Here is a 354,039-nt window from a genome sequence, read left to right as displayed (position 1 = left end):
CCAGACGGCGAAGGCGGCGCAAAAAGGGGCTCTACGCTTGATCCGTCCGGCTATGACGCGGGCAAGAAGGTCGCCGGCCGCAAGCGTCACCTGCTGACCGATACGCTGGGCTTGCTGCTCGGTGTTGTCGTTCACCCAGCCAACGTGCAGGACCGTGATGGTGCCGAGCCACTGCTGCGGCAAGCGCGCAAGCTGTTCCCCTTTGTCGAGCGCATCATCGGCGACGCGGGCTATGGAGGGCCGAAGATGGCTGCTGTCGTTGCCCGTACTGGCGTGTGGAAGATGGAGATCGCCCGCCGATGCGACCGCCACCGCTTCGTGGTGCTGCCGAAGCGCTGGATCGTGGAGCGCAGCATCGGCTGGATCAGCCGCAACCGGCGTCTGGCCCGCGATTTCGAGCGGCACTGCCGCATCGCCGCCGCCTTCGTCCGCATGGCCATGATCCGCATCATGCTTCGGCGGTTAGCCGCAAGGCCCTCAGCGTGAAAACAAACTTCTCGGATGGGCTGTTAGCCTTGCCCCACCGCAGTCACCTCGACCGCGGCGGAGCTGCAGGAAGAACGCGCATGGAGCAGATTCATCCACTGGGCCAGATCGCCGGCGGCGCGAACGGCCGCTACGTGCCCGTGCGTCGGCTCCCCGTCCCGGCCACGGTCAGCGTGCGCATGCAGGCACTCATCGCCCGCCCGCTCGACCCGGCCTTCAACACCGTGCCAAGCTCAACGGAAGCGTGGAAGGCCCGGATCGAAGCAGCGAACCGCAACGTCCTCGCCTCTCTCCCCGCGCTCCGCGAAAGGCTGGGCGTGACCGTGGAGCCCACGGCCCTTGGCGGCGTCAGTGCTTTCCTTGTCACGCCGAAGGCGGTCCAACAGCATCGCAAGGACGTGGTGCTGCTCCACCTGCACGGCGGAGTGCGGGTCTTCAATGGCGGCGAGGCGGGAACGCGCGAGGCCATACTGATGGCCGGCCTAGCCGGCTTCCGCGTCATCTCGGTCGACTACCGCATGCCGCCGGACTTCCCCTTTCCCGCCGCGCCTGACGATGCGCTCGCCGCCTACCGCGCCCTGCTCGAAACGGCGGATGCACGTCGGATCGGCCTGTTCGGCAGCTCGGCGGGAGGCAGCTTGGTATACGTGACTCTCCTGCGCGCGCGTGCGGAGGGTCTGCCGATGCCGGGCGCCATCGCCACCGGCTCGCCCACCGTCGATCTCAGCGGCGCTGGCGACAGCCTCGCCACGCACGCAGGCATCGACAATGTGCTGGGAACTCATGAGGGCTTCGTCGCCGCGACAGTGCAACTCTACGCCGCCGGGCGTGACCCGCGTGATCCGCTCCTGTCGCCGGCCTACGGCGCGGTGGAGGGATTCCCACCAGCGATCCTGACCAGCGGGACACGCGACCTCTACCTGTCCAACACGGTACGGATGCACCGAAGGCTGCGCGATGCAGGGGTCCAGGCCGAGCTGCAGCTTTGGGAGGGCCAGTCACACGTCCAGTACATGGCCGATCCCGAAGCTCCCGAGACGCGAGAGTATCACGACGAAGTGGCACGGTTTCTGGACCACCACCTGACTGTCTAAGGCAGACCCGCCGGGAGAGAGCCGGCCCTTAGGTCACCATGCCGAGCTTCTGGCGCAGGATGCGCTGCACGGCGCTTCCCCACCCACGATAGACGTCGCCAATCGCCACGATACGTCCAATCGTCTCCAGCGATGGAAGGCTTTCGATATCCTGACCTCACCCTGGCAATCGGGGAACAGACGCAAAGGATCATTCCCATGTCCCAGATCATTGCCCCTACGCCCGCAATCGCCATGGACGAGGCACAGCTGGACGCGATCTCCGGCGGCATGAGCTTGTTCGGTGCCATCGGCCTGGGTGTCGGGATCATCGTCGGCGGAGCGGTCACTGCTGTGACGGGCGGTTTGGCAGCGGGGCCCGTGTTGGCCGGCATCATCGCCGAGGTCGGCACTGCAGGCGCCGCGACGGCCGCGAGCGCAGCTGTGGGCGGCGTGCTGGGCGCCACCGCCGGCGGCGTGGTGGGCCAGCGCATCGGCTCCTCCATCGGGTGAGCCCCCTCCCCGCCGTGCATGCCTTCACGACCGGCACTATCTGAAGTCATTCACGGCGAGATCGGCCCCGCCTGTCCGCGCAGGTCCCCCATCTCGCATTCCGGCCAGGAGCGGCACCGGACATGGTCGCCGCTCCTTGCCCCCTAGGACCCTGTGCTTGCCCGACCGTACAGATGTCATATCGATTGTCCTACGCCGCCCCCGCCACGTCGCTGCGGCTTGCCCGGATCGAGAAGTGAGAAGAAGCAAGACCCCTCAAACGAAAGCCGCCACCAACTGCACGGTCCCCCAGGCGACCAGACCAATACCCATGACGCGCCCCACAAGGTGTCCAGCAGCCAAGGTCTTCTCCAGCAGCACGAACAGCGCGAGGACAGCGATCCAAGCGAGGTTCATCACGCCCCCCACGAAAAGCAGCCCCATGATCAGCCAGCAGCATCCAACGCAGTAGGCGCCATGATGCAGTCCCATGCCCCAGGCTCCGGCCATCCCAGTGCGCCAATGGCTTGCGAGGAACTCCAGGGGTGAGCGGCAGTGACGAAGACATGCCTGCTTCAGCGTCGTGAACTGGTAAGCGCCGGCTGCAACGAAGATGACGCTCGCGAGCACCGTGCTACCCGTCGCCATCGCAGGGGAGAGCAGCATGGCACGCTCCAGGCCCCACTGCGTCGCGGTGGCGACAAGGGCAAAGCCAAGCCAAACCACAAGATAGCCCAACGCAAAAACGAAGATCCGCCCTCCCACCGATCCGTCCTCGGGATGCTGGCGGCGCGAGATGGCGCCATAAAGCAGGATCATGGGCGCCGCGCTCGGCAGCATCATTGCGAGCATCATCAACGCCCACATGAGCAGCATCATCGCGGCTTGGCCAACTGACCAAGGAGCCGGCATCGAAGTGGCGCCCGCTATTGGCGCCATCTCCATCGGCATTCCGGCCATGAGGATCAGATAGCCCCAGGCGAGGAGGATGACGGTGGCAAGCGCGGCGGCCGCAATCCCCCTGTCGCGGCGCAGCATCCGGTCCAGCGATCCAGTCCGGCTCACAATCCCGCTCCGGGGCGCACCGCCCTGTGCGTCGGCCACCACGTGCTCAGGCGGCGACGCCTTCGGGAGTTTGCTCGACCCGCGCGAGCGAACTGTGGCCTTCCGCCACGGTGAAGTTGATGGCGCCTGTGCTCTCGATGCGAGCACTGGCGATCTCAGCCTTGATGTGCTCGAACCCCTCCGGCATCACCACCTGGATGCGGTGCGGCGCGCCAGTGACCGGATTGCGGATGGGCTGGGTTTCCGTCTCCAGCACGCCCGGGATCGAAACGCGCGCCGTGCGCCCATCCATGTCGAACGCGACCTCGATGGGCGCGAAGATCGGATCGTGCATCGTCGAGCAGATCAACGTGAAGATGTGGAAGAGCGTCCCTTCGGCCGAGTTCCTTCCAGATATGATCTGGAAGAGCGCGTCTCGCTGCTCAGCTGTGGCGCGCTCGTCGATGATCGCCTGCGCCGCGCCGTTGCCTTCGTGGAGCGGACCTGGGAAATCGACGACAACGAAGAAGCTGATGCCATCAAGGCGAACGTCACCGAAATACCCGTTCTCGATCCGCATGCCCAGCATGCCCTTGCACCAGCCCTGCGTTGGGCGAGCGTTGAAGTCGCAGGGACAGCCGAAGGCGCAGCTGCAATTCTTGATCCAGTCGCCCTGGAGGCGCCAGTTGATGCGCGTCATGGCCATGGACCTCCTTTGCTCGCGCGACGCTTCCGTCGCTGCCAGATGGAGCGGGCGGTCAGACGCCGGGTCGCGCGTGGAGATCACAGGTTCCGGCGCGAGGCCGACCACTGCGCCTGATGCTATGGCGTTCGCATAAGGCCAAGCAATCATTTTTGTGCCGCGGCGCCTGAGGCAGATTGCTGCGCTGCAAGAAAAAATTGGCCGCGGTCAAGAGGCATTGCGTCACAACAAAAGCCTTTGTGTCACGGGAGATGAGGGGAATAGGCTTGTGGGGCGCCGGCCGCGACGCGCGATGGCGGCGCTTGATGTCGTCCCAAGTCGAGAACCGGAGGCGAGCAATGCCAAAGTTCATCATCGAGCGGGAAATGGTTGGTATCGGAGCAGCATCGGATGAGGACATGCGGGGCGCAGCAAAGACCTCGTGCGATGTGCTGCGCGCGCTGGGACCGGAGATCCAATGGATCGAGAGCTACGTGACCGGCGACAAGATCTACTGCGTCTACATGGCCCCGAATGAGGCGATGATCCGCGAACATGCAGAACGCGGTGGCTTTCCTGCAAACCGCATCAGCAAGATTGAGCGGGTGATTGATCCGACGACGGCAGAGAGCGCGACCGAGATGGCGTGACTACCCAAGCGCGGCTGCACGTCGCTGCGACAGGTTCCCCGGACCGCCGCAGGGGTCCGGTAGCTCTCGTCGTCGACCGGTCACGCTGTGCCTTCTGACTTGGCTCTCCGCCGCTGACAGAAGGTGCAACGAAGTGCGCCCCTCCGAAGTGTGAAGGAAGCGGCGGGAGCCTTTGGCTGACTGAACTCACGCGAGTTCAAGCTTGAACATCCACTGCCCCAAGCGGTGCGCCGACTGGCAACGGACTGGCCACTGGCCGCAGACAGCGGATCTGCCCATCATCACGGGCACCGTTGGCGCCGGGACCGGTGCGACCGTGGGCAAACACTTCGGCATCGAGCGCGCCATGAAGGGCGGCATCGGCGCCGCCTCTGCAACGGTAGATGGAATCACGCTCGGCGCCATTGTCCCGGTCGATGCGGTGGGCGATGTGGTGGGTCCGGCCACCGGGCGGGTCATCGCCGGGATGCGCGATCCGGTCGCCAGCAAGCCCCGGAGCGCCACCGCAGCCATGCTGAGCGGCGAGCGCCCACCCTTCATGGCGACCGGGACAGCAACCGCGATCGGCGTGCTTGGCACGGATGCGGTTCTGACTAAGACGCAGTGCCGGCGCCCTGCGGGTGCCAGGCATGATGGGTTGGCGCGAACGATCGATCCAATCCACACGCTCTGGAATGGCGACACGATCTTCGCCTTTGCGATGGGGCGCAGCGGGAAGGCAGGCGACATGATGCTCCTGGGCGCCGTCGCGGCACGTGTCATGTTAGCGACGGTTCTGAACGCAGTGCGCGCGGCAAAGGCAGTGGGACCCATCCCGCTTGGCATCTCAGAAATAGACTGAGGTCCACAGCGGGCGTGACCGGCCTTTGCCCTCAGAGTATCACTGCTGAGGACGCGAGACACAGTACCGAGGATAGCGAGGTGGCCGGCACCGTGCACCATGCGCCTTTAACTCTTCGACGCAGCGCAGACGGCGCAATCGCTTGCGCGCTACACCCGCGTGACCCTCAAGGACGCGAAGACCTGTCGGATATCCTCATAGACACGCGCAACAGACAATGGCTGCCCGGCCCGGACGAAGACATTGATGTTGGTGCGCACCGCATTTCCTGCGACCGCAACACCCGTCACTTCGGGATTCGTCCGGATGGCGGCAAGAAAACGCCGCGCGCCGGTTACGCCCAGCAGGTGCACGAGATACAGGTCAGCCGGCTCGACGGAACGTCCCAACGCCTCCTCCAGGCGCGGGCGCGCGGCTCGAAGCCTTTCCGCCGCCAGCAGAGCCGAGAGGCGTGGGTCCTCCCGGAGCCTGAGGATGTGGCGCAGCGCTCGCGGATCTCGGGCGGTGATGCCTCCTTCCTGATCGGTCTTCAAGGCAGCAGCATGGGCCTGGAGGCCGTGACGCGGGCCGAAGTCACGCACTGCCTCGAGCCAGGTGTCGGTCGTGAACTGCATCAGGCCCGTCGCGGACGAACTGGGATTCCTTGCCCTAGGGTTGAGGTTGCTTTCGCGGTCCGCGATACGCTGGAGGAACGCTGCACTCAGGCCCGTCGCGTCCTGGGCCACGATGAAAGCATGAAGCACGCGGTTGCGCGCGACTTCTGGCGAAGCCGCTCGCGGATTCACGGGCGCCCTTCGGGTCTGCGTCCTGCGCGCCTCGACGCGGGCAGACACGACCGCCCGTCTCTGCCGCACACCGGCCCGGTCTCGCGTCACCGTGCGTTCGCTATGTGCTGCGCCCGAACGAGCCTGCGAGGAAGACGCTGCCTCGGCCTCAGAAACGGCCACGGGCAGCAGAAGAACGGTGGCAGCGACCGTGAGGGACTGAAGCTTCCTGTACAGCCGCGGGACCGCCCGACGCAGCGCAGTCGGAATGGGCGCCGCACTAGCAAAGCGAGAAACGGGCTGAGGCACGCCGGTCTCCTCGAAAGTATGAAGGGCGCTACGCCCGACCAGCGCATAACTCAGGAGATGGCGCTCGGTTATCCGAAAGAACAACAGAGATCATCGCGCAAGAAAGGAAACTTTTCTGTTTGGAGCGATCTCCGCTTCACGCTTTCCGAATTCCGGCGAGAATGCTGAGTTTTCCACAACTCCCGGTAATTCCCCCCACCCGATACCGCTTCTGCTAATCCGGTTTTGGCTTGGGCGCGGTGAGGTGTTGAGGGAAACGCAGGCTGGCTAAGTCAACGTGAAATCTGTGCCATTCCTAGGGAACGCGACACTCCTGGCGAACAGCGCCTTCGAGTTGAAGCGCCAGTGGGCCGGTCAGCGGTCCGTCCGCTCCAGCACGGAGGAATGAATCCAACCCCACGCGGTGCCGTTCTGGCCGACCTGATACCATCCGCCGGGTGCCTCGCCGAAGACCTGCAACGTGCTTGAGCGTGGAACGACTCGCAGGACCTGGCCGCCTTGCGGCGAGGAGCGGAGGTTTGCGCCATTGCGGGCCGACGTCACCACGCTTCGGACGGAAGGTGCAGCCGCAGCCGCTGTTGTGGGCGCGGCTGTGGACGCCGGTGAGGCGGAAGCGGGCGCGTTGCTGGCCGTGGCCGGTGGGGCTTCTGGCACAGCTTGCGTCGGCAGGGGCGGCAGTGGCCGTGCCGCCGTGCGCCCGACGGGCGGACCACCGCCCTCGAAGCAACGATCGACCATCTCCGTGAACACACGGGTCGCCTCGGGTCCGCTAGCCCCCAGCACGAAGCTGGTGACCTGCGGTGCCCCGGCTTCCGCGTTCACGACGGCAACCCACGGCAGCAGTGGCTCGCTTGCACTGCCGGAGACGCGTCCGCAGACGGCGAAGGTGTTCGGGATGGCCTGGGCGAAGGCCTGTACGCCGCGCGATTGCTGCCCGCCCGTTGCGCGCAGTCGTTCCCGCAGGCGGGCTTCCGCGACCTCGTGAGCGGCCTGCAGGCGTGGATCGGTGGCTGCTCCCCTTTCCTGGGGCGGGTCCTCCCGGCACGCCAAAAGCGTCACGGCGGCGAGGGTCAGAACGAGGCCACAGGGCGGGCGCATGTTTGATGAACGCCGTAGCGGCGCCCAAGAATGCACCCATGGGACGGCCGCCTGGGCCGGCTCAGCCCCCAGCCGGGAAACTGCATGGCGCATTGCCCACCACCTAAACATTTCTTCGAATGCAAATGGCTCATCCCCCGTCCGCGACAGGGCCCTCCCGCCGAGCCCCTGCCTGGCAGGAGGATTTCCTGCGCGAGGTATAACCCGACGACAGGCCGGTAGAGGAAAAAAGCCAGACCGCAAATCAGTCGTTGTTTTCTCCCGGAGGCCTCCCTAACCTTCCCTCTATAGCCACCCCGGCTCAGGAATGGAGCGGTCGCAGCGGATCGCATGCTTTTCCTGGCTGTGGCTTGTGCCCACCCCCCCAGGGCAGGAGACAACCAGAAGTGCAGAAGACCTCGACCAGGGTCCGTTCCTTGCACGAGACCCCGATGGGACGAACGCCAGAACTGCGACGCGTTGCCCGGACGCGCATGATCTGCGGCGGCAGGATGGTCGCCGAGGAACGCAGTCAAGCTTGCGTCGTCCTGGACCTCTCCGCGACGGGCGCCCGCATCCACCTCCTCCACCCGGAAGCGGCACCGTCGACGGCCGTGCTCCATCTGCCCGGCGGAGTGGTGCGCAAGGCAGCCCGACGCTGGCAGCGCGACGACATCGCAGGCTACGAATTCTGCGAACCGGCCTAGACGCCGCGTAATCCACGCGGCGTCGCGCAACGCACCCTTGCCGCTGCAAGCTGATCCGCTTCGGCTCACAGGTGCTCATGGCTTGCAGTATGGACCCGGCCCGCGGTTTCGGCCGTCGTAGGTGACAGGCCGCCCCTGGCTTGTGTCAGCCTATCGCGCGGCAGGCCAATGGATTGCGCGAGCCGTCGAGGATAACGCGCAGCCCGTCGGAAGCAGCCGAGGGCTCACCAAGCGCCTCGATATGCGGCCCAGCCTATCCCCGCCGTCGCGCCCTGGTGTCGGGCTTCCCCGCAGGCGGCCGCCAGAACTCGGCTTGGGCCTTGCTTGCATCCAGCGCCCCCTGCCCCTCTGAAGCCAGGCGCCGCCGCTCGGCCTCGTTCACGCGCCGCGCCCGGTGCGCGTAACGGGGGTCACCTTCCACCAGGTGCAAATGGTCGGCGAGGCGATTGCGCTCCAGCCAGCCCAGGGTGGCCTCCAGCTCGGCCAGGGTCATCAGCCCCCTGCCCCTGCCCATCACCCGCTTCAGGACAGCGTTGTAGCGGTGATAAGTGCCGTCGCCGCGCGGGGCCCGCAGTGCGGCTTCGTCCTCCACGGCCTGGGCCGCCACCATCTCGCCGACCTGATGCCGCAGCCGTCGCTCCAGGCTGGATGGGGTCGTGCCCATCGCCTCGGACTCAAGGGAGCCCAGAAGCGGTGCAGGGGTGGTGGCGTGCTGGGTCCTGCTGGGGTGAAAGCTGGGCCCCGCCGCCAGCTTCTCCCATCGCAGACCGGTGGCGTTGGAGGAGAGCGGCACGATGCCGTGGCGCCCTTCCTCCTCCAGCTCCTGCCGCAGCCAATCCGGGAGGCGCTGGCCCCTGCCCTCGTCGGGCCGCCGCGCCACCGTGCCCTGTTCAGTCTCGATGCGCCGACGGAAGGCACGAAACAGCAGGTCGTCGGGATGGAAGACCAACGCCCGCTGTTCCTCCATCGGTCCGGCATGGGGGTCGATCCGCGTGGCGCGGGCGATCATCTGCTCCAGCCAGGGGCGCGAGCGGATATGGGTCAGCGCCGCCACCACCGAGACAGACGGAGCATCCAGCCCCTCATAGGCCATCGCCACGGTCACGAGGCAGGCGGGCTCGGGCAGGAGGCGAAAGCTGGCCAGCGTCTCCTGCGCATCCCGCTCGTCCGAGGTGGCAAGTCGCGCATCCACGAGACGCCGCGCCACGGGCAGCCGCCCCCGAATGTGATCGAGATAGCGCCGCGCCTGCGCTTGATCGGGCGCAACCACGAGGAGCTTGCCCAACCCCTTCCCGCCATCCCTGGCCGTGAGGCCGAGCCGCCGCCGACGTTCCGCCCGCAGCATGCGCGTCTCATCGAAGGCGCGATCCAGCAGTTGCAGCGCGAACTCGGTCCGCAAAGCCGTAAACAAGGCAGGGCGCGTCGTCTCGAAGTCGGCATCGAGGCTGTGCGGGCCCACCGCCGGCCCGTCCGGCTCCATCCAAGAGGCCTCCCCCTGCACGGCACCGAAGGTGACCGGCAGGACGGCCTTCTCCCGCAGGGCCTCGGCGCGGGAATAGCCGACGACGGCCCAGCCCGAGGCGCGAAGATCTACCTCGCGCGTCCGGTCCGAAGCGCCCTTGCCGTAAGGGAGCCACAGGATGGGTCGCCCATCCGCGCGCATCAGCGTCCCCGAGAGCAGCAGGCGGACCCGCGCCAGCTCCAGCAGCGGCAGCAGGGCGCGCGACCAGGACGCCTCGCGCTCCAAGGCCCAGGCCCCCTCCCCCACCTCTCCCGAGGGCTCGGCATCGCTGAGCGCCGGCAGGTGATGGATCTCGTCCACCACCAGCAGATAGCGGTGGGCGGCGAGCTCGCGCATGTGCAGCTCAGGCGCGGCGGCGATTGCTTGGTAGGTGGTCACATAGCCCGCGAGGCCCCGGCACGGGTCGGGCGCGTTCTCGGCCGCGCGAACGGAAAGGCCGTGTCCCAGCTCGCTGCGCCAGCCGCCATCCGCGAAGGCTTCCTCGGCCTGCAGACGCAGGCTGTCCCTCGGCACGACCCAGCACACCCGGTCCACGATCCCGGCCCGGACCAACTCGCTCGCCGCCAGGACAGGCAGAAGGCTCTTGCCTCCGCCCGGCGTCACCGCGGCGAGGATGTCCCGCAGCCCCGCAGCCTCGCCCGACGCGATCGCCCGCACGACCCCGAGGATGCGGCGCTGGTGCGTGCGGAGGGATCGGGCCATCGCATGAGTCTAAACACCTGGAATCACGATGTGAATCGACCCATTCTGGGAAGGAGACACGGCGTCCGAACGTCTGGGGCGCCATCATGGCTCGGGGCAACGCCCCCGATTTCGGATTTGTTCATCCACCGAGGCTTTCAAGCGTTAGATACCATGCGCTTGGCACTCGGAGCGCCGGGCGCCCCACTCGTGCAGCAGAGGCATCCCATGGCGAAGACCCCACGTGATGAGGACAAGCCGAAGAAGGCCGGCAGCGCAGCGACCCGGCCGCGTCGAGCGGCAGCCTCGACGGCGAGGAAGCCGGCGCGCGCAGGAACATCAAGCGCCCGAAGCGAGACAAAAGTGACATCCAGGCGGAGCACCCAGGCGGCTGCCGGAAAGCGCACCACCGCCTCAGCCGGCGCGGCAGGGCGGACGGGCCAGAAATCCACCAGCAAGACAGCCTCCGCAACCAAGGCGACAGGCGCCGGCAAGACCCGCAGCGCACCGGCAAAGAGCAGGACGGGTGAAGCTGCCACCAGCCGGCGAGCGACCGCCAAGCCTGCAACGCCCAAGGCGCGCGCAGCCGCGGCGCCGGCACGACGCGCTACCCCGAAGGCCGCAACGACGAGCCGTGCCAAGCCGGACACGTCTCGACCCAGCCGTGTAGCCGCGCCCAAGGCCCAGACGGGGGCCACCTCAACGCGAGGCGGAACCTCCACAACGGCGACCAAGGCAGGGACCGGAGCATCGAGGCGCGGCAGCGCTCAATCCGCTCGCACCACCACTGGCAGCAGTGCCAAGGCCAAGGCATCCAGTACCGGAGCCAGGACCAGAAAGTCACCGGCAGCCACGCCCGCACGCATGAAGCCGGTCAGGTCCCCCAAGAGCCGTGCGCGTCGACCGAACCCGACAGAGGCACAGCCAGCGCCCATGGAGGCCGCGCCGAGCGTGACCCCGATGGCCGAAACCGCCTCGGCCGTGGTGGCTTTCGTGACCGCCCCCGTCGTGGCGGCCGTCGAGGTCACGGCAGAGGCCGCGTCCATCATGGCTGAGAACGTCGCCTCCGCCATGGACCGCGGCGCGGGCCTGCTGGGGATCGGCACGTCACCGGAGCGGGAGGCAGCTCCCGCCGACAAGGAGGAGGACACGAAGGAATCCGGCTGAATTACACACGGTCCAGCAGCTCCAGCGCGTTCGCGGTGGCCTCGCCGAGCGCCGTGTTGTCGAAGATGCACCAGCAGGTCCGGCCAGCATCCTGCTCTCCGCGGATGCGCAGGGTGACTTCGTCGAGCGCGGCGACTGAATAGCGGGAGCGATAGATCTCGGGCGATCCATGCAAGCGCCGATAGGTGAGGCTGCGCCATCCGCCGGGCTCGGCCGCCTCCGGAACCACCGCAGGATCGGCGGCGACGCGCGCGATCCGAAGATCCTGGAGCCTCGCCTCCACGGCGTCTGTGAACCAGCTTGGGTGGCGCGGTTCGCAGGCCACATCGCCCGCGAACCGAGCCCGAAGATCCGAAAGGAATCGCACCGCCACTGCCTCGTCGTACCGGAGCGAGGGTGGCAGCTGAAGCAGCAGCGGCCCAAGTCGGTCGCCAAGTGCCTGTACCTCGCCAAGAAAGCGCACGAGTGGCTCTTCCGCGCCGATCAGCCGATGCTCATGCGTGATCGTCCTTGGGATCTTGGCCGAGAAGCGGAACCCCGGCGCGACGCTCACCGCCCAGCGCTCATAGGTGGCGACGCGATGGGGGCGGTAGAAGGACGTGTTGATCTCGACGGCCGAAAACCGGGCTGCATAGCGCTCCAGATGCGTGCCGGCAGCGGGGAATGCGGGCGCGTGCTGCTTTGGAATACTCCAGCCAGCCGTCCCGAGCGCCAAGCTGTGGCGTGTCATCCTGCCGTGGACAGCATCTGTCCTTCCCACCTGAAATTGTCCCGGAACGATCCGCCCCAATCCCGTCAGCGGATGAGAGAAGGGTGGCTCGGCCGTTTGTTCGCATCGATGGTGGCACAGAATCCGAACCACCATGCCGCGTCCTGGACTGGGATCACCTCCGCGATATCCGTCCCACCTCACCTATCATTTCGGACCTGCAGGGCCACCTGGGCGCGCTGGACCCGCTGGCGGGAACTTCGCCTTGCCGGGCGATCGGGGCGGTGCAGGCGCAGGCGCGGCGGCCATCTCGGGAGGGCGAGTGACCCTTTCCTCGAAGCGGAAGCTGCCGTTCCACTCTCCGTAGTTGCTCGTCGCGACCCCATTGCGCGTGGAGCCCGCGTAAGTGGTCCTTCCGGCTTCACGCAAGACGGTCACACGGCCGCCGCTGACCGGAACGGCGCCAGCATGCAGAGCGGCGCGGCAGAGAGCCGAGTCATCCGTGTAGACATCCGTGCCCCACACCGTGCTGGTCCGCGCGATCGCGTCAGCAGAGCAGAGACACTCGAGGCGCGCCGGTGCGGAACTGCCAAGATCGCGCCAACGCTCCGGGCAAGCTTGCAACGTGGCAGCAGGAGGAATGGCTGCTGCCGGCGGTGGGCTGACCGCCGCTGCCGGTGCCGGAGCAGGTGCAGGCGCCCTGGCCGCTCCACCTGGGCTCGCGACATTTGCCCGGGCGATGTCCTGCCCAAGGTCTTCCGCGGCTTCGCGCACCATGGTCTCAACTTCGGCGCTCGCCTCGTTGAACGGTTTCCGTGTCGCGCCGCTGTGCATCCAGAGCAGCATGAAGCCCTGCGTCACCTGCACTCCGGTGGCGCTCAATCTTGCTCCCGCGGAAGGGGCCAGAAGCAGCAGCTGGAAGGAGACGTAGCAGGTGTCCTCGGAGCGAAGCACGCTCGCCGTCGCGATGAGCTCCGGCATGGCCACCCACTCCGCCTCGGGGAAGTTGGGGGGCGGCACCGCGCCGAGAAGCCGAACGCCCGTGTCCCTGAAGCCAGTGCCCACCGCAGCCTGGAGATTGGACGTATTGAGGCCACAGGTCTGGGCAGCGTCTTCGGGCAGACTGAGGAAGTCGACCGAAAGGCGGATCGAGTTCATTCGTGCGTAGAGCGGGTTCGCCCGCGGGGCTTCAGCCGAGGGCGCCTGGACGGGCGCCGTGCCAGGAGACGGCTGGGCCTGGACAGCCAAAGGCACGCCGATGAGCACGGCCGCCACCACACAGGCATGGACGAAGCTGCGACCATAAGGCCGCCGAACCACGTTTGTCCTGACTTGGTTCATGGTTTCTGCTCGCGGGCTGTTTCCTTCCGGAAACGGTTCCATCGCGCCAGACGGCCGTCAACTGATTTGTCCAGAGCTGGAGGAGGCTGTGAAACAGCCATGGACGAGCCGACGATTCATGTAGGTATAGGCGTCTTGGCGCGGGCGGTCCTGCGCCGCCCGCCCCGTCATGGCGCGGAGCGCTACTTCGCTGGGACGCGAGGCCTCCGCTGAAATAAGCTCCGTCGTCTGTCCACTCAGTCCACCGACAGACCCTGCGCCCGCACGAGGTTCGTCCAGCCGGTAATCTCGCGGTCGATGCGCCTCGCAAGCGTCTCCGGATCCTCGTAACGCGCGAAGGCGCCGGCCTGCAGCGCGCGCTGCCTCACCGTCTCCAGCTGCAGGATCTCCTGGCACTCCCGCGTCAACCGATCCACGACAGGCGCCGGCGTGCCCGCCGTGGTCATCACGGAGAACCAGGCCTCCGCCGAGAAGTCCTGCAGCCCCGCCTCCGCCACCGTCGGCACCTCCGGCATGGCTGGATGGCGCTCGCTGGAGGCCATGGCCAGCGCCTTCAGCCGGCCATCGCGCACCGAGGCCAGCGCGGGCGGAGGCGTCGTCATGTAGAACTGGATGCGGCCGGCCAGCACGTCGTTCATCGTCTCGCCCGTGCCGCGATACGGGACGTGGACCATGTCGATCCCCGTGCGGTTCTTCAGCAGCTCCGTGCCGAGATGCTGCATCGAGCCATTTCCCGAACTTGCGTAGTTCAGCCGGCCCGGGCGCTGCTTCGCGTATTCGATGAACTCGGCCAACGTGTTCGCGGGGATGGAGGGATGTATCATCATCACCTGCGGCGCCTCGATCAGCAGCGCGATGGGAGCGAGGTCCTTGCGCGCATCATAGCCGAGATTGGTCTCAAGCGCGGGACGACCGGTCAGGTTGGCGCAATAGGCCAGGAGCAGCGTGTGCCCGTCGGGACGTGCGCGCACGACCGGCATGACCGCGATGGTGCCGTTGCCGCCGGCCCTGTTCTCGATGACGACAGGAACCCCAAGCCTCTCGGAGAGTGGCGGGCCGATCAAGCGCGCCGTGTAGTCGGTGGTGCCGCCGGGAGGACCGCTGACGATCATCTGGATGGGTCGCGCGGGGAAGCCCTGCGCTCGCGCGACGAGGGGAGCCGCCAGCATTCCGGCCAGAAGAGGACGACGGTTGATGGACATGTTCAGCTTCCTTCCCTTGAAGATGAGCGGGGCTTGCCGGTCGCCAAACCGCGCATCCCTCTTGGTCTATCCAGTCAGCCGTCAAAGGCGTGGACGGCTGACGTGTCTTTCGGACCCCAGGGCTGGGGGTCCCGATCCTGCTCAGGCCGCCCGCTTACGAAAGGATCCGAGGCTGCCCGCATGGATCAGCTCGCTCGGCAGCACGTGCCCCACGATCTCCTCCGCCATGCGTCCGACCTCAATCAGCCTGTCGAGATCCACACCCGTCTCGATGCCCATCTCCTGGCAGAGCATCACCAGTTCTTCCGTGCAGACGTTTCCTGCCGCACCCTTCTGCCCCGCGAAGGGACATCCGCCGAGCCCGCCCACCGTGCTGTCGAACTGCGCCACGCCCATCTTCAGCCCAGCATGTGCGTTGGCGATGGCAAGCCCGCGCGTATCATGCAGGTGCAGGCCGATCGTCTGATCCGGCCAGCGGCTGCGCACCTCGCCCACCACGCGCTCGACCCGTGGCGGCGCGCCCCAACCCATCGTATCCGCCAGCGAGATGTGCTTGATCGTGGCGCCGCACTCCTTCGCGATGGTGAACCCATCCTCCAGGGTCGAGATCACTTGCGCAGGCGTGATGTCTCCCTGGTAGTTGCAGCCAAACGCCGCCATCACGCCGATGCGCTCGACCGGCACGTCGTGGGAGAGATGCAGAGCTGTCTGCTTGCGCATCGCCTCCAGATTCTCGGCGTGGCTGCGGTTGAGGTTCTTGCGCGTAAAGGCTTCGGAGGCCGTGAGCGAGATGCTCCCGGTGATGTGCAGCCTGTCTCGGAAGGCGAGCGCACGCTCGAGCCCCTGTGCATTGAACCAGAGCGCCGTGTAGCGGACATCCGGGCGTGCCTTGAAGCCGGAAACGACGTCGGCCGCATCGGCCCAGCCCGGCACCACCCGCGGATTGACGAAGGAACAGACCTGGATGTGGTGCAGCCCTGTCTCGGCGAGGGCTTCGATGAGGCGGATCTTGTCCGCCGTCGGGATCGGGCCGGGCTCGATCTGGAAACCCTCGCGCGGGCCTTCCTCGTGGATGTTGATGGATCGCGGCATGTCGGTCATGGACGTTTCCCTGTGCTCAATTCCGGTACGTGTCAGCCGGCGCCTACCACGCCGCGCGCGACCATTGCCTGGCTGTCCTCTTCAGGGATGCCAAGCTCGGCCAGGATGGCCAAAGTGTGCTCACCGATCCGGCCAGGCTGCGATCGCAGGCCGGTGTCGTGGTCGCCCATCTCGATCGGCAGGCGCGGCAGCTTGGCCATGCGCCCATCCCCCATCTCCACCTCCAGCATGCGGCCATGGGCGTTGAGCTGGGGGTCGTCCGGCAGGTCGCCAGGGCGTGCGACGGGGGCAAAGGGGATAGAGTTCCGCTCGCAGATCTCCATCATCTCGTCATGCGTGCGCTGCAGGATCAGGTCGGCGATGATCGCCTTGATGCGGGGCCGCGCGACAACACGAAGCTCATTGGTCTTCAGCAGCGGATCGGCCAGAAGATCCGTGAGGCCGAAACTTTCGCAGAAGCGGCGCCAGTGCTGGTCGCTGGTGATGCCGAGGAAGAATTGCCGGTCGTCGGAGGTGGCAAAGGTCTCGTAGATGGCCCAGGCGCCGTGGCGATCGGGCATGGGCGGCATGGGCCGGCCCGTCGCCACCTCGCCGGCCATGTGCGATGCCATGAGGAATCCCGCGCTTTCGAAGAGCGCCGACTTCACCAGCTGTCCCTTGCCGGTGCGGCCGCGCTCCTGCAGCGCGGCAAGGATGCCGACGACGCCCAGCACGCCGCCAAGAATGTCGCAGACCGAGGCCCCCGCGCGCAGTGGCCGGCCAGGGGGGCCGGTCATGTAGGCGAGGCCCGACATGAACTGCACCACTTCGTCCAGGGCGGGACGATGCTCGTAGGGGCCACTCAGGAAGCCCTTCAGGGCACCGTAGATCAGGCGGGGATGCTTGGCCGCGAGTTGCTCATACCCCAGTCCGAGACGCTCCATCGTACCGGGAGCGAAGTTCTCGATGAGGATGTCGGTGTTCTCGAGCAGGCGCTCGATAACCGCACGCCCCTCAGGCGCCTTCAGGTCGATGGCGAGGCAGCGCTTATTGCGATTGAAGGTCGCAAAGAAACCTGCCGCGAAGCCCGAGAGGCGGCGCGTGCGGTCGCCCTCCACGGGCTCGATCTTGATGACCTCCGCGCCGAGGTCGGCCAGCACGAGGCCGCAGGACGGGCCCATGATGACGTGGCAGAATTCCAGCACCCGAATACCGGCGAGGGGCAGCGGCTTTCCGGAAACCTCGTCCTGGGGGGCATGGCCCCTCTTCGGCGCCGCATCGTCCAAGATTCTGTCCCTCCGTCGGCACCGGGAACACGGAGCGCCCGGCCAGCTGCGGCGCCAAAGAAATTGGCGCCAATCTTGGAGCAAGTTATAAGGCACCGGGAATCCGCCGCAAGCCCCTCCTCAGGACCCTCATGCCCGCCCGACGTCCTCCGAAGCGCCAACTCGGCCTGGAACTCGCCATCCTTCTGCGAACCGGCGACTTTCGCGCTGGCGAGTGGCTGCGGCAGATCGATTTGGAGCACCGGCTGAACGCGAACCGCTTCGAAGTGCGCACGGCGCTGTCCGAGCTGGCGCTGCGCGGCATTGTCGAGCACGTGCCCTTCCGCGGCTTCCGGGTCGCGGTCACCGACATGAAGCGGCTGAAGGACCTGCTTTCCATCCGGGCGCTGCTGGAGGTGGACGCCGCCCTGGCCGCGATGCCGCATCTCGACGAAGCCGCCTTGGCGAAGCTCGAAGCGCTTGCGGCGGCATTCGAGCACGCGACTGTGCACGGCTCCTACGCAGATTGGAGCCAGACCAACCTCGACTTCCACGACACGCTCTACAGCTGGACGCCAAACCGCATCCAGGCAGAGATGATCATAGAGGCTCGCGACCGGGCGCGACTCTGGCCGAAGGGGCTGTGGCCCTCCTTCGCAGCGCTGCAGCAAAGTGCTGCCGGCCATCGACGGATCCTGGCGGCTTTGACGCGGCGGGACCCGACAGTGCTGGCGGCCGAGATCCGCTCCCACATCATGGAATCTGCCGTGAACCTGCCGAGCGAGGAGGCGCCGGATGGACGCGCCAACGGGACGAAGAACTGAGGACCAGCCTGATCCTCACAACCCTCAGCCCCCGTACCTCATCGAAGCCATCGTGTCGGAACTCGACGGTCTGGGCCTTCCTCCGATGCGCAACCATGCGTTATGAGGCAGCACCGCAAATGCTGATGCGAGACGCTCAGGTGCCAGCCATCTTCAGCTCCTCTCCGCCAACTCGGCCGGCATAGCGGAAGGATACAAGGTCCACTCTCGGGAGCTGCGCAGCAGCGCCGGCGCCTAACCTTCGACAAGAGGGGCCCATAAGGAGGCGGTATCGCCGTGCTCGCATTCCTGCGCCGGGGCGTCATTCCCACGGGCGCCACTGGCGGCATCGCGATGATGCTGCTCGGCGTACTGCTCTTCGCCGTGAACGACACGCTCGGCAAATGGCTTGTGGGCGCCTATACCGTCGGGCAGCTGATGCTGGTGCGGAGCATATCCGGGCTCTGCGCCATGGCGCCCTTCATCTACAAGGCCGGCCCCTACGCCTTCCTGCAGGCGCCACGCCCGGGATTGCAGGTGCTGCGCGTGGTCTTCTCCACGCTCGAGGCATCGCTCTTCTTCTGGGCCCTCACCGCGCTGCCGCTGGCGGAGGTCATGACCTACTACATGGCCGGTCCGATCTACGTGACCGCCCTCTCTCCCTTCCTGCTGCGCGAGCGGGTCGGCTGGCGCCGCTGGACAGCCGTGGCGGTGGGCTTCGGGGGCGTGGTGCTGGCGCTGCATCCCTCGCCCGAAACTCTCTCCTTCGGCGCCGTCTGCGCCCTGATGGGCAGCTTCACCTATGCGCTTTTCATGATCGCCACCCGCAAGCTGGCAGGCACGTCGGGCACGGTGCTGATGACGGCACAGCTCGTGGCGGCCCTCTGCTTCGGCGGCGCGCTGGTGCTGGCCCAGGGATGGACGCCTCCCGGGGCCCTGGATCTCGTGCTGATGCTCTTCCTCGGCATCGGCTCGCTCTGCGGCAATCTCTGCGTGAACCAGTCGTTGCGGTTGGCGCCGGCCTCCGTGGTCGTGCCCTATCAGTACACGCTCATCCTCTGGGGGATGCTCTTCGGCTACATCTTCTTCGACGAGGTGATCGGGCCACTGACCATGGCCGGGGCCGCCGTGATCATCGGCGCCGGACTCTTCATCTTCCTGCGCGAGCAGCACCTGCGCAGGCAGGCGCGCTGATGCGTGGTGCTTCCCCGCGCACCGCATATCGGTCCTCGCCGGCGTGAGGGTCCTTGCCGGCCCGTCCTGCCTGCGTTGAACTGTCCGGATCTGAGGAGTCTCCCGCAATGCACCGCCGTACCCTTCTCGCACTCGGCGCCGCGCTCCCTGCCGCCGCCCAGGCGCAGGCCGCCTTCCCGGCGCGACCGGTGCGGATGATCGTGCCCTACGCGCCAGGCGGAGGCTCGGACGTGGTCGGCCGTTCCGTCGCGGAGGCGATGGCGCCGGCGCTGGGCGGGACCGTGGTCGTCGAGAACCGTGCCGGGGCGGGCGGCACCATCGGCGCCGACCTCGTCGCGAAGTCGCCGCCCGACGGGCACACCATCCTGCTGGTGGACTGGCCGCACGCCATCAGCGCCACCGCCTTCCCTAGCCTTCCCTATCGCGCGCTCGAGGATTTCGATGCCGTCGCGCTCCTGGGCCGCGCGCCGGTCATGCTGTTCGTGCGCGGCGACGGGCCACACCGCGACATGGCCGGTCTGCTCGCGGCGGCGCGGTCCCGGCCCGGAGGGGTGGTCTTCGCCACCGCGGGCAACGGCACCGGCACCCATCTCGCGGCGGAGCTGCTGCAGATCGCAGGGCGGGTGCAGCTCAACATCGTCCCCTATCGCGGCACCGGGCCAGCGGTAACCGACCTCATCGCCGGCCATGCCGACGCGCTCTTCACCAACACGGCCGGCACGGCGGCGCATCTGCGCACCGGCGCACTGCGCGCCCTTTGCGTGCTGTCGGAGCAGCGAGTGGCCGAGTTTCCGGATGTCCCCACCACGGCCGAGCTTGGCCTGCCCGATCTGCGCGGTGCGCACTGGTTCGGCCTGCTCGCTCCGGCGCGCACGCCCGCCCCGGCCGTGGCGGCGCTGCACCGGGCGGCGGTCGCCGCGCTTGGCTCCGCTCCCGTCGCGACGCGGCTGCAAGCAGCGGGCGTCTCCCCCTCCCCGCTGGACCCCGCCGCATTCCGCGCCATGTTGGCCGAGGAAATCCAGCGCTGGGGCGAAGTGGTGCGCGCCGCCGGGGTGCGCGTGTCGTGAGCGGCGCCGTCCCCCTCCCCGCCTTCCGCGCCGCCTTTCCTGGCCTTTCTGAGGGTCGCGGCGCCTATCTCGACACGGCCCATAAGGGCCTTCTTCCGGGGGCTGCGCACGCCGCCCTGCTCTCCCACCTGGAGGAGACGGTCCGCGGCGTCGCGGAGAAATCCCACCTGATCGAGATCGCGGAGGAAACCCGCGACCTCTTCGCCCGCCTCGTCGGCGTGGAGGCGGATGAGATCGCCATCACCAAGAACGTCTCGGAAGGCGTGAATACCTTCGCCAATGCGGTGGATTGGCGCCCGGGCGACGAGGTGGTTCTGTGCCCGGGCTTCGAGCACCCGAACAACCTGCTTCCCTGGTTGAACCTCCGCCGTCGCGGCGTCTCGGTTGTGGAGGTCCCGATTCGGGCCGACCACGCCCTGCCGGTGGAGGGCATCGCCGCCGCGATACGCCCCGCGCGGACGCGGGTCGTGACGGTCTCGGCGGCTTCCTTCACGCCGGGCTGCCGCGCCGATCTGCGCGCCGTGTCCGAGGCGTGCCGGCCCGCCGGCGCGCTGCTGCACGTGGACGGCGCGCAATCGGTCGGCGTGCTGCGGCACGACCTTCGGGTGGAAGGGGTCGATGCGCTCTCCGTCGGCGGCCAGAAGGCGCTGTGCGGCCTGTTCGGCTTCGGCTTCCTATATGTTCGCCGTGCGGTAGCGGAGGCGCTCGATCCACCCTTCCTCGCGCGCTTCGGCGTTCGGCAGGAAGGCGGGCACGAGGATTTCTCGCCCGGCGTCGAGGAGCGGCCCGCCGCAGGGGCGCGGCGCTTTGACGTGGGATATCCCGGCTTCACGGGCGGCGTCGCCATGCGCGAGTGCCTGCGCCTCCTCCTCGCCACGGGCCCGGAGGCGATCGAGGCCCGGGCGCTGTTTCTCTCGGCACAACTCGCCGACGCGCTGGACGCGGCGGGGCTGCGCGTCATCCGCGTCCCCGATCACCTTCGCACGCATATCGTGGCGGCTGATGTGCCGGGCGGCGGCGCAGCAGCGCTGCATGCCCACCTCGCCGCGCAGGGCGTGCGCTGCTCGTATCGCAAGGGCGGGCTGCGCCTCTCCGTCCATGCCTATACTGATGAGGCGGAGATCGCCCGCGCCGCCGAGGCCTGTGCCGCCTGGATCCGGCAGGAGGGTGTCGCGTCGGCAGCGGAGTAGAGCCCTCTTCGCTGCGACGCGGCAGGGCTGGCATCTTTTTTGTGTGGCGGAGAAGCTCAGGGCACCCAGGCAAGCCTTCGCCTCGCCGCCGCATTCGGCACAAGCCTCGTCAGGGCGAAGCTGGATGTGCTGCACTGTCGCGGGGTCCGTTTCATCGCGCGTTCGCAGTCGGCATGCCAACTGGCTGCGCTTCCATCAGGACCATGCGACGATAGGCGTTGGGCGCCGATAGGGCACCTGCGCCCTGCGCTTCGACTGCTGCACCTGCGAAGAACCCGCCACGCAGTTTCCGCTTCCGCCAGAAAACATGAATGCATATGGTTATCCGGTCCAGAGATGGCGCGGTGCGGCCGCAGATCCGCGGGCGACCAGCGTGCTGCTCCGGAAGATTGACGTCGAAAAAAGTCGGAGGGAGCAATCATGGAACGACGTGTGCGCCTCGCGCTGCCCGGCGTGGTCCTAGCCGCTTTGGCCCTGTCCGTTCCGGCGCAGGCCCAAAGCCAAGCCGCCGGTCCCGACTTGAGCAGCACCACTGTGGTGTCCGGCCGGGAACTGACATGGGACATGGCGTTCCTGCCCGACGGCACGATGTTCTTCACCGAGAAGTGCCGCGGCCTCTCGGTGCGGCAGCCATCCGGCACCGTCAATCCGCTGCTCGGCATGCAAGGTAGCCAGGGCTACCCCGAGGCCGCTGCCGACCTGTTCTGCAACGGCCAGGCAGGGATGAGTGGCGTCGCGGTCGATCCCGAGTTTGCGTCGAACCGCTTCATCTATGTGTATTCGGCATCGAACCTGACCGCGCCCGGGACCAATCGCGTGCTCCGGCTGACGGTCAACGGGGGTCTGACGCGCGTCGGCGACCGCACCGACATCGTGACCGACATCCCCTACAAAGCGGCCCCCAGCAACCATCCCTTCGGCGATGCCGGCGCGCATAATGGCGGGCGCCTCCGCTTCGGCCCGGCTGATGGCTTTCTCTACGTGACGACCGGCGACACCCATAACGGCATCGTGCCGCAGAGCCCGAACATGTTGGGTGGCAAGGTGCTGCGCATCGACCGGAACGGGCAGCCCGCCCCTGGCAACAACACGGCGCAAGGCTTCGACCCGCGGATCTTCACCTATGGGCACCGCAACCCGCAGGGCATCTGCTTCCGTCCGGGCAACAACCAAGTCTTCACGGCGGAGCACGGCCCCTGGCACAGCGACGAGGTGACGATGCTCGCAGCCGGCGGGAATGGCGGATGGGATCCACGCCCGAATATCGGCGGGCGCGGCGACTGCCCCGATGGATATTGCGGCTACATGCCCAACCAGATGGGCGCGGTCCCGCCACGCGAGCGGGCGGCGTTCATGCCGATGACCGACACGCGCCTCTATCCCGAGGCGATGAGGCCGGCCTGGAACAATGAGAACATGTCCCAGGGCATGTCGTCCTGCACCTTCCTGAACGGCCAGCAATGGCGGGACTGGAATGGCCGCATGGTCATTTCCTTCCTGGGCATCGGCATCCACGGGACGCCCGTCGGGAACCGCCTCGATGTCCTCGACATCTCCGCGGATGGCCGGTCTGCAACACGGGCCACGGTGCCGCTGCCCATAGCGGCTGGACGCTTCCGCTCGGTTGTGCAGGGTCCCGATGGGAACCTGTATGTCGCTGTGGAACAGGGCGAGATCTACCAGCTCAGGCCCAACTGAGCGCGACGTGCAGCGGTCGCGTCGCCCACGCGGGTGGCGCGGCCGGCTGTGCGTCCTCTCGTCTGACGGCAAGGAACAGGCTGGATCTTCAAGGTGGATGGCATGGAGCCCAGCGGCAACGCCCGTTCACCCTCTCAACCCTGGCCATGCCGTCCCGCCCCGCTGATGCAGCATGAAGGCCTTTCCGATGCACCACCTTCGCCTTGCCACCGTCCTGCTCTACGCGCTTGTCCTCTCTCCGGATGCCTTCGCAAGCGCTGAACTGGCGAGGAGCAAGAACTGCGTGGCCTGCCACTCCGCCGAACGCAGGATGATCGGACCTCCCTACACGGCAATCGCAGCCCGTTATGCCGATGACAGCGCCGCCGTCAGGGTGCTGAGCGAGAGGATCCTACAAGGCACCACCGGAAACTGGGGCCAGATGCCGATGCCCCCGCAGGCCAATCTCTCCCAGGAGGAGGCGGAGGCGCTGGTCAGGTGGATCTTGTCCCACCGATAGGTGGCCTTCGCAGCGATCGAACAGTCGCGTCTGCGGTCCTGCGTCGGAGCTAGAGCAGAATCTGCTCATTCGGGCTCATATCCGGCGACTGAGCGAGATGCTCGACGAGCTTCCGCTCATGGGGCGCCATGAACCTTCCAGTAAAAAAAGAAGCCGCTGACGTCCGCTCCTAGGCGGGGCGGACGTCAGCGGCAGCCCGGCTAAGACTGAATTCTGCCGCGCCAAATGAAACTTGGCGCGGCAGGACGACACACCCTCCTTCAAGCGCTCAGGGCGGCGAAGCGTGAGCGCCCTTTATGCGGCGCGTCCCCGCAAAGGTGTAGGACGTGCGGCGGCGAGGCCGAACAGCCCCAAGCCCAACAGCGCGAGCGACCCCGGAACAGGGACGGCGACGCCGGGAAGAAAGGCGACCTCCACATTGAGAACGCCGAACCCGGGCACGGTGGCGCCAGCCAGGTCGAACTGCACGAAGTTGTTGCCGGTGATCAGCGCCCCACTCCCGAGGCTGATGGTCGAGCCCGGAGCCACCTGCGCATTGAGGATGCGCGCAGCGGTCGTGTCCGTGATTTTGATGATCACCTCGGGATTCTGAAAGAACACTTCGGCATTGCCGGTATTGGTCAGCGTAACGCTGGACGGGCCGATGCTCAGCAGGAGAAATCCCGCCCCGAAGATGTTGATGTCGGAGGCTGGCACGGTGAAGTTGCCGTTGAAGGCAACGGTCTGGGAATTGGGCGTCAGCAGTTGCACGTTCAGCAGGTCGCCCTCCCAGGTCGCCGCCCGGCCGGGTCCCGACGCCACAAGCAGCGTGACGACGAGCGCGAAAGCAAATCGCAGGATCCTCATGCCTTCATCCTTTCTTGAAGGGGGTTGTGTTGGTGACGCCGATGCGGCCAGGCGCTCGCAGCGATGGGAGCCTGACCTCGACCCGCTCGGAGCTGGGGTCCGGGGTGCGCGGCGCCAGTCTCGCCCCCGCTCGCAGTGACGATCTTGATTGGGAGATGCCTGCGCCCTGGCCCAACCTTCAGCGCAGGGCCGATCACGCCGTCTTCGGCGATCACTAGGGATCGGGCCGCACGCCGAAACGGGACCAATGCGCGCCTCCACTTTTCAGGACGCGATGCTGGAGCCTCGGCGCAGAGCCCCGCAAGGATTTGTGATTGGATCTTCCTGGCGCGGACTGGAAGAGTCAGAAGAAACGTCGGAAGGGCGTCGCATAAGGCCGCGCGACCGCCGGGCGGGCGTCAGCGATGACGGAAGCCAGCGACTTCGCGCAGAGTGACGATGTTGCGGAACGACGGACGTTCGGGTCGTCATGGAACACCCCTCGCGTGAAGCGTTCATACGCTTTTATTCTGCGGACCAGCCGCCCGCGTGGTGACCTCCTGCGCGACAGGGTTTCCCGCGCCAAAGCGCCCACCGTGGCGACGGTGGGCTGCATGCGCTTCGAACCGAACGCCATCAACGTCATCCCTTCGCGCGCGGTCTTCACCGTGGACCTGCGCAGTCCGAACGAAGGGCGGCTGCGGGCGGACGAAGCGGCGCTGGCACGCTAGCTGGACGAGTTCTCGGCCGCCGAGGGGGTGACGACCTCGACCGACCGTCTCGCCCGCTTCACGCCGGTGATTTTCGGTCCACAGCTTGTCGAAGCGATCGAGGCGGCGGCGAAGTCACATGGGCTGCGCTCCTGGCGAATGACGTCGGGTGCAGGGCATGACGCGCATATGATGGCCCGCATCTGCCCGGCCGCGATGATCTTTGTGCCCAGCGCCGGCGGCGTCAGCCATAACCCGCGAGAGCACATGGAGGCGGCGGAGCTGGTAGCGGGCGCGAACGTCCTTCTGGAAGTTTTCCGTGAGGTTGCCGGTCTCGCCACTCCTCAGCAAGGCGCCTGCCGAGGCTGGCTTCCTGCCGCCCCGATCCGCGCTTCTGCCGTGAGCACGGCGCGGGGGCCCGGCACCCCATGCAAATCCAAGGGCCTACGCCCCGAAGGTGAACCGGCTACCGGTCGTGCAGAGCACCAGGGTCTGCGGCATCTCCTGCTTCGCCGCTTCCAGGAAGTTCGCCCCGCTGCAATGCATCGGGAAGACGTGGTCGATGTCGAGCGCCTTCAGCTCGGTCATAACCCGTCTTAGGTAGTCGGCGGGCGCCGGGGCAAGGTGGAAGCCGCCCACCAGGGCATAAACCTTCTCGACGCCGCTCACCTGCTGCGCCCGGCGCACCGTGTTGATGATGCCGGCATGCCCGCAGGAGGTGATTAACACCAACCCGCGCCCGCGCACGTGGAAGCAGGTGGCGTGCTCATGCAGGTGCTGGTCGGGCTGCGGCTGGCCGGACAGCTCGGAGGGCGTGAAATGGTGGTCCTGGTAGCGGGCCGGGTCGCAGCCTGCGCCATCACGCGTGCCGAACTCGACGAAGCTGTTGGGCAGCACGCGCTCAAGGCTGGTGCGCGGCACCGTCCCGGTGGTGAAGGCGTGGCGATCAATCACCAGTGGCGCCTCAGACAGCACGGGGCGCACGCGCGCCTCGGTCAGCGCTCGGCGGTCCGGTGGCATTCCGAAGGGAGCAAAAGCGCCGTTGCCGGCCGGAATGTGCCGGAAGCAGAAGGCGTCCTCGCCACCCAGATAGAGAGGCACATCCTCCTTCATCCGCGCGCGGTGCCGCTGGAGGAATCCCGCCAGCCCGCCCATGTGGTCGTAGTGGCCGTGGCTCAGGATCAGACCGTCGAGCGCGGCAACGTCCACGTTGAGTAGGTCGATGTTCTCGTTCAGCGCCGCCGGTGTGTAGCCAAAATCGAGCAGGTAGCGCCGGGTCTCGGCGCCAGCCTGGGCTTCCAGGTGAAGGGACAGACCCCACTCGCTCTGCAAGGTGCGGTTGGCCCGCCCGGCGAAGAGGCGGGTGCGCTCGACCCGGATCCCCGGGACCTGGGCGCCGGAGATAAATAGATCGTGGGCACCGTCCAGCACCACCTGCACGACGAGGCGATCCACCACGGGTGCCTCGATGCGCGGGACATCTGCGCCAGCGGCGTCACGCACCATGGCGGTGCAGGTGAGTGCCGAAGTGCCGAGAGTGAGGGCAGAGCTCTGGAGGAAGCGGCGGCGGCCAAATGGGGCGAGCATGGCGTGCGGCTCCGGATCGGAGGGAACGCCGCAGGCCAGCCGCAGCGTGGCCAGGGCAGCATGCGCCCAGGCCGAAACCGGGCGGAAGAAAAATCGCGCCGCCGGTAACCGGCACCTGCGGGAGGCAGGGCTACGACGCTCGCGAGCGCCATGCCCTTCCTCCTTGCATTCAGTTCAGTGGCGGCAACCCTGCCGGATTGCCCGGCGCGGCCGCAGGCAAGTGTCTTACCCCGGCAGGACGAAAGGCTTCGCGGCGGCCTCGTAGGCCGTATAGCCCAGCGTGGCGCGGAACTCCGCAGGGGAGAGAGCGCCATCCGCCTCGGACCGGCCTGCCGCCAGCGCCGCTAGGCCGGCCTTCATGCCCGCCATGGCCGGGGAGAGCGTGCCGGTCGGGAAGGTGCCGATCTTCAGGCCCAGCTCCGCCGCGCGCGCCTGGGTCGGCGTCTCACGCGGTGCGCCCGGCGACAACACGGCGAAATGCGGCTTGCCCTTCGACGCGGCGACGGCGCGGCGCACCTCCTCCTCATCCTTCGGGCTGTCGAGGAATAGGATGTCGGCGCCCTCCTCGACATACATCTCGATGCGCGCCACGGCTTCGTCGATGCCGGCGGTGGGGCGGCAATCGGTCCGCGCCATCACCAGGATGCCGCTGTCCTTGGCGGCCTCGACGGCCGCGCGAACCTTCATCCGCATCTCCTCGCGCGGCAGGCAGGGCTTGCCTGCGGAGGTCAGGGCTCGTGGCGTGATCTTGTCCTCGATCAGCACGGCAGCAGCGCCGGCACGGCCATAGGCGCGCACGGTGCGCTGGACGTTCATCGCATTGCCGTAGCCGTGGTCGCCATCGGCGAGGACCAGCAGGTCAGGCGCGGCACCACGAACCATCTCCAGGCTGTTGAGCATCTCGGCGAAGGAGATCAAGTCGAGGTCGGGCCCGCCTAGGCGGCTCGCCGCGACACAGGAGCCGGAAAGGAATGCCGTCTGGAAGCCAGCTTCATGGGTGAGCTTCGCAGTCAGCCCGTCCCATACGGCCGGCATGACGACGAAGTCGGGCTTGGCGAGAAGCGCGCGAAAGCGATCGGGTGGAGTCATGGCACGGTCCATTCCATGGTTGATTGTCGGAAGCGACAGTTTTCCTCGGCGCCTGCCGCGTGCGTGCAGGATCTCATTCTCCTGGCACCTGAGACACCGCTCGGGCGCGTCGGTGCCCAGGGCAGCCCTCGCGTCGAAGCAGCCGGTCTCCGCTCGTGACGCCGCCGTTGCGGGCGCGATCTTCCATTTGCTTCGACCTCCCGTACAGGCAGTGGCGTACGGCCCCACTGGGCCGCAAAGCAATTTCAAGGGCCGCAATTACATTCCGACAAACGAAACTTCGTCAAGCCGCGCCCGGGGTGGTTTCAGTCCAGCGACCAAGCCGCGAAAATTTCATTGCACGGGATGCCGTTTCGAGTAACGGTATGCCAACCACACGCCGCGGCCCCGCTGCTGCCGCGGCATTTGTGTGCGCGCCGCTTGAGGACACACTGAATGGATCTGGCGAAGATCAAAGCGCTCATCGATCTGGTTTCGCGTTCCGACGTCACCGAACTCGAACTGACTGAAGGCGACACCACGCTCAAGATTGGCCGCGCGACTAACGCCTCGGCCCCGAGGCAGACGGAAGCTGAGCAGCCCTCGCTCCAGCCCCCGCCAATATCGGTGACGGCGCCCGCAGCCGAACCCGCCCCTTCCACCACGCGCGACACCGACGTGCGCGCCCCCTCATTCGGAATCTTCCACCGCACTCCCGACCCGGGCTCACCGCCCTTCGTCACGGCCGGCGCGACGGTCGAAGCTGGCCAGACGCTCTGCCTGGTCGAGGCCATGAAGGTCTTCACATCCGTCACCGCCCCCTGCGCCGGGGTGGTCGAAACCATCCTTGCCGAGGCCGGGGAGGAGGTCGAAGCCGGCCAGCCTCTGTTCCGGCTGCGGGCATGACGCGCTTCGACACGGTCCTCGTCGCCAATCGTGGCGAGGTCGCGCTGCGCATCATCCGTGCTTGCCGCGAACTGGGCCTGCGCAGCGTTGCCGCCCATTCTGCTGCCGATCGCGGCGCACCCTGGCTTGCGCTGGCCGATGAAGCGATCTGCATTGGCGCAGCGCCATCCCGCGACAGCTACCTCAACATCCCCGCGCTTCTGCTGGCCGCCGAAGCCTGCAAAGCCGGCGCGGTCCATCCGGGCTACGGCTTCCTCAGCGAGAACGCCAGCTTCGCACAGGCGGTCGAGGATGCTGGCCTCGTCTTCATCGGCCCCACTGCGGAATCGATCCGCACCATGGGCGACAAGATCGCCGCCAAGCGTGCCATGATCGAGGCTGGCGTTCCCTGCGTGCCCGGCCCGGACCAGCCGCTGCCCGAGGATGCAGCCGAGATCGAGCGCATCGCCACGCAGATCGGCTACCCGGTGATCGTGAAGGCAGTGGGTGGCGGTGGCGGGCGCGGCATGCGCATCGTAAGGAGCCCGGAAGCACTGGCCGAGGCCATCGCGGTTACGCGAACTGAGGCAGGCCGCGCCTTCGGTCGCGCCGACCTCTACATGGAGCGTTTCCTCGAAGCCCCTCGGCACGTCGAGATCCAGGTGCTGTGCGACACGCATGGCAACGCGGTCTCGCTTGGCGAGCGCGACTGCTCCATGCAGCGGCGCCACCAGAAAGTCGTCGAGGAGGCCCCTGCCCCCGGCATCTCGCCACGAGTCCTACGCGATGTCGCCGAACGTTGCGTCGCGGCCTGCCGGCACATCGGCTACCGTGGCGCCGGCACCTTTGAATTCCTCTACGAAGATGGCGCCTTCTACTTCATTGAGATGAACACGCGCGTGCAGGTGGAACATCCGGTCACCGAGATGGTCACGGGCATCGACATCGTCCGTGAGCAGATCCGCATCGCGCAGGGCGAAACGCTGGGCTTCACTCAGGCCAATATCGCCCCGCGCGGCCATGCGATCGAATGCCGCATCAACGCAGAGGACCCCTTCAGCTTCACTCCTTCTCCAGGACGCATCATGGCGCTCTCCCTGCCGGGCGGGCCGGGGTTGCGCGTGGATACGCATATCACCACAGGCTACACCGTCCCGTCGCAATATGACTCCCTGATCGCCAAGGTGATCGCCCATGGCGCAACGCGGGAGCAGGCGATCGCGCGGATGGCCTCGGCGCTGACCGAGTTGCGGGTGGAGGGGATCGCGACCAACGCCCCGCTCTGCGCCGCCATCATGCAGGATGCGCGCTTCCGTGCCGGTGGCGCGGATATCCATCACCTCGAACGCTGGCTCGCAAGACGTGCTGCGGGAGGCGCGGATGCTGGTTGATAACCACCTCACGCGGCCGAATGTCAGCATGCTCGGGACGAGCGCGATGCTGTTCGAGGCCCCGGGCGATTTCAGCCTCGCCAACCAGCGGCGCATCTGGACGCTGGCCCGCATGGTTTCCGCCTGGCCGGGCGTGCAGGAAGCCGCCCCCTGCATGACGAATTTGATGCTCACCTTCGACACGCCGCCCGAAGAGCCCGAACGCCTCGAGGACGCGCTGCTCGCCGCCTGGGAAGCGGCGGAGCCGGACCAGACCGAGGGCCGCGTGGTCGATGTGCCGGTCATCTATGGCGGCGAATACGGGCCTGACCTGCTCGACCTTGCTGCCCACGCCAAGCTGGCACCGGAGGAGGTCGTGCGGCTGCATACGGAAAGCCGCCTGATCGTCTTTGCCATCGGTAGCCATCCGGGCAACGCCTATCTCGGCGGGCTCGACCCGCGCATCGCCATGCCGCGGCGGAAGGTGCCGCGGCTGCGGCTGGAGGCCGGATCCACCTCGATCGGAGGCCTGCAAGCCGGGCTGGGCGGCACGCCGGGGCCGAGCGGCTGGAACTGCATCGGCCGTGCCAGCATCCCGGTCTTCGATCCCCAATGCTACCCACCGGCGCTGCTCGCCCCCGGCGACATCGTGCGGTTCCATGCCGAGCGGGTGATCCTGTGATCGAGATCCTCGACACCGCGCCGCTCTCCTCCGTGCAGGATCTCGGGCGTGCGCCCTACCTGCGCTACGGCGTGAGCTATTCCGGCGTGATGGACCGGCTCGCGCTGAGGGCGGGCAATGCGATGCTCGGCAACGCGGAGGGTCTGGCCTGCATCGAGATCCAGGCCTTCCCCTGCCGCATCCGCTTCCGCGCCGCACGGGACTTTGCGCTGACCGGCGCGGATTGCGCTGCCACGCTCGATGGCGTGCCGCTCCCGCCCTGGTGGGCCAAGCCCGCAAGAGAGGGCGCCGAGTTGACGATCGGCGCGCCGCGCCGCGGGAGCCGCGCCTATCTCGCTGTCGCGGGTGGGATCGACGTGCCTTCCGTGCTCGGCTCGCGCAGCACCCAGTTCCGCGGGTCCTTCGGCGGGCATGAGGGGCGCTGGCTGAAAGCAGGCGATGTGCTGCCGGTCGGCGCGGCTGCCGACGCAGCAGTACAGGCACCGGGCTTCGGCGCCGAGCCACCACAGACGGCCTTCCCGGCCGACTGGGCACCCCCCGACCTCCAGCCAAGCACGACCGCCGTGCGCGTCCTGCCTGCCGGCGAGTACGGTCTTTTCATGGAGGAATCGCAACAGCGCTTCTGGGACACGGCCTGGAAGATCACCGGCCAGAGCAACCGTGCCGGTTTTCGCCTTGCCGGCCAGCCTCTCGAATTCGCGCAGCGCATCGAGATGCGCTCGCATGGCATCGTACCGGGCGTGGTCCAGGTTCCGCCCTCTGGCGAACCCATCATCCAGCTCAGCGACGCGCATACCGCGGGGGGCTACCCGAAGATCGGAACGGTAATCGAGGCGGATCTCTGGCGGCTGGCGCAGGCACCTCTCGGCAGCCGGCTGCGCTTCATCCCGGTCACCTACCGCGATGCGCTCGACGCGCTGCGCCAAGGTGATGCCTGGGTCGCCGCGCTCCGTCGTCTGGCGGAGCAGTACCGGTCCCTTTGCAACTCGGGGCGCACGCCATGACCGCGGAGGAGATCGCACAGATCGCCACCTGGCTCCGGGCCGCGGGCCTCGACACCCTTGAGCTGACCTCGCCGCAGACGAGGCTGCGGCTGAAGCTCGGTGCCGTGGCACCTGTTAAGGAGCTCGCAGTGCAGCCGGCCGCCGCCGTGCCGTCGAGCCTCGATGCGCGCGCGACGGGACTCTTCCTGCCGATCCATCCATGGTGCGAGACTCCTCTCGTCCAGCCGGGCCAGCGCATGGAGGCAGGCGAGGTCGCCGCCTTCCTGCGCATCGGCCCATTGCTGCAGCCCGTCACGGCACCAAGCGACGGCATCGTCGGACGCTGCCTCGCCACTCCGGGCAAACTGGTCGGCTTCGGCACGAAGCTGTTCGAATTCAGCCCTGAGGGGAAAGCGCCATGAAGATCGACCTCAACTCCGACATGGCCGAGGGCTTCGGCGCGTGGCGCATGGCGGAGGACGAGACGCTGCTCGGCATCGTCTCCTCGGTGAATCTCGCCTGCGGATTCCATGCCGGCGATGCCGTGATTATGGACCGCACGGTGCGACTGGCGAAGGAACGCGGAGTCGCCATCGGAGCGCATGTCGGCTTCCCCGACCTGATGGGGTTCGGCCGGAGGCTCATGCATATCGAGCCGAAGGAGATGGAGAAGTACGCCATCTACCAACTCGGCGCACTGGAGGGCATCGCCCGCGCCGCGGGTGCACGGATGTCGCATGCGAGCTTCCATGGCGCGCTCGGCAACCTGATCTCGGTTGATCAGCCCATGGCCGACGCCATGGCCCGCGCCGTGCGTGCCTTCGACCCGACGCTGTTCGTCTCATCCTCTCCCGGCACCGCCATCGCGCGCGCCGCCGAGGCGGAAGGGCTGCGCGTCGTCACCAAGTTCCTCGCCGACCGCGCCTACGACGCGAAGGGCCTGCTGGTTTCTCGCAAGCTCCCCGGCTCGATGGTCAAGGATGCGAATGCCGTGCGTGAGCGGGTCGCCCGGCTGCTGACCGATGGGACCGTCGTCGCAATCACCGGCGAGGTGCTGCGCATGAAGGTGGATTCCATCCTAATCCACAGCGATACGGCAGGTGCGGTCGATCTTGCGCGCACCATCCGCAGCGCGATCGAGGCTGCAGGCGGAACCGTCGCACCGTTCCCCCAGACCTTGGGTGAGGTTCGATAAGCTGAGCTGGTGCCGCGCCCTACGCAGGTGGTGCGGGAATGACGGCCAAGAACGCCGCGTCACACGGGTCGGGACTAGGGCGGCCCCAGCGCCGCCCATGCATGATGAGGAGATGTTTATGAGGCGAATCTTCTGCGCTGCGGCGCTCCTGGCGATGTGTGGGGTGCTGCCCGCTGCCGCGCAGGCGCCCTTTCCTGAGCCCGGCCGGCCCATCACGGTCATCGTGCCCTATCCCCCAGGCGGCGGCAGCGACATCACGGCCCGCGCCCTGGCCCCGGAGCTTGAGCGCGCGCTTGGCGTTCCCATCGTCATCGTGAACCGCGCGGGCGCCGGATCGCAGATCGGCATGACGGAACTCACCCGCGCGCGACCCGATGGCTACACCATCGCCTATGGACTCTGGCCCTCCACCTTTACGCTGTATCTCGATCCGTCGCGGCGGACGCCCTTCAACCGCGACAGCTTCGTGCCGCTGGCGATGCATGTGATCGACCCGGGCGCCATCCTCGTCCCGGCGGCCAGCCCGATCCAGAGCTTTGCCGATCTCGTCGCCGCGGCACGTGCACGGCCCGGCGAGATTTCCATGGCCGATCCAGGGATGCTCGGCTGGGAGCACATCTCCTCACTGCAGTTGCAGAAGGCGCTCGGCATCGAGTTCAACCAAGTGCATTTCCCGGGCACCGCGCCAGTGATCACTGCCCTGGCCGGGCGCCAGATCGACGTCACCATGGCCTCGAGCGGCACGGCAGTGATCCAGAGCAGGGCTGGCGTCGTGCGCGTCCTTGCCGTGCTGTCCGACCGGCCGAACGACTCCCTTCCGGGGGTGCCGACGCTTGCCTCGCTCGGCACGCCGCTTTCGGCTGGGTCCGCGCGGGGCTTCGTGGCTCCGGCAGGAACTCCCGAGCCGATCGTGCGACGCTTGGCCGAGGCACTGGAGCGTGCGATCACAAGCCCGGCGCACCGGGAGCAGCTCCGCCGCATTGGCCTCGACATCAGCTTTATGGGTCCAGCAGAATTCGCGAGCTACTGGACGCGCGAGGAGAATGCGATGCGCCCGGTGATCGAAGAAATCGTCCGCCAGGGCACCAACAACTGACGCTCCAGCGTCAGCGCGTCGCGGCCCTCGTTCGCCGCGGCGCGCTGCCATCCTTGGCCCGTGCTGCGCCGCGCGTCGGTGGGGTGTCGGTTCGATATCCAAGGGTGGCTGAGAAGGCCTCCGCCTGCGCCGCAAGCTTCGGTGCGTGCTGTTCTGCCACTTCGCTGGTGAGGCGGAAGGCAGGCCCTGAGACGGTCATCGCGCCGACAATCTCCCCCTCGGCGTCGTAGACCGGAGCACTGAGCGAGGCGGTTTGCGGGTCGGTAACGCCTGAGGTGAAGACGGGGCTGAAGGGACCACCGGCGGGTCCTACCCGCTTCCCCTCAAGGCCGCGCAGGACAAGCCCGGCCGAGGTGTCGTCGAGCGGCATGGGAATCAGCCGGCGCGTGCTGTCCCGGACGCTCTGTTCGGCTTCCACGCGCACGAGGCAGATGCGCGCATCCTCGTCGCGGATGAACAGCGAGGCGCTTTCGCGGCACTCCTCCGCCAGCTTCTCGAGAAAGGGCTGAACCTCGCGGTCGAGCCGCTGGGAGGCGCGCAGGATCGCGGAGAGCTTGAGGATGTTGGTCCCCAGCCGAAACTCACCGGTCGCATTGCGCGTCAGCATCCCCGAACTCTGCAGCGAAACAGCGAGGCGCAGGATCGTGGTCTTATGCAGGCCGGTGCGGTTGGCCAACTCGGTGAGCGAGAGGCCCTCATCGCCCCATCGAAACGCATTGAGGATGTCGATGGCGCGGTCCACGGCAATGACCCCGCCGCTCATTCAGCGAAGAATCCCGGTGCGTTGCGACGAACGGACATCATGCTCCAGCGGGTATCACGCGGGCAGCGTCCCGAGAAGAGACTTGACGACCAGATTTCGCTGAATGAAACTCTATACCGACAGACGGCACATTCAGTACCGTCGCCTGGAGCACCCTGGATGCCCGAAATCGCCGACCGCCTCGCCAATGTCGAAGTCTCGGCCAGCGCCGCGATGACCGCGCTGGCGCGTGACATGCGCGCGCGCGGCATTTCGGTGATCAGCCTTTCCCAGGGCGAGCCTGACTTCCAGACGCCCGACCACGTGGTGGAAGCCGCCCACGCTGCCGCGCGCGCCGGTGACACCAAGTACCCGCCGACCGAAGGCACGCCGGCGCTGAAGGCCGCCATCGCTCGCAAGTTCAAGCGCGACAACGGGCTCGACTACGCGCCGGATGAGATCCTCGTCGCCAATGGCGGCAAGCAGATCATCTTCGACGCGCTGATGGCCACGGTGAATCCAGGCGACGAGGTCGTGATTCCGCGTCCGTCCTGGATCAGCTACGCCGACATGGCGAAGTTCGCCGGCGGCGTTCCGGTCAGCATCTCCTGCCCGCAGAACAATGGCTTCAAAGTCCCCGCCGAAGAACTCGATGCCGCGATCACGCCGCGCACCAAGTGGCTGGTCCTCAACTTCCCGAACAACCCGACCGGTGCCGCCTGCTCCCGCAAGGAGATGCAGGCGATCGCCGAGGTGATGCTGAAGCACCCGCATGTCTGGATCCTGACGGACGACATGTATGAGCACCTGCTCTATGACGGGTTCGAGTTCGCTACCATCGCCGAGGTCGAGCCGCGCCTGCGCGATCGCGTCTTGACCGTGAACGGCGCCTCCAAGGCCTATGCGATGACCGGATGGCGCATCGGCTACTGCGGCGGGCCCAAGCGGCTGATCAAGGCCATGGCCAATGTGCAGGGGCAGTCCACCAGCGGTGTCTCGACCGTTGGCCAGGCAGCCACCATCGCAGCGTTGGATGGACCGCAGGATCTGCTCGCCGAGCGCGCGGCCGTCTACCGCGAGCGCCGCGACCTGGTGGTGGACATGCTCAACGACGCGCCGGGCATCAGCTGCCACAAGCCGGAGGGCGCCTTCTACGTCTTCCCTAATGTCGCGGGTTGCCTGGGCAAGACCTCAAGGGGTGGACGCAAGATCGAGACGGACACGGACTTCGTCACGGCCCTGCTCGCTGAGAAGCAGGTCGCCGTGGTACAAGGCGCCGCCTATGGCATGAGCCCTTACGTCCGCGTTTCCTACGCGACCGACACGGTCAGCCTGCGCGAGGCGTGCGGCCGCATCCAGGAGTTCTGCCGCGAACTGGGCTAGCGCCCAACCGCGGCGCGCCCAGCTCATCAACGGGGCGGAACCGCGAAATGACGTGTTTTGCTTGCGCCTGTCCCGATGCTTCCTGGTCTCTATACGGAAAATGCACCAGCAAACGACGACTGGTGCGTCCTGAGATCCGCAAGAGAATGGACTAACGGGGCCGGATTGCCGGATTATTGGGATCGAGCCCCAAGGCCTGGATGGTGGCTGGGTTCACCTGCCCCGTGGCCTGCAGCCCGCGCCCCTGCTGGAAGCGCTCGATCGCAGCCTGGGTGCCCGCTCCCCACATACCGTCCACCGCACCACGATAGAAGCCTAGGATCCTGAGGCGCTGCTGGACGTTGCGGATCACGGCCGGACTCAGCGGCTCCGCCGCATTCGGACCGGGCGGCGCCGCGCCCGGCGCGATGACCTGCAATGGCCCGCTGGCCAGGAGATCAGCCGGCGGAATGCCGAGCGTCGCGACCGTCGCCTGGTTCAGTTGGCCCGTGACCTGGAGGTTCCGCGTTTGCTGGAAGCGCTCCAGCGCAGCTTGGCTTTCGGGACCCCACACGCCATCGGCCCGGCCATTGTAGATCCCAGCCTGGCGGAGCTTCTCCTGAACCGATGCTGTCGCCGTGGTGGAGAGGTGATGGGTGTAGACCAGCGCTGGCGGCGTCTGGCCATGGGCTGTCCCGACATAAACGGGCGCCATGGCAAGCAGGGCGATCAACGCACGAGAACATTGCATGGCCTGGGCTCCTGCATTCGGATGCTGGCTCAACGTGAACCAGATGAGCCGGTTTCTGGAGCGGAATTCTCCTCGCTTCCATCTTCCGAAAGGTATCGCAGGTAGCCGCCCCCTCCCCGCCATACGCATTGCTGAAGTCGAGTGTTGAGTGACGCTCCACTGGCTAACAGCAGTTCGCCACAGGTGTTGCCTCACGAGACGCCACATCGCGACGGCAGACACTTTCCTAAGCCCGAAAGAAAACGCTCCGGCCCTTGTGGGACCGGAGCGCTGCCTTTTAAGCCCTGACGAGGAAGTGTCAGGCGGCCTTGCGGCGGACGAGGCCGAGGCCGAGCAGGCCAGCACCCAGCAGGGCAAGCCCGGCCGGCGCGGGCACCGGAAGCGCAGCCGCGCCACCGGAGAAGGTGAAGGTGCCCGTGAGGTTCACGCCATCGGTCTGGCCGGAGAAGGTGAAGGTGCCAGGGGTGGGATCAAAGCCCGACGCGCGCAGCGTGCCGATGCCGCTGATCAAGAGGTAGTCGGTGGGGCTGGTGCCCGGGGGCAGCGGCGGGACGGTGAACTGCGTCGCGGTGATCGCGCTCAGGTCGAAGGACAGGCCGCCCACCGTGAAGAAGTTGGCGATCGGGCCTGCGAAGGCGGCGAAGTTGAAGTCCTGGATCGTGCCGACATCGCCCACCGAGACGGGCATGTTGCTGCCGGTGCTGACCGCATCCACGGTGAAGGCGCCGCCCGCGCCGGTGACGCAGTTGCCGACCACGTTGGCACAGAAGTCGACGGCCACGGCGTCGGCGAGGCGGACATTGGTGCCGCTGTCGTCGACGCCCTGGAACAGGCCGCCGAAGTCGATCGAGCCCGTCAGGGGTGCGGCATGCACTGCCACAGGCGCCGCCAGAAGAGCGAGGCCCAGTACCGCTTGCTTCAGAATCTGCATGGTGTTTTTTCTCCTAGTTTGGGCTGCTGCGGCGGCCCAGCACACGCCCGCCACGGGCGCATCCAACTGGAAGCAAGGCTCATGCCAGTCGATAAAATGTCTATTTCTTAATGACTTAGGGAGATGATTGAGCACGCGTCAGCGGATGCGTAAAGGATTCTGACTCAACCATTAGATGCATTAATCAGCAGTGGCCTTCGCGGCGTCAGTAACAGTTGCGCCGGGTAACCTAGCCCTCGGAATCGCTGCCTTGGCCGTCAGCACTACCGACTCTCCCCGTTTGTCGTTCGCGCAATTACCTGATTGCTGACCACAATCGTTGCGATAAGCACCTACACTTCTTCAGTTCGAGGCGTGCACAGAACAGGGTCACCCTGCGCGCTAGCCGAGCGCCCTCCTCAGACTGCTGTGGAAGACGCGCCCTCTGCAGCTATTCCGCGCAACGCGTGTGCAGAAGCAAAAATTGCAACTATAATTTGCATTCGCCTCAAGGATATCTCGCGGCAAGTCTCAAACTGCGCGCGAGAAATCGAATGAAATGAACAGTGCGCAATAATTTGTCGAACATGCCCTCGTCATATTTTGGCGCCTCCCAGACCACTCTACCGGATCGACCCCGCGGGCATACTTCGCCACCCTGATAGCAACAGGTCGTGCCGCCGCGGTGACTGCCTTCAAATCGCCAGCTACAATGCTCCTTCATCACACTTGAGGCGCGTCTGGCCCGCGACGCATGGGGCCGGCCATCAAAGCTCCTGGCGCGGCCTGACGATCGAACCGCCTCTGCGGCGGTGTCGACCGGGACCAAGCTCCCGTCGCCGCGACCTCTCGTTGGCACCGGACGAGGCTGCATCCCGCCCCGTGCCTCACTCCAGCCGCCTTCGCTCAGCCCCAGTTGCGATCATGCTCGGCATGGGTCTGGAGATACGCCCCTGGCGCGAAGTGCCGGTCGTAGAAATCGGTGTCGAGCCGGTGTGCCTGCAGGTAGGTCTTGAGGAACACCGCCGGCACCGTCGCAGGGAAGCGACCGAAGGTCGAGAACACGTATTCCGCCATCAGTGTGGTGATCTCGATCGCCTCAGCGTCGATCTGCGCCGCGCTCGACCGGACGGCTGCGTTCTCGCGATAGGGCCCGCCCTGCTTCGGGTCGAAGGGTCCGCCTGCGCCGAATTTACGCGCGACCGCCGCCTCGACGGCAGCGCGCATGGTCGCGTGGTGCGGCGGCACATGCGCCTCAAAGATGCCCGGCAATCCGGTGAAGTACGGGAGGGGGTTCCCCGGCAAAATGTCGAAGCGGAAGCCAAGGCCTGGCACTGAAGGATCGCCGCTCGCCCCCATGACGGTGAATGGATTGAGCCCTGTGTACATCCAGCCGCCGAGGCCCAGCGCCTGAAGCATCAGGGCCCCAGCATAGCAGGCCGTGCCCATCTCGACCGACACGTCAGTGAGCGCGATCTGCTCGAGGAAGGTCAGGGGATAGGCGACCTCCATGTTCAGCCGATGCGCGTAGCGCTCCAGCCCCGGGATCTGCCGACCATTGACGTCGTCATAGATCCCGGTGCCGTTCTGCACGAGGTAGAGCAGCAGCAGGATCACGTGCTGCGCAACATCGGCCACCGGGAAGACGAGGGTGGAGCCGGCCACGTTCGCGCACCAGGTGTTGTGCCCTTCCATGTGCGGCATCTCCGCCGGGATGTTCAGCCGTCCATCGGCCAGCTTGACGATGCGGGCGCGGTGCGCGGCCAACCATCCGCTCAGATCCGTACCGCCATCCGCTGGCAGGGGGGTCATGTCGCGCGTCGGCAGGAAATAGACGCCGGTGTCGTCGGTGAAAAAGAACTCCGACGTGTTGAAGCCAGCCGAGGAAGGGAAGCTGCGTCCGCCCGCTGCCGCCGTGTAGTTGGGCAAGCGGGCCGCGTATCCCGGATGGTGCGCGAAAAGTTCGGCCCATCCGGTATTCCCGGCGATGGTGGCGATCAGCAGCATCTGCTCCAGCGGATCCAGCGCCTCGGGCGAATGGCGCGAGGTAAAGGCGAGCGGCCCGTCAGGGATCGACGCCCCCTTGGCGAAGCGCCGCGAACGGCGGCCATGGATCGCTTCGATCAGCGGAAAATTCGCAGCCTGGACAAGGCCTTTGGGGCGCGCGGCGCTGGAACCGAGCATAAGCCGGCCCCTCGTGGTGAGGGTCTCCGCCCGGGCGAAACCGAGGCCGCCGAGGAGCATGCCGGCACCGAGTAGGCTGGCCCCCTGCAGCTTGCGTCTGGTGATCTCGAACATGGATGTCTCCCGTGGACTTGGTGGCGACGCACCGCCAATCGCACGGGGGACGCGCAGGGCGTCAGGCACACAATCGACGAAACCGGTCCGAATGTGCCACGCTCACCGGATGACTACGCCCTTTGCTCCGGCCCGCATCTCGGTCTGCCTGGTGGCAGTGCCCGAGATCGCGACCGGGGTGCTGAATGGGTTCTACGAGGTGCTTTCCTTCGTCGGTTCGGGCTGGGAGATGCTGACCGGATGGCCCCCTGGACCGCGGCGTTTCCTCCCGCGCATCGTCGCTGCGAGCCGGCAGCCGTTCCGGAATCTGGTCGGCCTTCCCGTCACGCCAGATCTCAGCTTTGCCGAGGCAAAGCGCGCGGACATCGTGATCGTGTGCGACCTGGCCGTGGGGCGCGATGAGGAGACGCGCGGTCGCTGGCCCGAGACCGTCGAGTGGCTGCGGCGCCAGCATGCGCAAGGTGCACTGGTCTGCTCGGTCTGCACCGGCTCTTTGATGCTGGCAGAGGCGGGATTGCTGGATGGCGAGGAGGCCACCTGCCACTGGGCCGCGACTGACCAGATCCGCAGCCGCTACCCGGACGTCCGCCTCCGTCCCGAGCGGGTTCTGGTGACGGCGGGGGCCGAGCATCGGCTCGTGACGTCCGGTGCCAACGCCTCATGGACGGATCTGGCGCTTTACCTCGTGGCGCGTTTCTGCGGCGAGGAGGAAGCGCGCCGCACCGCCAAGCTGTTCCTGTTCGGCGACCGCAGCGATGGTCAGCTTCCCTTTGCCGCGCGGGTCCGTCCACGGCAGCACGACGACGCGGCGGTGGCCGCGGCGCAGGCCTGGATCGCCGACAACTACGCCCGCGCCAATCCGGTGGCCGCGATGACGCAGGTCTCCGGCCTCGCATCGCGCAGCTTCGTGCGTCGCTTCCAGACCGTGACGGGGTATGCGCCCCTCGACTACGTGCAGTCGCTGCGCATCGAGGAAGCCAAGCAGATGCTGGAGACGACCGACACGCCGATCGACGTGATCGCCGAGGGGGTCGGCTATACCGAACCCGCCGCCTTCCGCCGCATCTTCAAGCGCGCCACGGGCATCTCTCCCCTTCAATACCGCCAGCGCTTCCGGTGGATGGCTACGGCACACATGCCCGAACACGGAGCGCGTTCAGACCGACACGAGAGGCGCTGACCGCCCTCGCCTGCGACAATCTTCAAGCGCTGGACACGCCATTCTCCCCGATTGCTTGGCACGTGAGGCACGCCGGAAGGTCCCGCCCACTCAAGCCAAGCCATGCTAGACATCATGTGCCGTGCGCGCCCGGCATCACGCCTTTACTCCTCGGGCTTGTCAGCCACCGCAGTGCTCCAAGCCGCGCGAGGCACGCCGCCTCCTCAGGCGGCAGCCTCACCAGCCGTCGTGAGCGGCAGCCGGATGCCGCATTCGACGCCGTCCGGCGGGAAATCGAGCCGCACCTCGGCCTTGAACTCGCGCGCAAGCACGGTCTCGATCAGACGGGAGCCGAAGCCCCTGCGGCTCGGGGGACGAACAGCGGGCCCGCCGCGCTCGCGCCACGTCAGATCCACGAGAGGTGGCGCCCCCGGCTCAGGTCGCATAAGGCCCCAGGACACCTCGACGCGTCCCTCCGGGACCGAGAGCGCGCCATACTTGGCGGCATTCGTCGCCAGTTCGTGGAAAGCCAGGTTCAACGTCACCACGGCCCCAGCTGGCAGCAGCACGGGCGGACCGGACAGCACGATGCGGCCCTCGCCAGCCGTCGCGGCGTGCGGCGCCAGGGTCTGGCCGAGGATCTCGGCGAGCGGGGCGCCACCCCAGTCGTTTCGGGTCAGCAGATCGTGCGAGCGCGCCAGCGCCGTCAGGCGTGATGTCAACGCTTCCTGAAGCTCCTCGGGCATCGTGGCATTCCGCAGCGTCTGCGCCACGACGGCCTGCACGACGGCGAGGGTGTTCTTGACGCGATGGTTCAGCTCGGCCTGCAGCACCTTCCGCTTCTCTTCCGCGGCCCGTTCCGCGGTGCAGTCGCGCAGGATCTTCAGGAAGCCCCGCAACTGCCCGTCATGATCGAAGAGCGGCGTCATCACCCCCACCGCCCAGAAGCGCGAGCCATCCTGCCGCAGGTGCCAGCGGTTATCCTCCGCTCGCCCCACTTCCACGGCACTGCACATCTCCAGTTCAGGCTGGCGCGTGGCCCTGTCCTCGGGCGTCCACATTCCCACCGGCTTTCGGCCCAACACCTCATCGGCCCGGAAGCCGAGCAGCCGCTCGGCGCCGCTATTCCACTCCGCCACCCGCCCTTCGGCGTCCATGGCGAAGATGGCGTAGTCGGTCGCGCCCTCGAAGATCAGCCGCAGCCACTCCTCGCGCTCGCGAAGCGCCGCGTTGGCCGCCTCGAGTTCCGAGGTGCGCGCGGCGACGGCTTCCTGCAGCCCCTCGTTGAGGCTGGTGAGGGACGTGTTCGCCTCCTCCAGCGCCTCCGTCGTGATCCGCAACTCTTCAAGGGAGACCGCGAGTTCCTCGCGTGTGGCGGCCTCTTCGACCTGCCCCGCCAGCGTTGCGGCGGTTTCGTCGTACCTCCGGCGCACCTCCTCGGCCGCGGCCTCGCGCAGCGTCCTGCGCCCTCGCTCCGCCGAGAGCTCGCTCCTGAGGGCAAGGTTCTCACGCCACAAATCGTCTCGTTGCCGGGCTAGGGCAGCCGCCTCCTCGCGGGCATCCTCCAGCGTGACAAGGGCCTGCTCCAGCTCGGCCTCGAGCTCGGCCGATGGCGGTCTGGTGCTGCCCGGTTCCGGCGCGCTGTCCCGTGCCATACCCCTGCCCTGGTGTCTTGCCTGCCCTAGCCTAGCATGATGGCACGACGGCACTATTGGCCGAACAGCACGTGGAAGGCGTCCTTGGTTTCATGGGCGCACGACCGGCCGGCCATTCGGGCAAGGATGGCGCGGTGCGCGAGTTTGCCCGCACGCCAACCCCAGACACCGGCGCTCGGACGGCGCGTTGGCTAGGATGATGGCCCGAAAGGGACATGTCGCATGATGGCCGAACCAGCTGGAGCTGCGTTTCGCTCTCGCGCAGCGCCGCCTCGGCGTCGGCGAGCCGGCGCTACGCCATCACTTGCCCGGTCGTCTCGGCAACGGCGCCGTGAAACTCGACAACGCGACCGTCATCGTCGCGGAGGGGGGTCCAATGCGAAGGTGAACCAGCGCGCCGGGTTATCAGCAGTCCCGGCGAGCGTGACCTCCTGGTCCGCGACGACCTGCACTTCCCCTGCCATCATCGCATCGATCGCCCGGCGAGGCATGGCGAACGCCTCCGGCCAGGCAGAGGCGCAGGGCCGGTCCAGCACCTCCGGATGCTTCGTTCCGAGCAGGGCAATGCAGGCATCATTGTAGAGGGTGGTCAGTGCAGGTCCCCAGGCAATGCAGGCGGGCTGTGGGGTGGCCAGCATCAGTCCCACAGCCATCCGCAGTCTCACCTGCCAGCGCTCGATTAGGCCGGGCGGTGTCGCCGCCCAGTTCTGGGCCCGAATGAGGACGGCCATCGCGCCGGTGCCAGAGGGCCAAGTGACCTGGGCGCGAGATCCATCAGCCTGGCCTTGCTAGCGCGAAAGCGAGGCCCGCTGTCGAGATTTCGGCTTCCGGCCCTTGCAGCGCCTCGCGCAGAGGACTGACCCCACTGTTGGCGCGCTGGAACTGCCTGAACGACCCGGAAGCGATCTTGCGTTCAGAAATCAGGCTGCCAAGGCGTCCCCACGCGAACCTTGCAGTGTCACCGCCCTCAACCCGCCGGCACCGTGTTCTGGACCGCGCTGAACAGCACGCGGTCGCCATTGGCGCCGAAGACGATGGCCGCCGCGATCACCGCCTCGCAGGGGCTGCCGCGATCCAGTCGTTCCGGTGACACCCCCTCCAGCAGGGCGCTGTCGGTCTCCAGGAGGACACGGTTCCCGCCCGCAGGCGATGGCCGGCAGGCGCGCACCCGCGCGGCCCCCTCTGTCGCGGCCCGGACCTGCAAGTCACCCGGCCGGACAAAGGCCTCAGCCTCGCCATCCGCAAGGTCGAGCGGCCCTGCCCTCCCGATCCCAGGAAGGTGCAGCCACCCTGCCCGCACCTCTCCCCGCAGGCGGTTCGTCTCCCCCAGGAAGCCGGCGACGAAAGGCGAGGCCGGCTGCGCCAGCAACTCGTCCGGCTCGGCGCACTGCACGATCCGCCCCTGGTCCATCACTGCGACGCGGTCGGCCATCTCCATCGCCTCCTCCTGGTCGTGCGTGACGAGGACCGAGGTGAGGCCGACGCGGTCATGGAGGCCCCTCACCCATCGCCGCACCTCCTTGCGCACCAGCGCGTCGAGCGCGGCAAAGGGCTCATCCAGGAGCAGAAGCGGTGGTTCGATGGCGAGGGCACGCGCCAATGCCACGCGCTGACGCTGCCCTCCGGAAAGCTGGTCTGGCCACCGCTCTGAAAGCTCGGGAATCTGAACCAGATCCAGCAGCCTCCCGACGCGCCGCATGATCTCGTCTTCAGAAGGGCGCGTCCGCCGTGGCCGCACGCGCAACCCGAAGGCGACATTCTCGAACACGGTCATGTGACGGAACAGCGCGTAATGCTGCAGCACGACGCCGACGCCCCGCTCCCGCGCCGGCACCCGCGCGACGTCGCGCCCCGCGATCAGCACCTCGCCCTCATCCGGGAAATCCAGACCCGCCAGGATCCGCAGGAGTGTCGTCTTGCCGGAGCCCGATGGCCCGAGAAGCGCGAGGAACTCGCCCGGGGCCGCGGCGAGAGTGACGTCCTGAAGCGCGGCAATGTCGCCGAAGCGCCGCGTGACTCCCCGCAGCTCGACCGTCATGCCTTGCTCCCCAGCCGCCGATCAGACAGCCGTTCGAGAACCGCCTTCGCGGCCAGGGTGACGAGGCCCAGCAGGGCGAGCAGCGCCGACACCGCGAAGGCGCCCGCGAACATATACTCGTTATAGAGGATCTCGACATGAAGTGGCATGGTGTTGGTCTGCCCGCGGATATGCCCTGACACGACGGACACAGCCCCGAACTCCCCCATGGCACGTGCGTTGCAGAGCAGGACGCCCGCCAGCAGCGCCCATTTCACATTGGGCAGTGTGACCCGCAGGAAGGTCTGCCACCCGGACGCGCCTAGCGTGGCCGCCGCTTCCTCCTCGTCCCGGCCCTGCTCCTGCATCAGCGGGATGAGGGTGCGCGCGACGAAGGGAAAGGTGACGAAGACCGTTGCGAGGACAAGCCCTGGGAGGGCGAAGATGATCTGGATGTCCCTCTCACGGAGCCAAGGGCCAAAATAGCCTTGCGCCCCGAAGAGCAGGACGAAGACCAGGCCCGAAATGACCGGCGAGACGGAAAAGGGGATCTCGATCCAGGTCACCAGCACGCGCTTGCCGGGGAAGTCATGCTTGGTTACGGCCCAGGCGGCCGCGATGCCGCCAATCGTGTTCACCGGGACCGAGATCGCCGCGACAAGCAAGGTGAGTCGGATTGCGGCGAGCGCATCCGGTTCTGCAATGGCAGCCACCGCGACCTCCCAGCCCCTGCGCAGCGCCTCCGTGAACACGGCCGCGAGGGGGAGCAGCAAGAGCACCGCGGCAAGTGCCAGCGCCAGCACCGGCAGGCCCCACCGCATCAAAGGCGAATCTGTAGCCGCGTGCCTCATGCGGCGGCACGCCGCAGCCGGCGTTGCAGGAGGTTGAGGGCCAGCAGGATGACGAAAGACAGCAGCAGCATCGCGAGGCCGACGGCCGCCGCCGCCGCATAGTCGAACTGCTCCAGCTTCACGAGGATCAGGAGCGGGGCGATCTCGCTCACCATCGGCATGTTGCCGGCGATGAAGATCACGCTGCCATACTCGCCGACGGCACGCGCGAAGCCGAGGGCGAAGCCGGTCACCATCGCCGGAAGAAGCGACGGAAGGACAACCCTCCAGAGCGCCTGTGCGCGAGTCGCTCCCAAGGTCGCGGCCGCCTCCTCCATGTCGGGGGGCAGGTCGCGCAGCACGGGCTCCACGGTACGTGCGGCGAAGGGCAGCGCGACGAACACCAGGGCGACGACGATGCCCGCGGGGGTGAATGCGACCTTCCAGCCGAACCAGGCCTCCAGCGGTGCGCCCAGCCAACCATTCGGCGCAAACAGGGCGGTGAGGGCGAGGCCCGCCACCGCCGTTGGCAGGGCAAAGGGGAGGTCCACCGCTGCGTCCAGGAGCCTTCGCCCGGGAAAGCGATAACGCACCACCACCCAAGCGAAGAGAAGGCCCAGCGGCACGGCCAGCCCCGCTGCCAATAACGCCGCCCCGAAGGAAAGCCGCAGCGCCGCGAGGGTGCGACCCTCCAGCAGCACCTCCACCACGCCGCCCGGCCCAAGTTCCCAGGGTTTCAGCGCCAGCGCGCCGAGCGGGATGATCACGATGAGGCCGAGCCAGATCAGCGCCAGCCCGAGCGACAAGCCGAATCCCGGCAGCGCCCTTCGGCTAGGTCGCGACAGGCTTGCCGTCGCACTCAACGCCTTGGCCTGTAGATGCGGTCGAACACGCCGCCATCGGCGAAATGCGTGCGCTGGGCGTTTGCCCATCCGCCGAAGACATCGTCCACGGTCGCCAGCTCCATGCCGGGGAATCGCGATGCGTTGGCGGACAGGATCGCAGCGTCACGTGGGCGGTAATGATGCTTCGCGGCCAGGCGTTGCCCATCCTCCGTGTAGAGATGCTGCAGATAGGCCTCGGCCAGCGCGCGCGTGCCGCGTCGGTCCACATTCGCGTCCACCACGGCCACCGGTGGCTCGGCCAGGATCGACAGGCTGGGATAGATGATCTCCAGTCCCGATTGCGGGAACTCCTGGAGAGCAAGATGTGCCTCGTTCTCCCAGGACAGGAACACGTCGCCGACGCCGCGCTGGACGAAGGTCGTGGTCGAGCCGCGCGCTCCGGTGTCGAGCACGGGCACCTGCCGGTAGAGCTGCGTCACCGCCTGTTCGGCAGCTTGCGGGGAGCCCCCCTGCTGGCGAAGCGCCCAGGCCCAGAGCGCGAGGTAGTTCCAGCGCGCCCCGCCGGAAGTCTTGGGGTTGGGCGTGACGACCGAAACGCCGGTCCGCAGCAGGTCGCCCCAGTCACGGATCTGCTTCGGGTTGCCCCGCCGCACCAGCAGGACAACGGTGGAGGTGTAGGGCGCGCTGTTGTTCGGCAGGCGCCGTTGCCAGTCGCGCGCGATGATCCCGCGCTCGGCGATCTCATCGATGTCATAGGCAAGGGCGAGCGTCACTACGTCTGCCTGCAGCCCGTCGATCACGGCACGTGCCTGCCGGCCCGAGCCGCCATGCGAAGTGCTGATGTTCGGGCGCGCCTGCCCGCGCGTGGCCCATGCAGCAGCGAAGGATGCATTGAACTCGCGATAGAACTCGCGCGTCGGATCATAGGAGACGTTGAGCAGCGTCTGTGCCGCACCCTGGCCGGCGGCCTGGGTCGCGACAAGAGCGGGAGCCGCCGCGACCAGCACACGACGGGAGAGGATCGAAGCATTCATACGTCGTGCCTCCGGGCGGAAGGGTGGTGGATGGGGCCGGCATTACGCAAGTGCGAAACAGGAGGCGAAGCGGCCGCGCCTTAAATCAGCAAAGCGGCCACGGCGACAGCCGTGAGGGCCAGGGCAGTAGCCGCCGCAACGGCCCAGGCCGGGCGCTGGTCCTCCTCACCGAGGAGGGGATCCTCCTGGCCGCCGTCGCAATCCCTCGCCGCCACGCCGGCACGAGCATTGATGGGAGCGGCCGGCGGCCAGGACCCGGTCATTGCGCGGTTGGTCACAGGCATATTCCCTTATTCACGCTATATCAAAGCGTTTCACTCCTTTGCGCTTCCTGCAAGAGTGTTTTTCGGGCGCCTCCGTCGACTAGCGGCGCCATTGGCCCGTGAGCCTCGCTTCTGCCTTCAGCCGGCGAGAGGCCGAGGAGCGAAAGCCAAGGGGCGTCGCGCGTCGTAACGCGCCTGATCCTGCGCGGTTCCTGGGCTTACTTGACCGCCCTTCCGGAACGGTAGCGGCCTCCCCGAATCCACGACCCTTCCTCGTTGTAAAACTGATTCTACCGTTTTTCACATATTTGCTCCGGTAATAGGGTAGACTCACGTTCTATAATAGTGATTTCATCGCAACATGCGAGCTATCCGGCCCCAGGCTTGTCCCTTCATGGCGCCGCGCGGGCGATGTCGGCCGCGGCCCGGCTGATCCCTCTCCCCACCTTCGCGAAAGACCCGCCATGAGCATCCGGACGCTGAACCTCAACCTCTTCATCTATCCAGACGGCCACCACGAGGCCGCCTGGCGTCACCCCGCCTCCGAGCCTGAGCGCATCACCGACCTGTCCTGGTACCAAGCCGACCAGATCAAGGCTTGGTCCACCCAGGGCGCGGCGGATGGCTTCAACGTCATGCCGCCCTGGCTGCCCGGCGGCTTCAAAATCTTCGCGGACGAAGTGGTGCCCATCCTGCGGCGCCGCGGCCTGTTCCGCGAGGAATACGCGGGCACCACGCTGCGAGACCACCTGGGCCTGCCGCGCCCCGAAAGCCTCTTCGCCGCGGCCCAGCGCCGCCTCGCCTCCTGAGGGATCACCGCATCATGACCACTCGCCGCACCTTGTTCGGCGCCGCCCCGGCGCTGCTCCTCGCTAACGCCGCCGTGGCGCAGCCCGAATGGCCAAGCCGTCCGCTGCGCCTTGTCGTCCCGTGGCCGGCCGGCGGGCCGACCGACACCTACGCCCGAGCCCTGGCGCGGGAGTTTGCGCCGCTCTTCCCGCAGCCCGTGGTGGTCGAGAACCGCACCGGGGCCACCGGCACCATCGGCGTGCAGCACGTCGCCCGCGCCCCGGCCGATGGCCATGTGCTGCTGGTGGCCAATGTCACCGCGCTGATCGGCAGCGTGGTGGCGCTGGGCGAGGCCGTGCAGTTCGACCCGCTGCGCGACTTCGCGCCGCTGGGCCTCTTCACCGAGGCCTCCAGCATCATCTTCGCGCATCCCTCGCTTGGCGTTTCCGACCTGCCCGGCCTGCTGACGCGGGCGCGCGACGCCCGACAGCTACGCCTGTATTTCGGCACCACCGGCGGCGGCTCGGTTTCCGAGCAGTCGGTGGAACTGCTGGCGCGGCATTTCGGGCTGGATCTGGTGAAGGTACCCTATCGCGGAACCGCGCCGCAGCTGACCGATTTGGTGGCCGGCCATGTGCAGATCGGCGGCGTGGACTACCCGACCGCATCGGGGCATCTCCGGGAGGGACGCCTGCGCCCGCTGCTGGTGATCGGCCCGCGCCGCCTGCCCGAGCTGCCGGATGTGCCCAGCTTCGCCGAGATTGGCCTGACAGAGCCGGACTTCACCATCTGGAATGGGCTCTTCGCCCCGGCAGGCGTGCCGGCGCCGGTGCTGGCAGGGTTGGACGCGGCGCTGGTCGAGGCCACTCGCAGCGAGGCCTTCCGCGCCATCACTGACGGCAATGGCAACCGTGCCGTCCTGCTGCGCGGAGCCGAAGCCACGGCCCGGCTATCACGCGACCTCACGGAACGCCGCGCCTTCACGCGAGAGGCCGTGACACAAGCAAAGGGCTGAAAATCTGCGGGGAGCAAGGCTCCCCGCCTTCTATCGGTGCAGGGAGCGCGTGCGGCGACGCCGCGCCGCTCCGGCTCCACCCGAGACCGGGACTTGCCGCAGGCGCGGCCGGCGATCAGTCCCCGGTCCGGCCGGATGGCGCACGGAGTTCAGCTCACGAAGGACGATAGCGCTTCCGCTTCTCACGCAACGGCGATGCGGGCCGTGGCGCGCGCAAAGCGTCCGCCTTCATCCGTCCAGACGAACTCGATTTCGCTGGTGCGGTCCAGCTTGAGGAAGAAGACGTGGTAGGGGTTGGTGGAGGTGCCGTTGCGCAGCTCCGCCTCCAGCGCCACCTCACCATTGACCCGCACGACGAGGCGATTCAGGAAGTCGCGCGGGACAGTGCGCCCGCCCTCCTGGCGCAGCCCGGTTTCCATCGGGTGCTCGATCAGCGTGCGGATCTCCACGGCCTCACCGGGCCGGGCCGTGCGGGGAGCGCGGATGCGTGGCGTACCGAAGCTTCCGCTCATGACAGGCACCCTCCGGTGGTGACGCGGATCTCGGCCGACACGCGGCGCGCGGTGCCGTCACTGAGCTGCGCGACCGCGACAACGACCTGCCCCTCGGCCAGCCGAATGCGCGTCTGCACCTCAGCCCGCGCCAGAAGCGGCGTGAGGCGGAACGAGGCGATGCCAGGGGTCGGGTTCCGCGTGGCAAAAAGATGAATTGCGGTGACGTGGCTTTCCGCGGTCTGTGGACTGTCGACGGAAACGGTGACGGGCACCTGTCCGCCATTCTCAGCCACCACCGGAGCACGAAGGGCGATGCCGCCCTCCTGCGTCGTGCGGTCGCCGATCTGGGCGCGGATCGCCTCTTCCAGCGTCGCATCCTGGGCGCGCGCGGTGCCCAGAGGCAGCAGGGTCAGTGAAAGGGCCAGTGCGGCGCGTCGCCTCATGCAAACATGTCCCGCGTAATGCTCTCGTACCAAGCGTCGGCGTAGATCGCCTCAAGGCGGCGCTGCTCCGGCAAGTCGCCGCGCGGCGACACGCCGCCGCTGTTCGGCACTTCCACCAGGGCCGTGCCCTCGGCATTGGGCCGGTACACGTTGACGACGGAAATGCCGTACTCGTCCCCCACATGGGAGTAGCAGGTGTTAAAATAAACGGGGCGCGGCGCCTCCCGCCCGCGCATCGCGGCGACAGCGCTGGCCGCGGCCTGCTTCGCCGTGGAGTTGGCGATGAAGCCCGATTTCGGCATGGGACCCGGGATGTTCGCATCGCCGACGACGTGAACGCCGGGAGCAGCTTGGGCCTCGAAAGTGACCGGGTTCACGGGCACCCAGCCCGCGTCGTTGGCAAGCCCGGCCTCCCGCGCGATGGCGGCGGCGGATTGCGGCGGGATGATGTTGGCGACGTCCACCTTGTGGCGCGTGCCGAACTCCGTCTCCAGAACCTTCTCCCGCACATCCACACGCACGACCCGGCCGTCGCGGTTGGCGGGCACCCATTCGACCAAGCCGGGGTAGAGGGCGTTCCACCCGTCCTGGAACAGGCCCTGCTTCGAGAAGGCGTCCTTGGCATCCAGCGCCAGGATCTTGGAACGCGGCTTGTGACGCTTCAGATAGGAAGCGATCATCGAGATGCGCTCATAAGGTCCGGGCGGGCAGCGGAACGGGTTGGCCGGAATCGCGATCCCGACCACGCCGCCATCGGGCATCGCCTCCAGCTGGCGGCGCAGTAGCAAGGTCTGCGTACCGTCGCCGGGCACCCAGGCATGGGGCATCGCCTCGCTCGCCGCCTCATCATAGCCCTCGATGGCGTTCCAGCGCAGGGCGATGCCAGGCGAGAGGATCATCCGGTCGAAGCTCAGCGTCTCGCCGCCCGCGAGGCGGACACGACGCGCAGCGGCGTCGATGCCAGCGGCGCGGTCGTGGATGACGCGGACTCCGCGCGCCCGCAGCCTGTCATAGGAATGGGTGATGTCGCCGATCTGCCGCAGCCCGGCGAGGACGAGGTTGCCGTAGGGGCAGGTGACGAAGCGCTGGCGCGGCTCGACCAGTGTCACCTCGATCTCCGGGTGTTCGCGACGAAGGAAGGAGGCGGCGGAAGCGCCGCCAAAGCCGCCGCCGATGACAAGGATGCGGCCCTGCGACTGGGCGCGCAGGCTGACGGGGGCAGCAAGCAGGGCGGAAGCGGCCAGGAGGGCGCGGCGGGTGGCGTTCATGGTGCGGCTCCTCAGCGGGCGGGAATTTGGGCGAAATGCTGCGCGAGCGCGGCGATCTCCGCCTCCGTGTAGCCACGGGCGATGCGGCCCATGATCGTCGCCGGGCGCTCATTGGCGCGGAACGCCATCATCTGCGCCTGCAATTCGCGCGCCTCACGTCCGGCGATGCCTGGGATGCCGCCCGCCCCGTGCCCGCTCTGGCCATGGCATCCCAAGCACCCCTGGGCGGCGAGCGGCGCGGGCGACTGCGCTTCCTGTGCGGTGGCGGCACCTGCGAGGAGCAGGATGGCAGGAAGGGCAAGGAGGCGAAGGCTCATATGATCCCCATCGGGCCCAATGCATTCCACTGACCCATTATGGGATAATTACATTGCACCCCGCATTTCTGTCAATTTCATTTCATTGTTTCCACGGTCGAGGCTGAATAGCGGCCGTATTTTCAGCCCGACCCAGTTGCCGAGAAGCGCCGGCCCGATCCATGCCCACCCGTGCAGGCTGCCTGACGCAATGCCGCTGAAATACGCGCTTATGTTGCAGCCGAAGGCCATCACGGCCCCAATGCCGAGCAGGATCCCACCGAACAGCGACGCCAGAGCTTCCTGAGGGCGGGGCCATCGCCAGTCGGCGCGGTGCCCGGCGAGCGCGGCAGCGCCGAAGGCTCCTGCCATCAGGCCGAGATCCATCACCGTCGTCCGGTCGGCCAGCAGGGGGCGCAGCAATGCCTCGGTCCGGGTCGGGTCTTCCCAGTAGAGCCAGAAGGCCGGCACATCCCACCCAAGCAATTCGACCAGCCGCGACCCCCAGAGCGGAAAGGCGGCGGTGATCGCCCAGGGGCGCCCCGCCAGCAGAAGTGTGGCGAAGTTCAGCAGCGCCAGCGCCACCGCGCCCCATAGCAGCGGCCACGGCCCGCGGAGGAAGTCTCCTCCGCGCCACGACAAAACCTCCACCGAACCCTGACGCCTGCGCTCCAGCCAAATGGACCCGAACCAGACAAGGGCGAAGACCACGAGCGAGACACCGATGGCCGGCAGGGTTCCGATCATCCCCGGCAGGGAGAGCGGCGGCAGGCTCGGCCAGTCCTCCCAGTGCTCCGCCCCGTAAGCTGCAAGCGTCGCTCCGGCGACGAAGCTCGCGAGGGTAAGCCACATCCGAGCCCCCTGCCCGCCCGCCGCGGTATAGAGCGTTCCGGAGGCGCAGCCGCCGCCGATCTGCATGCCGACACCGAACAGGAAGGCGCCAAGCAGCAAGGAAAGCCCGACCGGAAACACGAAGCCGCGCACGGGCTGTCCCCAGAAACTCCCTTCCGCGAGCACCGGGAGGAACAGCACCACCGCGACGGCCAGCATGACCATCTGCGCCCGCAGCCCCGCGCCTCGCCCCTCCGCCAGCAAGCGCCGGAACGCGCCGGCGAAGCCGAAGCTCGCGTGAAGCAGCGCAACGCCCAGCGCGCCACCGAGAAGGAACAGCGACGCCTGCATCGCGCTGTGCCGAACCCCAAGCAGCGCGGCACCACCGATCAGCAGGATCACGGCGATGATCGTGGCGGGGCGGAAAAGATGCATGCGCAAAACATCCTCGGAGGCGCGGCAATCTATTCGTCGGAGATGCTTGGTCAACGCGCGGCGGGCGCCGTCATCCGGCTCAACCGTTGCGCGGGCGAATGTCCCGATTGGTGCCGCGCCGGGGTGGTGGATTGGCATGGCGGGTTCAGCCCTGTGCCAAGGTGAAGAGGTCACGGATCACAGGACCGAAGGTCCCTGCCGCTCCCGCAGCGCGCTCCCGGAAGGCTTCGGGTGCCAGGGCGGTGACGCGGAAGCCCAGGCCGCGCAGCCGCGCGGCCACGGCCGGCTCCGCCAGTGTTCCGGCGAGGGCGTCGTGCAGGGACCGGATAAGGAGCTCCGGGGTTCCCGGCGGCGCCAGCACGCCCTGCCAGGAATCCACGTCGAAGCCGGGCGCGACGGTTTCGGCCAGGGTCGGCACCTCCGGCAGCGCCTCGTCCCGCTGCGCCGTGGTGACGGCGAGAGGCCGGATCGCGCCGTTGCGCACCTGCTCCGTGATCGCCGGCAGGGTGATCACCAGCGCGTCCACGTCGCGCGCCAGCAGGCTGTGCATGGCCGGGCCACCACCGCGGAAGGAAAGGAACTCCACGGAGAGGCCGCCGAGCTGGCGTGCCAGCAGCGCGTGCACCACCTGCGCGATCCCGCCCTGCGCTGGGATCGCGACGTTCAATGCACCAGGCCGCGCCCGCACCGCCGCGACATAGCCTTCGATGTCGGTGAAGGAGGCGCCCGGGTGGGTGGCAATGATCTGCGCCGCCGATACGGCCTGGATGGCAGGGGCGAAGCGCTCCAGCGACACGCCGGCCTGGGGCTGTGCGAGCCCCGCGAGCAGGATCGCGTCCCCGGTCAGGAGCAGGGTGCTGCCATCCGGCTCGGCGCGCAGCACGGCCTGCGCGGCCAGCAGGCCATTGGCGCCGCCTTGGTTCTCCACCACCACCGGCACACCGAGCCGAGCGGAGAGCGACGGGGACAAGATGCGTGCGAGCGCGTCGAGGCTGGCGCCAGGGGCGGAGGATACCACGAGGCGAAGCGGCCTCTGGAGTTGGGCGTGAAGTGGGAGGGGCGCCGCTAGGGCTGGCAGCGAGGTGAGGAAGGCTCGACGTCGGATCATGGAAACTCTCCTGAAAGGGCGGTTGGACGGGGGCACGGCATCGCCCCGACATCGCCCTCGCCATCCGGTCATCGTTTCCACGACGTGAAATCGGTGTTCCATGCCTCGCATGGTCGGAGTTTAAACGATTCACGCAAGTGTTTTTCGATTGACCAACGATCTTTCAGGGTGCTTAATGGCGCCATGGTCATGAAGTCCTTTCACTGTGCTGGACGACAGGCGCCGCTCCCTACATCGAGAGGCCATTGACGGTGGGCTGCTGCAATTGTCGCGCCGACCCTGGGCTTCCCGCTGACCGCGGCCTTTCTCGCGGCTTTGCTCGGCGCAACCTTGCAGGTCCTTTCGCCACCCCTGCCGGCTGAGATCGAGCAGGCGGTGTTGTAGGCAGGCGGAGTGCTCTGACCATGCACCCTCGCCGTCAATCTCCGATCAGGCATCGTGGATCTGGCTCTGCGGCAGCCATCGCCCCCCATAGCCATTCCCTTTGGACCGGCGTGACCTACGCCCTCCGATCCGTCCGCCGCCAGCGGGGCCATCTCCCGGGATGGTCGAAAGGCGGCACCGTGACTGGCATTTCCTCCCTGAACTTGGACTGGGGCCCCGTGCCCCAGTCTCTTTTTCCGGGTGGCGCCGCCCCTGATGCCGCCGCCGCCCCCTGTCCCTGTCGCCCCGGACCCAACCACCGCCGCCCCCACCGAAACGACGCCGCCTCGCGCGCACGCGGACGCGAAAGGACAACCTATGCGCCAATCCATCCCCCTCGTTGACGGAGGCTCCCTCGTCGGCGTCGTCGCCCAGGGCGATCTCGGCTGGTTCGTGATCGCGCTGGACACACGCATTGAGGAACTCGACCGCGCGAACTTCAGCGACGCCGCCACCGCGGAGCGCGTCGTCCGCGCCTACATGTTCCGCCAATCGCCCACCCGGGCCGCCGGCCATGCTTGACCTCGCCGGTCGTGCCGCCTTGGCCCTCACCGTCACCTACGGCGCCCTCGTCCTCGCAGGCCTCACAATCGCGGCGCCCTGACGAGAACGGGCCCTGGGCGCGGCGCCTTGCTGCCGGCTATGCCTATCCCGAGGTGCGCGAGTTCGCGGAACAGACCTTCGACGGTGCCGTCATCCCCACCGCCTGATCAATCCGCCTGAACCCGCGCCTCCCGGACCACGCGGCCCCATTTCTCGATCTCGGCGGAAAGAAAGGTCCGGAACTGCTCGGGCGTGGAGGGCGTGGACTCGCTGCCCTCCCCCTCCAGCCGTGCCACCACCTCCTCCTGCCGCAGGGCGCGCACCACCGCGCCCTTCAATTGCATCAGGATGGAAGGTGGCGTGCGGGCGGGGGCGACAATGCCGGTCCAATTCACCGCGTCAAAGCCAGGGAACCCGGACTCCGCGACCGTCGGCACCTCCGGCAGGATGCGCATTCGCCGGGCGGATGTGACGGCGATCGGGCGCAGCTCGCCGGAATCCATCATCCCCTTCACCGCCAGCGGGTTGGCGGAATAAAGGTCCAGCCGGCCTGCCAACAGGTCGGTGACGAGTTGCGCAGCACCGCGATACGGCACGACCGTCAGCTCTACCCGCGCGGCAAGGGCGATCATCTCGGTGCTCAGGTGGCCGACCGTGCCGTTGCCGGGATGGCCGGCCGTCAGCCGGCCCGGCCCCGCGCCGGCGGCTGCAACCACGTCCTGCAAGCTCCGGTAGGGCGCGGTCCGCGCCACCACGAAGACATTCGGCTGCGACGCGACCAGCGAGACGAGCGCCAGATCCCGAAGCGGCTGATAGGGGATGTTGGCGCCGTAGAGCGTCGGATTGATCGCGAGGTTGGAAGTCTGCCCCATGCCGATGGTGTGGCCATCCGTCGCCTTGGCGACAGCGTCGATCCCGACATTGCCGCCAGCGCTGGGCCGGTTCTCCGCGACGATGGTCCAGCCGGTGAGCGTGGCCAGGCGCAACGCCAACTCACGCGAGATCACATCCGTTCCACCGCCTGGCGGATAAGGCACGATCATCCGGATGGGGCGGTTGGGCCAGGGCTCCTGCGCAGAAGCGCCGCGCATGGCGCCAAGGCCGAGGGCAGTCAGAACGGCGGTGCGTCGTTTCATGGCCCAGTTCGCTCCATCCTTGCGTGCCGAAGCCGGGAGCAAGCTACCAAACCATGCACTCCGGTGCTGACCTTGCCGCGTGGGATCCCGACACCACGCGCAATGAGCAGCCCGGCCAGCCCCGGCGAAGGAATTGCGGAAGGATTGGTGAAGGATCAGGCCCAGCCAAGCTCCTTGAGCGCGTAGCCGTCATTCCAGATCTTGGTCATGTGCGCGATCTTCCCGTCGCGGAATCGCATCACGTAGACGTAGTCCGTGCGCGTGGTCTTCCCGGTGGGTGGGACCGGGCCTCCCGCCTTGTGCGTGCCGATGAAGGTGGCGAAGGCGCAAACCTGTCCGCGCTCGCGGTCCTCGGCAAAGGCATGCAGTTCGTAGCTTCCATCGGTCAAAACCGTGAGGATGCCCTTCATCCACTCGACGTATTGCTCCAACGTCCGCACATCAGCGAGAGCCCCAGCTTGCGCCGAGAAGGATGCATCGGGCGCACAGTGCGGACGGCACGCCTCCCAGCCCCGACCGGCCTCGCAGGCTTCAAAGAAAGCCTTCGCGGTTTCCATATGAGACATGGCACTCCTCCCTGATGTGCTCTTGTTTTCCAGTGCGGGGAAAAGCCTAGGGCTCAGTGCCGGCGCGAAACAAGCGCAGTTTGCTGCGCACCCTTGGCTATGACGGCGCCATCCTTGGGCCGCCTCGGCCGTAACCGCTGCGCCCAGTACTCCCATGGATGATGGCGCGACGACACATTCGTGATGGCATGTGCTCTGCGAAGGGGCTTAGCCTAGCATCGCAAAAGGGAGGACATGATCGTGGTTCTTGTGACCGTGCTCTACCCCAACCAAGAGGGGTCCCGCTTTGACCATGGCTACTACATGGAGCGGCACGCCGCCCTGGTGCGGCAACGCTGGGAACCCATAGGCCTGAAGGACGCCCGGTTCCTGCGCGGGATCGGCACGCCGGACGGCAGGCCGGCCCCTTATCAGGTCATCGCGCTGCTCAACTTCTCCACTGCTGACGCTCTTCAGCAGGCTGTTGCAGCACACGGCGCTGAGATCTTCTCCGACATCCCTCGGTTCACCGATGTCCAGCCAATCGTCCAGGTGAACGAGGCGCTCTGATCCTTCTGGCGGCAATGGCGACCCCCTTGAGGGTGAGCAATGATGCAAATTGAAGGCCCGGGCCCCGATGATCCCGCCGCCGTCAGCTTCCGCAGGACGAGGACAGCGCCATCATCGGAGTCCGGGCCGGATACAGATCAGCCGCGGAGTTTACGCGGCGACTCTCCTGAGGACGCACCTCGTCCTGGAGAGGGCCCGGGTCGCTGCGGGGCGGCCCGGGCTTGTCATGTCTCACCGGCTGGCGAGGCGCCGCTGGAGGCCACGCTGCCGGAGCAGGCTACCGTCACCACCCATCGTGGCCAGGGCGCTGGGCAGCGTGCCCGAAGGCACCCACACCACCTCGGCCCGTCCGTCACCCGAGGTGAAGACATGGGGCACCAGACCGGTCTGAGCCTGCTGCTCGAACCGCGGCTCAAGGTAGGTGAAGGTGCGGTTTTCCTCCTCGAAGCGGGCGACTAGGTTGCCGCCGCCGACGACGTTGTTAGGCGCTGCCGAACCGTAGTCGATGCTCGAATCCTCGGCACCACGGGTCATGCACGGGCAGGACTGCGCGCCTGCCGCGCCCGAGCCGAGAATGGCGGCGGCGACAGCGAAAAGGGCGAGGGTGTTGCGGATCTTGGTCATGGGAATGCTCCTCTCGATTGTGTCTTGGTCAAGCACCGCGGCAGCCGGCAGAGCGGCGAACCGCTGGTGACGCTCCGACATCGCGACAGGCCAGGTGTCGGCCATGGGGTGGCTGGTGCATCCGGCTTGCGCGACCGGCATTGCGATCGCGCAGCCTGCTCTGATGAAGAATTTCGGCAGCATGTCCGGTCTCCTTTCCTGGTGCGCCATCGAGGCGCGAAAGGAGACTGCACGGGGGGGCATCAAGCCTTCGTCAGACCAGCGTGATCCTCACATCACCGCGCCGAAGCAAGACCAATTCTCTTTCGCGACGATCCAAGTGCGCGCCCCCTCCAGGCGCAGGGCGAGGCGCAAAAGCGGCTAGTCCACCCGTGACCCAGCGTCGCCGTTCCTCGGCCGCAACTGGCCGACCGGCCGCAGGGTACGGTGGCACAGGAAAGGCGAACCGCATCCATGGCATCGACAAGGCGGGCCCCCGGAAAGCCCAGCAAAGACCAGGCTTTTCGCATGCCTCGACCCTGCCCAGCCGATCAGCAGCAGCTTCCCCGCAGGGCGCGAGCGCGGGAGAACGGACCTGGCGACGCCGGACTGCGCTGCTGCCGGCGGGGAGATGCTGCGCCACGCTGAGGGAGGCGGTGACGAAGCCTTAGGTCCTCAGCGCGCTTCCATCCCGGCCCCCGCCTCCGCCACCCTGCCGTGAGGCATACGTGAATTGCGGCATCAGGACAGGGGAGTGCCATGGCCCTAGAGCCGGCGACGCTGCTCGCCGCGGCGGCGGCACAGACCGGCGACGCACCGAATGAGGCGGCCCGCGAACTGCTCGGCTTCCTCCAGTGGGATCTGGATGCGCCGCCTGATTTGCGCGCCAACCGCGCGGCGCTGCTGAAGGTGGCGGCATCGTGCCGGCGCGTGTTCCGGCTGCGCGTGCGGGACGCGCCGCGGCTGTACTGCTTCGGCGCCGAGATCGATCTGGCGGAGATTGCGGGCGAGCCGGGGCTGCAGGTCCTGGGCACGTCCGGCCTCGCGGAAGCGGCCGGAGCCGCCTTCGCGGCCTGCATCGGCGAGGCGGTGGAGTTCGCCGCGCAGGTCGAGACCCCGGCGGCGAGGGCCATGCGCCGTGGCGACACGGTGCTTGCCCGACATTGGTCAGGCGATGGGCTTCACCCCCTGCCCTTCGACCATTGCTACCGGAGGGCGCCAGCCCGGGTTACCCAGCCGGCACCCAGGCCGCTCTCGATCGGCTGCGCCGCGGCGCCCACTGCGGCCGAGGCGCGGCTGCGAGCCGTGCTCGAACTCATTGAGCGCGACGCTGTCGCCTTGTGGTGGATCGGCGGGCGGGCTGGACGACCGCTCCCTCCCGCCCTGGAAGCCACCGCCGCTGCGACCCTCGCCGCTTGGCGCGCGCGTAAGACAGGTCGCGTCACCTGGGCCATCGACATCACGACAGATCTGGGAGTGCCGGCGGCTGCGGCAATCTCCTTCGCCGCCGACGGGACGGGCTTCTGCTGCGGGACAGCGGCGCGCGCAACGCTGCAAGCGGCCGCCGAGGCCGCGCTGCGTGAACTTTGCCAGAACGAACTGGGACAGCGCATCGTGGCGGCGAGGGCAGCGGAACGCGGCGATGAGGGCCTGGACAAGCGCGATCGCGCCACTCTGGAACGGAAGCGTAGGGTAAGGCCAAACGCCGAATGGCTTTTGCATCCAAAGGGCGCAGCAGGCCCCGACGAGGCCCTCCACGGCTCGGCGGCGCAGCTGCTCACAGAGATCGCCAGGCGGCTCGCCACCGCGGGATTCGACCTGTGGTTCGTCGAGCACGCGGCGGATCCGGTTCCGGTTTGGCGCGCTATTTGTGACAGCTTGGCCTGCACGCCTTCCACGAGCGTGCCGCCACGCCTGCTGGCCGCCATCGCCAAAACCGGTGGGGGACCGGGCCAACGGCGCGGAATAATGTTGCACGCCTGAATCTATGCAGGCGAATATTCAGGCTCGAAGCTGCCCACGAAAGTTCTGAAACCCTCCTCTGGGTGGGACACCATGTCGGCAACCCTGTCCGCGCCTGCGCGACTACCACAGACAGCGTCCCTGTCTCTGTCGCTGCTTGGCGGCTTCAGGTTGGTCCTGGATGGTCACGAGATCCGGCTTCGCAATCGCAAGACCCGCGCGGTGCTCTCCTATCTGGCGCTGTCGGCGACAGGGGAGGAAACGCGGGAACGCCTCGTCGGCCTGCTGTGGAGCGAATCCAGCGAGGAGAAGGGACGGGCCTCTCTGCGTCAGGTGGTGCACGAGCTGCGCGAGGCCCTGCCGCCTGGGCTGCTCGCGGCGGAACGATTGAGCCTCGTGCTCGACCTGCGTGGCCTCACCTCGGATGTGGAAGGCGTGAATGCCGCGCTGGCCGCCGGGGAAGTTCCATTGCTGCTGCTGGAGCGAGCGAGCCTGACCGAAGAGCTGCTCCAGGGGCATGAGGATCTCGACCCAGCCTTCAATGTCTGGCTGCTCGCGAAGCGGCAATCCCTCCACGATGCCTTCGCGCGGCGGCTGGAGGCACTGCTGGACGCGACGGACACGGCAGTCCGCCGCCAAGCCGCTCGCGCGCTGCTGAACCTTGATCCCACCCATGAGGAGGCCTGCCGGCGGGCCATGCAGGCCGCCGTCGCCGACGGCGACATCGCCGGGGCCCTCCGTCTCTACGAATCCCTGTGGAACCTCCTGGGCGAGGATTTCGACATGGAGCCCTCGCCGGCTACGCAGGAGCTGGTGGCGGCGATCAAGTCCGGCAGCCTCGAGCTTGCGTCGCCTCGGCCGGCTCCGCCCCCTCCCGCCGCGAGGCCTGCCCAGCCTGCCACCGGGCGCACCCGGATGCTGCTGCGCGTCTGCCCCTTCGCTGCGCATGGCGTGCCGGAAGGGCGGGAGCACCTGGTGCAGGGCTTCCGCCACGATTTGATGGGCTGCCTCGCCCGGTTCCGCGAATGGTTCGTGCTGGATGGCTCCACCACGCCAACCGAAGCGGCAATCGCGGGCCGGGTTTCCAGCCGCTACGCTATCGACGGCACAGCCTTCCAGGCCGGCACACGGGTCAGCCTCGTCCTGACACTGAGCGACACCGAAAGCGGCGTCGTGGTGTGGAGCGAGAAGATGGGCCTCGACCTGGAAACCTGGTTCGAGGCGCAGACTCGTCTCGTACGCGGCATCGCGATGTCGTTGAACGGCCAGATCTCGTCGGCGCGGATGTCCTGCATCAGCGGCGGCACGGAGGTCTCCCTCGCTGCACATGACCGATGGCTGCTCGGACAGAGCATCATCCGCGGCTTCAGCCCGGAACACTGGGAGCGTGCGCGGACCCTGTTCCGGGAGGCCATCGCAGAAGACGCGAATTTCTCGCCGGCCTATAGCAGCCTCGCGCAGCTCGACAATGTCGAGCACATCGTCAACCCCGGCATCTGGAGGGACCGCGCGCGCGAGGAGCGATCCCTTGTGATGGCGCGACGCGCCGTCCAGCTCGATCCGATGGACAGCCGCGCGCAGCTTTGCCTTGGATGGTCGCTGGCGATGGCACGGCAACACGACCGCGCCACCACGCCGATGGCCCTGGCTTGCGAGCTGAACCCCTATGACACCTGGACGCTGATCTCCGCCGCGCTGTTCCACGCGTTCTGCGGCAACCACGCCGAAGCCGCACGGCTGGCAGCGGAATCGCTCGAAATGACGCTCTCCGCCGGACGCACGCATTGGGGCTACCAGGTCACCATCGCCTATCTCCGTGGCGACGACCAAGCGACGGTCGAGGCTTGCGACCGCGCGGAGGATTGCATCCGGGCGCTGCCGGCCTGGCGGGCCGCGGCGCTATTCAATCTCGGTGACATCGAAGGCGCCAGGCGCTCGGCCGCGCAGTTCTTTGAACTGGTGCGGCCTGCTTGGCGCGGCCAGGAGGACGCCACCGAAGCCAGCATGGCGCGCTGGCTGCTGCACCTCTATCCAATCAGCCGCGCGGAGACCTGGGAACGCCTCCGCCACGGTGTCGCTGGCGCCGGCATAGAGGCTGCCGGCCTTTCCTTCGGTGACTGGTGACGCCGCAGCATCAGGCGCAGTTGGCGATGGTGTAGTCGCCAAGCCGCTCCTCATCGAAAGCCAGCTTGTCGTCCACCGATGCGTGCGGCTGGGCGCCTGGAGCCGAGACCTCGCGATAGAAGGGCGGCAGGTTGTAGTCTTCCGTTTCCAGCCGTTTGCGATGCTCCTCCCACATGTCCTTCGGCGGCAGACGGAGCACGAGTTCATCGGACTTATGCGTAGCGAAGCGGAAGGTGGTGACGGCCGGGTCGATCATGGCGCTGACATCGGCATCGTTCAGTTGCCGCTTCAGCTCGACCAAGTCGCCTTCCTTCGGCCGTGAGGTGGGATCGAGGACCCATTTCTGTATCAGGCGCCCAAGATTGCCGTGGTTCTGGACTGTCATCGGCTTCGGCATGGTCTTCTCCTTCCTTCTGCCATGTTGGAATCAAAGGAACTTGGGTTCGCCTTCCTCAGGCACGCGGTTGCGATGGACGAAGGAGACCAGCGCCGCCATGTCGCAAACCCTGGCAGCGTCAGATAGCACCTCCGGCGGTTGCCTGAATTGCCGCAGCAATGCGCCCAGCTTCTCTCCCAGCGGCTGGCCGTGGTCCTCGCCCGGCAAGCGATGCTCCATCAGCGCGTCGTAAATCACCTCGCCAACCAGGATCGAACCGAGCGGTCCAAGCCGCTCTCCCTTGCCGTCCAGTTCAGCTTCGAGCTGAACGTAGAACGGCAGTGGCGGATCCTCGGAAAGGGCTTTGATATCCTCCTCGCACGGCACGTCGGAAAGCGGCCGCTCGCGAAGAAGGAACTTCTTTACCGCGTCCCGCCTCGCCTCCGGCGTCGCCATCCCGGACTTGGCGAATACATCAGGCCATCCACGCTTCGTCATGCGGATGCGCGCTTCCTCATACAGCGCATTCACCGACCAGAGTCCGGCGCGCTCCGCGCTCAACAGATCCAGGAACGCCACGCCGTGCCGGCGCTCGCCCGCTCCGGTGTCATCCTCGGTGAAAGGCGATGGGAATAGCGTGGTGTTGAACATGCCCTTCGTGTAGCGCGGACCGACCCGGAGGCTGAAATTGGGCTTAGATCCTTCGACCTCCGGCAACTCGAAGAAGTTGCTCCAACGGAGGATCCACGCTTCGCCGAGAGGCATGGCGGCAGGGCGCCTGGCGCTCGTCGCCATCAGCGCTGACGTGACGGGCACCCGCGTGGAACCATTAGTGCGGTAGAGGGGCCGCACCATGGAGTGGGCAAAGCGGAACGCGCCATGCGAGAATTCCAGCGGCACCGAGACGAAGCCGTCCTCCTGGCCATCTTCACGATGCAGCAGCATGGAGGGGTCGTCGGCGGCCAGAACCTTGGCTTCGTAGGCCTCGCGGACGTCACAATCGAGGATGCGGCGCAGCACGTCGTGGCACAGGATATGACGGTAGATCATCGTCGTTGCCGCCCGCGCGCAAACGAAGCGCTTCTCGATGGCGCGCGCATCCCTGCCGTTCAGACCCGAAAGCATGTCGACGATCACGTTGTGCAGCATGCAGAACAACGTCGTCACCTGCGCGACCAAGGCGTTGTCCTCATTTCGGGGGTCGGCGATCAGCGGATCGGCCGGGTTAGGCTTCGCTGGTCCATTCCCCGCCCGGATCACCCCAGCGCGCGGAATGTCCCGGAAGAAGCCCCCATCAGCAGGTCTGTCAGGCGCTGCCCGCATCCGGCCAATGCCCAGCCGCGTCCGCGAGGTGTCTTCAGCGTCGTCCGGTGCATAGGCATGGGGGCACGCCGACGGCCCTTCCCCGTACAAGGTGTCGAGTTGCAGCCGCGCGAGGCGCGTGTTGCGCGAGATGGGAAGCGCATCGGGCACCGCCCAGAACGGTGTCGAGGTTCGGACGCAGTCATGCGCGATGAGTTGCAGCACATAGGTGTAGCCGCTCGGGATGTTCGGATTCTCGAACTCCGAGACATCCTCGGGAACCTCGTCGAAGTTCTCCAGCCGCTTGTTGAGCACGCCGAGCAGCCGGATCACCTCCTCGGGAGCACGACCATTCCCGAATCTCTGCTCGGGCTCCGGATCACGGAAGATATGCCGGTACCCGCGCAGAATCTGGCGTGGTCCTGGCGATGGGCGGGGCTTGCGGAAGCCCTGACAGGCTGCGGCGGCAGCTACGCCCGATCCATGTCGTGAGGACATCTTCGTGCTCCGATCCGTCGGATCAACTTGCAGCCCGATCGTGATCTCATCGTGAATCGACTTACTGGCGCAGCATGAGGCCAACCTCGCTGGACCACTGAAGCTAGAATCGCCAACTTGTGGGCCCGGCCCAGGACCGAAGCGCGCTCGGGCGCAGATCAGCGCAAAGAAATACTAGGACGACGGTAGAGGCTTTCAGCCTGGACTGTAGCTGATATGCACCGATACTCCTCTATTCATATCAATCAAAAGAGTTTGGTAGGCATTTCCAATTTCGGTGCAGATCAGTATTTCCGTCCATCATTCGGAAGCTCCGGTAGACTTATCTCTCGGCCACGTGACGTGACTTACGCTCGCGCCAGTCCCGTGTTCGAAACCGGCCAACCGCCGCGGCTGGATCGAAGACGTAGAGCCTGCCCGTCCCCTACTCCGCCCGCAGTCCGAGTTCCGTCACCAGCGAGCTCCACCGGCGCGCCTCCTCGCGAACATGCTCCGCAAGCCGCTCCTCGGGAATGGTGGAGGGCTCCGCACCCTGCTGCTGCCAGGTGCGCTGCACCGCAGGCGAGGCCAGCGCCGTGCGCAGCTCCGCACGCAGCCTCGCCAGGATGGGTGCGGGCGTGCCGGCCGGCGCCCAGAGCGCATACCATGTCCCGGCGTCCATTCCCGGGCCGCCCGCCTCCGCCATGGTGGGGATCTCGGGGAAGAGGGTGGAGCGGCGCGCGACGGTCAGGGCAATCGGGCGCAGCCGCTGTCCCTGGATCTGCGGGGCAGACGTACCCATCCCGTCGAACATCATCGGGCAAACCCCGGCGAGGAGGTCATTCATGGCCGGCGCCGTCCCGCGATAGGGCACATGGACCATGCGCAATCCCGTCTCACGCAGGAACATCTCGGCGATGATGTGCTGCGAGGTCCCGCTCCCGGAGGAGCAGTAGGTCAGGCCACCCGGGGCCGCACGGGCGCGGTCCATCAGCGTCCGCAGATCCGTCAGTCCCGAGGATGGGTTCACCACCAGCACATTGGGCACGACGGCGGTGATCGCGACCGGCACGAAATCGGCATCGATACGGTAGCCGCGCTGCGGGTACAGCGCCTCCGCCATAGGCTGGTGCACGCCCCCTGAGAGGAGGGTGTAGCCATCGGCCGGTGAGCGGGCGACGTTCAGGACGCCGATGGTGCCCCCTGCCCCGGCACGATTGTCCACCACCACGCTCTGGCCGAGCTGCCCCTGAAGCTGCGCCGCGATGGGCCGGGTGAAGCTGTCCACCCCGCCGCCCGGCCCGTAGGGCACAACGATGCGGATGGGCCTCTCCGGCCAGGCCGGTGCCTGGGCGAGGGCGGGCGCGGCCATGCCGAGCGCTGCGGCGAGGACGAAGCGGCGGATCATGCGGATGCCTCCTTGGGTGTCGCGGCCCGATCGGCCGTCTTGAGCAGCTTCCAGGTCGAGGTGGCGTAGGCGACCAACTGTCCCGCATCGTCGCGTGCCTCGGCACGGAGGAACCACGTGCCGCCACGGCGCAATGCCTCGCCGCGACAGGTCACGCGCCCGCCCCGGACAGGGGCGAGGAACTGCACCTTCATCTCGAGTGTCGTGCCTGCTCCCGCATGTCGATGGATGAGATGGCCCATGGCGATGTCGAGAGCGGTCGCCAGCACGCCGCCATGCAGCGTGCCCTGCGGGTTGAACAGGTGGTCCTGCGCCTCGAAGGCGACCTCACAGGCGTCGCTGGGATAGGTGATTTGGAGGCCAAGGAATCGCGAGAGAAAGAAGTCGCCGAAGGCCTCCCCTTTTCCCACGGCAGCCCGGTCGAAGGCGGTTCGGGCCTGGTTGAGATCGACTTTGCGCATCACATCCTCCCTCCGAGCCAATCTCCCATCACCTCCGCTTGGTGCTGCCCCAGCATGGGCGCCGGACGCGGCGATGGCGGTGGCGCCCCGCCAAAGCGTGCGGGGGAGGCGATGCTGCGTGTCGTGCCTGCGGCGGGATGCGCCGATTCCAGCACCATGCCGCGCGCCGTGAGCTGCGGCGCCTCGCATACCTCGCCGACGCTGCGGATCGCCCCGCAAGGCACGCCGGCCGCGGACAAGGCTTCCACCCACTCGTCGCGCCTGCGGGCACGGATGACTGGGACCAGCTCGGCCATGAGCGCCGCCCGGTTCTCCACCCGGAGGCTGGCCCGGGCGAACCGGGGGTCGTCGCGCAATTCCGGACAGGCAGCGACCGCGCAGAACAGCGCCCAGAACTTGTCATTGGCGACGCCGATATTCACCCAGCCATCGGAGGCCTTGAAGGTCTCGTAGGGGACGATGGTGGCGTGCGAATTGCCCCGACGCACCGGATCGCGCCCGGTGGCGAAGAAGATCCCGGCATTGAAGGTCAGCAGCGACGCGAGCGCGTCGAGCATCGCCACCTCCACACGCTGCCCTTCGCCGGTCGTGTCGCGGAGGCGCAGGGCGGCCAGCACGGCCTGGCTGGCGTAAAGCCCGGTGACGAGATCGGCGATCGAGGTGCCGACCTTGGTGGGCGGGCCGTCCGGCTGGCCGGTGATGCCCATGATGCCTGCCTCTCCCTGCACGATCAGGTCGTAGCCAGGGCGGTCCGCATCCGGTCCCTCAGCTCCGAAGCCGCTGATGGAGCACAGCACCACGCGCGGATTGGATGCGCGCAGCGCTTCCCAGCCGAGGCCTAGCCGGTCCAGCGCACCGGGGCGGAAGTTCTCAACGACCACATCGGCCTGAGCCGCCAGCGCCAGGGCCGTCGCCCGCCCCTCCTCCGACTTCAGGTCGAGGGCGATGCCCCGCTTGTTGCGGTTGACCGAGAGGAAATAGGCGCTCTCCCCGCCCTGGAAGGGCGGGCCGTAGGTCCGGCTCTCATCGCCCCGGCCGGGCTCCTCCACCTTCACCACGTCCGCCCCCAGATCGCCGAGGAGCATGGTGCAGAACGGCCCCGAGACGACGCGCGTCAGATCGAGCACGCGCACCCCGGCCAGGGGGCGGGGCGCGGCGGAGGCGTCAGACCATGGCATCGGCGAGCGCCGTCATGCTGGGCAGCAGCAGGTCGGGCTGATGGGGCCACTTAGCGAAGGGGCGCTTGCGGCGGTCGATGAAGGCCGTGTGCATGCCGGCCGCCTTGGCGCCGACGCAATCGAATTCGTGGTTGGCGACGAAAAGCACCTCGTCCATCGCCACGCCCATCTTCCTCGCCGCCATCTCATAGGTAGCGCGGTGCGGCTTGAAGGCATTGGCCTCGGCGACGCTGATCACCGCATCGAAGGGCACGCCGTGGTGCTTCTTCGCTTCCTCCAGCATATCGGGGTCGCCGTTCGAGAGCACGACGATCTTGTACTTGGTCTGCAGCCGCGCGAGCGCCTCCGGCACCTCAGGGAAGCACTTCAGCCGCTCGATGCAGGAGACGAGCCAGCGCACCTCCTCCTCGGTGTGCTCGATGCGCGCGCGGGTCAGGACGTGGCGCACCGAGAGGTGGCCGATCTCCCGATAGGGCATGTGCTCGCGCTGCAGCAGCGCGTCGATCATCGAATTCTCGAAATGCGTCCGCCGCCACCAGGTGACGAACTCATAGGCATTGCCCTTCCAGCCCTTGGCCTTGAGGAAGTCCACCGCGACTTCCCAAAGCCCCGTCTGCATGTCCACGACCGTGCCGTACTGGTCGAACATGCAGATCTTGATCTTGCGCTTCAGCGCCTCGGCATCGGCCATGGCCGCGTCCTCCCTCGTCATCGCCGGGTGACGCTGGCATTCCAGCCATCATCGGGGAAATGGATTGTTGTTCTAGCGATATTCACCGTATCGATATCCCCACCATGCGACTGCGCTCCGTCGATCTGAACCTTCTGGTGGCGCTCAACGCCCTGCTTGAGGAGCGGCATGTGAGCCGCGCCGCCCTGCGCGTCGGGCTGAGCCAGCCCGCGATGAGCAACGCCCTGGCCCGGCTGCGCGCGACCTTTGGCGACGACCTGCTGGTGCGCACGCCGCGTGGCATGGAACCCACCACACGCGGCCTGGAACTGGCGGATCAGGTGCGGCAGGTGCTGCGCCAGGTTGAGCGGGTGCTGACCCCCGACTCCGGCTTCAACCCGTCGCGATGCGAGCACCGCTTCGTGCTGCGCATGTCGGACCTGCTGAGCCTGTTGTTCCTGCCCGCCATCGCGCGCGCCCTCCTGCACGAGGCGCCGCTCGCCGCCTTGGAAGTCGTCCACCTCTCGCCGGCACAGACGGTCCAGGCGCTGGAGGCCGATGGTTGCGACCTCGCCCTCAGCATGGGGCTTGCCCATGGCGGCTCGATTGCCCGGCAGGCGTTGCTGCCCGACCGCATGGTCTGCGTGATGCGTCAGGCTCATCCATCCGCGCGTGGCCGACTCGATCTGGAGCGCCTCCTGGCGCTGCAGCACCTGCGGGTGTCCATCAGCCCGGTGGATAGCCGCTTCGTCGATGACGCGCTCACGCGGATGGGCCGCAGCCGGCGCGTGGCCGCGAACGTGCCGCACTGGCTGGTCGTACCCGAGGTGCTGCGGGCCACGGACCTCGTCGCGGTGATGCCGGAGAGGCTGGCGGACGTTCTGGCCCGGGAAGCGGACGGGTTCGCACGGCGCGACCTGCCGCTACCGGAAACCGCCTTCGAATGGGCGCTCTACTGGCACCGGCGGCACGAAGGTAGCGCCCAGCACGCCTGGCTCCGCGGCCTCGTAATGCGCGCGATCGGCACTCCCCGGTCCCGGGCGTCGTCGGTCACCCCGACGAAGCCGCGGCCTTCTCCCCCTGTCCCAGCCAAGCCCTGATCTCGGCCCCATGCTCGTCCAGGTCGGGCGCGCGCCTCCGCAAGGATGGCGGCGTCCCCATCAGACGTAGCGGCGAAGCGAGGGTCCGGATCGGGCCACGGTCCGGGGATGGGATCTCCTGCGTCACGCTGCGCGAGACGGCCTGCGGGTGCGTGAGTGCTTCGTCATAGGCCAGCACCGGCTCTCCCGGGATGCCGGCCTGCCCGAGCGCCTCCAGCCAATGCGCGCTGTCCTTTTTCTCCAGCGCCGCCTGCAGGATCGGGACCAGCGCGTCGTTGTTGCGGACGCGGTCTGCATTGGTGGCGAAGCGCGGGTCGTCGGCCAGTTCCACCTGGCCGATCATCGCGCAGAGCGCCCGCCAGAACGCATCCTTGTTGGCGCCGATGGTGATCCAGCCATCCCTCGTGCGGAAGACTCGGTAAGGCGAGTTCCCGCGGTGCAGCTGACCCATGCGCTCGGGCCTTGTGCCATGGGTGAAGACATGGGCAGCCTCATAAACGCCAAGCGCCAGCCCCGCCTCGAAGAGCGACTGGTCGATATGTTGCCCTTTCCCCGTCCGCTCGCGCGCCATCAGCGCAGCGAGGATGGAGGAGGTGGTGAACATGCCAGCCGCCAGATCCGTGATGGCGACCGGCAGGCGGTAGGGTTCGCCATCCGGCGGCCCGTTCCCGGCCATGAGGCCCGACATGCCCTGGGCCATCATGTCGAAGCCACCATGCTGCGCCCAGGGACCGGTCTGTCCGAAGCCCGAGATGGATGCGACCACGAGGCGCGGATTGGCGGCCAGCAGCGCCTCGGCCCCGAAGCCGGCACGCGCCAGCGCGCCGGGACGGAAATTTTCCACCAGCACGTCCGCCCGCGCGACCAATTGCCAGAGCACGTCCCGCTCCGCCACGTTCTTGAGGTCGAGCGCGATGGAGCGCTTGTTGCGATTCCACAGCGCGAAGGGCTGCGAACGCCCCTCGACAAAGGGCGGCATCCGTCGCGCCTCGTCGCCTTCGGGGCGTTCGACCTTGATGACCTCGGCGCCGAGGTCGCCCAGCATCATTGTGCAGTAGGGTCCCGAAAGGAACGTCGTGAGGTCGAGGACGAGGATCCCGTCCAGCGCGGGCGCGTCGCTCATTCGGGGCGCAGCCCGGCATCGTTCGCGATCTGCGTCAGCAGGCTGCGCTGATCGGCCAGGAAGCGCCCGAAGGCGTCATGGGGCTGGAACGCCCCCTCCATTCCGAGCGTCGCGAGGCGCGCCTGGACATCGGGCATGGCGAGGGTGCGCCGGGCGGCGTCCTGCACGCGCTCCACGATGGCGGGCGGCGTTCCCGCGGGCGCCCAGAGGCCGATCCACTCCACAAGCTCGAAGCCGGGCAGCGCAGTCTCGGCGACGGTCGGCACGTCGGGCAGCGCCGCCATGCGGGTGGCGCTCGACACGGCAAGGGCCCTGAGCCGCCCTGCCTGGACCAGCCCCACGGCCGAGGGCGCGGTCGCGAAGTTGAAATGCGTGTCCCCGGCGAGAACCGCCTGCGCCCCCTGGCTGCCGCCCCGATACGGGGCATGGACGCCCGCGATTCCCGCGCGCTGCACGAAGAGGAAACCCGACAGGTGCGAGGCCGTGCCGACCCCCGCGCTGGCCCAGGAGATTCGGCCGCCCTGCTCCTTCGCCCACTCGATGTAGCTTCGGAGGTCGGGGGCGCGCTCGCTGGCCGGCACGATCATGATGAGCGGCATAACGGAGAGCCGGGCGACGGGGGTGAAGTCCCGCTCGTAGCTGAAGGGCAGGTTGCGGAGCAGGAAGTGGTTCAGCGCGTGGGCCGAGGGGTCGGCCAGCAGCGTGTAGCCATCGGGCCTGGCCTGCGCGACGACGGCCGCGCCGATGCTGCCGGCGCCGCCGGTACGGTTCTCGATCACGAAGGGCTGGCCAAGGATCTCTCCCATCGGGCCGACCAGCACGCGCAGCGTCGCATCCGTGCCTCCGCCCGGCGCATAGGGAATCACGAGGCGGATCGGCCGGTCCGGGAAGGACTGAGCCAGCGCCGGGGCGGCGAGCGGCAGGGCACCGCATGCGGCGAGAAAAATCCGTCTTGTCGCGGTCATCGTCCTTTTCCTCCCTTGAGTCTTTTTCCGTCCCGTCAGGGCAGGCCGTTCCTTCCGTGCCGCCAGAAGGCGGGACGTTCCGACAGCCGCTCGAAATAATCAGCCACATGCGGAAGCTCGGGCTTCTCGAATCCCTGAACCGCGAACCAGCGATTCACCACGAGGCCGAGCGGGATGTCCGCCAGGGTGAAATCCTGCCCGCAGGCATAGGCACGCCCGTCGGAAAGCTCCGCGTCGAGCAGGCGCATGCTGTGGGTGAAATCCTGGCGCCCCTGCGCGACGAACCAGGGATTGTTCCAGGGCGCCTCCCCAAGCTGCCCTCCCAGGAAGGCGCCGCGCATGGCGTGGGTGAGGTCATAGGCGACCCAATCCATCCACTGCTCCACCCGCACACGCCTCCCCGGCGGCGAGGGATACAGCGTCTCCGCCCCATGCTTCAGGCAGAGATAGCGGAGGATCGCGTTGGACTCGCGCAGGACGAGGTCGCCGTCGATCACCACCGGGATCTGCGCGACGGGGTTGAGCCGAAGAAATTCCGGCGTCGAGGTCGAGGTGAAGCCGCGTCCCCAATCCTCCCGCGCGAAGGGCAGCGCGATCTCGTCGCAGAGCCAGAGGACCTTGCGGACGTTGAAGGAATTCGCGCGGCCCAGGATGCGCAGCGTCTCACCGGCCATGGAATTTTGCCTCCCGCTTCTCCGCGAAAGCCTGCTCCGCCTCGCGGTGGTCAGCAGTGAACCACAGGCGGGCGAAAACCTCGGCTGCCACTTGGCGCGCTTCCGGACGCGTCTCTCTCAGCGCACGCATCGCTTCCTTCACGCCCCGGATGGCGAGCGGCGCCGCGCGCTCCAGCGCCGCCGCGAGCTCCCGCGCCGCCGGGAGGGCGACAGGCGCCGCCATCTCCACGATCCCCGCCCCGCGCGCCTCCTCGGCCTCCAGCCTCTTGCCGGAGAGGAGGAGGGCCATTGCCCTACCGGGACCGATCAGGCGCGTCAGCCGCTCCAGCCCATCCCATCCGGGGATGATGCCCAGCCGCAGCTGCGGAAAGCCGATCCGCGCCCCCTCCCCGGCCACGCGCACATCGCAGGCCATTGCCAGCTCGGCGCCGCCGCCGATGGCGAAGCCGTCAATCGCGGCGATGACGGGCAATGGGTGCGCCTCGATCGCGTCCAGCAAAGCACGCGCGGAGCCGAACACCGTCTCCAGCGCCTCACGGTCCTCCAGCGCACGATAAGCCTTCAGGTCTCCGCCGGCGCAGAAGAAGCGGCCCGTGCCGGTCAGGATGACCGAGCGCAGCGTCGTATCCTCCGCCGCTGCGTCCAGCCGTGTGCGCAGCGCGGCGATGGTCGCCGCGTCGAGGGCGTTGCCAGCCTCGGGCCGGTCAATCGCGAGGATCAGCGTGCCGCCTTCGCGTTCCTCTCGGACTGGCCCCTCAGTCACGTTCCACCGCGTGGATCAGGACGCCGCCCATGGCGTCAGGATGGCAGAAGCCGATGCGGGCGCGGCGCGATCCCGGCCGTCCCTTGTGGTCGATCAGCGGCACGCCGGCCGCGCGAAGATGGGCCAGGGTGCGGTCGATGTCCCTCGCCTTGAAGGCGATGTGGTGCAGCCCCGCCCCGCGCGACGCGACGAAGCGCGCGATGGCCCCCTGGTCCTGGCGCGTGTTGCCGGCGCTGCCATGGGCCACCTGACCGGCTTGGTTCGGGTCAAAATTCTGCAGGAACTCCAGCTCGCAATCGCCTGCGGTGAGGAAGGCCACGCGAAGCCCACCGACTGGGACCGGCGGGCGGGTGTGATAGACGACGCCGTATCGGTCGGAGGTGAAGCTTTCCACCGCGATCTGCACCTCCATGTCGGTCTGCTGGCTCTCGACCCGGCAGCCGAGCTTTCCGCTGAAGGTGGCGATGGCCGCCTGGTTGTCCGCGCTGGCGATGCCGATGTGGTCGATCCGCTCCACATGGTCCGAACACCCGACACCGAAGCCGAGCGCCGGGGAAAGGCGGATCCGCACGCCGGCGGACTGCATCGGCTCCAGCGCGACGGCGCCACCGGGTGCGTCGGAGATACGGAACCCGGCTTCGGAGAGCCGTGCACCCGCCGTGCCCGGGTCCTCGGCGGCAAAGGCGATGTGGTGGACGCCGGGCTTCGCGCCTTCGCCCAGGAACGCATCCTCCGGGGCGAAGAGCGCAAGCGCCGTCTCGCCAATGGCGAAGACCGGGGCGCTGCTCGATCCGAAGCGCAGATCCTGCCGCGGGAGGCCGAGCAGATCACCCAGCACACGCGCGGCGCCTGCGACGTCCCTGGTAGCAAGAGCCACATAGGCGAGGGAGCGAGAGGTCATGCGGTTCTTTTCTTTCTGGCGTTGGTCGGCTCAAGCGGCTTGACCTGCTGCTCGCCGGGAAGCGGAAGCTGATCGACAAGGCTGTCGAGATGCGCGGTCGCGAGGGAGGAGGCGCGGGCCACATCGCCCGCTGCAATGGCGGCCACGATGGCGTCATGCTCGGCGATGGATGTCCCCGGCAGGTCGGGAAGGCGCGCCATCGCCGCCTGGTAGCGGCGGAGCCGGGTCCGGATCTGGGAATACATCCCGGCCAGGAGTTCGTTGCCGCCCGCCGCCACCAGCGCCTCGTGGAACGCGGCGGCGAGGCGCCGGTAGCCAGAGACGTCGCGATTGCCGACCGCCTCCCGCATCTGGTCCACGAGTGCCGCAAGCGGTTCCGCCGATGCGGGGTTGCGCGCCGCGGCACCAGCCGCGAAGGCCTCGATCGCCGAGCGGACGCCGAAGAGTTCGCGCAGCTCCGTCGCAGAAAGGGGACGCACCGCCGCCCCCTTGTGCAGGGACAGCTCGATCAGCCCCTCCTGCGCCAGGATGCGGAAGGCCTCGCGCAACGGCACGCGGCTGACGCCGCAGCGTGAAGCAAGTTCGCTTTCCACCAGCCGGGAACCGGGCGCGATCCGCTCCTCGAGGATCTCCTCGCGCAGCCACAAAGCCAGCCGCTCGGGCAGGCTGTCCGGCCGCGCAAAGGGCTTGCGCGCCACTGAAACGGACATTTCCTCGCGATCCGATGATTGTTATACAATTAGTCGAACTTCGCGGCGGCGAGTCAAGCGCCGGTTCTGCAGTGACGCACCCCTGGGTTGGACGCCGCACCGGTTTCCTTCACGGTGCGGAGGCCACTCCAAGGACCCCGGCCATGCACCGCCGCGCGCTGCTTTCCGCCCTGCCTCTGCTCGCCGGCTCCGGCGCCTCGGCGCAGGACGCCACCTCCTGGCCTAGCCGGCCGCTGCGGATCATCGTGCCCTTCGGCGCCGGCAGCACCACGGATCTGTTGGGCCGACTGGTGGCACAGCGCCTGGGAGACGCGCTCGGTCAGACAGTGGTGGTGGAGAACCGCCCCGGGGCCGGCGGCAATATCGGTACGGAGGCCGCGGCACGGGCACCCGCGGACGGCTATACGCTGCTGATGGGCGCCGCCAGCACCAACGCCATCAACCCAAGCCTCTACCGCTCGCTGCGCTTCGACCCGATCCGCGACTTCGCACCCGTCGCGCTGGTCGGGTCGGTCACCAACGTGCTGGTGGTGCCGCCCAGCCTTCCCGTCACCAGCGTCGCGGAGCTGATCGCCCTTGCGCGCACCCGCCCGCTTTCCTTCGCTTCGGGCGGGGCGGGAGGAAGCATCCACCTTTCGGGCGAGCTGTTCAGGAGCCTGGCCGGGCTGGACATGGTCCACGTGCCTTACAACGGCGGCGCCGCCGCGCTGCCAGACCTGCTGTCGGGACGCGTGGACCTGATGTTCGACGGGCTTCCCACCAGCCTTCCCCATATCCGCGCCGGGCGGCTGCGGGCCCTCGCCGTCACTTCCGCGGAGCGCAGCCCTGTGCTTCCGGAGATACCCACAGTCGCCGAAGCCGCCTTGCCGGGCTACGAGGCCGAGGGCTGGTTCGCCCTCTTCGCGCCGGCGGCAACCCCTGCCCCCATCCTTGACCGGCTGAACCGCGAGTTGGCCCGGCTGCTGGCCGACCCATCCGTCATCGCCCAGTTGTCGGCGCAGGGGGCCCGCGCCGGCGACAAGGTGGGCCAGGAATTCGGCCGCTTCGTGCTGGCGGAGCGCGACAAGTGGGGCACGGTGATCCGTGCCGCCGGCATCACCCTCGACTGAGGCAACACCCATGCCAGACACCATCCCTACCGATCCCTGCTTTCTCGGCATCGCCCAGGCAGCGCGGCTCATCGCGACGAAGCGGCTTTCCCCGGTCGAACTCACCCGCGCCCTGATCGCGCGCGCGGAGGCGCTGGACGGGCAGATCTGCAGCTACCTGCGGCCCAACTTCGACAGCGCGCTCGAAGAAGCACAGGCAGCGGAGAGCGACATCGCCTCGAACGGGCCGCGCGGCCCGCTGCATGGCGTGCCCTTCGGTCTCAAGGACATCTTCGACGTGGCGGGGTTGCCGACCACTGGCCAGTCGCGCGTCTATGCCAGCCAGGTGGCGCGGGAGGACAGCGAGGTGACGCGTCGCCTGCGCGAGGCAGGGGCGGTCTTGCTCGGCAAGCTCACGACGCATGAATGCGCGCATGGCGGCCCCTCCTTCGACCTCTTCGCGCCGCCTGCGCGCAATCCCTGGGACACTGCGCGCTTCACCGGGGGTTCCTCCTCTGGCTCCGGCGCGGCGGTCGCGGCGGGGCTGATGCCGCTCGCCCTCGGCTCCGACACGGGCGGCTCCATCCGCAACCCGGCGGCGCTGTGCGGCCTCGTCGGTCTCAAGCCCACCTATGGCCTGATCAGCCGCCGGGGCGTCATGCCCAATGCCTTTGGCTGGGACCATGTCGGCCCTATGACCTGGACGGTGGAGGATTGCGCCCTGGCGTTGCAGGTCCTGGCCGGGCACGACCCGGGGGACCCCGCCAGCGCCCGGGTCGAAGTTCCGGACTACCGGGTGGCGTTGACCGGCGATCTGCGCGGCCTCCGCATCGGCGTGCTGCGCCATTTCTTCGAGGAGGACCTTCCCGCCTCTCCCGCCGTGTCGGCGGCGCTGGAGCAGGCCTTCGCAGTGCTGCGCTCCCTGGGCGCCGAGTTGCGGGACGTACGCATCCGCCCCTCGCGCGACTATTCCGAATGCAAGATCATCGCGGCGGAGAGCGAGATCTTCGCCGTGCACGAGCATGCGTTGCGGCAGCAGCCAGACGCGTTCGGCGAGGATTTCCTCACGCGCATCCTGCCGGCCGTGACGATCCGCGGCGCGGACTACGTGCAGGCCAACCGCCTGCGCACCATCATGACCCGCGAGATCGAGGCGCTGCACCGCGAGGTGGACGTGCTCGTCACCGCGGCGCCCGGGCCGGCGCCGCTGCTTTCCGCATGGCGTCCGGCGAATTTCTGGCGCGGCCATGGCTCGCACGTACCGGTCTTCAACGTTACGGGCGCGCCGGCGCTGGTGCAGTGCATCGGCTTCGCGGACGGGCTGCCACTCTCTTTCCAGGTCGCGGGCCGGCCCTTCGAGGAGGCGACGGTGCTGCGCGTCGCCCATGCCTACGAGAAGGCGACAGGCGGGCGCGAAATCCGCCCATCCTTCGACCCGCTCGCTTCCGTGCCACCCTTGCCGCCCGTGCCGGAGCCGGAAGCCTCCACCCTGTCCTCCGCCGAGCAGGGCGAATTGCGCGATCTGCTCAAGCGCGCCGGGATCAGCCCCGGGGAGCGCGCCTTCCGGCACCTCTGCTCGGTGGTGCCGCATGTGCGGGAGGCGCTGGCCCGGCTGCACCGGCCAACCGCCTTCGCCGATGAGCCCGCCGCAGTGTTCCGGGCGTAGGATCGGTTCGGCTTGACCGCGCATCCCCGCACATGCGAGGCGAGCCAGCCGGTGTTCCGGGAATGGCGTTCGGATAAGCGCCGCTGAAGGAGGATGAGATGTCCATGAAGCGTCGCACTCTGCTGGCCGGGACTCCGTTTCTGGCACCATCCATCATCGGATCTGCGCGGGCCCAGGAGGCCTGGCCATCGCGCCCGGTCACCATCGTCGTGCCGTTCACCCCCGGCGGGTCGTCCGACATCATCGCCCGTGCCATGGCGCAGAACATGCAGCAGGCTCTCGGACGGCCGGTGGTGGTGGAGAACCGCCCCGGTGCGGGCGGAGAGATCGGCGCGCGCACCGTCATCCGCTCGGCGCCCGACGGCCACACGCTGATGCACGCGCCGATCAGCACCTGGGCGATCAACGTGCCGCTCCGCCCGCGCCTCGGCTACGACCCGGTGACGCAGCTCACCCGGATCATGCAGACGGTGCGCACGCCCAACGTGCTGGTGGTGAACCCGCAGCGCATCCAGGCCAATGACCTCGCCGGCGTGGTGGAGTGGGCGAAGCGGACGAGGGATGCCGCCTATTCCAGCAGCGGCAACGGCTCCTCCGACCACCTGACGGCCGAGATGTTCAAGCAGGCGACGGGGGCGGAGATCACGCACGTGCCGTTCAACGGGGGATCGCCAGCGACGACGGCGCTGCTCTCCGGCGACGTGCAGCTCTCCTTCCAGAATCTCGGCTCGATCACGCCGCAGATCGCAGCGGGCCGCGTCAAGCCAATCCTCGTCACCTCCGAGCAGCGCAGCTCGCTGCTTCCCAACGTGCCGACCGCCGCCGAGGCAGGCCTGCGCGACTTCGTCGTCTATTCCTGGCAGGGCCTGGGCGGTCCCGCAGGGATCGAGGGTCCGCTGCTTCAGCGCATCCACGCCGCAGCCGCCGCCGCGCTGCGCCAGAGCGAAACGGCCGCGCGCTTCGCCGAGCAGGGTTTCGAGGTGGTGGCAAGCTCGCCCGAGGAGTTCGCGTCCTTCCAGGAAGGCGAGATCGCCCGCTGGCGTCGCGTGATCCAGGCCGGCGGCATCACCGCAGACTGAACTGCCGCTAAGGAATCACGACGTCAGCGTGGCGTGAAGTCGGTATCCGGCTGGATCTGACGGCAATACGCCGCCACAAGCCGGCTGCAATTCCCCACGTCCGAAAGGCTCAGGACCTCGCTGGGCGTGTGCATGTAGCGCAGCGGAATTCCGACCAAGCCTGTTGCCATCCCGTGGCCGCTGATCTGCATCGCCTTCGCATCCGTCGGCGTGGTCCCAGGCGCGACGCGCACCTGGAACGGGAGGCCAGCCTCGATCGCGGCCTTTCGGAGCAGCCTGAACACGACCGGGTTGGTGTTGGCGCCGCGCGAGATGCTGGGCCCCTTGCCCATATCGAGCTTGCCGAACTGGGTCTGGCTCAGGCCGGGCAGGTCGATGGCATGCTCCATGTCGACCGCGATGCCCGTCCTTGCGCCAAGCGCCGCCGCAGCGGTCCAGGCGCCACGCGAGCCGATCTCCTCCTGCACCGTGCCGACCGCGAAGACACCGACATCCTCATGAAGCCCGCCCTCCTCCTTGAGGTGGCGCAGCGCCTCGGCCACGATGAACAGGCCTGCCTTGTTGTCGAAGCCTCTTGCCGCCGCCCGGTCTCCCAGCAGCGGCCGAAACTCGTATTGATAGGTGGCCAGGTCGCCGACCTCGACCACCTCCTCCGCCTCGTCTCGTGACGCGGCGCCGATGTCGATCCACAACTCCCCGAGCTTCGGCTTGCTTCCGGCCTCCTCCGGGCCAAGGAGGTGCGGTGCCTTGCGTCCAATGACGCCGGTGATCCGCTCACGCCCATACACCCAGACCAATTGGCCGACGGGCACCGCACTGTCATGGCCTCCGATGGCGTTGAAATAGAGCAGTCCATCATCCGCGATGTGGTGGATGATGAAGCCGATCTCGTCCATGTGGCCGGCAAGCATGATCTTCGCGGAGGCAGTGGGGTTCAGGGCCGCGGTGACGTTTCCATGGAGATCGGTCCGCACCTCATCCGCAAAGGGTCCGACATAGTCCCTGTATAGCTGGGCCACCTGCTCCTCGCTTCCACTCGGCGAAGCGGCGGCGATGATTCGCTTCAGGAAACTCAGGGACTCGTAGCGCATGAAGCGTGCCTTCCGGGTTATGGTTCGCGCTGCTTGGGTGGTGACGCAGGTGATCGCCCCAGATCGGCACCCTGTAAGGCTCGGTGCCTTCCTGCACCCGAGCGGAGCACTGGCGGCTTCTTGCCGATGGGGAACAAGGGGAGTCGGGCCGTCACCGCGTCAAAACGCGGCAAGGCGAAACTTGTTCGCTCACGCAATCAAGCTCTTTACCCAGTCACCGGCTCCACACTCGCCCTGCGTGAGGCCTATGTCGCGACGCTGCCGTCTGCCTCGTCGATCGTCTGGCCCAGCGCGTTATCAGCGATGAGCGGCGTCTGGAAATACTGCACCGTGGGCTCGCTGCCATAGGTGCGGCGCACCCTATCGAGCCAAGCGGCGTCGCGTGCCTGCCGCGCCGCTTCCATGCTGCGCCACAGATAGACGCCGCCGGCGCGGCGGGTCCCCGGGTCGAAAAGGTAGTTCTTGCGGATCAGCTCAGGATTGGCGCGCCAGCTCGGCGCGCTGCGGCGGAAATTCGCCACGACCTCCTCCCGCGTCATCCCGTCAGGCACTCCAAACGTGACGATTTCCGTGATCATGGGCAATTCCTCCCTCCTTCTCGCTTATCAGGACGATGGAACGGAAATCTCCCTCACCCTGCGGCGCGACGCTGCGCCGGCCGCCAACGCCGCCACAGCCAGCACGAGCGGCCCGAACGACACCCAGAGCACCGTGTCCCAGCCATAGGCGGTCAGCACCCCGCCAGACGCGAAGGAACCCACCGCCATCACCCCGAAGACGATGAAGTCGTTGAGCGACTGCACGCGCGTGCGCTCCTCCGGCCGGTGGCATTCCAGGACCATCGCGGAGGCGCCGACGAAGCCGAAATTCCAGCCTAGGCCGAGCATGGTCAGGCTCCACCAGAAATGCGCGACCTCCTGGCCGAGAAGTCCGGCCACCGCGGCCGCGCCCGTCAGCACCAGCCCGGCCGCCATGACCCGCGGCGCGCCGAAGCGCGTGATCAGCCGCCCAGTGAAGAAGCTCGGCGCATACATGGCGATGACATGCCATTGCAGGCCGAGATTGGCGGCCTCCTGCGACAAGCCGCAGAGCCTCATCGCCAGCGGCGCGGCGGTCATCAGGAAGTTCATCAGGAGGTAGGAGACGACGCCGCAGGTCACGGCGACGACGAAGCGCGGCTGGCGCGCAATGACAGAGAGCGGCCGCCCGCCCGCCACCTCGGCGGCCGTTGGCCTGGGAAGGCGGATCCCCGCCAGGATGAGGGCGCAGAGCGCCGCCACCCCCGCCTGCGCCAGGAAGGTCGCGGCAAAGAGGTAGGGCGGCCACAGATCCATCGTGTAGGTGACGATCTGCGGGCCGATCACCCCGGCGAAGATCCCTCCCGCCATGACCAGCGACAGCGCGCGCGGACGGCGCTCCGGCGCCACGCCATCGGCCGCCGCGAAGCGGAAGGACAGCACCACCGCCGCATAGGCGCCGCCAAAGAAGGTCGCCAGGCAGAACAGCAAGAAGGACCCCAGCACGACCGCGAGCGCCGCAAGCAGCCCGACCAGCACGCCGCAACCGGTCCCGGCCAGGAAGGCCGCCCGGCGCCCATGCCGCCGCGCGATCGCGCCGGCCGGCAGCGTGCAAGCCGCCATGCCAACCACGAAGATGGAGATGGGCAGGGTCGCCAGCGCCTTGTCGGGCGCAAGGGTGTTCCCAACGATCGCACCCGTCGCATAGACGATCGTCGCATTCGCACCGGCCAGTGCCTGCGCAATGGCGAGGCGCGCGACATTGCCCACCTCATGCGGGGACGCAGCCTCGGCAGTAGACATCTTCGTGTTTTCCTTCAGGCGGTCAGCAGGCCGAGCCAACGCGTGTCCCGCGGCGACGGGCGGCGGTGCAGTCGGCGATCGAGCAACGCGCGGGCCTTCGCGGCCTCGCCGCCGCGCAGCTCGGCGAGAAGGAGCATGTCCTCCAGCATCTCGCGCTGGGCGCCGCTGCCGCCGATGCGCGCGACCTCGGCCGCGACCGGCTCCAGGATGCGCGCGCAACCCGCGTAATCCCCTTCGGCGAAGGCCAGCGCCGCGCGGCAAATCGCCGGCACCACCGGCCCCGCGGCGTAGCTCCCCGCCTCGACAAGGCGCGTCACCGCGTCGGTGCGGCGCCCAACCGCCTCGCGATCCCCCATGGCAGCCTCGAGGATGGCCATGTGGGTATCGGCGAAGGCGAGGCCGGGCTGACCGAAGGCCGGCTTCGCATAGGAAGCCGCCTCCTGCCACAGACCCTCGGGAACCACATGGCCATAGGCCTGAAGCCGCCACAGGAACGACGCCGTGTCCGTCACCACGTTGATCGGCAGCCCGGCCGAGACCGCGGGCCGCACATACTGTCCGTAGATGCCGAGCGCCCGCTCCGTGTCGCCGCGCTCCAGCGCGCCTAGCGTCGCGTGCCAGGCGATGTGGCCGTGCAGCGTGCCACTGCGGTCATAGCCGGGCAGCCAGGCTTCGATCAGCCTCTCGGCTTCCTCGCCCGCCCCGGCCTCGTGCATCGCGTGGGAGAGCGCATGGGCGGCGTTGGCGTTCTCCCGCCGCAGGTTGAAGCCGCGCTCGACCAGGGCACGGCCGCGCTCGGCCGCGCCGTTCTCGGCATGGGACCAGCCACGATAGGTGAGGAACCACCAGTCATCCGCCGCGTAATGCGATGCGTGACGCTCGCAGAAATCCACGCGCGCCTGGTCGTGGTCCACCATGCCGGAAAAGGCGAAAAGCCCGAAGGCGCCGAGCGGCAGTGACAGGATCAGCGCGTCGAGCGGCCACGCATCGGCGTGCGCGAGCGAGCGCTCCAGCGCCAGCCTCGACTGGCCGTTGATGGCAAGCGACAGCACCTCCACATGGCTGCGCTCCCGCTCCGTCCCGTTCCGCCGGACGAGTTCCGTCGCCTTCGCAATGCTCGCACGCGCTTCGGCCGGTTCGGCGCGGATGGCGTGGAGGCGGGCGCGCGCGGCATGGGCGAGGGCGAAGTCGGGATCGGTGGCGAACGCCTCCTCCAGCGCCTCGGCCGCGCCTGGCCAGGCGGACAGGAGAAGATCCACGCCCTCCCGATAGCGCTCGGCGGCGCGGTCCGATGTCGTCGAGAGCGGCAAGCCGCGGCGGTCGAGGCGAGCCATGGCATTTCCCTCATTCCTGGGACTGGCTTCTCTATAAGCCACGGCCCCGTGGCCGTCTTTCGACGGACCGCCAATTCATGTAGAATAGACGCCAAAGCGGAACCACACAGTGCGCTGGGAAACCCTTGCCGCGCCGCCCGGGGCCAAGCCGCCCCGTCCCATGACGGTCCGGGCGCAGTCCATCCCGGCGCGGCATTATTTCCCTGAGCATGCTCATGCTTGGCACCAGGTCGTCTACGCGATCTCCGGCGTGCTGACGGTGGCGGTCGAGGGGCAGTCCTTCGCGATCTCGACAGAGCAGGCGGTCTGGCTGCCGACCGGCCTGCGTCACCGGGTCGGGTCCCTGCTAGGTGCGGAGTTCCGCAGCCTGTGGATCGCGGAGGAGGCTGGCGAGGGCCTGCCTGCGAGTCCGACGGTGTTCGGCGTCTCCCCCCTGCTGCAGGCGCTGATCATCGAGGCCGCAGAGATCGAAGGCCAGGGCGAGGATGACGGCTATATGGGGCGTGTCACGGCACTCATCCTTGACCAGTTGCGGCGTGCGCAGCCCCTGCCCGGTGCCCTCCCCTGGCCGCGCGACGCTTCCCTGGTCACGCTGTGCCAAGCGCTCTACGCCAACCCGGCGGACGAGCGCGGGCCGGAGGCATGGGGGCGTGAACTCGGCATGTCGGAGCGGACGCTGGCGCGGCGCTTCGAGGCGGAGCTGGGCATGAGCCTGCGCTCCTGGCGGCGGCGCCTGCGGCTTTTCAAGGCGATCGAGCTACTGGGCGGCGGCCTGGGCGTGACGCAGACGGCAATGGCACTCGGTTATGGCTCGGCCTCGGCCTTCGTCTACGCGTTCCGCACCGAGATGGGCTGCAGCCCGCAGGCCTATATGCGGGGCGCGATGGCCGAGCGGCGGGCCGGCGCGGCCCGGAATGCTTCGCTACTCGAATGACACCCAGGGCCGGGACGGCGGGGCCAGGAGGTCCCTCCGTGCCGCCTCCACCGCCGCGTCCAGCGCCGCCAGGAACCGGGACCGGTCCTCGCGGGTCAGCGGCGAAGGACCGCCCGCCATCAGGCCGGCATCGCGCCGGCTCTGCGCGATCTCCCGCCCGGCAAGCGCCCCGCCGATATTGTCCGTGGTCCAGGGCCGGCCGCGCGGGGAGAGCGCCCGCGCGCTTCGCTCCAGGCATCGCGCGGCCAGCGGGATATCGGCCGTGATGCAGACATCGCCTCGGGCGATGTGCTCGACGATCCAGTCATCCGCGGCATCCGCGCCCTCCGCGACCAGCACATCGCGCACATTCGGCAGGCCGGAGGGGCGGGCGGCACGGGCTCCGTTGCTCACCACCACCACGGGCAGGTCGCGGCGCGTGGCCACGCGAAACACCTCCTCTCGCACCGGGCAGGCGTCTCCATCCACGTAGAGTGTCGTCATGGTCCGGACCATGCGCGGCCGGCAGCGCCGCCGCAAGCATGGTCCCCTCGCCAAGACATGCCTCTGGTCACGAGGCATCTCACCGTCGTATGGGTTCGCTGAACGGGGACCCCAACACGTGCGACGCTCCTTCAGCCTGCGGCTCCACCTGATGGGTCTCGTCGCAGCGGTGCTCGTGCCGTCGCTGATCGCCGGCGGCACCGCCGCTTGGCGCCTCGCCTCCTCCTACCGCGAAGCCTTCGAGGAGCGCCTGCAGGACACCGCCAGCGCCCTCGCGCTCTTCGTGGAAAGCGAGATCGAAACCTACCGCACCATCGCAAACTCCCTCGCCCTTTCGCCCATGGTCGAGGGCGAGGATCTTTCCGCCTTCCGGGAATGGGCCCGCAGCCTCACGGCACCGCTCGGCAGCTGGGTCGTCGTGCACGAGATGCAGCCCACGATCCGGCGCCTGCTGAACACCGCCACCGCCGATGATGCGGTGCTGGCGACCGGCCCGGGGCCGCTGACCTTCCGCGCCTTGGGCCAGGCGCTCGAGACGCGGCGGGTGGCCGTCTCCGACTTCATTATCGGCGGCGTGACGGGCCGGCCGATCGTCGTGGTCGCCGCACCCGTCATCCGCAACGGAGAGGTCACACGCATCGTCAGCGTGGCGGTCGACTTGGTGCGGCTCTCGGAAAGGCTGCACGCCCGCGCACCGGGCGGGGAAACCTTCGCCTCCGTCGCCGATAGCGGCGGAAGGATCGTCGCGCGGTCGCGCAATTACGAACAGCTTCTGGGGGTCCTCCCGCCCAGCCGCGCGGTGCCGGAGACGGCACGCAGCCAGCGTGTCTTCGAGGCGGCGGCCAGCGACGGTGGACGCGCAATCTTCTCGGGCCAGCACATCGCGAATTTGCCCGGCTGGACCATCGTCGTCGCCGAGCCGCATGCCGGCTACCGCGCCAGCTGGCTCACTCCCCTTCTCACGCTGATTGCGGGTGGTCTGGCGGCGGTCCTGCTCGGCGTGGCGGCGGCAGCCTGGGTCGCGAACCGCATCACGCGCCCGGTCCAGGCGATGATGCGACACGCCGACGCCGTGGCGGACCGGCCAGACCGCGAAGAGCGACCCTCTCCGCCCGCCATCATCACCGGCGTGCTGGAATTCGAACGTCTCCAACACGCCACCGAGCGCGCGGAGATGGCGCTGGAGGCACGCGCGCTGGAATATCAGGCCATCTTCGACACGGCGGCCGCGGGCGTTGCCGAGGTTGATGCCGCGACGCTGCGATACGTGAGGGTCAATCGCCGCTTCTGCGAGATCGTCGGGCGCGAGGAGGCGGAGCTGGTCGGCCATCTCGTCCCCGACGATCTCGTGCATCCCGAGGATCGGGGACGGACACCGGCGACGCTCGCCCGCCGGAAGCGCCGCGCGATCCAGGTCGAAGGCCGCGTGATGCGGCCAGATCGCAAGCTGACCTGGGTCCGGGCCAGCGCCTCCGTGATCCTCGAACGCGGAACCGGGCGGCCGCTGCGCATCCTGACCATCCTGCAGGACATCACTGAGCGTCGGCAGGCCGAAGAGGCCCGCGCCCTGCTCGCGGGGGAGGTTGATCACCGCGCCAAGAATGCGCTGGCCGTCGTGCTGGCCGCGGTCCGCCTAACCCCCAAGACAGAGGTGGAAGCCTATGCCCGGGCCATCGAGGGACGCGTGGCTGCGCTTGCCCGCACGCATGCCCTTCTGGCCGACGCGCGCTGGACCGGCGCCGACCTCCAGGCCCTCGTGGAGGGGGAGCTTGCACCCTTCCTGGCTCCGTCGGGCGGGCCGCAGCCTCGCGCGCGCCTATCAGGGCCTCCGCTCGTCGTGGCGGCGGAGGCAGCCCAGACCATCTCGCTCCTGCTGCATGAGCTGGCGACCAACGCGACGAAGTATGGCGCCCTCTCGGTTCCAGGCGGCACGGTCGAGGTCAGCTGGGAGCGGGATGACGCGGCGGGGCTGCTGTGCCTGCGCTGGACCGAGCGGAACGGGCCGCCGGCTGAGGCACCCAAGCGGCAGGGCTTCGGCACCCGCGTCATCAACCGGCTGGTGGAAGCGCAGCGCGATGGGTCGGTGGAGCGGCATTGGGCGGCCGATGGCTTCTCCTGTGTCGTGACCATGGGGTTCGGCAGCGCCCCTGGGAAGCCTGGGACCCCGCGCCCACCGCAAGGCTCAGAGGGGCAGAAGGCGCCCGCCGACGCTGAGTAGCCTCCACGCGCCTAAGCAGGGGAGACGCCGCGTGGCCTCGCCTAGGCCACCCCCCTGCCCTCGCCCTCCCAATGCCGCGCGCGCAGCGCCTTCTTGTCCAGCTTGCCCAGCGGCGTCAGCGGCAGGGATTCCGCGAACTCCACCTGTTTGGGCGCGTGCAGCCTGCCCTTGCGGGCGCGCACCAGCTCCACGAGTTCGGTCGCCGTCGCGCGCTGGCCGTCGCGCAGCACCACCACGGCTTTCACCGCCTCGCCCCATTGCGGGTCGGGCACGCCGATCACCGCCGCCATGGCGACGGCTGGATGGGTGGCCAGCACGTCCTCCACCTCGCGCGGATAGACGTTGAAGCCGCCACTCACCACCATGTCCTTCTTGCGGTCCACGATGGTGAGGCGCCCCACCTCGTCTCGCGTGGCGATGTCACCTGTATGCAGCCAGCCGCCGGCGAAGGCATCCGCCGTCTGCTCGGGCTGTCGCCAATAGCCCTGCATCACGCAGGGCGAGCGGACGCAGATCTCGCCCGCCGCACCGACCGGCACTTCGTTGCCGTCGCCATCCAGCAGCGCCACCTCGCTCGCCGCGGCCGGGAAGCCGCAGGCGGCCAGCAGCTCGGGCCGCGCCGGGTCATGGTCCTCGCGCGGCAGGCTCGCGATCGGATAGCACTCGCTCTGCCCGTAAAGCTGGGAGAAGACCGGACCGATGCGCTCCAGCCCCTCGGCGAGGCGCGTGGGTGCCATGGGCGATGCGCCATAGAGCAGCAGGTCGAGTGACGAAAGGTCGAACTCGCCCAGGCGCGGATGGTCGAGCAGCCGGTAGATCATGCTCGGCACCATCAGCGTCGTGGTGATGCGTGCGGCTTCGATGGCGCGCAGCAACTCCTCCGGCTCGAAGCGGCCCAGCAGGTGGACGCTGCCACCGCGCAGCAACACAGGCACGACATTGGTCCCCGCGACGTGGGAGATGGGCGCGACGGCGAGGAAGCGCGGCCGTGCCGCCCACTCGAACTCCGCCATCACCGTCACCGCCATCTGCGCCAACCCACCCGAGGCGCGCATCACCCCCTTGGGCCGCCCGGTCGTTCCGCCGGTGTAGTTCAACGCCGCAAGGTCCTCGGGCTTCGACACGTCCCGCGCCGTTCGCGAACCCGCCTCCTCCGCGGCGCGGATCAGGTCCAACCCCGCCTCATGCGCACCGACGGTGAGCAGATTCAGCCCAGGCAGGGAGGCCGCGAGCTCCGCCCCGCGCGCGCCATAGGAAGCCGCGTCCACGACGAGGTGCTTCGCTCCGCTATCCTCGATCTGGAAGCGATGCGCCTCCGCCGCACCGAGCGGATGCAGCCAGGTCGTCGCGGCTCCCAGCGCCTGCGCGGCAACGCCGACGCACCAGGCCTCCCAGCGATTGGGCGAAAGCAGCGCGATACGGTCCCCCGCGCCCAGCCCCTGCGCTGCCAGCACCGTCTGGACGCGCCCGATGAAATCGGACGCCGCGCCTCCGCTCACTTCTGCGCCACCCTCGACGAAGCAGGCACGGTCCGGCCGCCGCCGCAGCGCGCGCAGAGCCAGCGAGGGAAAGGTCGGGCCCGTGTTCATGCCGCCAGCGCTCCCCGTGCCGCCTCGTACTCGCGCTGCGTCTCCGCCACCATCTCTGCCACGCTCGGGATTGCGCGGACGCCGGAGACGGAGTGACCCGCGCTCCACACATCCTTCCAGCGGCGGATGCCCCTGCTGCCGCCGCTGCCATAGAGCGCGCCCGCGCGCTCCTCCGTCATGTCGGCCGGCAGTTGCGCGGGGTCGAGCCCGGCGGCGCGAATGGAGGGGATCAGCGTGTTCGTCTCTAGCCCGGTGAAGGCCTTGGAGAGCAGGATGTCGTCCAGGGTGCTCTCCACCAGCATGCGCTTATAGGCCGGGTCGGCGATGCTTTCTTCGGTGGCGATGAACTTCGTGCCCATGTAGCCGAGCTCGCAGCCGAGCGCGCGCGCCGCCAGCAGCGCCGCGCCGTCGCTGATGCCGCCCGCCATCACCAAAGGCTTGTCGGTCATGGCGCGAACCGCGCGGGCGAAGGCGAAGCCATTGGCCCAGCCCGTCTGCCCGCCCGCACCCGCCGTCAGCAGGATGAGCCCGTCCGCCCCCGCGCGCAGCGCCTTCTCGGCATGGCGCAACGAGGCGACATCGGCCAGCACCAGGCAGCCCGCATCATGCAGCGGCGCGATCACCGGGTCGGGGGCGCCGACGGAGGTGATGACGATCTCCGGCCGATGGCGCAGCAGCACAGCCAATTCCTCGCGCAGCGTGACGCGCCGCATGATGAGGTTGAGGCACCAGGGCGCGTCGCGCGGCGTCACCGCGCCGCCGATACGCGTGAGCCATCCGTCCAGCTCTTCCGGCGAGCGGCAATTCGCCCCCGGGAAGGCGCCGATCACGCCAGCGCGGCAGGCCGCAATGACGAGGTCCGGTCCCGACACGCGGAACATCGGCGCCGCGATCAGCGGCAGGGCGAGGCGCCCCTCGAACATGCGGTCCACTCCCTCGATCTCTGCGCCATGCTGTCTGGACTCGGGACGCGCGGCAATCGCACCATCGTCTCAACGATATCGGAGGACCCCATGATCGCCCGCCGCACCCTGGCGCTCGGCGCCCTGCTCGCTCCACCTGCTCCCCTGCGCGCCCAGGGCTTCCCACAGCGTCCGGTGCGGCTGGTGATTCCCTATGCGCCCGGCGGCCTCGCCGACATCATGAGCCGCATCATGGCCCAGGGCATGGGCGACGTGCTGGGCCAGCCCGTCGTGCCCGAAAGCCGCCCCGGCGCCGCAACCATCATCGGCCATCAGCAGACGGCGCAAGCACCGCCGGATGGGCACACGATGGTCTTCACCAGCGGTGCGGGCTACGTCACCAACCCGCTGCTCTATCGCAACATGCCCTTCGACGCGCAGCGCGACCTTCGCGTCTTCGGCATCGTGGCCGAGACGCCCTTCGTGATGATCGTCCATCGCGACTTCCCCGCGCGAACCGTGCAGGATTTCGTCGAAGGGGCGCGGCAAAGGCGCGGCGGCCTGAACTACGCTTCGGTCGGGCGCGGCAACCCGCTGGAGCTGGCGGCGGAGATGTTCCGCATGGCGGCGGGCATCGAGATGCAGGGCGTCGTCTACAATGGCAGCGCGCCCTCGCATCTCGCGCTCCAGCGCGGCGAGGCGCATATGATGTTCGACGTGCTTGGCAACGCCATGCCGCAGATCCGCGACGGGGTGATGCGCCCGCTTGCCGTCGCCTCGAAGACCCGCCACCCCATGCTGCCCGACGTGCCGACCCTGGCCGAAAGCGGCTTCCCGGACTACTCGGCCGATACGTGGTTCGGCCTCGCCACCCATCGCGCGGCGCCGGATGCCGCCGTGGCGCGGCTGCGGGAGGCGCTCGCGCATGTGCAGCGCGACGAGGCCTTCATCCGCCGCTTCACCGAGGCCGGAATGACGCTGCCCGGCCCGATGGAGGAAAGCGCCATCGAGGCCCGCATCGCCGAGGAGCGCGAGAAGTGGCGGCGCGTCATCCAGGCCAACGGCATCTCTCTTGAGATGCGCTGACCGGCGTGCCGCTTAGATCGGGCAGACCCCGCTCGCGCATTGCAGGTGTGCCCAGTCCACGGCCTCCTGCATTGCGCCATCGCGGATGCCTTCCACGATCGCGGCAAAGCGCCCGGCCGAGACCTCCTCCTCCGGCAGGTATTCGTAGCCCAGTTCGGCATCGGGGCGGCTCGGCAGGACGGAGCAGCAGCGCACACGCGGCTGCTCCTCCCGCACGATGTCGCGGAACGCGTCCAGCCCCACGCGGTCGGTGAAGACCTTGAGGGTGTAGCTCACCTGGTTGCCCTGAAGCTCGCCGATCCAGTGCCGCTCCAGCAGGCGCAGCCACGCATATTGCTCCTCCGGCGAAGCTTCGGGCGCGGTCACCAGCCTCGCCCCCAGGCCGAGGCGCAGTGCCAGCGGCACGGTGGGAAAGCCGACGATGCTCATCCCCGGGAAGCTGCGCAGCGCCCTAACTGGGTAGCCGCGCGCCTCATATTCGGCCAGCAGCGGGTCGGACCCCGGCTGCCATGCACCGGTCGCCTCGTCCTTCACACCCTTGAACTGCACCCAGCGCAGGTATTGCCGCCGCGCCGGAAGATGCGCGCCCTCGGTCAGGCCGAAAAGCTTGCTCGTGGTGCCGGCGGGCTTCACCGTCGTCACCGTCGCCGGCCGCGCCATGCCCAGGCTCGCGGCGTAGGCATCCGCCTCCTCCTTCGCGGCGTCGGAGAGCCGCTCCAGCGCCTGCCAGAAGGGGCGCGAACGCTCCTCGTCCAGCAGGTCGTGGAAGCCCAGGCCGAAGCGCATCCAGGCCCATTCGTGCAGGCCGGTGGGGCCGATGCCGATGCGGTTGGTGCGCGCCACCTCCTCGCCATACAGCGCGTCCATCCGGTTCGCGCGGATCAGGAAGCGCACGCCGAGCCGTACGCTGTCTTCCACGCGGCGGTCCCAGAGCGCGGCAATTTCCGCAGGCACCGCACCCGGAACGAGTGAGTCGAATCCGACCGGGCAGGCGAGCAACGGCGCGAAATCCGCGATCACGCAGTAGCCGCCGGTGACATGCAGCGTGATCTCGCCGCACGGGTTGGTTGTGACCGGGAAGCGCGCGCCGGCGGCACGGCGCGACGCCTTGGCCAGCAATGCGGCGGCATGGTCCACCTGGTAGCGGGCGCTGCGGAAGTCGCGCCCATCCTCGTAGACTGGCTTGGCCCAGGCGCCGCCGCTGCGGTGGTCCTCCAGCCGGTCGCCATTGATGAATCCGGGCTCGCCGTTGATGTAGGCGCAGCGCGTCACCTCGGCGAAGACCGCCTTGGCGTGCAGGGTCAGCGCGTCCCGGTCGGCTTCCGGCGCACGCACCCGGCTCCAGAACTCCGCATCCACCATCACCGAGTTGTTCGCGGTCCAGAGCCCGCCTTCGGATTTCGCGCGCACGAAGCGCAGCACACCTGCGTCGCGCCAAGACTTGGTGGCCATGCGGGCCGCGCGCCGTGCCCCGCCCACCTGCACCTCGACCGAGAGGTGATGGTCCACCAGCAGCGCCTGCTCCCAGGGCTGCAACGCCTCGCCCTTCGGGTCGCGGTCCAGCGCGGGCACCAGCACCTCGCGCCGGATGTTCAGAAGTCCCCGCAGCAGCGACACCGGCCCGGAGGAAGGCCGCTCCTGCATGCCCCGGATCGGGCTGCCCGCGGGGCGGATCTCGGACAGGTCGAGCACCAGCACGCGGTCCCGCGCGCCCGCGAAGGCCATCGATTCCAGAAGCTCGACCGCCTTGGCCCAGCCCTCGCGGCTATCCGCCACGCGGTGGATCACCGCGCCTTCCGGCGCCGCGGCAAGGTCGGGCAGCAGCTCCGTCGCCAGGAAACGCCGCACCTGCGCCTCGGCCTCTGCGTCGAAGCCGGCCTCGTCCATGCCCCAAGGCAGGATGCCCATCTCGATCCCGAAACGCCGGAGTCCGTCCCGCCCAGCCGGATAGTCGGGATGGGAGGTCCCCAGATGCAGCAGGAGGGTTGGCGCCTGCCCCCAGTCCACCAGACAAAGCTCGTCATCATAGGCCCGCCCGACGCCCGAGCCATTCAGCAGGAGATAGAATTCAGCAAAGCAGGCGATGGCCGTCGCGCAGTTGGTGAAGACCTCCATGTTGCGCGCGGCCTGCCCGGAATCGCCGTGCTGCAGGTGTCGCCCGGAGGTCAGCAGCGCCCCCGTTGCGATGGCGTTGCGCAGCCGTGCCTGCTCCCCCGCATCGGCCCGCGGCACGAGGCTCATATTGCCGGCCGCGACCCGATCCGCCACGCGGCCAAAATCCTCCGCATCCTCGGGCCGGAAGATGGTGCGGCGGCCGACCGCAACTCCCATTCCCCCATCCAGCGGCCGCGCGGTAAGCGGCGCCACGCCGAAGCTGGCGCCGACGACAGAACTCGCCGCCTGCCGCTCAACCGGGTCTTGGAAAAGGGGATGGAAACCATCCATCAGGACACTCCGCAATCATGAACACCAAGCAGACGGCGCCCTCCAGATTACGGTGGGGCACCACCCAGGCCGGTAGAAAGAAGCCTCCAGCGAAACCACATATGGTGTTCATGGCTGCTTTAGGCAACCAAATCTTGCGTTTTGCGCCCCAACATCGGCGGCGCAGCTTTGACCGGTTTGGGAAGCATAGGACCGCCTGCGAAACGTCGCGGGCGCGGGATGGATGGAACGGCTTCTCCGCCTAAGCGCAGCGGGGCAGGTCGTCCGCCGCGCCACCAGCAGTGTGGAGCATGACCTCAGAGCGGCACTCGCCCCGATGAAGCCAGCTCACGTTGGCCATGTGGGCACACGCGAAGGCAGGATGCCCCGCGCGTGCCTACCGAATCGTTCAGCCGCTGACGGGCTGTGCCCGCATCACGAAGAGCCGATGCGTCGCGATATCCACCTTTCGGCGCATCTCGTCCTGCCAGACGCGATTGGCCACGGCCTCGCTGTGGAAGGGGCCATGCAGCTCCTCGGTTCCGGGTTCCAGTTCCTCGAAATCCGTGTCCTTGAATACGCCACCCCACACGACCCAGAATCCCCGCTTGCTCATCGTCGTCTCGATCTCCTGAGAACCATCTGCGGCCCGGCGCCCCGTCGGCGCAGCCGCGTCGCGTGCGGCAGCCAATAGCCGCAGGCCTCGCCGAGTGAAACCGCAGCACCATTCCTTCAATGCCGCGCAAGCCCGCATCGTTTTCTTCCGGGAGGCGGCCGGGTTTCCATGGGGCGCATCCCAGCGCATGCTCGCGACTACGACAGCGGGAAGGAAACGTCATGGCTTATACGGTGGGCGAACTCGTCGCCGAGTTTCTGCCGGCGGTGGGGGTGGACACCGCCTTCGGCATCGTTTCCGTCCACAATATCCCGATGCTGGACGCGCTGAGCCAGCGCAACGCCGTTCGCTACGTGATGGCGCGCGGCGAAATGGGCGGCGCGCACATGGCCGATGCCTATGCCCGGGTGTCGGGGCATCTCGGCGTCATCTTCACCTCTACCGGCCCTGGCGCCGCCAATGCCGTGCCCGGCCTCGTCGAGGCCCGCTTCGCCGGCAGCCCCGTGCTGCACATCACCGGCCAGACCGCCACGCGCTTCCTCGACCGCGACATGGGCACGGTGCATGACGTTCCCGGGCAGACGGAGATGCTCGCCAGCGTCTGCAAGCGGGCCTTCCGCATCCGCGCACCGCAGGAGGCCCTGGCGACGCTGATGGCCGCCGCCACCGCCGCGCTGACGCCGCCCATGGGCCCGGTGAGCGTCGAGGTCCCGATCGACATCCAGCGCATGGAGGTGCAGCGCCCCGACTGGTCCTCCATCGCGCTCTCCATCCCCCCTGCCCTGCCGCCCGAGCCCCTCGCCCTCTCGGCCGCCATCGCTGCGCTGCGGCAGGCGAAGCGGCCCATGCTGTGGCTCGGCAATGGCGCCAAGGGCGCGCGGGACGCGGCGCTGCGCTTGCTCGACCTCGGCTTCGGCGCCGTGTCCTCGTGGAACGGGCGCGGCATTGTGGCGGAAGACGACCCGCGCACCCTGGGCGGGCTCCATGGCGCGGGCTCGCCGCCCGTCGCGGAGTTCTTTGGGACATGCGACGCCATGCTGGTCGTCGGCAGCCGCCTGCGCGGGCACGAGACGATGGAGTTCGCGCTGAAGCTGCCGCGCCCGCTGATTCACGTGGATATCGACCCGGCCGCCAATGGCCGCACCTACCAGCCTGACATCTTCGTGCAGGGCGACGCGGCTCTGACGATGCATGCAGTCGCCGATGCGCTGGGAACCCGCCCCGACGGCCTCCAGCGCGACCTCGCCGCGCTGAAGCCGCGCGCCGTGGCGGAATACGCCCGTGGCCTCGGCCCCTATGAGAGCTTTCCCGCCACGCTGCGCGCCACCATGCCGCGCGAGGCGCTTTGGGTGCGTGACATCACCATCAGCAACTCCGCCTGGGGCAACCGCATCATGCCGGTCCTGGGGCCCCGCGACGCCGTACACCCGGTGGGTGCGGCCATCGGGCCGGGCCTGCCGCTCGGCATCGGCGCGGCGATGGCGGGCAAGGGACGCAAGACCATCGCGATGGTGGGGGATGGCGGCTTCGCCCTGAACCTGCCCGAGCTGTGGACTGCGGTGCAGGAACAGGCCGAGCTCGTCATCATGGTGATGAACGACAAGGGCTATGGCGTCATCCGCCACATCCAGGACCATGCCGCGGGCCGCCGCTTCTTCCATGACCTCCAAGGGCCGGATCTGATGCAGCTGGCGGCGCTGGCTGGGTTGCCCGGAATGCGCGTCTCCGCCGTGGAGGAATTCGGCCCGACGCTGGAAAAGGCCTTTGCGACGAAGGGTCCTGTCCTGCTCGAGATCGACATGGCGACCATCGGCGAGCACCCGCCCTACGCGCCCTACAACCAGGCGCGCAAGGCCAGCTGAGCCGCACCCGAATCATTCCTTGCGGCGCCTCCGACCCTTGTGGTCGGATCGCCGCGCGCAGCACCGGCCGTCCCGGAGCACACCGCGCGAAGACGATGACGCACGCGCCGGGAAAAGGGCGCGGCCAGGGAGGATTCCAGATGCTCAAGCGTCGCACCCTTGCGGCTGCGCTCGCGCTGCCCGCTTTCGGCGCGCCCCGGTCCCACGCCCAGTCCACGGCCGCCTCCTGGCCGGAGAAGCCAATGCGCTACCTCGTCGGCGGCGCGGCGGGCGGGGCAAGCGACATCTTCATGCGCATCCTGGAGAACCACCTGCGTGAACGCCTGGGCCAGCCGCTCTGGCTCGACAATCGCCCCGGCGCGGGCGGCATGGTCGCCGCGGAGATCACGGCCCGCGCCACGCCGGACAACCACACCTTCTTCGTCAACCACATTGCCAGCCACGGCATCGGGCCGACCCTGTATCGCACGAGGCTCAGCTTCGATCCGTTGCGCGACCTACCGGGCGTCGCACGCATCGCGCAGCTCCCCAACGTGCTGATCGTCAAGCCCGACCGCGGCATCAACACGGTCCAGGACCTGGTGCGCTTCATCAAGGCGAATCCGCGTCAGTCCAACTTCGCCTCTGCCGGGGCCGGCACCTCCTCGCATCTTTCGGGCGTGCTGTTCGGGCTCCGCATGGGCATCGAGGTCCAGCACGTTCCCTATCGCGGCACCGCCCCCAGCATGGCCGCCGTCATGAATGGCGAGGTCCTCTTCGCCATCGACAACGCCCCCGCCAGCCGCCAGCAGGTCCTTGCCGGGATGCTCCGCGCGCTCGGCGTTTCCACGGCGCAGCGCGTCAGCTTCATGCCGGAACTGGCCACGCTGCAGGAACAGGGGGTGCCGGATTTCGATGTGGCGAGCTGGTACGGCGTCGCGGCGCCCGCCTCGACCCCGCGCCCGATCATCGAGCGGCTGGGCCAGGAAATCGTCACGGGGCTGCGTGACCCCGGCATCATCCAGCGCGTGCGCGAGTTCGGCGCCGAGCCGATGCCCCTTCCCCCCGCCGAGTACGACGCCTTCATGCGCCGGGAGGTGGAGAAGTGGCGCCCGGTGGTCGAGGCCTCGGGCGCGACGGTCGACTAGGACGCCGCGTCAGCCCTCCCGCCACTCGACCACGACGGGCTCGCGTAAGGCGAAGCGGACCAGGTGGCGGGCAACTACGTCCTGAAGCTGCGCAAGCTGCGCCGCATCCGGTGCGGTGACCGACAGCTTCAGCACGCCCGCCCCCGCCTCCAAGCGGCAATCGCCGATGGTAAAACCGATTTGGCCCCTCTGCTCATCAAAGGTGACAGGGCGCTTATGGGCGAAGTGCTTGCAAAGCTGCTGCAGGTAGCGTCCCGGCGTCGCGGTCGGGACCAGGGCCTGGGCGGTATTCATCACGCGCGCTCCACGCGGGTCGCGGCCTCGTCAAGGGCCGCCGCGATGGCCTGGATTTCGGCCGGACTTAGCGGGCCACGCGACAGGCGCAGCCGCAGCGCGAGCTTCAAATTCTCCATGGCCCGCAGGACAGGCGGCGCCGCATGTCCGCCTCCGGCACGACCGGCCTCCTCCATCCGGGCCAGCAGCGCATCCAGCGCGGGGCGGTTCGCCTCCAGGAAGGCGCGCCCCTCCTCTGTGATCGCGTGCTGCTTGCGCGTGCTGGCCCCGTCGGTTGAGACGGAGACGAGGCCCGTTTCCTCCAGCAGGGTCAGGGTCGGGTAGATCACGCCCGGGCTGGGGCTGTAGGCGCCAGCGACGCGCTCTTCGATCGCCTTGATGATCTCGTAGCCATGGCGCGGCTTCTCAGCGACCAGATGAAGGATGACGAGGCGCAGATCGCCATGGGCGAAGAAGCGCCGCAGCCCGCCTGCGCCATGCCGCCCGTGACGACCGAAACCGGGGCCGCCTTCGCCACGTGCGAAGCGGCGTCCGCCACCGTGGCAGGAATGCGGGTGACCATGATGTCTGTGATGCATGTCTATCCCCGAGTGTGTTTAGACATGACTTAGATATATCTAAAATGCAGGCGTACAAGCTCCTTTAGGACTGCGCAAAGGTGGCGCTACCGCCAGCATGCGGAATGTCAGGCCGTGCCGGACAGCCCCGCCGCATGCGTACGGCTGCCGCTGATGCAGGAAGAGCCTATTCAGCCAAACGGAGGCTGTCAGCGCCAAGAGCGGGCCGTCGACCCGCGCCCTTTCGCTTCGCCTCCCGCCTGGCCAGTCCGGCCCTAGGCCGCGCGCACCTGCGTCTCACCGAGCAGACCGCCGAGATAAGCGGCCAGCGCACCCATGCCTGAGCGCTGCGTTCCGGCGATGCCGGCGCGGGCCTCCGCCTCGGGATTGTAGTTCGTGTTGGTGTTCACGTCGTAGACCAGCTTCTGGCCATCCGGTCCAACGATGAACTCGATCCCGGCCACATCCACGCCGGCCCCATCCAGGAACGCCTCGAGCTTGGCGATGAAGGCGCGATCCGGAACTTCCACCACGGTGAACTTATGCGCCGGGCGACCGGACTCCTCGCCCACCGGGCAGACCTGATCGCCGATGGCGCAGACATCCGCCGGGCAAAGCTCGAACCCCTCGCTCGTGTCCACCTCGACCGCATAGGTGAAGCGACGACCGGTGAACTCCGCGCGGGTGATCACGGGGCGCGGCGCCCGCACATAGGCCTGAAGAAGCTGGATCCCGTCCACCGGCGCCTCGTAGCGGTCACTGCGGACATAGTCCTCCAGACCCTCGAGTGTGTGGAAAAGCTGCACGCCCAGGCCCTTGCCGCCGCGATTGGGCTTCAGGATGACCGGCTTACCGGCGAAATGCTCGCGCGCCGCGGCGACGATGCCGTCGCGACCCGCCACCATGACAGTGCGCGGCGTCCTCAGCCCGGCCGCTTCGAGCGCCGCGTATTGCCGCACCTTGCTGATCTCGAGGTCGAGCGCCGCCGGACCGTTCACAACCTTCCGCCCCCAGCGCGTCAGCCAAGCCAGTACGCCGACCGTCAACTCGGCGGAATATCGGTGGTCCCGCGTGTGCGAGGACGCGCTCATGCGGTTGTAGAACACCCCCTCCGGAGGCGGAGCCGACAGGTCGAAGATCTTGTCGTGCATGAACCACTCGGTCCAGGGCAGGCCCTGCGCATCCAGCGCCTCGGCGAGTGGCGGCAGCCAAGCCGGGTTCTCGTGAATGACGTGGATCTGGCTCATCGCGGCGCTCCTCGGACGGTCCGTTCAGGATGCACGATGTATGGTCGCGTATTGCGGATTTCACAAGTGGCCGCGAATTCCACTATTATTCCACTATTATATAGTGTCTTTTCCTGCCCCGCCCGCTTCTTGCGCAGTGCTGGCGTCTTCGCGATTAGGGGGTCGCGGACGAGGGATGTGGAGGGCCCCACCGAGGAGGTGGAGCTCCGGCTCCCCGAAGGCTTGAACACCGCCGTGTTCGGCCAACCATCGACGAAAATCACCAGCACCGCGAATGAAGCAGCCTGGCCTCCCGCGCGAACTCCGCCCCGTCCCTCCCGAGCCTCGGCATCCACGAAGCGCTGAAGCTCGGGCGGGAGGGCAATGATCTGCCTGGATCCGTCTGTGCGATCCTGCTCAAGGCATTGCGCGTCCGCCGTGATGGGTCGCGCGGTCCGCCCTTCCCCGCAGCAGCGCATGCAGCAGGATCGCCCCGAAGGTCGCGGTCCCGATCCCGCCCAGGGCGAAATCGCCGAACCGCAGCGTGAACTCGCCCGTTCCCAGCACCAGCGGGATCGCAGCGGTCATCAAATTCTCCGGGCGCGAGAAATCCACACGGTTGTCCACCCAGATCTTCGCACCGGCGACGGTGATCAATCCGAACACCACGATGGACACGCCACCCATCACCGCCAGCGGGATGGCCTGGATCAGCGCCCCGAACTTGGGTGAGAAGCCCAGCACCACCGCCACCAGCGCCGCCACCACGAAGATCGCGGTCGAATAGACCCGCGTCGCCGCCATCACGCCGATATTCTCGGCATAGGTCGTGACGCCTGTGCCGCCGGTGGACCCGGCCATGATCGTCGCCAGCCCGTCCCCCAGGAAGGCGCGGCCCATATGGGGGTCCATGTCGCGCCCGGTCATCGCCGCCACCGCCTTCAGATGGCCGAGATTTTCTGCCACCAGAACCAGCGCAACGGGGGCGATCAGCAGGATCGCGGGGCCGGAGAAGACCGGCGCGGTGAAGTCCGGCATCCCGAACCATGGGGCGGCCGCCACCGCTTCCAGGCTCACCGGCGTGCCGAGGCCCAGCCCGTTGGTCAGCACCGCATAGGCGATCGTGGCCAGGAACAGCCCGAACAGGATCAGCAGGCGCTGCACCATCCCCCGCGTCCACACTGCGACGAGGGCGAGCACCAGGAAGGTCAGTCCCTGCATCCAGGCATCGAAGGCGGTCGGCGCCATATTCTTCACCGGGATCGCCGCAAGGTTGAGGCCGATCACCGCAACGACCGTCCCCGTCACGACCGGCGGCATCAGCCGCTCGATCCAGCGGGTCCCCGCCGACATGACGACCAGGCCGATGGCGGAATAGAGCACGCCGCAGGCGACGATGCCGCCCAATGCCACAGCCAGGCTCGGATTCGGCCCGCTTCCCGCATATCCCGTCGCCGCCAGCACCACGGCGATGAAGGCGAAGGAGGAGCCCAGGTAGCTCGGCACCTTGCCGCGCGTGACCACGAAGAACAGCAGCGTGCCAAGGCCGCTCATCAGGATCGCGATGTTGGCGTCGAACCCCATCAGTCGCGGCGCGAGCACGGTGGCGCCGAACATCGCCACCACATGCTGCACGCCCATGGCCATCGTCTGCGGCCAGGGCAGCCGCTCATCCGGCGCAATGGGCGCACCCTCCGTGCCCTCGCGCCTCGTCCAGTGCAGCATCCCAAACCCCCTTCGACTCCGCCGGGGATTGGGACGCAGGGCTGGCCGCGGCGCAAGGGGCGCCGCGGGCCTCAGCGCGGCGTCAGGACTCGACGCGCACGTTGGCGACGCGGACCACCTCGGCCCAGCGCGTCACCTCGTTCTGGACAAAGGCGGTGTACTCGGCGGGGCTCATCTTGCCCTCGGGTTGCATCGCCATGCCGCGCAGGAGTTCGCGCCCCTCCTGCGTCGCCAGCCAGCCCGCGAGGCTGGCATTGAGCCGCGACACGATCTCCGCCGGGATGCCGGCACTGCCCGAAAGCCCGTACCAGGCATTCGCCACCATGTCCGGATAGCCCTGCTCCGCCCAGGTCGGGATGTCCGGATAATCGACCATGCGCTCGCGCGAGGCGACGGCCAGGCCGCGCATCCGCCCACCCGTCACCTGCCCGCCATGCGAGGACATGTTGTCCGAGATCAGCTCCAGCTGCCCCGCCAGCAGGTCGGTCTGCGCCGGCGCCGAGCCGCGATAGGAGATGTGCTGCACCGGGATGCCGAGGGTGCGCCCTGCCAGTTCCCCGCTCAGATGCCCCAGGCTGCCGATCCCGCCGGAGCCGAATGTGGCTGGCGTGCCGCGCCGCTTCACTGTCTCCACCAGTCTCGCAAGGTCGCGATACGGCGCGGCCGCGCTGGCGAGCAGCACCATCGGCCCTGTGCAGACCAGCCCGATATGGGTGAAGTCGCGCATCGGGTGGTACTGCAGGTCGGAATACAGCCCTGGCGCCACGCCATGCGCGGCGCTGCTGGTGACGATCAGCGTGTAGCCATCGCCCGGCGAGCGCGCGACGGCCGTGGTGCCGATGCGCCCGCCCGCCCCGCTGCGGTTGTCCACCACGAAGGGCTGGCCGAACTCGCGCTCCATGTGCCGCCCCATGGAACGGCCGATCGCGTCCAGCGACCCGCCGGCCGCGAAGGCGATCACGATGCGGACGGGCCTGTTGGGCCAAGCGCCTTGCGCGGCGGCGAGGCCCGGCAGGGCTAGGGCCGGCAGCGAAAGGGCGAGGCGGCGGGACAGGGTGGTCATGCGCTCTCCTATTCAGCGGCGGCGGAGGCGCCGCCCGCGACGTGGCGGTTGACGGGGCGGGGCAGGCCCAGATGCTCGCGCAGCGAGGTGCCGGTGTAGTCCTGGCGGTACAGGCCGCGCCGCTGGAGTTCGGGCACCACCTTCTCAACGAAATCCGTGAGGCAGGTGGGCAGGACGGGGAAGGTGACCATGAAGCCGTCGCAGGCCCCGGCCTCCATCCATTCCTCCATCACGTCCGCGATCTGCTTCGGCGTGCCACAGAGCGTCGTCTTGCTGCGGTTGTAGCGCTGCGCGATCTGCCGCAGCGTCAGCCCCTCGCGCACCATCCCGGCGATCTCGGCGAAATAAGCCTGGTGGTGGTTGCTGGCGGCGGGAATGCGATGCGGCGGCACCGGCTCGTCCAGCGGCAGGTCCGACAGATCCACCTCCAGATCCTGGCTGACACGCGCGACGCCGACGGCGGGGTGCAGCATCTCCTGCAGCTCGCGGTTCTTGGCCTCCGCCGCCTCGGCCGTGTCGCCGACGATGCAGGTGATGCCGCCCAGAACCTTCAGCGTATCCGGGTGGCGCCCATACTTCGCCATGCGGCCCTTCAGGTCCTTGTAGAACTCCACCGCGCCCTTCACCGTGGCGGCGGTGCCGAACACCACCTCCGCGGTCGCGGCTGCCAGTTCCTTTCCTGTGTCCGAGGCGCCGGCCTGGATGATGACGGGATGGCCCTGCGGCGAGCGGGCGATGTTCAGCCCGCCATGGACGCGGAAATGCTTCCCCTCATGCGCGACGGGATGCATCTTCTCCGGCACGAAGGAGAGCTTTTCCTCCCGGTCGTAGATCCAGGCATCGTCCTCCCAGGTATCCCAGAGCTGCTGCACCACCTCGACGAATTCCTGCGCGCGCGCGTAGCGCTCGCCATGCGGCGGCAGCTTGGCGTGGCCGAAATTGCGCGCCGCGAAATCATTGGCCGAAGTGACGACATTCCACGCCGCGCGCCCGCCCGTGATGTGGTCGAGCGAGGCGAACATGCGCGCGACGTTGTAGGGCTCGCTGAAGGAGGTGGAGACGGTCGCCCCCAGCCCAATATGCGTGGTCGCACCGGCCACGGCCGAGAGCAGCGTCACAGGCTCCAGCACGTTCATGAAGACCGGCCCATGGCTCCAGATCTTTAGGTGCTCGGTGCGGACGGCCGGCGTGTCGGCGATGAAAAACAGGTCGAACTTGCCCTTCTCGGCAAGCTGGGCGATGCGCCGGTACCAGTTGATGTCGGGCCCCGCATCCGGTTGCGCCTCGGGCGCGAGCCAGGAGGCGAGATGTGTTCCATTGGGCTGGACCAGCGTGGCAAGGGCGATCTGGCGTCGTTGCGGCATGGGAGGATCCTCCGGCGTTCCGGCCGGCAGTAAACTCCCATCCCGTGCCGAACCGGAAGAGGCCCGCCCTGCCCTGCCCATCCGGAAGGCACCCTGCCCAGCATACGGCAGAAGCCTGCGCCGCTCAGGGCATTCCTTCATGCCTCAGCATCGGCGCGACGGCGAAGGCCCCGCGCGGTTCACCGTGCGGGATCGCGCGGGTCCCACAGCAGGCGCTCGGCGCCGCGTGCATAGGCCTTGCCTTCCGGGTAGCTCACCAGTTCGAATTGCAGGCCCCAGGGCGCACGGAAATAGACCCAGCTTTGGCCCGCGCTCGGTCCGGAGTGGCGCACCACCGGCTCGCCCATGATCTCGACGCTATGGGCGCGCAGATGCGCCAGCGCAGCCTCCATGTCGTCCACGTAAATGGCGATGTGGTGCCCACCCACATCGCTGTTGCGTGGCCCGTCACGACGCTGATCCGGCGCCTCGTACTCGAAGAGTTCAAGGTTCAGCCCTAGTCCCAGCCGCAGGAAACGCAGCATCCGCACGCGCGCCGCCGGGTCCACGCCCAGGCAACGCGCCATGTCGTCACGCGCTGCCTCGATGGGGCCAATGTCATAGAAGCGCTCTGCCCCAAGCACCTCGACGAAGAAGTGTGTCGCCTCCTCCAGGTCCGGCACGGTCAGCCCCACATGGTCGCCGCCGCGCAGCCCCGGCAGTCCCTTGCGCGCCTGATTCATGCTGTCTCCCTCATGCCATGTGGAGGCCGCCATTCACCTGGATCGCCTCCCCGTTCACGAAGCCCGCCGCGTCGCTGCACAGGAAGGCGACGACGCTCGCCACCTCCTCCGGCCTGCCATGCCGGCCCAGGGGCGTCTGCGCACGCAGCGCCTCGCCCCGGGCCTCGCGTAGCCCTTCCGTCATGGCCGTCTCGATGATGCCGGGTGAGACGGCGTTCACCCGGGTGCGCGGCCCGATCTCCCAAGCGAGGCTGCGCGCGAAGCCGATCAGCCCGGCCTTGGCCGCGGCGTAATGCGCGTGGTCGCGGCTGCCGCGGTGCCCGGCGACGGAGGAAAGCAGGACGATGGCGCTGTTGTCGCGCAGCGCCGGAATGGCGGCCCGGCACAGACGGAACACGCCGTCCAGGTTCACCTCCATCACCAGCCGCCATGCCTCGTCACGCATCGTCGCGACGGCGTCACCCGGGTAGATGCCCGCAGCAGGGATCAGGAAATCCACGCCGCCGAAGCGCCGCACGCATCGCGCCACCGCCTCCTCCGCATCCGCACCGGATGTGGCATCGAGGCGCATCACCTCGACACGCCCTGCGTCGCCCAGTGTGGATGCCAGCGCCTCCAGCGCCGCCAGGTCGCGATCCGCCAGCAAAAGTGTGGCGCCCGCCTCGTGGAAGATCCACGCCACCTCCCGCCCGATGCCCCCGGCCGCGCCGGTCAGCAGCAAGCAGCGCCCCGTGAAGTCATGCATGGTGCGCCCCATCTCAGAAGATCTCCGGATGCGCGGCGAGGGCGAGGCGCGTGCGGCGGATGTGCAACGCCAGCAGCGCTTCGGCATCCACCCGGTTGCGGCGGCGCAGAGCCTCCACCAGCAGGCGGTGTTCGTGATGGATCACCCATTGCCCCTCCCGCCCGACCAGCGAGGCATAGGCGCGGCGGTAATGCTGCGTCCGGTCCCAGAAGCCACGGATGGTGGCCTCCAGCATCGGCATTCCGGATCGGCTGCTGGACAGGAGGTGGAAGACGCGGTCGAGGCGCAGGAAGGTCTCTACATCCTCGGCGGCCTCCATCTCGGCAGCCAGGGCTTCCAGCCGCGCGACCTCCTCCTCCGTCAGGGCCAGGATGCCTTCGCCGAGGGCCAGCGGCTCCAGCCGCTCGCGCATCTTATAGGTCTCGATGCACTCGGCGAGGTCCAGCTTGGCGACCCAGGCGCCGCTATTGGCCACGAGGCGCACGAGGCCCTCTGCCTCCAGCACGCGAAGCGCCTCGCGGACTGGGATGCGGCTGCTGCCGAAGCGCTCGGCCAGTTCCTCCTGGCGGATGCGGGCGCCCGGCTCCATGGCCCCGCTCAGGATCGCCTCGCGCAGCGAAGCCGCCACGCGCCGCCCGACCAGCGATTCCACACGCATCGCGCCCTCCGTCCTCCGGAGGTTCATGGCATGGGCCAAGCCCGAAAGGCAAGGCGATTGGATACGATGGAGCCGTCTGCAGCGCCGAAAGCGACCAAAACGCTTGTCATTGGATACAATCACTGTCAAAGCCGATGCGTCGGAGGAAGGCCCAGGAACGACGCCATGGCTGAAGAGACCCCCCTCGCCCACACCGCGCCCTGGGTCGCGCTGCGTGCCACCCAGGACGACTGGGATGCGGTCCCGCCAGAGGCGCTGCGCCGGATGCTCACCTCCCTCCACCTCATTCGCGCCTTCGAGGAGGCGGTGCTGGAGTTGGCCGGCGAGGGGCTGGTGTATGGCCCCGCCCATTCCTCCATCGGCCAGGAAGGCGGAGCGGTCGGCGCGATCCTGCCCCTCCGCTCCACCGACCACGTGAACGGGTCGCATCGCGGCCACCACCATTTCCTTGCCAAGGCGCTGAACCACGTCTCCGCCTCGCAACCCCTCGACCCCGACGCACCCTTCGACGGGATGATCCGCCACACGCTGCACGGCGCGATGGCGGAGATCATGGGCCTCGCCCCCGGTTTCTGCCGCGGCCGCGGCGGCTCCATGCATCTTCGCTGGGCTGAGGCAGGGGTGCTGGGCACCAACGCCATCGTCGGCGGCGGCGTGCCGCTTGCGGCTGGCGCTGCCTGGGCGCATCGCCACGCCGGCACCCAGGACGTCGCTGTCACCTTCTTCGGTGACGGCGCGATGAACATCGGCTCCGTGCTGGAGACGATGAACCTCGCCGCCGCGTGGAAGCTGCCGCTGGTCTTCTTCGTGGAGAACAATCGCTACGCCGTTTCCACCACCGTCGAGGAATCCACCGCCGAGCCACGGCTTTCCGCACGCGGCCCCGGCTTCGCCATCCCCTCCTGGCGCGTGGACGGCATGGACCCGGTGGCGGTGATGCTGGCGATGGACCGCGCCCTCGCCCATGCCCGCGCCGGCCATGGTCCCGCGCTGATCGAGGCCGAGGTCTATCGCTTCTTCCACCAGAACGGCCCGCTCCCCGGCAGCGCCTTCGGCTATCGCTCCAAGGAAGAAGAGGCGCAGTGGCGCGCCCGCGACCCGCTGGACCGCGTGGCGCGCGAGATGACCCGGCGCGGCCTTATCACCGATGACGAGGTTTCGGCGCTCCGCCGCCGCGCGATGGAGACGCATGCCGGCATCGTCGCTGAGCTGACGGAGCCGGATGGCAATGCGCGCCGCATTCGCTCCACCCTCTGGCCCGACCGCGCATTCCGCGACGTGGGCGTCCGCGGCGACCTATCGGAGCTGCGCGGCAAGCCCGTGCTGGGCGATGCACCCCCCGGCCCGCTGACCGAGCGCCGCTTCGTGGACGTGGTGGCCGACGTGATGACTCGCCGCATGGAGCAGGACAGCCGCATCGTCGTGCTGGGCGAGGATGTGCACCGGCTGAAGGGCGGCACCAACGGCGCCACGCGCGGCCTCGCCGAGCGTTTCCCCGGCCGCGTCCTCGGCACGCCGATCAGCGAGAACGCCTTCTTCGGCCTCGCGGGCGGCGTGGCGATGGATGGGCGCTTCCGCCCGGTGGTGGAGTTCATGTACCCGGACTTCATGTGGGTCGCCGCGGACCAGGTGTTCAACCAGGTCGGCAAGGCGCGCCACATGTTCGGCGGGGACATGGCGGTTCCTCTGGTCCTGCGCACCAAGGTGGCCATGGGCACCGGCTACGGCTCGCAGCATTCCATGGACCCGGCCGGCATCTTCGCCACCGCGCCAGGATGGCGCATCGTCGCCCCTTCTGACCCGGTGGACTATGTCGGTCTGATGAACGCGGCCCTGGCCTGCGACGACCCAGTGCTCGTGCTTGAGCACGTGGATCTCTACAACCGCACCATGCCCGCCCCGGCGGAGATGGACTACCTCCTCCCGCCCGGCCGCGCCGCTCTGCGCCGCAAGGGGCGCCGCGCCACGGTCATCACCTATCTCTCCATGGTGCATCGCGTGCTGGAAGCCGCCGAGAAGCTCGATGCCGACGTGGACGTGATCGACCTTCGCTGGCTGGACCGCGCCAGCCTCGACTGGGACACGATCAGCGAGAGCGTCCGTCGCACCAACAACGTCCTCCTCGTCGAGCAGGGTGCGCGCGGCACCTCCTACGGCGCGTGGCTGGCCGACGAGATGCAGCGCCGCCTCTTCGACTGGCTCGATCAGCCCATCCAGCGCGTAACAGGTGGCGAGGCTTCGCCCTCCATCTCCAAGGTGCTGGAACGTGCCGCCTTCGCGGGCACGGAGGAGGTGGAGGAAGCCCTCACCGAGTTGCTGCGCCACGCCGCGTAGCAAGCACGGCGGGCCGGCCGCGGGTTGACACCGCGCGTTCCCCCGGCCTTGATATATCCAACATCACATAACGCCCCTTTGGGCAGGGAGAACGTCCGATGCCGGATAGCGCAACGCCGCGCGCCGTCGTCCACAACGCGACCGTCGCGATGCGCCTCGCCGAGGCCTTCGCACGTCACGGCGTGACGGTGACCTTCGGCCAGAGCCTGCCCTCCGCCTTCCACCTTGCCGCGCCCCAGGCAGGCATCCGCCAGGCCATGTACCGGCAGGAGAACATGGGCGGCATCATGGCCGACGGCTATGCGCGCATCAGCGGCCGCGTCGGCGTCGTCACCGCCCAGAACGGCCCAGCCGCCGCCCTGCTCGTCGCCCCCCTGGCCGAGGCGCTGAAGGCCTCCGTCCCCGTGGTGGCGCTGGTTCAGGAGGTGAACCGGAACCAAGCGGACAAGAACGCTTTCCAGGAACTCGACCACATCCGCATGTTCGACGCGGTGGCGAAATGGGTCCGGCGCATCGACCGCGCCGACCGGCTGGAAGATTACGTGGACATGGCCTTCACCGCCGCCGCCTCGGGCCGCCCCGGCCCGGCCGTGCTGCTCGTTCCGGCCGATCTGCTGACCGACAACGCCGCGCCGCCCAGTCCGCGCCGCGCCAGCCTCGGGATCTATCCGCTCGATCGCTCCCTGCCCGATCCGGCGCTGATCGAGCAGGCGGCGGACCTCCTCGCCAAGGCGAAGGCGCCGCTGGTGCTGGCTGGCGGCGGCGTCCACCTTTCCGACGCCTCTGCCGCCCTCGCCGCGCTCCAGCAGGAGGCGCATCTGCCGGTGGGCACCACCGTCATGGGCAAGGGTGCGGCGGACGAGAATCATCCACTGACCCTGGGCATCATCGGCTATGTCATGTCGCCCGGCGCGCGCAGCCACAGGATGCGCGCCATGGTGGAGCGCTCGGACGTGGTGCTGCTGGTCGGCACCCGCACTAACGCCAACGGCACCGACAACTGGACGATGTTCCCCGAGGGGACGCGCTTCATCCACATCGACCCCGACCCCCAGGAGATCGGCCGCAACTACGAGGCGCTCCGCCTCGTCGGCGATGCGCGGCTGACGCTCGAAGCCCTGCGCGCCGCCCTGGCGAAGCGCGACCTTTCCGCCCGCAAGTCGGCGCGCGATTCCATCGCGGGCGAGATCGCCGAGGCGGTTTCCGACTGGCGCCGCCGCATCCAGGACGTCTCAACCCGCGAAGGCCGCCGCGTCCGCCCCGAGCGCATCATGGCCGAGCTGGATCGCCGCATGACCGGCGAGGAGATCGTCGTCGGCGATGCCAGCTACTCCTCCATGTGGGTCGGGCAGTTCCTCACCGCTCGCCGCGCCGGGCAGCGCTTCCTGACGCCGCGCGGCATCGCCGGGCTGGGCTGGGGCCTGCCTCTCGCCATCGGCGCGCAAGTGGCCGCCCCCGACCGCCGCGTCATCTGCCTCGCCGGCGATGGCGGCTTCGGCCATTCCTGGGCGGAGCTGGAGATGCTGCGCCGGCACGAGCTGCCGGTGACGCTGATCGTGCTGAACAATGGCATCCTCGGCTACCAGAAGCACGCCGAACAGGTGAAGTTCGGCGAACACACGGATGCGGTGGACTTCACCGAGGTGGACCACTCGTTGATCGCCAAGGGCTGCGGCGTCGCCTCGCTCCGCGTCACCGAGGCGTCTGAGATCGGGGCCGCGCTGGACGAGGCCTTCTCCGCCCGCCGCCCGATGCTGATCGACGTCGTTTCCGACCCCGATGCGCGGCCGCCGATCAACTACTACGCCGGCCATTTCGACGAGCCCTACTGAGTATGCAGACACTGCGGAAGTCGCGCCCCGGCTTCGGGCTGGGGCTGGAGCCCGTTTCCACCCTCCCCGCCCCGGCGGCCGGAGAGGTTCTAGTGCGCGTCGAGAATGTCGGCATCTGCGGCAGCGACGTGCACGCCTATGAGTGGACGGATGGCTACGGCTTCATGGAGCCGCATTTGCCGGTCACCATGGGTCACGAATTCGCCGGCCATGTTGCTGCCGTCGGCCCCGGTGTGGAGATACAGTCGGGGCAGCGAGTCGCCGTGATGCCCGGCATCCCCTGCGGCACCTGCCCCGCCTGCCGCCGCAACGACCCGCGCGGCTGCACCAACCGCAGGACCGTGGGGCTGACCGTGGATGGAGGCTTCGCCTCCCATGTCCGCGTCCCGGCGGTCAACTGCATCACCCTCCCCGACAACGTGGACACCGAGGTGGGCGCGCTTGCCGAACCACTCGCCGTGGGCTGCGAGGGCGTGCTGACGGCGGGGGTCGGGCTGGGCGACACGGTGCTGGTGATGGGGCCGGGCACGATCGGCCAAGCCCTCGCCCTCATGGCGCGCTTCGCGGGGGCGGCGCGCGTCATCGTCTCCGGCCGTGCCGACGCGCCGCGCTTCGAGGTGCTGCGCGCCCTCGGCTTCACGCACCTCGTGGACGTGGCGGAAGCCCCGCTGCGCGATCAGGTGCTGGCGCTGAACGGCGGGCAACCAGTGGACGTGGTGCTGGAGGCGACGGGCATCCCCTCCACCGTGAACGAAGGCCTTTCCGTGCTGCGCAAAGACGGCGTGCTGGTCGCGGTGGGCATCCATGCCTCCTCGCTTACCCTGCCGCTCACGGATTTCGTGCGGATGCGCCACCAGCTTCGCGCCTCGCACGGCGCCGCGCGCCGCACCTGGGACCGCGTGCTGGCCCTGCTGTCGCGCGACCCGGAAGCCTTCCGCCCGATGATCACCCACCGCCTGCCGCTGGAGCGCGGCGTCGAAGGGTTCGAACTGGCGCGCCAGCGCGCCGCGTCCAAGGTGATGCTGCAACCATGAGCGAACGCGAACGCCTAGCCCTCGTCACCGGCGCGGGGCGCGGCATCGGCGCCGCCATCGCCCGCCACCTGGCGCAGCGCGGCCACCCCGTCCTACTCACCGACGTGACCGGCGACGAGGAGACGACCGCTGCCGCCCTACGCGCGGAAGGCCACGACGCCCGCGCCCTGCCTCTCGACGTGTCGGACGAGGCTGCTGTGGGCGCCCTGCCCCAGGCGCTGGGCGCGGACTGGTCGCGCCTCGCCATCGTGGTGAACAATGCCGGCATCTCGCCCAAGCATGGCGGCAAGCCGCTTCCGGTGGTGGAGATGCCCGTCGCCGAATGGCGCCGCGTGCTGGAGGTGAACCTGACCGGCGCCTTCCTCGTCACCCAGGCCGCCATCCCGGCGCTGGTGTCGCGGGGCTGGGGCCGCGTGGTGATGATCACGAGCCAGGCGGCGCGCGCCAAGAGCATGGTGGCCGGCGCGCATTACGCCGCCTCCAAGACCGGCCTCACCGGTCTCGCGCGCTCCCTCGCGACGCAGCTTGGCCCGCGCGGCGTCACAGTGAACTGCATCGCCCCCGGCCGCATCGAGACACCGATGGCCCAGGGCGCCGCCGCTGGCATGAACGAGGCCTTCCTGGCCAACATCCCGCTCGGCCGCATGGGAACACCGGAGGAGGTGGCGGAGGTCGCGGGCTTCCTCGCCTCCGATGCCGCTTCCTACCTGAATGGCGCGACGATCGACGTGGGCGGCGGCAGCTACATGCCCTGAGCCGGGCGCACGACAAAGGGAGGGAACGACAATGAACCGACGGCAAGCCATCCTCGCATCAGGGGCCACGATCCTCGCCGCGCCGGCCGTGCGTGCACAGGGCGCCGCCTGGCCGGATCGCGAAATCACCATCCTCGTCGCCTATGGCGCCGGCGGCTCCACCGATGTCTGCACCCGTGCCCTCGCTGGCGAGGCCGAGAAGATCCTGGGCGTGCCGGTGCAGATCGTGAACCGCACGGGCGGACAGGGCACCAGCGCCCCGGCCCAGGTCGCCACGATGCGGCCGGATGGGCACACGCTGGCGACGGCAGGCATGGCCGCGCTGGCGATCCTGCCGCACGTGCTGGACCTCCCCTACACGCTGGACAGCTTCACCTTCCTGCCCGGCTATGCCCGGTACCTCTATGGAATCGCAGTCCCGGCCGAGAGCCCGATCCGCACCGCACAGGACCTCATCGCGCAGGGGCGGCAGCGCCGCGTCACCTTCGCGGCCGCTGGCGCGCCGCAAAACGTGGGCATGTTCGAACTGAACAAGAAGCTCAACACCCGCTTCGGCTTTGTCCCCTTCCCCGGTGGCGCCGAGGCGGTGACGGCCGCCATCGGCCGCCACGTGGATTTCGTGGCGCAGAACCCACCGGAGATGCTGCCCGCGCTGAAATCCGGAAGGTTGCGCCTCATCGCCTCGGCCAGCGACGTCCGCTGGAAGGAGTATCCGGACGTGCAGACCTTGCGCGAGCAGGGCGTGGACCTCGCGGTGGACAGCGTGCTCGGCCTCGTCGGGCCGAAGGGCATTCCGCAGGACCGGCTGGAGCGGCTGAACTCCGCGCTGCTGCAGGCCGCACGCTCCACCGGCGTGGGCGAGACGGTGAGCCGCTTCGGCATGGTCCCCGCCCCTGTCCCCTCCGCGGATTTCGAGGCGATGCAGCGCCGTGCCTTCGCGGAGTTCGGCCCGCATCTGCGCGAGAACGGGCTGGCGCGGCGATGAGCGGACAGGAGACGATGGTGAAGCGCCGCCACCTCATCCTAGCGACCGGCGGCGGCACGCTGCTGGCCGCGCCCTCCCTCCACGCGCAGGGCGCGCGCTGGCCGGATCGCGAGATCACCATCCTCGTTCCCTTCGGCGCCGGCGGCTCCACGGACGTTTCGGTGCGCGCCGTAGCGGCGGAGGCCGAAAAGACGCTCGGCGTTCCCATCCAGATCGTGAACCGCGTCGGCGGCCAGGGAACAGCGTCGCTGATCCAGCTCGCGCAGTCGCGGCCGGACGGGCACACGCTCGGCAGCGCCGCAATGTCCGGCCTCGCCATCGCGCCGCACATGATGGAAGTTGCCTACAACCTCGACAGCTTCGCCTATCTCTCCGGCGCGGCGCGCTTCCTCTACGGCATCGGCGTAAAGGCAGATGGTCCCTATTCCTCCATCCAGGACCTCATCAACGCCGCCAAGGCACGGCGCATCACCTTCAGCGCCACCGGCCCGCCCAACAACCTCGGCATGTTCGAGCTGAACCGGAAATACGGCACGCGCTTCCACTTCATCCCCTTCCAGTCGGGGGCCGAGGCTGTGACGGCGGTGCTGGGCGGCCATGTGGAAGCCACATCGCAGACGCCGCCGGAGATGCTTCCGGCCATCCAGTCCGGCCGGATGCGCCTCCTGGCCGCGTCCTCTCCGGCACGATGGAAGGAATTCCCGGACATTGCCACGCTGCGGGAAGCCGGCTTCGACGTGACGATCGAAAGCCTTCTGGGCTTCATCGCCCCGCGCGCCACGCCGGCAGACCGCCTCGCCACCCTGTCCGACGCCTTCCGCCGCGCCGCTGAATCCCCGGCGCTGGAGGCGGCGCTCGGCCGTTTCGGCATGGTGCCGGCGGTGATGGACGGGCCGGGCTTCGAGCGCGCGATCCGCGAGGGCCATGCCCGCTTCGGCGAGCAGCTTCGCGAGGCGGGACTCGCGAGGCGCTGATGGCCTGGAACGCCCGGCTCGTCGCGATCGCTTCCCTCGCCTTCGCCGCCCTCGCGGGGTGGGAGGCGGCGCGCCTGCCAGCATGGTCGCAATTCGACGGTCCGGGGCCGGGCCTCCTGCCGCAGATCCTCGCCGCGCTGATTGCCGTCGCGGCGATCGGCGTCCTCGTCGCCCCCGGAACAGGAGAGCCGGAGGGCGGCAACGCCTCGCCGCTGCGGTCGCGCGGCTTCCTCGGCTATGCGGGTGCGATGGTCGGGGTGGGGCTCGCGCTCCCCTATCTGGGCTTCGGCGTGACCGGCTTCCTCGCCACACTCCTGGTCCTGCGCGTGGCCGAGGGGGCGGGTTGGGGCCTTGCCCTGTTCTGGTCCTTCACCCTCGTCATTGCCGTCACGCTGGTCTTCGGTACGGCGCTCGGCGTGCCCTTCCCGCCCGGCCCGGTGGAGCGCCTGCTGGCGCCGCTCGGCCTCGTCCGGCTGGGCTGACACCGCCATGATGGAAGGTCTCCTGCACGGCTTCGCCGTGCTGATGACGGTGCAGAACGTCACGCTCTGCATTCTGGGCGCCGTGCTCGGCACGCTGGTCGGGGTGCTGCCAGGCCTCGGCCCTGCCACCACCATCGCGCTGCTGCTGCCCATCTCGCTGAAGCTCGACCCCACGGGGGCGATCATCCTGCTGGCGGGCATCTATTACGGCGTCGCCTATGGCGGGACCATCACCTCGGTCCTGATGCGCATTCCCGGCGAGGCCTCCTCCGTCGTCACCTGCATCGACGGCCACGCCATGGCGAAGCGCGGCCGCGCGGGCGCCGCGCTGGGCATCGCCGCCATCGGCAGCTTCATCGCCGGCACCTTCGGCATCCTGGGCGTCATGCTGCTTTCCCCGCCCCTGGCCGAGATCGTCATCGCCTTCGGGCCCTGGGAATACGCGGCGCTGATGCTGGCTGGGCTCTCGCTCATCGCCTTTTTCGCTGCCTCCGGCATCGCCAAGGCGGCGCTGATGGCCTTCCTTGGACTGTTCCTGGGCCTCGTGGGGTTGGACCCAATCAGCGGTACGCCGCGCTTCACCTTCGGCGTGCCGGCTCTGGTGGACGGGGTCAACATTGCACCCCTCGCCCTTGGCCTATTCGGCTTGTCGGAGCTGCTTTTCCTTGCACTCTCCAAGGACGCAAAGCCGGAGATCCTGCGCCCGCCCTCGACGATGCTCGGCTTCATGCCGAACCGCGAGGAATGGAAGCGCAGCGCCGCCCCCATCGCGCGCGGCTCCGTGCTGGGCTTCTTCGTCGGTCTGCTGCCGGGCGGTGGCGCCGTGCTCGCCTCCTTCCTGTCCTATGCGGTCGAGAAGCGCCTCACCCGCCACCCCGATGAGTTCGGCAAGGGCGCCATCGAGGGCGTTGCCGGGCCGGAAAGCGCCAACAACAGCGGCACGGCGGGCGCCTTCATCCCGCTTCTGACCCTGGGCATCCCGGCCAATGCGGTGACGGCGCTGCTGCTCGGCGCGCTCCTGGTGCATGGCGTGCAGCCGGGGCCGATGATCCTGGAGCGCCAGCCGGAACTCTACTGGGGCGTCATCGCCTCCATGTATTTCGGCAACTTCATCCTGCTGGTGCTGAACCTGCCCTTCGTCGGGCTCTTCGTCCGCGCGCTGGAGGTGCCGCGCCGCTACATGGCCACTGCCATCCTGCTGATCTGCGCCATCGGCACCTGGAGCGTGGGGCTGAACCATTTCGACGTGCTGATGGCCGTCGTGTTCGGCTTCGTCGGCTTCGCGCTGCGCCGTGGCGGGTTCGACCTTGGGCCACTGGTGCTGGCCTATGTCCTCGGCCCCACGCTGGAGCGCTCGCTGCGCCAGGCGCTGCTGATCGCCGATGGCGATGTGACGGAGGTGGTGAACCACCCCATCGCGCTCGGCTTCCTCGCCGCCGCGGCGCTGATCCTGCTCAGCGGCATGGTGATGCGCCGCCGCCCGGCAGTGGTGCAGGACGGGGGAAGCTAGGCCGGGCGCCCCTTAGCCTCCCCCGACAGCGGGAGACAGCCGCGCCGAGCTCCGTCTATCCTGCACCCACCACGGGAGAAGAACACGCGATGGAATGGGTGCTGCTGGGCCTTGCCGTATTGCTGCTGCTTTGGCTTGTCATGATCTACAACCGTCTGGTCGCGCTGCAGCAAAGTGTGGCCCAGGCCTGGGCCGACATCGAGGTCCAGCTCAAGCAGCGGCATGACCTGGTTCCCAACCTCGTGGAGACCGTGAAAGGCTATGCCGGGCATGAGCGCGGCACGCTCGACGACGTCATCCGGGCCCGCAATGCCGCGGTCAGCGCCCATGGGCCCGAACAGACGGCTGCGGCGGAGGGCCAGCTTGGTTCCGCGCTGGGCCGGCTCTTCGCGCTCTCCGAGGCCTACCCCGAGCTGAAGGCAAACCAGAACTTCCTTTCCCTTCAGGAGGAGCTTTCCGCACTGGAATCCAAGATCGCGGCGGCAAGGCGCTTCTTCAACAACGCCGTCGCGGAGATGAACGGCGCCATCGGCTCCATTCCGGCGGTGTTCTTCGCCCGGAGCTTTGGCTTCACGCCAAGCAACTTCTTCGAACTGAGCGCGACGGAGCGCGCCGCCGTTCAGGCGCCGCCGCAGGTGAAGTTCTAGCCTAGGGCCAGAACGGCCATGCAGACATTCGGGCTCCGCACCCATGCCTGGAACACGGCGCTCCGCTCCATCCTCCTGCTGGCGGGCTTTCCGGTCCTGCTGACGGCGATGGGCTATGCCCTCGCGCTGCTGCTCGCGGCCAGCGAAGCGCCGACCGTGACCGAAGGGTTGCGCCGCGCGGCCACGCTCCTGCCCGCCGTCATCCCGGCTGCCCTGGTGCTGGCGCTTCTCTGGTTCGCCATCGCCTGGTTCGCGCATACGCGTATCCTGGACCTCATCACCGGGGCGCGGCGTATCACGGATGCAAGGCAGGAACCCCGTCTGTGGCGACTGACCGAGGCGCTCTGCATCAGCCGTGGCATGCCCATGCCGCGCCTTGCCATCATCGAGACTGAGGCGCGCAACGCCTATGCGGCGGGGCTGACCCGCCAGCAGGCCTCGGTGACCGTGACACGCGGATTGATGCAGGCCCTGGATGACCGCGAGCTTTCGGCCGTCCTTGCGCATGAGCTCAGCCATATCCGCAATGGCGATGCCCGGCTCGGCGTGATCGCCGCGGTCTTCGTTGGCGTCATCACCCTGGTGACGGACCCGGTGTGGCGCGCCCTGCGCCTGCTGGATTGGGGGCGCGACGGGGACCGGAAGCAGCGCTCCTCATCCTCCCGCGGCGGAAAGGGCGGGGGTGCTGCGCTGGCGCTGATCGCGATTGCCGTCGTGATCGCGGCGCTCGCGCATCTGCTCGCCGTCGTGCTGCGGATGGCGCTGTCCCGGAACCGCGAATACCTGGCGGATGCCGGCGCGGTGGAGATGACGCAGGACGCGGATGCGATGATCTCCGCCCTGCGAAAGGTCGCACAGCGTCCCGAAATGCCGAAGATCCCGGACCAGGTGCGCGCCTTGTTCCTGCACGACGCGGCGCTGTCGCGCGGCGCGGGCTGGTTCGCCACCCACCCGCCCATCGAGGACCGCGTGGCCTCGCTGGTGCGCTTTGCCGGCGGGCGGGACCCTGGCCCGCTGCCATCGGTCGAAGCTTCGCCTGGACCGGAAGCCACATCCGGTTCCGCCGAGCCCGAGCAGAATCTCCGCGCGGACCATGACCCCGACGAGGCGGCTCCTCTGCCTCCCACGCGGGGCTAGGGGCGGGACCGGCCCACTGCGCCCTGAGCCTCGTCCGGCTGTTCCGCGAGGTGCGGCAAGAGCTTCGCGCCGCCTTCCAGGATGTCCCGCCGGATGGCCGTCGCCGCCGCCACCCCGTCCCGCTCGCGCAGCGCCTTGAGGACCAGGACATGCGGGTGCGGGTCGGGCACCGTCGCTCCGGCGCTGTCGAAGAGGTAGTTGAGGAAGGGTCCGCTCTGCGACCACAGCCCCTCCACCAGCTTCAGCAGGCGCGGCATTCCCGCCGCTCCGGCGAGAAGCAGGTGGAACTCCTCGTTCCAGCGCAGCGCGGCAGTGAAGTCTTCCTTCGCCTTGGCCTGCATCAACTTCTCATGCACCTGCGCCAGCCGGTTGAGGCCAGACTGCGTGATCCGCTCCGCAGCGCGCTCCGCCCCCATCCCTTCCATCGCCATGCGAAGCTCGCGCAGCTCCAGATAGGCGGCGCGCGTCAGCATGGGCACGGTGAAGTAGCGCCCGGCCTGCATCTCCAGCGCGCCCTCGGCGGTGAGCTGCAGCAGTGCCTCGCGCACCGGCGTCAGGCTCGTTCCGAGTCGCATGGCGAGGTCGCGCCCGTTCAGCCTCTCTCCGGGGCGCAACTCGCCCGTGGTCAGCGCCTTGCGCAGCTTCTCATAGGCGAGCGTGCCAAGGTTGCGCCGGCCGATGGGGTCGAGCGCCCGCGGCGCCGGTTTCGCGGCGCTCACGCGGCTTCTTCGCGTCGTCGGGATGATGCGAGCCATGGCGCCATGTGCCGTCCCCTTCAGCCCTTCGCAAGCGGCGAGGTCATGTCGATGTAGGAGGTGGCGAGCGAGGTCCGCACATCCACCACCGCTGGGCGCCCCGCCGCCAGCGCCGCCTCCAGGGCCGGCTCCAGCTCCTCCGGCCGCTCGACGCGGAACCCGGCGCAGCCCATCGCCGAAGCGATGGCGGCATGATCGAAATCCTTGAACTCCGCCGCGAAGGGTCCGCGCGAATGGAGCGACCAGCCCAGGGCGCTGTTGTTGAACACGATCACGACGATGGGCAGGTCGTGCTCGATGGCGGTCATCAGCCCGTTCATGGTCATGGCGAAGCCGCCATCGCCGCACACCGCCACCACGACGCGATCCGGATGCACCAGCTTCGCCGCCAGCGCGGCCGGGATGGCGAAGCCCATCGGCCCCGCCCCCGCCGCCTGGATGAAGGTGCCGGGGGCGCGGGTCTGGAACAGATGCATCATGAAGATGCGATTCTCGCCCGCGTCGCAGGTGATCAGTGCATCCTCGGGCAGAACCTTGTGCAGCGCGCCGATGATGCGCTGCGGATGAACCGGCGCGTCCGCTGCCGCGTAGCCAGGCCCATCGAAATACCCGTGCGCCGCGCGGTGCGCCGCCACCCGCGCCTCGCCCGCCGCGCGGTCCCGCTCGGGCAGGGCGCCGCAGAGCTGCTGCATCACCACCCCGGCATCACCCAGAAGCTGGTGCTCCGCCGGAAAGGTCCAGGCGGCGTTGCGCGGTTCCACATCCACCTGCACGAAGACCTGCCGCCCGGGGTCGAGCAGCGCCGTGTTCTCCCGTGCCGTGTCGGATGCCGTCAGCTTCGATCCCACCACCAGCACGAGATCGGCTTCCGCCGCGCAGGCATTGGCCGCCGCCGTGCCGTAGGTGCCGAAGACGCCGAGCGCGAGCGGATGCGTCTCCGCCAGCACGCCCTTGCCCGAGGGCGTCGTCACCACCGGGCAGCCCAGCCGCTCTGCTAGGTCCTGCAGCGGGGCGAAGCCGCGGGCGATCCGCACGCCGTTCCCGGCGACGATCACTGGCCGCTGCGCCGCCGCGATAGCTCGCGCAGCCTCGTGTAGCGCCGCCTCCGGCGCGCCGCCCGCCCGGGGCGGCAGGTAATGCGAGGTGGGGTAGAGGCGCGGCCGCGTTTCTGGCCCCACCTGCCCCGAAAGGGCGGCGATGGAAAGCAGCACCGCGACCGGCCCGGGCTGCCCCGCCGTCGCGTGCTTGATCGCCAGCTGCGTCGCCTGCACCGCCTGGCCCGGCTCCAGCGCCGAGAAGACCTGCTTGGTGACGCCGCCAAAGGCCCGCCGCGCATCCCAGGAACCATAGTCGCCCGTGCCGGACTGATAGGGGCCGTGCAGCGAATAAGGCGGCGTGTCGCTGAAATCGGTCAGCAGCAGCATGGGCGTGCTGGACAGGAATGCTTCGATCGTGCCGATCAGCCCGTTGCCCAGCACCCAGGGCCCCTGCCCCAGCACTACCCCCGGTCGCCCGGTCAGACGCCCATAGACCTCGGCCATCACGCCCGCGAGTGACTCCTCACGCACCAGCACGGTGCGGATGGCGTTCTGGCAGCGCGACAGCGCGGCGAAGACGGTGCCCGTATGCCCGCCCGAGATGCCGAACACCATGTCGATGCCCGCCTCCTGCAGCACGGAAGCGATGGCGTCTGGCGCAGGCACGGGTTCGGTCAGCAGGGGCGGAACGGGCATCGCGTTTCCTCGGTTCGTTCAGTGTGTGATATATCGTATAACACATCACCGACCGGCCGCGTACCCCGCCTCAGTTCCGTGCCAGCAACTCGCCGAGCAGCAGGCGTAGATCCTGGTTCATCAGCGCCACGCTCGCCTCCAGCAGGTCCAGGCTGCCTTCGCGCAGCTCCAACTCCTCCACCGTGTAGGCTCCGCCACCACCGAGCAGCAGGCGCATCCGCGCCTCACGCTGCGGGCCGGAAAGGCGTTCATCCGCCCGCCATTCCGCGACAAGGCGCTCGGCGATGGATCGCCCGTCATCGCCTGGGCGGGTCAGGTGGCGCCATGCGGCAGGTGGGATGAAGGCGGGACGCGGCGGCGGCTCCCAGACCTCGCGCAGCAGGTTGCGCTCGGTGCGGAACTCGCCGGAAGGCGCGCCGAACAGCACGGAGCCTGCCGTCGCTGCCCCCGCCGAGCCGCCCACGATGCCGACGATGTCGCCCGCCGTTCCCGCCCCCGCCAGGGAAAGCCCACCCGTCGCCACCGCCGTCGCCGCGCCGATCATGATGGAAGCGAGGTTGAGCCGCCTCGCCCGCCGCGCCTCGACGCGCTGCAGCCTCTCCCGCAACTGGTCGCTGCGCTCCTCCTCGCAATCCAGCTCCGCCATCAGCCCCGCCACGTCGAGCGAGGCGAGGAGGACGCGATTCACCACCGCCTGCCGCGCCCGGAAGCGCGAATCCTCGCCGCGTGCCGCCTCCAGCCGTTCCAGCGCGGGCAGTGCGCCGATCACCTCCGCCACCTCCACGCCGCGACGGGAAAGCCCGAGCCGCTCCATGCGCGTGGCCACGCGGTCGAACTCCGCGCGCGGGAGGAAGGGCGCCTGCTCCTCTGGAGTCCAGGGTGCGGCGGTGCGCGGCGCGCAAAGCCGATCGGAGAGAGCGCGCCCCGGCGTGTCGCGCGCACCCGCGCAGCCCGCCAGCAGCCCCGAGAGCAGGCAGATCGCCAGGACGGCGCGCAAATTCATGATCCGTCGCATGGGCCCATTCTCACGGATCGCGCGGCGCCCGGAAAGCCGCGCGGTGCTTGCCGTCCCGCCGCGCCCGAAGCACCCTCGCGCGCAGCAAGCGAAGGGAGGGACGAAATGACGCCGGATGACGAGATTCCCGCCTGCCTGGGCCCCGACCCTTCGCCGCACCGTCCCAGGCTGCGCGTGCCTGAAGGCGCCTGCGACACGCATGCCCATGTCTTCGACGCCGCGCGATACCCCTACCAAGCCACGCGAGGCTACACCCCGCCGGATAATGGCGTGGACCGGCTCCTCGCCCTGCACGACGCGCTGGGACTCTCGCGCGGCGTGGTGGTGCAGGCCAGCGTCCACGGCACGGACAACCGTGCCGTTCTGGACGCCGCCGCTGCCCATCCCGACCGGCTGCGAGCCATCGTCGCAGTCGGCGAGGATGTGACGCAGCACGAGCTTGAAGCCATGCACGCAAAGGGCGCACGCGGCATCCGCGTGAACCTCGTGGACAAGGGCGGCATGCCCTTTCGCTCGCTCGCAGCGCTAGGCGGCGTGGCGGACCGCATCCGTCCCCTGGGCTGGCACGTCGAGCTGCTGGTGCATGTGGAGGAGGACCCGGCCACGCTGCGCGAGCTGGCGCAGTCGGTGCGGGTGCCCGTCACGATCGGCCATGCGGGGTACACCAAGGTCGCGCGCGGCGGCGCCGGGCATCCCGGCTTCCGCGAGTTCCTGGCGATGCTGCAGGACGGGCTGTTCTGGGTGAAGCTGACCGGCCCTTACCGCATCTCCGCCGAATCCACCCTGCCCTATGCGGACGTCACGGAGATGGCGCATCGCGTGGTGAAGGCCGCGCCGGAGCGCATCCTGTGGGGCAGCGACTGGCCCCACGTCGCGCAGTACCGCGCCATGCCGAATGACGGCGCGCTGCTGGACCTGCTGGCGGAATGGGTGCCGGATGGCGCGCAGCGCGACGCCATCCTGCGCGACAATCCCGCGCGGCTCTACGGCTTCGGCTAGATGCTCAGCCCGCGCGCCGCCAGCGCCTTCAGGAAGTTCGGCTCCGGCGGCGGCAGCGGCGGCAGGTCCCACGACCCCGTGCCGATCGGCCGGATGTCGCGGTCCACCGGCACTTCCACCAGGTAGGGTCGGTTGGCCTTGATGGCCGTCTGAATCGCGTCCTCCACCTCTCCCGCGTGGGTCACGCGGTGCGACGGCACACCGAAGGACTTCGCCATCATCGCGAAATCCGGGCTGTAGGACTCTCCGGTGCGCTGGATCTCGAAGGCCGTCGCCAGTTCCCGACCGCCGAACATGCCGTGCTGGATGTCGCGGATCGAGCCATAGCCGTGGTTGTTCCACACCACCCAAACCACGGGAATGTCGTATTCCACCGCCGTCGCCATAGCGTGCGGCGTCATCAGGAAGGAGCCGTCTCCGACCACCGCCACGCAGGGCCGGTCCGGCGCCGCCAGTTTCGCGCCCAGGATGCCGGAGGTCGCGAAGCCCATCGCCGCGAAGCCCCAGGAATGGATCAGGTGGCGCGGGCGCAGCGTGTCCATCAGCTGGATGATCCAGTTGTGGTGCACCCCGACGTCGGAAGCGACCACCGCATCCTCCGGCACGGCGCGCGAAAGAGCGCGCATCAGCCGCTCGGGCCGCAGCGGCATCTGGTCGCTTTCCGCGAGGCCGGACTGGTATTCGCGCCATACCGCCCGCCCCTTCTCCAGCCGCCCCAGCCAAGGCGCCATGCTGTCGCGCCCGCCTACGATGCGCCCTTCTGCCATCTCGACCAGCATCTCCAGGCTGGCCTTCGCGTCGCCGAGGATGCCGAACTCCGCCGGATAGTTGCGGCCGATCTCCGAGGGGTCGATGTCGATCTGGATGAGGCGCGAAGGCGGCACGGACAGCGTGTAGCCATCGAGCCAGGCGCTGGTCGCGCGATCATCGAAGGAGAAGCCGATGGCGAGGATCACGTCGGCATTCTTGGTGGCGTCATTCGCCGCATAGGCGCCATTGCGGCCGATGGCGCCGAAGGCCAGCGCGTGCCGGTCGGGGATCGCGCCCTTGCCGTTTGGGCTGGTGACGACCGGGATGCGCGTGCGCTCCGCGAAGGCCACCAGTGCCTCGCTCGCCTTGCCCAGCAGCACGCCCTGCCCCGCGATGATGACCGGCTGCCTCGCCGCCAGCAGCACATCCAACGCCGCTGAGAGCGCCTTCGGATTGCCCGGCGTCCCGTTGATGACCGGCGTCGCCGTGCCCTCGGCCCGCACGCTCGTCTCCTCGACGAAGACGTTGAGCGGCACGTCGAGATTCACCGGCCCCGGCCGGCCCGATGTCAGCAGATCCCAGGCCTGGGTGACCGCCAGCGGCACCATGTCCGCCCGCGTCGGCTGGAAGGAGCGCTTGACGTAGGGCCGCACCACGGAGGGGAAGTCGCCCTGGAAATGCCGCCCCGTCTCCTGGAACGGTCCACGGTTGAACTGCCCCGTCGGCACATTGCCGGTGATTGCCAGGAAGGCGGAGGAATCCATCATCGCCGCGGCCAGCGCCATGACGATATTGGCCGAGCCCGGCCCGCAGGAGGTGAAGGTCGCCACCGGCTCCCCGCGCACCTTGTAATAGGCGTCGGCCATGTGGCCCGCCGTCTGCTCGTGATGGGTTGAGACCGTCCTGATGCGGTTCTGTGACTTGAAGGCCGCATCCATGAAGCCGGTGATGCCGTGGCCGCACAGACCGAACAGGTAGGGGACCTTCTGCTTCACCAGATGGTCCACAATGATGTCGGCGCCGTTCATCAGCGCCTGGCGGTTGCTTCCGTCCATTGTCGTTTCCTCCCGAATAAGCTTGTTCAGGCGGCGGCCATCGTAGGGCTGCCGAGCATGCGCGAGATGCGCGAGGCGCTGGCCTTCACCTGCGGCACAAGCGCGGCGACGCGCGCCCCGTCCATGCGCGAGGCAGGGGCCGAGATAGCGAGCGCGGCAGTGGGCCGGCCGGTGTGATCGGTGATGGGCACGGCGATGCAGCGCAGCCCCACCTCCTGTTCCTCCTCGTCCTGGGCGAAGCCGTCCTGGCGGATGCGATGCAGCGCCTCGCGCAGCGCGCCGGGCGTGGTGAGGGTCGCGGCGGTGAAGCGCTTCAGGCCGTGCGCGGCGATCGCGGCCTCCACCTCCGCATCCGGCAGGAAGGCCAGCAGCACCTTGCCCAGCGCGCTGGCATGGGCGGGGCTGCGCTTGCCCACCACCGAATGCATCCGCACCGCGTGCGTGCCCTCGACGATCTGCACCGTCACCGCGACGCCGTCGTGCAGGATGCCGACATGCACCGTCTCGCCCGTCGCTTCCGCGAGATCCTGCAGCGGCGGCAGGGCCTGCCAGCGCAGCTGCTCGTGCCGCACCGCCGCCGCGCCCAACGCGTGGAAACGCAGCCCCAGCGAGTAATGCCCCGTGGCGGGATCCTTCGTCAGATAGCCGAACTGCTCCAGCGTATGCAGCACGCGGAAGACCGTCGCCTTGTTCTGGCCCAGCGCCGACGAAAGCTCCGCCAGAGACCAGGATTGCCGGCGCGCGAAGCAGTCGATGACTTCCAGTCCCCGATGAAGCGAGGCGAGGAGGTAGGGATCCTTCCCGTCGGTCATGGCGTGCTCAGCTTCGGCATGAATCGCATTTCGCCATGATATACACTTGACCTCGCCATGCGAAAGGCGGTTCGCTCTTCGAAACGCGCGAGCTTTTGGCCCTGCGCCAAGGACTACGAGAATCGGGAGGACTGGGATGAAGCGTCTTTTCGCCGCCGTGCTGGTGGCCCTGCTGGCGTGCGCTCCCGGCGCACGCGCGCAGGATTTCCCCAACCGCGCCATCACCATGCTGGTGGTCTTCGCCCCTGGCGGCGCCACCGACGTGCTGGCGCGCATCGTGGCCGACCACATGGCGCGCACGCTAAACCAGCGCGTGATGGTGGAGAACGTCTCAGGCGCAGGCGGAACGATTGGCGGGGCGCGGGGCGCCCAGGCCGCGCCGGACGGCTATACCCTGACGGTCGGCAGCCTCGGCAGCCACTCGGCAGCACCGTCCATCTACCGCTCCATCCAGTATGACCCTCGCGAGTTGCAGCCCATCGGGCTGATCGCCGGCACGCCGCTTTTCTTCGTGGTGCGGAACGGGCTGCCGGTGAACACGATGCAGGAGTTCCTCGCCCATGTGCGAGAGAATCCGGGCCGCGTCTCCAACGGTCATGCCGGCATCGGCTCGACCAACCACCTCGCCTGCGCGCTCTTCGCGCATCTAACGGGGGTGCGGATGAACAACATCCCCTATCGCGGCGAGGGCCCCGCGCTGAACGACGTGGTGGCGCAGCAGGTGGACAGCGCCTGCCTGCTGGCCCCCGCCGCCGTGCCGCAGATCCAGTCGGGTACGATGCGCGGCCTGCTCACCGCCGCCGCCGAGCGCAATCCAAACGCGCCGAACGTCCCCTCCGCCCGCGAGGCGGGCGTGCCCGACTACATCTTCCAGGGATGGAACGCGGTCTTCGCCCCGCGCGGCACCCCCGCGCCGGTGGTGGAGCGGCTGGACCAGGCGCTGCGCGCCGCCCTCGCCGACCCCACCATCCGCCGCCGCATCGAGGATCTGGGCTCCATCCCCGCCGCACGGGACCGACAGGGGCCGGAGGCGCTGCGCGAGATGGTGCGCGCGGAGGTGGATCGCTGGGCGACGGTGGTGCGCGCCGCCGGGATCGAGCCGCAGTAAGGCCTTACCCTTCCACGGGTTCGACCGCCTCGCCCATCCAGCGGGCGATGGCGGTCACCGCTGCGTCGCCCCCCATGGGGCCGACCACCTGCACGCCGAAAGGCATCCCGCCCACCGCCATCAGCGGCGCCGTCACCACCGGGGCGCCCAGCGCAGAACTGACCGTGTTGAACACCGTGTCGCCGGTCGGGCGCGGCTCCAAGGGCTCTCCCGGCACGTCGCCGGACCAGAGCGGCGCCGGGCCGGGTGAGGCCGGGGCGATGATCGCCTCCGCCATCGGTCCCAGAGCGCGCCACGCCTCGCGCAGCGCCTCGCGCTTCTCAAGCAGCGCCTCGTAGCCTTGCGGCCCCAGCTGCTCCGCCGCCTTCACCGTCGCCTTCGTCCGCGCACTCACCCCATCGGGATGGTTCATGATGAGGGCACGCAGCGCCCAGTGATTCTCCCAGCCGGTGATGCTGTTGCACATCTCCTGCACGCCATGCAGCAGACGCTCGAAGGCGGCTAGCGCCGGGTGGTCGCTCGCGCGCAGCACCGTCACCTGCGCCTCGCGCAGCCGCTCCACCAGCGTTTCGAAGACAGCGCGGCTCGCCGCATCCAAGCGGGGCCAGGCCTCGCCCTCCATCAGCGCAAGGGTCGCCGGGCGGCGCGGCACCGGCGGCGTGTCGGGGCCACGCAGCGCCACGCGCCCCGGATCGCCGCCCGCGCGCTGGGCGATCTCGATCGCCACCTGCCACATATCCTCGGCGGAGCCGGCATGGACGCCGTGCGTGCTCATGCTGGTGGCCTGCCGCTCGCCGCGGCTGATCGCGCCCTGGCTCGGCTTCAGCGCCCAGTTGCCGCAATAGGCGGCCGGCCGGATGATCGAGCCCGCGACCTGCGTGCCGATCGCCGCCGGCACCATCCGCGCCGCGACGGCAGCCGCCGAGCCGGAGGATGAACCGCCCGGCGTCCGCGCCAAATCGAAGGGGTGGCGCGTCGGACCGGGATGCGATCCGCCGAGCTCAGCGGTCACGGTCTTGCCCAGCACCACCGCGCCAGCCTCGCGCAGCGCCCAGACGGCGGCGTTGTCGCGCTTCGGGAAGTTCCCCTTCAGCGCCTCGCAGCCCATCTCGGTCGGCATGTCGCGGGTTTCGAGCAAATCCTTGATGCCGATGGGCATTCCATCCACCGGCGAGAGGGGCCGGCCCGCCTTCCAGCGCTGCGTGCTCGCATCCGCCGCTTCACGCGCGCCCGCCTCGTTCAAGCGAACCCAGGCCCGCACCTCGGGCTCGCGCGACGCGATCGCCTCCAGGCAGCGTTCCAGGTAGTCGCGGGGCGTGTCCTTGCCGTCGCGGAATCCTGCAACGGCATCGTGGAAGGTCAGCGCGCGGAAGTCGCGCGGCGAGTAGCGTGGCATGCGGCGTTCCCCTCTTCGCCGCCAGCATCCCGCCCGTTGCGCTTCGCGTCCATCCCGCCCGGCGCGAGGGCACGGGCCAGCAGCGCCGCCTGCGCCGCATGCATCCCCGCGCGCGACGGCGCGCGTTCGTCGCCCAGCATCATGCGCCACACCTCGCTCATGATCGCAGGGGCCAGCAGCACCTCGGCCATGCCCTCCTGCCCGGCGAGAACGGGATCGAACTCGCCACGGCGGGCACCGTGCCGCAGGACGGCACGGGCGATGGCCACGGCGCGGCGGAACACCGCTTCCTCGTACCAGGCCATGATCTCGGGGAAGCGCGGACCCTCGGCGATGATGAGGCGGAACAGGATGCACTGCCGCTCATGCCCCTCCCGCTCCGAGTAGGCGAGGTCGAGCAGGCGCTCCAGCATGACGGTAGCCGGCACGTCCTCGCCCGTCGCCTCGCGCTCCGCCTCGGCGAAGACCGGCTCCAGACAGGCCTGCATCACCGCGCGGAACAGCGCCTCCTTGGAGGGGTAGTAGTGATAGACGAGGCCCTTCGCGACGCCTGCGCGCTGTGCCACCCCAGTCATCTTCGCTCCGGCATAGCCATGCGTGGCGAACTCCTCGAAGGCGGCGTCCAGCAACTGCGGCTGCCGCGCCTCGGGCGGAAGCCGCCGGCGGGAAGAGACCTTGGCTTGCGACATCGTCGGGGGGCATCTCCTCTATTGACGATTGGGTCAATAACGCCAAGATGGGGAATGCGGAGGCCGGAGCCAAGCCCCCTTCCGCGCGAAGAGAGCCATGCCCGACCACAACCTCCCTGAACGCCCCAGCCCCGCCGAGGTCCAGGTCCCGGCCCTGCCACGGCGACGGCGCGCATGGCTCTGGCTCCCCGCCCTGGCGGTGCTGGGTGCTGGCGGATGGTGGGGCTGGTCGCACCGCCTCGCCGAGGCTCCCGCCCCCTCCCCCCTGGCCGAGGCCCCCGCTGCCCTCACCGTTGCCGTGCGTCCGGTCGAGCGCCGCTCCCTGCTGCGCCCGGTGATCGGCGACGGATCCGTGGCCGCGTGGCAGGAGCTCGTGGTCGGCGTAGAGACCGGCGGGCTGCGCGTGATCGAGGCAGGCTTCGAGCCCGGCGACCGCGTCCGGGCCGGGCAGGTCCTGGTCCGGCTCGACCCCTCCGTGCCCGAGGCCCTGCTGGCCCAGGCCGAGGCGGCAGTGTCCGAGGCTGAAGCCGCGCTCCGCATCGCCGAAGCCGAGCAGCGCCGCGCCGCCGACCTCGCCCGCTCCGAATCCGTCGCACGCGCCACGCTGGAACAGCGGCAGTCCGTGACCCGCCAAGCCGAGGCGCGCCTCGCCGCCGCCCGCGCCCGGCGCGACGAGGCCGCCTCCCGCCTCGCCCAGACCCGCATCGCCGCCCCGACCAACGGCACCGTCTCGCGCCGCTCCGTCCTGCTGGGCGCCGTGGTGCAGCCGGGCCAGGAGATGTTCCGCCTGATCCGCGACGACCGCCTTGAACTCGAAGCCCGCGTGCCGGAGCTTGAGCTCGGCCGCGTCCAGCCGGGCCAGGAGGTCCGCGTCCTCCATGGCGAGCGCGAGGTCGCCGGCCGCGTCCGCGCCATCTTCCCGACCGTGGAGGGAACGACGCGCCTCGGCACCGTCCATGTCGTGCTGCCGCCTGATGCCGGGCTGCGCGCCGGGCAGTTCGCCCGCGCGGAGATCGGCGCCGGCAGCGCCCCCGCCCTCGTGGTCCCGCAGGAGGCGGTGGTGTTCCGCGGCGGCCGGGCCGTGGCCTTCGTCCTGGCCGAGAACAGCGCGAACGCGTCGCAGCGCGTGGTCGAGACGGGCCAGCGCCGCGAGGGGCTGGTCGAGGTCCGGCAAGGGCTGAACGAGGGTGAGCGGGTGGTCACGCAGGGCGCCGGCTTCCTGGCTGATGGCGACCGGGTCCGGGTCGCGCCTGAGCCGCACGCGCGGCAGGCCGCGTCGGCGGGGCGCTGAGGGGGTTCCCGATGAGCGAACGCCAACTCGACCACTCCAACATCTCAGGATGGGCGATCCGCAATCCGATCTCCACCATCGTGCTGTTCCTGCTGATGACGGTGGCAGGCATCTTCGCCTTTCCGGGCCTCCGGGTGAACAACACGCCGGATCTCGACCTGCCCGCCGTGGTCGTCACCATCATGCAGCCCGGCGCCGCCCCATCGGAACTGGAAACCCAGGTGACGCGCCGCGTCGAGGATGCCGTCTCCGGACTGGGCGACGTGAAGCGCATCAACTCCGTCGTGCAGGACAGCATGTCCATCACGATCATCGAGTTCGCGCTGGGCAAGAGCCCTGACCGCGCGGCGAATGACGTGCGCGACAAGGTGGCGCAGATCCGCGCCGACCTGCCGGCCGCCATCCGCGACCCCATCGTGTCGCGCGTCGAGATCACGGGAGGCGCCATCGTCACCTACACCGTCTCCGCCCCGCACATGTCTCCGGCCGAGCTGTCCTGGTTCGTGCAGGACACGGTGGCGAAATCGCTGCTTTCCGTGCGCGGCGTCGGCCAGGTGAACCGCGTCGGCGGGGTGGAGCGGGAGGTCCGCACCGCCCTGCGGCCCGACCGGCTGTTGGCGCTCGGCATCACCGCCGCGCAGGTGAACGACCAGCTTCGCGCCGGCAACATCAACCTGCCCGGCGGGCGCGGCACGCTCGGCGAGAGCGAGCAGAGCATCCGCACCCTCGGCTCCGCTGTCTCGGTGGAGGCGCTGCGCGCACGGCCCATCATCCTCCCTGGTGGCCGCACCGCGCGCCTCGGCGACCTTGCCGAGGTGTCGGATGCGACGGCCGAGATCCGCACCGCCGCTCGGTTGGACGGCCAGCCCGTCGTTGCCTTCGAGGTGCTGCGGACCCGCGACAGCTCGGAGGTGCGCGTAGCGCGGGAGGTGGCGGCCCGCGCCGCCCTCCTGGAACAGCAGCACCCGGGCGTGCGCATCCAGCGCGTCACCTCCACCGTCGCCTTCGTGGAGGCAGGCTACCACGCCGCTGTGGAGGCGCTGCTGGCCGGCATGGCGCTGGCCGTGGTCGTGGTCTGGATCTTCCTGCGCGACTGGCGCGCGACGGTCATCGCCTGCGTCGCGATGCCGCTCTCCCTCATCCCGACTTTCTTCATCATGTCCTGGCTCGGCTACGCCCTGTCCAACATCACCCTGCTGGCGCTGACGCTGGTGGTGGGCGTGCTGGTGGACGACGCGATCGTCGAGATCGAGAACATTGTCCGCCACCTGAAGGAGCGGCCGGAGCGCGGCCCGTTCCGCGCGGCGCTGGACGCCTCGGCCGAGATCGGCCTCGCCGTGGTGGCGACGACGGCAACCATCCTCGCGGTCTTCGTGCCTGTCGCCTTCATGCCCGGCATTCCGGGCCAGTTCTTCCGCCAGTTCGGCCTGACGGTCGCGGCGGCCGTCACCTTCTCCCTCATCGTCGCGCGGCTGCTGACGCCGCTGATGGGCGCCTACCTGCTTCGCGTCCGCAACGACCACCGTTCGGAGGAAGTGGGCGATGGCTGGGCCGGGCGGCGCTACATAGCGTTGCTGCGCTGGTCCCTGCGCCATCGCTGGCTGACCCTCGGCGGCGCCACAGCCTTCTTCGTCCTTTCGGTCGCGCTTGTGCCGATGATCCCACAGGATTTCGTGCCCGCGGCCGATCGCGGCCGCTCGGCGCTGGCCATGGAGCTCGCCCCGGGTGCCACGCTGGCCGATACGGACCGCGCCGTGGCCGAGGCCACGCGCATCCTACGCGAACGGCCGGAGGTAGAATCCGTCTTCGCCTCGCTCGGCACGGCGAGCATGGTGGGCGGCCCCGGCATGGGCTCCACCACCATGCAAGGCGATCCGCGCAACGCCAACCTCATCATCACCCTGCGCCCGCGCGCGGAGCGACGGCTGAGCCAGCAGCAATTCGAGGCGGAGCTGCGCCCGCAGCTGGAGGCCATCCCCGGCGCGCGGGTGCGCTTCGGCGCGGATGGGATGAGCGGCGCCAAGGCCAGCATCACCCTCATCGGCAACGATGCGGCGACGCTCGCCGCCGCGGCGCGCGAGCTGGAGCAACAGATGCGGACCGTGCCCGGCCTCGCCGGTGCGCGCTCCGTCGCCAGCCTGGAGCGGCCGGAGCTCCAGATCGTCCCGCGCGAGGCGCGTGCGGCGGAGCTGGGTGTCTCGCCCACCGCCATCGGCCTGACGGCGCGCATCGCGACGATTGGCGACACGGACCAGAACCTCGCCCGCTTCAACCTGCCCGACCGGCAGATCCCGATCCGCGTGATGCTGGACGAGGAGGCGCGCAACGACCTCGACTCCTTGCGCGCCCTGCGCGTCGCCGGTCGTGCCGACATGCCCATCCCGCTCGATGCGGTTGCGGAAATCCGCCACGGCGCTGGCCCGGCCCAGATCGATCGGCTGGACCGTGTCCGCCAGGCGACGGTGGAGGCGGAGCTGAACGGCATGCCGCTGGGCGAGGCAACGGCGCGCATCGCTCAGCTGCCGATCATGCGGAACCTCCCCCCCGGCGTGCGCGAGCGCGAGACGGGCGACAAGGAGATCATGACCGAGCTGTTCAGCGGCTTCGTCATGGCGCTCGCGACCGGCGTGCTGCTGATCTACCTCGTCCTCGTGCTGCTCTTCGGCGGGTTTCTCCAGCCGCTCACCATCATGTCGGCCCTGCCCCTCTCGCTGGGCGGGGCCCTGATGGCGCTGCTGCTGGCGCAGAAGGCGCTGGGCGTCTCGGCGGTGATCGGTGTGCTGATGCTCATGGGCATCGTCGCCAAGAACTCCATCCTCCTCGTCGAATACGCGATCGAGGCGCGACGGGCGGGGCTGCTGCGCGAGGCAGCGTTGATCGAGGCGGCGCGCAAGCGCGCCCGGCCGATTATCATGACCACCATCGCGATGACGGCGGGCATGGCGCATATCGCCGCCGGCATTGGTGCCGATGCGGAGTTCCGCGCGCCCATGGCGCTGGTGGTGATTGGCGGCCTCGTCACCTCGACACTGCTGAGCCTCGTCGTGGTGCCGGCTGTCTATGTGGTGGTGGACGATTTCGGCCAGTGGACAGCGCGGCGCCTGCGCTTCCTCCGGCCTTCGCAAGCCTGAAGCGGTTCAGGTCCCGGACGGCTCGATCTCGTCCGAGAGGCGGGAGCGCGGACCGCCCGGCGACTTGCGCTCCTCGCTCTCAGGGCCGACGCGGCGTTTTTCCAGTTCCGCCGCGCGTTCCTCTAGGGTTTCCTCTTCGGCCTTCTTGGGCCGGTCCTTGTCCGTGTCGCTCATGGAGTGGAAACGCGGCGGGCCGGGGCCAAGCTGCCTAGCAGTCGGTGGAGATTTGTTCTTTTTTTGTTCCAATACATGCCGCCGCGTGCTAAGAACGAAGTCGGCAGCGGACAGGGAATCCTCCCATGAGGGCCGCGGCCAGGCGAAGGAGCGAGCCCCATGGCGGGTATGAACAAAGCGCTGATTCTGGGTCGTCTCGGGAAGGACCCCGAGGTTCGGAACTTCCAGAATGGCGGCAAGGTGGTGAACCTGCGAGTGGCGACGTCGGAGCGCTACAAGGACCGCGAGGGCCAGCAGCAGGAGCGCACCGAATGGCACTCGGTGGCGATCTTCAACGAGAAGCTGGGCGAGATTGCCGAGCGGTATCTGCGCAAGGGCAGCGAGGTCTACCTCGAGGGCCAGCTCGAGACGCGCAAGTGGCAGGACCAGTCCGGCCAGGAGCGCTACACCACCGAGATCGTGCTGCGGAACTTCCGCGGCGAACTCACCCTCGTCGGGGGGCGCGGCAACGCGGACGAATCGCGCGAGGTGGAAGAGGAGGCGCCTTCTCCGGTCGAGTCGGCACCAGCCGCCAAGCCGCGCGCACGCGCCGCGGCATCGCGCCGCGCACCACGCGGCGCGTGGGACGCGGCGGATGACGTGCCTTTCTGACGCGGCACGCGCAGCACGACACGCACGGGAAAAGCGCCTTCGGGCGCTTTTCTTGCGAAACGGGATTCGACCATGGTAACCGCCGACTGACACGGATTCGTGTCGGGAGGATTCATGGCGAACCGGGTGCAGGCATGGCGTAAGCGACTGGGATGGAGCCAGCGCGACCTCGCAAGCCGTGCACGCACCAGCCAGCAGCAGATCCAGCGTATCGAGTGCGGCGCACAGGCACCGCGCATCGGCCTCGCCATGCGCATCGCCGCCTCGCTCGGCCGCGCGCTGGACGAGGTTTTTCCCTCTCCTCCCGAAATCGGCGTGCCACGACAGCCCCAGGCTGCCGATGCTACCGGGCGCGTCTGGACGCTCAGCCTTTCCCTGCGCGGCGGTGCCGCCATGCGCATCATCCTGGCGCCGCCGGAACTGGACCGCGTGCGTGACACGCTGCGCGTCCCAGCCGAGGAGGGCCGCTTCCTCGTCTTCGCAAGCGCGACGCACGAGGTCGCGCTGCGCCCCGATCAGGTCAGCCTGTGGCGCCTCCTTTCCGGCACGGCCAGCGATGCCGCGCCGCATGGCGGCCTTCCGCCCGGCCAGGCGCTGGTCCACCTCGCGGAAGACCCGCTCCCCCTGCTCTTCACCCCTGAGCCCGATGACTCCGACATCGAGGACACGGAGGAGGGTGAGGAACTCGAAGCCTGCCGCAACCAGGGGATCATGGCGGCGCTGGATATGGACGCGCTGGGCCCGCTGTCGCGGCTAACGGCGCTGGACGCCCGAACCGGCGAGATGCTGGGCTTCCTTCCGCGCGACCTGGCCCTGCTCGCCATGCCTTTCGAGGCGCTGCGCCCGGGCGAGGTCGGCATCGCACGCGGCACCCGCCCGCAGCACGCCGACAACGACGCCTAGCCCGAGGCGCCGCGCCCCGCCGCATCCTCCAGCAGCCCGAGCACGATGCGCCGCGCCGTGGGGGACACGTCGCCCGCCGCAAGCCGCGCCTCAATCATCTCGCGCAGGAAGGCGCCGTCATCCGCCGCCACCGGATCCATCATGCTGCTTTCCAGCAGCGCGGCGAAGGCGCTGTCGAAGGCATCGCCCTCTTCCGCGTCGCGGCGCGGCGCCTCCGGCTGCACCAGCCGTCCCGTCAGGTCGAAGACATCGCGCCGATGCGGTACCTCGATGCGCCGCAGTCCCCAATCGCTGAAGCGCAACTCCCAGACGCAAGGCGCATGCACGGCCTCGGTGACGCTGATGCGCGTCAGCGCGCCCGGGTTCATCCAGGTGGTCTCGCCCATTTCCACCGGAGCGCATCCGACATGCATGTGCCCGTTGAGCGCGAGGCGACAGCCCGCAATCGGCTTCAGCGCCGTGCTGCCCGGATAGCGCCCGTTGAAGGCCAGATCGTGATGCGTGACCCAGACCGTCGCATCCGGCGCCGCATCGCCAAAGGCCCCAGCGACACAATCCGGGATTTCCACCCCATGCGGCGTGAAGCCGATACCAACGCGCCTCCCCTCGCCTTCCACGATGACGCCGGCGCCACCCTGCGGCACTGCATGCAGCGCCCCCGCCGCGAGCAGCAGCGACAGGCTGTCGCTCTCCGCCAGCGCAAGCCCCGAGACGTCGTGGTTGCCGACATTGCTCCAGGCCCGGCGCGGCTGCGCCAGCAGCAGGCGCAGCAGCCGCGCCTTCAGCCCGTCATCCGCCTCGCGCGCCGCGTGGAACATGTCGCCGAGGAAAACGGGCAGGAGGTCGCGCGACGACGCGGCGTCCAGCGCGAAGCGCAGCTTCTCCAGAACGCAGGCCGCGAAATCCTCATCCAGCCGCCGCCCGGGCCGCCGCGACCAGAGATGCACGTCGCCGATGAACAGCACGCCGCGCGCGGGGACGACAGGAAAGCCGCTCATGCCGCCCCCGCCATGGCCAGCAATCCGCCGCCGCAGACAGGGCACACATCCATCTCCGCCAGCGCCTCTTCGCGTTCCCGTTCCAGCGTGGCGACGGCAGAAGCGGCCTCGCGCAGCGCCACTCCCGTGGCGTGTGCTTCCTCCATTCCCTGCGTCAGCAGCGCCGCCATCGCCTCGGCGCCCTTTGCATTGGGCGGAACGGGCAAGGTAGGCGGAAGCGGTCGCAGCGCGACCCGCGCCTGCTCGATGCCCAGCATCCGCGCCTCCGCGCGCCGCAGCGCCGCCTCGGCTGCAAGGGCCGAAGCTGCGTCGGGAAGCGCGGGCGCGTCGGCCGGCAACAGCGCGCAGGCCGCCACGGCTGCGGAAAGCGACGCTTCGCCCTTCGTGGCGAGGGCGATCCGTGCGGAGAGGCCCTGCGCCGTTTTGGCGGCGGCCAGCGCCGCGCCGGCGCCCGCAGGCTTGGCTTCCGCCGTGCGCAGGTGTTCCACCATGCTGCCCAGCGCGGCGCTGGCGGCGGAAATCTCCCCCTCGCGCGCCTCCGTCGCTTCCGCCTTCGCGGCGATGGCATCGGCTTCGCGCGCCAGGGCGTCGGCGCCTTCCGCGATTTGCCGCAGTGAACCCAGATCCGGTCGGCTCGACAGAACGGCATCCAACAGCGCCGCCTCGCGCTCCAGCGCCGCAAGCTCCGCCTCGCCCTGGCGGACCAGCGCGGAATCCTCACCGCAATTCTGCCGGTGACGCTCGATCATGCCACGCAAATAGCCGCTCTCCCGCCCCAGAGAGAGGATGGAGGCGCGCCGCGACGGCGTCTCCCCCAGCAGGAAGACCGGGGCTGCCTGACGTGACACCTGCAAGTCCATCTCATCCACGCGGCCGAAGCCCAGCGCCTCGCGTAGCCAATCTGGCGGCAGGCGTCCGCCCGTGCGGCAGGCGCCCCCCTTCCACTCCGCCACGCTGCCGTCGCGCTCGAACAGCGTCCACAGCGTCACCGGATTGCGGCCCGGCCGGCGCGACCAGAGCAGGCGCCGCCCATGCTCCAGCGCGATCTCCACCTCCGCTTGCTTCTGACCGTGGCGGATGTCGCCGTCCCCGCCTTCCGGCCCACCATAGAAGACGCAGCGCAGCGCGCGGATGAAGCGGCTCTTGCCGATGTTGTTCTCGCCCGTGATGGCGGTGACGCCTGGGCCAAGCGGGATCGTGGCGTCGCGGATGGAGCCGAAATTCACCAGGCGGATGGAACGGATGCCGCGCGTCGCTTCGTCCGGCCAGGCCGGACCCTCGGCCTGGACGACCGCCGCGACGCCATCCCGCCGCGCCTCCAGCCCGACGATGGCGATGGCGCCGCCCAGGCTCGACACGTCATGGTGGCTCACGGCGAGCGTCTGCATGCCGATGCGTTCGGACAGGCGGCGCAGCACGTGGCAGAAGAGATGGACGCGGCCGGGGCGGATCCAGCAATCGGCCTCGTCCAGCGCCAGGAAGGGCCGCAGCCCTGACTTCATGGTGGCAATAGCGCGCAGCCCGGCGCTGACCACGTTGTTCAGCGAACCGCCACAGCCATCCAGCACGGAGCAGCGCGCCCCATCCTGCTCCGCCTCGATATCCAGGCTCGGCAGGCCGCGTTCCGTGCTCAGGGAAAGGCGGATGGCGATGCCCGGCCCCAGCACATCCTGCGCGATGGCCGAGAGCATCGCCTCGTAGGAGCCGAGGGTGCGGCGATGCCCCGCCTCCTGCATCTCCTCCAGCAGCGCATCCACCTCGGGCTTGGCTTCGAGCCGCCCCTTGGCGGCGGCGACCTTCTCGCGCAGCGTCGCGGCACGGCGCGCGACGGCATCGCGCCGCCCTTCGAGGACAGCGAAGCCGCGCCGGACCTCGTCGAGGCGGCGCAGCAGGGGCTCGGCCTGGCCGGCGCGCATCAGCGCGGCGCCGCCCCGTCGGGTGTGGCCTGGGCGATCGCTTCCTCCGCGGCGTCAAGCGCGGCCTCAAGCTCGCGCAGCATGGAGTCTGCCTCGGCCCGCCGCGCCTCGGCGATGTGGCGTAACTCGTCGGGATCGTCCGTGCCGAACTCCTCGCGGGCGCGGCGGCGATTTTCCTCCTGCTCGGCCTGCAGCTGGCGCAGCTTCTCGTCCAGGCGGATCTCCGCCGCCTGGGCGCGGCGCAGCCGGTCGGCCAGCGCGGCCAGGCGCGCGGCGTGGCCGTCCTCGGCTTCGGGCTTGCTTCGCGGACCGGGCATGGGTGAACTCCCGTATGGCGGAACCTGACTCTAGGCGGCCTGCTGGCTCGTCTCCAGGCCCAGGAACTCGGCGCGCACCTCCGCGCTCCGCATCGGCACGCCGAAGCGCGTGGCCATGCGGTGCAGCCGGTCCTCTGCCGAGATGTCACGCGCACCATCGGCCCAGGCCTCGCGGAACGCAGCCGCGGGCATGAGGATCTGATGCGCGAACCAGAAGGCCTCCAGATCGGCGCGCTGCCCCTCCGCGTCGTGCGGGCTGACCATGGATGGGGCGGCCGTGCGGATGCCCTCACCATGCTCGCGTCGCAGCGCCAGATCGTGCAGCACGAAGTGCCCCAGCTCATGCGCAAGGTCGAGCCGCGCGCGGGCCGGCGTCGCGATGCCCAGCAGGTGCAGTTCGAAGCGGTCCGGCGCATCGGCGAGGAAGGACAGGCGCTGGTTGCGGAACCAGAGATTTGGCCCGCCACGGTGGATGCGGCCGCCAAGGCGCGCGACCGCCTCCTCCAGCTTTTCCCCCGGCGCGAAGCCCAGCCGCGCGCCCAGCGCGTCCGCCGCCGCCTCGACGGCTTCGCGGCTGGCGCGCAGGGGCTTCACCAGCACCGGGCGATCCGGCGCGAAGGTGAGGTCCTGGGTGCGGGACATCTGGTCCATGGTCTGCTTCCTCAGGCCGCGGCCTTGGCGACGCGGCGCTTTGCCTTCTCCATCGCCGCCCGCAGGGCGTCGATTTCCTCGCGCAGGCCCAGGCGCAGCAGGGACGGGCGCAGCTTGAGCGCCGCCGCCATCGCGCTGTTGTAGCCCTCGCCATCCGTCACGGCTTCCAGCCGCTCCAGCAGGCCGGTCGCGTTGTCGCGGGCCTCCTGCAGGTCACCCATGCGCGCCGCGCCCTCGGCAGCGACCTGCTCGGCCTCCGCATCCTGGTTGCGGGCCTCGACATACTTCACGTCGTCGAAGCGGCCGAGATGGACGTCGGCGCCGATCCCGACCTCGGACGCCGCCTTGGTCAGCGCGTCGGTCAGCGACTTCTTCCACGCCTCCTCGTCGGTCTCGAAGCGACCGGCCTCGCCGTTCTTGCCGCGGCGCCAGGAGACGTAGGTGGTCTGCCCGACCTGCTCGGACTGGGCGCGCGGGCCGACAGGCACCAGCGCGCCATCTTCGCCCTGCCGGCAGCCGGCGGGGTGGTACCAGAAGCGGATGCGCATGCGCTGCACGCTCTCCTGGCCCAGGACGCGGCCGGAACCGTCGATGACCGGCGCGCCGGGCACCACGTCATCCGCCAGCACCTCCACGCCCCAGCCCAGGCCGACCGGGCCGAAGGCATGGGTCAGACGCTTGCGGACATAGGTCGCGTTGATGGCCGTGCCGCGGAAGCCGCCGGAACGGGTGAAGGGCTTGGTGTATTTCGGGTCGGTCGGCTCCTCGCGAGACCAGAGGAGCATCGTGTCGGCCTTGGGATCGATGGGCACGGGGGCCTTCCTCTCTTGCGTGCTTCCGCCAGCGCCACGAGGGCGCTTGGCGGCGCTTCCCCGAAGCGGGAGCGCACCGGCCGCGCCACGGCTGGCATGATCTATGTTCTATTTCTGTTCCGTTTTTTCAAGGGGAAATGTGCCGTTCCGCCCGGGAAAACAGCGAATTTCTTCAAGACATTCCCAAGCATTCCACCTTCGCCACCAAGTTGCTGGCAGCCAGGAACCGGATCTCCGAAAGTCCTCAGATCCCCTCAAGCCTTACATTGGAGGAAGGAATACTCGGCGCGTCCTTTCCGGCGCGGCGCCATGCCAGAGATGGGGAGGCGGGCAGCAGAAATCGATGGTGCTGTTCCAGTTCCCGCGCCTCGAGTTGAAGCAATCGCCGCAGCCCGGTGTTCCGGGTCGCGCCTTCGGTCCCCACCGCGCGTAGCACGGCGGAACGCGGCCCCACGATCACCACTGCCTTCCGCGCCCGCGAGACGGCCGTGTAGAGCAGGTTGCGGTCGAGCATCCGCCCATGCTCCTCCGCCGCTACCACGACGACGCCCTCGAACTCCGAGCCCTGGCTCTTGTGGATGGTCGCCGCGCGGGCGTGGATCAGGTGTTCCGCTTCCTCGCGCAGGAAGAACACGGCGTCGGGCCGGCCTGGGAAAAGGACGGAGACACCCCCCTCCGACACCGCCTCCACCGTGCCGATGTCGCCATTGCTCACATCGACGCGCGGATCGTTGCGGATCGCCATGACGCGGTCGCCCGGCGCGAAACCCGTGCCGCCCACCGTCAGTTCCCCGGCACGATCCGGGACCAGGATGCGCTTCACCGCCTCGTTCAGGGCGACCACACCACAGGAACCGTGGCGCCGCGCGGCCAGGATCTGCACCTCCGTCGCCGGGTCGAGGCCCAGCGTGGCGATGCGCCCCTCCATCAGCTGCCGCACCCGCTCGACGACGCGTCCATCCGCGGTCTCGATCAGGTGCACCCCCAGCAAGGTCCGGCCCTCGGGCACCGGATGCAGCCCCTCGCGGATGCGGGCGGTGGCAAGAGGGATCTCCACCCCCTCGGCCGTGCGGCGCACGCGGGTAAGGCGGGTCACTGGCACCGCGCCGCTCTCGATCACGTCGCGCAGGACTTGCCCGGGGCCGACCGGGGGGAGCTGGTCCGCATCCCCCACCAGCAGCAGCGACGCGCCGCTCGCCACGGCCCGGAGGAGGCGATCCGCCATCTCCAGATCCAGCATGGATGTCTCGTCCACGATGACGAAGTCGGAAGGCAGTGGATTGTCGGCGTGATAGACGCGCCCGCCCCGCCCCATGCCGAGGCGCAGCGCCTGGTGCAGCGTCGCCGCACGCCGCCCCGTGGCGTCGCGCAGCTGCCGTGCGGCGCGCCCGGTCGGCGCCGCGAGGGTGATGCCATAATGGTCGGGGGGAAGGCGCAGCGCGTTGACCACGGCGCGGACGATGACGCGCAACACCGTTGTCTTGCCCGTGCCCGGACCACCGGTGATGACTGAGACGCCGTGTGACAGGGCGGAGGCGGCGGCGTCAAACTGCCCGGCATCGCGGTCCAGGCGAATGCCCGTCTCGGCCTCGGCGCGGGCGATCTCCGCCTCTGCCGCCTCCCGCGCCATCAGCCCTGTCCCGCGTGCCAGGCGCCGGAGGTGGCGCGCCACCTGCAACTCCCGCTCCTCCAGCCGCCGCAACCCGATATGCCCCGTTTCCGGACACACGCCGAGCGGCGGGCCGGGCAGGTCCAGCACGTCCTGCAGGGCCTCTGCCACCACCTCCGGCGCGACGGCGAGCAGACGCGATGCCTCGGCGACCAGATCCATCTCGCTGATGCGGGTGCCGCCCGAGGCCCCCAACGCCGCCTCCGCGGCTGCGACGCATCCGGCGCCGAGGCGGCGCGGGTCGTCCACGGCGAAGCCCAACGCGCGGGCCATGCGGTCCGCGGTCTCGAATCCGATGCCCGCCACGTCGCGGCAGGCGCGCCAGGGGTCTTCCTCAAGGACGCGAAGCGCCTCGGCCCCGCCATGGCGGGCGGCGAAGGCACGGGCCTGCGAGGGGGAGAGCCCGATGCCGAGCAGCCGCGCCTGCGCCTCGTTCCGGCGCAGATCCTCCTGCCAATGGGTGCTGATCCGCTCCGCCACCGCGCAGGAGATGCCCTTGACCGCGGCAAGCCGGCGCGGATCGCGCATCCCTTCCTGCCATCCCGGGCCGAGCGCGGCGGCGATGCTGGCAGCCCGGCGCCGCCCCACCCCTTCTATGCCTGCGGAGCGTAGCCAGGCCTCCAGCCCGAACGTCTCTTCCACTGGCACGCGCCGCACCACCTCGGCGTGCAGCAGCATGCGGTCCCGACCCTCGACAAAGCTCCCCTCGACATCCAGCGCCATGCCCGGCGCGACACCGGAACCGGCGCCATGGCGGCAGCGCAGCGGGAGGGCTCCTACGCCAAGACCCCGCAGCGCCTCGCCCGAAACACGAAGGAGGTGGAAGCGCTCATCGGCGGAGGCATGAAGCACCGCCTCGACATGGACGCGCCCGATGAAGCCACGTCCGGCCAGCCGGGGCGCGCGCGACATACACGTCGTGTCACCCTGGTCTGGCAAGGATAGGCCTCCGCGTCCCGGCGAGCGTTCGTTCCTGTTCCGTACATGGCGAGCGCGGAGGCGCGATGCAAGGCAAATCGGCGGATTTCCGCCGATTCGCGGCGCGTGGCAGTCAGCCGGGCAGGCCCCCGCGGGCCGGCTCCCTTCAGGAGGCGGGCGGGGCCACCGATGCGCTTCTCTGGCCGCTTGCTTCCAAGCCGCGGGCGATGAAGCCGGAGGCCTTCATCTCTTCCACGAAGGCGCGTAGCCATGGCAGCGCCGCCTCGCGCTCCTGCGGAATGCCGACCGCCTGCTCGATCACCATGAAGCGCCCGGGGATGACACGAAATCCCGGGTTTGCGGCGGCATAGTCGATCAGGGGCTGCTTCACCCCGGCCGCGACCTCCAGCCCGTCGCGCCGGAACACCTCCACCGCCTCGTTCGAGGTGCCGACGCGGACCAGCTGCGCCTGCCGCAATTCGCGCGTCAGGTAGAGGTCATAGGCGCTGCCGCGCCCCACCGAGATGCGCGTTCCGGGGCGGTCCACATCCTCGATGCTGCGCACCGGCGACCCCTCGGCGACGAGGTAGGTGCCTTCGATCACGACATAGGGCGCGGTGAAGCGGATGCCCTGCGCGCGCACCGGATCGATGGCGAGGAAGCACAGATCCCACGCCCCCTGCCGCCCCGCATCGGTCACACGCCCAGCCGCATCGTAGGTGATGAACTGGATGGGCAGGCCGAGCCGGCGGCCAATCTCATGCGCCAGATCCGCCGAGATTCCGTGCGGCGTGCCAGTCGCGGGGTCCCGCTGCGCCAGCACCGGGTTGCCGTAGTTGATGGCGACCCGCAGCGTCCCGCTCGGCGCCAGGATGGAAGCCACCTCACGCGGCGCGTATTGCGCGCGAGCCGCGCCCGGCGCGATGGCCGCCAAGGCCAGCAGCGGAGCAGCGCCCCGCGTCGCGGGCGACGTCAGGATATCGCGGCGGGTGACGTGCATGGGTTCCCTCCAGGCGCCTTCATCGGCTTTCTCGGCCCAATGCTTGCATGCGGGCGCGCCGGAGCACAACGCGCCGCTCAGCCGCCCTTGCGAGTCGTCGCCTCACGCAGGACGCGGGAGAGCTGCGCAGCGGCATAGGGCTTCTGCAGCAGCTCGAAGCCATGCCTTCCCTCGGAAGCGAGAACATGGCTGTAGCCGGAAGTGAGCACGACAGGCAGGCCGGGATGGCGGCGGCGGATCTCCAGACCCAGCTCGATTCCGCTCATGCCGGGCATCACGACATCGGAAAACACCGCATCGAACCGGCCCTCCGAGAGGTGGCGCAGCGCATCGCTCCCATTGGCGGCCCAGACCGTCTCGTAGCCCAGGTCCTGCAACAGCTGCGTCGAGAAGGTCCCGACATCCGCATTGTCCTCGACGACGAGGATGCGCCGGCCGCGCCCGTCCTCCATCACCGTCTCGCCACCGCGTCCGGACGAGTCCACGGGTTCCGGGCTCGCGACCCTGGGCAGGAGGAGGGTGAAGGTGGTGCCCTGTCCTGGCTGGCTTTCGACGGAGACGTCGCCCCCAGATTGCTTGGCGAAGCCATAGACCTGGGAGAGGCCGAGGCCGGTGCCCTTACCGACTTCCTTGGTGGTGAAGAAGGGTTCGAAGATCTGTGACAACTTGTCGGGCGGAATGCCGGCGCCGGTGTCGCTCAGCGCCACCTCGACGTACTCACCGGCACAGCGCGGGCGGTCCGGTGCGGGGCGAACCCGTACGGTCAGCGTGCCTTCGCCGTCCATGGCATCGCGCGCATTCATCACCATGTTGACCACCGCCGTCTCGAACTGGCTGGTATCGGCCTCGATGAAACAGGGCGTGTCGGCGAAGTCGGTCTCGATGGCGATGCGCGATCCCACGATGGTGCGCATCATGTCGGCGATATCGCGCATCCGCTCCGCCACGTCGAACACCTCCGGCCGCAACGCCTGGCGCCGTGCGAAGGCGAGGAGCTGGCCAGTCAGCCTCGCGGCCCGGTCCGTCGTCTCCGCAATCGCGTTCAGGTAGCGCTCGCGCCGCTCCTCGGGCAGGTTGGGCCGGCGCAGGAACTCCACCGAGGCGCCGATGATGGTGAGCAGGTTGTTGAAATCGTGCGCCACGCCACCTGTCAGTTGCCCGACGGCTTCCAGCTTCTGCGCCTGGCGCAGCTTCTCCTCCGCCTGCCTCAGCGCCTCCTGCTGCATCTTCTCTGCGGTGATGTCGCGGCCATAGGCGTAGACCAGCCTGCCCTCCACCGAAGTGTGCCAGGAGATCCAGCGCGGCGTCCCATCCTTGTGCGTGTAGCGGTTCTCGAAATTGGTGAGGTTGCTCGCCGCCACGGCCTGGTCCAGCCCGGCGCGGGTCAGCGCCGCGTCCTCGGGCCAGATGAAGTCCATGAAGTTGCGGCCGACCACCTCCTCCGGCCGGTGGCCCAGGATCGTCTCCCAAGCCGGGTTCGCCGCCCGGAACACGCCCTCCACATCCACCACGACGAGGAGGTCGCGCGAATTGCGCCATGCCCGGTCCCGCTCCGCCGCATGCTCCGCGACACGGCGTTCCAGCGTCTCGTTCAGGTCGCGCAGGACCGCCTCGGCACGCCGCGCTTCCGAGACATCCTGCATCAGCGCATAGATCCCCACGACGCGGCCATCCTCGGCACGGCGCGGCACGTACTCGACCTGGACGTGCCGGTGCCGGCCTTCGGCATAGGGCATGAACTGCTCGAAAAAGAGACGCTCGCCCGCCAGGGCGCGCCGGACCCAGTGCTCCACCTTCGCGAAGGCCGCTTCCCCCACCACGTCGCGGACCCGCCGGCTCAGAATTTCTTCACGCCGGTGGGGGAACCAGCTTTCATAGATCTTGTTGACGAAGGCGTAGTGAACTTCGCCGTCATGCGCTTCGAGATAGGAAACGAGCACCGGCAGCGCATCGGTCAGCAGTCGGAGCTCCTCGCTGACCTGCCGCGGGCTGGGGGCGTCCAAGGTCATGTCTGCGGCCATCGGCGCACTCCTCCCATGGGGTTGCGGCAATGTCAAAGAAAAGAGAATTCCCAGACAAGTATCCCGTGACCGCAACCGTCGGAGGAATAGGCGGTTGTGCCATTCTTGGAATGGATCGGGGTCTGCTCCAGGATGCGGCCATCCCCGCGGCACGTGGCCGTGCGCTTCGCTGGCAGGAACGTTCGCACGAAAATGCCTCCTGCGACGCGGCCCCTCCGGCGGTGTTCCGCATCTTGATTGGGTTTTCGGGGTGGATGAGTTGTTGAGCGGAAACGGCAAGGCATCCCCCGGCCCAGGCACCCTCATCTCCGGGCACGGAGCATGACCGCTTCGGGATACCTGTCAGGCGGGGGCGAGATGGGCGCGCTGATCCGTGCCCATGACTGGGCCTCCACGCCGCTGGGCCCCACGGAAGCCTGGCCGCAATCCCTCCGCTCCGCCCTTTCGATCTGCCTGAACTCGTCCTTCCCGATGGCGATCTACTGGGGGCCGGAGCTGCGCCTCCTCTACAACGACGCCTGGATGCCCATTCCCGAGGACCGCCACCCCTGGGCGCTCGGCCGTCCGGCGGCCGAGGTCTGGTCCGACATATGGGAAGTGCTGGCCCCGCAATTCGCGTGCGTTCTCCGGTCGGGCGAAGGCTTCTCCACCTATGACCAGATGCTGCCACTGGTCAGGGGCGGCGTCCGTCGCGACACCTACTGGAACTACAGCTTCACCCCCATCCGCGGCGAGGATGGGACGGTCGCTGGCATCCTCAACCAGGGCAACGAGACGACCGCCCGCGTCCTGGCGGAGCGGCGTGGTCGCTTCCTGCTCGAACTCAGCGACCGGTTGCGCGGCCTGTCCGATCCCCGCGCGGTGATCGAGACGGCGCAGGCCGGGCTCGGCGAGCAACTGAATGCCAATCGCGTCGGCTATGGCGAGGTGGAGGAGACGGAACGCTACTTCACCACCGAGCGCAACTGGACCGACGGAACCGTCCCCTCGCGCGAGGGGACGCACGACCTCGCGGGTTTCGGGCCGGAGGTCCTTGCCGCGCTGCGCGCCGGCATCCCCCTCCTGATCTCGGACGCGGAGCGCGATCCGCGCACTAACGCGCCGGAAAGCCTCGCCGCCTTCGACGCCATCGACACGCGCGCCGTCATCACCGCATCGCTCCTGAAGGGCGGCCGGCTCAGGGCGGCCCTCTACGTTCATGCCCGCACCGCGCGGCCATGGACGGAGCACGACGCGGAGCTCGTCAGCGAAGTAGCGGACCGCACCTGGGCCGCCGTCGAGCGGGCCCGCGCCGAGGAGAGGCTGCGCGAGCTAAACGAGATGCTGGAACGCCGCGTCGCCGAGCGCACGGCTGAACTGGCCGAGACCGACCGCCGCTTCCGCGGCCTCTTCGACTCCGCGCTGCAATTCATGGCGCTGCTGACGCGTGACGGCACGGTCACTGAGGTCAACCGCACCGCCCTCGAATGGAGCCGCATCACCCCGGACGAGATCGTGGGGCGTCCCTTCTGGCTCGCTGCGCCAATGCGGGAGAACCCCGCACTGCAGGGCGCGATCCGGAATGCGGTGCGCCGCGCGGCCGCAGGCGAGACGGTGCGCGAGGAGCACGAGATGCGTGGCCACGGTGAGACGCGCGCCGTCGTGGACTTCTCTATGAAGCCCGTCTTCAGCACGAGCGGCGAGGCGACCTGGCTGCTCGCCGAGGGGCGCGACATCACGGAGCTGAAGCACGCGCAGGACGCGCTGCGCCAGGCACAGAAGCTGGAGGCGGTCGGCCAGCTGACCGGCGGCGTGGCGCATGACTTCAACAATTTGCTGACTATCATCCGGTCCTCCGCGGATTTGCTGCGCCGTTCCGATCTGCCCGAGGAGCGCCGCCGCCGCTACGTCGAGGCGGTGGCAGAGACGGTGGACCGTGCCGCGAGGCTGACCGGCCAGCTCCTCGCCTTCGCGCGGCGTCAGGCGTTGCGGCCGGAGGTGTTCGATGTGGCGGAGCGGATGCGCGACATCGCCGACATGCTCGGCACGGTCGCTGGCGCCCGGATACGCGTCGTCGCCCGGATCGCCTGCACGGACTGCCACGTCGAAGCGGATGTCAGCCAGTTCGAAACGGCCCTGGTCAACATGGCCGCGAATGCCCGCGACGCGATGGACGGCGAAGGCACGCTGACCGTGCAGGTCGAGCGGCGGCAGGGGCCGATTGAATACGTCGCCATCTCCATCGCCGATACGGGGCATGGCATCCCGCCCGACAAGCTGTCGCAGATCTTCGAGCCCTTCTTCACCACCAAGGAAGTGGGCAAGGGCACCGGCCTCGGCCTCTCCCAGGTCTATGGCTTCGCCAAGCAATCCGGCGGCGACGTCTCCGTCGAAAGCCAGCCAGGACAGGGCGCCACCTTCACCCTCCTCCTGCCCAGGGTGCAGCAGGAGCCGGCGCAGCCGGAGGTGCCGCCGGCCACCGAGGCAGAGCCGCGCGAAGGCGGGGACGGCCGCCGCGTCCTCGTCGTCGAGGACAACCTCCAGGTTGGGGAGATCTCCACCCAGGTCCTGCGGGACCTCGGCTACGAAACCGTCTGGGCGACGGATGCCAGGGAGGCTCTCAACCTTCTGTCCGGCCATGGCCGGTTCGACGCGGTGTTCTCCGATGTCGTGATGCCGGGGATGAGCGGGATCGAGCTGGGCGAGGAGATCCGCCGCCGTCATCCGGGCCTGCCCGTCGTGCTCACCTCCGGCTACAGCGAAGTGCTGGCCGAGGAAGGCAGCCATGGCTTCGAGTTGCTGCAGAAGCCCTATGCCGCCGCAGAGCTCTCCCGCATCCTGCGTCGGGTGACCCAGCGCGATCCATCCGCCTGACCGAAGGGATCATCATGCTGTTTCTCGTCATCAGCGAGCCGCGTCCCGAGCGCCCGAGCCAAGTGACCGGCCAGCGACAGGAATTCTGGCGCTGGATCGAGCCCCTGCTGGAATCGGGTGAGGCCCGCTCCGTCCATGCCCGCGTCGGGCGCGGCGCCGTGGTGCTGTTCGACGTGCCAGACCATGAGACGCTGCATCGCCGCCTGACGGAATGGGCGGACATGATCCCGGCGGAGTTCACCACCTATCCGCTGATTGACGCGCTCGCCGCGCGCCGCTTTCTGGGCCGCACCGAGTCCTAGGAAGGACGCAGCGCCGCGAAGCCGGCTTCCGCCGCACGCAGCACGGCGTCCATGTCCGCCTCCGTGTGCGCGGCGCAAAGGAACATGTTGTGGCGTGGGTGCAGATAGGCCCCAGCCCGCAGCGCAGCGGCGCAGAAAGCGCGGCCCTGCGCGAAATCCACATCGCCGTCGAACAGGAAGAGCGGCATGGAAACCGGCCCGGATTGCCGCAGCCCGACGCCGAAGGCAGCGGCTCGCTCCGCGAGGCCTTGCCGCAGCCGCGTGCCCAGATGCTCCAGCCAGGGCACCACGTCGCGCCGCTCCAACTCCTCCAGCACCGCCAGCGCCGCGGCCATGGGCACGGCGGCGCACCAGAAGGAGCCGGTGACGAAGACCCGGGCGGCGGCATCGCGCAACGCATCCCCCCCGGCCACGGCGGCGATGGCATGGCCGTTGCCCAGCGCCTTGGAATAGGCCGACAGGTCCGGCCGCACCCCGACCGTTTCCCAGCTTCCGCCCGGATGCAGGCGGAACCCCGCGCGCACGTCATCCACGATCAGCGCCGCGCTGCGCCGGTCGCAGACCGCGCGTACGGCGCGGGCGAAGCCGGGCTCGGGCAGTTCCTGGTCCACGACATTGTCGTGGCGGAAGGCGGTGACGATGATCCCAGCCAAGTCCGGCCCGGCCGCGTCGGCCGCCGCCTCCAGGCTGGCGACGTCGTTGTAGCGGAAGCGGTGCTGGTGCGCCCGGTCCTCCGCCGTCGTGCCGGCCGGCACCGGCGTGCACCAGGGCATGGCGCCGTGATACGAGCCCTCCGCCACCAAGATGGCCCGGCGCCCTGTCGCGGCCCGGGCGATGGTCACGCAGGCGGTGGTCGCATCCGTGCCGTTCTTGCAGAAGATCGCCCAGTCGGCGTGCGCGATCCGGTCCACCAAGCGCTCTGCGAGGTCCACCATCACCGGCGCCGGGCCGTTCAGGCAGTCGCCCAGTGCCGCCTGGCGCGACGCCGCATGCTCCACCGCCGAATCACGGTGGCCGAGGATCACCGGCCCCCAGGCGCACATCAGGTCCACGTAGCGGTTCCCATCCGCATCCCAGACATGCCCGCCTTCGCCCCGCATGAAGAATTGCGGGTAGCCCTCTGGCATCCGATCGGCGTGCAGGTGGCCCCACATGCCGCCTGGCACCACCCGCGCCGCGCGGGCGCGCAGCGCGGCATCCGCGCTCAAATCCGCGCGTCCCAGAACATTGGATAGGCGGCCTGCGGCACGTCGCGCAGCCTGTCGCGGATCCCGGCGGGAATGGTGAACTGGCCCCACATCACGCTCGGCACGTGCCGCGCCGCGAGGCGCTGGATCTCCTCCGCCAGCCGCTTGCGCTCATTCGCGTCACCGGCATTGGCGAACTCGCGCAGCAATCGCTCGATGTCGCGGTCGCAATCCCAGCCCGGATAATCGGCGCACGTGTTGGAGACATAGAAATTCGTGAGCGGCGAGAACATGTCCGTCCCATTCGCGTAGACGGCGAAGATGTGCCAGCCCTCGCGCCGCGCACGCCGCGCCAGCAGCGTGCCCCAATCCATTACCTGCTCCTCAGCGTCGAAGCCGCCGCGCTGCATATTTTGGATCATCACCTGCGCGGCGGTCTGGCTGATGCCGCCGGCCGTGGTGAGGAAGGCCAGCTTCTGCCCGCGATAATTCGTTGCCTGCAGCATCCGCTTCGCCTCTTCCGGGTCGAAGCCCATCATCTCGGCGCCCGCACGGCTGTCGAGCGGCGCGTCGCACAGGAAGAAGGATGGGCAGGAGGGCGCGCGGAAGCGTTCCGGGATGCCGATGGCAGTCATGGTCGCGGCCTGGTCGGCGCAGCGCCACAGCACGCGACGGATCGCGGGGTCGTCCATCGGCGCGGCGGCGTGGTTGATGCGGAAATTGCCCTGGAACTGGTGGATGCCGCCAAAGGCCGCCAGCCGCACGCCCCGCGCCCGCTCCAGCCGCGGCAGCAGATCGAAGGGCAGGTACTGCATGTAGTCTACCTCGCCCGCGATCAGCGCTGTCGCGCCGGTGGCCGGGTCGGGCATGACGCGCAGCGCGATGGCGGGCAGATGGACGCGCCGCCCACCCGCCAGGAAATCCGCCGGTTCGTCTCGTGGGACATAGCCCTCGAAGCGCTCCAGGATCATCACGTTGCCCGGGCGCCAATCCGCCTGGCGGAAGCGGAACGGGCCGGAGCCGACCGGCTCGCGGATGCGCTGCTCCACCGGGATGCGCGCCAGGCGCTCGGGCAGGATCACCGGCAGGGGGGCGTTGGGCTTGCCCAGAACGTCCAGCACCATGGGGAAGGGTCGCGTCAAGGTCAGGCGGAAGGCGCGGTCATCCACCGCCTGGAGCTCGGCCTTCACTGCCCAGAGCATGCGGCCCAGGCTGTCGCGCGGTGCCCAGCGATCCAGGCTCGCCATCACGTCGCGCGCCGTGACGGGGGTGTTGTCGTGGAAGCGCAGATTGGGGCGCAGGCGGAAATCCCAGCGCAGCCCATCGGCGGAGCTTTCCCAGGCCTCCACCATCTGCGGCCGGATCATGCCCTTCCCGTCCATGGAGAAGAGCGTGTCGAAGACGTGATAGGCGAAGGTCCGCGTGATCGCCGCCGTGGTGGCGTGCGGGTCGAGGATCACGACCTCGCTTTCCAGGACGAGGTTCACGGGGGCAGATTGCGCCCGCGCCGCGGGAAAGAACGGCAAAGCCAGCCCGGCGCCCAGAGCGGCGCGGCGGGTGATCGCGGGTCGTTCCATGAACCTCGCCTCCCTGTTGTTGCGAAAAGCGTAGGGGGCGGCTTGGCGCGCTGTCCAGCGCGGGTTCATGCTGCGCGAAACAGGTGGCGAGGGATAGGGAATGAAGGATTGGCGCGAAGAAGCGGCCCGCGCGGTGCCGAAGCTCGATGGCATCCTGGTCGTCGCTGGTCTTTCCGGTCCCGCCACGGTCGTGCGCGACGCGCATGGTGTGCCGCATATCCGCGCCGCCTCGGTGCGTGACGCCTTTCTCGCGCAGGGCTTCGTTCATGCCCAGGACCGGCTGTTCCAGATGGAGCTGAACCGTCGCCGCGCCTTGGGACGCTCCGCGGAATGGCTCGGCGCCTCCGCCTTCGCCTCCGACGCGCTGTCGCGCCGCCTGGGCATGGCGGAAGCCTGTCGCCGCGACGCGGCCGCGTTGGGCGAGGAAGCGCAGGCGATGCTGGACGCCTATGTCACCGGGGTGAATGCGTTCCTCGCATCCGGCGCGGCGCTGCCGCTGGAATACCGCCTGCTCGGCGCGATGCCGGAGCCCTGGGAAGGATGGCACTGCATCGCGGTGATGCGCCGCCTCGGCCTGCTGATGGGTTCGGTCTGGTTCAAGCTGTGGCGTGCCGCCGCCCTGCCCCTGGCAGGCGAGGAGGTAACGAAGCTGCGCTACGACGATGGTGGCGGCGACCTCGTGATCGGGCCGCCCGGCGAGGAGACGATGCGCTGGCGCGCCGCCCTGTCCGACCTCGCCCCGGCCGTTGCCGCCTTGCTGGAGGAGGCAGAGGCGGACGCGACGGGCGGAGGCAGCAACAACTGGGTGGTGTCCGGCGCGCTGTCCAACACCGGCCGCCCGGTCCTGGCCGGCGACCCGCATCGCGTCTTCGAGGTTCCGGGCATGTATGCCCAGGGCGGGCTGGCCTGTCCGGACTGGGATATGGTGGGCCTCACCGTTCCCGGCGTCCCCGGCTTCCCCCATTTCGCCGAGAACGGCCACGTCGCCTACTGCGTGACCCATACCTTCGCCGACATCCACGACCTCTACGTGGAGCGCTTCGACGACGGCGCGCGCCACTCCCTGTTCGAGGGACGGTGGGAGCCCGTCCGCCGCCGCAACGAGAGCATCGAGATGCGCGGCGAGGCACCGCGCGAGGTGGAGGTGGTGGAAACGCGCCATGGCCCGGTGATCTGCGGTGATCCCGCTGCCGGAACCGCCCTGGCGCTGAAGAGCGTGCAGTTCTACGAGACGGACCTGTCCTTCGACTGCCTGCCGCGCATGCTGCGGGCCACGAGCGTGGAATCCCTTTACGAGGCAACGCGCGGCTGGGGGCTGATCGACCACAACCTCCTAGCCGCCGACACGAAGGGCCGCACCGGCTGGCTGCTGCGCGCGCGCGTGCCGCGGCGCGGGCGCGAAAATGGCTGGCTTCCGGTGCCCGGCTGGACTGACGCGCATGAATGGCAGGGCTGGATTCCCTTCGAGGAGATGCCACGCCTGCTGGACCCCGCGCCCGGCTTCCTCGCCACCGCCAACAATCGGCCGGTGCCCGACGACCACCCGGATTATCTTTGCACCGACTGCCACCCGCCCTATCGCGCGAAGCGCGTCACCGAGTTGCTGGAGGACCCGGCCCTGCGCGGCGTCGAGGGCGCCGCTCGCATCCACGCGGACACCTTCTCCCTCCCTGCCCGCGAGATCCAGGCGCGGCTCCGCACTCTCGACGGGCTTACGCCCACCGCCGCTGCGCTTCGCGACCAGTTGCTGTCCTGGGACGCGCAGATGGATGCCGGATCGCGTGCGGCGCCGCGCTACATCGCGCTGCGCCTCTCCCTGGTGCGGCGCTTCGCCGAGGCGAGCGGCCTCGGCAGCCTCGCCGGCCATGCTTTCCTGGCGCCGCCGCCCGGCACGACGCCGCTGGTGCAGCTCTGGTGGGCCATGCCCGCCCTGCTGCGCACCGATGACGCGGGGCTGCTGCGCGGCACGGAATGGAACACCCTGCTGCGCGCCGCGCTGGAGGAGGTGGCCGCCACCCCGCCCGACACCTCCTGGGGCGAGATGCATCGCCCCCGCCTCACTCACCCCCTCTCCGCCCTATTCCCCGAGGCTGCCGCGGTGCTCGACCCGCAGGCCGAGGCCATTGGCGGCGATGGCGACACGGTGCAGGCCAACGGGCTCGTCGCCCCGCTCGGCCCGCGCGCGGCCTATGGCGCGCTGTCGCGCTACGCCTTCGACGTGGGCGCATGGGAGAATAGCCGCTGGTCCGTCTTCCTCGGCGCCAGCGGCCATCCTGGCAGCCCGCACTACGCCGATCAGAACCCGATGTGGTCGCGCTGCGAGATGGCGCCAATGCGCCCGCGCGAGCTCACGCTGCGCCAGGAACTCCGTCCCGGCTGAGCCCTATTTCGGCGCCGCGCCGCTCCGGGCCAGGATGCGGGCGACCGAGGGTGCCTTGCCCGGGCCGAACGGGACGGGGCGGCACCCCGCCATCACCAGCGCGCCAATCCGCGCGACGCGATAGGCGGCGAGCGCACCCTGCGCCGCCGATCCCGCGACCAGCCCCGTCACCTGCCCCGCCGCGCTGGCCACCGCATCCCCAGCGAGGTCGGCGGCGCCCACCACCGCGCCCTCCACCAGCAGGCGACGGAGCAGGCGAAACTCTGCGACACGGCCCGGGCGCAGCCCGTAGATCACCATCACCTCGCGCATCAGCATGATGGTCCGGACCGCGAAGCCGATCATGTCCGCTACCGGATTGCCGCTGAGCGCGACGAAGCCGCCTGCCGTGACGGCGGCGCGCGCGACCGCCGCCTCGGCCCGCGCATCGGCGGCGGAAAGCGGGCCGGCCTCGAAGGCGCGCACCACCTCGGACGCGGTGCGGGCGGCGGGGATTGCGCGGTTCCAGCCGTCCAGCAGGCGCGGCGCCGCCACGCCGCGCGACAGGAGGTCGCGTCCCAGCGGTGCCAGCAGATGCGTCGCCGTTTCCGCCGTCGTGGCCGCGGCGATGCGGCGGCGCAGCGCCTCTGCCTGCTCGAGCAGTTTTAGCGCCCGCCACTCGCGCCAGGCGAGGCCGCCCGCGCCCAGCACGAAAACTGCGAAGGCCGCCCATCCCACAACGCCCAGCACCGGCATCTGCGCCGAAAGCGCCCATAACCAATCCACCAGCCACACGAGCACGAGGCCGGCGGTGCCCACCGCCAGCACCCACGCAGCGCGGCTTCGCGGGGCTTGCGGGACGCTGGGCAGCGGCTCCGACGCCTCTTCCAAGCGCGGCGGCATCTCGGGGGCGCCTTGGCTGATCTCCGGCGCGAAGAGGTCCGGATCCCTGTCGCCCGCTGGCGCATCCGGTAGCGGGGCGCCGGTCGTCAGGCTCGGCCGGAAGAGCGGCGGGTCGCGGTGGTCAGACATGGTCACCCAGCAGGAACTCGATCGCCTCGTCCAGGTGAATGTGGGGCAGGTCGTGCCGGTCCTCCAGCATGCGGGGATCGAGCACGAATTCAGGGAAGCGGAATCCCGTCACCCCCGCGCGCCGCAGCGCCTCCCATTGCTGGCGCGTCGGCCGGCGCGGCGGCGGCGCGGGATAGGCCAGCACCTGGTCGCGTCGCACCTGCCCAGTCTCCTGGTCGCGGATATTGCCGCGCACCGCCTCGCGCCCGTTCGGGTCCTCGGCGTCCCGCGTGCAGGCGATGGAAGCCAGCGGCAGCATTCGCGCCTCGAAGCTCGCCACGCCGCTGGCCTGCGCCGCCTGCAACTCCCGCAGCACGTCGCCGAGATGGGTCTCGAGGTTGGGCCAGAAGGAGGAGTGGACATGATCCGCCTTGGTGACGGCATAGAGCACCTTCTGCGCCGGCCGGCCGAGCAGCCATTCCCACCAGCCCCGCCCCGGCGTCAGCACCTCCGCGATCTGCGCCAGCGCGGCGCGGGCGTCGTTGTAGGCATGCTCGCCATCCGACAGCGAGGAGAGCAGGTCGAATAGAACCACCTGCCGCGTCCCTGTCGGGCCGCGCAGGCTGGAGAAGAAGGCCTGGACTGAGTTGCGCTTGAAGGTATCGAAGCGCTGCGTCAGCACCTGCGCGAAGGATCCCTTCGCGGCCGCGTGCCCGGCGGGACGCAGCGGAAAGAAACGGAATGCCTCCTGCCGCAGCAGGCCGGCGCGACCGCCCACCTGCTCCGGCCGCAGGAAAAGCCCTGGCTGCAACAGCGACAGGTGAAGCTGTGAGCGGCAGGCTTCCAGAAAGGCGACATAAGCCTCGTGCGCCGCCTTGGCACGCGGATCGTCATAGGGCGCGGCGGGGTCCACGCGGTCCAGCGCCTCGAGGAAGCCTTGCGCCACGGAGCGCCGCGGTTCCGTGTCCATCGCGGCGAGGGTCGCGGCCGACCACTGCTCGAAGGACATGCGCAGCAGCGGCACGTCCAGCACCCATTCGCCCGGATAGTCGAGAATGGTGACGTTGACGGAGGAAAGCGACGTCCGCGCCCCCTGCCCCATCACCCGCGCCGCCTGCCGCGCCGCCCAAGATCGCGCGGCCACCACGGTCAGTTGCACCGTGATGGCGCGGGGCTTCTCCGTCGCGTCCGGCCAGCGCGGCGGGTCGTCGCGCAGCCGCTCCGCGTTCTCATGATAGGGGAACTGCTCCATCGCGCCGAGCGCGCCGGAAGGCGGGAGGAGCCGCGCGCTGTGCAGCCGCCCCTCCGCTGCCGCACGCCAGGCCGCGAAGGACTGCGGCCGATGGACGGCCTGGAACAGCGCATCCACCAGCGCTGTGATGAAGGCCGTCTTTCCCGCGCGGGACAGCCCGGTGACGCAGATGCGGAGGTCTTTCGCCATCCGGCGGGAGCGTAGGCGGGCATTCCTCCCCCGGCAACGTCCCGCCGGCGCTGGGACAAGCTGGTCCTCGCGAATGCCACAGGCAGATGCTGCTTGCGTGCCGCCCGCGCCGGCGGGATCCTCCGCCCATGACGCCCGCCCCCAAGTCCCCCTTCACCCCCTCGCGCCAGATCGCGGTGCGCGAGGAATGGCTTGCGCAGGTTCAGGAAGACGCAATCGATCCCTCCCTGCCCATCGTGGACCCGCATCATCATCTCTGGGACCGCGAGGGCGAGCGCTACCTGCTCGACGACCTCCTGCGCGACGCGGCGTCGGGCCATGACGTGCGCGCGACCGTCTTCGTGCAGTGCGGCGCCATGTATCGCGTCTCGGGTGCGGAGGAGGAACGCTCCCTCGGCGAGACGGAGTTCGTGAACGGCGTCGCGGCGGCGAGCGCCAGCGGCACCTATGGTCCCGTGCGGGCCTGCGCCGGCATTGTCGGCTTTGTGGACCTGACCCTGGGCGATCGAGTCACGCCGCTGCTGGAGGCACATCGGGCCGCAGGCGGGGTGCGGTTCCGCGGCGTGCGCAACCGCACCGCCTGGCACCCCTCGCCGGAGGTGCGTTCCAACCTCCTTTCGCCGCCACCGGGACCGCTTGAGGATCCGCGCTTCATCGAGGGCGCGCGACGCCTCGCGGCCCAGGGCCTCGTTCTCGATGTCTGGGCCTACCAGACGCAGTTGCCGTATGTCCTCGCCGTCGCGCGCACTGTGCCGGAACTGACCGTGGTGGTGAATCACTGCGGTGGCCCGCTGGGCGTCGGTCCCTTCGCGGGGCGCCCCGCTGAAGGCTTCGAGGAATGGCGATGCGAGGTCCTGGCGCTGGCCGAGTTGCCAAACACGGTGATGAAGCTGGGCGGCCTCGCGATGGAGGTGGGCGGCCACGACTTCCATCTCCATGACCAGCCACCGCGCTCGGCGGCACTGGCGGAGGCGTGGCGTCCCGTCATCCACACTCTGATCGACGCGTTCGGCGCATCCCGCTGCATGTTCGAAAGCAATTTCCCCGTGGACAAGGGGATGTGCAGCTATGGCGTGCTGTGGAACGCCTTCAAGCGCCTCACTGAGCGGGTCAGCACCTGGGAGCGCACTGCCCTGTTCTCCGGCACTGCCACACGCGTCTACCGCCTGCGCGACGCGCCTGGCTGCGAGGATCTACCCGAGCCGGTCTAGCCGGAACCGCCCGCACCCCAGAAGGCCGGCGCGCCGCTCTCGCGCAGCCGCTTCAGGACGGGACGCAGCGGGATGGCGCGGTTGTAGCCGCGCACCCGCGCCACGAGGCTGCCATCCGCGGCGCGCAGCGGCTGCGTGCCCTGGTGGATGGCGGCGGGTTGCAGATCAGCGGTCAGGGCCGGCGATCCGGAGGAGCCCGGCGTGGCCGAGGCGTCGTGCCGCACCCGCAGCGCCTCGGCCTCGAAGCCCAGGACACGGCCCACGGCGATGCGCTGCGCACCCTCCTCCACGTCGAGGGTCTCGGCCGGATGCTGCACCACGAAGACGAAATCCTCCGCGACCAGCGGCGCGGGCTCCGCCGCGACTTGCAGCGCCGGACGGGTCAGAGGCCGCTCGAGCCGCACCAGGGCGAAATCCAGCTCGTCGGCCTCGGCTTCGCGGGCACCATGCGTCGCGTCGGAGGGCGCGGGCGGCGACACGGCCAACTTCCAGCTCTCGGCCAGCCCCACCGCCTCCCCCTCCGGCGCCCCCACCGAAAGCCGGTCGAAGCGGCACAGCACCGCGCCCGGCTCGGCTTGTGCATTCAGCAGCGGCGCCACGACATGCTGGTTGGTCAGGATCAGGTCGGGCGCGACAAGGAAGCCGGAGCCCCATTGCGGATTGGGGTCGCCGCCGCCATCGCGCATCCCGATCCAGCACACCGCGCGCGAGACGGCCTGGAGGCGCTCGGCGAAGCGGGCCATCAGCATGGGTGGGCGCCGCCGCGCGATCAGCGCCTGCAAGGCCGCGTCGTCGGCCGCCACCGGACGATCAGGGATTGCGGCATCGGTGCGCAGGGGCACCAGGCCCAGCGCCTCTGCTGCATTGCGCAGCGGGACAGATTGCGGGGCGCGCGCCATCGCCGCGCGCAGCATCCCCTCCAGCCAACCCTGCGACTCAGCGATCTGGATCGCCTCGGTGAAGACGCGATTGCGTCCGCCCGCCAGTTCCATCTCGTCGTCGAGGCGGAGCCCGGTGCGCAGCCATACCGCATCGGCCAAAGCCCGCGCGTCGCCCACGGTCTTCAGCGCGTCCAGCACCATCGGACGCTGCGCATCGTCCAGGCGCAACGGCATCAGGCATTCACCCAGGACAGGGGAAGCCCAGGGTCGCGCAGCGCCGGCACGGCGGCCAGGAGGTGGGCGTAGTTCTGCTCCATCCACTGCCCGCCCATGTGCAGCCCCAGCACCGGCATGCCGCCTACCCCGTCATCGCCCTGCAGTGCCAGGGCCGAACCGCTATTGCCGCCCAGCGTCGTGGCGTCGTGGCCGAAGGCCCAGGGCGGCTGCGCGTCGCCGGCCAGCGTGCCGTGCCGGCGGTCCACCTGCCCCAGCGCCAGCCGCTTCACGTTGTAGCGAAAGCGGAAGATGCGCTCGAGCGAGGCCACCACCTCCGGGTCCACCCGGCCATCCTCCTGGCGCGGCAGGGCGCTGGGCCGGCCGGGATGTCCCACCAGCGCGAGGTCATGCCGCCCGCCCCCTGCCGACGCGTTGCCGACCAGCGCGACCGGCGTGGGAAGAGCCTGCCCCGCCGCGTTGCGCTCCTCCACCTCCAGCAGCGCAAGGTCCAGCTTGCGGAGGTTCACCTGCCCGCCGATCGGGTCTGGGCCAACGAAGCGCACGCCGGTGATCCGGAACGCGCGTCGGGCCTGCGCGCCCCATTCGGCGGAGAAATCCACCTCCGCCGCCCCGCGGAAGCCCCATCCGTCGCGACCCGTCGGATCGGCGGCGATCACCTCCAGCACGTGGCGATTGGTCATGAGCAGGCCAGGTGCGACGACAAAGCCGGTGCCCATGTTGTACCCATCCAACTCCACTCGCCCGGTGGCGCGGATCAAATTCGTGATGCGTTCCCCGGCCAGTGCGAGGAACTCCACCCAGTTGTCGTCGAGTTCGGGGTCCTCCGGGTCGAAGGCGTCGTTCTGCACAATGAGCGAGGGCCGTCCCTTCAGCCGCACCAGCGCTTCCAGCGCGACCAGGGCACGACGGTCCATCGGCGTCCGGTCTGGGTCGCGCAGCGCCACGGAGAGCACACGCTCCGCATCGCCCAGCACCGTCGCGCGCAGGCGCTGGGTTTCCCCGTCGGGGGCTTCGTCGCGGTTCCGGTCCGTGGCCTCGAAGCGCTTCTCCAGCGACCGCACCAGCCGCGCCGCCTCCGGCCGCACTGTGTCCACGGCTGCGGCGGGGCTTTCCAGCGAGCGCCCGGCCAGCGACCCGCCCAGGACGCGCAGATAGGCTGCCGCCGACTTGCCACGTTCGGGCGGAGCCGGAGGCGGCGGGGCAGCCAACGCCGGCGCCACGAGGGATTCCGTCTCGACCCGGCCTTCCGCCGCGGCCAGGGCGCGCGCCAAGGTCGGCGATGGTGCGGCCGCCGCCTCGAGCATAGGGCCCGGCCGCGCCGCCAGCCGCGCCGCGTCCAGGCGCAGCTTCGCCGCCTCCAGCCCATAACGCCGCATGTCGAGGCCCGGCGCCGCCTCGGTCATCGCGCGCAGCACGCGCTCCTCGCCCTCCTCCTCGGTCTCCTCGGGCGCCTCGACGGCTGCCGGGATGTCGCGCGGGGCCAATTGCAGCAGCCGGTCCGCACGCAGGATGCCAGGGCCGTAGGAGCCTGTGTCCCAACCGGGCGGCGCGTGGGCGGTGGCCTGCATGGCGGCGCGGCACAGCGCCTGGAGAGAGACGCCACGCCTCCGCGCCTCGGCCAGCAGCACATCGCGCCCGTGATGCGAAAGCCACAGCGCCACCACCCCGGCCGAGAGCGCTGTCGCGAAGGACGTGCCCTGTCCGCCCGTCACCTCATGGGTGGACGGGTCATCGGGGGCACGGCGCAGGGCGCGCCACACCAACTCCCCGGGCGCGGCGATGTCCACCGCGGAGCCGCGCGAGGAACCACGCCAGGGCCGGTCCTCGGAATCGGTTCCCGCCACGGCGATGCAATGTGGGTATCGCGCCGGATACACCACCTCGCCGACGCAATTGCCGGCGGCGGCGAGCACGATGCACCCATCCTCCACCAGCGCGCGGATTGCGGCCGAGACGGCGCGGCTGGGCAGGCCGCCCAGGCTCATGGAAACCACCTGCGCGCCGATGCGTAGCGCATGGCCGAGGGCGCGCGCGACCGGAGTCCCATCCACGATGATCACGCTCTCGATGCAGCGGATCGGCACGAGCTCCGCGCCGGGCGCCGAGCCATGCACCTCGCCGCCCGGGCCGCTGATCATCACGCTGGCCGTGCCGGTGCCGTGGCCCGGATTCCCCTGCGAGGCAAGAAGCGGATCAATGGCCTCGCCCTCGCCATCCACCACGTCCACGGACAGGTCGAGTCGGATAGGCGCGGCGTCGAGTTCGGCATGAGCTGCGACGCCCGTGTCGGGCTGCGCTATCAGCACGCCCTGCCCGCGCCCCGGCGCGATCTGCCACGCCTCGTGCACCCCCATGCGGCGCAGCGCCCATTCACGGTCAGCCGGCGCCGGCTTGTTGACCCAGCACCAGAAGGCGAGCTCCATACCCTCCGTCTGCGGTCCCGCCGGCGGCGCCTCGGGCTCGGCCGCATGGTCGGAGTCGAGGTCTGGCTCGGCGGAGATGAGGTCGAGCGCGTCGCACAGCGCGTAGCCGATCTCGAACAAGGCCTGGCGCGGCATGGTACGACGGTCCACGCCTGGAAAGGCGAGAAGCGCGAACCGGTCCAGGCCGTCTCCCCCAGCAGGGAAAAGTGGCTGGAGCACGAAGTGCCGGGAGCCCAGCACCTCCGCGACAGCCTCCGGCGTGGGAGGCGTGTTCCGCCCCTCCAGGGCGAAGCGAAGCTCGAAGGGCGGCATCCCATCCCGGCGCTGTCCGGTCTCGGCAGGCACGGCTTCGATGCGCCGGCGCAGGGCTTCCAGGACTGCTTCCATCCCAATCTCCTCGACCTATGAAACAGGCTTTGCTTCTTGTTTCCCGGCGGGAGTTTTTTCTTCCAGTCAGCGGAAACTATGCTCTAGCATCCTTCAATCGCAAGGCGAATCCACCGGTGGGCGCACCCTTGCGGGGAGGGCGTCATGGACACTCCGCTCCACTCTCTGCCACCTTCGCTTGCGCAGATGCTGGCCGACGCAGCCGCCAATGAGGCGCTGGCCGAGGGCGCTGGCGCATCGCGCGCAGACGACCTCTTTATTGGCCAAGGCGGGACGCTGACCGAAGGGCCGCCGCCACGAGGCCTGCGCTCTTCGCGGCAAGTCCCGCACGCGGCGGCCCACTTTGCCGATCTCGACCTCTACGGCCGACGTGAGTGAGCCATGCCGGATCTGGGCCACACAACTCTGCAGGCCCAGGCAACGGAGGCGCTGTGGCGCACCTTCGGCACCGCCCAGGATCTGCATGACGGGATCCGCGACCATGGCGGGCCGGACCTCGCGGAAGAGCACAATATCCATACCGGCACGCGGGAACTGGCTGCTGCGGCCGTGCGTAGCGCGATGGACCTGGACCCAAGCGGATTGTCACGGCTTCGCGATTTGCTCCTCGCCGCGCTGCGGGCGCGGCGCGGCTCTCCGGAGCTTCGGGCGGCGCTGGAAGCCATGGGCGTCAAGGTGCCGCCGCATCTCGCAAGCCCGCCCGAGAAGGTGCTCCACCTGCGTGTCCTGGAGGTAGGGAACCGCTTCGAGATCCAGGCAATCAACGAGGCAAGGGAAATCCGGGAGGGCGAATCCCGCCGCTTCGCGCCAGAGTTCATCACGAGCCTCGCCCGGCTGAAAGAGGTGCTGGCCGTCTCCTCGACCACCAATCGCGGCACGGTCTTCCAGGCGGGCAATCGCCGTTTCGACAAGGCAATGCTGAAGGAGCTCGGCGACGATGTGTTCGAGTTCCTGATGCCGCCCGAGGTCAACCGGTTCTTTCTGGACAATCTGGAGAAGGCGCTGAACGCCAATACGAGCCTCCAGGTGATGCTGGACGTGGAACGCGCCCCGAGCCTCGCGCACATCCCTTGGGAACTGGCTTTCGACCCACGCCGGCGTGGCCATCTCTGCCTGGGCAACGAGGCGAGCCTGTGCCGGGAGGTGGATGCCGTTCTGACACTCCTCCAGCCCAAGCGCGAGCTGCGCATCCTTGGCCTTGTCGCCGCCGGCGACATCACCACCCCCGGTGCGCCAGATGACGCGCTGGAGGTGGACCGCGAGCGCGACCTGATTCAGACGGCGCTGCGCGACGTTTCGCCGGCCGTCCAGCAGGGATGGTGCCTCGGCGGGACCCTCACCGAACTGCGGCGCATGATGCGGGCACGTGCCCCGGGCGATGGCTGGAGCGTGTTCCACTTCATCGGCCATGGCGGGTTCGACGAGGAGGCAGGCGAGGGTTACCTCCTGCTTCGCGGCGCCGGAGGGACCGTCCCCGTTACAGCAGACCGCCTGGCCGACATCCTGCTAACGCCCGGCGGGACGCCGCAGCTCGTCGTGCTCAATTGCTGCTCCGGCGGCACGACGGCGCAGGGAAAACCCTTTTCCTCGGTGGCAGCCACGCTTGTGCTACGGGGCATCCCGGCCGTGATCGCAATGCAGTTCCCGGTGAGCGAGCCGGCAGCGCTCTCCTTCAGCAGGAACTTCTACGAGGCCATCTCCGAGGGGATGAGCGTGCAGCGCGCTCTCACTCAGACGAGGCAGGCCCTGAGCGACGATTTCCCTGAATGGGTCACGCCCGCCCTCTTCACCAGCGGCGGCGATTTCGCATTGGTGGAGCCGCCCGCATGACGGGGGCCGCAGCCTTCTGGTTCAGCCTCGTCACGGTGGGGTACTGGGCGTTCTGGAACTTCCACCGCCCCCACCCGCCGGATGCGCTGCGCTACAGCGTCACGCTTCGGCGATACATCCTAGGCGTCACGCTGCACATTGCTTCGGCGCTGGCCGTCTTCGGCTTCGCGCTGATCTGCGCGCGCCTCGTCCAGGAGAACTTCCTCCCCGACATCCGCTCAATCGAGGCGCGCACCGGATTGCCGCTCACAGCGGCACTTCTCGTCACCGTGCTGCTGCCGCGCCTGCCTGGCACGCGCCTCCTGGCGGACGAGACACGGGGAATGCTGCAAAGGCTGGCGCTCTACCCTGCCTCCACCGAACACCTGACCCGGCTGCTCGCCGCGGGCGGGTGCAGGGCGGACGACGAAACCCGCGCCGCGCTGCGCCAGGAGATGGTGCTTTTCGGCCTTTCAGCCGAAGCTCTGGACCGGATCTACCCGCCGGCGGTGGTGGCACGGTTGGACGAGACGCACGCGCTGCGCCTGCGCTTCAGCGAAGCCGTGAAGGACCCCGGCCTGTCTGCCTTCGTTCGCGCCAGGGGCGGTGAGATCGAGGAGGCGAGGCTTGAGCATCTCCGCCTGCTACGTCGGGTCGCGCGCGCCACGCTCCTCGCGGAGGAGCTCGCGGATGCGCCGGTGCCCGACTATGCGGAGGAGGATCACCCGGGCCTCGAGGCGCTCTCGGAATTCGTGCTGGAGGAAACGAAGGCTGTTGCGGCGCGTTATCACCGCCTCGCCGCCGATGCTGCGCTCTCCATGTTCCATCGTCTGCAGGACCGCGACGCCTTCCTCGACAGTCTCGGCTTCCCCACGCCGCCTCCGCTCGACCTGCCTTTCGGCTCCGTCGTGGTGGTGGCGGGCGTCATGCCTGCGACCGTCGCCTTGCTCTACCTGCGGCCCATGCTGGAGTGGAGCGGCCTGATTCCGGACTCCGGAAGGCCACCGCCATCGCTGGCGCTCGTTCTCGCCTTTTCCGTGCTCCAGCTCACCATCGTGCTCTGGGCCGTGCTGCCCAAGGCGCTGACCCGCTGGGCCTGGCCGAGGCGCCGCACGCTGCCGCTCGGCTCCTATGCCGTTGTGGCGCTGGGTGCGTTCCTGACGCAGGCCGCCTTCGGATGGCTCATGGTGACGAGCGGCGTGATGCCGCACATGTCGCGCTTCGGCATCCCGTCGCTGCAGGTGATGCTTGCCGCCAGCCTCTTCGCCATCGTCAGTACAATCGGCCTTTGCCTCCTGATCGACCGGCGCCTCCTCGATAACCGTTTCCGCTTCTTCAGGGGCCGCTGGCTGGATGGTCTGGTGCTGGCCGCGGCCATGGCGCTTGCCGACAGGTACCTGTTTCAGAACGCCATCGTCGCACTGGGCGGAACGGCGCCAGGTCTCTGGTCCACCACGATCCTGGGTGGGCTGGGTTTCGTGCTTGGCGCGCTCGTCCCCTCATCCGTGGCGGCGTGGCTCAATCATCGCTTGGCGAAGACCGTGGTGGAGGAGACGGCAGGAGCAATCGTCGTTCCTGTCCGCGTTCCTGTCACGGTCGATTGAGGCGCGCTCCCGTGTCTTCTTCGCGAGGCGGTTCAGCATGACAGACGCCAGCAATCCAGAGCTGAACCGGCGCCTAAGAATCACCGTATTTTGAAGGGCCGTGGTGGCAAGCCAGACGTACAACGGTGACTGAGATTATCCGTCGAGCACTTCATGCATCGGGTGAGCGCGTAGCGTCTCTGCATTGTTACGCGCTTCCACTGGCGCATCCTCGAGCATGCGAAGCGAGTTCCGCTGCACATGAGAACCAGACTGGGCGAGCGCCCTGCGCTTCGAGGAAGGAGAAACGTGTGGTCGAAGGAAGCCGCATCGGGCGGCGCACCCTGTTCGGCGCCGGGGCGGCGCTCGCCGCGACCGGCCCTGCCGCGGCCCAGGACAACTACCCCAACCGCCCCATCACGGTCGTCATCGGCTTCACATCCGCCGGCCTGACCGACACGATGACGCGCATCATCGCTGGGCGCATGGGGCGCGAACTTGGCCAGAATTTGGTGGTGGAAAACCGGCCGGGCGCCGCGACCTCCACCGCCTCCGCCTATGTCGCCCAGGCGCGGCCGGATGGGTACACGCTGCTGATGGGCACCACGAGCCTCGCCATCAACCCGGCGCTGCAGCCTAATCTGCCGCCACGTGATCCGCGGCAGGAACTGGCGCCGGTGGGCATGGCCTATGAAAGCCCCTTCCTGCTGATCGTGCGCGCAGCCCTGCCCATCCGGGACCTTGCGGGCTTCGTCGCCCATGCCCGTGCCCATCCCGGGCAGATCCAGATGGGCAGTTCCGGCATCGGCGCGACCAACCACCTGCTGATCACGATGCTGGCACGCGAGGCCGGGATACGGCTCGAGCACATCCCCTATCGCGGCGCCGCCGCTGCACTGATCGACCTGCGCGGCGGCCGCATCTCCGCCACCTGGGCCACACCCCCCGACGCCATGCCGCTGGTCCAGGACGGGACGGCGCGCGTGCTGGCGATTTCCTCGCACGAGCGCATGCGGACCCTGCCCGACATCCCCGCCGCGATGGAATCCCTGCCAGGAGTCCACGGCACCTTCTGGCAAGGCCTCTTCGCACCGCCCGGAACGCCCGAGCCCGTGCTGGGCCGCCTCGGCGCCGCGCTGGACACCGCGACGCGCGACCCTGAGATCGCGCGCCGCGCGGAGGAAGGCGGCGTCGTGATGCGGCCTGGGGACGCCGCGGCGCTGCGAGCCCATCTCGCCTCCGAGACGGAGCGATGGAGCAAGGTGATCCGGTCGGCGAAGATCAAGGTGGAGTAATCGTGGCGGGTTAGAACCAGCCCCGCCGCCGTAACGCGTGCCGGCGGGTCGCGCGCCGTCGCAGGGCTGTCCCACGACCGGGTTCGCCCGGACGCTTAAGTCATGGCGCGGGAAGAGGATGACCGCCACTTCCGGGGCGAGCGTCGTGGAAACCCATCAAGCGCGACCCCGCGTTCTCGCGTCAGGAGTCTCGAAATCACCGTCGCTCAGAACCGGTAGGCAAGCCTGCCGAAGCCCATATGCGACACATAGCCACTGCCGACCTCGCTGCTGTACTGGAGGCGAAAATCCCAGTTCGAGCCGCTCAGAAGTTCCACACCCGCAGTGAAGCGCCCCAGCACGCCCGGGATCGGAATGGCTGCCCGGAACCCTGGACCCGCAGCCTGGCCCGAGAACCGGGCCGTCGCCGCCCAATCCCGAGCGCCGATGAACTCGACACCCGCGCTCACGAATGGCCGAAGCACGGCCGTGTCGCTGAGGCGAATGCGCCCGCCAATCTCGATGGCCGGAACCGCGGAGAAGGTGGCCGCTCCCTTTGTGGCAACTGACAGGTTGAAAGGACCAGCCCCCGTCTCTGTGTAGCTGTCGCCACGCACGTAGCTCAGGCGCAGATCGAGGCGCGGCTGGATGTACCAGCCGTCGAAGGGGATCTGATAGGCGAAGCGCGCGTGAGCCCCCACGTGCCACGCGGATGGGGACGCCTTCGCCAAGGCGCCGAAGCTGCCGACCATAATGCTGCGCCTGCTGTTGTAGCTCCCGTAGCCGAAGTCGAGGGCGCCCGAGATCTGAAGCCGCCCGGTCTGGAAACGGACCGAGGCCCCCACCAGCACGCTGTCGCCCGTGATTCGGGAGGGGCCCGGATTGCCCCAAAACTCGCTGCTCTCATAGGCGATCGAGCCACCGACGACCCAGCCCGGCGCAACCCGGCGTTGGCCACCAGCCTGTAGCGTCCAGGCCCTCGTGGTGTAGCCTGATGAGTCGTCGCTCCTCCCCTGGCTCGCATAGCTGCCGAAGATGCGCGCCCAGCCACAGCTGCTTTGATCGAGCGACCGGCCCGCCCCCTCGTAGGTCAGGCAGTCGTCCAGCATGTTGGCGACAAAGCGATGGCTCGTGCGGTAGCGGAAGGCCGCAATCGCACCCACCGTCTCTCCCGAGAGGCTTGAGAGTGCTTGTCCGTAGGCGCCCCGATCCCGAACGCCGGCGAGGGCCGTGAAGCCGGCATCGAAGTTCGCCCCGCTGTTCCAGATGTCCTGCAGATGCGCCGCGACCCGCCGCTGATTGGTGCCTAGCGAGGCCGCAGCCATCTGGAACTCCGCCACCGGCTGAACTTGCAGGCTGTTGCCGGTTTGCTGCGTATCGAAGCGGAACAAATGGATGCGTGCGGCGGAGAGACCTGGGCGCAGCTCAAGCCCGTCCGTCGCGCTCACCACCGTCACCGCACGATTGGCCATCAGATAGGGACGCACCTCGACGGTCCCGGCCAGCTCCGCGCGTCCCTGCACCAACAAGTGATCCGAGGCTCCCGTGCCATGGTTCGTTTCCAGCACGAGACGCCCGGTTGGACCCTGCACGAGATTGCCGTTCAGCGTCGTCTGGCCGACCAGGCCCATGCCGCCGACGAAGAACGTCCCCGCATTGCGGAAGGTGCCACCGCTGAGATTGACCCGCGTGGGCGCCGAAACCACGCCGCCCGCCTGGTTGTCGAGGCTGCCCCCAGCGCCGTCGTTATAAACAATTTCTCCCAGGATCTGCCCCGTATTGGTGACCGAGGTATTTCCTCCCGGGCTATCGGTGAGGATCGCGATGCCGCTGGAGTCGCTCCGGCCGATCACGCCTGCATTGGTGATCCGATTCGCCGTGCCGCCCAGCAGACGGATGGCCGCTGCATCCTGCTGGCCAGGTGCCTGTCGGGTTGGTGAGTCGGGCAGCCCGCCCCGAACGATCGATGCTTGGTCGATCGAGATCTGGATCGGGCTGGACGAGGTGCCATCGCTCTGGGCCAGGATCCCGGTCGATCCCAACCCGGCTGCCACCACCTCGGTGGCTGTAAGGGAGATCGTCACGGGACCGCCGCTCCCGCTGCCGCCGGCCGTGCCGCGCGCCTGGACGTTGGTCGCCGAACCATTGGTGATGTTGTAGTTCACCAGCCCGCCACCGCCGCCGATGCTCTGGGCGAAGATGGCGGGGGCGAAATTGCCGGTGGTCGTGATGCGGGCGTCGCTCGCGGTGACGCTCACCGTCCCGCCATCGCCCGCATTGGCTTTGACCGCGAGCGCGGTGCCGACCACATACTGATTCACCGCGGAGACATCGCCGGCCAAGCCGCCACCGCCGCCGATGCTCTGGGCCAGCACGCCGAAAGCACCGTGCCCGCTCGTGGAGATGACGGTCCCGGCCTGCAGGGTTACGGCGACGGTTCCGCCATTGCCGCTTGCGCCACCGTTCCCGCCGTTCCCGCCCGGCGGAAGGTTGACCCGTCCGCCCACCGCGAGGCCGCCGCCACCGCCGATCGATTGCGCCAGGATGGCATGGGCATCGAGCCCCGACGTCGTGATGGGTCCGCTCGTGGTGACCTGAACCGGACCGCCATTTCCAGCCACGCCGTTCTGGCCGCCAATGGTCAGGTCCAGACCGTGGACGTCCCCGATCCGTCCCTGCGGGTTGATGATGATCTTGGAGGGGTCGAAGGTCTGGTCGGTCGTCATCGTCCGCGCGAGGCCACCGCCGCCGCCAATGCTCTGCGCGACAATGGCGATGCCGTGCTTGCCGGTCGTCGTGATTGTGCTTCCGCTGGTGCCGTCGCCGGTGGTCACGCTCACTGCGCCGCCATCGCCGCCCTGGCCGCCATTGCCACCGATACCGACCGACAGGCTTTTCAGTGAGCCGCTGACCGTCCCGGCCAGCGAGCCCTCGCCGCCGCCGCCGCCGATGCTCTGCGCGAAGATGCCGAAGGCCGCTACACCCTGGGTCATGATCGTGCCGCCCGGTCCATTGATGACCGTGACGATCCCGCCATGCCCGCCCGCGCCACCGCTGCCCCCGATCCCCACCGCGGTCTGGACCGGCGTGTCGTCATTCGCCGTGCTGCTCGAGGTCGCACCGCCCGCGCTCCCGCCGCCGCCGCCCACGCTCTGTGCGTAGATGCCATCGGATTGGGCGCCGTAGGTGGCGATCGAGCCGGTGTTGGTCGCATTGACCGCACCACCATTGCCAGCGGCGCCGCCACTGCCCCCGACGGAGACGGAGACGTTGATCTTCACGCTGGTCCCGTTCTCGGCCGCGCCCGCCTGTGGCTGCGTGAAGATGCCGGTCAGCTGATTGAAGGTCGCGTCGATCTTCTGGCCGATCTGCCCGATCTGCAGAATGCCGTCGCCCAGGTTCTGGACCTGCTGGTTGAGGCCAAGCCCCTGGGACAGGTTGTTGAACAACGCCTGTGCGTTCGACAGCGGGGTGACGCCGCCGGCCGTGGCGCCGCCCTTGCCGGCCTTGCCGCCGCCGCCACCGATGCTCTGCACGGAAAGCCCGATGCTGTCGGTGCCGCGCGTGACGATGCTGCCCGTGTTGCGGACCGTCGCGGTGTTGCCGTCGCCGCCCGCACCGCCATTGCCGCCGACGCCTACGGAGACCGACAAGTTGCCGCCGCCGGCTGTGGCCGTTCCGCCACCGGCTGAGCCACCGCCGCCACCCACGCTTTGCGCGAACACGCCGTCAGCGCCGTCGCCGCGCGTCGTGACCGCGCCGCTGTTCAGCAGATCCACCGTGCCGGCATGGCCACCCGTGCCGCCGGTCCCGCCCACCGCGACCGATGTGCTGAAGCTAAACTTGGCGCTGCCGGACGAGGCTGTCGCGTCGCCTGCGCCGCCCGTACCGCCGCCCCCGCCCACGCTCTGGGCGAAGACGCCATAGGCATCCTGCCCCATCGTCGCCACCAGCCCTGAATTCGTCAGCGTCACCGCGCCGCCCGTGCCGCCGGTCCCGCCGGACCCGCCGACCGCCGCCGAAACGGAAATTGAAACAGAGCCTTGGCTACCGCTCGAATAGGAGGCTGCCGTGCTGTCTCCGCCGGTGCCGCCGCCACCGCCGACCGATTGCGCGATGACGCCCATCGCGCCATCGCCGGCCGTAGTGATCAGCCCGGCATTGCTGAGCTGAACCCCGCCGCCGGTGTTGCCGGCGCCGCCTTGACCTCCGATCGCGACCGATACGGAGATCGCCGGCACGTCCTTGTTGGGCGAGAAATCCACCGCATGCGCTGCCGCCGCGCCGCCACTCCCGCCGCCCCCGCCGATGCTCTGGATGAAGACACCCGCAGCGTCGGGGCCATAGGTCGTGATCTGGCCGGAATTTGTGACGGACACATTCCCGCCCGGCCCGCCGCCGCCGCCGCGCCCACCGACCCCCACTGCGCCGGTCGGCAGGACCCCGGCGGCGAAGGCGAAGGCCGAACCGCCCTTGCCGCCGCCGCCACCGATGCTCTGAACCTGGACCCCCGCCGCGTGGTCACCGTAGCTTGTGACCAACGCCTGGTTGTTCAGCGTTACCGTGCCGCCGCTTCCCCCGCCCTTTGCATCGCCGCCGATGGACATCGAAAGGAAGCTGACGCCCTCGGAACTGGCGCTGCCGCCCGCTCCGCCCGAGCCGCCGATGCTCTGTGCAAAGACGCCCGCGCCGCCGAGCGTGCTGGTGGAGGCAAACACACCCCGCGTCAGGTCCAGCTGAACCGCGCCGCCATCGCCACCGAGGCCGCCATTGCCACCGATCGCGATCTGCACGCCGATGGCGACGCCGACCGTGTCGCCCCCGGCCCCACCGCCGCCGCCGACGCTTTGCGCCAGCACCGCGATCGCGCTCCTGCCCGTCGCGACAACCATGCCGTTGGGCGAGGTGACGGAAACCGGGCCGCCATTGCCGCCTGGCGCACCCGCACCGCCGGAGGTGTTGAAGCTTGCCTGGCCACCATTGCCACCGGCCCCGCCGACGCTCTGCACCAGCGCGCCATGGGCGAAGCTGCCTGAGGTCCGGATTGTCCCGACGCTGCCCGTATTGCCGAGTGTCAGGGCGGCGCTGCCACCTGCGCCGGCGAACCCACCGCCGCCTGCACTTCCTTCGATGGCCTTGGCATTCGCGCCCCGTCCGCCGGCGCCGCCATTGGACTGAACCAGCACTCCCTGCCCGCTGGTCACGCCCGGGGAACTCGATCCATTGAAGGTCACTGTCCCGAGGATCGTGGCGCTTGCGGCACCTCCAGCGCCGCCGTTGCCGCCGCTGCCTCCCTGGTCATCGGTCGCGTAGTAGGTCACTCCGCCATTGCCTCCGGAGCCACCATTGGCAGAGACGGAAATCCCGCTGACGCTAAAAATGACGGGAGCGAGGTTCACCGTGACCGAACCGCCGCCAAGCAGGATGCTCGCTTGTCCGCCATTGCCACCGACGCCGCCATTGCCCCCCGATGCCGTCACCAGGTTCCAATAGGCCTTGCCGCCGTCGCCTCCATTGCCTCCCTGCGAACTGACGGCTAGGCCGAAATCCACGGTTGCGACCGTGCCGCTCTGCCATTGCAGCGAGGCCCCACCGCCGGAGCCGCCAGCCCCGCCATTCGCACCCTGCGTGGTATCCAGCTTGTCGGTGGTCGAAGCGTTACCGCCCGCCCCACCATCCCCGCCGATGCTTTGGACCAGGACGCCAATATTGTTGGCCTGCAGAGATCCGCTGGCGGTCATCGCGATGGAGCCTGCAGCCCCACCCGCGCCGCCGCTTCCGGCTTGTTTCGCCCAGATCCCACCGCTTGCGGAGCCACCTCCGCTTCCGCCACTGCCGCCCCGCGAGACGGCGACCAAGCCATAGGTGGCAAGCGAGCCGCCAGCGTCTGGAACGAAAGTTCCGTTGAACTGGACCGTGATGTTGCCTCCAGCACCGCCCGAAGCGCCCTGCCCCCCGAGGTTGCTGGCATAACCGCCCTGCCCGCCGGTGCCGCCAAGCCCGCCGATGCTGCCGTAATTGGCGCCTATCGTCTGCATGCCCCCGTCAGGGAAGCCGCCGCCGATGATCGTCAGCCCGCTATTCGTGCTATTGATCTGGGCTCCGGCCTGGCCGGGGCTGCCTGGATTGCCATCCTGCCCGTCCGATCCGGCCTGTCCGTCGCAGCCGCCGATGCCGAGCGACCTCACGTCATACGGGGTCAATGGCAGCGTCGTGCCGAAGCTCTGGTTGGAGTAATCGGCCTGAATGGGAGGGGGCGGCGACGGGTTGCTGCTCGAATTGCACTGGGCCTGCGCCGCGGCGGGCCAGAGGAGATATCCCAGCTCGCAGACGCCGAGCATGAGTGTGGCTCTGGCGTAATGGCGGGCTTGGCGCGCCCTGTTCCGACGGAAGGTCGAACTCATGGTGGCGAGCTGATGCGAAGCGCTGCACCGTCGGTAGCAGCGCTTTCCACGGGCATCATCGGACTCCCTCCTAAGCGCGCAATCGCCATCTGGGCGCCTCGCGGTCTCCGGGTGGGCACCGCATCCCAGCACCGGCAGATGCGGCGGAAAGAAGCTTGCCGCTGCCGGCCAGCCATCGGCTATGCATCTTTGGAATCTCCGCGAAATTCCATTCAATTCCCCAGATGTTCTGCCTGCGCTGAACGTCTGTTGGTCTGCGCCAAAGATGCGGCGAGGAACCACCGGCCACTCGTGAGCGTGTGTCGTTGGACATGGTTCAGACAAAAGGGCTGCGGCGCTGGAAGCAGCTCCCCTGCCACGCAAGGGGACAGGGCCTCAGAAGCGGCAGGAGACGCAGGTCTCCGTTGTGGAACGCGAACCGTCACCCGCCTCGGGTTTGCGTTGGACGCAATGTGCCGACGACATCCGGGATAGGCGCAGTCGCTCGGAAGCCGCGGCTCACTTGTGTCCCTGCGGGCCATTCTGAGGCTGCCGAAGCACTGCAGGCGCCGGAGCTGGTTTCAGTCTTGGCGAAGGCAAGCGATCCGATCTGGCGCTGGGCGTAACCCGCGCTCCGAACTCGGTTCAGGTGATCGCGACGAAGGCTGCGGCGGCGCTTCGCCTGGACAGCAGGCGAGTCAAGCAGCCTCCCAAGACAGCAATCCACAAGGAATGGAACGCCATGGAAATTCCAGCCCGTCTGGCAATCCGGCTTTCCAGGCTTCAGGATTGTGGGACGCGCCATCCGACCCTGGGTCGGCGCGTGGCGTGGGCCGCCGATTGGCCAGGACCCAGGACGGAGGAACGGCATGGAACGGTCGGGCGAGGGGGTGCGGGACGTGGCGGCAAAGCTGCGCGTCACCGCGGCTGCGCTCGGCGTCTCCGGGCAAAAGGAGTTGTGCGCCGCATTCCGTCGCGTCAATCCGAGGACCGGCTTTGATCTCGACCGCTCCTACAAATGGATGCAGGGCCGGTCCCTGCCCCGGTCCCAGCAGGTGTATGAAGACTGGTCGGCAGTCTGCGAACTGGACAGGCCAGGAGCCTGGATCGCCGCCAGCACCCTCGACGAGTTCGCCACCGCCCTGGGCGCGCGCCACGGCCTCGACCCCGAGGTGCTGCTCCGCCGCGCCGGGGTGGATGAGCGATCTGCGTCGGGAACACGGAAGGCAGTGCCCGGCCAGGAAGAGCATTACCTCCAGGGTGTCTATGCCTGCTTCTCCCATGCGCAATCGCCTTACTACCGAGATCGCATCATTTGCGGAGCATTGCTGGTGGAGTCCGTTGCGCCGCGTTCGAAGCCGGGCAATCCGTCGGGCACCGGATTGGCAGCGCGGTACTCGCAAGCGCTTCCTTCTGGCCAAGCCTACGTCTCGGGGCCGATCCTGCGCGGTGCAGGGCGGGCGCTCACGCTCACACTGCACGAGGGTGGCAGCGCGGGAACCGCACCGCTCTGCCTTTCGCTCGCGCTGCCTGCGCCGCCCGGCAGCCTGCTTGCAGGGATCATGACTGGCTTCACCATGCTCGACCCCGCTGCGCAGCCGCCCTATGCAACACGGATCGTCATGATCCGCGTGCCGGTCTCCATTGAGACCGTCGAGTCCGCCGGCGGCTATTTGAGCGCCGAGCCAGCTTCCCTGGGGCGTGAGCTGCGCGGGCTGGGGCTTGTCCTTTCACCGGCCGCGGAGCTTGAGGCCCGGCTCTGGCGCTTCCTGACGGCGTCCGAGGGTGGGCGTGCAGGCACGGATCAAGCGCCGATGGCGGACCATGCCGCGCTCAATGCCGCTTGCGACCGGGCATGGTTCGATACCCTCGAGGCAAGCGAAGCGCCCCCGTTTGCTCAACCGCTGGCAGCGACGGGGACTAAGCGGCGCTGAGCCCGCGATCTGGAGCAGTCTGGAAATTCCATATCGCCGGGCCTGCCTTTGATCGCTCAAGCTATCCTTCGCCTAGGACCGTGGAGGAAAGCGGTGGAGCGCGGACGGATTGTGGTGGTGGGTGGCGGCTTCGCGGGAGTGTGGGCCGCCATGGGTGCTGCCCATGCGCTGAACCGCTTCGGCGCCTCCGATGCGGCGGAAGTGACGCTGATCAACCCCGACCCTTTCCACGTTATCCGCGTACGCTGCTACGAGGCGGAGCTCGATGCGATCCGTGTGCCCCTCGATCGCGTCCTCGCTCCGATCGGCGTGAAGCATCTTGCGGCAACGGCGACAGCCATCGACGCAAGGCGGCGCATGGTGTCGCTTCGCCCCTCCGGCTGCGCAGACGGCATGGACGCTGTGGGTTATGAACGGCTGATCCTCTGCGCCGGCAGTTCCCTGCAGCTTCCCGCCATCTCGGGTCTCGCCGAACACAGCTTCGACGTGGACAGCTGCGACGGCGCGGCCCGCTTGGCATGGCACGTCGCCGCCCTCGCCGAGCCCGGCATTGATGCCGCTGGCCGGTGGACAGCCGTCGTGATCGGCGCTGGCCTCGTGGGCCTAGAAATCGCCTGCGAGCTTCCAGCGCGACTGCGGGAAGTGCGGGACCGTGCTGGCGGAGTCGGAGAGCCGGTGCGTGTCTTGTTGCTCGACCGCGCAACGGAGGTTGGTGGGGCGATGGGGCAAGCCGCCGCCATCCCATTGCGCGCGGCTCTCGAGGCAGCCGGCGTTGAAGCGCTTGGCGGAACGACCGTCTCGGCGGCCGATGCAGGCGGAGTTGTGCTTGGAAGTGGCGAGCGTATCGCGGCGCGGACCGTCGTCTCCGCCACCGGCATGCGCGCGAGCCCGCTTGCCACGACGCTCGGCGTCCCGCTCGACCCGCTCGGGCGCGTGCCTGTGGATACGTATCTGCGCGTGGCTGACGCTGAGGGTATCTTTGCGGCTGGCGACATCGCCAGCGCCGTCGCGGACGATGCGGGACACAAGACCGTGATGTCCTGCCAGCATGCACGACCCATGGGGCGCGTTGCCGGCTTCAACGCCGTGTGCGAGCTTCTGGGCCGCGAGGCGGAACGCGTGCGCTTCTCTGCGCCTGGCTACGTCACCGTGCTCGACCTCGGGCCTTGGGGTGCCGTCTACACTTCCGGTTGGGAACGCGCCGAACTCGTCGCCTCCGGGAGCCGGGCCAAGGCTATCAAGCGGAAGATCAACACGCACCGCATCTATCCGCCGCTGGATGACCGCGAGGCCATTCTCGAGGCGGGCGCGCCGTTGTCGCAGCCTGCGCCCTCTGCCCGCGCGTAGTTGTGGATGCATCGGAACAACAAGAGCTTGACGTGCGCTTCCGTCCCTGGCGCGCTGTCGCCAGGATGCCGCAGGCTTCCGTGCCGATGCTGGGATTCGTTCCGCTTCGGAGGCGGCCGTCGTTCGGCTCGGAACAGGAAGGATCTGCGTTGGTGCTCCGCGCCATTCTCGCCGCCGTTGCGGTTATCTGCGTGCCAGCTCTCGTTGCGGCGCAGTCGCCATCCTCGCGCCCGGCCGCACCGCCTGCGGCGGCAACGGCCCCACAGCCCCCGCCTGCCGCTCCTGGGACCAATGGCGCAGCCTCGGCGTCCGAAGCCCCTGCCCCTTCAACTGAGGCGGGCGGCGCAGCCCGTCCTTGGGTCGTCGCCTGCACCGACCCAAGGCCAGATCAGCAGCGCGAGTGTCGCCTCACGGCGGCGGCATTCGCGCAGCCGCAAAACCAGCCCATCCTGACCGTCATTCTCTTCCGGCAGCCTGAAACACGCTCGCTTGCGCTCGCCTTTCAGGCGCCGCACGGCGTGGCATTGCCGGCTGGTATCACGTGGCAGATCGACACGGGCGAGACCCAGCGCCTCACCTTCCAGACATCCGATGCACAAGGCGTCTATGCCGGCGTGCCGGTGGCTGACGACCTGCTTGCAACCTTGCGGCGCAGTTCGGTTCTGCGCGTGGGTTTCATCCTGGCGGGGCGGCGCGAGACGGTCACCGTCTCGGTTCCGCTCGCCTCCTTCGCCGAAGCCTCGGCGGAATTCCTGTCTGCCGAGCGGCAACGCACACCGTAAAACAAGGGATTGTCGCCGCGGGGGCTGAAAGCGCGGAATCAGATGAAACGATTCCCGGCGCTATTCCACGCAGTCAAACAGAGGATCCAGCATGCGGCCGTCGTTGTTTCGCATCCTCGTAGCGATCGGGGTCTTGCTTACCTTGGGTTCAGCCTTGGATGCAGCAGGACAGGCGCTGAACGATCGGCCGCTTGGCACTAAAGGCTCGACGGAACCCGCGCCCCGCAAGATGCCCCGCGCGGGCACCGAGCAAATGCAGCCGGGACCGGCCGCGCCGAGCCCCGCGCAGCCACAGGCGCGCCAAACCTGCGCGCCGCCGCTTCGCCAGGGCTGCGAGGCCCAGCAGGCCTCATGCCGAATGGTGTGCCCGCCAACCTGGAGCACGAATCCCGGGGCGCCAGCCTTCACGCCCAACGACCGGGCCGGCTGCACGCAACAATGCCTGACCCGATACTTCGCCTGCCTGAATCTCTACGGCTGCAGCAGGTAATCCAGTCGCGATTGGACGCGCTGCGCGGGCCGAATCACATCGTTGCGTTATCGCGATAAAATGCCCCGACCGTTGGAAGGAAGGCAACCCTGGGTGGGCGCTGCTCATTCCCGTCAGTGTAAGGCTCGCGGCGCACGGAAAGGATTTTCTGCGCCGCTCAAGAAGAGCATGTCAGGAGGATGAGGTGACTCGCCTGCATCTGCCGCGTTGGCTGCGCTGGACGGCTCCACCCGTCATCCTCGTGCTGCTGCTCGTCGCCTTCTGGTCCTGGGACTGGTTCGTGCCGCTGGCAGAGCGCCAAGCTTCGGCAGCCCTCGGCCGCCCTGTCACCATCGCCCACCTGCATGTACGGCTCGGTCGGACGATCGTGGTGACAGCGGAAGACGTGCGCATCGCGAACCCACCCGGCTTCCCCACGGAAGTGCCTTTCGCGAAGGCCGATCGCCTGGTGGCGCATGTCGACCTCGCGGCCTCGTGGCGCCAGGGCACCCTTGTCCTTCCCGAGCTCGCGCTCCAGAAGCCGGTGGTCGAGGCCATCGCCCGGGATGACCGCACCAACAACTATACCTTCACCCGCTCCGCATCCGACGCCGGCGGGTCATCCCCACTGCGCCTGGGCATCTTGCGCATTGTGGATGGCGCCGCGCACGTTGTCCTGCCCCATCTCCAGGCCGATCTGCAGCTTGCGGTGAATACCCGCGACGAGGCGAGTCCAGCGCCTCGGATCGCGGCCGAGATCTCTGGTACCTACGCGAACTTGCCGATCACCGGCCAAGCGCTCGGCGGCGCCATCATGGCGCTTCAGGAGGACCGGCCCTGGCCGATCACCTTGCAGCTCGCGAACGGACCTACCCAGCTTTCGCTGGAAGGCACGTTGCGGGACCCGCTGGCGTTGGCAGGGGCCGATCTACGGCTGAACCTCCAGGGGCCCGACATGGCGCTGCTGGAAAAGCTGACCGGCGTCCCGACCCCGCCGACCACCAATTATGAGGTGACTGGCCGGCTCGACTACGCGGAAGGGCGGTTTCGCTTCACCGAGATTGTCGGCCGCGTCGGACAATCCGACATCAGCGGCCATATTACGGTCGGCCAGGCTGGCGAGCGCACGGATGTCGAGGGCGCGCTGCATTCACGGCGCGTGGACCTCGCCGACCTCGGCGGCCTCATCGGCGAGGAGCCCGGTCGCCGCTCGACGCCCGGCCAATCCCCTGAGCAGCGTCGCGCACAGGAACGCAACCAGGCCCAACCCCGTGTCCTCCCGGACGAGCCCTTCAACCTGCCGAAGCTGCAATCGAACGACGTCCAGATCAGCTACCGCGCTGACAGCATCATCGGCCGCAACATCCCCTTCGACTCCATGCGGGCCGAGTTGGAAGTGAAAGAAGGGGTTGTGCATCTGCGGCCGATCGCTCTCGGCGTCGGCCGCGGCCAGATCTCCGGGAACGTCATCCTGACGCCGGTCGAGGGGGACCGTATGCGGGCGCAGGCCGACTTGCGGTTCGAACGTCTCGACCTGTCCCGCCTGATGCAGGCGACGCGCACCTTCGAGGGTGCCGGAACCATGAGCGGGCGGGCGCGGATCGAAGGCGTGGGAAATTCCTTCGCCAGCATACTGGGCTCCGGCAACGGCTCACTGACCCTAGGCATGTCGGGAGGCAATCTGTCCGCGTTGCTCGTCGATCTGTCGGGGCTGAGGCTGGCAAACGCGCTCGTCTCCGCCCTTGGCATGCCCGAGCGCACGCCGGTGCAGTGCTTTGTCGGCGACCTCGCATTGCAGCGGGGCGTCTTCAACCTGCGGACCGTCCTGCTGGATACGGAGGATGTCCTGATCTCCGCGACCGGAAGCGTGAACCTGGCCCGGGAGCGCCTCGAGGTGCGGCTGCGCAGCGACTCGAAAAGCTTCACCATCGGTGCCCTGCCCACATCGCTCCTCATCACGGGCACTTTCCGCAATCCGTCGGTTGGGCCTGAGCTTGGCGAGCTGGCGGCGCGTGGTGGTGCCGCTGCGGCGTTGGGAGCACTGCTCGCCCCGGTGGCGGGGCTTCTCCCGACCATCCAGTTCGGCATTGGTGAGGACAACCGCTGCGAGGCCATGGTCCGGCGAAGTGCGCGCCCGGCTGCGCGCTGAAGTTGACTGGCGGGGCAGAAGGTGCACGTCCATGATCAGCGGCCCAAGTACGCTGCTGGGCCGAAGCGCCCAGCCGCAGCCTTCAACCAGTCAGGCACCGCCTCAATGCGGTCCGGAACGCTGCGAGACGTGCCAGGGCAGCAGCATCCGCTCCAGCGCCTCCACCGCGTAGAAGAGTAGCGTGCCCATCACACCCAGTACGGCGAGTGCGGCGAAGACGCGAACCGTGTCGAACTGGCCCTGCGCCACCAGGATCGCATGACCAAGCCCGGCCGAGCCGCCGACGAACTCGCCTACGATGGCCCCCACCAGCGCGAAGGAGATAGCGACCTTCATCCCTACGAAAAGCGCCGGCAGGGCGTTGGGGAAGCGGATCTTCCACATGATGCGCCAAGGGGAGGCGCGGTGCACCCGCGCCAGGGCGATCGCATCCGGGTCTACCGATCGCAGCCCCAGCACCATGTCCGCGACGATGGAGAAGATGGCGAGCATCACCGCGATGGCGATCTTCGGTTCGGCGCCTGTCCCCATCCAGATCACGAAGAGTGGCGCCAGCGCCACCTTGGGCAGCGAGTTCATCACCACGAGCAAGGTGGTGATCAGCCGGTCCGCGAGGCGCGACGACACCACCAGCACCGCGAGCACCACCCCGAGCACCACGGAAAGCCCAAACCCCGCCACTGTGGTCCAGAGCGTGTAGAGCGCGTGGCGGCCATAATAGCCCGGCGCCTCGAAGAACTCGGCCACGATCGCGGATGGCGCGGGCAGGAGCAACGGCGACGGGGCGAAGACGCGGACCGCCGCCTCCCAGCTCAGCAGCAGGAGGAGGAGGACGCCGGCCGTACCCAAAGCCCCGCCCGCCGTCCGCGGCGCGCCTGCGCTCATGCCTTCTGTACCCCGAGCCCGGCGAAGATGGCGCGCAGCCGCGCCACCTCCCGTCCAAACTCCGGCGCCTCGCGCAGCGACAGCGGCCGCGGCCGGGGGAGCGCGATGTCCACGACCTCCACCACGCGCCCCGGACCCGCCGACATCACCGCCACGCGGTCGCTCAGGAACACCGCCTCAGGGATGGAATGTGTGACGAAGACCACCGTGCGCTTGCCCTCCTGCTGGATGCGCGACAGCTCGCCATTCAGGTCGTCGCGGGTCATCGCGTCCAGCGCACCGAAGGGCTCGTCCATCAGGATCACCTCCGGCTCACACAGCAGGGCCCGGCAGATCCCCGCCCGCTGCCGCATGCCGCCGGACAATTCCCAAGGGTAGCGATGGGCAAAGGCGGCGAGGCCAAAGCGCTCCAGCAAGCCCATGGCGCGCGGCTGCATCGCGCGGCGCGGCCGTCCCTCGAATTCGGCGGCGAGCAGCACATTGTCCAACACGCTGCGCCAGTCCAGCAGCACGTCGCGCTGGAACACCATGCCAAAGCCCGGAGGCGGCGCAAGCACCGGCGCGCCGTGCAAGAGCACCTGACCCTCGGTCAGCGGGTCGAGCCCCGCCATGGCACGCAGCAGCGTGCTCTTGCCGCAACCCGACGGGCCGAGGAGCGACAGGAACTCCCCATCGCGCACCTCGAGCGACACATCGGCCAGTGCGGTGACGGCGCCGGCATAGGTCTTGCCGCCCTTCTCGACGGCGATGAGCGCGGCGGTGCTCAGCCCACGACCTCGTTGGTGAAGTAGTTCGTCGCGTTCCAGCCAGGCTTGATGGCGCCGGCGGCCTCCAGGGACCGCAGCGCCGCGACCCAGTCTTCCTCCGCCTGCCAGCCGATCGGCCGGCCGCGGGCCGCGGGGGTGTCGAAGAACTCCAGCGTCAGGCGGATCTGCTCCCGCGTCACCGTGCGGTCGAGCCGCGCATCGGGGCGGTTCCGGAGCATCGCCTCCACCCCGTCATCGGGGTTGGTGCGCAGATGCGTCCAGGCGCGCTGCTGCGTCTCGACCAGCTTGCGCAGCGCCGGGCCACGCGCGCGGATCGTCGCCTCCGTCGCCATCAGCCCATAGGAGGGGAAGGAGATCCCGGCATCCTCGGCCAGCAAGGCGCGGGAGGGACGCGGGCGCTCCGCCACGGGAATGGCGGAGGACACCGTGGACATCAGCCCGTCGGCTCGCTTCGCCGTGTAAGTGCCCCAGAGCGCGGCGGGATCGACGAACATGACGTTCACCGAGGAGCGGTCCAGTCCGTCGGAGCGCAGATAGGCGTCGATGAAGGGCGCCCAGGGGCTGGCGGCGAAGACCACCAGCGAGCGGCCGCGCAGATCCGCCGCGCGCTGGATTGGACTGTCGCGATCCACCAGCACGCACAGATCGGTGCGGCGGGAGAAGCCGGCGAAGCCACGCACCGTCGCCCCCTGCTCGCGCGCCTGCCCCAGCAGCCCAAGCTGGATCTGCCCGACATCCACCTGCCCGGCATTTACCAGCTGCAGCGTGTTGCCGGAGCCGCGGCCATCCTGGATGTCCACCGTCAGCCCGGCCTCGCGGAACCAACCCCGCGCATCGGCCAGGTGGATGGCAGCCTGCACGCCCCAGGGCGAAAAGTCGAGGCGCAGCGACAGGCGCTCGCCCTGCGCCCGGGCGAGGCCCGGCAGGGCCAAGGCACCTGTGGCGGCCAGCGCGGCGCGGCGGTTGATCGTGGTCATGCTCATGCCCTCTCCCCTTCACGCAGCCGCGCGGTCTCCGCACGGTTCAGGATGCCTGTCCGCCTGTCCACCGCCACGGCGTAATCCCGCCGTGCGGCTTCCGCGCTCACCTTGCCGTTCCACACGTCGCGCGCCACCGCTTCGGGGTCGCGCGCACGCGGGTCGCCATGGCCGCCGCCCCCCGCCTGATGGTGGCGCAGAAGCTGGCCGCGGCGCATCGTCCCGGTGACCTTGCCGGGCACGGGCGCGCCGTCCAGCCAGTTGCCCGCACGCCCACCTTCCCGGCCGCCATCGAGCCCGTAGGGCCCGAAACGGACCCGGTCGGCGCGAAGCTGCATCACAGCTTCCTCGGCCAGCAGGCGGTAGGAGCGGGCAAGGCCCATGCCGCCGCGGAAGCGGCCAGGCCCGCCGCTGTCAGTCACCAGCGCGTATTCCTCCACACGCACGGGGTGCTGGCGCTCCAGCACTTCCACCGGCGTGTTGGATAGGTTCTGAGAGGGGTTGGTGATCGCCTCCACCCCGTCCTTGTCCGGACGCCCGCCCCAGCAGCCGCTGATCATGTCCACGATGATGAAGGGACGGTTATCCGGGTGCCTCCCACCCAACACGACCACCGTGTTGCCCCCCTCCCCGGCCGCCGGGATCACCTCGGGCACGATCTGCGCCAGCGCACCGAACATCGTGTCCATCACGCGGTAGCCGGTGAGGGCACGGGCAGCGACGGGCGCCGGCGAGATGGGGTTCAGCACGCTCCCCTCTGGCGCCGTCACCTCGACGCAGCGGAAGACGCCGGCATTGTTCGGGATGTCGCCGCGCAGAGCGCAGCGCACGGAGAGGAAGCTGTTGCTCTTGGTGAAGGAAAGGGTGGAGTTGATCGCCGCGCGCACCTGCGGCGAGGATCCATCCCAGTCCACGCGCAGCGTTCCGTCCTCGCGCACCGTGACCGCGACGGAAAGCCGCACCGCATCGTCGGAGAGACCGTCGCTGTCGATGTGGTCGGTGAAGCGATAGGTTCCACGCGGCCAGGTCTTGATCTCGGCGCGCGTCATGCGTTCGGCGTAGTCCAGCAGGGCCGCGAAATGGCCGCGAAGCCCGCCTGCACCGTAGCGGCGGACCAGCGACGCGATCTCCCGCGCGCCGACGCCGCAGGCCGCGTATTGCGCGCGCAGATCGCCCAGCACGCGGTCGGGCACGCGCACGTTCAGACCGATCAGCGCTTCCAGCGTCTCGTCCATTTCCCCGGCGCGGTAGAGGCGCAGCGGCGGGATGCGGAGCCCCTCCTGGAAGATCTCTGTGCTGTCGGCGGCGTTGGAGCCGGGCACGCGCCCGCCCACGTCGGTGTGATGGCAGATCACCACCACCCAGGCCAGGACCTCCTCCTCCGCGAAGACCGGAAAGAACATGAAGATGTCCGGCAGGTGCATGCCGCCCGAATAGGGGTCGTTCATGATCACAGCATCGCCGGGCTGCAGCCTCCCGCCCCAGCGCGCCTGCACCGCCGCCATTGCCTCCGGAATCGCGCCGAGATGCTGCGCGATGGTCTTGGCCTGCGCCACCATCTCGCCCTTCGCGTCGCAGATGGCGGCGCTGTAGTCCATCACGTCCTTCACGATCTCCGACCGCGCGGTGCGGATGACGGTGTAGGCGATCTCGTCCACGATGCTGTCCATCGCGTTCTTCACCACCGCGAAGGTGATGGGGTCGGGGGTGGGCGCCTCAGGCATCAATGGGATCCAGTTCGATCAGCACGCAACCGGCGCCGCCGGGGCGGGCGGTGCAGCCAGGGGGGATTACGACGGTGGTGTCGTAGCTTTCGAGGATGGCGGGCCCTTCCACCGCCCCCTCGTCCAGCGCCGCGCGCGGCAGCAGTCGCGTCGGCACGGGCGGGGCGCCGCGCGTGAAGTGGACAGGGCGCGTGCCGTGCTCGCCGGCCAGGGCCTGGGCATCCAGGGAGAGGGCGCCGAAATCCAGTCGCGTCGTGCCACGCCCAATGGCGGAAAGCCGGAGATTCACCAGCTCCACCGCCTCCTCCTCGGCCGCATAGCCGAAGGTTTCGCGGTAGAGCCGCTCGAAGGCGGCACGAAGCGCGGCCTCGCCCTCCTCCAGTGGCACGGTCAGCCCGCCGGACTGGCCCAGGTAGCGAAGATCGGCCGCGAAGCGCAGCTCCACCCCCTCCCCCGCATAGCCCTCGGCGTGGAGCGCGACGCGGCCCGCCGTCGCCAGGCGGCTGCTTGCCTCCTCAAGCGCGGGCCAGGCACCATCCAATGGGCGGAGAAGCGGCTCGACGAACTCATGCGCCGCCTCTGCGGCCAGCATCCCTGCGGCGGAGAACACGCCGGCCGCGGGCGCGACCAGCACGCGCCGGATGCCGAGCAGCCGCGCCACCTCCACCGCATGCAGCGGCCCACCGCCGCCGATGGCGAGAAGCGCGAGGTCGCGCGGGTCCTTGCCGCGCTCCACCGTCACGGCGCGGATGGCGCGGGCCATGTTCACGTTCGCGACCTGGCGGATGCCTTGCGCCGCCTCCTCCGCCGAAAGTCCGAGCGGCGCGGCGACGTGCTGCATCACGGCGCGTCGCGACAACTCCGCATCCACCGGCAGCGAACCGCCGGCAAGCGCGCGCGGATTGAGGAAGCCCAACACCATATTGGCATCGGTCACGGTGGGCCGCTTATTGCCCCGTCCGTAGCAGGCAGGGCCGGGATCACCGCCCGCGCTCTCCGGTCCCACGACCAGCAGCCCGCCCGCATCCACCCGCGCGATGGATCCGCCACCCGAGCCGACCTCGGCAATATCCACCGCGGGGACCTTCAGCATGTAGCCGGCGCCCTTGGTGAAGCGCGACGGCGTGGAGATACCGTCACGGAATTCATACTCGGTGACGAGGGACGGCAGCCCGCCCTCCACGATGGCGGCCTTGGCCGTGGTGCCACCCATGTCGAAGACGATCAGATCGGCGGCGCCTAGTGGCGGTCCGAGCCGCGCAGCACCCGCGACCCCGCCAGCCGGACCGGATCCGACGGCGAAGACCGGACGGTCTCGCGCCGCCTCGAGCCCTACCATTCCGCCATTGGACGCCATCACCTGCACCGGGGCGGAAAGCCCCAGCTCGCGCAGCCGTGCCTCCAGCCGCGACAGGTAGCCGCGCATGGCGGGTAGGATGTAGGCGTTCACCACGGCCGTGGAAGTACGTTCGTATTCCTTGATCTCGGGCAGGACTTCGCAGGAGGCGGTGACGAGCAGGCTGGGCGCCGCCTCGCGCAGCAGGGCGGCCGCGCGGCGCTCATGCGCGGCATTGCTGTAGGAATTGATGAAGCAGATCGCGACCGCTTCCACGCCTTCCTCCAGGAAGAAGGCCGCCGCCTCACGCACGTCGTCCTCATCCAGGGGCTGCACCACCGCGCCGTCGGCGCCGATGCGTTCCGACACTTCCAGGCGCCAGCGTCGCGGCACCAGGGGCTCGGGCTTGCTCCATGACAGGTCGAACATGCCGGGGGTGCGGATGCGCCCGATCTCCAGCACGTCCCGGAAGCCGCGGGTGGTGAGGAGCCCGGTGCGTGCGCCGACCTTCTGCAGGATGGTATTGGAGGCGACAGTGGTGCCGTGCACGACCTCCTCCACCGCCGCGCCGTCCAGCCCCGCCTCTTGCAGCAGCGTGGCGATGCCCGCCACGACGCCCTCGCCCGGGTCGTGGGGCGTCGTGGTGGTCTTGTTCACCAGGATCCGACCGCCCGGCAGGGACAGCACGACATCGGTGAAGGTGCCCCCCACGTCGACGCCAATCCTCGCCCGCATCGCTTACCTCGTCTTCAGGGAGCGGTCTTGATTGACCGGTCAGTCAATTTGTGGGCAGCGTGTCGGAAGCCATGAGCGAACGTCAACCGGAATCTTCCCCGGGCACCACGGCACGTGCTGCCATTCTGCGCGCCGCGCTTGCTGAATTTACCGCGAAGGGCCTCGCCGGCGCCCGCATGGCCGCGATCGCCGAGGCCGCAGGCGTGGCGAAGGGCCTCGTCTTTCATCATTTCCGCTCAAAGGAAGGGCTCTGGGCAGCAGCACTGGAGCACGTGTACCGGCTGCTGCGCTCCGGACAGGATGAGGTGGCGCTCATGGCTCTTGGGCCGGTCGAGGGGATGCGACGACTGACCACGGAAACCTTCCGCCTGTTCCGCGAGCACCCCGAAATCACCGCCCTGATGAACGAGGAGAACCTCCATCGCGGCCGCCACCTGCGCGAGGCGACCGGGGTGCCCATGCTGTATTCGCCCCTCTTCGCGGCAATGGAGCGGCTGCTGGAGGAAGGGAGGCAGCAAGGCCTGTTCCGCGAAGAGGTGGATGTGCGCGCCCTCTACGTCGCGCTGTCAGGACTGGGCTACTTCCCCTGCGCCAATCGGTGGACCCTTTCAGCCGCCTTCGCGGGTGACCTGTTCCAGCCGGAACGGCTTGCGGCCTATGAGACGCTGGCTGGCGAAATGGTGGTGTCCTTCCTGCTGCGCCGCGACAATTAGCCCCTGCCGAGGTGCAGGCTCTCGTCCGGATGCATCACTCCACAGGCAGTCCGACCTCGCGGATCACGCGCCCATAGACCTCGTGCTGCTCACGCATCAGCCGGGCGAAGTCACCCGAAGGGGACGGGCTCATGGTGAAGCCCAGCTCCGCCGCGCGGGCCCGGAGCGGCGGGTGATCCATGGCCGAAACCAGCGCGTCGCTCAGCGCCTTCACCGTCGCTTCCGGCAACCCAGCCGGGCCGACGAAGCCCGCCCAGGGGACGATGCCCAGATCACGGATACCGACCTCGGTGAAGGTCGGCACATCGGGCAGGATCGGGATGCGTTGGGGCAGCATGACCGCCAGCGCACGGATCGCGCCCTCCCGCGCATGCGGCACGCCGATGCTGGTCGCCACCATCGCCTGCACGCGATCTTGCATCAAATCCGTCATCGCAGGCGGCTCGCCGCGATAATTGACGCGCTCCAGCCGAAGGCCGAACTGACGCTGGATCTCCGCCATGGCGAGGAGGTTCGTGTTGTTGCCGGTGGCGAAGTTGAGGGCGCCTGGTCGCGCACGCGCCGCCTCGACGAAGCCCTGGACGTTGTCCGGCATGCCGCGGCTGACGAAGAGGAAGAAATTGTACCGGCCGATCTCTGCCAGCGGCGTGAAGTCCCGCAGCGGGTCATAGGGCGGATCGCGCCGGATGAAGGGCAGGATCGAGAGGTTGCCCGAGGTCGCGAACAGGATGCGGCAGCCATCGGGCGGGGCGCGCCGGACATCCACGGCAGCCAGCTGGCCTTCCGCACCCGGCTTGTTGTCGATGACGACGGGCCGCCCGAGCGTCTGCGCCGCGCGCTCACCCACGAGGCGGGCGATCGCATCGGTATTGGAGCCCGCGGGAAAGGGAGCAACGACGGTCAAGGAACTGCACTGCTGCTGGGCCACGGAGGGAGTCGCGAAAACGAGGGCGGACAGGGCTGCGGCCAGCGCCCAGGCGGCGGAGTTCCTCATCGTTGTTTCCTCCTGCGGCCTTGATGTGGCCAGCTGCGGAAACCCTAGGTTCTGCCTCGCGACGGCGTCAACCGGCGCCAGTTCGTGCCGGGGGCAGGCCGTGCTCGCGCAACACCTCCTCCGTCTGCTCACCCAGCGTTGGGGGAGGCCGGCGCGGATGGCTCTCCCGCTCGCCGTCCAACCAGATGGGAAGGTGGATCGCGGTCAGGCGCCCCTGCTCCGGATGCTCCATCTCGAAGAACGAACCGAGATGCCGCACCTGTGGGTCCTCTGGCGCCTCTGCAACGGTGTAGACGGGCGCGAAGGGAACATCGTGCCGTGCGAAGCGCTCCACCCAATATGCGCGTGGATGTCGCGCGAAGACCGGCGCCACGAGGGTGCGCAATGCCTCGTAGTTCTCGATGCGGTCGGCACGCGTGCGGAAGCGCGCATCCTCGGCGAGGTCGGTCCGGCCCGCCACCTCCAGGAAGGCCATCCAGAACTTCTGGTGCAACGACAGATGAACCGCGATCATGGCCCCGTCGGAACAGGCGAAGACGTAGGATTGCGAGGTGCGCGCGCGCAGATAGGGGTCGGAGACGATGCCCATCTGCGTCAGGTAGCCATAGGCATCGGGGGCGAAGGACAGGGCGCATTCGAGCATGTTCACCTCGACACGCCGGGCACGGCCGGTCCGCTCGCGCTCCATCAGCGCCGCGAGGATTCCGAAGGCGGCGTATTGCCCAGTCGCGTTGTCGGCGATGGTCGGTCCCGCGATCCGCGGTGCCTCGGGGTCCACCTGTAGGCTCGTGAGGCCGCTGAGCGCCTGGGCGACGGCGTCATAGGCGGGGCGCCCCACGTAGGGGCCGCCCGAGCCGAAGCCCGTGACGGAACAATGGACGATGCGTGGGTTTATCGCCTTGATCCTCGCCTCTTCGAACCCCAGGCGCGCGAGGACGCCGGGACGGAAATTCTCGAGCAGGACATCCGCCCCGCCGAGAAGGACTTCCAGCGCGGCCTTGCCTTCGGGGGAACGCAGGTCGAGCACGACGCTGCGCTTGTTGCGGTTGTACGCACAGAAATGTGGGCTGTACTGACCTCCACGGAAGTTGCGATACGGATCGCCACCCTCGGGGTTCTCGACCTTGATGACGTCGGCGCCCATGTCGGCCAGCATCACGCCGGCGAGGGGCGCGGTGATCATCGTGGACAGTTCGACCACGCGGATGCCTGACAACGGGCCGGTCATGCCTGGCCTCCTCCCTTGCTTCGCTCGTGAGGGTTAGCATCCTCCCTTGGCGGCGCTGCAGGCAAGCCGCGCACAGGAGGAAGCACATGTTCGAGGCAGGGCTGTTCGGGGGTCACCGCATCCTGGTGACGGGCGGAGGAACGGGGCTGGGCAAGGCCATGGCCGCGCGCCTGCTGGAGCTTGGCGCAGAGATCGTCATCTGCGGACGCCGCGGCGGGGTGCTGGAGGAGGCGGCGGCCGAACTCATGGAGCGCCATGGTGGGACGGTGACCTCCCACGTGGTGGATTTGCGTGACGCAGGTGCAGTGGATGCAATGGTCGGCGAGATCTGGGCCACGCGCGGTCCGCTCACCGGCCTCATCAACAACGCCGCCGGCAACTTCATCAGCCGCACGAAGGATCTCTCGCCCCGCGGCTTCGACGCGATCGCGAACATTGTCCTCCACGGAACATTCTACGTGACGCACGCAGTGGGCAAGCGATGGATCGAAGGCGGCCACAAGGGCAGCGTCGTGTCCATCGTCACCACCTGGGTCACGACCGGTTCTCCCTTCGTGGTGCCCTCAGCCATGTCGAAGGCGGGGGTGGACGTGATGACCAAGTCCCTCGCCGTGGAGTGGGGGTGCCACGGCATCCGGCTGAATGCTGTGGCGCCGGGGATCTTTCCGACGGAGGGCGCCACGGCGCGGCTGCGCCCCTCCAGCAATGCGCATGAGGGCGAGCGCGCCGACAACCCCATGCGGCGCCTCGGCGAGATGCCCGAACTGACCAACCTGATCGCCTTCCTGATGGCCGATGGGTGCGAATGGCTAACTGGGCAGACCATTGCCATTGATGGCGGACACGCGCTGGCCAGCGGTGCGTACTTCACGCGCTATCTGGACTGGAGCGACGCACAATGGGCCGAGGCGGGCGAGCGCATCCGTGCCCAGACCCAGCGCGACAAGGCGGAGCGCACCGCGCCATCTCCTTCCCCGCACCGAGGGCGCGGGTGAGCCTCGTGCTTATCACTATGCGATTCAGCACCCCGCCTTGCCTGTCTGGCGGAGCGCAGCGAAGCTGACGCAGCGTTGCCGCACCGGGAGGCCAGCTGAATGAGCTTCGATCGGACACTGGAGGACATCGCGGCCCAGGCATGGGCCGTGATGGAGGAAATCGGCCGCCTGACAGGCACGAAGGAGGAGGGGATCACCCGCCCCTGCTACGGCGAGGGCGAGCAGATCGCCGCCGAGAAGGTGACCGACTTCGCCAGGAGCCTCGGCCTCGAACTGGAGCCTGATCGGTTCGGAAATCTGCACGGTGTCGTGCCCGGCGCCGATCCATCGGCCAAGGCGATCATGACCGGCTCGCACCTGGATTCGGTCCCGGGTGGCGGCAATTACGACGGTCTGGCGGGCGTCATGGCCAGCCTCGCCACGGCCGCGGCGGCGCTGCGCGACGGCGGAAATCGGCGCAGCATCCGGGCCGTGGCCATGCGTGGCGAGGAGAGTCCCTGGTTCGGCACCGCCTATGTCGGCAGCCGCATGATGCTGGGACATTCCACCCTCGCCGATCTGGGCGGCCTGCCGCGCTTCGATACCGGCAGGCCACTCCAGGAGCATCTGGACGAGTTGAGCTATGCATCGGCCCCGGTCATGCCGATCTCACGCGAGACGGTGGCCGGGTTCTTCGAGCTGCACATCGAGCAGGGGCCGCTGCTCACCGCCAAAAACCTGCCGGTCGGTGTGGCGACGGATATCCGTGGCAACACTCGCTATCCCGAGGCGCGCTGCCTCGGCGAGTACGGTCATTCCGCCGCGCTGCCGCGCGCCTATCGCCACGACGCGGTGCTGGCCGTGGCGGAGTTGGCACTGGAGTTCGAACGCTTCTGGGAGGAGGCGGAGAGGCACGACCCATCCTGCGTCTTCACGATGGGCAAGTTCGGAACCGACCCGTCCACCCATGCCATGACCAAGGTCCCAGGCGAGGTCCGCTTCAGCTTCAATGTCGGATCGATCCGCGAGGAGGTGATCGCACAGGCGGACGCCCTGCTGTCGCGGCTCCTGGACAGCATCACCCAGCGCCGCGGCGTGCGGTTCGAAATGGGACCGCGCTTCGGGTCTTTGCCCTCGCGCCTCGATCCCGCGCTTATCGCGATGGTGGAAGAATCCGCGAAGGCAATCGGTCACGACGCCTTGCGCCTCGCGACGGTGGGTCACGACGCGGCGATGTTTCATCAGGCCGGCATCCCGGCCTCGGTGATGCTGGTCCGCAACGCGAATGGCAGTCACAATCCGCGCGAGAGCATGGCGGAGGCGGATTTCGTGCTCGGCGCCCGGGTCCTGGGCGGCGCCGTGATGCTCGCAGCGAGTGGCTAATCCACCCTAGCGTTGGCGGCCGGACTTTCCGATCCAGGCCAGCCTTTCGGCCGCCGTGTCGTCGCCCTCGAAGCGCACCGTCGCGAGAATGGCGCGTGTTGCGTCCTCGATCTCGGCGCGCAGCAGCTCCGCGGCTTCATCGCCTTTTCCGCCGCGCAGCGCCTCCAGCATCGCACCATGGCTGTGCCGGAGGCCTCCCGCCGCCGTCACCGTGATCCGCACCGAGCGGAACAACGGACCGCGCCGCAGCCAGAGGGTCTCAATCAGGCCGAGCAGCAGCGGCGCCTGCGCGGCGCGATAGATCCCGAACAGGAAATCGCGATCTGCCGCCTGCGCCGCAGCGGCATCGCCCGCCGCGCGCGCCGCGTCATGCGCGGCGACGAGAGGCGCGAGCGTGTTCCAGTGACCCTCGCCGAGATGCGGCGCGGCGAGACTCACCGCCAGGGGCTCCAGCCTCGCCCGGATCGCACTCAACTCGGTGAAGCCCGCCCGTGTGAGGCGAGGCACCACGGCGGTGCCTGATGGCAGCAGGTCCAGCGCCTGCTCCGCAGCGAGCCGCCGCAGGGCCGTGCGGACCGGCATGGCACTGACCGAAAATGCAGCGGCCACGGCGCGGATAGAGAGCCGGTCCCCCGGCAGTATGGCGCCGGTGACGAGGGCTTCCCTCAGGCGGCGATAGGCCATTTCCTCCAGCGGAAGGCCCTCCTCCCCCTCCTGCGAAGAAAAGCTGTTGGCAGCTTCGGGCATTGTGTGATCACATTTCTCACGCAGATGGGATTGCAGTCCAGCCTTAGACGGCATCCTATGGACGTCGGCCTGCCGTGGCCAAGCGGCAAGGGCGGTTGTGAACGAATGTCGGAGGTTCATCCATGCCCCTCTCCTTCGCCGCCAGGATCGCCAGCCGATGAGCGCCGCCGTCCAGCTTCGCAACAGCGATCTCGACTCTGCGCTGGCCGAGGCGCGCGAGGCCTATGTCGCCGCGCGCCCTACCAGTCGCGCCCTGCACGAGCGCGCCCGCCAGGTGATGCCGGGCGGCAACACGCGCACCGTGCTGATGTACACGCCCTTCCCAACAGCGATGGAATCGGGCGAGGGCTGCTCCCTGCGCGACATTGACGGGCGCGAGTATCTGGACCTTTGCGGCGAGTACACGGCCGGGCTGTTCGGCCACTCAGAACAGCGCATCCATGACGCCGTGCGCGCGGCTCTGGGGCGCGGCATCAACCTCGCCGCCGTCGGCAAGGCGGAAACGTCCCTCGCCGGCCTCGTCTGCGGCCGGTTCCCATCGGTCGAACTCGTCCGCTTCACGAATAGCGGCACCGAGGCGAATCTGATGGCGCTGACCGCCGCCCGCGCCTTCACCGGCCGCGACACGGTGATGGCGTTCCGCGGCGGCTATCATGGTGGCGTGCTGCTCTTCCCGCTCTCCGGCACCAACCCGGCCACCGTGCCCTTCCCCTTCCTGATGGCCGACTACAACGATGCCGAGGGCGCCGTCGCCCTGATCCGCGAGAACGCGGAGCGCCTTGCCGCAGTGATCGTGGAGCCCATGCTGGGTAGCGGTGGCTGCATTCCGGCGCGGGCCGATTTCCTCGCCGCGCTTCGGAAGGCGACCGCCGAGGCCGGAACCGTGCTGATCTTCGATGAGGTGATGACCTCACGCATGAGCGCGGGCGGGTTGCAGCAACGCCTGGGTGTCACGCCGGACATGACCACGCTCGGCAAGTACATAGCCGGCGGGATGTCCTTCGGCGCCTTCGGCGGACGCCCCGACATCATGTCGCTGTTCGATGGCCGCATCGCCCATGCGGGCACCTTCAACAACAACGTGCTGTCCATGGCGGCTGGCAACGTCGCCCTGGGCGAGATCTTTACCGCCGAAGCAGCAGATGCGCTCTTCGCCCGCGGCGAGGCGATGCGCACGAGGCTCAATGCCATCCTCGCCGCCGCAGGAACGGTGATGCACTTCACCGGCGTGGGCTCCATGGCGACGGTGCAGTTCCGTGCTGGGCCGATCGAACGGCCTGCCCCGCCCACGCCCGAGGAGGAGGCGCTGAGGGAGCTGTTCTTCCTCGACATGCTGGCCGGCGGCCTCTACCTCGCGCGGCGCGGCATGATCGCGCTCAGCCTGCCGGTGGGCGACGCTGAACTGGATCGCCTCGCTACGGCCGTCGCCGACTTTGCCGAGGCGCGCGCCGGCCTTCTGCCTCGCGCCTGACCGTCCCGATCAGCGGAGAAGCCTACCCGATGCATCGTCGCCGCTTCATCGCCACCTCCGCCGGCCTCGTGGCGGCGGGAAGCGCTCCTGCACGGGCACAGCGCCGCGACCGGCGCGTGCTGCGCTTCGTCCCGCAGGCTAACCTCACAGCGCTGGACCCGGTCTGGACCACGGCGGCCGTGACGTCGGTGCACGGCTATACCGTGTTCGACACGCTCTACGGCACCGATGATGCCGGGCGCATCCGGCCCCAGATGGCCGAGGGGCATAACGTCTCCGACGACGGCCTCACCTGGACCATCCGGCTGCGCGATGGGCTGTTTTGGCACGATGGCGAGAAGGTCCTCGCCCGGGACTGCATCGCGAGCCTGGAGCGCTGGAGCAAGCGCGACGTGTTCGGCCAGTCCCTCGCCGCCGTCGCCGCCGAGTGGGGCGTCGCGGATGACTGCACGCTCCGCATCCGCTTGCGCAGCCCCTTCCCGCTGCTGCTGTCGGCCATCGGCAAGACCGCCTCCAACATGCCTCTGATGATGCCGGAGCGGCTGGCACGCACGGACCCGTTTCGCCAAGTGCCCGAGATGGTCGGCTCCGGCCCCTATCGCTTCCTCCCGGACGAGTTCGTGGCGGGCAGCCGGGTTGGCTATGCGAAGTTCGATCGCTACGTGCCGCGTCAGGAGCCGCCCGAGAACACGGCTGGCGGCAAGGTGGCGCATTTCGAGCGAATCGAATGGCAGGTGATGCCGGACAGTGCCACGGCCGCCGCGGCACTGCAGGCCGGGGAGGTGGATTGGTGGGACCAGGTCAACCCCGACCTGACTCCCTTGCTTCGCCGCAACCGCAATGTGCGCGTCGGCGTGAACGACCCGACGGGATACATCGGCACGCTGCGCTTCAACCATCTCCACGCGCCCTTCGACAAGGCAGGCGTGCGCCGTGCCATCCTGTATGCCGCGAACCAGGATGACTACATGCGCGCGATCACCGGGAACGACCCGGAGATCTTCACCGAGTGCCATTCCATGTGGCCCTGCGGAACGGCCTATGGGCGCGAGACGAAGCCCGCCGAGCTGCGCGGCAGCCCGCCCGACCTCGCCCGCGCCAAGCAGATGCTGCATGACGGCGGGTATCGCGGCGAGAAGGTCGTCATCATCAACGCGAGCGACCTACCGAGCATGGCGCCCTTCGGCCTCGTCACCGCCGATCTGCTCCGCCGCCTCGACATGAATGTCGAGTTGGTCGAGACGGATTGGGGCTCCGTCGTGCAGCGGCGCACCAGCAAGGAACCGGTCGAGCGCGGCGGCTGGAGCATCTTCCACACCTGGTGGCCGAGCCCGTCCATCCTCAACCCCGCCACCAGCCCGATCCTTCGCGGTCAGGGCGATCGCGGCTGGTTCGGCTGGTACAGCAATCCCCGCGTCGAGGAACTCGCATCGCAGTGGCTGCTCGCCCCGGATGAGGCGTCGCAGGCGCAGCTGGCCGAGGAGATCCAGCAGGAATCCTTCCGCGAGGTCCCTGTCGTGCCGCTTGGCCGGTACTTCATCCGCACCGCCTATCGCGCCGGGCTGACCGGCTTCCTCAAGACCGCAGCGAGCTATCCCTGGAATGTGCGCTGGGCCTGAGGCCCTGCGAAGGAGAAAGGACCACGATGCGCCTGACGCGTGACGAGATGCGGGGAAAGGCCCAGACCGTGCTGGGCCTGGTGGACCCGGCCGAGCTTGGCCACACCCTGATGCATGAGCACCTGATCTGGAACATCACCCACCCGGCCAAGCGAGACCCCGGGATCAGTGGCGGTCCCAAACCGGGCCAGTATTGGGACCTCCTCAACGGCGACGTCGCCGATATCCGCAACACGACCCAGAAGGATCGCGCCGTCGCCGCCCGCGCCACGGCGGAGATGGTCGCGGCCGGCGGCAAGACGGTGGTGGAACTGACCATCGGCGGGCTGGAGCCTGACCCGGAGGGCCTTGCCCAGGTCGCACGCGAGACCGGCGCCCACATCGTCATGGGCTGCGGGCACTACGTCCATGATTACCAGGATCCTGCGAACCACGACCGCAGCGTGGACAGCTTCGCGAAGGAGATGATCGAGCAGGTGCAGCAGGGCGCTTGGGGGACCGACGTGCGCGCCGGGATCGTGGGCGAGATCGGCTGCCAGTGGCCCTGGACGGATCTGGAGAAGCGCGTCCTCGCCGGCGCCGTCATCGCCCAGCAGGAAACCGGCGCATCGCTGACCATACACCCCGCGCGGCACGAGGACCATCCGTGGATGCTGGTGGAGTTCCTGCGAGAACACGGCGCCGACATGTCGCGCACCATCATTGATCACATCGACCGCACCATCTTCGACGAAGACCGGTTGTTCCGCCTGGCCGATGCGGGCGTGATCCTGGAATGGGACCTGTTCGGCCAGGAAAACACCTACTACGCGCATTCCGACATCGACATGCCGAATGACGGGATGCGCCTGCGCGCCATCCGTCGCGCGATCGACCGGGGGCATCTCGATCAGATCGTCATCAGCCACGACATCTGCCACACGATCCAGTTCAGCGAGTGGGGCGGGCATGGCTACGCCCACATCCAGAAGAAGGTCCTGCCGCACATGCGCAAGCGCGGATGGAGCGAGGCGGAGATCGAAGCGATCATGGTCACCAATCCGCGTCGTCTCCTGACCTTCATCTGAAGGCACGTTCTGGCGCTGTATCCGTGGGGATCCATCGTTCAGCATTCACATTTGATGGACGAAGGAGATCCGAGGGGGTTAGCCTGTTCCGTAACCAGAACAAGAGCGGAGGAGGTTCCAGTGGATTTGAAACGTCGAAGCATCGCTGCCCTGGGTGGGGCGGCCGTCATCCTGACTGCGATGGGCCAGCGCGGCGCGCAGGCGCAATCCGCCGACGAACGGGCAGTCGCGCAGGCGATCGACGCCCTGTCCGAGGCGATGATCGCGGTGGATCGGTCGCGGCTTGAGGCCCTGACCGCAGAGGGCTTGAGCTACGGGCACTCGGCGGGCCGCGTCGAGAATAGGCAGCAATTCATCGACTATCTCGCCTCGCGGGCTTCGGCCTTCCGCTCGATCAACCTCAGCGACAAGACCGTGTCTGTCCTGGGAAACACCGCCATTGCCCGCCACGTCCTCACTGGCGAGACGGTGAACCCGGCAGGGCAGGTCACGCCGGTGCGGATCGGCGTCATGCAGGTCTGGCAGAAATCGGGGAATGACTGGCGCCTGCTGGCGCGGCAAGCGTACCGGATCTAACCCAGCATCGCGCCGCGGCCCGCTTCAGGCGGGCGGCGGCGTTCGAGCTTTCTTGATCAATCAGGAGGCGAGCGTTTCATTGCGCTCGTCATTCACGTCGCGCGCTCAGGCCCTGAACGCAGCCTTCACCCGACCGACTGCTCTTGAAGCATCTGCTTCACGCGGTCTCGGGGGACGTCCCCGTTTCGGTGCGGCCTAGGGTGCGTGGACAAACCTCATCCAGAGGCGGATTGAGGACAGGGCGGCGAAGCCGACGAAGCTGTCGCTGGTCTGATCGTAGCGGGTGGCGACGCGGCGGCTGTTTTTAAGACGGTTGATGAAGCACTCGATACGGCTGCGCAGCGCGTAGAGCGGACGGCTGACACTGTGCTGGACATGGCGGTTCCGCTTGGTTGGGATCTCTGGCACAGCGCCACGGTCGCGCAGATCTTGCCGGATCAGGTCGCTGTCATAGCCTTTGTCGCCGAGCATGATGGCAGGATCACTGTCACGCGCCGCCATCAACGCGTCGTAGTTCGAGCAGTCGGCTTCCTGCCCGGCGGTCATATGCAAGGCGATGGGCAGGCCATACGCGTTGCTGCGGATGTGGAGCTTGCTCGTGAAGCCACCTCGCGAGCGCCCCAGACCCGCTCGATGAGTCCCCCCCTTCCGCCGGCGGCGCAGTGATGCGCCCGGATGCTGGTGCTGTCGATCATCTGCAGGAGGTCGGCCTGCCCGCCGCCATCGGCCAAGGCCTCGAGCATCACGTCCCAGAGGCCCGAGGCAGTCCAGCGCCGAAACTGGCGGAACACCGAGTTCCAGTGGCCCAGCTCGGATGGCAGGTCACGCCACGGCGCGCCGGTGCGCGCGATCCAAAAGATGGCGTCGAGCACTCGCCGGTGGCTGCGCGCTGGCCGGCCGCCCAACGGACTGGCTGACACCACGAAAGGTTCGAAGAAGGACCATTCCTCATCCGTCAGCAGCCCACGGATCAACGCCGATCTCCATGCCAAAGATCAGCTTGGAATCACGTCCGCGGTCAGCTGGGAATCCCCCAGCCGCCAGTTTGTCCACGCGACCTAGCGGGCCTCCGGTGGAACATGCGGCCGCCACTCGGCATGGGGCATCACCGCCCACAGTCCTTGTCATTATTTCATGGCGCATGGTTCTGCGGGATGCTCATATGGCGGCAGGCATCCAGCGGCAGGAAAGATCAGCCAGCCATGTCGACGCCGCCTGCGGCGAATGCTTCTCCGACCGTCGCCGACCAACTTTTGGATTACTTGGCCCTTGAGGGCGCAAGGACACTTTTCGGGATACCGGGCGGCGGGATTGCCCATCTCCTCGAACGGGTGAATCAGCGCGGCGACTTCGACTATGTCGTCAGCCGGCACGAGACCGGCGCCGCCTATATGGCGGACGGGTATTTCCGGGCCACGGGCCGTCTGTGCGTGGTCCTCGTCACCAGCGGGCCGGGCGGCACCAATGCCCTGACCGGCGCGATGAATGCGCAAGCCAGCGGCTCGGCCGTCGTGGTGCTGACGGGCGAAGTGGCGGAGGTCTTCCTAGGGCGCGGCTATCTCCAGGATGGCACGGATTGCGGTCTCAATCTTCGCGACCTCTATGCCGCTGCCACGGCCTTCAGCGCCGATATCCCCGACCCGACCAGTGCGCCAACGTTGATCGAGGAGGCGTTGCGGACCGCGCTCGCCCTGCCGCGCCGCGCCGTCCGTCTCGGCATTCCCGACAATGTCGCGGCCGCGCAGCAAGCGCCTTCCCTTTCGCCACGCCCTCCCGCCAGTCCGCGCGCCTATCGATCCGCACCCCCGGACGACGCCCCCACCCCCGCAGTGCGGCGCGTGCTGGGAGCGCTGGCAGCGGCAAAGCGGCCCTTGCTGCTGCTCGGAAGCGGCTGCCGCGCGGCGCTGCGCGACGCCGAAACGGCACGGGCACTCCGACGCTTCGTCGAGTGGTGGCAGATCCCGGCGATGACCACCTCGGACGGAAAGGGCGTTTTCCCGGAGAGCCACCCACTCTCCCTGAGAAGCTACGGCTTCGCGGGCTGCATGTGGCCGCAATACTGGATGACCACATCCAGTGGCGGTGCGGCGCATGACGCTCTCCTTGTCCTAGGCTCGTCGCTTGGCGAACTGGCGACCTATCGCTGGAACCCCATGCTGATGCCACAAGGCCCGCTGATACAGGTGGATGCCGATGCCGCGCGGATTGGCCGCGGCTTTCCCGTCACCGAAGGCATCGTGGCCGAGGCCGGCGCCTTTCTCCGCGCGCTTTGGGACCAGGCAGCCGCGTGGCCCAGGGATGTGGGCACCATCGAGCAGCGCCGCCAATCACTAGCAGCGCTGAAGGAACAGCATTCGCCGTTCATCGCGCCCACCGATTACGAAGCCCAGGGCACGCCGCTGCATCCTGCTGCGCTCTGCCGGTCCCTCAATAAGTTGCTGCCGGAGGACGCGCTGGTCTTTGTGGATAGCGGGAACTGCGTGGGATGGGCGCTTCACTACCTGGTGATCGACCGTCGGCAGGAATTCCACAGCGCACTGTCCATGGGGCCGATGGGCTTCGGCACCTGCGCCGTCATCGGCGCGCGCCATGGCTGCCCGGACCGCCTGTGCGTCGCGCTCACCGGGGACGGCGCCTTTCTGATGCATCTCGGCGAGATTTCGACTGCCGCAGCCCGCGGCATCGGCGCTGTCTGGGTCGTGCTGGCGGACAACAACCTCAGCATGGTCTCGCAGGGCATGGCGGCGCTGTTCAGCACGGACCCCGCCGCCGGAAGGCCCTATCCCCTGGGTGGTTCGGATCTGGCCGCCACCGCGCGCGGCCTTGGCGCCGAGGCCTGGGATGTGCGCAATCCTGAGGATCTCCATCTGGCCTGGCCGCAGCTCGTCCAGGGAGCCGCCGCTGGCAAGCCTCAGGTCGTCGTCGCGCACATCGATACCGCCGCGGCACCGCCCTACTACGCGGCACCCTACTGGCAGCCAAAGGTCGAGTGATCCCTGTTCTCCGGCAAGGCGAGGATTGCGATGGCTAACGAGCCTGATGTTGACGTGGCGATCATCGGCGGCGGCATCAGCGGCATCTATGCCGGCTGGCGGCTTCTCGCCTCTCCGCTCGGAAGCTCGCAGCCGGCCGAATGGGCCCAGAAGCGCGACGGACCGATCAAGGTCGCGCTCTTCGAGGGCAGCGACCGCATCGGGGGGCGCCTGCTATCCGGCCGATCTCCGCACATGGCCGACACCACGGCGGAGCTGGGCGGGATGCGCTACGTGGCGCCGGCGCAGAAGCTGGTCACTGCCCTGGTGGAGCGTGTTCTGCGCCTCCCCTTCCACGAACAGGTCGTTGCGGTGGACGCTAACATCGCCTTCCTGCGCGGACGGCTGCTGCGGAGCCGTGACCTCGCCAGCCCCGCTCCGCTTCCCTTCTGGTTCTCGCCCGAGGAAGCAGCGTGGCTCGCGGCGCGAACTGGGCCGGATCAGACCCCGTCGGCGCTGATCCAGCGCGTGCTGACGCGGCTGATGCCAGATGTCCTCGCCAGGCTCCAGGCAGGGACGCTGCGCGAATACCTGGCCTCGGTGCAGGTCGGCGGCCTGCCTCTCTGGCGGCACGGCTTCTGGAACTTGCTGGCGGAGGGGATGAGCCCGGATGGCTACGTCGCGGCGCGCACAACGATCGGCTATGACTGCCTGGGCGGCAACAGCAACGCTCTGGACCTGACTGCCGCCTTCTTCGACTTCGTTCCTGGCGTCAGCTACCGCATGGTGAATGACGGCTACGAGGCCGTCCCCTGGCAGTTGCAGCAGCGCTTCCAGCAGGCGGGCGGCGAGGTCCGCTTTGGGACCTGGCTGGAAGGCTTCGGGGCTCATGGGCTGGCGGATGGGCCGCAGGGCGTAAGGCTCCGCTTCCGTGACGGCAGCGATGTCACTGCTCGGGCCGTGATCCTCGCCATGCCTCGCCGTTCGATCGAATTGCTGCGGCCGGAGGGAGAGGTCCTGGGGCCGTCCAACATGGCATTCCGGCAGGCACTCGCTTCCGTTACCGCCATCCCATTATTCAAGCTCTTCCTGCTGTATCCGCAATGCTGGTGGCAGCAGGCCGGCGTCACCAAAGGGCGCTCCTTGACCGACATGCCCTTGCGCCAATGCTACTACTGGCCCTCCGGCCCCGATGGCACCGGCGTGCCGAAGCCTTCGGAACCAGGCCTGCTGATGGCCTATGACGACTTGCTCAATGTCAGCTTCTGGAGCGGCCTCGACACAAGGCGGGAGGTCCAGAAGGCCAGCCGTCACCCTGGCGCGACGCATCACCACCACCACTGGCCACTCTTCCCACGCTCGCCCGCGCCGGAGGCAACGGCCCCCGGGGATGAGTATGCGGCCCTGCTCCAGCGCAACTGGACAGGCCACACGGCGACGGCGCCGATGGTGCGCGAGATGCACCGCCAGCTGATGCTGATGCACGGGGTGGACACCGCCCCCGAGCCGATCGACGCCGCCTACATGGATTGGGGGCGCGACCCCTATGGTGGCGGCGTCCACCTGTGGAATCCCAATTTCTTCTCGGACGAGATGATGCCGCGCATGACGCAGCCCCTCGACGGGTTTCCCTGCTATCTGTGTGGCGAGGCCTACTCGACCAACCAGACCTGGGTCGAGGGGGCGCTGCAGACGGCCGAGATCGTGCTGCAGAAACGGCTGGGCCTGCCCGCGCTGGAGCTGCCGTGATGACGGGGCGCATTGGCATCATTGGGCTGGCCCACAAGCTGCCCGACCTCATCCGCGGCAATGACGACCCGATCTTCGACTGGCTCAAGAAGAACAGCCCCTCCGGATCGGGCCTGTTCGTCGGCTATGGCGAGCGGCACGTTCTGGCGCCGAACGAAAGCGTCCTCGATATCCTTCTTCCGGCGGCGCGCATGGCGCTGGACGACGCTGGAGCCGAGCCCGGCGAGATCGACCATCTCATCGGCTGCGTCTCGCCTAGCACATATGAGGTTCCCTCCGACCTCTTCGCGTTGGCCGCGCGCCTCGGGCTGACGGATGACTGCCTCACCATTCCGCTCGCGAATGACTTCTCGAACTTCAATGTCGGCGTCGCGCTCGCTGACGCGCTGCTGCGATCGGGCCGGGCGCGAAAGGTGCTGGTCGCGGTCGGCGGCGGCTGGACCAGGGCCGTGGACTACCACACGCCCCAGGCGGCGAGCGTTGGCGATGGTGCCGCCGCCGCCGTGCTGGGCTTCGCGCCCTCGGGCAAGGAACCGCGCTGGGAACTGGCGGATAGCGCGGTGGTAACCCGTGAAGGAAATTTCGGGGAGATGGTGCTGACCGGCGACTGGCGGGCCATCCCGGGCTCCCCGCCCTCCCCGCCCGCGCAAGACCGCTTCGACCCGAAGGCACAGGACTGGACAGGCCCCTATTTCCATATCTCCGCAGAGGGGCTGACCAACTTCCCCATCTTCGGCGGCGGCATCGCGTTGCAGGCCGCGCAGCGCGTGATGCAGCGACAGGGCATCGCCTCCTCCGATGTCACTCTGATCTGCCATCAAGTGTCGCAAAAGCTTCTCGACATGTGGCGGCAGGCGGTCGCGCCTGCCCTGCTGTTCGACACGCTCCTCCGCTACGGCAACATGACCGTCGCGAACATCCCGGTGAATCTCTCCCTGCTGGACGCAGTGAGCAGCACGCCCTGGACCGTCGCGCTGTCGCTGGCACCCGACATGCATGCGCACGCGCTGCTGCTGCGACGTGCGCGGCCGGGCAAGTGAAGGCGGCTAGGCAGCCGGCTCCCCGGCTGCCGCCGGAAGCCCGAAATCCCGTTCCATGAAGGCGATCTTTGCTGTGGCGCCCCAGCGTCGGTAGGCATCGCAGGCCAGCCGGGCGGCTCGGGTCGTGCTGGCCACATCTCCATTGGCCCGATGCAGCCTGGCGAGATACTCCGCCGCCAATCCAGCATCCTGGTGGAACTGTCCGGCCGAAGCGCGCTCGAACGCTGCTTCGAGCAGGCGCACGGCCTCGGCGCCGCGCCCCGATGTCACGTGAAGCAGCCCGTCGAGCAGATCGGCCTTGTGGCCGAAGATTCCGGGGTTGCGGGCCTCCCAGAAGCGAAGCTGCTCGGTGCAGTCCCAGCCATCATCGACCAGCGCGGTTCGGTCCTGCGGCGTGCCGAAGGCGGCTTCCGCCAGCGCCGCGAGGCCACGGTACTGCGCCAGCTCGAACTCGGCTGACTGGCCCAGGAAGAAGGGCAGCATGGGTCTCGCCCGCTCTGCCCATGCAAGCGCCCTGGCCCACTCGCCCGCGTGGACGTGCAACTTGGCCTGGGTGACGAGGTAATAGCCGATCTGGTTGCTGAGGTTGGTTTCCAGGATGCTGTCCAGCTCCGCCGCGGCGTCGCATTCCGCGTCGCCCAGCAGCAGCAGCCCCTCGGTGAGGCCGGCCATGGCCTTGGCGAATTGCTGCTCCAGCGCGAGGTGGTAATGCGCGTTCAGCACGCGGCGGCCGTTGCACTCCGCGCTCCGCCGCGATTCGGCGAGGATCTCCGGCAGGGCCTCGCCTGCCGCCGCGCGCAGCACCAGGGCAGCGGACAGGTTGAAGCAGCCGAAAATGGTTTCGTTGTCGCCAAGTCCTGCCTCGGCCCCGGCGCCGGCAAGGTCGATCCCGCCACGCAGGGGCTCGATCCAGTGGTTATGGAACCAGGCATGGATGAAGGCGCAGCGCGCGAAGCTTGCTCCGCGGTGATCCCCCAGCAGGGTGAGGCCGACTCGGCTCCAGGCGGCTGCATTCTCCCTGTCGCCAGTCAGGGCGCCCGACACGACCGAGAACATGGAACAGACATCCGGCGTGAGCGGTCCCTGCCCGTGCTCTAGCGTCAGTCGCAGACAGATGCAGCCGAGGAGGCCAAAGAGTTCCAGCTGCTCGCTCTGATGGGCGAAGGGCGCCAGCACGAGCAGCAGGTGGATGAGCTGCGCGGCCTGCTGATCCTCGATCGGCGGCAGGTCCAGCACGTCCTCCGGCCTGCGGTCGCCCAGCAGCCGGGCGATCCTCTCCATCTCTGCGCCGATCTGCTGCTGGATGGCCGGGCTGTCGGCGGGCAGTTCCTGCCCGAGGAGCTTCGCCGCTTCCCGCCCGATCTCCACGGAGCGGCGCACGAGGCCCATGCCGAAGACGCGCTCCGCTTCCAGGCGGAGGTAATGCGCCGCCCTTCCCGGCTCGCAGGCTGCCTCCCAGTGATGGGCCAGCAGGGCATAGAAGCGCGCCAGATCCGCGCCATGGGTGGTCTCATGCCAGGCCGCGATCGCCCTGTGCAGTGGGCGGCGCTGGCTATAGAGCATCAGCGCATACGCGGCTTCACGCATCATGCCATGGCGGAAGGCGTATCCATCCTGGTCCTCGTTGCGGTCGGGCAGCAGCAGTCCGGCCCTGTGATGGCGCAGGAGGTGGCCCTCGACGGTCGCGTGCCGCGCGCGCTCGGTGGGATGGACGGCCGCGACGAGGCAGACGGGAAAGCGGAGTCCGGCGGCACTCGCGACCTTCAGCGTCAGCAGGCTCTCGGGCTCGAGGCGGTCCATGCGGCGGGTGAGCATGCCGTGCAGAGTTTGTGGGAGCGGGACATGCGTCAGGTCGACACCCGCCGCCACGCGGATCTCGCCGCCGCTCACGTCGATCAGCCCCTCATCGCGGAGCGCCTGCGCGAGTTCGAGGCACAGGAAGGGGTGGCCGCGTGCATGGTTGCACAGGAGGGCCACGGCGCCTGGGGCAATTGTCTTGGCCCCCAGTCGGGCAAGCGCGATCTGCGCCTGCTGGTCCGGGGAGAGGTCGCTCAGGCCCAGCCGGACGGCGCCGTTCTCCGCCATGGATTGCAGGCGTGTGGGATCCTCGAGCGGCTGCATCGCGAGGACGAGGCAGAGCCCGGGCACGCCGCGCGCGGCATCCTCGACAAGCCTCCAGCTTTCCGCGTCGAGCCAGTGTGCATCCTCCAGGATCACCAGCAGCGGGTGCTCGGCGGCCACGCGTCGCAGCAGCCCCAGCAGCATCTGGTGCCGGCGCTGGACCCGTTGGGGCGGCGACATGGATGTCGTCGCCGCCGTTTCGGCAAAGCCGAGATGCAGGACGTCGTTGAGCAGGGCGGCCTGCGGCGCATCCTCCGGTCCGAGGGCTTCGAGCACGGAATCCCGCTGGAATGAGGGGTTCGTCCTTGCCGACAATCCCAGGAGTTGCGCCGCGATGCCGCTCCAGCCACGGAATGGCACGCCCTGCTCGATCCGGTCGGCCTGCGCGACGAGCGTGCGGAAGCCTTGGCTGGCGGGGTGGGATTGGAGCTCCGCCAGCAGGCGAGACTTGCCCATGCCGGACTCGGCCTCGATCAGCACGGCACGGCCAAGCCCTTCGCCGACCGCCCGCAAGGCATCCAGCAGGACTGCCAGTTCGGCTTCCCGTCCGCACAAGGGCATGGCCGGTTCCGCCCGGTCCAGGCGGCGCGGCGTATAGGCGGGCACCGCCGCGGCAAATCCCTTTAGTTGGAATTGCCCGAGCTTCACGAATTCCAGGCTGCCCTTCGCGAGACGTGCCGTCGCCTCGTCGCACTGGATGGTTCCCTGCTGCACACCGGCAAGCCGTGCCGCGAGATTCAGGGAGCCGCCATAGGCGGTCCAGGCATGGAACGCCTCGTTGCCGATCGTGCCGCAGAAGCTGCGTCCCATGGTGACACCGAAGCTGCTCCGATAGCCAAGGCGCCGTAGCTCATCCCTCGCCTCAAGCGCGAAGCGGACCGCCCTTGCCGCGTCATCCGGATGGGAGGCCGATGCGACGCCGAAGAGGACCAACAGCCGGACGCCGCTCTCGTCGAGCCAGAATTTCTGGAGGATGCCGTCATGGCGGCGGACGGAGCCCGAGATGACATCGCCAATCGCGGCCAGCCTCGCCATGATGTCCTCGGCCCTGCAATCCAGGCCCGGAAAGGTCCCGAAGACAGCTGCTACTTGGCGCAGCTCTGCCGACCAATCCGTCGGCCGGCTTCGCTGGCCGGGCACCGACGCCGTCGCAGGAAGCGGAGGCGCTGGATCGCGAAGGCCGATGAGGATCGTGCCGCCTCCCCCCACGGGCTGAGTCTCGGCCCGGCCATCCAGGGCCTGCTCGGCTTGCGGGGACAACAGCAGGCGGCCAAGGGCGCGGTGGCGCGACGTGGCCTGCAGATCAGCAATCCCGGCGCCCACGGTCACGCGATGCCGATGCGTCCCTGCCTCCATCTCCACGAGGCGGCACGGCCCGAGCGACAGCACCGCGTGGAGTTCGAGCGGCTGGTCCGGCATGACCATGGCGGTCGGCGCGGACAGGATCGAAACGGCGCAGCGCGCGGCGCGCAGCACGGCATCCTGGGCGCTGCCCTCCGTGCATCGCCATGCGGAAAGGAGCCCGTCTCCCACGAAGACCAGGGGCTCGCCGCCATGGGCCGCGATGGCTTCCAGGAGGGTGTTGAAGTGCTGCCCGAGAAGTTCGGCCAAATGCTCGACACCCGCGGGGCCCTGCTCGATCAGGCTGCCGGCGATGCGTGACGATCCCGCCACGTCGAGCCACAGCAGCGCGAGCAACTCCTCGCCTCCGTCCCCAGTACCAGGTGCCTGCGCGATCGGCACCGGTGCTCCCGGGGGGAACCGGAGATCCTGTCCTGCGAGGCGCTCCATACCGGCCGCTCCTCTCTCGCATCTCAGCGGCGGTGCCGCCCCGGTGCGGGAACCGTAAGCCCCGCTGTGACATCGGTCCATGATTTCTCATGTCCCGGCATGAAGGGCCGGCTGCCGAGCGAGCCATCGAGGCCCTTCGCGGGCCGGATCACTCCTCAAGCCGGTCGATCGTGGCGTTCGCGGCTGCGACATTGCTCGCCAGCTGGCGCAGGACCGCCGTCATGAACAACCAAGCCACCTCCAGGCTGGCCTCCCTGAGAGACTGCACGTCAGCCACCGTGATGCGCAGGCAGCGCACGTCCTGCCGTGCCGTGGCGTCTGCGGAGCGGCGCGCGGCTCCCAGCAATGCCGACTCGCCAAAGACGATGCCGGGCGCCAGCACGGCAAGCCGCGTCGCGGGTCGGTTGGCGGCGGCGGGCAAGCTGACGACGACCTGGCCTTCGAGGAGTATGTAGACCGCATCTGCCGGGTCGCCCGCGCGCAGGATCATGGTGCCGGCCGCAAAATCGATTTCCTGCATTCTCGCCAGCAAGAACTCCTCGGCAGACGGCGGCAGGCCCAGGGCGTGCAAGGCCTCGCTTGCGCTGCGGGCCGAGGGGCGTTCCGGCCGCAAGCTTCGCAGCAGTTGTTCCTCCGCCGCCTCGACGGCCGCTGCGAGGCTTTCGAAGCCAGCGCCACGCGGAATGGCGGCCCGCAGCCCGTATGCCTCGAATTCCGCCTCCGCCCCGCTTCCCGGATGAAGCGGTGCGAGCAGAACGCGGCTCGGCCAGGCGCGGCATGCTTCCAGCAGGCGTTGCGCGCCGGAGAGGTCGACCCAGGTCACGCGGCTCAGATCGAGGATGACGAGCTTCGCGCCGGCTGCGAGAAGCTGCTCGATCTGCAGCAGGATCCCCTCGCCGCTGCCGAAGAAAGTCGCGCCCTGCAGTTCGAGCACGACGATGCGGTCGCCGGCCTCGCGAAGCAATTCCTCGTCCTCGGCTGGCCGCCGCACGCGCGATCGGCCTACCGGATTGCGCGTGCTCCGTCGGATGGCGGACCGGGACATGGCCAGGGTGAAGATGCCGATGGAGATGACGACGCCGGCAGCGATGGCCGCGATCAGGCCGAATAGCAGCGCCACCGCGACGACGGCGGCAATGACCGCGGCGTCGGCTGACCGGCGCACACGGCCCGGCCCCGCCTTGGGAAAGAGCGGCCGCAACTTGAGGAGCCGCAACACCGCCCCCATCAGCACGCCCGCCAGGGCAGCAAAGGGCAGCATGGCAATGAGTGGCCCCGCAAAGGCCAGCGCCAGGAGGGCGACCATAGCCCGCGTCAGCATCGCCGGTCGTCCACGTCCGCCCAAGTCATGGCACGCCACCGAGGCGCTGGTCAGGGCGCTGGCGGGCAGGCCGCCGAGCATGCCGCCGGCCAGCATGGCAGCCCCGCCGCCCATGACATCCCGATCCGGCTTCACGCGTCTTCCGCTGCGTTCGCGCAGGGCCGCCGCTGCCATCAGGATCTCCGTCGTCGCGAGAAGGGCGAGCGACGCCGCCGCGGTCGCGAGAAGCGACGGAAGCCTCTGCCAATCCGCCAGAGCGGGAGCGGCTCTGATCGCCCCCAGCACCGCATCGGCAACGTGCGCGGGCGAAGGCGCGGCCCCGACCACCGGCCCGAGCGCGAAGCCAGCGCCTGCAAGGGCCTGATGCAGCAAGGTCGCCACGGCCAGTGCGGTGATCGGGGCGGGAAACAGCGGCACCGGCCGCGCCATCAGGGCGAAGGCCGCGCCGGCCACAGCGAGTGAGGCCGGACGGAGCGCCTCCGCAAGGAATGCCTGTCCCGGCGTGAGGCCGAGGGCGACCGGGGCCTGCCCGACGAAGATCAGCGCGACCACCCCATTCGCCATGCCGATCGTGACCGGCGTGGGAATGTGCGAGGCAACGCGGGCGATGCCGCTCCGCGCCATCGCCAACATGAAAAGCCCCGCCAACAGCGCGAGCAGCATCGCGAAGAGGATGCCCTCCGCTGGCGTAACCGGTTCTGCCGTCACAAGCACCGAGGCGGTCACCAGGGCCGTGGCTGCGGTGGTCGTCCCGACCAGGGGGCGGCTCGCGGCCAGCGCCGCGGTGCAAAGCCCGGCCGCCGCCGAAACCGCCAGCGCAACCCCCATGCCCGTCGCGGCCGCGGCAACCCCAAGCGGGGCGAAGGCGACCATGCCATGGGTCAGGCTCTGCGCCGCCACGACCAGCCCGGTGCTCACCCCGGCGCCGGCCTCCTGGCTCCATTCCGGCGCCATGCGCCGGAGAAGCCCCGAACTCCGGCCCGACCCGTCCATCAGCCGAGTTCGCCTCGGGTGACGCCCGTTGATCGGGCCACCCCTCCTCCGGCCTCTTGCCGTGCTCCGTCGGGGCTGTTCGGCATCGAAGAACCTTCCCTGCCTGGCTCGCCTGGGATGGCCGCATCATGTCTCAATCGCGACGCGGAGGGCGCACAATTTTGCGAGCCTCCGGCCCCATGCCAGCGGGCTCGGCCGATGGGTGTCCGGCGCTTTGGGTTCCTGGATGCCAGAGCGTCGCAACAGGTGACGAACCGCGCGCGTTGGCACGCCACTCAGATGTCAGAGGAGGCGGTGATGAATGAGCGCAAGCCTCAGGGGACCAGGGACCCACGCGTTCCGGGCGCGGGTGGCACCTACCCGGGCGACGACGCGCCTGCAGGCACGCCCGGCACGGGCGAGGATGTCTGCCCGGAATGCGGCGGCAAAGGCCAGCTTCAGGATCGGGTCTGCGAGAATTGCGGCGGTTCGGGGAAGGTCATCAAGGGCATTTCCGGCGGGTGATGGCTCTGCCCACCGCTGACTGAGCAAGCGGCGGGGCGGAATTCCAGCCCTGAATGTGCCAAGTGCCTCGCAGAGGCGCTGTGCGTCCCTCGCGGTCGCGCAGCGGGAAACTGGTGGGGCACCGCCCCGTTGGGATGATGCACCGCATCAAAACGCTTCCTCGCCATCGCTCTCCCTCCAAGACTGGGAGGCGGTCGCTGACACACAGGAGCAGGCATGGCCTCCTCTCGCGCAAAGACCATCGTCACCGCCAGCGCAGTCGCCCTCGGGGCCACCGCCCTCCTGAACCACTCTCTCGCCCGGCAGGCTGAGCGGGCTCATCCGCCAGCAGGGCGTTTCGTGCGGGCCGGGGGCATCAAGCTTCACTACCTGGAGAGCGGACAGGATGGAGGGCCGCCTGTCGTCCTGCTGCACGGCAACGGCGTCACCGCCGAGGATTGGATCGCAAGCGGCGTCTTCGGGCTTGTCTCCGCGCGCCACCGGGTCCTCGCCTTCGATCGGCCCGGCTACGGCTACAGCGAGCGCCCGCGGGACCGGTTCTGGACCGCGGAAGCCCAGGCGGCCGTCCTCGCCGAGGCCTTCATGCGCCTTGGGGTGGAGCGCCCGGTCGTGGTCGGGCATTCCTGGGGGACGCTCGTGGCGATGGCTTTGGCGCTGAACCACCCTGACGCCATCTCCGGATTGGTCCTGCTGTCCGGATATTATTTTCCGACGGCGCGCGCCGACATCGCCCTCTTCTCGCCACCGGCCATTCCCGTGGTCGGGGATGTGATCCGCTATACGGTCGGTCCCCTCTTGGGCAGCCTGATTGCCCCCAAGATGATCGAGAAGATGTTTGCGCCCGCACCCGTGCCGCCCGATTTCACGGCGGCCGTCCCCATACCGATCATGCTGCGGCCATGGCAGATCAAGGGCAGTGCCGAAGATGCCGCATCCATGAGCCCTTGGGCTGCATATGCCGAGGGGCGGTACCACGAGATCACGCAGCTTCCCATCGCCATCGTCGTCGGCGAAGACGATGGAATCGTGGATGTGGGGCGGCACTCGGCGCGGCTGCATCAGGCGGTGCCTGGAAGCTCCCTGCACATGGTGCCGGGGCAAGGACACATGGTGCATCATGGTGCGCCGGAACTGGTTGCACGATGCATCGATGCCGTCGCCAGCGCGCACCGGGAGACACCATCTGCGGCTGCCGTGGAGCAGGATGACGTCGATCGCGCAGTGGTCACCTGACTGCTTGTTCAGTTCGCGCGTAACAGCTTGGCTGGCGGTGTGCCGAAGCTCAATCTACCCTATTTTGATCGCGGAGCGCGGCGACGGCGGGGGTCTCCAGCCGGTCAGTCTTCCACTTGCGGGTCCAGTTACCCGAGCAGGCCTGCCTCAGTTCCGCACCACCCGCCCAGCCAAGCCTCGCACCATTCCACCGACATCCGTGCGGGTGACGCCGCTGGCACCCTCGCGGGTGTGCAGCCGCGTCAGGATTGCGGCGCGCTGCTCCGCTGTCGGCTCCAGCCGCAGGGAAACGCCGCCGGGGTCATGGCGCGCCACGACGCCGGCGATATGGCCCGCCCCCGGCAGATCCAACGCGCAACGCTCGCCAGGCGGAAGGGCCGGCGCGCCTGTGATCCAGGCCTCCTCCAGGGTCAGGCGCATCAGCCATCCGCCACTCGCGCCGGAATCCGCGAAAAGCCGCACGCGCTCGGGCACGATGCGCGTGCCCTTCCCGCCGCGCGGCAGTTCTACGCAAACCGCCATGGAAGCCGCCAGGACGAGGAGGTTGTATAAGGTCCAGACCAGGATGACCCATTTCCCGTCGCCCGCATCGCGATCGAAGACGATGTCCGTCACGGGCATGAACATCAGGCCAAAGAAGGTCAGCATGAAAAGCACGAGGAGCGGCCGCAGCACTGGCCATTGCACCACCACGCGGTTGCGGTCACCTCCCTTGGCCGTGACCTTGAACTTGTGACCCTTCGGCTTCAGGAGCCCGGCCATCACCGCCCCGCTGATCTCGCGCGCGCCGAGTACCTGGCTGACGTCGTTCAGCAGCGGCACGACCATTCCGCGCGACGTCCAGTTGAGCGCGATGAGCGCGGCGAGGAGATAGGGCACGAAGTAGGACAGGACCTCCGCCACCGGGGCATCCACGACGGTGATGCCGAAATACCAGTAGAGCAGCGGCGTCACGAGGCAGGCCAGGCGGAAGGGATAGGTGGTGGCCCAGTAGAGGAAGCTGTCGAACAGCCCGATCCGATCACGAAGCCGCAGGCGATTCTTCGCGAAGGGTCCCATCGGCCCGCGAATGATCTGCATCAGGCCCAGGCACCAGCGGCCGCGCTGCGTGATGTATTCTCCCAACCCCTCAGGCGCGAGGCCCTCCGTCAGCGCCTCGTTCAGATAGGCGGTGGAATAGCCTTCCTCCCGAAGGCGCAGGGTAATGAGGTAGTCCTCCGTCACGCTGCCGACGGGAAAGCCGCCAATCGCCTCCAGCGCCTTCCATCGCATGACGGAGGAAGTGCCGCAGCAGAAGGCGATGTCCCAGGCGTCGCGGGCCGGCTGCACATGGTCGAAGAAGAAGCGCTGCTCGTCCGGATAGGCGCGCTCAAGGCCGAGATTGTGCTGGATCGGATCGGGGTTGAAGAAGTGCTGCGGCGTCTGAACGAGCCCGACACGCTCGTCATGGAACAACGTCAGGGTGCGATCCAGGAAGTTGCGGTGCGGCACGAAATCCGCGTCCAGCACCGCGACGAAATCCGGTGGCTCGTCCAGGCCGCGCAGCACCGCGAAGGCGGAGTTGATGTTGCCCGCCTTGGCGTGCGCGTTGTCGTTGCGCGTTAGGTAGCGCGCGCCGGTCCGGGCACACAGCTCCCGCAGCCAGTCGCGCTTGCCGTCGTCCAGGATCCAGACCCGGGTCCGCGGATGATTGAGGGCGAGCGCCCCGGCGATCGTGCGCTCGAGGATCGGCTCTTCCTCGTTATAGGTCGCGATCAGCACGTCCACGACAGGCGGCGCCCCGGGCCGCCACCATTCCTGGTGGCGATCCGCCTCCTCCCGACGGTCGCGCGTACGGGTCATGATGGCGAAGGCGATGGTGGAGGAAACGAGCGTCCCCGCCTCCAGCAAGGCGAAGCTCCAGCCCGCCGCCGCGTCCAGCGTCCAGTCCAGCGGCGGAACTGTCTCCGCGAAGCGCCAGGCCATATAGCGCCACGCCAGCAGCACGGGCAGAGCGAGGACCACCGCGCGCGTCAGCGGATCCTCGCGCCGCAGGAAGGGCAGAACGGCCAGCGCGAGCCCGAGCACGAGCAGCGAAGGCGCGAGGGAAGCGATGTAATCGTCCAGGGCGAGCATCGGACGCCTCGGTGATGCGGCGGCGCGCCCTCAGCCGAAGCCGAGGGAGGCCATCAGGCGGCGCCAGGGGTCGAGAGGGCGGCTGGCGAAGACAACACGGCCGGTGCGGCCGACCGTGCAGGCCAGGGCGGGGTCGGCGGCAAGGCCCGGCACTGCGATGGCCACGTCGTAGCGCTTCAGGTGCTCTTCGCTCGGCCCGACGGCGAGGTGGCGGTAGATCGTCTCCGCGCCCGAACCGGCGAGGCGCGCCACGGTGCCCTCGAAGACCCGGCCGTCCTCGCCGAGCAGCCGAACCCGCGCCGCGTCGCCGACCTTCAGGCCGTTATAGACGCTCTCCCGCACGCTGGCCGTGACCACCGCCGTGCCGCAATCGACGAGGCGCATGATGTCCTGGGCCCGGCGCACATACTCGCCGCTGCCCGTCATCACCTCCCACAGCACGGCGGTCGCGGGGGCCGCCAACCGGGCGTCGCGGTGGCGGGCAAGGCGGACACGCTCCTCCTCCACCTGCTGCTCGAGCAGGGAAATGCGGCGGTTGCGCTCCCGCACCTCGGCGGAAAGCTCGCCGATGCGGAGGTCCAGCTCGCGCACGCGCTGCTGGGAAGACGGCGCGTCGTTGTAGCTGTCGCCGAGGAACACGCCACGGCTGGCCGCCTCGTGCTCCACCGTGAGGTAGCGAAGGCGGTTGCGCGTCGCCTCGACCTCCTGCGTCGCGACCTCGAAGGTGGACTTGGCACGGTTGAACTCTGCCACGGTCTGGATGCCGGTGCGGCTCAGGTCATTCGCGCGGCGCAGCGTGGCGTCCGCCTCCCGAAGACGGGCCTGCGCCGCCTCGAGCGTCGCGCGCGTCTCGTCCAGGCGGGCGGAAAGCTGCCGCAGCCGCCCCGCACCATAGTCGCGCGCCTGATCAATGAGGGCGGCACGACCGGCAACAAGGGCCGAGGTCATGTCTTCCAGGCGACGCAGCTCGCTTTCCGCCGCATCCAGGGCGCGGCGAAGATCCACGAGTCGTGACTCGTCGGGCCGGGGATCGGTGATGCTCGCCACCACCTCGCCAGAGCCGAGCCGGGCGCCGAGGCTCCGTGTGGTGAGGGTGAGCTCCCCATCCACGGGGGCGCGCAGGGTGATGACCTGAGCGTTCACCACGGCATTGGAGGAGACGCCGGCCATCTGTTCGCCCACGATGACGTAGCCAGCCATGGCAGCCAGGGCGACGCCGAGCGTGACCTTCATCCAGCGGCGCATCACGCGGCGTCCTTGAGGGCGTGGGGGGCCGCGACGGGCTCAGCCTGCTGGCCGTCGAAGCGCGAGAGGGCAGCGGAAATGGCTTCGCTCTCCCGCGTTTGCCGCAGCCGTGGCAGCGGCGCGTCGAGGCGCCGGCCCTCGGCCAGGGCAGCGGCCGCGCTGGCCAAGGTCGCGAAGGGCCTGCCCACGGTGCGCGCTATGAGCAACCCCACGACGAGAATCGACAAGGAGGCAGCGGCAAGCGGGACAAGCACCTGCCGTGCCACGACGCGCTCCAGCGCCGTCGCAGCGACCGTGGGCTGCCGGACGACCACGCTCCAACCGAAGCTGGGGATGCCAGCGCCATTCGCCGCCGCGATGATGCGGGCGAGGTAGCGCTGGCCGTCGGGCCATTCCTCCTCTGTGGTGACGCCTACGGCCTGCGGGCCGACCATGGCGCTGCGCTGCATCAGCCTCGTGCCCTCTAGCCCGGCCGGGCCGACGAGGACGGTGCCGTCGCGGGCCAGAAGCAGCGCCTCGGTGCCGGGGGGCAGTGGCGCGGAGCCGATCACGTCACGCACCCAGGCCCAATCCACGTGGCTGCCGATCACGGCGGCCACCGAACCATCCGCACGACGCAGCGGCGCGGCGAAATCGATCAGGCGCAGCGGCTCCGCACCTGGCGGACGTGGGAGCAGCCGCGCCAGGAGCTGCGCCTCATGCACGTCGCCGGCGAAAAGCCCGCTCAGGCCAGCGACGAACCAGGGGCGCGCGGACACGTCTTGCCCTTCGAGCATGCGCCCCGTAGCGGCGATGACGCGTCCGTCGGGCCGAACCACGCCCATCCACGAAAGCCGGTCGTTCAGCGTCTTGGCCGTGTCGAGGCGGAGGCGCAGGACACCGCTCTCCAACTCCCCGAGCGCGTAGTCGCCCATTGCCCGAAGCTCGCGCCACTGCTCGGAGAGCCCGCGCGACAGCCGCCCCGTCACCTGCTGCGCGGCGGCGTCGAGCACCTCGATATTCCGACGCTCGACCTGTCCGGAGGAAGCGTTGAGCAGTCCGAACAGTCCCGCGAGAACGGGCAGCGCGGCGGCGGCCACGGCGAAGCTGGCCAGCAGACCGAAGGTGCTGCGACGAGAGTTTTGGCTCATAGGGCGAGGACCGGGGGCTGGGGGTTCTAGACATCACCGCGGCGGCATCGTTCGGGGCCTCCGCTCAGTATTCATGTAGAGGAACATTCTCGGCCTCCCCAGGCGGACAACCCCGCATTGGTAGTCCTACGATGCGCAATCCTACGAAGCTGCGTTTGCTGGCGATTGAAGGAAGAACCAAGTCTGTAGGTGGCTCCTGTTTCGGCTGGTGGTGACGTCTTGCCGCGCACCTGCGCATCTGGTCCGATCAAGCCTCTCCAGGCTGGACCAGCCTGAAAGGACGGAATGGGCGCGCCCTCCCCACCACTGACGCAGGCCGTCTCCGATCTGCACCGGGCCTTCTTCACTGGCATCGTGCTGGGCGTCGTGGCTCGCCGGGGTCCGGCCTCCGCGGCGGAGCTTGTCTTCGCCGTGTTCCGTCGGCAGCAGCGGGAGCGCTTCTTGCCTGGCCTCGCCAAGCTCGGCCTGACCGGCCTGCCGCATGCCGTGGCCTGCGCGCAGTACCACTACCTCTCGAATCGGATCGGAGGCGTCTCGGTCGAATACATGCGCGAGAGCGACCGCAAGGCGTGGATCCGCTACGCGCCGCCGCGCTGGCTCTGGTGGGGCACCGCGCTCTGCGCCATCCCGGGCGAGGTGTCGCGCGCCATGCTGCGCGGCTGGCATGCCCAGAACGGCGTGTCGCTCGGCAATCCGCGGCTGGGCTTCGTCTGCACCAAGCAGGCGGCGGACGGACAGAACGGGCTGGAAGGCTACTACCTGGAGCACGATCACGACCTCGCCCCTGAGGAGAGGCTGCGCTTCAGCCGTGGCGAGGAGGCACCCGACTTCGATCCCGCCCAGGCACCCTGGGTCCCGGCTGCGGAATGGCCGGAGGAGCGGCTGCGTAAGGCCCATCGTGGCTACGCGATGGAGTATGTCCGCACTGCCATCCAATCGGCGCTGGAGGTATTCGGGCCGGACGAGGCGCGGCACCTGCTGGGCATCGCCGGCCGTCAGGTCGGCATGCAGCATTTCCACATGGTGGCCGAGGCAGCGGGCGGGGCCGATCCCGGCGCCCTGGGCTTCGCACGCTGGATGCGCGCCGTCGCCGGGGCGACGGGCGAGTCCGGGCTGTGGACCGAGGAGCGCGACGGCCAGGTCCGGCTGGGGCAGTCCGGCTGGGCGCTCATGCGCGGCGTCTCACATCTCCATCCTGCGGGCTTCGACTGCTGGACCGCGCTGTGGGAAGGCGCGCTGGCGGCACATGACCGGCGGCTGGAGATAGAGCTCGAGCAGCGTCCGGTTGGCGCGGAAGGACCGATCTCCTGGTCCATCCACGCCCGGAGACGCTGACAGAAGACGCGCCTCTCGCCGCTGGATGGGGCCATGGCTGGAGACGTGCATGGCACAGGCCCCTGCCCCCTTCACCCTCCATGTCCCAGAGGCGGCGCTGGCCGATCTGCGCGAAAGGCTCGCCCGCACGCGGCTTCCCGACCAGGCGCCCGAGCCGCCCTGGACCTACGGCACCGACGTGGACTACCTGCGCGACCTCCTCGCCCATTGGCGGGACGGCTTCGACTGGCGCGCACAGGAAGCGGCGCTGAATGCCTTCCCGCAATTCCGCGTCCCGTTGCACGGCATCGACCTCCACTTCCTGCACGTCCGTGGCGAGGGGCCGGCGCCGATGCCGCTGCTGCTCTCGCATGGCTGGCCGGGCTCGGTCTTCGAGTTCCTTGAGTTGATCCCACGCCTGACGCAGCCCTCGCGCTTCGGCGGCGATCCGGCCGATGCCTTCACCGTCGTCGCGCCGTCCCTGCCGGGCTATGGGCTTTCCTTCCGCCCAGGGCAGCCACGCTTCGGCATTGAGGCGATCGCGGACTGTCTGGCGGAACTGATGACCGGCGTGCTCGGCTATCGGCGCTTCGCGGCGCAAGGCGGCGACTGGGGTGCCTTCGTCTCCTCGCGCCTCGGCATCACCCATGCCGAGAAGCTGTTCGGCATCCACATCAACCTGCTTGCCATCCGTCGCGATCCCGCCATGCTGACGGAGCCCTCGGAGGAGGAGCGCCGCTACCTCGGCGAATTGACGGAATTCCTCAAGGAGGAGACGGGCTACCAGTGGATCCAGGGCACGCGGCCACAGACGCTGGCCTACGGCCTCGCCGACAGCCCCGCCGGGTTGGCCGCCTGGCTCGTCGAGAAGTTCCGGGCCTGGACCGACAATGACGGCACGCCCGACAGCGCGGTGGACCGCGAACGCATGCTGGCCAATATCGCCCTCTACTGGTTCACCAGCTGCATCGGCGCCTCGTTCCATCCCTATTACGCGCGGATGCACGGCCTATGGCCCATCCCCGGCACGGTGGATGTGCCGATGGGCTACTGCCAGTTCCCGCGGGAAATCCTTCGCCCGCCCCGTTCGCTCGCCGCCCGCACCTATACCGACATCCGCCGCTGGAGCGTGATGGAACGCGGCGGCCATTTCGCCGCGCTTGAGCAACCCGAAGCGCTGGCAGAGGAAATCCGGGCCTTCTTCCGTCCGCTGCGGTGAAGGAGAATGGAGACGCTGGCGGTGCGATCACGCAAGAAGATTTGAGGGAGAAGGCACAGGATGGATGTCACGCAGGCAGGGGAAGCGTCGGAGATGCTGGTCCGCCACTGGAGGGAGGGCACGGTCCTGGCAGCCCTGCCCGAGCCGCTGCGCCCCACCACCCGTGCGGAAGGCTACGCCATCCAGGCGCAGCTCGAGCGGCTGAGCGCGAAGCCGCTCTGGGGCTGGAAGATCGCCGCGACCAGCACGGCAGGGCAGCAGCATATCGGCGTGGATGGTCCGCTAGCCGGACGGCTCCTTGCGGAGATGGTGTACGCGGATGGCGCGACCCTGCCCTTCGGCGCGAACCGCATGCGCGTGGCCGAGGCGGAGTTCGCCTTCCGCATGGGCCGCGCCTTGCCGCCCCGAGAGGAAGCCTATTCGGTGAAGGAGGTGCTCGACGCTGTTGCCGGCTTACACGCGGCCATCGAGGTGCCGGACTCACGCTTCACGGATTTCGCGACGGCGGGCGCGGCACAACTCATCGCCGACAATGCCTGCGCGCATCAATTCGTGCTGGGGCCCGAGGCTACCGCGGAATGGCGCGGCATCGACCTCGCAGCGCATCGCGTCACTGCGCGCGTCGCAGGGCAGCCCGAGCGGGAGGGGCGCGGCTCGAACGTGCTCGGCGATCCGCGCCTCGCCCTGGCTTGGCTCGCGAACGAGTTGTCGCGCCACGGCGTGACCCTTGCCGCCGGGCAGGTGGTGACCACTGGTACCTGCATCGTGCCGCTGGAGGTTGCGCCGGGCGATGAGGTGGTGGCGGAGTATGGCGCCCTTGGCCGGGTCAGCATGAAGCTGACCCAGGCCTGAAGCGGCTGGCTACCTGGGCGCCGTCAGCCGATCACCCGTGCGGCCGCGAGGATCGGCTCCATGGCGGGCGACATGACGGCGCCCTCGGCCACGCGCCGCACCGCCTTCTCCTCCGCCGTGTGGACTTGTCCCAGCGCTTCGAGCACGGCTTCTGCGCGGTCGAGCGGCACCACGACCACGCCATCCGCATCGCCGACTAGGATGTCGCCAGGCCGGACCTGAACCCCACCAAGGTTCACGGGCAGCCCCACCACGCCGAGCCCCTTCCGCGCCGGCGAGTTTGGGCTGATTCCAGCGGCGAAGACTGGCAGCCCCGTCTCGAGGATGCCTGCGCGATCCCGCGCCAGCCCATCCGTCACGAAGGCGGCGCAGCCCTTGTTGCGCATCATGCCGGCAGCAAGGTCGCCCAGCACCGCCGTCCCCGTAAAGGCATCGCAGGCCACCACCAGGACATCGCCCGGCTCCGCCTCGGCCAGGGTGCCGAACATGCCAACCACGTCGGCGGGCGAGGTCCATCCGGTGATCGCCGGTCCCGCGAAGGCGGCGTTGCCCGGGTCCAGCGGCTTGATGCGGTAATCGAGCGCCCCGCGCCCATCCATAGCATCGCAGAGATGCGAGGTCTGGGCGCCCCTGAAGGCCTCGACCAGGGCCTTGTCGGGGCGACGGTGGCCGCGATGGATGGTCAGCAAGGGCGGGTCGTGCAGCATTCTTCTACTCCGCGCGAATCTGCGCCCGACGGATCACGTCGGACCATCTTTCGTTCTCGGCGCGCATGTAGCGCGCGAAATCCGCCGGTGCCGTGCCATGGACCTCGTAGCCCTGGCGGCCGAGATTGGCCTTCACGTCCTCCAGCGCCATCACCTCCGCCGCCACCTCGCCCAGTCGCGCTACCACCGGCGCGGGCATGTTGGCCGGGCCGACCAGCCCATGCCAGACACTGGCCACGAGACCGGGGAAGCCTGTCTCGGCCACGGTCGGAACCTCCGGGAAAGCCGCCATGCGCGCCTCGCCGGTCACCGCGAGGGGGCGGATCAGCCCGGCGCGCAGCGAGGGCGAGGCCTGGACCGGGTTGTGGAAGATGGCCTGGACCTGCCCCGCCAGCAGCGCGGTATGGGCCGGCGCCGCGCCCGCGAAGGGCACGTGCGTCATCTCGGTGTTGGCCAGCAGACCGAACAGCGCGCCCGTCAGGTGCAGGGGCGTCCCCACCCCGGCCGAGCCATAGGTAACGCCGCCTGGCTGCCGTCGCGCCAGATCCGCGAGTTCGGCCAGGTTGCGCGCCGGCACGCTGGGGGCGACCACGACGATGAGCGGATAGGAGGTGAGCTGGCTGATGGCCGAGAAGTCGCGCACGGGATCGTAGGGCAGACGCGCGAACATGGCGGCGTTCTGCACGAGTGCGGAGGCCGCGAGCATCAGCGTGTGCCCATCCGGGGCGGCGCGTGCAACGTGATCCGAGGCGATGTTGCCGCCCGCGCCCACCCGGTTCTCGACCACCACGTTTTGCCTGAGCCGTTCCGCAAGGCGATCCGCGATGACGCGCGCGATCACGTCGGCAGGCCCGCCGGGCGCGAAGCCGACGACGATGCGCACCGGGCGGCTGGGAGCCCATTGCGCCATTGCCGGGCCGGCCGAGGCCAGCGACAAACCCAGCATCGAGAACCCGCGCCGTCTCATCCGTCCCTCCAACCTATTACTGGCATTGACGCATGGCAGGCGCCCACTTGCTAGACGCCGGGTTCCTTGCCCGGCATGCGAAGGCGATCGAGACCACACGAAGACGGAAGCTCATGCTCTGCGGGGTGTTATGCGGCCTCGTCTCACTCCACACATCGCAAGGCGCCGATTTCGGCCTCGCATTGTGCCACGATCACGATATGATTCGGTCAAAGACTAGCCGCGCCATCCGGAAAAGGCATGGCCGACAACAGGGAGCCGTCCATCGTGCCAACTCGCCGCAGTGCCTTGTCCGTTGCTGTTGCAGCCGGCCTCGCGCCATCCATCCTTCGCGCACAGACCGAGGCGGGCTGGCGGCCCACGCGCCCCATCCGCCTCATTGTTCCCTTCGCCCCGGGCGGGTCGAACGACATTGTCGGGCGCATCATCGCAGAGACGGCGGGGCAGGCCCTCGGCCAGCCAGTGGTGATCGAGAACCGTGCCGGCGCCGGCAGCGTGATCGGCGCGGAGATCGTCGCCCGTGCCGCGCCGGATGGCTACACGCTGCTCATCAACAGCTCCCATCCGACCGTGCCCGCGATCGTCGCGCGTGTCCCCTACAACACGATCAACGACTTCACCGGCGTGGCTGTCGCCGGCTTCTCGCCTTATGTCCTGGTCGTCAACCCGCAGTTTCCGGCGCGCAACGCGCAGGAGTTGCTGACCCTGCTGAAGTCCAATCCGGGACGCTACAACCTCGCCACGGCTGGCACCGGCAGCGGCGTGCATGTCGCTGCCGAGTTGTTCCGGGCGAAATCCCAGGTTCAGGTCGAGCTGGTGCATTACCGCGGCGGCGGACCGAGCGTCGCCGCACTGCTCGCGGGTGAGGCGCAGATCGGCACGCCGACCATGGCATCCTCGATCGGACAGACCCGGACCGGAGGGCTGCGTCCGCTTGCCGTGCTCGCCGAGCGGCGCGTCCCTGCCCTGCCCGACGTGCCGAGCGCGCCGGAGGCCGGCATGCCCGACGTGATCCTTGAGGAGTATTTCCCCATCCTGGCCCCCGCCGGCACACCCGCTCCTGTGCTGGCCGCGCTGGGCGCGACCTTCCGCGCGGCGATCCAGCAGAATGCCGCGAAGCTCAACGAAATGGCAGGCGTGTCGCCACGCGCCGGCTACGAAACGCCCGAGCAGGTGATGAACCTCATTCGCGACGGGGTCGAGCGCTTCACAACGATCCTGCGCGCCGCGGGGGTGCAGCCGGAATAGGCTGCCCGGCGCGGTGACCCTGGCGCCGCCGCGCTGCTTTCCTCGCCACCAGCCAAGGGCCGCTGCTAGGGTCCTGAATGCTCGCCCCAGCTGAGGGTGAGCAAAAGGGAGGAACACACAATGACCAACGGTATCGCGCGCCGCACGGCGCTGTCGCTCCCTGCCCTCTCCCTGCTCTCACCCGCAGCGCAGGCGCAGGCGAATTGGCCCGAGCGTCCGGTCAATATGATCGTGCCCTTCGCGCCGGGCGGGACGCCCGATATCGGCGCGCGGCTGCTGGCGCCGAAGATGAGCGAGTTCCTGGGCCAGCCCGTGACGGTCGAGAACCGCGCCGGCGCCGGCTCCACCATCGGGACGCGCGCGGTCGTCCAGGCGCGGCCCGATGGCTACACGGCGCTGATGGGGTCGATCTCCTTCCTCACCGCGCCGCTGACGCTGCAGCCCATGCCCTTCGACCCTGTCGAGACGCTGCGCTGCGCCTGCCTGGTGTCCATCTCGCCCTATATCCTCATCGTCCGCGCTGACAGCCCGGTGCGCGACATCGCTGGATTTCACGCGATGGCGCGGGAACAGGGCGCGCGGCTCAATTACGGTTCGGCAGGGATCGGGACACCGCTCCACCTGGGCGCGGAACTCTACAAGTTGATGATGGGCGTGGACCTGACGCATGTGGTCTATCGCGGCACTGGCCCCGCCATCACCGCGCTGCTGGCCGGCGAGGTCTCCATGGTTTTCGCCGATGTCCCGGGCGCGACGGCACATATCCGGTCCGGCGCGGTGCGGCCCCTCGCCACACTGGTCGCGAACCGCATCCAGCAATTCCCCGACGTGCCGACCATGGCAGAGAGCGACCCGCGCCTGGCGGAATACGAGGTCTATACCTGGGCGATGCTGACCGTGCCCAAGGCGACGCCCGACGGCCCGGTGATGCGGCTGAACGCCGCTGCCCGGCATGCTGCGCAGGCGACCGACGTGGCGCAGCGCTTGGCGGATCTCGGCTTCGATTACGTCGGATCGACGCCCCAGGAAGGAGACGTGCGTTTGGCGCGCGAGAAGGCGAAGTGGCAGGAGGTCATCCGGCGCGGCAACATCCGCGCGGAACCCTGAGGACGAAGACTTCCCTCAGCCGCCGACCTCATCGAGGAAGCGTTCGACCAGCGCATTGAACTCGGACGCACGCTCGAAATGGCCCGAATGGCCGGCGCGCCGGATCGTCGCGGCGCGCGCGCCAGGAATGGCGGCGGCCATTGCCTCACCTGAATAGGGCAGGACCACATCCTCCTCGGATGGGACGAACAGCACCGGGCAGCCCGTGGCGGTGAGTTCCGCGGGCTTGCGGGTGCGCATCGCATAGAGGCGAGCGCGCACTGCCTCCCGGTCGAAGCCCTGGGTGAGGCCGAAGATGTGGTGGTAGAGGTGGTGAAGCGCGGGCTGTTCTTCCGCCATGCGCGCACCGCTGGCGGGATGCATGCCGCGCGCGATGAGCGTGGCTGCCGCGCCTTCCTCCTTTGCCCGCACGGCGCCCGGCACGAGTTTCGGATCGATCGAACCGACCGTCGCCGCCAGCACCAGCGCCTTCACGCGATCCGGCCGCAGCAGCGCGTATTCGACCCCCGTCCAGCCGCCCATGGACTGGCAGACGATGCTGATGTCGCCGAGGCCAAGATGGTCCACCAGCGCAGCCAGATCCTCCGCATAGGCAGCCGGGTCGGGCCCGCCTTCCGGCGCGGTCGAGGGAAAGAAGCCACGATGGGAGAAAGCGACGCAGGTCCGGCGCGGCGCGAAATGCGGGACCTGCTGCCACCAGGACATCAGACTCCCGCCCAGCCCATGCGCGAAGACGAGCGCGGGGCCGCTGCCCGTGACCTCATAGGCGATGCGGCAATCGGGACGCTGGAGGTATCCTGCGCGGCGCTGCGGGATGGAATGGCTCATGCGGGGACCTCCGACGTTTCGCGCGCAACCTAACTTGTGGAGCGCCATCGCCCAAGATGCAGCGGCGCGGACGCACGCGGAGGACGAGAGCGGCATGGGCCTTTCGTCCGGAAGCGGGATGGGTCTAGGCTGCGCTTCGGAGGCCGCAGGCCGCCCAAGGAATGACGCTTGAACCATGGAGGAAGCGTGGCGCGCCGTTACCTGAAGCAGGCTCGTCCTCCCGCGCCCGGCGACCGCCGCGCCCTGGAGGATCGGGTCCGGCAGATCCTCGATGACATCGCCGCCAATCGCGACGACGCCGTGCGTCGTTACGCGCGCGAGTTCGACCGCTGGGAATCGCCCGAGTTTCGGGTAAGCGAGGACCAGATCCGCCGCGTCGCCCGCGACCTGCCCGAGACCTTCAAGGACGACTTCGCCTATGCCCACGCCAAGGTGACCGACTTCGCCAAGGCGCAGCGGGACTCGCTCGGCGAGTTAGCGACGGAGATCGAGCCGGGCATAGTCCTCGGCCAAAAGCAGATCCCGGTCGGCAAGGCCGGCTGCTACATCCCGGGCGGCAAGTATCCGCTGATCTCCGCCGCAATCATGTCGGTCGCGACGGCCAAGGTCGCCGGCGTCGGCCACGTCGTCGGCGCAGCTCCGCCACGGGATGCGGAGGGCATCTACCCGCAGACGCTCTATGCGCTGCACGCCTCGGGCGCGGACGAGCTCTATTGCATCGGTGGCGTGCAGGCCCTGGCCTCCATGGCTTTCGGCTGCGTCGGCATGACGCCGCGCGATATGATCACTGGGCCCGGCAACGCCTTCGTGGCTGAAGCGAAACGCCAACTTTTCGGCACGGTGGGCATCGACCTGCTCGCGGGACCGACGGAGATCCTGGTGATCGCCGATGACAGCGCCGACCCCGCCCTGGTCGCCACCGACCTGCTTGGCCAGGCGGAGCACGGGCCGGACAGTCCCGCTTGGCTGGTGACCACCTCCGCACGGCTGGGCGAGATGGTGCTGAAGGAGATCGCGCTCCAGCTCGAAACGCTGCCGACTGCTGCCATCGCCGGCAAGGCGTGGGAAAACCTGGGCGAAATCATCGTCGTGGACAGCGACGAGGAGGCCGTGGCGGTGAGCGACGAATACGCGCCCGAGCACCTGGAGGTACAGACGTCGCGCGACGACTGGTACCTCGCCCGGCTGCGCAACTACGGCAGCCTCTTCCTTGGCGAGCAATCCACCGTCGCCTATGGCGACAAGGGCGTGGGCACGAACCACACCCTGCCGACCGGCCGCGCCGCCCGGTACACGGGCGGTCTCTGGGTCGGGAAGTTCATCAAGACCGTCACGTGGCAGCGTCTGAGCGACGACGCATCGCGCCGCATCGCCCCGATCATGGGCCGCATCTGCCACGAGGAAGGGATGCTGGCCCACGAGAAGACGGCCGACGTGCGCTTCGCACGCTACGCGCCCAAGAACGTCCAGGAGAACGACTGATCGGGGAAACACCCGACCCACGGAGGGAGGAATTCACGCCATGAGCAAGACCAGCCTTCTCGCCACGCGCCGCGCCGCCTTGCTGGGCGGCTCGGCCCTTGCCGCCCCGGCCCTCGCGCAGAACCAGCCGCGCGTCGCGCGCGTCTGGGGCGAGCCGGGGCCTTATGGCGGCGTCTTCGTGCAGGGCATGAACGAATGGGCCGAGCGCAACAATGCCGGCATCCGCTTCGAGGTCGAGCAGATCCCCTGGGACGGCGTGACGGTGAAGCTCACCACCGACCTCGCCGCCCGTCGCCCTCCGGCGCTGATCAGCGTGGAAAGCCCCATCGCCTACCAGCTAGCGGCCGAGGGACTGCTGGAGCCGGTGGAGGATGTGAACAACGCCATCCGCGCGCGGGAGCGGCTGGTGGACGGGTTCTCGCTGGAGCAGTTCGGGGCCTGGAAGGGCGTGCAGTACGCGGTGCCCCTGCATCACCAGCCCTGCCTCCTCGTGGTGCAGCAGGACATCGTGAATGAGCTGGGGCTGGGCGACCCGGCCGGCTGGAACTGGGACCATTTCGCCAATGCCGCCCGCACCATCACCGAGCGCAAGCCGGGCATGGCGGGCTACACCATGGCGCTGGGGCGCAACCTCTGCGCCGATTACCACATCACCCAGTTCATCTGGCAGGCGGGCGGGATGACGTGGGACCCGCGTGACGGGTTCAAGACCGTCTTCGACAGCCCCGCCACGGTGGAGGCCTTCGACTTCATCCGCCGCCTGCACGCTTCCATGCCACGCGCTGCGGTGGAGTTCTCCTTCCTTCAGGTCGTGGACCAGCACGTGGCCGGGCGCACCGGCATGTCCGCCTATTGGGGCCGCACCATGGGCCGCGCGGCGGAGGAGACGCCGCAGCTCTTCAACAATATGGAATACTACCTGAACCCGGCGCATCCGGGCACCGGGATGCGCTGGTCCTGGACCGACATCAATGGCTGGATCATCCCACGCCGCGACAACGCCTTCATCCGCGAGACAAAGGAAGCCATCGCCTATGTTTCCAACAACGTCGATTGGCTGGTGCGGTACAGCCAGAGCCTGATGCCCAATGTGGGCCCGGTCTTCAAGGACGTGGCGACGGCGCCGGCCATGCTGGCCCACCCCTTCTACCAGTCGAAGCGTCGCTCGCTGGATGTGATCTTCAGCCAGTCGGTCCCGCACACCTGCAACACGGGGCTTGAGCTCCGGCACGGGGTGAACCCACTCGCCGGCTTCGCGCATGGACGCAGCGTCTGGGCGCAGGCGGTGCAGCGCATGCTGCTGAACAACGAACAGCCGCGCCAGGCCGTGCAATGGGGCCAGCGGCAGTTCGAGAACATCCGGCGCGACAACGCCCGCATGCTGGCCGGCTGACGATGCGGGGATTCCGCCTGTCCGACCGCCAGGTCGGAATCCTGTTCATGCTGCCCTTCCTGGTCACGGCCGGTGCCTTCATGGTCTGGCCCGTGGCCGAGGCAGTGCGACTGGCCTTCTACAGCTACAACCCTCTCCGGCCCGACGATTTGACCTGGGTGGGCTTCGAGAATTTCGAGCGGATCTTCGACGACCCGCTCTTCTGGGAAAGCTTCAGCCAGGCCCTGGTCTGGACCGGCTGGTCCATCGTCCTGCAGACGCTGCTCGGCGTCGGCCTTGCCATGCTGCTGCACGTGGCGCTGCCGGGAATTGCGGTGTTCCGCGGCCTACTGCTCTTCCCCTACATCGTGCCGACGGTGGTGATCGCGCTGAACTGGCGGTGGATCTTCAATTCCGAGATCGGGATCGTGAACCACGCGCTCGTCTCGCTCGGCATCGTTGAGCAGAACATTGCGTGGCTCTCTACCCCCAACATGGCGATGACCTCGGCCGTGCTGTTGAACGTGTGGAAGTACACGCCCTTCGTCATCATCTGCGTGCTGGCACGGCTGCAGACCATTCCGACCGAACTTTACGACGCTGCAAAGGTGGATGGCGCGCGCGCTTGGCGCCGCTTCATCGACATCACCCTCCCGATGCTGAAGGAGGTGCTGGTGGTGGTGATCGTGTTCCGCACGATCTGGACCTTCAACAAGTTCGAGGAGATCTACCTGCTGACGCGCGGTGGGCCCGGCACCTCCACCTTCAACCTCGCCGTCTATGCCTTCGAGGAAGGAATGGCCAATCTCCGCCTGGGCGTCGCGGCCGCGACGGGGGTGGTGATGATCGTGCTGCTGCTGGCCGGCACCGTGGTCTATGTCCGCGTCTCGGGCTTTGGGCAGGAGGAGAAGGGAAGTTGAGCGCCAAGACCCTGATCGGCCGCGTGGCGCTCTATGCGCTGCTCTCAGCCATCACCTTCCTGGTCTGCTTCCCCCTGGTCTGGGCCTTCTTCACCAGCGTGAAGCCCAAGGAGGAGATCTTCCGCTGGCCGCCAACGCTGTGGCCGGAAAGCTGGACGCTCGAGAACTACAGGGCCCTGCTGGAAGGCAAGCAGGCCTATTTCCAGGCCGGCGCCGCAGCCGCCAGCGGTCCACCACCTTCCGCCTTCTTCCTCGACTGGTTCCTCAACAGCCTCATCGTCACGCTCGGCACCACGGCGATCAGCACCATCGTTTCCACCCTCGCGGCCTATTCCCTGACGCGCTTCCGCTTCCCGGGCCAGCGCGCCGTGCCCTACCTCGCGCTGGTGGGGTACATGGTGCCGTCCATCATCTTCGTCTTCCCCATGTTCCTGGTGATGGCGGATCTGCGCCTAACCGACACGCTCTTCTCCCTCATCCTCGGCTATGTCTGCATCACCCTGCCCTTCTGCATGTGGCTGATGTGGGCCTTCTTCCGCGGGGTGCCGATCGAGATCGAGGAGGCGGCGCTGGTGGATGGCGCTTCCCGCCTGCGCGTCTTCTGGGAGATCGTGCTGCCGACGGCCTGGCCGGGCATCATCGCGGCCGCGATCTTCACCCTGATCGTCTCCTGGAACGACTACCTGTTCGGCCGTGTCTTCATGAACTCCATGGAGAACCTGCCACTGACTGTCGGCGTGATGCACTTCTTCGATGGCACGCATGTGGATTGGGGGCTGATGATGGCCTCCTCTGTCCTGATGACCGTGCCGATGGCGGTGCTCTTCATGCTGCTCCAGAAGCACCTCGTCGCCGGCTTCGGCGCTGGTGCGGTGAAGGGTTGACCGCGATGGATGTTCGCCTCGAGGGCCTCTCGAAATCCTTCGGCTCCAACCAGGTGCTGAAGTCGCTCGACATGACCTTCCCGGAGCGGCGCTTCGTCACGCTGCTTGGCCCTTCAGGCTGCGGCAAGACCACGCTGCTGCGCATGATCGCGGGGCTGGAGAAGGCGACGGAGGGCGCGATCTGGTTTGGCGGCCGCCGCGTGGACCATCTCTCCCCGGGCGAGCGCAACATCGCCATGGTGTTCCAGTCCTACGCCCTTTACCCCACCATGGATGTCGCCGCGAACATTGGCTACGGCCTCAAGGTGCGCGGCATGGCGAAGCCTGACCGGGCCGAGAAGGTCGGCATCGTCGCCAAGGTGCTGGAGATCGGACATCTCCTCGCCCGCAAGCCCAAGGCGCTCTCAGGCGGGCAGCGGCAGCGTGTGGCGCTGGGGCGCGCCATGGTCCGCAAACCCGACATCTTCCTGATGGACGAACCCCTGTCCAACCTCGACGCCAAGCTCCGCGCGACGATGCGCGGGGAGCTGCGGCGCTTCCATCTCGATCTTCAGACCACCTCCATCTACGTCACGCATGACCAGCTGGAGGCGATGACCATGTCTGATCTAGTCGCCGTCATGGATGCGGGTGTCGTGCAGCAATTCGGCACGCCGGAGGAGGTGTACGACCGCCCGGCCAACCTGTTCGTCGCGGGCTTCATCGGCTCGCCGCCCATGAACTTCGCGGAGGTCGAACTAGAGACCACGGGTGGGCGTCCGGTGCTGCGCCTTGCGGGCACGGCGCTGCCCGCGCCGGATCATTTCGACCTCGCCGGCGTGCCGCCCCGCCTCGTCCTCGGCATTCGGCCACAAGATGTCAGTGTGACGAACCCCGATGCCGCGGGCGCCGTTCCGGGCACGGTCTGGATGACGGAGCTCATCGGCTCCGAACGACTGATCGAAGTCGAGATCGCGCCGAAGCTCCGCTTCACCGCAGAGGTGAAGAGCAGCGTGCGCTGCGCCCTGAACAGCCGCGCGGCCCTGCGCCTGGACCCTGCCCGCATCCACCTCTTCGACGCCGCGACGGGGCGCAGCCTCGCGCGGCAGGACTCGCTGCCGGGCTGACCGCACTACCCTGCCCGGCGGTTCGGCGCATTGGTGAAGTGATGGAAATGGGCCGCGCGGACACAGCGGCCCATCGCCTGCGGCCTTAGCGCCAGCCCCCGTGCCACGGCTGGGCCGACTGGTGGTAGGCGTCGCGCCGGCCAGCCTCGTAGGCCCGCCGCTCCATCACATGGCGCTGATGACGCCAGTATTCCCGGCGGGCACGCCGCTCCATGCGGTCCTGCCACTCCGCTTCCCGAGCCCAGGCGCGGGAATGGTGCCCATTGTCGTAGTGGCCGTGACCACCGTGACCGTAATACTGCGCCTGAGCTGCCGGCGCGGTCGTCAGGGCTCCCGCCACAAGAAACAAAGCCCCCAGCAAAGCCTTCTTCATCGCTGCCTCGCACTGAAAGGCCCCTTTGGCCTGTCACAGCGCAGTATCGGCACCATCGGGGCAATTGCATGACCTTCTTTGCCTTCTTTCCGTCGCGGATGTGGGCTGGGAAGTATGTGGCCGGCCCCGCAACGCGGCGGCCCGACCACATCCTTCGGGCGGCTACGTGGAACCCCTCGTTGATGGCCCGTGCGGTGATGCGTAAACGGAGCCGCGGTGCAGTTGCGTTTGTTGGATGCGTTCGGAGCGCCCTCAGGACCTTCCTGAGGGCGCTTCCTGTGTTGCGCCCCTCATCCTCAGCAAAATTTACTGCCCGTCTTCTCGATTTTTTTCTTGAGCATCGGGTGCGACGTCATATTTTGAGCATTGTCCCAAAAGGACGGCGGGGCGACACAGTTGACGCGACTGCACCCTGCGTGGTCCGGCAGCCTCTCACGCCGGACCTCGCCCCGTTCCTTTGCTTGGTTCTGCATTGCCCGAACGCCTGTCTGCGCGCCGTAACGTGGAGGTGGCCGACTGCGTGTAATCGCGTACTTACGCTAAAGCACCTCGTGTGCCATCCAGTGCGATGGCCAGATGACGGGTACGGGGGATGCTTGCGATGGACGGGGGTGCGGGCACGACGGCAATGAGCGGTCTCCACCGCGCATCCGCGATGCACTTCCTCAGCTCAGCCTTGATGTTGAGCGGCGACGTTCCAGCGGCGATGCCAGACTCTCCGCGCTTGGCGGAATCCAGAGAGGGCCGGGAGACCCAGCGATCGTCCGTCGCGGCGAAGCCAGACCTTGTGGTGCCGAAGGAGGCAAAAGAGGCCCTCTCCCCTCATTCCCTCCAAGAGGAGGTGAAGCGGGTTGCCGCAGCCATCGGCCTCGGCAGCTTTCGCTACCTTGGATTCGAGCGGCCACATTTCGCGGGCCCTTCCCCGCCCAGCCCGAGGCAGGAAGCGGCTGTGGCGCCGCCGGCGACTCCGCCCTCGCCCGAAATCACCGTACCTCCCCCAGCGCCCGTGGTGGCGGCGCCACGTATCGCCGCCCCCGCCCCTGATACGGCGGTGCCGGCGCCACCGCGCCCCCTCTTCGCAAGCGGGTTCCCTCTTCTAGCCGAATTGACAGGAGCGCCGCCCGAAGTGGCGCCCCCGCCCATCCGTCGCGCAGTCCGGGGGCCCAGCGCCTTCGCCGCCCTGCACAAGCTTCGCCCGAAGCAGGATTCCGGATGCCTCTGATCTGCTTCTCCTCCCCCAAGGGGGGCGTAGGAAAGACTACGCTGGCCGCTCATCTGGCCGCGATCCTTGCGGCGCGCGGGTACGAGACCATCGCACTGGACCTAGACCCGCAGAACTCGCTGCGCCTGCACCTGGGCATCCCGTTCCGTGAAGAGGGCGGCTTATTCTCGGACCCGCCCCGGCCCTGGAGGGAGACGGTGCGTGGCGCCGCGCCGCGACTGCGCGTGCTGCCGCACGGCGCGCTCGACCCGCGCCGTTCGATGCGCCTGCAAGCGGATCTCCTAGATGCGCCGGAACGCATCGCCGGCCCCGTGCGGGAGATGCTCGAACTGCCTGGGACGGTGGTGATCGTGGATTGCCCCCCGGGTTCTTCTGGCGGGCTCTCGGCCCTGGTGCCGCTGGCCGACCTGCTGTTGGTGGTGTTGCTAGCGGATGCGGGCAGTGCCGCGATGCTGCCGCAGGTCGCCTCTGGCCGGGTGCTGGGGCACGGCACGCTGTCCAATCGCCTGTCGGCGAAGCTGGCCATGGTGCTTAACCAAGTGGCGCTCGACCAACCCTTGTCCAAGGCGGTGCTGAGCGCAGCCGCCCGTACCGTTGGCGACCGCCTGATTGGGGCCGTGGCGCAGGACGTGAACTTGGGCGAGGCGCTGGCCCAGAAGCGGCTGCTGCTGGATGGGTCGGAAGGTGGGGCAGCGGAAGATCTGCAGATGTTGACGGACGCCATCGTCCAGCGCCTCGGCCTCACGCCAGCCGCGCCGGGCGGCGCGCGCCGGGACTACGCCGCCCTGTCTGACTGGGGCCTCGCGGAATGAGGATCCGTGCGGCGCACGGCCGGATCCTGCGGGGGGCCTCGGTCGCAGCAGGGCTGCTGCTCGCCTTTTCCGTCATCACCTTGCCGCTGGACGCGGCGCAGCAGGGGCTGCTGACCCTGCTCGGCATCGCCGTGTTCCTGGTGGTGAATCGCTTCAAGTCCCGGGCCGCTTCGCTGGTGCTGGTCGCTCTCTCGGGCATGATAACGCTTCGCTATCTGTTCTGGCGCGCGACCGACACGCTGGAATTCGAAGGGTTCTGGCAGACCCTGCTCGGCACCGGGCTGGTCTGCGCCGAGCTTTATGCCGCGATCCTCCTGTTCCTTTCGTATTTCCAGGGCGCATGGCCGCTCGGCCGCAAGCCCGTGCCGCTGTCGCCCAACCCTGATGAGTGGCCGACGGTGGATGTCTATGTCCCCACCTACAACGAGGATCTGGAGATCGTGCGGCCGACTGTGCTGGCCTGCATGCAGATGGACTACCCACAGGACAAGCTGAATGTCTGGATCTTGGATGACGGGCGCCGCCCCGAGTTCCGGGTCTTCGCGGAGGAGGCAGGCTGCGGCTACATCATCAGGCCGGACAACAAGGGCGCGAAGGCGGGCAACCTTAACCACGCGATGCGCCACACGGACGGCAAGTACATCGTCATCTTCGACTGCGACCACGCCCCCACCCGCGCCTTCCTGCAGATGACGCTGGGCTGGCTCGAGCGCGATTCCCGCATCGCCATGGTGCAGACGCCGCACTACTTCCACTCGCCCGATCCGTTCGAGCGCAACCTCGCACGCGGGCGCCCTGTGCCAAACGAGGGACTTCTCTTCTACGGATTGATCCAGGACGGAAACGACACCTGGAATGCCGCCTTCTTCTGCGGCTCCTGCGCCGTGATCCGGCGCGAGGCGCTAGAGGAGGTAGGTGGCGTCCCGCAAGAGACGGTGACGGAGGATTGCCACTGCTCCTTCCGAATGCAGTCCAAGGGGTGGCACACCGCCTATCTGCGGGTGCCGCTCGCCTCCGGCCTCGCGACGGAGAGACTGGCGATCCACATTGGCCAGCGCATGCGCTGGGCGCGCGGCATGATCCAGGTCTTGCGGCGGGAGAACACACTTTTCGCTCGCACACTGACCCTGACACAGCGGCTCTGCTACTTCACCGCCTCCTTCTCTTATTTGTTCGCACTGCCGCGGCTCGTCTTCCTCACCTCGCCGCTCGCCTTCCTGTTCTTTGGGCAGTCGGTCATCGCCGCTTCGCCGCTGGCGATCCTAGCCTATGCGGGGGGGCATCTGTTCCACGCCGTTGCGACCTCGGCACGGCTCAGCGGGGGCAATCGTCACTCCTTCTGGTCAGAAATCTATGAAACATCCATCGCGATCCAGCTTCTTCCTGTGACCATTATCACTTTGCTTGATCCCAATCGCGGCAAATTCAACGTGACCAACAAGGGCGGCGTGCTGGACGAGGAGTACTTGGATTTCCGGGTCATTTGGCCGTCGCTGACGTTGTTTTTCTTGGTCTTTACGGGTTTCTGCGTGGGGGTGGCGGGGTCCATGACTTCAACCGTCGGCACGCTGGAGTTTCATGCCTATTTGCTCAATACCATCTGGGCTGGCATGTGCCTTGTCCCGCTTTCTGCCTCGATCGCTGTGGGGCGGGAGCGCGAGCAGTCTCGCCAGCGCGCGCGGGCGCCGGTTCAGATTCCTTCTGTGCTCCGGATGCCGGACGGCACCGAGGCTGTGGGACAGAGTTCCGACATTTCGTTGTCCGGTGCGCGCCTGAAGATCGATCGCCCCCCAGGTGGCGAGGAATGTGACATCACCAGGGTTTCCTTCCACGCTGGTGGCGAATGGGTGACCGTGCCCGCTCGCATCGTCGCTTGGCAGGAAGGCGTCGCCACACTGCATTTCACCCCTTCCAGCCTCGCGGACGAAGCGGCGATCGTCCGCGTTTTCTTCGGTCGCCCGGATGCGTGGTTGAATTGGGACAAGTGGCCAGCGGACCGTCCGCTGCACGCCCTGGGCACGGTGGTCCGTGCTACAGCGGATGCGGTATTCCGCCGCTACCGCTTCGCCATCAGCAAGGCGCCGAAGAACGCGCAGAGCGGGCCCACCCCAGCCAAGACCGCGCGCGTGTCAGACGTCGTGCGGCCGCGCCGCGCCGGGGCTACTACCATTGCCACGCTTGCGCTGGTGTTGGCAGGAATCGCCCCGGCCCTTTCGCAAGTCCGCCTCCCCCCGGCGCCCATGCCGGCCGAGCTTCCGCCCGCGCTTGCGCCCCTACCTGCGCCCTCGCCCGCACCGCTGGCGCTGCCCGCGGCCTCCGGGCGGGAGATCCGGCTGACGCTGCGCGAGTTGGGGCAGCAAGGCCCGATGCAGCTGCGCGGCACGGCCGACCTGCAAGGCGTCCTGTTTGGCATCCGCGCGGATGAGGTGGTGACGGAGGGCCGGCTCAGCCTGTCCGGTGCCGCGTCGCCTTCGCTCCTGCCTTCGCTGTCGCAGCTGGCGATCACGTTGAATGAGCAGCCGGTCGGACAGATCACCCCTGACCCGACCCGCCCCGCCTTTGGGCCGCTCGAATTCCCACTCGACCCCGTCGCTTTCACCGAGCTGAACCGGCTAAACTTTCGCTTCTCCGGCCGCTACGCCGTGGAGTGCAACGACCCGCTTTCCGGCCTGCTCTGGGCCACGGTGTCCGAGCGCTCGACGGTGACACTGCGCGTGGAGCGCCTGCCGCCGCAGCGCGACCTCGCCCGCTTGCCCGAGCCGCTCTTCGACCCGCGCGACCTCCGCTCCGCGCTGCGCCTGCCGGTGGTGCTGGCCGAGAGTGCCGGGCCGCAGGCGCTGCGTGCCGCGGCCATCGCGACCTCCTGGTTCGCGGTGCAGGCCGGATATCGCGGCGCCCGCTTCCCGGTGGAACGCGCAATCCCCATGCGCGGCAACGCGATCCTCTTCGCCGTTGGAGCGGAGGCTTGGCCCGAGCTGAGCCTGCCGCGGCTCGAAGGCCCGACCCTCGCTGTGGTGGTGAACCCGAACGACCCGTTCGGCTCGCTGCTCGTGGTGGCGGGGCGATCGGAGGCGGAGGCGGCGCAAGCCGCGATAGGCCTCGCCGTCGCGCGCCCCGGACTGTCCGGCCCTCTGGCGACGCTGGGTGACGTGCGGCCGGCACCCCGCCGCCCCTATGACGCGCCACTCTGGCTACCGCCCGACCGCGCCGTTTCGGTGGGCGAGCTGCTGCCCGCCGAGCACCTGCAGGCGGCCGGCTACCAGCCTGGCCCCATCCGGGTGCCGCTGCGCACCGCCCCTGACCTCTACACTTGGCGGAATCGTGGCATCCCCGTGGACCTCGCTTGGCGTGCCCCGCCGGGGCCTGTGATCGACACCGGCTCTTCGCGCTTCGACGTGCTGGTCTCGAGCAACTACCTCCGCTCTTTCCCGCTCGGAGAACCGGAACGGTCGGCCTGGTGGGCCTGGTTGATGCGGCAAGTCGGCGCCAATGCCGATGTGCGGCGCGGACGCGTCGACATCCCGACCTATTCGCTGCTGGGCCGCGAGGATCTCGAACTGCGCTTCGACATGCGCCCGATGAACCGCGGCGACTGCGTGGCGGTGCCGGGCGACATCCGCGCCGCACTGGATCCGACCAGTCGCGTGGATCTCTCTGCCGCCTATCGCTATGCGCGCCTGCCCAATCTCGGCTTCTTCGCTTCCGCGGGCTTCCCCTTCACCCGCATGGCGGATCTCAGCGAGACAACGGCCATCCTGCCCGACCGACCCAACGCCGTGGAGATCGGCGCCTTCCTCGACCTCGTCGGCGGGCTGGCCGCGCATGTCGGGATGGCGGCCACAGGGCTCCAGGTCGCCGGGCCGGGCGGGGTGCAGGCTGCCGCCGGGCGCGACCTGCTGGTCTTCGGCACGCTGGGCCGCCAGCCGGCCCTGGCGACGCTGCTGGTCGACACGCCGATGCAGATGCAGGGCGACCGCCTTTCCGTCGCCCTGCCGCCGATGCTGCAGGACGTGCGGGCCCTGCTTTTCGATGCACCGAGCCGGGCCGAGCGCGACCGCGCCACGGCCCATCTCGCCTCCGTTGGCGAGGGCATGGGCGCGCTGATCGGCGCGCGCAGCCCGCTCAGCGCCTCCCGCTCCGTCGTGGCGGTGACCGGCGCGACCCCCGCCGCGATGGGCGAGGTGGTGTCCGCCCTGCTCGACCCCGCGCGGGTCGCGCAGATCCAGGGCGATCTCACGGTTCTCTCCGGCACCGGCATCGCCGCCTTCCGCACCGGCGCGACCTATGGCGTCGGCGACCTGCCCTGGTGGCTGGTGCCGCAGGCCTGGATGCAGGGACGCTTCGAACGCCTTGCCATCGCGCTCGTGGCGGCGGCCTTCCTGCTGGGGCTGCCCTGGTACTGGATCATGCGGCGCAAGGCGGCGTCCCGCCTGCGCGCCCGCACCCCGAAGGAACCGCGCTGATGCGTCGCCTCGCGCTTCTCGCTCTGGTCGCCGCCGCCCCTCCTGCCCTGGCGCAAGAGGCGCCCTCGGCGGCACTGGGCGTCCTGCTGCGGCAGGCGGAGAACTGGCTGCGCCAGGACCGGCCCGACCTTGCCGCCCTGTCGGTGGAGCGCGCGCTGGTCGCCGAACCCCGCTCGCGCGAGGCGCTGGCTCTGGGGGCCCGGGCCGAAGCGGCGCGCAACCGGCGCGACGTCGCGAACCGCTATCTCGCGCGGCTGCGGGAAGTGGGTGGCACCGCGGAGCAGGTGGCGGAGGCGGAAGGCGCGCTGCGCGCCGGCACGATCGACCGTGCTGCTCTGGAGGATGCGAGGCGCCTTGCGCGTGAGGGCAGGGGCGCCGATGCCGCCGCGCGCTATCGGAGCCTGTTCGGCATGGAGCCGCCTCCTGCCTTCGCGCTGGAATACTACCAGACCCTCGCCGGGAACCGCTCCACCGCGCAGGAGGGGCAGCGCGGCCTCGAACGCCTTGCCGCCGTACCGAACGCAGACGGGCGGGCACAGCTGGCGGCGGCGCAGACCCTCACCTTCCAGCCGGGCGGCCGCGCGGAGGGCGTGCGCCGCCTTGCGGGTCTCGTGGACCGCCCCGATGTGGGGATGGAAGCGCGGGAGGCCTGGCGGCAGGCGCTGATCTGGGCGGGCGGGGACCCTGCCTTCCAGCCCTCGCTCGACGCCTATCTGCGGCGCTTCCCTGATGATGCGGAGATGCGCCAGCGCGCGGCGGCCGCACAGCAGGCGGCGGCGCGCGAGGGCACGGCCGCGCTGCGCCAGGAGGGATTCCAGCAGCTTGAGGCGGGCGCGGCACGCCAGGCGGCGCAGCGCTTCGACCAGGCCCTGGCGCAGAACCCCCAGGATGCCGATGCGCTGGGTGGGCTTGGCCTTGTCCGACTGCGCGAAGGCCGCACCGCCGAGGCGCGCCAGTTGCTGGAGCGCGCCATCGCCGCGAACCCGGCCGGACGGGCGCAATGGCAGCGCGCCCTGGACGGCGCGCTCTACTCGGAAGAGCTGGCGGAAGGCCGCGCGGCACTGCGGCGCGGCGCGCTGGATGCCGCCGAGGACGCAGCACGCCGCGCCCGCGGACGCGACGCGGAGGACACTACTGATGCCGACGTGCTGCTGGGCGATATCGCCCTGCGCCGCAACGACGTCGCCGGGGCGGAGCAGCGCTTCCGCGCGGCGCTCTCCCGCCGTCCCGGCTTCGCGCCCGCGCAGCAGGGGCTGAACGCCGCCCTGCGCGCGCAGGGCCGGATTGCGGAGATCCCGCGCACCGCCGCCGCGCCTGCCGGGAATTCGGCCGCACCTGCCCTCACCGGGCTGCGCGCCGAAGCCGCACGGACCCAGGATCCCGGCGTCGCCGTCGCGCTGCTTCGCGGGGCGCTGGAGAACACACCGAACGACCCGTGGCTGCGCCTCGACCTCGCGCGCGCACTGCGCCGCGCCGGCCGCCTGGGCGAAGCGCGCGCCGTGGCCGAGGAAGGCGTGCGCGCCGGCACGGCGGACGGCCTTTATGCCGCCGCGCTCTTCGCTGAGGAGGATGGCCGCCCGGGTGATTCGGAGGCCTTCCTGGCCCGCATCCCGGCCGGTTCGCGCAGCGTCGACATGCAGCGCCTCGCCGCACGGCTGCGGGCCCAGCGGGAGGTGGCGACGGCCGCTGCCGGGCTGCGTGCGGGCGGGCCGGATGCACGCACCGCGCTACTGACTCTCGCGGCACGGCCCGACCCCAGCGGCTCGACCGGCGCGGCCGTGATTCGCGCCTTCGCGGCGAACAACGACAATTTCGGTGCGGCGGAGGCGGCGCGCGTCGCCCAGGCAGCGAACCGAACCGCCGGGCCGGCGCATCGCATCGCCTTGGCGGGCGCGCTCCTGTCAGCCGGGCTGGATGCCGAGGCGACGGCGCTCGTGGATGCGACGGACAATGCGGCGTTGACGCCGGAGCAGCGCGCGTCCCTCGCCGGGCTTCGCTCCGGCCTCGCCATCCGCGCCTCCGACCGGCTGAATGCCAGCGGGGACCAGGCGGGCGGGTTCGAGCGGCTGCGTCCCGTGCTGTCCGGCGACCCACAGAACGCCGCCGCCAACCTTGCCCTGGCGCGGCTCTACCAGGGCGCGCGCCAGCCTTCGGAGGCGCTGCGCGTCGCCGAGGCGGTGCTGCGCCGCGACCCGCGCAATGCCGAGGCGCGATCAGGCGCCATCCAGGCGGCGATCTCGCTCGGTGACCGGCAGCGGGCCGAGGCGCTGCTGCGCGAGGCGCAGGCCCTGGCGCCGCGCGACAGCCGCACCCTGCTGCTAGAGGCGCGGGTCGCGCGGGGCTTCGGCGATGACCTCCGCGCCCAGCAATTGCTGGAACAGGCCCAACTTCAGCGGCAGGCAGAGCTTGGGAGGCCTGCCCTGCCGCAGGCGACCAACGCCTTGCCCGTGCTCTCCGGCACGTTGGAGAATCCCTTCGCCCGCGGCACGCAAGGCACGCTTGCAAGCGCAGCGCCGCAAGCCGCGCCCAGCGACGCGGTCGCGCGGGAGATCGCGCAGGAACTGGCGCTGGTGCGCGGCGAGACGGCGCCGACCGCCGCGCTGCTGGCCAATGGTCGCATCCGCTCCGGCTCGGCGGGGCTGGACCGCCTGCAGGAGTTCGGTGCGGGGGTGGAGGGCAGCGTGGCCGCGCCGGGGATCGGTGGCCGCCTGACCGCAAGGGCGCAGAGCGTGACGCTGCAATCGGGCAATCTTGGCGGCGACGCTGCGACGCTGAACCGCTTCGGCATCAACGCGGTGGGCGGCCCGGTGGCGCGGCCTGCCTCCTCGGCCTCGGGCGTCACGCTTTCGCTCGGCTATCAGCGGGGTGACTGGATCCGGGCGGAGGTGGGAACCAGCCCGCTCGGCTTCCGGCAGACCACGGTGCTCGGCGCGCTGGAGGTCGCACCGCGCATCACCGACACGCTGCGCCTGCGCGTGCTGGGTGAGCGTCGCTCGGTCACCGACAGCCTGCTCTCCTATGCCGGGCTGCGCGACGGGCGCACCGGCGCCTTCTGGGGCAACGTGGTGCGCTCTGGCGGCCGGGCGCAGATCGAGATGCCGCTGGGGGCCGGCGCCGTCTATGTCGGCGGCGGATACGCGCAATACGCGGGCACCAACGTGCAGAACAATTCGCGGATCGAGGCGGGGGCCGGCTTCTCCATGCCCATCATCCGGAGGGACGGCGCGGAGCTGACCGCCGGCGTGGACCTCGTGTATTTCGGCTTCGACCGCAACCTGCGCGAGTTCACCTTCGGCCAGGGCGGCTATTTCTCGCCGCAGCAATACTTCGCGATGAACATCCCCGTGGATTACCGCGGGCGCTCGGGCAACGTTGCGTGGCGCGTCGGCGGCAGCCTCGGCTACGCCACCTATCGCGAGGATTCCTCACCCCTTTTCCCCACCAGCGCCTCGTTGCAATCGGCGGTGGAGGCGCGGGCGCGGCTGGACCCGACCGTGCAGGCGCGCCTGCCGGACCGCACGCGATCCGGCGTGGTGGCGGGGGTGCGCGGCGAGCTGGACATAAACCTGACGCCCAACCTGTCGCTGCTGGGTGCCATCCGTTTCGACAAGGCGCCGCAATTCGACGAGACGCAGGTCATGCTGCGGCTGCGCAACCGGTTCTGACCCACGGCCTGCGAGAGGATTTCATGCGGATCGCCTCGGTCGAGTTCCTGGGCGTCAACGTCACGCCCAAGACCAATTGGTGCTTCCTCCTGGTGCGGACGGAGGATGGGCGCACTGGCACCGGCGAATGCACGCTTTCCGGCCAGGAAGCCTTGCTGGAGGCCGAGGCGGCGCGCATTTCCCCTTCCCTGCTCGGCGCTGATGCACGGGACCGCAACCGCCTCGCCCGGCTGTTGCCGCATGCGCCGGGTGGCCTCGTCGCGCACACCGTCCTGTCCGCGCTGGAGCAGGCGCTATGGGACCTCGCGGGGCAGGAGGCCGGGCAGCCGCTATACCGGATGCTGGGCGGGGCGCTGCGCCATTCCGTCACGCTCTATGCGAACATCAATCGTGGTGCGAACCCGCGCACGCCGGAAGGCTTCGCCGCGGCAACGCGCCGCGCCGTCGCGGAGGGGTTCCGGGCCGTCAAGCTCGCGCCCTTCGAGCCGCTGGTGTGGGAGGACGCGTCCGACCCTGCGCAACGCGCCGCCTATGCGGAGGGGATCGCGCGCATCGCGGCGGTGCGCGATGCGGTCGGGCCGGGCGTGGAGGTGATGGTGGATGCGCATTGGCGCTTCTCGCCGGGTGGCGCCGCGGCGCTGATCCGCGACCTCACACCGCTGAAGCTGTTCTGGCTGGAGTGCCCGGTGGCCGAGGCGAACCACGCCGAGATCCGCCGCCTGCGCTCCATGGCCAATGAGCGCGGCATGCGCCTTGCGGGGGCGGAGACACTCGCAGGCCTGGCTGCCTATCGGCCATTGGTGGAAACCGGCTGCTACGACGTGCTGATGCCCGATGTGAAGCATGCGGGCGGGCATGAGGAGATCCGCCGTATCGCCGCACTGGCGCAGAGCGCGGGGGTGGAGGTGGCGCCGCACAACCCCACCGGCCCGGTCTGCCACGCCCATTCGGTGCATCTCTGCGCTACGCTGCCGAACTTCCTCTGGCTGGAAGTGCAATTCGGCGAGACAGAGCGCTTCTTCAGCCTCGTCGAGGGCGAGGATCTGCACTTCCCCGGCGGCATCGCGGCCCTGTCCGCCTCGCCCGGCCTCGGCGTCAGGCTGCTTGAGGACGAGGCGCGCGCCGCGCCCTGGGTGGTGATGGCGCAGCCCTGGCTCGATCCGCGCCTGGGGTGATGGTTCACACCGACGCAGCGTAGCGGCGCAACGTCCCCTCGTCCCATTCGAGGCCCAGGCCGGGCCGTTCCGGCACGATCGCCATGCCGCCCTCGACGCGCAGGGCTTCGCGCAGCAGCGGGCCGGCGATGTCCAAATGCTCCAGGTAATGCGCGGTGGGCGTCGCGGGCAGGAGCTGCGCGCTCGCTTCCACGAAGATGTGCGACGACATGGGGATCCGCGCCGCCTCGGCGATGGCAGCGGCTTTCATCCAGCCCGTCACGCCGCCGATCTTCATCACGTCGGGCATGCACAGATCCGTGGCGCGGGCGGCGACCGAACGCGCCATGCCGGCGGGACCCCACCAGTTCTCGCCGCCCTGCACCGGCAGGGACAGGCTGCGCGCCAGCGCGGCGAGCCCCTCATCGTCATGGACGTGCAGCGGTTCCTCCAGCCAACGGACATCCAGCGCTTGCAGCGCACGGCCGCGCCGCTCTGCCTCAGGGCGCAAAAGCCCCTGGTTGTAGTCCACGAGGATCTCGACCCCATCGCCGACCGCTGCACGCACGGCGCGCACTGTGTCCAGGTCGTCCTCCAGCTTTGGTTGGCCCAGCTTGAACTTCACCGCCCCCACCCCCATCCGCGCCACGGCCTCCCCGGCCTCGCGCTCCAGCATCCGCGGCCCCCAGCCGCGCAGCGAGGCATAGGCGGGAAGCGGGCGTGGCTCCGCACCCAGCAGGCGGCAGAGCGGCAACTCCGCCGCGCGCGCCAGCGCGTCCCACATCGCCATGTCCAGTGCGGCAAGCGCGATGCCGACCAGCCCTTCCGCGCCGAGCAGGCGGTAGCGGTTGTGCAGTTCCATCCAGAGGCTCGTGGGGGCCAGGTCGCGGCCGACGAGGCTCACGCCGATATCGCGCGTCAGAGCGGCAGTGGGCCCAAGCGCCTCCACCGCATAGGGCCAGACATAGGCGGTGCCGCTGGCGCCCTCGCGCGTGCGGAGATTCACGATCACCAGCGGGGCGCGAGTGATCGTGTTGAGGCTGTTGCGCAAGGGCGGGTCGAGCGGCGCGTCCACCGCCCGCACCTCGACCGCCGCAATCGTGAACGCCGACGCCATTCTTCCCGCCCTTCGTCCTTTCCGAGCGACCTTGCCGGAGGGCATCGGCAGCGGCAACGGATGCTCCCTGTTTGACGTCCCCCGCGCCGCGTCCCGATACTCACGACCAACAGGGAACTGGGAGGAAATCATGGGTCACCGGAACGCGACGCGGCGCGGCATCCTGGCGGGGGCGAGCGCGATGCTTGCCGCACCTGCCCTGGCGCAGGGCACTTGGCCGCAGCGCCCTGTTCGCATCGTCGTGGGATTCCCCGCGGGCGGTACCACCGACATCCTCGGCCGTCTCGCCGCTCAGGTCCTGCAGGAGGCGCTGGGCCAATCCTTCATCGTGGAGAACCGGCCCGGTGCCGGCTCCAACATCGCGGCGCAGGCCGTGCTGCGCTCACCCGCGGATGGCTACACGCTGCTGCTCGGCTCGCCGGGAACCAACGCGATCAATCCGCATCTCTACAGCAATGCCGGCTACGACCCGCTCACCGACTTCCTCCCGATCAGCCAGATCGCTGAGGTGCCGAACCTCATCGCCGCGCATCCCAGCCTCGGCGTGCGCGACGCCGCGGGGCTGATCGCGCTGGCGAAGCAGCGCCGGCTTTCCTATGGAGAGACGAGCATCGGAGGCTCCACCCACCTCGCCGCGGAACTGTTCCGCGTGATGGCGGACATCCAGGCGACGCACGTGCCCTATCGCGGCAGTGCGCCGATGATGACCGACCTCCTGCCCGGGCGCATCGACTTCGGCACGGATAATCTGCCCTCCATCCTGCCGCATATCCGCTCTGGCGCGCTGGTCGCGATTGGCGTCACCTCGACCTCGCGCTGGCCCGCCGCGCCGGAGATCCCAGCCATCGCCGAGACGCTGCCGGGCTACGAGGTGGTGGCATGGTTCGGGCTGGTGGCGCCGCGCGGTACCCCGCCGGAGGTGATCGCCCGCATCAACGCGGCGCTGCGCTCCGGGCTGGAGAAGCCCGAGATGGTGTCGCGCCTCGCGGAGCTGGGAGCGCGACCGATACCCGGCACGCCCGAGGCTTATCAGGCCCGCAACGCCGCCGAGTTCGCACGGCTTGGCGATCTGATCCGCCGCGTCGGTATCCGCGCCGACTAGGGCGCGGGGGCGAGGCGCGCCTCCAGCCAGCGCAGCGGCTCGGCCGCGGCCGTCTCGGCTAGCGCCTCGATGCGGCGATAGGCAGCCAGCACCTCCTCGCCGAAGGGGGTGAGCTGGCTGCCTCCGCCGCGCGCCCCGCCCTTGGCTGGCGCCACGACCGGCTCGCGGAAATGCGCGTTCATCGCGGACACCAGGTCATGCGCACGCTGGTAGGACATGCCGAGGTGCCGCCCGGCCGCGGCGATGGACCCGGTCTCGCGCACGGCCTCAAGAAGGTCGGCCTTGCCCGGCCCGAAGGGCGCGCCCTTGCCGAGCATGATTCGGATGCGCAGGCGATGCCTCTGCGGGGAACCGGGCGTGTCGTCGGCCATGCAGCAAGGAAGCACGGAAGCCCCCTGCTTCGGAACTCGCTAGCCGGCGCGGATATTGGCGCGGCGAATCACCGTGCCCCATTTCTCGCGCTCGGAACGCAGGATGTCGCCGAGTTCCTCCGGCGTGCTGGACAGTGGCGGCGAGCTGCCGGCCTCGCGCATCCGGGCATGGAGGCCGGGATCGGCCAGCACCTTCACCAGCGCCTGGTTCAGCCGCTCGATCGCCGGGCGTGGCGTGCCGTTGCGGACGCAGACATAGTTCACCACACCCACCTCGAAGCCGGGCAGCGTTTCGCCGATGGTGGGCACGTCCGGCAGATCCGGATAGCGCTCGCGGCTCGTCACCGCGATGGGGCGGAGATTGCCGGCCTGGATCATCGGGATCATTACGCCATAGGTGTCGATGGACATGGTCACGCGCCCGGCCGCCACATCCTGCACCGCCTGCGCCGTGCCGCGATACGGCACGTGCGACATGCGCACGCCCGTCTCCAGGCACAGCAGCTCCCCGGCGAGGTGGCTGCCTGCGCCCACGCCCGCGCTGGCATAGGACAGCTCGCCCGGCCGGCGCCGCGCGAGGTCGATCAGTTCCCGTACCGTGCGCACCGGGACGTCACGATGCACGGCCAGGAGATAGGCGCCGCGCGTCAGCAGGCTCACCGGCGCGAAGTCGCGCTCCGCGTCATAGGGCAGGTTCTGCATCAGGAAAGGGTTAGTGATCAGCGGCCCTGGCGTGCCGTAGAGCAGCGTGTGCCCATCCGCCGGTGCTTGTGCCACCGCCACAGTGCCGATGGTGCCGCCGGCCCCGCCGCGGTTCTCCACCACCACGCTCTGCCCAAGCTCTGTCCCCAGCGGTTCCGCCACGAAGCGCGCCGTGGTGTCAGCCCCGCCGCCCGGCACGAAGGGCACGACGAGGCGCAGCGGACGGCTTGGGAAAGATTGCGCGCGCCCCGTCGCGACCAGAGGCATGGCCAGGGCCGCGCCCAGCGCGACGCGGCGCGACATCATTGCCGTTGCGGACATGGCTCCACCCTCATCTGGTTTGTTGCCGTCACGCTAGACAGCGCACCGACCCGCGTCCAGGCCCGACCGACCGGTCGGTCGGAGCTTGCGGAGGCACTGCCGGCCGCTCTAGCCTCCCCCGCGCCCGCGTTGACAGCTTCGGGCAGCCGCCCGACGCTCCTGGCCAACCGCCCGCGCGACACGGCGACGGGCCACAATGGACGAGGAAACATTCATGGCCGAGGGCGTCACCACCATCCGTGCCGAGATCGGTGCCGCCGTGTGGAAGATCACCGCTCCCGCCGGCACAGAAGTCGCGGAGGAGGAGCCGGTGTTGATCCTCGAGTCCATGAAGATGGAAATCCCCGTTCTCGCCCCTCATGCCGGGAGGGTTCTGGAGTTGCTGGTGGAGGAAGGCCAGCAGGTGGAGGAAGGTCAGCCCCTCGCCACGCTGCGGCGCTGATGCTGGGTCCTGTCCTGATTGCCAACCGGGGCGAGGTGGCGGCGCGCATCGCTCGCACCTGCCGCCGCCTGGGCGTCGAGTGCATCGCGGTCTTCTCGGAGGCGGATGCGGGCGCGCTCCACGTCACCACCGCCGATCGGGCGGAGCCGATCGGACCGGCGCATCCGCGCGAAAGCTACCTGTCCATCCCGGCGCTGATGGACGCCGCGCGGCGCTCGGGCGCGCGCATGGTCCATCCCGGCTATGGCTTCCTGTCGGAGCGCGCCGAGTTCGCCGAGGCTTGTGCGCGCCAGGGGCTGATCTTCGTCGGCCCCTCTCCCGAGGCCATTCGCGCCATGGGCGGCAAGGCCGAGGCGCGAGCCCTGGCCGAAGCAGCGGGCCTGCCCTGCCTTCCCGGCGATCCCGGCGCGGACCAATCGGCTGAAGCGCTGGAGGCAGCCGCCGCGCGCATCGGCTTTCCCGTCATGATCAAGGCCATCGGCGGCGGGGGCGGGCGCGGTATGCGTCTTGTTCCATCCCCGGAGGGCTTTTCCGCCGCCCTGGCCGCCGCGCGGCGCGAGGCCGCGATCTTCGGCGATGACCGGGTGATGCTGGAACGCGCCGTGCCATCCGCGCGCCACATCGAGGTGCAGATCCTCGGTGACGCGCAGGGCCACGTGCTGCATCTGGGCGAGCGGGACTGCACCTTGCAGCGCCGCCACCAGAAGCCGGTGGAGGAATGTCCCGCTCCCGGGATGAGCGAGGCGCTGCGCGAGGAGTTGGGACGCCGCGCCTGTGCCCTGGCTCGCGCCGTCGGTTATGTCGGCGCCGGCACGGTGGAGTTCATCGCCGAGGCGCCGCTGCACCCGGACCGCGTCTGGTTCATGGAGATGAACACGCGCCTCCAGGTGGAGCATCCGGTGACGGAGATGGTGACCGGACTCGACATCGTCGAATGGCAGTTGCGCATCGCCGCCGGAGAGGCGCTGCCCTTTCGGCAGGAGGACATCGCCTGGCGCGGCCATGCGGTGGAGGCACGGCTCTGCGCCGAGGATCCGGCGCGCAGCTTCCTCCCCTCGCCCGGCCGCCTCGCGCGCCTGCGCCTGCCGGAAGAAGCCGAGGGGCTGCGACTGGATGCGGGCATTCGCCAGGGGGACACGCTTTCGCCCTTCTACGATTCAATGCTCGCCAAGGTCATCGCCCACGCGCCGACGCGCGAGGCGGCGTTGGAGAAGCTGGCGGTGGCGCTGAATGGCTGCGTGGCAGAGGGGGTGAAGCTGAATGCCGCCTTTCTCGCTGCCGCCCTGCGCTCGCCCGAGATGCGGGAGGGGCGGATGGACACGTGCTTCCTGGAGGCGGCGCGGAAGCGCCTGCTCGACTCGCTGACAAAGGAACCCGCCACACCATGAACTGGCAACCCGAACTGGACGAGTTGCGACTACGCGAAGCCCATGCGCACGAGATGGGCGGGCCGGACAAGGTGGCGCGCCAGCACGCGGGCGGCCGCCTCACGGTGCGCGAGCGCATCGAGAAGCTGGCCGATCCGAGCTCCTTCCACGAGACGGGCGCCATCGCCGGACGCGCGGAGTATGACGAAGCCGGCGACCTGAAGCGCCTGACCCCCTCGAACTGCGTCATGGGCCGCGCGCGCGTGGATGGACGCCCCGTGGTGATCGTGGGCGACGACTTCACCGTACGCGGCGGCAGCGCCGACGCCACCATACGTGAGAAGCCGGTGATGGCGGAGCGTCTGGCACAGGAATTCCGCCTGCCCATCCTGCGTGTCATTGAGGGCTCGGGTGGCGGCGGTTCCGTCAAGACGATCGAGACGACAGGGCGCGCCAACCTGCCCGGCGGGGTCGGGATGTCGCAGCTCTTCCACCTGACGACAGAAAACCTGTCTCATGTGCCGGTGGTGGGGCTGGGCCTCGGCTCCGTCGCCGGGCTTGGCGCGGCCCGCCTTGCCGCCGCGCATTTCTCCGTCATGACCAAGGAAAGCGCGATGTTCGTGGCCGGGCCGCCCGTGGTGGCGCGCCTCGGCCAGGACCTGTCCAAGAAGGAGCTGGGCGGCTGGGAGATCCAGACCAAGTCCGGCGCCGTGGACAATGCCGTGGACACGGAGGAGGAGGCCTTCGCCGCCGCGCGCCGCTTCCTGTCCTACCTCCCCTCCTCGGTCCATGCCCTGCCACCCGTTACGCCCAGCGAGGACGACCCGGCACGACGTGACGAGAAGCTCTTCTCCGCCATCCCGCGCGACCGGCGCCGCGTCTACCAGATGCGTCCCATCGTGGAGTCGGTGGTGGATCGCGGCTCCTTCTTCGAGATGGGGCGGATGTTCGGCCGCCCCATCATCACCGGCCTCGCCCGGCTGAAGGGCGTGCCGGTGGCGCTGATGGCGAGCGACCCCTTCTTCTATGGCGGCTCCTGGACCGCCGATGCCTGCGCCAAGATCATCCGCTTCCTCGACCTCGCCGAGACCTTCCACCTGCCCGTCGTGTATCTTTGCGACTGCCCGGGCTTCATGGTGGGGCTGGAGGCGGAGAAGGCGGCGACCATCCGCCTCGGCGTGCGGGCCATGGCGGCGATGGGGCAGACCACCGTGCCCTGGTGCACGATCATTATCCGCAACGCCTTCGGGGTGGCCGGCGCGGCCCATGCCCCGGCCGGGCGGCTTTCCCTGCGCTACGCCTGGCTGTCGGCTCGCTGGGGATCTCTGCCGCTGGAAGGCGGGATCGAGGCCGCCTACGCCGCCGACATCGCCGCCGCCGAGGACAAGGAGGCCAAGCTGGCGGAGATCGAGGATCGGCTGAACAGGCTGCGCTCCCCCTTCCGCACCGCCGAGACCTTCTGGGTCGAGGAGATCATCGACCCGCGCGACACGCGGCGCCTCCTCTGCGAATTCGCCGATCTGGCGCTTCCCTTGCTCTCCCCCACTCCATCCAGATTGAGGATGCGTCCATGAGGAAACGCTGGCTTCCCCTGCTTGCCGCCTGCCTCCTGCCCGCCCTCGCCGCCGCGCAGGGCTTCCCGGAGCGGCCACCGCGCATCCTGGGCGGCTTCGCGGCCGGGGGCACCAGCGACATCGTCAACCGCATCCTGGCCGAGAGCGCGACCCAGACCCTGGGCCAGCGCCCGGTGGTGGAGGTGCGGACGGGGGCCAATGGCTTCATCGCCGCCGCCGAGGCCGCGCGCTCCGCCCCTGACGGGCACACCATCGTGCAGTGCTCCACTGGAATGCTCACCATCTCGCCCGAACTGCCGGGGGTACAGACGCCGATCGACCCGGCGCGCGACCTCCTGCCCATCGCCAATTTTGCGCATTCGACGCAGGTCATGGCGGTCACAGCGAACTCGCCCCACCAGACAGTGGCGGGGTTCCTGGACGCCGCCCGCGCACGGCCCGGCACGCTGACCTATGCCAGCGCGGGCATCGGCTCCGTCTCCCACCTGTCCGGGGCGCGGCTGGAGCAGATGGCGCGCGTGCGTCTTGTCCACGTTCCCTTCCGCGGCGCGGCGCCGGGCGTGCTCGACGTGCTGGCGGGCCGCGTGGACACGATCATCACCAATCTGGGTGACGTGGCCCAGCAGGTGCGCGGCGGGGAGATGCGCCTCCTCGCCTTCGCGGACGGCATCGGCATGGACGGGTTCTCGGGGGTCGGCCAGGTCGGCGACACCGTGCCGGGCTACGCCGTGTCGGGCTGGTTCGGCTACTGCGCCCCGCGCGGCACGCCCGAGCCAGTGGTGGCGCGCTGGGCTGATGCCATCCGTGCCGCCACCGAGGATCCGGCCACGCGCCAGCGCCTGCTCCAGAACGGCCTCGTGCCCCGCTTCGAGGACCCTGCCCGCTTCAGCCAGACCATCGCCGCCGACCGCGCCGCCTGGGGCGCGGTGATCCGGAGCGGCAACATCCGCGCGGAGTGACCCCCATGCGACGCCTGCTTCTCGCCGCCCTTGCCGCCCTTCTGCCGATTACCGCTTCCGCGCAGGAGCGGACGATGCGGATCGTCTCCGGCTTCGCGCCGGGCGGGACGGCCGATCTCGTGTCCCGCCTCATCGCGGAGGCGGCGGGACCGCATCTCGGCGCGCGGGTGGTGGTGGAGAACCGCACCGGCGCCAATGGCTTCATCGCGGCGGAGGCGGTGGCGCGCGGCCCGGCCGATGGCTCCAGCCTGCTGCAATGCCCGATGGGCACCATGACCATCTCGCCGGAACTGCCGGGCGCCGTGCTGCCGGTGGACCCGCGGACCGATCTGGTGCCGGTCGCCAACATCGCCCTTTCCTCCTACGGCGCCGTCGTCGGGGCGCGCAGCCCCTACCGTTCGATGCAGGATGTGCTCGCGGCCGCACGAGCGCGGCCGGGCACGGTCAGCTATGCGAGCGCGGGCGTCGGCTCGGCGCAGCACCTCACCGGCGCACGGCTGGCCGCCATGGCGGGACTGGACCTCGTCCATGTGCCGTATCGCGGGGCGGCCCCCGCCGCGGTGGACGTGATCGCCGGGCGGACCGACCTGCTCATCACCAATCTTGGCGACGTCGTGCGGCAGATCCAGGGCGGGGAGTTGCGCCTTCTGGCCCTTGCGGACGCAGAGGGCGTACCCGAATTCGCCTCCGCGCCCCGGCTTTCCGAGGCAGTGCCGGGGCTGGAGGTGGCGGGCTGGTTTGGGCTTTGCGGCCCGCGCGGCATGGCGCCCGAGGCGATCCGTCGCTGGTCCGGCGCCGTGGAGGCCGCTCTGCGCGACCCTACGGTGCGCCAGCGCCTGTTGGAGAACGGGCTGACGCCCAGCTTCGAGGGCCCGGAGCGCTTTGCCGTGCGCATGCAGCGCGACCGCCAGGCCTGGGGTGACACGATCCGCCGCGCCAACATCCAGGCCCAATGAGGCGGAGGGTCTTCAGCCCTGTTCGCGCAGATACGGCTCCACGGGGCCGGTCAGCTTCATGGTCAGCGGCTTGCCCTTGCGGTCCACCTTGTTGCCCAGGCTGACGCGCACCCATCCCTCGGAAACGCAGTATTCCTCCACATTCGTCCGCTCCACCCCGCGGAAGCGGATGCCGATGCCGCGCGCCAGCAAATCGGCGTCGTGGAAGGGGCTGGAGGGGTCGGTGGAGAGCCGGTCGGGCAGGGTCGCGTCGGTCATGCGGGCAGGTTTCCCAGAAGCCAGGCTGCGGCGATAGGGCATGCCGCGGCCGCTGCCAATTGCCCTGCCTTGCCGTTCCGCCGCTCTTGCCCTATGTGGCCCGCTTCACGGCCGGGCCGCCATCGTGGCCTGCCGCATTCCCGAGAGCCCTGCCATGAAGCCCGACACCCATCCCGCCTACCATGAGCTGAACGTCATCATGACCGACGGCACCACCTTCACGACGCGCACCGCCGGCGGCAAGCCGGGCGACACGCTGCGCCTCGACATCGATCCGAAGTCGCATCCCGCCTGGACCGGCGTGCAGCGCATCATCGACACGGGCGGCCAGGTGGCGAAGTTCAACAAGAAGTTCGCGGGCCTCGGCGCCAAGCGGAAGTAAGCGCCAAATTTTTTTGGCGAAGGCTGAAGGGCCGCCCCCTTGAACGAGGGGGCGGCCTTTTCCATTTCTGCGCTGTCGGAGCGCCCTTGTGGGCTCCGGCGCGAGCATCCGGGGCCCTGCCCGATCGGGGGGGCCGCGACGGGTTGCTTGCTGTTCCTGGACCTTGCTCCTGAAGGAGGTTCTTCGTGAACGCGATCGATTTTTCCCCGCTTCTGCGCACTGCCATCGGCTTTGACCGCTTCGCCCGTCTGCTCGACGGCGCGCGCCTGCAGTCCGAAGGCCAGGCCTACCCGCCCTACAACATCGAAGTGACGGGCGAGGACCGCTACACCCTCACCATGGCCGTCGCCGGCTTCGGCTCGGACGACATTGAGTTGGTGGTGAAGGATGACACCCTCACCGTGACCGGCAAGGCGCCTCAGGCGCAGGACGGTGAGCAGCGCCGCTACCTGCATCGCGGCATCGCTGGCCGCGCCTTCGAGCGCCGCTTCGTCCTCGCCGACCACCTCGTGGTCGAGGGTGCGCGGATGGAGAATGGCCTGCTGCACGTCTCCCTGCGTCGTGAGGTGCCGGAGGCTCTGAAGCCCCGCCGCATCGCGATCGAGGCCGCGCAGCCCCGCCAGCCGGTGCTGACCCAGGAAGCTGCCTAATCAGGCTTCCACGAGGGCCGGGGGAATTTCCCCCGGCCTTTTTCGTTATGGGCGCCGGAAGAACGCCTCTGCCGCACTCCGATGCCCGTCCTGCTTGGCCAGAGCCGCCTCGGCGCGGTTGATCTCGGCCCTTAGCGCCTCGATATAGTCCCGCAATTCGCCGACATCCCAGCCCTCCAGCTTGGCAGGCTCCAGCCCCTGGCGTCGCTTCGGGCGCGGCTCTTCCTCGAACATCGGCTCCTCCTTGGGGGTTGGCCCCCTGGCGGGCTGCGATTATAGGGCAACCCAGCCGGGCGCGCGTGCCCATTCGGCACCGTTGCCGTTCGACCTTTTGAGAGATCACCATGGCCCAGCCCCTGATGCCCAAGGCAACCGCCGTGTGGCTGATCGAAAAGACCTCGCTCTCCTTCGACCAGATCGCGGATTTCGTGCAGATGCACCCGCTGGAGGTGCAGGCGATCGCGGATGGCGAGGTCGCGCAGGGTATCATCGGCTACGACCCGGTGCAGAACGGCCAAGTTTCGCGCGAGGATATCGCCCGCTGCGAGGCAGACCCGAACGCCCGGCTGCACTTGGCTGCGAACGCCATCCCCGCCGCCAAGTCGCGCGGCAAGGGCGCCCGCTACACCCCCATCTCCAAGCGGCAGGACAAGCCGGATGGCGTGGCGTGGCTCCTGCGGAACCATCCCGAGCTGACGGTGGCGGAGATCGGAAAACTCCTCGGCACAACCAAGGAGACGATCGAGAAGGTGCGCGATCGCACCCACCTGAACAGCGCGAACATCAAGCCGCGCGACCCTGTGATCCTTGGTCTCTGCACGCAAAGCGCACTGAATGCGCTGGTCGCCGCGGCTCGGGAGCGGATCACCGCCCAGGGCAAGCCCCTGCCCGAGCCGACGGCGGAGTGAGGCGCCCTTTCGGGGCGCCCCCTCAATCTCTCAGTGACCCCGGCTCGTCCGGAGTCGCTCCAGCTCTTCCTTGAGCGCCAGCTTCTCGCGCTTCAGTCGCGTCAGCACCGCGTCGTCCGGCCGTGGCCGCGACCCTTCTGCGGCGATTTGGCTTTCGATGCTCTGGTGACGGGATTCGAGACTGCGGATTCTGGGCGCATGCATCATGCAGCTGTTTCCTTTCTCGGGATGGCGGAATGCGGGCCGGACCTCGCCGTGCGGGAATGTCCCGGCTGTTGCATCCGCAGCCGCCATGCTAACGCTCATGCCCATCAAAAGTGAACGATTTCTTGCAGGCGAACGCCGATTCGCCGGGTGATCGTTCCTGTTCCTGGATGGCTGCACGAGACGATGCTGGAAGACCGCGAATCCCTCTTGCGCCGCCTGCATGAACTCCGCAGCGAACACCGCGACCTGGACACGGTCATCGCGCGTTTGGAGGGAAGTCCCTCCGATCAGCTTCAGATCCAGCGCCTGAAGAAGCGCAAGCTGAAGCTGAAGGACGAAATCTCCTGGCTGGAAGGGCGCCTCGTGCCCGACATCATCGCATGAGCGGACAAGCGCCGCTGGTCGGCATCATCATGGGCAGCCGCTCCGACTGGGAGACGATGCGCCATGCGGCGGGAACGCTGGAGCGCCTGGAAGTGCCACACGAGACGCGCGTCGTCTCGGCGCATCGCACGCCCCGCCGCCTCTACGATTACGCGGAAGCGGCGCGCGGCCGCGGCATCCGGGTCATCATCGCGGGGGCCGGCGGCGCGGCCCACCTGCCTGGCATGGCAGCCAGCATGACCCCCCTGCCCGTCCTCGGCGTGCCGGTGGAAAGTCATGCGCTGAAGGGCATGGATTCCCTGCTGTCCATCGTGCAGATGCCGGGCGGCGTGCCGGTTGGCACGCTGGCCATCGGCAAGGCCGGCGCGATCAATGCAGCGCTCCTCGCTTCTTCCATTCTGGCTCTATCGGACCCGGCGCTCGCGTCGCGCCTGGATGCCTGGCGTTCGGCGCAGACCGAGGGCGTGCCGCATGACCCGGCCTGAGCCCCTCCCCCTGGGCGCACGAATCGGCATCCTCGGCTCCGGCCAGCTCGGGCGCATGTCGGCCATGGCGGCGGCGCGGCTGGGCTATCGAGCCCATGTCTTCGGCCCCGAGGCGGACGGACCGGGCATGCAGGTCGCCGCGATCCGCACCGTCGCCGATTACGGCGATGCTGAGGCGCTTCGCCGCTTCGCCAACGCGGTGGACGTCGTCACCTTCGAGTTCGAGAACGTGCCCGCCGCGACGCTGGCGGCGCTGGAAGGCCGCGTGGAGTGCCGCCCCGGCCTGCGTGCCCTGTCCATCTGCCAGGACCGCGTCGCGGAGAAGCGCTTCCTCGAAGCCGCCGGAGTCCCCGTCGCGCCCTGGCGGGAAGTGACAGACCGCGCCAGCCTGGAAGCCGCGCTGGATTCGGTGGGCTTACCCGCCGTGCTGAAGACGACGCGCCTGGGCTATGACGGGCGCGGGCAGGCCGTGATCCGCACCCTGGAGGAGGCCCGCAGCGCCTTTGCCCGGCTAGCGCCGCACCCGCTGGTGCTGGAGGGCTTCATCCCCTTCACCCATGAAATCTCGGCGGTCGGCGCGCGCGGCGCCGACGGGACGGTCGCGGTGTTCGAGGCATCGGAGAACGAGCACCGCCACCACATCCTGCACCGCTCGGTGGTGCCGGCCCGCGTGGCGCCGGAGGTCGCCGAGGAGGCACGGCGCCTCGTCACGCGCGTCGCCGAGGGACTCGACCTGGTCGGAGTCGTGGCGCTCGAGATGTTCCTGCTGCCGGATGGGCGGCTCCTGGGCAACGAAATCGCCCCAAGGCCGCATAATTCCGGCCATTGGACCATGGACGCCTGCACCTGCTCCCAGTTCGAGCAGCACATCCGCGCCGTGGCGGGGCTGCCGCTCGGGCCTGTCGAGCGACGTTGCGACGTGGTGATGGAGAACTTGATCGGACCAGAAGGGCTGGCCGCTTGGCCCCCCCTGCTGGGCCGTTCAGACGCTGTCGCACACTGGTACGGCAAGGGCGAAGCCCGGCCGGGACGCAAGCTGGGCCATGTGAATTTCCTGACTTTCCAATAGCTTGGCTGCTTCGTTACCCCCTGTTGCAAATGTGCCAAACCGCCCTGTGGCGTTTCCGCAACATCCTCTGGGAAATGCCGGGCAAGGTGGTGCAAGGGGTCAGACGATGGTGTTAGGGTTCCCCCACGCAGCGAGGAATCGCTCCCATCGGGGTGCACCACGCAGCGACCGAACGAACGAGTTTGGAATTAGGAGAACGAGGATGAGCCTCAAGAAGGCCCTTCTGGCCGCGACCGTTCTGTCGCTGCCCGTGGCCGCCCAGGCCCAGCCGGTCACCGGCCTCTACATTGGCGCCGGCGCGGGCACGAACTTTCGTCAGCAGAGCGAGTTCAGCTACGCCACGACGCCGATTGGCGCCGCTGAGCTGGCTGGGGCCGGCATCGGCGGCAACGTCCGCGTCCGCACCAACTGGGGCTATGCCGCAGTGGGCGCGATCGGCTGGGGCTTCGGTAACGGCATCCGCGCCGAGATCGAGGGCAACTACCGCCAGAACGAGGTGGACAACGTCCGCATCCTCGGCGGCACGGGCAGCTCGCGTGGCCGCATTCACCAGTACGGTGTGATGGCGAATGCCTACTATGACTTCAACGCCTTCGCGGCGATGAGCCCGATCCCCGGCATCACCCCGTACCTCGGTATCGGCGCTGGTTACGTGTGGAACGACTGGCGCAGCGTCGGCGGCGGGGCGGCCCTGCCGGGCAACCGCGCGGCCTCCGTGTTCATCAATGACCGTGACGGTCGCTTCGCCTATCAGGCGATCGCCGGTGTGGCGTACAACCTTGGCGCTGTGGTCCCCGGCCTCGCGATCACGGCCGAGTACCGCTTCATGGGTACGCTGGAGCCGCACTTGGCCACCGCGAGCGCTGCCTTCCTGCCGACGCAGCCCATCGCGTCTCGCACGCAGGTCGCGACCTACAAGTCGACCCCTGAGAACTACAACCACAGCATCCTGCTCGGCGTGCGCTACGCGTTCAACGCGCCGCGTCCTGCCCCGGCGGTTGCCGTGGCTCCGGCTCCGGCTCCGGCCCCGGCTCCGGCCCGCACCTACCTGGTGTTCTTCGACTGGGATCGTGCCGACCTGACCGACCGCGCCCGCCAGATCATCGCTGAGGCGGCGCAGAACTCCCAGCGCGTCGGCGCGACCCGGATCGAGGTCTCGGGCCACGCTGACCGCTCTGGCACGCCGCAGTACAACCAGCGCCTGTCCGAGCGCCGCGCCGAGGCGGTGGCGGCAGAACTGGTCCGTCGTGGCGTCGCCCGCAGCCAGATCGGCGTGCAGGCCTTCGGCGAGAGCCGCCCGCTGGTCCCGACGGCCGACGGCGTGCGCGAGCCGCAGAACCGCCGCGTGGAGATTGTCCTGCGCTAAGCAGGGCGGCCTTCCGGGGCACAGGGAAAGGGGCGTCTTCGGACGCCCCTTTTTCTTTGGGATCCCACCACCGAAGGGTGCGGATCGCGGACATGAAAAAGGCGGCCCGGAGGCCGCCTTTCCTACTGGTCCAGCAAAATCGCCGGAGATCAGCGCGTCGCGGTCTGGCTCTGACCCTGGGCACGCTGCTGGCCCTGCGAACGCTGACCCTGCGCACGCTGCGGCTGCTGGCTGCGGGGACGCTCCGCGCGCTGCTGGCCCTGCGCCCGCTGCGGGCTGGAGGTACCGCAGGCCGGCACGTCGTAGAAGCGCGGAATCTCGCGAGCCACGCTCAGCTGCGCCAGGGCCTGGACGTTGGGGGCGGCGATCGCCTCCTGGAACAGCGGCGCTTGGTTGCGGCAGAACAGGGTGCCCTGCGCGATGCCGGCCTGCGACTGACCATTCGCCAGGTTGGTGATGTACTGGTCGGTCTGGCGCTGGCCCGCCGAGCCTGCCGAGCGGCGGAAATGGCTCTGGATACCGCGGAAAGCGGTAGCCAGCTGCGGCTGGAACTTCGTCACGAAGCGGTTGTAATCGTCCTGCAGTTCGCAGGAGATGGCGACCACCATGAGCTGGCTCTGCAGGGCGCGCACCTGGAAGTGCGTCTGCTCGGCCGGCTGCAGGCAGGCTGCCGCGGAAGCCAGGGTCGGCGTCAGGACGAGCGCGGCGGCGCCCGCAAGAAGGCTACGCAGAGGCGTCATTGCGCCCGATCTCCTCTCCCGGCTCCTGCCTGGACAATCCGGGCAAAATGAAGCGGAGCCAATGGGGTCGGGGCGCTTCTACACCTGCCGTGTGAAAACGCGAAGCCTGAATTACGCCGCCGCCCGGCGACGCGGGGCGATGTCGGCGAGGCGCCTGTCAAGGAAAGCAAGGGCTTGCTCGATATCCGGGTCCCGGGGGGAGAGCCAGTACGCAATCGTCGCAGTGTAAATGGCGGCCAGTGTGGCCCGGCGGGTATACCAAGAGAAGTCGGACGAGCTGTCCCCCGCGGCGTGCCACATGGCGGAAGCGGTGCGCGCCGTGATCCGGGCCGCCAAGCCCAGGTTCCAGGGCAGCGCCAGCACGCGCAGCGCCCCTCGCAGGGCCTCCTTGTCCGGCTCCGTCGCGCGCAGGCGCAGTTCCACCACCCGGCGGATGCGCTTGGGAACGCGCAGCGCCTCCACGCCCGCTGCGGCGGCGGATTGGTCCATCTCGGCATCGGCCAGGGCCGCCCAATCATCGATGGCGCCGGTGACGCCCCGCGGGAAATGGCTGTCGAGCAGCACCGGGTCCTCGCCTGCCTCACGGCAAGCGGCGCGCAGCGTCGCCTCGCTCCAGCCGTCGAAATTGGCGATGGCGACGGCGGCGCGGATCAAATGCGGTTCGGTCATGCGTTCTTCTCCATGGCGCGGGCCAGATCCTCGACGAAGCCAAGCTGCGACAGGTCACGCATCCGGCTTAGGTAGAAGATGCCGTCCAGATGGTCGTTCTCGTGCTGGAGGACACGGGCCGACATACCCTCCGCCTCGCCGGAAACGGGGCGGCCCTCCTCGTCCAGCCCGCTCCAGCGCACCCGGGCCGGCCGCTCGACAAGGCCGCGCAGCCCGGGAATGGACAGGCAGCCCTCCCAGGCGCTCGCCACCTCCTCGCCGATGGGTTCGATGCGGGGGTTGAACAGGACGCGCAGAGCCTCCCCATCGCGCCATAGGAACAAGCGCAGCGGCTGATGGACCTGGGGCGCCGCCAGCCCGATGCCGCCCGCATCGACCAGCGTCTCCGCCATGTCGGCGACGAGGCGGCGCATGGCGGGTGCGGTCGGGTCCGCGACCTCGGCCGCGCGGCCGAGCAGGATGGGGTTCCCCATTCGGGCAATCTTGAGAAGCGCCATGAACCCTCACATGCGCGCGAAAAACCCCTTTGCGAAGGGGGCGGGCAGTGCTATCCCAATGACAGGGGTCACGGGCGGCTGTCGCACCGTGGCCTATGCTCGTTTGAGTTCATCGATTCTGGCCGTCAAGGAGATCGCGCCGCGTGCAAGTCGTCGTTCGGGACAACAATGTTGACCAAGCGCTGAAGGCGCTCAAGAAGAAGCTTCAGCGCGAGGGCGTGTTCCGCGAGATGAAGCTGCGCCGCCACTACGAGAAGCCGTCGGAGCGCCGCGCCCGCGAGGCCGCCGAGGCCGTGCGCCGCGCCCGCAAGGTCGAGCGCAAGCGGATCGAGCGCGAGGGCTTCTGAGCCCTCGGGGCGGTCCTCCCGCCCCCTGCCCGTCCGGACAGAAAAATCCCGCCCGGCATTGCCGCGGCGGGTTTTCTCGCTTGCGTGAGGCTGCAAGGGCTAGTGCGGGGCCGCACGGCGCGGCCCCGCATCAGGCTTCAGCGCTGGAGCGCCTGCACGATCTCCTGCGTCACCTTCTTGGCGTCGCCGAAGAGCATCATGGTGTTGGGCCGGAAGAACAGCTCGTTCTCCACACCTGCATAGCCCGAGGCCATGCCGCGCTTGACGAAGAACACGGTCTTGGCGCGCTCTACATCCAGGATCGGCATGCCGTAGATGGCCGAGGACTTGTCCGTCTTGGCCGCCGGATTGGTCACGTCATTCGCCCCGATCACGTAGGCCACGTCGGCATCGGCGAATTCGGGGTTGATCTCCTCCAGCTCATGCACCTCGTCATAGGGGACGTTCGCTTCGGCCAGCAGCACGTTCATATGGCCGGGCATGCGGCCCGCGACGGGGTGGATGGCGTAGGAGACCTCGGCACCTTCCTTCTTCAGCAGGTCGGCCATCTCGCGCACCACCTGCTGGGCCTGGGCCACCGCCATGCCATAGCCCGGCACGACGATGATCTTCTGCGCGTTCTTCATGATGTAGGCGGCATCCTCAGGGGAGCCGGCCTTGACCGGCGCCCGGTCCGCCGCCCCGCCGCCCGGTGCGGCCACGCCGCCGGCGTCGGAGCCGAAGCCGCCGAGGAGGACGTTGATGATCGAGCGGTTCATCCCCTTGCACATGATATAGGAGAGGATGGCACCCGAGGCGCCGACCAACGCGCCGGTCACGATCAGCAGCAGGTTGCCGATGGTGAAGCCGATGCCCGCTGCCGCCCAGCCCGAGTAGCTGTTCAGCATAGACACCACGACGGGCATGTCCGCGCCACCGATGGGGATGATCAGCAGGAATCCCAGCGCGAAGGACAGCAGGGCGATCATCCAGAACAGCAGGTCCGAGCCGGTGGCGACAAAGGCGATGACCAGCACCAGCAGCAGCACGCCGAGCGCGGCGTTCAGCATATGCTGGCCCTTGAACAGGATGGGCGCGCCCGACATGCGCCCATCCAGCTTCAGGAAGGCGATCACGGAGCCGGAGAAGGTGATGGCACCGATGGCGAGGCCAAGCGACATCTCGACGAGGGAGGCCGGCTTGATGTCGCCGCGCACGCCGATGCCGAAGCTCTCGGGGCTGTAGAAGGCCGCCGCCGCGACGAAGACCGCGGCCATGCCGACCAGGGAGTGGAAGGCGGCGACAAGCTGCGGCAGCGCGGTCATCTGGATGCGCCCGGCCACATAGGCGCCGATGCCGCCACCGATGACGAGGCCGGCGATGATCAGGGCGACGCCGCCCAGATCCATGCCCGGCCGCAGCAGCGTGGCTACGATGGCGATCGCCATGCCAATCATGCCGAAGAGGTTGCCCCGCCGGGATGTCTCGGGGTGGGAGAGGCCGCGCAGCGCCAGGATGAACAGGACGGAAGCGACGAGATAGGCGAGGGTCGTGAGGGTGGTCATCCCGGTCAACCCTTCTTCTTGGACTGGAACATGGACAGCATTCGCCGCGTGACGAGGAAGCCGCCGAAGATGTTCACCGAGGCCAGCATCACGCCCAGGAAGCCGAAGAACCGCGCCACGCCGCTCTCGGCCAGGCCGGCGGCGAGGATCGCGCCCACGACGATGACGGAGGAGATGGCGTTGGTGACGCCCATCAGCGGCGAGTGCAGCGCCGGGGTGACGCTCCAGACCACGTGGTAGCCGACGAAGCAGGCCAGCAGGAAGATCGTCAAAAGCAGGAGGAAGGGCTCAGCCGCCGCTGCGACGGGGGCGACGGTGTCGGCCATGGCGCGCGCCTGCAGGGCCAGGGCCTGGGCGCGGTCGGCCAGCGCCTGGGCCTCCACCGCGATCACGTTGGGATTCATCGGGGGCCTCCGTTCACGCGAAGTTCTTGTGGACCACGGCGCCGCCGCGGGTGAGGGTCACGCCCTGCACGATCTCGTCCTCGGGCGGGAGCTTGGGGGCCTTCGCCTCCTTGTCCCAGAAGGTGGACAGGAAGGTCAGCAGGTTGCGCGCATAGAGGGCGCTGGCGGCGGCAGGGATGCGCGCGGGCCAGTTCGTCCAGCCCAGCACCTTCACGCCATTCTCCGTCACGTGCATCTCACCGGGGCGCGTTTCCTCGCAATTGCCGCCGGCATCCGATGCGATGTCCACGATCACCGAGCCGGGCTTCATGCTGGCGACCATAGCCTTGGTCACCAGAATCGGCGCCTTGCGGCCCTGAACCAGCGCGGTGCAGATCACCACGTCCTGCTTGGCGATGTGGGCAGCCACCACCTCGGCCTGCTTGGCGTAGAACTCGGCGGAAAGCTGCTTGGCATAGCCGCCGGCGGTCTGGGCTTGGCGGCTTTCCTCGTCCTCGTAGCCGACGAAGGAGGCGCCGAGGGACTTGATCTCCTCCTTGGCGGCGGGGCGGACGTCGGTGGCGGAAACGCGGCCGCCCAGGCGGCGGGCGGTGGCGATGGCCTGGAGGCCCGCAACGCCCGCGCCCATGACGAAGACATTGGCGGCGGGCACGGTGCCGGCCGCGGTCATCAGCATGGGGAAGCCGCGATCGAAGGCCGCAGCGCCCTCGATCACGGCACGATACCCGGCGAGATTCGCCTGGGAGGAGAGCACGTCCATGCTCTGCGCCCGGGTGATGCGGGGCAGGAGTTCCATGGAAGCGGCCTCGACGCCAGCTTCGGCGTAGCGCCGCGTGGCGTCGGCATCGGCGCCCAGCGTGGCGATCAGCATCGCGCCGCGCGGCAACGGCGCCTCGGGCGCGCGCACCGCGAAGACGATGTTCGCACCGGCCAGGGCGGCGGCGGCATCGGGCGCAAGCTCGGCCCCCGCCGCGGCATACTCAGCATCGGGGAAACCGGAGGCGAGGCCCGCCCCCTGCTCCACCGTCACGTCGAGGCCTATGGATTTGAGCTTCTTCACCGTCTCCGGCGTGGCCGCGACGCGGGTTTCGCCCGCGCGCCTTTCCTTCAGGACCGCAAGACGCATGAAAAGGGCTCCGTCGTGAATGGGAACCCTTTTGCTTAGGCATGGCTTGCCGCGCCGCGCAATATACAGGACAACCCTGACGCGCTGGGAGGCTCAGGCCGGGCGGGGAACCCCGGCAGCCGAAAGCGCCTCCTCCTGCCGCGCGGCCAGCTTCGCCTCGTCATAGTCCTGGATGAGCTCCATGAACATGCGATGCCAGTTCAACTCGGCGCGCAGCCGCAGGAACACGCTGCCCAAGCCGATGGCGGCACGGTCCATCAGCGGGAATTCGCGCGGGATCCGGACGCCGCCCGTGCGCTTCAGCCCGCGATGCACCTCCTCGGCGACGCGGCGGCCGAAATTCGGGTCGTCGGTTTCCTGGATCAGCCGCACCCGGTCCTGCATCAGCGGCTCGTAGAGGAAGTCGGCCCACTTCTTGAGCACCAGCATGGTTTCGCGCGACAGGTTGCGGAAACCCCAGGTTTCGAAGGCATGGGCTGCCTTCTCCTCGTCCCCGTCGCGGACCGCCTCGTAAAGGGTGATGACACCGGTGACGAAGGAGGGTGGGAAGACGCGGATCGTCCCGAAATCCAATAGGTTGATGCCGCCATCCTCTGGCCGGACTTGGTAGTTGCCCAGATGTGGGTCGCCATGGATGACGCCGTAGCGGTAGAGCGGCTTGTACCAAGCTGCGAAGAGGGCGCGCGCGTAGGAATTACGCTCCTCCAGATCCGGGTTCTCTTCGATGCGGCGCAGGATGGACCGCCCGTCCAGCCAAGTCATGGTGAGGAGGCGGCGCGTGGTCAGTTCCGGGATAGCGGTCGGAACCCGCACGCTCGGCTCGTCGGCCAGCATGATGCCGTAGAGGCGCTGCTGCGCCGCCTCGCGCTCGTAATCCAGCTCCTCGCGCAGGCGGACGCAGAGCTCGGCATAGGCCTCCTCGTTGTCCAGGGCGGAATCCATGCGGCGATACAGTTGCATGGCGAGGCGAAGCTGGCGGAGATCGGCTTCCACCACGCTCGGCATGTCGGGGTATTGCAACTTGCATGCGACTTGCGTGCCGTCCGGCAGCCGCGCCTTGTGCACCTGCCCGAGCGAGGCGGCCGCCGCCGCCTCCTGCCCGAACTCGGCAAAGCGGGATTGCCAGTTGGGGCCGAGCTCGGCCGACATGCGGCGCTTCACGAAGGCCCAGCCCATGGCCGGCGCATTGGCCTGGAGCGTCGCCAGCTCGCGCGCATATTCCTCGGGCAGCGCGTCCGGCACGGTGGAAAGGAACTGCGCCACCTTCATCATCGGGCCCTTCAGCCCGCCGAGGATCTGCTTCAGGTCCTCTGCATGCGCGCCCTTGTCGGTCTTGATGCCCAGGAAGCGCTCGCCGGCCACGCGGGCGGCGATGCCGGTGACGGCGCCGGAGGTGCGGACCATGCGCCGCACCTCGCCGAACAGCGAGTTCTCGCGCCGGTCGCTCACTGAGTGGCCTCAAGCTCGTCGATGAAGCCGGCAATCACGTCCAGGCCGCGCTTCCAGAAATCCGGCTGCGAGGCATCGAGGCCGAAGGGCTCCAGCAGCTCCTTGTGACGCAGCGTGCCGCCGGCACGCAGCATCTCCAGGTATTTCCGCTCGAAATCCGGCACCGATCCCTCGCGATACACGCCATAGAGCGCGTTCACCAGGCAATCCCCGAAGGCATAGGCATAGACGTAGAAGGGCGTGTGCACGAAGTGCGGGATATAGGCCCAGTAGCAGGCATAGTCCGGCGTGAATTCGAAGGCGGGGCCGAGGCTCTCCGTCTGCACATCCATCCAGATCTCGCCGATGCGCTCGGCGGAAAGCTCGCCCTGGCGCCGCTCCTCGTGCAGCCGCGTCTCGAAGCGGTAGAAGGCGATCTGCCGCACCACCGTGTTGAGCATGTCCTCCACCTTGCCGGCGAGGAGCAGTCGCCGCTTCGCCGGGTCCTTCTCGGCATCCAGCATGGCGCGGAAGGTCAGCATCTCGCCGAAGACGCTTGCCGTCTCGGCCAGGGTCAGCGGCGTGGAGGAACGCAGATAGCCCTGCTCGGCGGCGAGGCGCTGGTGGACGCCGTGGCCCAGCTCATGCGCCAGCGTCATCACGTCGCGCGCCTTGCCGTGGTAGTTCAGCAGCAGATAGGGGTGCGCGGAGGGCACGGTCGGATGGGCGAAGGCGCCCGAGGCCTTGCCCGGGCGCAGCGCCGCGTCGATCCAGGGCTGCTCGAAGAAGGGCGCGGCCACGCGCTCCAGCTCCGGCGAGAAGGCGCCATAGGCGGCGCGCACCCGCTCCACCGCCGCCGGCCAGGGGATGGTGCTGTCGTCGTCACGCGGCAGGGGCGCGTTGCGATCCCAGTGCATCATCTTCGGCAGGCCGAGCCACTTCGCCTTCATGGCGTAGTAGCGATGTGACAGGCGCGGGAAGCTCTCGGCCACAGCGGTGACGAGGGCGTCCACCACCTCGTCCTCCACCATGTTGGCGCGGTTGCGGGAGCTGCCGGGGCGGGGGTGGCGGCGCCACTTGTCCATCACCTCCTTGTCCTTGGCGAGCGTGTTGGTGATCAGGCTGAACAGCCGGATCCGCGACCCGAACGCCTCGGAAATGCCCTTGGCGGCCGCCTCGCGCACGGAACGGTCGGCATCGGAGAGCTTGTTCAGCGCTGCCGAGACGGAAAGCTCCTTGCCGTCCACAGGGACGGTCATGTTCGCCATGGTCTCGTCGAAGAGGCGGTTCCAGGCGGCGCGGCCCGTCACCTCCTTCTCGTGCAGCAGCTTCTCCATCTCGTCGGAAAGCTGGTGGGGCAGCCACACGCGCAGGTCGCGCAGCCAGGGGCGCCACGCCTCCAGCGCCTCGCTTTCCGCCAGCTTCGCCTCGAGCGCCGTCTCCGGGATGCGGTTCAGCTCCAGCGTGAAGAAGACGAGATGGGAGGAGATCCCCGTCACCCGCTCGCTCATCGTCTGCTGGAAGCGACCATGCTCCGGATCCTGTGCATCGGAGGCGAAGAGAAGCTGGGCGAAGCTCATGACCCGGCCCAGCACCTCCTCGATGCGTTCGTAATCCGTCAGCGCCTGGGCCAGCGCCTCGCCGGACAGGGATTCGAGCTTGCCGGAGAGCCGATCCTCGAAGGCCCGGGCCTCGGCCTCCGCCCGGTCGAGATCCGCGACGATGCGGGGGTCTTCGGTGCCGGAGTAGAGATCCGCCAGATCCCAGGACGGAAGCCCTGGATCGCCCCCCGCTGCATCGAGAGGAGCGCGGAGGAGGGCGGGGAGGAGGCTTTGGCGAGGCTGCATGGCTTCCATATAAGCGGAGCAGCGGCCGGGCCAAGCGCCGCAAGGGGAGGACGATGCATGGGGCGAGGTCTGGCGAACGCGACGAGCCTGCCGGGGCTGCTGCTGGGGCTGGCGCTGGAGGACCCGGCACGGTCCATGCTCGGCTATTGGCGCGATGGCGCCTGGCGGCGGATGCCACGCGGGGATTTCGCCCAGGCCGTCGCGGATGCCGCCGCGGGGCTGCGCGCCCAGGGGGTGATGCCCGGTGATCGCGTCGTGCTGGTGGCCGAGAGCCGGCCCGAATTCATGATCGCGGACAATGCCGTCATGGCGATCGGCGCCGTCACGGTGCCCACCTACGTCACCAACACCGTCGCCGATCACGCGCATATCCTGCGCGATTCGGGTGCACGCGCGGCGATCGTCTCCACCCCTGCCCTCGCCGCCCGTCTGCGTCAGGCAGGGGAACTCGACCTGCTGGTCTGCATGGACGACCCACCCGCCGGCGCCCTGCCCTGGTTGGAACTGACCGGCACGCGCGCCGACGCCGCGGCCTTGATCGCGGAGGTGGAGCAGATCCCCGAAGGCCGCCTCGCCTGCCTCGTCTACACCTCGGGCACGGGGGGAACGCCGCGCGGCGTGATGCTGCCGCACCGGGCGCTCCTGGCGAATTGCCGGGCGGTCAACGCTCTGCTGAGCAAGCTCCTGCGCGTGCCGCGCGAAGCGACCTACCTGTCCTTCCTGCCCATGTCCCATTCCTACGAGCACACGGTGGGCGGCTTCATCATGCCCTCGGCCGGAGTCGAGGTCGTGTTCTCGCGCGGAGCGGAGCGGCTGGCGCAGGAATTCGGGCAGCACCGCCCGCATGTCATCACCGCCGTGCCGCGCCTGTTCGAGGTGCTGCGCGAGCGGATCACAACGCAAGTGGAGAAAGCGGGCGGGCTGAGCGCGAAGCTGTTCGGACGCGCGCTGGCGCTGGGGATGCGGCGCATGGACGGCCCGCCGCTGGGATTGCTCGAGAAGCTGGAGGACGCGGCGCTGGACCGCCTCGTCCGCAACAAGGTGCGCGATCGCTTCGGCGGGCGGCTGGAGGCGCTGGTCTCGGGCGGTGCACGGCTCGACCCGGCCTTGTCGGGCTTCTTCCTGGCGCTCGGCATTCCGGTCATCCAGGGCTACGGCCAGACCGAGGCCGGGCCGGTGATCAGCGTCAACCTGCCCTGGGACAATGACCGGCGCAGCGTAGGCCGCCCGTTGCAGGGCGTAGAGACGCGGCTGGGCGAGGATGGCGAGTTGCTGGTCCGCGGCGCGCTGGTGATGGACGGCTACTGGAACAATCCGGCGGCGACGGAGGCCGCGCTGCGCGAAGGCTGGCTGCATACGGGCGACGTGGCGGAGATGCGCGACGGGCGCCTCTACATCACCGACCGCAAACGGGATTTCATCAAGCTGAAGGGCGGCGACATGGTCGCCCCCGCCAAAATCGAGGCCCTGCTGGCAGGCGAACCCGAGATCGCCCAAGCCGTGGCGGCGGGCGAGGGCCTGGCCGGGGTCGTGGCCCTGGTGGTCGCCGCCGATGGGCGCACGGCGGAAGTGGAGCAGGCGATCCGCCGCGTAAACGCGAAGCTCTCTCCGGTCGAGCGGGTGAGGCGCCACGCCGTCCTGCCCGAGCCCTTCACCGTGGAGAACGGGCTGATGACGCCCACCATGAAGGTGAAGCGTCGCCAGGTGCTGGAGCGGCACGGCCGCCTGGTCCAGTCCCTCGCCTCCTGACGGGCGCGCAAAGAAAAAGGGGCGCCCGGAGGCGCCCCTTTCCCTGTGCCTCGGAAGGCCGCCCTGCTTAGCGCAGGACGATCTCCACGCGGCGGTTCTGCGGCTCGCGCACGCCGTCTGCCGTCGGGACCAGCGGGCGGCTCTCGCCAAAGGCCTGCACCGTGATCTCGCCCCGCGACACGCCGTTGCGGACCAGCTCCGCCGCCACCGCCTCGGCGCGGCGCTCGGACAGGCGCTGGTTGTACTGCGGCGTGCCGGAGCGGTCGGCATGGCCCGAGACCTCGATCCGGGTGGACTGCACCCGGCGCGAGTTCTGCGCCGCGTCGCTGATGATCTGGCGGGCGCGGTCGGTCAGGTCGGCGCGATCCCAGTCGAAGAACACCAGGTAGGTGCGCGCCGGGGCCGGAACCGGGGCCGGGGCGGGCGCGACGGCGGCGACCGGCGCCGGACGCGGCTGGTTGAAGGCGTAGCGCACGCCGAGCAGGACGGAGTGGTTGTGGCTCTCCGACTTCAGCGTGCCACCCGCGAAGCCGACATTGCCCGGCGTGGTCACAGCGCGCGTGTTGAAGCGCTGCGGCTCCATGCCGAAGTAGCGATACTCCGTGGTGATCGCCAGGCCAGGCACCGCCGCGATCGGGAAGGCCGCGCCGATAATGCCCTGCCAGGCCAAGCCACCCTCGGTCGCGCGGGAGCGGAGTGCCGCGGTGCCGGCAACGTTGCGGGCGTTCACCTGATCCCACTCGCGCCAGGCATAGCCGACGCCACCGCCGATATAGGGGACGAAGGCCGGCACGCCCGGGATCACGAAGTCGTAATAGACGTTGCCCATCACGCCATAGGTGCGCTGGAGGCCGGAGGAGCGGCCGGCGAGGTTGGCGCCGGGGAAGCCGCGGATCTTCTCGATATCGTTCTCGCGGTAGTTGCCCTCGATCTCGAAGCGCAGGCCGTTGCCCAGACCCCAGCCGATGGCGCCGACGCCGACGAAGCCCGGCTCGAACACCGCCGTGCCGCGACCCGTCACACCCGTCGCGGCGAGGCCGCTGGCCAGGGTGCGGTCGGGGCTGACGCGCACGTTGTTGTGGAAGTTCACACCGGCGCCGGCGCCGATGTACAAGCCGGTCACTGCCTGCTGCTGCGGCACGCGGAAGCCGTCCATGAAGCCCTGGGCAGCGGCGACGCCCGGCAGGGCGAGCACGGCGGCCCCGGCCAGAAGCGTGGACTTGATGCGGGACATGGCAGTCTCCCCTCGGAGTTGAGCGATCATGCCGGGCCGAACCCAAACTTGCGAATGGAGTTGCTGCATCGCGTCGCAACCTTTCACGGGGTTGCATAAAAGCCACAGCCGCGCCTTGTATCGCCTTGTCATGGCGCGTTTCCTGTTCCTGCTGATCCTGGCCCTGCTGCCCCTGCGCGCGCTGGCCGTGGAGTCGGCTCCCGTCACCTCGCCGCGCGCGACGGCCACCTTGCTCGCCGACCGCGCCGCCATCGCGCCGGGCGAGGAATTCCGGCTGATGCTGTTCCTGCGCCTCGCGCCCGGCTGGCACAGCTACTGGTCCAACCCTGGCGATGCCGGCGCCCCGCCCGAGGTGGCGCTGCGCCTCCCCGAAGGCTGGTCCGCCGGTGACCTGCAATTTCCCGCCCCCGAGCGCATCCCCTTCGGGCCCCTGATGAATTTCGGCTACAAGGGCGAGGTCGGCTTTCCCTTGCCGGTCACTGCTCCTGCGACGCTCCGCCCTGGCGAGACGGTGGCGATCGAGGCCGAGGCCACATGGCTCGCCTGCGCCGATGTCTGCATTCCGGAGGAAGGGCGCTTCACCCTGTCCCTTCCGGTGGAAGCTGCGGCCAGCCCCGCCAATCTGCCCCGCTTCATGGCGGCCGAGGCAGCGATGCCCCGCCCCTCCCCCTTTGCGGCGCGGCTCTCCCCCGAAGGCGTGCTGACCGTCGAGGGCGAGGCAATCACCCCCGGCGCGGTGCGCAACGCCACCTTCTTTCCCTTCGAGCAGGCGCGCTTCCTCAACCCGCCGCCGCAGCGCCTCGCCCTCCGCGAGGGCGGATTGACCCTGGCCCTTTCCTCCGCACCGGGTGCGGAGCCCAGTGCCGCCGAGGGCGTGCTGGTGCTGACGGATGCGGGTGGCCAGCGCGCCTCCTTTACCCTGCGCGCTGAACCCGGTCCCACCATCCCGGCCGGGGCCACAGGGCTGTGGCAGGCCCTGGCGCTGGCGCTGCTGGGCGGGCTGATCCTGAACCTGATGCCCTGCGTCTTCCCGGTCCTGGCCATGAAGGCGATGGCGCTGGCCCGTCTGGGTGGAGCGGAAGCCAAGGCGGTGCGCGGCGATGCGCTGGGCTACGTGCTTGGCGTGCTGGCGGGATTCACCGCGCTGGGAGCGGCGCTGCTGGCACTTCGCGCCGGCGGCGCGGCGGCGGGCTGGGGCTTCCAGTTCACCCATCCGGCCTTCGTGGCCGCCATGGCCTGGGTGATGCTGCTGGTGGGCCTGAACCTCTCCGGTGTCTTCGCCATCCGTGGCCCGGCACTGGGCGGCGCGCGCGGCGCCTTCGGCACCGGCCTACTGGCGGTCGTGGTGGCGACGCCCTGCACGGCGCCCTTCATGGCGACTGCCATCGGTGCGGCGCTGCTGCTGCCGGGTTGGGGAGCACTGCTGGTTTTCGCCGCGATGGGGCTGGGCCTCGCCCTGCCCTATGGCGCGCTGGCCGCCTTCCCGGCGCTCGCACGCCTGTTCCCCCGCCCTGGCCCGTGGATGGAGCGTCTGCGTCAGGTCCTGGCCTTCCCCATGTACGGCGCGGCGGCGTGGCTAGTCTGGGTTCTGGCGCAGCAAGCCGGCCCGGATGGGGTGCTGGTGGCGCTGTCCGGAGGCGTGCTGGTCGCCCTGGCCGCCTGGGCCTTCGGCACCGGTGCCCGGCCCGGCCGCCTGCTGGGCGTGGCTGCCGCCGCCCTGGCCATCGCCCTGCTGCCCGGGCTGGAGGGCTCGCCCGCAGCCGCTCCGCGCCCCGCCCTGTCCGGCGAGGCTTGGTCGCCCGACCGCTTGGCCGCGCTGCGGGCCGAGGGGCGGCCGGTCTTCGTGAACCTGACCGCCGCGTGGTGCATCACCTGCAAGGTGAATGAGCGCATCGCCCTCGACACAGAGGCGACGCGCGCCGCCCTCGTAGCGCGAAACGTGGCGGTGCTGGTGGGCGACTGGACCCGAGGCGACCCGGCTATCACGGCGCTGCTGCGCGCGCATGGCCGCGATGGCGTGCCGCTCTACCTGCTGTATCCGGCGGCAGGTGGCGCTCCCACCATCCTGCCCCAGCTCCTCACTGAGGGCACGATGCTGGAGGCGCTCTCCGCCCTCAGATCTTGAGGTGGTCCGGGATCGGGAGGCCCAGCCGGTCCGGCACCGGCCATTCCTCGCGCACGGTGCGGAGGCGGCGGAACCCGGCCTTCTCGTAGTTCGGCAGGGCGCGCGGGTGGTCGGCGGTGCAGGTATTGACCGTCAGGGTCGCGCAGCCCTCGTCCCAGGCCGCGCGGATCGCGTGGTGCAGCAGCGCCATGCCCAACCCCTGGCCGATCGCCTGCGGCAGGAGGCCGAAATAGGCGAGGTTGATCGTGGGCCAGGGGCGGCGGTCCAGCTCATAGAAGCCCAGATCCTCCCCCGCCGCGTCGCGCGCGACATGGATGCTGATGCGACGGTCAGCCAGGATCACGTCTAGTTCCGCGTCTGACAGGGTGCGGCGCAGCCACCAGACATAGTCGCGCCCCACCTCGTCATAGAGGCGTCGATATTCCTCCACCGAGGCGCGAGGACGCAGCCGCTCCACCGTAACCCCGGCGGGCAGGCCGGGGACCGGCCCCTGGGGGCTACGGTCCATACGCAGGAATGTCACGTCCACCGCGATGCGGGTGACGGGCTCGGCCAGGAACATCAATGCTCCAGGAAGGAGCGAAGCTTCCGGCTGCGGCTCGGATGCTTCAGCTTGCGCAAAGCCTTGGCCTCGATCTGCCGGATGCGCTCGCGCGTCACGTTGAACTGCTGGCCGACTTCCTCCAGCGTGTGGTCCGTGTTCATGCCGATGCCGAAGCGCATCCGCAGCACGCGCTCCTCACGCGGGGTGAGGGAGCCCAGCACCCGCGTCGTCGCCTCGCGCAGATTCGCCTGGATGGCGGCATCCAGCGGGATGACGGCGTTCTTGTCCTCGATGAAGTCGCCGAGGTGGCTGTCCTCCTCGTCGCCGATCGGCGTCTCGAGGGAGATCGGCTCCTTCGCGATCTTCAGCACCTTCCGCACCTTCTCGAGCGGCATGCCGAGCTTCTCGGCCAGCTCCTCCGGCTGCGGCTCCCGGCCGATCTCGTGCAGCATCTGGCGGGAGGTGCGGACCAGCTTGTTGATCGTCTCGATCATGTGGACCGGGATGCGGATGGTCCGCGCCTGGTCTGCGATGGAGCGGGTGATCGCCTGCCGGATCCACCAGGTGGCGTAGGTGGAGAACTTGTAGCCGCGGCGGTACTCGAATTTATCCACGGCCTTCATCAGGCCGATATTGCCTTCCTGGATCAGGTCCAGGAACTGCAGGCCGCGATTGGTGTATTTCTTGGCGATGGAGATCACGAGGCGGAGATTGGCCTCGATCATCTCCTTCTTCGCGCGGTTCATGTCGCGCTCGCCCTCGGCGACCGTCTTGTAGACGCGCCGGAACTCGCCGACCGGCAGGCCCGAGGCGGTGGCCACCTGCGCGATCTCGGCGCGGATATCCTCCAGCTGCTCGCGCGACTTGGCCGCAAAGGCCTGCCAGTACTTGTTCTTGATTTTGCTGACGCGCTCCAGGAAGCCCGGATCCAGCTCGGAGCCGATCCAGTGCTCCAGGAACTCCTCACGCTTCACCTTGTTGGCGAGGGCAAGGCGCAGCACCTGCCCGTCCAGCGTGGTCAGCTTCTTGTTGAGGCCCTTGAGCTGCTCGACCAGCTCCTCGATGCGGTTGTTGTGCAGGTGGACCTTGCCCACAAGCGCCACCAGCTCCTGCCGGGCTTTCTCGTAGGTCTTCTCCGACCGCCCGGCCAGTTCCCCACCCGAGGTGTAGGCGTCCATGCGCTTCGAGGAGAGCTTCTGCAGCTTGCCATAGGCGTCACGGATCGCGTCGAAGGCGGCCAGCGCCTCCGGCTTCAGCTTCTCCTCCAGCGCGGAAAGGGACAGGCCGACGCCCTCGCCTTCCTCGCCCTCCTCGAACTCCTCCGGCTCGGCCGGGGCGCCCTCGGGGTTGTCGGCGTTGTTGGTGGCCTCGAGGTCGATCACGTCGCGCAGCAGCATGCGCGGCGGCTCGGCCTTCAGCGCGTCATGCCAGGCGATGATGGCCTTGAAGGTCAGCGGGCTCTCGCACAGCCCGCCGATCATCATGTCGCGCCCGGCCTCGATGCGCTTGGCGATCGCGATCTCGCCCTCGCGCGAGAGCAGCTCGACCGAGCCCATCTCGCGCAGATACATCCGGACGGGGTCGTCGGTGCGGCCGAGGGTCTCCTCGTCCACGTTGCCGCCGGACTCCTCCTCGTCCTTCTCCTCGCCATCCTCCGAGCGGGCGGCCTTCTGGGTCTCGCCGTCCTCGGCTTCCTCGTTCTCGACGACGTTGATGCCGGCCTCGGAAAGGGCAGCCAGGGTGTCCTCGATGAACTCGCTCGACACCTGCTCTTGCGGCAGGGCCTGGTTTACCTCGTCCACCGTGACGTAGCCGCGCTCCTTGCCGCGGGCGATCAGCTTCTTGACCGCCGCCGAGGTCACGTCCAGCAGGACACCCTCCACCGCTTCCTCGCGGGCCTCGGCCGTCTCGCCGCCATTCGCCGTCTTGCTCGCCATCCGCGTCACGCTCCGTTCGAGTCCGGGGGCCGAAAAAAGCCCCCCTATATTATGGGGTCCGACCTAGGCCCCTTCCGCCGGCTCTTCCGCCTCGCCCCGGCGCAGCGCATCGAGCGCGGCGGCCAGACGGATGACGCGGGTCTGCGCCCCGGCATCGGCCGTCTCGGTCAACTGCACCGCGGCGAGCCGGAGATCCTCCACCAGCTCGCTCTCTCCGCGCAGGAAGCCGAAGAACTGCCAGAACGCCTCCAGCGCCTCCGCCGGGGTTGCATCGGGATGTGCGCCCGGCGGAAGGTCCGGCCGGCGCAGGACATCCACCGCCACGTCCAAGTTCGCGAGGTGGGCAAGAAGTTCCGCCGAGTCAAGGCGTTCCGCCGATGGAAGCCACGCGAGAACGGCATCCCTCGCCTGCCGCAGCCTGCCCTCCGGAAACTCCAGCATGGCCAGGGGCTCCTCCACCTCGGGGAGCAGGTGGGGGTGGCGCAGGCAGATGGCGAGCAGGATGGCGGCCCGCCCTTCCCTGACCTTTCCCTCGTCCGGCACGGGCCGGGCATGGCGCGGCGGCGCCTTCAGCCCGGGCCGGCGCGACTGGGCGAAGAAGCGGTCGAGCAGGACGCGCCGGTATTCGGCGGCCAGGGCCTTGTCCGGAATGGCACCGGCAGCGGCCATCAGCCGGTTGCGGATCAGCGCCCGCGCCTCGGGCCGGTCCGGCAGGGCATTCCCGGCGATGAGGCCGAACAGCGCCTCGCCCATCGGCTGGGCCGCGTCGAGGATGGCCTGCATGCCGCGCGGTCCGTCGCGCCGGATCAGGCTGTCCGGGTCCTCCCCGCTGGGCAGGGTGGCGAAGCGCAGCGAGCGCTCGGGCGTCAGCAGGGGCAGCGCCACCTCCGCCGCGCGCCCTGCCGCCCGTGCCCCGGCGGCGTCGCCGTCGAAGCACAGCACCGGCTCGGCGGAAACGCGCCAGAGTTCCGTCAGCTGTTCCGCGGTCAGTGCCGTGCCGAGGGGCGCAACCGCGCCGCCGAACCCCGCCTGGTGCAGAGCAATCACGTCCATGTAGCCCTCGACCACCACGAGGGCGGCGCCGCGGAACACCGCCTCCCGCGCCAAGTCCAGCGCATAGAGGGAACGCCGCTTGGAGAAGAGCGCCGTCTCCGGTCCGTTGACGTATTTGGGCTGGCCGTCGCCGAGGATGCGCCCGCCGAAGGAGATGGTGCGGCCACGCCGGTCGCGGATCGGGAACATGACGCGGTTGAAGAACAGGTCGGTGAGGCGTCCCTCCTCCCGCGCCTGCATCAGCCCGGCCTCGACCAATTGCGGGGCCTCGATCCCGTCTTCCTTCAATTCCGCCAGCAGGGCGCCGCGCCCGGCACCGGACCAGCCCAGGCCGAAGCGGGCGATGGTCTCGTCGGACAGCCCACGGCCGCGCAGGTAGGACAGGGCCTCGGCCCCCTCGGATGCGCGCAGGCGGCGGCTGAAGCTGGCTTCCGCGGCCTGCATCACATCCTGGAGGTCGCGGGCGCGCCGTTCCCGCTCCCTCGCCTGCGGGGTGGGCATTGGGACCTCCATCCCTGCCTCGGCCGCGAGGCGCTCCACCGCCTCCATAAAGCTCGCGCCCTCCGAGCGCATGAGGAAGGCGAAGGCATCGCCATGCGCGCCGCAGCCGAAGCAGTGGAAGTGCTCGTCATAGACGTAGAAGGACGGGCTCTTCTCATTGTGGAAGGGGCAGCATCCCTTCCATTGCCGCCCGGCCTTGGTGAGACGCGTGCGCCGCCCGATCAGCCCGGGCAGCGGAGTGCGGAGCCGCAGCTCGTCAAGAAAGGTGGGAGGCAACGCCATGGGGATGCTTCCAAGGGTAGAGCAAAGCCCGCGGAGGCGGTAGGAGCGACCCATGAAGCCGAACGAAATCCAGGCCGTGCAGGCCCATCTCCGCAAGCTGCTGGGCTCCCAGCGCCTCCATATCCGTGCCGCCGCCAATCGCGGCGGTCCGGTGGAGCTGCTGGTGGACGGCGAGACGATCGGGACGGTGGATCGCGACGAGGAGGAAGGCGAGGTCGCCTACCACGTCACGATCACCGTCCTTTCCGAGGATCTCTGACGCCGCGGGGGCGGGTCCGTCCCGCCCTCAGCCGCCCAGCGCGGCCTTCACCAGCGGCCCGGCCTTGCTCATGTCCAGGCTGGCCGCGTGCTTCGCCTTCAGCGCGGCCATGACCTTGCCCATGTCCTTGGGGCCGGCGGCGCCGGTCTCGGCCACGGCCTCGCGCACCGCCGCCTCCATCGCCGCAGCATCCATCTGCTGGGGCAGGAAGGCCTCGATCACCGAGATCTCCGCCTCTTCCTTCTCCGCCAGTTCCGGCCGGTTGCCCTGGCGATAAAGCTCCACGCTTTCCCGGCGGCTCTTGGCCATGCCGCGCAGCATCCCCACAATTCCGGCCTCATCGAGCGGCGGGCCAGGGCGCGCGGCAATATCGGCGTCCTTCAGCTTGGCGGTGATCATGCGGAGGGTCGCCACGCGCGGGGCGTCCTTGGCCAGCATCGCCGTCTTCAATTCGTTGGTGAAGCGTTCCCGCAGATCCATGTTTCGTTTCCCTTTCGAATCAAATTGGAAAGAATTTCCCACCCGCTGTTTCCGCTTGCCAGTGGGAAGTCTTTTCCCTTATGCCGCCACCATGCGCTCCGTGGAAGATATCCTTGCCCTGCTGGGCGGGGCCGAGGCCGCCGCCGCCCATTGCCAGGTCGGCACCGAAGCCATCCGGAAGTGGCGTCAGTCCCGTTCCATCCCCCCGAAGCATTGGCCCGCCATCCTGGCTGCCACCGGGCTTTCCCTGGCAGACCTCGCTGGCGTCCCGCAAGAGAACAAGGAAGCCGTCCCTATGGCCGATGAAGTCCCTCCTGGCGCCACCGCCGTCCTGGTCCTGGATGACGGCACGGTGCATTGGGGTGTGGGCTTCGGCGCCCATGGCACGCAGGTCGCGGAGATCTGCTTCAACACCGGCCTCACCGGCTATCAGGAGACGCTGACCGACCCGTCCTATGCCGGCCAGGTGATCTGTTTCACCTTCCCGCATATCGGCAATGTCGGCGCGAATCCTGAGGATATGGAGGCGGCGACGCCGGTCGCGCGGGGCCTGATCGTCAAGCAGGACGTGACGGAGCCCTCCAATTACCGCGCCACCATGGACCTCCAGGAATGGCTGAAGCGGCATGACATCCCGGGCATCGGGGGCCTCGATACCCGTGCCCTGACCGCCCGCATCCGCGATGGCGGCGCGCCGAACGGCGTCATCTCCTTCCCCGCCGATGGCCGCTTCGACATTCCTGCGCTGCTGGCCCAGGCCAAGGCCTGGCCGGGGCTGGAGGGAATGGACCTCGCCAAGGAAGTCACGGCCCGGCAGGCCTATCGGTGGAACGAGACGCGCTGGGCCTGGGGCGCCGGCTTCGGCAAGCAGGAGAGCCCGAGCAAGCGCGTCGTCGCGCTGGATTACGGCGCCAAGCGCAACATCCTGCGCTGCCTGGCCGATGCCGGGTGCGAGGTGACGGTCCTGCCCGCCACCGCCACGGCGGAGGAGATCCTCCGCCACGACCCGGACGGGGTGTTCCTGTCCAATGGCCCCGGCGACCCGGCGGCGACCGCCGAATACGCCGTCCCAGCGATCCGCGCGGTTCTGGACAAGAAGGTGCCGGTCTTCGGCATCTGCCTGGGCCACCAACTCCTCGCCCTCGCGCTGGGGGCGAAGACCTACAAGCTGGATCGCGGCCATCGCGGCGCCAACCAGCCGGTGCAGGACCTGCAGACCGGCAAGGTGGAGATCACCTCGCAGAACCACGGCTTCGCGGTGGATGAGTCCAGCCTGCCCGAAGGCGTGACGGTGACGCACCGCTCGCTCTTCGACGGATCGAACGAGGGCATTGCGGCGAAGGATCGCCCGGCCTTCTCCGTGCAGTACCACCCGGAAGCCTCGCCAGGGCCTTCGGACAGCCACTACCTTTTCCATCGCTTCGTGAAGCTGATGGAGGAAACAAAAGGATGATGTGGGACCTGTCCGGGCGCGTCGCGCTCGTCACCGGCGGAAATGGGGGCATCGGCCTCGGCATGGCGAAGGCGTTGGCGGCCAATGGCGCCGCCCTCGTCATCACCGGCCGCAACGCCACCAAGAACGCCGCGGCGGCGAAGGAACTGCCGGAGCGCACGCTGGTCCTTGAGGCGGATCTGACCGCGAAGGGCGCGCATGAGCGCGTGCTGGACGAGGTGCGCAGCCGTCACGGACGCCTGGACATCCTGGTGAACAACGCCGGCACCAATATCCGCAAGCGGCCCGAAGAAGTGACGGATGACGAGTGGGACACGGTGCTGGACACCAATCTCGGCTCGCTGATGCGGGTGACGCGCGGCGCCTATCCCATGCTGAAGCAGCACGGCGTCGGGCGCGTCATCAATATCGGCTCCATCCTCAGCATCTTTGGCCTGCCCTTCTCGCCGGCCTATGGCGCGTCCAAGGGGGCGGTGGTGCAGTTCACCAAGTCCCTCGCCACGGCCTGGGCCGCGGATGGCATCACGGTGAACGCGGTGCTGCCCGGCTGGATCGAGACCGAGCTGACCGACGGCGCCCGCGCCACCGTCCCCGGCCTCTATGAGCGGCAGGCCGCCCGCACGCCGATGGGCCGTTGGGGTAGGCCGGACGATTTGGGCGGCATCGCCGCCTTCCTCGCCTCCGACGCCGCTGCCTTCGTCACCGGCACCGCCATCCCCGTGGATGGCGGCTTCGCGGCGATGGGCTGAGCGGACGAGGGGCGGCAGGACAGGTCATGAACTTCGCCGTGCCGCTCCTGGCCTTCGCCTATTCGGCCGTGGTGCTGTTCTGGCTCGCGCATGCGCTGCGCAAGCTCTACGCGCCGATGCGCGCCGCGGTCACGGCCTTCGCGATTTCCGTGGCCGTCCACGCGGTCACGCTCTTGAGCCTCGACGGGGAGTACCGCCTCGTCGCCCTTCTCTTCTGGGGCGTGCCGCACATGCTGCTGCTGCCTCTCCTGCTCTTCCGCGCCAAGCGCGCCCAGAAAGGCTGACTCCCATGCCCAAGCGCACCGACATCCAGTCCATCCTCATCATCGGCGCCGGCCCCATCGTGATCGGCCAGGCTTGCGAGTTCGACTATTCGGGCGCCCAGGCCTGCAAGGCGCTGCGGGCGGAAGGGTACCGGGTCATCCTGGTCAACTCCAACCCCGCGACGATCATGACCGATCCCGGCCTCGCGGACGCGACCTATATCGAGCCGATCACGCCCGAGGTGGTGGAGAAGATCATCGCCAAGGAGAAGCCGGACGCGCTGCTCCCCACCATGGGCGGCCAGACCGCGCTGAACACGGCGCTGAAGCTGGCCGAGGCCGGCGTGCTGGAGAAGCATGGCTGCGAGCTGATTGGCGCCAAGGCCGAGGTGATCGACAAGGCGGAGGACCGGCAGAAGTTCCGCGACGCGATGACCAAGATCGGCATCGAGAGCCCGCGCAGCACCATCGCCCACACGATGGAGGAGGCGCGCGAGGGCCTGGCCCGCGTCGGTCTTCCCTGCGTCATCCGCCCCTCCTTCACCCTGGGCGGCACGGGAGGCGGCATCGCCTATAACAAGGAGGAGTTCGAGCAGATCGTGGCCGCCGGCCTCGATGCCTCCATGACCTCCGAGGTGCTGATCGAGGAGAGCGTTCTCGGCTGGAAGGAGTTCGAGATGGAGGTGGTCCGCGACAAGGCGGATAACTGCATCATCGTCTGCTCCATCGAGAATCTGGACGCGATGGGCGTTCACACCGGCGACAGCGTGACCGTCGCCCCGGCGCTGACCCTGACCGACCGCGAATACCAGCGCATGCGCGACGCCTCCATCGCCTGCCTGCGCGAGATCGGCGTGGACACGGGCGGGTCCAACGTGCAGTTCGGCATCAACCCGGTGGATGGCCGCATGGTCATCATCGAGATGAACCCGCGCGTTTCGCGCTCCTCCGCCCTCGCCTCCAAGGCCACCGGCTTCCCCATCGCCAAGGTCGCGGCGAAGCTGGCCGTCGGCTACACGCTAGACGAGTTGCAGAACGACATCACCCGCGTCACCCCGGCCTCCTTCGAGCCGACCATCGACTACGTGGTGGTGAAGATCCCCCGCTTCACCTTCGAGAAGTTCCCCGGCACCCCCGCCACCCTCACCACCTCCATGAAGTCGGTGGGCGAGGCGATGGCGATCGGCCGCTCCTTCGCGGAGGCCCTGCAGAAGGGTCTGCGTTCGCTGGAAACCGGCCTCTCCGGCCTGGATGAGCAGGCACCGCCGGGCGACGGGTCGAAGCAGGCCTTCTTCGCCTCCCTCGCCACGCCGCGGCCGGATCGCGTGCTGACCGTCGGCCAGGCGCTGCGCGCCGGGCTCTCCGTCGAGGAGATTTACGCAGCCTGCAAGTTCGACCCCTGGTTCATCCGCGAGGTCGACCGCATCATCCGCGCCGAGACCGAGGTGAAGGAGAAGGGCCTGCCCACCACGGCGCCGGCCTTCCGCCGCCTGAAGGCGCTCGGCTTCTCCGACCGGCAGCTCTCGCGCATCACCGGCCGGAGCGAGGCGGAAATCTTCGCTGCACGCGACAAGCTGGGCGTCCACCCGGTGTTCAAGCGCATCGACACCTGCGCCGCCGAGTTCGCCTCGGACACGCCCTACATGTACTCGACCTTCGAGGGCGGCTTCGGCACCCCACAATGCGAGAGCCGGCCGACCGACCGCAAGAAGGTCGTGATCCTCGGCGGCGGCCCGAACCGCATCGGCCAGGGCATCGAGTTCGACTATTGCTGCGTCCATGCCTGCTACGCCCTCTCGGAGAAGCATGGCGGCGTCGCGGGCATCGAGACCATCATGGTCAACTGCAACCCTGAGACGGTCTCGACCGACTACGACACCGCCGACCGCCTGTATTTCGAGCCGCTGACGCCGGAGGACGTGATCGCCCTGATCCGCAAGGAGCAGGAGAAGGGCGAGGTGCTGGGCTGCATCGTCCAGTATGGCGGGCAGACGCCGCTCAAGCTCTCCCAGGCGCTGGACAAGGCGGGTATCCCCATCCTCGGCACCAGCGCCGAGGCGATCGACATCGCCGAGGATCGCGAGCGCTTCCAGCTACTCCTCAAGGGGCTCGGGCTGAAGCAGCCGCAGAACGGCATCGCGCGCAACCTGGAGGAGGCGCTCTCCGAGGCGGAGCGCATCGGCTACCCGGTCGTCGTCCGCCCCTCCTACGTGCTGGGCGGGCGCGCGATGGAGATCGCCCATAATCCAGAGCAGCTTCGCCGCTTCGGGGCCGAGGCGGTGCGCGTCTCCGGCGAGAACCCGATCCTGATCGACCAGTATCTCCAGGACGCGATCGAGGTGGACGTGGACTGCATCGCCGACCGGGCGGGCAATGTCTACGTCGCCGGCGTGATGGAGCACATCGAGGAGGCGGGCATCCATTCTGGCGACAGCGCCTGCTCCCTCCCCCCCTACTCCCTCGCGCCGACGCTGGTGGTGGAGCTGAAGCTCCAGACCGACGCCATGGCCCGGGCGCTCAAGGTGCAGGGGCTGATGAACGTGCAGTTCGCGGTGAAGAACGGCGAGATCTTCGTCCTCGAGGTGAATCCCCGCGCCTCCCGCACCGTGCCGTTCGTCGCCAAGGCGACGGGCGTGCCGGTGGCGAAGATCGGCGCCCGCGTCATGGCCGGCGCGCTGCTGACGGAGTTCCGCCTGGACGACGACGCCGTGTCCCGGCATGTTGCGGTGAAGGAGGCGGTCTTCCCCTTCAACCGCTTCCCCGGCGTGGATGTGCTGCTCGGCCCCGAGATGAAGAGCACCGGCGAGGTCATGGGCCTCGACACCTCCTTCGAGCGCGCCTTCCTGAAGTCGCAGATGGGCGCGGGGGTGAAGCTGCCCGTGGGCGGCACCGCCTTCATCTCGGTCCGCAATTCCGACAAGGCGGCGGCCGTGGGCATCGCCCGGCGCCTGTCGGAGCTGGGCTTCCGCATTCTGGCGACGCACGGCACTGCTGCAAAGCTGCGTGAGGCGGGGCTGGAGCCCGGCCTGGTCAACAAGGTGCTGGAAGGCCGCCCGCATTGCGTGGACGCCATCAAGTCCGGCGAGATCCAGCTGGTCATCAACACCTCGGGTGGCGGGCAGAGCGTCTCGGACAGCTTCGATATCCGCCGCTCGGCGCTCACCCAGGGGGTGCCGCACTACACCACCATGGCCGGGGCCCGGGCCGCGGTGGGGGCGATCGCGGCCCTGCGCGCGCAAACCCTTGATGTAGCGCCGCTGCAATCCTACTCTACCGCGTCGTTCTGACCACGGGAGGGGGCGATCAGGCCCCCTCCCCACCCCTCACCGCCGGAGCGAAGGAACGGGTCATTGGCCCCGGCGGGGAAGAATTGCGAAGGACTGGAGCCTTGCAGAAGTTCCCCATGACCGCCGAAGGTCTGGCCAAGCTGGAAGAGGAACTGCGCCTCCTCAAGAGCGAGGAGCGCCCGGCCATCATCCGCGCCATCGCCGAGGCCCGCGCGCATGGCGACCTGAGCGAAAATGCCGAGTACCACGCGGCTCGCGAGCGGCAATCCTTCATCGAGGGCCGCATCAGCGAGCTCGAATCCATCATCCCCTCCGTCGAGGTGATCGACACCTCCCGCATGACCGGCGACCAGGTGCGCTTCGGCGCCAGGGTCACGATCCTGGACGAGGAGACGGAGAAGGAGCAGACCTACCGCATCGTCGGCCAGTACGAGGCCGACATGAAGACCAACTCCATCTCCCTGTCCTCGCCGCTGGCGAAGGCGCTGATGGGCAAGAAGGTCGGCGACAGCGTCGAGGTCCCCGCCCCTGGCGGCTCCCGCGCCGTCGAGATCACCCAGGTCAATTTCTGACCGCCCCTCGGCCGCCTGGCGACAGGCGGCCGGAAAGCCTGACCCATGCCCGTCACCCTCGCTGACATCCAGGCGGCCGCTGGCCGGATCGCCGGGCGCGTCCTCCGCACGCCGCTGATCGAGGCGCCTTCCGTGTCCCGCGCCGCGGGTGCGACGGTGCTGCTGAAGCTCGACAACCTCCAGGCCACGGGCGCCTTCAAGGAGCGCGGCGCGGCCAACCGCCTTGCCCTGCTGTCCCCGCGAGAGCGGGAGGCGGGCGTGATCGCCATGTCGGCCGGCAATCACGCCCAGGCCGTGGCGCGCCACGCGACGCTGATGGGCATTGCCGCCACCATCGTCATGCCGCGCTTCACCCCGGCCACCAAGGTGCTCCGCACCGAGGAGTTCGGCGCGCGGGTGGTGCTGCATGGCGAGACGCTGGCCGAGGCTGCCTCCCACGCCTATGCGCTGGCGCGCGAGCACGGCTTCGTCTTCATCCATCCCTATGACGACCCCGGCGTCCTGGCCGGCCAAGGCACGCTCGCCCTCGAGATGCTGGAGGAAGCGCCGGAGCTTGATGCGCTGGTCCTGCCTACGGGCGGCGGCGGCCTCGTCGCCGGTTGTGCCGTCGCGGCCGCGGCGCTGCGTCCCGGCCTGCCAGTCTTCGGCGTGGAGGTGGAGGGCTACCCGGCCATGGCGCAGCGCCTTGCGGGACGGCCGGTGCAGGTGGGCGGCCCGACCATCGCCGAGGGCATTGCCGTACGCGACGTGGGCGAACTGCCGTTGGAATTGCTCCGCAAGCACGGTGCCGAGGTGTTGGTGGTGCCGGAGCGCGCCGTGGAGCAGGCCATCGCCCTGCTGGCCGAGGGCGCCAAGGTGGTCGCGGAAGGCGCAGGCGCCGCCGGCCTCGCCGCCATCCTATCCTTCCCCGAGCGCTTCGCCGGCAAGCGGGTCGGCACGCCGATCTGCGGCGGCAATATCGATCCGCGCATCCTGTCCAACGTGCTGCTGCGCAACCTGCTCCGCGACGGGCGTCTCCTGCGCTTGCACCTGGACATTCCGGACCGCCCGGGCGTGCTGGCCGACATCGCCACTCGCGTGGCCGAGGCGGGCGGCAACGTGATCGAGGTCAGCCACCAGCGCCTCTTTGCCGCCCCCTCCGTCCAAACGGCCGAGTTGGAGCTGATGATCGAGGTGCGCGACCGTATCCAGGCCGATGCCATCGTCGCGGCGCTGGAAGCTGGCGATTACGTGGTGCGCCGGTCGCCCTGAATTCGCTGGAGTAAGCCACTTCTCCGGCGAAGACGCGTCAAGGCCGAGGAGACCGTGACTGTCTTCAGGAGCGGGGACGCCGCCTGCGTTCACGTCGAGACGCTAGCGGGCTGACGGTTGACCCAGCCCGTATCGCAGCGAATAGCACCCTCAGCCACGCCCTTGGCGGTCCGCTTCTCGCGTCGCGAAACCTGACGGGTTACTGCAATAGGTTAAACTTTTTCCACGCATCCGTTCAGCCAAGCAACGGTCAAGCAATAGTATTGCCTCCTTAGATACTCCTCTTGTGTGGAGAGAGGAGGTGACCATGACGGCGTTCTGGCGTCTCGCCGCAACAATGACACTCTCGTATCTGGCTGCCTTCTGCGGGCGGTTGGAGGCGGATGCAGCGCTGCTCCCGCCGGACATCACCAACACCAACCAGGCGATCGTCGTCCTTGAAGGCACCGGCCCGCACAAACTTATCTTCAACATCCGAAACCCCAGTACAGATACAGCTGCCACTTTCGCCGGCGTTCTCAGGTTCCAGGAGACCTTCATTGGCGGCGATCCAAACGACGTTCCACAGAACCTCCGGATCGGTGGGGGGACTTGCTTCGCCAACTTCCCGGGTGGGGCGGGGGTCAAGCTCCAGCCGGGCGGCGCCTGCACGCTTGAATTTCCTTTCACGACGCGCCTGCTGCCAGTCGAGAACATGGACGAGGGAACAGTGCGTCTCCAGTTCTTCACGGCCTTCCAAGAAAACGTGACGGCCACCACGACAGCCGGCTTCGGGTTCATCACGGTCCGGGATCCGGGGGCTGTGAACCTGCCCGAACCCGGCTCGGCGGCCCTGCTGATCGTCGGCCTGCTCGGCTTGGCTGCAGCGAGGCGGCGGCACATGCATTCAATATCGTTGCGTTCGCACTCTTAGCCGAGCGATCAGGATGCCGGCCCCATCGACCGCGCGTGGCGGCATGGAATGCGCTGCGCCGGGCCATGTCGGAATTTCCCGCACTTCACCCGACGTCGAGCGGCGTGCTGGTCCAGCGTCGCAATCGAATGGAGTTCGGAGGCGTGGATGGCCCAGCGGGCACCACAGCATCTTCAAGCCGAGTGAAATCGCTGGGCGGCTTGGAAGACGCGTGAAGACGACAAAACAGACCCGCCTACCGCGTCGGGATGCGGTGAAACGGGCCTAGGACTGCGCGACGGGAACCCCGGCCTCGCTCTTGCCGATGCGGATGGTCTGCAGCGTCTGCACCCGCAGCACGTGGGGTGATCCGGTCAGGCGGGAGGTCAGTTCGTTCTCGTGCGGCGTGTCCCGCGCGACGAGGCGCAGCAGGAAGTCGCCGCCACCGCGGATCATGTGACACTCGCGCACCTCTGGCCAGGAAGTCGCCTCCGCCTCGAAGGCATCCAGTACCGCCTGCTTCTGCGACTCCAGCCCCACGATGGCGAAGAAGGTGACATCGAAGCCCAGCGCCGCCGGTTCGATATCGGCATGGTAGCCGCGCAGCACGCCCGTCTCCTCCAGGCGGCGGACGCGGCGGAGGCAGGGCGGCGCGGACAGACCTACGCGCTGCGCGAGGTCGACATTGGTGATCCGCCCATCCGCCTGCAGTTCGGCCAGAATCCGCAGGTCGATGGCGTCCAAATCAGCCCGGATTCGGGCTGTCGTTTCCTTGCTGGTACCGGGCATGGCGCGCAATATCATTGCGGATGCAGAGAAAGGCAAGCTCCGGGCTTGTCCCACATGGCTCGATGGGCAGATATGCACGCAACGCACACGACGCCCCGGATTCAACCGTGCCCACACATACGACCCGCCTGCTGATCATCGGTGCAGGCCCCGCCGGCTACACGGCCGCCATCTACGCTGCTCGCGCCGGGCTCGCGCCCGTGCTGGTCGCGGGAATGCAGCCAGGTGGTCAGCTGACCATCACGACGGATGTCGAGAACTACCCCGGCTTCGCCGAAGCGGTGCAAGGCCCGTGGCTGATGGAGCAGATGCGCGCCCAGGCGGAGCATGTCGGCACGAAGCTGGTCTACGACCTCGTGACCCACGTGAACCTCTCCAGCCATCCCTTCGTGGCCGAATGCGATTCGGGGGACCGCTACGAAGCCGAGGCGGTCGTCATCGCCACCGGCGCCCAGGCGCGCTGGCTCGGCATCCCCGGAGAGAAGGAACTTTCGGGCTTCGGTGTCTCCGCCTGCGCCACCTGCGACGGCTTCTTCTTCCGCGGCAAGGACGTGGCAGTGATCGGCGGCGGCAACAGCGCGGTGGAGGAGGCGCTCTACCTCTCCAACCTCGCGCGGCACGTCACGCTGGTGCACCGACGCGACTCGCTGCGGGCTGAGAAGATCCTGCAGCAGCGCCTCTTCGCCAAGGAGAACGTCACCATCCTGTGGAACCAGGCGACGGAGGCAATGCTCGGCACCGATGCGTCCCGCCCCATCGCCCGCGCCCTCCTGCTGCGCGATGCGCGAAGCGGCGAGAAGCGGGAACTGCCGGTGGACGGTGTATTCGTCGCGATCGGCCATGAGCCGGCGACCGCGCTGTTCCGTGGCCAGCTTGCGATGGATGAGGGCGGCTACCTGCTGGTGGAACCGGGCTCGACCCGCACGAGCATCCCGGGCGTCTTCGCGGCAGGCGACGTGGCCGACCGCATCTACCGCCAGGCGGTGACCGCTGCCGGAACGGGCTGCATGGCGGCGCTGGATGCCGAGAAGTGGCTGGCGCACCGCGCTGCCTCGGCGCCGTCGCCGGCCTCCTATGGAACGGAAACCAGCAAGGAGAGGGTCGCGTGATGCCGCTCGACTGGGACAAGCTGCGCGTCTTCCATGCCGTTGCGGAAGCCGGTTCCTTCACCCATGCAGGCGAGACGCTGGCCCTGTCGCAGAGCGCGGTGTCGCGGCAGATCCAGGCCCTGGAGGAGGCGCTGTCCGTGCCTCTCTTCCATCGCCATGCACGCGGCCTGATCTTGACCGAGGCGGGCGAGACGCTGAACCGCACGGTGCGCGAGGTCTTCGCCAAGCTCGCGATGACCGAGGCGCTGCTGACCGAAGGGCGGGAGCGCCCGGCCGGGCGGCTGAAGGTGACGACCACGACGGGCTTCGGATCCACTTGGCTGGCGCCGCGCCTTCACCGCTTCCTGGAGGCCTATCCGGACATCAACGTGTCCGTGATCCTGGATGATGCCGACCTTGATCTGGCGATGCGCGAAGCGGATGTCGCCATCCGCCTGCACCCGCCCCGCCAGCCAGACCTGATCCAGCGCCATGTCGCCACCTTCGGCTGGCGTATCGTCGGCGCGCCCGAATACCTGAAGCGCCACGGTATCCCGCAGCGGCCGGAGGAGCTGGACGCGCACCGCCTGATCGTCTGGGGCGACTACCGCCCGCCGATCGAGGAGATCAACTGGCTGGCCGAGATTGGCCGCAAGCCCGGCCAGGGCCGTCGCGGCACGGTGGAGTGCAACAGCCTGATCGGAATGCTGCGCGCCGTGCAGTCGGGCCTCGGCCTCGCCGCCATGCCCGACTACATGGGGCCGGAGCTCGAAGGGCTATTGACCGTGCTGCCGGAACTCAAGGCGCCGAAGATCAACGCCTATTTCGTGTATCCGGAGGAGATGCGCGCCTCGAAGCGGGTCTCGGTCTTCCGGGATTTCCTCGTTTCCGAGTTGACGAATCCGGGCGGCGGCTGAGCCCGTCCAGCCACTTTCCACATCCTGGAAATCGCCCCGCGCCGTGTGCATGACTGAAGCGATGTTTTGCTGATTCCGCATATCGGTGGGTGAGGTATTCATCCTTCCAACGACGCGCGAGCGTCGTCGGGGCCTTCGGGTCCCACGTCTCCCAGACGTGAAGCCTCCCTGTATGACTTGGCCGCTACCCCAATGGGTTAGCGGCCTTCTTTTTGGCTGTCGGTCCGGGTGGAGATTACTGCTGAGCGACGGGATCACGTCACGTCTCGCATATAATGCGACGTGGTTCGTAACCACCGGGACCGGAATCGCTGGGCCATCGGGCGCACTCAAGCGCGGTTCGGAAGATGTGCGGTATCGGCTTCGCCAACGCGAAAGGTCCCGGCGCGCTCTCGCGAGCGGCCGGGAAGTTTGCACATTGGGAGGAAACGCCATGACCGAACGAGGCCATTGCATCCGGCGCTAGTGCGGCGCCGCCGCATCGCCCGCTGGGGTCTCGCAACCCGGGGCGGTGCCTTCTTTTCGCGCGTCCATGGCCACCGCGCCATTCGTATGACCACGGATGGGTTCTTCACTGATCGACCCGCGAGCAGGAGGAACAGGAAGAGTCTGGCCTGCTCTACTTGCTGTTCCCCAGCACTCGAGCCACGGCGTTCAGGATCTGAGCGGCGGTGTATGGCTTCCGAAGAATCGCAGCGACGCTGTTCACTCGCATCTGCACGGCGGCCTCGGGCAGGGAACTCACGATGATGACGGGCGTCCCTCGAAGCTTTGGGTCGGCTTCCATGGCTGCGACCAGCTCCGCGCCGCCCATGATCGGCATCATCATGTCGCTCAGGACCAGGTCCGGCTTGGGAGTCTCGGCCAAGCGGTCGAGCCCCTGTCGCCCATTGGCCGCCGTGACCACCTGGTAGCCGGCATCAGCCAGTTCGGCTTCGAGGGCCATAGCGATCAGCGGCTCATCGTCAACGACGAGGATGGTGGTCATTTCTCCTCCGGCCCGGAGGATGACCGGCCATATGCAGGGCGATCCCGTGCGAAGCCGCTCAGAAGCTCCTCCGCACCTTCAAACGCACCAAGGAGCGAAATGCCGCGGCCGCTTTCGATCACGAACTCCCGAAGTGCCGGGTCGAAGCCGCTGCCACGGAGCTTCACCACGGAAAGGAGCCGCCGCGATCGCGCGTGACGTTCCACGAAGCGCAGCGCAATCAGACCCTCCGCTAGGGAGGAGATTCCCGGCAAGGGCAGCTCGATGCCGGGGCCAACCACGTCGCGGGTTTCCAGCGTGTACATGGTGGTGACCCCGCGAACCCGCAACTCGTGCGCGAGTGCGGAAAAGAACCGACTGAGGCGCTCGCGCTCGACGGAGCTTTCCATGAAGCCACCGAGCCCGTCGAGGAACAGCCGCTTGACGCCGCGCCGCTCCACCGCATCGAGCAGTCGGTGCGCCAGCGCGTCCTGGATGTACTCGCCTTGGGGTTGCCAGAGGATCTCGACCTCACCCCGACCGACGGCCCCTGCGAGATCGAGGCCGAGGGTCGCGGCCTGTTGCAGCAAGCGTGGCGGCGTCTCGTAGAAGCCGAACAAAAGCCCCGGCTCCGAGGGACCTGCCCCACACAGGTAGTGCAGGCCGAGCGTCGTCTTGCCGATGCCCGACGGGCCGAGGAGACCGGTGACCGTCGCCTCTATCAGACCACCATCCAGCATCGCATCCAAATCGCTTGCGCCGGTCCTCACCCGTCCGGATTTCGCTTCATCCGGGCGCGTGGGGAAGCGAAAGGCAGCCTCGACCCTTGGATAGACCACCATGCCCTGCTCGGTGATGCGGAAGGGGTGGCGACCATGCAGATAATCGCTGCCGCGAAGCTTGTTGACGAACAGCCCGCGTTCCGTGCGCGAACCGTAGCGAAGCTCCGTCAGCTCGATGATGCCATCCACCATCGTATGCTCCGGTGGAACTGTCTGACCCTTCGCGGTGGTGAGCAGGAACACCGTGCAGCCGTGCATTCCGGCCTGGGTCTGCAGCTCCTGGATGAAGGCCTTGAACTCGTTGTCCGATTTCGCCTGGGCCTCGGCCGCCACGAGCCCGTCCAGCATCAGCACGCTCGCCTTGCTTGCGGCGACCTCGCGTCGCAGCAGCGTCACCAGACCTGATAATCCTTCGTCCTGAAGCGTGCCGAAGCCGCTGATATAGGTGATCTGGTCCGGCAGTCGCGCCGCGTCAAAGAAGCGCAGGGTGCTGAGATGCAGCAGCATGCGCGCGTGGCTCTCGGAGAGCAGCGTGACATAGAGGGCCCGGCCACCAGTGGCGACGTGGTGGTAGCAGATCTGGTTGCCGAGCGTGGTCTTGCCCGCCCCAGGCGTGCCTTGGAGGATATGGATCCCACCCCGAGGGAAACCTCCGTCCAACACTGTATCCAGACCCGGGACGCCGCTCGGGATCCGTTCGATCCGCTGCAGATCATTCATGACTTGCTCGCCCCTGCTTGCCGTGGGCCGCCGAGCGGCAGCGTGACGGTGAATGTCGTTCCGGCACCGGGCGCACCTTCGACGGAAATGCCACCGCCCATTGCTACCACGAGCTGGTTCGCCAGCCACAAGCCGATGCCGAATCCGCCCTGCTCGCCGCGAGTCACGGCGCGCTCAAAGCGCTGGAAAATGCGAACACGGTCCTGTTCCGAGATGCCGATGCCCTGGTCACGGACCGTCAGCCGAGCGGTGCTGCCGTCGGACGTCAAGGTGACGGCCACAGGCTTGCCTGCGCCGAACTTGATGGCGTTCGACAGCAGGTTCTCGGCCACCTGCTCCAGCGCGAGCCGGTCCCACCGGCCCACAACGTGCTCCTGCAATTCCGCCTCGATGTGACAGCGCGCCATCTGTGCCGCCGTGCTTGCGCTGTCCACGACGTCGCGGACCACCTCGGTGAGGGCGACATCGGCCAGTTCGAGCCGCACATTCCCCGCTGCGATCCGCGAGACGTCCAGGAGCACGGTCGAGCGCCGCACGAACTCCCGTACGGCGTGCTCCAGAAGTTCGAGGCGGGGTGCGAGCAATTCCGGGCGGCACCGAACCGGGTCCCGCGCCGCCATGAGCAAGCCGCTGACCTGCATCAGGATCGGGGTCATCGGGTTGCGCAGCTCGTGAGCGGCGACGGCGACGAACTCGTCGCGCGCCCGCACCGCCTCGCGCAGCTCCTCGATCAGGCGGTCCTTATCGGGTTCGCAAGGAACCCCATCCGGGCTGCCGCTCCTATCCGCCATTTGGTTCCCCAACCGAGTGTTGAGCAGCCAAAATCCCTACGGGCCGCCGCCGGACTGAACCGACACTGCCGCTGCACAGGAACCGAGGCAAGCCGGCAGCGGCGTATCTGACTCCATCCGGCGCAGAGAGTGCCGTCCGCGCACACGAATCCGCGAACTCAAAACCAAATCATCTAGAAAGCCGCACAACTCCTCAAGGCAATCAGGGCCTCATCCTCGACCTGCAGCGCCCCGCCCATAATCGATGTCGGCTCTCGTTCCAACCGCAAGCGCTAATGGATGTTTTTGGTTTCGGTCCGAATTCCAGATCTTTGCGCAAAGAGGAGGAGAGTCTCGGATGGCTGTCGCATCGAGCCCGATGGTCCAGCTCTTCATGCTGACAGCCACCACCAGGGCGCTTCCCAACTGGATCCGCTACACCGCCGCCACGGCTCTCGTCGCCCTGGCCGCACTGATCCGGCTCGCGCTCTTCGGTCCAGAGCCAGGTCGGCCCTACTTCACCTTCTATCCGGCCATCGTCATCACGGCGGTCGTGTTCGACCGGGGCAGCGGCTTCTATGCGATCGCTCTCAGCGCCCTGGTGGCGGTCTGGGCTTTTGTGGAGCCAGCCGGATCCTTTGCTTTTCGTCTCAGTGAGGCGGCGGCGCTGACCTACTTCATCCTGTCGGCGCTTCTGGTCATCTCCCTGCTGGAAGCGCTGCATGCAGCCCTCAAGGAGGTCGCAGAGCACCGCGAGCAAGCCGAACAGGATGCCTGGGCCCTCGCCAAGGCTGCCTCGGACCGCGAGACGCTGCTGCAGGAGATGGTCCACCGCTCACGCAATGACAGCCAGCGCCTCCTGGCGACGATCCAGCTTCGGGCGGCGGCTCCGGCCACTTCCTCCAGCGCCGCGGAGGCGCTCGGGCAGGTCGCTGAGCAGGTGGCGGCCTTGGCCCGGGTCAATCAGCATCTCGAGATCTACTGGCGATCCGATGCCGTGGTGGAGATGAACGAGTTCCTGCATGGGCTCGTGGCCGACTTGCGCAGCGGCATCGCGGCAGTGCGTCCCGTTGCCCTGCATGTCAATGCCGAGCCCCTTTCCCTGCATATCGAGCGAGCCGTCCCGGTCGGGCTGATCGTCAACGAGTTGGTCGTCAACGCCCTCAAATACGCCTTCCCGGGCGATCGGGAGGGAGGCGTCTGGGTGTGCCTTCGCCAGGAGGGCGACGACATGGTGCTGACGGTGGAGGACGATGGGATAGGTTGCGACCCGGCCGCTTCGCCCCAGGGCACCGGGCTTGGCTCACGGGTGGTGAGGACCTTGGCCGCCCAGCTCGGCGGACGGGTGGTGCAGGGCCCGGGCCGCAGCGGCGATGATGGCACGCCCGGCACCGGATGGACCGTCCGCTTTCCCGTCACCGGGCCCTGACGGCGAGCAAGCCGGAAGCGCCGGCAGCCGGCGGTGAGACCTGCCGCTTCAGTCTGCCGAGACGCCCGCGGCGCGGACGACCGGCGCCCACATGGCGTCCTGGCTGCGGATCGTCTCGGCCAGTTCGGCGCGGGTGGAGCCCACCGCCTCCGCCCCAAGCTCCCGCAGCCGCGCCACGACGCGCGGTTCACGCGCCATCTCGCGCATCACCTGCTCAAGCCGCGCCAGGATGGGCTCGGGAGTCCCGCGCGGCGCCATCAGCGCCAGCCAGGTTTCGGCCGCGAAGCCAGGGATCGTCTCGGCCACGGTGGGCACGTCGGGCGCGAAGGACAGGCGCTGCGGCGAGGCGATGGCCAGGGCGCGTGCGCGGCCGTCACGCGTCGGCGGAAGCCCGGTCACCACCGTGTCGGTGTAGGTGGTGATGGTGCCGTTCAGCAGGTCCGGCAGGGCCGGACCGGTGCCGCGGTAATGGACGATGGTGCAGTCCCGCTCCAGCGCGCGCATCAGCAGCGCGGTCGCAAGGTGCTGCGTGGTCCCTGCCCCCGGCGTGCCGCAGGGTACGGGTCCGCGCGCCAGCGCCGCCCGCAGCCCGGCCATGTCGGTGATGCCGGAATTGGGTGCGCTCATGAAGATCACCGGAATGGCGGCGAAGCGGCTGACAGGCGCAAGGTCGTTCAGCGGGTCGAAGGGCATGGTGCGGTAGAGGTGCCGGTTGATCACCAGCGGGCCTGCCGGCACCGCGCCCAGCGTGTTGCCATCTGGCGCAGCTTTGGCCACGGCGTCGGTGGCGATGTTGCCGCCCGCGCCGGTCCGGTTCTCCACCACCACGACGCGGCCCAAGCGGCTGCCCAGCTCCTCCCCCATGACGCGAGTCAGGAGGTCGATGCCGCCGCCCGGCGGGAAGCCGACGATGAGGCGCATGGGCGGCTGGGTCTGCTGCGCCAGCGCGGTGCCGGACAGCAGCAGAGCGGCAGCGAAGGCAAGAAGGGGTCGGCGCATGATGGATTTCCCGGTGACGTTCCCAAGGCGATCATGCCGCAGCGGGACGGATCGCCCTAGCCCTTGCTGCCGACCCCGCGCATGAAGGAGTCGCGGATGCGCGACGGGTCGCGCTCGGGCTGGGCGACGGCGGGCTGGCTGTCCACGCGCACGCCGATGAAGAACGGCCCTTCGCCTGCCAGCGAAGCGTCCACCAGCGATTCGAACTCCGCTTCATCCGCGGCCCAGTGGCTCTGCGACAGGCCGCTGGCCCGCGCGATGGCGACGAAGTCGGTGCGCGCGGTTGCGGCCGGCGTCGGCTGCGACCCGGTGATCTGGTAGACGCCATTGTCCCACAGAATGACGCAAAGGTTGCGCGGCGCCCGCGTGGCGATGGTGGACAGGCAGCCAAGCTGCATCAGCAGCGACCCGTCGCCTTCCAGCGCAAAGACGCGCCGCTGCGGCTGCGCCAAGGCAAAGCCCAGCGCGATGGGCGCGGCGAGGCCCATGGAGCCCAGCATGTAGAAGTTCTGTGGCCGGTGGCCCGAGGCCCAGAGGTCGAAATTGCTGTTGCCGATGCCGCCGATCACGGCCTCGTCCTTCAGCTTCGCGACGAGGCGCTTCGTCAGGTCGAAGCGGTTCATCACCTTGGCGTTGTGCAGGGCTTCCATGGTCATCACGCCTTCACGGTCTTGCCGCCAGTCAGCAGCGGCGAAAGGATCAGGCAGGCCGGGGCCTGGGTCGCGAAGGCCTGGCGCAAGGTGCGCTCCACCATGAACTCCGCCTCGTCCAGGCGCGTGACGGTATGGTGCTCCATCGCCAGCGCATCGAGCACGGGCCGCATGGTCCGGCACACCAGCGCTTGGCCCAGGTTGAACTCGCCCAGCGTCCCGCGCTCCGACACCATCAAGACGGCCGGGATCTGCGCCGCGCAGGGCAGCGAGGCGATGACATTGGCCAGGGTAGCGAAGCCGCTGGTCTGCATCAGCAGGATGCCGCGCATCCCGCCCATCCAGGCGCCGCAGACGATGCCCACCCCCTCCTCCTCCCGCGCGACGGGGAAGGCGGTGAAGTAGGGGTCCGCCTCGATGGCGCCGATCAGGGGGCGCAGCACGTTGTCGGGCACATAGGTGACGAGGCTGACCTCGTTCCGCCGCAACACCTCCGTGATGACCTCGTGCCAAGCCGTGGCTGCTTCCGCCATCCGTCTTCCCCCTTGATTCGCAGCGCCGATGATAGGTCCGTGAGCGCGCTCGGAAACCCCTGGCCCCCGCTTCCCCCGCTCCGCTAGCCTCGCGACAACGAAACGGGAGCGCAACGCCATGCCACCTTCCCTCTCCGGACGCCGCGCCGCCCTGGCGCTTGGCCTCGGCCTTGCCGCCCTCCCCTGGGCGGCCAAGGCGCAATCCTACCCAACCCCGCAGGAGGGAAGCTGGATCGCTCGCGACTTCCGCTTCCACACCGGCGAGGTGATGCCGGAGCTTCGTCTGCACTACACGACGATCGGCGACCCGCGCGGGGCGCCGGTGCTCGTGCTGCACGGCACGGCGGGATCGGCGCGATCCTTACTCACCCCGGCCTTCGCCGGGCAGCTTTTCGGGCAGGGCCAGCCGCTGGATGCCGCGCGCCACTTCATCATCCTACCGGATGCGCTGGGCGCGGGCCGCTCCTCCAAGCCCTCGGACGGGCTGCGCGCCCGCTTCCCGCGCTACAACTACGCCGACATGGTCTCGGCCCAGCACCGCCTGGTGACGGAAGGGTTGGGGATCGAGCGGCTGCGTCTGGTGCTCGGCAATTCGATGGGCGGGATGCATGCCTGGATGTGGGGCGTCACCTATCCCGACATGATGGAGGCAATCGTGCCGATGGCGTCGCAGCCCACCGCCATGTCGGGGCGGAACTGGATGATGCGGCGCCTGCTGGTGGAATCCATCCGGCAGGACCCGGCCTATCAGGACGGCAACTACACCACGCAGCCTCCCTCGCTGCGCCTCGCCAACGTGTTGTACGCGACGGGCACCAATGGCGGCACGCTGAACCTCCAGCGGCAGGCCGCGACGCGCGAGGCAGCGGACCGTCTGGTGGAGGCCCGCCTCGCGGCGCGGGTGACGGCCGACGCCAACGACTTCGTCTACCAGTGGGATTCCTCGCGCGACTACGATCCCGAGCCGCTGCTCGATCGCATCCGGGCGCGCGTACTGGCGATCAACGCCGCGGATGACGAGCGCAACCCGCCGGAAACCGGTCTGATGGAGGCAGCCATGCGGCGCGTGCCGCGCGGGCGCCTCCTCCTCATCCCCGCGAGCGCCGAAAGCCTGGGCCACGGCACCACGGGTCAGGCGCGATTCTGGGCGGAGGATCTGCGCGCATTCCTGGCGGAACGCGAGTAGTCACTCTTAGATCGGAACGGCCTGGAACGCTTCGAGGTAGGAGGCGCAGAACTGGGCGGCGGTGCCCTGGAACACCGCCTCGCGCAGCGAGTCATGGCGGCGCTGGCGCTCCTCCAGCGGCATCTCCAGCGCCGCGTGCATGGCGTCGGCGATCTCGTCCGAGTCGTAGGGGTTCACGATCAGCGCGTCGCGCAGCTGCTCCGCCGCGCCGGCGAAGCGTGACAGAACCAGGACGCCCGGATCTTCGGAGTCCTGCGCCGCGACGAACTCCTTGGCGACGAGGTTCATGCCGTCCTGCAAGGGCGTCACCAGCCCGATCCGCGCCATGCGGAACAGCCCCGCAAGCCGCGGGCGCTGCACCATCTGCGTCATGTAGCGCAGCGGCACCCAGTCGAAATGCGAGAAGCGGCCATTGAGGTCGCCGGTCATGCGATCCAGCTCGCGCCGGAGCGACTGGTATTCCGCCACGTCCTCGCGCGAGCGCGCGGCGATCTGGAGGAAGCTCGCCTTGCGGTGATGCTGCGGAAAGCGCGCGAGCAGGCGCCCGAACCCTTCCAGCCGGTTCGGCAAACCCTTCGAGTAGTCGAGCCGGTCGGCGCTGACGATCAGGGCGCGGCTCTGCAGGCTTTCGCGGACGCGCGCGATGTAGCCCGTTTCCATGGCGCGCACGGCACTGCGGGCGAAGGCGGCCGGGTCGATGCCGATGGGAAAGGCGCCCACCGAGGTCACCCGCCCGTCGAGGCGCACCGTATCCTCCGTCACCTGCGCGCCGGCCAAGTCCTTGGCGCTCGCCAGGAAGTCCTGCGCGAAGCGGCGGGTGTGGAAGCCGGCCAAATCATAGGCACACAGCATCCGCACCAGCTCGGCGGCAGGCGGCAGGACCTGCAGAACGGCGGGCGGCACGAAGGGGATGTGCAGGAAGAAGCCCAGCCGCCCCGTGTAGCCCAGGCGCCGCAGCTCCTCGGCGAGCGGGATCAGGTGGTAGTCATGCACCCAGACCAGGTCGTCCGGGCGAAGCAGCGGCAGCAGCGCCTCGGCGAAGGAACGGTTCACCGAGCGGTAACCTGCGTAGTCGTCGCGGCTGTAGCGCATCAGCCCGGTGCGGAAATGGAAGAGCGGCCAGAGCGTCGCGTTGGAAAAGCCGACATAGAAATGCTGGTAGTCGGAGGCCGAGAGGTCGAGCGTGGCGTAGCTGACGCCACGTGCCTCGCCGATCTTCGGCGTGCTGGAGGTTTCGTGCGCGGTCTGCCCACTCCAGCCGAACCACAGCGTTCCCGGCGACGCGACGGATTGCAGCGCCACGGCCAACCCGCCTGCCTGCGCGCGCCGGCCCAGCACCGGCACACGATTGGAAACGATGACTAGCCGCGCCACAGACCCTCCTCCCAGGAACGGGACAGCCGCATGGCCGACAGTATCAGCCCAACCTGCGAATAGGTCTGCGGGAAATTGCCCCAAAGCAGGCCGGTCCGGGGGTCCACATCCTCCGCCAGCAACCCGACATGGTTGCGCCACGACAGCGCCGTTTCGAACACGGCCCGCGCTTCCTCGCGTCGGCCAACACGTGCGAGGGCATCAATATACCAGAATGAACAAACAATGAAGGCTGTTTCAGGAAGCCCGAAATCATCGGCCTCGTCGTAGCGCTTCACGAAGCCGTCGCGCACGAGGCGCCGCTCCGTGATGTCCAACGTGCGCAGGAAGAGCGGATCGTTGGCGCGTAGCAGGCCGATCTCCGGCAGCAGCAGGGAGGAGGCGTCCACGCTGCGCCCGCCCAGCGCGCTCGCGACCCAGCCTTCCTCGGGCACCACCGCCTCGCGCAGCAGCCGTTCGCGGATGCCGGCGGCCTGGACCTCCCAGCCCTTCGCATCCTCCGAGAGCCCAACGCGGCGGGCGATGCCGGCAAGCCGGTCCACCGCGGCCCAGCACATGGCGGTGGAATAGGTATGGACCGATTCCCGCTCCCGGTACTCCCACAGCCCGGCATCCGGCTCGAAGGCGGAACGGGCGGCGTCGCGCCCGATCACGGCAAGCTGGCGATAGAGATCGGCACCGCCCCGGCGTGGCAGACGTGTGTCGAAGAACATCTGTGACGCCGTGAGGATGATCGAGCCATAGCCGTCATTCTGCCGCTGCGACACGGCGGCGTTGCCCACCCGCACGGGCCCGTTGCCCAGGAAGCCAGGCAGCGCCTCCGCGATCCGTTCCTCCGTGCCCAACCCCGGCGCGATGGCGAAGAGCGGCGGCACCGGGCCTTCCAGGTCCTGCAACACGCTGTCGAGCACGAAGCGGACGAAGCCCTCCATGGTCAGCGTCGCGTTGAGCCGGTTCAGCGCGGAGACGGTGAAGAAGGCGTCGCGCAGCCAGCAGAAGCGGTAGTCCCAGTTGCGGGCGGAACCCGGCGCCTCCGGCACGGAGGTGGTGAGCGCCGCGACGATCGCCCCCGTATCCTCGAAGGAGCAGAGCTTGAGGGTGATGGCGGCGCGGATTACCGCTTCCTGCCAGTCGAAGGGCACGTTCAGCCCCCGCACCCAGTCGGCCCAATAAGCGATGGTTTCCGAAAGGCAGGTGCGCGCGTGCTGCTCCGCGCTTTCCGGCAGCGTCTCGTCGGGGCCGATGACGAGGTTCACTGGACGGTCCAACCCGAACTCCGTCTCGTAGAGGATATGGGAGAGCGGCGCATCCGTGGTCAGGCGCAGCACCTGATCGATCCCGACGTAGCGGATGTGGTTGCTGCCGTTGCTGACGACCGGGATGCGCTGGCCATACTCGAAGGTCGGCCGCAACCGGATGCGGATGCGCGGTCGCCCGGCGATCGGCTCGATGCGCCGCAGCAGCGAGGGCGGGCGGTAGATGCGTCCGTAGCGCCGGAAGCGTGGTGCAAGGTCGAGGATGCGCAGGCTTGCCCCCGCATCGTCGGTCAGCACCGTTTCCAGCACGGCCGAGTTCGGAAGATAGGCTTGGCGGCTGGCTGCCTGTCCGCGCAGCGTCACGTCGAAGAAGCCGCGCTCCGGATCCTCGCCGCCCAGCAGCGCGTTCAGCACGGGCTCCGCGTCGAAGCGGGGATAGCAGAACCAGAGATGCCTCCCGGTAGGGGAGACGAGCGAGGACACAGCGCAGTTGCCGATCACCGCGAGGTCGAGCGGCCTCGTCATGCCGAGGCCCCTCGCGCCAGCCATGCCCTCACCTCGGCTGAGCCCCCACGGAAGTCCCGCCCGACATGCAGCCCGAAGCCGCCATGGCGCCGCGCCGCCTCCATTCCATCCTCGTCCGTCACGTCATCTCCCACGAAAACCGGGCGCCGCCCCTCGAAGGGCGCGTGGCGCATCAACACCTCCACCGGGAGCGCCTTGTTGGCGCCGGCGGGGCGAAGCTCGAAGGCCATGTGCGCCGGCAGCAGCGCGAAGTCTTCGCAATCGGCGGCGCAGCTTTCCATCAGGACGCGAACCTCCGCCTCCCGCTCCGGCGCGAGGCGGAAATGCATGGCGACGCCATGCGCCTTGGGTTCCACAAGGACACCCGGCCAGCCCGACGCCGCCTCGCGCAGCCGGACGAGCCATTCCCCGGGCAGATGTCGCGCCGCCTCGGAAGGTGTCGGGGCGCCGCCAGGCAGGCGGATCTCGGAGCCATGGCCGAAGCCGCCCGGCATGGCGAGGGGCGCCAGGAAACGGTCCACGTCGCCCACTGGCCGGCCGGAAATGATGGCCACCGCCCCGTTCAGCCGCGCCGCAACGCCGCGCAGGCTGTCCACGAGGCCCGGCGGCACGATCACCGCGTCCGGGCGCGGCGCGATATCCAGCAACGTCCCGTCCAAGTCGAGGAACAGCGCCCAGTCAGGCGCGATCTCCGGTAAAATGGATGCCATGTGAACTACCTATCGCGGGAAAAGAGTGTCGTCACGCGTGCCTCAGCCCTCGCTCGACAGCGGCCTTGCCACGAGTTCCAGGGGTTGCCGTTCCGCGGCGAAGCAAAGGCGCCAGGCCGTCGCGGCGGCGGCGAGCATCAGCGCGGCGCCGAACAGGTAACCGATCATGATGTTCACCCGCTCGCCCGATTGAATCAGCACGCCGAACACCGCCGGCCCGGCAATGCCGCCAATGGCGGTGCCCAGGGCGTAGAACAGGCTGATCCCCATGGCCCGCATCTCCAGGGGAAAGCTTTCCCCCACCGTCAGGTAGGCGGCGGAGGCCGCAGCGGAGGCGAAGAAGAAGATCACCGTCCAGGCGGCGGTCTGCGACGCGGCGCCCAGCCAGCCCAGCGCGAAGGCCACGGCGGTAAAGGCCATCAGCAGCCCGGCCGTCCCATAGGTGGAGGTGATCATGCGGCGCCGCCCGACGGAGTCGAAAAGCGGTCCGAGAAGCAGCGGGCCAAGCAGGTTCCCCACCGCGAAGGGCAGCATGTACCAGCCCACATTTTCCGTCGCGACGCCGTTGTAGCGGGTGAGGACGAGGGCATAGGTGAAGAACAGCCCATTGTAGCAGAAGGCTTGGCTGGCCATGAGCGTCAGCGCCAGCACGGTGCGCGACCGGTAGTCGTGGATCATCGTCCGCCACACGTCGCCGAAGCTGATCCGGATGCCACGCCGCAGCCGCACCGACCCATGGGTCGGCGGGGGCAGCTGCCCATGCTCCTTTTCCGCTTCCGCCTCCAGCCGCGACACGATGCGCTCCGCCTCGTCCTCGCGCCCATGCGTCATCAGCCAGCGCGGGCTTTCGGGGATGTGGCGGCGCAGCCACAGCACGATGAGCGATATCCCGCCGCCGATGATGAAGGCGAGGCGCCAGCCCAGATCCGGGTCCACCACCTGCGGGTTCAGCAGGAAGAGCGACGCGATGGAGCCCATCGCCGCGCCGCCCCAGAAGGTGCCGTTGATCGCCAGGTCGGTGGTGCCGCGACGCCGCGCCGGGATCAACTCCTGGATCGCGGAGTTGATGGCAGCATACTCGCCGCCGATCGCGGCGCCGGTCATCGCCCGGAAGAAGGCGAAGGACCAGAAATCCCAGGACAGGCCGGTGCCGATGGTGGAGGCGAGGTAGATCAGCAGCGTCACGGTGAAGAGGCGCTTGCGCCCCAGCCGGTCGGCCAGCCAGCCGAAGATCAGCGCCCCGCTGACCGCCCCGGCGAGATAGGCGGAGGCGGTGAGCCCCACCTGAGCCTCGGTCAGCCCCAACGTCGGGCTGTCGCGGATCGCCGGCGCCAGGGAGCCGACCAGCGTCACCTCCAGACCGTCCAGGATCCAGGTCACGCCCAGCGCGATGCAGATGAGCCAGTGGAAGCGCCCCCAGGGAAGGCGGTCGAGGCGCGCAGGTACGTCGGTCTCGAAGCTCTCCGTTCGGGTCGCGGACATGGAGACTCCCGGGCTGGTCCAGTGGTTTCGGAGGCAGGAAGCCCCCAGGCAGCCCCCGCGTTGCGTTGCCGACCGGCTTCCCGCGCAGGGGAAGCCCGCCCTGCCGGAGGATCCGCGTGACACGACCTAGCCCGTCATCCCCCGTTCTCGCCCTCGACGTGGGGGGCACCAACCTCAAGCTCGCCCTGGTTTCCGCGGAAGGGGAGGTCCTGGCCCGCGATGCCTTGCCCTATGCCGGCCAGTCCGGCCTCGCGACGATGCTGGAGGGGCTGGCGGAGATGGCGCGGCGCGTCGAGACAGAGGGCGGCGCCCGCGCCGTGGCGCTCGGCGTCGCGACGCCCGGCTATGCGCGCCCTTCGGACGGGGTGCTGATCAGCGGCACGCACAACGTCCCGCTCCTGGCGGATGTGCCCCTGGCACGCCTGCTGGAGGAACGCCTGCACCTGCCCGCGGTCATGCTGAATGACGGCACTGCGGCGGCGCTGGGCGAGGCGCGGCACGGCGCCGGGCGCGGGCTGGCGCGCTTCGCGGTGCTGGCGCTCGGCACCGGGGTGGGCGGCGGGATCGTCGTCGAAGGGAAGCCGGTCCTGGGCGAGGGTCGGGTGCCGCCGGAACTGGGCGCGATGGTGCTGGACGACGCCGCGCCGCCCTTCCGCACGCTGGAGGATTTCTGCTCCGCCGGCGGTTTCCGCCGGGCCTATGAGCGGAAGGGGGGCGCGCCCGAGACGCCGGTCGAGGAGATCTTCCATCGCGCCGCTGCGGGCGAGGACCGTGCAGAGGCGGCGATCTCCGCAGCCTGCCGCCGCCTTGCCCAGGCTTGCGGCATATTGGTGAACGCGCTGAACCTCCAGGCCTGCATCCTGTCGGGCGGCGTCGCGGCCTCGGGTGAGGCGCTGCGCGGCCGTGTCGAGGCGGCGCTGCCCGATTTCTGCTGGCCCTTCCTGCTGCCGCGTGCCTCGATCCGGCTGGCGGGGCGCCCGGCCGATGCCGGGCTGGTCGGAACCGCGGTGGCGGCGCGCGAGGGGCTGACGCGCTGACGGGCGGCGCCTACGGTGCCGGCAAGAATCGAAACGCCCGGAGGAATGATGCGCCCCACCCGCCGAACCCTGATGCTGGCCGCGCCAGCCCTGCTCGCCGCGCCCGGCGCGCGCGCCCAGGCGTGGCCGGACCGGCCGGTGCGGGTCATCGTCGCCTTCACGGCCGGCGGAACGACGGACATCATCGCGCGCCTCGTTGGCAACCAGTTGTCGCAGCTTTGGGGCCAGCCGGTGGTGGTGGAGAACCGGCCGGGCGCGGGCGGCAATATCGGCACCGAGGCCGTCGTCCGCTCGGCGCCTGATGGGTACACGCTGCTGGTCGGCTCCAACGGGCCCATGGCGGTGAACCACTCGCTGTACCGCAGCCTGCCCTATGATGCGCGGCGCGACCTTTCCGCCGTCACGCTGCTGGCCGAGGTGCAGAACCTCCTCGTCGTGCCGCAGGCCTCGCCGATCCGGGACGTGGCCGGTCTGGTGGCCCTGGCGCGGTCGCGGCGGAACGAACCGCTTTCCTACGGTTCCACTGGTGTCGGGACGGCCTCGCACCTTGCGGGCGCGCTGCTCTCGCGGATGCTGGAGGTCGAGCTGACGCACGTGCCGTATCGCGGCGCCGTGGCGGTGAACGACCTGCTCAGCCGGCGCCTCGATTTCATGTTCGCCACCGCCCCTTCGGTGAATGAGCAGGTGCGGTCGGGGCAATTGCGTGCACTGGCCGTCTCGGGCCGCCGCCGCTCGCGCTCCATGCCGGAGCTGCCGACCATGGAGGAATCCGGCTTTCCAGGCTTCGACGCCTCGTCCTGGTTCGGCATGGCGGCGCCTGCCCGCACCCCGCCCGAGATCGTCACCAAGATCGCCACGGACGCGATCGGCGTGCTGCGCCGCCCGGAGATCGAGCGGGCGCTGGTGGAGCAGGGCGCCGACCCGGTGGGCAATACCCCTGCCGAGTTCACCGCCTTCATCGCCTCGGAGATCGAGCGCTGGTCGGAGGTGGTCCGGGCCGCGGGCGCGACGGCGGACTAAGGCCCGTTAGCGCCTGAAGCCGAAGTGCAGGGAGGCGTTAGACCTGCTCTTGCGGAGGCAAGCCGACGATGGGCGACTTTAGGCCGGACAGCGAAAGGTGACGCCGTTGGCGATACCACCAGGGGCGGTGACACTGCTGTTTCGGGTAACCCCGTTGATCGGCCGAAGGACGTTGGCCGCAGTGACACAGAAGAGGCTTCCTTCGGTGCCGGGCAGGACCCCGCCGATCGCGGAGTTCAGCACGACGATTCGGGCGTGAGCCGCAACGGCGCCAAGGCCAATCGCGCCTACAAGGACGCCAGCGGCAAAAGCGGCGACGGGGGACATGCGCATGATCGTTTCTCTCTGGACGGAGAAGTCATGCGCCGTGCGCTCTGTCGGTGCAATGCGGTCCTGCCTATCGAGCCGATAGGCTGCGACATGCAGCGGGAGCGCCCGAAGGCAATGCCCTAGATCCAAGCCAAAGAGCGATGATGAATTCTGGCAGCTATCTCGGGCGCTGACGGGCCCTAGCTCCGGAGCAGCGCCAGCATCTCGGTCTCGTCCACCTGGCGGAAATCCTCATAGAAGTATCCGACGGCCTCGAAGGCGGTGGGTTCCTCGAGGAGGATCACCTCGTCGCACTCGGCGCGCAGTGTGGCCGCCACCTCGGATGGCGCCACGGGGGCGGCCACGATGCGCCACGCGGCGCCCATGCGCGCCAGCGCGGCCAACGCGACGCGGATCGTCGCCCCGGTGGCGATGCCGTCATCCACCAGGATCACCACGCGGCCCCTTACCGCGGGCGGCGGCATGTCGCCGAGCCAGAGCCGTCTTCTCCGCGCGATCTCCGCCATCTCATCCGCCCGCCGTTCCTCCACGAAGGAAGCGGGCACGCCGAAGGTGCGGATGATGGCGTCGTTGGCGACGAAATCCGGCGGGTCGCCTTCGACCACCGCGCCCAGGGCGAGTTCGGGCTGTCCCGGCGCGCCCACCTTCCGCGCGAGGAGCAAATCCAGCTTCGTCCCGAGCGCCTTGGCGATAGGTGCGGCCACCGGCACCCCGCCGCGCGGCAGGGCGAGGACCAGCGGCGCCGAGCCGCGCAGATGCTCCAGCCGGCTGGCGAGGAGGCGTCCGGCCTCCTCCCGGTTCCGGAAGGGCCGTGCCACGGGACAGGCCTCAGGCGGGGTGGGGCAGCGCCTCAGTCGCGCGCATTGTGCCCCTGCATGTTGCCCGCCTCGCGGAAGATGGCCTCGCCCATCTCCTCCGGCGTGGCGCGGTGGCGCGCGTCGTCCTGGCGATCGCCCTCCTGGCGCTTCGCCTCCTCCCCGCTATCGGCCGCCGTCTCGCGGCCGCTGGGCTGCGGCGCGTCCGTCCGCTTCTGGTCCTGCGCCATGGTTGCGCTCCCTCTCTGCTTCGAGCGGGTTCAACGCCCCCAGACGCCGGGTGTTGCCCCGAGGCGCCTCAACAGGAGCGCCTCAGTGGAAGACGCGCCCCGCATCGATCACCACGGTCTGGCCGGTCATGGTTCCGGTGCGGCACATGGTCACCACCATCTCGGCGCAATCGTCCTTGTCCGCCGCGCGCTTCAGCAGCGCCCCGGCCGAGGAGCGCTCGATCTGCTCCTGGCGGAGATTGGCGGTGGCGCGCGTTCCCTCCAGCAGCCCCGGCGCGACACAGTTCACCAGTACCTCCGGCGCCATCGCGACCGCCATGCAGCGCGTCAGGTGGATCAGCCCCGCCTTGGACACGGCATAGGCGATGGAGGAACCCGTCGGGCCAAGCCCAGCAACCGAGGCGATGTTCACCACCCTCCCCTGCCCTTGCGCCTTCATCACCGGGGCCACCGCCTTGGTCAGCAGCATCGGCCCGGTGAGATTCACTGTCATGATGCGGTCCCACACCTCCAGCGTCAGGGAATCCAGGTCAGGAAAGGGAATGGCGAGGTTGTAGGCAGCGTCGTTCACCAGGATGTCGATGCGGCCGAAGCGCTGCCGCACCGCGTCCACCAGCGCCTCGATCGCGGCAGGGTCCGCGAGGTCGCAGGCGAAGGCTTCCGCCTCCACCCCATGCTGGGACCGGAGGTCCTGGGCGACGCCTTCCGCTTGGTCGCGGCTGCGCGCATAGACCACGGCGATGTGCGCACCCTCGCGCGCCAGGGCGTGGACGATGCGCTGGCCCAGCCCGCCATTGCCGCCCGTCACCAGAGCGACGGCTCCCTTCAGTTCCATGGGTCCCTCCCGAGATTTCCGGCCAGAGTGGCGCGCGACGCGGGCGCCGTCACCCCTCCGGGATGCGTTCGCGGCACGAGTGGTGGAAGTAGGATGAGATGAGACGGATGCTGCTGGGCGGCGCGGTGGCGGTCGCCCTTCTGGCCTTCCTGGCGCGCGAACGCGCGGCGCAGGTCCCGGACGCGCTGTCCTGGGCGGAGGCGGTGTCCTTCCTGGCCCAGCACGAGTGCGCCGATCCGGCCCGGCTTCCGGTCGAACCCGGCTGCGCCGAGCCCCGCCCGGCCACCGAGGGCCGCCTCGCCTATCGCCGCATCGACTGGTCGGGCGTGCAGGCCAGCGATGCGGTGCTGGCCACCCGCGCCGGCAGGCCCGTCGTGGTGCAGAGCTTCGATTTCGGCGATGGCGAACGGCGCTTCGGCCGCTTCGACCAGGGGAAAGGCGATGGCGCCGACGCGGTGCGCCTCGATCGCGGCGGCGTCGGCATCTACGCCACGGAGGACGGCACGTCCGGCTTCCTGCACTGGGCCGGCCATCCCTGCCCGACCACTGCCGGCTGGCTGCTCTGGGACGGCACGCCCACGCGCGATTGGCGCGCCCGCACGGTGCGGCTCAACGGCGCGCCCGCTCGCGATGCCTGCCCGACCCAATGGAACCTCGCCTTCACGCGCTGGCGGATGGTGGAGGTGGCGCTGCCATGGCGCGACGATGCCGGCCGCTCCGGCACCCATGCCGCGGAGGCGATCGTCTCCGAGCATTTCGGTGGCGAGTCCGTCGAGCGGTCCGGCCACATGGAGCGCTTCGTCCATGCGCGCTGGCTCGGCAAGGTGCGCTGGGAGCGATGGGAGCATCGCGAGCGAACCTCCCTGTCCAACCTGACGGAAGCGGCGCGGGTACTGGCGGGAAGCGGGCGCTGCCCGGATGGCGGCGCGATGCTCGGCTCGCCGGGGCGCGACTGGGTGCTCGCCGATTGCCGGCTTTGGACGGACTATCGGCGCGGCCCGTCCCACTCCATGCCCTGGCCGCGCGATTAGCCTCAGCGGAAGTCCCGGCTGCGCCCCAGGCGCTTCGGCGCGCGTGTGCCCGGCTCGGGCCTTCGCACCTCATCCGCGTGGCCCAGAGTGCGCTCGGCCCAGCGGGTGCCGTCCTCCGACAGCCGGTCCAGCAGGGGGGAGATGTCGGTCAGACGCCGCACGATCAGATGGGTGATCGGCACCTCGGCGTGCTTCGTCTCCCGCTCCACCCGCCCTTCGGCTAGGAGGAGCCGCGCCCCGACCAGGGCTGCGCGGTCCCGCGCCGCCACCGCCTCGTAGACCACCAGATTTCCCACGCCGTGCTCATCCTCCACCGTCAGGAAGACCACGCCCTTCGCCGAGCCAGGGCGCTGGCGCATCAGCACCAGCCCAGGCAGGCGCAGCCAGCGTCCCGCAGGCAGATCGTTCAGCCGCTTCGTGTCGCCCCACCCTTCGGCATCGAGCAGCGGTCGCAGCAGCGCCAGCGGATGCCGGCCGAGCGTCAGCCCGGTAGCGCGGTAATCCTCGGCCACGGCCTCGCCCTCGGTGGGCGGCGGCAGGACGATGGCGGGCTCGGGCAAGGGGATATCCGCCAGCAGGGGCAGTTCCGGCATGACGGCCTTCGCGTCCCATGCCGCCTCGCGGCGCCCCGCGCCGAGGCTGCGGAAGGCATTGGCCGCTGCCAGCGCCGACATGGCCTTGCGGTCCAGCCGCGCCCTTCGCGCCACCTCCTCCACGCTCGCGAAGGGGGCGCCGTTGCCCGAATGCCGGGCGCGCGCCACGGCCTCGCCCGCCTCCTTCGCCAGCCCGGTCACCAGCCGCAGCCCCAGCCGCAGCGCGGCCGCGTCCTCGATCGCGCAATCCCAGCCGGAGCGGTTCACGTCCACAGGCCGCACCTCCACCCCATGCTCGCGCGCGTCGCGCACGATCTGCGCGGGGGCGTAGAACCCCATGGGCTGCGCGTTCAGCAGGGCGCAGGCGAAGATCTCCGGGTGGTGGCACTTGATCCAGCTGGAGGCGTAGACGAGGTAGGCGAAGCTCGCCGCATGGCTCTCGGGGAAGCCATAGGAGCCGAAGCCCTCGATCTGCGAGAAGACACGCTCGGCGAAGGCGGCGTCGTAGCCGCGCCGCACCATGCCCTCCACCAGCTTGTCGCGATACTTCGACACGCCACCCGTCAGCTTGAAGGTCGCCATGGCGCGGCGAAGCTGGTCCGCCTCGTCCGGCGTGAAGCCGGCGGCGACGATGGCCACCTTCATCGCCTGCTCCTGGAAGAGCGGCACGCCGAGCGTCTTGCCCAGCACCTGCGCCAGCTCGTTCGGCTGGCCGTCGCGGCGCGGTGGGTAATCCGGCTCCTCGATCTTCTGCCGCCGGCGCAGGAAGGGATGCACCATGTCGCCCTGGATCGGGCCGGGCCGCACGATCGCCACCTGGATGACGAGGTCGTAGAAGCATTTCGGCTTCAGCCGCGGCAGCATGTTCATCTGCGCTCGGCTTTCCACCTGGAACACGCCCAGTGAATCCGCGCGGCGCAGCATGGCGAAGGTGTCGGCGCAGTCGCGCGGCATGTCGTGCAGCCTGAGGTCCAGTCCACGATGCCGGCGCAGCAGGTCGAAGCCCTTGCGCAGGCAGGTCAGCATCCCGAGGCCGAGCACATCCACCTTCAGCATGCCCAGCGCGTCGATGTCGTCCTTGTCCCATTCCAGCACGGTGCGCCCGTCCATCGCCGCGTTTCCCACCACGGCCAGTTCGGTCAGCTTGCCGCGCGTGATGACGAAGCCGCCCACATGCGTCGCGGTGTGGCGCGGGAAGCCGATCAACTCCTCCGCCAGCGCCAGCGTCAGGCCGAGGCGCGGCTCCGCCGGGTCCATCCCCTCGCGCGCCGCCAGCTCGGCGAAGGAGGATTCGCGCCCCGGGCCCCAGCTGGCCTTGGCGAGGCGCGCCGTCACGTCCTCCGTGAGGCCCATGGCCTTGCCCACCTCGCGGATCGCGGAGCGGGGGCGGTAGCGGATCAGCGTGGCGCAGATCGCGGCGCGGTCGCGGCCGTAGCGCTCGTAGAGGTGCTGGATCACCTCCTCGCGCCGCTCATGCTCGAAATCGATGTCGATGTCCGGCGGCTCATCGCGCGAGGCGGAGACGAAACGCTCGAAGAGCAAATCGTGCTTGTCCGGGTCCACCGCCGTGATGCCGAGCACGTAGCAGACGGCGGAGTTGGCGGCCGATCCGCGCCCCTGGCACAGGATGGCCTTCTCCTTCGCGAAGCGCACGATCTCGTGCACCGTCAGGAAATACGGCGCGTAGCCCAGCCGCGCGATCAGCCGGAGTTCCTCGACAATGCGGCGCCGGATGCCGTCGGGGGCGCCATGGGGCCAACGCTCGGCCAGGGCTGCCTCGACCCGCGCCTCCAGCGATTCCTGCGCCGTCCGGCCCGGCTCCATCACCTCCTCCGGATATTCGTAGCGCAGCACGTCCAGCGAGAAGCCGCGCCCCGCCTCCAGCACGCGCAGCGTGTTGGCCAGGGCTTCCGGATGGCGGGCGAAGAGATGCACCATCTCCCCGGGCGGCTTCAGGTGGCGCTCGGCATTGGGCTCGGCCGCGAAGCCCAGCGCTTCCACCGTCTTGCCGAGACGGATGGCGGTCAGCACGTCGGCCAGGGGGCGGCGGGCGCGATCGTGGTAGCGCACCTCCCCCGTGGCGAGCAGCGGGCCCAGCCGCGCGAGGCGGTCGAGCCGCGCCGCCTCGCTCGCCGCCAGACGCCGGCCCGCCACGAGCAGCAGCGGCAGGGCAAGACGCCCGCGCAGCGCCGTCCCGGCGGCGACATGATCGGCGGCGAAGGCGCTGTCGAGCCGGGCGGGCGGGACGCGCGCCAGCACCCAGTCGCCTGCGGCTTCCATCATCTCCGCGCGCGCCAGATCGGGCTCACCCTTCCCGGCCCGCATCCGCCCGCGCGACAGCAGCGCCGTCAGGCGGCCATATCCATCGCGGCTCGTCGGCCAGGCGAGCCAGGCCGAGCCATCCAACAGCTCCAGCCGGCACCCCACGATGAAGGGCAGCCTCGCCGCCTTGGCCGCGGCATGGCCGCGCACCACCCCGGCCAGGCCGTTGGTGTCGCAAATCCCCAGCCCGGCGAGGCCGAGCGCATGCGCCCGCTCCACCAGCTCCTCGGGATGCGAGGCGCCGTCGAGGAAGCTGAAGTTCGAGCGGGCGGCGATTTCGGCATAGCTCATGGCAGGTGGCCCCGCAGCAACCAGCGCCACCCTGCCTCGCGCGACAGGAGCAGCCGGGCGCCGGAGGAGATCTCCACCCAGTGCAGATCGCGCGTGGTGCCCTGTCCGTGCCACCAGGGCGCTTCCAGCCGTGCCGGGCCGTCCAGCACGCGGAGCCGCCAGGACTGGCCGCGCCACAGCATCCGGGCCGGGGTGCCGTCGGGCGGCGTCACCCCGACCGTCTCCGGCTTCCGCAGCCAGAGCACGGGCCAATGGGCACTGGCCCACCCCCCGAGCATCGCGGGCAAGGACGCATGGGAGGAGACGGGTTCCGCCATGTGCTCCGGCCAATGGCTGGGGTTGGGTGCCAGGCGGCGCAGCCGCAAGCGCTGGCCCAGATGGTCCAGCGGCCCCGCGAGTTCCGCCTCGCTCCGTCCCAGGAGCGAGACCTGGGCCGCATCCTGCCGCTCGGTTTCCAGTGCCTCCAGCGCCATGCGCTCGAAGCCCAGCCCTGGTTCCAGATGCTCCATCCGGCCTGCGAAAAGCTTGGCGAGATGGGCGGGATCGCGCGAGGGAGCGCCGGTGCCGACCGTCAGCTCCTGCACCAGCCCATCCACCCGCCAGCACAGGAGGCGCAGCCGGCGCAGCCCGAGCCCCGCCGCGACGCAGCGCGCGGACAAATCCTGGAGGAGGAAGGCCAAGGCACGGTCCAGCGCAGCCCGCGTCACCAGCGGCTCCACGAAGTCTCGCTTGGCCGTGATTTCCAGCGGCGGCGCCAGGGGTTGCACGGGGAGCGGGCGCTGGCCGGTCCATCGGTCCAGCGCGTTCAGCAGGCCTTGGCCGAAGCGCAGCGCAAGCGTGGCGGGTGGCAGGGTTTGCAGGTCACCGACCCGGCGCAGGCCCAGCGCCGCCAGTTCCGCCGCCGGGATGCCCGGCAGGACGCCGAGCGGAAGCGCGCGGATGAGCGCGTCCTCACGTTCCGGCGGAATGACTCCTTCCACCCCGGCCCTGACCAGCGGCACGGCGGCATGGCCCGCCACGACCGCTCGCACGGCGAAGCCCCCGCGCCGCAAGCGCGCCACGGCGTCCTGGCGCAACGTCTCCTCGCTGCCGAACAGCCCGACGCCCGTGATGTCCACGAGGATGACATCCGGCGCATCGGTCGCGGTGAGAGGGGAGTAGCGTCGCACCCACAGGGCGAGGCGACGCAACGCCGCGGCTTCGGCGGGTTCATCGCTGCGGGCAAGGGCGAGCTTGGGAGAGATCGCCAGCGCTGTGGCGACGCTCTGGCCGGGCCGCAGGCCAGCGGCCTCCGCCATCTCATCCACGCTGACCAGCAGGCGCCGCGGGCCGATGGTGTTCCAGGTCGCTGCAGGGCCGAGCGTGCGAAGGCGGTCCGTCGGAAGGCGCGGCAGTTGAAGGGCGAGAAGGCGCCTCATCGCGCCGCTCGCGACGCGGCGTCTGGTGGCGGGATCTGGCTATGAAGAGGCGAATCGCTCGCGCGCATGGCTGCGAGGCTGCCGCCTGTTCGGGAACATTACAAGAACATCAAGGCGCCAGGGAATTGTTGACAATCATGGACCGGAGGACGACCCTCGCCGCCGAAGCGAGACCGGCACCAAGATCCGGGCTGCGGAGGACGTCGAATGGATTTGGACCAGCTGGGCCGCCGCGCCCTGCTTACCGCTGCCAGCGCAGTTCTCGCCGGTCCCGCAAGCGCGCAAGGTCAGGATTTTCCTCAGCGCCCGGTGCGCGTCATCGTCCCCTCCCCGGCTGGCGGTCCGACCGATGCGATCGCCCGTTTGATCACGCCTGCCCTGGCGGAAGGCTGGGCGCACCCGGCAGTCGTTGACAATCGCGTCGGCGGCACCGGCGTCGTCGGCTCCCAGGCTGTCGCGCGTGCCACGCCGGATGGCCACACGCTCCTGGTGAATGCCAGCATGCACGCCATCATCCCGAGCGTGATGCCGAACCTGCCGTTCCACGTGGTGCAGGACTTCACGGCGGTGGCCCTGCTCGCGACTGGGCCCTATGTGCTGGTGGCGCATCCATCCTTCCCTGCGCGTTCGCTGCCTGAGCTCATCGCGCTGGCGAAGTCTCGGCCGGGGCAGATCAACTACGCCTCCCCCGGCAACGGCACCGGGAACCACCTCGCTTCCGAGCTGTTCAAGGCGCGCGCCGGGATCGACCTCGTCCACGTGCCCTATGCGGGGGCAGCCCCGGCAACGACGGATGTGGTCGCCGGCACGGTGCCGCTGATCCTGAACAACATGATCTCCGCCGTTCCGCATATCGAGGCAGGACGCCTGCGCGCCCTTGCCGTGACGGGGCTGCGCCGCTCCCCGGCCCTGCCCGATGTCCCCACCTTCGCGGAAACCCTCCCCGGCTTCGAGGCGATCACCTGGTACGGCATGTTCGGGCCCGCAGGCCTCCCGGCGCCGCTGCTGACCGAGTTGAACCGCCGCGCCAACGCCGCCGGCCAGGGCGCGGCCGTCAAGGCGCGGCTTGCCGCGCTGGGGGTCGAGCCGGTGGCCGAGACGCCCGAGGCCTTTCGCCGCTTCGTGGAGGCGGAGGTGCTGAAATGGGCCGAGGTGGCGCGACTGTCCAATGCGCGGCTCGACTGAGGATATGGCCATGTCCCTTGCCCCGACCCGCCGCCGCCTCCTTTCCGCCGCCGCGCTGGCCGCTGGCCCTGCCGCGGCGCAGGAACGCTGGCCCTCGCGCCCCGTCCGCCTCGTGGTGCCCTTCGCGCCGGGCGGCCCTTCCGATCTTTGCGCGCGGATCCTGGCGGACCGCCTGACCTCCGTCTGGGGACAATCGGTGGTGGTGGAAAACCGCCCTGGCGCCGGCGGCAATATCGGTGCGGACCTCGTCGCCCGCGCCGCGCCGGATGGGCACACGCTGCTGGTGCCGGCCTCCTCCATCGTGGTGGCGCCCTTCCTGGTGCCGAACCTCGCCTTCGATCCGCTGCGCGACTTCGCGACAGTGACCGAGGCACTGGAATACCCGATGGTCGTGCAGGCCCATCCGAGCCTGCCGGCGCCCGACATGCGCGAGCTGGTCGAGCACGCGCGCCGCAATCCTGGCGTGGTGACCTACAGCACGGCGGGCGTCGGCAACACCAGCCACCTCGCGCCCGCGTTGTTCGGGCACATCGCGGGGGTGGAGCTGACCCATGTTCCCTTCGGCGGCGCCGCGCCATCCCAGGCCGCGGTGATCGGCGGCCAGGTTTCGATGAGCTTCAACAACCCGCTGCAATCCGTCACCGCCATCCGCGCCGGCCAGGTGCGTGGCCTGGGCGTCACCGGCCGCACGCGCTGGCGCGACCTGCCCGAGGTGCCGACCATCGCCGAGCAGGGCTTCCCGGATTACGAGGCCATCGGCTGGGTCGGCATCCTGGCCCCCGCCCGGACACCTGAGCCAGTGTTGGCGCAGCTTGAGCGCGACATGGTGGCGGTGCTTCGGGACGCAGAGATGCAGGCCCGGCTGCGCGCCGCCGGCTTCGACCCCAAGGCAGAGGGACGCGCGGCATTCCGTGCGCTGATGGAGAAGGATACGCAGCTCTGGGGCGGGTTCATCCGCCAGGCGAATATCCGGCAGGACTGACCCCTTGGACGACGCAAATCTCGACGTATTCCTGCGGGATCTCCCCATCGTGGACCCGCATCAGCATTTCTGGGACCTGAAGGCGAACGGACCGCGCTACCCGCACTGGGCGGTGAAGCCCGCGCCGTTCCGTTACGGCAGCACAGCGCCGCTCTTCGGCCGCGACTACCTTCCGGCCGACTACCGGCGCGACATGGCGCAGCACAATGTCGTCGCCACCGTGCACGTGCAGGCCGGCTGGGTGGGCGACCCGTTGGGCGAGGCGCGCTGGCTCGCCACGCTGCGCAAGGCGGAGGGACTGCCCAGCGTTGCGCTCGGCGGAGCCGTGCTTCATGCGCCGGATGCGGAAGCGGTGCTCGACGGCTTGGCCGCCTTCCCTTTCCTGCGTGGCATCCGCACCAAGCCCACGGCGGACGAGGCGCGGCCGGGCCAGCCCCGCGGCCTGCCCGGCTCCATGGATGATCCGGCCTGGCGGCGCGGCTTCGCGGCGCTGGGGAAGCGCGGAATGATCTGCGAGGTGCAGGTGCCCTGGTGGGACCTGCCCGCCATGGCCGACGCGGCACGCGACCATCCGCACGTGCCCTTCGTCCTCAACCATACGGGCCTGCCCGCAGACCGCTCGCCTGAAGGTCTCGCCGGATGGCGCCGCGCCCTCGCGCTGCTGGAGCCTTTTCCGCAGGTGCGGCTGAAGCTGTCGGGGCTGGGCCTGCCGCCGGGTGTCTGGCCCACGGAGGAGAATGCGCGGATCGTGCGCGAGGCCATCGCCATCATCGGCTGGCAGCGCTGCATGTTCGCCAGCAACTTCCCGGTGGATTCGCTGGTCGCCTCCTTCGACACCATCTACGCCGGCTTCAAGCAGGCGGTGCGCGACATGCCGCGCGAGGCGATCCGCGCGCTATTCCACGACAACGCGCGCGACTTCTACCGCATCCCGTAACGTCTCACCGCTCGACGGTTCGGCGCTCCACTTCCAGCAGCCTCTCCAGCCCCACGCTGTGCTTGAGGGCCTTGTTCTCGGCCGCGATGGAACTACCCACCAGCGGGTCGGGCGCGCCCTCGCGCAGCGCCGCGTAGCAATCCCGCAAGGCGCGATGCATGGCGAGGAGCGGTGTCTGCGCATCCACCACCAGCCGGATGCGGAGCACCTCCAGATCGGCCTTCTCCAACCCGGCTTCGGCGAGGCCGCCTGCCGGCGGCATGTACATCAGCGGCAGGTCGAAGCGCTCTGCTACCGCCCGCAACTCCTCCGGCTCGCGAGAGAGCACGAAGAGGAGATCCGCACCCGCTTCCGCCATCAACTCCGCCCGGCGCAGCGCGTCGTCGAGGCCGTGCATACGCGCCGCATTGGTGCGCGCGATGATGAGGAAGTCTGGGCTTTGCCGCACCGAGACCGCTTCGCGCACCTTCGCTGCCATCTCCTCCGGCGCGATGACGTGCTCGATGCCGATGTGATGATGCGCCCGCTTGGGCAGGATCTGGTCTTCGATCTCGATGGCCTGAAAGCCGGCGCGCTCGGCCAGGGCGATACTGCGATGGATGTGCATCGGGTCGCCCCAGCCGCAGGCGCCGTCGAGGATCAGCGGCAGGCGCGAAGCCGCGCCGATCTCGAGCCCGGCCTGGCACATCTCCGTCAGGCTCAGATTGGCCTCGGTGAAGGTGTTGGCATAGCCCGAGGCGCCGCCGCCCAGGTAGATGGCGCTGAATCCCGCTTCCTCTGCCATGCGCGCCATCAGCCCGTTCAGCACCAGGGGCGCGAAGACGGGCGGCCCTTCCCGCAGCATCGCGCGCAGCGTGGTCATGCGTCGAGGCTCCAGCGGCCGCGCTCCACCGTCGAGAAGAAATCCTGGACCGCGCGGTTGAAGGCCGCCGGCTCCTCCAGGTTGATCGCGTGGCCCGTGCGCGGATGAATCCACAATCCGCAATTCGGGATGACGCGCTTGAGGAAGACGTTCGGCTCGATGCAGGGCCAGTCCTCGTCACCCACGGCCAGCAGCGTGGGCACCTGCATGCGCCGCAGATCCTCCTCCCAGGCATAGACCGGGTCACGCATCCCCTGGTAGCGCGCCTGGGTGTGCGCCGAACCCACCGGCGAATGCTCGCGCAGATGCGCGACGAATTCATCCCAGCCGCGCGGGTCCTTCTTCTTCAGCTGGACCCGCGTGGGGCTGTGACCGGATTCCAGCGCCAGCTCGCCCCAGCCCTGGGTGCGGATGAGCTCCGCCCGTCCGGCCTGGGCCTTGCGCCACGTCTCCAGCTCCTTGAGGTCGGAGCCGGTGCCCACGCCGGCCACCACCAGCGCCGTCGCCATCTCCGGATGGCGGATGCCGAAGAGCAGCGTGGCGAAGGCCCCCATGGAAAGCCCGACTACATGGGCGCGCGGAATGCCAAGGCCACGCATCACTGCCGCGATGTCGGCCACCGCGAAATCCTGGCCATACAGCGCCGGATCGTCCGGCACGTCGGAGGGGTGGTAGCCGCGCGCGGCGAAGGTGATGCAGCGATACTCCCGCGAGAAGAAGCGGACCTGCGTTTCCCACTCGCGGTGGTCGGAGCCGTATTCGTGCACGAAGACGATCGGGTGGCCCTTCCCCGTCTCCTCGTAATACAGACGTGCGCCTTCGGCCTGGACGTGTGGCATGTCCCGCTGATTCCCTCTCCCGTTGGTGCGTTCGTTCAGTTCAGCGTGATGTTGGCGGCTTGGATGATTTCCGCATAGCGGGCCCCCTCCTCCGCCACCATCTCGGCAAAGCGCTGCGCGGTGCTGGCCACGACGAAGATGCCTGCCTCGCGCAGCCGCGCCGTCGTAGCGGGGTCGCGCACCGAGGCACGGAACGCTTCCGAAAGTCGCTCGCGCTGTGCGGCGGGCACTTCCGCCCCAGTGGCCACGCCGAAATCCGAGGCGGCGGGCACATCGCCCAGCCCGACCTCGGCCATGGTCGGCACGCCCGGCAGCGTGTCGATCCGCTCGCTGTAGCCGACAGCCAGGGCGCGTAACCGGCCATCAGCCAGGAAGGGCGTCGCCTCGGCGATGGTGGGGAACATGGTCTGCAGCCGCCCCGCCAGCAGGTCGGCCATGGCGGGCGCATTGCCACGATACGGCACGTGGACGATGTCGATGCCCGCGCGGCGCTTCAGCATCTCGGTGCCCAGATGCAGCGTGGTGCCGATGCCGCTCGTGCCATAGGACCACTCGCCGGGGCGGCGCTTCGCCTCGGCGATGAACTCCGCCACGCTGCGTACCGGCAGGCTGCCGGGCACGGCGAAGACGTGCGGCGCCAAGGTGAGGCGAGTGAGCGGCGCGAAATCCGTCATGCGGAAGGACAGGCTGGGATTCAACAGCATGACCACCGGCCAGCTTGAGCCGGTCATCATCAGCGTGGTCCCGTCCGGCCGAGCCCGCGCCACCTCCGCCATGCCGACCGCGCCGGTGCCGCCGGTGCGGTTCTCCACCACCACGGTCTGGCCGAGATGGGCGCCCGCGCTCGGCGCGACGAGGCGCGCCACCATGTCCATGGGGCCACCCGCCGCGAAGGGCACGATCAGGCGGATCGTCGGGGCGGACTGGGCGCGCAGCGGCGCCGGCGCGGCCAGGGCGGCCGAGGCCAGGAGGGCGCGGCGGCCCAGTTGGATGCTCATGGCGGTTCCCCCTCAGTCCAGGCTCGTCATGCCGGTGTGCCGGATGATGTCGGAGAAGGCGCGGATGTCGCGCTCGATCAGCGCCGCGAACTCCGCCCCGCTGCTCCCCACCGGCACCATGCCCATCCCGTCCAGCCTGTCGCGCAGCGGCGCGCTGGCCAGGGCACGGCGTGCGGCATCGCCCAGGCGCAGCTGGATCGCCTCTGGTGTGCCCGCGCGAAGGAGGAGGCCGAAGGCGCTTTCCGACACGACATCAGGGAAGCCCTGCTCGGCCAGGGTTGGCACGTCGGGCAGCCAACGCAGCCTTTCGGAGTGGATGGCGGCCAGCGGCTTCAACTGGCCATCCCGCAGGAAGGGCAAGGCATCGGGCAAGGTGCTAAACATATAGGCCACGCGCCCCGCCAGAAGGTCCGTGATTGCCGCCGCCCCGCCGCGATATGGCACGTGGGTGAGGTCGATCCCGGCACGAATGTTCATCAACTCGCCCGCGAAGTGGTTGGAGGTGGTGACGCCGAAGGAGGCGAAGGACAGACGGCCCGGCCGCGCCTTCGCATAGGCGACGAACTCCGCCACCGTCGCCACGGGCAGTGAAGCCGGCACGACCATGACATGCGGGATCACGGCCAGCCGGGAGAGCGGCGCGAGATCCTCCATCCGGAAGGGCGGGTTACGGCTGAGCAGCGGAACCACCGGCAGGTTCACCCCCGCCATCAGCGCCGTGTACCCATCAGGGGCGGAGCGCGCCACCTCCGCGCTGCCGATGGCGCCGCCCGCGCCGGTCCGGTTCTCCACCACGACAGGCTGGCCGAGATCCTCGCTCATGGGCGGCGCCAGCAGCCGCGCCAGCGCGTCAAGCGGCCCGCCCGCGCCGAAGGGCACGACCAGGCGGATGCTGCGCTCCGGCCAGGCGGCAAGGGCCGGAGCCGCCAGCGTGGTGGCCCCGATGGCAAGAAGGGAGCGACGCCCAATCATCAGATCACCCGACGCTCGCGCAGCGCCGCGATGGCGGCCGTGTCGTAGCCCAGCTCGCCCAGGATGGCGGCGCTGTCCTCGCCCTTGTCGCGCGCGGCGGTGCGGAGCCGGCTCGGCGTGCGGGACAGGCGCACGGCCTGCCCGACCAGTTCGATCGGCCCCAGCGCCGGATGCTCGACCGGCGTGGCGATGCCGAGGTGCTGCACCTGCTCGTCGGCGAAGACCTCGTCGATCCTGTTGATCGGGCCGGAGGGCACGCCCGCCTCGTTCAGCAGCTTGATCCACTCGCCGGTGGTGCGTGTCGCCAGCACCTCGCCGATCTCCCGGTTCAGCGCGGCGCGGTTCTTCGAGCGCAGCGGGGCCGTGGCGTAATCGGGATTGTCCAGGATGTGCTGCGCACCTGTCGCCTGGCAGAAGCGAGTGAAGATGGCCTTGCCAGTGGCGGCGAGGTTCATCAGCCCATCCTTCGTGCGGAACACGCCGGTCGGGATGCCGGTGGGGTGGTCATTGCCCGCCTGCCCCGGAACCTCCTTCGCGACGAGCCAGCGCGCCGCCTGGAAGTCGAGCATGGCGATCTGCGCCTCGAGCAGCGAGGACTGGACCCACTGGCCCTTGCCGCTCTCCTCCCGCTCCAGCAGCGCGATCAGGATGCCCATGGCGCAGAAGATCCCGGCCGTGAGATCCGCCACCGGGATGCCGACGCGCACCGGCCCCTGCCCCGGCAGGCCGGTTATGGACATCAGCCCGCCCATGCCTTGTGCGATCTGGTCGAAGCCCGGCCGCTTCGCATAGGGACCATCCTGCCCGAAGCCGGAGATGGAGCCATAGACGAGACGCGGGTTGATGGCGGAAAGCGACTCATAATCGATGCCGAGACGCTTCTTCACGTCGGGGCGGAAATTCTCCACCACCACATCGGCCTGCTCGACCAGGCGCTTAAGGATGGCAATGCCGTCGGGCGACTTCAGGTCCAGCGTGAGGCTGCGCTTGTTGCGGTGCAGGTTCTGGAAATCCGGACCATGCCGCGCGCCGCCGAAGCCGCCATCGGCGCCGTCCACCCCTTCGGGCGCCTCGATCTGGATCACGTCGGCGCCCCAATCGGCCAGTTGCCGCACGCAGGTGGGGCCGGACCGCACGCGCGTCAGGTCAATGACTCGAAAGCGGGCGAGTGGGCCTTGCCGCTCAGACATCGAGGTTGATCCGATAGAAACGGGCCGCATTGCGGTGAAAGAACTTCTCCAGCGTCTCGCGCGGTGCGTCCTTCAGACCTTCCAGCATCACCGACACGATCCCCTTGAAATCCGTGCTCAGGCTGGCGACCGGCAGGTTGCTGGCGAAGATGATGCGGTCAGGGCCAAAGATCGAAGCCGCCTCGCGCACCACGCGCACGTTGGATGGGATGTCCCACTTGCCGTGCGGCAGGCCGAGTTCGGAGATCTTGATGACGACGTTGGGGCAATCCGCCAGCGCCTCCAGCCCTCGACGCCAGATCGCCAGCCCTTCCTCCGACCGGTCGAGCGGCAGTCCGGTGTGGTTCACCACCATCGGGATGCCGGGGAAGGCGCGTGCCACTTCGGCGCCTTCGGCGAGGTGCCAATAGGGGATGCGCATGTCCCAGGACATGCCGTGCTTCTCCAGCAGGGCGAAGTTCCGCAGCCAGCGATTATCCTGCATCGTGCCCGGCTGCCCGGCGACGGATTGTCCTGGCCCCGGCGAGGTGACGGGGCGCGAGCGGATGCCGCGCATCAGGGGGAAGCGCGCATGGCCTTCCAGCACTTCCGCGCAATCAGGCTGGATGAAGATGACGTGGCCCACCACCGCGGAAGGCAGGCCGAAGCGCGCATGCACCTCGTGCAGCCATTCCGTTTCCTGCACCTGCTCGTTCTGCGCCCGTGCCGCCTGGATGTGGACCGTGCCGCGAATGTCGAATCCGGCGAGGTCGGCCGCATAATCCGTGGCGAGGTAGTCGCGGCAGATCTTGCGGTAGTCGCCCAGGAAGAACTTCGTGTCGTACTGGTCCTGCTTGGTGGGATAGTGCCCGGCCTTGAGGTCCCACAGGTGGTGGTGCGCATCCACGATCGGGATGTCGAGGATCGAGCGGTCGCGCAGCCCGTCCAGGATCGGCACTGGGCGCGCATCCGCCGCCATGGCTTCACTCATTCTCGCTTCCTCCGTTTCGGGAAGCGTGGCACCCCGTCAACGAATTGCCAACACATTTTCCCTGTGGCGGCGAAGCAAATCTGCCTCTATGCAGGCGAGAGCATTTCGCGAGCCAGAAATGTCCAAGAGATTGTCGGCAATAGCCGCGCCATCACCAGCGGAGGAGCCTGGCCCCTCTCCCCTCGCAGCGACGGTCGAGGCCGAGCTGGAGGGCATGATCCTTCGCGGCGAGCTGGGGCCGGGCCAGCACATCAACGAGCTGGCCCTCGCCCGCCGCCTGGGCGTGAGCCGGGGCCCGGTGCGCGAGGCGGCGCGTGCGCTGGAGCGGCAGGGTCTTGTCACCGTCATCCTCAACCGCGGCGCCTTCGTGCGGGAGTTGCCGCTGGAGGAGGCGATGGCGATCTACGAGTTGAACGCGCTCCTGCTCGGCTATGCCGCGGGGCGCCTGGCTGCGAGCATCACCGCCGCACAAGCGCTGGAGCTTCAGGCCATGGTGCAGGAGATGGAGGAAGCCGCGCGCGATGAGCAGCGCGATGTCTTCTTCGACCTGAACGTGCGCTTCCACATGCGGCAGATGGCCTTCGCCGGCAACGCCCCAGCCGAGGCCGTCTATCTTGCGCATACGCGCAAGCTGCTCCTGCTGCGTCGCCGCTCCTTCGAGACGGGGGCGCATATGGGCGACGCGAATGCCGAACACCGGCAGATCCTCGACGCCATCCTGGCCGGGGAGGTGGAGCAGGCCCGCGCCCTGGGCGAGCGGCACGGGCGGGCGGGGCGCGCGCGGCTGCTTTCCGCGATCACGGCTTCGGAACGCTAAAAAGGAGGAGACTGGCATGGCGGTGGTGGAAACCGAGACGCGCGGGCAAGTGCTCGTGGTGCGGCTGAATCGGCCCGAGCGGCTGAACGCGCTGAACCACGAGATGCGCGAGGAACTTGCCCGCATCTGGAGCAGCTTCCGCCGCGACGCGGCGCTGGAGGTGGCGATCCTCACCGGAACCGGCCGCGGCTTCTGCGCCGGCGAGGACATGAAGGAATCACTCGCCGAGCGGAATCCAGGTGGCCGCCGCTCCGTGACGGAGGACCCGTTCAATGCCGGCACGCTGGAGAAGCCTGTGATCACGGCCGTGAACGGCTTCGCCATGGGCGGCGGCTTCATGCTGGTGGAGCGGACGGACCTCCGCGTCGCCGCTCGCACGGCGATCTTCGAGGTGTCCGAGGCAAAGCGCTGGCTGCTGGGCGGCTGGAATCACGGCCACCTCGCCAACCTCGCCTATCCCGTGGCGATGGAAATGGCGCTGGGCTTCCGCTTCACCGCCGAGCGCTTCTTCCAGCTCGGATTCCTCAACCGCCTCGTCGAGCCGGGCGAGGAGGTCGAGTCGGCGATGGAAATGGCATCGCACATCCTGACCCTGCCGCCCGCGGCGCGCGTCAACACGGTCCACATGATGCGCCGGATGCGCCCTGCCCCGAACCCTGCGCAGCGCGACCTCGCCGCGCGGCTGCACGAGCACGGGGCGAAGGACGACCTCCTGGAAAGCCGCGCCGCCTTCGCGGAAAAGCGCGCGCCCCAATTCAAGGGCTGGAACGATCCGGAGGACCGCTACCGCCTGCCAGATCTGGAGGCGGTCACCCCACCCGACGCGCAATGAAGGACAGCGTCGCCTCGGCGCAGATCTCCGGATCCGAGGCGGCGACGTGATAGGAATCCCCGGGCAGGATCATCAGTTCCGACCCGGGGATTTGCCTCTGCCATTCGCGCACCGCATCAGGCGAGCCGAGGCCGCTGCCATTGGTCGTCACCACCAGCGTGGGACAGGCAATGCGCCCAAGCTCCGCGCGCACGTCAATGCCGGGAACCGAGCGGATGAAGCCGAGCTGGGTGGATTGCGCGGTCCGCCCCATCAGCCGCGCCCAGCCCTCGCGCATCGCCTCGCTGGAGGCGCTGCCTAGGCGCTCCGGCATGGTCCAGCGCGCCCAGCTTTCGACGCCCTTCGTCTCGATGTGCTCCAGCCAGGAAGCGGCGCGGCCGCCCAGCGTTTCCTGGCCCGACACCAGCGTCCCGAGCAGAGTGAGCGAAAGCACCCGCCCGGGATGGGTCGCCGCGAGCCGCATCCCAAGCGGGCCTGCGATCTTCGCTGCCGCGACATGGACGCGCGCGATGCCAAGGTGGTCCAGCAGGGCAATGAAATCCGCCACCAGCGCGTCGGGCGACCAGGGGTGATCCAGCTTCATCGGAGTCGAGCGCCCGAAGCCGCGCATATCCGGGCGGAGCACGCGGAAGCGCCGCCCCAGCGCCGGCATCCAGGCGTTCCATGCCTCCCCGCTCTCCGCATTGCCGTGCAGGAGGAGGATGGTCTCCGGTTCGGTCCAGGCATCGGCGAAGCATTCGTCGCGGAAGAACAGGGACTGATCCGGTCCCAACTTCATCTCGGGCATTCGTTGTTCCTCAGTCGGGCTGGATGCCGGCCTCGCGGATCACCCCCGTCCAGCGGCGAAGATCGGCGCTGATGCGCTGGGCGAAGGCTTCGGGCGTGGTCGGTGCGGGGTCTGCGCCCTGCTCCGCCAACTTCGAGCGGATCTCCGGCTCAGCCAGCACCTCGCGCAGCTCGCGCGAAAGGCGGTCCACCACGGCGGGCGGCGTGCCGGCGGGTGCGAGGATCCCGTTCCAGCCCGTCACGTGGTAGCCAGGCACACCTGCCTCCGCGATGGTGGGCACGTCCGGCAGAATCGGGCTGCGCTCCGTGGTGCTGATGCCGAGCGCACGCATCCTTCCCTCGCGAATCATCGGTAGGGCGGTGATCGGGGTGTCAAAGAACATCGACACGTCGCCACGCAGCAGGGCCGTCTGCGCCTCCGGCGCGCCGCGGAAGGGGACGTGGGTCAGATCGATCCTCGCCATGGAGCGGAACAGCTCCGCGCCCAGGTGGCCGAGGCTTCCCGCGCCAACCGACGCGAAGGTGAGCCTCTCGCGTCGCGCCAGTTCGATCAGTCCGCGCACGTCGCGGGCCGGTGATGCGGCGGGGACGAGCAGGACAAGCGAGACGGTGCTGACCGTGCCGACCGGGGCAAAGTCGCGTTCGGTGTCATAGGGCAGTTGCCGCCGCAGTGCCGGATTCACTGCGTGGCTCGGAAACACCATCAGCAGCGTGTGACCATCGGGCGTCGCGCGGGCAACGGCCTCAGTGCCGACGATCCCGCCCGCACCCGGCCGGTTCTCGATCACGACGGGCTGGCCGAGCCGGTCCGAAAGGCGCTGGCCCACCAGCCGCGCGAGAATGTCAGTGATGCCGCCTGCCCCGGTCGGAACCACGATCCGAACCGGGCGGGATGGCCAGGACTGGGCGCTTGCCGGAAGCGCCGGCAGCAGGAGCAAAGCCGCAAACCCGCGTTTCGTGATCTGCATGGAAGCCTCCTGCATGGGTGCGGAAGCCGCAATGCGTCACACGCCTCGCCGCGGCGTGCATCACATCCGTTTCCTTCCAAAGCGCGATGGAAGTCCCGCGCCGTCGCGATCACGCTATGCGGGGATTGTTGGCACTTCAAGCGCCTCATCTATGCGACGACGCGCCTGATCCGAAGCAGCCCCATCGCTCGCCTTTCATGTGATGCGACGGAAGCGGCGCGGAGCGATGGACAAGGCACCATCGAGACGCACTCTTTCCGTTGGAAGTAGCGCGAGCGCTGCGCAAAGATGCCGGCAATTCGCAGCTGGGAGCGGGCGCCGACACGCCGCCGCTTTCGCAGGGAGGAAAGAATGTTCGAGAAGTATCGGGGCCGCCGTGCCCTCTTGGCCGCGGCCACTGCAGCGACCGGGGCGCTGGCGGCTCCTTCGCTGGCTCTGGCCCAGGGCGGCTACCCCTCGCGGCCAATCACGATCATCGTTCCCTCCCCCGCAGGCGGTGGAACGGATTTCAGTGCCCGGCTTATCTCCGAGCCGCTCGGCCGTGCGCTCGGCACGTCGGTCGTGGTGGAGAACCGACCCGGCGGCAATGATGTGGTCGGGCTGAACGCGGTGCTTCAGGCGCGCCCAGACGGCCACACGCTGCTGATGGGATATTGCGGCACCATGACGGGGCGCGCCGCGCTCGGCTCCCTGGGCCAGATCGACACATTGCGGGACTTCGTCCCCATCGGCCAGGTGAGCGACACGCCGCAGCTTTTCGTGACGCACCCGACGGTCCCCGTCTCGACCATGCGCGAGTTCGTCGCCTACGCTAGGCAGCGCCCTGGGCAGCTGACCTACGCATCGGCGGGGAATGGCTCCATGCACCACCTCAGCGTGGAGTTGCTGAAGATCCGAACCGGCATCGACCTGCTGCATGTCCCCTACCGGGGCACGGGGGAGACCATTCGTGACCTCGTCGCGGGAAGGGTCCAGTTCTACCTGAATTCGCCGCCGCCGCTGGTGCCGCTGGTGCGCGATGGCCGGCTGCGGCCGCTCGCCGTCAGTTCTAACGAGCGGCACCCCGGGCTTTCCGATATCCCTTCCGCCGCGGAGGAGGGGCTGCCCGACCTGAACATGAATGTCTGGTTCGCTCTCTACGCGCCGCGCGGAACGCCCGAGGACATCACGCGGCTCGTTTCAGCGAAGCTGAACGAGGTGCTCGCGGACCCCGGATTGCGGCAGCGCGCCTTCGAGGCAGGAGCCCTCGTGACGCCGCTTCCCGTGGAAGCCATCACGGCCCGGATGCAGCGCGAGATCGCGAACTGGACTGAGGTGGTGCGCGCGGCAGGGATCACGGCGTGACTGGCGCCCGGCGGGGCGTGCAGCCGCTTGCGCTGGAACGCCCTAGCCGCGCCGCCACCCGACGCCATCCCTTTCTCTCAGCCCAGCGTGATCCCAGCCGTGCGGATCACCTCGGCCGCCGCCCGCCGTTGCGAGGCGATCCAATTGGCAAAGGCCTCGGGCGAGTTGCCAATCATGATCGCCCCCGCCGGGTCCATCCGGGCCCGAACAGCCGGCGCGCGCACGGCCACGCCGGCGGCGGCGGCCATGCGCTCCACAATAGCGTGCGGCGTGCCCGAGGCGGCGAACAGCCCGTTCCAGTCGTTGAGGTCGAAGCCCGGGAAGCCGGATTCCGCGATGGTCGGCACGTCCGGCAGGGACGGCACGCGCTCCAGGCTGGTCACCGCCAGGATGCGCGCCCGCCCGGCCGAGACAGGTGGACGAATGGAGGAGGTGGTGATCAGCACGGCATCCACGCTGCCCGCCATGATGTCGCGGGCCGCGTCCGCGCCGCCGCGATACGGCGCGTGCACCAGCCGGATGCCAGCCCGGTGCTCGAAGGCGGCGAGGGCGAGATGCGCCATGCCGGCCGCGGGCGGCGTACCGACCGAGATGCTGCCGGGACGCTGGCGCGCCAGGGCGATGAACTCCGCCAGGCTGCGCGCCGGGAAGTCATGCTTCACCGCGATCACCTGTGGGAAGGAGGAGATCTGCGTCACCGGCGTGAATGCGGTGAGGTAGTCGAAGGGAAGGTCGCGCACCAGGACCGGATTGGTCAGCTGGTTCGCCGCATCCACCAGGAAAGTGTAGCCGTCGCGTGGCGATTGCAGCGTGGCGGTGGCGGCGACCACCGCATTGCCGCCCGTGCGGTTCTCGATGACGATGTTCTGGCCCAGCGCTTCCTGCATCTCTGCGGCGAGGGCGCGGGCGGCGGTATCGGCCGCCCCACCCGCGGCAAAGGCGACGATCCAGCGGATCGGCCGGTTGGGCCAGTCGGATTGCGCGAAGGCGCCGTGGCCAATCGCCGGCGCGGCAACTGCCCCGGTCAGGACGGCGCGGCGGGTGGTGCTTTGGGTCATTCTTCGTTCCTCCCTGTGTTTTATCTTTTGTAGCCCCACCCTCAGGCGGCGAGGCGAAGAATCTCCCGCGCCACGGCATCACCCATCGCTTCCGTCCCGACGAGCTGCGCGCCCTCCTCCATGATGTCCGCGGTCCGCAGCCCCTCGGCCAGGACGCGGCGCACCGCGTTCTCCACCCGCTCCGCCAGCACGGGCTGGCCGAGCGAAAGGCGCAGCATCATCGCGGCCGAAAGGATGGAGGCGAGCGGATTGGCCTTGTCCTCGCCTGCGATGTCGGGCGCCGAGCCGTGCACCGGCTCGAACAGCCCCTGCCCCGCCGCGTTGATCGAGGCGGAGGGCAGCATGCCGATGGAGCCGGTGAGCATCGCCGCCGCATCGGAGAGGATGTCGCCGAAGATGTTGCCGGTGACGATCACGTCGAAGTCGCGCGGGCGGCGCACCAGCAGCATGGCCGCGGCGTCCACATACTGGTGGGTCAGCTCCACATCCGGGTAGTCGCGCGCCACCTCGTTCACCACCTCGCGCCACAGGGCGGAGGCTTCGAGGACATTGGCCTTGTCCACCGAGCACAGGCGCTGGCGCCGGCCGCGCGCCGCCCGGAACCCAGCATGGGCAACGCGACGGATCTCGCTTTCTGTGTAGCGCATGGTGTTGATGCCCACGCGCTCGCCATTCTCGACATGGATGCCGCGGGGGGTGCCGAAATAGATGTCGCCCGTCAGCTCGCGCAGCACCACGAGGTCCACCCCTTCCAGCGCCTCACGCCGCAGCGTCGAGGCACCGAGCAGTTCGGGGAAGGCGAAGACGGGGCGATAATTGGCGAAGAGGTCCATCTGCTTGCGCAGGCGCAGCAGGGCATGTCCGCCGCGCTGCTCGGGCGGGCGCAGGTCGCTCTCATAGGTGCCGGCGGCGCCGAACAGCACCGCATCGGCCTTGACGGCCAGGGCGGCGGTTTCCGCCGGCAGGGGGTCGCCCGCGGCCACGAAGCCCGCGTCGCCGATCGGCGCCTCGGTGAACTCGAATTGCGGACCGTTGGCGGCGAGGGCGCGCAGCGCCTTCACCGCCTGCGCCGTGACCTCCGGCCCGATCCCGTCGCCTGCGAGGACTGCGATGTGCATGGTGTCTGCTCCCGTTGCTTATCGGTTGTGGCGTTCGTGACGCGCCTCGAAGGCGGCGATGTCGTCGCCATGGGTCAGGGTGAAGGCGATCTCGTCCAGCGCTTCGAGGAGGCAGCGCTTGGTGAAGGGATCGATCTCGAAGGGGTACCGGGTGCCATCCGGCCCGGTCACGGTCTGCGAAGGCAGGTCCACGGTGATTTCCGCTTCCGGGTCGGCCTCGACCGCGGCGATCAGCGTCTGCACGTCCGGCTCGGGCAGGACCACGGGCAGAAGCCCGTTCTTGGTGCCGTTGATGGCGAAGATGTCGCCGAAGGACGGCGCGATGACGCAGCGCACCCCATGGTCATAGAGCGCCCAGACCGCGTTCTCGCGCGAGGAGCCGCAGGCGAAGTTGCGCCCGCCGAGCGCGATGCGCGCATCCCGCCATTCCGGGCGGTTCAGCGGAAACTCGGGCACCTCCGTGCCGTCAGGGGCGTAGCGCAAGTCACGGAACAGGTAGTTGCCGTGGTTGTCGTCGCGCGGCCGGGACAGGAAACGCGCGGGCAAAATCTGGTCCGTGTCGATATTGGCGCGCGCGAAGGGCACGGCGCGGGAGCGGACGGTGCGGAACGGCTCCATCGCCTCAGCCTCCTGTCAGTTCGCGCAGATCGGCGATGCGGCCCATCACCGCCGCCGCCGCTGCCATGGCCGGGCTCATCAGATGCGTCCGCACCCCCCGCCCCTGCCGGCCTCGGAAGTTGCGGTTGGAGGTGGCGGCGATGCGCTCGCCCGGCGCGCCGATCTCGCCATTGGTGCCAAGACACATGGAGCATCCGGCCTCGCGCCACTCGAACCCCGCCTCGGTGAAGACGCGGTCCAGCCCCTCCGCCTCCGCTTCGCGCTTCACTGGCGCCGAGCCGGGCACGACCCAGGCGCGCACCCCAGGGGCGACGCGGCGCCCGCGCGCCACGGCGGCGGCCGCGCGCAGATCCTCAATCCGCCCATTGGTGCAGGAGCCGATGAACACCCGGTCCACCGCGAGGGAGGCCAGCGGCGCGCCGGGGGTCAGGCCCATATAGGCGAAGGTCTCGGCCAGGGCCTCGCGCCGCGCCGGATCCGGCTCGGATTCAGGGTCCGGCAGGGCGGCGTGGACCGGCAGCGCGTCCTGCGGGCTGTTTCCCCAGGTGACCATGGGAGCGATGGCGGAGGCTTCGATCCACACTTCGGCGTCGAAGCGCGCCCCCTCATCGGTACGGAGGTCGCGCCAGCGCGCTAGCGCGTCATCCCATTCCCTTCCCGTGGGCGCGTAGGGCCGGCCCTTGAGATAGGCGAAGGTCGCCTCGTCTGGCGCCACCATCCCGGCGCGGGCACCGGCCTCGATGCTCATGTTGCACAGCGTCAGGCGGCCCTCCATGGAGAGGCCGCGGATCGCACTGCCGGCGTATTCGATGACATGGCCCGTCGCCCCCGCCGCACCGATGGTGGCGATGATGTGCAGGATCACATCCTTGGCCGTGACCCCCTCGGCCAGTGCGCCCTCCACGGTGATCCGCATGGTGTGCGGGCGGCGCTGCCACAGCGTCTGGGTCGCGAGCACATGCGCCACCTCCGTCATGCCAATGCCGAAGGCCAGCGCGCCGAGTGCGCCGTGGGTGGAGGTGTGGCTGTCGCCGCAAACCACGACCATGCCGGGCTGGGTCAGCCCCGTCTCCGGCCCCACCACGTGCACGATGCCCTGATTGCCGTCGCGCAGGCCGAACAGGCGGAAGCCCTGATCCGCGGCGTTGCGCTCAAGCGTCTCCACCATGCCGCGATGTTCGTCATTGCCGATGGCGGCGACATCGCGCGTGTCGGTGGGTACATAATGGTCAGGCGTGGCGAAGACGCGCTCCGGCGCGCGCAGCTTCAGGCCCCGCTTTTGAAGGATCTCGAAGGCGGGGGCGGAGCCGTCATGGACGAGGTGCCGGTCCACATAGAGCAGCGTCTGCCCGTCCTCCCGCTCCACCACGCGGTGGCGGTCCCAGATCTTGTCGAACAGCGTGCGAGGCGCGTCGGTCATGGCGGTTGCCTTTCAGGCCGCGAAGGCTTCGCGCAGCAGAGCGAGGTAGTCAGCCTCGCCCGCCGGGCGCGGATTGGTCTGGTGATGGTGGTCGCGCGTCGCGCCGCGCGCGGCGGCGGGCAGGTCTTCCTCCCCGATGCCCAGCGCCGCCAAGCCAGCGGGGAGGCCGATGTGCAGGCAGAGCGCGGCGATGGCGCCCGAGATGGAACCCGCATCCTCCGGCAGGCTCATTGCCTCGGCCAGGATGGGCAGGGCGGCGCCCAGGGCTGGGGCGTTGAAGCGCAGCACATGCGGCAGCAGGATCGCGTTCAGCATGCCATGATGCGGCTTCGCAGCGTGTCCGCCCAGCGCGTGCGACAGCGCGTGCACCGCCCCCAGCCCCTTCTGGAAGGCGAGTGCGCCCTGCACCGAGGCCAGCATCATGTCCCGCCGCGCCGCCCGGTCGCCGCCATCGGCGACGGCGCGCGGCAGCGCCATCCAGCCGCGCCGCAGCCCGTCGCGCGCGATGGCATCCGCCACCGGGTTGTCGCGCGGCGAGCACAGTGTCTCGATGCAATGGGCCAGCGCATCCATGCCCGTCGCGGCGGTGAGGCTCGGCGGCAGGCCGACCGTGAGTTCCGGGTCGCAGAAGGCAGCGCGTGGAATCAGGTGCGGCGAGCCGATGGACAGTTTGCGCCCATCCTCCATCACGATCAGCGCGCCACGGCTCACCTCGCTGCCCGTCCCCGCCGTGGTGGGGATGGCGAGCACCGGCGCAGCAGCCGCGGTGATGCGCGACAATCCGCCCTCCACCAATGCATAGCGCGCAAGAGGCCCTTCCGGATGGGTGGCCGCCAGCGCGACCGCCTTGGCCAGGTCGAGCGGCGATCCGCCGCCCAGCCCGATCACCCCGTCCGCCCGATGCTTTTGGTAGTCGTGGAGCGCAGCGCGCACCGATGCCTCATCCGGGTTGGACGGGACGCCGTCGTGCACCGCCACTGCCATGCCCACTGGCAGCGCCGCCAGCACCGGCTCGAGCAGCCCAGCCGCCACCACGCCAGGGTCAGTGACGAGAAGCGGCCTCTCTATCCCGGCCAGTGCCAGCTCGGCGGGAAGTTCGCGCAGGACGCCCTCGCCGAGATGCAACCGGTTGAGATAGGTGATCGGTGCCATCAATCGGCGCTGATGCCGACGCGGCGCAGGGCCGGTGCCCAGCGCGCGTGATCTGCCTCCAAGGCGGGCTCCAGTTCGGCGCGGCTCAGGAACTCCGGATCGAAGCCGCGCTCCATGATGGCGCTGGTGAAGGCGGGATCGGACATCACCTCGCGCGAAGCTGCCTCGATCGCGGCCACGGCCGGCTCCGGCGTGCGGGACGGCGCGGCCAAGGTGTACCAGAGCTCCGCCGCATAGCCCGGCAAGACCTCGGCTATGGCGGGGAGCTCGGGCCAGGCGCGGGCGCGGCGCGCAGCGGTGTTGGCCAGGGCGCGGATGCGTCCCTCGCGGATCAGCGCTTCCACCGCGCTCACCGAGGCGAACATCACCTCCACCTCGCCGCTCAGCAGGCCCGCGACGGAAGGCCCGGTGCCGCGATAGGGGACGTGGATGATGCGCGTCCCCGCCATGTCGTCGAACAGCGCGGCGGCCAGGTGCTGCGACGTACCGGCCCCCGGCGTGCCGTGGTTGAGCCGGCCGGGCCGCGCTCGGGCATACTCCACGAACTCGGCCAGGCTCCGCGCTGGCACGGAAGGATTCACCACCAGCAGCATCGGCGTGCTGGCGAAGCGGCAGATATGGGTGAAGTCGCGTTTCCAGTCGAAGCCGGGATTGCGGAACAGCACGTCGCTGATGGCGATGCCGTTCCCGGTGAAGAGCAGCGTGTGCCCGTCGGGCGGCGAGGTTGCGACCAGCGCGGCGCCGATATTGCCCCCCGCCCCGCCCCGGTTCTCCACTACCACGGTCTGGCCCAGCCGGTCGCCCAGGGCGCGGGCCACCATGCGGCCCAGATTGTCCGTGCCGCCACCCGGCGGATAGGGCACGACGAGGCGGACCGGCCGATTGGGAAAGCCCTGTGCACGCGCGCCGCCCGCCGTCGCGGTGATCCCGGCCAATGCCAGCGCGGCGCGGCGTGTGGGGCCGGGCCCCGTCTTGGTCCTCACCATTCCTTGTTTCCTCCGTCCCGCGGCGCCGCCTTTCCCGGCGGGCCGCCCATCACCTCACCCCGCCGCCTTGCGCGGACGCGTCCCCAGCACCTCTTCCTGCTCCAGCAGCGTGATCTGCTCCGAAGTGAACCCGGCCTCACGCAGCACCGCCGCATTGTCCGCCCCCAGCGCGTGGCAGGAATCCTCCACCACCAGGGGGCGACGCCGGAAGCGGAAAGGGATCCCCTTGGCGGGCGTGCCGTCCGGGCTGCGCAGCACCGCTGTGCCGCGCGCGAAATCCGCCGCGGCGGCGAGGTCGGTGCCACTCCGCACTGGCAGGGACGTGCCATGCGCCACCACGCGCCAGCCGCCCTTCCCGTCCGGCTCCAGGCTTTCGCCGGGCTCGGCGGGGTCTTGGTTCCCGCGCCGTGGCGAGGGCGCGCCGGCAGCCGCGGCCAGAAACTCCTCGCCGAGCAGGAAGCTTGTCAGCTCGCGCTGCGACAGGTCGAGATGCGCCCCCTGCCCTGTCCTTTCCCGTTCCTCGAGCGCTGCGATGATCGCACCCGAGGCAAAGAGGCAGACCACCTGGTCCGGGTAGTTCACGTCCCGCCCGGTGATGACTGGCGCCTCCCCCGCGCCGGAAAGGGCCGCAAGCCCCGCCGTGGCCTCCAGCGTCGAGCCATAGGACACCATCAGCCTATCTGGCCCTGTCTCCCCCTGCGAGGAGATGCTGGCGATGACGAGGCGCGGGAAGCGGCGGCGCAGCTCAGCCGCGTCGAGGCCGAAGGAGGCGAGGACGCCGCGGCGGAAATTCTCCACCAGCACGTCGGCGCCTTCCAGCAGGCGCAGTACCACCTCGCGCCCGTGCGGGTTCTTGAGGTCCACGCAGACGGAGCGTTTGCCGCGGTTGGTGAAGTTGAAGAAGGGGCAGTGATTCCACCAATCGCCGCCGGCCTTCGCGCCATCCCAGATACGGAACGGGTCCGGCGCGCCCGGACCTTCCACCTTCACCACATCGGCGCCGAGGTCGAGCAGCATGGTGGAGGAGGCGGCCCCGGCGGTGATCCAGCCAAGATCCACGACGCGCACGCCGGAAAGCGGCTTGCCACCGCGCGGTGCGCGGGTGGGTGGCGCGCCGGGCGTGGCGCGGAGCGGCAGACGCTGCCCGTCCCAGGAAACGGGCAGGCTGGGCATTCCGTCCGGCCCGAGGAAGCCGCGCGCGCGGTACTGCGCGTCATCCAGCAATTCCTCTGGCCACGACACGGGGCCTATCGGCACGCGCCGCGCCTGTGCGGCGGCGGTGATCTCGGCGCGGCTGCGCGCGGCGAACCACGGGCCGATGATCTCCAACAGCGCAGCCCGATTAGCGCCACGCGACGCATTGCTGGCAAAGCGCGGATCGTCGAGGCCCGCATCGCCGATCAGGTCGCGCAGCGGCGGCCAGTCCTTCTCCTGATAGACCAGCGCGACATGGCCATCGGCGCAGGGCACGGTGAACCAGGTGACGCGGTCGGCGCGGCGCTCGGGCGCCGTGCCCATCACCAGCACTCCGGCCGCGACCTTCCAGTTCAGCCAGGCGCAGACATCGAGGAGCGAGACATCCACCTCCTCTTCGCCGCTGCCATGCAGCGCCGCGAGCAGCGCGGTGACGGCAGCGAGCCCCGCTGCGTAGGACACCTGATGCCCCGCGAGGCGCGATGGGGGCGCGGGCATTGCTTCACCCACGATGCCGAGCAGCCCCGACAACGCCGCCACGCCGAGTTCCGTGACCGGCGGCTCCTCCTCTCCGGGGCCAAAGAGGGAAAGGCAGGCCTTCACCTTCACGCGGGCCGCATGCGCCGCCAGCGCCACGCGGTCGCCGATCGCCGCGTCGAAGCTTCCCGAGGGCGCGCCTGACGTCTTGCCCGCATTGATGAAGCGGTCGAGCGCCGATGCGCCGTCCGGAAGGAGCGGCGCATCGGCGGAGAAGGGCTCGCCACCCGGCGGGAGGGGCCGCACCACCTCCGCCCCGTATCCGGCACAGATCCGCGCCGCCATGGAGGCAGCCAGCGCGTGCGGCCGCTGCGCGCAGAAGGCGCCAAGGTCGAGGATGCGTCGGCCAGCGAGTGGAGCAGGAGTGGTCACAGGCGAAGATTCCCCCGCCGCACCACGAGGTCCCAGCGTGCCCGGTCCTCGCGGATCAGCGCATCGAAGCTCTCAGGACTAGTCTCGGGTGCGACATCAACACCGGCCTCGCTCAACCGCGCGCGCACGGCGGGGTCGGCCAACAGCTTCGAGACGGATTGCGACAGCCGCAACAGCCGCTCTGGCGGCGTGCCGGCACGTACCACGACCCCGAACCAGGAGGCGCTGATAATGCCGCGGAAGCCCTGCTCCACCGTCGTCGCGAGTTCCGGCATCACCGGGCTGCGCGTCGTGGAGGCGATGGCGATGGCGCGCAGCCCGCCCGAGCGGATATGCGTCAGGATGCCGGGCAACGCGATGGTATAGGCCTCGACGCGCCCGGCCAGCAGGTCGTTCACCACGAGGCCGGTGCCGCGGTAGCGGATCTCCTCCACCTCGATGCCCAATTCCTGGCCGTAGAGGTGGCTGGTTAGGCTGATCCCCGGCGAGCCCACGCGCAGCGGCCGCCCCGAGCGGAGCACGTGTTCCCGCAACTCGCGCAGATTGGTGGCGGGAACGGAAGGATGCACCACCAGGGAGATGGCGCTGGTGCCGACAAGGCCGACCGGCGCGAAGGCCGCCACCGCGTCGAAGGGCAGCGGCGTGCCCAGCGCCTCGGCCTGATTCAGCCCGCCCGATTGCAGCATCAGCACGTGCCCGTCGGCCGGGACCTGCAGCATCGCGAGCGCCGCGGGCACTCCACCGGCCCCGCCGCGATTTTCCACCGCGACGGATTGGCCGAGATCTTGGCCCATGTACTCTGCCGTGACGCGCGCGACGAGGTCCGTGGTGCCGCCCGGCGCGTAACCGACCAGCATCCGCAGTGGCCGCTCCGGAAAGGGCTGGGCGCGGGCTTCGGCCGCAGGCAGCGCTGCGGCGGCCAGCAGGGCGCGTCGGGCAATCGCGGGTCCGTTCATGGCGTTTCCTCCTGCGCGCCCCGCCTTATCTCCGGCGGGGCTTCGCGCCGCGTCTGTCAGCCTTCCTGGTTCACGCGCCCTGGCCGGGGTTCTTGATGCCGGCGGCGAAGCGAGCATTGCCCTCCGCCTGGGCGCTGGTCTTCGAGCGGATGGTGAGGTTCACCATCTGCCCGTGATCCATCGCCTCCTGCCAGTCGGTGATGAAGGCTGGGATGCGGTCCAGCGCCTTCTTGCTTTCGGCCAGTGCCACCGCGTCAAACTGCGCCACCTTGCGCGCCAGGGCCTGCGCCGTGGGGATCAGCGCCTCCGGCTGGACGCACTGGTTGACCATGCCCCAGCGCTCGGCCGTGGCGCCGTCGATGCGGTTGGTGGTCAGCACCAGCCACGCCGCCTGCTTGCGGGTGACGCCCGAAAGCTGGATCGCCGGGCCGGCCATGCCAGGATAGGTGGAGAAGCCCATCTCCGGGCAGCCGATGCTGGCTTGTGTACTGGCGATGGCGAGGTCGCAGCAATTGATCAGCGTGGCGCCTCCCCCCAGCGCCAGCCCGTTCACCGCCGCGATGAAGATGGAGGGGTGCTGCTTGATCGCCATGTTCACGGCGATCCATTCCTCACCCGCGCCTTCGATGCCCGCCTTGCGATCAGCCTCGCGCTCCTTCAGGTCCATGCCCGCGCAGAAAGCGACGCCGGTGCCGGTGAGGATGATGGCCTTCGCCTCGCCCTTCAGCTCCTCGAAGGCGCGCAGGAGGCCCTGGCGCGTGGCGCGATTCATCGCGTTGCGCTGTGCCTCGCGGTTGACCTGGATCTGCGCCCAGCCCTCGCCGCGCTCGATGATCAGCTCTTCCGGCATCGTCATTCCTCCGGCCCGAATTGCGGCAGGGCGAAACCTTCCGGCCCACCGGGGAAGCGGACGGAGAGCCGCATGCCAATCTTTGCGTCGTCAGCCTTCATGCCTTCGAGATTGGTGAGGAGGTATGGCCCCTCATCCAGCTTCACCATCGCCACGGGATAGGGGATCTCGTCCTTCATCCCGGGAAAGTAGTTCTGGTGGAACACCACGAAGGACCAAAGCTCGCCCTTGCCGGAGGCGATGATCCATTCCCAGTCCGGCCGGCCGGTGTAGGGGGAGACGGGGGCGGGCGGGAAGAAGCACTTCCCGGTTTCCGTGCAGCGTTGCAGCACCAGCCGCCCTTCCGCGCACGCCTCCCAGAAGGGCCGGTTCCAGTTGTCCACCACCGGCTTGGGACGTGTCTGGAGGCTCATGCGTCATCCCTCCGGAACAGGATGCTTTGCGCGATATGCGTCGCGCAGATGTATTGCATCGCACGGGCATCAGGGATCTGACGTCCTTCGCAATCGCCGCGCAGCTGCCGCACGCATTCGGCGATGATGCCCCAGCCCTGCATGTAGCTGTCAGACAGGTGTCCGCCGGAGGTATTGGTCGGCCAGCGCCCCGTCCCCAGTTCCAGCGTGCCGTCGCGCACGAAGTCGCCGCTCTCGCCCTGGCCGCAGAAGCCCAGCCCTTCCAGGCTGAACATCACAGTCGGCGAGAAATTGTCGTAGATGCCGAGGCCCTGCACGTCGTCGCGTCCGAACCCGGCGCGGTCATAGACGCTGCGGCAGGCCGAGAGGGTCGGGTACCAGTAGTCGTCGGCCGGCGCGCTGCCATAGGAGAAGCGGTCCTGCCGCGAATAGCCCGAGACGAGCACGGGCGGGCGGCGCAGGTCGCGCGCGCGCTCCGCGCTGGTGAGGATCCACGCCACCGCGCCATCGTTGATGAGGCAGTAGTCGAGCAGCTTCAACGGCTCGCAGATTGGGCGGGCCTTCGCGTGGTCCTCCAGCGTGATGGGCTTGCCGTGCATCACCGCGTCGGGGTTCAGGCAAGCATGCTTGCGAAAGGCGACGGAAACGGGCCCAAGATCGGCGTGGGTGGTACCGAAATCATGCATGTGCCGGCGCCACATCATCGCGTGGATGGCGCCGGGGCTGGTCATTCCCCAGGGGCTCCATTGGCTGTCGCCGCCGCCATACATCATCCGCACGGAGCGGCCATTATTGCCGTAGACGAGGGCCACGGTCTTCGCGGCGCCCGTGGCGATGGCCTGCATCGCGAGCGCGAGCGACACGCCCGAGAAGCGGCCAGGCGCCTCGGTCAGCAGGCAGTATTGCGGATTGATTCCCATCATTTCCGCGAAGCGCTCATAGCTGGGGATGCGGTTGACGATGAGCCCGTCAATGTCCGAGGGGCGCAGTCCCGCATCGTCCAGCGCGGCGTTCAGCGCCTCGCAGCCCAGCCCGTAGCTGTCAGTTTCGGGGAAGTTTCCGTAGCGCGTCGTGCCGATGCCGGCGAAGGCGACCTTGTCCCGGAGGCTCCAGGGGGTGCTGACCGTCGGCGCGGCAAGGGTGTCCTGGCCGTTCATCCGTTTGGGCGTTCCTCTCGCGCCGACGCTGCAGCGCCGGCTTCGGTGCGGGAGGCTGGACCCAATCGGCGCTTTTCCCAAGGTCAGGATTGGCGGTGTGCCCAAACCTGGGGTTAGACTAACCACATGGCCGCAAGCCTGCCGCCCCTCCCCGCCCTGCACGCCTTCGTCCTGGTAGCGGAGACGGGCAGCCTGTCCGCCGCGGCGGCGCGGCTCAACGTGACGCAGCCCGCGGTGGGAAAGCGGATCCGTGCGCTGGAGGCGGCGCTGGGCCACAGGCTCCTGCTGCGCGGCGCCAACAGCGCGACGCTGACGGAGGAAGGCGCACGCTATGCCGGAGCGCTGCGCGCCGCATTTTCCAGCATGGAGGAAGCGACGGCCGAGTTGCGGCGGGCGAGCGGCCCGCTGCGCGTGCGCGCCTACACCACCTGGGCGATGCGCTGGCTGATCCCCCGTCTTCCGCGCTTCCGGGCCCGGCACCCGGGTGTGGAGATCGAGGTCAGCGCCTCCATCGCGCCGGTGGATTTCGCGCGCGATGCCGTGGATGCCGCCATCCGCACCGGCAGCCGTTTGCCCGGCGCGATCCGCCTGCAGGCCCTCGCCGTCCAGCCCTTCGCGGTGCCCGCCCTCGCGCGGGAGGCGCGGCGCGACGGGCTCGCGCCGCACTCGCTGCTGGGAAGCCGGGTGCGGCCAGGGGACTGGGCGACCTGGGCCGCGGCGTCCGGCGTGGTGCTGCACGGGACGCCGCTGCTGTTCGAGAGCACTTCCCTGGCCGTCCAGGCGGCGCTCGAGGGGCTTGGGGTCGTCATCGTCTCGCCCGAGCTCGTCGCGGAGGATGTGCGGAGACGGCGCCTCGTGCCCGTCTCGGGACCCGCCGCCGAGACGGGAGACCATTACTGGCTGCTGATGCCGCGTGGCGTGCAGCGTCCCGACGCGCTGGCGTTCCGCGACTGGCTGATGGAGGAGATGAGGGCGAGCGAGGATCTGGGCTGAGTCATGCGCCGACACTGGGCTGGCCCATGACTGCATCGCCATCGGTCAGCCAGGGACACGTCAGCGGATCGTGCCCTACCTCCACCCGGACGGCCCGCCGGCCAGCAATCCTTGGCCCTGCCGACCTTGCCATGGTAGGCTGCTCGCGCCTTCTGCCTTCGAGGGAGCCGGATGCGCTGGCTTCTCACCTTCCTGCTCGGCCCCGTCATCGGCCTTGCCGCGGCGACCTATGCCGGCGTGATGGCATCCCTCGCGGTGGACTGGCTCAACGTCCCGAGCCGCGAGGGAGCCTCGGGCTACTTCGTCATCCTCTGGATCCTGATCGCCTTCATCCTGGGAACGATCACGGGTTGGATCGTATGCGGTCTCGTCGGGCGCCGCGGCATGGTGCGCGGCTTCGCCGCAGCGCTCCTCGCCGTTGCCCTGCCGATCACCGCCATCGGCGGCATTGCCTGGGCGCAGAGGGATGTCGCGCCGCTCGTGGCCGGGGATCTCATGGATCTCGCCATCGAGGTGAGGCTGCCCCCCGGCGCCACCCTGCCCGCGGAGGCGAGCCGGGACTCCTACGTCACCCTCTCTTCCGGTAGGCAGCAGCGTGGCGCAATCGGGCCACTCCTCCTGAAGGAAGCGCGAGAGGAGGAGAGTCAATGGATCGTGCCGGGCCGAGTCCTGCTTCACGTCACCTCCGCGCCACGCACTCTCGGTGTCATGCTGCGCGGCGGGAGGACACAGTACTTCGCAACCGACGTGCCCTCGCGTCCCCGCGCTCTCGAGGCCGATTGGGGACCGTGGCGCAGCCCCTTCAGCGGCGTGGAGGAGGGCGAGCCGGCGCTGCAGGCGCGTCTCCGCATCGTCCGCCATGTCCCGCCGCCGCGCTCGGAACCTGAGCCTCCTCCTCCGCCGCCCGCCGAGCAGATCCGTCCCGACCCAGATGCCCCGACCGAAGAATGGTTCCTCCGCACCTCCTACGCCTCGCCGGCTCCGCTCAAGGCGGAGGCGATCGCAGTGGTTCGCGAGCGGCCCGACTTCGTGCCGGTGCTGCTCGCTCATATCGCCTCCCCCCACCATGAGACGGCGCGGCGGGCCATGTATCTGGTCGGCGAGCTCCACCCGCCTCCAGCCGAAGCGGGAGAGGCCGTGCGTGCCCGCGCAGCCGAAGTGGTCCGTCTCGCGGAGGCGATCGACGCAGAAGCGGAAGATAGCCGGGACCGCCTCTACGAGACCGCGCATACCCTCGCGACAGGGGTGCAGGCAGCTTCCTTCGGCTTGTGGCGCGCGGGGGTGGATCTGCGCCCGGAGCTGCGCGCGATGGCCGAAGCGGCACGTCAGCGCGAGAGAGGCCCGCCACGCGACATCGCCGACCGCTCCATCTGCATCGTCAACCACTTCACCAATCTGGAGCGCGGCGTGACGGAGTCATGCCGGTAGTCGCGCCTCCTTTCCGGCGGCCACGCGTCGCATGGCTCCGGGCAAGCCGCGCATAACCGAAGCCCGATCAAAACGTTGGCGAAACATGCCGACGCGCAGCAAGGCGCCCGCGAGCGCTCGTCCCGATCCCCTGAGCACCTACCGCGCCAAGCGGGACTTCTCCCAGTCGCCGGAGCCGCAGGGAGCTTCGGCGCCCAGGACAAGCCGAAACAAGCTGCGCTTCGTCGTGCAGAAGCACGACGCGTCGCGCCTGCATTTCGACTTCCGGCTGGAACTGGCGGGTGTGCTGAAATCCTGGGCCGTGGCCCGCGGCCCATCGCTTGATCCTGCTGACAAGCGCCTCGCCGTGGAGGTGGAGGATCATCCGCTGGAATACCGCGACTTCGAGGGCGTGATCGGCTCCGGATATGGCGCGGGCACCGTGATGCTATGGGATGAAGGCGAGTGGGAGCCGGCCCCCGGAGTGGATGACGCGGAAGGGGCGATTGCGGATGGTAACCTGAAGTTCGTGCTGCACGGAAAGCGCTTGCGGGGCGGGTGGGATTTGGTCCGGATGAAGCCGCGCGCGCGGGAACGCACGCCGCAGTGGCTCCTGATCAAGCGCCGCGACGAGGAGGCACGCCCTGGAGAGGGCGAGGCGCTCGTTGCGGAGGAAACCACCTCCATCCGGACCGGTCGGGAGATGGAGGAGATCTCCGGCGGCGCAGCGCCGAGGAAGCCTGCGCCGAAGCCGTCTTCCCGCCGAAAGGCGGCCCCGAAGGCGGTCCAATCCTCGGTCGCCGGCTTCGTGTCGCCCATGCTCTGCACCCTCGTCGATCGTGCGCCGGATGGCCCAGGCTGGCTTCACGAAATCAAGCTCGACGGATACCGGATCGAGGCGGTCGTGCGGGGCGGGCGCGCCACGCTGTTCACGCGCAACAACAAGGACTGGACGTCCCGCTTTCCCGAGACAGCGACCGCCCTCGCGACGCTGCCCGATTGCATCCTCGACGGAGAGCTGGTGGCGCCGGACGAGGAGGGGAACCCCGATTTCGCGCTTCTCGCCTCAGCCATGGAGCAGAACAGGACCGGCGAACTCGTCTATCACGCCTTCGACCTCATCGCCGCAGGCGAGGAGGATCTGCGGGGACTGCCGCTCACCGAACGAAAGGCGCGGCTTCAGGCCTTGCTGAGGCGCCCTCCGGCGGGCGTCGCGCTGGTGCAGCCCTTCCCTGGCGCGGGCGAGGCAATCCTGAAATCCGCCTGCAGCATGCGGCTCGAAGGTGTGGTGTCGAAGCGCGCCGACAGCCCCTACCGGCCCGGCGACCGTGGCGGAGACTGGGTCAAGTCCAAGTGCCGCGGCAATGACGAGTTCGTGGTGATCGGGCACGGCAAGGGCACGAAAGGCCGCATGACCCTGCTGCTGGGGGCGCGGCGGAACGGCAAGCTGGTCTATCTGGGCCGCGTCGGATCCGGGATCAGCGCGCGGCAGGAGAGCGAGCTGAAGGAGAAGGTGAAGGGCCTTGAGCGCAAGGGCTCGCCTGCCGGAAACGTGCCGCAGCGCGAGCAACGGACCACGCACTGGCTGGAGCCCCGGCTGGTGGCCGAGATCGACTACACGGGCTGGACGGCGGACGGCCTCCTGCGGCAGCCCTCCTTCCGGGGGATCCGGGAGGACAAGCCGGCTTCCGAAGTCATAGTGCCCGTGACGGAGCCAGCCCCAGCTCCTTCCAAGCCATCATCACAGGGTGCGAGCAAGGAGGGGGTATCCGTCCGTGGTGTCAGCCTCTCGCACCCCGGCAAGCCTTTCTGGCCCGGGGACAATGTCACCAAGCGCGACCTAGCCGAGTACTACGCCGCCGTCGCCGACCGGTTGCTGCGGCATGCCGGCGGGCGCCCGCTTTCGCTCGTGCGCGCGCCCGACGGCATTGACGGACCACGCTTTTTCCAGCGGAACGCCATGAGGGGGACGTCGCATCTGCTGCGGCTGGTACATCTGAAGGGGATGGCGAAGCCCCTTCTCGCGGTCGAGAGCCCGGAGGGGCTGGTCGCCCTGGCGCAGATGGGAGTACTCGAGATCCATCCCTGGGGAAGCCTTCTGGAGGACGAGGATCGACCGGACCGGCTAGTGTTCGATCTCGACCCGGCCGAGGACGTGCCTTTCGCAGAGGTCACCGAGGCGGCGCTGCACCTTCGCACCATGCTGGAAAGCCAAGGGCTGAATTCCTTCCCCAAATCCACCGGTGGCAAGGGGATGCATGTCGTGGTGCCGCTGCGGCCCGATGCGGGCTGGGACGAGGCGCGCCAATTCACCAAGGATCTCTGCGAGCGGATGGCGTCCGACGCCCCGGACCGGTTCACCACCAACATGAGCAAGCAGGCCCGGGCCGGACGCATCTTCCTCGACTACCTGCGCAACGATCGCGGTGCGACCGCCGTGGCCCCGTGGTCGCCCCGTGCGCGCCCCGGCGCCACCATCGCCATGCCGCTGAGCTGGGAAGAAGTCGGGCCGGGGCTGGACCCGAAGCGCTTCACCATTGCCTCTGCCCCATCGCTCCTCAAACGGCGTGACCCTTGGGAGAGCTTCGATGCTGCCGCGAAGCCTCTGCCCCGGAGCACCTGATTTGTTTATCCGGCTTGGCTTCTGTCGGCAGCAGTCCCGCAATGACGAGCGTGCGCAAGAGATCCGTGCCGGCCACGCTCCATGGTCCAGCTGCGGAACCGGCTCGAATCCCTCGCTTGTTCGCAGCCTCTACAAAAGATCTCTGGTCATCGTCCGCCTCAGCAGCAGCTGGCTTCAGCAGATTTGAGCGGAAACGTCAGCAGCAAGAAAAACATGGACACGCGACACGAGCCGCCACACCGTGCTTCGACGACGGGGCCCTCCTCCATGACGGCAAGCGTTATCGCACTCGCAGTGTCTCTCTGTGCTTTTGCTGGCGGCGCAGCGGGGCTCCTGCTCAGCCGTTTCCTCGCTGAACAGCATCTCACCAAGGAGACGACCGACGCGGTGCGGCTTGGCACCAGCATGCTCTCCATCCTCGCAGCGCTGGTGCTTGGTTTCCTGATCGCAACCGCGAAGGACTCGCTCGACACAGCAGACCGGATCGTTCGCAGTGCCTCTGTCAACCTGATCGAGGTTGACCAGATCCTTGGCGCTTACGGAGCCGAGGCGAATCCCATCCGGGACCTGCTGCGACACTACGCCGAAGCCATGCTGAGGAACGGCTGGATACAGTCCGAGCATGATCTGCTGGAACAGAACCTCCCGCCCGGCGTCGCGCTTGAGCGGGTCCGCTTGGCCATCCTTTCCCTCGAGCCAGTGAATGCCAACCAGACCTGGCTCCGCGATCAGGCGCTGACCGGCAGCGGGGCGCTTCTTAAGGCGCGATGGGAGCTGCTCGAGCGACGGGACCTGCCAATCCGGCCGGCGTTCCTGTTCGTGCTGACTTCGTGGGTGACTTTCATCCTGGTTGGCTTCGGCCTGAACGCGCCGCGAAACAGCGTCGTGGTCGGGACACTCGCTGTCTGCGCCTATGCCATCGGCACGTCGGTGTTCCTGGTCCTTGAGATGGAGGCACCCTTCGACGGCCTCATCCAAGTCGCGAACAATCCAGTCGGTGTCGCGCTCACTCGCATGGGCCGTTAAGTGGCACCTTCCGCGATCAAAAGGCCCCGTCAGAATCCGCATGTGAGTTCGGATAGGACCTGATTCGCTGAAAGCGAACGTGATGCGGCCTCGCCGATAGTGGCCCGTGCGGTCAGGTCTTCACGGAGCGCTGCTCAAGAAGTTCCGGAAATGCTAGCGGTCCGCTGACTTGAAGAGGGCAGCTACGATGTCAGGCACAGAAGCCAACAAGACCATGGTGCGGTCCTATGTCGCCGCGCTCAACAGCGGCAACTGGGAGAGGCTGCGCGAGCTCTTCACGCCTGACGCAACGATCCAGGGCGTGACCGGGAGCGCACCGATCGAGAAGGCCCTTGGCCCGGGATCGGTCTGGCACCAGCTGCGCGACGGCCTGAACATGGAGCTCACCATCGAAGACCTAGCCGCCGAGGGGAACCGAGTGGCGGCCCGGTACACCGAGCGCGGCCGCTGGACGGGTCCTTTCCTCGATATGGGCGAGCCGACGGGACGCTCCTACGAACTCGTCGCGATGGAGTGGTTCGAGTTCAACGCAGAGGGCCGGATCACCCGGCGTTGGGGCGCCCGCGACGGAGCTGCGCAGGCGCGGCAGCTTGGCTTCGGAGAGACGGCCTGAGCCGCAGCGACTCATCAAGCACCGAAGACAATGGGGCCCGTCAGCGTTCTTCGGGCGGCTTAATGTGGCGGAACGCCCAGAGGAGTGCGAGGTCGTAGGCGATCTTCAGGATCGCGCAGGCGATGAATGGCGCCGTCTGCCAGCCAGCCGCGAACTCCGCACCGGCCAGCGCCGGGCTCGCATCCGCGGCAAGGCTGCGCGGGACTGCCGTGAAGCTTACGGCCGTCATCCGCTCAGGCGGGACGATTCCGCCCGGCTGTTTCGGAGTGCGGCTCGGGAGCAAATGATGGCGGCCGCCGCGCCATAGGCTTAGACCCTAAGCCGAGGTGAATGCATGCTCAGGACCCGCAGCCTGGTCCACAGTTGATGGTCATGCTGCCTGCCGGTCGGCCCGAGGCGCCTCGTCCTCAAGATTGCCTCGGTACAGCGCCGCTATCAGGTCTGCCTGGGAGATGATCCCTGCCAGCCTCTGCTGCTCATCGACAACAACGACGTGCCGCAAGCCGGCACCGGCCAGCAGGGGAACCAGCTCCACGGCATGCTTCTCCTGCGTCACGGTCCGAATGCCACGTGCCATGACCTGCCCCACGACCCTCGGCCGACCAACAAGCGTTCTGCCAGAGCAGCGGATGAGGCGGAGAAACCACGAGTTTGGCGCATCGAACTGGCCATTTTCCGCAACGGCAAGCAAATCGACGTCAGAAATCATGCCGATTACCTGCCGCTTCGGGTCAATCACAGGCAGAGCCCGGATGTCATGCTGGCGCAACAGCAACCAGGCCTCCCTCAGCGAGGTGTCATGCCGCGCAGTGACCACGTCGCGAGACATGATGTCGGCACAGGTGATCTGTCCGAAGCGGCGGCGATAGGCGCGCATCTCCACCGCCTGAACCAACTCCTCCAAATCGTTCCGGCTGATATCGAGGAGCTCATCACGCTGCTGAAGAGCCGCGTCGAGGTCACCCTTGCTCACGCCGACGCGCTCGGTCGGCTTCCCATCCGAAGTGAGATGCGGATGGGTGCCGGAGACGTGTTGAGGATGCGGATAAGCCCGGCGGGTCGCGTTGTTGAAGGCGAGCGCCGCCGTGGTGAGCAGAAGCGAGCTGACCGCGACCGGAGACAGGATGAATTCGTACCCTGCCGAGGTCACCGCTGGCCCGCCAAGGACGGCCGTGAGGGCGATGGCTCCTCCTGGAGGATGGAGGCACCGCAGCGAGAACATCGCGCCGATCGCGAGTGCCGCGGCCACGGGAGCAGCGAAGAGGGGGTCACCGATCAAGCGGGCACAAGTCACCCCGGCCAGCGCGGAGACAATGTTCCCTCCGACCACGGACCAGGGCTGTGCAAGTGGGCTGGACGGCACCGCGAACAGGAGAACGGCTGAGGCGCCCAATGGTGCGGTCAGCAAAGGCAAAGTGGACCAGGCGCCGGTACCGTGGACCGAGATGATGCTGATCAGCAGAAGGCCGGTCAGCGCGCCGAAGCACCCCCGAAGCCTTTCGGCTTTGCTGACGGTCATGGGGGCGGGCAGGAAGCCACGCAGCCAATCAAGAAGCCGTGTATTCACTCGCCTGCCCTGCAACTGCTCACTGCGTCTGCGTCCCGGATCATTTTTCGTCTTGGCGGTCGGACCGTGGAGCCCTGTTTCGCCAGCCCCATTGATCTCGTCGCCCAGGGGTCGGCCCCTTCGCCACAATCCCTATCCAAGAAGATCAGCCCGGCAAGTGCCGGTTTTTGAAGCCCAGGTAGCCGCGCACGGAATACCTGTCTGCACGGATGCCAGAAATGAAGACGCGGCAAGCCGCGCTTGCGGTCACGCCAAGGCGGGTTCGGCCGGGATAAACCCAGCGAGGCGGGCTTCCTCATCGGCCACGTCCAGTAGCGGCTGCAGATGGTCGAACGGCACGGCACGGCTGCGCACGCACCGGGCGAAGGACCGCCAGCTCAGCGCATGCGCCTGATTGTCGAGCTGACCGCAGCTGAGCTGGTAGCGGAGCCAGACGCCGAACAGCAGGCCCACATCGCCCTCGCAATAGCGCCCGACCTCCTCGATCCGCCCCTCCTCCACCATGGTTTCCACCATGGAACCCTCCACGCCTCCGGCCTTGCCGGGTAGGCCGAGCGCGGCCGCGATCTCCACCAGCTTGCACCGGGGGCCAGACGACCAGTTCGCCAGCACCTCCATCAGATCAAGATGACAATCGGCGTAGCGCTTCCAGTAGTCGTGCGGGGGGCGTGACCCCCTCTCCTTCTCCCACTTCCAGTCCGGCATGTCCGATGGCTGGCGGAAGGTGAGGTTGGGCGCACGCAGGCGAGTGGCGACGACACGGAAGCGAAGGACCGGCAGGTCGAAGCCGGATGTGTTCCAGCCGACGATGCAGGGTTGCTTCGCGGTCTGCGGGCGCTCCCCCATCAGCCGGTCCAGCCGCTCCAGCACGTCCCGTTCGGACAGGTCGCCCGTATGGCGGGTCTGGAGGAGTTCCACCTCCCACGGGCCCTGCCCGTGCATCCGGTGGCACAGGATGACCGAGATGGCAGCGACCTTCTGGAGGATCGGCTTGATGAAGATCGCGTCGTCCGCCTGCCCGGGCCGGCGGCAATGCTCCGTCAGGGCGGCGCGCACCTCCTCGCGTGGCGCGCCCGGCCCGAAGCCCAGCAGAAGCCGTGCCGCATCCAGATCGGGGACCGTCTCGATGTCGAGCACCACTGCGCTTTCCTGGCCCCTCAATTCCGCCCCCTCAAATCATGCCTGGGCCTTTTATACCCAGAGAGGGAGGGGGGAGTGCCAGCGCAAGCTGTTCGCAGGGCCCGGCCCCGGCTCAATCAGCCATTTCGGCCTTTGAGGCCGGACCCTAAGGGGCAGGAAGCTCTGCCTCCTCAGCCGATTGGCGGTCGCGCATGAGAAGGCGAAGCGCCTTCTTGTCCACCTTGCCGGTGGCCGTGTGAGGCAATTCGCCCATGAAGGCGACGTTGTCAGGAAGCCACCACTTGGCAAGCTTGCCTTGGAGAAAGGCGATAATCTCTTGCCGCGTCGGGGCGGTGTTCGGCTTGGGCACGACCAGGAGCAGGGGTCGTTCCCCCCAGCGCGGATGCGGCACCGCGATCGCGGCGGCTTCGGCGATGTCGGGATGACCAGCCGCCGCGTTCTCCAAGGCGACCGAGGAAATCCACTCCCCGCCGGACTTGATCAGGTCCTTCGCGCGGTCCGTGATCTGCATATACCCGTGGGGATCAATCGTCGCGATGTCACCCGTGTCGAGAAAGCCCTCCCCATCCAGCACCGAGCCATCCCGCCCATAATAGGCCCGGGCGACAGCGGGGCCACGCACCTTCAGGCGCCCCGCGGTCTTCCCGTCCCACGGCAGCTCCGTGCCCTCGTCATCGGTGATCTTCAGCTCCACCGTAAAGTGCGGGAAGCCTTGCTTCTCGCGGCGGTCGAGCTCCGCCTCCCCTTCCAGGCCCGCGACCTCTGGCTTGGGCGTGTTGCATGTTCCCGCTGGTGAGGTCTCCGTCATTCCCCATCCGTGGTCGACGCGCACACCGTAGCGTTCGTCATAGGCCTGGATGAGGGATCGGGGCACGGCCGCACCCCCGATCCCGACGCGCCGCAGCGTCGAGAGTTTTGCCCCCGTTGCGTCGAGGTACTGGAGCAGCATCGTCCAAAGGGTCGGGACAGCCGCGGCGTAGGTCGCGCGCCCGATCTCGGCCATCTCGTGCAGCGACGCGGCGTCCAGCTTCGCTCCGGGCAGGATCATCGCGGCACCGGCAATCGGAGCACACAGGGGCAGCAACCAGCCATTGGCATGGAACATCGGAACGACCGCCATCACGCGTTCCGCCGCGTTGAAGCCGAAGCCGTTGCCGCCATTCCAGCTCAAGGCCGCCAGGAGATTCGACCGGTGGCTGTAGAGGACACCCTTTGGCTCCCCGGTGGTGCCGGAGGTGTAGCAGAGGCCAGCGGCCGTGTTCTCATCGAGGCTGGCCCACACGAAATCACCATCCACCTGTCCCAACCAGTCCTCATAGGCCACCGCACCGCGCAAACTCGTGCTCGGCATATGCGCGGCGTCGGTCAGGATGACGTAGCGCTCGATGTGAGGAAGGACGTGTGCGATCTTCTCGAGCAGAGGCACGAAGCTGAGGTCGGCCAGGATCAGCCGGCTCTCGGCGTGGTTCAGGATCCACACCAGTTCCTTCTCGAACAGGCGGGGATTTACCGTATGGTAGATCGCCCCGATGCCGGTGATGCCGTACCAAGCCTCCAGGTGGCGCGACGTGTTCCAAGCCATCGTCGCCACGCGGTCGCCCTGGCGAATGCCCGACCGGGTCAAGCACTGCGCCAAGCGAAGCGCTCTCCGGCGGATGGCAGCGTAATTGGTGTGGTGGATCGGCCCCTCGACGGAGCGCGAGATCACCTCGCGCTGAGGATGCTGCTGGGCCGCATGATCGATGACGCAGTGCATCAAGAGCGGCCAGTCCTGCATCAGGCCCAGCATGGCGTCCTCCCTCCATTCTCGAGGCAGGCCTCCGAAGTCACAGCCGCTCAGCCTGCTCCGTCGCCGCGGAGCTTAGCACCGCAGCACGGCAGCGGAATGATTTATGATCAGGCTCTGTCGTGCATTGCCGGGTCAGCCAAGCCCCTGGGATCCGGTGCCCCCACCTCCGACAGGGCCGTAGCCGCCGCCGCCAGGCGTGCGGATGGTGACGCGGCTGCCCTTCCGCAGCATCTGGAGCTGCCGCGTGTCCACGGCCACGTCGTCGATCAGCACCTCGCCCTTGGCGCCGGACGTGCCGCCGAATAGGCCATGTGCCGCGAACCGCAGGCGCTCCGTCACGAAGACGGCGGCGACGTCCTCCGCCTCGCACTCCACCAAGACCTCCTGTCCCCGGCCACCCCGGTGGCTCCCGGCGCCACCGGAGTCTGGCCGAAGGGCCTTGCAGTGGATGACCACCGGCGCAGTCCGCTCGGCCACCTCGATGGGCGTCGCAGAGATGTTGGACGGCCACGAGATGCAGTCCGCCCCACCTTGGGTCGCGCCCGCGCCTGTCCCGCCATTGAAGAACATGACGTTGGCAAAGGTCTGTCCCCGCGCATCGGTGCCGGCCAGGTTCATGATCCAGAGCGGGCTTCCCGGTGCGGCGCGCACCTTGCCCGGCAGCGCCTCGGCCAGGGCGGTGAAGATCATGACCGGCACATAATGGCCGGTCGCGGCGCGTCCCCCGACGGCGGCGGGATGGCGTGGGTTCAGGATACACCCCTCGGGCGCCAGGACGCGGATCGGCCGGAACACGCCTTCGTTGTTAGGCAGTTCGGGCAGGAGCAGCGCCTTCAGCGCGAAATTGGTCATCGCCGTGGTGTAGGCCATGACACAGTTCACGGCGCGGCGCTGCTGCGGGCTCGTCCCAGCAAAATCCACCGTGACCTCGCCGCCGCGCAGAGTGACCTCGACATTGAAGGTGAAAGGCTCCTCCAGGCCGTCCGTCTCCATGGTGGCGCGCCAAGTGCCTTCGGGCAGCAGCGCGATGCGCCGTCGCATCTCGGCCTCGGAGCGGTCGAAGATCTCTGAGGCAACGGACGAGAGGTCTGCCATCCGGTGATCCTCCAGCGCTCGGCAGACCCGGTCCTCGATGAGGGTCACCGCGCCGACCTGAGCCCAGACATCGCCCTCGGTCTGGTCCGGCGTCCGGACATTGGCTCGCAGGAGGGTCAGGAGTGTAGCGTCCACTACCTCACCGCGCATCAGGCGCATCGGCGGGATGTGGAAGCCTTCCTCGAACAGCTCGCGCGCCTCGGTGCTTCGGATGCGGCCGCCGATATCCGGCACGTGGCTCGTTGTGGCTGCAAAGCCCACGACGCGGCTGCCGAGGAAGATCGGTCGCACGATCGAGATGTCGTTGAGGTGGCCAGTGCCGATCCAGGGATTGTTCGTGATGAACACGTCACCCGGCTGCATCTGATCCGGCGGGAATGCCGCGCGGACAGCACGCACCGTCCCAGGCAACGTGCCGATGAAGCTCGGGATGGAGCCCGTGTTCTGCGCGAGCGAACGGCCTTCTGTATCCGTGAGCACGCAGGCAAAGTCGTTCGCCTCGTTGGAAAGGGTCGAGAAGGAGGTACGGACGATCGCCTTCGCCGCCTCGTCCACGGCCGCGATGAGCCGCGTCCAGACCAGTTCCAGCGTGACGGGGTCGAGATGCATCATCAGCCCAGCTCCACCAGGATATTGCCCGAGCGCAGCACGGCGAAGCGCGCATCTGGTCCGACCACGAGGGTCGAGCCCGCTTCCTCGACGAGGGCCGGACCAGCGGCCTTGAAGCCTGCGGGGAGCGCGGCGCGGCGGTATACGGCGGCCTCGTGCTCCTCTCCGCCGATGACGATGCGTCGTTGGCGGGAAGCGGCCCTGCCCGCTTCCGCTTCGGGTGCGACGCCGGTGGGCGCCCCGCCCCGGGCGCCACGCAGCACGACGCGAGCATGGACAAGCTCGATCGGCACCGCGGGTGGCGGCCGGCTGTAGCGCGCGACATAGGCGACACGGAACGCGTCGCGGATAAGGGACCGCACCGCCTCGTCCTCCTCGGGCCAGGGCGCAGGCGGCAGGTTGACCGGCATGTACGCGCCCTGGCCGACGCAGCGCGCGTCCACCAAGCGGCCTGCCGCCAGTTCCCCGCCGGTCCACCCGCCGTCGGAGAGCACTTGGCGCGCCTCCTCCTCCAGCCCGCCGAAGGCGGCGGCGAGGGAGGAGGCCGTGCAGGCATCGAGACGCTGGCCGAGGCTCATGACCCGGTCCACCCGCGGCGGGGCGGCGAGCATGCCCAGCGCGGAGGCGACGCCCGCCTCGGGCGGAATGATCATGCGCCGGATACCGAGCTTGCGTGCTAAATGGTGCCCGTGCACCGGCCCGCCGCCGCCCGTGCAGACCAGCGTGAACTCCGAGGCGTCCCGGCCACGTTCGGCGAGGTGCGTGCGCGCCGCACCAGCCATCGCCTCCGTCGCAACGTCATGAATCCCCCAGGCCGCGGCCTCGGGCGCGATGCCGAGCGCCTCCGCCAGCGCCCCCACCGCCGAGGCTGCCGCGTCCCTGTCGAGGGGTAGCCGGCCGCCCGCGAAGCTCGCCGGATCAAGGTAGCCGAGCAGGAGGTTGGCGTCGGTCACCGTCGGCTGCGTGCCACCTCGCCCATAGGAAGCAGGGCCGGGCTCCGATCCCGCGCTGTCCGGCCCGACCTTCAGCAGCCCAATCGGGTCGCGGCGAGCGATGGAGCCACCGCCGGCACCAATCTCGATGAGATCGACGGTGGAGATCCGGATCGGCAGACCGCTTCCCTCGATGAAGCGTGCCTGGCGCGCGGCCTCGAAGCCGAACACCACCTCGGGCTCGCCCTTCTCGACGACGCAAAGCTTTGCCGTCGTGCCGCCGAGGTCGAAGGCCAGCAGGCGACTTTCCCCCTCGCCGGCCAGGAAGGCGGCTGCGAGCGCCCCCGCCGCCGGGCCCGACTCAAGCAGTTGCACCGGCGCGCGCCGGGCCTCGGCCACGTGGGTGAGCCCGCCATTCGAGAGCATGAGCAGCAGAGGGGCTTCGATGCCGAGCGTCGCGAGTTCGGTCCCCAGCCGGGCCAGGTAGCGCTCCGCGAGCGGCGCGACATAGGCGTTCGCCGTCGCCGTCGAGCCACGGTCATACTCGCGCACCTCTCGCACGATGCCGTGCGAGGCCGTGACCGAAAGTGCTGGGAAGCGCTTCGCGAGATGCGTGACTGCCTCCATCTCGTGCTGCGGATGGAGATCGCTGTGCAGGAACAGCACGGCGAGGGCCTCCGCCCCCATCGCCACCGCTTCGGCGGCGCGCTGCTCAAGTGCTGCGAGGTCGAGAGGCACGAGAACCGTGCCATCCGCCTTGACCCGCTCAGGCACCTCAAAGCGAAGTTCGTCCGGCACGAGAGGCTCCGGCGGACGGAGCTGGAGGTCATATAGCTCGTAGCGCCGTTCGCGCCCGATATGGAGCAGGTCGCGGAAGCCCGCGGTCGTGATCAGCGCCGTCACGGCGCCCTTGCGTTCGATCAGCGCGTTGGTGAAGAGCGTCGTCGCATGGACCACGCGCCCGACCTCCCCGGGCGACACGCCTGCCTGCTCAAGCAAACGTCGCGTCCCTGCCAGGATGCCCTGGACGGGATCAGCATGGGTTGTCAGCACCTTCAGGGTGCCGGAGCGCTCCCTCGTAGGCCCATGCAGCACGAGGTCGGTAAAGGTGCCCCCGATGTCGATGCCGAGGGAGAGCGCAGCATTCGCCGCCATGACGTCACTCACTGGATGCGGATCTGCGCGTCCTGGATGACGCGCGTCCAACGGGTGGTCTCCTCGGCAACCAGGCGGCCCAGCTCCTCCGGCGGGCCGTCCGCTGGCTCGGCGCCGAGATCCTCCATGCGCTGCCGCACGGACGGGATCGCCATGATCCTTCGGAAGCCTTGATTCAGCCTGGCCACCAGAGGTGCCGGCGTGGCGGCCGGCGCGAAGAGGGCGAACCAGGAGACGACGCCATAGCCCGGCACCCCGGCCTCGGAGACCGTGGGGAGGTCGGGCGTGGCTTTCGCACGCCAGGGCGAGGTGACGGCCAGGGCGCGCAGCCTTCCATCGCGCACATGCTGGATAGCGCCCGGCAGGTTCTCGAACATGAGCTGGATCTGGCCGGCCTGGAGGTCGATCAGCGCCGCACCGCTGCCGCGATACGGAATATGCACGATCTGTGCGTCGGTCATGAGGCGGAACAGCTCGCCCGACAAATGCGTCGTCGCGCCATTGCCGGCGGAGCCATAGTTGATACTACCGGGCCGCGCGCGCGCCGCCGCGATCAACTCAGCGATGCTCCGCACCGGCAAACTGGGATTCACCACCACGATGTTCGGGACGTTGGCGACCAGCGTGACCGGCGCGAAGTCGCGGATCGGATCGTAAGTCAGGTTGGGATACAGCGCCTTCGCGGTCGCATGCGTCCCGGGCGTGCCCATGACCAGCGTCGTGCCGTCAGGCGCCGCCTGCGCCACCTGCGCCGTCCCGACCGTGCCACCGGCACCCGGCCGGAGATCGACCACGAGAGGCTGACCGAACTCGGCCTGGAAATGCTCGGCGAGGATTCGGGCAAGGATGTCGGTGGTGCCGCCGGGCGCATAGGGCACGACCAGCCGCACCGGGCGGGTTGGCAGGTCCTGTGCAAGGGCGGAAATGCCGGGGGATGCGAGCAGCGGCGTCAGCCCGCCCAGCAAGAATGCGCGCCTCGTCATGGATGCATGCTCCTTTCGCACCTGTCAGCCGTAACTGGCGGCCGGCTTGCCGTCCTGGGATGGCGCGCTGCCCATTTCGGGCGTGGTCGCGTGCAGGCTCCGGGCAGCCGCGGCGACCCCTGCCCCGATTTCAAGGGGATGGCCAAGCCCGACGAGAACCTGCTCGAGCTCCTGCAGATCCGTCAGGATGTCGCTGGGTGCGAGGAACCCCATGGTGCCGATGCGGATCACGCGACCCGCGAGGCGGTTCCGTGCCCCCGCAATCACGGAGCCGTATCGATCGCGCATTGCACGCACGATCGCGCCGCCCTCCAGCCCCGGCGGGACGGAAAGCACGACAACGGAGGAAGAGCGTGTCGGCGCCCGCGTGAAATCCGGGAGGCCGATGGCCGTGGCACCCGCGCGAAGCGCCGATGACAGCGCCCGGTGCCGGGTCAGCACGGAATCCAGCCCCTCGGCATGGATCATCCCGAGCGCCTCGACCAAGGCGGCGACGAGCGCGGTCGGCGGGGTGAAGGGCGTTTCCCCCTTGTTCGCGGAGTCGAGGGCGCGCCGGAAGTCGAAGTAGAAGCGCGGCATCGTTGTCTGCCGTGCCACGACCGCGCGCGCCTTGGCACTGAGGCTGACCAGGCCGAGCCCCGGCGGGCACATCAGCGCCTTCTGCGAAGCGGAGACGACGACATCCACGCCCCATTCGTCCTGCCGCATGGGGACTGCGCCGAGGCCGCTTACCGAATCCACGACCAGGATCTCGGGCCGGTCGCGCAGCAGCGCGCCGAGCTCGGCCAGGTCGGCGACCGCGCCCGTCGAGCTTTCATTGTGAATGACGGTGACGGCACGATAGCGCGCGGCGTCGAGGCGCGCGGCCACGGCGCCGATATCGATGCCCTCCCCCCACTCCATCTCCATGCGGTCCACCTGCGCCCCAAGCGCCTCGCCGATCGCGGCGAAGCGTTCGCCGAACTGGCCATGGATGATGCAGAGCAGCCTCTCACCAGGGGCGAGGAGGTTGAGCAGCGCCGCCTCCATCATGCCCGTGCCGGAACAACCAAAGAAAAGCACGGGATTCTCCGTGCCAAGGATCGGGCGCAGCAGTTGCTCCGCGGCGGCAAGCTGGTCGCGGAACTCCGGGCCACGGTGGTTGAGCACGGGACGGGCCATGGCAGCGCGCACGCGCTCGGGCACCGCTGTCGGACCCGGGAGGCGCAATCGGTAGGCAGTGGGCACGCCTTCGGAACCGGTTCGCGGCTTCACGACCTCGTTCACCGAATCTCGTCTCCCGTCACTTCGACCGCCGAGCCTAGGCATGAGCCGAGGTGCCGTCCAATATCGAACTCCGCTTGCGTGATAGTCTGGGAGTATCACCGCATGGAGCTGCGGCACCTCCGCTACGTCGTCGCCTTGGCCGATGAACTGCATTTCGGTCGGGCGGCGGCGCGACTTGGTATCTCGCAGCCGCCCTTGAGCCAGCAACTCGCCATGCTCGAAAGGCAACTTGGGGTCCGTCTCTTCGACAGAGACCGTCGCGGGGTGCGGCTGACCAGCGCGGGCACGCTGTTCGTCGTGGAGGCGCGGATGGCGCTGCGCGCGGCGGAGCGGGCCCGGGACGTCGCGCTGCAGGCCGAGCGGGGAGAAGTCGGGGAGCTGCGCATCGGCCTCTTTGCATCTGCCCCCCTCACCCGTGGCGTCGCGGGCGCGATCAGCGACTTCCGCGCTGCCTATCCCGGCGCGCGGCTCATGCTGACGGAGGCCCCCTCCCATAGGCAGGTGCGGGCGCTGGCAGAGGGAGGGCTGGACCTGGGTTTCCTGCGCAGCCCAGCCAAGCCCCTGCTGCCCCCGGGCTTAGAGGCGATCGAGGCCGTGCGCGAACCGCTTTGCGTCGTGGTGCCGGCACGGCACGCCCTGGCCCGGCATGCAGGACCGGTTCCTGTCGAGCTTCTCGCTGGGGAGCCGATGGTGTTCTTCGACCGAAGCTTCAGCGCGTCCATGTACGACCAGATCCACGCGCTTTGCACGGCCGCGGGCTTCACCCCGAACATCGTGCAGGAGGCGAACGCCAACACCATGATCCTTGGCCTTGTCGCCGCAGGGCTCGGTGTCTCCATCCTTCCCGCGGCACAATGCGCCATGCGCCCCGACCGCGTTCGCGTGCGTCCGATTGCGGCGAAGGCGGCCGTGACCGCGAGCTGGCTTGCCTATCGCCTTGACGATTCCAGCCTGCTCGCGCGCCGCTTCGTCGAACTGGTCCGCAGCCGCGGCATCAGCACGGAGCTTCTGCCAGGAAAACAGGGGCGCCCACGCCGCGCGACGAGCTGACGGGCCTCAAGACCTAGGGCTTGGGCGGCGACGACAGCAGGGCCTCAACCTCGGCCGAGCGGATGATCCGGCCGCTGCGGACGAAGGCTTCGTGGTTCGCCTCAATCGTGTCGCGGTCATAAAGGTAGTTCACCATAAGGCCATAGGACTCACGCATGCCGCGTGCGGAGGTATTCGCCAACGGGTTGAGGCGTTCCAGACGCGCGCCGTTCCCCAGGTGAAACCGCGCCACAGGGTCCATCCGCGCCCCGAGCCGCGTGGGCTGAGTCAGGTAGAGGGCGCATAGCCGCAGCAAGGGCCCATTCAGCGCCGCAGACCGGGTCCCGTCGCGCCAGCCTTCGCCGGCTATTGCCTTGGCGATCAGCTCGGCCGGATTGCTGTCCTCAGGGAGCCCGGTCTCCGCGGCAAGCACCTCGGTCTCTCCGGGGCTTAGTGCTTCCGCCCCGTCAGGTCCCGCCAAATACCGGTCCAGCCAGCGGCGGAATCCCGGAATCGGCGAGAGGGTCGCAAAGCGCGTTAGGGCCGGCAGCTCGGCCTTCAGCTCTTCGACGACCTGCTTGATCAGGAAGTTGCCGAAGGAAATGCCTCGCAGCCCCTCCTGGCAGTTGGAGATGGAGTAGAAGGTGGCCGTGTCCGCGGTTCCGGCACGACGCCGGCGGGCCTCGTGGCTGTCGCTACGATCAAGGGCCAGCAGGGGCTGCACGGCGCTGGCCAATCCGTGCGTGAGCGCGACCTCGACGAAGATCAGGGGCTCACCGGGAAGCGCGGGGTGGAAGAAGGCGAAGCAGCGCCGATCAGGGGCCAGTCGGCGGCGCAGATCCTCCCAGCCCTGGATCTCGTGGACGGCTTCGTAGGCGATCAGCTTCTCCAGCACCGCGGCCGGGGTCTGCCAGTCGATCCGGCGCAGTTCCAGGAAGCCTCGGTTGAACCAGGATGCCAGCAGGTGGTGGAAATCGGCATCCAGCAGCTTGAGCACGGGGTGGGCATCCGCATGAGCCAGCAGCTCCTCGCGCAGCAGGATCAGGGCGTGGGTGCTGCCGGGCGCCATGTTCATGCGCCGAAGCAGCTCTTGCCGGGGTGCCTCGGCGGCTTGGCAGAGGGCGGCGGCGCGCGCAGGCGTTGGTTCAACGAGATATGCCTCGGCCGCTGCGCGCAACACCTGCGGGTCGGGCGCGAAGCTCTCGGCCAGGAAAACCAGGAAACCGATGCGGTCTTCGGGAGAGAGTTCGCACAGCGTGTCGTGCAGCTCGCGCGCGACCGCGGCGCCAGAGGCCTCCCCCCGCTCCGAGAGCAGCGCCTGGGCAAGCTGGCGTGCCCGCTCCGGTGCGGGAATGGAGGCGGCAGGGACGGCTGCGTAGGCCTCGCCGCGATCGGCGATCCCTGACCACATCTTGTCCAGCCATGCGCGAGCGTCGGAAGCAAGGGAGGACACGGTGCTCAATGGGGACGACACCATCGTTGCTGCTCCTCGACGCTGTGCGCTCGCCGGCTTCCCTGCCAGTCCACGGGTTCCCGCCGCGGGACGGGCTAGTCCGCCGTGATCCCGGCTTCGCGGATCAGAGTACCAAGTCTTGCCGTCTCGTCGCGAAGTTCCTGCGTCGCCTCGGCCGCGCTGCCGCTCACCGCAACAGCGCCGATATCGATGATGCGCTGCCGAACGGCCGGCTCCTCCAACACCCTGCGGAACGCGCCGTTCAGCGTCGCGATCACCGCAGGCGGCGTGCCGGCCGGTACGACCAGCCGGGCCCGGGCTGAGGAATCCAAGCCAGGCACGCCGGCTTCGCCCATGGTCGGCACCTCGGGAAGCTGCGGCGCTCGCTCCCGTCCGGTGACGCCCAGCGCGACCACCTCTCCCGACCGGACCTGCGCGAGCGCGCTTGCGACCGTATCGAAGTAGAAATCCACGCGCCCGGAGATCACGTCGGTCAGCGCGGCCGCACCGGAGCGATAGGGGACGTTCACCATCTCCTGCCCGCTGAAGCGGCGGAAAATCTCGGCCGCGAGGTGGTTCGACGAGCCGGCGCCCGGCGAGGCATAGGAGAGGCCCCGGCTGGTTTCGCGCGCCTTGCGGAGGAGGCCCTGCACGTCGGTCACGCCCAGGCTGCGCGGCACCACCAGCACCAGCGGCAGGTCGGCGACGGAGATCACCGGCGCCAGCGCGGTATTCGGGTCGAAGGGAGAAGGCCGGTACAGCGCTGGTGCCGTGGCACAGATCGGCGGGCAGATGGCCAGGGTGTAGCCGTCCGGGCGGGCCTGAGCCAGCGCGACAATGCCGACCGTCGCGCCGCCACCCGCACGGTTCTCTACCACCACGTTTTGGCCAAGCACCTGCCCTGCCCGCTCCGCTACGACGCGTGCGAGCAGATCGGTGCCGCCGCCCGGGCCGAAGGGCACGATCAGGCGCAGGGGGCGGTCCGGGAAGCTCTGCGCGGCAGCGGGCGCGGCAAGGCCTCCGCACAGGGCGAGGCCAAGCGCCAGGGTACGCAGCAGGCTGGGGCGGGCTGATGTCATTGGTCTGGACCTCCTTGGAAACAGTGTCGGGAGGTGACGACGGCGTCCTCGGAAGGCGGCCGAGCCCAGACGACACTGCAAAACATAACGTTTTCCTTGGGCGGCGCGTGCTATGCCGCCCGCAGGGGCGATAACTTCTATTCCGCCTCCCGGGAACCACGCGTGGAGCCCACCAGCCACCCAATCCCTGCGCTTCCAATCCGCGCCAGGGATCTCCAGCCAAGATCCTTGCCGGTCTCAGCGCCGGGGCCGCAACATCGGCCCCCGGCAAGTGGAGGCGCGGAATGACACTGTTTCGGCGCGCAGCACTCCAGGGCATCGCCCTGGCACTCTTCGGGGTCCACGCAGCGACTTCGACGGGCACCGCAACCACGGCGGCAAGTCGGGATGATGTAACCCAGCGTCTCCACGAGCTGGATACGCTCATCGAGGAGATGCTGAGGCGGACCGGCGTGCCTGGGCTGTCGCTCGCCGTGGTCCAACACGACCGCGTCGTCCATCTCCGCGGCTTCGGCCTGCGTGAGGTGGGCCGGCCGGAGCCTGTGGACGCCGATACCGTCTTCCAACTCGCCTCCCTGTCCAAGCCGGTCGCCACCACCGTGATCGCGGCCCTGGTGGGCGATGGGCGGGTGGCCTGGGACGATCCGATCATCCGCCACGACCCCGGCTTCGCGCTGGAAGACGCATGGACGACGCGCACCGTGACGCTGCGCGACATGCTCGCTCACCGCAGCGGCCTGCCCGACCACGCCGGCGATGCCCTGGAGGACCTGGGCTATGACCGCGCCGAGGTTCTGCGGCGCCTGCGTCACTTTCGGCTGGGCGGCTTCCGTTCGAGCTACGCCTACACAAATTTCGGCTTCACCGCGGCAGCCGTCGCGGCAGCCCAGGCTGCAGGGCGGTCCTGGGAAGACCTGTCCCTCGAGCGGCTCTACCGCCCGCTCGGCATGACGCGCACCAGTTCGCGCTTTTTAGAGTTCCAGGCCGCGCCGAACCGGGCGGTCGGGCATATGCGGCGGGACGGCGCCAGCTGGGTGCCCGGGCTGATGCGCGAGCCCGACGCGCAATCGCCCGCGGGTGGGGTCAGTTCAACAGCGCGCGACATGGCCGCGTGGCTGCGCCTCCAAATGGGCCGCGGGACCGTGGACGGCGCCACGGTCGTCAAGGCCGAGGCGCTCGACGAGACCCACCGGCCCCAGATGGCGAGCGCGCCGGCGGGCGATCCGGCACGGGACCGGACCGGCTTCTATGGCCTCGGCTGGAATATCGGCCAGGACGAGGCAGGACGCATTCTCTGGAACCACTCAGGCGCCTTCAACCTCGGCGCCGCGACCTCGGTCCACATCCTCCCTGCCGAGGGGCTTGGCATCGTCGTGCTCACCAATGCGCAGCCGGTCGGCGTGCCGGAGGCGGTATGCCGCTGCTTCCTGGACCTCGCCACGGCCGGGCGGGTCACGCGCGACTGGCTGGCACTGTTCGGCGAGGCCTTCACCAAGATGTCCGCACCGAACTACGGGACGGCGGTGGATTACGCGCGGCCGCCATCCCCACCCTTCCCTCCTTTGCCGGATACCGCATACGCGGGCCTCTATCGCAGCGAGCTGTTCGGGGACGCTGAAATCGCCACCGGAACCAATGGGCTGGAGCTGCGTCTCGGCCCCCGGCGAGCCGCCTTCGCGCTCCGTCACTTCGACCGGGACGTGTTCACCTACCAGCCAGTCGGCGAAAACGCCTATGGACCGAGCGCGGTGGCCTTCGCGGTAGGTGCGGACCGGAAGGCGACCTCGGCCACGATCGAGAACCTCGCCACGGAGGGGCAGGGCCGCTTCGACCGCGCCCCTGGGTGACGTGGTCCCGCTTGGGGCTGCCGCGCGCTCAGCTCGACGTATCGAGTTCCGCCGCCTCGAAGCGAGGCGCCTCGGGCTTCTCCTGGGAATCAATCGTGTCGGCCAGATGGCGCAGCGCCTGTGCCATGGCCTGCATGGAGTGAGCCTTCTCCTCCAGGGCCTCGACATGCCCCATCGCGACGGCCCGCAGCTCCTCTGGCGCCTTCTGGTTGTCGCTCCACAGCGCCAGGATGCTCTTCACGTCGGCGAGCGGGAAAGCCAGGTCCCGCGCGTGGCGGATGAAGCGCAGGATCGAAACCGTCTTTTCCGTATAGGCGCGATAGTTGTTCGCGCGGCGCTCAGGACGGACCAGTCCCAGCGACTCGTAATGGCGAATCATCTTCGCTGAAACACCGCTCTGGTTGGACGCTTCGCCAATATTCATCGTGATACTCCCTGCTCAGGATCGTCTGCTTCGATTCCACAACGCTCGTGCGGTGCATATGATGCATAAGCATCGAAATCCTGACAGCCCATCCGAGAAGTTTGTTTTCACGCTGAGGGCCTTGCGGCTAACCGCCGAAGCATGATGCGGATCATGGCCATGCGGACGAAGGCGGCGGCGATGCGGCAGTGCCGCTCGAAATCGCGGGCC

General features: G+C 68.9%; 305 protein-coding genes and 1 pseudogene. 137 read left to right on the top strand and 169 right to left on the bottom strand.

Annotation, left to right across the window (positions count from 1 at the left end; translation table 11 throughout):
- The 3 genes from JTJ31_RS11905 to JTJ31_RS11895 form a co-directional block, all read left to right on the top strand.
- Positions 1–486, top strand: a 486-nt coding sequence (locus JTJ31_RS11905) for an IS5 family transposase (RefSeq protein WP_207538880.1), incomplete at its 5' end; no start/stop codon positions are given.
- An 80-nt stretch (positions 487–566) separates the two neighbouring features.
- On the top strand, positions 567–1,580 hold the full coding sequence (locus tag JTJ31_RS11900; RefSeq protein WP_207538879.1) for an alpha/beta hydrolase fold domain-containing protein: 1,014 nt from the start codon (positions 567–569) through the stop codon (positions 1,578–1,580).
- 198 nt (positions 1,581–1,778) lie between these two features.
- Positions 1,779–2,072 carry a hypothetical protein gene (locus JTJ31_RS11895; RefSeq protein ID WP_207538878.1) on the top strand — a complete coding sequence of 98 codons (294 nt, stop codon included), beginning with the start codon at positions 1,779–1,781 and terminating at the stop codon, positions 2,070–2,072.
- A gap of 255 nt (positions 2,073–2,327) precedes the next feature.
- Here JTJ31_RS11895 and JTJ31_RS11890 read toward each other — a convergent pair whose 3' ends face one another.
- A complete protein-coding gene (locus JTJ31_RS11890) occupies positions 2,328–3,089 on the bottom strand; it encodes a DUF2182 domain-containing protein (protein WP_207538877.1) in 762 nt (253 codons plus the stop codon).
- A gap of 73 nt (positions 3,090–3,162) precedes the next feature.
- Complete coding sequence (locus tag JTJ31_RS11885; RefSeq protein ID WP_207538876.1) at positions 3,163–3,795, bottom strand: DUF1326 domain-containing protein; 633 nt, start codon at positions 3,793–3,795, stop codon at positions 3,163–3,165.
- 341 nt (positions 3,796–4,136) lie between these two features.
- Between JTJ31_RS11885 and JTJ31_RS11880 the strand changes: the two genes are divergently transcribed.
- A complete protein-coding gene (locus JTJ31_RS11880; protein ID WP_207538875.1) occupies positions 4,137–4,427 on the top strand; it encodes a DUF4242 domain-containing protein in 291 nt (96 codons plus the stop codon).
- Between the two features lie 202 nt (positions 4,428–4,629).
- Complete coding sequence (locus tag JTJ31_RS11875) at positions 4,630–5,268, top strand: P1 family peptidase (protein ID WP_207538874.1); 639 nt, start codon at positions 4,630–4,632, stop codon at positions 5,266–5,268.
- 149 nt (positions 5,269–5,417) lie between these two features.
- Here the strand turns inward: JTJ31_RS11875 and JTJ31_RS25200 are convergent, their stop codons facing one another.
- Complete coding sequence (locus tag JTJ31_RS25200) at positions 5,418–6,053, bottom strand: transglycosylase SLT domain-containing protein (RefSeq protein WP_207538873.1); 636 nt, start codon at positions 6,051–6,053, stop codon at positions 5,418–5,420.
- A 642-nt stretch (positions 6,054–6,695) separates the two neighbouring features.
- On the bottom strand, positions 6,696–7,439 hold the full coding sequence (locus JTJ31_RS11865) for an SH3 domain-containing protein (RefSeq protein WP_207538872.1): 744 nt from the start codon (positions 7,437–7,439) through the stop codon (positions 6,696–6,698).
- Between the two features lie 431 nt (positions 7,440–7,870).
- Between JTJ31_RS11865 and JTJ31_RS11860 the strand changes: the two genes are divergently transcribed.
- Complete coding sequence (locus tag JTJ31_RS11860; protein ID WP_207538871.1) at positions 7,871–8,125, top strand: hypothetical protein; 255 nt, start codon at positions 7,871–7,873, stop codon at positions 8,123–8,125.
- 253 nt (positions 8,126–8,378) lie between these two features.
- Here the strand turns inward: JTJ31_RS11860 and JTJ31_RS11855 are convergent, their stop codons facing one another.
- Positions 8,379–10,349, bottom strand: coding sequence for a DEAD/DEAH box helicase (locus JTJ31_RS11855; RefSeq protein WP_207538870.1), 1,971 nt, complete (start codon positions 10,347–10,349; stop codon positions 8,379–8,381).
- Between the two features lie 930 nt (positions 10,350–11,279).
- On the opposite strand from JTJ31_RS11855, the gene JTJ31_RS11850 reads away from it, so the two are divergent.
- Complete coding sequence (locus JTJ31_RS11850) at positions 11,280–11,495, top strand: hypothetical protein (protein ID WP_207538869.1); 216 nt, start codon at positions 11,280–11,282, stop codon at positions 11,493–11,495.
- A 1-nt stretch (position 11,496) separates the two neighbouring features.
- Here JTJ31_RS11850 and JTJ31_RS11845 read toward each other — a convergent pair whose 3' ends face one another.
- The 5 genes from JTJ31_RS11845 to JTJ31_RS11825 all read right to left on the bottom strand — a co-directional run bounded on the left by JTJ31_RS11845 (position 11,497) and on the right by JTJ31_RS11825 (position 17,113).
- Positions 11,497–12,210, bottom strand: coding sequence for a DUF72 domain-containing protein (locus JTJ31_RS11845; protein ID WP_408015407.1), 714 nt, complete (start codon positions 12,208–12,210; stop codon positions 11,497–11,499).
- 201 nt (positions 12,211–12,411) lie between these two features.
- Positions 12,412–13,545, bottom strand: coding sequence for an LCCL domain-containing protein (locus JTJ31_RS11840; protein WP_207538867.1), 1,134 nt, complete (start codon positions 13,543–13,545; stop codon positions 12,412–12,414).
- 236 nt (positions 13,546–13,781) lie between these two features.
- Positions 13,782–14,747: a Bug family tripartite tricarboxylate transporter substrate binding protein gene (locus JTJ31_RS11835; protein WP_207538866.1), complete on the bottom strand. Its 966-nt coding sequence runs from the start codon at positions 14,745–14,747 to the stop codon at positions 13,782–13,784.
- A gap of 141 nt (positions 14,748–14,888) precedes the next feature.
- Positions 14,889–15,848 (bottom strand): hydroxymethylglutaryl-CoA lyase, encoded by a 960-nt coding sequence (locus tag JTJ31_RS11830; protein ID WP_207538865.1) that lies wholly within the window; start codon positions 15,846–15,848, stop codon positions 14,889–14,891.
- Between the two features lie 32 nt (positions 15,849–15,880).
- Positions 15,881–17,113 carry a CaiB/BaiF CoA transferase family protein gene (locus tag JTJ31_RS11825; RefSeq protein WP_236020109.1) on the bottom strand — a complete coding sequence of 411 codons (1,233 nt, stop codon included), beginning with the start codon at positions 17,111–17,113 and terminating at the stop codon, positions 15,881–15,883.
- A gap of 131 nt (positions 17,114–17,244) precedes the next feature.
- Here JTJ31_RS11825 and JTJ31_RS11820 point away from each other — a divergent pair, with 131 nt between their 5' ends.
- From JTJ31_RS11820 to JTJ31_RS11795, 6 genes are all read left to right on the top strand, one after another.
- A complete protein-coding gene (locus JTJ31_RS11820; RefSeq protein WP_207538864.1) occupies positions 17,245–17,916 on the top strand; it encodes a GntR family transcriptional regulator in 672 nt (223 codons plus the stop codon).
- Positions 17,917–18,192: 276 nt separating this feature from the next.
- Positions 18,193–19,089 (top strand): DMT family transporter, encoded by an 897-nt coding sequence (locus JTJ31_RS11815; RefSeq protein WP_328805721.1) that lies wholly within the window; start codon positions 18,193–18,195, stop codon positions 19,087–19,089.
- 107 nt (positions 19,090–19,196) lie between these two features.
- Positions 19,197–20,156: a Bug family tripartite tricarboxylate transporter substrate binding protein gene (locus JTJ31_RS11810; RefSeq protein ID WP_207538863.1), complete on the top strand. Its 960-nt coding sequence runs from the start codon at positions 19,197–19,199 to the stop codon at positions 20,154–20,156.
- Positions 20,153–21,346: an aminotransferase class V-fold PLP-dependent enzyme gene (locus tag JTJ31_RS11805; RefSeq protein ID WP_207538862.1), complete on the top strand. Its 1,194-nt coding sequence runs from the start codon at positions 20,153–20,155 to the stop codon at positions 21,344–21,346. The genes JTJ31_RS11810 and JTJ31_RS11805 overlap by 4 nt, the downstream gene beginning before the upstream one ends.
- Positions 21,347–21,766: 420 nt before the next feature.
- On the top strand, positions 21,767–23,044 hold the full coding sequence (locus tag JTJ31_RS11800; RefSeq protein WP_207538861.1) for a PQQ-dependent sugar dehydrogenase: 1,278 nt from the start codon (positions 21,767–21,769) through the stop codon (positions 23,042–23,044).
- Positions 23,045–23,216: 172 nt separating this feature from the next.
- Positions 23,217–23,543: a c-type cytochrome gene (locus JTJ31_RS11795; protein WP_207538860.1), complete on the top strand. Its 327-nt coding sequence runs from the start codon at positions 23,217–23,219 to the stop codon at positions 23,541–23,543.
- A gap of 294 nt (positions 23,544–23,837) precedes the next feature.
- Here the strand turns inward: JTJ31_RS11795 and JTJ31_RS11790 are convergent, their stop codons facing one another.
- Positions 23,838–24,389 (bottom strand): PEP-CTERM sorting domain-containing protein, encoded by a 552-nt coding sequence (locus tag JTJ31_RS11790; RefSeq protein WP_207538859.1) that lies wholly within the window; start codon positions 24,387–24,389, stop codon positions 23,838–23,840.
- Positions 24,390–24,793: 404 nt separating this feature from the next.
- Between JTJ31_RS11790 and JTJ31_RS24650 the strand changes: the two genes are divergently transcribed.
- Both JTJ31_RS24650 and JTJ31_RS24645 read left to right on the top strand, forming a co-directional pair.
- Positions 24,794–25,099 (top strand): hypothetical protein, encoded by a 306-nt coding sequence (locus JTJ31_RS24650; protein ID WP_236020108.1) that lies wholly within the window; start codon positions 24,794–24,796, stop codon positions 25,097–25,099.
- Between the two features lie 27 nt (positions 25,100–25,126).
- Positions 25,127–25,336: pseudogene (locus tag JTJ31_RS24645) on the top strand (M20/M25/M40 family metallo-hydrolase); the annotation flags it as partial.
- A gap of 186 nt (positions 25,337–25,522) precedes the next feature.
- On the opposite strand, the gene JTJ31_RS24640 reads toward JTJ31_RS24645, so the two are convergent.
- Positions 25,523–26,665, bottom strand: a complete 1,143-nt coding sequence (locus tag JTJ31_RS24640) for an MBL fold metallo-hydrolase (protein ID WP_236020107.1) — start codon at positions 26,663–26,665, stop codon at positions 25,523–25,525.
- Positions 26,666–26,890: 225 nt separating this feature from the next.
- The gene (locus JTJ31_RS11780; protein WP_207538858.1) at positions 26,891–27,754 is read right to left on the bottom strand and encodes an isocitrate lyase/PEP mutase family protein; all 864 of its coding nucleotides are present in this window, start codon (positions 27,752–27,754) and stop codon (positions 26,891–26,893) included.
- A 435-nt stretch (positions 27,755–28,189) separates the two neighbouring features.
- Between JTJ31_RS11780 and JTJ31_RS11775 the strand changes: the two genes are divergently transcribed.
- From JTJ31_RS11775 to JTJ31_RS11745, 7 genes are all read left to right on the top strand, one after another.
- Complete coding sequence (locus JTJ31_RS11775; protein WP_207538857.1) at positions 28,190–28,639, top strand: acetyl-CoA carboxylase biotin carboxyl carrier protein; 450 nt, start codon at positions 28,190–28,192, stop codon at positions 28,637–28,639.
- Entirely contained in the window at positions 28,636–30,009 is a 1,374-nt protein-coding gene (accC, locus tag JTJ31_RS11770) for an acetyl-CoA carboxylase biotin carboxylase subunit (RefSeq protein ID WP_207538856.1), read from the top strand. Before JTJ31_RS11775 ends, accC begins: the two co-directional genes overlap by 4 nt.
- Entirely contained in the window at positions 29,999–30,670 is a 672-nt protein-coding gene (gene pxpB / locus JTJ31_RS11765) for a 5-oxoprolinase subunit PxpB (protein WP_207538855.1), read from the top strand. Before accC ends, pxpB begins: the two co-directional genes overlap by 11 nt.
- Complete coding sequence (locus tag JTJ31_RS11760) at positions 30,667–31,674, top strand: 5-oxoprolinase subunit C family protein (RefSeq protein ID WP_207538854.1); 1,008 nt, start codon at positions 30,667–30,669, stop codon at positions 31,672–31,674. The genes pxpB and JTJ31_RS11760 overlap by 4 nt, the downstream gene beginning before the upstream one ends.
- Positions 31,671–32,075 (top strand): hypothetical protein, encoded by a 405-nt coding sequence (locus JTJ31_RS11755; RefSeq protein ID WP_207538853.1) that lies wholly within the window; start codon positions 31,671–31,673, stop codon positions 32,073–32,075. Before JTJ31_RS11760 ends, JTJ31_RS11755 begins: the two co-directional genes overlap by 4 nt.
- Positions 32,072–32,848, top strand: a complete 777-nt coding sequence (locus tag JTJ31_RS11750) for a LamB/YcsF family protein (protein ID WP_207538852.1) — start codon at positions 32,072–32,074, stop codon at positions 32,846–32,848. Before JTJ31_RS11755 ends, JTJ31_RS11750 begins: the two co-directional genes overlap by 4 nt.
- Before the next feature lie 118 nt (positions 32,849–32,966).
- Positions 32,967–33,944, top strand: coding sequence for a Bug family tripartite tricarboxylate transporter substrate binding protein (locus JTJ31_RS11745; protein ID WP_207538851.1), 978 nt, complete (start codon positions 32,967–32,969; stop codon positions 33,942–33,944).
- 10 nt (positions 33,945–33,954) lie between these two features.
- Here the strand turns inward: JTJ31_RS11745 and JTJ31_RS11740 are convergent, their stop codons facing one another.
- Positions 33,955–34,707 carry an IclR family transcriptional regulator gene (locus JTJ31_RS11740; protein ID WP_207538850.1) on the bottom strand — a complete coding sequence of 251 codons (753 nt, stop codon included), beginning with the start codon at positions 34,705–34,707 and terminating at the stop codon, positions 33,955–33,957.
- A 159-nt stretch (positions 34,708–34,866) separates the two neighbouring features.
- Between JTJ31_RS11740 and JTJ31_RS11735 the strand changes: the two genes are divergently transcribed.
- Complete coding sequence (locus JTJ31_RS11735; RefSeq protein ID WP_207538849.1) at positions 34,867–36,069, top strand: pyridoxal phosphate-dependent aminotransferase; 1,203 nt, start codon at positions 34,867–34,869, stop codon at positions 36,067–36,069.
- A gap of 151 nt (positions 36,070–36,220) precedes the next feature.
- On the opposite strand, the gene JTJ31_RS11730 is transcribed toward JTJ31_RS11735, so the two are convergent.
- From JTJ31_RS11730 to JTJ31_RS11720, 3 genes are all read right to left on the bottom strand, one after another.
- The gene (locus JTJ31_RS11730; protein ID WP_207538848.1) at positions 36,221–36,799 is read right to left on the bottom strand and encodes a peptidoglycan-binding domain-containing protein; all 579 of its coding nucleotides are present in this window, start codon (positions 36,797–36,799) and stop codon (positions 36,221–36,223) included.
- Between the two features lie 298 nt (positions 36,800–37,097).
- Entirely contained in the window at positions 37,098–37,730 is a 633-nt protein-coding gene (locus JTJ31_RS11725; protein WP_207538847.1) for a PEP-CTERM sorting domain-containing protein, read from the bottom strand.
- Between the two features lie 885 nt (positions 37,731–38,615).
- Entirely contained in the window at positions 38,616–40,007 is a 1,392-nt protein-coding gene (locus JTJ31_RS11720) for a hypothetical protein (RefSeq protein ID WP_207538846.1), read from the bottom strand.
- A 109-nt stretch (positions 40,008–40,116) separates the two neighbouring features.
- Here JTJ31_RS11720 and JTJ31_RS11715 point away from each other — a divergent pair, with 109 nt between their 5' ends.
- Entirely contained in the window at positions 40,117–41,187 is a 1,071-nt protein-coding gene (locus JTJ31_RS11715; protein WP_207538845.1) for a GlxA family transcriptional regulator, read from the top strand.
- Between the two features lie 203 nt (positions 41,188–41,390).
- Here the strand turns inward: JTJ31_RS11715 and JTJ31_RS11710 are convergent, their stop codons facing one another.
- The 7 genes from JTJ31_RS11710 to JTJ31_RS11680 form a co-directional block, all read right to left on the bottom strand.
- The gene (locus JTJ31_RS11710; RefSeq protein WP_207538844.1) at positions 41,391–42,821 is read right to left on the bottom strand and encodes a sensor histidine kinase; all 1,431 of its coding nucleotides are present in this window, start codon (positions 42,819–42,821) and stop codon (positions 41,391–41,393) included.
- A 353-nt stretch (positions 42,822–43,174) separates the two neighbouring features.
- Complete coding sequence (locus JTJ31_RS11705) at positions 43,175–43,552, bottom strand: hypothetical protein (protein ID WP_207538843.1); 378 nt, start codon at positions 43,550–43,552, stop codon at positions 43,175–43,177.
- A 236-nt stretch (positions 43,553–43,788) separates the two neighbouring features.
- Complete coding sequence (locus JTJ31_RS11700) at positions 43,789–44,859, bottom strand: sulfate/molybdate ABC transporter ATP-binding protein (protein ID WP_207538842.1); 1,071 nt, start codon at positions 44,857–44,859, stop codon at positions 43,789–43,791.
- The gene (gene cysW / locus JTJ31_RS11695; RefSeq protein WP_236020105.1) at positions 44,856–45,659 is read right to left on the bottom strand and encodes a sulfate ABC transporter permease subunit CysW; all 804 of its coding nucleotides are present in this window, start codon (positions 45,657–45,659) and stop codon (positions 44,856–44,858) included. The genes JTJ31_RS11700 and cysW overlap by 4 nt, the downstream gene beginning before the upstream one ends.
- A 26-nt stretch (positions 45,660–45,685) precedes the next feature.
- Positions 45,686–46,513: a sulfate ABC transporter permease subunit CysT gene (cysT, locus tag JTJ31_RS11690; RefSeq protein ID WP_457852409.1), complete on the bottom strand. Its 828-nt coding sequence runs from the start codon at positions 46,511–46,513 to the stop codon at positions 45,686–45,688.
- Between the two features lie 14 nt (positions 46,514–46,527).
- Positions 46,528–47,547, bottom strand: a complete 1,020-nt coding sequence (locus JTJ31_RS11685) for a sulfate ABC transporter substrate-binding protein (protein WP_207538839.1) — start codon at positions 47,545–47,547, stop codon at positions 46,528–46,530.
- Positions 47,548–47,627: 80 nt separating this feature from the next.
- The gene (locus tag JTJ31_RS11680) at positions 47,628–47,825 is read right to left on the bottom strand and encodes a hypothetical protein (RefSeq protein ID WP_207538838.1); all 198 of its coding nucleotides are present in this window, start codon (positions 47,823–47,825) and stop codon (positions 47,628–47,630) included.
- Between the two features lie 449 nt (positions 47,826–48,274).
- On the opposite strand from JTJ31_RS11680, the gene JTJ31_RS11675 reads away from it, so the two are divergent.
- Positions 48,275–48,619: a hypothetical protein gene (locus JTJ31_RS11675; RefSeq protein WP_236020104.1), complete on the top strand. Its 345-nt coding sequence runs from the start codon at positions 48,275–48,277 to the stop codon at positions 48,617–48,619.
- 14 nt (positions 48,620–48,633) lie between these two features.
- Positions 48,634–49,614 carry a Bug family tripartite tricarboxylate transporter substrate binding protein gene (locus JTJ31_RS11670; RefSeq protein WP_207538837.1) on the top strand — a complete coding sequence of 327 codons (981 nt, stop codon included), beginning with the start codon at positions 48,634–48,636 and terminating at the stop codon, positions 49,612–49,614.
- Positions 49,615–49,796: 182 nt separating this feature from the next.
- On the opposite strand, the gene soxZ is transcribed toward JTJ31_RS11670, so the two are convergent.
- The 6 genes from soxZ to JTJ31_RS11640 form a co-directional block, all read right to left on the bottom strand.
- Positions 49,797–50,126 (bottom strand): thiosulfate oxidation carrier complex protein SoxZ, encoded by a 330-nt coding sequence (soxZ, locus tag JTJ31_RS11665; RefSeq protein WP_207538836.1) that lies wholly within the window; start codon positions 50,124–50,126, stop codon positions 49,797–49,799.
- Positions 50,123–50,551: a thiosulfate oxidation carrier protein SoxY gene (locus tag JTJ31_RS11660; RefSeq protein ID WP_207538835.1), complete on the bottom strand. Its 429-nt coding sequence runs from the start codon at positions 50,549–50,551 to the stop codon at positions 50,123–50,125. Before JTJ31_RS11660 ends, soxZ begins: the two co-directional genes overlap by 4 nt.
- Positions 50,548–51,819, bottom strand: a complete 1,272-nt coding sequence (locus JTJ31_RS11655) for an NAD(P)/FAD-dependent oxidoreductase (protein WP_207538834.1) — start codon at positions 51,817–51,819, stop codon at positions 50,548–50,550. Before JTJ31_RS11655 ends, JTJ31_RS11660 begins: the two co-directional genes overlap by 4 nt.
- A gap of 11 nt (positions 51,820–51,830) precedes the next feature.
- Positions 51,831–52,136, bottom strand: a complete 306-nt coding sequence (locus JTJ31_RS11650; protein WP_207538833.1) for a c-type cytochrome — start codon at positions 52,134–52,136, stop codon at positions 51,831–51,833.
- A gap of 48 nt (positions 52,137–52,184) precedes the next feature.
- Positions 52,185–53,381: a YeeE/YedE family protein gene (locus JTJ31_RS11645; protein WP_207538832.1), complete on the bottom strand. Its 1,197-nt coding sequence runs from the start codon at positions 53,379–53,381 to the stop codon at positions 52,185–52,187.
- 145 nt (positions 53,382–53,526) lie between these two features.
- On the bottom strand, positions 53,527–54,489 hold the full coding sequence (locus JTJ31_RS11640) for a tripartite tricarboxylate transporter substrate binding protein (protein ID WP_207538831.1): 963 nt from the start codon (positions 54,487–54,489) through the stop codon (positions 53,527–53,529).
- 741 nt (positions 54,490–55,230) lie between these two features.
- Here JTJ31_RS11640 and JTJ31_RS11635 point away from each other — a divergent pair.
- Positions 55,231–55,434: a hypothetical protein gene (locus JTJ31_RS11635; protein WP_207538830.1), complete on the top strand. Its 204-nt coding sequence runs from the start codon at positions 55,231–55,233 to the stop codon at positions 55,432–55,434.
- 188 nt (positions 55,435–55,622) lie between these two features.
- On the opposite strand, the gene JTJ31_RS11630 is transcribed toward JTJ31_RS11635, so the two are convergent.
- Positions 55,623–56,591, bottom strand: a complete 969-nt coding sequence (locus JTJ31_RS11630; RefSeq protein WP_207538829.1) for a Bug family tripartite tricarboxylate transporter substrate binding protein — start codon at positions 56,589–56,591, stop codon at positions 55,623–55,625.
- A gap of 155 nt (positions 56,592–56,746) precedes the next feature.
- On the bottom strand, positions 56,747–57,157 hold the full coding sequence (locus JTJ31_RS11625) for an ester cyclase (protein WP_207538828.1): 411 nt from the start codon (positions 57,155–57,157) through the stop codon (positions 56,747–56,749).
- Between the two features lie 234 nt (positions 57,158–57,391).
- Between JTJ31_RS11625 and JTJ31_RS11620 the strand changes: the two genes are divergently transcribed.
- Positions 57,392–57,706 carry an EthD family reductase gene (locus JTJ31_RS11620; RefSeq protein ID WP_207538827.1) on the top strand — a complete coding sequence of 105 codons (315 nt, stop codon included), beginning with the start codon at positions 57,392–57,394 and terminating at the stop codon, positions 57,704–57,706.
- Between the two features lie 231 nt (positions 57,707–57,937).
- Here the strand turns inward: JTJ31_RS11620 and JTJ31_RS11615 are convergent, their stop codons facing one another.
- Positions 57,938–58,513 carry a hypothetical protein gene (locus JTJ31_RS11615; RefSeq protein WP_207538826.1) on the bottom strand — a complete coding sequence of 192 codons (576 nt, stop codon included), beginning with the start codon at positions 58,511–58,513 and terminating at the stop codon, positions 57,938–57,940.
- Between the two features lie 555 nt (positions 58,514–59,068).
- Here JTJ31_RS11615 and JTJ31_RS11610 point away from each other — a divergent pair.
- On the top strand, positions 59,069–60,292 hold the full coding sequence (locus tag JTJ31_RS11610; RefSeq protein WP_207538825.1) for a YcaO-like family protein: 1,224 nt from the start codon (positions 59,069–59,071) through the stop codon (positions 60,290–60,292).
- Positions 60,293–60,442: 150 nt separating this feature from the next.
- Complete coding sequence (locus JTJ31_RS11605; RefSeq protein WP_207538824.1) at positions 60,443–62,395, top strand: BTAD domain-containing putative transcriptional regulator; 1,953 nt, start codon at positions 60,443–60,445, stop codon at positions 62,393–62,395.
- A 10-nt stretch (positions 62,396–62,405) separates the two neighbouring features.
- Here the strand turns inward: JTJ31_RS11605 and JTJ31_RS11600 are convergent, their stop codons facing one another.
- From JTJ31_RS11600 to JTJ31_RS11575, 6 genes are all read right to left on the bottom strand, one after another.
- The gene (locus tag JTJ31_RS11600; protein WP_207538823.1) at positions 62,406–62,792 is read right to left on the bottom strand and encodes a hypothetical protein; all 387 of its coding nucleotides are present in this window, start codon (positions 62,790–62,792) and stop codon (positions 62,406–62,408) included.
- 30 nt (positions 62,793–62,822) lie between these two features.
- A complete protein-coding gene (locus JTJ31_RS11595; protein ID WP_207538822.1) occupies positions 62,823–64,406 on the bottom strand; it encodes a peroxidase family protein in 1,584 nt (527 codons plus the stop codon).
- Positions 64,407–64,995: 589 nt separating this feature from the next.
- Complete coding sequence (locus JTJ31_RS11590; RefSeq protein ID WP_207538821.1) at positions 64,996–65,958, bottom strand: tripartite tricarboxylate transporter substrate binding protein; 963 nt, start codon at positions 65,956–65,958, stop codon at positions 64,996–64,998.
- The gene (locus JTJ31_RS11585; RefSeq protein ID WP_207538820.1) at positions 65,955–66,419 is read right to left on the bottom strand and encodes a PaaI family thioesterase; all 465 of its coding nucleotides are present in this window, start codon (positions 66,417–66,419) and stop codon (positions 65,955–65,957) included. The genes JTJ31_RS11590 and JTJ31_RS11585 overlap by 4 nt, the downstream gene beginning before the upstream one ends.
- A complete protein-coding gene (locus JTJ31_RS11580) occupies positions 66,419–67,597 on the bottom strand; it encodes a CaiB/BaiF CoA transferase family protein (RefSeq protein ID WP_207538819.1) in 1,179 nt (392 codons plus the stop codon). Before JTJ31_RS11580 ends, JTJ31_RS11585 begins: the two co-directional genes overlap by 1 nt.
- Complete coding sequence (locus tag JTJ31_RS11575) at positions 67,584–68,288, bottom strand: haloacid dehalogenase type II (protein ID WP_207538818.1); 705 nt, start codon at positions 68,286–68,288, stop codon at positions 67,584–67,586. The genes JTJ31_RS11580 and JTJ31_RS11575 overlap by 14 nt, the downstream gene beginning before the upstream one ends.
- Positions 68,289–68,392: 104 nt before the next feature.
- Between JTJ31_RS11575 and JTJ31_RS11570 the strand changes: the two genes are divergently transcribed.
- Positions 68,393–69,367: a LysR family transcriptional regulator gene (locus JTJ31_RS11570; protein ID WP_207538817.1), complete on the top strand. Its 975-nt coding sequence runs from the start codon at positions 68,393–68,395 to the stop codon at positions 69,365–69,367.
- Here the strand turns inward: JTJ31_RS11570 and JTJ31_RS11565 are convergent.
- From JTJ31_RS11565 to JTJ31_RS11540, 6 genes are read right to left on the bottom strand one after another with little or no spacing between them, the layout of a single operon-like run.
- Positions 69,318–70,490 (bottom strand): CaiB/BaiF CoA transferase family protein, encoded by a 1,173-nt coding sequence (locus JTJ31_RS11565; protein ID WP_207538816.1) that lies wholly within the window; start codon positions 70,488–70,490, stop codon positions 69,318–69,320. The two genes, JTJ31_RS11570 and JTJ31_RS11565, sit on opposite strands and share 50 nt — an antisense overlap.
- Entirely contained in the window at positions 70,487–71,455 is a 969-nt protein-coding gene (locus tag JTJ31_RS11560) for a Bug family tripartite tricarboxylate transporter substrate binding protein (RefSeq protein ID WP_207538815.1), read from the bottom strand. The genes JTJ31_RS11565 and JTJ31_RS11560 overlap by 4 nt, the downstream gene beginning before the upstream one ends.
- Positions 71,456–71,490: 35 nt before the next feature.
- Complete coding sequence (locus tag JTJ31_RS11555; protein ID WP_207538814.1) at positions 71,491–72,129, bottom strand: glutathione S-transferase family protein; 639 nt, start codon at positions 72,127–72,129, stop codon at positions 71,491–71,493.
- Positions 72,119–72,892 (bottom strand): enoyl-CoA hydratase/isomerase family protein, encoded by a 774-nt coding sequence (locus JTJ31_RS11550; protein WP_207538813.1) that lies wholly within the window; start codon positions 72,890–72,892, stop codon positions 72,119–72,121. Before JTJ31_RS11550 ends, JTJ31_RS11555 begins: the two co-directional genes overlap by 11 nt.
- Positions 72,885–73,793 (bottom strand): VOC family protein, encoded by a 909-nt coding sequence (locus JTJ31_RS11545; protein ID WP_207538812.1) that lies wholly within the window; start codon positions 73,791–73,793, stop codon positions 72,885–72,887. Before JTJ31_RS11545 ends, JTJ31_RS11550 begins: the two co-directional genes overlap by 8 nt.
- Positions 73,790–74,503 (bottom strand): GntR family transcriptional regulator, encoded by a 714-nt coding sequence (locus JTJ31_RS11540; protein ID WP_207538811.1) that lies wholly within the window; start codon positions 74,501–74,503, stop codon positions 73,790–73,792. The genes JTJ31_RS11545 and JTJ31_RS11540 overlap by 4 nt, the downstream gene beginning before the upstream one ends.
- A gap of 143 nt (positions 74,504–74,646) precedes the next feature.
- On the opposite strand from JTJ31_RS11540, the gene JTJ31_RS11535 reads away from it, so the two are divergent.
- The 3 genes from JTJ31_RS11535 to JTJ31_RS11525 all read left to right on the top strand — a co-directional run bounded on the left by JTJ31_RS11535 (position 74,647) and on the right by JTJ31_RS11525 (position 78,336).
- Positions 74,647–75,612, top strand: a complete 966-nt coding sequence (locus JTJ31_RS11535) for a Bug family tripartite tricarboxylate transporter substrate binding protein (RefSeq protein WP_207538810.1) — start codon at positions 74,647–74,649, stop codon at positions 75,610–75,612.
- 10 nt (positions 75,613–75,622) lie between these two features.
- Positions 75,623–77,257, top strand: coding sequence for an amidase (locus JTJ31_RS11530; RefSeq protein ID WP_207538809.1), 1,635 nt, complete (start codon positions 75,623–75,625; stop codon positions 77,255–77,257).
- A 104-nt stretch (positions 77,258–77,361) separates the two neighbouring features.
- Positions 77,362–78,336 carry a Bug family tripartite tricarboxylate transporter substrate binding protein gene (locus tag JTJ31_RS11525; RefSeq protein WP_207538808.1) on the top strand — a complete coding sequence of 325 codons (975 nt, stop codon included), beginning with the start codon at positions 77,362–77,364 and terminating at the stop codon, positions 78,334–78,336.
- A gap of 23 nt (positions 78,337–78,359) precedes the next feature.
- On the opposite strand, the gene JTJ31_RS11520 is transcribed toward JTJ31_RS11525, so the two are convergent.
- The 4 genes from JTJ31_RS11520 to JTJ31_RS11505 form a co-directional block, all read right to left on the bottom strand.
- Positions 78,360–79,427 carry a M20/M25/M40 family metallo-hydrolase gene (locus JTJ31_RS11520; protein ID WP_207538807.1) on the bottom strand — a complete coding sequence of 356 codons (1,068 nt, stop codon included), beginning with the start codon at positions 79,425–79,427 and terminating at the stop codon, positions 78,360–78,362.
- A 245-nt stretch (positions 79,428–79,672) separates the two neighbouring features.
- Complete coding sequence (locus JTJ31_RS11515; RefSeq protein ID WP_207538806.1) at positions 79,673–80,005, bottom strand: hypothetical protein; 333 nt, start codon at positions 80,003–80,005, stop codon at positions 79,673–79,675.
- Positions 80,006–80,032: 27 nt separating this feature from the next.
- Positions 80,033–81,247: an MFS transporter gene (locus tag JTJ31_RS11510; protein ID WP_207538805.1), complete on the bottom strand. Its 1,215-nt coding sequence runs from the start codon at positions 81,245–81,247 to the stop codon at positions 80,033–80,035.
- 14 nt (positions 81,248–81,261) lie between these two features.
- Positions 81,262–82,581: a tetratricopeptide repeat protein gene (locus JTJ31_RS11505; RefSeq protein ID WP_207538804.1), complete on the bottom strand. Its 1,320-nt coding sequence runs from the start codon at positions 82,579–82,581 to the stop codon at positions 81,262–81,264.
- A 109-nt stretch (positions 82,582–82,690) separates the two neighbouring features.
- On the opposite strand from JTJ31_RS11505, the gene JTJ31_RS11500 reads away from it, so the two are divergent.
- The gene (locus JTJ31_RS11500) at positions 82,691–83,515 is read left to right on the top strand and encodes an AraC family transcriptional regulator (protein WP_207538803.1); all 825 of its coding nucleotides are present in this window, start codon (positions 82,691–82,693) and stop codon (positions 83,513–83,515) included.
- Here the strand turns inward: JTJ31_RS11500 and JTJ31_RS11495 are convergent.
- Complete coding sequence (locus JTJ31_RS11495) at positions 83,504–83,998, bottom strand: YaiI/YqxD family protein (RefSeq protein ID WP_207538802.1); 495 nt, start codon at positions 83,996–83,998, stop codon at positions 83,504–83,506. The genes JTJ31_RS11500 and JTJ31_RS11495 overlap by 12 nt on opposite strands.
- 118 nt (positions 83,999–84,116) lie before the next feature.
- Here JTJ31_RS11495 and JTJ31_RS25195 point away from each other — a divergent pair, with 118 nt between their 5' ends.
- A complete protein-coding gene (locus JTJ31_RS25195; protein WP_207538801.1) occupies positions 84,117–86,216 on the top strand; it encodes an HWE histidine kinase domain-containing protein in 2,100 nt (699 codons plus the stop codon).
- A gap of 41 nt (positions 86,217–86,257) precedes the next feature.
- Here the strand turns inward: JTJ31_RS25195 and JTJ31_RS11485 are convergent, their stop codons facing one another.
- Complete coding sequence (locus tag JTJ31_RS11485) at positions 86,258–87,805, bottom strand: AMP-binding protein (RefSeq protein ID WP_207538800.1); 1,548 nt, start codon at positions 87,803–87,805, stop codon at positions 86,258–86,260.
- A complete protein-coding gene (locus tag JTJ31_RS11480; protein ID WP_207538799.1) occupies positions 87,802–88,728 on the bottom strand; it encodes an NAD(P)H-dependent flavin oxidoreductase in 927 nt (308 codons plus the stop codon). Before JTJ31_RS11480 ends, JTJ31_RS11485 begins: the two co-directional genes overlap by 4 nt.
- Positions 88,729–88,818: 90 nt before the next feature.
- Between JTJ31_RS11480 and JTJ31_RS11475 the strand changes: the two genes are divergently transcribed.
- The gene (locus tag JTJ31_RS11475; protein WP_207538798.1) at positions 88,819–89,793 is read left to right on the top strand and encodes a Bug family tripartite tricarboxylate transporter substrate binding protein; all 975 of its coding nucleotides are present in this window, start codon (positions 88,819–88,821) and stop codon (positions 89,791–89,793) included.
- 12 nt (positions 89,794–89,805) lie between these two features.
- Here JTJ31_RS11475 and JTJ31_RS11470 read toward each other — a convergent pair whose 3' ends face one another.
- The gene (locus tag JTJ31_RS11470; protein ID WP_207538797.1) at positions 89,806–92,238 is read right to left on the bottom strand and encodes a recombinase; all 2,433 of its coding nucleotides are present in this window, start codon (positions 92,236–92,238) and stop codon (positions 89,806–89,808) included.
- Between the two features lie 388 nt (positions 92,239–92,626).
- Positions 92,627–92,833, bottom strand: a complete 207-nt coding sequence (locus JTJ31_RS11465) for a DUF4170 domain-containing protein (protein ID WP_207538796.1) — start codon at positions 92,831–92,833, stop codon at positions 92,627–92,629.
- Between the two features lie 221 nt (positions 92,834–93,054).
- On the opposite strand from JTJ31_RS11465, the gene JTJ31_RS11460 reads away from it, so the two are divergent.
- Positions 93,055–94,695 (top strand): thiamine pyrophosphate-binding protein, encoded by a 1,641-nt coding sequence (locus tag JTJ31_RS11460; protein ID WP_207538795.1) that lies wholly within the window; start codon positions 93,055–93,057, stop codon positions 94,693–94,695.
- Positions 94,696–94,835: 140 nt separating this feature from the next.
- Positions 94,836–95,822, top strand: coding sequence for a Bug family tripartite tricarboxylate transporter substrate binding protein (locus JTJ31_RS11455; protein WP_207538794.1), 987 nt, complete (start codon positions 94,836–94,838; stop codon positions 95,820–95,822).
- A 9-nt stretch (positions 95,823–95,831) separates the two neighbouring features.
- On the opposite strand, the gene JTJ31_RS11450 is transcribed toward JTJ31_RS11455, so the two are convergent.
- From JTJ31_RS11450 to JTJ31_RS11410, 9 genes are all read right to left on the bottom strand, one after another.
- Positions 95,832–96,116, bottom strand: a complete 285-nt coding sequence (locus JTJ31_RS11450) for a DUF2218 domain-containing protein (RefSeq protein ID WP_207538793.1) — start codon at positions 96,114–96,116, stop codon at positions 95,832–95,834.
- Positions 96,116–96,694 (bottom strand): PadR family transcriptional regulator, encoded by a 579-nt coding sequence (locus JTJ31_RS11445; protein WP_207538792.1) that lies wholly within the window; start codon positions 96,692–96,694, stop codon positions 96,116–96,118. The genes JTJ31_RS11450 and JTJ31_RS11445 overlap by 1 nt, the downstream gene beginning before the upstream one ends.
- 254 nt (positions 96,695–96,948) lie before the next feature.
- Positions 96,949–97,920, bottom strand: coding sequence for an ATP-grasp domain-containing protein (locus tag JTJ31_RS11440; protein WP_207538791.1), 972 nt, complete (start codon positions 97,918–97,920; stop codon positions 96,949–96,951).
- 396 nt (positions 97,921–98,316) lie between these two features.
- Positions 98,317–99,624 (bottom strand): solute carrier family 23 protein, encoded by a 1,308-nt coding sequence (locus tag JTJ31_RS11435; protein WP_207538790.1) that lies wholly within the window; start codon positions 99,622–99,624, stop codon positions 98,317–98,319.
- Between the two features lie 82 nt (positions 99,625–99,706).
- Complete coding sequence (locus JTJ31_RS11430; protein WP_207538789.1) at positions 99,707–100,687, bottom strand: Bug family tripartite tricarboxylate transporter substrate binding protein; 981 nt, start codon at positions 100,685–100,687, stop codon at positions 99,707–99,709.
- A gap of 8 nt (positions 100,688–100,695) precedes the next feature.
- Entirely contained in the window at positions 100,696–102,051 is a 1,356-nt protein-coding gene (locus JTJ31_RS11425; protein ID WP_207538788.1) for an LLM class flavin-dependent oxidoreductase, read from the bottom strand.
- 179 nt (positions 102,052–102,230) lie between these two features.
- Positions 102,231–102,773: a VOC family protein gene (locus tag JTJ31_RS11420; RefSeq protein ID WP_207538787.1), complete on the bottom strand. Its 543-nt coding sequence runs from the start codon at positions 102,771–102,773 to the stop codon at positions 102,231–102,233.
- 10 nt (positions 102,774–102,783) lie between these two features.
- Positions 102,784–103,530, bottom strand: a complete 747-nt coding sequence (locus JTJ31_RS11415; RefSeq protein ID WP_236020103.1) for an SDR family NAD(P)-dependent oxidoreductase — start codon at positions 103,528–103,530, stop codon at positions 102,784–102,786.
- 1 nt (position 103,531) lies between these two features.
- The gene (locus tag JTJ31_RS11410) at positions 103,532–104,176 is read right to left on the bottom strand and encodes a GntR family transcriptional regulator (protein WP_207538786.1); all 645 of its coding nucleotides are present in this window, start codon (positions 104,174–104,176) and stop codon (positions 103,532–103,534) included.
- A gap of 165 nt (positions 104,177–104,341) precedes the next feature.
- On the opposite strand from JTJ31_RS11410, the gene JTJ31_RS11405 reads away from it, so the two are divergent.
- The 10 genes from JTJ31_RS11405 (at position 104,342) to JTJ31_RS11360 (ending at position 115,866) form a co-directional block, all read left to right on the top strand.
- Positions 104,342–106,510, top strand: a complete 2,169-nt coding sequence (locus JTJ31_RS11405; protein ID WP_207538785.1) for an alpha-ketoacid dehydrogenase subunit alpha/beta — start codon at positions 104,342–104,344, stop codon at positions 106,508–106,510.
- Positions 106,511–106,608: 98 nt separating this feature from the next.
- Positions 106,609–108,342 (top strand): acetolactate synthase catalytic subunit, encoded by a 1,734-nt coding sequence (locus JTJ31_RS11400; protein ID WP_207538784.1) that lies wholly within the window; start codon positions 106,609–106,611, stop codon positions 108,340–108,342.
- A gap of 2 nt (positions 108,343–108,344) precedes the next feature.
- Positions 108,345–109,376 (top strand): zinc-dependent alcohol dehydrogenase, encoded by a 1,032-nt coding sequence (locus tag JTJ31_RS11395; protein ID WP_207538783.1) that lies wholly within the window; start codon positions 108,345–108,347, stop codon positions 109,374–109,376.
- Positions 109,373–110,131 carry an SDR family oxidoreductase gene (locus JTJ31_RS11390; RefSeq protein ID WP_207538782.1) on the top strand — a complete coding sequence of 253 codons (759 nt, stop codon included), beginning with the start codon at positions 109,373–109,375 and terminating at the stop codon, positions 110,129–110,131. The genes JTJ31_RS11395 and JTJ31_RS11390 overlap by 4 nt, the downstream gene beginning before the upstream one ends.
- 31 nt (positions 110,132–110,162) lie before the next feature.
- A complete protein-coding gene (locus JTJ31_RS11385; RefSeq protein WP_207538781.1) occupies positions 110,163–111,116 on the top strand; it encodes a Bug family tripartite tricarboxylate transporter substrate binding protein in 954 nt (317 codons plus the stop codon).
- Entirely contained in the window at positions 111,113–112,090 is a 978-nt protein-coding gene (locus JTJ31_RS11380; protein WP_207538780.1) for a Bug family tripartite tricarboxylate transporter substrate binding protein, read from the top strand. Before JTJ31_RS11385 ends, JTJ31_RS11380 begins: the two co-directional genes overlap by 4 nt.
- On the top strand, positions 112,090–112,572 hold the full coding sequence (locus tag JTJ31_RS11375; protein WP_207538779.1) for a tripartite tricarboxylate transporter TctB family protein: 483 nt from the start codon (positions 112,090–112,092) through the stop codon (positions 112,570–112,572). Before JTJ31_RS11380 ends, JTJ31_RS11375 begins: the two co-directional genes overlap by 1 nt.
- A gap of 7 nt (positions 112,573–112,579) precedes the next feature.
- Positions 112,580–114,082 carry a tripartite tricarboxylate transporter permease gene (locus JTJ31_RS11370; RefSeq protein ID WP_207538778.1) on the top strand — a complete coding sequence of 501 codons (1,503 nt, stop codon included), beginning with the start codon at positions 112,580–112,582 and terminating at the stop codon, positions 114,080–114,082.
- 89 nt (positions 114,083–114,171) lie between these two features.
- Positions 114,172–114,729: a LemA family protein gene (locus JTJ31_RS11365; RefSeq protein ID WP_207538777.1), complete on the top strand. Its 558-nt coding sequence runs from the start codon at positions 114,172–114,174 to the stop codon at positions 114,727–114,729.
- An 18-nt stretch (positions 114,730–114,747) separates the two neighbouring features.
- The gene (locus tag JTJ31_RS11360) at positions 114,748–115,866 is read left to right on the top strand and encodes a M48 family metallopeptidase (RefSeq protein WP_207538776.1); all 1,119 of its coding nucleotides are present in this window, start codon (positions 114,748–114,750) and stop codon (positions 115,864–115,866) included.
- On the opposite strand, the gene JTJ31_RS11355 is transcribed toward JTJ31_RS11360, so the two are convergent.
- From JTJ31_RS11355 to JTJ31_RS11345, 3 genes are all read right to left on the bottom strand, one after another.
- The gene (locus JTJ31_RS11355) at positions 115,863–116,585 is read right to left on the bottom strand and encodes a GntR family transcriptional regulator (RefSeq protein WP_207538775.1); all 723 of its coding nucleotides are present in this window, start codon (positions 116,583–116,585) and stop codon (positions 115,863–115,865) included. The two genes, JTJ31_RS11360 and JTJ31_RS11355, sit on opposite strands and share 4 nt — an antisense overlap.
- Positions 116,586–116,641: 56 nt before the next feature.
- Positions 116,642–118,354, bottom strand: coding sequence for a thiamine pyrophosphate-binding protein (locus tag JTJ31_RS11350; protein ID WP_207538774.1), 1,713 nt, complete (start codon positions 118,352–118,354; stop codon positions 116,642–116,644).
- A gap of 70 nt (positions 118,355–118,424) precedes the next feature.
- Complete coding sequence (locus JTJ31_RS11345) at positions 118,425–119,369, bottom strand: hypothetical protein (protein ID WP_207538773.1); 945 nt, start codon at positions 119,367–119,369, stop codon at positions 118,425–118,427.
- Between the two features lie 105 nt (positions 119,370–119,474).
- Between JTJ31_RS11345 and JTJ31_RS11340 the strand changes: the two genes are divergently transcribed.
- The gene (locus JTJ31_RS11340) at positions 119,475–120,368 is read left to right on the top strand and encodes an amidohydrolase family protein (protein WP_207538772.1); all 894 of its coding nucleotides are present in this window, start codon (positions 119,475–119,477) and stop codon (positions 120,366–120,368) included.
- On the opposite strand, the gene JTJ31_RS11335 is transcribed toward JTJ31_RS11340, so the two are convergent.
- Together JTJ31_RS11335 and JTJ31_RS11330 are read right to left on the bottom strand one after the other, a co-directional pair.
- Entirely contained in the window at positions 120,365–122,173 is a 1,809-nt protein-coding gene (locus tag JTJ31_RS11335) for a thiamine pyrophosphate-binding protein (RefSeq protein ID WP_207538771.1), read from the bottom strand. The two genes, JTJ31_RS11340 and JTJ31_RS11335, sit on opposite strands and share 4 nt — an antisense overlap.
- Positions 122,174–122,199: 26 nt before the next feature.
- Positions 122,200–122,985: an IclR family transcriptional regulator gene (locus JTJ31_RS11330; RefSeq protein ID WP_207538770.1), complete on the bottom strand. Its 786-nt coding sequence runs from the start codon at positions 122,983–122,985 to the stop codon at positions 122,200–122,202.
- A gap of 136 nt (positions 122,986–123,121) precedes the next feature.
- On the opposite strand from JTJ31_RS11330, the gene JTJ31_RS11325 reads away from it, so the two are divergent.
- The gene (locus JTJ31_RS11325) at positions 123,122–124,093 is read left to right on the top strand and encodes a Bug family tripartite tricarboxylate transporter substrate binding protein (RefSeq protein WP_207538769.1); all 972 of its coding nucleotides are present in this window, start codon (positions 123,122–123,124) and stop codon (positions 124,091–124,093) included.
- Between the two features lie 4 nt (positions 124,094–124,097).
- Here the strand turns inward: JTJ31_RS11325 and JTJ31_RS11320 are convergent, their stop codons facing one another.
- Together JTJ31_RS11320 and JTJ31_RS11315 are read right to left on the bottom strand one after the other, a co-directional pair.
- Entirely contained in the window at positions 124,098–125,489 is a 1,392-nt protein-coding gene (locus JTJ31_RS11320; RefSeq protein WP_207538768.1) for an amidase, read from the bottom strand.
- Positions 125,453–126,178 carry a TetR/AcrR family transcriptional regulator gene (locus tag JTJ31_RS11315; RefSeq protein ID WP_207538767.1) on the bottom strand — a complete coding sequence of 242 codons (726 nt, stop codon included), beginning with the start codon at positions 126,176–126,178 and terminating at the stop codon, positions 125,453–125,455. The genes JTJ31_RS11320 and JTJ31_RS11315 overlap by 37 nt, the downstream gene beginning before the upstream one ends.
- 97 nt (positions 126,179–126,275) lie before the next feature.
- Here JTJ31_RS11315 and JTJ31_RS11310 point away from each other — a divergent pair, with 97 nt between their 5' ends.
- Together JTJ31_RS11310 and JTJ31_RS11305 are read left to right on the top strand one after the other, a co-directional pair.
- Complete coding sequence (locus JTJ31_RS11310) at positions 126,276–127,469, top strand: efflux RND transporter periplasmic adaptor subunit (RefSeq protein ID WP_207538766.1); 1,194 nt, start codon at positions 126,276–126,278, stop codon at positions 127,467–127,469.
- Positions 127,470–127,480: 11 nt separating this feature from the next.
- Positions 127,481–130,600, top strand: a complete 3,120-nt coding sequence (locus tag JTJ31_RS11305; RefSeq protein WP_207538765.1) for an efflux RND transporter permease subunit — start codon at positions 127,481–127,483, stop codon at positions 130,598–130,600.
- A 6-nt stretch (positions 130,601–130,606) separates the two neighbouring features.
- Here the strand turns inward: JTJ31_RS11305 and JTJ31_RS11300 are convergent, their stop codons facing one another.
- Positions 130,607–130,774 (bottom strand): hypothetical protein, encoded by a 168-nt coding sequence (locus JTJ31_RS11300; protein ID WP_207538764.1) that lies wholly within the window; start codon positions 130,772–130,774, stop codon positions 130,607–130,609.
- Positions 130,775–130,933: 159 nt separating this feature from the next.
- Here JTJ31_RS11300 and ssb point away from each other — a divergent pair, with 159 nt between their 5' ends.
- Together ssb and JTJ31_RS11290 are read left to right on the top strand one after the other, a co-directional pair.
- Positions 130,934–131,425: a single-stranded DNA-binding protein gene (ssb, locus tag JTJ31_RS11295; protein ID WP_207538763.1), complete on the top strand. Its 492-nt coding sequence runs from the start codon at positions 130,934–130,936 to the stop codon at positions 131,423–131,425.
- Between the two features lie 114 nt (positions 131,426–131,539).
- The gene (locus JTJ31_RS11290; RefSeq protein WP_207538762.1) at positions 131,540–132,328 is read left to right on the top strand and encodes a helix-turn-helix transcriptional regulator; all 789 of its coding nucleotides are present in this window, start codon (positions 131,540–131,542) and stop codon (positions 132,326–132,328) included.
- Here JTJ31_RS11290 and JTJ31_RS11285 read toward each other — a convergent pair.
- The 8 genes from JTJ31_RS11285 to JTJ31_RS11250 form a co-directional block, all read right to left on the bottom strand.
- Entirely contained in the window at positions 132,325–133,326 is a 1,002-nt protein-coding gene (locus tag JTJ31_RS11285; RefSeq protein WP_207538761.1) for a metallophosphoesterase family protein, read from the bottom strand. The two genes, JTJ31_RS11290 and JTJ31_RS11285, sit on opposite strands and share 4 nt — an antisense overlap.
- On the bottom strand, positions 133,323–135,242 hold the full coding sequence (locus JTJ31_RS11280) for an AAA family ATPase (RefSeq protein WP_207538760.1): 1,920 nt from the start codon (positions 135,240–135,242) through the stop codon (positions 133,323–133,325). The genes JTJ31_RS11285 and JTJ31_RS11280 overlap by 4 nt, the downstream gene beginning before the upstream one ends.
- On the bottom strand, positions 135,242–135,559 hold the full coding sequence (locus JTJ31_RS11275) for a hypothetical protein (protein ID WP_207538759.1): 318 nt from the start codon (positions 135,557–135,559) through the stop codon (positions 135,242–135,244). The genes JTJ31_RS11280 and JTJ31_RS11275 overlap by 1 nt, the downstream gene beginning before the upstream one ends.
- Before the next feature lie 30 nt (positions 135,560–135,589).
- Positions 135,590–136,210, bottom strand: coding sequence for an ImmA/IrrE family metallo-endopeptidase (locus JTJ31_RS11270; protein WP_207538758.1), 621 nt, complete (start codon positions 136,208–136,210; stop codon positions 135,590–135,592).
- 11 nt (positions 136,211–136,221) lie between these two features.
- A complete protein-coding gene (locus JTJ31_RS11265; protein WP_207538757.1) occupies positions 136,222–137,022 on the bottom strand; it encodes a hypothetical protein in 801 nt (266 codons plus the stop codon).
- Positions 137,023–137,266: 244 nt separating this feature from the next.
- Positions 137,267–139,603: an SF1B family DNA helicase RecD2 gene (gene recD2 / locus JTJ31_RS11260; protein ID WP_207538756.1), complete on the bottom strand. Its 2,337-nt coding sequence runs from the start codon at positions 139,601–139,603 to the stop codon at positions 137,267–137,269.
- A gap of 172 nt (positions 139,604–139,775) precedes the next feature.
- A complete protein-coding gene (locus tag JTJ31_RS11255) occupies positions 139,776–140,609 on the bottom strand; it encodes an ABC transporter substrate-binding protein (protein ID WP_207538755.1) in 834 nt (277 codons plus the stop codon).
- Between the two features lie 77 nt (positions 140,610–140,686).
- Complete coding sequence (locus tag JTJ31_RS11250) at positions 140,687–142,630, bottom strand: hybrid sensor histidine kinase/response regulator (RefSeq protein WP_207538754.1); 1,944 nt, start codon at positions 142,628–142,630, stop codon at positions 140,687–140,689.
- 321 nt (positions 142,631–142,951) lie between these two features.
- On the opposite strand from JTJ31_RS11250, the gene JTJ31_RS11245 reads away from it, so the two are divergent.
- Entirely contained in the window at positions 142,952–145,483 is a 2,532-nt protein-coding gene (locus JTJ31_RS11245; RefSeq protein ID WP_207538753.1) for a GAF domain-containing hybrid sensor histidine kinase/response regulator, read from the top strand.
- A 14-nt stretch (positions 145,484–145,497) separates the two neighbouring features.
- Positions 145,498–145,785 (top strand): DUF3303 domain-containing protein, encoded by a 288-nt coding sequence (locus tag JTJ31_RS11240; protein ID WP_207538752.1) that lies wholly within the window; start codon positions 145,498–145,500, stop codon positions 145,783–145,785.
- Here the strand turns inward: JTJ31_RS11240 and JTJ31_RS11235 are convergent.
- Together JTJ31_RS11235 and JTJ31_RS11230 are read right to left on the bottom strand one after the other, a co-directional pair.
- Positions 145,782–146,993 carry an aminotransferase class III-fold pyridoxal phosphate-dependent enzyme gene (locus JTJ31_RS11235; protein WP_236020101.1) on the bottom strand — a complete coding sequence of 404 codons (1,212 nt, stop codon included), beginning with the start codon at positions 146,991–146,993 and terminating at the stop codon, positions 145,782–145,784. The two genes, JTJ31_RS11240 and JTJ31_RS11235, sit on opposite strands and share 4 nt — an antisense overlap.
- A complete protein-coding gene (locus tag JTJ31_RS11230) occupies positions 146,990–148,549 on the bottom strand; it encodes an ABC transporter substrate-binding protein (RefSeq protein ID WP_207538751.1) in 1,560 nt (519 codons plus the stop codon). The genes JTJ31_RS11235 and JTJ31_RS11230 overlap by 4 nt, the downstream gene beginning before the upstream one ends.
- A 100-nt stretch (positions 148,550–148,649) precedes the next feature.
- Here JTJ31_RS11230 and JTJ31_RS11225 point away from each other — a divergent pair, with 100 nt between their 5' ends.
- Positions 148,650–150,929, top strand: coding sequence for a penicillin acylase family protein (locus tag JTJ31_RS11225; protein WP_207538750.1), 2,280 nt, complete (start codon positions 148,650–148,652; stop codon positions 150,927–150,929).
- A 3-nt stretch (positions 150,930–150,932) separates the two neighbouring features.
- Here the strand turns inward: JTJ31_RS11225 and JTJ31_RS11220 are convergent, their stop codons facing one another.
- Positions 150,933–151,940, bottom strand: coding sequence for a DUF697 domain-containing protein (locus tag JTJ31_RS11220; RefSeq protein ID WP_207538749.1), 1,008 nt, complete (start codon positions 151,938–151,940; stop codon positions 150,933–150,935).
- On the bottom strand, positions 151,933–153,360 hold the full coding sequence (locus tag JTJ31_RS11215) for a YcjX family protein (protein ID WP_207538748.1): 1,428 nt from the start codon (positions 153,358–153,360) through the stop codon (positions 151,933–151,935). The genes JTJ31_RS11220 and JTJ31_RS11215 overlap by 8 nt, the downstream gene beginning before the upstream one ends.
- Before the next feature lie 128 nt (positions 153,361–153,488).
- Between JTJ31_RS11215 and JTJ31_RS11210 the strand changes: the two genes are divergently transcribed.
- Positions 153,489–154,571 (top strand): amidohydrolase family protein, encoded by a 1,083-nt coding sequence (locus tag JTJ31_RS11210; protein WP_207538747.1) that lies wholly within the window; start codon positions 153,489–153,491, stop codon positions 154,569–154,571.
- On the opposite strand, the gene JTJ31_RS11205 is transcribed toward JTJ31_RS11210, so the two are convergent.
- Positions 154,568–155,686: a trypsin-like peptidase domain-containing protein gene (locus JTJ31_RS11205; protein WP_207538746.1), complete on the bottom strand. Its 1,119-nt coding sequence runs from the start codon at positions 155,684–155,686 to the stop codon at positions 154,568–154,570. The two genes, JTJ31_RS11210 and JTJ31_RS11205, sit on opposite strands and share 4 nt — an antisense overlap.
- Positions 155,686–158,499: a S8 family serine peptidase gene (locus JTJ31_RS11200; RefSeq protein WP_207538745.1), complete on the bottom strand. Its 2,814-nt coding sequence runs from the start codon at positions 158,497–158,499 to the stop codon at positions 155,686–155,688. Before JTJ31_RS11200 ends, JTJ31_RS11205 begins: the two co-directional genes overlap by 1 nt.
- 144 nt (positions 158,500–158,643) lie before the next feature.
- Between JTJ31_RS11200 and JTJ31_RS11195 the strand changes: the two genes are divergently transcribed.
- The 4 genes from JTJ31_RS11195 (at position 158,644) to JTJ31_RS11180 (ending at position 163,186) form a co-directional block, all read left to right on the top strand.
- Positions 158,644–158,877, top strand: coding sequence for a hypothetical protein (locus JTJ31_RS11195; RefSeq protein WP_207538744.1), 234 nt, complete (start codon positions 158,644–158,646; stop codon positions 158,875–158,877).
- Between the two features lie 3 nt (positions 158,878–158,880).
- Entirely contained in the window at positions 158,881–160,329 is a 1,449-nt protein-coding gene (locus JTJ31_RS11190) for a CHAT domain-containing protein (protein WP_207538743.1), read from the top strand.
- Positions 160,326–161,912 carry a hypothetical protein gene (locus tag JTJ31_RS11185; protein WP_207538742.1) on the top strand — a complete coding sequence of 529 codons (1,587 nt, stop codon included), beginning with the start codon at positions 160,326–160,328 and terminating at the stop codon, positions 161,910–161,912. The genes JTJ31_RS11190 and JTJ31_RS11185 overlap by 4 nt, the downstream gene beginning before the upstream one ends.
- A gap of 290 nt (positions 161,913–162,202) precedes the next feature.
- The gene (locus tag JTJ31_RS11180; protein ID WP_207538741.1) at positions 162,203–163,186 is read left to right on the top strand and encodes a Bug family tripartite tricarboxylate transporter substrate binding protein; all 984 of its coding nucleotides are present in this window, start codon (positions 162,203–162,205) and stop codon (positions 163,184–163,186) included.
- 206 nt (positions 163,187–163,392) lie between these two features.
- Here JTJ31_RS11180 and JTJ31_RS24995 read toward each other — a convergent pair whose 3' ends face one another.
- Complete coding sequence (locus tag JTJ31_RS24995; RefSeq protein WP_207538740.1) at positions 163,393–169,506, bottom strand: autotransporter outer membrane beta-barrel domain-containing protein; 6,114 nt, start codon at positions 169,504–169,506, stop codon at positions 163,393–163,395.
- Positions 169,507–170,447: 941 nt separating this feature from the next.
- Between JTJ31_RS24995 and JTJ31_RS11170 the strand changes: the two genes are divergently transcribed.
- From JTJ31_RS11170 to JTJ31_RS11155, 4 genes are all read left to right on the top strand, one after another.
- Complete coding sequence (locus tag JTJ31_RS11170; RefSeq protein ID WP_207538739.1) at positions 170,448–171,482, top strand: hypothetical protein; 1,035 nt, start codon at positions 170,448–170,450, stop codon at positions 171,480–171,482.
- Positions 171,483–171,575: 93 nt separating this feature from the next.
- Positions 171,576–172,829 carry an NAD(P)/FAD-dependent oxidoreductase gene (locus JTJ31_RS11165; protein WP_207538738.1) on the top strand — a complete coding sequence of 418 codons (1,254 nt, stop codon included), beginning with the start codon at positions 171,576–171,578 and terminating at the stop codon, positions 172,827–172,829.
- Positions 172,830–172,894: 65 nt separating this feature from the next.
- A complete protein-coding gene (locus tag JTJ31_RS11160) occupies positions 172,895–173,611 on the top strand; it encodes an invasion associated locus B family protein (RefSeq protein ID WP_328805722.1) in 717 nt (238 codons plus the stop codon).
- A gap of 674 nt (positions 173,612–174,285) precedes the next feature.
- On the top strand, positions 174,286–176,229 hold the full coding sequence (locus JTJ31_RS11155; protein WP_328805720.1) for an AsmA family protein: 1,944 nt from the start codon (positions 174,286–174,288) through the stop codon (positions 176,227–176,229).
- A gap of 102 nt (positions 176,230–176,331) precedes the next feature.
- Here JTJ31_RS11155 and JTJ31_RS11150 read toward each other — a convergent pair whose 3' ends face one another.
- From JTJ31_RS11150 to JTJ31_RS11130, 5 genes are all read right to left on the bottom strand, one after another.
- Positions 176,332–177,114 (bottom strand): ABC transporter permease, encoded by a 783-nt coding sequence (locus JTJ31_RS11150; protein ID WP_207538736.1) that lies wholly within the window; start codon positions 177,112–177,114, stop codon positions 176,332–176,334.
- Positions 177,111–177,806: an ABC transporter ATP-binding protein gene (locus JTJ31_RS11145; RefSeq protein WP_328805719.1), complete on the bottom strand. Its 696-nt coding sequence runs from the start codon at positions 177,804–177,806 to the stop codon at positions 177,111–177,113. The genes JTJ31_RS11150 and JTJ31_RS11145 overlap by 4 nt, the downstream gene beginning before the upstream one ends.
- A 71-nt stretch (positions 177,807–177,877) precedes the next feature.
- Complete coding sequence (locus JTJ31_RS11140; protein WP_207538735.1) at positions 177,878–178,864, bottom strand: ABC transporter substrate-binding protein; 987 nt, start codon at positions 178,862–178,864, stop codon at positions 177,878–177,880.
- Positions 178,861–180,582, bottom strand: a complete 1,722-nt coding sequence (locus JTJ31_RS11135) for a hydantoinase B/oxoprolinase family protein (protein WP_207538734.1) — start codon at positions 180,580–180,582, stop codon at positions 178,861–178,863. The genes JTJ31_RS11140 and JTJ31_RS11135 overlap by 4 nt, the downstream gene beginning before the upstream one ends.
- Positions 180,575–182,653 carry a hydantoinase/oxoprolinase family protein gene (locus tag JTJ31_RS11130; RefSeq protein ID WP_207538733.1) on the bottom strand — a complete coding sequence of 693 codons (2,079 nt, stop codon included), beginning with the start codon at positions 182,651–182,653 and terminating at the stop codon, positions 180,575–180,577. The genes JTJ31_RS11135 and JTJ31_RS11130 overlap by 8 nt, the downstream gene beginning before the upstream one ends.
- Positions 182,654–182,724: 71 nt before the next feature.
- On the opposite strand from JTJ31_RS11130, the gene JTJ31_RS11125 reads away from it, so the two are divergent.
- The gene (locus JTJ31_RS11125) at positions 182,725–183,366 is read left to right on the top strand and encodes a TetR family transcriptional regulator (RefSeq protein WP_207538732.1); all 642 of its coding nucleotides are present in this window, start codon (positions 182,725–182,727) and stop codon (positions 183,364–183,366) included.
- A 34-nt stretch (positions 183,367–183,400) separates the two neighbouring features.
- On the opposite strand, the gene JTJ31_RS11120 is transcribed toward JTJ31_RS11125, so the two are convergent.
- Positions 183,401–184,360 carry a Bug family tripartite tricarboxylate transporter substrate binding protein gene (locus JTJ31_RS11120; RefSeq protein ID WP_207538731.1) on the bottom strand — a complete coding sequence of 320 codons (960 nt, stop codon included), beginning with the start codon at positions 184,358–184,360 and terminating at the stop codon, positions 183,401–183,403.
- Between the two features lie 67 nt (positions 184,361–184,427).
- Positions 184,428–185,588 (bottom strand): CaiB/BaiF CoA transferase family protein, encoded by a 1,161-nt coding sequence (locus JTJ31_RS11115; RefSeq protein ID WP_207538730.1) that lies wholly within the window; start codon positions 185,586–185,588, stop codon positions 184,428–184,430.
- A gap of 86 nt (positions 185,589–185,674) precedes the next feature.
- Here JTJ31_RS11115 and JTJ31_RS11110 point away from each other — a divergent pair, with 86 nt between their 5' ends.
- Entirely contained in the window at positions 185,675–186,583 is a 909-nt protein-coding gene (locus JTJ31_RS11110; RefSeq protein WP_207538729.1) for an SDR family oxidoreductase, read from the top strand.
- A gap of 99 nt (positions 186,584–186,682) precedes the next feature.
- A complete protein-coding gene (locus JTJ31_RS11105) occupies positions 186,683–187,945 on the top strand; it encodes a hydantoinase/carbamoylase family amidase (RefSeq protein WP_207538728.1) in 1,263 nt (420 codons plus the stop codon).
- A 6-nt stretch (positions 187,946–187,951) separates the two neighbouring features.
- Here JTJ31_RS11105 and JTJ31_RS11100 read toward each other — a convergent pair whose 3' ends face one another.
- Positions 187,952–188,692: a GntR family transcriptional regulator gene (locus tag JTJ31_RS11100; RefSeq protein WP_207538727.1), complete on the bottom strand. Its 741-nt coding sequence runs from the start codon at positions 188,690–188,692 to the stop codon at positions 187,952–187,954.
- Positions 188,693–188,849: 157 nt separating this feature from the next.
- Here JTJ31_RS11100 and JTJ31_RS11095 point away from each other — a divergent pair, with 157 nt between their 5' ends.
- The 4 genes from JTJ31_RS11095 (at position 188,850) to JTJ31_RS11080 (ending at position 193,425) form a co-directional block, all read left to right on the top strand.
- Positions 188,850–190,163, top strand: a complete 1,314-nt coding sequence (locus JTJ31_RS11095; RefSeq protein WP_207538726.1) for an aspartate aminotransferase family protein — start codon at positions 188,850–188,852, stop codon at positions 190,161–190,163.
- A 29-nt stretch (positions 190,164–190,192) separates the two neighbouring features.
- On the top strand, positions 190,193–191,782 hold the full coding sequence (locus JTJ31_RS11090; protein ID WP_207538725.1) for an ABC transporter substrate-binding protein: 1,590 nt from the start codon (positions 190,193–190,195) through the stop codon (positions 191,780–191,782).
- 26 nt (positions 191,783–191,808) lie between these two features.
- Positions 191,809–192,849 carry a phosphotriesterase family protein gene (locus tag JTJ31_RS11085; protein WP_207538724.1) on the top strand — a complete coding sequence of 347 codons (1,041 nt, stop codon included), beginning with the start codon at positions 191,809–191,811 and terminating at the stop codon, positions 192,847–192,849.
- A 126-nt stretch (positions 192,850–192,975) separates the two neighbouring features.
- Positions 192,976–193,425, top strand: coding sequence for a nuclear transport factor 2 family protein (locus JTJ31_RS11080; RefSeq protein ID WP_207538723.1), 450 nt, complete (start codon positions 192,976–192,978; stop codon positions 193,423–193,425).
- Positions 193,426–193,620: 195 nt separating this feature from the next.
- On the opposite strand, the gene JTJ31_RS11075 is transcribed toward JTJ31_RS11080, so the two are convergent.
- Positions 193,621–194,417, bottom strand: a protein-coding gene (locus tag JTJ31_RS11075; protein WP_207538722.1) for an IS5 family transposase whose coding sequence is annotated in 2 segments (ribosomal slippage) — positions 193,621–194,075 and positions 194,075–194,417 — 798 coding nt in all. Because the reading frame shifts where the segments join, the coding sequence is not laid out codon by codon here.
- A gap of 210 nt (positions 194,418–194,627) precedes the next feature.
- Between JTJ31_RS11075 and JTJ31_RS11070 the strand changes: the two genes are divergently transcribed.
- From JTJ31_RS11070 to JTJ31_RS11060, 3 genes are read left to right on the top strand one after another with little or no spacing between them, the layout of a single operon-like run.
- A complete protein-coding gene (locus JTJ31_RS11070) occupies positions 194,628–196,418 on the top strand; it encodes a thiamine pyrophosphate-binding protein (protein ID WP_207538721.1) in 1,791 nt (596 codons plus the stop codon).
- A 30-nt stretch (positions 196,419–196,448) separates the two neighbouring features.
- Positions 196,449–198,146: a flavin monoamine oxidase family protein gene (locus JTJ31_RS11065; RefSeq protein ID WP_207538720.1), complete on the top strand. Its 1,698-nt coding sequence runs from the start codon at positions 196,449–196,451 to the stop codon at positions 198,144–198,146.
- The gene (locus JTJ31_RS11060) at positions 198,146–199,186 is read left to right on the top strand and encodes a 3-oxoacyl-ACP synthase III family protein (RefSeq protein ID WP_207538719.1); all 1,041 of its coding nucleotides are present in this window, start codon (positions 198,146–198,148) and stop codon (positions 199,184–199,186) included. Before JTJ31_RS11065 ends, JTJ31_RS11060 begins: the two co-directional genes overlap by 1 nt.
- 6 nt (positions 199,187–199,192) lie before the next feature.
- On the opposite strand, the gene JTJ31_RS11055 is transcribed toward JTJ31_RS11060, so the two are convergent.
- Together JTJ31_RS11055 and JTJ31_RS11050 are read right to left on the bottom strand one after the other, a co-directional pair.
- Positions 199,193–203,050, bottom strand: coding sequence for an AAA family ATPase (locus JTJ31_RS11055; RefSeq protein ID WP_207538718.1), 3,858 nt, complete (start codon positions 203,048–203,050; stop codon positions 199,193–199,195).
- Between the two features lie 196 nt (positions 203,051–203,246).
- Positions 203,247–205,412 (bottom strand): SulP family inorganic anion transporter, encoded by a 2,166-nt coding sequence (locus JTJ31_RS11050; protein ID WP_207538717.1) that lies wholly within the window; start codon positions 205,410–205,412, stop codon positions 203,247–203,249.
- A 297-nt stretch (positions 205,413–205,709) separates the two neighbouring features.
- Between JTJ31_RS11050 and JTJ31_RS11045 the strand changes: the two genes are divergently transcribed.
- Both JTJ31_RS11045 and JTJ31_RS11040 read left to right on the top strand, forming a co-directional pair.
- Positions 205,710–205,916 carry a hypothetical protein gene (locus tag JTJ31_RS11045; protein ID WP_207538716.1) on the top strand — a complete coding sequence of 69 codons (207 nt, stop codon included), beginning with the start codon at positions 205,710–205,712 and terminating at the stop codon, positions 205,914–205,916.
- 216 nt (positions 205,917–206,132) lie between these two features.
- Positions 206,133–207,149 (top strand): alpha/beta fold hydrolase, encoded by a 1,017-nt coding sequence (locus JTJ31_RS11040; RefSeq protein WP_207538715.1) that lies wholly within the window; start codon positions 206,133–206,135, stop codon positions 207,147–207,149.
- A gap of 147 nt (positions 207,150–207,296) precedes the next feature.
- Here JTJ31_RS11040 and JTJ31_RS11035 read toward each other — a convergent pair whose 3' ends face one another.
- Genes JTJ31_RS11035 through JTJ31_RS11025 form a run of 3 tightly spaced genes read right to left on the bottom strand, consistent with a single transcriptional unit; the run spans position 207,297 to position 211,639 of the window.
- Positions 207,297–209,264 (bottom strand): glycosyltransferase, encoded by a 1,968-nt coding sequence (locus JTJ31_RS11035; RefSeq protein ID WP_207538714.1) that lies wholly within the window; start codon positions 209,262–209,264, stop codon positions 207,297–207,299.
- Positions 209,265–209,294: 30 nt separating this feature from the next.
- Positions 209,295–210,509 carry an HlyD family secretion protein gene (locus JTJ31_RS11030; protein ID WP_207538713.1) on the bottom strand — a complete coding sequence of 405 codons (1,215 nt, stop codon included), beginning with the start codon at positions 210,507–210,509 and terminating at the stop codon, positions 209,295–209,297.
- Positions 210,509–211,639, bottom strand: coding sequence for a cache domain-containing protein (locus tag JTJ31_RS11025; RefSeq protein ID WP_207538712.1), 1,131 nt, complete (start codon positions 211,637–211,639; stop codon positions 210,509–210,511). Before JTJ31_RS11025 ends, JTJ31_RS11030 begins: the two co-directional genes overlap by 1 nt.
- Before the next feature lie 285 nt (positions 211,640–211,924).
- Here JTJ31_RS11025 and JTJ31_RS11020 point away from each other — a divergent pair, with 285 nt between their 5' ends.
- Genes JTJ31_RS11020 through JTJ31_RS11010 form a run of 3 tightly spaced genes read left to right on the top strand, consistent with a single transcriptional unit; the run spans position 211,925 to position 215,024 of the window.
- Positions 211,925–212,974 (top strand): hypothetical protein, encoded by a 1,050-nt coding sequence (locus JTJ31_RS11020; protein ID WP_207538711.1) that lies wholly within the window; start codon positions 211,925–211,927, stop codon positions 212,972–212,974.
- Between the two features lie 49 nt (positions 212,975–213,023).
- Positions 213,024–214,172 carry an epoxide hydrolase family protein gene (locus tag JTJ31_RS11015; protein WP_207538710.1) on the top strand — a complete coding sequence of 383 codons (1,149 nt, stop codon included), beginning with the start codon at positions 213,024–213,026 and terminating at the stop codon, positions 214,170–214,172.
- Between the two features lie 60 nt (positions 214,173–214,232).
- Positions 214,233–215,024, top strand: coding sequence for a 2-keto-4-pentenoate hydratase (locus JTJ31_RS11010; RefSeq protein WP_207538709.1), 792 nt, complete (start codon positions 214,233–214,235; stop codon positions 215,022–215,024).
- Positions 215,025–215,047: 23 nt separating this feature from the next.
- Here JTJ31_RS11010 and JTJ31_RS11005 read toward each other — a convergent pair whose 3' ends face one another.
- Positions 215,048–215,731 carry an RraA family protein gene (locus JTJ31_RS11005; protein WP_207538708.1) on the bottom strand — a complete coding sequence of 228 codons (684 nt, stop codon included), beginning with the start codon at positions 215,729–215,731 and terminating at the stop codon, positions 215,048–215,050.
- 4 nt (positions 215,732–215,735) lie between these two features.
- On the bottom strand, positions 215,736–216,698 hold the full coding sequence (locus JTJ31_RS11000; protein WP_207538707.1) for a Bug family tripartite tricarboxylate transporter substrate binding protein: 963 nt from the start codon (positions 216,696–216,698) through the stop codon (positions 215,736–215,738).
- Between the two features lie 240 nt (positions 216,699–216,938).
- Here JTJ31_RS11000 and JTJ31_RS10995 point away from each other — a divergent pair, with 240 nt between their 5' ends.
- Together JTJ31_RS10995 and JTJ31_RS10990 are read left to right on the top strand one after the other, a co-directional pair.
- Positions 216,939–217,946: a Bug family tripartite tricarboxylate transporter substrate binding protein gene (locus tag JTJ31_RS10995; protein ID WP_207538706.1), complete on the top strand. Its 1,008-nt coding sequence runs from the start codon at positions 216,939–216,941 to the stop codon at positions 217,944–217,946.
- Positions 217,947–218,066: 120 nt separating this feature from the next.
- Complete coding sequence (locus JTJ31_RS10990) at positions 218,067–219,053, top strand: Bug family tripartite tricarboxylate transporter substrate binding protein (protein ID WP_207538705.1); 987 nt, start codon at positions 218,067–218,069, stop codon at positions 219,051–219,053.
- A gap of 15 nt (positions 219,054–219,068) precedes the next feature.
- Here JTJ31_RS10990 and JTJ31_RS10985 read toward each other — a convergent pair whose 3' ends face one another.
- Positions 219,069–219,881: an alpha/beta fold hydrolase gene (locus JTJ31_RS10985; protein WP_207538704.1), complete on the bottom strand. Its 813-nt coding sequence runs from the start codon at positions 219,879–219,881 to the stop codon at positions 219,069–219,071.
- A gap of 186 nt (positions 219,882–220,067) precedes the next feature.
- Between JTJ31_RS10985 and hisD the strand changes: the two genes are divergently transcribed.
- The 5 genes from hisD to JTJ31_RS24990 are packed head-to-tail and all read left to right on the top strand — an operon-like array spanning position 220,068 to position 225,645.
- Positions 220,068–221,363, top strand: a complete 1,296-nt coding sequence (gene hisD, locus JTJ31_RS10980) for a histidinol dehydrogenase (protein ID WP_207538703.1) — start codon at positions 220,068–220,070, stop codon at positions 221,361–221,363.
- A gap of 40 nt (positions 221,364–221,403) precedes the next feature.
- The gene (locus tag JTJ31_RS10975; protein WP_207538702.1) at positions 221,404–222,756 is read left to right on the top strand and encodes an ABC transporter substrate-binding protein; all 1,353 of its coding nucleotides are present in this window, start codon (positions 221,404–221,406) and stop codon (positions 222,754–222,756) included.
- A gap of 2 nt (positions 222,757–222,758) precedes the next feature.
- Positions 222,759–223,655 (top strand): carbohydrate ABC transporter permease, encoded by an 897-nt coding sequence (locus tag JTJ31_RS10970; RefSeq protein WP_207538701.1) that lies wholly within the window; start codon positions 222,759–222,761, stop codon positions 223,653–223,655.
- Positions 223,652–224,539, top strand: a complete 888-nt coding sequence (locus JTJ31_RS10965) for a carbohydrate ABC transporter permease (RefSeq protein ID WP_207538700.1) — start codon at positions 223,652–223,654, stop codon at positions 224,537–224,539. Before JTJ31_RS10970 ends, JTJ31_RS10965 begins: the two co-directional genes overlap by 4 nt.
- A 5-nt stretch (positions 224,540–224,544) precedes the next feature.
- Positions 224,545–225,645 (top strand): ABC transporter ATP-binding protein, encoded by a 1,101-nt coding sequence (locus JTJ31_RS24990; protein ID WP_207538699.1) that lies wholly within the window; start codon positions 224,545–224,547, stop codon positions 225,643–225,645.
- Positions 225,646–225,730: 85 nt separating this feature from the next.
- Here JTJ31_RS24990 and JTJ31_RS10955 read toward each other — a convergent pair whose 3' ends face one another.
- Positions 225,731–226,018: a hypothetical protein gene (locus JTJ31_RS10955; protein WP_207538698.1), complete on the bottom strand. Its 288-nt coding sequence runs from the start codon at positions 226,016–226,018 to the stop codon at positions 225,731–225,733.
- 1,212 nt (positions 226,019–227,230) lie between these two features.
- Here JTJ31_RS10955 and JTJ31_RS10950 point away from each other — a divergent pair.
- Genes JTJ31_RS10950 through JTJ31_RS10935 form a run of 4 tightly spaced genes read left to right on the top strand, consistent with a single transcriptional unit; the run spans position 227,231 to position 237,355 of the window.
- Positions 227,231–228,052, top strand: coding sequence for a cellulose synthase operon protein YhjQ/BcsQ (locus JTJ31_RS10950; RefSeq protein WP_207538697.1), 822 nt, complete (start codon positions 227,231–227,233; stop codon positions 228,050–228,052).
- Positions 228,049–232,515 carry a UDP-forming cellulose synthase catalytic subunit gene (gene bcsA / locus JTJ31_RS10945; RefSeq protein ID WP_207538696.1) on the top strand — a complete coding sequence of 1,489 codons (4,467 nt, stop codon included), beginning with the start codon at positions 228,049–228,051 and terminating at the stop codon, positions 232,513–232,515. Before JTJ31_RS10950 ends, bcsA begins: the two co-directional genes overlap by 4 nt.
- On the top strand, positions 232,515–236,180 hold the full coding sequence (locus JTJ31_RS10940; RefSeq protein ID WP_207538695.1) for a cellulose synthase subunit BcsC-related outer membrane protein: 3,666 nt from the start codon (positions 232,515–232,517) through the stop codon (positions 236,178–236,180). Before bcsA ends, JTJ31_RS10940 begins: the two co-directional genes overlap by 1 nt.
- Before the next feature lie 23 nt (positions 236,181–236,203).
- Entirely contained in the window at positions 236,204–237,355 is a 1,152-nt protein-coding gene (locus tag JTJ31_RS10935; RefSeq protein WP_207538694.1) for a mandelate racemase/muconate lactonizing enzyme family protein, read from the top strand.
- A gap of 4 nt (positions 237,356–237,359) precedes the next feature.
- Here the strand turns inward: JTJ31_RS10935 and JTJ31_RS10930 are convergent, their stop codons facing one another.
- Complete coding sequence (locus JTJ31_RS10930; protein WP_207538693.1) at positions 237,360–238,451, bottom strand: enolase C-terminal domain-like protein; 1,092 nt, start codon at positions 238,449–238,451, stop codon at positions 237,360–237,362.
- 130 nt (positions 238,452–238,581) lie between these two features.
- Here JTJ31_RS10930 and JTJ31_RS10925 point away from each other — a divergent pair, with 130 nt between their 5' ends.
- On the top strand, positions 238,582–239,553 hold the full coding sequence (locus tag JTJ31_RS10925) for a Bug family tripartite tricarboxylate transporter substrate binding protein (protein ID WP_207538692.1): 972 nt from the start codon (positions 238,582–238,584) through the stop codon (positions 239,551–239,553).
- On the opposite strand, the gene JTJ31_RS10920 is transcribed toward JTJ31_RS10925, so the two are convergent.
- Positions 239,550–239,924: a winged helix-turn-helix domain-containing protein gene (locus JTJ31_RS10920; protein WP_207538691.1), complete on the bottom strand. Its 375-nt coding sequence runs from the start codon at positions 239,922–239,924 to the stop codon at positions 239,550–239,552. The two genes, JTJ31_RS10925 and JTJ31_RS10920, sit on opposite strands and share 4 nt — an antisense overlap.
- A gap of 39 nt (positions 239,925–239,963) precedes the next feature.
- Positions 239,964–240,947 carry a Bug family tripartite tricarboxylate transporter substrate binding protein gene (locus JTJ31_RS10915; protein ID WP_207538690.1) on the bottom strand — a complete coding sequence of 328 codons (984 nt, stop codon included), beginning with the start codon at positions 240,945–240,947 and terminating at the stop codon, positions 239,964–239,966.
- 214 nt (positions 240,948–241,161) lie between these two features.
- Between JTJ31_RS10915 and JTJ31_RS10910 the strand changes: the two genes are divergently transcribed.
- Genes JTJ31_RS10910 through JTJ31_RS10890 form a run of 5 tightly spaced genes read left to right on the top strand, consistent with a single transcriptional unit; the run spans position 241,162 to position 246,245 of the window.
- Positions 241,162–241,389 carry an acyl-CoA carboxylase biotin carboxyl carrier protein subunit gene (locus tag JTJ31_RS10910; protein ID WP_207538689.1) on the top strand — a complete coding sequence of 76 codons (228 nt, stop codon included), beginning with the start codon at positions 241,162–241,164 and terminating at the stop codon, positions 241,387–241,389.
- Positions 241,389–242,777: an acetyl-CoA carboxylase biotin carboxylase subunit gene (locus tag JTJ31_RS10905; RefSeq protein ID WP_207538688.1), complete on the top strand. Its 1,389-nt coding sequence runs from the start codon at positions 241,389–241,391 to the stop codon at positions 242,775–242,777. The genes JTJ31_RS10910 and JTJ31_RS10905 overlap by 1 nt, the downstream gene beginning before the upstream one ends.
- Entirely contained in the window at positions 242,774–244,330 is a 1,557-nt protein-coding gene (locus JTJ31_RS10900) for an acyl-CoA carboxylase subunit beta (RefSeq protein WP_207538687.1), read from the top strand. The genes JTJ31_RS10905 and JTJ31_RS10900 overlap by 4 nt, the downstream gene beginning before the upstream one ends.
- Positions 244,327–245,289 (top strand): Bug family tripartite tricarboxylate transporter substrate binding protein, encoded by a 963-nt coding sequence (locus tag JTJ31_RS10895; RefSeq protein ID WP_207538686.1) that lies wholly within the window; start codon positions 244,327–244,329, stop codon positions 245,287–245,289. Before JTJ31_RS10900 ends, JTJ31_RS10895 begins: the two co-directional genes overlap by 4 nt.
- A 5-nt stretch (positions 245,290–245,294) precedes the next feature.
- Positions 245,295–246,245, top strand: a complete 951-nt coding sequence (locus tag JTJ31_RS10890) for a Bug family tripartite tricarboxylate transporter substrate binding protein (RefSeq protein ID WP_207538685.1) — start codon at positions 245,295–245,297, stop codon at positions 246,243–246,245.
- Positions 246,246–246,257: 12 nt separating this feature from the next.
- Here JTJ31_RS10890 and JTJ31_RS10885 read toward each other — a convergent pair whose 3' ends face one another.
- The gene (locus JTJ31_RS10885; protein ID WP_207538684.1) at positions 246,258–246,503 is read right to left on the bottom strand and encodes a DUF3297 family protein; all 246 of its coding nucleotides are present in this window, start codon (positions 246,501–246,503) and stop codon (positions 246,258–246,260) included.
- Positions 246,504–246,657: 154 nt separating this feature from the next.
- On the opposite strand from JTJ31_RS10885, the gene rpmE reads away from it, so the two are divergent.
- Complete coding sequence (gene rpmE / locus JTJ31_RS10880) at positions 246,658–246,885, top strand: 50S ribosomal protein L31 (RefSeq protein WP_207538683.1); 228 nt, start codon at positions 246,658–246,660, stop codon at positions 246,883–246,885.
- Between the two features lie 185 nt (positions 246,886–247,070).
- The gene (locus JTJ31_RS10875; protein ID WP_207538682.1) at positions 247,071–247,535 is read left to right on the top strand and encodes an Hsp20 family protein; all 465 of its coding nucleotides are present in this window, start codon (positions 247,071–247,073) and stop codon (positions 247,533–247,535) included.
- 45 nt (positions 247,536–247,580) lie between these two features.
- On the opposite strand, the gene JTJ31_RS10870 is transcribed toward JTJ31_RS10875, so the two are convergent.
- Entirely contained in the window at positions 247,581–247,769 is a 189-nt protein-coding gene (locus tag JTJ31_RS10870; RefSeq protein WP_207538681.1) for a DUF1192 domain-containing protein, read from the bottom strand.
- A 110-nt stretch (positions 247,770–247,879) separates the two neighbouring features.
- On the opposite strand from JTJ31_RS10870, the gene JTJ31_RS10865 reads away from it, so the two are divergent.
- Positions 247,880–248,443: a DUF1013 domain-containing protein gene (locus JTJ31_RS10865; RefSeq protein WP_207538680.1), complete on the top strand. Its 564-nt coding sequence runs from the start codon at positions 247,880–247,882 to the stop codon at positions 248,441–248,443.
- A 30-nt stretch (positions 248,444–248,473) separates the two neighbouring features.
- Here JTJ31_RS10865 and JTJ31_RS10860 read toward each other — a convergent pair whose 3' ends face one another.
- Positions 248,474–248,650, bottom strand: coding sequence for a YdcH family protein (locus JTJ31_RS10860; RefSeq protein ID WP_207538679.1), 177 nt, complete (start codon positions 248,648–248,650; stop codon positions 248,474–248,476).
- Positions 248,651–248,833: 183 nt separating this feature from the next.
- Here JTJ31_RS10860 and JTJ31_RS10855 point away from each other — a divergent pair, with 183 nt between their 5' ends.
- From JTJ31_RS10855 to JTJ31_RS10840, 4 genes are all read left to right on the top strand, one after another.
- Complete coding sequence (locus tag JTJ31_RS10855; RefSeq protein ID WP_207538886.1) at positions 248,834–249,034, top strand: YdcH family protein; 201 nt, start codon at positions 248,834–248,836, stop codon at positions 249,032–249,034.
- Entirely contained in the window at positions 249,031–249,519 is a 489-nt protein-coding gene (gene purE, locus JTJ31_RS10850; protein WP_207538678.1) for a 5-(carboxyamino)imidazole ribonucleotide mutase, read from the top strand. Before JTJ31_RS10855 ends, purE begins: the two co-directional genes overlap by 4 nt.
- Entirely contained in the window at positions 249,506–250,588 is a 1,083-nt protein-coding gene (locus JTJ31_RS10845) for a 5-(carboxyamino)imidazole ribonucleotide synthase (protein WP_207538677.1), read from the top strand. Before purE ends, JTJ31_RS10845 begins: the two co-directional genes overlap by 14 nt.
- A 202-nt stretch (positions 250,589–250,790) precedes the next feature.
- Positions 250,791–251,954 (top strand): OmpA family protein, encoded by a 1,164-nt coding sequence (locus JTJ31_RS10840; RefSeq protein ID WP_207538676.1) that lies wholly within the window; start codon positions 250,791–250,793, stop codon positions 251,952–251,954.
- 149 nt (positions 251,955–252,103) lie between these two features.
- Here the strand turns inward: JTJ31_RS10840 and JTJ31_RS10835 are convergent, their stop codons facing one another.
- From JTJ31_RS10835 to def, 3 genes are all read right to left on the bottom strand, one after another.
- On the bottom strand, positions 252,104–252,694 hold the full coding sequence (locus JTJ31_RS10835; RefSeq protein WP_207538675.1) for a hypothetical protein: 591 nt from the start codon (positions 252,692–252,694) through the stop codon (positions 252,104–252,106).
- Between the two features lie 111 nt (positions 252,695–252,805).
- Entirely contained in the window at positions 252,806–253,363 is a 558-nt protein-coding gene (locus JTJ31_RS10830) for a COQ9 family protein (RefSeq protein ID WP_207538674.1), read from the bottom strand.
- A complete protein-coding gene (gene def, locus JTJ31_RS10825) occupies positions 253,360–253,860 on the bottom strand; it encodes a peptide deformylase (RefSeq protein ID WP_207538673.1) in 501 nt (166 codons plus the stop codon). The genes JTJ31_RS10830 and def overlap by 4 nt, the downstream gene beginning before the upstream one ends.
- A 143-nt stretch (positions 253,861–254,003) precedes the next feature.
- Between def and rpsU the strand changes: the two genes are divergently transcribed.
- The gene (gene rpsU, locus JTJ31_RS10820; RefSeq protein ID WP_027286066.1) at positions 254,004–254,207 is read left to right on the top strand and encodes a 30S ribosomal protein S21; all 204 of its coding nucleotides are present in this window, start codon (positions 254,004–254,006) and stop codon (positions 254,205–254,207) included.
- A gap of 137 nt (positions 254,208–254,344) precedes the next feature.
- Here rpsU and JTJ31_RS10815 read toward each other — a convergent pair whose 3' ends face one another.
- From JTJ31_RS10815 to JTJ31_RS10795, 5 genes are all read right to left on the bottom strand, one after another.
- Positions 254,345–255,751 (bottom strand): NAD(P)(+) transhydrogenase (Re/Si-specific) subunit beta, encoded by a 1,407-nt coding sequence (locus JTJ31_RS10815; protein ID WP_207538672.1) that lies wholly within the window; start codon positions 255,749–255,751, stop codon positions 254,345–254,347.
- A gap of 5 nt (positions 255,752–255,756) precedes the next feature.
- Positions 255,757–256,155 carry an NAD(P) transhydrogenase subunit alpha part 2 gene (locus tag JTJ31_RS10810; RefSeq protein ID WP_207538671.1) on the bottom strand — a complete coding sequence of 133 codons (399 nt, stop codon included), beginning with the start codon at positions 256,153–256,155 and terminating at the stop codon, positions 255,757–255,759.
- A gap of 13 nt (positions 256,156–256,168) precedes the next feature.
- Positions 256,169–257,281: a Re/Si-specific NAD(P)(+) transhydrogenase subunit alpha gene (locus tag JTJ31_RS10805; protein WP_207538670.1), complete on the bottom strand. Its 1,113-nt coding sequence runs from the start codon at positions 257,279–257,281 to the stop codon at positions 256,169–256,171.
- Positions 257,282–257,374: 93 nt separating this feature from the next.
- Entirely contained in the window at positions 257,375–258,685 is a 1,311-nt protein-coding gene (locus JTJ31_RS10800) for an ABC1 kinase family protein (RefSeq protein WP_207538885.1), read from the bottom strand.
- Between the two features lie 41 nt (positions 258,686–258,726).
- The gene (locus tag JTJ31_RS10795; protein WP_207538669.1) at positions 258,727–260,556 is read right to left on the bottom strand and encodes a M3 family oligoendopeptidase; all 1,830 of its coding nucleotides are present in this window, start codon (positions 260,554–260,556) and stop codon (positions 258,727–258,729) included.
- Between the two features lie 57 nt (positions 260,557–260,613).
- On the opposite strand from JTJ31_RS10795, the gene JTJ31_RS10790 reads away from it, so the two are divergent.
- A complete protein-coding gene (locus tag JTJ31_RS10790) occupies positions 260,614–262,305 on the top strand; it encodes an AMP-dependent synthetase/ligase (protein ID WP_207538668.1) in 1,692 nt (563 codons plus the stop codon).
- A 67-nt stretch (positions 262,306–262,372) separates the two neighbouring features.
- On the opposite strand, the gene JTJ31_RS10785 is transcribed toward JTJ31_RS10790, so the two are convergent.
- On the bottom strand, positions 262,373–263,539 hold the full coding sequence (locus JTJ31_RS10785; protein WP_207538667.1) for an OmpA family protein: 1,167 nt from the start codon (positions 263,537–263,539) through the stop codon (positions 262,373–262,375).
- 130 nt (positions 263,540–263,669) lie between these two features.
- Here JTJ31_RS10785 and JTJ31_RS10780 point away from each other — a divergent pair, with 130 nt between their 5' ends.
- Positions 263,670–265,664, top strand: a complete 1,995-nt coding sequence (locus JTJ31_RS10780; protein WP_207538666.1) for a protein-disulfide reductase DsbD family protein — start codon at positions 263,670–263,672, stop codon at positions 265,662–265,664.
- Here JTJ31_RS10780 and JTJ31_RS10775 read toward each other — a convergent pair.
- From JTJ31_RS10775 to dnaG, 3 genes are all read right to left on the bottom strand, one after another.
- Positions 265,654–266,226: a GNAT family N-acetyltransferase gene (locus JTJ31_RS10775; protein WP_207538665.1), complete on the bottom strand. Its 573-nt coding sequence runs from the start codon at positions 266,224–266,226 to the stop codon at positions 265,654–265,656. The two genes, JTJ31_RS10780 and JTJ31_RS10775, sit on opposite strands and share 11 nt — an antisense overlap.
- A complete protein-coding gene (gene rpoD, locus JTJ31_RS10770; protein ID WP_207538664.1) occupies positions 266,226–268,145 on the bottom strand; it encodes an RNA polymerase sigma factor RpoD in 1,920 nt (639 codons plus the stop codon). The genes JTJ31_RS10775 and rpoD overlap by 1 nt, the downstream gene beginning before the upstream one ends.
- Before the next feature lie 63 nt (positions 268,146–268,208).
- Positions 268,209–269,981 carry a DNA primase gene (dnaG, locus tag JTJ31_RS10765; protein WP_207538663.1) on the bottom strand — a complete coding sequence of 591 codons (1,773 nt, stop codon included), beginning with the start codon at positions 269,979–269,981 and terminating at the stop codon, positions 268,209–268,211.
- Between the two features lie 52 nt (positions 269,982–270,033).
- Between dnaG and JTJ31_RS10760 the strand changes: the two genes are divergently transcribed.
- Entirely contained in the window at positions 270,034–270,240 is a 207-nt protein-coding gene (locus tag JTJ31_RS10760; protein WP_207538662.1) for a DUF3126 family protein, read from the top strand.
- A gap of 27 nt (positions 270,241–270,267) precedes the next feature.
- On the opposite strand, the gene JTJ31_RS10755 is transcribed toward JTJ31_RS10760, so the two are convergent.
- On the bottom strand, positions 270,268–270,720 hold the full coding sequence (locus JTJ31_RS10755; RefSeq protein WP_207538661.1) for a GatB/YqeY domain-containing protein: 453 nt from the start codon (positions 270,718–270,720) through the stop codon (positions 270,268–270,270).
- A gap of 91 nt (positions 270,721–270,811) precedes the next feature.
- On the opposite strand from JTJ31_RS10755, the gene carA reads away from it, so the two are divergent.
- The 7 genes from carA to JTJ31_RS10720 all read left to right on the top strand — a co-directional run bounded on the left by carA (position 270,812) and on the right by JTJ31_RS10720 (position 279,208).
- Positions 270,812–272,173, top strand: coding sequence for a glutamine-hydrolyzing carbamoyl-phosphate synthase small subunit (gene carA / locus JTJ31_RS10750; protein ID WP_207538660.1), 1,362 nt, complete (start codon positions 270,812–270,814; stop codon positions 272,171–272,173).
- Positions 272,170–272,922 (top strand): SDR family NAD(P)-dependent oxidoreductase, encoded by a 753-nt coding sequence (locus tag JTJ31_RS10745; RefSeq protein WP_236020099.1) that lies wholly within the window; start codon positions 272,170–272,172, stop codon positions 272,920–272,922. The genes carA and JTJ31_RS10745 overlap by 4 nt, the downstream gene beginning before the upstream one ends.
- Before the next feature lie 26 nt (positions 272,923–272,948).
- Entirely contained in the window at positions 272,949–273,206 is a 258-nt protein-coding gene (locus tag JTJ31_RS10740; protein WP_207538659.1) for a hypothetical protein, read from the top strand.
- 5 nt (positions 273,207–273,211) lie between these two features.
- A complete protein-coding gene (gene carB / locus JTJ31_RS10735) occupies positions 273,212–276,472 on the top strand; it encodes a carbamoyl-phosphate synthase large subunit (RefSeq protein ID WP_207538658.1) in 3,261 nt (1,086 codons plus the stop codon).
- Positions 276,473–276,573: 101 nt separating this feature from the next.
- A complete protein-coding gene (greA, locus tag JTJ31_RS10730; protein WP_207538657.1) occupies positions 276,574–277,044 on the top strand; it encodes a transcription elongation factor GreA in 471 nt (156 codons plus the stop codon).
- Between the two features lie 45 nt (positions 277,045–277,089).
- On the top strand, positions 277,090–278,295 hold the full coding sequence (locus tag JTJ31_RS10725) for a threonine ammonia-lyase (RefSeq protein ID WP_207538656.1): 1,206 nt from the start codon (positions 277,090–277,092) through the stop codon (positions 278,293–278,295).
- A gap of 307 nt (positions 278,296–278,602) precedes the next feature.
- Positions 278,603–279,208, top strand: coding sequence for a PEP-CTERM sorting domain-containing protein (locus tag JTJ31_RS10720; protein ID WP_207538655.1), 606 nt, complete (start codon positions 278,603–278,605; stop codon positions 279,206–279,208).
- A gap of 264 nt (positions 279,209–279,472) precedes the next feature.
- Here JTJ31_RS10720 and JTJ31_RS10715 read toward each other — a convergent pair whose 3' ends face one another.
- On the bottom strand, positions 279,473–279,976 hold the full coding sequence (locus JTJ31_RS10715) for an Lrp/AsnC family transcriptional regulator (protein ID WP_207538654.1): 504 nt from the start codon (positions 279,974–279,976) through the stop codon (positions 279,473–279,475).
- Between the two features lie 62 nt (positions 279,977–280,038).
- Between JTJ31_RS10715 and trxB the strand changes: the two genes are divergently transcribed.
- Both trxB and JTJ31_RS10705 read left to right on the top strand, forming a co-directional pair.
- Positions 280,039–281,085: a thioredoxin-disulfide reductase gene (gene trxB, locus JTJ31_RS10710; protein WP_207538653.1), complete on the top strand. Its 1,047-nt coding sequence runs from the start codon at positions 280,039–280,041 to the stop codon at positions 281,083–281,085.
- Entirely contained in the window at positions 281,085–281,981 is an 897-nt protein-coding gene (locus JTJ31_RS10705; protein WP_207538883.1) for a LysR family transcriptional regulator, read from the top strand. The genes trxB and JTJ31_RS10705 overlap by 1 nt, the downstream gene beginning before the upstream one ends.
- A gap of 619 nt (positions 281,982–282,600) precedes the next feature.
- Here JTJ31_RS10705 and JTJ31_RS10700 read toward each other — a convergent pair.
- The 3 genes from JTJ31_RS10700 to JTJ31_RS10690 are packed head-to-tail and all read right to left on the bottom strand — an operon-like array spanning position 282,601 to position 285,160.
- Positions 282,601–282,969 carry a response regulator gene (locus tag JTJ31_RS10700; RefSeq protein WP_207538652.1) on the bottom strand — a complete coding sequence of 123 codons (369 nt, stop codon included), beginning with the start codon at positions 282,967–282,969 and terminating at the stop codon, positions 282,601–282,603.
- Positions 282,966–284,450: an RAD55 family ATPase gene (locus JTJ31_RS10695; protein WP_207538651.1), complete on the bottom strand. Its 1,485-nt coding sequence runs from the start codon at positions 284,448–284,450 to the stop codon at positions 282,966–282,968. Before JTJ31_RS10695 ends, JTJ31_RS10700 begins: the two co-directional genes overlap by 4 nt.
- Positions 284,447–285,160 carry a sensor histidine kinase gene (locus JTJ31_RS10690; RefSeq protein ID WP_207538650.1) on the bottom strand — a complete coding sequence of 238 codons (714 nt, stop codon included), beginning with the start codon at positions 285,158–285,160 and terminating at the stop codon, positions 284,447–284,449. The genes JTJ31_RS10695 and JTJ31_RS10690 overlap by 4 nt, the downstream gene beginning before the upstream one ends.
- A gap of 418 nt (positions 285,161–285,578) precedes the next feature.
- Here JTJ31_RS10690 and JTJ31_RS10685 point away from each other — a divergent pair, with 418 nt between their 5' ends.
- Positions 285,579–286,649 (top strand): sensor histidine kinase, encoded by a 1,071-nt coding sequence (locus JTJ31_RS10685; protein WP_207538649.1) that lies wholly within the window; start codon positions 285,579–285,581, stop codon positions 286,647–286,649.
- Between the two features lie 48 nt (positions 286,650–286,697).
- Here JTJ31_RS10685 and JTJ31_RS10680 read toward each other — a convergent pair whose 3' ends face one another.
- Genes JTJ31_RS10680 through JTJ31_RS10670 form a run of 3 tightly spaced genes read right to left on the bottom strand, consistent with a single transcriptional unit; the run spans position 286,698 to position 288,831 of the window.
- Positions 286,698–287,648: a Bug family tripartite tricarboxylate transporter substrate binding protein gene (locus JTJ31_RS10680; RefSeq protein ID WP_207538648.1), complete on the bottom strand. Its 951-nt coding sequence runs from the start codon at positions 287,646–287,648 to the stop codon at positions 286,698–286,700.
- A gap of 56 nt (positions 287,649–287,704) precedes the next feature.
- Entirely contained in the window at positions 287,705–288,304 is a 600-nt protein-coding gene (locus tag JTJ31_RS10675) for a thiamine pyrophosphate-dependent enzyme (RefSeq protein ID WP_236020098.1), read from the bottom strand.
- Positions 288,304–288,831 carry a decarboxylase gene (locus tag JTJ31_RS10670; RefSeq protein WP_207538647.1) on the bottom strand — a complete coding sequence of 176 codons (528 nt, stop codon included), beginning with the start codon at positions 288,829–288,831 and terminating at the stop codon, positions 288,304–288,306. Before JTJ31_RS10670 ends, JTJ31_RS10675 begins: the two co-directional genes overlap by 1 nt.
- Positions 288,832–288,949: 118 nt before the next feature.
- Between JTJ31_RS10670 and JTJ31_RS10665 the strand changes: the two genes are divergently transcribed.
- Positions 288,950–290,017: an alpha/beta fold hydrolase gene (locus tag JTJ31_RS10665; protein WP_207538646.1), complete on the top strand. Its 1,068-nt coding sequence runs from the start codon at positions 288,950–288,952 to the stop codon at positions 290,015–290,017.
- Between the two features lie 6 nt (positions 290,018–290,023).
- Here JTJ31_RS10665 and JTJ31_RS10660 read toward each other — a convergent pair whose 3' ends face one another.
- Genes JTJ31_RS10660 through JTJ31_RS10645 form a run of 4 tightly spaced genes read right to left on the bottom strand, consistent with a single transcriptional unit; the run spans position 290,024 to position 295,364 of the window.
- A complete protein-coding gene (locus JTJ31_RS10660; protein WP_207538645.1) occupies positions 290,024–291,391 on the bottom strand; it encodes an alpha,alpha-trehalose-phosphate synthase (UDP-forming) in 1,368 nt (455 codons plus the stop codon).
- On the bottom strand, positions 291,379–293,172 hold the full coding sequence (locus JTJ31_RS10655) for a glycoside hydrolase family 15 protein (RefSeq protein WP_207538644.1): 1,794 nt from the start codon (positions 293,170–293,172) through the stop codon (positions 291,379–291,381). Before JTJ31_RS10655 ends, JTJ31_RS10660 begins: the two co-directional genes overlap by 13 nt.
- Positions 293,169–293,882, bottom strand: a complete 714-nt coding sequence (otsB, locus tag JTJ31_RS10650) for a trehalose-phosphatase (RefSeq protein WP_207538643.1) — start codon at positions 293,880–293,882, stop codon at positions 293,169–293,171. The genes JTJ31_RS10655 and otsB overlap by 4 nt, the downstream gene beginning before the upstream one ends.
- A gap of 42 nt (positions 293,883–293,924) precedes the next feature.
- Positions 293,925–295,364, bottom strand: a complete 1,440-nt coding sequence (locus tag JTJ31_RS10645; RefSeq protein ID WP_207538642.1) for an MFS transporter — start codon at positions 295,362–295,364, stop codon at positions 293,925–293,927.
- Positions 295,365–295,480: 116 nt separating this feature from the next.
- Between JTJ31_RS10645 and JTJ31_RS10640 the strand changes: the two genes are divergently transcribed.
- Both JTJ31_RS10640 and JTJ31_RS10635 read left to right on the top strand, forming a co-directional pair.
- A complete protein-coding gene (locus tag JTJ31_RS10640) occupies positions 295,481–296,401 on the top strand; it encodes an ROK family protein (RefSeq protein WP_207538641.1) in 921 nt (306 codons plus the stop codon).
- A 48-nt stretch (positions 296,402–296,449) separates the two neighbouring features.
- Positions 296,450–297,421 (top strand): Bug family tripartite tricarboxylate transporter substrate binding protein, encoded by a 972-nt coding sequence (locus tag JTJ31_RS10635; RefSeq protein ID WP_207538640.1) that lies wholly within the window; start codon positions 296,450–296,452, stop codon positions 297,419–297,421.
- Between the two features lie 509 nt (positions 297,422–297,930).
- Here the strand turns inward: JTJ31_RS10635 and JTJ31_RS10630 are convergent.
- From JTJ31_RS10630 to JTJ31_RS10620, 3 genes are all read right to left on the bottom strand, one after another.
- Positions 297,931–298,569: a phosphoribosyltransferase gene (locus tag JTJ31_RS10630; RefSeq protein WP_207538639.1), complete on the bottom strand. Its 639-nt coding sequence runs from the start codon at positions 298,567–298,569 to the stop codon at positions 297,931–297,933.
- 32 nt (positions 298,570–298,601) lie between these two features.
- Positions 298,602–298,796 carry a hypothetical protein gene (locus JTJ31_RS10625; RefSeq protein ID WP_207538638.1) on the bottom strand — a complete coding sequence of 65 codons (195 nt, stop codon included), beginning with the start codon at positions 298,794–298,796 and terminating at the stop codon, positions 298,602–298,604.
- An 82-nt stretch (positions 298,797–298,878) separates the two neighbouring features.
- Positions 298,879–299,631 carry an SDR family NAD(P)-dependent oxidoreductase gene (locus JTJ31_RS10620; protein ID WP_207538637.1) on the bottom strand — a complete coding sequence of 251 codons (753 nt, stop codon included), beginning with the start codon at positions 299,629–299,631 and terminating at the stop codon, positions 298,879–298,881.
- A 98-nt stretch (positions 299,632–299,729) separates the two neighbouring features.
- Between JTJ31_RS10620 and JTJ31_RS10615 the strand changes: the two genes are divergently transcribed.
- Positions 299,730–300,662, top strand: a complete 933-nt coding sequence (locus JTJ31_RS10615) for a hypothetical protein (protein WP_207538636.1) — start codon at positions 299,730–299,732, stop codon at positions 300,660–300,662.
- Positions 300,663–300,664: 2 nt separating this feature from the next.
- On the opposite strand, the gene JTJ31_RS10610 is transcribed toward JTJ31_RS10615, so the two are convergent.
- Both JTJ31_RS10610 and JTJ31_RS10605 read right to left on the bottom strand, forming a co-directional pair.
- Positions 300,665–303,868 (bottom strand): error-prone DNA polymerase, encoded by a 3,204-nt coding sequence (locus tag JTJ31_RS10610; RefSeq protein WP_207538635.1) that lies wholly within the window; start codon positions 303,866–303,868, stop codon positions 300,665–300,667.
- A complete protein-coding gene (locus JTJ31_RS10605) occupies positions 303,865–305,286 on the bottom strand; it encodes a Y-family DNA polymerase (RefSeq protein WP_207538634.1) in 1,422 nt (473 codons plus the stop codon). Before JTJ31_RS10605 ends, JTJ31_RS10610 begins: the two co-directional genes overlap by 4 nt.
- A 207-nt stretch (positions 305,287–305,493) precedes the next feature.
- Here JTJ31_RS10605 and JTJ31_RS10600 point away from each other — a divergent pair, with 207 nt between their 5' ends.
- From JTJ31_RS10600 to JTJ31_RS10590, 3 genes are read left to right on the top strand one after another with little or no spacing between them, the layout of a single operon-like run.
- Entirely contained in the window at positions 305,494–306,471 is a 978-nt protein-coding gene (locus tag JTJ31_RS10600; RefSeq protein ID WP_236020096.1) for a tripartite tricarboxylate transporter substrate binding protein, read from the top strand.
- Between the two features lie 10 nt (positions 306,472–306,481).
- Positions 306,482–307,453 (top strand): tripartite tricarboxylate transporter substrate binding protein, encoded by a 972-nt coding sequence (locus tag JTJ31_RS10595; RefSeq protein ID WP_207538633.1) that lies wholly within the window; start codon positions 306,482–306,484, stop codon positions 307,451–307,453.
- A 4-nt stretch (positions 307,454–307,457) separates the two neighbouring features.
- Positions 307,458–308,390, top strand: a complete 933-nt coding sequence (locus tag JTJ31_RS10590; protein WP_207538632.1) for an amidohydrolase family protein — start codon at positions 307,458–307,460, stop codon at positions 308,388–308,390.
- Between the two features lie 4 nt (positions 308,391–308,394).
- Here the strand turns inward: JTJ31_RS10590 and JTJ31_RS10585 are convergent, their stop codons facing one another.
- Genes JTJ31_RS10585 through JTJ31_RS10560 form a run of 6 tightly spaced genes read right to left on the bottom strand, consistent with a single transcriptional unit; the run spans position 308,395 to position 314,221 of the window.
- Positions 308,395–309,252, bottom strand: a complete 858-nt coding sequence (locus tag JTJ31_RS10585; protein WP_207538631.1) for an isocitrate lyase/PEP mutase family protein — start codon at positions 309,250–309,252, stop codon at positions 308,395–308,397.
- Entirely contained in the window at positions 309,249–310,091 is an 843-nt protein-coding gene (locus JTJ31_RS10580; protein WP_207538630.1) for an alpha/beta fold hydrolase, read from the bottom strand. The genes JTJ31_RS10585 and JTJ31_RS10580 overlap by 4 nt, the downstream gene beginning before the upstream one ends.
- A 35-nt stretch (positions 310,092–310,126) precedes the next feature.
- Positions 310,127–311,089: a Bug family tripartite tricarboxylate transporter substrate binding protein gene (locus JTJ31_RS10575; RefSeq protein ID WP_207538629.1), complete on the bottom strand. Its 963-nt coding sequence runs from the start codon at positions 311,087–311,089 to the stop codon at positions 310,127–310,129.
- Between the two features lie 12 nt (positions 311,090–311,101).
- Positions 311,102–312,061: a tripartite tricarboxylate transporter substrate binding protein gene (locus JTJ31_RS10570; protein WP_207538628.1), complete on the bottom strand. Its 960-nt coding sequence runs from the start codon at positions 312,059–312,061 to the stop codon at positions 311,102–311,104.
- The gene (locus tag JTJ31_RS10565) at positions 312,061–313,251 is read right to left on the bottom strand and encodes a CaiB/BaiF CoA transferase family protein (RefSeq protein WP_207538627.1); all 1,191 of its coding nucleotides are present in this window, start codon (positions 313,249–313,251) and stop codon (positions 312,061–312,063) included. Before JTJ31_RS10565 ends, JTJ31_RS10570 begins: the two co-directional genes overlap by 1 nt.
- The gene (locus tag JTJ31_RS10560; protein WP_207538626.1) at positions 313,244–314,221 is read right to left on the bottom strand and encodes an amidohydrolase family protein; all 978 of its coding nucleotides are present in this window, start codon (positions 314,219–314,221) and stop codon (positions 313,244–313,246) included. The genes JTJ31_RS10565 and JTJ31_RS10560 overlap by 8 nt, the downstream gene beginning before the upstream one ends.
- Positions 314,222–314,339: 118 nt before the next feature.
- Between JTJ31_RS10560 and JTJ31_RS10555 the strand changes: the two genes are divergently transcribed.
- Together JTJ31_RS10555 and JTJ31_RS10550 are read left to right on the top strand one after the other, a co-directional pair.
- Positions 314,340–315,038 carry an FCD domain-containing protein gene (locus JTJ31_RS10555; RefSeq protein ID WP_207538625.1) on the top strand — a complete coding sequence of 233 codons (699 nt, stop codon included), beginning with the start codon at positions 314,340–314,342 and terminating at the stop codon, positions 315,036–315,038.
- 16 nt (positions 315,039–315,054) lie between these two features.
- Positions 315,055–315,870 carry an enoyl-CoA hydratase/isomerase family protein gene (locus JTJ31_RS10550; RefSeq protein WP_207538624.1) on the top strand — a complete coding sequence of 272 codons (816 nt, stop codon included), beginning with the start codon at positions 315,055–315,057 and terminating at the stop codon, positions 315,868–315,870.
- On the opposite strand, the gene JTJ31_RS10545 is transcribed toward JTJ31_RS10550, so the two are convergent.
- Both JTJ31_RS10545 and JTJ31_RS10540 read right to left on the bottom strand, forming a co-directional pair.
- On the bottom strand, positions 315,848–316,657 hold the full coding sequence (locus tag JTJ31_RS10545) for an alpha/beta fold hydrolase (protein WP_207538623.1): 810 nt from the start codon (positions 316,655–316,657) through the stop codon (positions 315,848–315,850). The two genes, JTJ31_RS10550 and JTJ31_RS10545, sit on opposite strands and share 23 nt — an antisense overlap.
- Before the next feature lie 10 nt (positions 316,658–316,667).
- On the bottom strand, positions 316,668–317,624 hold the full coding sequence (locus JTJ31_RS10540; protein WP_207538622.1) for a tripartite tricarboxylate transporter substrate binding protein: 957 nt from the start codon (positions 317,622–317,624) through the stop codon (positions 316,668–316,670).
- Positions 317,625–317,975: 351 nt separating this feature from the next.
- Here JTJ31_RS10540 and JTJ31_RS10535 point away from each other — a divergent pair, with 351 nt between their 5' ends.
- On the top strand, positions 317,976–318,968 hold the full coding sequence (locus JTJ31_RS10535; RefSeq protein ID WP_207538621.1) for a Bug family tripartite tricarboxylate transporter substrate binding protein: 993 nt from the start codon (positions 317,976–317,978) through the stop codon (positions 318,966–318,968).
- A gap of 77 nt (positions 318,969–319,045) precedes the next feature.
- On the opposite strand, the gene JTJ31_RS10530 is transcribed toward JTJ31_RS10535, so the two are convergent.
- The 11 genes from JTJ31_RS10530 to JTJ31_RS10480 form a co-directional block, all read right to left on the bottom strand.
- A complete protein-coding gene (locus JTJ31_RS10530; protein WP_207538620.1) occupies positions 319,046–320,026 on the bottom strand; it encodes a Bug family tripartite tricarboxylate transporter substrate binding protein in 981 nt (326 codons plus the stop codon).
- A 41-nt stretch (positions 320,027–320,067) separates the two neighbouring features.
- On the bottom strand, positions 320,068–321,144 hold the full coding sequence (gene leuB / locus JTJ31_RS10525; RefSeq protein ID WP_207538619.1) for a 3-isopropylmalate dehydrogenase: 1,077 nt from the start codon (positions 321,142–321,144) through the stop codon (positions 320,068–320,070).
- An 18-nt stretch (positions 321,145–321,162) separates the two neighbouring features.
- Positions 321,163–321,762: a 3-isopropylmalate dehydratase small subunit gene (gene leuD / locus JTJ31_RS10520; protein ID WP_207538618.1), complete on the bottom strand. Its 600-nt coding sequence runs from the start codon at positions 321,760–321,762 to the stop codon at positions 321,163–321,165.
- A 4-nt stretch (positions 321,763–321,766) separates the two neighbouring features.
- Entirely contained in the window at positions 321,767–323,182 is a 1,416-nt protein-coding gene (leuC, locus tag JTJ31_RS10515; RefSeq protein ID WP_207538617.1) for a 3-isopropylmalate dehydratase large subunit, read from the bottom strand.
- A 12-nt stretch (positions 323,183–323,194) separates the two neighbouring features.
- A complete protein-coding gene (locus JTJ31_RS10510) occupies positions 323,195–324,334 on the bottom strand; it encodes an iron-containing alcohol dehydrogenase (RefSeq protein WP_207538616.1) in 1,140 nt (379 codons plus the stop codon).
- On the bottom strand, positions 324,334–325,320 hold the full coding sequence (locus JTJ31_RS10505) for a Bug family tripartite tricarboxylate transporter substrate binding protein (protein WP_207538615.1): 987 nt from the start codon (positions 325,318–325,320) through the stop codon (positions 324,334–324,336). The genes JTJ31_RS10510 and JTJ31_RS10505 overlap by 1 nt, the downstream gene beginning before the upstream one ends.
- A gap of 54 nt (positions 325,321–325,374) precedes the next feature.
- A complete protein-coding gene (locus tag JTJ31_RS10500; RefSeq protein ID WP_207538614.1) occupies positions 325,375–327,423 on the bottom strand; it encodes a CaiB/BaiF CoA-transferase family protein in 2,049 nt (682 codons plus the stop codon).
- The gene (locus JTJ31_RS10495; RefSeq protein ID WP_207538613.1) at positions 327,420–328,379 is read right to left on the bottom strand and encodes a Bug family tripartite tricarboxylate transporter substrate binding protein; all 960 of its coding nucleotides are present in this window, start codon (positions 328,377–328,379) and stop codon (positions 327,420–327,422) included. The genes JTJ31_RS10500 and JTJ31_RS10495 overlap by 4 nt, the downstream gene beginning before the upstream one ends.
- A gap of 70 nt (positions 328,380–328,449) precedes the next feature.
- On the bottom strand, positions 328,450–329,229 hold the full coding sequence (locus JTJ31_RS10490) for an enoyl-CoA hydratase/isomerase family protein (protein ID WP_207538612.1): 780 nt from the start codon (positions 329,227–329,229) through the stop codon (positions 328,450–328,452).
- Positions 329,230–329,231: 2 nt separating this feature from the next.
- Positions 329,232–329,642: a Zn-ribbon domain-containing OB-fold protein gene (locus tag JTJ31_RS10485; RefSeq protein ID WP_207538611.1), complete on the bottom strand. Its 411-nt coding sequence runs from the start codon at positions 329,640–329,642 to the stop codon at positions 329,232–329,234.
- Complete coding sequence (locus tag JTJ31_RS10480; protein WP_207538610.1) at positions 329,639–330,799, bottom strand: thiolase C-terminal domain-containing protein; 1,161 nt, start codon at positions 330,797–330,799, stop codon at positions 329,639–329,641. Before JTJ31_RS10480 ends, JTJ31_RS10485 begins: the two co-directional genes overlap by 4 nt.
- Before the next feature lie 126 nt (positions 330,800–330,925).
- On the opposite strand from JTJ31_RS10480, the gene JTJ31_RS10475 reads away from it, so the two are divergent.
- The 5 genes from JTJ31_RS10475 (at position 330,926) to JTJ31_RS10455 (ending at position 337,461) form a co-directional block, all read left to right on the top strand.
- On the top strand, positions 330,926–331,792 hold the full coding sequence (locus JTJ31_RS10475; RefSeq protein ID WP_207538609.1) for a LysR substrate-binding domain-containing protein: 867 nt from the start codon (positions 330,926–330,928) through the stop codon (positions 331,790–331,792).
- Positions 331,793–331,963: 171 nt separating this feature from the next.
- Entirely contained in the window at positions 331,964–333,220 is a 1,257-nt protein-coding gene (locus JTJ31_RS10470) for a hypothetical protein (protein ID WP_207538608.1), read from the top strand.
- 85 nt (positions 333,221–333,305) lie between these two features.
- Positions 333,306–335,822 (top strand): DNA ligase D, encoded by a 2,517-nt coding sequence (ligD, locus tag JTJ31_RS10465; RefSeq protein ID WP_207538607.1) that lies wholly within the window; start codon positions 333,306–333,308, stop codon positions 335,820–335,822.
- A 213-nt stretch (positions 335,823–336,035) separates the two neighbouring features.
- On the top strand, positions 336,036–336,848 hold the full coding sequence (locus tag JTJ31_RS10460) for a bestrophin-like domain (protein ID WP_207538606.1): 813 nt from the start codon (positions 336,036–336,038) through the stop codon (positions 336,846–336,848).
- Positions 336,849–337,035: 187 nt separating this feature from the next.
- Positions 337,036–337,461 carry an ester cyclase gene (locus JTJ31_RS10455; RefSeq protein WP_207538605.1) on the top strand — a complete coding sequence of 142 codons (426 nt, stop codon included), beginning with the start codon at positions 337,036–337,038 and terminating at the stop codon, positions 337,459–337,461.
- A 40-nt stretch (positions 337,462–337,501) separates the two neighbouring features.
- On the opposite strand, the gene JTJ31_RS10450 is transcribed toward JTJ31_RS10455, so the two are convergent.
- The 8 genes from JTJ31_RS10450 to JTJ31_RS10415 form a co-directional block, all read right to left on the bottom strand.
- Positions 337,502–337,690, bottom strand: a complete 189-nt coding sequence (locus JTJ31_RS10450; RefSeq protein WP_207538604.1) for a hypothetical protein — start codon at positions 337,688–337,690, stop codon at positions 337,502–337,504.
- Between the two features lie 141 nt (positions 337,691–337,831).
- Positions 337,832–339,028: an HPP family protein gene (locus tag JTJ31_RS10445; protein WP_207538603.1), complete on the bottom strand. Its 1,197-nt coding sequence runs from the start codon at positions 339,026–339,028 to the stop codon at positions 337,832–337,834.
- Between the two features lie 246 nt (positions 339,029–339,274).
- Positions 339,275–340,165 carry a 3'-5' exonuclease family protein gene (locus JTJ31_RS10440; protein ID WP_207538602.1) on the bottom strand — a complete coding sequence of 297 codons (891 nt, stop codon included), beginning with the start codon at positions 340,163–340,165 and terminating at the stop codon, positions 339,275–339,277.
- A 148-nt stretch (positions 340,166–340,313) separates the two neighbouring features.
- Complete coding sequence (locus JTJ31_RS10435) at positions 340,314–341,957, bottom strand: long-chain-fatty-acid--CoA ligase (RefSeq protein WP_207538601.1); 1,644 nt, start codon at positions 341,955–341,957, stop codon at positions 340,314–340,316.
- 132 nt (positions 341,958–342,089) lie between these two features.
- Positions 342,090–343,664, bottom strand: coding sequence for a hydantoinase B/oxoprolinase family protein (locus JTJ31_RS10430; RefSeq protein ID WP_207538600.1), 1,575 nt, complete (start codon positions 343,662–343,664; stop codon positions 342,090–342,092).
- Positions 343,664–345,748 (bottom strand): hydantoinase/oxoprolinase family protein, encoded by a 2,085-nt coding sequence (locus JTJ31_RS10425; protein ID WP_207538599.1) that lies wholly within the window; start codon positions 345,746–345,748, stop codon positions 343,664–343,666. Before JTJ31_RS10425 ends, JTJ31_RS10430 begins: the two co-directional genes overlap by 1 nt.
- A gap of 8 nt (positions 345,749–345,756) precedes the next feature.
- A complete protein-coding gene (locus JTJ31_RS10420; protein ID WP_207538598.1) occupies positions 345,757–346,731 on the bottom strand; it encodes a Bug family tripartite tricarboxylate transporter substrate binding protein in 975 nt (324 codons plus the stop codon).
- Between the two features lie 24 nt (positions 346,732–346,755).
- Entirely contained in the window at positions 346,756–347,997 is a 1,242-nt protein-coding gene (locus JTJ31_RS10415) for a pyridoxal-phosphate-dependent aminotransferase family protein (RefSeq protein ID WP_207538597.1), read from the bottom strand.
- A 102-nt stretch (positions 347,998–348,099) separates the two neighbouring features.
- On the opposite strand from JTJ31_RS10415, the gene JTJ31_RS10410 reads away from it, so the two are divergent.
- Entirely contained in the window at positions 348,100–349,047 is a 948-nt protein-coding gene (locus JTJ31_RS10410) for a LysR substrate-binding domain-containing protein (protein WP_207538596.1), read from the top strand.
- A 13-nt stretch (positions 349,048–349,060) separates the two neighbouring features.
- Here the strand turns inward: JTJ31_RS10410 and JTJ31_RS10405 are convergent, their stop codons facing one another.
- Positions 349,061–350,503 carry a malonyl-CoA decarboxylase gene (locus JTJ31_RS10405; protein WP_207538595.1) on the bottom strand — a complete coding sequence of 481 codons (1,443 nt, stop codon included), beginning with the start codon at positions 350,501–350,503 and terminating at the stop codon, positions 349,061–349,063.
- 71 nt (positions 350,504–350,574) lie between these two features.
- Entirely contained in the window at positions 350,575–351,558 is a 984-nt protein-coding gene (locus JTJ31_RS10400) for a Bug family tripartite tricarboxylate transporter substrate binding protein (RefSeq protein WP_207538594.1), read from the bottom strand.
- Between the two features lie 284 nt (positions 351,559–351,842).
- Here JTJ31_RS10400 and JTJ31_RS10395 point away from each other — a divergent pair, with 284 nt between their 5' ends.
- The gene (locus tag JTJ31_RS10395) at positions 351,843–353,405 is read left to right on the top strand and encodes a serine hydrolase (RefSeq protein WP_207538593.1); all 1,563 of its coding nucleotides are present in this window, start codon (positions 351,843–351,845) and stop codon (positions 353,403–353,405) included.
- A gap of 28 nt (positions 353,406–353,433) precedes the next feature.
- Here the strand turns inward: JTJ31_RS10395 and JTJ31_RS10390 are convergent, their stop codons facing one another.
- Positions 353,434–353,829 carry a MerR family transcriptional regulator gene (locus JTJ31_RS10390; protein WP_207538592.1) on the bottom strand — a complete coding sequence of 132 codons (396 nt, stop codon included), beginning with the start codon at positions 353,827–353,829 and terminating at the stop codon, positions 353,434–353,436.
- Between the last annotated feature and the right edge of the window lie 210 nt (positions 353,830–354,039).

It is taken from the genome of Sabulicella rubraurantiaca (assembly GCF_017355885.1).
Taxonomy (GTDB): domain Bacteria; phylum Pseudomonadota; class Alphaproteobacteria; order Acetobacterales; family Acetobacteraceae; genus Roseococcus; species Roseococcus rubraurantiacus.
Note: the sequence above shows the minus strand (reverse complement) of the source record. Positions and strands in the feature narration are given on the sequence as shown.

What these genes read in the sequence shown, in the direction of transcription:
- JTJ31_RS11900 (WP_207538879.1), top strand. Translation starts at nt 567, where the DNA reads ATGGAGCAGATTCATCCACTGGGCCAGATCGCCGGCGGCGCGAACGGC.
- JTJ31_RS11895 (WP_207538878.1), top strand. Translation starts at nt 1,779, where the DNA reads ATGTCCCAGATCATTGCCCCTACGCCCGCAATCGCCATGGACGAGGCA.
- JTJ31_RS11890 (WP_207538877.1), bottom strand. Translation starts at nt 3,089, where the DNA reads ATGCTGCGCCGCGACAGGGGGATTGCGGCCGCCGCGCTTGCCACCGTC.
- JTJ31_RS11885 (WP_207538876.1), bottom strand. Translation starts at nt 3,795, where the DNA reads ATGACGCGCATCAACTGGCGCCTCCAGGGCGACTGGATCAAGAATTGC.
- JTJ31_RS11880 (WP_207538875.1), top strand. Translation starts at nt 4,137, where the DNA reads ATGCCAAAGTTCATCATCGAGCGGGAAATGGTTGGTATCGGAGCAGCA.
- JTJ31_RS11865 (WP_207538872.1), bottom strand. Translation starts at nt 7,439, where the DNA reads ATGCGCCCGCCCTGTGGCCTCGTTCTGACCCTCGCCGCCGTGACGCTT.
- JTJ31_RS11860 (WP_207538871.1), top strand. Translation starts at nt 7,871, where the DNA reads ATGGGACGAACGCCAGAACTGCGACGCGTTGCCCGGACGCGCATGATC.
- JTJ31_RS11855 (WP_207538870.1), bottom strand. Translation starts at nt 10,349, where the DNA reads ATGGCCCGATCCCTCCGCACGCACCAGCGCCGCATCCTCGGGGTCGTG.
- JTJ31_RS11840 (WP_207538867.1), bottom strand. Translation starts at nt 13,545, where the DNA reads ATGAACCAAGTCAGGACAAACGTGGTTCGGCGGCCTTATGGTCGCAGC.
- JTJ31_RS11835 (WP_207538866.1), bottom strand. Translation starts at nt 14,747, where the DNA reads ATGTCCATCAACCGTCGTCCTCTTCTGGCCGGAATGCTGGCGGCTCCC.
- JTJ31_RS11830 (WP_207538865.1), bottom strand. Translation starts at nt 15,848, where the DNA reads ATGACCGACATGCCGCGATCCATCAACATCCACGAGGAAGGCCCGCGC.
- JTJ31_RS11820 (WP_207538864.1), top strand. Translation starts at nt 17,245, where the DNA reads ATGCCCGCCCGACGTCCTCCGAAGCGCCAACTCGGCCTGGAACTCGCC.
- JTJ31_RS11810 (WP_207538863.1), top strand. Translation starts at nt 19,197, where the DNA reads ATGCACCGCCGTACCCTTCTCGCACTCGGCGCCGCGCTCCCTGCCGCC.
- JTJ31_RS11800 (WP_207538861.1), top strand. Translation starts at nt 21,767, where the DNA reads ATGGAACGACGTGTGCGCCTCGCGCTGCCCGGCGTGGTCCTAGCCGCT.
- JTJ31_RS11795 (WP_207538860.1), top strand. Translation starts at nt 23,217, where the DNA reads ATGAAGGCCTTTCCGATGCACCACCTTCGCCTTGCCACCGTCCTGCTC.
- JTJ31_RS11790 (WP_207538859.1), bottom strand. Translation starts at nt 24,389, where the DNA reads ATGAGGATCCTGCGATTTGCTTTCGCGCTCGTCGTCACGCTGCTTGTG.
- JTJ31_RS24650 (WP_236020108.1), top strand. Translation starts at nt 24,794, where the DNA reads ATGACGGAAGCCAGCGACTTCGCGCAGAGTGACGATGTTGCGGAACGA.
- JTJ31_RS24640 (WP_236020107.1), bottom strand. Translation starts at nt 26,665, where the DNA reads ATGCTCGCCCCATTTGGCCGCCGCCGCTTCCTCCAGAGCTCTGCCCTC.
- JTJ31_RS11780 (WP_207538858.1), bottom strand. Translation starts at nt 27,754, where the DNA reads ATGACTCCACCCGATCGCTTTCGCGCGCTTCTCGCCAAGCCCGACTTC.
- JTJ31_RS11775 (WP_207538857.1), top strand. Translation starts at nt 28,190, where the DNA reads ATGGATCTGGCGAAGATCAAAGCGCTCATCGATCTGGTTTCGCGTTCC.
- accC (WP_207538856.1), top strand. Translation starts at nt 28,636, where the DNA reads ATGACGCGCTTCGACACGGTCCTCGTCGCCAATCGTGGCGAGGTCGCG.
- pxpB (WP_207538855.1), top strand. Translation starts at nt 29,999, where the DNA reads ATGCTGGTTGATAACCACCTCACGCGGCCGAATGTCAGCATGCTCGGG.
- JTJ31_RS11755 (WP_207538853.1), top strand. Translation starts at nt 31,671, where the DNA reads ATGACCGCGGAGGAGATCGCACAGATCGCCACCTGGCTCCGGGCCGCG.
- JTJ31_RS11750 (WP_207538852.1), top strand. Translation starts at nt 32,072, where the DNA reads ATGAAGATCGACCTCAACTCCGACATGGCCGAGGGCTTCGGCGCGTGG.
- JTJ31_RS11745 (WP_207538851.1), top strand. Translation starts at nt 32,967, where the DNA reads ATGAGGCGAATCTTCTGCGCTGCGGCGCTCCTGGCGATGTGTGGGGTG.
- JTJ31_RS11740 (WP_207538850.1), bottom strand. Translation starts at nt 34,707, where the DNA reads ATGAGCGGCGGGGTCATTGCCGTGGACCGCGCCATCGACATCCTCAAT.
- JTJ31_RS11735 (WP_207538849.1), top strand. Translation starts at nt 34,867, where the DNA reads ATGCCCGAAATCGCCGACCGCCTCGCCAATGTCGAAGTCTCGGCCAGC.
- JTJ31_RS11730 (WP_207538848.1), bottom strand. Translation starts at nt 36,799, where the DNA reads ATGCAATGTTCTCGTGCGTTGATCGCCCTGCTTGCCATGGCGCCCGTT.
- JTJ31_RS11725 (WP_207538847.1), bottom strand. Translation starts at nt 37,730, where the DNA reads ATGCAGATTCTGAAGCAAGCGGTACTGGGCCTCGCTCTTCTGGCGGCG.
- JTJ31_RS11720 (WP_207538846.1), bottom strand. Translation starts at nt 40,007, where the DNA reads ATGTTCGAGATCACCAGACGCAAGCTGCAGGGGGCCAGCCTACTCGGT.
- JTJ31_RS11715 (WP_207538845.1), top strand. Translation starts at nt 40,117, where the DNA reads ATGACTACGCCCTTTGCTCCGGCCCGCATCTCGGTCTGCCTGGTGGCA.
- JTJ31_RS11710 (WP_207538844.1), bottom strand. Translation starts at nt 42,821, where the DNA reads ATGGCACGGGACAGCGCGCCGGAACCGGGCAGCACCAGACCGCCATCG.
- JTJ31_RS11705 (WP_207538843.1), bottom strand. Translation starts at nt 43,552, where the DNA reads ATGGCCGTCCTCATTCGGGCCCAGAACTGGGCGGCGACACCGCCCGGC.
- JTJ31_RS11700 (WP_207538842.1), bottom strand. Translation starts at nt 44,859, where the DNA reads ATGACGGTCGAGCTGCGGGGAGTCACGCGGCGCTTCGGCGACATTGCC.
- cysW (WP_236020105.1), bottom strand. Translation starts at nt 45,659, where the DNA reads ATGCGGTGGGGCCTGCCGGTGCTGGCGCTGGCACTTGCCGCGGTGCTC.
- JTJ31_RS11685 (WP_207538839.1), bottom strand. Translation starts at nt 47,547, where the DNA reads ATGAATGCTTCGATCCTCTCCCGTCGTGTGCTGGTCGCGGCGGCTCCC.
- JTJ31_RS11675 (WP_236020104.1), top strand. Translation starts at nt 48,275, where the DNA reads ATGAGCATCCGGACGCTGAACCTCAACCTCTTCATCTATCCAGACGGC.
- JTJ31_RS11670 (WP_207538837.1), top strand. Translation starts at nt 48,634, where the DNA reads ATGACCACTCGCCGCACCTTGTTCGGCGCCGCCCCGGCGCTGCTCCTC.
- soxZ (WP_207538836.1), bottom strand. Translation starts at nt 50,126, where the DNA reads ATGAGCGGAAGCTTCGGTACGCCACGCATCCGCGCTCCCCGCACGGCC.
- JTJ31_RS11660 (WP_207538835.1), bottom strand. Translation starts at nt 50,551, where the DNA reads ATGAGGCGACGCGCCGCACTGGCCCTTTCACTGACCCTGCTGCCTCTG.
- JTJ31_RS11655 (WP_207538834.1), bottom strand. Translation starts at nt 51,819, where the DNA reads ATGAACGCCACCCGCCGCGCCCTCCTGGCCGCTTCCGCCCTGCTTGCT.
- JTJ31_RS11650 (WP_207538833.1), bottom strand. Translation starts at nt 52,136, where the DNA reads ATGAGCCTTCGCCTCCTTGCCCTTCCTGCCATCCTGCTCCTCGCAGGT.
- JTJ31_RS11645 (WP_207538832.1), bottom strand. Translation starts at nt 53,381, where the DNA reads ATGCATCTTTTCCGCCCCGCCACGATCATCGCCGTGATCCTGCTGATC.
- JTJ31_RS11640 (WP_207538831.1), bottom strand. Translation starts at nt 54,489, where the DNA reads ATGATCCGACGTCGAGCCTTCCTCACCTCGCTGCCAGCCCTAGCGGCG.
- JTJ31_RS11635 (WP_207538830.1), top strand. Translation starts at nt 55,231, where the DNA reads ATGCGCCAATCCATCCCCCTCGTTGACGGAGGCTCCCTCGTCGGCGTC.
- JTJ31_RS11630 (WP_207538829.1), bottom strand. Translation starts at nt 56,591, where the DNA reads ATGAAACGACGCACCGCCGTTCTGACTGCCCTCGGCCTTGGCGCCATG.
- JTJ31_RS11625 (WP_207538828.1), bottom strand. Translation starts at nt 57,157, where the DNA reads ATGTCTCATATGGAAACCGCGAAGGCTTTCTTTGAAGCCTGCGAGGCC.
- JTJ31_RS11620 (WP_207538827.1), top strand. Translation starts at nt 57,392, where the DNA reads ATGATCGTGGTTCTTGTGACCGTGCTCTACCCCAACCAAGAGGGGTCC.
- JTJ31_RS11615 (WP_207538826.1), bottom strand. Translation starts at nt 58,513, where the DNA reads ATGCTGCCGAAATTCTTCATCAGAGCAGGCTGCGCGATCGCAATGCCG.
- JTJ31_RS11610 (WP_207538825.1), top strand. Translation starts at nt 59,069, where the DNA reads ATGGCCCTAGAGCCGGCGACGCTGCTCGCCGCGGCGGCGGCACAGACC.
- JTJ31_RS11600 (WP_207538823.1), bottom strand. Translation starts at nt 62,792, where the DNA reads ATGCCGAAGCCGATGACAGTCCAGAACCACGGCAATCTTGGGCGCCTG.
- JTJ31_RS11590 (WP_207538821.1), bottom strand. Translation starts at nt 65,958, where the DNA reads ATGATCCGCCGCTTCGTCCTCGCCGCAGCGCTCGGCATGGCCGCGCCC.
- JTJ31_RS11585 (WP_207538820.1), bottom strand. Translation starts at nt 66,419, where the DNA reads ATGCGCAAAGTCGATCTCAACCAGGCCCGAACCGCCTTCGACCGGGCT.
- JTJ31_RS11580 (WP_207538819.1), bottom strand. Translation starts at nt 67,597, where the DNA reads ATGCCATGGTCTGACGCCTCCGCCGCGCCCCGCCCCCTGGCCGGGGTG.
- JTJ31_RS11575 (WP_207538818.1), bottom strand. Translation starts at nt 68,288, where the DNA reads ATGGCCGATGCCGAGGCGCTGAAGCGCAAGATCAAGATCTGCATGTTC.
- JTJ31_RS11570 (WP_207538817.1), top strand. Translation starts at nt 68,393, where the DNA reads ATGCGACTGCGCTCCGTCGATCTGAACCTTCTGGTGGCGCTCAACGCC.
- JTJ31_RS11565 (WP_207538816.1), bottom strand. Translation starts at nt 70,490, where the DNA reads ATGAGCGACGCGCCCGCGCTGGACGGGATCCTCGTCCTCGACCTCACG.
- JTJ31_RS11560 (WP_207538815.1), bottom strand. Translation starts at nt 71,455, where the DNA reads ATGACCGCGACAAGACGGATTTTTCTCGCCGCATGCGGTGCCCTGCCG.
- JTJ31_RS11555 (WP_207538814.1), bottom strand. Translation starts at nt 72,129, where the DNA reads ATGGCCGGTGAGACGCTGCGCATCCTGGGCCGCGCGAATTCCTTCAAC.
- JTJ31_RS11545 (WP_207538812.1), bottom strand. Translation starts at nt 73,793, where the DNA reads ATGACCTCTCGCTCCCTCGCCTATGTGGCTCTTGCTACCAGGGACGTC.
- JTJ31_RS11540 (WP_207538811.1), bottom strand. Translation starts at nt 74,503, where the DNA reads ATGTCCGTTTCAGTGGCGCGCAAGCCCTTTGCGCGGCCGGACAGCCTG.
- JTJ31_RS11535 (WP_207538810.1), top strand. Translation starts at nt 74,647, where the DNA reads ATGCACCGCCGCGCGCTGCTTTCCGCCCTGCCTCTGCTCGCCGGCTCC.
- JTJ31_RS11530 (WP_207538809.1), top strand. Translation starts at nt 75,623, where the DNA reads ATGCCAGACACCATCCCTACCGATCCCTGCTTTCTCGGCATCGCCCAG.
- JTJ31_RS11525 (WP_207538808.1), top strand. Translation starts at nt 77,362, where the DNA reads ATGAAGCGTCGCACTCTGCTGGCCGGGACTCCGTTTCTGGCACCATCC.
- JTJ31_RS11520 (WP_207538807.1), bottom strand. Translation starts at nt 79,427, where the DNA reads ATGCGCTACGAGTCCCTGAGTTTCCTGAAGCGAATCATCGCCGCCGCT.
- JTJ31_RS11515 (WP_207538806.1), bottom strand. Translation starts at nt 80,005, where the DNA reads ATGATCACGGAAATCGTCACGTTTGGAGTGCCTGACGGGATGACGCGG.
- JTJ31_RS11510 (WP_207538805.1), bottom strand. Translation starts at nt 81,247, where the DNA reads ATGTCTACTGCCGAGGCTGCGTCCCCGCATGAGGTGGGCAATGTCGCG.
- JTJ31_RS11505 (WP_207538804.1), bottom strand. Translation starts at nt 82,581, where the DNA reads ATGGCTCGCCTCGACCGCCGCGGCTTGCCGCTCTCGACGACATCGGAC.
- JTJ31_RS11495 (WP_207538802.1), bottom strand. Translation starts at nt 83,998, where the DNA reads ATGACGACACTCTACGTGGATGGAGACGCCTGCCCGGTGCGAGAGGAG.
- JTJ31_RS11485 (WP_207538800.1), bottom strand. Translation starts at nt 87,805, where the DNA reads ATGAACACGGGCCCGACCTTTCCCTCGCTGGCTCTGCGCGCGCTGCGG.
- JTJ31_RS11480 (WP_207538799.1), bottom strand. Translation starts at nt 88,728, where the DNA reads ATGTTCGAGGGGCGCCTCGCCCTGCCGCTGATCGCGGCGCCGATGTTC.
- JTJ31_RS11475 (WP_207538798.1), top strand. Translation starts at nt 88,819, where the DNA reads ATGATCGCCCGCCGCACCCTGGCGCTCGGCGCCCTGCTCGCTCCACCT.
- JTJ31_RS11470 (WP_207538797.1), bottom strand. Translation starts at nt 92,238, where the DNA reads ATGGATGGTTTCCATCCCCTTTTCCAAGACCCGGTTGAGCGGCAGGCG.
- JTJ31_RS11465 (WP_207538796.1), bottom strand. Translation starts at nt 92,833, where the DNA reads ATGAGCAAGCGGGGATTCTGGGTCGTGTGGGGTGGCGTATTCAAGGAC.
- JTJ31_RS11460 (WP_207538795.1), top strand. Translation starts at nt 93,055, where the DNA reads ATGGCTTATACGGTGGGCGAACTCGTCGCCGAGTTTCTGCCGGCGGTG.
- JTJ31_RS11455 (WP_207538794.1), top strand. Translation starts at nt 94,836, where the DNA reads ATGCTCAAGCGTCGCACCCTTGCGGCTGCGCTCGCGCTGCCCGCTTTC.
- JTJ31_RS11450 (WP_207538793.1), bottom strand. Translation starts at nt 96,116, where the DNA reads ATGAATACCGCCCAGGCCCTGGTCCCGACCGCGACGCCGGGACGCTAC.
- JTJ31_RS11445 (WP_207538792.1), bottom strand. Translation starts at nt 96,694, where the DNA reads ATGCATCACAGACATCATGGTCACCCGCATTCCTGCCACGGTGGCGGA.
- JTJ31_RS11440 (WP_207538791.1), bottom strand. Translation starts at nt 97,920, where the DNA reads ATGAGCCAGATCCACGTCATTCACGAGAACCCGGCTTGGCTGCCGCCA.
- JTJ31_RS11435 (WP_207538790.1), bottom strand. Translation starts at nt 99,624, where the DNA reads ATGCTGCACTGGACGAGGCGCGAGGGCACGGAGGGTGCGCCCATTGCG.
- JTJ31_RS11430 (WP_207538789.1), bottom strand. Translation starts at nt 100,687, where the DNA reads ATGACCACCCTGTCCCGCCGCCTCGCCCTTTCGCTGCCGGCCCTAGCC.
- JTJ31_RS11425 (WP_207538788.1), bottom strand. Translation starts at nt 102,051, where the DNA reads ATGCCGCAACGACGCCAGATCGCCCTTGCCACGCTGGTCCAGCCCAAT.
- JTJ31_RS11420 (WP_207538787.1), bottom strand. Translation starts at nt 102,773, where the DNA reads ATGAATCAGGCGCGCAAGGGACTGCCGGGGCTGCGCGGCGGCGACCAT.
- JTJ31_RS11415 (WP_236020103.1), bottom strand. Translation starts at nt 103,530, where the DNA reads ATGGGGCGCACCATGCATGACTTCACGGGGCGCTGCTTGCTGCTGACC.
- JTJ31_RS11410 (WP_207538786.1), bottom strand. Translation starts at nt 104,176, where the DNA reads ATGCGTGTGGAATCGCTGGTCGGGCGGCGCGTGGCGGCTTCGCTGCGC.
- JTJ31_RS11405 (WP_207538785.1), top strand. Translation starts at nt 104,342, where the DNA reads ATGGCTGAAGAGACCCCCCTCGCCCACACCGCGCCCTGGGTCGCGCTG.
- JTJ31_RS11400 (WP_207538784.1), top strand. Translation starts at nt 106,609, where the DNA reads ATGCCGGATAGCGCAACGCCGCGCGCCGTCGTCCACAACGCGACCGTC.
- JTJ31_RS11395 (WP_207538783.1), top strand. Translation starts at nt 108,345, where the DNA reads ATGCAGACACTGCGGAAGTCGCGCCCCGGCTTCGGGCTGGGGCTGGAG.
- JTJ31_RS11390 (WP_207538782.1), top strand. Translation starts at nt 109,373, where the DNA reads ATGAGCGAACGCGAACGCCTAGCCCTCGTCACCGGCGCGGGGCGCGGC.
- JTJ31_RS11385 (WP_207538781.1), top strand. Translation starts at nt 110,163, where the DNA reads ATGAACCGACGGCAAGCCATCCTCGCATCAGGGGCCACGATCCTCGCC.
- JTJ31_RS11380 (WP_207538780.1), top strand. Translation starts at nt 111,113, where the DNA reads ATGAGCGGACAGGAGACGATGGTGAAGCGCCGCCACCTCATCCTAGCG.
- JTJ31_RS11375 (WP_207538779.1), top strand. Translation starts at nt 112,090, where the DNA reads ATGGCCTGGAACGCCCGGCTCGTCGCGATCGCTTCCCTCGCCTTCGCC.
- JTJ31_RS11370 (WP_207538778.1), top strand. Translation starts at nt 112,580, where the DNA reads ATGATGGAAGGTCTCCTGCACGGCTTCGCCGTGCTGATGACGGTGCAG.
- JTJ31_RS11365 (WP_207538777.1), top strand. Translation starts at nt 114,172, where the DNA reads ATGGAATGGGTGCTGCTGGGCCTTGCCGTATTGCTGCTGCTTTGGCTT.
- JTJ31_RS11360 (WP_207538776.1), top strand. Translation starts at nt 114,748, where the DNA reads ATGCAGACATTCGGGCTCCGCACCCATGCCTGGAACACGGCGCTCCGC.
- JTJ31_RS11350 (WP_207538774.1), bottom strand. Translation starts at nt 118,354, where the DNA reads ATGCCCGTTCCGCCCCTGCTGACCGAACCCGTGCCTGCGCCAGACGCC.
- JTJ31_RS11345 (WP_207538773.1), bottom strand. Translation starts at nt 119,369, where the DNA reads ATGCGACGGATCATGAATTTGCGCGCCGTCCTGGCGATCTGCCTGCTC.
- JTJ31_RS11340 (WP_207538772.1), top strand. Translation starts at nt 119,475, where the DNA reads ATGACGCCGGATGACGAGATTCCCGCCTGCCTGGGCCCCGACCCTTCG.
- JTJ31_RS11335 (WP_207538771.1), bottom strand. Translation starts at nt 122,173, where the DNA reads ATGGACGGAAGCAACCGCCAGGCGCTGATGAACGGCGCCGACATCATT.
- JTJ31_RS11330 (WP_207538770.1), bottom strand. Translation starts at nt 122,985, where the DNA reads ATGACCGACGGGAAGGATCCCTACCTCCTCGCCTCGCTTCATCGGGGA.
- JTJ31_RS11325 (WP_207538769.1), top strand. Translation starts at nt 123,122, where the DNA reads ATGAAGCGTCTTTTCGCCGCCGTGCTGGTGGCCCTGCTGGCGTGCGCT.
- JTJ31_RS11320 (WP_207538768.1), bottom strand. Translation starts at nt 125,489, where the DNA reads ATGCCACGCTACTCGCCGCGCGACTTCCGCGCGCTGACCTTCCACGAT.
- JTJ31_RS11315 (WP_207538767.1), bottom strand. Translation starts at nt 126,178, where the DNA reads ATGTCGCAAGCCAAGGTCTCTTCCCGCCGGCGGCTTCCGCCCGAGGCG.
- JTJ31_RS11310 (WP_207538766.1), top strand. Translation starts at nt 126,276, where the DNA reads ATGCCCGACCACAACCTCCCTGAACGCCCCAGCCCCGCCGAGGTCCAG.
- JTJ31_RS11305 (WP_207538765.1), top strand. Translation starts at nt 127,481, where the DNA reads ATGAGCGAACGCCAACTCGACCACTCCAACATCTCAGGATGGGCGATC.
- JTJ31_RS11300 (WP_207538764.1), bottom strand. Translation starts at nt 130,774, where the DNA reads ATGAGCGACACGGACAAGGACCGGCCCAAGAAGGCCGAAGAGGAAACC.
- ssb (WP_207538763.1), top strand. Translation starts at nt 130,934, where the DNA reads ATGGCGGGTATGAACAAAGCGCTGATTCTGGGTCGTCTCGGGAAGGAC.
- JTJ31_RS11290 (WP_207538762.1), top strand. Translation starts at nt 131,540, where the DNA reads ATGGCGAACCGGGTGCAGGCATGGCGTAAGCGACTGGGATGGAGCCAG.
- JTJ31_RS11285 (WP_207538761.1), bottom strand. Translation starts at nt 133,326, where the DNA reads ATGAGCGGCTTTCCTGTCGTCCCCGCGCGCGGCGTGCTGTTCATCGGC.
- JTJ31_RS11280 (WP_207538760.1), bottom strand. Translation starts at nt 135,242, where the DNA reads ATGCGCGCCGGCCAGGCCGAGCCCCTGCTGCGCCGCCTCGACGAGGTC.
- JTJ31_RS11275 (WP_207538759.1), bottom strand. Translation starts at nt 135,559, where the DNA reads ATGCCCGGTCCGCGAAGCAAGCCCGAAGCCGAGGACGGCCACGCCGCG.
- JTJ31_RS11270 (WP_207538758.1), bottom strand. Translation starts at nt 136,210, where the DNA reads ATGGACCAGATGTCCCGCACCCAGGACCTCACCTTCGCGCCGGATCGC.
- recD2 (WP_207538756.1), bottom strand. Translation starts at nt 139,603, where the DNA reads ATGTCGCGCGCGCCCCGGCTGGCCGGACGTGGCTTCATCGGGCGCGTC.
- JTJ31_RS11255 (WP_207538755.1), bottom strand. Translation starts at nt 140,609, where the DNA reads ATGCACGTCACCCGCCGCGATATCCTGACGTCGCCCGCGACGCGGGGC.
- JTJ31_RS11250 (WP_207538754.1), bottom strand. Translation starts at nt 142,630, where the DNA reads ATGGCCGCAGACATGACCTTGGACGCCCCCAGCCCGCGGCAGGTCAGC.
- JTJ31_RS11245 (WP_207538753.1), top strand. Translation starts at nt 142,952, where the DNA reads ATGACCGCTTCGGGATACCTGTCAGGCGGGGGCGAGATGGGCGCGCTG.
- JTJ31_RS11240 (WP_207538752.1), top strand. Translation starts at nt 145,498, where the DNA reads ATGCTGTTTCTCGTCATCAGCGAGCCGCGTCCCGAGCGCCCGAGCCAA.
- JTJ31_RS11230 (WP_207538751.1), bottom strand. Translation starts at nt 148,549, where the DNA reads ATGGAACGACCCGCGATCACCCGCCGCGCCGCTCTGGGCGCCGGGCTG.
- JTJ31_RS11225 (WP_207538750.1), top strand. Translation starts at nt 148,650, where the DNA reads ATGAAGGATTGGCGCGAAGAAGCGGCCCGCGCGGTGCCGAAGCTCGAT.
- JTJ31_RS11220 (WP_207538749.1), bottom strand. Translation starts at nt 151,940, where the DNA reads ATGTCTGACCACCGCGACCCGCCGCTCTTCCGGCCGAGCCTGACGACC.
- JTJ31_RS11215 (WP_207538748.1), bottom strand. Translation starts at nt 153,360, where the DNA reads ATGGCGAAAGACCTCCGCATCTGCGTCACCGGGCTGTCCCGCGCGGGA.
- JTJ31_RS11210 (WP_207538747.1), top strand. Translation starts at nt 153,489, where the DNA reads ATGACGCCCGCCCCCAAGTCCCCCTTCACCCCCTCGCGCCAGATCGCG.
- JTJ31_RS11205 (WP_207538746.1), bottom strand. Translation starts at nt 155,686, where the DNA reads ATGCCGTTGCGCCTGGACGATGCGCAGCGTCCGATGGTGCTGGACGCG.
- JTJ31_RS11200 (WP_207538745.1), bottom strand. Translation starts at nt 158,499, where the DNA reads ATGGAAGCAGTCCTGGAAGCCCTGCGCCGGCGCATCGAAGCCGTGCCT.
- JTJ31_RS11195 (WP_207538744.1), top strand. Translation starts at nt 158,644, where the DNA reads ATGGACACTCCGCTCCACTCTCTGCCACCTTCGCTTGCGCAGATGCTG.
- JTJ31_RS11190 (WP_207538743.1), top strand. Translation starts at nt 158,881, where the DNA reads ATGCCGGATCTGGGCCACACAACTCTGCAGGCCCAGGCAACGGAGGCG.
- JTJ31_RS11185 (WP_207538742.1), top strand. Translation starts at nt 160,326, where the DNA reads ATGACGGGGGCCGCAGCCTTCTGGTTCAGCCTCGTCACGGTGGGGTAC.
- JTJ31_RS24995 (WP_207538740.1), bottom strand. Translation starts at nt 169,506, where the DNA reads ATGCTCGGCGTCTGCGAGCTGGGATATCTCCTCTGGCCCGCCGCGGCG.
- JTJ31_RS11160 (WP_328805722.1), top strand. Translation starts at nt 172,895, where the DNA reads ATGCCGCAGGCTTCCGTGCCGATGCTGGGATTCGTTCCGCTTCGGAGG.
- JTJ31_RS11150 (WP_207538736.1), bottom strand. Translation starts at nt 177,114, where the DNA reads ATGAGCGCAGGCGCGCCGCGGACGGCGGGCGGGGCTTTGGGTACGGCC.
- JTJ31_RS11140 (WP_207538735.1), bottom strand. Translation starts at nt 178,864, where the DNA reads ATGAGCATGACCACGATCAACCGCCGCGCCGCGCTGGCCGCCACAGGT.
- JTJ31_RS11135 (WP_207538734.1), bottom strand. Translation starts at nt 180,582, where the DNA reads ATGCCTGAGGCGCCCACCCCCGACCCCATCACCTTCGCGGTGGTGAAG.
- JTJ31_RS11130 (WP_207538733.1), bottom strand. Translation starts at nt 182,653, where the DNA reads ATGCGGGCGAGGATTGGCGTCGACGTGGGGGGCACCTTCACCGATGTC.
- JTJ31_RS11125 (WP_207538732.1), top strand. Translation starts at nt 182,725, where the DNA reads ATGAGCGAACGTCAACCGGAATCTTCCCCGGGCACCACGGCACGTGCT.
- JTJ31_RS11120 (WP_207538731.1), bottom strand. Translation starts at nt 184,360, where the DNA reads ATGAGGAACTCCGCCGCCTGGGCGCTGGCCGCAGCCCTGTCCGCCCTC.
- JTJ31_RS11115 (WP_207538730.1), bottom strand. Translation starts at nt 185,588, where the DNA reads ATGACCGGCCCGTTGTCAGGCATCCGCGTGGTCGAACTGTCCACGATG.
- JTJ31_RS11110 (WP_207538729.1), top strand. Translation starts at nt 185,675, where the DNA reads ATGTTCGAGGCAGGGCTGTTCGGGGGTCACCGCATCCTGGTGACGGGC.
- JTJ31_RS11105 (WP_207538728.1), top strand. Translation starts at nt 186,683, where the DNA reads ATGAGCTTCGATCGGACACTGGAGGACATCGCGGCCCAGGCATGGGCC.
- JTJ31_RS11100 (WP_207538727.1), bottom strand. Translation starts at nt 188,692, where the DNA reads ATGCCCGAAGCTGCCAACAGCTTTTCTTCGCAGGAGGGGGAGGAGGGC.
- JTJ31_RS11095 (WP_207538726.1), top strand. Translation starts at nt 188,850, where the DNA reads ATGAGCGCCGCCGTCCAGCTTCGCAACAGCGATCTCGACTCTGCGCTG.
- JTJ31_RS11090 (WP_207538725.1), top strand. Translation starts at nt 190,193, where the DNA reads ATGCATCGTCGCCGCTTCATCGCCACCTCCGCCGGCCTCGTGGCGGCG.
- JTJ31_RS11085 (WP_207538724.1), top strand. Translation starts at nt 191,809, where the DNA reads ATGCGCCTGACGCGTGACGAGATGCGGGGAAAGGCCCAGACCGTGCTG.
- JTJ31_RS11070 (WP_207538721.1), top strand. Translation starts at nt 194,628, where the DNA reads ATGTCGACGCCGCCTGCGGCGAATGCTTCTCCGACCGTCGCCGACCAA.
- JTJ31_RS11065 (WP_207538720.1), top strand. Translation starts at nt 196,449, where the DNA reads ATGGCTAACGAGCCTGATGTTGACGTGGCGATCATCGGCGGCGGCATC.
- JTJ31_RS11060 (WP_207538719.1), top strand. Translation starts at nt 198,146, where the DNA reads ATGACGGGGCGCATTGGCATCATTGGGCTGGCCCACAAGCTGCCCGAC.
- JTJ31_RS11050 (WP_207538717.1), bottom strand. Translation starts at nt 205,412, where the DNA reads ATGGACGGGTCGGGCCGGAGTTCGGGGCTTCTCCGGCGCATGGCGCCG.
- JTJ31_RS11045 (WP_207538716.1), top strand. Translation starts at nt 205,710, where the DNA reads ATGAATGAGCGCAAGCCTCAGGGGACCAGGGACCCACGCGTTCCGGGC.
- JTJ31_RS11040 (WP_207538715.1), top strand. Translation starts at nt 206,133, where the DNA reads ATGGCCTCCTCTCGCGCAAAGACCATCGTCACCGCCAGCGCAGTCGCC.
- JTJ31_RS11035 (WP_207538714.1), bottom strand. Translation starts at nt 209,264, where the DNA reads ATGCTCGCCCTGGACGATTACATCGCTTCCCTCGCGCCTTCGCTGCTC.
- JTJ31_RS11030 (WP_207538713.1), bottom strand. Translation starts at nt 210,509, where the DNA reads ATGCGCCGCTGGATGAAGGTCACGCTCGGCGTCGCCCTGGCTGCCATG.
- JTJ31_RS11025 (WP_207538712.1), bottom strand. Translation starts at nt 211,639, where the DNA reads ATGAGCCAAAACTCTCGTCGCAGCACCTTCGGTCTGCTGGCCAGCTTC.
- JTJ31_RS11020 (WP_207538711.1), top strand. Translation starts at nt 211,925, where the DNA reads ATGGGCGCGCCCTCCCCACCACTGACGCAGGCCGTCTCCGATCTGCAC.
- JTJ31_RS11015 (WP_207538710.1), top strand. Translation starts at nt 213,024, where the DNA reads ATGGCACAGGCCCCTGCCCCCTTCACCCTCCATGTCCCAGAGGCGGCG.
- JTJ31_RS11010 (WP_207538709.1), top strand. Translation starts at nt 214,233, where the DNA reads ATGGATGTCACGCAGGCAGGGGAAGCGTCGGAGATGCTGGTCCGCCAC.
- JTJ31_RS11005 (WP_207538708.1), bottom strand. Translation starts at nt 215,731, where the DNA reads ATGCTGCACGACCCGCCCTTGCTGACCATCCATCGCGGCCACCGTCGC.
- JTJ31_RS11000 (WP_207538707.1), bottom strand. Translation starts at nt 216,698, where the DNA reads ATGAGACGGCGCGGGTTCTCGATGCTGGGTTTGTCGCTGGCCTCGGCC.
- JTJ31_RS10995 (WP_207538706.1), top strand. Translation starts at nt 216,939, where the DNA reads ATGGCCGACAACAGGGAGCCGTCCATCGTGCCAACTCGCCGCAGTGCC.
- JTJ31_RS10990 (WP_207538705.1), top strand. Translation starts at nt 218,067, where the DNA reads ATGACCAACGGTATCGCGCGCCGCACGGCGCTGTCGCTCCCTGCCCTC.
- JTJ31_RS10985 (WP_207538704.1), bottom strand. Translation starts at nt 219,881, where the DNA reads ATGAGCCATTCCATCCCGCAGCGCCGCGCAGGATACCTCCAGCGTCCC.
- JTJ31_RS10975 (WP_207538702.1), top strand. Translation starts at nt 221,404, where the DNA reads ATGAGCAAGACCAGCCTTCTCGCCACGCGCCGCGCCGCCTTGCTGGGC.
- JTJ31_RS10970 (WP_207538701.1), top strand. Translation starts at nt 222,759, where the DNA reads ATGCGGGGATTCCGCCTGTCCGACCGCCAGGTCGGAATCCTGTTCATG.
- JTJ31_RS24990 (WP_207538699.1), top strand. Translation starts at nt 224,545, where the DNA reads ATGGATGTTCGCCTCGAGGGCCTCTCGAAATCCTTCGGCTCCAACCAG.
- JTJ31_RS10955 (WP_207538698.1), bottom strand. Translation starts at nt 226,018, where the DNA reads ATGAAGAAGGCTTTGCTGGGGGCTTTGTTTCTTGTGGCGGGAGCCCTG.
- JTJ31_RS10950 (WP_207538697.1), top strand. Translation starts at nt 227,231, where the DNA reads ATGCCTCTGATCTGCTTCTCCTCCCCCAAGGGGGGCGTAGGAAAGACT.
- bcsA (WP_207538696.1), top strand. Translation starts at nt 228,049, where the DNA reads ATGAGGATCCGTGCGGCGCACGGCCGGATCCTGCGGGGGGCCTCGGTC.
- JTJ31_RS10940 (WP_207538695.1), top strand. Translation starts at nt 232,515, where the DNA reads ATGCGTCGCCTCGCGCTTCTCGCTCTGGTCGCCGCCGCCCCTCCTGCC.
- JTJ31_RS10935 (WP_207538694.1), top strand. Translation starts at nt 236,204, where the DNA reads ATGCGGATCGCCTCGGTCGAGTTCCTGGGCGTCAACGTCACGCCCAAG.
- JTJ31_RS10930 (WP_207538693.1), bottom strand. Translation starts at nt 238,451, where the DNA reads ATGGCGTCGGCGTTCACGATTGCGGCGGTCGAGGTGCGGGCGGTGGAC.
- JTJ31_RS10925 (WP_207538692.1), top strand. Translation starts at nt 238,582, where the DNA reads ATGGGTCACCGGAACGCGACGCGGCGCGGCATCCTGGCGGGGGCGAGC.
- JTJ31_RS10920 (WP_207538691.1), bottom strand. Translation starts at nt 239,924, where the DNA reads ATGGCCGACGACACGCCCGGTTCCCCGCAGAGGCATCGCCTGCGCATC.
- JTJ31_RS10915 (WP_207538690.1), bottom strand. Translation starts at nt 240,947, where the DNA reads ATGTCCGCAACGGCAATGATGTCGCGCCGCGTCGCGCTGGGCGCGGCC.
- JTJ31_RS10910 (WP_207538689.1), top strand. Translation starts at nt 241,162, where the DNA reads ATGGCCGAGGGCGTCACCACCATCCGTGCCGAGATCGGTGCCGCCGTG.
- JTJ31_RS10905 (WP_207538688.1), top strand. Translation starts at nt 241,389, where the DNA reads ATGCTGGGTCCTGTCCTGATTGCCAACCGGGGCGAGGTGGCGGCGCGC.
- JTJ31_RS10900 (WP_207538687.1), top strand. Translation starts at nt 242,774, where the DNA reads ATGAACTGGCAACCCGAACTGGACGAGTTGCGACTACGCGAAGCCCAT.
- JTJ31_RS10895 (WP_207538686.1), top strand. Translation starts at nt 244,327, where the DNA reads ATGAGGAAACGCTGGCTTCCCCTGCTTGCCGCCTGCCTCCTGCCCGCC.
- JTJ31_RS10890 (WP_207538685.1), top strand. Translation starts at nt 245,295, where the DNA reads ATGCGACGCCTGCTTCTCGCCGCCCTTGCCGCCCTTCTGCCGATTACC.
- JTJ31_RS10885 (WP_207538684.1), bottom strand. Translation starts at nt 246,503, where the DNA reads ATGACCGACGCGACCCTGCCCGACCGGCTCTCCACCGACCCCTCCAGC.
- rpmE (WP_207538683.1), top strand. Translation starts at nt 246,658, where the DNA reads ATGAAGCCCGACACCCATCCCGCCTACCATGAGCTGAACGTCATCATG.
- JTJ31_RS10870 (WP_207538681.1), bottom strand. Translation starts at nt 247,769, where the DNA reads ATGTTCGAGGAAGAGCCGCGCCCGAAGCGACGCCAGGGGCTGGAGCCT.
- JTJ31_RS10865 (WP_207538680.1), top strand. Translation starts at nt 247,880, where the DNA reads ATGGCCCAGCCCCTGATGCCCAAGGCAACCGCCGTGTGGCTGATCGAA.
- JTJ31_RS10860 (WP_207538679.1), bottom strand. Translation starts at nt 248,650, where the DNA reads ATGATGCATGCGCCCAGAATCCGCAGTCTCGAATCCCGTCACCAGAGC.
- JTJ31_RS10855 (WP_207538886.1), top strand. Translation starts at nt 248,834, where the DNA reads ATGCTGGAAGACCGCGAATCCCTCTTGCGCCGCCTGCATGAACTCCGC.
- purE (WP_207538678.1), top strand. Translation starts at nt 249,031, where the DNA reads ATGAGCGGACAAGCGCCGCTGGTCGGCATCATCATGGGCAGCCGCTCC.
- JTJ31_RS10845 (WP_207538677.1), top strand. Translation starts at nt 249,506, where the DNA reads ATGACCCGGCCTGAGCCCCTCCCCCTGGGCGCACGAATCGGCATCCTC.
- JTJ31_RS10840 (WP_207538676.1), top strand. Translation starts at nt 250,791, where the DNA reads ATGAGCCTCAAGAAGGCCCTTCTGGCCGCGACCGTTCTGTCGCTGCCC.
- JTJ31_RS10835 (WP_207538675.1), bottom strand. Translation starts at nt 252,694, where the DNA reads ATGACGCCTCTGCGTAGCCTTCTTGCGGGCGCCGCCGCGCTCGTCCTG.
- JTJ31_RS10830 (WP_207538674.1), bottom strand. Translation starts at nt 253,363, where the DNA reads ATGACCGAACCGCATTTGATCCGCGCCGCCGTCGCCATCGCCAATTTC.
- def (WP_207538673.1), bottom strand. Translation starts at nt 253,860, where the DNA reads ATGGCGCTTCTCAAGATTGCCCGAATGGGGAACCCCATCCTGCTCGGC.
- JTJ31_RS10815 (WP_207538672.1), bottom strand. Translation starts at nt 255,751, where the DNA reads ATGACCACCCTCACGACCCTCGCCTATCTCGTCGCTTCCGTCCTGTTC.
- JTJ31_RS10810 (WP_207538671.1), bottom strand. Translation starts at nt 256,155, where the DNA reads ATGAATCCCAACGTGATCGCGGTGGAGGCCCAGGCGCTGGCCGACCGC.
- JTJ31_RS10805 (WP_207538670.1), bottom strand. Translation starts at nt 257,281, where the DNA reads ATGCGTCTTGCGGTCCTGAAGGAAAGGCGCGCGGGCGAAACCCGCGTC.
- JTJ31_RS10800 (WP_207538885.1), bottom strand. Translation starts at nt 258,685, where the DNA reads ATGGTCCGCACCTCCGGCGCCGTCACCGGCATCGCCGCCCGCGTGGCC.
- JTJ31_RS10795 (WP_207538669.1), bottom strand. Translation starts at nt 260,556, where the DNA reads ATGCAGCCTCGCCAAAGCCTCCTCCCCGCCCTCCTCCGCGCTCCTCTC.
- JTJ31_RS10790 (WP_207538668.1), top strand. Translation starts at nt 260,614, where the DNA reads ATGGGGCGAGGTCTGGCGAACGCGACGAGCCTGCCGGGGCTGCTGCTG.
- JTJ31_RS10785 (WP_207538667.1), bottom strand. Translation starts at nt 263,539, where the DNA reads ATGTCCCGCATCAAGTCCACGCTTCTGGCCGGGGCCGCCGTGCTCGCC.
- JTJ31_RS10780 (WP_207538666.1), top strand. Translation starts at nt 263,670, where the DNA reads ATGGCGCGTTTCCTGTTCCTGCTGATCCTGGCCCTGCTGCCCCTGCGC.
- JTJ31_RS10775 (WP_207538665.1), bottom strand. Translation starts at nt 266,226, where the DNA reads ATGTTCCTGGCCGAGCCCGTCACCCGCATCGCGGTGGACGTGACATTC.
- rpoD (WP_207538664.1), bottom strand. Translation starts at nt 268,145, where the DNA reads ATGGCGAGCAAGACGGCGAATGGCGGCGAGACGGCCGAGGCCCGCGAG.
- dnaG (WP_207538663.1), bottom strand. Translation starts at nt 269,981, where the DNA reads ATGGCGTTGCCTCCCACCTTTCTTGACGAGCTGCGGCTCCGCACTCCG.
- JTJ31_RS10760 (WP_207538662.1), top strand. Translation starts at nt 270,034, where the DNA reads ATGAAGCCGAACGAAATCCAGGCCGTGCAGGCCCATCTCCGCAAGCTG.
- JTJ31_RS10755 (WP_207538661.1), bottom strand. Translation starts at nt 270,720, where the DNA reads ATGGATCTGCGGGAACGCTTCACCAACGAATTGAAGACGGCGATGCTG.
- carA (WP_207538660.1), top strand. Translation starts at nt 270,812, where the DNA reads ATGCGCTCCGTGGAAGATATCCTTGCCCTGCTGGGCGGGGCCGAGGCC.
- JTJ31_RS10745 (WP_236020099.1), top strand. Translation starts at nt 272,170, where the DNA reads ATGATGTGGGACCTGTCCGGGCGCGTCGCGCTCGTCACCGGCGGAAAT.
- JTJ31_RS10740 (WP_207538659.1), top strand. Translation starts at nt 272,949, where the DNA reads ATGAACTTCGCCGTGCCGCTCCTGGCCTTCGCCTATTCGGCCGTGGTG.
- carB (WP_207538658.1), top strand. Translation starts at nt 273,212, where the DNA reads ATGCCCAAGCGCACCGACATCCAGTCCATCCTCATCATCGGCGCCGGC.
- JTJ31_RS10725 (WP_207538656.1), top strand. Translation starts at nt 277,090, where the DNA reads ATGCCCGTCACCCTCGCTGACATCCAGGCGGCCGCTGGCCGGATCGCC.
- JTJ31_RS10720 (WP_207538655.1), top strand. Translation starts at nt 278,603, where the DNA reads ATGACGGCGTTCTGGCGTCTCGCCGCAACAATGACACTCTCGTATCTG.
- JTJ31_RS10715 (WP_207538654.1), bottom strand. Translation starts at nt 279,976, where the DNA reads ATGCCCGGTACCAGCAAGGAAACGACAGCCCGAATCCGGGCTGATTTG.
- trxB (WP_207538653.1), top strand. Translation starts at nt 280,039, where the DNA reads ATGGGCAGATATGCACGCAACGCACACGACGCCCCGGATTCAACCGTG.
- JTJ31_RS10705 (WP_207538883.1), top strand. Translation starts at nt 281,085, where the DNA reads ATGCCGCTCGACTGGGACAAGCTGCGCGTCTTCCATGCCGTTGCGGAA.
- JTJ31_RS10700 (WP_207538652.1), bottom strand. Translation starts at nt 282,969, where the DNA reads ATGACCACCATCCTCGTCGTTGACGATGAGCCGCTGATCGCTATGGCC.
- JTJ31_RS10695 (WP_207538651.1), bottom strand. Translation starts at nt 284,450, where the DNA reads ATGAATGATCTGCAGCGGATCGAACGGATCCCGAGCGGCGTCCCGGGT.
- JTJ31_RS10685 (WP_207538649.1), top strand. Translation starts at nt 285,579, where the DNA reads ATGGCTGTCGCATCGAGCCCGATGGTCCAGCTCTTCATGCTGACAGCC.
- JTJ31_RS10680 (WP_207538648.1), bottom strand. Translation starts at nt 287,648, where the DNA reads ATGCGCCGACCCCTTCTTGCCTTCGCTGCCGCTCTGCTGCTGTCCGGC.
- JTJ31_RS10675 (WP_236020098.1), bottom strand. Translation starts at nt 288,304, where the DNA reads ATGACCATGGAAGCCCTGCACAACGCCAAGGTGATGAACCGCTTCGAC.
- JTJ31_RS10670 (WP_207538647.1), bottom strand. Translation starts at nt 288,831, where the DNA reads ATGGCGGAAGCAGCCACGGCTTGGCACGAGGTCATCACGGAGGTGTTG.
- JTJ31_RS10665 (WP_207538646.1), top strand. Translation starts at nt 288,950, where the DNA reads ATGCCACCTTCCCTCTCCGGACGCCGCGCCGCCCTGGCGCTTGGCCTC.
- JTJ31_RS10655 (WP_207538644.1), bottom strand. Translation starts at nt 293,172, where the DNA reads ATGACGAGGCCGCTCGACCTCGCGGTGATCGGCAACTGCGCTGTGTCC.
- otsB (WP_207538643.1), bottom strand. Translation starts at nt 293,882, where the DNA reads ATGGCATCCATTTTACCGGAGATCGCGCCTGACTGGGCGCTGTTCCTC.
- JTJ31_RS10645 (WP_207538642.1), bottom strand. Translation starts at nt 295,364, where the DNA reads ATGTCCGCGACCCGAACGGAGAGCTTCGAGACCGACGTACCTGCGCGC.
- JTJ31_RS10635 (WP_207538640.1), top strand. Translation starts at nt 296,450, where the DNA reads ATGCGCCCCACCCGCCGAACCCTGATGCTGGCCGCGCCAGCCCTGCTC.
- JTJ31_RS10625 (WP_207538638.1), bottom strand. Translation starts at nt 298,796, where the DNA reads ATGGCGCAGGACCAGAAGCGGACGGACGCGCCGCAGCCCAGCGGCCGC.
- JTJ31_RS10620 (WP_207538637.1), bottom strand. Translation starts at nt 299,631, where the DNA reads ATGGAACTGAAGGGAGCCGTCGCTCTGGTGACGGGCGGCAATGGCGGG.
- JTJ31_RS10615 (WP_207538636.1), top strand. Translation starts at nt 299,730, where the DNA reads ATGAGACGGATGCTGCTGGGCGGCGCGGTGGCGGTCGCCCTTCTGGCC.
- JTJ31_RS10610 (WP_207538635.1), bottom strand. Translation starts at nt 303,868, where the DNA reads ATGAGCTATGCCGAAATCGCCGCCCGCTCGAACTTCAGCTTCCTCGAC.
- JTJ31_RS10605 (WP_207538634.1), bottom strand. Translation starts at nt 305,286, where the DNA reads ATGAGGCGCCTTCTCGCCCTTCAACTGCCGCGCCTTCCGACGGACCGC.
- JTJ31_RS10600 (WP_236020096.1), top strand. Translation starts at nt 305,494, where the DNA reads ATGGATTTGGACCAGCTGGGCCGCCGCGCCCTGCTTACCGCTGCCAGC.
- JTJ31_RS10595 (WP_207538633.1), top strand. Translation starts at nt 306,482, where the DNA reads ATGTCCCTTGCCCCGACCCGCCGCCGCCTCCTTTCCGCCGCCGCGCTG.
- JTJ31_RS10585 (WP_207538631.1), bottom strand. Translation starts at nt 309,252, where the DNA reads ATGACCACGCTGCGCGCGATGCTGCGGGAAGGGCCGCCCGTCTTCGCG.
- JTJ31_RS10580 (WP_207538630.1), bottom strand. Translation starts at nt 310,091, where the DNA reads ATGCCACACGTCCAGGCCGAAGGCGCACGTCTGTATTACGAGGAGACG.
- JTJ31_RS10575 (WP_207538629.1), bottom strand. Translation starts at nt 311,089, where the DNA reads ATGAGCATCCAACTGGGCCGCCGCGCCCTCCTGGCCTCGGCCGCCCTG.
- JTJ31_RS10570 (WP_207538628.1), bottom strand. Translation starts at nt 312,061, where the DNA reads ATGATTGGGCGTCGCTCCCTTCTTGCCATCGGGGCCACCACGCTGGCG.
- JTJ31_RS10565 (WP_207538627.1), bottom strand. Translation starts at nt 313,251, where the DNA reads ATGTCTGAGCGGCAAGGCCCACTCGCCCGCTTTCGAGTCATTGACCTG.
- JTJ31_RS10560 (WP_207538626.1), bottom strand. Translation starts at nt 314,221, where the DNA reads ATGAGTGAAGCCATGGCGGCGGATGCGCGCCCAGTGCCGATCCTGGAC.
- JTJ31_RS10555 (WP_207538625.1), top strand. Translation starts at nt 314,340, where the DNA reads ATGTCCAAGAGATTGTCGGCAATAGCCGCGCCATCACCAGCGGAGGAG.
- JTJ31_RS10550 (WP_207538624.1), top strand. Translation starts at nt 315,055, where the DNA reads ATGGCGGTGGTGGAAACCGAGACGCGCGGGCAAGTGCTCGTGGTGCGG.
- JTJ31_RS10545 (WP_207538623.1), bottom strand. Translation starts at nt 316,657, where the DNA reads ATGCCCGAGATGAAGTTGGGACCGGATCAGTCCCTGTTCTTCCGCGAC.
- JTJ31_RS10540 (WP_207538622.1), bottom strand. Translation starts at nt 317,624, where the DNA reads ATGCAGATCACGAAACGCGGGTTTGCGGCTTTGCTCCTGCTGCCGGCG.
- JTJ31_RS10535 (WP_207538621.1), top strand. Translation starts at nt 317,976, where the DNA reads ATGTTCGAGAAGTATCGGGGCCGCCGTGCCCTCTTGGCCGCGGCCACT.
- JTJ31_RS10530 (WP_207538620.1), bottom strand. Translation starts at nt 320,026, where the DNA reads ATGACCCAAAGCACCACCCGCCGCGCCGTCCTGACCGGGGCAGTTGCC.
- leuB (WP_207538619.1), bottom strand. Translation starts at nt 321,144, where the DNA reads ATGCACATCGCAGTCCTCGCAGGCGACGGGATCGGGCCGGAGGTCACG.
- leuD (WP_207538618.1), bottom strand. Translation starts at nt 321,762, where the DNA reads ATGGAGCCGTTCCGCACCGTCCGCTCCCGCGCCGTGCCCTTCGCGCGC.
- leuC (WP_207538617.1), bottom strand. Translation starts at nt 323,182, where the DNA reads ATGACCGACGCGCCTCGCACGCTGTTCGACAAGATCTGGGACCGCCAC.
- JTJ31_RS10510 (WP_207538616.1), bottom strand. Translation starts at nt 324,334, where the DNA reads ATGGCACCGATCACCTATCTCAACCGGTTGCATCTCGGCGAGGGCGTC.
- JTJ31_RS10505 (WP_207538615.1), bottom strand. Translation starts at nt 325,320, where the DNA reads ATGGTGAGGACCAAGACGGGGCCCGGCCCCACACGCCGCGCCGCGCTG.
- JTJ31_RS10495 (WP_207538613.1), bottom strand. Translation starts at nt 328,379, where the DNA reads ATGAACGGACCCGCGATTGCCCGACGCGCCCTGCTGGCCGCCGCAGCG.
- JTJ31_RS10490 (WP_207538612.1), bottom strand. Translation starts at nt 329,229, where the DNA reads ATGCCGGAAGAGCTGATCATCGAGCGCGGCGAGGGCTGGGCGCAGATC.
- JTJ31_RS10485 (WP_207538611.1), bottom strand. Translation starts at nt 329,642, where the DNA reads ATGAGCCTCCAGACACGTCCCAAGCCGGTGGTGGACAACTGGAACCGG.
- JTJ31_RS10480 (WP_207538610.1), bottom strand. Translation starts at nt 330,799, where the DNA reads ATGAACGGCCAGGACACCCTTGCCGCGCCGACGGTCAGCACCCCCTGG.
- JTJ31_RS10475 (WP_207538609.1), top strand. Translation starts at nt 330,926, where the DNA reads ATGGCCGCAAGCCTGCCGCCCCTCCCCGCCCTGCACGCCTTCGTCCTG.
- JTJ31_RS10470 (WP_207538608.1), top strand. Translation starts at nt 331,964, where the DNA reads ATGCGCTGGCTTCTCACCTTCCTGCTCGGCCCCGTCATCGGCCTTGCC.
- ligD (WP_207538607.1), top strand. Translation starts at nt 333,306, where the DNA reads ATGCCGACGCGCAGCAAGGCGCCCGCGAGCGCTCGTCCCGATCCCCTG.
- JTJ31_RS10460 (WP_207538606.1), top strand. Translation starts at nt 336,036, where the DNA reads ATGGACACGCGACACGAGCCGCCACACCGTGCTTCGACGACGGGGCCC.
- JTJ31_RS10455 (WP_207538605.1), top strand. Translation starts at nt 337,036, where the DNA reads ATGTCAGGCACAGAAGCCAACAAGACCATGGTGCGGTCCTATGTCGCC.
- JTJ31_RS10450 (WP_207538604.1), bottom strand. Translation starts at nt 337,690, where the DNA reads ATGACGGCCGTAAGCTTCACGGCAGTCCCGCGCAGCCTTGCCGCGGAT.
- JTJ31_RS10435 (WP_207538601.1), bottom strand. Translation starts at nt 341,957, where the DNA reads ATGCTGGGCCTGATGCAGGACTGGCCGCTCTTGATGCACTGCGTCATC.
- JTJ31_RS10430 (WP_207538600.1), bottom strand. Translation starts at nt 343,664, where the DNA reads ATGATGCATCTCGACCCCGTCACGCTGGAACTGGTCTGGACGCGGCTC.
- JTJ31_RS10425 (WP_207538599.1), bottom strand. Translation starts at nt 345,748, where the DNA reads ATGGCGGCGAATGCTGCGCTCTCCCTCGGCATCGACATCGGGGGCACC.
- JTJ31_RS10420 (WP_207538598.1), bottom strand. Translation starts at nt 346,731, where the DNA reads ATGACGAGGCGCGCATTCTTGCTGGGCGGGCTGACGCCGCTGCTCGCA.
- JTJ31_RS10410 (WP_207538596.1), top strand. Translation starts at nt 348,100, where the DNA reads ATGGAGCTGCGGCACCTCCGCTACGTCGTCGCCTTGGCCGATGAACTG.
- JTJ31_RS10405 (WP_207538595.1), bottom strand. Translation starts at nt 350,503, where the DNA reads ATGGTGTCGTCCCCATTGAGCACCGTGTCCTCCCTTGCTTCCGACGCT.
- JTJ31_RS10400 (WP_207538594.1), bottom strand. Translation starts at nt 351,558, where the DNA reads ATGACATCAGCCCGCCCCAGCCTGCTGCGTACCCTGGCGCTTGGCCTC.
- JTJ31_RS10395 (WP_207538593.1), top strand. Translation starts at nt 351,843, where the DNA reads ATGACACTGTTTCGGCGCGCAGCACTCCAGGGCATCGCCCTGGCACTC.
- JTJ31_RS10390 (WP_207538592.1), bottom strand. Translation starts at nt 353,829, where the DNA reads ATGAATATTGGCGAAGCGTCCAACCAGAGCGGTGTTTCAGCGAAGATG.